At 61.7% G+C, this 454479-nt stretch carries 436 protein-coding genes, 7 tRNA genes, 1 other RNA gene and 18 pseudogenes (2 of these 462 running past the window's edge); 240 read left to right on the forward strand and 222 right to left on the reverse strand.

What is annotated here, in order from left to right:
* Positions 1-492: the 5' portion of a thiamine-phosphate kinase gene (thiL, locus tag Hrd1104_RS02955; RefSeq protein WP_154551349.1), read on the reverse strand. It extends 390 nt beyond the left edge of the window; only the first 492 of its 882 coding nucleotides appear in the window; the start codon lies at positions 490-492; its stop codon lies beyond the left edge, outside the window.
* Positions 493-620: 128 nt separating this feature from the next.
* On the opposite strand from thiL, the gene Hrd1104_RS02960 reads away from it, so the two are divergent.
* From Hrd1104_RS02960 to Hrd1104_RS02975, 4 genes are all read left to right on the forward strand, one after another.
* Complete coding sequence (locus Hrd1104_RS02960; protein WP_154551350.1) at positions 621-1649, forward strand: flippase-like domain-containing protein; 1029 nt, start codon at positions 621-623, stop codon at positions 1647-1649.
* Positions 1650-1723: 74 nt separating this feature from the next.
* Entirely contained in the window at positions 1724-2185 is a 462-nt protein-coding gene (locus Hrd1104_RS02965; RefSeq protein ID WP_154551351.1) for a 30S ribosomal protein S19e, read from the forward strand.
* A gap of 77 nt (positions 2186-2262) precedes the next feature.
* A complete protein-coding gene (locus tag Hrd1104_RS02970) occupies positions 2263-2619 on the forward strand; it encodes a DNA-binding protein (protein ID WP_154551352.1) in 357 nt (118 codons plus the stop codon).
* Positions 2619-3212: an asparagine synthase-related protein gene (locus tag Hrd1104_RS02975; RefSeq protein WP_154551353.1), complete on the forward strand. Its 594-nt coding sequence runs from the start codon at positions 2619-2621 to the stop codon at positions 3210-3212. Before Hrd1104_RS02970 ends, Hrd1104_RS02975 begins: the two co-directional genes overlap by 1 nt.
* A gap of 69 nt (positions 3213-3281) precedes the next feature.
* On the opposite strand, the gene Hrd1104_RS02980 is transcribed toward Hrd1104_RS02975, so the two are convergent.
* Positions 3282-3917: an HAD family hydrolase gene (locus tag Hrd1104_RS02980; RefSeq protein ID WP_154551354.1), complete on the reverse strand. Its 636-nt coding sequence runs from the start codon at positions 3915-3917 to the stop codon at positions 3282-3284.
* 80 nt (positions 3918-3997) lie between these two features.
* On the opposite strand from Hrd1104_RS02980, the gene truA reads away from it, so the two are divergent.
* Complete coding sequence (gene truA, locus Hrd1104_RS02985) at positions 3998-4807, forward strand: tRNA pseudouridine(38-40) synthase TruA (protein ID WP_154551355.1); 810 nt, start codon at positions 3998-4000, stop codon at positions 4805-4807.
* Between the two features lie 34 nt (positions 4808-4841).
* Here truA and dpsA read toward each other — a convergent pair whose 3' ends face one another.
* A complete protein-coding gene (dpsA, locus tag Hrd1104_RS02990) occupies positions 4842-5390 on the reverse strand; it encodes a DNA starvation/stationary phase protection protein DpsA (protein ID WP_154551356.1) in 549 nt (182 codons plus the stop codon).
* A 327-nt stretch (positions 5391-5717) separates the two neighbouring features.
* Between dpsA and nadA the strand changes: the two genes are divergently transcribed.
* Genes nadA through nadC form a run of 3 tightly spaced genes read left to right on the forward strand, consistent with a single transcriptional unit; the run spans position 5718 to position 9171 of the window.
* Entirely contained in the window at positions 5718-6836 is a 1119-nt protein-coding gene (nadA, locus tag Hrd1104_RS02995; protein WP_195837617.1) for a quinolinate synthase NadA, read from the forward strand.
* Positions 6837-6838: 2 nt separating this feature from the next.
* Entirely contained in the window at positions 6839-8341 is a 1503-nt protein-coding gene (locus Hrd1104_RS03000) for an L-aspartate oxidase (protein WP_154551358.1), read from the forward strand.
* A gap of 5 nt (positions 8342-8346) precedes the next feature.
* Positions 8347-9171: a carboxylating nicotinate-nucleotide diphosphorylase gene (gene nadC, locus Hrd1104_RS03005; protein ID WP_154551359.1), complete on the forward strand. Its 825-nt coding sequence runs from the start codon at positions 8347-8349 to the stop codon at positions 9169-9171.
* Here the strand turns inward: nadC and Hrd1104_RS03010 are convergent.
* Entirely contained in the window at positions 9168-9371 is a 204-nt protein-coding gene (locus Hrd1104_RS03010) for a hypothetical protein (RefSeq protein WP_154551360.1), read from the reverse strand. The two genes, nadC and Hrd1104_RS03010, sit on opposite strands and share 4 nt — an antisense overlap.
* A 248-nt stretch (positions 9372-9619) precedes the next feature.
* Here Hrd1104_RS03010 and Hrd1104_RS03015 point away from each other — a divergent pair, with 248 nt between their 5' ends.
* The 3 genes from Hrd1104_RS03015 (at position 9620) to Hrd1104_RS03025 (ending at position 11409) form a co-directional block, all read left to right on the forward strand.
* Entirely contained in the window at positions 9620-10543 is a 924-nt protein-coding gene (locus Hrd1104_RS03015; RefSeq protein WP_154551361.1) for a sulfite exporter TauE/SafE family protein, read from the forward strand.
* A gap of 65 nt (positions 10544-10608) precedes the next feature.
* Positions 10609-10923, forward strand: a complete 315-nt coding sequence (locus Hrd1104_RS03020; RefSeq protein ID WP_154551362.1) for a YbjQ family protein — start codon at positions 10609-10611, stop codon at positions 10921-10923.
* 21 nt (positions 10924-10944) lie between these two features.
* Positions 10945-11409: a hypothetical protein gene (locus Hrd1104_RS03025; protein ID WP_154551363.1), complete on the forward strand. Its 465-nt coding sequence runs from the start codon at positions 10945-10947 to the stop codon at positions 11407-11409.
* A gap of 17 nt (positions 11410-11426) precedes the next feature.
* Here the strand turns inward: Hrd1104_RS03025 and Hrd1104_RS03030 are convergent, their stop codons facing one another.
* On the reverse strand, positions 11427-12233 hold the full coding sequence (locus Hrd1104_RS03030) for a M48 family metalloprotease (RefSeq protein WP_195837650.1): 807 nt from the start codon (positions 12231-12233) through the stop codon (positions 11427-11429).
* 315 nt (positions 12234-12548) lie between these two features.
* Positions 12549-14117, reverse strand: coding sequence for a 2,3-bisphosphoglycerate-independent phosphoglycerate mutase (gpmI, locus tag Hrd1104_RS03035; protein ID WP_154551365.1), 1569 nt, complete (start codon positions 14115-14117; stop codon positions 12549-12551).
* A 168-nt stretch (positions 14118-14285) separates the two neighbouring features.
* Between gpmI and Hrd1104_RS03040 the strand changes: the two genes are divergently transcribed.
* The 9 genes and pseudogenes from Hrd1104_RS03040 (at position 14286) to Hrd1104_RS03075 (ending at position 24058) form a co-directional block, all read left to right on the forward strand.
* Positions 14286-15554 (forward strand): DNA double-strand break repair nuclease NurA, encoded by a 1269-nt coding sequence (locus tag Hrd1104_RS03040; RefSeq protein ID WP_154551366.1) that lies wholly within the window; start codon positions 14286-14288, stop codon positions 15552-15554.
* Between the two features lie 205 nt (positions 15555-15759).
* Positions 15760-15927, forward strand: a complete 168-nt coding sequence (locus tag Hrd1104_RS13020; RefSeq protein WP_195837618.1) for a hypothetical protein — start codon at positions 15760-15762, stop codon at positions 15925-15927.
* A 227-nt stretch (positions 15928-16154) separates the two neighbouring features.
* A pseudogene (locus Hrd1104_RS03045) lies at positions 16155-17290 on the forward strand (PstS family phosphate ABC transporter substrate-binding protein).
* A gap of 64 nt (positions 17291-17354) precedes the next feature.
* A complete protein-coding gene (pstC, locus tag Hrd1104_RS03050) occupies positions 17355-18473 on the forward strand; it encodes a phosphate ABC transporter permease subunit PstC (RefSeq protein WP_154551367.1) in 1119 nt (372 codons plus the stop codon).
* Between the two features lie 638 nt (positions 18474-19111).
* On the forward strand, positions 19112-20647 hold the full coding sequence (gene pstA / locus Hrd1104_RS03055) for a phosphate ABC transporter permease PstA (RefSeq protein WP_370454841.1): 1536 nt from the start codon (positions 19112-19114) through the stop codon (positions 20645-20647).
* Positions 20640-21545, forward strand: coding sequence for a phosphate ABC transporter ATP-binding protein PstB (gene pstB / locus Hrd1104_RS03060; protein WP_154551369.1), 906 nt, complete (start codon positions 20640-20642; stop codon positions 21543-21545). The genes pstA and pstB overlap by 8 nt, the downstream gene beginning before the upstream one ends.
* A gap of 4 nt (positions 21546-21549) precedes the next feature.
* Entirely contained in the window at positions 21550-22224 is a 675-nt protein-coding gene (gene phoU / locus Hrd1104_RS03065; RefSeq protein ID WP_154551370.1) for a phosphate signaling complex protein PhoU, read from the forward strand.
* A complete protein-coding gene (locus tag Hrd1104_RS03070) occupies positions 22224-23198 on the forward strand; it encodes an AbrB/MazE/SpoVT family DNA-binding domain-containing protein (RefSeq protein ID WP_154551371.1) in 975 nt (324 codons plus the stop codon). Before phoU ends, Hrd1104_RS03070 begins: the two co-directional genes overlap by 1 nt.
* Before the next feature lie 92 nt (positions 23199-23290).
* Entirely contained in the window at positions 23291-24058 is a 768-nt protein-coding gene (locus tag Hrd1104_RS03075; protein ID WP_154551372.1) for a 2-phosphosulfolactate phosphatase, read from the forward strand.
* A 24-nt stretch (positions 24059-24082) separates the two neighbouring features.
* On the opposite strand, the gene Hrd1104_RS03080 is transcribed toward Hrd1104_RS03075, so the two are convergent.
* Positions 24083-25162, reverse strand: coding sequence for a CNNM domain-containing protein (locus Hrd1104_RS03080; RefSeq protein ID WP_154551373.1), 1080 nt, complete (start codon positions 25160-25162; stop codon positions 24083-24085).
* 264 nt (positions 25163-25426) lie between these two features.
* Between Hrd1104_RS03080 and Hrd1104_RS03085 the strand changes: the two genes are divergently transcribed.
* Complete coding sequence (locus Hrd1104_RS03085) at positions 25427-25864, forward strand: hypothetical protein (RefSeq protein ID WP_229770520.1); 438 nt, start codon at positions 25427-25429, stop codon at positions 25862-25864.
* 104 nt (positions 25865-25968) lie between these two features.
* The gene (locus Hrd1104_RS03090) at positions 25969-26550 is read left to right on the forward strand and encodes a thioredoxin family protein (RefSeq protein ID WP_154551374.1); all 582 of its coding nucleotides are present in this window, start codon (positions 25969-25971) and stop codon (positions 26548-26550) included.
* A 21-nt stretch (positions 26551-26571) separates the two neighbouring features.
* Here the strand turns inward: Hrd1104_RS03090 and Hrd1104_RS03095 are convergent, their stop codons facing one another.
* Positions 26572-27375, reverse strand: a complete 804-nt coding sequence (locus Hrd1104_RS03095) for a hypothetical protein (RefSeq protein WP_154551375.1) — start codon at positions 27373-27375, stop codon at positions 26572-26574.
* Positions 27372-28727, reverse strand: coding sequence for a PQQ-binding-like beta-propeller repeat protein (locus tag Hrd1104_RS03100; RefSeq protein WP_154551376.1), 1356 nt, complete (start codon positions 28725-28727; stop codon positions 27372-27374). The genes Hrd1104_RS03095 and Hrd1104_RS03100 overlap by 4 nt, the downstream gene beginning before the upstream one ends.
* Before the next feature lie 89 nt (positions 28728-28816).
* Between Hrd1104_RS03100 and Hrd1104_RS03105 the strand changes: the two genes are divergently transcribed.
* Entirely contained in the window at positions 28817-29479 is a 663-nt protein-coding gene (locus Hrd1104_RS03105) for an O-methyltransferase (protein WP_154551377.1), read from the forward strand.
* Between the two features lie 81 nt (positions 29480-29560).
* Positions 29561-30163: a chemotaxis protein CheC gene (locus Hrd1104_RS03110; protein WP_195837619.1), complete on the forward strand. Its 603-nt coding sequence runs from the start codon at positions 29561-29563 to the stop codon at positions 30161-30163.
* A gap of 12 nt (positions 30164-30175) precedes the next feature.
* On the opposite strand, the gene Hrd1104_RS03115 is transcribed toward Hrd1104_RS03110, so the two are convergent.
* Both Hrd1104_RS03115 and Hrd1104_RS03120 read right to left on the reverse strand, forming a co-directional pair.
* Positions 30176-30589, reverse strand: coding sequence for a universal stress protein (locus tag Hrd1104_RS03115; protein ID WP_154551378.1), 414 nt, complete (start codon positions 30587-30589; stop codon positions 30176-30178).
* Between the two features lie 138 nt (positions 30590-30727).
* Complete coding sequence (locus Hrd1104_RS03120) at positions 30728-31759, reverse strand: sensor histidine kinase KdpD (protein WP_154551379.1); 1032 nt, start codon at positions 31757-31759, stop codon at positions 30728-30730.
* A 357-nt stretch (positions 31760-32116) separates the two neighbouring features.
* Between Hrd1104_RS03120 and Hrd1104_RS03125 the strand changes: the two genes are divergently transcribed.
* From Hrd1104_RS03125 to acs, 6 genes are all read left to right on the forward strand, one after another.
* The gene (locus tag Hrd1104_RS03125) at positions 32117-34015 is read left to right on the forward strand and encodes a 2-oxoacid:acceptor oxidoreductase subunit alpha (RefSeq protein WP_154551380.1); all 1899 of its coding nucleotides are present in this window, start codon (positions 32117-32119) and stop codon (positions 34013-34015) included.
* Between the two features lie 2 nt (positions 34016-34017).
* Positions 34018-34953, forward strand: coding sequence for a thiamine pyrophosphate-dependent enzyme (locus tag Hrd1104_RS03130; protein ID WP_154551381.1), 936 nt, complete (start codon positions 34018-34020; stop codon positions 34951-34953).
* 105 nt (positions 34954-35058) lie between these two features.
* Positions 35059-35487 (forward strand): HTH-type transcriptional regulator LrpA1, encoded by a 429-nt coding sequence (lrpA1, locus tag Hrd1104_RS03135; RefSeq protein ID WP_154551382.1) that lies wholly within the window; start codon positions 35059-35061, stop codon positions 35485-35487.
* 64 nt (positions 35488-35551) lie between these two features.
* Positions 35552-37114 (forward strand): DHH family phosphoesterase, encoded by a 1563-nt coding sequence (locus Hrd1104_RS03140; protein ID WP_154551383.1) that lies wholly within the window; start codon positions 35552-35554, stop codon positions 37112-37114.
* A gap of 63 nt (positions 37115-37177) precedes the next feature.
* Positions 37178-37978, forward strand: coding sequence for a CBS domain-containing protein (locus Hrd1104_RS03145; protein ID WP_154551384.1), 801 nt, complete (start codon positions 37178-37180; stop codon positions 37976-37978).
* 170 nt (positions 37979-38148) lie between these two features.
* A complete protein-coding gene (acs, locus tag Hrd1104_RS03150; protein WP_154551385.1) occupies positions 38149-40161 on the forward strand; it encodes an acetate--CoA ligase in 2013 nt (670 codons plus the stop codon).
* A gap of 19 nt (positions 40162-40180) precedes the next feature.
* On the opposite strand, the gene Hrd1104_RS03155 is transcribed toward acs, so the two are convergent.
* The 4 genes from Hrd1104_RS03155 to Hrd1104_RS03170 form a co-directional block, all read right to left on the reverse strand.
* Positions 40181-40453, reverse strand: coding sequence for a hypothetical protein (locus tag Hrd1104_RS03155; RefSeq protein ID WP_154551386.1), 273 nt, complete (start codon positions 40451-40453; stop codon positions 40181-40183).
* 167 nt (positions 40454-40620) lie between these two features.
* Positions 40621-42384 (reverse strand): cytochrome c oxidase subunit I, encoded by a 1764-nt coding sequence (locus Hrd1104_RS03160; protein ID WP_154553180.1) that lies wholly within the window; start codon positions 42382-42384, stop codon positions 40621-40623.
* 154 nt (positions 42385-42538) lie between these two features.
* On the reverse strand, positions 42539-42844 hold the full coding sequence (locus tag Hrd1104_RS03165) for a DUF6684 family protein (RefSeq protein ID WP_229770522.1): 306 nt from the start codon (positions 42842-42844) through the stop codon (positions 42539-42541).
* Between the two features lie 79 nt (positions 42845-42923).
* Positions 42924-43388 (reverse strand): cox cluster protein, encoded by a 465-nt coding sequence (locus tag Hrd1104_RS03170; protein WP_229770523.1) that lies wholly within the window; start codon positions 43386-43388, stop codon positions 42924-42926.
* Between the two features lie 43 nt (positions 43389-43431).
* Between Hrd1104_RS03170 and Hrd1104_RS03175 the strand changes: the two genes are divergently transcribed.
* A complete protein-coding gene (locus tag Hrd1104_RS03175; RefSeq protein ID WP_154551387.1) occupies positions 43432-46014 on the forward strand; it encodes a hypothetical protein in 2583 nt (860 codons plus the stop codon).
* A gap of 23 nt (positions 46015-46037) precedes the next feature.
* On the opposite strand, the gene Hrd1104_RS03180 is transcribed toward Hrd1104_RS03175, so the two are convergent.
* Positions 46038-46343, reverse strand: a complete 306-nt coding sequence (locus Hrd1104_RS03180; protein WP_154551388.1) for a hypothetical protein — start codon at positions 46341-46343, stop codon at positions 46038-46040.
* A 164-nt stretch (positions 46344-46507) separates the two neighbouring features.
* Between Hrd1104_RS03180 and Hrd1104_RS03185 the strand changes: the two genes are divergently transcribed.
* The 3 genes from Hrd1104_RS03185 (at position 46508) to Hrd1104_RS03195 (ending at position 48831) form a co-directional block, all read left to right on the forward strand.
* A complete protein-coding gene (locus tag Hrd1104_RS03185; RefSeq protein ID WP_154551389.1) occupies positions 46508-47887 on the forward strand; it encodes an adenylosuccinate synthase in 1380 nt (459 codons plus the stop codon).
* Between the two features lie 158 nt (positions 47888-48045).
* On the forward strand, positions 48046-48240 hold the full coding sequence (locus Hrd1104_RS03190; RefSeq protein ID WP_154551390.1) for a methytransferase partner Trm112: 195 nt from the start codon (positions 48046-48048) through the stop codon (positions 48238-48240).
* A gap of 33 nt (positions 48241-48273) precedes the next feature.
* The gene (locus Hrd1104_RS03195; protein WP_154551391.1) at positions 48274-48831 is read left to right on the forward strand and encodes a hypothetical protein; all 558 of its coding nucleotides are present in this window, start codon (positions 48274-48276) and stop codon (positions 48829-48831) included.
* A 6-nt stretch (positions 48832-48837) separates the two neighbouring features.
* Here the strand turns inward: Hrd1104_RS03195 and Hrd1104_RS03200 are convergent, their stop codons facing one another.
* Both Hrd1104_RS03200 and Hrd1104_RS03205 read right to left on the reverse strand, forming a co-directional pair.
* Positions 48838-49947, reverse strand: a complete 1110-nt coding sequence (locus Hrd1104_RS03200; protein ID WP_154551392.1) for a DR2241 family protein — start codon at positions 49945-49947, stop codon at positions 48838-48840.
* 101 nt (positions 49948-50048) lie between these two features.
* Positions 50049-50918 (reverse strand): CbiX/SirB N-terminal domain-containing protein, encoded by an 870-nt coding sequence (locus Hrd1104_RS03205; RefSeq protein ID WP_154551393.1) that lies wholly within the window; start codon positions 50916-50918, stop codon positions 50049-50051.
* Positions 50919-50995: 77 nt separating this feature from the next.
* On the opposite strand from Hrd1104_RS03205, the gene Hrd1104_RS03210 reads away from it, so the two are divergent.
* The 4 genes from Hrd1104_RS03210 to corA all read left to right on the forward strand — a co-directional run bounded on the left by Hrd1104_RS03210 (position 50996) and on the right by corA (position 54257).
* The gene (locus Hrd1104_RS03210) at positions 50996-51463 is read left to right on the forward strand and encodes a hypothetical protein (protein WP_154551394.1); all 468 of its coding nucleotides are present in this window, start codon (positions 50996-50998) and stop codon (positions 51461-51463) included.
* Between the two features lie 110 nt (positions 51464-51573).
* Complete coding sequence (gene cysS, locus Hrd1104_RS03215; protein ID WP_154551395.1) at positions 51574-53064, forward strand: cysteine--tRNA ligase; 1491 nt, start codon at positions 51574-51576, stop codon at positions 53062-53064.
* A gap of 57 nt (positions 53065-53121) precedes the next feature.
* Positions 53122-53283: a hypothetical protein gene (locus Hrd1104_RS13025; RefSeq protein WP_195837620.1), complete on the forward strand. Its 162-nt coding sequence runs from the start codon at positions 53122-53124 to the stop codon at positions 53281-53283.
* Positions 53280-54257: a magnesium/cobalt transporter CorA gene (gene corA, locus Hrd1104_RS03220; protein ID WP_154551396.1), complete on the forward strand. Its 978-nt coding sequence runs from the start codon at positions 53280-53282 to the stop codon at positions 54255-54257. Before Hrd1104_RS13025 ends, corA begins: the two co-directional genes overlap by 4 nt.
* A 23-nt stretch (positions 54258-54280) precedes the next feature.
* Here the strand turns inward: corA and Hrd1104_RS03225 are convergent, their stop codons facing one another.
* Positions 54281-55522: a tripartite tricarboxylate transporter permease gene (locus Hrd1104_RS03225; RefSeq protein WP_154551397.1), complete on the reverse strand. Its 1242-nt coding sequence runs from the start codon at positions 55520-55522 to the stop codon at positions 54281-54283.
* A gap of 97 nt (positions 55523-55619) precedes the next feature.
* Here Hrd1104_RS03225 and Hrd1104_RS03230 point away from each other — a divergent pair, with 97 nt between their 5' ends.
* The 3 genes from Hrd1104_RS03230 (at position 55620) to pdxS (ending at position 57387) form a co-directional block, all read left to right on the forward strand.
* Entirely contained in the window at positions 55620-56183 is a 564-nt protein-coding gene (locus Hrd1104_RS03230; RefSeq protein WP_154551398.1) for a hypothetical protein, read from the forward strand.
* Positions 56184-56195: 12 nt separating this feature from the next.
* On the forward strand, positions 56196-56405 hold the full coding sequence (locus Hrd1104_RS03235) for a helix-turn-helix transcriptional regulator (protein ID WP_154551399.1): 210 nt from the start codon (positions 56196-56198) through the stop codon (positions 56403-56405).
* Between the two features lie 76 nt (positions 56406-56481).
* Positions 56482-57387: a pyridoxal 5'-phosphate synthase lyase subunit PdxS gene (gene pdxS, locus Hrd1104_RS03240; protein WP_154551400.1), complete on the forward strand. Its 906-nt coding sequence runs from the start codon at positions 56482-56484 to the stop codon at positions 57385-57387.
* 67 nt (positions 57388-57454) lie between these two features.
* On the opposite strand, the gene Hrd1104_RS03245 is transcribed toward pdxS, so the two are convergent.
* The gene (locus Hrd1104_RS03245; protein WP_154551401.1) at positions 57455-59215 is read right to left on the reverse strand and encodes a zinc-ribbon domain-containing protein; all 1761 of its coding nucleotides are present in this window, start codon (positions 59213-59215) and stop codon (positions 57455-57457) included.
* A gap of 221 nt (positions 59216-59436) precedes the next feature.
* On the opposite strand from Hrd1104_RS03245, the gene Hrd1104_RS03250 reads away from it, so the two are divergent.
* A complete protein-coding gene (locus tag Hrd1104_RS03250; protein ID WP_154551402.1) occupies positions 59437-60666 on the forward strand; it encodes a mechanosensitive ion channel family protein in 1230 nt (409 codons plus the stop codon).
* A gap of 15 nt (positions 60667-60681) precedes the next feature.
* Here the strand turns inward: Hrd1104_RS03250 and Hrd1104_RS03255 are convergent, their stop codons facing one another.
* Positions 60682-61560: a homoserine kinase gene (locus Hrd1104_RS03255; RefSeq protein ID WP_154551403.1), complete on the reverse strand. Its 879-nt coding sequence runs from the start codon at positions 61558-61560 to the stop codon at positions 60682-60684.
* 135 nt (positions 61561-61695) lie between these two features.
* Here Hrd1104_RS03255 and Hrd1104_RS03260 point away from each other — a divergent pair, with 135 nt between their 5' ends.
* The 5 genes from Hrd1104_RS03260 (at position 61696) to Hrd1104_RS03280 (ending at position 66667) form a co-directional block, all read left to right on the forward strand.
* Entirely contained in the window at positions 61696-63909 is a 2214-nt protein-coding gene (locus Hrd1104_RS03260) for a histidine kinase N-terminal 7TM domain-containing protein (protein ID WP_154551404.1), read from the forward strand.
* 78 nt (positions 63910-63987) lie between these two features.
* A complete protein-coding gene (locus Hrd1104_RS03265; protein ID WP_154551405.1) occupies positions 63988-65298 on the forward strand; it encodes an NAD(P)/FAD-dependent oxidoreductase in 1311 nt (436 codons plus the stop codon).
* A gap of 196 nt (positions 65299-65494) precedes the next feature.
* On the forward strand, positions 65495-65710 hold the full coding sequence (locus Hrd1104_RS03270) for a hypothetical protein (protein WP_154551406.1): 216 nt from the start codon (positions 65495-65497) through the stop codon (positions 65708-65710).
* 326 nt (positions 65711-66036) lie between these two features.
* Entirely contained in the window at positions 66037-66189 is a 153-nt protein-coding gene (locus Hrd1104_RS03275; protein ID WP_154551407.1) for a hypothetical protein, read from the forward strand.
* A gap of 127 nt (positions 66190-66316) precedes the next feature.
* Positions 66317-66667 carry a VOC family protein gene (locus tag Hrd1104_RS03280; protein ID WP_154551408.1) on the forward strand — a complete coding sequence of 117 codons (351 nt, stop codon included), beginning with the start codon at positions 66317-66319 and terminating at the stop codon, positions 66665-66667.
* 22 nt (positions 66668-66689) lie between these two features.
* Here Hrd1104_RS03280 and Hrd1104_RS03285 read toward each other — a convergent pair whose 3' ends face one another.
* Positions 66690-67295, reverse strand: coding sequence for a DUF6149 family protein (locus Hrd1104_RS03285; RefSeq protein ID WP_154551409.1), 606 nt, complete (start codon positions 67293-67295; stop codon positions 66690-66692).
* A 207-nt stretch (positions 67296-67502) separates the two neighbouring features.
* Here Hrd1104_RS03285 and Hrd1104_RS03290 point away from each other — a divergent pair, with 207 nt between their 5' ends.
* The 8 genes from Hrd1104_RS03290 to map all read left to right on the forward strand — a co-directional run bounded on the left by Hrd1104_RS03290 (position 67503) and on the right by map (position 76887).
* Complete coding sequence (locus tag Hrd1104_RS03290) at positions 67503-68759, forward strand: NAD(P)/FAD-dependent oxidoreductase (protein ID WP_154551410.1); 1257 nt, start codon at positions 67503-67505, stop codon at positions 68757-68759.
* Positions 68760-68814: 55 nt separating this feature from the next.
* A complete protein-coding gene (locus Hrd1104_RS03295) occupies positions 68815-69231 on the forward strand; it encodes a hypothetical protein (RefSeq protein ID WP_154551411.1) in 417 nt (138 codons plus the stop codon).
* Positions 69232-69298: 67 nt separating this feature from the next.
* Positions 69299-69829, forward strand: a complete 531-nt coding sequence (locus Hrd1104_RS03300) for a DUF5815 family protein (protein WP_154551412.1) — start codon at positions 69299-69301, stop codon at positions 69827-69829.
* A gap of 136 nt (positions 69830-69965) precedes the next feature.
* Complete coding sequence (locus Hrd1104_RS03305; protein ID WP_370454821.1) at positions 69966-70193, forward strand: hypothetical protein; 228 nt, start codon at positions 69966-69968, stop codon at positions 70191-70193.
* Between the two features lie 72 nt (positions 70194-70265).
* The gene (locus Hrd1104_RS03310; RefSeq protein ID WP_195837621.1) at positions 70266-71972 is read left to right on the forward strand and encodes a flippase activity-associated protein Agl23; all 1707 of its coding nucleotides are present in this window, start codon (positions 70266-70268) and stop codon (positions 71970-71972) included.
* A gap of 85 nt (positions 71973-72057) precedes the next feature.
* Positions 72058-75297: a carbamoyl-phosphate synthase large subunit gene (gene carB, locus Hrd1104_RS03315; RefSeq protein ID WP_154551415.1), complete on the forward strand. Its 3240-nt coding sequence runs from the start codon at positions 72058-72060 to the stop codon at positions 75295-75297.
* 1 nt (position 75298) lies between these two features.
* The gene (locus Hrd1104_RS03320; protein ID WP_154551416.1) at positions 75299-75925 is read left to right on the forward strand and encodes a DUF6232 family protein; all 627 of its coding nucleotides are present in this window, start codon (positions 75299-75301) and stop codon (positions 75923-75925) included.
* A gap of 65 nt (positions 75926-75990) precedes the next feature.
* Positions 75991-76887, forward strand: a complete 897-nt coding sequence (map, locus tag Hrd1104_RS03325; protein ID WP_154551417.1) for a type II methionyl aminopeptidase — start codon at positions 75991-75993, stop codon at positions 76885-76887.
* A gap of 51 nt (positions 76888-76938) precedes the next feature.
* Here the strand turns inward: map and Hrd1104_RS03330 are convergent, their stop codons facing one another.
* From Hrd1104_RS03330 to Hrd1104_RS03340, 3 genes are all read right to left on the reverse strand, one after another.
* Entirely contained in the window at positions 76939-77709 is a 771-nt protein-coding gene (locus Hrd1104_RS03330) for an alpha/beta fold hydrolase (protein WP_229770524.1), read from the reverse strand.
* Between the two features lie 226 nt (positions 77710-77935).
* Positions 77936-80962: an MMPL family transporter gene (locus Hrd1104_RS03335; protein WP_154551418.1), complete on the reverse strand. Its 3027-nt coding sequence runs from the start codon at positions 80960-80962 to the stop codon at positions 77936-77938.
* Between the two features lie 120 nt (positions 80963-81082).
* Positions 81083-81226, reverse strand: a complete 144-nt coding sequence (locus Hrd1104_RS03340; RefSeq protein WP_154551419.1) for a hypothetical protein — start codon at positions 81224-81226, stop codon at positions 81083-81085.
* 512 nt (positions 81227-81738) lie between these two features.
* Here Hrd1104_RS03340 and Hrd1104_RS03345 point away from each other — a divergent pair.
* The 3 genes from Hrd1104_RS03345 to Hrd1104_RS03355 all read left to right on the forward strand — a co-directional run bounded on the left by Hrd1104_RS03345 (position 81739) and on the right by Hrd1104_RS03355 (position 83888).
* Positions 81739-82350, forward strand: a complete 612-nt coding sequence (locus Hrd1104_RS03345; protein WP_154551420.1) for a TetR/AcrR family transcriptional regulator — start codon at positions 81739-81741, stop codon at positions 82348-82350.
* Between the two features lie 228 nt (positions 82351-82578).
* Positions 82579-82827 (forward strand): hypothetical protein, encoded by a 249-nt coding sequence (locus Hrd1104_RS03350; protein WP_154551421.1) that lies wholly within the window; start codon positions 82579-82581, stop codon positions 82825-82827.
* Between the two features lie 8 nt (positions 82828-82835).
* Positions 82836-83888, forward strand: coding sequence for a phytoene/squalene synthase family protein (locus Hrd1104_RS03355; RefSeq protein ID WP_154551422.1), 1053 nt, complete (start codon positions 82836-82838; stop codon positions 83886-83888).
* 303 nt (positions 83889-84191) lie between these two features.
* Here Hrd1104_RS03355 and Hrd1104_RS03360 read toward each other — a convergent pair whose 3' ends face one another.
* Positions 84192-84710 (reverse strand): phosphate-starvation-inducible PsiE family protein, encoded by a 519-nt coding sequence (locus tag Hrd1104_RS03360; protein WP_154551423.1) that lies wholly within the window; start codon positions 84708-84710, stop codon positions 84192-84194.
* Positions 84711-85076: 366 nt separating this feature from the next.
* On the opposite strand from Hrd1104_RS03360, the gene Hrd1104_RS03365 reads away from it, so the two are divergent.
* Positions 85077-86153 (forward strand): hypothetical protein, encoded by a 1077-nt coding sequence (locus Hrd1104_RS03365; RefSeq protein WP_154551424.1) that lies wholly within the window; start codon positions 85077-85079, stop codon positions 86151-86153.
* Between the two features lie 686 nt (positions 86154-86839).
* Here the strand turns inward: Hrd1104_RS03365 and Hrd1104_RS03370 are convergent.
* A tRNA-Arg gene (locus Hrd1104_RS03370) sits at positions 86840-86914 on the reverse strand.
* A gap of 95 nt (positions 86915-87009) precedes the next feature.
* Here Hrd1104_RS03370 and Hrd1104_RS03375 point away from each other — a divergent pair.
* Positions 87010-87417: a CoA-binding protein gene (locus tag Hrd1104_RS03375; RefSeq protein ID WP_154551425.1), complete on the forward strand. Its 408-nt coding sequence runs from the start codon at positions 87010-87012 to the stop codon at positions 87415-87417.
* A 9-nt stretch (positions 87418-87426) separates the two neighbouring features.
* On the opposite strand, the gene Hrd1104_RS03380 is transcribed toward Hrd1104_RS03375, so the two are convergent.
* Positions 87427-87729, reverse strand: a complete 303-nt coding sequence (locus Hrd1104_RS03380) for a DUF5798 family protein (protein WP_154551426.1) — start codon at positions 87727-87729, stop codon at positions 87427-87429.
* Between the two features lie 84 nt (positions 87730-87813).
* Here Hrd1104_RS03380 and Hrd1104_RS03385 point away from each other — a divergent pair, with 84 nt between their 5' ends.
* Both Hrd1104_RS03385 and ffs read left to right on the forward strand, forming a co-directional pair.
* On the forward strand, positions 87814-88197 hold the full coding sequence (locus Hrd1104_RS03385; protein WP_154551427.1) for a hypothetical protein: 384 nt from the start codon (positions 87814-87816) through the stop codon (positions 88195-88197).
* A gap of 75 nt (positions 88198-88272) precedes the next feature.
* An RNA gene (gene ffs, locus Hrd1104_RS03390) (signal recognition particle sRNA) lies at positions 88273-88585 on the forward strand.
* Positions 88586-88645: 60 nt separating this feature from the next.
* On the opposite strand, the gene Hrd1104_RS03395 is transcribed toward ffs, so the two are convergent.
* The 4 genes from Hrd1104_RS03395 to Hrd1104_RS03410 all read right to left on the reverse strand — a co-directional run bounded on the left by Hrd1104_RS03395 (position 88646) and on the right by Hrd1104_RS03410 (position 92070).
* Complete coding sequence (locus Hrd1104_RS03395; RefSeq protein WP_154551428.1) at positions 88646-90463, reverse strand: formate/nitrite transporter family protein; 1818 nt, start codon at positions 90461-90463, stop codon at positions 88646-88648.
* Positions 90464-90550: 87 nt separating this feature from the next.
* On the reverse strand, positions 90551-91456 hold the full coding sequence (locus Hrd1104_RS03400) for a mechanosensitive ion channel family protein (protein ID WP_154551429.1): 906 nt from the start codon (positions 91454-91456) through the stop codon (positions 90551-90553).
* Positions 91453-91701, reverse strand: a complete 249-nt coding sequence (locus Hrd1104_RS03405) for a YhbY family RNA-binding protein (RefSeq protein WP_154551430.1) — start codon at positions 91699-91701, stop codon at positions 91453-91455. Before Hrd1104_RS03405 ends, Hrd1104_RS03400 begins: the two co-directional genes overlap by 4 nt.
* A 72-nt stretch (positions 91702-91773) precedes the next feature.
* Positions 91774-92070 (reverse strand): ribonuclease P protein component 4, encoded by a 297-nt coding sequence (locus Hrd1104_RS03410; RefSeq protein ID WP_154551431.1) that lies wholly within the window; start codon positions 92068-92070, stop codon positions 91774-91776.
* A 95-nt stretch (positions 92071-92165) separates the two neighbouring features.
* Between Hrd1104_RS03410 and Hrd1104_RS03415 the strand changes: the two genes are divergently transcribed.
* Positions 92166-93284 carry a glycosyltransferase gene (locus Hrd1104_RS03415; protein WP_154551432.1) on the forward strand — a complete coding sequence of 373 codons (1119 nt, stop codon included), beginning with the start codon at positions 92166-92168 and terminating at the stop codon, positions 93282-93284.
* A 199-nt stretch (positions 93285-93483) separates the two neighbouring features.
* Here the strand turns inward: Hrd1104_RS03415 and gatA are convergent, their stop codons facing one another.
* Together gatA and gatC are read right to left on the reverse strand one after the other, a co-directional pair.
* Complete coding sequence (gene gatA / locus Hrd1104_RS03420) at positions 93484-94788, reverse strand: Asp-tRNA(Asn)/Glu-tRNA(Gln) amidotransferase subunit GatA (protein WP_154551433.1); 1305 nt, start codon at positions 94786-94788, stop codon at positions 93484-93486.
* Positions 94785-95063: an Asp-tRNA(Asn)/Glu-tRNA(Gln) amidotransferase subunit GatC gene (gatC, locus tag Hrd1104_RS03425; RefSeq protein ID WP_154551434.1), complete on the reverse strand. Its 279-nt coding sequence runs from the start codon at positions 95061-95063 to the stop codon at positions 94785-94787. Before gatC ends, gatA begins: the two co-directional genes overlap by 4 nt.
* Before the next feature lie 180 nt (positions 95064-95243).
* Here gatC and Hrd1104_RS03430 point away from each other — a divergent pair, with 180 nt between their 5' ends.
* Positions 95244-96215: a transcription initiation factor IIB family protein gene (locus tag Hrd1104_RS03430; RefSeq protein WP_154551435.1), complete on the forward strand. Its 972-nt coding sequence runs from the start codon at positions 95244-95246 to the stop codon at positions 96213-96215.
* Positions 96216-96289: 74 nt separating this feature from the next.
* Entirely contained in the window at positions 96290-96763 is a 474-nt protein-coding gene (locus Hrd1104_RS03435) for an NUDIX hydrolase (RefSeq protein ID WP_154551436.1), read from the forward strand.
* A gap of 27 nt (positions 96764-96790) precedes the next feature.
* Here Hrd1104_RS03435 and Hrd1104_RS03440 read toward each other — a convergent pair whose 3' ends face one another.
* A complete protein-coding gene (locus Hrd1104_RS03440; RefSeq protein WP_154551437.1) occupies positions 96791-97846 on the reverse strand; it encodes a methionine synthase in 1056 nt (351 codons plus the stop codon).
* On the reverse strand, positions 97843-98835 hold the full coding sequence (locus Hrd1104_RS03445; RefSeq protein WP_154551438.1) for a 5-methyltetrahydropteroyltriglutamate--homocysteine methyltransferase: 993 nt from the start codon (positions 98833-98835) through the stop codon (positions 97843-97845). Before Hrd1104_RS03445 ends, Hrd1104_RS03440 begins: the two co-directional genes overlap by 4 nt.
* A 497-nt stretch (positions 98836-99332) precedes the next feature.
* Between Hrd1104_RS03445 and Hrd1104_RS03450 the strand changes: the two genes are divergently transcribed.
* Positions 99333-99782, forward strand: coding sequence for a metal-dependent transcriptional regulator (locus Hrd1104_RS03450; protein WP_154551439.1), 450 nt, complete (start codon positions 99333-99335; stop codon positions 99780-99782).
* Between the two features lie 63 nt (positions 99783-99845).
* Here Hrd1104_RS03450 and Hrd1104_RS03455 read toward each other — a convergent pair whose 3' ends face one another.
* The 4 genes from Hrd1104_RS03455 to Hrd1104_RS03470 form a co-directional block, all read right to left on the reverse strand.
* Positions 99846-101228 (reverse strand): phosphoglucomutase/phosphomannomutase family protein, encoded by a 1383-nt coding sequence (locus Hrd1104_RS03455; RefSeq protein ID WP_154551440.1) that lies wholly within the window; start codon positions 101226-101228, stop codon positions 99846-99848.
* An 86-nt stretch (positions 101229-101314) separates the two neighbouring features.
* Positions 101315-102082: an SDR family oxidoreductase gene (locus Hrd1104_RS03460; RefSeq protein ID WP_154551441.1), complete on the reverse strand. Its 768-nt coding sequence runs from the start codon at positions 102080-102082 to the stop codon at positions 101315-101317.
* Between the two features lie 150 nt (positions 102083-102232).
* On the reverse strand, positions 102233-103156 hold the full coding sequence (locus Hrd1104_RS03465) for a cation diffusion facilitator family transporter (protein WP_154551442.1): 924 nt from the start codon (positions 103154-103156) through the stop codon (positions 102233-102235).
* A gap of 80 nt (positions 103157-103236) precedes the next feature.
* Positions 103237-103776 (reverse strand): HIT family protein, encoded by a 540-nt coding sequence (locus Hrd1104_RS03470; RefSeq protein WP_154551443.1) that lies wholly within the window; start codon positions 103774-103776, stop codon positions 103237-103239.
* A gap of 237 nt (positions 103777-104013) precedes the next feature.
* Here Hrd1104_RS03470 and Hrd1104_RS03475 point away from each other — a divergent pair, with 237 nt between their 5' ends.
* Positions 104014-104214 (forward strand): hypothetical protein, encoded by a 201-nt coding sequence (locus tag Hrd1104_RS03475; RefSeq protein ID WP_154551444.1) that lies wholly within the window; start codon positions 104014-104016, stop codon positions 104212-104214.
* 180 nt (positions 104215-104394) lie between these two features.
* Here the strand turns inward: Hrd1104_RS03475 and Hrd1104_RS03480 are convergent.
* A pseudogene (locus Hrd1104_RS03480) lies at positions 104395-104981 on the reverse strand (helix-turn-helix transcriptional regulator).
* A 232-nt stretch (positions 104982-105213) separates the two neighbouring features.
* Here Hrd1104_RS03480 and Hrd1104_RS03485 point away from each other — a divergent pair.
* From Hrd1104_RS03485 to Hrd1104_RS03500, 4 genes are all read left to right on the forward strand, one after another.
* Positions 105214-105528 carry a hypothetical protein gene (locus tag Hrd1104_RS03485; protein WP_154551445.1) on the forward strand — a complete coding sequence of 105 codons (315 nt, stop codon included), beginning with the start codon at positions 105214-105216 and terminating at the stop codon, positions 105526-105528.
* A gap of 73 nt (positions 105529-105601) precedes the next feature.
* Complete coding sequence (locus Hrd1104_RS03490) at positions 105602-105745, forward strand: hypothetical protein (protein WP_154551446.1); 144 nt, start codon at positions 105602-105604, stop codon at positions 105743-105745.
* A gap of 2 nt (positions 105746-105747) precedes the next feature.
* Complete coding sequence (locus Hrd1104_RS03495) at positions 105748-106101, forward strand: SHOCT domain-containing protein (RefSeq protein ID WP_154551447.1); 354 nt, start codon at positions 105748-105750, stop codon at positions 106099-106101.
* Positions 106102-106448: 347 nt separating this feature from the next.
* The gene (locus Hrd1104_RS03500; protein WP_154551448.1) at positions 106449-107201 is read left to right on the forward strand and encodes a plastocyanin/azurin family copper-binding protein; all 753 of its coding nucleotides are present in this window, start codon (positions 106449-106451) and stop codon (positions 107199-107201) included.
* Between the two features lie 91 nt (positions 107202-107292).
* Here the strand turns inward: Hrd1104_RS03500 and Hrd1104_RS03505 are convergent.
* The 4 genes from Hrd1104_RS03505 to Hrd1104_RS03520 all read right to left on the reverse strand — a co-directional run bounded on the left by Hrd1104_RS03505 (position 107293) and on the right by Hrd1104_RS03520 (position 108998).
* Positions 107293-107366: transfer RNA gene (locus tag Hrd1104_RS03505), tRNA-Thr, on the reverse strand.
* Positions 107367-107377: 11 nt separating this feature from the next.
* Positions 107378-107839 carry an N-acetyltransferase gene (locus Hrd1104_RS03510; protein ID WP_154553183.1) on the reverse strand — a complete coding sequence of 154 codons (462 nt, stop codon included), beginning with the start codon at positions 107837-107839 and terminating at the stop codon, positions 107378-107380.
* A 62-nt stretch (positions 107840-107901) separates the two neighbouring features.
* On the reverse strand, positions 107902-108453 hold the full coding sequence (locus tag Hrd1104_RS03515) for a CBS domain-containing protein (RefSeq protein WP_154551449.1): 552 nt from the start codon (positions 108451-108453) through the stop codon (positions 107902-107904).
* Between the two features lie 248 nt (positions 108454-108701).
* Entirely contained in the window at positions 108702-108998 is a 297-nt protein-coding gene (locus Hrd1104_RS03520) for a DUF5785 family protein (RefSeq protein ID WP_154551450.1), read from the reverse strand.
* 166 nt (positions 108999-109164) lie between these two features.
* On the opposite strand from Hrd1104_RS03520, the gene Hrd1104_RS03525 reads away from it, so the two are divergent.
* The 5 genes from Hrd1104_RS03525 (at position 109165) to Hrd1104_RS03540 (ending at position 113593) form a co-directional block, all read left to right on the forward strand.
* Entirely contained in the window at positions 109165-110808 is a 1644-nt protein-coding gene (locus Hrd1104_RS03525) for a hypothetical protein (RefSeq protein WP_154551451.1), read from the forward strand.
* 52 nt (positions 110809-110860) lie between these two features.
* Positions 110861-111934: an ABC transporter permease gene (locus tag Hrd1104_RS03530; RefSeq protein WP_154551452.1), complete on the forward strand. Its 1074-nt coding sequence runs from the start codon at positions 110861-110863 to the stop codon at positions 111932-111934.
* Positions 111931-112638 carry an ABC transporter ATP-binding protein gene (locus Hrd1104_RS03535; RefSeq protein ID WP_154551453.1) on the forward strand — a complete coding sequence of 236 codons (708 nt, stop codon included), beginning with the start codon at positions 111931-111933 and terminating at the stop codon, positions 112636-112638. The genes Hrd1104_RS03530 and Hrd1104_RS03535 overlap by 4 nt, the downstream gene beginning before the upstream one ends.
* Positions 112639-112776: 138 nt before the next feature.
* A complete protein-coding gene (locus tag Hrd1104_RS13030) occupies positions 112777-112926 on the forward strand; it encodes a hypothetical protein (protein WP_195837622.1) in 150 nt (49 codons plus the stop codon).
* Positions 112927-113029: 103 nt separating this feature from the next.
* A complete protein-coding gene (locus tag Hrd1104_RS03540) occupies positions 113030-113593 on the forward strand; it encodes a DUF420 domain-containing protein (RefSeq protein ID WP_154551454.1) in 564 nt (187 codons plus the stop codon).
* A 25-nt stretch (positions 113594-113618) separates the two neighbouring features.
* On the opposite strand, the gene purF is transcribed toward Hrd1104_RS03540, so the two are convergent.
* The 4 genes and pseudogenes from purF to Hrd1104_RS03560 all read right to left on the reverse strand — a co-directional run bounded on the left by purF (position 113619) and on the right by Hrd1104_RS03560 (position 116583).
* The gene (gene purF, locus Hrd1104_RS03545) at positions 113619-115046 is read right to left on the reverse strand and encodes an amidophosphoribosyltransferase (protein WP_154551455.1); all 1428 of its coding nucleotides are present in this window, start codon (positions 115044-115046) and stop codon (positions 113619-113621) included.
* 5 nt (positions 115047-115051) lie between these two features.
* Positions 115052-115224 (reverse strand): annotated as a pseudogene (locus Hrd1104_RS03550) (50S ribosomal protein L37e).
* Positions 115221-115406 carry an LSM domain-containing protein gene (locus Hrd1104_RS03555; protein WP_154551456.1) on the reverse strand — a complete coding sequence of 62 codons (186 nt, stop codon included), beginning with the start codon at positions 115404-115406 and terminating at the stop codon, positions 115221-115223. The pseudogene Hrd1104_RS03550 and the gene Hrd1104_RS03555 overlap by 4 nt, the downstream one beginning before the upstream one ends.
* 106 nt (positions 115407-115512) lie before the next feature.
* Positions 115513-116583, reverse strand: a complete 1071-nt coding sequence (locus Hrd1104_RS03560; protein ID WP_154551457.1) for a M20/M25/M40 family metallo-hydrolase — start codon at positions 116581-116583, stop codon at positions 115513-115515.
* A gap of 133 nt (positions 116584-116716) precedes the next feature.
* On the opposite strand from Hrd1104_RS03560, the gene Hrd1104_RS03565 reads away from it, so the two are divergent.
* Positions 116717-116980, forward strand: coding sequence for a hypothetical protein (locus tag Hrd1104_RS03565; RefSeq protein ID WP_154551458.1), 264 nt, complete (start codon positions 116717-116719; stop codon positions 116978-116980).
* Between the two features lie 46 nt (positions 116981-117026).
* The gene (locus tag Hrd1104_RS03570) at positions 117027-117983 is read left to right on the forward strand and encodes a zinc-dependent metalloprotease (RefSeq protein WP_154551459.1); all 957 of its coding nucleotides are present in this window, start codon (positions 117027-117029) and stop codon (positions 117981-117983) included.
* A gap of 35 nt (positions 117984-118018) precedes the next feature.
* Here the strand turns inward: Hrd1104_RS03570 and Hrd1104_RS03575 are convergent, their stop codons facing one another.
* Positions 118019-118564, reverse strand: a complete 546-nt coding sequence (locus Hrd1104_RS03575; RefSeq protein ID WP_154551460.1) for a hypothetical protein — start codon at positions 118562-118564, stop codon at positions 118019-118021.
* A 119-nt stretch (positions 118565-118683) separates the two neighbouring features.
* Between Hrd1104_RS03575 and tenA the strand changes: the two are divergent.
* A pseudogene (gene tenA / locus Hrd1104_RS03580) lies at positions 118684-119348 on the forward strand (thiaminase II).
* 46 nt (positions 119349-119394) lie between these two features.
* Complete coding sequence (locus Hrd1104_RS03585; RefSeq protein WP_154551461.1) at positions 119395-120909, forward strand: sodium:proline symporter; 1515 nt, start codon at positions 119395-119397, stop codon at positions 120907-120909.
* A gap of 50 nt (positions 120910-120959) precedes the next feature.
* Here the strand turns inward: Hrd1104_RS03585 and Hrd1104_RS03590 are convergent, their stop codons facing one another.
* On the reverse strand, positions 120960-121835 hold the full coding sequence (locus Hrd1104_RS03590; protein ID WP_154551462.1) for a hypothetical protein: 876 nt from the start codon (positions 121833-121835) through the stop codon (positions 120960-120962).
* A gap of 221 nt (positions 121836-122056) precedes the next feature.
* Complete coding sequence (locus Hrd1104_RS03595) at positions 122057-122329, reverse strand: hypothetical protein (protein ID WP_154551463.1); 273 nt, start codon at positions 122327-122329, stop codon at positions 122057-122059.
* A 134-nt stretch (positions 122330-122463) separates the two neighbouring features.
* Between Hrd1104_RS03595 and Hrd1104_RS03600 the strand changes: the two genes are divergently transcribed.
* From Hrd1104_RS03600 to Hrd1104_RS03615, 4 genes are all read left to right on the forward strand, one after another.
* Positions 122464-122937, forward strand: coding sequence for a redoxin domain-containing protein (locus Hrd1104_RS03600; protein WP_154551464.1), 474 nt, complete (start codon positions 122464-122466; stop codon positions 122935-122937).
* Between the two features lie 110 nt (positions 122938-123047).
* The gene (locus tag Hrd1104_RS03605; protein ID WP_154551465.1) at positions 123048-125756 is read left to right on the forward strand and encodes an AAA domain-containing protein; all 2709 of its coding nucleotides are present in this window, start codon (positions 123048-123050) and stop codon (positions 125754-125756) included.
* Between the two features lie 70 nt (positions 125757-125826).
* Positions 125827-126510, forward strand: coding sequence for a sugar phosphate isomerase/epimerase (locus tag Hrd1104_RS03610; RefSeq protein ID WP_154551466.1), 684 nt, complete (start codon positions 125827-125829; stop codon positions 126508-126510).
* Between the two features lie 76 nt (positions 126511-126586).
* The gene (locus Hrd1104_RS03615; protein WP_154551467.1) at positions 126587-127810 is read left to right on the forward strand and encodes a lactate racemase domain-containing protein; all 1224 of its coding nucleotides are present in this window, start codon (positions 126587-126589) and stop codon (positions 127808-127810) included.
* Positions 127811-127896: 86 nt separating this feature from the next.
* Here Hrd1104_RS03615 and Hrd1104_RS03620 read toward each other — a convergent pair whose 3' ends face one another.
* Positions 127897-128166, reverse strand: a complete 270-nt coding sequence (locus Hrd1104_RS03620) for an ArsR family transcriptional regulator (protein ID WP_154551468.1) — start codon at positions 128164-128166, stop codon at positions 127897-127899.
* 145 nt (positions 128167-128311) lie between these two features.
* On the opposite strand from Hrd1104_RS03620, the gene Hrd1104_RS03625 reads away from it, so the two are divergent.
* The 4 genes from Hrd1104_RS03625 to Hrd1104_RS03640 all read left to right on the forward strand — a co-directional run bounded on the left by Hrd1104_RS03625 (position 128312) and on the right by Hrd1104_RS03640 (position 133170).
* Positions 128312-128611 carry a hypothetical protein gene (locus Hrd1104_RS03625; protein WP_154551469.1) on the forward strand — a complete coding sequence of 100 codons (300 nt, stop codon included), beginning with the start codon at positions 128312-128314 and terminating at the stop codon, positions 128609-128611.
* 19 nt (positions 128612-128630) lie between these two features.
* The gene (locus tag Hrd1104_RS03630) at positions 128631-130463 is read left to right on the forward strand and encodes a ribosome biogenesis/translation initiation ATPase RLI (protein ID WP_154551470.1); all 1833 of its coding nucleotides are present in this window, start codon (positions 128631-128633) and stop codon (positions 130461-130463) included.
* Positions 130464-130508: 45 nt separating this feature from the next.
* Positions 130509-131279, forward strand: a complete 771-nt coding sequence (locus Hrd1104_RS03635; RefSeq protein WP_154551471.1) for a PHP domain-containing protein — start codon at positions 130509-130511, stop codon at positions 131277-131279.
* A gap of 196 nt (positions 131280-131475) precedes the next feature.
* Positions 131476-133170, forward strand: a complete 1695-nt coding sequence (locus Hrd1104_RS03640) for an L-lactate permease (RefSeq protein WP_154551472.1) — start codon at positions 131476-131478, stop codon at positions 133168-133170.
* A 32-nt stretch (positions 133171-133202) separates the two neighbouring features.
* Here the strand turns inward: Hrd1104_RS03640 and Hrd1104_RS03645 are convergent, their stop codons facing one another.
* A complete protein-coding gene (locus Hrd1104_RS03645; protein ID WP_154551473.1) occupies positions 133203-133724 on the reverse strand; it encodes an archaemetzincin family Zn-dependent metalloprotease in 522 nt (173 codons plus the stop codon).
* Between the two features lie 155 nt (positions 133725-133879).
* Here Hrd1104_RS03645 and Hrd1104_RS03650 point away from each other — a divergent pair, with 155 nt between their 5' ends.
* Both Hrd1104_RS03650 and npdG read left to right on the forward strand, forming a co-directional pair.
* Complete coding sequence (locus tag Hrd1104_RS03650) at positions 133880-134755, forward strand: TIGR01548 family HAD-type hydrolase (RefSeq protein WP_154551474.1); 876 nt, start codon at positions 133880-133882, stop codon at positions 134753-134755.
* A 74-nt stretch (positions 134756-134829) separates the two neighbouring features.
* The gene (gene npdG / locus Hrd1104_RS03655) at positions 134830-135498 is read left to right on the forward strand and encodes an NADPH-dependent F420 reductase (protein ID WP_154551475.1); all 669 of its coding nucleotides are present in this window, start codon (positions 134830-134832) and stop codon (positions 135496-135498) included.
* Between the two features lie 124 nt (positions 135499-135622).
* Here the strand turns inward: npdG and Hrd1104_RS03660 are convergent, their stop codons facing one another.
* Positions 135623-135889: a co-chaperone YbbN gene (locus tag Hrd1104_RS03660; protein ID WP_154551476.1), complete on the reverse strand. Its 267-nt coding sequence runs from the start codon at positions 135887-135889 to the stop codon at positions 135623-135625.
* Positions 135890-136022: 133 nt separating this feature from the next.
* Between Hrd1104_RS03660 and Hrd1104_RS03665 the strand changes: the two genes are divergently transcribed.
* The 3 genes and pseudogenes from Hrd1104_RS03665 to Hrd1104_RS03675 all read left to right on the forward strand — a co-directional run bounded on the left by Hrd1104_RS03665 (position 136023) and on the right by Hrd1104_RS03675 (position 138013).
* Entirely contained in the window at positions 136023-136181 is a 159-nt protein-coding gene (locus tag Hrd1104_RS03665; protein ID WP_154551477.1) for a preprotein translocase subunit Sec61beta, read from the forward strand.
* Positions 136182-136248: 67 nt separating this feature from the next.
* Positions 136249-136626, forward strand: a complete 378-nt coding sequence (locus Hrd1104_RS03670) for a hypothetical protein (protein ID WP_154551478.1) — start codon at positions 136249-136251, stop codon at positions 136624-136626.
* Positions 136623-138013, forward strand: a pseudogene (locus Hrd1104_RS03675) (DUF402 domain-containing protein). Before Hrd1104_RS03670 ends, Hrd1104_RS03675 begins: the two are co-directional and overlap by 4 nt.
* 48 nt (positions 138014-138061) lie before the next feature.
* On the opposite strand, the gene Hrd1104_RS03680 reads toward Hrd1104_RS03675, so the two are convergent.
* Complete coding sequence (locus tag Hrd1104_RS03680; protein WP_154551479.1) at positions 138062-138769, reverse strand: TIGR00266 family protein; 708 nt, start codon at positions 138767-138769, stop codon at positions 138062-138064.
* 79 nt (positions 138770-138848) lie between these two features.
* On the opposite strand from Hrd1104_RS03680, the gene Hrd1104_RS03685 reads away from it, so the two are divergent.
* Positions 138849-139244, forward strand: a complete 396-nt coding sequence (locus Hrd1104_RS03685) for a hypothetical protein (protein WP_154551480.1) — start codon at positions 138849-138851, stop codon at positions 139242-139244.
* A gap of 19 nt (positions 139245-139263) precedes the next feature.
* Here Hrd1104_RS03685 and brz read toward each other — a convergent pair whose 3' ends face one another.
* Positions 139264-139446, reverse strand: coding sequence for a transcriptional regulator Brz (gene brz / locus Hrd1104_RS03690; protein ID WP_154551481.1), 183 nt, complete (start codon positions 139444-139446; stop codon positions 139264-139266).
* Between the two features lie 108 nt (positions 139447-139554).
* Between brz and Hrd1104_RS03695 the strand changes: the two genes are divergently transcribed.
* The 3 genes from Hrd1104_RS03695 to Hrd1104_RS03705 are packed head-to-tail and all read left to right on the forward strand — an operon-like array spanning position 139555 to position 144277.
* The gene (locus Hrd1104_RS03695) at positions 139555-140631 is read left to right on the forward strand and encodes a Brp/Blh family beta-carotene 15,15'-dioxygenase (RefSeq protein WP_154551482.1); all 1077 of its coding nucleotides are present in this window, start codon (positions 139555-139557) and stop codon (positions 140629-140631) included.
* A gap of 1 nt (position 140632) precedes the next feature.
* Entirely contained in the window at positions 140633-142216 is a 1584-nt protein-coding gene (locus Hrd1104_RS03700) for an NAD(P)/FAD-dependent oxidoreductase (protein ID WP_154551483.1), read from the forward strand.
* A gap of 48 nt (positions 142217-142264) precedes the next feature.
* Positions 142265-144277 carry a bacterio-opsin activator domain-containing protein gene (locus Hrd1104_RS03705; RefSeq protein ID WP_154551484.1) on the forward strand — a complete coding sequence of 671 codons (2013 nt, stop codon included), beginning with the start codon at positions 142265-142267 and terminating at the stop codon, positions 144275-144277.
* Between the two features lie 35 nt (positions 144278-144312).
* Here the strand turns inward: Hrd1104_RS03705 and Hrd1104_RS03710 are convergent, their stop codons facing one another.
* Positions 144313-144705 (reverse strand): SRPBCC family protein, encoded by a 393-nt coding sequence (locus Hrd1104_RS03710; protein WP_195837623.1) that lies wholly within the window; start codon positions 144703-144705, stop codon positions 144313-144315.
* A gap of 427 nt (positions 144706-145132) precedes the next feature.
* Between Hrd1104_RS03710 and Hrd1104_RS03715 the strand changes: the two genes are divergently transcribed.
* On the forward strand, positions 145133-145891 hold the full coding sequence (locus Hrd1104_RS03715) for a lycopene cyclase domain-containing protein (RefSeq protein ID WP_154551486.1): 759 nt from the start codon (positions 145133-145135) through the stop codon (positions 145889-145891).
* Positions 145892-146371: 480 nt separating this feature from the next.
* Here the strand turns inward: Hrd1104_RS03715 and Hrd1104_RS03720 are convergent, their stop codons facing one another.
* Positions 146372-147097 (reverse strand): bacteriorhodopsin, encoded by a 726-nt coding sequence (locus tag Hrd1104_RS03720; protein ID WP_305037635.1) that lies wholly within the window; start codon positions 147095-147097, stop codon positions 146372-146374.
* Between the two features lie 176 nt (positions 147098-147273).
* On the opposite strand from Hrd1104_RS03720, the gene uvrA reads away from it, so the two are divergent.
* The 4 genes from uvrA (at position 147274) to Hrd1104_RS03740 (ending at position 154649) form a co-directional block, all read left to right on the forward strand.
* Entirely contained in the window at positions 147274-150243 is a 2970-nt protein-coding gene (gene uvrA / locus Hrd1104_RS03725; RefSeq protein WP_154551488.1) for an excinuclease ABC subunit UvrA, read from the forward strand.
* A gap of 47 nt (positions 150244-150290) precedes the next feature.
* Positions 150291-150680, forward strand: coding sequence for a thioesterase (locus tag Hrd1104_RS03730; protein WP_154551489.1), 390 nt, complete (start codon positions 150291-150293; stop codon positions 150678-150680).
* A gap of 181 nt (positions 150681-150861) precedes the next feature.
* On the forward strand, positions 150862-153489 hold the full coding sequence (locus Hrd1104_RS03735; RefSeq protein ID WP_154551490.1) for a PAS domain-containing protein: 2628 nt from the start codon (positions 150862-150864) through the stop codon (positions 153487-153489).
* Between the two features lie 77 nt (positions 153490-153566).
* On the forward strand, positions 153567-154649 hold the full coding sequence (locus tag Hrd1104_RS03740; RefSeq protein ID WP_154551491.1) for a geranylgeranyl reductase family protein: 1083 nt from the start codon (positions 153567-153569) through the stop codon (positions 154647-154649).
* Between the two features lie 35 nt (positions 154650-154684).
* On the opposite strand, the gene Hrd1104_RS03745 is transcribed toward Hrd1104_RS03740, so the two are convergent.
* The 4 genes from Hrd1104_RS03745 to mutL form a co-directional block, all read right to left on the reverse strand.
* Entirely contained in the window at positions 154685-155695 is a 1011-nt protein-coding gene (locus Hrd1104_RS03745; protein WP_154551492.1) for an aminomethyltransferase family protein, read from the reverse strand.
* 63 nt (positions 155696-155758) lie between these two features.
* Complete coding sequence (locus Hrd1104_RS03750; protein ID WP_154551493.1) at positions 155759-157039, reverse strand: PGF-CTERM sorting domain-containing protein; 1281 nt, start codon at positions 157037-157039, stop codon at positions 155759-155761.
* Between the two features lie 73 nt (positions 157040-157112).
* Positions 157113-158048 (reverse strand): sugar kinase, encoded by a 936-nt coding sequence (locus Hrd1104_RS03755; RefSeq protein ID WP_154551494.1) that lies wholly within the window; start codon positions 158046-158048, stop codon positions 157113-157115.
* Positions 158049-158135: 87 nt separating this feature from the next.
* Positions 158136-160244 carry a DNA mismatch repair endonuclease MutL gene (gene mutL, locus Hrd1104_RS03760; protein ID WP_154551495.1) on the reverse strand — a complete coding sequence of 703 codons (2109 nt, stop codon included), beginning with the start codon at positions 160242-160244 and terminating at the stop codon, positions 158136-158138.
* Positions 160245-160334: 90 nt separating this feature from the next.
* Here mutL and Hrd1104_RS03765 point away from each other — a divergent pair, with 90 nt between their 5' ends.
* From Hrd1104_RS03765 to Hrd1104_RS03775, 3 genes are all read left to right on the forward strand, one after another.
* Positions 160335-160841, forward strand: coding sequence for a hypothetical protein (locus Hrd1104_RS03765; RefSeq protein WP_154551496.1), 507 nt, complete (start codon positions 160335-160337; stop codon positions 160839-160841).
* A 64-nt stretch (positions 160842-160905) separates the two neighbouring features.
* On the forward strand, positions 160906-161790 hold the full coding sequence (locus tag Hrd1104_RS03770; protein WP_154551497.1) for an aldo/keto reductase: 885 nt from the start codon (positions 160906-160908) through the stop codon (positions 161788-161790).
* Positions 161791-161792: 2 nt separating this feature from the next.
* Entirely contained in the window at positions 161793-162512 is a 720-nt protein-coding gene (locus tag Hrd1104_RS03775; protein ID WP_154551498.1) for a class I SAM-dependent methyltransferase, read from the forward strand.
* Between the two features lie 25 nt (positions 162513-162537).
* Here the strand turns inward: Hrd1104_RS03775 and mutS are convergent, their stop codons facing one another.
* On the reverse strand, positions 162538-165183 hold the full coding sequence (gene mutS, locus Hrd1104_RS03780; protein ID WP_154551499.1) for a DNA mismatch repair protein MutS: 2646 nt from the start codon (positions 165181-165183) through the stop codon (positions 162538-162540).
* Between the two features lie 122 nt (positions 165184-165305).
* On the opposite strand from mutS, the gene Hrd1104_RS03785 reads away from it, so the two are divergent.
* Entirely contained in the window at positions 165306-167408 is a 2103-nt protein-coding gene (locus Hrd1104_RS03785) for a hypothetical protein (protein WP_154551500.1), read from the forward strand.
* On the opposite strand, the gene thiD is transcribed toward Hrd1104_RS03785, so the two are convergent.
* Positions 167405-168739, reverse strand: coding sequence for a bifunctional hydroxymethylpyrimidine kinase/phosphomethylpyrimidine kinase (thiD, locus tag Hrd1104_RS03790; RefSeq protein ID WP_154551501.1), 1335 nt, complete (start codon positions 168737-168739; stop codon positions 167405-167407). The two genes, Hrd1104_RS03785 and thiD, sit on opposite strands and share 4 nt — an antisense overlap.
* Positions 168740-168831: 92 nt before the next feature.
* On the opposite strand from thiD, the gene Hrd1104_RS03795 reads away from it, so the two are divergent.
* From Hrd1104_RS03795 to Hrd1104_RS03805, 3 genes are all read left to right on the forward strand, one after another.
* Entirely contained in the window at positions 168832-169041 is a 210-nt protein-coding gene (locus tag Hrd1104_RS03795) for an antitoxin VapB family protein (RefSeq protein ID WP_154551502.1), read from the forward strand.
* Positions 169038-169430, forward strand: a complete 393-nt coding sequence (locus Hrd1104_RS03800; RefSeq protein ID WP_154551503.1) for a PIN domain-containing protein — start codon at positions 169038-169040, stop codon at positions 169428-169430. The genes Hrd1104_RS03795 and Hrd1104_RS03800 overlap by 4 nt, the downstream gene beginning before the upstream one ends.
* 75 nt (positions 169431-169505) lie before the next feature.
* Positions 169506-169826 (forward strand): cupin domain-containing protein, encoded by a 321-nt coding sequence (locus Hrd1104_RS03805; protein WP_154551504.1) that lies wholly within the window; start codon positions 169506-169508, stop codon positions 169824-169826.
* A gap of 24 nt (positions 169827-169850) precedes the next feature.
* Here the strand turns inward: Hrd1104_RS03805 and Hrd1104_RS03810 are convergent, their stop codons facing one another.
* Positions 169851-170888, reverse strand: a complete 1038-nt coding sequence (locus Hrd1104_RS03810) for an AIR synthase family protein (protein ID WP_154551505.1) — start codon at positions 170886-170888, stop codon at positions 169851-169853.
* Between the two features lie 101 nt (positions 170889-170989).
* On the opposite strand from Hrd1104_RS03810, the gene amrS reads away from it, so the two are divergent.
* Positions 170990-172030 (forward strand): AmmeMemoRadiSam system radical SAM enzyme, encoded by a 1041-nt coding sequence (gene amrS / locus Hrd1104_RS03815; protein WP_154551506.1) that lies wholly within the window; start codon positions 170990-170992, stop codon positions 172028-172030.
* Between the two features lie 124 nt (positions 172031-172154).
* A complete protein-coding gene (locus tag Hrd1104_RS03820) occupies positions 172155-172478 on the forward strand; it encodes a hypothetical protein (protein ID WP_154551507.1) in 324 nt (107 codons plus the stop codon).
* 17 nt (positions 172479-172495) lie between these two features.
* On the opposite strand, the gene aglJ is transcribed toward Hrd1104_RS03820, so the two are convergent.
* Together aglJ and aglM are read right to left on the reverse strand one after the other, a co-directional pair.
* Positions 172496-173569: an S-layer glycoprotein N-glycosyltransferase AglJ gene (gene aglJ / locus Hrd1104_RS03825; RefSeq protein ID WP_154551508.1), complete on the reverse strand. Its 1074-nt coding sequence runs from the start codon at positions 173567-173569 to the stop codon at positions 172496-172498.
* Between the two features lie 69 nt (positions 173570-173638).
* Positions 173639-174937, reverse strand: coding sequence for a UDP-glucose 6-dehydrogenase AglM (gene aglM / locus Hrd1104_RS03830; protein ID WP_154551509.1), 1299 nt, complete (start codon positions 174935-174937; stop codon positions 173639-173641).
* A 141-nt stretch (positions 174938-175078) separates the two neighbouring features.
* Here aglM and aglF point away from each other — a divergent pair, with 141 nt between their 5' ends.
* Both aglF and aglG read left to right on the forward strand, forming a co-directional pair.
* Entirely contained in the window at positions 175079-175801 is a 723-nt protein-coding gene (aglF, locus tag Hrd1104_RS03835) for a UTP--glucose-1-phosphate uridylyltransferase AglF (RefSeq protein WP_154551510.1), read from the forward strand.
* Positions 175802-175884: 83 nt separating this feature from the next.
* A complete protein-coding gene (gene aglG, locus Hrd1104_RS03840) occupies positions 175885-176823 on the forward strand; it encodes a glucosyl-dolichyl phosphate glucuronosyltransferase (RefSeq protein ID WP_154551511.1) in 939 nt (312 codons plus the stop codon).
* On the opposite strand, the gene Hrd1104_RS03845 is transcribed toward aglG, so the two are convergent.
* Positions 176813-177712: a glycosyltransferase family 2 protein gene (locus tag Hrd1104_RS03845; RefSeq protein ID WP_154551512.1), complete on the reverse strand. Its 900-nt coding sequence runs from the start codon at positions 177710-177712 to the stop codon at positions 176813-176815. The genes aglG and Hrd1104_RS03845 overlap by 11 nt on opposite strands.
* A 200-nt stretch (positions 177713-177912) precedes the next feature.
* On the opposite strand from Hrd1104_RS03845, the gene Hrd1104_RS03850 reads away from it, so the two are divergent.
* Positions 177913-178968 carry a glycosyltransferase gene (locus tag Hrd1104_RS03850; protein WP_229770527.1) on the forward strand — a complete coding sequence of 352 codons (1056 nt, stop codon included), beginning with the start codon at positions 177913-177915 and terminating at the stop codon, positions 178966-178968.
* Here Hrd1104_RS03850 and Hrd1104_RS03855 read toward each other — a convergent pair.
* The gene (locus Hrd1104_RS03855) at positions 178950-180071 is read right to left on the reverse strand and encodes a hypothetical protein (protein ID WP_154551514.1); all 1122 of its coding nucleotides are present in this window, start codon (positions 180069-180071) and stop codon (positions 178950-178952) included. The two genes, Hrd1104_RS03850 and Hrd1104_RS03855, sit on opposite strands and share 19 nt — an antisense overlap.
* Positions 180072-180446: 375 nt before the next feature.
* Here Hrd1104_RS03855 and Hrd1104_RS03860 point away from each other — a divergent pair, with 375 nt between their 5' ends.
* Both Hrd1104_RS03860 and Hrd1104_RS03865 read left to right on the forward strand, forming a co-directional pair.
* Positions 180447-181751, forward strand: coding sequence for a sugar nucleotide-binding protein (locus Hrd1104_RS03860; protein WP_229770562.1), 1305 nt, complete (start codon positions 180447-180449; stop codon positions 181749-181751).
* A gap of 111 nt (positions 181752-181862) precedes the next feature.
* On the forward strand, positions 181863-182222 hold the full coding sequence (locus Hrd1104_RS03865; RefSeq protein ID WP_154551516.1) for a hypothetical protein: 360 nt from the start codon (positions 181863-181865) through the stop codon (positions 182220-182222).
* A 403-nt stretch (positions 182223-182625) separates the two neighbouring features.
* On the opposite strand, the gene Hrd1104_RS03870 is transcribed toward Hrd1104_RS03865, so the two are convergent.
* The 6 genes from Hrd1104_RS03870 to Hrd1104_RS03895 form a co-directional block, all read right to left on the reverse strand.
* Positions 182626-183756, reverse strand: a complete 1131-nt coding sequence (locus tag Hrd1104_RS03870; RefSeq protein WP_195837625.1) for a CDP-glycerol glycerophosphotransferase family protein — start codon at positions 183754-183756, stop codon at positions 182626-182628.
* 197 nt (positions 183757-183953) lie between these two features.
* Positions 183954-184751, reverse strand: a complete 798-nt coding sequence (locus Hrd1104_RS03875) for a sulfatase-like hydrolase/transferase (RefSeq protein ID WP_154551518.1) — start codon at positions 184749-184751, stop codon at positions 183954-183956.
* A 120-nt stretch (positions 184752-184871) separates the two neighbouring features.
* Positions 184872-185165 carry a sulfatase-like hydrolase/transferase gene (locus Hrd1104_RS03880; protein WP_154551519.1) on the reverse strand — a complete coding sequence of 98 codons (294 nt, stop codon included), beginning with the start codon at positions 185163-185165 and terminating at the stop codon, positions 184872-184874.
* Positions 185162-185311 (reverse strand): hypothetical protein, encoded by a 150-nt coding sequence (locus tag Hrd1104_RS03885; protein ID WP_154551520.1) that lies wholly within the window; start codon positions 185309-185311, stop codon positions 185162-185164. The genes Hrd1104_RS03880 and Hrd1104_RS03885 overlap by 4 nt, the downstream gene beginning before the upstream one ends.
* Before the next feature lie 61 nt (positions 185312-185372).
* The gene (locus tag Hrd1104_RS03890) at positions 185373-186080 is read right to left on the reverse strand and encodes a hypothetical protein (RefSeq protein ID WP_154551521.1); all 708 of its coding nucleotides are present in this window, start codon (positions 186078-186080) and stop codon (positions 185373-185375) included.
* Positions 186081-186342: 262 nt separating this feature from the next.
* Entirely contained in the window at positions 186343-187323 is a 981-nt protein-coding gene (locus Hrd1104_RS03895; RefSeq protein WP_154551522.1) for a hypothetical protein, read from the reverse strand.
* A gap of 145 nt (positions 187324-187468) precedes the next feature.
* Between Hrd1104_RS03895 and Hrd1104_RS03900 the strand changes: the two genes are divergently transcribed.
* Positions 187469-188809 carry a sulfatase gene (locus Hrd1104_RS03900; RefSeq protein ID WP_154551523.1) on the forward strand — a complete coding sequence of 447 codons (1341 nt, stop codon included), beginning with the start codon at positions 187469-187471 and terminating at the stop codon, positions 188807-188809.
* Between the two features lie 87 nt (positions 188810-188896).
* On the opposite strand, the gene Hrd1104_RS03905 is transcribed toward Hrd1104_RS03900, so the two are convergent.
* Positions 188897-190324: an oligosaccharide flippase family protein gene (locus tag Hrd1104_RS03905; protein WP_195837626.1), complete on the reverse strand. Its 1428-nt coding sequence runs from the start codon at positions 190322-190324 to the stop codon at positions 188897-188899.
* Between the two features lie 306 nt (positions 190325-190630).
* Here Hrd1104_RS03905 and Hrd1104_RS03910 point away from each other — a divergent pair, with 306 nt between their 5' ends.
* The 5 genes from Hrd1104_RS03910 (at position 190631) to Hrd1104_RS03930 (ending at position 198551) form a co-directional block, all read left to right on the forward strand.
* Positions 190631-193702 carry an oligosaccharyl transferase, archaeosortase A system-associated gene (locus Hrd1104_RS03910; RefSeq protein ID WP_154551524.1) on the forward strand — a complete coding sequence of 1024 codons (3072 nt, stop codon included), beginning with the start codon at positions 190631-190633 and terminating at the stop codon, positions 193700-193702.
* Positions 193703-193794: 92 nt separating this feature from the next.
* Positions 193795-194688: a DUF368 domain-containing protein gene (locus Hrd1104_RS03915; RefSeq protein WP_154553186.1), complete on the forward strand. Its 894-nt coding sequence runs from the start codon at positions 193795-193797 to the stop codon at positions 194686-194688.
* 64 nt (positions 194689-194752) lie between these two features.
* Positions 194753-195823 carry a glycosyltransferase family 4 protein gene (locus Hrd1104_RS03920; RefSeq protein WP_154551525.1) on the forward strand — a complete coding sequence of 357 codons (1071 nt, stop codon included), beginning with the start codon at positions 194753-194755 and terminating at the stop codon, positions 195821-195823.
* A gap of 85 nt (positions 195824-195908) precedes the next feature.
* Entirely contained in the window at positions 195909-197384 is a 1476-nt protein-coding gene (locus Hrd1104_RS03925) for a sulfatase (protein WP_154551526.1), read from the forward strand.
* 141 nt (positions 197385-197525) lie between these two features.
* Positions 197526-198551, forward strand: coding sequence for a hypothetical protein (locus Hrd1104_RS03930; protein ID WP_154551527.1), 1026 nt, complete (start codon positions 197526-197528; stop codon positions 198549-198551).
* A 241-nt stretch (positions 198552-198792) separates the two neighbouring features.
* On the opposite strand, the gene Hrd1104_RS03935 is transcribed toward Hrd1104_RS03930, so the two are convergent.
* On the reverse strand, positions 198793-198975 hold the full coding sequence (locus tag Hrd1104_RS03935) for an HEWD family protein (protein WP_154551528.1): 183 nt from the start codon (positions 198973-198975) through the stop codon (positions 198793-198795).
* Between the two features lie 141 nt (positions 198976-199116).
* Here Hrd1104_RS03935 and Hrd1104_RS03940 point away from each other — a divergent pair, with 141 nt between their 5' ends.
* From Hrd1104_RS03940 to purM, 5 genes are all read left to right on the forward strand, one after another.
* Entirely contained in the window at positions 199117-199692 is a 576-nt protein-coding gene (locus Hrd1104_RS03940; protein WP_154551529.1) for a class I SAM-dependent methyltransferase, read from the forward strand.
* 26 nt (positions 199693-199718) lie between these two features.
* Positions 199719-201224, forward strand: coding sequence for a TraB/GumN family protein (locus Hrd1104_RS03945; RefSeq protein WP_154551530.1), 1506 nt, complete (start codon positions 199719-199721; stop codon positions 201222-201224).
* 2 nt (positions 201225-201226) lie between these two features.
* Entirely contained in the window at positions 201227-201850 is a 624-nt protein-coding gene (locus Hrd1104_RS03950) for a metalloprotease (protein ID WP_154553187.1), read from the forward strand.
* Positions 201851-201912: 62 nt separating this feature from the next.
* A complete protein-coding gene (gene eis / locus Hrd1104_RS03955; protein WP_154551531.1) occupies positions 201913-203085 on the forward strand; it encodes an enhanced intracellular survival protein Eis in 1173 nt (390 codons plus the stop codon).
* Positions 203086-203132: 47 nt separating this feature from the next.
* Positions 203133-204185, forward strand: coding sequence for a phosphoribosylformylglycinamidine cyclo-ligase (gene purM / locus Hrd1104_RS03960; RefSeq protein ID WP_154551532.1), 1053 nt, complete (start codon positions 203133-203135; stop codon positions 204183-204185).
* Positions 204186-204504: 319 nt separating this feature from the next.
* Here the strand turns inward: purM and Hrd1104_RS03965 are convergent, their stop codons facing one another.
* Together Hrd1104_RS03965 and Hrd1104_RS03970 are read right to left on the reverse strand one after the other, a co-directional pair.
* The gene (locus Hrd1104_RS03965; protein WP_154551533.1) at positions 204505-205047 is read right to left on the reverse strand and encodes a CBS domain-containing protein; all 543 of its coding nucleotides are present in this window, start codon (positions 205045-205047) and stop codon (positions 204505-204507) included.
* A gap of 48 nt (positions 205048-205095) precedes the next feature.
* Positions 205096-205470 (reverse strand): DUF555 domain-containing protein, encoded by a 375-nt coding sequence (locus Hrd1104_RS03970; RefSeq protein WP_154551534.1) that lies wholly within the window; start codon positions 205468-205470, stop codon positions 205096-205098.
* A 271-nt stretch (positions 205471-205741) separates the two neighbouring features.
* On the opposite strand from Hrd1104_RS03970, the gene Hrd1104_RS13035 reads away from it, so the two are divergent.
* The 4 genes and pseudogenes from Hrd1104_RS13035 to Hrd1104_RS03985 all read left to right on the forward strand — a co-directional run.
* On the forward strand, positions 205742-205918 hold the full coding sequence (locus Hrd1104_RS13035; RefSeq protein WP_195837627.1) for a hypothetical protein: 177 nt from the start codon (positions 205742-205744) through the stop codon (positions 205916-205918).
* A 426-nt stretch (positions 205919-206344) separates the two neighbouring features.
* Positions 206345-206776: an IS200/IS605 family transposase gene (gene tnpA, locus Hrd1104_RS03975; protein WP_154551535.1), complete on the forward strand. Its 432-nt coding sequence runs from the start codon at positions 206345-206347 to the stop codon at positions 206774-206776.
* Positions 206773-208047 (forward strand): RNA-guided endonuclease TnpB family protein, encoded by a 1275-nt coding sequence (locus Hrd1104_RS03980; protein ID WP_154551536.1) that lies wholly within the window; start codon positions 206773-206775, stop codon positions 208045-208047. The genes tnpA and Hrd1104_RS03980 overlap by 4 nt, the downstream gene beginning before the upstream one ends.
* A gap of 51 nt (positions 208048-208098) precedes the next feature.
* Positions 208099-208278: pseudogene (locus Hrd1104_RS03985) on the forward strand (proteasome subunit beta); the annotation flags it as partial.
* Positions 208279-208300: 22 nt separating this feature from the next.
* Here Hrd1104_RS03985 and Hrd1104_RS03990 read toward each other — a convergent pair.
* The 4 genes and pseudogenes from Hrd1104_RS03990 to gyrB form a co-directional block, all read right to left on the reverse strand.
* Positions 208301-209470 carry an NAD(P)/FAD-dependent oxidoreductase gene (locus Hrd1104_RS03990; protein ID WP_154551538.1) on the reverse strand — a complete coding sequence of 390 codons (1170 nt, stop codon included), beginning with the start codon at positions 209468-209470 and terminating at the stop codon, positions 208301-208303.
* A gap of 127 nt (positions 209471-209597) precedes the next feature.
* Positions 209598-210131 carry an Rrf2 family transcriptional regulator gene (locus tag Hrd1104_RS03995; protein WP_154551539.1) on the reverse strand — a complete coding sequence of 178 codons (534 nt, stop codon included), beginning with the start codon at positions 210129-210131 and terminating at the stop codon, positions 209598-209600.
* A gap of 420 nt (positions 210132-210551) precedes the next feature.
* Complete coding sequence (gene gyrA, locus Hrd1104_RS04000) at positions 210552-213026, reverse strand: DNA gyrase subunit A (RefSeq protein WP_154551540.1); 2475 nt, start codon at positions 213024-213026, stop codon at positions 210552-210554.
* A pseudogene (gene gyrB, locus Hrd1104_RS04005) lies at positions 213023-214934 on the reverse strand (DNA topoisomerase (ATP-hydrolyzing) subunit B). Before gyrB ends, gyrA begins: the two are co-directional and overlap by 4 nt.
* Before the next feature lie 271 nt (positions 214935-215205).
* Between gyrB and Hrd1104_RS04010 the strand changes: the two are divergent.
* The 3 genes from Hrd1104_RS04010 to Hrd1104_RS04020 all read left to right on the forward strand — a co-directional run bounded on the left by Hrd1104_RS04010 (position 215206) and on the right by Hrd1104_RS04020 (position 219882).
* Positions 215206-216267, forward strand: a complete 1062-nt coding sequence (locus tag Hrd1104_RS04010) for a TrmB family transcriptional regulator sugar-binding domain-containing protein (RefSeq protein ID WP_154553188.1) — start codon at positions 215206-215208, stop codon at positions 216265-216267.
* 70 nt (positions 216268-216337) lie between these two features.
* Entirely contained in the window at positions 216338-218773 is a 2436-nt protein-coding gene (locus Hrd1104_RS04015) for a DNA topoisomerase VI subunit B (RefSeq protein WP_154551541.1), read from the forward strand.
* Complete coding sequence (locus Hrd1104_RS04020) at positions 218770-219882, forward strand: DNA topoisomerase IV subunit A (protein ID WP_154551542.1); 1113 nt, start codon at positions 218770-218772, stop codon at positions 219880-219882. The genes Hrd1104_RS04015 and Hrd1104_RS04020 overlap by 4 nt, the downstream gene beginning before the upstream one ends.
* A 21-nt stretch (positions 219883-219903) precedes the next feature.
* Here Hrd1104_RS04020 and Hrd1104_RS04025 read toward each other — a convergent pair whose 3' ends face one another.
* The 4 genes from Hrd1104_RS04025 to Hrd1104_RS04040 form a co-directional block, all read right to left on the reverse strand.
* Positions 219904-221091: a redox-regulated ATPase YchF gene (locus Hrd1104_RS04025; RefSeq protein WP_154551543.1), complete on the reverse strand. Its 1188-nt coding sequence runs from the start codon at positions 221089-221091 to the stop codon at positions 219904-219906.
* A 110-nt stretch (positions 221092-221201) separates the two neighbouring features.
* The gene (locus Hrd1104_RS04030) at positions 221202-221438 is read right to left on the reverse strand and encodes a hypothetical protein (protein ID WP_154551544.1); all 237 of its coding nucleotides are present in this window, start codon (positions 221436-221438) and stop codon (positions 221202-221204) included.
* Positions 221435-223864 carry a type II secretion system F family protein gene (locus Hrd1104_RS04035; RefSeq protein ID WP_154551545.1) on the reverse strand — a complete coding sequence of 810 codons (2430 nt, stop codon included), beginning with the start codon at positions 223862-223864 and terminating at the stop codon, positions 221435-221437. Before Hrd1104_RS04035 ends, Hrd1104_RS04030 begins: the two co-directional genes overlap by 4 nt.
* A gap of 1 nt (position 223865) precedes the next feature.
* Positions 223866-225527, reverse strand: a complete 1662-nt coding sequence (locus Hrd1104_RS04040) for a type II/IV secretion system ATPase subunit (protein ID WP_154551546.1) — start codon at positions 225525-225527, stop codon at positions 223866-223868.
* A gap of 206 nt (positions 225528-225733) precedes the next feature.
* On the opposite strand from Hrd1104_RS04040, the gene Hrd1104_RS04045 reads away from it, so the two are divergent.
* The 4 genes and pseudogenes from Hrd1104_RS04045 to Hrd1104_RS04060 all read left to right on the forward strand — a co-directional run bounded on the left by Hrd1104_RS04045 (position 225734) and on the right by Hrd1104_RS04060 (position 229102).
* Positions 225734-226153: a DUF5793 family protein gene (locus tag Hrd1104_RS04045; RefSeq protein ID WP_154551547.1), complete on the forward strand. Its 420-nt coding sequence runs from the start codon at positions 225734-225736 to the stop codon at positions 226151-226153.
* 121 nt (positions 226154-226274) lie between these two features.
* Positions 226275-227419 (forward strand): annotated as a pseudogene (gene sucC, locus Hrd1104_RS04050) (ADP-forming succinate--CoA ligase subunit beta).
* 79 nt (positions 227420-227498) lie between these two features.
* Complete coding sequence (sucD, locus tag Hrd1104_RS04055; protein ID WP_154551548.1) at positions 227499-228368, forward strand: succinate--CoA ligase subunit alpha; 870 nt, start codon at positions 227499-227501, stop codon at positions 228366-228368.
* Positions 228369-228439: 71 nt separating this feature from the next.
* Positions 228440-229102, forward strand: a complete 663-nt coding sequence (locus Hrd1104_RS04060; protein ID WP_154551549.1) for a glycerophosphodiester phosphodiesterase — start codon at positions 228440-228442, stop codon at positions 229100-229102.
* 71 nt (positions 229103-229173) lie between these two features.
* On the opposite strand, the gene Hrd1104_RS04065 is transcribed toward Hrd1104_RS04060, so the two are convergent.
* On the reverse strand, positions 229174-229911 hold the full coding sequence (locus Hrd1104_RS04065; RefSeq protein ID WP_154551550.1) for a hypothetical protein: 738 nt from the start codon (positions 229909-229911) through the stop codon (positions 229174-229176).
* Entirely contained in the window at positions 229901-231337 is a 1437-nt protein-coding gene (locus Hrd1104_RS04070; protein WP_154551551.1) for a serine/threonine protein kinase, read from the reverse strand. The genes Hrd1104_RS04065 and Hrd1104_RS04070 overlap by 11 nt, the downstream gene beginning before the upstream one ends.
* 144 nt (positions 231338-231481) lie before the next feature.
* On the opposite strand from Hrd1104_RS04070, the gene Hrd1104_RS04075 reads away from it, so the two are divergent.
* The gene (locus Hrd1104_RS04075) at positions 231482-233746 is read left to right on the forward strand and encodes a methyl-accepting chemotaxis protein (RefSeq protein ID WP_154551552.1); all 2265 of its coding nucleotides are present in this window, start codon (positions 231482-231484) and stop codon (positions 233744-233746) included.
* Positions 233747-233749: 3 nt separating this feature from the next.
* A complete protein-coding gene (locus Hrd1104_RS04080) occupies positions 233750-234463 on the forward strand; it encodes a bacteriorhodopsin (RefSeq protein ID WP_154551553.1) in 714 nt (237 codons plus the stop codon).
* 333 nt (positions 234464-234796) lie between these two features.
* Here the strand turns inward: Hrd1104_RS04080 and hisD are convergent, their stop codons facing one another.
* The 3 genes from hisD to fer form a co-directional block, all read right to left on the reverse strand.
* On the reverse strand, positions 234797-236071 hold the full coding sequence (hisD, locus tag Hrd1104_RS04085) for a histidinol dehydrogenase (RefSeq protein WP_154551554.1): 1275 nt from the start codon (positions 236069-236071) through the stop codon (positions 234797-234799).
* Positions 236072-236162: 91 nt separating this feature from the next.
* The gene (locus Hrd1104_RS04090; protein WP_154551555.1) at positions 236163-236774 is read right to left on the reverse strand and encodes a helix-turn-helix domain-containing protein; all 612 of its coding nucleotides are present in this window, start codon (positions 236772-236774) and stop codon (positions 236163-236165) included.
* Positions 236775-236895: 121 nt separating this feature from the next.
* Positions 236896-237528 carry a ferredoxin Fer gene (gene fer / locus Hrd1104_RS04095; RefSeq protein WP_154551556.1) on the reverse strand — a complete coding sequence of 211 codons (633 nt, stop codon included), beginning with the start codon at positions 237526-237528 and terminating at the stop codon, positions 236896-236898.
* Between the two features lie 427 nt (positions 237529-237955).
* Between fer and Hrd1104_RS04100 the strand changes: the two genes are divergently transcribed.
* Together Hrd1104_RS04100 and Hrd1104_RS04105 are read left to right on the forward strand one after the other, a co-directional pair.
* Positions 237956-238939, forward strand: coding sequence for a PLP-dependent cysteine synthase family protein (locus tag Hrd1104_RS04100; protein ID WP_154551557.1), 984 nt, complete (start codon positions 237956-237958; stop codon positions 238937-238939).
* The gene (locus Hrd1104_RS04105) at positions 238939-240120 is read left to right on the forward strand and encodes a cystathionine gamma-synthase (protein WP_154551558.1); all 1182 of its coding nucleotides are present in this window, start codon (positions 238939-238941) and stop codon (positions 240118-240120) included. The genes Hrd1104_RS04100 and Hrd1104_RS04105 overlap by 1 nt, the downstream gene beginning before the upstream one ends.
* A 14-nt stretch (positions 240121-240134) precedes the next feature.
* Here Hrd1104_RS04105 and Hrd1104_RS04110 read toward each other — a convergent pair whose 3' ends face one another.
* Positions 240135-240365, reverse strand: coding sequence for a DUF2892 domain-containing protein (locus tag Hrd1104_RS04110; RefSeq protein ID WP_154551559.1), 231 nt, complete (start codon positions 240363-240365; stop codon positions 240135-240137).
* A 320-nt stretch (positions 240366-240685) separates the two neighbouring features.
* Here Hrd1104_RS04110 and Hrd1104_RS04115 point away from each other — a divergent pair, with 320 nt between their 5' ends.
* Positions 240686-241270, forward strand: a complete 585-nt coding sequence (locus tag Hrd1104_RS04115) for a TetR/AcrR family transcriptional regulator (RefSeq protein ID WP_229770530.1) — start codon at positions 240686-240688, stop codon at positions 241268-241270.
* 219 nt (positions 241271-241489) lie between these two features.
* Positions 241490-241696 carry a hypothetical protein gene (locus Hrd1104_RS04120; protein WP_154551560.1) on the forward strand — a complete coding sequence of 69 codons (207 nt, stop codon included), beginning with the start codon at positions 241490-241492 and terminating at the stop codon, positions 241694-241696.
* 106 nt (positions 241697-241802) lie between these two features.
* On the opposite strand, the gene Hrd1104_RS13425 is transcribed toward Hrd1104_RS04120, so the two are convergent.
* Complete coding sequence (locus Hrd1104_RS13425) at positions 241803-241931, reverse strand: hypothetical protein (RefSeq protein ID WP_255470251.1); 129 nt, start codon at positions 241929-241931, stop codon at positions 241803-241805.
* Positions 241932-242022: 91 nt separating this feature from the next.
* Between Hrd1104_RS13425 and Hrd1104_RS13240 the strand changes: the two genes are divergently transcribed.
* A complete protein-coding gene (locus Hrd1104_RS13240; RefSeq protein ID WP_229770531.1) occupies positions 242023-243786 on the forward strand; it encodes a hypothetical protein in 1764 nt (587 codons plus the stop codon).
* Between the two features lie 104 nt (positions 243787-243890).
* Here the strand turns inward: Hrd1104_RS13240 and Hrd1104_RS13550 are convergent.
* Both Hrd1104_RS13550 and Hrd1104_RS04130 read right to left on the reverse strand, forming a co-directional pair.
* Positions 243891-243989 (reverse strand): annotated as a pseudogene (locus tag Hrd1104_RS13550) (UPF0175 family protein); the annotation flags it as partial.
* 205 nt (positions 243990-244194) lie between these two features.
* Positions 244195-245625 carry an amidohydrolase family protein gene (locus tag Hrd1104_RS04130; protein ID WP_229770532.1) on the reverse strand — a complete coding sequence of 477 codons (1431 nt, stop codon included), beginning with the start codon at positions 245623-245625 and terminating at the stop codon, positions 244195-244197.
* 180 nt (positions 245626-245805) lie between these two features.
* Here Hrd1104_RS04130 and Hrd1104_RS04135 point away from each other — a divergent pair, with 180 nt between their 5' ends.
* Positions 245806-246486, forward strand: coding sequence for a helix-turn-helix domain-containing protein (locus tag Hrd1104_RS04135; RefSeq protein WP_154551563.1), 681 nt, complete (start codon positions 245806-245808; stop codon positions 246484-246486).
* 966 nt (positions 246487-247452) lie between these two features.
* Here Hrd1104_RS04135 and Hrd1104_RS13250 read toward each other — a convergent pair.
* The 9 genes from Hrd1104_RS13250 to Hrd1104_RS04180 form a co-directional block, all read right to left on the reverse strand.
* Positions 247453-247626 carry a hypothetical protein gene (locus Hrd1104_RS13250; protein ID WP_229770533.1) on the reverse strand — a complete coding sequence of 58 codons (174 nt, stop codon included), beginning with the start codon at positions 247624-247626 and terminating at the stop codon, positions 247453-247455.
* A 34-nt stretch (positions 247627-247660) separates the two neighbouring features.
* Complete coding sequence (locus Hrd1104_RS04145; protein ID WP_229770534.1) at positions 247661-247849, reverse strand: hypothetical protein; 189 nt, start codon at positions 247847-247849, stop codon at positions 247661-247663.
* A 57-nt stretch (positions 247850-247906) separates the two neighbouring features.
* Positions 247907-248326, reverse strand: a complete 420-nt coding sequence (locus Hrd1104_RS04150; RefSeq protein WP_154551564.1) for a chemotaxis protein CheW — start codon at positions 248324-248326, stop codon at positions 247907-247909.
* An 11-nt stretch (positions 248327-248337) separates the two neighbouring features.
* Positions 248338-249840, reverse strand: a complete 1503-nt coding sequence (locus tag Hrd1104_RS04155; RefSeq protein ID WP_195837628.1) for a methyl-accepting chemotaxis protein — start codon at positions 249838-249840, stop codon at positions 248338-248340.
* 348 nt (positions 249841-250188) lie between these two features.
* Positions 250189-252957 carry a PAS domain-containing protein gene (locus Hrd1104_RS04160; RefSeq protein WP_154551566.1) on the reverse strand — a complete coding sequence of 923 codons (2769 nt, stop codon included), beginning with the start codon at positions 252955-252957 and terminating at the stop codon, positions 250189-250191.
* Positions 252958-253055: 98 nt separating this feature from the next.
* Positions 253056-253430 (reverse strand): PAS domain-containing protein, encoded by a 375-nt coding sequence (locus tag Hrd1104_RS04165; RefSeq protein ID WP_195837629.1) that lies wholly within the window; start codon positions 253428-253430, stop codon positions 253056-253058.
* The gene (locus Hrd1104_RS04170) at positions 253427-254941 is read right to left on the reverse strand and encodes an ATP-binding protein (RefSeq protein WP_154551568.1); all 1515 of its coding nucleotides are present in this window, start codon (positions 254939-254941) and stop codon (positions 253427-253429) included. The genes Hrd1104_RS04165 and Hrd1104_RS04170 overlap by 4 nt, the downstream gene beginning before the upstream one ends.
* 961 nt (positions 254942-255902) lie before the next feature.
* Positions 255903-257267, reverse strand: coding sequence for an NAD(P)/FAD-dependent oxidoreductase (locus Hrd1104_RS04175; RefSeq protein ID WP_154551569.1), 1365 nt, complete (start codon positions 257265-257267; stop codon positions 255903-255905).
* 24 nt (positions 257268-257291) lie between these two features.
* Positions 257292-257930: a response regulator gene (locus tag Hrd1104_RS04180; protein ID WP_154551570.1), complete on the reverse strand. Its 639-nt coding sequence runs from the start codon at positions 257928-257930 to the stop codon at positions 257292-257294.
* A gap of 219 nt (positions 257931-258149) precedes the next feature.
* On the opposite strand from Hrd1104_RS04180, the gene Hrd1104_RS04185 reads away from it, so the two are divergent.
* Together Hrd1104_RS04185 and Hrd1104_RS04190 are read left to right on the forward strand one after the other, a co-directional pair.
* Positions 258150-259109 (forward strand): D-2-hydroxyacid dehydrogenase, encoded by a 960-nt coding sequence (locus Hrd1104_RS04185; protein ID WP_154551571.1) that lies wholly within the window; start codon positions 258150-258152, stop codon positions 259107-259109.
* Between the two features lie 222 nt (positions 259110-259331).
* Positions 259332-260342, forward strand: a complete 1011-nt coding sequence (locus Hrd1104_RS04190; RefSeq protein ID WP_154551572.1) for an NADP-dependent oxidoreductase — start codon at positions 259332-259334, stop codon at positions 260340-260342.
* Positions 260343-260470: 128 nt separating this feature from the next.
* Here the strand turns inward: Hrd1104_RS04190 and Hrd1104_RS04195 are convergent, their stop codons facing one another.
* The 7 genes and pseudogenes from Hrd1104_RS04195 to cofD all read right to left on the reverse strand — a co-directional run bounded on the left by Hrd1104_RS04195 (position 260471) and on the right by cofD (position 265451).
* The gene (locus Hrd1104_RS04195) at positions 260471-260851 is read right to left on the reverse strand and encodes a hypothetical protein (RefSeq protein ID WP_154551573.1); all 381 of its coding nucleotides are present in this window, start codon (positions 260849-260851) and stop codon (positions 260471-260473) included.
* Positions 260852-260895: 44 nt separating this feature from the next.
* Positions 260896-261932, reverse strand: a pseudogene (gene asd / locus Hrd1104_RS04200) (aspartate-semialdehyde dehydrogenase).
* An 84-nt stretch (positions 261933-262016) separates the two neighbouring features.
* Entirely contained in the window at positions 262017-262208 is a 192-nt protein-coding gene (locus tag Hrd1104_RS04205) for a 30S ribosomal protein S17e (RefSeq protein WP_154551574.1), read from the reverse strand.
* 24 nt (positions 262209-262232) lie between these two features.
* The gene (locus tag Hrd1104_RS04210) at positions 262233-262829 is read right to left on the reverse strand and encodes a DUF447 domain-containing protein (RefSeq protein ID WP_154551575.1); all 597 of its coding nucleotides are present in this window, start codon (positions 262827-262829) and stop codon (positions 262233-262235) included.
* A complete protein-coding gene (locus tag Hrd1104_RS04215) occupies positions 262826-263668 on the reverse strand; it encodes a triphosphoribosyl-dephospho-CoA synthase (RefSeq protein ID WP_154551576.1) in 843 nt (280 codons plus the stop codon). Before Hrd1104_RS04215 ends, Hrd1104_RS04210 begins: the two co-directional genes overlap by 4 nt.
* On the reverse strand, positions 263665-264459 hold the full coding sequence (locus tag Hrd1104_RS04220) for a tRNA-dihydrouridine synthase (protein ID WP_154551577.1): 795 nt from the start codon (positions 264457-264459) through the stop codon (positions 263665-263667). The genes Hrd1104_RS04215 and Hrd1104_RS04220 overlap by 4 nt, the downstream gene beginning before the upstream one ends.
* A complete protein-coding gene (gene cofD / locus Hrd1104_RS04225) occupies positions 264459-265451 on the reverse strand; it encodes a 2-phospho-L-lactate transferase (protein WP_154551578.1) in 993 nt (330 codons plus the stop codon). The genes Hrd1104_RS04220 and cofD overlap by 1 nt, the downstream gene beginning before the upstream one ends.
* 111 nt (positions 265452-265562) lie before the next feature.
* On the opposite strand from cofD, the gene Hrd1104_RS04230 reads away from it, so the two are divergent.
* Together Hrd1104_RS04230 and Hrd1104_RS04235 are read left to right on the forward strand one after the other, a co-directional pair.
* Positions 265563-266111: a dual specificity protein phosphatase family protein gene (locus tag Hrd1104_RS04230; RefSeq protein ID WP_154551579.1), complete on the forward strand. Its 549-nt coding sequence runs from the start codon at positions 265563-265565 to the stop codon at positions 266109-266111.
* Between the two features lie 95 nt (positions 266112-266206).
* Positions 266207-267430 (forward strand): HD domain-containing protein, encoded by a 1224-nt coding sequence (locus tag Hrd1104_RS04235; protein WP_154551580.1) that lies wholly within the window; start codon positions 266207-266209, stop codon positions 267428-267430.
* A 29-nt stretch (positions 267431-267459) separates the two neighbouring features.
* Here Hrd1104_RS04235 and Hrd1104_RS04240 read toward each other — a convergent pair whose 3' ends face one another.
* Together Hrd1104_RS04240 and Hrd1104_RS04245 are read right to left on the reverse strand one after the other, a co-directional pair.
* Positions 267460-267672, reverse strand: a complete 213-nt coding sequence (locus Hrd1104_RS04240; RefSeq protein ID WP_154551581.1) for a helix-turn-helix transcriptional regulator — start codon at positions 267670-267672, stop codon at positions 267460-267462.
* A gap of 2 nt (positions 267673-267674) precedes the next feature.
* Complete coding sequence (locus tag Hrd1104_RS04245; RefSeq protein WP_154551582.1) at positions 267675-268082, reverse strand: DUF2178 domain-containing protein; 408 nt, start codon at positions 268080-268082, stop codon at positions 267675-267677.
* Positions 268083-268313: 231 nt separating this feature from the next.
* Between Hrd1104_RS04245 and Hrd1104_RS04250 the strand changes: the two genes are divergently transcribed.
* Both Hrd1104_RS04250 and Hrd1104_RS04255 read left to right on the forward strand, forming a co-directional pair.
* Positions 268314-269336: an amidohydrolase family protein gene (locus Hrd1104_RS04250; protein WP_154551583.1), complete on the forward strand. Its 1023-nt coding sequence runs from the start codon at positions 268314-268316 to the stop codon at positions 269334-269336.
* 55 nt (positions 269337-269391) lie between these two features.
* Positions 269392-269841, forward strand: coding sequence for a universal stress protein (locus Hrd1104_RS04255; RefSeq protein ID WP_154551584.1), 450 nt, complete (start codon positions 269392-269394; stop codon positions 269839-269841).
* A gap of 33 nt (positions 269842-269874) precedes the next feature.
* Here Hrd1104_RS04255 and Hrd1104_RS04260 read toward each other — a convergent pair whose 3' ends face one another.
* The 6 genes from Hrd1104_RS04260 to Hrd1104_RS04285 form a co-directional block, all read right to left on the reverse strand.
* Positions 269875-270768, reverse strand: coding sequence for a hypothetical protein (locus Hrd1104_RS04260; protein WP_154551585.1), 894 nt, complete (start codon positions 270766-270768; stop codon positions 269875-269877).
* An 87-nt stretch (positions 270769-270855) separates the two neighbouring features.
* A complete protein-coding gene (gene ndk, locus Hrd1104_RS04265) occupies positions 270856-271338 on the reverse strand; it encodes a nucleoside-diphosphate kinase (protein ID WP_154551586.1) in 483 nt (160 codons plus the stop codon).
* The gene (locus Hrd1104_RS04270; RefSeq protein ID WP_154551587.1) at positions 271335-271658 is read right to left on the reverse strand and encodes a 50S ribosomal protein L24e; all 324 of its coding nucleotides are present in this window, start codon (positions 271656-271658) and stop codon (positions 271335-271337) included. The genes ndk and Hrd1104_RS04270 overlap by 4 nt, the downstream gene beginning before the upstream one ends.
* Positions 271658-271885: a 30S ribosomal protein S28e gene (locus Hrd1104_RS04275; protein WP_154551588.1), complete on the reverse strand. Its 228-nt coding sequence runs from the start codon at positions 271883-271885 to the stop codon at positions 271658-271660. Before Hrd1104_RS04275 ends, Hrd1104_RS04270 begins: the two co-directional genes overlap by 1 nt.
* An 11-nt stretch (positions 271886-271896) precedes the next feature.
* A complete protein-coding gene (rpl7ae, locus tag Hrd1104_RS04280; protein WP_154551589.1) occupies positions 271897-272259 on the reverse strand; it encodes a 50S ribosomal protein L7Ae in 363 nt (120 codons plus the stop codon).
* Between the two features lie 240 nt (positions 272260-272499).
* A complete protein-coding gene (locus Hrd1104_RS04285; protein WP_154551590.1) occupies positions 272500-273960 on the reverse strand; it encodes a methyl-accepting chemotaxis protein in 1461 nt (486 codons plus the stop codon).
* A gap of 167 nt (positions 273961-274127) precedes the next feature.
* Here Hrd1104_RS04285 and tmcA point away from each other — a divergent pair, with 167 nt between their 5' ends.
* Both tmcA and ilvD read left to right on the forward strand, forming a co-directional pair.
* On the forward strand, positions 274128-276398 hold the full coding sequence (tmcA, locus tag Hrd1104_RS04290) for a tRNA(Met) cytidine acetyltransferase TmcA (protein ID WP_154553190.1): 2271 nt from the start codon (positions 274128-274130) through the stop codon (positions 276396-276398).
* Between the two features lie 62 nt (positions 276399-276460).
* Positions 276461-278203, forward strand: coding sequence for a dihydroxy-acid dehydratase (gene ilvD, locus Hrd1104_RS04295; protein WP_154551591.1), 1743 nt, complete (start codon positions 276461-276463; stop codon positions 278201-278203).
* Here the strand turns inward: ilvD and Hrd1104_RS04300 are convergent.
* The 3 genes from Hrd1104_RS04300 to Hrd1104_RS04310 are packed head-to-tail and all read right to left on the reverse strand — an operon-like array spanning position 278200 to position 280850.
* On the reverse strand, positions 278200-279291 hold the full coding sequence (locus Hrd1104_RS04300) for an aminopeptidase (protein WP_154551592.1): 1092 nt from the start codon (positions 279289-279291) through the stop codon (positions 278200-278202). The two genes, ilvD and Hrd1104_RS04300, sit on opposite strands and share 4 nt — an antisense overlap.
* A 42-nt stretch (positions 279292-279333) precedes the next feature.
* Entirely contained in the window at positions 279334-279717 is a 384-nt protein-coding gene (locus tag Hrd1104_RS04305) for a Zn-ribbon domain-containing OB-fold protein (RefSeq protein WP_154551593.1), read from the reverse strand.
* Entirely contained in the window at positions 279714-280850 is a 1137-nt protein-coding gene (locus Hrd1104_RS04310; protein ID WP_370454828.1) for a thiolase domain-containing protein, read from the reverse strand. The genes Hrd1104_RS04305 and Hrd1104_RS04310 overlap by 4 nt, the downstream gene beginning before the upstream one ends.
* A gap of 335 nt (positions 280851-281185) precedes the next feature.
* On the opposite strand from Hrd1104_RS04310, the gene Hrd1104_RS13515 reads away from it, so the two are divergent.
* Both Hrd1104_RS13515 and Hrd1104_RS04320 read left to right on the forward strand, forming a co-directional pair.
* On the forward strand, positions 281186-281764 hold the full coding sequence (locus Hrd1104_RS13515) for a 2Fe-2S iron-sulfur cluster-binding protein (RefSeq protein WP_154551595.1): 579 nt from the start codon (positions 281186-281188) through the stop codon (positions 281762-281764).
* A gap of 51 nt (positions 281765-281815) precedes the next feature.
* Positions 281816-281888: transfer RNA gene (locus Hrd1104_RS04320), tRNA-Arg, on the forward strand.
* Positions 281889-282562: 674 nt separating this feature from the next.
* Here the strand turns inward: Hrd1104_RS04320 and Hrd1104_RS04325 are convergent.
* From Hrd1104_RS04325 to Hrd1104_RS04340, 4 genes and pseudogenes are all read right to left on the reverse strand, one after another.
* Complete coding sequence (locus Hrd1104_RS04325; protein WP_154551596.1) at positions 282563-283630, reverse strand: CNNM domain-containing protein; 1068 nt, start codon at positions 283628-283630, stop codon at positions 282563-282565.
* 191 nt (positions 283631-283821) lie between these two features.
* The gene (locus tag Hrd1104_RS04330) at positions 283822-284634 is read right to left on the reverse strand and encodes an alpha/beta fold hydrolase (RefSeq protein WP_154551597.1); all 813 of its coding nucleotides are present in this window, start codon (positions 284632-284634) and stop codon (positions 283822-283824) included.
* A 355-nt stretch (positions 284635-284989) separates the two neighbouring features.
* A pseudogene (epsC, locus tag Hrd1104_RS13555) lies at positions 284990-285864 on the reverse strand (serine O-acetyltransferase EpsC).
* A 13-nt stretch (positions 285865-285877) separates the two neighbouring features.
* A complete protein-coding gene (locus Hrd1104_RS04340; protein ID WP_154551598.1) occupies positions 285878-286156 on the reverse strand; it encodes a hypothetical protein in 279 nt (92 codons plus the stop codon).
* A 260-nt stretch (positions 286157-286416) separates the two neighbouring features.
* Between Hrd1104_RS04340 and Hrd1104_RS04345 the strand changes: the two genes are divergently transcribed.
* From Hrd1104_RS04345 to Hrd1104_RS04360, 4 genes are all read left to right on the forward strand, one after another.
* Positions 286417-287202, forward strand: a complete 786-nt coding sequence (locus Hrd1104_RS04345) for a TSUP family transporter (RefSeq protein WP_154551599.1) — start codon at positions 286417-286419, stop codon at positions 287200-287202.
* A gap of 110 nt (positions 287203-287312) precedes the next feature.
* Complete coding sequence (locus tag Hrd1104_RS04350) at positions 287313-288140, forward strand: inositol monophosphatase family protein (RefSeq protein ID WP_154551600.1); 828 nt, start codon at positions 287313-287315, stop codon at positions 288138-288140.
* 49 nt (positions 288141-288189) lie between these two features.
* Complete coding sequence (locus tag Hrd1104_RS04355) at positions 288190-289191, forward strand: DUF5784 family protein (RefSeq protein WP_154551601.1); 1002 nt, start codon at positions 288190-288192, stop codon at positions 289189-289191.
* A gap of 106 nt (positions 289192-289297) precedes the next feature.
* Positions 289298-289924, forward strand: a complete 627-nt coding sequence (locus Hrd1104_RS04360) for a uracil-DNA glycosylase family protein (protein WP_370454829.1) — start codon at positions 289298-289300, stop codon at positions 289922-289924.
* A gap of 60 nt (positions 289925-289984) precedes the next feature.
* Here the strand turns inward: Hrd1104_RS04360 and Hrd1104_RS04365 are convergent, their stop codons facing one another.
* Entirely contained in the window at positions 289985-291367 is a 1383-nt protein-coding gene (locus tag Hrd1104_RS04365; RefSeq protein ID WP_154551603.1) for a sodium-dependent transporter, read from the reverse strand.
* 169 nt (positions 291368-291536) lie between these two features.
* Positions 291537-292250: an SDR family oxidoreductase gene (locus tag Hrd1104_RS04370; RefSeq protein ID WP_154551604.1), complete on the reverse strand. Its 714-nt coding sequence runs from the start codon at positions 292248-292250 to the stop codon at positions 291537-291539.
* A gap of 99 nt (positions 292251-292349) precedes the next feature.
* Between Hrd1104_RS04370 and Hrd1104_RS04375 the strand changes: the two genes are divergently transcribed.
* The 4 genes and pseudogenes from Hrd1104_RS04375 to Hrd1104_RS04390 all read left to right on the forward strand — a co-directional run bounded on the left by Hrd1104_RS04375 (position 292350) and on the right by Hrd1104_RS04390 (position 297524).
* Positions 292350-293270 (forward strand): ABC transporter ATP-binding protein, encoded by a 921-nt coding sequence (locus Hrd1104_RS04375; RefSeq protein WP_154551605.1) that lies wholly within the window; start codon positions 292350-292352, stop codon positions 293268-293270.
* A 2-nt stretch (positions 293271-293272) separates the two neighbouring features.
* Positions 293273-295121: pseudogene (locus Hrd1104_RS04380) on the forward strand (PrsW family intramembrane metalloprotease).
* A gap of 64 nt (positions 295122-295185) precedes the next feature.
* Positions 295186-296226 (forward strand): ABC transporter permease, encoded by a 1041-nt coding sequence (locus Hrd1104_RS04385; RefSeq protein WP_229770564.1) that lies wholly within the window; start codon positions 295186-295188, stop codon positions 296224-296226.
* Between the two features lie 80 nt (positions 296227-296306).
* Positions 296307-297524, forward strand: coding sequence for a radical SAM protein (locus tag Hrd1104_RS04390; protein ID WP_195837630.1), 1218 nt, complete (start codon positions 296307-296309; stop codon positions 297522-297524).
* Positions 297525-297555: 31 nt separating this feature from the next.
* On the opposite strand, the pseudogene Hrd1104_RS04395 reads toward Hrd1104_RS04390, so the two are convergent.
* Both Hrd1104_RS04395 and Hrd1104_RS04400 read right to left on the reverse strand, forming a co-directional pair.
* Positions 297556-298505, reverse strand: a pseudogene (locus Hrd1104_RS04395) (oxidoreductase).
* 104 nt (positions 298506-298609) lie between these two features.
* Positions 298610-298822, reverse strand: a complete 213-nt coding sequence (locus Hrd1104_RS04400) for a hypothetical protein (RefSeq protein WP_154551606.1) — start codon at positions 298820-298822, stop codon at positions 298610-298612.
* Positions 298823-298946: 124 nt separating this feature from the next.
* On the opposite strand from Hrd1104_RS04400, the gene Hrd1104_RS04405 reads away from it, so the two are divergent.
* Both Hrd1104_RS04405 and Hrd1104_RS04410 read left to right on the forward strand, forming a co-directional pair.
* Entirely contained in the window at positions 298947-300296 is a 1350-nt protein-coding gene (locus tag Hrd1104_RS04405) for an FAD-dependent oxidoreductase (protein ID WP_154551607.1), read from the forward strand.
* Between the two features lie 302 nt (positions 300297-300598).
* Positions 300599-302113, forward strand: coding sequence for a rhomboid family intramembrane serine protease (locus tag Hrd1104_RS04410; RefSeq protein ID WP_229770537.1), 1515 nt, complete (start codon positions 300599-300601; stop codon positions 302111-302113).
* A 24-nt stretch (positions 302114-302137) separates the two neighbouring features.
* On the opposite strand, the gene Hrd1104_RS04415 is transcribed toward Hrd1104_RS04410, so the two are convergent.
* The 5 genes from Hrd1104_RS04415 to Hrd1104_RS04430 form a co-directional block, all read right to left on the reverse strand.
* Positions 302138-302761, reverse strand: coding sequence for an METTL5 family protein (locus tag Hrd1104_RS04415; protein ID WP_154551608.1), 624 nt, complete (start codon positions 302759-302761; stop codon positions 302138-302140).
* 130 nt (positions 302762-302891) lie between these two features.
* Positions 302892-303029: a hypothetical protein gene (locus Hrd1104_RS04420; protein ID WP_154551609.1), complete on the reverse strand. Its 138-nt coding sequence runs from the start codon at positions 303027-303029 to the stop codon at positions 302892-302894.
* A 137-nt stretch (positions 303030-303166) separates the two neighbouring features.
* On the reverse strand, positions 303167-304216 hold the full coding sequence (dph2, locus tag Hrd1104_RS04425; protein ID WP_154551610.1) for a diphthamide biosynthesis enzyme Dph2: 1050 nt from the start codon (positions 304214-304216) through the stop codon (positions 303167-303169).
* Positions 304217-304316: 100 nt separating this feature from the next.
* Complete coding sequence (locus Hrd1104_RS13040) at positions 304317-304463, reverse strand: hypothetical protein (RefSeq protein WP_195837631.1); 147 nt, start codon at positions 304461-304463, stop codon at positions 304317-304319.
* 78 nt (positions 304464-304541) lie between these two features.
* The gene (locus tag Hrd1104_RS04430; protein ID WP_154551611.1) at positions 304542-305306 is read right to left on the reverse strand and encodes a MarR family transcriptional regulator; all 765 of its coding nucleotides are present in this window, start codon (positions 305304-305306) and stop codon (positions 304542-304544) included.
* Positions 305307-305411: 105 nt separating this feature from the next.
* On the opposite strand from Hrd1104_RS04430, the gene Hrd1104_RS04435 reads away from it, so the two are divergent.
* Together Hrd1104_RS04435 and Hrd1104_RS13430 are read left to right on the forward strand one after the other, a co-directional pair.
* Positions 305412-306098, forward strand: a complete 687-nt coding sequence (locus Hrd1104_RS04435) for a metallophosphoesterase (protein ID WP_154551612.1) — start codon at positions 305412-305414, stop codon at positions 306096-306098.
* Positions 306099-306139: 41 nt separating this feature from the next.
* Positions 306140-306262 (forward strand): hypothetical protein, encoded by a 123-nt coding sequence (locus tag Hrd1104_RS13430; protein ID WP_255470250.1) that lies wholly within the window; start codon positions 306140-306142, stop codon positions 306260-306262.
* An 11-nt stretch (positions 306263-306273) separates the two neighbouring features.
* Here Hrd1104_RS13430 and Hrd1104_RS04440 read toward each other — a convergent pair whose 3' ends face one another.
* Positions 306274-307524, reverse strand: coding sequence for an NAD(P)/FAD-dependent oxidoreductase (locus Hrd1104_RS04440; protein WP_154551613.1), 1251 nt, complete (start codon positions 307522-307524; stop codon positions 306274-306276).
* Positions 307525-307629: 105 nt separating this feature from the next.
* Here Hrd1104_RS04440 and Hrd1104_RS04445 point away from each other — a divergent pair, with 105 nt between their 5' ends.
* Positions 307630-308805 carry a pyridoxal-phosphate dependent enzyme gene (locus Hrd1104_RS04445; RefSeq protein ID WP_154551614.1) on the forward strand — a complete coding sequence of 392 codons (1176 nt, stop codon included), beginning with the start codon at positions 307630-307632 and terminating at the stop codon, positions 308803-308805.
* A gap of 39 nt (positions 308806-308844) precedes the next feature.
* Here Hrd1104_RS04445 and Hrd1104_RS04450 read toward each other — a convergent pair whose 3' ends face one another.
* The 5 genes from Hrd1104_RS04450 to Hrd1104_RS04470 are packed head-to-tail and all read right to left on the reverse strand — an operon-like array spanning position 308845 to position 311036.
* Positions 308845-309597, reverse strand: coding sequence for a proteasome assembly chaperone family protein (locus Hrd1104_RS04450; RefSeq protein WP_154551615.1), 753 nt, complete (start codon positions 309595-309597; stop codon positions 308845-308847).
* A 5-nt stretch (positions 309598-309602) separates the two neighbouring features.
* Positions 309603-309785: an RNA-protein complex protein Nop10 gene (locus Hrd1104_RS04455; RefSeq protein WP_154551616.1), complete on the reverse strand. Its 183-nt coding sequence runs from the start codon at positions 309783-309785 to the stop codon at positions 309603-309605.
* Positions 309782-310582: a translation initiation factor IF-2 subunit alpha gene (locus Hrd1104_RS04460; protein WP_154551617.1), complete on the reverse strand. Its 801-nt coding sequence runs from the start codon at positions 310580-310582 to the stop codon at positions 309782-309784. The genes Hrd1104_RS04455 and Hrd1104_RS04460 overlap by 4 nt, the downstream gene beginning before the upstream one ends.
* Positions 310579-310752 (reverse strand): 30S ribosomal protein S27e, encoded by a 174-nt coding sequence (locus tag Hrd1104_RS04465; RefSeq protein WP_154551618.1) that lies wholly within the window; start codon positions 310750-310752, stop codon positions 310579-310581. Before Hrd1104_RS04465 ends, Hrd1104_RS04460 begins: the two co-directional genes overlap by 4 nt.
* Before the next feature lie 2 nt (positions 310753-310754).
* A complete protein-coding gene (locus Hrd1104_RS04470) occupies positions 310755-311036 on the reverse strand; it encodes a 50S ribosomal protein L44e (RefSeq protein WP_154551619.1) in 282 nt (93 codons plus the stop codon).
* Between the two features lie 171 nt (positions 311037-311207).
* Here Hrd1104_RS04470 and Hrd1104_RS04475 point away from each other — a divergent pair, with 171 nt between their 5' ends.
* Positions 311208-311459 carry an HAH_0734 family protein gene (locus Hrd1104_RS04475; protein WP_154551620.1) on the forward strand — a complete coding sequence of 84 codons (252 nt, stop codon included), beginning with the start codon at positions 311208-311210 and terminating at the stop codon, positions 311457-311459.
* Positions 311460-311467: 8 nt separating this feature from the next.
* Here Hrd1104_RS04475 and Hrd1104_RS04480 read toward each other — a convergent pair whose 3' ends face one another.
* Positions 311468-313726 (reverse strand): DUF2298 domain-containing protein, encoded by a 2259-nt coding sequence (locus tag Hrd1104_RS04480; RefSeq protein ID WP_154551621.1) that lies wholly within the window; start codon positions 313724-313726, stop codon positions 311468-311470.
* A gap of 103 nt (positions 313727-313829) precedes the next feature.
* On the opposite strand from Hrd1104_RS04480, the gene Hrd1104_RS04485 reads away from it, so the two are divergent.
* From Hrd1104_RS04485 to Hrd1104_RS04495, 3 genes are all read left to right on the forward strand, one after another.
* Positions 313830-314600, forward strand: a complete 771-nt coding sequence (locus Hrd1104_RS04485; RefSeq protein ID WP_154551622.1) for a glycosyltransferase — start codon at positions 313830-313832, stop codon at positions 314598-314600.
* Positions 314597-315094 (forward strand): GtrA family protein, encoded by a 498-nt coding sequence (locus Hrd1104_RS04490; RefSeq protein ID WP_154551623.1) that lies wholly within the window; start codon positions 314597-314599, stop codon positions 315092-315094. Before Hrd1104_RS04485 ends, Hrd1104_RS04490 begins: the two co-directional genes overlap by 4 nt.
* A 53-nt stretch (positions 315095-315147) precedes the next feature.
* Positions 315148-315222, forward strand: a tRNA-Met gene (locus tag Hrd1104_RS04495).
* 246 nt (positions 315223-315468) lie between these two features.
* On the opposite strand, the gene hpt is transcribed toward Hrd1104_RS04495, so the two are convergent.
* From hpt to Hrd1104_RS04565, 14 genes and pseudogenes are all read right to left on the reverse strand, one after another.
* Complete coding sequence (gene hpt, locus Hrd1104_RS04500; protein ID WP_154551624.1) at positions 315469-316038, reverse strand: hypoxanthine/guanine phosphoribosyltransferase; 570 nt, start codon at positions 316036-316038, stop codon at positions 315469-315471.
* A gap of 107 nt (positions 316039-316145) precedes the next feature.
* Positions 316146-317972 carry a Na(+)/H(+) antiporter subunit D gene (locus tag Hrd1104_RS04505; RefSeq protein ID WP_154551625.1) on the reverse strand — a complete coding sequence of 609 codons (1827 nt, stop codon included), beginning with the start codon at positions 317970-317972 and terminating at the stop codon, positions 316146-316148.
* On the reverse strand, positions 317972-319654 hold the full coding sequence (locus tag Hrd1104_RS04510; RefSeq protein WP_154551626.1) for a cation:proton antiporter: 1683 nt from the start codon (positions 319652-319654) through the stop codon (positions 317972-317974). Before Hrd1104_RS04510 ends, Hrd1104_RS04505 begins: the two co-directional genes overlap by 1 nt.
* A gap of 19 nt (positions 319655-319673) precedes the next feature.
* Positions 319674-321188 carry a monovalent cation/H+ antiporter subunit D family protein gene (locus Hrd1104_RS04515; RefSeq protein WP_154551627.1) on the reverse strand — a complete coding sequence of 505 codons (1515 nt, stop codon included), beginning with the start codon at positions 321186-321188 and terminating at the stop codon, positions 319674-319676.
* Positions 321181-321546, reverse strand: coding sequence for a cation:proton antiporter subunit C (locus tag Hrd1104_RS04520; protein WP_154551628.1), 366 nt, complete (start codon positions 321544-321546; stop codon positions 321181-321183). Before Hrd1104_RS04520 ends, Hrd1104_RS04515 begins: the two co-directional genes overlap by 8 nt.
* On the reverse strand, positions 321543-321998 hold the full coding sequence (locus Hrd1104_RS04525) for an MnhB domain-containing protein (RefSeq protein ID WP_154551629.1): 456 nt from the start codon (positions 321996-321998) through the stop codon (positions 321543-321545). The genes Hrd1104_RS04520 and Hrd1104_RS04525 overlap by 4 nt, the downstream gene beginning before the upstream one ends.
* Positions 321995-322531 (reverse strand): DUF4040 domain-containing protein, encoded by a 537-nt coding sequence (locus Hrd1104_RS04530; RefSeq protein ID WP_154551630.1) that lies wholly within the window; start codon positions 322529-322531, stop codon positions 321995-321997. Before Hrd1104_RS04530 ends, Hrd1104_RS04525 begins: the two co-directional genes overlap by 4 nt.
* Positions 322531-322851, reverse strand: a complete 321-nt coding sequence (gene mnhG / locus Hrd1104_RS04535; RefSeq protein WP_154551631.1) for a monovalent cation/H(+) antiporter subunit G — start codon at positions 322849-322851, stop codon at positions 322531-322533. The genes Hrd1104_RS04530 and mnhG overlap by 1 nt, the downstream gene beginning before the upstream one ends.
* On the reverse strand, positions 322848-323138 hold the full coding sequence (locus tag Hrd1104_RS04540) for a cation:proton antiporter (RefSeq protein ID WP_154551632.1): 291 nt from the start codon (positions 323136-323138) through the stop codon (positions 322848-322850). The genes mnhG and Hrd1104_RS04540 overlap by 4 nt, the downstream gene beginning before the upstream one ends.
* Complete coding sequence (locus Hrd1104_RS04545; protein WP_154551633.1) at positions 323138-324253, reverse strand: monovalent cation/H+ antiporter subunit E; 1116 nt, start codon at positions 324251-324253, stop codon at positions 323138-323140. Before Hrd1104_RS04545 ends, Hrd1104_RS04540 begins: the two co-directional genes overlap by 1 nt.
* Positions 324254-324415: 162 nt before the next feature.
* Positions 324416-325572: pseudogene (gene coaBC / locus Hrd1104_RS04550) on the reverse strand (bifunctional phosphopantothenoylcysteine decarboxylase/phosphopantothenate--cysteine ligase CoaBC).
* Positions 325573-325991: 419 nt separating this feature from the next.
* Positions 325992-326402 (reverse strand): type IV pilin, encoded by a 411-nt coding sequence (locus Hrd1104_RS04555; protein WP_154551634.1) that lies wholly within the window; start codon positions 326400-326402, stop codon positions 325992-325994.
* 227 nt (positions 326403-326629) lie between these two features.
* A complete protein-coding gene (locus tag Hrd1104_RS04560) occupies positions 326630-327271 on the reverse strand; it encodes a halocyanin domain-containing protein (protein WP_154551635.1) in 642 nt (213 codons plus the stop codon).
* Between the two features lie 92 nt (positions 327272-327363).
* Positions 327364-328428 (reverse strand): polyprenyl synthetase family protein, encoded by a 1065-nt coding sequence (locus tag Hrd1104_RS04565; protein WP_154551636.1) that lies wholly within the window; start codon positions 328426-328428, stop codon positions 327364-327366.
* 97 nt (positions 328429-328525) lie between these two features.
* On the opposite strand from Hrd1104_RS04565, the gene Hrd1104_RS04570 reads away from it, so the two are divergent.
* Both Hrd1104_RS04570 and Hrd1104_RS04575 read left to right on the forward strand, forming a co-directional pair.
* Positions 328526-329410, forward strand: a complete 885-nt coding sequence (locus tag Hrd1104_RS04570) for an NAD(+)/NADH kinase (RefSeq protein ID WP_154551637.1) — start codon at positions 328526-328528, stop codon at positions 329408-329410.
* Between the two features lie 65 nt (positions 329411-329475).
* Positions 329476-329913, forward strand: a complete 438-nt coding sequence (locus Hrd1104_RS04575; RefSeq protein WP_154551638.1) for a hypothetical protein — start codon at positions 329476-329478, stop codon at positions 329911-329913.
* A gap of 303 nt (positions 329914-330216) precedes the next feature.
* On the opposite strand, the gene Hrd1104_RS04580 is transcribed toward Hrd1104_RS04575, so the two are convergent.
* From Hrd1104_RS04580 to Hrd1104_RS04615, 8 genes are all read right to left on the reverse strand, one after another.
* Positions 330217-330480 (reverse strand): hypothetical protein, encoded by a 264-nt coding sequence (locus tag Hrd1104_RS04580; RefSeq protein WP_154551639.1) that lies wholly within the window; start codon positions 330478-330480, stop codon positions 330217-330219.
* Positions 330473-330832, reverse strand: coding sequence for a hypothetical protein (locus tag Hrd1104_RS04585; protein ID WP_195837632.1), 360 nt, complete (start codon positions 330830-330832; stop codon positions 330473-330475). Before Hrd1104_RS04585 ends, Hrd1104_RS04580 begins: the two co-directional genes overlap by 8 nt.
* A gap of 2 nt (positions 330833-330834) precedes the next feature.
* On the reverse strand, positions 330835-331602 hold the full coding sequence (locus tag Hrd1104_RS04590) for a cytochrome bc complex cytochrome b subunit (RefSeq protein WP_154551640.1): 768 nt from the start codon (positions 331600-331602) through the stop codon (positions 330835-330837).
* Between the two features lie 3 nt (positions 331603-331605).
* Positions 331606-332409, reverse strand: coding sequence for a cytochrome bc complex cytochrome b subunit (locus Hrd1104_RS04595; RefSeq protein WP_154551641.1), 804 nt, complete (start codon positions 332407-332409; stop codon positions 331606-331608).
* Between the two features lie 3 nt (positions 332410-332412).
* Positions 332413-333282 carry a ubiquinol-cytochrome c reductase iron-sulfur subunit gene (locus Hrd1104_RS04600; RefSeq protein WP_154551642.1) on the reverse strand — a complete coding sequence of 290 codons (870 nt, stop codon included), beginning with the start codon at positions 333280-333282 and terminating at the stop codon, positions 332413-332415.
* A gap of 2 nt (positions 333283-333284) precedes the next feature.
* Positions 333285-333683 (reverse strand): hypothetical protein, encoded by a 399-nt coding sequence (locus Hrd1104_RS04605; RefSeq protein ID WP_154551643.1) that lies wholly within the window; start codon positions 333681-333683, stop codon positions 333285-333287.
* Entirely contained in the window at positions 333683-334333 is a 651-nt protein-coding gene (locus Hrd1104_RS04610; RefSeq protein ID WP_154551644.1) for a halocyanin domain-containing protein, read from the reverse strand. Before Hrd1104_RS04610 ends, Hrd1104_RS04605 begins: the two co-directional genes overlap by 1 nt.
* 120 nt (positions 334334-334453) lie before the next feature.
* Positions 334454-335323, reverse strand: a complete 870-nt coding sequence (locus Hrd1104_RS04615) for a hypothetical protein (protein WP_229770538.1) — start codon at positions 335321-335323, stop codon at positions 334454-334456.
* A 150-nt stretch (positions 335324-335473) separates the two neighbouring features.
* On the opposite strand from Hrd1104_RS04615, the gene Hrd1104_RS04620 reads away from it, so the two are divergent.
* Complete coding sequence (locus tag Hrd1104_RS04620; RefSeq protein WP_154551645.1) at positions 335474-335968, forward strand: hypothetical protein; 495 nt, start codon at positions 335474-335476, stop codon at positions 335966-335968.
* 51 nt (positions 335969-336019) lie between these two features.
* Here the strand turns inward: Hrd1104_RS04620 and nth are convergent, their stop codons facing one another.
* Complete coding sequence (nth, locus tag Hrd1104_RS04625; RefSeq protein WP_154551646.1) at positions 336020-336709, reverse strand: endonuclease III; 690 nt, start codon at positions 336707-336709, stop codon at positions 336020-336022.
* 69 nt (positions 336710-336778) lie between these two features.
* A complete protein-coding gene (locus Hrd1104_RS04630; protein WP_154551647.1) occupies positions 336779-337189 on the reverse strand; it encodes a DUF1648 domain-containing protein in 411 nt (136 codons plus the stop codon).
* 96 nt (positions 337190-337285) lie between these two features.
* Between Hrd1104_RS04630 and Hrd1104_RS04635 the strand changes: the two genes are divergently transcribed.
* Both Hrd1104_RS04635 and Hrd1104_RS04640 read left to right on the forward strand, forming a co-directional pair.
* Positions 337286-337819: a GNAT family N-acetyltransferase gene (locus tag Hrd1104_RS04635; protein WP_154551648.1), complete on the forward strand. Its 534-nt coding sequence runs from the start codon at positions 337286-337288 to the stop codon at positions 337817-337819.
* Between the two features lie 91 nt (positions 337820-337910).
* Complete coding sequence (locus Hrd1104_RS04640; protein ID WP_154551649.1) at positions 337911-338708, forward strand: RIO1 family regulatory kinase/ATPase; 798 nt, start codon at positions 337911-337913, stop codon at positions 338706-338708.
* A 3-nt stretch (positions 338709-338711) separates the two neighbouring features.
* Here Hrd1104_RS04640 and Hrd1104_RS04645 read toward each other — a convergent pair whose 3' ends face one another.
* From Hrd1104_RS04645 to Hrd1104_RS04665, 5 genes are all read right to left on the reverse strand, one after another.
* A complete protein-coding gene (locus tag Hrd1104_RS04645) occupies positions 338712-339626 on the reverse strand; it encodes a DMT family transporter (RefSeq protein ID WP_195837633.1) in 915 nt (304 codons plus the stop codon).
* Between the two features lie 54 nt (positions 339627-339680).
* A complete protein-coding gene (locus tag Hrd1104_RS04650; RefSeq protein WP_154551650.1) occupies positions 339681-341108 on the reverse strand; it encodes a hypothetical protein in 1428 nt (475 codons plus the stop codon).
* The gene (locus tag Hrd1104_RS04655) at positions 341060-342151 is read right to left on the reverse strand and encodes a hypothetical protein (protein ID WP_154551651.1); all 1092 of its coding nucleotides are present in this window, start codon (positions 342149-342151) and stop codon (positions 341060-341062) included. The genes Hrd1104_RS04650 and Hrd1104_RS04655 overlap by 49 nt, the downstream gene beginning before the upstream one ends.
* A 61-nt stretch (positions 342152-342212) precedes the next feature.
* Positions 342213-342692, reverse strand: a complete 480-nt coding sequence (locus Hrd1104_RS04660; protein ID WP_154551652.1) for an SRPBCC family protein — start codon at positions 342690-342692, stop codon at positions 342213-342215.
* A 40-nt stretch (positions 342693-342732) separates the two neighbouring features.
* Positions 342733-343989, reverse strand: a complete 1257-nt coding sequence (locus Hrd1104_RS04665) for a Glu/Leu/Phe/Val dehydrogenase (protein WP_154551653.1) — start codon at positions 343987-343989, stop codon at positions 342733-342735.
* A gap of 127 nt (positions 343990-344116) precedes the next feature.
* Here Hrd1104_RS04665 and Hrd1104_RS04670 point away from each other — a divergent pair, with 127 nt between their 5' ends.
* On the forward strand, positions 344117-344614 hold the full coding sequence (locus Hrd1104_RS04670; RefSeq protein ID WP_154551654.1) for a hypothetical protein: 498 nt from the start codon (positions 344117-344119) through the stop codon (positions 344612-344614).
* Between the two features lie 70 nt (positions 344615-344684).
* Positions 344685-344960: a hypothetical protein gene (locus tag Hrd1104_RS04675; protein ID WP_154551655.1), complete on the forward strand. Its 276-nt coding sequence runs from the start codon at positions 344685-344687 to the stop codon at positions 344958-344960.
* Positions 344961-344985: 25 nt separating this feature from the next.
* Here Hrd1104_RS04675 and Hrd1104_RS04680 read toward each other — a convergent pair whose 3' ends face one another.
* From Hrd1104_RS04680 to Hrd1104_RS04700, 5 genes are read right to left on the reverse strand one after another with little or no spacing between them, the layout of a single operon-like run.
* Entirely contained in the window at positions 344986-345915 is a 930-nt protein-coding gene (locus Hrd1104_RS04680) for an alpha/beta fold hydrolase (protein ID WP_154551656.1), read from the reverse strand.
* A 45-nt stretch (positions 345916-345960) separates the two neighbouring features.
* The gene (locus Hrd1104_RS04685) at positions 345961-346773 is read right to left on the reverse strand and encodes an ABC transporter permease subunit (RefSeq protein WP_154551657.1); all 813 of its coding nucleotides are present in this window, start codon (positions 346771-346773) and stop codon (positions 345961-345963) included.
* Positions 346766-347512, reverse strand: coding sequence for an ABC transporter ATP-binding protein (locus tag Hrd1104_RS04690; protein WP_154551658.1), 747 nt, complete (start codon positions 347510-347512; stop codon positions 346766-346768). The genes Hrd1104_RS04685 and Hrd1104_RS04690 overlap by 8 nt, the downstream gene beginning before the upstream one ends.
* Positions 347509-349407, reverse strand: a complete 1899-nt coding sequence (locus tag Hrd1104_RS04695) for a NosD domain-containing protein (protein ID WP_154551659.1) — start codon at positions 349405-349407, stop codon at positions 347509-347511. The genes Hrd1104_RS04690 and Hrd1104_RS04695 overlap by 4 nt, the downstream gene beginning before the upstream one ends.
* A 1-nt stretch (position 349408) precedes the next feature.
* Positions 349409-350074 carry a nitrous oxide reductase accessory protein NosL gene (locus Hrd1104_RS04700; RefSeq protein WP_154551660.1) on the reverse strand — a complete coding sequence of 222 codons (666 nt, stop codon included), beginning with the start codon at positions 350072-350074 and terminating at the stop codon, positions 349409-349411.
* Positions 350075-350253: 179 nt separating this feature from the next.
* Here Hrd1104_RS04700 and Hrd1104_RS04705 point away from each other — a divergent pair, with 179 nt between their 5' ends.
* The 5 genes from Hrd1104_RS04705 to Hrd1104_RS04725 all read left to right on the forward strand — a co-directional run bounded on the left by Hrd1104_RS04705 (position 350254) and on the right by Hrd1104_RS04725 (position 353252).
* Complete coding sequence (locus Hrd1104_RS04705) at positions 350254-350919, forward strand: SCO family protein (RefSeq protein ID WP_154551661.1); 666 nt, start codon at positions 350254-350256, stop codon at positions 350917-350919.
* A gap of 2 nt (positions 350920-350921) precedes the next feature.
* Positions 350922-351431, forward strand: a complete 510-nt coding sequence (locus tag Hrd1104_RS04710) for a TlpA disulfide reductase family protein (protein ID WP_154551662.1) — start codon at positions 350922-350924, stop codon at positions 351429-351431.
* Positions 351431-352102, forward strand: a complete 672-nt coding sequence (locus tag Hrd1104_RS04715; RefSeq protein ID WP_154551663.1) for a cytochrome c biogenesis CcdA family protein — start codon at positions 351431-351433, stop codon at positions 352100-352102. Before Hrd1104_RS04710 ends, Hrd1104_RS04715 begins: the two co-directional genes overlap by 1 nt.
* A 104-nt stretch (positions 352103-352206) precedes the next feature.
* Positions 352207-352866 carry a DUF420 domain-containing protein gene (locus Hrd1104_RS04720; protein WP_154551664.1) on the forward strand — a complete coding sequence of 220 codons (660 nt, stop codon included), beginning with the start codon at positions 352207-352209 and terminating at the stop codon, positions 352864-352866.
* Positions 352867-352919: 53 nt separating this feature from the next.
* The gene (locus Hrd1104_RS04725) at positions 352920-353252 is read left to right on the forward strand and encodes a hypothetical protein (protein ID WP_154551665.1); all 333 of its coding nucleotides are present in this window, start codon (positions 352920-352922) and stop codon (positions 353250-353252) included.
* A 154-nt stretch (positions 353253-353406) separates the two neighbouring features.
* On the opposite strand, the gene Hrd1104_RS04730 is transcribed toward Hrd1104_RS04725, so the two are convergent.
* The 3 genes from Hrd1104_RS04730 to Hrd1104_RS04740 all read right to left on the reverse strand — a co-directional run bounded on the left by Hrd1104_RS04730 (position 353407) and on the right by Hrd1104_RS04740 (position 358437).
* Complete coding sequence (locus Hrd1104_RS04730; RefSeq protein WP_154551666.1) at positions 353407-355515, reverse strand: bifunctional UDP-sugar hydrolase/5'-nucleotidase; 2109 nt, start codon at positions 355513-355515, stop codon at positions 353407-353409.
* Between the two features lie 324 nt (positions 355516-355839).
* On the reverse strand, positions 355840-357117 hold the full coding sequence (locus tag Hrd1104_RS04735; protein WP_154551667.1) for a heptaprenylglyceryl phosphate synthase: 1278 nt from the start codon (positions 357115-357117) through the stop codon (positions 355840-355842).
* Between the two features lie 96 nt (positions 357118-357213).
* A complete protein-coding gene (locus Hrd1104_RS04740) occupies positions 357214-358437 on the reverse strand; it encodes a hypothetical protein (RefSeq protein WP_154551668.1) in 1224 nt (407 codons plus the stop codon).
* Between the two features lie 144 nt (positions 358438-358581).
* Here Hrd1104_RS04740 and Hrd1104_RS04745 point away from each other — a divergent pair, with 144 nt between their 5' ends.
* Together Hrd1104_RS04745 and Hrd1104_RS04750 are read left to right on the forward strand one after the other, a co-directional pair.
* Positions 358582-359949, forward strand: coding sequence for a geranylgeranyl reductase family protein (locus tag Hrd1104_RS04745; protein ID WP_154551669.1), 1368 nt, complete (start codon positions 358582-358584; stop codon positions 359947-359949).
* 58 nt (positions 359950-360007) lie between these two features.
* Positions 360008-360751: a hypothetical protein gene (locus Hrd1104_RS04750; RefSeq protein WP_154551670.1), complete on the forward strand. Its 744-nt coding sequence runs from the start codon at positions 360008-360010 to the stop codon at positions 360749-360751.
* Here the strand turns inward: Hrd1104_RS04750 and Hrd1104_RS04755 are convergent.
* Positions 360711-361487, reverse strand: a complete 777-nt coding sequence (locus Hrd1104_RS04755; protein ID WP_154551671.1) for a hypothetical protein — start codon at positions 361485-361487, stop codon at positions 360711-360713. The two genes, Hrd1104_RS04750 and Hrd1104_RS04755, sit on opposite strands and share 41 nt — an antisense overlap.
* Before the next feature lie 116 nt (positions 361488-361603).
* Between Hrd1104_RS04755 and Hrd1104_RS04760 the strand changes: the two genes are divergently transcribed.
* Positions 361604-362749 (forward strand): DUF63 family protein, encoded by a 1146-nt coding sequence (locus tag Hrd1104_RS04760; RefSeq protein WP_154551672.1) that lies wholly within the window; start codon positions 361604-361606, stop codon positions 362747-362749.
* 6 nt (positions 362750-362755) lie between these two features.
* On the opposite strand, the gene Hrd1104_RS04765 is transcribed toward Hrd1104_RS04760, so the two are convergent.
* Positions 362756-364468: a YcaO-like family protein gene (locus Hrd1104_RS04765; protein WP_154551673.1), complete on the reverse strand. Its 1713-nt coding sequence runs from the start codon at positions 364466-364468 to the stop codon at positions 362756-362758.
* 37 nt (positions 364469-364505) lie between these two features.
* Positions 364506-365306: a transcriptional regulator TbsP gene (tbsP, locus tag Hrd1104_RS04770; RefSeq protein ID WP_229770539.1), complete on the reverse strand. Its 801-nt coding sequence runs from the start codon at positions 365304-365306 to the stop codon at positions 364506-364508.
* Positions 365307-365536: 230 nt separating this feature from the next.
* On the opposite strand from tbsP, the gene glyA reads away from it, so the two are divergent.
* Together glyA and Hrd1104_RS04780 are read left to right on the forward strand one after the other, a co-directional pair.
* Complete coding sequence (glyA, locus tag Hrd1104_RS04775; RefSeq protein ID WP_154551675.1) at positions 365537-366784, forward strand: serine hydroxymethyltransferase; 1248 nt, start codon at positions 365537-365539, stop codon at positions 366782-366784.
* 112 nt (positions 366785-366896) lie between these two features.
* Positions 366897-367790 carry a bifunctional methylenetetrahydrofolate dehydrogenase/methenyltetrahydrofolate cyclohydrolase gene (locus Hrd1104_RS04780; RefSeq protein ID WP_154551676.1) on the forward strand — a complete coding sequence of 298 codons (894 nt, stop codon included), beginning with the start codon at positions 366897-366899 and terminating at the stop codon, positions 367788-367790.
* On the opposite strand, the gene Hrd1104_RS04785 is transcribed toward Hrd1104_RS04780, so the two are convergent.
* On the reverse strand, positions 367779-368510 hold the full coding sequence (locus tag Hrd1104_RS04785) for a TFIIB-type zinc ribbon-containing protein (protein ID WP_154551677.1): 732 nt from the start codon (positions 368508-368510) through the stop codon (positions 367779-367781). The two genes, Hrd1104_RS04780 and Hrd1104_RS04785, sit on opposite strands and share 12 nt — an antisense overlap.
* Positions 368511-369049: 539 nt before the next feature.
* Between Hrd1104_RS04785 and Hrd1104_RS04790 the strand changes: the two genes are divergently transcribed.
* Entirely contained in the window at positions 369050-369325 is a 276-nt protein-coding gene (locus tag Hrd1104_RS04790) for a PadR family transcriptional regulator (protein ID WP_154551678.1), read from the forward strand.
* Between the two features lie 12 nt (positions 369326-369337).
* Here Hrd1104_RS04790 and Hrd1104_RS04795 read toward each other — a convergent pair.
* The 3 genes and pseudogenes from Hrd1104_RS04795 to Hrd1104_RS13275 all read right to left on the reverse strand — a co-directional run bounded on the left by Hrd1104_RS04795 (position 369338) and on the right by Hrd1104_RS13275 (position 370515).
* Positions 369338-369666: pseudogene (locus tag Hrd1104_RS04795) on the reverse strand (hypothetical protein).
* Positions 369667-369742: 76 nt separating this feature from the next.
* On the reverse strand, positions 369743-370081 hold the full coding sequence (locus tag Hrd1104_RS13270) for a hypothetical protein (protein WP_229770540.1): 339 nt from the start codon (positions 370079-370081) through the stop codon (positions 369743-369745).
* On the reverse strand, positions 370078-370515 hold the full coding sequence (locus Hrd1104_RS13275) for a PHP domain-containing protein (RefSeq protein WP_229770541.1): 438 nt from the start codon (positions 370513-370515) through the stop codon (positions 370078-370080). The genes Hrd1104_RS13270 and Hrd1104_RS13275 overlap by 4 nt, the downstream gene beginning before the upstream one ends.
* Positions 370516-370607: 92 nt before the next feature.
* Here Hrd1104_RS13275 and Hrd1104_RS04805 point away from each other — a divergent pair, with 92 nt between their 5' ends.
* The 5 genes from Hrd1104_RS04805 to Hrd1104_RS04825 all read left to right on the forward strand — a co-directional run bounded on the left by Hrd1104_RS04805 (position 370608) and on the right by Hrd1104_RS04825 (position 376904).
* On the forward strand, positions 370608-371525 hold the full coding sequence (locus Hrd1104_RS04805; RefSeq protein ID WP_154551679.1) for an A/G-specific adenine glycosylase: 918 nt from the start codon (positions 370608-370610) through the stop codon (positions 371523-371525).
* 116 nt (positions 371526-371641) lie between these two features.
* Positions 371642-372220: an NADPH-dependent FMN reductase gene (locus Hrd1104_RS04810; RefSeq protein ID WP_154551680.1), complete on the forward strand. Its 579-nt coding sequence runs from the start codon at positions 371642-371644 to the stop codon at positions 372218-372220.
* A gap of 67 nt (positions 372221-372287) precedes the next feature.
* The gene (locus tag Hrd1104_RS04815; protein WP_154551681.1) at positions 372288-372872 is read left to right on the forward strand and encodes a YIP1 family protein; all 585 of its coding nucleotides are present in this window, start codon (positions 372288-372290) and stop codon (positions 372870-372872) included.
* A 73-nt stretch (positions 372873-372945) separates the two neighbouring features.
* On the forward strand, positions 372946-375138 hold the full coding sequence (locus Hrd1104_RS04820; protein ID WP_154551682.1) for an OB-fold nucleic acid binding domain-containing protein: 2193 nt from the start codon (positions 372946-372948) through the stop codon (positions 375136-375138).
* A gap of 113 nt (positions 375139-375251) precedes the next feature.
* Positions 375252-376904 (forward strand): tRNA uridine(34) 5-carboxymethylaminomethyl modification radical SAM/GNAT enzyme Elp3, encoded by a 1653-nt coding sequence (locus tag Hrd1104_RS04825; RefSeq protein WP_154551683.1) that lies wholly within the window; start codon positions 375252-375254, stop codon positions 376902-376904.
* Positions 376905-376919: 15 nt separating this feature from the next.
* Here Hrd1104_RS04825 and Hrd1104_RS04830 read toward each other — a convergent pair whose 3' ends face one another.
* Positions 376920-377144: a hypothetical protein gene (locus Hrd1104_RS04830; RefSeq protein ID WP_154551684.1), complete on the reverse strand. Its 225-nt coding sequence runs from the start codon at positions 377142-377144 to the stop codon at positions 376920-376922.
* 139 nt (positions 377145-377283) lie between these two features.
* On the opposite strand from Hrd1104_RS04830, the gene rqcH reads away from it, so the two are divergent.
* From rqcH to Hrd1104_RS04850, 4 genes are all read left to right on the forward strand, one after another.
* Positions 377284-379479: a ribosome rescue protein RqcH gene (rqcH, locus tag Hrd1104_RS04835; RefSeq protein ID WP_154551685.1), complete on the forward strand. Its 2196-nt coding sequence runs from the start codon at positions 377284-377286 to the stop codon at positions 379477-379479.
* A gap of 30 nt (positions 379480-379509) precedes the next feature.
* The gene (locus Hrd1104_RS04840; protein ID WP_154551686.1) at positions 379510-380577 is read left to right on the forward strand and encodes an mRNA surveillance protein pelota; all 1068 of its coding nucleotides are present in this window, start codon (positions 379510-379512) and stop codon (positions 380575-380577) included.
* Positions 380578-380648: 71 nt separating this feature from the next.
* Positions 380649-381806, forward strand: a complete 1158-nt coding sequence (locus Hrd1104_RS04845) for an ATP-binding protein (RefSeq protein WP_154551687.1) — start codon at positions 380649-380651, stop codon at positions 381804-381806.
* Between the two features lie 93 nt (positions 381807-381899).
* Positions 381900-382298 (forward strand): PPOX class F420-dependent oxidoreductase, encoded by a 399-nt coding sequence (locus Hrd1104_RS04850; RefSeq protein WP_154551688.1) that lies wholly within the window; start codon positions 381900-381902, stop codon positions 382296-382298.
* A 7-nt stretch (positions 382299-382305) separates the two neighbouring features.
* Here the strand turns inward: Hrd1104_RS04850 and Hrd1104_RS04855 are convergent, their stop codons facing one another.
* The gene (locus tag Hrd1104_RS04855) at positions 382306-383061 is read right to left on the reverse strand and encodes an MBL fold metallo-hydrolase (RefSeq protein WP_154551689.1); all 756 of its coding nucleotides are present in this window, start codon (positions 383059-383061) and stop codon (positions 382306-382308) included.
* 1056 nt (positions 383062-384117) lie between these two features.
* Here Hrd1104_RS04855 and nrdR point away from each other — a divergent pair.
* From nrdR to Hrd1104_RS13560, 4 genes and pseudogenes are all read left to right on the forward strand, one after another.
* Complete coding sequence (gene nrdR / locus Hrd1104_RS04860; RefSeq protein WP_154551690.1) at positions 384118-384606, forward strand: transcriptional regulator NrdR; 489 nt, start codon at positions 384118-384120, stop codon at positions 384604-384606.
* 132 nt (positions 384607-384738) lie between these two features.
* Positions 384739-385749 carry a ribonucleotide-diphosphate reductase subunit beta gene (locus tag Hrd1104_RS04865; protein WP_154551691.1) on the forward strand — a complete coding sequence of 337 codons (1011 nt, stop codon included), beginning with the start codon at positions 384739-384741 and terminating at the stop codon, positions 385747-385749.
* A gap of 2 nt (positions 385750-385751) precedes the next feature.
* A complete protein-coding gene (locus tag Hrd1104_RS04870; protein WP_154551692.1) occupies positions 385752-387446 on the forward strand; it encodes a ribonucleoside-diphosphate reductase subunit alpha in 1695 nt (564 codons plus the stop codon).
* Between the two features lie 89 nt (positions 387447-387535).
* Positions 387536-387873: pseudogene (locus Hrd1104_RS13560) on the forward strand (ribonucleotide-diphosphate reductase subunit beta); the annotation flags it as partial.
* Positions 387874-387993: 120 nt separating this feature from the next.
* On the opposite strand, the gene Hrd1104_RS04880 reads toward Hrd1104_RS13560, so the two are convergent.
* Positions 387994-388359, reverse strand: coding sequence for a sterol desaturase (locus Hrd1104_RS04880; RefSeq protein WP_154551693.1), 366 nt, complete (start codon positions 388357-388359; stop codon positions 387994-387996).
* 494 nt (positions 388360-388853) lie between these two features.
* Between Hrd1104_RS04880 and leuS the strand changes: the two genes are divergently transcribed.
* Entirely contained in the window at positions 388854-391547 is a 2694-nt protein-coding gene (gene leuS, locus Hrd1104_RS04885) for a leucine--tRNA ligase (RefSeq protein ID WP_154551694.1), read from the forward strand.
* Positions 391548-391566: 19 nt separating this feature from the next.
* Here leuS and Hrd1104_RS04890 read toward each other — a convergent pair whose 3' ends face one another.
* Both Hrd1104_RS04890 and Hrd1104_RS04895 read right to left on the reverse strand, forming a co-directional pair.
* A complete protein-coding gene (locus tag Hrd1104_RS04890; protein ID WP_229770542.1) occupies positions 391567-392175 on the reverse strand; it encodes a TetR/AcrR family transcriptional regulator in 609 nt (202 codons plus the stop codon).
* Between the two features lie 87 nt (positions 392176-392262).
* Positions 392263-393069 carry a hypothetical protein gene (locus Hrd1104_RS04895; RefSeq protein WP_154551695.1) on the reverse strand — a complete coding sequence of 269 codons (807 nt, stop codon included), beginning with the start codon at positions 393067-393069 and terminating at the stop codon, positions 392263-392265.
* Positions 393070-393321: 252 nt separating this feature from the next.
* Here Hrd1104_RS04895 and Hrd1104_RS04900 point away from each other — a divergent pair, with 252 nt between their 5' ends.
* On the forward strand, positions 393322-396960 hold the full coding sequence (locus Hrd1104_RS04900; RefSeq protein ID WP_154551696.1) for an MMPL family transporter: 3639 nt from the start codon (positions 393322-393324) through the stop codon (positions 396958-396960).
* A gap of 31 nt (positions 396961-396991) precedes the next feature.
* Here Hrd1104_RS04900 and glmU read toward each other — a convergent pair whose 3' ends face one another.
* Positions 396992-398173: a bifunctional sugar-1-phosphate nucleotidylyltransferase/acetyltransferase gene (gene glmU, locus Hrd1104_RS04905; RefSeq protein ID WP_154551697.1), complete on the reverse strand. Its 1182-nt coding sequence runs from the start codon at positions 398171-398173 to the stop codon at positions 396992-396994.
* Positions 398174-398400: 227 nt separating this feature from the next.
* Positions 398401-398475 (reverse strand) — tRNA-Glu (locus Hrd1104_RS04910).
* 136 nt (positions 398476-398611) lie between these two features.
* Between Hrd1104_RS04910 and Hrd1104_RS04915 the strand changes: the two genes are divergently transcribed.
* The gene (locus Hrd1104_RS04915; RefSeq protein WP_154551698.1) at positions 398612-399058 is read left to right on the forward strand and encodes an NYN domain-containing protein; all 447 of its coding nucleotides are present in this window, start codon (positions 398612-398614) and stop codon (positions 399056-399058) included.
* A gap of 86 nt (positions 399059-399144) precedes the next feature.
* Entirely contained in the window at positions 399145-399987 is an 843-nt protein-coding gene (locus Hrd1104_RS04920; RefSeq protein ID WP_154551699.1) for a TatD family hydrolase, read from the forward strand.
* 26 nt (positions 399988-400013) lie between these two features.
* Here Hrd1104_RS04920 and Hrd1104_RS04925 read toward each other — a convergent pair whose 3' ends face one another.
* Positions 400014-400724, reverse strand: coding sequence for a metal-dependent hydrolase (locus Hrd1104_RS04925; RefSeq protein ID WP_154551700.1), 711 nt, complete (start codon positions 400722-400724; stop codon positions 400014-400016).
* Positions 400725-400814: 90 nt separating this feature from the next.
* Between Hrd1104_RS04925 and Hrd1104_RS04930 the strand changes: the two genes are divergently transcribed.
* The gene (locus Hrd1104_RS04930; RefSeq protein WP_154551701.1) at positions 400815-401954 is read left to right on the forward strand and encodes a S1C family serine protease; all 1140 of its coding nucleotides are present in this window, start codon (positions 400815-400817) and stop codon (positions 401952-401954) included.
* A 6-nt stretch (positions 401955-401960) separates the two neighbouring features.
* Here the strand turns inward: Hrd1104_RS04930 and Hrd1104_RS04935 are convergent, their stop codons facing one another.
* Positions 401961-402860 carry a hypothetical protein gene (locus Hrd1104_RS04935; RefSeq protein ID WP_154551702.1) on the reverse strand — a complete coding sequence of 300 codons (900 nt, stop codon included), beginning with the start codon at positions 402858-402860 and terminating at the stop codon, positions 401961-401963.
* 12 nt (positions 402861-402872) lie between these two features.
* The gene (gene priS, locus Hrd1104_RS04940; protein ID WP_154551703.1) at positions 402873-404033 is read right to left on the reverse strand and encodes a DNA primase small subunit PriS; all 1161 of its coding nucleotides are present in this window, start codon (positions 404031-404033) and stop codon (positions 402873-402875) included.
* Positions 404034-404355: 322 nt separating this feature from the next.
* Between priS and Hrd1104_RS04945 the strand changes: the two genes are divergently transcribed.
* A tRNA-Gln gene (locus Hrd1104_RS04945) sits at positions 404356-404459 on the forward strand.
* A 574-nt stretch (positions 404460-405033) separates the two neighbouring features.
* Here the strand turns inward: Hrd1104_RS04945 and Hrd1104_RS04950 are convergent.
* Both Hrd1104_RS04950 and Hrd1104_RS04955 read right to left on the reverse strand, forming a co-directional pair.
* Complete coding sequence (locus tag Hrd1104_RS04950; RefSeq protein ID WP_154551704.1) at positions 405034-406020, reverse strand: Gfo/Idh/MocA family protein; 987 nt, start codon at positions 406018-406020, stop codon at positions 405034-405036.
* A 140-nt stretch (positions 406021-406160) separates the two neighbouring features.
* Positions 406161-406245: transfer RNA gene (locus Hrd1104_RS04955), tRNA-Leu, on the reverse strand.
* A gap of 528 nt (positions 406246-406773) precedes the next feature.
* On the opposite strand from Hrd1104_RS04955, the gene Hrd1104_RS04960 reads away from it, so the two are divergent.
* Positions 406774-407391 carry a site-specific integrase gene (locus Hrd1104_RS04960; protein WP_154551705.1) on the forward strand — a complete coding sequence of 206 codons (618 nt, stop codon included), beginning with the start codon at positions 406774-406776 and terminating at the stop codon, positions 407389-407391.
* A 1697-nt stretch (positions 407392-409088) separates the two neighbouring features.
* On the opposite strand, the gene Hrd1104_RS04965 is transcribed toward Hrd1104_RS04960, so the two are convergent.
* Positions 409089-409772 carry a hypothetical protein gene (locus tag Hrd1104_RS04965; RefSeq protein WP_154551706.1) on the reverse strand — a complete coding sequence of 228 codons (684 nt, stop codon included), beginning with the start codon at positions 409770-409772 and terminating at the stop codon, positions 409089-409091.
* A 1324-nt stretch (positions 409773-411096) separates the two neighbouring features.
* Here Hrd1104_RS04965 and Hrd1104_RS04970 point away from each other — a divergent pair.
* Complete coding sequence (locus Hrd1104_RS04970; protein ID WP_154551707.1) at positions 411097-411522, forward strand: hypothetical protein; 426 nt, start codon at positions 411097-411099, stop codon at positions 411520-411522.
* Positions 411523-411611: 89 nt separating this feature from the next.
* Positions 411612-412310, forward strand: a complete 699-nt coding sequence (locus tag Hrd1104_RS04975; protein ID WP_154551708.1) for a hypothetical protein — start codon at positions 411612-411614, stop codon at positions 412308-412310.
* A gap of 5 nt (positions 412311-412315) precedes the next feature.
* On the opposite strand, the gene Hrd1104_RS04980 is transcribed toward Hrd1104_RS04975, so the two are convergent.
* Positions 412316-413422: a site-specific integrase gene (locus Hrd1104_RS04980; protein ID WP_021029403.1), complete on the reverse strand. Its 1107-nt coding sequence runs from the start codon at positions 413420-413422 to the stop codon at positions 412316-412318.
* 581 nt (positions 413423-414003) lie between these two features.
* Between Hrd1104_RS04980 and Hrd1104_RS04985 the strand changes: the two genes are divergently transcribed.
* Together Hrd1104_RS04985 and Hrd1104_RS04990 are read left to right on the forward strand one after the other, a co-directional pair.
* Complete coding sequence (locus Hrd1104_RS04985) at positions 414004-414255, forward strand: hypothetical protein (RefSeq protein WP_154551709.1); 252 nt, start codon at positions 414004-414006, stop codon at positions 414253-414255.
* A 156-nt stretch (positions 414256-414411) separates the two neighbouring features.
* A complete protein-coding gene (locus Hrd1104_RS04990; protein ID WP_154551710.1) occupies positions 414412-415554 on the forward strand; it encodes an aldo/keto reductase in 1143 nt (380 codons plus the stop codon).
* Between the two features lie 30 nt (positions 415555-415584).
* Here Hrd1104_RS04990 and uppS read toward each other — a convergent pair whose 3' ends face one another.
* A complete protein-coding gene (gene uppS, locus Hrd1104_RS04995; protein WP_154551711.1) occupies positions 415585-416514 on the reverse strand; it encodes a polyprenyl diphosphate synthase in 930 nt (309 codons plus the stop codon).
* Between the two features lie 98 nt (positions 416515-416612).
* Here uppS and Hrd1104_RS05000 point away from each other — a divergent pair, with 98 nt between their 5' ends.
* From Hrd1104_RS05000 to Hrd1104_RS05045, 10 genes are all read left to right on the forward strand, one after another.
* Positions 416613-416807 carry a cold-shock protein gene (locus tag Hrd1104_RS05000; protein ID WP_154551712.1) on the forward strand — a complete coding sequence of 65 codons (195 nt, stop codon included), beginning with the start codon at positions 416613-416615 and terminating at the stop codon, positions 416805-416807.
* A 2-nt stretch (positions 416808-416809) separates the two neighbouring features.
* Positions 416810-417004: a cold-shock protein gene (locus Hrd1104_RS05005; protein WP_154551713.1), complete on the forward strand. Its 195-nt coding sequence runs from the start codon at positions 416810-416812 to the stop codon at positions 417002-417004.
* 105 nt (positions 417005-417109) lie between these two features.
* Positions 417110-417508, forward strand: coding sequence for a DUF5778 family protein (locus Hrd1104_RS05010; protein WP_154551714.1), 399 nt, complete (start codon positions 417110-417112; stop codon positions 417506-417508).
* 112 nt (positions 417509-417620) lie between these two features.
* Positions 417621-418274: a bifunctional precorrin-2 dehydrogenase/sirohydrochlorin ferrochelatase gene (locus Hrd1104_RS05015; RefSeq protein ID WP_154551715.1), complete on the forward strand. Its 654-nt coding sequence runs from the start codon at positions 417621-417623 to the stop codon at positions 418272-418274.
* Complete coding sequence (gene hemA, locus Hrd1104_RS05020) at positions 418271-419590, forward strand: glutamyl-tRNA reductase (RefSeq protein WP_154551716.1); 1320 nt, start codon at positions 418271-418273, stop codon at positions 419588-419590. The genes Hrd1104_RS05015 and hemA overlap by 4 nt, the downstream gene beginning before the upstream one ends.
* A gap of 83 nt (positions 419591-419673) precedes the next feature.
* Entirely contained in the window at positions 419674-419952 is a 279-nt protein-coding gene (locus tag Hrd1104_RS05025; RefSeq protein WP_154551717.1) for a 4a-hydroxytetrahydrobiopterin dehydratase, read from the forward strand.
* A gap of 76 nt (positions 419953-420028) precedes the next feature.
* Positions 420029-420640, forward strand: a complete 612-nt coding sequence (locus Hrd1104_RS05030) for a hypothetical protein (RefSeq protein ID WP_154551718.1) — start codon at positions 420029-420031, stop codon at positions 420638-420640.
* A 2-nt stretch (positions 420641-420642) separates the two neighbouring features.
* Positions 420643-421317, forward strand: a complete 675-nt coding sequence (locus Hrd1104_RS05035; RefSeq protein WP_199268282.1) for a hypothetical protein — start codon at positions 420643-420645, stop codon at positions 421315-421317.
* A gap of 31 nt (positions 421318-421348) precedes the next feature.
* Positions 421349-422299 (forward strand): metal-dependent hydrolase, encoded by a 951-nt coding sequence (locus tag Hrd1104_RS05040; protein ID WP_154551719.1) that lies wholly within the window; start codon positions 421349-421351, stop codon positions 422297-422299.
* Positions 422300-422347: 48 nt separating this feature from the next.
* Positions 422348-425095 carry an ATP-dependent helicase gene (locus Hrd1104_RS05045; RefSeq protein WP_154551720.1) on the forward strand — a complete coding sequence of 916 codons (2748 nt, stop codon included), beginning with the start codon at positions 422348-422350 and terminating at the stop codon, positions 425093-425095.
* Positions 425096-425113: 18 nt separating this feature from the next.
* Here the strand turns inward: Hrd1104_RS05045 and Hrd1104_RS05050 are convergent, their stop codons facing one another.
* Positions 425114-426967, reverse strand: a complete 1854-nt coding sequence (locus Hrd1104_RS05050; protein ID WP_154551721.1) for a PINc/VapC family ATPase — start codon at positions 426965-426967, stop codon at positions 425114-425116.
* A 131-nt stretch (positions 426968-427098) separates the two neighbouring features.
* Here Hrd1104_RS05050 and Hrd1104_RS05055 point away from each other — a divergent pair, with 131 nt between their 5' ends.
* The 4 genes from Hrd1104_RS05055 to Hrd1104_RS05070 all read left to right on the forward strand — a co-directional run bounded on the left by Hrd1104_RS05055 (position 427099) and on the right by Hrd1104_RS05070 (position 430308).
* A complete protein-coding gene (locus Hrd1104_RS05055) occupies positions 427099-428274 on the forward strand; it encodes an AGE family epimerase/isomerase (RefSeq protein WP_154551722.1) in 1176 nt (391 codons plus the stop codon).
* A gap of 59 nt (positions 428275-428333) precedes the next feature.
* Positions 428334-429290 carry a carbohydrate kinase family protein gene (locus Hrd1104_RS05060; RefSeq protein WP_154551723.1) on the forward strand — a complete coding sequence of 319 codons (957 nt, stop codon included), beginning with the start codon at positions 428334-428336 and terminating at the stop codon, positions 429288-429290.
* Positions 429291-429439: 149 nt separating this feature from the next.
* On the forward strand, positions 429440-429808 hold the full coding sequence (locus Hrd1104_RS05065; protein ID WP_154551724.1) for a UPF0175 family protein: 369 nt from the start codon (positions 429440-429442) through the stop codon (positions 429806-429808).
* Positions 429805-430308: a twitching motility protein PilT gene (locus Hrd1104_RS05070; RefSeq protein ID WP_154551725.1), complete on the forward strand. Its 504-nt coding sequence runs from the start codon at positions 429805-429807 to the stop codon at positions 430306-430308. Before Hrd1104_RS05065 ends, Hrd1104_RS05070 begins: the two co-directional genes overlap by 4 nt.
* 74 nt (positions 430309-430382) lie before the next feature.
* Here Hrd1104_RS05070 and Hrd1104_RS05075 read toward each other — a convergent pair whose 3' ends face one another.
* From Hrd1104_RS05075 to Hrd1104_RS05095, 5 genes are all read right to left on the reverse strand, one after another.
* Positions 430383-430823, reverse strand: a complete 441-nt coding sequence (locus Hrd1104_RS05075; RefSeq protein ID WP_154551726.1) for a metal-dependent transcriptional regulator — start codon at positions 430821-430823, stop codon at positions 430383-430385.
* Positions 430824-430844: 21 nt separating this feature from the next.
* A complete protein-coding gene (locus Hrd1104_RS05080; RefSeq protein WP_229770543.1) occupies positions 430845-431180 on the reverse strand; it encodes a hypothetical protein in 336 nt (111 codons plus the stop codon).
* Positions 431181-431265: 85 nt separating this feature from the next.
* Entirely contained in the window at positions 431266-432045 is a 780-nt protein-coding gene (locus Hrd1104_RS05085; protein ID WP_154551727.1) for an MBL fold metallo-hydrolase, read from the reverse strand.
* Positions 432046-432060: 15 nt separating this feature from the next.
* Positions 432061-432465, reverse strand: a complete 405-nt coding sequence (locus Hrd1104_RS05090; RefSeq protein ID WP_154551728.1) for a NifB/NifX family molybdenum-iron cluster-binding protein — start codon at positions 432463-432465, stop codon at positions 432061-432063.
* A 99-nt stretch (positions 432466-432564) separates the two neighbouring features.
* A complete protein-coding gene (locus Hrd1104_RS05095) occupies positions 432565-433569 on the reverse strand; it encodes a YeiH family protein (RefSeq protein ID WP_154551729.1) in 1005 nt (334 codons plus the stop codon).
* A gap of 331 nt (positions 433570-433900) precedes the next feature.
* On the opposite strand from Hrd1104_RS05095, the gene Hrd1104_RS05100 reads away from it, so the two are divergent.
* Entirely contained in the window at positions 433901-434851 is a 951-nt protein-coding gene (locus Hrd1104_RS05100) for a radical SAM protein (protein ID WP_154551730.1), read from the forward strand.
* 122 nt (positions 434852-434973) lie between these two features.
* Positions 434974-435672 (forward strand): type 1 glutamine amidotransferase, encoded by a 699-nt coding sequence (locus Hrd1104_RS05105; RefSeq protein WP_154551731.1) that lies wholly within the window; start codon positions 434974-434976, stop codon positions 435670-435672.
* 33 nt (positions 435673-435705) lie between these two features.
* Here Hrd1104_RS05105 and Hrd1104_RS05110 read toward each other — a convergent pair whose 3' ends face one another.
* Both Hrd1104_RS05110 and Hrd1104_RS05115 read right to left on the reverse strand, forming a co-directional pair.
* A complete protein-coding gene (locus tag Hrd1104_RS05110) occupies positions 435706-436380 on the reverse strand; it encodes a peroxiredoxin (RefSeq protein ID WP_154551732.1) in 675 nt (224 codons plus the stop codon).
* Between the two features lie 110 nt (positions 436381-436490).
* Positions 436491-437354, reverse strand: a complete 864-nt coding sequence (locus tag Hrd1104_RS05115; protein WP_154551733.1) for a ZIP family metal transporter — start codon at positions 437352-437354, stop codon at positions 436491-436493.
* Positions 437355-437591: 237 nt separating this feature from the next.
* On the opposite strand from Hrd1104_RS05115, the pseudogene Hrd1104_RS13565 reads away from it, so the two are divergent.
* The 7 genes and pseudogenes from Hrd1104_RS13565 to Hrd1104_RS05150 form a co-directional block, all read left to right on the forward strand.
* A pseudogene (locus tag Hrd1104_RS13565) lies at positions 437592-437837 on the forward strand (FeoA family protein); the annotation flags it as partial.
* 140 nt (positions 437838-437977) lie between these two features.
* Positions 437978-439744, forward strand: coding sequence for a FeoB small GTPase domain-containing protein (locus Hrd1104_RS05125; protein ID WP_370454835.1), 1767 nt, complete (start codon positions 437978-437980; stop codon positions 439742-439744).
* A 2-nt stretch (positions 439745-439746) separates the two neighbouring features.
* The gene (locus Hrd1104_RS05130; protein WP_154551735.1) at positions 439747-440196 is read left to right on the forward strand and encodes a hypothetical protein; all 450 of its coding nucleotides are present in this window, start codon (positions 439747-439749) and stop codon (positions 440194-440196) included.
* Positions 440193-440480: a FeoC-like transcriptional regulator gene (locus Hrd1104_RS05135; protein ID WP_154551736.1), complete on the forward strand. Its 288-nt coding sequence runs from the start codon at positions 440193-440195 to the stop codon at positions 440478-440480. Before Hrd1104_RS05130 ends, Hrd1104_RS05135 begins: the two co-directional genes overlap by 4 nt.
* A gap of 81 nt (positions 440481-440561) precedes the next feature.
* Complete coding sequence (locus Hrd1104_RS05140; RefSeq protein WP_154551737.1) at positions 440562-440936, forward strand: iron-sulfur cluster assembly protein; 375 nt, start codon at positions 440562-440564, stop codon at positions 440934-440936.
* 483 nt (positions 440937-441419) lie between these two features.
* Positions 441420-442853, forward strand: coding sequence for an NAD(P)/FAD-dependent oxidoreductase (locus Hrd1104_RS05145; protein ID WP_154551738.1), 1434 nt, complete (start codon positions 441420-441422; stop codon positions 442851-442853).
* A gap of 73 nt (positions 442854-442926) precedes the next feature.
* On the forward strand, positions 442927-443346 hold the full coding sequence (locus Hrd1104_RS05150) for a CopG family ribbon-helix-helix protein (RefSeq protein ID WP_154551739.1): 420 nt from the start codon (positions 442927-442929) through the stop codon (positions 443344-443346).
* Between the two features lie 195 nt (positions 443347-443541).
* On the opposite strand, the gene Hrd1104_RS05155 is transcribed toward Hrd1104_RS05150, so the two are convergent.
* The 9 genes and pseudogenes from Hrd1104_RS05155 to Hrd1104_RS05190 all read right to left on the reverse strand — a co-directional run bounded on the left by Hrd1104_RS05155 (position 443542) and on the right by Hrd1104_RS05190 (position 451303).
* A complete protein-coding gene (locus Hrd1104_RS05155; RefSeq protein ID WP_154551740.1) occupies positions 443542-444327 on the reverse strand; it encodes a biotin/lipoate A/B protein ligase family protein in 786 nt (261 codons plus the stop codon).
* Positions 444320-444592 (reverse strand): lipoate protein ligase C-terminal domain-containing protein, encoded by a 273-nt coding sequence (locus Hrd1104_RS05160; RefSeq protein WP_154551741.1) that lies wholly within the window; start codon positions 444590-444592, stop codon positions 444320-444322. Before Hrd1104_RS05160 ends, Hrd1104_RS05155 begins: the two co-directional genes overlap by 8 nt.
* A 20-nt stretch (positions 444593-444612) precedes the next feature.
* Positions 444613-446043 carry a dihydrolipoyl dehydrogenase gene (gene lpdA / locus Hrd1104_RS05165; protein WP_229770565.1) on the reverse strand — a complete coding sequence of 477 codons (1431 nt, stop codon included), beginning with the start codon at positions 446041-446043 and terminating at the stop codon, positions 444613-444615.
* A 243-nt stretch (positions 446044-446286) separates the two neighbouring features.
* Positions 446287-446451 (reverse strand): annotated as a pseudogene (locus Hrd1104_RS13280) (biotin/lipoyl-containing protein); the annotation flags it as partial.
* A 24-nt stretch (positions 446452-446475) separates the two neighbouring features.
* The gene (locus Hrd1104_RS05170; RefSeq protein ID WP_154551743.1) at positions 446476-446820 is read right to left on the reverse strand and encodes a carboxymuconolactone decarboxylase family protein; all 345 of its coding nucleotides are present in this window, start codon (positions 446818-446820) and stop codon (positions 446476-446478) included.
* A 193-nt stretch (positions 446821-447013) separates the two neighbouring features.
* Positions 447014-448297: an NAD(P)/FAD-dependent oxidoreductase gene (locus tag Hrd1104_RS05175; RefSeq protein ID WP_154551744.1), complete on the reverse strand. Its 1284-nt coding sequence runs from the start codon at positions 448295-448297 to the stop codon at positions 447014-447016.
* An 876-nt stretch (positions 448298-449173) separates the two neighbouring features.
* On the reverse strand, positions 449174-449995 hold the full coding sequence (locus Hrd1104_RS05180; protein WP_154551745.1) for a DUF89 domain-containing protein: 822 nt from the start codon (positions 449993-449995) through the stop codon (positions 449174-449176).
* A 69-nt stretch (positions 449996-450064) separates the two neighbouring features.
* Positions 450065-450829, reverse strand: a complete 765-nt coding sequence (locus Hrd1104_RS05185) for a hypothetical protein (protein ID WP_154551746.1) — start codon at positions 450827-450829, stop codon at positions 450065-450067.
* 150 nt (positions 450830-450979) lie between these two features.
* Positions 450980-451303: a helix-turn-helix transcriptional regulator gene (locus Hrd1104_RS05190; RefSeq protein WP_229770544.1), complete on the reverse strand. Its 324-nt coding sequence runs from the start codon at positions 451301-451303 to the stop codon at positions 450980-450982.
* A gap of 99 nt (positions 451304-451402) precedes the next feature.
* Here Hrd1104_RS05190 and Hrd1104_RS05195 point away from each other — a divergent pair, with 99 nt between their 5' ends.
* Together Hrd1104_RS05195 and Hrd1104_RS05200 are read left to right on the forward strand one after the other, a co-directional pair.
* Positions 451403-451783: a helix-turn-helix domain-containing protein gene (locus Hrd1104_RS05195; protein WP_195837634.1), complete on the forward strand. Its 381-nt coding sequence runs from the start codon at positions 451403-451405 to the stop codon at positions 451781-451783.
* Positions 451784-451962: 179 nt separating this feature from the next.
* Entirely contained in the window at positions 451963-453063 is a 1101-nt protein-coding gene (locus Hrd1104_RS05200; protein ID WP_229770545.1) for a C4-dicarboxylate transporter, read from the forward strand.
* 6 nt (positions 453064-453069) lie between these two features.
* On the opposite strand, the gene tsaA is transcribed toward Hrd1104_RS05200, so the two are convergent.
* Entirely contained in the window at positions 453070-454197 is a 1128-nt protein-coding gene (gene tsaA / locus Hrd1104_RS05205; RefSeq protein ID WP_229770546.1) for a tRNA (N6-threonylcarbamoyladenosine(37)-N6)-methyltransferase TrmO, read from the reverse strand.
* Positions 454194-454479, reverse strand: partial view of an ABC transporter ATP-binding protein gene (locus tag Hrd1104_RS05210; protein WP_154551750.1) — the end only. Its footprint extends 563 nt past the window's final position; 286 of the gene's 849 nt are visible here — the last part of the coding sequence; its start codon lies beyond the right edge, outside the window; it ends in the stop codon at positions 454194-454196. The genes tsaA and Hrd1104_RS05210 overlap by 4 nt, the downstream gene beginning before the upstream one ends.

Here is a 454479-nt window from a genome sequence, read left to right on the forward strand (position 1 = left end):
GTTGCCGCGATCGGCTTCTCCGTCGGCGAACAACGCGAGTGCGCCGGCCGTCCGACCGAGTGTCCCGGTCACACAGACGACGTCACCGGCTTGTGCGCCCGACCGCAAAACGGGTGTGTCCGTCCGTCCGACCGCAGCCGTTGCCGCCGAGAACTCCGGGTGTTCGTCGAGATCGCCGCCGACGTATTCGCCACCAACCGCCTCACAGACGTCGCGTGCGCCATCGACGAAGGCGAGCAATTCCTCGTTTTGCAGAGACGGGGCGGCGTAGACGGCGACCGCGGCGACCGGATCGGCCCCCATCGCCGCAATATCCGACAGTGACGCGCCGACAGCCCGCCACCCGGCCGTATACCGTGTCGTGCCGGCGGGAAAATCAGTCGACTCGTGGAGCATGTCGATAGTTACAACCAGATCGTCGACGACTGCTGCGTCGTCACCGACGGGCCCGAGCCGGTCGGCCAGTACCGACAGGGCGGTCCGCTCGTCCATACCTGCGGTTCGGTTCGGTGGTATTAACACCCGACGATGACGGGTGAGACGAACGTGGCGCTTGCCACACGCCAACAGCGCTGCGGGTTTCGGTGGGTTCAAGCCGACGGTGACCCAGGGACACGGACATGGAGGCCGATCGCCAGACGACGATCGCCGGGTTCGCAGGTGCCGGTATCGTGCTGGCAATCCTGTTCTGGGTCGTCGGGATCGGAGAGATGACTGCAATACTCGGGCGCTCGGACCCCTACGCCCTGATTGGTGTCGTCGCGTTTTCGGCGTGCTGGATGATCTGCTGGGGGCTGTCGATGCATACCGTCCTCGGAGCGATCGGCGCACCTGTCGGCCGACCGACGGCGGTGCTTGCGTTCAGCGCGTCGATGTTCACGAACGCGATCACACCGTTCGGGCAGGCAGGTGGGGAACCGATCGCGGCACTGCTCATTTCCGAAGCCGCCGACAGCGACTACGAGACCGGACTGGCAGCGATCGCCAGCGTCGACACCTTACACTTCGTGCCGTCGATCGGTCTCGCAACCGTCGGGCTAGGCGCGACCGTCGTGCAGTCGGTGGCACTAACGCAGAACATGTATTTCGCCGGATTCGCTGTGGCATTGCTTGGCAGTGTCTTCCTCGTTGGCGTCCTGCTCGGGTGGTTGTATCGGCAGAAAATCGAACGTGTCGTCGTGCGTGCATTCACGCCGCTCATTCGACGAGTTGGGGCCGCAATCCCGATATTCGAACCGCCTACGAAAGCCGATATTGAGGCGAGTATCGAGGGGTTCTTCTCGTCGATCGATCGTGTGGCGACGAGTCGACGAGCACTTCTGTTGGCCTCGTTGTTCTCTCTGATCGGCTGGCTGTCGTTGTCGGTCGCGTTGTGGCTGTCGCTGCTGGCGATCGGCTACACCGTCCCGTTCGTCGCTGCGCTGGTCGTCGTCCCCGTCGGAAGTATCGCAGCCGTCACACCGTTGCCGGGTGGGCTTGGTGGGATCGAAGCGGCGTTTATCGGACTCACGATCTCGACGACGAGCGTCGCCGCGTCCGTGGCCGCTGCCGGCGTCGTGATCTATCGAGTGGCGACCTACTGGCTACCGTTGCTCGTCGGTGGGAGTTCTGCTGCGGTTCTGGGCGCCCGGCGGCGACAGTCAGACTGACTCGACAGTGTTCGTGGCAACCGTCGCTCCGCGAGACGATGCGCTTAAATGACGCCACGGGGAAGAAGACGGTAATGGCGACACTCTACGACGTTCCGGCCGAAGACCTCATCGAGGCCGTTGCCGAGGAGCTACAGGCAGCAGACCCAATCGAAGCCCCCGAGTGGCTCGAGTACACCACGACCGGCACGGGCCGCGAACTGGCCCCCGAACAGGACGACTTTTGGGAGCGCCGCGCTGGCAGCCTCCTGCGGAAGGTGGCCGTCGACGGGCCTGTCGGCGTCGGCACGCTCGCGACTGCCTACGGTGGCACCAAACAGGGATCGAACCGCTATCAGGTCCGACCGAGCCAGCAGGCTGATGGCAGCCGCAATATCGTTCGAACGGCTCTTCAGCAGCTCGAGGACGCGGGCTACGTCCTGACTGCTGAGGGTGAAGGGCGACGAATCACCGCCGACGGTCGTGCGCTGCTCGACGAGATCGCCGAGGATGTCCTCGAAGACCTCGACGATCCCGCACTCGAACGGTACGCCTGATTACCGTCGCCGATCGAGTCGATTCTTCTCGCAGTAGCGTAATCGTTTTGCCCGAGACCCGACAACGTTCGAGCACCATGAGTGGCGAGCCATCCGACGACGAAATGGAACGACTCCGAGAGGAGCGAATGGAACAGCTACGTGAGCAAAAAGAGCAACAACAGGGTGGTGACGGCGGCGGCCGCGAAGCTGCCCAACAGCGCGCCGAGGCCCAGAAGAAAGCAGTCCTCCGCAAACACCTGACCGACGACGCGCGAAAGCGCCTCAACACGCTGAAAATGTCGAAACCCCAGGTCGCCGAGCAAGTCGAGAGCCAGATCGTCGCGATCGCCCAGAGCGGGCGGATCCAGGGCAAGATCGACGACGAGAAGATGCGCCAGTTGCTAGAAGAGATGACGCCCGATTCGAAGAGTTTCGACATCAAACGTCGGTAATGGACCTGGCGCTGTGTTTCAGCGGGGGCAAGGATTCGGCCCTGGCCGCGTTGCTCGCAGACCCCTTCTTCGATGTGACGCTCGTGACGGCCTCGTTTGGCCTCACTGACGCGACCGCACACGCCCGTGAGGCTGCCAATGCCCTCGGGTTCGACCACGAGACGGTGGGCCTCGAGCGAGCCATCGCTCAACAAGCGGTCGAACGCATGGTCGAAGACGGCTATCCACGCAACGGTATCCAGCAGGTCCACGAAGCGACTCTCGAAGCGGTAGCCGCGGCTGGGTACGACGCCATCGGCGACGGGACCCGACGTGACGACCGCGCGCCGACGGTATCGCGACCGTTTGCCCAGAGTCTCGAAGACCGTCACGACGTCGAGTACGTTGTGCCCCTCGCTGGCTACGGACGGAGCGCCATCGATACTCTCGCGGCCGAGCGGCTGGCAATCGAACAGGGGCCAAGCGACTCGCTGGCCAAAGGCGATTACGAACACGAACTCCGGACGCTACTGGCAAGCGAACACGGCAACAGTGCCGTCGCTGAGGTCTTTCCGGAACACACCCAGTCCGTCGTCCGGGGTCGCCGAACGTAACTCGCCGAATACTGCGACGACGGCTCTCGTCGTCTGCATCGACAGCGACGAGAACCACGATTACCCGCGTCAGTCGCCCCCAGGGATCGCCCAGTCGCCGGCCGCGATCGTATCGACAGCATCGTCGAGTGTTCGCTCACGACGATCGAGGTGGACGTAGCCCATACCGGTCCGAGCGGCGAACTCGCGATCGCTGTCACGATCGCCGACGTAGACGTACTTGCCGTCCCCGAGCGCGTCGGCGACGGGTTCGAACATCGCGGTGTCGGGTTTGAGATGGTCCAGTGCTGCCCGTGAGTGGCCACGGCCGACGGTGACGACGAACTCGCCGGCCAAGTCAGTCGTTTCGAGAAAGGCGTCGACGACGGCCTGTGGCGAGTTGCTCACGCAGAACAGCGTTTCGTCCGTTACTCGATCGAGGGCGTCTATATCAGCGTAGGGGCAGATCTCGCCAGTTCTGATCGCCTCGACTTTCGCCTCAGTGTAGTTGTGAGTGCGGACCTGCCAGAGCCGGTCCGGCTCGACGCCGAACTCGTCGGCGACGGATTCGAGATCCGCCAAAGCGTCGGGATAGAGGCTGCGGCGGTTGGCTTCGTTCTGCTCGACTGCCAGTTCCGCGAGCGCATTGTCGAGCCCACGATCCAGCCACGAGAGGTCAGCCGCCGAATCGAGTAAGACGCCGTCGAGGTCGAAGCCGACGTTCATCGTCGGGGCCTCCGGCCGTGACGGCGAAAAGCCCACCGGACAGGCGAAAGCCCAAAGCCAGGGACGGTCGAATCCAGTCCGTGACCGCGAGACGCGCCTTCCGGATCGCCTACGACGGCCGCTCGTTTCACGGCTTCCAGCGCCAGCCGGACGTGGCGACCGTCTCGGATGCGATCCTCGACGCGCTCCGATCCCTGGACGTGATCGACGAGACTGTCCCCGACTGGTACGCTGCCGCCGGTCGGACCGACGCCGGCGTCTCGGCGCTGGCCCAGACTGTGACGGTCGAGGGGCCGGCGTGGCTCTCGCCCGCCGCGCTCAATAGCGCTCTCCCGGCGGCCATCCGTGCCTGGGCGAGCGCCGACGTGCCTGCCGACTTCCACGCGACCCACGACGCTGTCGAGCGGGAGTACACGTACCATCTCCACGCGCCGTCGGCGTCGCTGTCACGCGCCAAGGGAGCACTGTCGGCGCTGTCCGGCGAACACGACTTCCACAACTTCACCCCGGACGCGACGGGCACGGTTCGGGACCTCACCGGTGACGTCGAGCGTGACGAGGACTTCCTGGTCGTTGCAGTCCGTTCGGACGGATTTCCCCGACAGTTCGTCCGGCGGCTCCTCACCGTTCTTAAGGCGGTGGCGAGGGGGATAGCTGGACGCGAGCGGATCGAACACCTGCTCGACTCTGATCCCCTCGATGGCCCAGATGGCGTCGCCCCGGCACCGCCGGAACCACTCGTCCTGACGGACGTCATCTATCCGGACATCGCGTTCGAACGCGATCCAGACGCTGTCGAAAGCGCCCGTGATGTCTTCGACGGGCGAGCGATCGACCATCGAACGAACGCCCGGGTCGGGAGCGCGATCGCCGACGGTATCGACGACTGAGCGTCCCGAAAAGCACGAAAAAACTGTTCCGTCGTTACTCCATCGCGTCGGGCGTCACCAGCGTGTCGCCTTCGAGGTAGTGCTCGATGTGGTGGGCGTCGTCTTCGACGTGGACGATGTTCTCGCGGATGATCTCGGCGCTGGTCGGGTCGCCGAGACTGTCGAACAGTTCGACGTGCTCCCGGAGCGTCTCGATGATGTCGCCGTACATCTCCAGGTCGTTCTCTAAGGACGTCCGGATGTCGTAGACGTCCTCGTCTTCGGGTTCGACCGGCGCTTTGGCCTCCAGGGTTGCGCCACTGGCGTGGGGAACGCCACCGAGTGCCTGGACGCGCTCTGCGAGTTCGTCGGCGAACGCCTCGGCGTTCTCTGCGGCCTCGCCCAAGAACAAGTGGAGGTCTCGGAACTCGGCACCCTCGACGTTCCAGTGGTGCTTGCGCAGTTGGTGATAGAGGACGTACGTGGCCGCCAGGTCCGTGTTGAGTGCCTCGACGATCTCTTCGGCGCGCTCTGCATCCATCCGGAGTCCTTCGGAGCCTTCGACTTCGCCTTCCTGCTTGAGTACGCGTTTGTGACTACTCATACATACAGCCGTTCTAGCGCCATCCACTTAAACATTTCCCGTTCGAAAAATATCTTTTCTATCTCAAAAATATTCGTTTGTCTATTGCTGTTCCAACGTTTGGACACCTCGTACTACCGGACGGTTCTCTGTCACGTTCCGCCGGTACCAGCCCCAAAATGCCGAGGAGGGAATGCCGCCCGGCGCTCGGTGTAGTGATAAATCAAACCCACTGCTTCCGGCAATTCATGTGTGGTATCTATCTCGAATGGGTATTTTGAACACAAATGTTTTTCAATACCTGGTACAATAGGACCAAACTACACACGGTGATCCATTGTGCCCGACATGCAAACAGCTGACATCGATACGGACCTCAGCCTATTCAAATACGACAATCTCTCACAGTTGCCGCCGGCGTACCGAGACCTCGATGCGGACCAACGGGAGCGTCGGATCGAATCGGCACTCTCAGAACTGGGCGAGGACGTGGTAATCCTGGGCCACAACTATCAGCGCCAGGAAATCGTCGAGCACGCCGACTTCATCGGCGACTCCTACCAGTTGAGCACGGAGGCCGCACAGTCCGACGCCGAGTACGTGCTCTTTGGCGGCGTGACGTTCATGGCCGAGTCGGCGGATATCATCACCGACGACGACCAGCAGGTGATCCTCCCGAGCATGGAGGCGTCCTGTCCGATGGCCGGGATGGCCGAGGCCCTTCAGGTCGACTCGGCGTGGGCGAAACTCACGGCCGCGACAGACGAGGAGGTCATCCCGATCTGTTACATGAATTCCTACGCCGATCTGAAGGCCTTCTGTGCCGAGCACGGCGGGCTGGTCTGTACCTCCTCGAATGCGGCTGAGGCCTTCGAATGGGCCTTCGAGCGCGGCGAGAAAGTCCTCTTCCTGCCCGATAAGCACCTCGGGACGAACACGGCCTACGACCTCGGTCGCGAAGACGACGTGCTCGTGTGGGACCCGTGGGCCGACGACACTGATAGCGAGGCGATCCGCGAAAACGACGTGATCCTCTGGGAGGGGTACTGCCAGGTGCACGAGCGCTTCCGTGCCGAGCACATCGCAGGCGTCCGGGAGGACCACCCCGACGCGAACGTGATCGTCCACCCTGAGTGCCCCCGCGAGGTCGTCGAGGCCGCCGATCGGGTCGGCTCGACGGCAGACATCACCCGCGCCGTCGAGAACGCCGATCCCGGCGAGACGTGGGCCATCGGGACCGAGATTCACCTCGCCAACCACCTCGATCGCTGGCACCCCGACGTGGAAGTCGTCCCACTGTGTGGCGACGCCTGCATGGACTGCAACGCCATGCGCCAGATCGATCCCAACTACCTGCTGTGGGTGCTCGAAGAGTTAGTCGAGGGCCGCGAGCAGAACGTCATCGACGTCGATCCGGCGACGGCCGATCGCGCAGAAACCGCACTCGACCGGATGCTGGAGCTATAACTATGACAGATCAACAGACAACTGCGGTCCTGATCGTCGGCGGTGGCATCGCAGGGTGTGCGGCCGCGCTGTCGGCGGCCCGGAAAGACGCCGACGTCACGCTTGCGACGAAAGCCCGTCGCCCGGAAGACGCCTCGACGTGGTGGGCACAGGGTGGCATCGCAATCTCTCGGGACGATCCCGAACAGTTCAAACAGGACATCATCGACGCCTCCGCAGGTACCGCCGATCCCGACGCAGCGGACGTCCTCGTCGAGAACGCGAACGATGCCGTTCGTGACGTCCTCGTCGAGACCCTGGAGGTGCCTTTCGACACTGCAGAGAGTACCGAGGAAGCGTTCGACTTCGGCCGCGAGGCCGCCCACGACGAGGATCGCATCCTCCACGTCGACGCCTCGACTGGATCCTACGTCCTCGAACGCTTCCTCGCGTTCGTCGACGACCACCCCGACATCCGCGTGCTCGACGACACGGCCGCGCTGGACCTCATCACCCACGAGGGCGAGGTCCGCGGTGCGTCCCTCGAATCCGATGGTGAGGTCTGGCCGGTCTTCGCTGGCGCGACCGTGCTGGCGACTGGCGGCATCGGTGACCTCTACCCCGCCTCGACCAACCCGGCCGGATCGACTGGTGACGGAATCGCGATGGCGGCACTGGCCGGTGCGGACATCAAAGACATGGAGTTTGTCCAGTTCCATCCCACCGTCTACGTCGAGGATGGCGAGACGCTGCTGATCAGCGAGGCGGTCCGGGGCGAGGGCGCAGTCCTCCGGAACGGCTACGGCGAGCGCTTCATGCCGGCCTACGACGAGGCTGCCGAACTCGCTCCACGCGACGTGGTTGCACGGGCAGTCAAACGGGAACGTCGGTTGAGCGGCGAAGTCCTCCTCGACGTCTCGCCCGTCGACTTCGAGAGTCGGTTCCCCGATCTAGTCGAGCAGTGTGAACGACGCGACATCGACTGGAAATCGGGTATCCCAGTCCAGCCAGCCCAGCACTTCCTGTGTGGCGGGGTCGCTGTCGACGACCGGGGGCGAACCTCTCTCGATCGACTGTACGCCGCCGGGGAGTGTGCCCACACCGGCGTCCACGGGGCCAATCGCCTCGCGAGTACGAGCCTGCTGGAAGGGCTCGTCTGGGGCCTGCGGGCCGGGACAGCAGCCTCCGGTCGTGCCCCGGCGCCGATGGACGTGCCAGACCTGGACGACCGCGATCCGTCTCTCCCCGACTCGTTCGCCCGCGAGAAGTTCACCCGGCTCCGTCGGGTCATGGACGAAGCCGTCGGCATCGAGCGCGATCCGGCGGAACTGGATGGGGCGCTATCCGTGCTCCGGCGACTCAAGGGCGAAGTCGATTCTTACACTCGCACGCGTACGTCGCGGTCTCTGTACGAACTCCGCAACGCCAGCGTCGTCGCGCTGTTGGTGGCTCGGGCTGCGGCCGAAAACGACGAGAGCGTCGGGACGCACAATCTAGTCGAACCCGACGCCCCGCTCGCGGAGTGAGACCCGTGCTCACCGATTCGACGATCGAGACCTGGCTGCGCGAAGACGTTGGCCACCACGACGTGACGAACCACCTGCCGGGCGAGACAGCGGGGCGTCTCGTCGCCAAAGAGGCGGGTGTCGCGGCCGGAATCGACGCCGCGAGTGCGGTCTTCGAGTATCTGGACTGTCCGGTCGAGTCTGCTGTCGAGGACGGAACGGCGATCGAGCCAGGGGACGTCCTGTTGTCGGTCTCGGGACCGACGCGGGACGTGTTACGCGGCGAGCGCTCTGCGGTCAACGTCGCGGCCCACGCCTCGGGGATCGCGACGAAAACCCGCCAAGCAGTCGAGCAGGTACAAGAAGTGAATGGCGACGTCTCGATCGCTGGCACCCGGAAGACGACGCCGGGGCTGCGCGGGATCGAGAAGCGTGCAGTCGCCGCGGGCGGCGGTGACACCCACCGCCTGGACCTCTCTCAGATGGCGATGGTCAAGGACAACCACGTCGCCGAGATGGGACTGGTGGGTGCTGTCGAACACGTCCGCGAGCAAGCTTCCTTTGCCACCCAGATCGAAGCAGAGGTCGAATCGCCCGCGGACGCGCCCCGAGCCGCCGGGGCTGGGGCGGACATCGTGCTGCTGGACAATATGTCTCCCCAGGAGTGTGAACGAGCCGTCGGGCTTCTCGCCGAAGACAAACACGGCGACGTGCTCACGGAGGCCAGCGGCGGGATCACGATCGAGACGGTCCCGGCGTACGCGGCGGCTGGCGTGGACGTGATCTCGATGGGGTCGCTAACCCACTCCGCTGACGCGCTCGATCTCTCCTTCCGGACCGACGAGGACTAACCGTCCAGTAAGCCGAGTTCGTCGGCGACGAGGTCTGCAAGCTGATCGGCTACGTCGGGATCGACCTCGGCAACCGGCTCGCCGTCGTGCATCCGCTCGTTGTGTTGCTCGAGCCGATCCGCCAGGTCAGACAGCGAGATCTCGGCAGTGGTCTCACACTCCTCGCAGACGATCGGGACGTCGGGCTCGTCGTCAGTCATTGCCAGTGAGTTTGACGGCCAGTGACAAAACGTCCCCGAATCGACGATTCCCGCTCGGGAGCGAACACACAGCAACATGGCCCGGAAGCTATGACAGGGCGGCACCACGAGAGTCAGCCAGAGGGGTTCGAATGCGACGGTTTGTGGCAGATTTCGTCAAATGTATCTAACCAGCGTCAGTGCGGGTCTTACCGGCGTCTCAACCCCCAACTGGACTGGATGCGTCCGACTCTTTAGAGCAGATTTAGATGTCTTCCAGCGAGTCCCACGTCGATCCGGGTCAGTTTCTCAAACAGCTCCGGGCCTTCCAATACCGCGAGGTAACGATGGCGCTGGCGACGCTATCGGTGATTGCCGGTTCGATCGTCTTCTTCCCCGGTTTCGGGGAGATGACCAGCGGCCTCCAATCGGATGTCTCGGCGACGATCTTGGTTGTCTTCGTCGGCGTCGCGATCCTGGCCGGCGCGATCAAGGGCATGATCGGCTTCGGGTACGCACTGGTCGCGACCCCAATCTTCGCTACCGTTATCGACCCGACGCTGGCAGTGGTCGTCCTCGCGATCCCGCCCTGGATGCTCAACATGTTCCAGGTCGGCGAAACCGACACTGGAATGGCTTTTATCCGTGAGGAATGGCTGTTGCTCGTCCTGGCGATCGCTGGCGCGGTCGTCGGCGTTGCCGTCCTCGATGCGGTCGAGACCGGCCCGCTGGTGCCGTTCCTGATCGGCCTCGTCGTCTTCGGATACGTCCTCTTCCAGCTCGGACAGGGCTTCGTGACCGTCGAGAAAGCCCACCACCCCGTGGCAATGAGTATCGCCGGTGCACTGGAAGGGTTCCTGCTTGCAATTGCGAACCTCGGGCCGCTCCTGCCCGCCTACTTCCACACCTTCGAGCGCGATACCGAGCGCTACATCGGTGGCCTCTCGATGGTCCTGGGCGCGATCTTCACGGTCAGGATCGTCCAGATGGCGCTGTTCACCGACCTCATGACGCCCTACCGGCTGTGGCTGGGCTCGGTCATCGCTGTCGTGACGCTGGTGGGGCTGTTCATCGGGACCTACCTCCGGCGGCTGGAGATCGACGAGCGGCGGTTCAACTGGTTCGTGGTCGCGCTCCTCTTTGTGATATCGCTGAACATCTTCCGGCAGACGATTCCGGCGCTGTTTCTGTAGGCGGGGGGCTTCGCCACGTGAAGTCCGGCTCCTGGTTTTAGTAGGAAGCCGGTAGAGGCCGAGATATGGAGTTCGTCAACACAGAAACGGTCCCAGGCGAAGAGATCGACGAATCGCTCGGTATCGCACGCGGCAATACCGTCAAAGCCCGCAACGTCGGGCGGGACATCACCCAGAGTATCCGCAACATCACTGGCGGGGAGTTGAAGGCCTATTCGGAGTTGCTGACCGACGCCCGCGACGAGGCCATGGAACGCATGGCCGAGGACGCGCGCTCGATGGGTGCCGACGCCGTGGTCAACGTCCGCTTAGAGAGTTCCGAAATCGCCAACGGCGGCTCGGAGGTCATCGCCTACGGCACCGCGGTCACACTCAAGTAGGACTGGCTCTCCACACGGCGAATGGTCGAACGGACTGATCCAGGCAGTGTCGGCGTGGTCGCCGGTCGCTTCGTCGGCGCGCTGACGGTCGTTCTCACGGTCGCCGTCATGCTAACCCACGAGGAGGGGTTCTATCGAGCAGTGCGGATAGTGCTTGCCGGCCTGGAGAGTGACTTCGACGTGCCAGTCTGGGTCCTGTTCTGGGGCAACGTCGCCCTCGTCGCGGCCGGCCGGTATGCCTTCTGTTACGTCCTGGGCTCGCTGCTGGGGGTTGCCTACGACTGGCTCGACCGCCCCGGGATTGCGCTTTTGGCGATCGTCGTGGCGCTGCTCGGGACGATCGACGGCATCTACGGCGGCTTTGGCGCGCAAAGCGTCCTCGTCGGCGGAGGCTACCTGCTGGCCTGGCTCGCGTACGTGCCCGTCTTCGCCTGGCTGTTGGAAGCAAACGACGAGACGGACGACGGGCCGGTTCGCCTCGGATAATCGACCGGTCTGGAGAATCAGGCCCGCAAGCGCCGGATACGCTCTTCGGTCGGCGGGTGCGTCGAGAAGATCTTCGACAACAGGCTGCGCTCCTCGCCCTTGATACAGAGGGCGCTTGCCTGCTCGTCGATCCGGCTCTGTGTGTGATCGGCCGAATTGATCTTCTCTAAGGCGCGGGCGAGCGGTTCGCCGCCCGTGATTTCGGAGGCGTCACTGTCGGCAACGTACTCGCGGTATCGCGAGATCGCCATGACGAAAATCGAGACGATGAACTGGACGATGTTCCCGACGACCATCGCCATGATGAAGTCGCCGAAGTCGTTGTCCCCGGCAAAGAGGACGGCGAACTGGGCGACGAGGGCGACGATCGAGGCGATCCCCTGGCCGACGACCATCATCACCACGTCGCGATTGCGGATGTGGGCCAGTTCGTGTGCGAGGACGCCTTCCAGTTCCTCGTGGTCGAGCATGTGGATGAGTTCCGAAGAGACGACCACGACACCGGCTTTCTTTCGGCCGACGGCGAAGGCGTTTGGCACGCCCATCTCGGCGACCATCACGCGGGGCTTATCGATGCCCATCCGGTCGCTCATCCGCTCGATCGAGCGGTGGATCTCCCGGAAGCGCGGATCGTCTTCGGGCATGTCCTCGGCACCGACGCTCCGGAGAGCGGCCCACTTCCCGATCTTGTACTGGACGCCGATGAAGAGGACGCTACCGAGTAGGATCAACCCCAGTATCGTCGTCCCGCCGCCGAAGGCGACGTACGCGAGCAACGCCACCAGTGCATAGAAGCCAAACAGGATGGACCCCACGACGGCCATCCTGAGTTTCAGGCCTGGATGTCTCATGTCACCGGTGTGTCGGCGCTGAACGCTCATAAACTTCCTGGCATCGACACCACGAATCCGCAAGACGGCCACGCAGAGGGAGAGATACCGGCTCTGTTACTGGACGCTGCTGGTTCTGACAGCGAGAAGACCAATTCGGACCTGTCCAGCGGACGGACATTCCGACGGGTCAGCCCGACTGGGCTGGACGACTGTGTGATTCCGGATCGAGGCCGAAAACCCACACGTCCGGTGCGTCTCCGTCTATCGGCCGTCTGAAACGTGTTGATGGCGAGAAAACGGTGTCGGCTACTCCAGCAGCGACTCGCCAGTCATTTCGGCCGGCTGCTCGATGGCCAGCAGTTCCAGCAGCGTCGGTGCGATATCACACAGCGAACCGCCCGAGCGGACCGAGTGACCGCCCTCGTCGCCCTCGCTCGTCAGATAGACGATCGGGACCTCGTTGAGCGTGTGGGCCGTGTGAGGGTCCTCGACCGTGCCGAGGTCGTCGGCGTTGCCGTGATCTGCGGTGAGGAGCAGGTCGGCACCCGCTTGCTGGGCCGTCTCGACGAGTCGCCCGAGTTGTTCGTCGACGGCCTCGACGGCTGCGACGGCTGCCTCGAAGTCGCCGGTGTGGCCGACCATGTCCGGGTTGGCGTAGTTGAGCACCAGCAGATCGGGGTCGTCGCTGTCTCGCGGCTGGTCGCCGCTCGACTGTTCCGGGTCGCTTTGGGACCCGCTCTCGATGTACTCGATTGCAGTGTCGGTCACACCTTCGGCGCTCATCTCGGGCTGTTCGTCGTAGGTCGGCACGTCCGGACTCTCGACGATCTCGCGGAGTTCCCCGTCGAATTTGACCTCGCGGCCGCCGTTGAGGAAGTAGGTGACGTGGGGGTACTTCTCGGACTCGGCGAGGCGAAGCTGTGTGCCGCCTGCCTCGGAGACGACCTCCCCCAGCGTGTTCTCGGGCTGGTTGGGCGGGTAGGCCACTGGGATGTCGAAGGTTTCGTCGTACTGCGTCATCGTCACGTAGTGGGTCTCGGGTGGCGACGTGTCGAACTCCCAGTCCGGATCGATCGAGTTGAGCATCCGCGTGAGTTGACGCGCCCGGTCCGACCGGAAGTTGAAGAAGATGACCGCGTCGCCGTCTTCGAGGGCCGCACCGTCCTCGATCAGTGTCGGCTCGATGAACTCGTCGGTCGTCTCCCGGTCGTAGGACTCCTCGGTGGCCGTGACGGGATCAGGCGCGGAGAACTCGGCCTCGCGGTGAACGATGGCGTCGTAGGCCTTCTTCGTGCGCTCCCAGTTCTGGTCGCGGTCCATCGCGTGATACCGGCCCGTCACGGTCGCGACGTCGCCGGTGCCGTTTTCGGCGATGACGTCGCCCAGTTCTCGCAGGTAGTCTGCGCCGCCAGTCGGGGACGTGTCTCGACCGTCCATGAAGGCGTGGGTGACGGCTTCGACGTCGTTGTCGGCGGCCATCTCGATCAGCGCGTGGAGGTGCGTCTGGCGTGAGTGGACGCCGCCGTCGCTGACCAGGCCCATGAAGTGGACCTGCCCGTCGTTGTCCTTTGCATAGTCCATCGCCGCCAGCAGGTTCTCGTTTTCGAAGAACGTGCCGTCCTCGATGTCGTCGGTGATGCGGGTGGTATCTTGCTTGACGACGCGGCCGCCACCGATGTTGAGGTGGCCGACCTCGCTGTTGCCCATCTGGCCCTCCGGCAAGCCGACCCGCCGGCCCGACGCGTCCAGGCGGTTGTGCGACCCACTCTCCCAGTATTCGTCGAAGTTCGGTGTGTCCGCGGCTTTGACCGCGTCGCGGGCGTCTTCGTCGTCGTTGAGACCCCAGCCGTCGAGGATAACTAGTCCAGCGTCCATACCCGAGGGGTGGATCCCGAGCGTAATACCTTTTGATATTTACCGGTAAATCCTGCCTCGCCAGCACGTGTGTCCATCGATAACGCATTATAATTCAGGATATAATCTCCTTTGGGGGCTGTTCGGAGCCCCGACTGATTTTTGAGCGCGTACACCAAATACGGGGCCATGACGTTGGACCCAGTGCACGTCGAGGGGATCGCGCGCCTGGCCGGTCGGCTCGGCGATCGCGTCGAAGATGCCGACCACCAGGACCTCGCCGAGACGGCCTGGACTGAATTTCTGGACCCGCTGTATCGGGACGGCGATCCAGTCGTCGAACCACTCGACGAGCAGTGTCGCCGGGCAGCGCCACTCCCCGACGTGGCCCTAGCCGAGCGACCGTTCGACACCCAACACGGACTGGACTCGGGGACGATCAACCCGACGACGTTCAAAAACGGACTCGTCTTGGACGTCGCCCAGGCCGCGATGGCCGGCGTGCCCTCGGCGCTCGATCTCCACCGTGAGCGGACAGTCGTCGTCAGCGCCCACACCAACGACCAGCGCCAGTCCCTGGGCCAGGATGCATGGGAACAAGACGACGAAGGCTATACACACACTCGCCTACTCGAAGTCCCGCGTGTCGACCGCTATGCCCAGACCGTCGTTCACGCCTTGGCGCTGTACCTCGCCGAGAGTCACCACGCCCTCGAACACGCAAGCGAGGTCGAGGATCTACTGATCCTCGACGGACCGATCTACCCGACAGGCCTCCTTGCGTGGGCCGACCGCCACCCCGAACTCGCCGACCTCCTCGAAGGGGACAAACGACCGCGAGACGTCGTCGAAAACTACGTGCGATTGGTCGAACAGTTCGTCGAGCGGGACGTACCGCTGGTGGGATTCGTCAAGAACAGCGCCGCGAACGGCTTGATTCGGGCAATTCGAGAGCAGGCGACTGCGCCCTGGGCGAACGACAACGCCTTCTTCGAACACGTCCTCTCACGGACCGAAGCTGGCGACCTCCGGACCGACGCGATCACCTACACCAATTGGTTTCACTCTCGGGTCGGGACCGACCGGCCGCTTTCGACGGCTGGCAACGCACTCGGGATCGACCGCCATCTCGATCCAGAAGCCTACGAAGTGACCTTTTTCGCCCTGTTCGATCCTCGCGATGAACTGGTCTATCGCGTCGAAGCACCGTACGCCGTGACGCGCGATCCTGACCGTCGGGAGCGACTGGCCAGACAGATCGTCGCGGACGTAGCCGCCGAACGCGGGCCACCGCTGGCGGTCGCGAAAGCCGACGAACTCGCCAGGATCGGTGTGACGGGCAAACAGCAGTTGCGCGACCGCATCGGCCAGGAGTTCGAGGTCGACCGCCAGCGATCCTACAACGACCGTCGCTGGGGGGCCGACTACGAGACTGACGGCCCCGTCACCGAATCCTGAGTCAGATCGTCGGGTCGTCCCTCCTCGACAGACGGACGCCGATTCGATCGACTTGCCCACACTGTCGTTCACTGGCGCTGTCTGCCGATCGGTGTGTTTCCTAGCACGCCAGAACGGGAGATGGATTTCCGGCGTCAACCCTCCAATATATTTATAGATTGTTGCTGACGAAAGATTGAATATACGGAGATGCCGATTATTAACCATGACGAAAGAATGGCAGTGCACTCAGTGTGGCAACCTGCAGACGCGGACACTCGTCATGCACGTCAGCGAGGGCGCTCCCGAGGCGTGTGAGGTTTGTGGCAACGACGAGTTCGAGGAGACGATAATGGGGGGAACGCACTCGGTACTAGACTCGGTGTTACCCTGAAAGGGGAGTGGAACAAGCGCGATCGAATATTGACACATGTGTCGGTAGCGGCCGCTCTGGTTGCAGTCTTCGATATCTGGCACTGCTACAGAGCACTATGTACTGCTGTATATCCCGCAACAACGATCTGATCTACTCGTACTCCCACCGAGCCGACCGGAGCATATCGTATCTTCCCATGCCCCTATTATAAACCCCTTTAGTCAAATCTGCCCCCGTCTACGTTGATGACGCGAGATTCGACGCGTCCGGACAGTGCATCACGGCGGAAATTCATCCTGTCGGCTGGCGCGCTCGGGGCGGCCGCGCTGGCAGGTTGCAGTGGGGCAGCGACACAACGGCTGAGCCTGAAGCCAACGTCGAGGATGGTGAGCAGGATACTGTCGATCAGAACACTCCGACGCCGACGGAATCGAATTCTCGGGACACCTCGACCCTGAAGGCCGACGGTTCTTCGACGGTGTACCCGATCGCGAACGACGCGGGCCGACTGTGGAACGGTAATCCGCCGGCCGACGACAAAGAGTACTGGGGACCCGGCCAGTACGACATCGACACGGACATGCACCTCGCCGATTACTGGGCGAGCAAGTACGGCTTCGAGCCGACCGAAGAGCGCAGCGTCCCGCCGTTCGGTACGCAGATCGCGCTCAGTCACTCGGGGACCGGCGTCGAAGCGGTCATCAACAAACGCGTCGACATCGGTGACGCCAGTTCGACCGCCGAGTCGATCCTCGGTGAAGACAACGAAGAGCTGGATAACATCGTCGATCACGTCGTGGGCGTCGACGGCCAGCCGATCGTCGTGAGCCGGGAGATCTACGACGCGGGCGTCGAACAGATCACCGGCGAGGAACTCCGGGGGATCTACAAGAAAGAGATCACCAACTGGAGTGAACTCGGCGGCCCGGACAAGGAGATCTACGCGGTCGGTCGCTCCGAGGACTCGGGAACCGACACCGCGTTCCGAGCGAACCTCTATGGCGACCCCGACGCCCCGATCGAGCCCGACACCCGAAAAGGGCAAAACCAGCAGGTCAAAACCCTCATCGAGCAAAACGACAACGCCATCGCCTACATCGCGCTGGCGTTCGTCGAGCCCGACGGCGTGACACCGCCGATCGCGCTCGACCTCGAGGGAACCGTCTACGAGTACGGCAAGAACCTCGGTGCCAAGGAGTATCCGCTCAACCGCGACCTCCACATGTACACCTACAACGGGACCTCCAAGAAGGAAGCCGCGTTCCTCAACATGATTCTCTCTGACTTCGGCCAGACCAACTTCGTCGAGCCACAGAACTACTTCAAGCTCCCGGAAAGTCGTCGCGAAGAAGAACGCGCGAAGCTCCCCGATCAGGTCTAAGACGACAGCTCTCCGGGAGTATACAGAATGGGAACTTTGGACGTATCTATTCGTCTTTACAACGATGACACCTGAATATCAGTCGCCGAACGCGCTGTCCGCCGTCGCTCGATGGGCGCACAAACGTGGCCGGTCGCTTCGCCGGTCGGTCGAGCGACTGGGCTGGATCGGTCGGCTGCTGGCCGTCGGACAGCTATCGCTGATCGTCGCCGCCTTCGTCGGGTTTCTCGTCCAGTCGGTCTGGACGCCGTTTTTCGTGATGTCGTTTCTGCTCGTGTTCGGACTGGGCTGGGGCCTCCGCCAGGCCCTGACAGCCAAGATCATGACGTTCCTGATGACCGTATCCGCCCTGGTCACGCTGGGATTGATCGCCGTCTTCCTCGTTCTGGAGGCAATTCCGGCGTTCCAGACGGCCGGATTGGACCTGATCAATCCCTTCGGTGGGAACGCGTGGTCCGCGAGCCAGGGCCAGTATTCGCTCGTCCCGATGATCTGGGGGACCGTGCTCACGACGATCGTCGCGGTCGCGGTCGCCGGACCGCTCGGGATCGCCGGCGCGCTGTTCATCAGCGAGATCGCGCCCGGCTGGCTCCGTGATATCGTCAAACCGGCCGTCGAGATCCTCGCGGGTATCCCCTCGATCGTCTATGGGTTCATCGGGTTCACGATCATCAACCCCTACATCACGGGTCGCCTCTCCGTCAACCCCGGCGCGCTGTTCGCGATCGGGGTCGTCATCGGGTTCATGGCGCTGCCGACGGTCATCTCGGTCGCGGAGGACGCCCTTGCGGCCGTGCCCTCGCCGATGAAAGACGGGTCCCTCGCCGTCGGAGCGACCGATTGGCAGACGATGCAAAGCGTCACCGTCCCGGCGGCGTTCTCCGGCGTCTCAGCGGCCGTCCTGCTGGGGATCGGCCGCGCGATGGGCGAGACGATGGCCGCGACGGTGATGATCTCACACAGCCGTCGGCTCCCCGAACCGACAGGGTACAACGTCTTCGATAGCACGGAAACGCTGACGACGTTCATCGCCAGCAGTTACGGGCACGTCACGCCCGGCGAGACGTTCTGGAGTGCGCTGTTCGCCGCGGGCGTCGTCCTGCTGGTCATCGTCACCGGACTCGGTATCGCCTCACAGCTGGTCGAGATGCGAATGGAACGGAAACTGCAGGGCAATCAATGAGCGACGCATATCGAAGACAACTCGTCGATACAGGGTCGACGGGGTACGATCGTATCGCCGCCGGAACGGTCGGAGCCGCCTTCGTCCTCTTCGCTGGGGCCGTCGCTACGTTCTTCGGCTGGGTGCCGACCGACGAAGCGGGGTTCGGCGTCACGGGGCTGACGTACTTCGGCATCGCCTTGCTGGGCCTGGGGGCCCTCGTCGTCGCACTCGGACTCGGGTCCCGACGCTTTGACGTTGCGACGACGCCCAACGAGTCGCCCGGACTTCTCGTCAGTGTCGTCCTCGCGACGCTCTGGCTGGCGACGGCTGGCGCTGTGGCCAGCTGGGCGCTGGGAACCATCGCCTGGCCACTGGCGGCAGTCGTCGGCGGCGCGGTCGGATATGCGACCCTCGCGTCGCCCGAGGACCTCGGCTCGACGCTGCCCGTCGGGGCCTTCCTGCTGTTGGTCGGTGGACTCGTCACCGCTGGCGTGCTCGGCCCCGGATGGGCGTGGGAGTCAGCAGCGTTCGCGGCGACGTTCCCCGCTGACGTCGTCGTCCCGGTGTTGACACTGCTTGGAAGTCTGTTCGCGGGCTGGACCGCCGGCAAGGCCTACGGCGGCTTCGGCGCACGCGGCCGACAGCACGGTGCGTTCCTGCTCGTCTCGCTGGTCGTCTTCCTGGTCATGGGTGTGCTCGCCTTCCTCCTGGTGTACGTCGCCGAGCGCGGGATCGGGACGGCCGTCGAGAACCTCTCTGTCAGTTCCGGGACGCTACTGGTCGCGCTCGTGCTCCCGCTTGTCGTTTCGGTCCGGCGCGGGCGGCGCGGTCTGGGCTCCGCGTCCGGGGTTACCCTCGTTGCGGTGTACCTGTGGCTCGCGCTCGCGGGGACGCTCGCGCTGGCCAGTTTGGCCCTCGGATACACGATCGTGACCGGGAACGCGCTCACGACAGCCACGGCCACGATCCAGCCGACGGCGGCCGTCGGCGCGCTGCCGGCCGCCCTCGTCAGTGGCCTCGCCCTGCTGGCCGTCAGGCAAGCAACGCCGTGGCGGCCGTCCGACCCACGGCCCCGAACCCTCAAGCGTGCCGGCGTCGGTCTCGCGATCGTGCTCGTGGCCGGCGTCCTCGTCGAACTCGTCGTCGGTTCCCTCGCCGTGGCCGGCATCCCGCTGGTCGGACCGGGCGCTATCGCCGTCTGTGTCCTGAGCGGTGTCGCCATCGCCGCGAATCTGAGTACGCGGTTCCAGGACAGCCCGTCGCCCGCCTCGATTCCGCCGCTCAGATCGAGTACGCAGCTGTTCCTCCTGGGAGTGCTGGCCGCGTCACTGCACGTGCTCGTCACCGGGACGTCGATCGGGACAGAGACCGTGGGACTGGTCGCGAGCGGGACCGTCGACTGGCCGTTCGTGATGAACCCGACACAGGGCCTCGGGATCCAGCGCGGGGTCATGCCGGCGCTGATCGGGACCGTCTGGATCGTCGTCGGCGCCGTCGCCTTCGCCGTGCCGATCGCCGTCGGCGCGGCCGTGTTCCTCACCGAATACGCCGAGGACAGCCTCTTCACCAAGGGCGTCGATGTGGCGACGAACGGCCTCTGGAGTACCCCGAGCATCGTCTTCGGGCTGTTCGGGCTGGCGTTTATCGTCCCGCGATTTGGCAACAGCGGGTCGATCTTTGCCTCCCAGCTCGTTCTCGGATTCATGTTACTCCCGCTCGTGTTGGTCACGAGCCGGGAGGCGATGCAGAGCGTCCCCGACGAGTATCGTGACGCCAGCGCCGCGCTGGGCGTCAGCAAGTGGGACACGATCAGGGAGGTCGTCGTCCCCGCCTCGATGCCGGGGATCATCACCGGCGTCATCCTCGGGGTCGGCCGCATCGCCGGCGAGACGGCCCCGCTGTTGCTCGTCTTGAACGGGCCGGTCGCCCCGACTGACACCCCGGCTATCCTTTCGAGTTTCGAGGTGGGTCTGACGGCCCAGCCGCCGTTCGTGTCGGTGACCAATCCGGCGTTGCTCGAATCGGCGAGTGCGCTCCCATACCAGCTGTACGCGATCATCACCGCCGGCGTGCTTGATGACTTGGCGTTCGGCTGGGCGACGGCGTTCGTGTTGCTCGGCGTCGTCCTGTCGTTTTTCGCCGTGGCCGTCGCTTCGCGGCGCTACTTCCGGAGGAAACTACACCATGACTGAGACGACGATGGCATCCCAAGGCAGCACAGGCACGGAAATCGAGACGACGAAAGGCGAGAGCACGGAACACACCCGCGAGGAATGGGTCGACTACGAATTCGGGAGCGAGGCCGTCCTGTCGGTCGACAATCTGAACGTCTACTACGGCGAGGAGCGGGCGATCAAAGACGTCTCGATGGATATTCCCGAACAGAGCGTCACGGCGCTGATCGGCCCCTCGGGCTGTGGGAAATCGACGTTCCTGCGCTCGCTCAACCGGATGAACGACCGGATCAAGAGCGCACGCATTGAGGGATCTGTCGAGTTCGACGGCCAGGACATCTATCAGGAGGGCGTCGATCTGGTCGAACTCCGCAAGCGGATCGGAATGGTGTTTCAATCCCCGAACCCGTTCCCCAAGTCGATCCGGGAGAACGTCGCCTATGGCCCTCGAAAGCACGGGGACATCAACCGCGGACTGGCGGCTCGACTGCTCGGGCGCGACGAGAAAGACGCAGAAGACGAACTCGTCGAGCGCACACTCCGGCAGGCGGCGCTGTGGGACGAAGTGAATGAGCGGCTGGCGGACAACGCCCTCGGACTCTCGGGTGGGCAACAACAGCGCCTCTGTATCGCGCGGTGTCTCGCGGTCGACCCCGAGGTGATCCTGATGGACGAACCTGCCTCGGCGCTGGACCCGATCGCCACCGCCAAGATCGAGGACCTCATCGAGGAACTCGCCGAGGAGTACACCGTCGTTGTTGTCACGCACAACATGCAACAGGCCGCCCGGATCTCAGATCAGACCGCCGTCTTCCTCACCGGCGGCGAACTCGTCGAGTACGACGACACCGACACCATCTTCGAGAACCCCGAGAGCCAGCGCGTCGAGGATTACGTGACCGGCAAGTTCGGGTGATTCGATGGCACGAGAGGCCTACCGTGAAGCGCTTGCCGATCTCAGGACGGCCGTCGTCGAGATGGGCGAACTCGTCCTCGACCGGTTCGAGACGGCACTGCAGGCGCTTACGGCAGGTGAGCCACAACAGGCCCGTGAGGTGATCGACGGCGACGAGGAGATAAACCGCCGGTATCTCGCGATCGAGTCGGACTGTGTCGATCTGTTCGCCCTCGAACAGCCGGTCGCCGGCGACCTCCGGTTCGTGGCCGCTTCGTTCAAGATCACGACCGATCTCGAACGCGTCGGCGACCTGGCAACGAATCTTGCCCGCTACGCGCTGTCGAGTCGCCGTGAACAGCTACCCGACCTCGAAATCGAGGCGATCGGGGAGCGCGCTCACACCCTGCTCGCGGACGCACTCACGGCGTACGAGGGCGAAGACGCGACGGCGTGTCGGACGATCGCCGAACGTGACGACGACATCGATACGCTCTGTCAGCGGGCCAGCGAGCGCTTGGTGCGGGATCTCCTCGAACGCGACCCGGCGATCGACGCCTGGACGCTCGAACCATTACTCGATGAGATCGCGAGCGTGTTACTGACGATCCGGGACCTCGAACGGGTTGGCGACCACGCTGTCAACGTTGCCGCCCGGACGCTGTACGTCTTGGAGGGTGATCCGGAGTTGATCTACTGATGGAAACTCGCAAGATCCAGACCGTCGGCGGCGGCACGTACACGGTCTCCGTGCCAAAAGAGTGGGCGCGCAAGCAGAATCTCGAGACCGGTGAGGCCGTGCGGCTGTACACCCACCGGGACGGCTCGCTGATCGTCCGTGGCGAACAATCCGAAGCAACGCCACTGGCGTCAGTGACGCTATCCGTCGACGATCACAGCATCGGCGCCGTCGAGCAGTTGGTCCATGGGGCCTACGTGACCGGCTTCGAACGGATCACGATCGTCGCCCAAGACCCACTCCCTCCGGAGCATCGCCAGGCTGTTCGCACGGTGAGTCGACAGCTCGTCGGCACCAACGTGCTGGAAACCGAGCCGACGGCACTCGTCGTCCGGGCCATGCTCGATTCCTCGGCTGTCTCGGTTCGGCAATCGATCGATCAAGCCGTCTCGATCGTCACGTCGATGCTGCAGACGACCGTCGACGGACTATCCGAGGGGACGCCCATCACCGAGCACGTCCAGCATCGTCGCCCGGAGGTCACGCGACTGGCTGCCCTGATCCGTCGCCACCACAACCGCTCGCTTCGATCGTTCGAACAACTGGACGCGCTGGGGATCGATCGCGTGCCGCTCGCCCGATACACGCGAATGGCAGGCCGCCTCGAGGACGTCGCCACAACGATCGTCCGCCTGGCCGAGATCGTCGAGGAGGTATCACTGAGCGACGAGCACTCACAGATCGTCGCCGACCAGATCGACACCATCGGATCGAGTCTTCAAGCGGCCAGCGAGTGCATTCTCGACCAAACAAAACGGATCGATCCAGCGAGCCAGCGATTGCCCAGTGCCGATCGACACCTCGATCACGGGGGTCCCGACGACGGGGCCTCCGACCCAGCGCGGGCACGGGTCAGGGACGCCCTGGGACGGCTGCGAGCGGACGTCCGGTCGGTCGAGCGTCTCGGGGACCAACCTGCGATTGCCCATCAGTAGACAGCCCTCGCATTGAGACCTCCGGACCGCTATGTAGCTCTCATAGATACGTCTTTTAGCCTGTGTGTACGTAGTCTCGGGCGAGAACGCGTATGGGGCACGTAGACACACATCACAATCGTCTCGACGACCGGCTCATCGAGCGGTGCGAAGACCTCCCCGACGAGCCCGACCCGGGCGCGTACGTCGTCATCGATACGATGCACTTTTCGAACACCGTCATCGAGTTGCTGGCAAACGGGGCCACGTCCGTCCACGTCCCCGACGAGCGGGGCCAGGAGTTCGACTACCGTGCCTCGAACCGGGGGACGCTGATCGCCGGCGGAAAAACCGACGACTACGAGCCCGAAGCCGGCTACGACTTCTTCAACTCCCCCAGTTACGTCCAGGGAATGGACGTCGATGGTCGCCCAGTCAGTATGACCTCGACCAACGGCGGGCGGACCGTCTCGACGCTCCGTGAGCGTGGTGGGGATACGGTGGATGTCTACGTCGGGGCACCGCTGAACGCCAGGGCGATCGGCACCTACCTTCGAGAACACGAGCAGCCGGTCTTCCTCGTCAGTGCCGGCGACGAGGGCGAGATCGCCATCGAAGATCACGTCGGGGCCACGCTCATCAGTCGCTATCTCGACGGGATCGCGCCGACAGAGACCGAAATAGCACTGTACCGCGACCAGCTCGAAACGGCGAACGGTCCGGAGTACGCCCAGAAAAACGAAACTCGACGCCGCGATGTCTGGAACTACGCGATGAACGTCAACGGTCGGAACGTGGTCCCGAGGCTGTCCGACGACACACTCGTCCGGACAGATCCACGTCATCGGTCACGCCGGCACGCCAGGCAGCCAGCAGACTGAACGGACACCCGCGGTCGTTACACGCTATTCGAACTCCGGAAGATATCGCGTATCGATCGGGTCTTCGACGTCACCCATGACAGACTCCAGTAGGTCCGTCACCGTGACCATGCCCACGACATCCCCGTCTTCGATGACGAGGGCGAGTTCCTGGTTTTCGGCCTGGAACTGATCGATGGCGTCGCTGACGTCGACGTCCGGCGAGAGCGTCATCGGCGGGGCAGCCAGGTCCGGAAAGTCCACCTCGCCCGCAGCCAGTTCCTCGCGATGGCGTGTCAAGACCGGGACGTAGACGATTCCCTCGAAGTCGGTCAACTCCTCGCCGACCAACGGATACCGGGTGTGTGGCTGTTCCTCCAGTCGCCGGAAGTTCTCGGCTGAATCTACCGCCGTCGAGAGGGCGACGATATCGTCGGCCTCGATCATAACGTCACGGACGGGTTGTTCACCGATCGCGAGGGCGTTCATCACTTCTTGGCGACGCTCTGTGGAGAGGCCACCTTCTTCGAGGGCCGTACCCACGCGATTGCGCAGGTCTGCCCGAGACTCGATGACGTCCTGCTCGGCTTCTAGCCACGCACCGGTCATCTCGACGCCGAACAGTTTCAACGTGAGTTTTGCGATCCCATCACCCAACGTGATGATCGGCGAGATCAACCAGTGGAACCAGTACAGCGGTTGGGCACCGTATCTCGAGACCCACCGGGAGCGTTCGACGCCCAGATACGTCGGGGTCTGCTCGCCGTGAGTCAGGTGGACCAGGTTGATGATGAGGAAGGCGAGAATCCCACCCGAACCGATCGAGGCCAACACGGTGTTGTGAAACAGCGGCTCGAAGATCGCTGCCAACGCGGGCTCGGCGACGATCCCGACGGCGATGCTGGAGGCAGTGATTCCGACCTGACAGGTAGTCAGATACAGTTCGAGGTCCTGGGTCATCTCCCAGGCGCGTCGGAGTCCTCGGTTGGACCCGTCACCGATAAACTCCTCTTCGCTGTACTGGCGAGCGCGGGTCAGGGCGAACTCGATCGCGACGAAAAAACCGTTGGTCAGGATCAACACGAGACCTGCCAGTAACCGGACGGAGAGTTCGAGGGAATTCATCGACCGACCGTTATGTCACCGGAAAGTTATATCTGGCGTTGGGAGGGGTTCCTCACCCCACGCCGACGGGGACGGGAGACACTGTGTCGATACTGCACTGCTCTGTCCTCGTCTCGCGGAAACGTGGCGGTCTGGATCCCGCCAATGAACGGCGGCCGAAACGGGCTGGCTGCCCCCCGCTATCGAGACAGCCCGTCGACGGCCGTCTGACTGCCGTTACCGAGCGAACCCCTGACGGTGTGGGCCACGCTCTCGACGTCTTCCATGGCGATCGACACACGGTCGCAGTTGGTGACGGTTGTATTCCTCTCCCAGACCAGTATCGACGAGCAGGCGAGCCAGGAACGATCACGTTTAACACGACACCTGCCGAACGCGTGGTATATGAGTTACAACGAGTCAGCCGGCGCTGGCTGGAAGTTCGTCGAATCGAGTGAGTCCGCGGCAGCGTTGCTCGATGCGGCACTGGATCTGGAACCGGACGAACCAGTGACGCGCTCGGAACTGGCGGACGTAGCCGACGTGACGCTGAAGCAACTGTACTTAGACGAGACGATCGCCGATCTCGCCTCGGCTGGCGTCTTCGAGTCCGTCGAGCCCAAACAGGACGGTGAGGTCACGTACGTCCGCAATCCGGATAGTGAGGTACTGGAAGCTGCAGAACGGTTCGATCGCGCACTGGGCGAGCGCCTGGACGAGTGAACCGATTGCTGGGCGGTCCGGGCGCGTGGTCGCCGGCTTGACACCACAGCTGGGTTCCGCTGACTCAACGTCTTTGTGTGACGAGCGCGTACTTCTCAAACGCAATGACTGCACTCGACTCCGAACGGGACGCGATCGAACGCGGTGACGTCGCCCCGGACTTCGAACTGCCCGGGACCGACGGCCAGACCCACGCACTGGCTGACTTCGACGACTATGAGGCTGTCCTGGTTGTGTTTACTTGCAACCACTGTCCGTACGCGATCGCGAAGTTCGACCCGCTGAACGAACTCGCCGCCCAATTCGACGATCTGGCCGTCGTCGGCATCAACGCAAACGACGCCGAGGAGTACCCCGACGATTCCTTCGAACGCATGGTCGAACTCGTCGAAGACGGCACGATCCAGTATGACGCCTACCTCCGCGACGACTCCCAGGACGTGGCCCGCGCGTACGGCGCAGTCTGTACCCCCGATCCGTTCCTGCTCGAAAACGACGGCGGCGAGTTCCGTCTGGCCTACCACGGCCGGATCGACGACGCGATGAGTCCCGACGAGGACGCCGAGACCTTCGAGATGCGCAATATCGTCGAGGATCTGCTGGCCGGCGAGGAGATTACCGCGGAGTTCCGCCCTTCGCGCGGTTGTAACATCAAGTGGAAAGACGGTAGCGTCCGGCCCGAGTAGCGGTCGTGTCTGGTCTCATCCTCACCCGACGAAATAGTCCGTCAGTGGCGCACGCGGCCGTTTTTCGACGGGCCAGTAGACGAGATCCATCGCCAGGGCGTGGCCCAGTCCGAGGATAGCGGTCCCGATGACCGTCGCCAGAACGAGTCCCAGGAACGGGTCAGACGGAATCGTACTAAGCCGTGCGGTGAAGTGGCCCAGTGCTCCCAGCAGGCCGACTGCGGGTGCTGTCCAGCGTGTCAGGCCGTGATCGCTGACCCGCTCGTTGCTCCACCGGATCGCCGCCAGCGGGCGTCGACCGTCCCGAACGATGGTTACTGGTGCCACGAACAACCGCCCGAGGACCACGAGTGTCGCTGCCAGTACGATCCACCTGAGGGTTCCTAATCCAGCGATTTCCCACGAGAGCAGATCGGTAAGCCCTGCCAGGACTACCCCGTACAGGCAGAGGTAGCCGAACCGTGAGAATGGAAGTCTTCGAGTCGTCTGCGTTTGTGCCCGCCACCACCAGACGAGTCCGGCTGCGACCGTGATCGAGAGAGTAGTCCCACACCAGAGTCCGAGCGCCCCCAGCAGCACCAGGGGATCCAAACCGCCCACCGCTGCCGGGTCGAGCGTAGCAGGATCAACCCAGTGTGGCATCCCGGGAACCCTGACGAGCGAAAGCGGCGACAGCCGCGTCAGATCGGCAAGCGGGACCGAGAGCTGTCGGTATCCGACCACCGATGCGACCGCGACTGCACCGGCGATCGCGAAGACACCCGGATAGATCACGAGCGCGAGTCGTCGGCCAAACCGTGAGTGAGTCTGCCGAGAGTGAGTCATTGTGCCTCCAGTGCGACGAGGTGCTTGCCGTACGGAAGGAGGAGTTTCTCCGTCCCGACGACGGGACGGCCGGGACCAACGTTGCCGGATACCGTGGGTCGTTCGTACGTCCACAATCGATCACCATTCGACGGGTCCAGCGCGACTGCCCGACCGTCGGCATCGTGCAGGTACAGCGCGTCGTCCGTCCCAGTGATCCGGGTGGTCGTTGGGAGTCGACGCTGCCATTCGCTCGCTTCGTCGTTCCGGTCCATTGCGAGACAGACGTCGCCGTCCGGCCCATCGGTGTTCACCACAGCGTAGAGTCGCTCCGGACCGACGACGATGTCGCCGATCCCGCCGATCGATCCAGCCAGTTGGTCGTCGAGTGCTGACGGTGCGTCGATGAGCGTGTGCCATTCTTCGGTCTCGCTGTCGAATGCGACGATCGAAGCAGTCGAATCTCGGGATCGAGACCCCCGAAGGTAGGCGATACCGTCCCGGACGGCAACGAGGGTGGTTTCCGCTCCGGTTTCCACGGTCGTGCTGCTTCCTGTGTCGTCCAACACTGATAGTTTCCCGCCCGCGTCGGAACTGGTTGCGGCGAACACGCGGCCGTCCTCGACACGGAGGCGGTCGACGGGGTGTGACACTGTTGTCTCCCACTCGGCACGCCCGTCGTCGGCGTCGATCGCGACGACGCAAAACGGGGCTCGTTCACCCGGCACGACCGTCACCACAACACCGTTTTCGATCCGTCCTGCGGAGGCGGTTGCATCAAAATTCCGACGCGAGCCCGCCGTCCACCGTCTCGTCGTCTCACACCACCCGTCGGCGTCGACCGACGTTGGTGGCCTGAGTCCTTCGAGGATGTCCCCTGCAGTGCCCCGGTGGTCTCGCATTCCGTGGCGGCGAGTGGCTACCAGCGTGCCGTCTTGATACGTGTTCGTCCGTGCGAACCCGACCAGAGCGTCGGTACGATGACAGTCCGAGTCGAGTTCCGCCCCCTCATCGGTCGTCGTGGCGGCTTCCCGGACTCGCCCGTCCGCCATATCGACGATCACGCCTTCGATGCAGTAGGCCAGATCGTCGACGATCACCAGCGGCGTCCGAATTTCCCACGCCGCTGGATCAGTCAGCGTCGCGTCGGACTGCAGATCGGTCGTCCAGACGGATGCGTCCCAAGCCATGTGGGGCTCCTCGACCGGCGGGGAGCCCGCGGACTTGAAATACGTGGCTCCAGCATCGTAGCCAGCCTGGGGCCAATCCGTGGCGTTTGGATCCGGCAGGGTGCCACTGCCCAGACAGCCCGAGGATCCGCCGAGCAGTGTTCCAAGGCTGCCCAGGAGGGCTCGGCGCGACAGGTGGACCATACTGCTTGTCCAGAAACCATTCCAAAGAACGTACCGGATTGTTGTCCAATCGGCGATGCCGTTTTGACGTGTGCTGCCCCAGTACGCGTATGCCCACAGTACCGGAGTGGATCGAGGATTTTGCGACCGTTGTCGGGCCCGATCCGGACGACGTACTGGTCGAGATGGACGAGTACGCCGAGCGCGAGGGATTCCCGACGGTCGGTCCCGCCGTCGGTGGCTGGCTGGAATTGCTTGCCCGGATGGTCGACGCCGAGCGCGTCTTCGAGTTCGGTTCGGGATACGGTTACTCGGCGTACTGGTTCGCTCGCGCGCTCCCCGGCGACGGTGAGATCGTCCTCACGGAAATCGATGCCGACGAACTCGCCCTCGCCGAAGAGTACCTCGATCGCGGCGAGTTCGGCGCGACGATTCAGTACGAACACGGCGATGCCATCGAGATCGTCGCGGACTACGACGGCCCGTTCGACGTGGCCCTGATCGACAACGAGAAGACACGCTATCGGGAGGCCTTCGAGGCTATACGCGAGAAGGTTGCACCCGGGGGTATCGTCGTCGCGGACAATGCGATCGCGGGCGGCTCGATCGACGCTGACGCCGTTCGTGGTCTGCTGGCGGGCGATCGGGGAGACGCCGACGAGATGTCGGCAGGGATCGCAGCCGTCATCGAGGCGCTCCAGGAGGATCCGGCCTTCGAGGCGTCACTGTTACCTGTTGGCGAAGGCGTCGCGGTCGGCTATCGCGTCGAGTGACCGACGTGTCATTCTCGTCGATGAGAACTGCAGGTCCATGACTTATTAGGGCGGGCTTGAAACAGAACTCTACGACTGCACATGAGCTTGATGATCGACATTCGGAAGCTCGCACTGTTCAACAAGATGGCCAAAGAGGGCGGCAACACAGTTGCTGGCCACCTCAGCCAAATGACCGACATGGAGACGGAGATGGAGATTACCAAGATCAACTTCATCGATATCCCCGACATCAAGACCCACGTCGGTGACGACAAACAGATCGGCATTAGTATCCAACTCGAGGAGCCCCCACACGGCCACATTCTCTTTCTGTTGAACGCCGAGAGCGCGAAAGATCTCGCCCGCGGGATGATCGGCGACATGGGCGGGGCCGATCCCGACCAGGATGGCTTTACCGAGATGGAGCGTTCGGCGATCCAGGAGATCGGCAACATCATGACCTCGGGGTTCATCGACGGCTGGGCGAACGTCCTCGATACCACGATCGATATGTCCACGCCGACGTTCACCTACGGGCCGGGCAGCGGCATGATCGACGAACTCGTTGGCGATCGGGATTCGGAGATGGCACTCATGTTCGACTCCCACGTCCAGGCGCTCGACTCGAACGTCGACGTCAAAGTGTACACGTTCCCACAACTCGACGAGCTCGTCGAGTTGATGCAGGCAATCGAAGTCTAAGGCCCAAGAGAGTCACGCAGAGAGTGTCCGTTGGGTCGCGCCGATCTTCTCCCTGTCGAGGCCGTGACGTCGGAGGTGTGTCGGCGTGACGTCCTCCAGACATGGAACCACGAGATCGACGTCCACCTCCGCCGCCATGGCGACGATCTCGTCTGTCGGGTCGCCGCGCCGACAGTGGCCTTCGACGTCAATTCCGCGACGCTTGCCGTCTTCGATGAGTGTCTGTACGTGTTGCTTGCCTTCGTCTTCACACTGGTCGATGACTATCTCGACGCTGCTCAACGCCGGCTCACCGTATCGACGCGTGTCGACGACGTACAGTACGTGAACCGTCGCCTCTATCTGCGCGGCCAGTTCGAGCGCTCGTGTTGTCACGGGCTCGGCCCGTTCGCTCCCGTCAGTCGCCACCAGTATCTCTGTAGTCATGTCCCGTCACATCGTGACGTAGGTAGCCTGTGAGCAAATACTTTGCGATTATTAATCATTAAGGTTTCGAAACGGCGACACACCGACCGTACGCTGGCTACAAGCCACGTTCTCGATGCAGGAACCCAGAGAGCCCGGTTACGCGGCGGGCAAGCTGATCGTGACGCTTGCCCCGTCGTCGGTATCGAATGTGAGCGTGCCGCCGTACGCATCGACGATCGTGTCCAATACCCACAGTCCGACGCCCGTTCCGTGTTCGAGTTGCGTGATTTCTGTGTCGTCTTCGAGAGGCGTGAGTTCGTGGTCGGGAATGCCAGGCCCGTCGTCCGTGATGGTAACTTCGACGCGGCCGTCCTCCCGGGAGCTAGTCACCCGAACGTTCTCGCCACCGTGAACGACTGCGTTTTCGATGGCCTCGTGTATCGCGACGGCGAGTTTGTCGTCGGCTCGGACCAGACAGTCCTCGGAGAGGTCGGTGTCGACCGTGGCGTCCGGATAGGCGTTCTGTATCTCTTCGACGACAGCGCCGACTGGCTCCGTGAGATCGACCGTCCGTTCCTCTGTGGGGTCGTGATCGACCGCCGCCTGGAACTGGCCGAGTTTGTCGTTCATTGTCGCCAACCCGTCTGCCGTTTCGGCGACGGTCGTTGCCATGTTCGCCAGTCGCTCGTCTTCGAGACTGGTCGCTAGCGTCTCGGCGTTGCCCAGCAAAATTTGGGCGTCGTTGCGGAGATTGTGCCTGACGATCCTGTTGAGCACTGCCAGTTTCTGGCGTTCCCGGGCTAGCTCACCGACCCTGATACGGCGCACGTCGTTGACGCCAATGAGGACGTGAGCGATGGCACTCACGCCCAGCACGTCGGCGATGACAGCCGCCGGTAGTGAGATCGACGGACTGGCAACGACGAGTCCGAGCACGAGAGCGAGGACCACGACGCCAAGCGCATTCCAGCCCGCCACCCGGATCACGTGGGCGGTCTGTAGCTCTTCGAAGGCGAACAAGCCAGCACCGGTCGCTACCAATAGCAGGCCGACCACAATCCCCAACCCGGCCAGCCCGAAATCGTAGATGCTCGGGAGCCCGGCCGTGGCGGCTGTCAGTGCAATGAGAAAGACGGCCATCCCAGTCGCACTCACTGACGCGCCCGCCAGGATTCGTTTGCTATCCATATTGATACGTGAGTGAGCCCAAAGTTAATGCTGGCGTCGGCAACTGGGAGTGTCTCTCTACGGAGCGACCTGGTAGTCTTGGCCGGACGAACAGCTCTGTCGACATGTGATACGCCCCCTCATTCGACCCGTAGAACGATCTCTGAGGGCTGTCGGCGGGTGTGTGCTTCGTGGTCCGTAACCGCCGCGTCAGCTTCTCAGCTCCCTCGATACCGGCACCCAGCAGCACGCCCGACACCGTTCGGTCTGTTCCTACGTAGGTATTATCACAATCATTCGGGAATTGACACAAGCCAAACCCTTTTGGTCGGTCCGTTCGTCCGTTCTGTACGGCACCATCTGGGCCGATGATATTCAATGACAGCACACGAACTCATCTGGCGAATCGCTGGCGGTTCCGGTGACGGAATCGACTCGACGAGCCAGAACTTCGCGAAAGCCCTGATGCGGGCAGGGCTGAACGTTTTCACCCATCGACACTATCCGTCCCGTATTCGTGGCGGCCACACGTACGTCGAAGTACGAGCCAAAGACGAGGAAGTCACCTCCCGGGGCGACGGGTACAACTTCCTGCTATCGCTCGGCGATAGTTTCGCTCGCAACCCTTCCGAGGATGCCTATTATGGCAACGAGGAACTGAAGCCACTCGCGGAGAACTTGGACGAACTCCGTGAGGGCGGTATCATCGTCTACGACACAGGATTGTTCGACGAGGACGAGGTTGCGGAACTGAATCTCGAAGAGCGTGCCGAGGAGAACGACTGGCACGTCTATCCGGTCAACCTTCGGGAACTCGCACGGGAACACGGCCGAGACGTCATGCGCAACACCGCTGGTGTCGGCGTCACGGCCGCGCTGCTCGACATGGACGTGTCGTTCTTCGAGGAACTGATCCGCCAGAACATGTCTGGCGACATCCAAGAAGACAATCTGAACGTCCTCGAAGACGCCTACGAGCGCGCCGAGGAGTTCGAGCACACTCACGATCTGACTGTTCCGACCGGCGAGAACGAACAGGAACTGGGCCTGATGAACGGCTCGAACGCCATCGCATACGGCGCTCTGGACGCCGGCTGTCGGTTCATCGCCGGCTACCCCATGACCCCGTGGACGGAAGTGTTCACGATCATGTCCCAGCACATGTCCGAGTTCGGTGGCATCGCCGAACAGGTCGAAGACGAGATCGCCGCCGCGGCCCTGGCACTGGGTGCGAGCCACACCGGGGTCAAGGCGATGTCGGGCTCTTCGGGTGGCGGATTCGCCCTGATGTCCGAACCGCTCGGTCTCGCCGAGATGACCGAGACGCCGATCGTCCTCGTCGAAGCCATGCGGGCTGGTCCCTCGACGGGCATGCCGACCAAGCCCGAGCAGGGCGACCTCGAACACGTTCTGTATACGAGCCAGGGCGACTCCAACCGTGTCGTCTTTGCTCCCGCTGGAATCAAGGAAGCCTACGAGCAGACCCGACTGGCCTTCGAGATCGCCTACGACTACCAGATCCCGGCGATCGTCGTCTACGACCAGAAGATCGAGGGCGAACTCCGGTCGGTCCCGATCGACTTCTTCGACCGGGAGCCGGATCCGGACGTTGGAGAGGTCCTCTCCGAGGAAGAGATCAAGGAGGCTGCCCACCACGAATCGGGCACCTTCAAACGCTTCGACTCCGAGGTCGAAGGCGGCGTCAGCCCGCGGACGGTCCCCGGCCAGGAAGGTGGCCGCCATCTCACGTCCGGGAACGAGACCAACGCGTACGGTCACATCGAGGAAGATCCGGACAACCGAGTCGCACAGATGGCCCGCCGGATGGGCAAACTCGACAGCATTCGTGAGGAACTCGACGAGAAAGACGCCTCCAATCAGGCCACTCGTGGCCCGGACGACGCCAACTACGGGATCATCACGTGGGGCAGCCAGCAAGGTACGGTCTTCGAGGCCGTCGACCGCCTGAACGAGAACGGCCAGGCAGTCAAGGCCCTCGGCGTCAGCGACCTGATGCCCTATCCCGAAACCGAGGTTACCGAGTTCCTCGAAAGCGTCGAGGAAGCTGTCGTCGTCGAGATGAACGCCAGTGGCCAGTTCAAGGGACTCACCCAGAAGGAACTCGGTCGCTTCGGCGACAAACTGTCGAGCCTCTTGAAGTACAACGGGAACCCCTTCGAACCCGCCGAGATCGTCGAGGGCTTCGAAGCGATCGTCGAGAACGAGCCGGAGGTCCCGGGGGATTCGACTACGTTCGTCCCAGCGGCAGGTGACTAATCATGAGTGCATTCAGCGCAATCGACCAGGATCGCGAGATTGACCCAGAAGAATATACACCCGGCATCGAACCGCAGGCGACCTGGTGTCCGGGCTGTGGTGACTTCAGCGTCCTCAAGGCGCTGAAGCAGGCGATGCCGGAAGTCGGCCGGACGCCCGAAGAAGTGCTGACGGTGACCGGTATCGGCTGTTCGAGCAAACTCAACTCCTACTTCGAGTCCTATGGCTTTCACTCGATTCACGGCCGGTCGCTGCCGATCGCCCGTGCAGCGAAACTCGCCAACCCGGCACTCGAAGTGGTTGCCGCCGGCGGTGACGGTGACGGCTACGGCATCGGTGGGAACCACTTCATCCACACGGCCCGTGAGAACCACGATATGACCTATATCGTGTTCAACAACGAGATCTTCGGGCTGACGAAAGGCCAGACGTCCCCGACCAGCCCCAAGGGCCACAAGTCAAAGACCCAGCCCCACGGCTCGGCGAAAGATCCGATCCGACCGCTGAGTTTGGGGCTGACCGCGGGTGCCTCTTATGTCGCCCGCACCGCCGCCACCAACCCGAACCAGGCGGCAGAAATCTTGGCGGAAGCCATCGAACACGACGGGTTCGCTCACGTCGACTTCCTGACCCAGTGTCCGACCTGGAACAAGGACGCCAAATCGTACGTCCCGTATACGGACGTCCAGCAGTCCGACGACTACGACTTCGACTACACTGATCGGGAAGAAGCGGCCCAGATGATGTACGAAGTCGAATCGAAACTCTACGAGGGCGAGGTCCTCACCGGTCGGTTCTACGTCGACGAGGACCGGCCGTCCTACACCGAGGAGAAGCAGGCTACCGGTGAGATGCCCGAGGAACCCCTGGCAGAGAAGTACTTCGACGACGACGCCGAGTGGAAGCGCAGCTACGACCTGCTGGAACACCACACGTAATCGCCGCGGCCCGTCTCGTGTGATGGGACGCGTTGCCGGCTGAAAAAGCCGGCCAGCCCTTTCACGTTCGGAAGATATTTTTCCACGTATCACAAAATCAGGTTCATGAGCGCCGAAGCGACGGCCGAGCGTATCCTGGACGTCTTAGAGGACGACGCCCAGGCCTCCTACGCCGAGATTGCAGACCGGGTAGGTGTCTCGAAGCCGACTGTCAGGAAGTACATTCAACAACTCGAAGACGATGGCGTCATCGTCGGGTATTCGGCAGACGTCGATCCCAAGAAACTCCCGAGTGAAAGTATTGCTATCGTCGGCGTGGACGTCGAGAGTGAGGCCTACGTCGAAGTATCCCGCGCGCTACAGGATGTCTCGGCGATCGAAGCGTTGTACACATCCAGTGGCGACCACACGCTGATGGCCGAGGTCCGTGCGACCGACGGCGACGCGCTTGGCGACGTCATCAACGACCAGATCGAGGCCCACGAGGGGGTTGCAGCCGTTCATCCGTCGTTTCTTCAAGAACGACTGAAGTGATCGTCCGGCGCGTGCCGGAGCCAGGAGGGAGGTTTTTAGGGGCTGTAGATCCCACGGTCGGGACATGCGCACCCGGCTGGTGGTGGGCTGTGGGAGACTCGGGGCGACGCTGATCGACACCCTGAGTGACCGTCCGGGCCGGGTCGTGGTCGTCGTCCCCGGCGAGCGCGCAACAGCGCTCCGCGAACGATTTCCGTCCGTCGACGTGACGGTTGAGGACCCGACAGAGCCTGGCGTCTTCGAAACGCTCCCCGACGCAGACAGCGTCCTCGTTGCCGGGGACGACCCCGCACGGAACCTCGAAACGGCCGAACTCGCACGCGACGCTTTCCCAGCGGCGTTTCTTCTGGCGTACGCCGGTCTGGAACCACCGGCCGACATTCGTCAGTCGTTGGCCAATCTGGCCGACCGTCTCGTCGACCCTCCCGCTGTCTTCGAGACGTTTCTGACCGAACGCGTCGAGACCGGCGAGACGACGATGCACGAGCTGCGCAAAGTGGTGGCCGATATTGACGGTCCGCTGGCTGTCGTGATGCACGACAATCCCGATCCCGATGCGATCGCCAGCGCCGTCGCATTACGGCGTCTCATCGAGTATTTCGGCTGTTCGGCACAGGCCTGTTACTACGGGTCGATCAACCATCAGGAGAATCGGGCGATGGTCAACCTCCTCGAATACGAGCTTCGGAACCTCGATGCCGAGTCGGACCTCACCGAATTCGGTGGCTTCGCCTTGGTCGATCACGCCCGACCCGGTGTCAACGATGGCCTGCCCGAGGACACGCCCGTCGATATCGTGATCGACCACCATCCGCCACGTGGGCCAGTCAGCGCTCGGTTCGCGGATCTCCGAAGCGATGCCGGCGCGACGAGTACGCTACTGGTCGATTACTACCGCCGACTCGGGGTCGATATCGAGCCGGCTGTCGCAACCGGCCTCTTGTTCGGCATCCGTGTCGACACCGACGAGTTCAGTCGGGAAGTCTCGGTCGCGGACTTCGAGGCCGGTGCTGAACTCCTGGCGAACGCCGATCTGGGCAGGTTGGAACGCGTCGAGAATCCAAGCGTCAGTTCCGACACCGTAGAGACCATCGCTGCAGCGATCAGGCGTCGACAACGCCACGGCTCGGTCCTGTTGAGTGGCGTGGGGGCGATCAACGACCGCGATACGCTGGCACAGGCCGCTGATCGGCTCCTCAATCTCGAAGAGATCACGACGACCCTCGTGTATGGAATCATCGACGGGACGGTCTACATCTCGGCGCGCTCTCGTGGAACCGATCTCGACCTCGGTGAGACGCTGCGGGCTGCGTTCGGACAGATCGGGAGTGCCGGCGGCCATGCGGAGATGGCGGGGGCACAGATCGAACTGGGGGTACTGGAATCGATCGACGGTGACGACCCTTCTCTCGTGGATATCGTCGACGAGCTGGTTGCCGATCAGTTTCTGGACGTATTGGATTTACATCCTTCGCGGGCGTCCCTGGGGACCTACGGGCAAAGCGACGAATCAGCAGTCGACGTGCCCGAAAGTGACAGCTGGGTCACCGGTGGGTCCGAACCGGATCGCCGTGAGTCCAACGTAGGCGAGTGGCGTGTTCGAGACACCCAACCGGATGAGGAATAGCCACTGTCGGTCCCGCGGGCGCTGGCGAGGGATTTTTCAACCGAGACACCATCAGTGACGACGATGGCCAGTGCTGATACTTCGTCGACTGTCGAGGAATACATGACCCACGAGGTCGCGACAGTCGCCCCGGACGAGACGGTAGGTGAGGTCGCACGACGGATCGCCGAGAGTGGCGATCACAGCGGATTTCCGGTTTGTACCGGACGAGAAGTGCAGGGATTTGTGAGCGCAAGCGATCTCCTCCTCGCTGATGAGTCGGTGACGATCGAGACGGTGATGTCGACCGATCTGATGGTCGGCCACCCCGAGATGGATGTCGACGACGCGGCCCGCGTCATTCTGCGATCGGGCATCCAGCGTCTGCCAGTCGTCGACGACGACGGAGACTTGGTTGGCATCATCACGAATACTGACGTCCTTCGCAGCCAGATCGAGCGAGCGACCCCCGAGAAGGTCGACGAGCTCCGAGAGACGATCGAGGACGTCCACGACGCCGAAACCGGCCAGGAACGTCGCGTCGTCTCACTATCTACCCTCAAGCCGACCCAGACGAAAGTCTACGGGGACGAACTCGAAGGCCGTATGTACGAAATCGAGCGGGGCTTGGCTGAACCGCTCGTGGTTATCGACAACGCCGGTGAGCTGTTGTTGGCCGACGGCCACCACCGGACCACCGCTGCTGTCGAACTCGGAACCGAAGAAATGGACGCCTACGTCATCACCATCGACGAACCAGTCGACTTAGAGATGGCCAAGACGGCCGAGGACGAAGACATGACTTCGATCGAAGACATCACGATCGTCGACTACGCCCGTCACCCACTCGTCGAGCAGACCGAACGGTACCAGGACGACGAGTGACTGTCTTCGCGCGTCTGATCCACCGCGAGTTGGCTCTGCCCTGACGGTCTCCGATTCGTGGCGGTTTCGCGTCGCCCGATACCTGCGGGTACGATCCTGATACCAGGGAATGTCGCCGCTTTGCTGACGCTCATGTAGCTGAGTGTGCAGGTCACTGTCGTGAGTTACTAATGAATGATAATGATGGAGTGGGGCTGGAAGCACGGTTGTCGGATCGGAACTATCATCGGCCGCCGCCACGGTTCGTCGGCCAGGCAAATGCCAGCGATCCAGCGATCTACGATCGTGTCGGGGACTTTCCCGACGGATTCGAGGCATACGCCGACTTGCTAACGTGGGAGACACGGTGGGACGAGACTTTCGACGGAAGTGATCCGCCGTTCTTCGAGTGGTTTGTCGGGGGCTCACTCAACGCGTCGGTAAACTGCGTCGATCGACACCTTGCCGACCGGAAGAACCAGGCTGCACTCATCTGGGAGGGTGAAGACGGTGAGCAACGGACCGTGACGTACCAGGACCTCCACCGCCGGGTCAACGAGGTTGCAGCGACCCTCCGTGAAGTCGGTGTGTCCGAAGACGACGTTGTGACGCTTCACCTCCCGATGGTGCCAGCCTTGCCGATCACGATGCTCGCGTGTGCCCGGATCGGGGCCGTCCACTCGGTGGTGTTTGCCGGCTTCTCGGCGAACGCCCTGGCCGACCGGCTGGCCGACGCCGACAGCGATGTACTTGTGACGATCGATGGCTATTATCGCCGCGGAGAGTGGCTCGATCACAAGGACAAAGCCGATCAGGCCCTCGCTGATTCGGCTACCGACGTCGAAACGGCTCTGCTGTGGTCCCGCCACGACGATCTCGAAGCGGGGGTCGAACTCGCGGGCGAAGATCCGTACGTCCTCGTCGACGACGTTCTCGCCGAGAAAGCGGGTGCCGACGTTCAGCCGGTCGCCCGCGATGCCGAAGATCCGCTGTTCCTGATGTATACGTCGGGGACGACGGGCAAGCCCAAAGGCTGCCAGCACCGGACTGGTGGGTACCTTGCCTACGCTGCGGGCACCTCGAAGTACGTGCTGGATATCAAGCCGACGGATACCTACTGGTGTGGTGCAGACATCGGCTGGATCACCGGCCACTCGTATATCGTGTATGGCCCGCTGGCACTCGGTACGACCAGCCTCATGTACGAAGGTGCCCCGGATTTCCCCGACCGATCGCGAACCTGGGAGATTGCCGAACGCTACGACGTCGACATTTTCCATACGTCACCGACGGCGATCAGGCAGTTCATGAAGTGGGGCAGCGACCACCTCGCGGGACACGACTTCGACTTTCGCCATCTCACGACCGTCGGTGAACCGATCCAGCCCGAAGCCTGGGAGTGGTACTACGAGCACGTCGGCGACGCCGAGGCGGTTGTCGTCGATACCTGGTGGCAAACCGAGACTGGCGGCCACCTGATCACGAATCTCCCGGCGCTTGCCGACATGAAGCCAGGCAGCGCGGGCCGCCCGTGCCCGGGGATCCAGCCCGCCCTTTACGAGGACGATGGGACACACATCGAACCCGAGAGTGGCCGGGCCGGCAATCTGGTGATCGAACGGCCCTGGCCGGGCATGCTCCAGACGGTCTATGGCGACGACGAGCGATTCATCGCCGAGTACTGGCAGCGCTTTTCGGACACTGAGAGTGACGACTGGCGCGAGTGGGTCTACGAGACCGGCGACGGTGCAGTCCACGGCCAGGATGGGTACTACCGCATTCTCGGCCGACTCGATGACGTGATGAACGTTGCCGGTCACCGCCTCGGGACGATGGAACTGGAAAGTGCCGTCACGGAAGTCCAAGCCGTTGCCGAGGCCGCTGTCGTCGCTCGTGAGGATACCGAGCGCGGCCACGTGCCGGACGTTTATGTCGTCCTTCGGGACGGCGACGAGGCCGGTGCGGACGTCCGCAAGCAGGTCGTCGCGGCCGTCGAAGACCAGATCGGTGCCTTCGCCCGCCCCGATCGTGTGTTGTTCGTCTCTGATCTGCCGAAAACCCGCTCGGGGAAGATCATGCGACGAGTTTTGGAGAACATCTCAAACAGCGAGGACCTCGGCGACACGACGACGCTGCGGGACCCAACGGTCCCCGAGCAGATCCGGAAACAGGTCCAAACGGGCGGCCAACCGCCGCGAACCTAGAGCCGACTGCTGGGCTGGACTACTCGCTTCCGGGCTCGTGCGTGTCGAACCGTGCGGCGACGTACGCGACGGCACCCAACAGGACACCGAGAGCAAGGGCAACTGTACTCATTCCGTACGCGGCCATGCCCAGCGGGGAGGCCGGGAGTGACACCACGCCAAACAGTACCGGATCGACGATATCCGGTCGTGTGGCTCCGAGGATCGCCCCCATCAGTCCGGCGATAGCGATGACCACGAGATAGATGGCGATAACGACTCGGCGGCCCCTGTTGACAGTCCTAATTGACACAGCCACACTACGTGCCGGAGCCGATTAGGCTTTTCACGTCCCGACCAAAGAGCCGGTATGGAAGAGAAAGAACTCTTGTTTGTGGCACTGGTTGCGATCGCGCTGATGATGGGCATCGCCGCGTTCGTTCTCGTGATCGGGTGAAAAATGCGACAAGAGTGACTCGCTTACTCGTCGGTTTCGCGGCGCGGCGGGTCGTCGGTTGCTGTGGGCTGTTGGCCGCCATCAGTAACGGCCTGTTGTTGGCCGCCGTCGGCTGCAGTGAGCCGGTCGGCGTGCCAGCCGAACTCACGGGTGTACAGCCCGGACTGCTTGAGATCCCACGGGTCGGCGTCGGTCACCTTCGGGGCGTCGAGCCACGAGGAGACGACGTTCCAGACGAAGATCAGTTGCCCGATCAGGAGGATGACCGCGCCGACGGTCGCGGCTTGGTGGAGCAGTGTTTGGGCCTCGAGTGGGCCGACCGTGACCATATCGTAGCTCGCGTATCGGCGCGGCATCTGCATGTACCCGAGCAACAGCATCGCGAAGAAGGTCACGTTGGTGCCGATCATCGACAGCCAGAAGTGCCACTTCGCCAAGGTCCGCTGGTACATCTTCCCCGTGAAGATGGGGAACCAGTAGTAGATGCCCGCGAACACCGCGAAGGCGATCGCCCCCATGACGATGTAGTGGAAGTGCCCGACGACGTAGTAGGTGTCGTGGAGAACGAGATTGACCGGAATGGCAGCCAGGAAGACACCGGTCACGCCACCGATGATGAAATTCGAGATGAATCCGATCGAGAACAGCATCGGTGCCGCCAGTCTAATTCGGCCGTTCCACATCGTCGTGATCCAGTTGAACGTCTTCACGGCGCTGGGTATCGCAATGGCGAGTGACACTGCCATGAACGAGGCTCGCAGGCGTGGATCGATCCCGGTCGAGAACATGTGGTGGGCCCAGACGCCAAAGGAGAGCACCCCAATCGCCAGCGTCGAGTAGACGACGAACTTGAACCCGAACAGTTTCCGGCCGGCAAAGCGCGGAATGATGTAGCTGATCAGGCCCATCGGGGGGAGCACGAGGATGTACACTTCCGGATGGCCAAAGAACCAAAAGAGGTGTTGCCAGAGGATCGGGCCGCCACCTTCTCCGACCGCGTAGAACAGCGTCCCGAGGTTCCGATCGAGCAACAGCATGACGATGGCACTGCCAAGCAGCGGGAACGCGAAGAGGATCAGTCCCGACTGGGTGAGCATCGTCCAGGAGAAAATGTCGAGGTTGGCCCAGCTGACATCATCACCACGTTCGGTGAAGATTGTCACGATGAAGTTGATCGCCCCCATCGTCGCCGAGACGCCAGTCAGGTGCAACCCCAGAAGCATGAGGTCCGCGCCGACGTGGGCCTGTTCGACCGATAGCGGCGTGTACATCGTCCAGCTGGTCTGGGCGGGTGCGATCCCGGGGACGAGAAAGCCACCCCAGATGAGGAGCGCGCCGGGGGGCAACAACCAGAACGCGATGGCGTTGATCCGCGGGAAGGCCATGTCGTCGGCCCCGATCAACAACGGCACGAAGTAGTTCCCGAAGGCCGCGATGATCGGCGTACCGAACAAAAACAGCATCGTGATGCCGTGACTCGTCAGCAACGCGTTGTAGAACTGGGGACTAACCACGTCCGATGCTGGCGTGATCAGTTCGAACCGCATGACCATCACCATCAGTCCACCGATCGCCAGCGCGAGGAGTGCGAAGACGCCGTAGAGAATGCCGATGTCCTTGTGATCGACGGTCGTGAGCCACCTGGTCACACCCGAGGGCTTTTCGCGGTGGCCGTATCCGGTATCCTCGCCGACGGCGACGGCGCCGCCACCGGCCAGGGGCGTGTATCGCCGCCAATCCTCGATCCGCGTGAGGATCGCAGCGACCCCGACCAGGACGAGCCCCATCAGCACCGTCAACGCGAGCTGCTGTCCTGCCATAGACGTCAGTCAGCGTGGGCCGTACAAAAAGTGTGTGTTGGCGGCACCATTCCCTTACGTGACCGTCCCCTGATATTGAGGGGTTTTATCGTGGCTGTTCGGCGAACGGAAAATACTGTCTTCACGGTCGTCCGTTGTCGCCACACTCTCCCGTTTCACTCCCGTGTTTCGGGGAGTACGCCCGGGGCTCTTCGGATTCGCCATCGCGTTCAGCGTTGGCGATCGCCCGGCCGGAGTAGTAGGTCAAGATGGTGAGCAGGACCATCATCGTACCGACGATCCCCAGTTGCAGGCCGGATGTGACGCTGTTCCAGCCGAAGGGGCTGGCGACGATGAACGCGACGAAGAAGAACACGAGCATCCCCAACGGAATGACGTTGACGGTCAGATCGAGTAGGGTCTCGTGGTCGAGCGGACCGATTTCCATGCCCGAACGTTCGGCAGTACGGATAAATAGACTGTTGGAACCGGAAATCGCGCCGTCCCAGCGCTCACTCACTCCGCGTTCACTCCGCCAGAGAGCCAGCGATCCCGATGGCGACCAGAATCGCGCCACTCCCAACGACTGCGAGCCCTCGCCCCACGATGCCGTTCGGATCGGTCACGACGCCGAGGACATCTAGGGTTGCGGGGTCAACCTGACTTGCCACCATTCCGACGCCTAAGAGGCCGAATGCGACGCCGAGGCCGGCAAGGGGCCGCCAGAGGCGCTTCGCGTAGCCCGACTCGACGAGGATACCGGCAACACTCCCGCCGAGCAACAGCAGGCCGCCGACGGCGACCGCGAAGTAGCCGACGAAGATACCCAGCTCCGCGAGCGCGAAGCCGAGCGCGATGAACACCGGCCAGGGGCTCGCGCGGCGAAACTCTCCCGTTGCCTTGGCCTGCTCGCTCATACTCCTGGTTGGCTTGCCGACCGGAAAGGTCCGTCGGAGGCGGCCGGTCTGGCGGGGATCGACGCTGCACGGCACGCGGGCGCAAAGTATATGGCTCGCATGGGACTTGTTCGTCACAATGACCACACAAGCCATCGAGCGAGTCGAGCAGTGGGAGACCCGCTCGTTCGAGGGAGGCTATCGGGGGCTGCAGACGCTCACAGACCGGGAGTTTTCCGGCGTTGTTCGGGCCACCGGCGGCACGCTCTGTATGCTCAACGGTACTGTCGTCGGCATCGTCGGTGGATCTATCGACGATTTCGAAGATGCCGATGGGACCGCGTATACCGCCCCGACGCCGGCCCTTCCCCTGCTGATCGTCATGCAAGAGCGCAGCGACGAGGTTCGAGGGAAGTACTACACCGAGGATACGCCACTTTCGAAGGTCGACTCGACGCTCTCGGACGGCGGATTCACGGGTTTCATCCAACTTTCCGAGAACGTTCTCAGCGGGGATTACTACGTCGTCTATCACAGTGGCCGCTCGATGAGCGTTGCCTTCGTCGGTGAGAGTGCCCAGTTGCTCGTCGAAGACGAGGCTTTCCAGCGGGCCGACGACGAAGTGGGGATCTACGAGGTTCGGCCGGTCGATATCGAACCAGTCGAGATCCCCGAGCCCGAGACGCCGCCTGCGTCCTCAGCCGAGGCTGCCGCCGGGTCCTCGGACACACCGGCGGCTGAGGACGAGGATTCTGACGTGCCCGTCTCCGCTGACACTGACGCCGAGGCGGCCAACGATACCGCACCCGACGATTCCGAGCCGGATCCGGCCGACCCCGCGGAAACGCCAACCGACGAGACAGCAACGCCGTCGACGGTCCAAGAGCCCGACACCACCGGTGGGCAGCCCGAAGCCGCCACGTCAGATGGGGCTGTCTCGACCGAACGTGCTCGGACAGACGACTCGACCAGTGAGCCAACTGCCGAGTCGAGGAGCGAGACCGGAACGGACGCCAACGCTGCAGCAAGGACGGAACCGGTCGCACAAGACAGTGAGTCGGCGGCGGGCGAATCGGCTCCCCCCGAGACGGCGGCTGAATCGCCCACGACGGAGACCGATCCCGAATCGACGACGCCTGCCGAAACGGCTACCCAGGAGCGCCTCGACGGAGCGGACCGACGCGCACAAGGGTCCACAGCGGCGGCCGAGTCGACACGACCGACGACGGAAACCGACACGGACACGCCGGAGAGAACGACGACTGATCGTCCGTCGGGGGATCGCGACCAGTCGGCGGACACGGCCACCGAAGGGCCTGCTTCGTCCGGGCAGTCGCCGACGGCCGACCAGCGACGGGAGACCGGAACGAGCGGTGCCGATCGTCCGGCCGACCGGTCTCCGTCCCGTTCCGGTGGATCGCCCTCGTCCGGGGAGGCTGTCGAATTAGAAACCCGGACGCTTCCATCACTGGATCCCGACCGCACTTGGAACGGCGACGAGCGCGAGCGCCAGCCCGAGGTCCCGACTGGGGAGTCAGCCAACCTACCATCAACCAGCGAACCCGAACCGGCAAACGAGCACCGTTCAAGCGGCCAGAGTGAAGCCACCGAGGCGAGCCAATCCACGGACACGGCCACGGCTGGCACGTCTGAGAAGCAACAACCCAACGCGGCGGCCCCCCCGTCAAGTGAGTCCGAATCAGCCACCGAGCCCGAACCCGAGCCACAAGCTGAGACCGAGACGGTCGCGGCGCTTCGAGAAACCATCGCGGACCGTGAACAGCGCATCGAAACCCTCGAAGCGAATCTCGAAACGACTCGACGGGAACGTGACGAACTCGAAACCGAGCGTGACGACCTACAGGCACAAGTAGAGCGATTGGAGGACGAACTGTCCGAACTCCGTGAGGAACTGTCTGATCTCCGTGAGGAACGGGAGATGCTCTCATCCCAACTCGAGGCCCACGACGGCACCGACGGCGAGACCCCCGAACGACGGCTCGGACAGCAGGAGGCCTTAGATGGTACTGACTTGTTTGTCAGATACGCCTCGAAAGGGGAGCCGACGCTGAAATCAGCCTACGAGAACGGCGCTACACGGGCCGACGTCAACCAAAACCTCGATGTCGAATCCCACACCCAGTTCGAGACGGAGGGGACGGTCGTTTCCGGGGATTCCTTCGAATCGTTCTTACACAGTACTGTCGAGCATCGCTACGTTTCGTGGATCGTCCGGCAGCTACTCTTCGAGATACGCGATACGGGACACCAGGACGCGCTTGCAGACCTCTACGACGCGTTGCCCCGGATCGACCGGATCGAACTCAACGGCACGACGGCTGTCGAATACACGGAAGACGGTCAGACGAAACGGTCACAGGAATCTTTCGACGTGGTGTTGCGTGACCGGATGGGCAACCCACTGATCGTCGCAAACATCAACGATTCCCGACAGGCTGCCACCGAAGACCAGATGTCCTCGCTGGTCACGGCCGCCACTCGCATCGGCGAATCGAACGCCAGCCTCGCCGCGGCGATGTTCGTCACGTCGAGTTTCTTCGAACCCGGTGCTCTGGAGACGGCTGCCGACGCGACTGGTGGCGGTCTCCTGAGCCGAGACAAACGGGAGAGTTACGTCAAAATCTCCCGCAAGCAGGGCTTTCACCTCTGTCTGGTCGAAGCGCGCGAAGAACAGTTCCACATGGCTGTCCCCGAACTGTGAGTCAACGGGTAGAACCGTCCCGATTAACTCTCGACTTGGGCCGCGTCCTCGATCTTCATGCCTTCCAGTTTCTCGATCGTCTGATCGACTTTCTCGTCGAGGTCGTCGACGAATTCCTGGGTCTGCTCGGTCGTGATCGCTCCCTGGCTGGACGGCTCGATGAGGTTCTCTTCTTCGAGTACGCGAAGCGAGTACCGCACCTTGTGATGCGGGTAGCCTGTCTCGTTGGACATCTTCACGATGCCGATCGGTTCATTCTCGATGACCATCCGCAGAACCTGCAGATGTCGCTCCAGCATGTCCACTTCTTTCTCAAGCCTATCTATCATGGCACGTGTTAACTTGTGTTCGGAGGGTTTAAAGGTTGTTGTCCGTCCACGAAGAATTTCCTCGTGTGAGCTTGAGTGAGCGGGGATATAACCCTTGTGATAGAGTCACTACCAGAGCTACGGGACCGAAATCGGTTTATCGGGAGGGAAAAAACCCGGAGATAATGACTGTCACGATTGTCGGGTCGCAGTTAGGCGACGAAGGGAAGGGCCGCGTTGTCGACCTCTACAGCGACGACGCCGATGTTGTCGTCCGTTATCAGGGCGGAGACAACGCCGGACACACCGTGTGTCATGCCGGCGAGGAGTACAAACTCTCACTCGTTCCCAGCGGTGCGATCCGGGGTAAAGTGGGCGTCCTCGGTAACGGCTGTGTCATCAATCCACGGACGCTGTTCGACGAACTGGAAATGCTCGCCGATCGTGGCCTCGACCCGGACGTTCGAGTCGCCGAGCGGGCACACGTCATTCTCCCGTTCCACCGCGTGCTCGACGGCATCGAGGAAGACGTCAAAAGCGAAGACGACCAGGAAGTCGGGACGACTGGCCGCGGCATCGGCCCGACCTACGAGGACAAGGCCGGCCGCCGCGGGGTCCGGATCGGTGACTTACTCGACCCCGCGGTCCTCCGCGAGCGCCTGGAGTATATCGTCCCGCAGAAACGAGCCGTCGTCGAGGACGTGTACGGTCTGGATCCAGACGGCTTCGAGGAGTATCCCAATGCCTTCGACATCGACGCACTGTTCGAGGAGTTCAGCGAGTACGGCCGCCGCATCGAACGTGCAGGCATGGCCGTCAATGCCGGGGCGTACCTTACTGACGCTCGCGAGTCGGGTAACAACCTCATGCTCGAAGGGGCTCAGGGGACGGTCATCGATATCGACCACGGCAACTATCCGTTCGTGACCTCCTCGAATCCGACCGCAGGTGGGGCGACAGTCGGCACCGGGCTCGCACCGGGCGTTATCGGTGACGGTGAAGTCATCGGGATCGTCAAGGCTTACCTCACGCGGGTCGGGAGCGGCCCCCTGCCGACAGAACTGGGCGGCGTCGTCGGTGACACGCCCGGCTACGACCAACAGGGTGATGGCGACGACGAGGAACTCGCGACGTACATTCGCGAGGCTGGCGACGAGTACGGCACTGTCACTGGCCGTCCGCGACGGGTCGGCTGGCTCGATCTGCCGATGTTGCGTCACTCGACCAGAGTGAGCGGCTTCACTGGACTGGCGATCAACCACGTCGATACGCTTGCCGGACTGGACGAACTGCAGGTCGCGACTGCCTACGAACTCGATGGCGACCGTGTGGAGACGATCCCTCCGACGACCGAGCGGTGGGCTGACTGTGAGCCCGTCTACCGACGCTTCGAGGGCTGGGAGGACCACGACTGGGACGCGATCGCCGAGGATGGCTACGAGGCGCTGCCGGAGAATGCCCGCACCTACCTGGAGTTCCTGAGCGACGATCTCGACGTCCCGATCTACGCGATCGGGATCGGCCCCTCGCGTGAGGATACGATCGTCCGCCAGCGCCCGTACTGAGTGGCCTCGATACTCGCGGTCGCTTGTCTCTGGACGGCCTCGGCGACATGCACGTCAGTGGAGTTGTGCCATCGCTGGCCCGGTGAGATGGGGACCGTCCTGCTTCAGCCTTCACGTCGAGCGGCACGCTTTTGGCCCGCGGGAGCCAGGCATGTGGTATGCACGAAGAGCTGATGGACATCATCTGCTGTCCGCTGGACAAACACGACCTCGAACTCGACGTGGCAGAACGCGAGGACGGCGAGATCGTCGCCGGCACGTTGACCTGCAACGAGTGTGGCGAAACGTACCCCATCGAAGACGGCATTCCGAACCTCCTCCCGCCTGATATGCGGGAGGATGCCCCGGCCTGAAGCTTTTTTACCAGTCCCTGCGGACTATCAGGTGTGGCTGATCCGCTTCCCGTCCACGTCAACCGTGAGCAACTCCACGACCTAGGGGTGCCTCCGTCTTACGAAACGACGGGAACGTTCCCAATCCGGCTGATCAATCACGGCGAACCGTCACACGTCCACCTCCACCTCGATGATTCCCTGTCTGACGTTGCGAGACTCGAAGCGACCAATCACTACGTCGACGGCAATCACGAACGCTTCGTTACGGTCTCAGTCCAGGACGGCGTTACCCAACGGGGCAAACTCAAGATCGTCAGCGGGTACGGGGCGACGACCCGGTACGTCGATATCGTGCTCACTGAACCCGAGGAGGCCAACGGCTCAGTCACGGTCGACGAGTCCTTAGCCCACCCCCAGCCCACCGAGCCGGAGTCCACTGACAGCGTCTTCGAAGCGAGTCCAGCACTCCCGGTGATTGGCCTGGCTCTCGTGGCTCTGGTGTTCGCCCTCGCTGTTGCCGTCCTCCTCAAACAGTTCGTCGTTGCGGTCGGCGCGGTCGCCGTTCTGATTGGTGTCCTCGTGGCCGGGTACGTCCTCGTTTTCGAGTGATAAAACTCACTCCGTCGTGTGCTCTTCGCTTGGGTCGCTTCCGTCAGCCATCTCGAACGCACCCGACGCGTCGCCCTCGAAGCGCTTGGCTCGAAGATATCGCGCTCGGTATCGGTTGGCACCCGCGCCAAGATCGGCTTCCCGAATCTGGTCAGTCTGGCCGTCGGCGACGGCGTCGACGATGGCTTCGAGCTGGTCGCGCTCGCTTGGCGTGAGTTCGATCTCGTAGGTCCGTGTCGCCTCGTCTTCGAGACTCGTCCACTCCTTGGCGGCAGCGACGAACAGCGAACACGGCTCTCGACAGGGGAACGACCCGTCACCTCGCGGCACGTCGAGTACCTCGTCTTCGGTTTCGTCCCACTCGCGTCGCTTGAGACACTCTGGGTCGACACAGCAGGCCTCGGCCGCCCACTCGAGGGCTTCGGACGGGAGTTCTGAGACCGACTGATACCGACCCGTCTGGCGCTGGGCGGCTTCGCGGTAGTGAGTCACGTCCAGGTCGCCCTCGCGCTCGCGATACCAGTTCTCGATCGTCGCCGGATACAACTCGCCCACAATCGAGAGTACGGCGTCGGGGCCGAGGTCGGGGAACACCCAGCCCCTTGGCAACGTCGGTGCGGTTTTGAGCGGTCGGTACCGATCACGGTCGTCGCGTCTGGCGATCGCCGTCGCGTCGTCCAGAGCCGTCTTGACTGCAAGCTCGCTGATGGGAACGTCCTGGTCGTCGACGTGCCGGACCTCGTATCGACGTGTCCCCTGGTCGGCCAGCCGCGCCGTCAGTAGCAGTTGCCCCCATTCCCGGCTCACGCCAGTTTCGAGGGCGTCGTAGCGTTCGGGGACCGTCGACTGCTCGCCCTCGCTTGCCCCTTCGAGCCACCGAAGAAACGCCCGTCCGGCCGATTGCTCGGGGGCGATGGCGTCCCAGTAGAACCAGTTGGTGACGGAGGCCGCCAGGGGGGCAGGCAGGTCCGCAAGCGTCCCGTCGGCGGCGACGGTCGTCGTTGATCCTTCTGTGGCCACGTGGAGCCTCTCTCCGTCCAGACGAGCCGAGAGTCCATCGAACTCGACGCCATCCGCTGCCGCTTTGGCAAGCGCCTCGACCGGATCGCGGTCCATACGCGTTCCAGGGCCGACAGCGGATAAAACACTCCGCCACCGGCAACTGTTCGCTGACACGCGCGGGTCATCTCGCCGTCGCTCCGGAGGTGGTCGCTCTCTCAACAGAACGATACGGTATCGTCGCCGCTTCGTTCAGGCTCGGTTCTAAGCCTATCGTTGACCTCGGCCCCGGCGTCGGCTGCCCGCTCGGCGACGACTTCGGCCAGCAACGGCTCTGTCCCGACGGCACCGGCATACCAGATCCGATGGCCGTCGACGGTAGCGGGCGTGTCCCAACCGGTCCGGTAATCGTCTGTCAGCCCCATGTCCTCGGGAATGTCCTCTTGGGTGTGATAGCCGTCAGCGATGAACAGGGGGACGACGACCACGTCACTACTCTCAAAGTAATCCGTCACGTCGTCGACTGCCGGCTCCTCGTCCATGAACAGCGCCTGGACCTCCCCAAAGCGGTCCCGAGCACGGATCCGATCGGCGTGATACCTGACGGCCTTCGCCGAGTTCTCGTTGCGTTCGGTGCCGTGGCCGACAACGGCCAGTCCGACACCCTCACCCACGTCGGGATCGCCGGTGACCGACTCCGCACGGCGGACGATCACGTCGCTCATCGCGTCGTGAGTCCCCACGGGGCCACAGTAGTGGACGGTCTGGGCGGTGTCTTGGGCCGAGAGCGTCGCCGCGACGGCGCTGGTCCCATCCGACTCCCAGCCGCTCCAGCCTGCAAGGCGGAACTCCCGGGGGATCACCTGCTCGGTGAAATACCCCTCACTGATGAACAGCGGCACCAGATAGATCTCCTCGCTGGGGACGGTCCGGAGGGCCTCCCGGAAGTGGGGCTGTTCCTTCCAGAAGGCGGGCTGGACGGTATCGAACGCCCCGGTCGCACGGAGCCGCCGGGCGTGCTCGTGGGCCGGCCGGCTCGACGCCGGATTGAGGTGGGAACCGTGGGCAGCGACGACGAGTGTGGGCATGGCCGGCTGTTGGCCGAGGGTCGTCTTAGCCGTTGGCCTACTGGGGATTTATGCGACTACCGGTCACACGGATGGATATGACGCTCGCAGAGCAGGCCCGAGAGGCCGTCCGGGCACGGCCGTTCGTCCACGAGGCGTTGCGGGCCGGGGTGATCAACTACTCTGCGGCCGCTCGGCTCCTCGACGTGGGCGAGGAAGATGCTGTCGCCGCCGCGCTCCGTCGGTACGGCGAGGAACTGGCCGACCGCGACGAACCGGACCGGTCGGCACGCGTCACGATGCACAGCGGGGTTGGCCGTGTCGAGGATGCCGACGACGGCCTCCTGATGGTCGGTGACGCGACGTTCGCCTCGGGAGAGGGGTCTCTGACGGCAGTGCTGGTCGATGGGGACGTCGACCCATCGTTGCTGACTCGTGTGTGCGCCCGCTTGGTGGCCGAAGACGTGGTTGTGCAAGCGGCGGGCGTCGCAGACGAATCGCTCGTCGTCTTGGTCGATCGCCGGGACGGCCCACAGGTCGTGCAGTTTCTCGAAGCACTGGTGTAGTGGGCGTCGCAACTGCCACTGCCGGCGAGGGAGGCGGTCCGCTCTCGCCACTGCAGTGTCGGGTCTCTCGATCCGACGGATTGAAACGCCCGCCGCCGAACCTTCAGCCAATGACCCTTCGCGTGACGAACACGCTTTCCGGGGAGAAAGAGGCCTTCGAGCCACGCGATTCCGACTCGGTACTGCTGTATTACTGTGGCTTGACGACCTCTGACCCGCCCCATCTCGGCCACGCCCGCGGGTGGGTTCACGTCGACGTCATGCACCGCTGGCTGGAGTGGCTCGGCTACGAGGTTCGCCACGTCGAGAACTTCACGGATGTCAACGAGAAGATCGTCGCCCGCGTCGGCGAAGCCGGTGAGAGCGAAGCTGACGTCGCTCGTACCTACATCCAGGACGTCATCCGGGACATGCGGTCGCTCAACCTCAAGCGGGCCGACGTCTATCCCCGTGTCTCCGAACACGTCCCCGAGATCATCGACCTCGTCGAGACGTTGATCGACCGGGGCTACGCCTACGAGACCAACGGTTCAGTGTACTTCGACGTGACTGAATTCGAGGACTACGGCACCCTCTCGAACCAGACTGTCGAGGAACTTGACGCCCAGGGTGATCCCGAAGAGCGTGGCGAGAAACGCCATCCCCAGGACTTCGCACTCTGGAAGGCCGACGGCGTCGCTCCCGAGGACATCGAGGAGCACCAACACCCCGAGGCTGCTTCCGCCGACGATGCCTGCCAGACGGCCCAGACGTGGGACTCACCGTGGGGCGAGGGGCGGCCAGGCTGGCACGTCGAGTGCTCGGCGATGAGTATGACCCATCTCGACGAGACCCTCGACATCCACGTCGGCGGCCAGGATCTCGTCTTTCCCCACCACGAAAACGAGGTCGCCCAGAGCGAGGCCGCGACTGGCCAGCCCTTCGCCAATTACTGGCTGCACGTCGGCCTGCTGGAAACGAAAGCGGAGAAGATGTCTTCCTCGCTGGGTAACTTCGCGACCGTCGAGGAAGCCATCGCGGCGTACGGCCCCGGCGTCGTGCGAACCTTCCTGTTGTCGACGGCCTATCACTCTCGGGCGACCTACAGCGACAAGACTCTCACGGAGGCAGAGGATCGATTCGAGCGCCTCAAGCGCGGCTACGAGCGGGCCCTCAAGGCGGCAGACAGCGTCGACGCGGGGACGAAAGTCGAAGCCGATGCTCTGCGGGAAGCCATCGAGGATACCCGCGAGGCGGTCCCCGAGGCGATGAACGACGACTTCAACACCCGTGAGGCGCTGGCCGCCCTAGAGGAACTGACCAACGCGGTCAACCGCCACGTCGACGAGCGAGAGGTTGCCGACTACCGTGGACTCCGGCGGGCGATCGAGACCTACGAAGCGTTCGGGGTCGAGGTGCTCGGATTGCCCCTTGGCGAGACAGGTGGCGACGGCGGCGACGTTCGACTGGCCGAGGATCTCGTTGAACTCGTATTGGACGTTCGCGAAGCCGAACGCGAAGCCGGCAACTACGAACGTGCCGACGACCTTCGGGACGAACTCGCTGCCCTGGGCGTCGAAGTCCAGGATAGCGACGACGGGCCGACGTACCGATTGCCCTGAGGCGAGTTGCTATCGCCGCGGGCGAACGCTTTTTTAGCAGCCTGCCGAGAAGCGGGTATGCGTCTGCTGATCGTCGGAAGTGTCCGCTCTGCGCTCGGGATCGGTGCGTCTCTGGCGGGGCTGTTCGTGACCCATCCCGGTCGTGAGCTCTCGGGGACGAGCGTGATAGGCGGGGTGACGTTGTTGGCGATCGGTCGTGCCACGGGGGGTGCGCCGTGATCGACACGCTCGTCTACGACGGCACTGGGGTCGAGGCCCACGCGGATCTCGACGCCGCGCGGGCGGCAGCAGGCACCACCTGGGTCCACGTCAGCGAGGCGACGACCGCCGAGATCGATACCGTCGCCGAGGCCTTTTCTCTCCACGCGCTGGCGGTCGAGGACGTCCAGAACAACGTTCGTGCGAAGGCAGAGGAGTTCGACACCCATACCTTCGCGCTGGTCAAGACGGCCCGCCTGACTCGTGGGGAGACAACGTTCGAGGAAGAAATCGACGACGAACCGGTCGGTATCTTCATCGGCGACGACTGGCTGGTGACTGTCGCAACCGGCAGTGCCGACGTGATCGGTCGTGTTCAGGCATCCGTTCGTCGGGGCGACGAGCGATTGCTCGAACGTGGGCCTGACTTCACTGCCTACCGCGTCTTCGACGCAATTGTCGACGAATACTTCGAGATCCTCGATCACCTCGAAACGAAGATCGAGAGCATCGAGGACGAGGTCGTCGAGTCGCCGGACGTTGGGCTCCTCGAAGACATAAACAGCGTCAGGCGTGAACTCCTCTCCTTTCGGAAAGTCGTCTGGCCGGTCCGGGAAACACTGGCCGTTCTCGCTCGTGGTGACGCACACGGGATCAGAGCGGACTCCGAGAAGTACTATCGAGACGTCTACGACCACCTGATTCAGTTGGTCGATCTCATCGAAACGTATCGCGACCTGATCGTCGGCACACGAGATATCTACCTGAACGCCCTCTCTCAGTCCACCAACGAGGTCATGAAGGTGTTGACGGTCGTGGCTACGATTTTCATTCCGCTCACCTTTGTCGTCGGCGTCTACGGCATGAACTTCTCGGGTGGTCCGTACAACATGCCCGAACTGTCCTGGCGCTTTGGGTACCCGGCCGTTTTGATCGGTATGGCGATCGTCGCAGGTCTGATGGTGGTGTACTTTCGGCGACAGTCCTACCTCTGAGCGGGACTGTGGCTCGCTCGCGGTCAGACGCCGAGGATGAGTGGACCGAGCAACACGCCCATCAGCGAGACGCGTCGGGCACCCAGACGCGCCGGAATCAGTCCGACCACGGTACTCACGATGAAGACGGCGACCCCGACCGGGCCGGCAAACAGCGCACAGAGCACGACCAACGCGCCGAGGACGGCAATCGAGAGCCGGGCGTGGTCGAGTCTCCGGACGGTCCGGAGATACCAGTCCCCCACGACGACCACGAGCACGAACCCGATCGCTGCCGCGATCAACACGGCAGCCAGCAGGAGCGGCCACGAGAGGGGGGCACCGGATCGATCGAGCGCGACCAAGACACCAGTCCGGGGATTGCCAAACGCGATCAACGCACACAGGGCAAACAGCGTATTCGACGTGTTCACGCCGCTGGTCGTGACGACGAACCCACGAGTGCCCTGGTTCGTTGGTGTACTCACCAGAGCGAGCGTGGCTGCGACGGCACTGGAGACGCCAGGCAGGTAACCCACGATCGCGCCCGAGACCGTCCCGAGGAAGGCGAGCCCGCCTATCGAGCGCTGTGTCGTCCGGACTGTCGGGTCGTCCTGGGGTGGGATCCCCGCCCCGCGCATGGCGTCGAGCAATACCGGCGCACCGAACAGCCCGGCAAACAGCGGCGCGAGCATACTCCCGATCGGCAGTATCCCCTCGGCGGGGACGTCCAGAGTCAGAACGCCCAGGACGGCACTTGCGGTGAACGAGAGTAGCGCGGCCCGCCTGGCGTGGGCTGTCGGCTCCGTAGCGATCACCCCCGCGGCGATCGCCGTCAGGACGACCGGCAGATGGGCCGCGAGTGTGGGATAGATCCGAAGCATGGCGAGGGTCACCGGGACAGCGAGTGGCAGTGCAAAGACGACGGCCAGGCCACTGCCCAGTGCCGACAGCCGGAGCGCTTCACGCCCGCGGCCGGCCAGTACCAGCCGGTGGCTCGGGAGTGCGCTGGCGGCCATCGCTGGATCGGGGACGCCAAGGGCCAGCGCGGGGACGAAATCGAGGAAGGTGTGGACGACGCCAGCGGCGAGCATCGCCGCTCCGACCAGGCGTGGCGGGGCGGGGACGCTGGGTGCGACCGCGGCGAGCAGCAAGGCGAAGTTGTTCGCGTGCAGCCCCGGCGTCAGCCCGCTGATCGTCCCCAGACAGATTCCACCGGCGATAGCTGCGACGGCGACTGCGGTTGCCTCTGGGGCGAACGCGACTCTGACGCCGAGGTCGAGCACGGGACCCGTTGGTCGCCCACTCACGGATAAAGACGCGGGAGCACCTGGCCGACATGATGGAAAGTTACATTAACATCACGGTAAACAAATATAACATATGAACCGCAATATGTGGGTATCGATCGGTTTGTTCGCCGTCGGGATACTGGCGTTTGGGGCCGGGTACGCGCTGGTACTGGAATCGAGCCTCAGCTATCTGCCGGGAGTCGGCTTGACGCTCGTGGGTGGTGCTTTCATCGGCCTGGCGGGAGCGGCTGCCTTCCGCTTGCGGACGGGCACGGTCTCGCGACGACGGACGCTAGCGCTCGTGGCGACGTTTCTGGGCGTTGGCGTGGGATCAGTCGCGATCACGCCAGTTCTCGGCTCGGGCGACCTCGCTCGAAAAGCATTTCTGGTGTTTTTCATTCCAGCGGTCGTCTACTGGGTCCACAAGCGTGAGCGAGAGACGACTGTCACCCAGACCGACGAGCGGATACAACTACTCGCGTACAAGGCCGCGTTCTGGGTGCTGATGGGAGTCGTGTTGTTGGGCGGAGTGTTACTGTGGGCACGAGACGTCGGGCTGTACACGTTCTCGGGAGAGACGATACTGGCGGGGATCACCGGTATCGGTCTGTTCGGGTGGTACGGCGCGTTTCGCTACCTGCAGACACACAATTGACGGGTTGGACGCATGGATAACGACATCGAAGTTCGACGGGTCAAGCACGATCTGACCCAGGAGGACCTCGCCAAAGCCCTCGACGTGACACGCCAGACCATCGGTGCGATCGAACAGGGTCGCTACGACCCCCGTCTCGAACTGGCTTTCGACCTCGCAGACTTTTTCGACACGACGGTTGATGACCTGTTTTGGCGCGAAGACGCGCCCGAGACAGCGTGACTGCCGGCCGCGCGACGACTGGTCGGTGCCGGCCGAAAGCGACTCGTTAAGTGAATCCACGGTCAATTTGGCCACAATGACGGAAACCGATCTCGAAGACCTGCGTCGCGGCACCGATCTGGTCAAGCGTGGCTTCGCGAAGATGCAGAAAGGCGGCGTCATCATGGACGTCGTCAACCCCGAACAGGCCCGCATCGCCGAGGACGCGGGCGCGGTCGCCGTGATGGCCCTAGAAGCGGTCCCGGCGGACATCCGCAAGCGCGGGGGCGTCGCACGGATGGCAGACCCCGCAGACGTCGAGGAGATCATCGAGGAAGTCTCGATTCCGGTGATGGGAAAATCCCGTATCGGCCACACGAAAGAGGCCGAGATCCTCGAAGCGATCGGTGTCGACATGATCGACGAGAGCGAAGTCCTCACACCAGCCGACGACGCCTACCACATCGAAAAGCGGGAGTTTACCAGCCCGTTCGTCTGTGGCGCGCGCAACCTCGGCGAGGCTCTCCGGCGTATCGACGAGGGCGCGGCGATGATCCGGACGAAAGGTGAGGCCGGCACTGGCGACGTCAATCAGGCCGTCCACCACCAGCGGACGATCAAGGCTGCGATCCGGCAGTTGGACGGCATGAGCCACGAGGAACGCGAGGCCTGGGCGCGCGAACACGAAGCACCGGCCGAGCTGGTCCACGAAACGGCTGAGATGGGGCGGCTCCCAGTCGTGAACTTCGCCGCAGGGGGGATCGCCACGCCCGCCGACGCGGCACTGATGATGCACCACGAATGTGACGGTATCTTCGTTGGCTCGGGGATCTTCGGTGCCGAGGACCCACAGGCCATGGGCGAGGCGATCGTCGAGGCGGTCAACAACTGGGACGATCCCGAGACACTGGCCGATATCGCGTCGAACATCGGCTCGGGGATGAAAGGTGACGCCAACGCGGACCTGCCCGAAGAAGAGCAGTTGCAAGGTCGCGGCGTCTGAACGTCGATCGCCGTAATTTATTCGCTGATCGGTTTCGTCACAGTCACTTTTGACCAGTCAGCACTCGTTACTGAGGCGGGTTTCGTGGCGCTTGCTGGTTCGTGGCCGGCGCACGGTCGCGCGATTCGAGCCACCAGGCCAGCGCGCCGCCGGCACCGCCGACGATGACGGGATAGACGATCGTTCCCACGAGCATGAGGTTGACGTACTCGCCGATACTGGCGACTGCCTCCTGGCTGAACGAGCGGGCAAAGAGGACAAACACGCGGCCGAGCTCCAGGTCCTCGATCACGAAGCTACTGGTTGTGACGACCGTCAGACTGGTGAACAGCCCGAACAGCGTCAGGTACGCGACCGCTGGCGTCGTCCCCTTCGCGAAGGCGTCGGTCAGCGAGCGAACGTAGTTGCTCCGCCGGACGCGAACGAATCCGACGAACCCGATAATCAGGGCTGTCACCAGGTAGGGGATCGCTGCCGTGCCGACGCCTTCGCCGACTGAGAAGCCGTGAACCTGTGCAAAGACGACGAACGAAGCCAGCAGCCGATCGAGCGTCCCGACTTCGACCAACTCGGGGACGTCCATGTAGATGTAGCTCGTCGCGAACAGCCCGATCAGGACGCCAACGAAAGCGAGCGTACCGTATGACGTGCCGGCTTTGCGCTCACTCGGCTCGAAGTACCACGAGACGAACCCGCCGAGCCCACCGAACACGAGTGGATACACGAGCCCAGCGAGGACGACTGCCGTGACCAGCGAGAAATCCCAGCCGAGGTCTGCTGGGACGAGCACTGCGGCCAGTAGCACGACCGGCAAGTACCCGAGCGTGACCGTCGCCCCCGTGAGAACGCCCGTAGTCAGAGACGCGTTCTCGGGGCGGTTCGAGTCACTGATGAGTTTCGCTGTCTGGTAGAGCAACAGCGGCGCAAGCAGGTACAGGAACCCGAACGTTGCTTCGCCCGCCTGGAACGTCTCGAAGTTCCCGAACAAGCCTGGCACGATGTGTTGGGGCGTCCCAAAGTGTAGGTCGAGTGCCGTTGCCGCTCCACTTCCGAGCGTCGAATCGAAGAACGTCGACAGTCCATCCGGATAGGCCAGGGTAATACCGATCCCGAGCACGAACATGACTGCTCCGACGACGGCCCCGGCGATCCCACCAGACACCAGCGGTAGCGTTGCCCGGAGTCGGTCGAGATCGAAGCCACCGCCGTAGCCGCCGCCCGGACCACCTGCTGGGGCTGGCTGTCCAGGGCCACCGGCCTGGCCGCCCGGCCGTCCCTGGACCGGTTGGGTCGGTGACTGCTGTTGGCCACCTTGCGGTGGCTGTCCGCCCCGTTGTGGCTGCCCACCCTGGGGTTGTCCGCCTCGTGGGGGTTGTCCCCGGCCCTGTTGGGGGCCGCCACCCTGCGGGTGCTGTGTGCCGGGCGGTTGGCCCTGTGTGGGCTCTGTGCCTGCTTCGTGCGGTGGTGGCCCGCTCTGTCCCGGTCGAGCAGGCTGTTGCCGTGGCGCGCCTCCAGATGGCTGGCCCGCTGGATCTCCTGGCTCTCTCTGCCCGGGTGTGCCCGGTGATCGCTGTTTTCCGCCAGCCGGGTCGGACGGCTGCTGGGCCGCTGGTTCGTCGGCAGTCTCGGGCTCCGTGTCTGTCTCGGGCGACGGATGGTGTCCGGCTGGGGGTTGGTCTGGAGGTTCACTTTCCTGGTCGGGTTCGTCCGGAGCTGTTCGCTCGTTCGGTTCGCTCTCGGCCGTGGGCTCGACTGTCAACGTCGCCCCACACGACGGACAAATCCCGGCCGACTCGGGGACTTCGTCCCCACACTCGTGGCAATACATGTTCCTGACATGACCCACCGAATTTATAAAGATGCGTGTTGGGCGAGTGGGTTTCTGGGACGGCAATCGTGTCTGGCCAGCGGTAGCCAGGTTCGCCAGGTAGTGACCGCCAAGCGGTGGCTCTTCTGGTCGAAACCGCGTATTTCGGTCGGTCTGTCTCCTCGTCCAGTCGGTCGTCCACGAGGGCAATCGTCAAGTCTGTTCGTCCCGGGATGTAGCACATGGAATCCGTCGCGTCCGTCGTGACGCAAGTCCGTGACTTTCTCTCTGCGTTGACGAGTACCGAAGCGAAGCTGGCGTGGTCGGCGATCGTTCTGCTCGTTGCGATTCTACTCACGGTAGTCATCGTCCCGCGTGTCATTCGCCGCGTCTGGTCGCTGTTCACTGACCGATTTGTCGGCGGCAGGATTGTGGCGGGTGCGAACGTGCTAGATCAGTACGTCCCGACGACGGCGCCGTCCCTCCTGGTGCGTGGGCTGCAGTCTGTCATCCTCTTTGGCGCTGGTGTAGCACTGCTGGTTGTCTGGGGCGGCATGACGGAAGCTTGGGACCTGCTCGTGCTCCTCAAAGACTCGATCCCGATGCTCACGCAGTTGCTGTTGACGATCGGGCTGGCGATTGGGGCCTACATCGCTATCGACCAGCTAGAGCAGGCCATCGATCGAATCAGCCAACAAGCCGACTGGATGACCGACCACCAACAGGAAATCGTCGTCAGGATGGGCCAACTCACGATCCTCGTGGTCGCTGGCTTGCTCGGACTGACGATCTGGAACATCAACCTCCAGGGACTGCTCGTCGGCGCCGGGTTCCTCGGGATCGTCGTCGGGTTCGCGGCCCGCCAAACGCTGGGCTCGATCATCGCCGGGTTCGTGTTGATGTTCTCTCGCCCGTTTACCATCGGCGATTGGGTCCAGATCGGTGAGGAGGAAGGCGTCGTGACGGATATTACGATCGTCAACACGCGACTCGAAAACTTCGACGGTGAGGTCGTCGTCATCCCCAACGATCGCGTCAGCGATAAGGCAATCGTCAATCGGAGTGAACGTGGCCTTCTTCGGCTACGCGTCGACGTCGGGATCGACTACGAGTCCAATCCCGAACGTGCAAAAGAAGTGGCCCTGGAGACGATCAAAACTATCGACGTGATCGCCGACGCACCGCCGCCCCAAATCGTACCAAAGGCGTTTGGCGATTCGGCGATCGTCATGGAGATGCGGTTCTGGATCGATCATCCCACACCGCCACGGAAGTGGAACGCAGTCGAGAACGTCGTGACGTCGGTCAAATCGGCCTTCGAACGCGAAGATATCAAGATCCCGTTCCCACAGCGTGAACTCACCGGGCGAGCCGAATCCGGTGGATTCACCGTTCGGGACGCGGGGGCCGGATCGCCAGAGAGCAGTAGTCGGTCCACTCACGAGTCAGCCAGCGGTGACGGCCGGACCTGATCGATCGGGGTACGGTCACCTGTATAGCTGGGCTCCATTACCGATCTGGGTCTGGTAGGTTCGCGCATCGACCCCAGCGTCGTCGAACCCATCGAGCATCGCGGTCGCGACGGCCCGTTGATCGCGGTCCCGACAGACCGCGAGGACAGCCGGACCGGCACCGCTGATCGTCACGCCAGTTGCACCTGCCGCCAGCGCGTGTTCTCGGACAGCGTCGTACCCATCGATCAATTTCGCCCGGGCCGGCGTGACAACACTGTCTTCCATCCCTCGGCCGATCAAAACCGGGTCGTCACGCGCCATGCCTGCTGTCAGCGTTGCAGCGTTCCCGACCGTCTCGACCAACTGGTCGACGGACGTCTCCGTCGGGACGACACGCCGTGCATCACGCGTCGACACGACGATTTCGGGCAAACAGGCGACCAGGGAGACGTTCGCGTCGATCTGCGTGACACCGTCCGGTGTAGCGATCGTGAAGCCACCGAGGATCGCTGGCGCGACGTTATCGTCGTGGGCGTCTCCCGAGACGACTGCCTCTCCTTTGGCAGCGATCGGGACCAGTTCCTTACGGGTTTTCCCTCGATCGTAGAGTTCGTTGAGTGCGACTGCTGCTGCGGCCGCACTGGCGGCCGAAGACCCGAGTCCGGAGGCCGGGCGAATCCCCTTGTCGATCTCGATGCGTGCGGGCGCGTCCAGTGCGTCGACGACGGCACCGACGGTGTTTTTCTCTGGGTCTTCCGGGATATACTGGCTCCCGGCACCGGTCACGTCGATCGTCGTCTCTGTGGCGCGTTCGACGCGAACGACGTCAGCCGGGGCGGCAAGTGCGATCCCGAAGACGTCAAAGCCGCTCCCGAGGTTCGCGCTCGTGGCTGGCGCCCGCGCCGTCAACATGCCTCGCTGTTGCCGGACTGCTGGGAAAAAGGTAGCGAACTGTCGAGGCTCCCTCGGGTGGCTCAACCTGTCGGTTGGCTAATCGAACGCACAACTGATAAGCCTCCATCCCCGCAATCGCCAACCTGGCGCTCAATGGAGTTAGACCTCGCACGTCTCGTCTTCGTGGCCGGGAATCTCGCTGCCGGGGTCGTGACCGGCTGGCTCGCCGTCTACGCCTGGCGTCACCGTGACGTCCCCGAAGCCATCCCGTTCGGTGGACTCGCGACTGTCGTCTGCGTCTGGGCAGTTGCCGATACCGTCGCGTTGCTCACCACGAACCCGACGGTCGCCACTGTGTCGACTGTCGTCTCGACGATCGCTGATTCACACGTTGCACCCCTTTGGGTGCTGTTTGCCCTGGCGTATACCGGGTACGACCAGTGGGATCGGCCACGGATCCTCGCTGCACTCCTGGTCGCACCGCTTGTCTATTCGATCGTCTTGGTTACCGCTCCCCTCCACTCGCTGGCTGACGTCACCGTGACGTTTCAGACGGTGAACGGCATCGTGGCCCCCGTCAGGCCGCGGGGAGCGCCGTTCTGGTTGTTTACCACCGTTGCCTACTTGCTGCTCGTCTTTGGGTACTACCGCCTCGTCGAATTCTCTGTCCGCTCGCGACGCGTATATCGTCGGCAGACGGCGACGATCGTCGGGGCGAGTCTCTTCCCACTGATCGCCAACGGTGTGGACGTACTCGGATTCGCGCCCCATCCTGGCGTGGATATGACGCCGCTGGCGTTCGCGTTGGCCGGTGCTTTCGTCGGGTGGGCGCTGTTCGAGTACGACTTCCTGACCGTGGCACCGCTGGCCAGTGACGCTCTCGTCGAAGAGCTACCGGATCCGGTGCTCGTCCTCGATACCGACGATCGGATCGTCGATCACAACCAGGCGGCTGTCGCCGCGTTCGGTGTCGAGGCGCTTTGCGGGCGAGCGCTGGCGGATGTCGCCCCGGAATTGCGCGATCGACTCGGCACGGATCGGCTCGTCTCGGATCTCGGGGCTGCAGGCAGCGACAGTTCCTACGCTGTCTTTCGACCACAGACGCGGACCATCACTGACCGGGCCGGCCGCGTTCGTGGACGACTGCTCTTGCTTCGGGACGTAACCGTCCAGCAACGGCGACTCGATCGGGTCGAGGCCTTGCAGGCGACGACCGAGCAGTTCATCCAGGCCCGCATCGACGATCAGGTCGCCGAAATCGCGGTCTCGTTCGTCGAGGGCGTCCTCGACCAGGAGATCGCGGCGGTATTGCTGGCCGAGGACGATCGCCTGCGCCCGGCAGCGCTGTCGACGGAAATGGCGTCGATTATCGACGGGCGTCCGCCGGACGTAACGCCCGAAGACGGGGCGTTGTGGGACGCATACGAGCATGCACAGCCGGGAGTGATCGAAACCGACGGGGCAACCTGGTCTCCGATCAGCGACTGTGTTGACGGGTCGGGGCTATTGCTCGTCATTCCGCTTGATGAGGCCGGCCTCCTGCTCGTCGGCTCGGGGTCAGCCGAGGAATACTCCGCCGAGGATCGACAGTTTGCAAACATCCTGGCGGGCGCGACAGCGACGGCGATCGAACGGGTCTCTCGGGAGGAAGAACTGCGGGAGAATCGACGGATCGTCCGCCAGCGAACCGAGCAACTCGACTTTCTCAACGGTGTCCTCCGACACAACATCCGCAACGGTATGCAAGTCATCGACAGCAACGCCGATCTGCTGGCGCGATTCGTCGACACCGACAGTGACGGCCAGCGCCATCTCACGCGGATCCAAGAGCGGTCGAGCGAACTAGCGACCCTAACTGAAACGATCCGGTCGATCACGGATACACTGACCGACGAGACTGACGAGCGGCTCTGGCCAGTCCCGCTCGAAGGCACGCTCACGACAGGCCTCGGAGACGTGTCCGACCAGCACGACGTTTCCATCGAGACCGACATCGCGGACGAAACGACGGTCCTGGCAAACGACCTCCTGGCGGACGTCTTCGAAAGCGTCGTCCGCAATGCTATCGAGCACAACGACCGTGAGACGACTCGTATCGAGATCACGGTTCAGGACGTCGGCGAGTGGGTCCAGGTCCATATCGCTGATAACGGCCCCGGGGTCTCAGACCACCTCAAGGAATCGCTGTTCGAGCGCAACGTCGGTATCAGCGACACGGCCCACGGGTTCGGACTGTACTTCGTCGCCATCATGATGGATCTATACGGCGGGGACGTCTGGTTCGAAGACAACGATCCGCGGGGTGCGATCGCCGTCCTCGAATTTCAGCGAGGCGACACAGAGCAGGCGTTCTCATCAGCCGAGTAGCGTGGGCAAGTGGCTTCGTTCCATTCCGGGACAAGCCAACAGGGAAAGGCCTATTCACCAACCAGCACAAGCCGAGCCATGATCGGCGTCGTCGGGGGCGGAATCGCCGGACTGGCGGCCGCCCACCGCCTCCAGGAGCAGGGTCGAGCCGTTCGTGTCTTCGAGGCGAACACGGACCTCGGTGGTCTCGCAGCGACCTACGAGACCGCCGGCGATCCAATCGAGCAGTTCTACCACCATCTCTCGAAATCCGAAGAGACGATCGTCGAGTGGATCGACGAACTGGGCCTGGACTCGGCTCTGGAGTGGCGCTACGGCAGCGACGCCTACTACGTCGACGGTGTTGTCCATCCGATGGACAAGCCCTGGGAGATTCTGGCCTATCCACACCTCTCGATCTACGACAAGTTCCGGCTGGGCATGCTCGTCCTCGATGTCGACGTTCGCGGCGGGATCCCCTCTTTTGACACCTACGAGCGCTTGGAGGACTTCGAGGACGTTCCGGTCAAGGAGTTTATCCTCGATCACACCTCCCGTGGCTGTTTCGAGCGCTTCTTCAAACCGCTCTTGGAGGCCAAATTCGGTGACCGGTGGACGGACGTCAGTGCGGCCTGGTTGCTCGGTCGTGTGAAGTTCCGTGGCGAGCGGGACATCCTCAAGGGAGAACTGCTTGGCTACCTCGACGGTGGGTTCGGCCGGGTGATCGACGCGCTGATCGAATCCGTCGGTCGTGAGAACATCGTCATGGGCGCTCGCGTAACTGACGTGGGGATCGACGACGGGAGGGTCGACTCGCTGACGGTCGAAACTGGCCAGACCCAGACCCACGACGTCGATAGCGTCGTCGTCGCGACGATGCCGGACGTCCTCGAGCAACTGACTGGCTACGAGTGTGCGATCGATTTCCAGGGGACGGTCTGTTCGGTCATCAGCATGGAGGCGTCGCTGACGGATACCTACTGGCTCAACATCGCCGACGAGGCACCGTTCGGCGCACTGATCGAACACACCAATTACGTCCCGCCCGAGCGATACGGGGGGGAACACCTCTTGTACGCCGTCAAGTACGTCCAGGATCTGGAGGACGACCTCTGGCAGCAGGACGACGAGGGCGTCGAGGAAACCTGGCTCTCCGGGATCGAGGACCTGTTCCCGGAATTCGACCGCGAGACGGTCAATTGGATCGAAACGGCACGGAATCCGAAGACGGCACCCGTCTACGAGCGCGGCTATCTCGATATGGTGGTGCCCTACGATCTGGGTGAAGACGTGGCCGCGGGCGTCTACTATGCCGGGATGGCTTCCCAGGCCCAGTATCCGGAACGCTCGCTCAACGGCGCGATCGTCGCGGGCGAGCGGTGTGCTGACCTAATCCAGGAATCACAGTAGTTCCCTTTGCGTTGAGTTGTGAGTCGACTACTCGCCACCGCAATCTTCTGGATTCGCCGACTGGTTACTTGATCATAGCCTGTCATAGAATAATACACAGCTATCGTAGAGATGCTCACTGTATGTGCGTATTGCTCATTGAAGCTTTGATCAAGCACCGGAATGTTCAACAAGTCGTGTGTTATTCTATACTGACATGGCTTCCCCAGAATCCGCGACTGAACAACTAGCGTCATCACTTCACCGCGGGCTCTTAGGGCTGTTTCTCGGAATAGTTGGTTTAATTGCTCTCCAATTAGCAGGGAGACTTCTGGTAGGGGAGTACCTGATCGGTATTATCGGTGTGATCGTTACACTTGGGACAGGCTACTGGATACTCTCGCTCTTTATCGAAGGCCTGCAGGAAAGATAAGCCGGTAGTCTGTTCAACTGTACTGAGCGACTCACGAACTCCGTGGGAATCTTTCTCTGACACGCTCTGATTATTGTTCACGACTATAGACGACAACCAATACAATCAAAACGAGATAGAGACAGGCGCGTTGCGAACGGCGATCCATCCTGGCGACTGCGCTGTGATTCCAAGCCACATCTCCGCGATTCCGTATCCGAGAAGCGTCACGACGGCAGTCAACCAACCGATTGGGGGTTCGATCGATCCGCTGGCTGGCTGTTGGATGACACGCCGGGGATGATAACACAATAGAACAAAACGGTTGCGCCTTGCAAATATGCCCAATGGGATCGTCTTCATACCTGGATATTGGCGTTTTCACAGCGGCAACACAGCGCCGGAGGCTCGTTATCGACTACATAGAGGTTCTGGTTGCCGCTGATACCGTTTTCGTCGTCTCTCTTATGGGCGGCGAAGCGCTTGCAGGCTTCCTCTGAGAGACGACTGGGTTTTCGACATGTGCATACGTTGTATGCAGACTCACAAGGGTTTTCTCCGATCGAGATTGCCACCGATCTCTCGCTGACACAAACGCTTTTCGGCGCTGTCGCCGTCCACGAACCCATGCCAGGGATAGTGTTCTTCGGCTCCGAGCAGTACGAATCGATCGCGTCGTTCTACGTCGAGGCCGTCGGCGCGACGGTCTGGCTCGAACAGTCTGCGTGTACAATTCTTCGGTACGACTCCTTTCTGTTCGGGTTTTGCGACCGCGAGACGGCCGAGACCGATGGCGTGTTGACCTTCGTCACCGAGACGCGGGACGGTGTCGACACTTACTACGAGCGACTCGCCGACCGGGCTCGTGGCCCACCGACGGTAAACGAGGAGTACGACATTTACCAGTTCTTCGCCGAGGACCCCGAGGGACGGACTATGGAGTTCCAGACGTTCCGCCACGATACGGACCCGGTATAGCTGGGGTCACCCGACCGGCCACTCAGGATTCGATCTCGCTGTCGACGGAAGTCGGGTCGACGCCTGGGGCTTTTTCGACGTCGACTTCCTCGGGTTCTTCCCCGCCACCGATCACGACCTCGCCGTCGTCGGTCTCGACGTACACGTCGTCGGCAAAGCCACCGATCGCGTGTGGGTGGTCGGGATCGTCGAGTTTTTCCGGCGTCGAGGGGGCGTCGGGTAATCCGCCCGCGGGCGCAAAGTCGCCGAGGGGATCGTCGATCGAGATGCCGTGGGCGTCGAAGAAGTCGGCGTAGCGGTCGTAGTGGGCTTCGATCTCGTCGACGGGGAACTCCATCATTTCGGTCCAGCCGTGGTTGTAGAAGTCGAAGTTGGCCTGGGCGTGGGTGATTTCGCGGGCCTCGGCCTCCGGATACCCCTCTCTCAGCGCGACGACGTAGGTGTCCATCGTCGCGTCGAACAGCGCTTCGAGGCGCTCGCGACGTTCTTCGCGGCGGTCCTCGTCGGCCCAGTCTAAGAAGAAATCGGTATGAATATCGACGAGACGGTCGGCCACCATGTCGCCGACGACTGGTGCCGTCAGGCTTTGCTTTGCCGCCCAGTGTTTGACACTTTGCTTGATCTTCATGTGCCTGACTCTTGGCTGGCCAGGTACATCAACGTCCGGGAGTCGGTAGCTCGCCGCCCGTCGACTGCCGAGCACGCCAGCCCCTCTGTGGGTGATCGCCCGCATTGTCGGTCCGTGGCAGATCCGGGCAGACGATCGGGAACCAGCTACTACTGCCGATTGCAGCGATAGCAATCCACATTAGGCCCCGGTTCCAATACCGCGAGCATGACCACGGCCCACGTAATCCTCGGCGATGGCATCGCGGGTAGTTCTGCCGCGGAGACGATCCGCGAGGCTGCTCCCGACGCCGACGTGACTGTCATTACCGAGGAAGGCGAACCCCTCTACAATCGGATCCTCATCAAGGAGTTCGCCAAGGGGAAACTCCCGGAGGCCCCCATCGCGATCCACGAGGAAGAGTGGTACGACGAACGCGACATCGACCTCCGACTCAACACGCGCGTCACGAGCGTCGACACCGATAGCCAGACCGTCGAGACCGACGACGGGGAGACAATCGCCTACGACAAACTCCTCGTGGCGACCGGTGGCACGCCGATCGGACTGCCCGTCGAAAATAGCGACGCCGACGGGATCCATCACTTTTGGACCTTCGAGGACGCGCGTCGCATCCGCCAGCACGCAAGCGAGGCCGAAACTGGCGTCGTCGTCGGGGCCGGACTGCTCGGGATCGACCTCGCGGCGATCTGTGGCGCTCAGGGCGTCGACGCCGAGTATCTCATGCGGGGCAACCGCTGGTGGCGGTACGCGCTCACGCTCGACGGTGCCGAGATGATCCACGAGGCCCTTCGAGACTTAGGCGTGACGCCGGTCTTCGAGAGCGGCATCGAACGCTTCGAAGTCGACGACGACGGACACGTCTCCGGGGCAATCGACTCCAACGGCGAGTTCCACGACGCGGAGTTTGCGGCCGTTGCCGTCGGACTCGATTACAACACCGAGTTTCTCCAGGAGACGCCCGTCGAACTGGACGACGGGATCGTCGTCGACGAGCACATGCGAACGAACGTCGAGAACGTCTATGCAGCCGGCGATCTCACACGGTACTTCGACGTCATTCTCGACGAGCGCGCGCAGAATGGCTCCTGGGGCAGCGCTAAAGAGCAGGGTGCCGTCGCCGGCCAGAACATGGTCGCCGACGAGCCTGCAGCGACGTTCCGGTACGTGCCGACGTACTCGATCACGCACTTTGAGTTCCCCTTTCTCTCCTTTGGGCACCCGACGCTTGGCGACCAGTCCGCCCAGCGCACGTACAGCGACGAGGAGTGGCGCCGACTCACGTTCAAAGACGGGCGGCTGATCGGTGGCGTCCTGGTCGGCGATCTCTCTCAACAGAGTGCATTCAAACGCATCATCCGTCAGGAACGGCCCGTCGGCGACCAGACGGACCTGCTTCTCGAACCCGAGGTCGATCTGGACGCTCTGGCTGCCCCTGCGGTCGAACAGTCGGTCGTCGATTGACCCCTCCAGTCGGGCGTATCGACACCGTTTTGCACACCAGTCCGCTGGTTGGGGTATGCACGGCGATTCGGGCGGCGAGATGACTCTCGCCTTCGATCTGGACGCGTTGCAGCGATTCGCCCACCCCGACGCTGTTTTCAACGACGCTCGGACGTGGAGCGAGTACGTCGGCATCGTCTCCGAGGAGCCAACCTACGTCGTCACGAATTTCGCCCGTAAACATCGGGTCCGTCAGGACTTTTTCTCCGGGCCGCGCGGGCGCAAAGACAGTCTCGAGTCGGTCAAAGGCCAGTTCGAAACCCCGCGGTACGTCTACGTCGGGACCGACGAGGACGCAAAGGCACTGGCCAACGAGCAGGGGTGGGAGTATCTCGACGTCGAAGACGCCGCCGAGGCTGCCGAGTGGGAGCTTGGCGAGCCGGAATCGCCGGCCCAGGCCGAGCAAGACGAGACGCGCGAGGACTGGCCCTGAACCACCGGTCTCGGGTGGCCTTGCACCCTTCGAGCCGTTTAACCCCGCTGGCGAGCAACATCCGGCGATGACATCGCCTCGCGTTCCCGGTGCGGGTGACCGTTTCGAACTCCCTTGTGGCGAGTCCGTCGGCCTGTCGACACTCGACATGGGCATGCGGGAGTTCGACTGTGACTGTGGTGACACCCACGCCGTGGTCATGGATGTCCACCCGCCCGGTCGCTTCCTCCCGGAGTTTCTCGTCGACGTGCTCAGAGAGACCGTCGAGACGACAGACGAAGCCGACCAGCTGGGCACCGTCCACCTCATGGGCATCGTCTTAGAGGAGTTTCCCGACGCCGTCCTCGCCAAAGACGTCGAAGACGACGGTGACATTGGCTGCGGACTGGTGTGGGTCACTGACTTTGACTCCCGGCGACTCCACGAAATCGTCGTCGAGCTCGTCGTCGAACTGATGGAACACGCCGTCAGCCACGCCGACGACGAGGCCGCGATCGACGCCTTCGAAACCGAAATGGCCGAGTTCGACGTAGGCGAATTCGTCGAGACCTACCGCCACCAGCGGGACTTCGAAGGCGAGTACGACTCGGCAGCGTGACTTGGTGTGTGACAGTATCACGATCCGTCCCGTTTGTGTGACACCTAATTCCGTCCGTGTCCGGCGTTCCGGGTTGAACGGTCGTCAGACGCCAGTCTGACGGTGTTTAATGGGGTATGAGGCTGTATGTCATACCATGCTACATCACGGCGACTTCGAGACGATTCGAGCCGTGATCCGCGAGGCCGATCGCGACGGTCCCCTCACCGCCCGGGAGATACTCGACTTGCTCGAAGACCACGGCGAATCCTTCGACAGTGCCCATCAGGTGGCGACTGTTCTGGGCCGACACGCCGAGACGGGCGAGATCGAAGTCATTCGGGGCCAGCCGTACCGTTATCGCTTCGACGAGCGGGGTCGGTGAGGGGGACCGCTGGCGGTGTCCGCTCGATCGCCGACCGGAACACGTTTTTAGCCCTCATTCGTGGCCGAAGCCGTGCAGCGTCTCCATGATCGTCCCTGGCTCAGGGATCCGCGTCGAGCACTCGCCCTCGTCGTCGTGGTCGCGCTCACCGTCAGGCTGGCTGGACTCGGCGTTCGCGTCGCCCACTGGGACGAGGGGCGGGTCGGTTACTGGATTCTCCGGACTGCCGCGAGCGGGCACTGGGAGTATCGCCCGATCATCCACGGGCCGTTCGTCCAGCACGTCACGCGGTGGGTGATCGCGGTCGCTGGCGCGTCGGATTTCGTCATGCGGCTCCCGGTCGCCATCCTTGGGAGCCTCTTCCCGCTGTCGGCACTGCTCTTTCGAACGCGTCTGCAGGATACTGAAACAATCGCGCTCGGTGTCGTGTTGGCTCTCAACCCCCTCCTGCTGTATTACTCGCGGTTCATGCGGAGCGATCTACCCCTGGCTGTCTTCGCGTTCGTTACCTTCGGCGCGCTCGTGGCCGCGATCGATACTGATCGACGGCGCTACCTGCACTTGGCGGCCATCGCCTTCGCGCTGGCGTTGACCACCAAGGAGAACGCGATTCTCTATCCCGTCTCCTGGCTGGGTGCGATCGTGATGGTCGGTGTCGGCGCTGCTGTGGCCGCTCGTCGCCACGGCCGTGATCCGATCGATCCCGTTCGGTCGGGGCTCGCTGCCGCGATGGGACGCGTGCGATCGTGGGGGCGGACGCTACTCCTCATCCCGCTTGAGATGCTCCCCGTTCTCGTGTTTTTCTATGCGCCACGGTCGCCGGACCCCGACGCTGGATTGTGGAGCGCCCTCGCCGACCCGTCGCTCCTCCCGCGGGTTGTGTGGGACGCGACCGTCGGCTCGGCGGGTGCCTTCGCCGACCTCTGGCTCGCGCCGGATATGCACGCCCATCCGTACGCTCCTTATCTGGCGCACTTCGGGGCCGTCCTCGCCCTCGCCGCCGCGGCGACGGTCGTTTTCGCGGTGGTTGCGATTCGCTGGCACCCGCGCCCGCTCGTGGCTTTCTGTGGCTGGTGGGCGCTGTCGGCGGTCGTCGGCTACCCCTATGTCGCTGACATCAAGGCCCCGTGGCTCGCCGTCCACGTCGTCGTCGCGCTGGCGATCCCGGCGGCGATCGGACTCGTTGCCGTCTTCGATCGGCTCCCAACGGTGGGTCTCGACGGCCACACTGTCGCGACTGTTGGGCTCGCAGCGCTGTTGGTCAGCTCGGGGGCGTTCGTCGTCGGCTCCAGTGCCCTCATCACCTACCAGCAACCGCCACACGGACTCAATGTCGTCGCACAAGGTGGCCAGCCGGGCGGCGACCTCCGGCCGATCGTCGAGGATCTCCAGACGGCCGCGGCCACCAACGAGGGGGCCGACGTGCTATACTACGGTGATATCGCCGTCGCCAACGAGTCTCATAACGACCAGCCGCCGGCCGCGAGCAACTGGTACGATCGCCTCCCGCTGCCGTGGTACACCGAGGCGACCGGTGCGACCGTGACCAGCGCGGCCGATATCGATTCGCTGCCGGCCGATCCACCGCCGGTCGTGATCGCCGATAGTACCCAGCGCGATGTGCTCCACGCCCGGCTTCCGGGGTACAGCGTCCGTGAGGAAGCCGTCTTGCTGCGTCCCGGTCCCGTGACGATCGGTGCGTTCGGCTTCGAGTATGAACTCGGCGGCCAGACGTACGTGTTCTTCGTCGACCGGGCTGCACTGGCGACCGGCGGGTAAGCACCGAATACGATTTTCGAAATTCACTTGCGAGTATCGTAACCCTTCGCCGGATTTATTACGACGAACGAACTCCAGATGCACAATGACGGACGACGAAGATCCAACGATCTTGCTGATCGGGAGCGGCCCAATACAGATCGGACAGGCAGCCGAGTTCGACTATTCGGGGGCACAGGCCTGTCGCGCACTTCAGGAAGAAGGCGCGCGCGTGGTCCTGGTCAACTCCAATCCGGCGACGATCATGACCGATCCGGAGATGGCCGACGAGGTTTACCTCGAACCGATCAACACGGAGGCCATCGCCGAGATCATCCGCAAAGAGGACCCTGACGGCGTTATTGCCGGGCTCGGGGGCCAGACTGGCCTGAACGTCACCGCGGAACTCGCCGAAGAAGGCGTCCTCGAAGCGCACGACGTCGAGGTCATGGGGACGCCCCTGGACACGATTTATGCGACCGAAGACCGCGAGCAGTTCCGAAAGCGCATGGAGTCGATCGGCGAACCGGTCCCAGCCTCGACGACTATCGAGGCCATCGACGAGGTTGAAGACGCCGTTGCGGCGGTCGGCGGTCTGCCAGTCATCATGCGGACGACCTACACACTGGGTGGGGCTGGCTCGGGCGTCATCGACGACATGGACGAGCTCAAGGAGGCCACACGGAAGGGGCTGCGCCTCTCGCGTGACGACCGCGTGATGATCACCGAGTCCATCGACGGCTGGATCGAACTGGAGTACGAGGTGATGCGCGACGCCGATGACTCCTGTATCATCATCTGCAACATGGAGAATCTGGACCCGATGGGCATCCACACCGGGGAGTCGATGGTTGTCACGCCCTCCCAGGTCATTCCGGACGATGGCCACCAGGAAATGCGGGACACGGCACTGAAGGTGATCCGCGAACTGGAGATCCACGGCGGCTGTAACATCCAGTTCGCCTGGCGTGACGACGGCACGCCGGGCGGCGAGTATCGTGTCGTCGAAGTCAACCCGCGCGTCTCACGCTCCTCGGCACTGGCCTCGAAGGCGACCGGCTACCCGATCGCCCGCGTTACTGCAAAGGTCGCGATGGGCAAGCGCCTCCACGAAATCGAAAACGAGATCACCGGCGAGACCACTGCCGCCTTCGAGCCAGCGATCGACTACGTGGTCACGAAGATTCCGCGCTGGCCGATCGACAAGTTCACCGACGTCGACTTCGAGATCGGGCCAGCGATGAAGTCGACCGGCGAGGCGATGTCGATCGGGCGAACCTTCCAGGAGTCACTGCTGAAAGCCCTGCGCTCGACGGAGTACGATCCGGCGGTCAACTGGGCCGAGATCGACGACGAGGAACTCGAATCGGAGTATCTCGTGCGCCCCTCGCCTGATCGTCCCTACGCGATGTTCGAGGCCTTCGAGCGCGGCTACAGCGTCGAGGAGGTGTCGGCACTGACCGAGATCCGCGAGTGGTACGTACAGCGGTACAAACGGATCGCCGACGCCGCCGAGGCCGCCCACGACGGGACTCTCGAACTCGCGGCCCAGGAAGGATTCACGAACCACGAAGTCGCGACGCTGGCTGGCGGCGGGGCCTTCGAGGACACCCACGCCTCCTGGCTGCCTGACCGCTTGCTCGACGCGCGTGGTGTCGTCGACGAGGGCGACGAAGCCACGCCACAGGCCGATGGCGGCACCGGAGCCGTCGCAGTCGACGATGTCGAGGAAGCGGCCCCGCCACGCTCGTTCAAGCAGGTCGACACCTGCGCCGGCGAGTTCGAGGCCACGACGCCGTATTACTACTCGGCTCGTGAACCCATCTCGGGGCTGGAACGCAACGAAGTGCAGGTCGATCCCGACGTCGAGAGCGTCGTCGTCGTCGGTGGCGGTCCCATCCGGATCGGGCAGGGCGTCGAGTTCGACTACTGTTCGGTCCACGCCGTCCGCGCCCTAGAGGAGATGGGCATCGAGGCCCACGTCGTCAACAACAATCCCGAGACGGTCTCGACGGACTACGACACCTCCGACGGATTGTTCTTCGAGCCCATCACTGCCGAGGAAGTCGCCGATGTCGTCGAGGAGACCGGTGCCGACGGCGTGATGGTTCAGTTCGGTGGCCAGACGTCCGTCGACATCGGCCATCCCTTAGAGAAGGAACTCGATCGCCGCGGACTGGACTGTGAGATTCTTGGCACCTCGGTCGATGCGATGGACCTCGCGGAGGACCGTGACCGCTTCAACCGCCTGATGGACGAGCTGGGCATCGCCCAGGCCGAGGGTGGCTCGGCAACCAGCGAAGCACAAGCCCTGGAACTGGCTCGCGACATCGGCTACCCGGTGCTCGTCCGCCCGAGCTACGTGCTTGGCGGCCGTGCGATGGATGTCGTCTACAACGACGAGGACCTGAAAACCTACATCGAGGAGGCCGTTCGGGTCAGCCCGGACAAGCCGATCCTCGTCGACGACTTCCTCGCCGATGCTGTCGAACTCGACGTCGATGCCGTTGCCGACGCTGCCGGCGAGGGCGGAGATGTCCTCATCGGTGGTGTCATGGAACACGTCGAGACGGCTGGGGTCCACTCTGGAGACTCGGCGTGTATGATCCCGCCCCGCAGCGAAGAGATCAAAGCGGTCATGCCGCGCATCCGCGAGGTTGCCGAGGAGATCGCCCGCGAACTCGATGCCGAAGGGCTGCTCAACGTCCAGCTTGCGGTCCGGGACGGGACGGTCTACGTCCTCGAAGCGAACCCGCGTTCCTCGCGGACGGTCCCCTTCATCTCGAAGACGACGGGTGTCCCGATCGCACAGATCGCTGCGAAAGTCATGGCCGGGACCGATCTTGCAGATCTCGACATCGAGGAGAACCAGCCCGAGCAAGTCAGCGTCAAGGAGGTCGTGTTGCCCTTTGACCGTCTGCCGGGATCGGACCCACGCCTCGGTCCGGAGATGAAGTCGACGGGCGAGGTCATGGGCACCGCCGGCTCGTTCGGGAAAGCCTATCAGAAGGCCCAACAGGCGGTTGGCAAGGCAATTCCCCTAGAGGGGACGGCGATCGTCGACCTCCCGATCCTCGGTTTCGAGGAACACTTCGAGACGCTTGACTTTGCGGACTTCGAAGATACGGCGGCCATCGAGCAGGCACTGCGTGACGGCGAGATCGATCTCGTGGTCTCCCGCGACCGGGACGTATTGGAGGTCTGTGTCGAGGAGACGATCACGTACTTCTCGACGCTGGAAAGTGCCGAGGCCGCCCTCGAAGCGATCGAGTCAGCCGACGAACCGCTGAACGTCCAAGATATCGATTCACGGCCCAAAACGGCCCGAAAGTGGGGCGACGAGTGAGATGAGTACCGACCGAACCGAGAAAGCGCTGCGCTCGTTTCTCGGCGACGACGAGCAACTGCGCGAAACCTGGGTCGTCGACGGAATCACTCGCGGTCTCTCGCTTTCAGTCCCGACACTGGGCGGCGCGGAGACGCTGGGGATGACAGATCAGCGATTGCTCTGGCTCGACGAGGAACTCGAAACCGTCGCTCTCGAGCAGGTCCAGGATCTCGAATCGACGTCGATGCAGCCGTCCGGGGCTGGACTGCTAGCTGGTCTTGGCGGTCTGGCGCTGGTATTTGGCTTGCTGGTGACTCCCATCCTCTGGCTCTTCGTCGACGTGTCGGCCCAGGTGGCGCTGTCTCCGATCGTCATTGGCGCGGTGCTGTTTGCCGCCGGCCTGGCCGGGTCGCGGCTGCGTGACGACAGTGACGATCAGCCGGCCCAACACTACCTCCAGATCAGAACGAGCGAGGCGACCGTCCAGGTGTTCGCTGACGACGCGGACGTCGACGACATTCGTGAGACAATTGCGGCAACCACCGAGGAGACGACTACTGACGGGATGACCGCCGAGGGGGACGCCACCGAGGAACAAGTCAGTGAGGGGACGACCACTGACGAGGAAGTCAGCGAGCAGACCTAGACGAGGCCAACCGTCGCATCGAACGGATCGGCAAACACTTTCCCCCGGCCCTCCGTAGGGCGGGTATGAGCGACGTGGACCTGACGGCAGAGAAGTACGAGAAACACCGGGAAGCCGGGAAGATTCTCGCCGAAGTTCGTGACGAAGCAGCCGAGCGCGTCGAGGTCGGTGTCAGCCACCTCGAAGTCGCCCAGTGGGCCGAAGATCGGATCCGCGAACTCGGCGGGGAACCGGCGTTTCCGGTCAATATCAGCGTCGACGAGGAGGCTGCCCATGCGACGCCAAGCGTTGATGACGAGGCGACGTTCGGTGAAGAACTGATCAACCTCGATATCGGTGTCAGTGTGGACGGTTGGCTGGCCGATACGGCCGTGACGGTCGACCTCGCCGGCCGGGACGAACTCGCCGAGGCCCCCGCAGAGGCCCTCGATGCAGCCCTCGATATCGTCCAAGCGGGCGTCGAAACCGGCGAGATCGGGGCCGTCGTCGAGGAAACGATCGAGGGCTACGGCTTCAACCCAGTGGTCAACCTCACGGGCCACGGTCTCGGCCAGTACGAGCAACACACCACACCGAACATCCCCAACCGGGCGGTCGACCAGAGTGTCTCCCTGGAAGCTGGTGACGTGGTGGCGATCGAACCGTTCGCCACCGACGGCCCTGGAAAGGTTCGGGAAGGCAGCGACGAGGAGATCTTCGCGCTCGAACGCGAAGGCAACGTTCGAGACCGGCGGGCCAGACAGGCCTTAGAACAGATCGCCGAGGAGTTCAAGACTCTCCCCTTTGCGACGCGCTGGCTCGACGTCAAGCGGCCCAAGATGGCGCTCCGACGGCTGAAACAGCAAGACATCATCCACGGCTATCCCGTCCTGAAAGAAGACGACGGCCACTACGTCAGCCAGAAAGAACACACCCTCATCGTCACCGAGGATGGGTGTGACGTGACGACGCGTAGCCGATAACGCGGTGGATACTCGTCGTTTGTCCAAGATACGGCGATCGAACGTTGCCGGTCACGTACCTCGCTCAGTGTGGCCGTCTTGGAACCACGGGACTGTCACGTTTGCCAGCCGCTGGTGGGCGACCGCATAGGCCGTTCCTGACGGTCGATCGCCTGGCTGCCCGGTGTAGCTGCCAAACTGTGTGTGATTGATGCCCGGAATGGTTTCTACAGTTGCGGTGGTGGGTAAATTCGCTATGCTCTGCTCGTAGGTCGTCCAGTCGAGCACCCTGTCCGCTTCGCCCGCGACGCTCAACACACGCAGATCGGTCGCCGCGATCGACTGGTCACAGTAGGAACCGAACAGCACGACCCCCGAGACGCGTTCCGGATTGCGCTTGGCGTATCGACAGGCCATCGCCCCGCCCAGCGAGTGGCCGCCGACGTACCACTGTTCGATGTCCTCGTCCATTATGCCGGTAGCTGCGCCCTGTTCGAGAATCGCCAGGTTCAACGGCAGTTTGACGACAACGACTGTAACGTTCGCTTCCGTGACCAGCGGTGACAGTGACGAGAGGTACGCATCCGGATGGACGCGCGCCCCTGGGTAAAACACCAGTCCAGCTTTTGTGGTTGCGTTTGCGGGTTCGAGAATGTAGTCACCGTCGACGGTGTGGGAGTCGATGGCGTCGTTGTCCTGTATTGCCCTGACGCTCTCGGGACTCCCGTGAAATGGCGTCGTAAAGTACAGTGTGATCCCGACGACTGCGACCATCGCGACGACGACTGCCCAGACGACTAGTCGCTCCCGATTCCGTCTCAGCCACGTCCGAACGCGTCCCATTGTTCGACACTGGTATCGAGACCCTCCTAACAGTATCGCCGACGAGTGTCGGGTGGGCGGTCCCCACATTGGCTCTCGGGACAGTCCATGGTTTCGGTCCACACGGAGACTCCCTCCGGCCGCTTGCCCTCGCGTGGGCGACGGACACCGTTCGTCCCGAAAACTCGTGCCCGTCAGGAACGCTCGGTCCGAGAACTCCGCCCGCGTGGGGCGGTTGATCCGGGGCTTACTCCTCAGTCGACACAGCTTCTGCCCTCGGTGTGTCGTCCACGCTCGCGTGGTCGGGGCCAAAGTACTTCGTCCAGATGACGAGCAGACTTGGCAAGATGAGGACGCTCGCGAGGAACGCGTAGATGATCGTCAGACCGGTGATGATGCCGAACTGCTGGAGTGGTGGCAGGATCGCGAACGCGAGCACGCCAAAGCCACCGACCGTCGTGGCGGCGCTGCCTAACAGCGCACCGCCAGTGCCGGTGACGGCGGTCTCCATGGCGTCCCACATCGTCTCGGCGCGTTCGAGTTCCTGGTTGTACCGCTCGCTGAGGTGGATGCTGTAGGCCACCCCGAGCCCGACGGTCAGGCTCGTGATCATCCCCGTGAGAATGTTGAACGGGATATCGAGCAGGTACATCGTCCCCAGGATCCAGCTGACGCTCATCACGACCGGGAGCAGTGTGAAGGCACCCAGCGAGGCACTTCCCTCCGTGATGCGGTACGTGAACATCAGGAAGGCGAAGACGGCAACGAGGGTGATGAGCAGACTCTCGATGACCGTCTGGAGGAGCTGATCTTGAACGATCTTGAACAAGATCGTTTGGCCCGTCGCAGTGGTAGTGAGGCGCTCACTGTCGACTGTCTCCGCGATGTCTCGCATCTGAGTCGTCACTGCACTGCCTGAGGTGCCACCTTCCACGGAGATGACCATCCGCACTGCCTCGTAGCCGCTGTCCGTCCGGTGGATGACGCCAGCAGCGGGTTCCGGTGCGATCGCGAACAGGTCGTCGAACACCGCGTTCACATTCTGATCGGGCACACCGTCACCGTTCGTATCGGCTTGTCTGAAGGTGGCGTTGAACGTCTCGTTGTCGGCCGCGACCGACTGCATGACCGACAGCGGACTCCGAATATCTGGCTCCCCATCTGAGAGCACCTGGACGTTCGGTGCTACCGAATCGTTGCCAGCAGCCAGGCGTGCATCGTGTACTTCCCCGATCGCCTCGCTCGTGGCGACCGGCCCTTCGATCAGGATCTGTGCCTGGGAGTCTTGGCGCAAGAAGTTCTGGTTTACGTACTCGAGGTTCTCTTTTGCGGAGTACTCGCCGGGCTTGAACGGCTCTGGGAGATTTTTCGACCAGTCTGGCGGATCCTCGGCCAGGAAACTCTCCTGATCGAAGCTCGTATCGACTTGTGACCCACCGACGGCACCGGCCGCACTGAGCAGGACCGCACCGATGAGCAGGAGGTACGGTGCCTTGCGTGCCGCCGTCGCACCGATGCTGAGCACGGAACTGAACCGTCCACCACCGGTTCCAAAGGCGGGCTTTTTGCGGTCGAACCCGCGGCCTTCGAGGAACTCGTCGATTTCGACTTTCAGTGCGGGGATCAAGATCCCGAACACGAGCAGTGCGGCCACGATCCCGACCGAACTCACGATACCGAAGTCCTGAATCGGCGGCACCGGACTCGTGAGATTCGAGAGGAAGCCAATGGCTGTCGTCGCTGTTACCCAGACCAGCGCGACACCGACCCCAGCTAGCCCGACGCCCATCGCGCCACGCACACTACTGGCGGTGTGGTCGTTGTGGCGCTCCTCACGGTGGCGCATGAAGGTATGGATCGCGTAGTCGATGCTCAGCCCGATCAACAGCACCGGGACGGCGATGAACATCTGATTGAACGGAATATCGGCCCAGCCCATGAACCCGAAGGTCATGATGAGGACAGCACCGATCCCGACGACTCCGAGGAGAATGTCCAGGACGTCCCGATAGGCGACAATCAGGGCTAGGACGACGAACAACAGTGCAAGTGGCCCCACGATGGCCAGAGAGTCTGTCATCGACCGGTTGATCTCGTCGGATATCTTCCCCGTGCCGAAGACGATCGCGTCGTCGTTTTCGGTGGCCGCCTCCGAAAGGACTGTCTCCATCGCGAGTTGAGAGTCCATCAGTCGATCACTGACAGCACCGGCCGAGCGCTCTCCACCGGAGGTCTGGGTGATAAGCCACATCGTGGCGTTTGCGTTCGGACTCCCGGGCTCGTACCCGGTCGGCATGAACGCGAACGCCTGCCCGCTCCCACCGTTTTGGCTCAGAATTTGACCGAGGACGGCGTCGATTTCGGACTCGTTCATCGAAGCGAGTTGCTCACGCTGGGCGGACAACGACGCGGCACTCGCGTTCTCCAGCTGTGACTGTCGTGTCTGGAGCTCTGCACCGACTGACTTGAGCCGTTGTGCCTTCGATTCGAGGTCGTCGGTCCGGTCTGTGAGTGCCGTCCGATTGCGCTGTAGTTGCTGGTATTCCGAGCGCAAGACACCCTGGGTTCCAAGCGTGTAGGCTGCTTTACGCTGGGACTCGTTCGTTGCGGCCCGGAGTTGCTGAACCGATCGATTGAACGTCGAAAAGTGCTCCTCGTCCAGCGTCACCGTCGAGTTCGCATCGACCTGCTCGAACAGCGTTCGTGCGTCCGCCGCGGGCCTGCGCTGGATTGTCTGGAGGGCGCGTTGGAGTCTCTTTGCTGTCTCGTTGAGTCGGACAGCGCGTTGTTCGAGCTGTGTGGCCCGTTTTGCGATCGCTGTCCGCTCGCGCGTGACTGTCCTGTTCAGTCGCTCGAATTCGGCTGCGGTCGTCCGTAACTGCTGGCCAATCTCCGCTCGGATGCCGGCCGTCGCGACGATGTTGGGAATACCGACAATCGCATTTTGCTCGGCCAACGTCCCGTTGACTGTCTCGTTTTCGCGGAGTTCGGCCTGCATTGCCAGCATCTCCGTCAGTGAATCCTTATCGAGGACGTTCTCGTCCCGGATGATTGCCTGTACTGACGTCGTATTCGACTCTCCTGCGGAGAAATTCGTCTCTATGTAATCTAGCTTCGCTGACTCCGTTGTTTGGCCCTGAAACTGATCCAACGACGACGATTGTGATACCTGTGTTGCGCCGGCACCGACGGCGACCGTCAACACCAACAGCACCACGATCGCGACCTTGCTGTGCTCGATTACTTGCTCGAACAGTCGGTCACTGAGTCCCACTGTCTGGCCTCCGTACACTGTCTGCAGTCATTGTCTGTTCTCGGACTGACTAAACATTTAGTCAGCATATATGTGACGGTCTCGGAAGCCGTGACGACATTGCATGTGCGAACAGTTCAATCAGTACTCTATCACCACAGTATAGTCGTCCAGCGTCTCTATCGCGTCTGTTTTCGTTTCGTCTGTCCCCGGTTCCTGCCCGGGCTCGTGGTCGTCTCTGTCGTTGGGTTTCCGGCCCAAGTTCTTTCGGGCTACACCGTTCATTACCTACTGAACAGTTAGTTAGTATATTCGTTGTCGGCAACGCTGCCGGGATGTGTACCCGAGGATAGGGAGCGTACTTGGTGCGCCAACCGTGAATATGGGTTCGAGGAGGGAAACGTTCAGACACAGGATCGAAGTGTGGTAGCACTTAGCTAGTGGGGTGGGGGGACATCCCCACGCTCTGTGCACCCCCACTCGTGACAAGCCCAACAGCAGTGCAGGTCGTGACCGGCCGACAGAACGTGATCCCGTCGGTGAGGGGCGGGAGGGGGTTCATGCCGACAGTGACTGTGTAACGAGCGCGAGAATCACTTGCTGACTGTGTTTCCCTCCGTAACTTACTGACTGGTTGGTCAGTATCAACTTTTTGGTTCAGTTTCGGGTACGACGACTGGGAAGACTGCTACTTTCGGGTCGACTGATGAGTCCCTCACGGCAGACTCCCAGCGTGGCGCGATACTTATCAAGCAGTCAAAACAATTAATTGCGTGATCTCGCTATCTCTCTGTAGGATGGAACATTCTCCGCAAGCCCCCACAGATGGCCACGACGAAATCATGGGTGCGACCTATCGAGCGTTGTGTGAGTACGGGTATGCGGATCTGACGATCAAACGGATCGCCGAGGAATACGGCAAAACCACTGCGGCGATCCACTATCACTACGACACGAAAGACGATCTCCTGTTGGCGTTTCTCGATCACATACTCGGCGAATACGTGAGTACGCTCCACGAGGTACAGGCGACCGATCCCAAGGAACGCCTCGAATTACTCGTCGACAAATTACTCATGGACCCGCGGGACCACCACGATCTTCTCGTCGCGCTCGCCGAAATGCGCAATCAGACCCTCCACAAGGAATCGTTCAGTCTCCGGTTCACGGAGACTGATCAATATATCAGCTATCTCCTCGAGACGGTCATCGAGCAGGGTATCTCTGCGGGAGTCTTTCGCGACGTTGAGCCGGCACACGTCGCTCAGACCCTTCTCATGATCGTCAACGGCGCACGTGCGCGCTCGATCTACTTAGACGAAGACAGCATCGTAGCCGATGCGAGACAGGCCGTTGACGAGTATCTCTCGGCACAACTATTCGTCGAGAGTCCTTCGAATAGCCACTAGACCCACTCGGCCCAGCTGTCAACTCCTCGCCTGTCGGTGGATGTCTTTCTCCCGATCGGGAGGCCGGGTACAGACAGTGAGACACGAACGCTCGCGTTGTCCAGCGAGCTGTCGCAGTTAGAATACCTGGCCCGTTGCCCAGTATCGCCTCGTGTATGCTGTCAATCTCCGCAACGCTTAAATATTTACTAACTAGTTAGTAACTGCTATGCGAGGGATGCAGCACAAATGAGTCTGTCACGGGGCAGCCTCGTGAGTTCGGCCCGAGCCTGGAACCAGGGTGGGCGTCTGTACGTCGCTGTCGGTCTGGCTACTGCTATCCTGTCACTCGTTTCCGTTCCATTGCTCGGCCTGATTGCCGTCTACTGTGGGTACAAACTGTACACTACCCAGCGAAGAACCGCCCTCGCCCTACTGGTCTCGGGGCTGGGCGGCTTTGGATTCCTGTGGTGGGTCGTTTACCTCAGTACTCTGTGATCACACCAATGGTAGTTGCTTCCTCCCCCGAACCGGACCTCTCGTGGTGTCACGACGCCCTACAGGGAGTCTCCCGGACATTTGCTCTGACAGTTGACGTCTTAGCGGAGCCGATGTCGTCACAGATCTGTGTGGGGTATCTCTTGTGTCGCGTGGCCGATACTGTCGAAGACGCCGATCACATTCCGCCTGCCAGGCAAGCGTCTCTCCTGAGAACGTACGGAGCTGCGCTCGATCCGGCCAGTGACGAGACGATACTGGCGTTCCGAGACGCTGTCGACAAGTGGCTGCCGGCCCCGGCCGATCGCGGTCCTGACTGGACCGTCGTCGCGCGTTCCCCGACAATCCAGGCGACGTTCGCTACTCAGCCAGCATCCGTCAAGCGAGCGGTTGTCCCGCCTGTCCGGGAAATGGTCGACGGGATGGCAACGTTCGTGCAACGATATGAGGCTTCCGGCGGACTTCGTCTCGTCGATCGTGCTGAGCTCGAGGAGTATTGCTATTATGCTGCGGGGACTGTCGGCAAGCTCATCACCAACTTACTGACGCGAGACGGAATCGAACAGACTCCTGCTCGGACGTTGGACGAGACAGCGATCGATTTCGGACTCCTCTTGCAACTGGTGAACGTCGCGAAAGACGTCTACGACGATTACACGACAGAGAACAACGTCTACTTGCCCGCCGAGTGGCTCGCAGCTGCGGGGATCGAGCAAGAGACGATGCTCGAGGCGACCAACCGGAAAGCAGCTGCCCAAGTCGTCGAACGGACTGCCGCCCACGCGTCGACATTTCTCGACGATGCTGCAGACTATATCGACGCAATGCCACTCACTCACGGTAACACGATCGCTGCGTGGTCGGTCCCATATCTGTTGAGCGTGGGGACCCTTCGCGAGTTGCGGGACCGTCCCGAGGACGCATTGACCGATGGCGGAGTGAAGATCTCTCGCCAGGAAGTGGTGGCGATCGTGGACGCAGCGACCGAGGCTGGGCGGGATTCGATCCCCGATCTTCGTCGCACTATTGCCGAAACGCCGTACCACCTCGCTGTTGACTGACACTCATCTCAGTGCCAAAGAGCACCAAACTTGCTCCTCCGTGGCGTGTCTCTGATAAAACGGCTACCACGACGTGCCGTTCTATGGGTGACGAACGCTCTCTGGACTCTTCGCTGTCCCAACTCCGGGTAGGACGGGAATACAGCGGTAAACGGTCCGATCTCCGTTTGTGCTGTGGGGGGTCGGTCGTCGATTTGGCCTCGGTCTCGACGTCGAGTGCATCGAGGCTCGTGTACCGCTGGACGCGAACGACGACACAAGTAGTACGCCCGTGCTTGGATTCTCTCTCACCCGTCTCGTCCCCTAGTCGGATAGTAGCGTGGAACCGTTCCCGTAGACTCGTTCGGCAAATAGTAGCCCGACTAGCGCGAAGATAATGATCGCATACGAACCAGCGGCGAAGACGGCATCTTCGAGTGTGGGATACTCGCTCGTTCGGAAAATGATAACTTTCCTGACCATCGCGATGACGCCGGTGTAAATAACGAGCTGGACGATGCGTCGCGTGTCGTTCTCCTCGACGTATGCAAGCACCGTTTGGTACACTTCGACGATGATCAACAGGAGCAGGCCAGTGTCGATGAACCCAATGACGACGAGTGGATCGGTGATGCTCCCCGATTGTACGGCTCCGAATATTTGGAGTATCAGATCGACAACCCCTATCGCGAAGAGGCCGGCAAAAACAGTTGCGGCGGCCAGTTCGACCCCATGGACGAACCGCCCCATTGCGTTCGAGTACCGTTCTGCCAACGACGTCGAGAGTCCGGGTTCAACACTGTCCGAAGAGCGTTCCGTGGGGGGCTGGTCAGCACTGCTCATCTATGTCGACGGCACGTTCCCGTCGGGCAGTCGGCTGTTCATTCACTGAACTGTAAGAGCGCCAGACACATATACAGTTGGCCGTCGCGACAGCACCGTCGTCGGGTACACCCTCGATACGATAGCTGCGGGCAGCAAAAGCGTGTCCCTCCGGAGACCATCCCATTGTAGCCGACATATTCTCCTAGCGTGTGCTGATTTCACCACAGTTCAGACGAGTCGTTCGATAAACGAATTCACCGTTTGGACCTCGTCGTCGTTGATGGCGTGTCCGAGTCCGTCGTAGCGTCTGTACCCCACGTCTCCATCGGTTCGACGGCTGTCTCTCTCAGTTATTAATGCCGCCGGGACAAAAGAGGGTTCACAGTGTTGTACGATCATGTCTCCGGCCTCGAACTGGAAATACAGGCCTACGAGCTCGAACAACGCGAGCGGGACACGTCCAGTGGCTTTACCCGAGCGACGACCATCGTCTCGTTACACGGCAACGGCGAAACCGGGCGTGGCGAGGACGTCACATACGACAACGACGCACACGAAGCCCTACGCGCTTCTGTAGCGGACTTCCCTATTACGGGAGAATACACCCTCGACGCGTTCTCGGACCAGGTATCTGAGATCGATTTATTCCACGGCACCGAACCGAGCCAGTCAATCTTCCGTAATTATCGACAGTGGGCCTTGGAGAGCGCCGCGCTCGATCTCGCATTGAAGCAGGCCGACACGGACCTCGCCGACTGTCTCGGCCGCACGTACGATCCAGTTCGATTCGTCGTAAGTACACGTCTGGAGGACCCGCCGACCGGCGACGTCGTGCTCGAGTGGCTCGACCGGAATCCCGAGTTGGAGTTCAAACTCGATCCGACATCGGAGTGGACAACAGCAGTCATCGAGCGCTTCGCGGCAACCGACGCTGTCCGAACACTCGACCTCAAAGGACAGTACCACGGGACGGCGGTCGATCAGCCTGCCGACCCGGAGCTGTACGAGCGAATCATCGAGGGCTTTCCCGAAGCACTCATCGAAGATCCGGAACTGAACGAGGTGACGCGACCACTGTTCGAGGGACACGAGGCACGCGTAACGTGGGACTACCCGATTCGAGGCGTCGAAACCGTCGAAGACCTCCCTTGGGACCCGGAGTGGCTCAACATCAAGCCATCCCGATTCGGCTCGATACAGTCGCTCTTTGACACTATCGACTACTGCCACAACCAGGAAATTCAGATGTTCGGCGGCGGACAGTTCGAACTCGACGTCGGCCGCGAACACATCCACGCGTTTGCCTCGCTCTTCTATCCCGACGCACCAAACGACGTGGCTCCGAAAGCCTACAACGACCCCGACCCGAGCGGTGAGCTGCCGACGAGCCCGCTCGCCCCGCCAGAAACACCCGTGGGCCTGTCGTGGGGGACGGACGAATCGCAGGTATCGGAACGGTAGAATGTGGCCCCGTCCACGCTGTACGCAGTCACTGCCCGACGAACGTCATCAGCACGGATTTGAGAGCGGTAACAAGAGGACACTGAATCGAGACAAGCGGGAGACGCCCGTCACCCACCGATTGACTTTCTGAATTGCCACCTGCTTGGTTGTACGCGACTCCCGGTGGAAATCACCCGTCGTTCGACTATCGAACGAGAGCAACTGCGCTGCGTTCGATTGGCGGTTTATTGCGCCGCTATCGGGCGATTACACCCCTCGGAAATATGGGCGCTGCAGGATTCGAACCCCACTCGTTCCCGTTCGCTCGCTACCTCACGGCTCCTCCGTTCGGCTTTTCGAGGTCGCTTTGCGACCTCGCACTGCTCGTTCACCTCCCACTCCCTGCCTCAAATCCTCGGCTGACGCTCCTCACCGCTCACTATCGTTCGCGCAGAATTTACGGGCGCTGAGGGATTTGAACCAAATGGAGACGGTCGCTCACTTCGTTCGCGCTGCGACTCCCCGGGTTCAAATGCCTCAGATGGCGCATTTGCTGCTCACAGTTTGTTCGCAGCAAAATGCGACGGGCGCTGAGGGATTTGAACCGAACCCAGACGTGCTTGCTCCGCTGCGCGCGACTGGCAGGGTTCAAATCCGCAGTGCCGGTTCGCTCGACGGTTCGCATCGCTCACCGTCTCACTGCACGGGCGCTGAGGGATTTGAACCCACGACAGCTTGGTCCGAAGCCAAGTACTCTGTCCAGGCTGAGCTAAGCGCCCTCCCGGTTACATCCACACAGTAGGTACCCACTGTAAAAAATGTCTCTATCCAGTTCGACGGTATGTTTTTCCATACCGCACCCCCAGATACAGGCATGCCAACTGACGACCAACTGCAAGAATTACTCGATACGACAACTACTATCGCCGTCGTCGGGTGTTCCTCGACGCCCGGCAAGGATGCCCACGAGGTCCCGAAATATCTCCTCGCTGCTGGCTACGACGTCATCCCGATCAATCCCTTCGCCGAGGAGATATTCGACCGCGACGCGTACGATTCACTCGCCGACGTCCCCGACAAAATTGACCTCGTGAACGTCTTTCGCCCGAGCGACGAAGTACCCGAAATCGTCGACGCAGCACTGGATCGCGAAGACGAGCCAGCAATCTGGCTCCAGCTTGGCATTACCCACGATGGGGCTGTTTCGCGTGCCGAAGACGCCGGTCGGCGGGTCGTCCAAGACCACTGTTTGAAGGTCCAACACCAGCGACTGCTCGCCTGAGGCGACGTATTATTCGGCTGTTTCCTCGTCTCCCTCGTCGATCGCTTCGGCCTCGGGCACCGTGTCGGCGTCTTCGATGTGGGCATCCGCGACGATTGCGTCGACGTCGAGGCCCTGTTGCTCGGCCAGCGCTTCCAACAACGCTCGTTGCTCGGCGAGATCCTGTTCCATCTCGTCGACCTGTGTGCTCGTCGTTTCGAGCTCTTCTCGGAGGGATTGGATCTGCCCCCGGAGATCGTTCATCTTCTCGTAGAGGTCCTCTGCCATGCCGGTGACTTTCTGGAGCTTCTTTGCGGTGTCGCCAAATCCCATGCCCCTGGGTTGTCACTGCCGGGTTGTGCGCTTTTCGGTCCGCGGAACGTCGCCATTAAGGGGGCGTCGATCACACGCTCAGGCATGGAGCGAACCAGTCTGGTCCCGCTCGTGGGTGTACTCGCGTGTCTGGCTTTCCTCTCGACACTGGCAGTCCCGTTTCAGTCTGCCGGGGCCGGCCTCTACTACGAGACGGGCGCGGTGAATCCACTCCTCGGTGGCTTGCTGGCCTTGATTGCGGTGATCGTCTTTGCTGCTGGCCGCCAAGGACGGACAGATCCTGCTCTCGCAGCCGGAGTCACGCTGGCACTCGGGCTGTTGGCGGCTGGGATGGCGGTCGCCTGGGCGCTGACGGCCAGAACTGATGTGCTATCGATCACCCGGTACCATCGTCACGCCCTCGTTGTGACGGCCAGTACAGTGCCACTCGTTGCGGCCTGGTATGCGCGAGAACTTCGCGTCTGGTGAGTGGTCACCACTTTCGTCGTGGCCGAAACACAGTTCCGAGCCGAAAGGCCCTTATGGACAACCGGAGTACGATCAAACCGGACTAGGCCGGGCGGTTAGGCCCCGCTCGTCACCCGCGCTATGGTCTTCAGCGGGGGCCAAATCCCGGGGGCGTCCGGACAGACGGACGCGGGCCCCGTTAGCCAACGTCGAAGCCTCGTCCTACGGGGGTAGCGGTCGACACTGAATCGCCTGCAGGGGCGTGCCGGTGTCGTTAACCGAGGGCACTCCGCCAGGCGCGGAAGCGAGCAGCGGACCCTCGGACACCTGCCGCTCGCAGGGTCGCGGGGTGGAGGAGGCACGCGGGACTCCCCACGTCCGAACGCCGGGCCATCCCGGCTGTCCACATTCATCCGGAATTATACGTCTCGTAGTACTATTTCACGGCGTCTCCGACAGCGACTGCTGGTCAGGGATCGTCCTGGTATCGGTCCGATGGAATCGACCGGCGTCGTCCACGACCGAACAGACGCTTCCAGAACGCTCGCTCGTGTGGCCGTTCGGCGAGTGCGACCGAGCACTCGACATCGTTGACGACCTGCAGGTGCAACGAGCCAGTGACCAGCCGAGCCAGCAGCCCGCGCTCGGTCGCGCCGAGCATGACCAGCGTGTGATCCTCGGCTTCCCGTTCGATCGTTCGCTCGACGTCCCCGGCGACGACCAGTTGATCGGCGGCTTCGAGATCGTGCTCGGCGGCCCACTCGGCAAGGAAACGCTCTCCCGCATCACAGTGGCGTTGGTCGTCGACGACGTGCAGTAACGTGACTTTGGCGTCGCTTGCCGCCTGGAGTATCTTGGCGATTTCGGCCGACAGCGACGAGTCTGGACCGCCTGCAGTCGGCACCAACACTCGCGAACAGTCCAGGCCGCGATCTTTCAGGATCAAGAAATCACAGGGCAGTCTGTTCGTCAGTTCGTGTACCGGCTTTTCGGCCCGGGCACTGTCCCAGAGTTTGTCCTCGCCCCAACCGAGTACAACCAGGTCGGGGCGGGTTCGCCGTGCCCGATCGAACACTTCCTCTAGAGAACGCGTCGAGACGATCGTCGACGTCTCGAAGCCGACGTCGTACTGCTCGCCGACACGTCGGACGTCTTCTAGTAGCCGATCGGACTCTTCGAGGATGCGATCGTGGCGTTCTTCGTCGCTGCTGACGTGGCCGGGGGTCTGGACGACGTGAACCGCATGCACTGTCCCCTTCTCACGAGCGGCGGCGAACGTGCATGCCAAGCGCACGAGCTTCGTTTCCGTTCGTGGATTCGTGATCGGGACCAGAACACGGTGGGAATCCGGATCGCGGACGATGTCTTCGACTGTGTCGACGATCGGCACGTACGATCGGCCTGCGAGGTTCCCCAGTACCCACTCCCGGATCGAGAGCCTGCGGACGTGTTCGAAACGGTCGACTTCGAGGCGTCGCTCGCTCGTCTGATAGTAGTTGACGATCGTCACGAGCACGATCCCGCCGACCGTGTTGCCGATTGCAACCGGAACGACGAACTCCGTCATCGCGACGACAACGCTCAAATCACCCGCCAGAACCGTGTAGATCGACTCGGTGAACGAAACGACGACGTGAAACAGGTTCCCCAGCGGGATCGCCAGGAACGCCAGGTAGACGATGACGAGTCTGGAGACGGTGTCCCGGACAGCAAAGTCGAGCCAGACGACGCCAGCGACGATGAACCCGGCGAAGGCACCCTTGAAGAACAACGAGACGATCGGCGTCTCGACGCCCTTGTGGGCCAGATCGACCGCGACCGCTGCGGCTTCGGGGCTGAAAACGCCCCCGTAGGCGAGGACGACTGCACCGGCCGCGCCGCCGGCGAAGTTACCGATCAGGACGATCAGCCAGTGGCGCAACAGTGTCGGGATCGAAACCAGGCGTTCGAGCGTCAGTGCTACCGGCGGGAGCGTATTTTCGGTATATAACTGGTAGCCACCGATGATGATGTAAATGAACCCGAGCGGGTAGAGCATCACCGCCGCGATACCGCCGTCCGTCCGCGGGTACAGCGACGCGTACAGCAAGAACGTGACCGTGATCGCGAACCCGGCCGCCAGCGCGCTGAAAAACAATTCCCGCACCCCGGAGGTCACCTCGTGATCGGCGTCGGCGACGATCCGCTGGAATACTTCGTCGGTAGAGAACCGATCCGGGATCACCTCACCCTGCGTCGGCACGTCGGTGTCTGCCGGTTCGCTGGGTACTCGATCGGGTTCGGCCATGTCAGATCCCGGCACGGCAGCCCCAAGTAAGTTCGCTCTCGGCGGGCACGTCGACAGCGGCGTCCAGTTGCCAGCCAGCGTGGGGTTTCAGCTCTCGAGTTCCCCGATGGCGGCTCCGTCTGCTACCTCCAGTTCGCCCCCGATCGTACGGTTCGGATACGGGATGTCGATTCCCGCTTCGTCGAATCGCTCCTTGACAGCCTGGACGTACTCACCGCGGGTTTGAACGAAATCGCCGCGGCTCGGATCCGAAATCCAGATGCGCGATTGCAGGCCCACCGAGGAGTCGCCGAGTTCGACGAGACGCACCGACGGTGCGGGATCGTCGAGGATTTCGTCGTGGGCCTGTGCTTCCTCGACGATGATTTCCGTCGCTTTGTCGATATCGTCGTCGTAGCCGATCCCAAAGACGAACTTCAGACGGAGTTGCTCTTTGGCGACCGGATTCTTGATGACGCCGTCGGTCAGGGTGGAGTTTGGGACCGTCAGGAGTTCGTTGTCGAAGGTCCGCACGCGCGTCACGCGGAGGCTGATATCCTCGACGACGCCGCTGCGGTCGTCCCATTCGATCCAGTCGCCGATGCGGAACGGTTGGTCCGTGAAGATGAACACGCCGGCGACGAAGTTCGCGATCACGTCTTGCATAGCGAACCCGATCGCAAGCGTCGCGGCCGCGGCGATCGTCGCCAGCGCGGTGAGGATGTTCCCGAACCCCGCAAAGGCAAACGCGACCGCAATGGCGACGAACACGACCAGAGCACCGGTAAGCTTCTTGATCGGCGTTCGCGCGTGAACGTCCAGATCCCGGGCCTTCAACACACGGTTTACCAGTGGGACGACAGTCATCCGACCGAGGAGGTAGACGCCGACCGAGACTAGGACGAACGTGATCATCGCCCCGAGCACGTCGGCATAGGGTACGTTCGCGCCCTCCAACAAGCGCGCGATGAGCCCGGAATCAGCCTGTAACACGACAGAGTCGAGGAGTGTCATCCTTGTAGTACCGCCATGTGGCCTCGTGTCTCGACAACGGTGCCCTCAACGTGGTCGGCGAGTTCGGTCGCGAGTGCTTCGACGTCACCCTCTCCACGGGCGGCTCGAAGGAATTTGACTTTCACCAGGTCCCGGTCCGTGAGTTGGTCGTCGAGTTCGTCGGCGACGGCATCCACGCCGTGTTTGCCGACCCAGAGAGTTACATCGAGTTCGTGCATCGCGTTGCTCGGAGTTACGTCACTCATGTCACCGATGTTCGGACTGAACGCGTTTTAAGCTTAGCCAACTGCGAGTCCTCCCGCGGGAGCCAGTATCGTTCACTGGCTGTCAGCGTACGGGTATCGGGCCTGGCTACCACACTCACACGTCACGACGACGTGGCCAGATTGTGTCCGAACCCGGGCGTTTCGGCCCGGACGCAAATAGGCATCACAGCGATCACAGACGAACCGCTCGAACGACGCCGGCAGAGACAGCCGGTGGCGTTCCGCGACCCGACGTGCTCGACGAACGCACTCTCGTGCGCGGTCGGGGTGGTCCGTTCGGGCCGCCTCGCGGGCTTGCTCGGCCAGCACCTCGATCCGCTCGGCGGCGATCGTTGCGTCGTCACTCATCACGGCCACGTAGCGTCGTCGCCGGGTTAGGGGTATCGGTCGACGCCGGGCGTATCACAACGCATTAATCGATCCTCGGCCAAATTCGGTCCAATATGGCACTGCCGTCTGTCGGCGCGTTCACGGATACGTACTTGCCGACGGTCAACGGCGTCACCTACACCGTTCAGGCCTGGCGGGACCGCTGGCGGGACCGAGGCGGTGATATGGCGATCGTCTACCCGGATGCCGACGACTACGAGCCGGACGACCGCGAGTACCCCGTCCGGAGTCTGCCGTTTCCCTTCTACGAGGGCTTTCGGATGGGCGTCCCGCGTGTCCCCGAGGCGATCGGGGACGTGGACCTCGTCCACGCCCACACGCCGTTCGGGCTCGGTATGAGCGCGATGCGGGTCGCCCGCTCACGGGATCTCCCCCTGCTCGCGTCCTATCACACGCCGACCAGCGAGTACGCGGCCTACGTCTCACTTGGCGATCGTGTCGAACGGACGGTCAGACGGACCGCCACGAGCTACGAGCGGTGGTTCTTCGACCGTGCCGACGTCGTGATCGCGCCGAGTGACCGTGCCCGCGACCACATTGTCGAGACGGTCGATGTCTCGACGCCGGTCGAAGTCGTGCCCAACGGCGTCGACGTACAGCGATTGCAGCCGGTCGCCGGTGACGACTTTCGGACACGATACGACCTCCCGACCGACCGTCCGCTCGTCGGATACACGGGTCGTCACGGCTACGAAAAGTGTCTCTCGGATATTATTTCTGCCACTGACGGCATGAACGTAACTGTCGTTTTCGGTGGTGACGGCCCGGCCCGTGACGACATCGAGGCCCGGGCCGAGGCTGCAAACGTCGACGTCCGCTTCCTTGGCTTTCTGCCACGTGAGGAGTTGCCCGCTTTCTACTCGGCACTGGACGCCTTTGCGTTCCCGAGCCCTGTCGAAACGCAAGGTCTCGTCGCGTTAGAAGCCAACGCCTGCGGGACGCCGGTTGCCGGCGTCGACAGTGGGGCGCTGGCAGACACTATCGAGGATGGCGTCAATGGCTACTCGTATTCCCAAGGCGATATCACCGGCTTCCGCGCAGCGATCAACCGCGTGCTCGCCGAACAGGACACGCTCGCTGAACAATGCCTCAGCCGACGCGAGACCATCAGCATTGATCACGCCGTAGATCGCTTGACAGACGTCTACGAAAGTGTCCTCGAAGACGACTAGCGCTTTCAAAGGCCGTCCGCCGAGGCTCGGCCTCTCCTTACTTGGCTGGGACTGTTGTTCGCTCACAACACTACGCCAGCGCGCTCCCAGCCCGGATGATCGTCCGCTCACGCGACCACCTTTTTCCGCTCGGGTCCGCACGGCGGACCTCTCACGCAAAAACGTGGGCGAAAAAAAACCGCACCAACCGTTCACAACACTACGCCAGCGCGCTCCCAGCCCGGATGATCGTCCGCTCGCCGAATGCCGGACCGATCACCTGTACTCCGACTGGCAGTCCGTCGTCTGTCTCGCCGGCCGGCACGGAGATCGCTGGGAGGTTTGCGAGGTTGACTGGCGTCGTGTTGGCGTCTGCGAGGTACATTTTGAGGGGATCGTCAAGACTCTCGCCCCGTTCCATCGGCGGGACTGGCATCGTCGGACTGGCCAGGACGTCCGCCTCCGAAAGGGCCGAATCAAAGTCTTCTTTCACCCAGGCGCGGGCGTCCTGGGCTTTCTTGTAGTACTTATCGTGATACCCCGCCGAGAGTGCGTACGTCCCCAGGAGGATCCGCCGCTTGACTTCTTCACCGAACCCGTCCTCACGGGCCGTCGCGAAGGTCTCGTTCCAGTTGCCGTCGTAGCCGCCCGAACGGCCGTATCGAACGCCGTCGAACCGTGCCAGGTTCGAGGAGGCCTCACTCATCGCAATGACGTAGTAGGCTTCGACAGCGTGCTCGACGGAGGGAAGATCGACCTCGTGGTAGCTCGCGCCTTTCGCTTCTAACTCGTCGATGGCGTCCCAGAAGGTCTCGACGACTGCCTCGTCGGCACCGTCGAGTAGCTCCGTGGGAATCCCGATCTCTACTCCCTCGACGTCGCCGTCGGCTGCGTCGGCGAAGGCGTAGTCCCGGCGGCCGTCGGGGTCTGGGCCGCCGATCTCGTCGGTCGCGTCACGGGTCGTCGCGTCGTGTGGGTCCGGTCCGGCGATGACTTCCAGTAGCTCGGCCGCGTCCTCGACGGTCGGCGCGATCGGGCCGATCTGTTCTAAGGAGTTGGCGTAGGCGATCAGGCCGTACCGAGAAACGAGTCCGTAGGTCGGCTTGATCCCGACGACGCCACAGAAGGCGGCCGGACATCGCACCGAGCCGCCAGTGTCACTGCCCAGCGCGAGATCGGCCTCACCTGCGGCGACGGCCGCAGCCGATCCACCCGAAGAGCCGCCAGGGACGTGCCCCTCGGCAGCGGGATTTTCTGTCGGACCGAAGTTCGAGGTCTCCGTGGTCGTCCCCATCCCGAACTCGTCCATGTTGGCCTTGCCGGGAATCGTCGCCCCGGCTGCCTTCAGGCGCTCGACGACCGTCGCATCGTAGGGCGGTACGTAGTCTTCGAGCATCGCAGAGCCAGCCGTCGTCCGGACACCTTCCGTCGAGATGTTGTCCTTGACGGCGACGGTTCGACCCGCGAGGGGGCCGTCGTCTGCACCCTCGATCGTCTCCTCGGTGATGTAGGCGTTGTTGCTCATGAGACGTTTGGCCCTTTGAAGAAGCCGTCTTCGCTGTCAGGTGCGTTTTCCAGCGCTGCATCGCGGTCGAGACTCTCGGTTACTTCGTCGGGACGCATGACGTTGGTCAGCTCCGCGCTCGGTTCGACTTCGGGGACGTCATCGAGCGTCTCGAAGTACGAGAGAATGTCTGCAAATTGCTCGGTGAATCGCTCGCGCTCCTCCGGGTCCAGATTCACCCGCGCGAGATCCGCGACGTGCTCGACCTCCTCGGGATCGACGACCGATTCGCTCATATCCTCTCGCTGGGTGGGACCGCCACTAAGGGTTTCGAAACGGTGGATCCCGAATACGACACCGACTATCCGGCGATGGCTGCCGGTTTTGGCCGACCAAAGAATTTAAGTTCTCCCCGAAAAAACACAAAGACGAGCGAAACCGTTCTTCGGGCCTCCCGCCCGTTACGTACTCGACCAATGTCAGATACGACCCTCAGAAGTTACGAGCAAGCGAATCAGCAAGAGACTACCGAGGACGAACAGGAGACCGAACACGTCTGTCCGGAGTGTGGCGGTTCACTCCGATCGGACTCCGAACGCGGTGAGACGGTGTGTAGCGAGTGTGGACTGGTCGTCGAGGAAGACGAGATCGACCCCGGCCCGGAGTGGCGCGCTTTCGACGCCAAAGAGAAAGACGAGAAGTCCCGTGTCGGCGCGCCGACGACGAACATGATGCACGATAAGGGCCTCTCGACGAATATCGGCTGGCAAGACAAAGACGCCTACGGCAACTCGCTGTCCAGCCGTCAACGCGAGAAGATGCAGCGCCTCCGGACCTGGAACGAACGCTTCCGCACCAGGGACTCCAAAGAACGCAACCTCAAGCAGGCTCTTGGCGAAATCGACCGCATGGCGAGCGCACTCGGCCTCCCCGAGAACGTCCGCGAAACCGCTTCTGTCATCTATCGCCGGGCCTTGGACGAAGACCTCCTGCCCGGTCGCTCCATCGAAGGTGTCGCTACGTCCTCGCTGTATGCCGCTGCCCGCCAGGCGGGCAACCCGCGAAGTCTCGACGAGATCAACAACGTCTCCCGCGTCGAGAAAGACGAGACGGCCCGAACGTATCGGTACGTCGTTCGGGAACTCGGCTTGGAGGTCCAACCGGCCGATCCCGCAAGTTACGTCCCCCGGTTTGCCTCCGACCTCGGGCTCACCGAGGAAGCCGAGCGCCACGCCCGTGACCTCCTGGAGAACGCCAAACAGGAAGGCGTCCACTCCGGAAAGAGCCCCGTCGGACTGGCCGCTGCGGCCATCTACGCCGCTTCACTGCTGGCCAACGAGAAGGTAACTCAAAACGAAGTCAGCGAAGTCGCGAACATCTCCGAGGTCACGATCCGCAACCGCTATCACGAACTGCTCGAAGCCAAGGAAGGCATCAGGGCGAGCTGAACGCGTCGACGAACGTCCGCTCTTCTGAGGCCCACTTCGGCAGGTTCAACTCGGTTGCCCTCTCGGCCGTATCCATGGAAACGACCCGCCATTTCGTCGCGACAGTCTACGTCGTCCACGACGGTGAGACGGCCCTTCACGAACACGAGAAATTAGAGATGTGGCTCCCGCCTGGCGGGCACATCGATCGAGACGAACTCCCTCACGTCGCTGCCAGTCGCGAGGTACACGAGGAGATCGGCCTCGAACCGGATCTCATCGCCCCCCAAGGAGACCTCGAATCAGCCACGGCCGAAAGCATCCCCCAGCCACAGCACTTCCTGCTCGAGGACATCAACGTCCACGATGGCGAAGTCGGTCACCAGCACATCGACTTCATCTTCTACGGTGAACTGAAGAACCGTGCTATCGACCCTGCAGATGGCGAAGCGCCGGTCGAGGCCTGGAAGTGGTTCTCGCCGTCTGATCTCGAGGCCGCGAGCGACAGGCTGGCGGATGACGTCCTAGAGATCGGCAAACAGGCGATCGAAACAGTCGACAATCAGTAAGGGCAGGACGGACAACACTACGCAGCGTCAGTTCTCGGCAGCAGGAACCTCAATCTCACCAGCGTCCAGTTCGGCCTCGACCTCGCGGGCGGCCTCGGCGAGGTTAGCCATCTTCTCGTAGGCGACCTCACGGGGAAGGAGCTTGACGCCACAGTCCGGCGAGACCGTCAGGCGCTCGGGTGGCACGATCTCCAGGCCTTTCTTGATGTTCTCTTTGATCTGTGCGACGGACTCGACGTCGGTGTCGTGGACGTCGAGGACGCCCAGCGCGAGATCTTTCGTGAATTCGGGCTCTTTGAACACGTCGATCTGCTCGAAGTCGCCGTTGGCGAGTTCGAGGTCGAACTCCTCGACGGGGTATTCGAGCATCTCGGGGTAGATCCGCGAGTAATCGCCATAGCAGACGTGCAGACCGAGGCGAACGTCTTCGGGCACGTCGTCGGCGATCCGTTCGAGGGCCTCGCCGACGATGGCGTGGTCGTCGGGCGTCGTCGCCAGTGCCGGCTCGTCGATCTGGATGTACTTCGCGCCGGCCTCGACGAGTTTTTCGATTTCTTCGTTGACAAGATCGGCCAGGGCGTACGTGAGTTCCGCCTCGGAGTCATAAACTTCGTTGAAACTCCAGGATGCCAGTGTGTACGGCCCGGTGATCGGGACCTTCACCGGCGCGTCGGCGACCTCGGTAGTGAACTCGTACTCATCGACCAGCCACGGCTGGTCGTACTCGACGTTCTCGACGACGCTTGGCTTGTCGAAGTAATTGTGGCCCCAGACCTTGACGCGGCCGTTGAACTCGTAGCCAGGAATGCGCTCGGCGAAGAATTCGACCATCTCGTTGCGCCGCATCTCGCCGTCAGTGACGACATCGAGACCCGCGCGCTCGTGCTCGTCAGTGATGATCCGAGCGGCATCGTCTTTCGACTCTTCCCACTCCTCGGCGTCGAAATCAGCGTCCTCGTCCTCGAAGAGTTCGCGGGCGCGGTCGTGCCACTTTGGCTTCGGGTACGAGCCAACGACTGTCGTCAGCAGGAAGTGGTCGTTCTCGTGGTCGTCCGGTCGGAATTGCTCGCGTGTGTTGCTCATAGGGACACCTCCTCGTTTGCCGCCGAGGCAAGCGCGTCGAGTTTGGCCTCGGCCTTGTTGACTGGCAGGTAGAACAGTTCGGTGTTTGGCGTCGCGTAGATCGTTTCGAAGTCGTTGACCGTCTCTGTGCCGAACCACTCGATGCGCTCACGGATCTCTTCGGGCGTCTCCAGCAGTGTGTTCTGGCCGTCGACCAGTCCGAGGGCCACACTCTCTGTCGTCCCGTACTCGTTGACGTTGTAGATCGTCTGTTCGTGATCGCTAACCAGGTCGTACCCCAGGGCGTCGACGTCGGCGTCGAGCAGATGGGCGTGAACCTTCTCCTCTAGGGCACCCCAGTAGGTGTGGACGACGACTTCGGCGTCGATCGCGTCTGCGACGGTGTCGATGGCGTTGCTCGCCCGCTCGTCGTCGCCATCGCCCGGCGGGTCGGTCACGAGCGACGGTTCGAGGAGGAACAACGTCTCCACGTCGGGGAACTGTTCGAGTTCGCCCGCGAGGAACTGCGCGACGCCGTTGAGCAGCGCCGCGTCGTCACCGTAGTACTCGTCCGAAGCGAGTTCTGCAAGCGAGTACGGCCCCGGCAAGACTGCCTGGAGTCCCTCGTCGACGAGTTGGGCAGCCCCATCGAGTTCGCCGGCGACGTCGCCGTCCGGTGTCAATTCGCCCTCGATCACCGGATCGCGATAGAAATTGTTGTTGTCGTAATATCGCACGATGCCACGAGTATCGACGTTGTCGTGGACTGCGAGCGGGTGGGCGAGCATGTCGTCCCAGCGCAACTGTCCCTCGACGATCCGGTCGAGACCAGCCGTCTGCTGGCGATCGACTACTTCCTCGCGGGCGCGATCGTACGCTCCGGTGATCGCGTTGTTCTCGTCCCCGCCGATGAGATCACTCTTCTGGTGGCCTTTCAGGTCTGCCAGATCGTCCTTCGCCCAGTCTGGCAGCGGATACAACCCCGGTGTGGTCGCTACTATCTCTGTCATTACATCCGGCTATGGAATGAGGGCCTTTAATATTTCTCATTCAAATTAATGCGCTTGGGTTATAAAGTACCGCCGACCAGTTCGTGTCGGTCAGAAATAAATCGGTACTTTCATGATAGACCTCGCCGAGCGTTTGTCTAACTGTGGTAAACGCGACCGTCGGACGAGCGTATCAGACGTACTGCCCGAAGTGTGGCGCTGCGGGGGCGGATACAGGTGACGACGACACCTATTCGTTTATGTGCACCAACAAATCGTGTCGACACACGTGGGCCGTGAGTTCGGACTCACGCACTGCTACGGGAGTTAGACACGAGTGACACGGGGCAGCGTCACTGCCAGTCGCTTCTCGGGAGGGGATTCCCGGTCCGTGGTGATAGGGGAAGTACGTTCGTCGATCGCTCGCCGACTACAGTGACTAAGGCGGTCGGGAAAAGGACTACCGGTCCGGGCGGACCCGTGAATATTTCATTGGTTGGCCGTTAGACGAGCCTATCATGAGCCACCACGAAGACTCCGCCGTCAGCGAGAGTGTCGAGATGTATCTCAAGGAGATATACATCCTCTCGCGGGACGGCGATCCCGCCAGGACGGGCGCGATCGCCGAGCGGCTGGCTGTCTCCCCGCCCAGCGTCACGCAGATGCTGTCTCGACTTCAAGAGGACGGACTTCTCGACTACGAGAAGCGACGCGGAGCCATCTTGACCGACGAAGGCGAGCGCCAAGCGGCGGATTTACTGGCCAAACACTGTCTCATCGAGCGGTTCCTCGTCGACGGGCTGGACGTCACTGAGGGGTTTCACGAGGAAGCCTGTGAACTCGAACACGCACTGAGTGACGACGTTGCTGCCCGGCTGACCAGATACGTCGACCGCTGTGAGGAATGCCCGGACTGTTATGACGCCGACGCAAAGCACTGTCGGCATCTGGATGCCAGTGCAGACTAATCGCACTCGCGTCGCAACTGTTTTACCCGGCCTCGAGAAGCAATCGAGGGCGACGACGGCCTCTCAGATGATCGGTTCGACGATGTTGACGCCCGCATCGAGGAGTGTCTCTACCCGATCGGCGCTGTCGGCCTCGGCGTAAATCCGGAGTTTCGGTTCGGTGCCGCTGGGACGTGCGAGTAGCCAGGACCCGTCTTCTAAGAGGATCTTGAACCCGTCGGCGTCGTTGACGTCCTCGACCGCGACGCCTGCGACCGTCTCGGGCAGCGCTTGTTCGATCTCGCCGACGACCCGATCTTTCTCCGAATCCGGGCAGTCAAGATTCCGGCGATCCTGGTGGATTTCGCCGTGTTCGGCCAGCAGCGCCTCGATCCGGTCGTCGAGCGAGCACTCGGCGGTCGCGACCGACGCGAGCAGTGCCATGAGAACGCCGTCCTTCTCCCGGACGTGCCCACGGATCGAGAACCCGCCACTTTCCTCCCCGCCCATCAGTGCGTCACGCTCTCTCATCGCTTGGGCGACCCACTTGAACCCGACTGGGACTTCCTGGACAGTCTGGCCGTGGGCCTCGGCGATACGGTCGATGAGGAACGTCGTCGAGACCGTCCGAACCGCTGGGCCGGCGTCGTCTTCCAGCATGTACTCGTACAAGGCGGCGAAGAACAGATTTTCGTCGAGGAACCCACGCTCCGGTGTCACGACGGCGATCCGGTCGGCGTCGCCGTCGTTGGCCACGCCCAGGTCGGCGTCGTGCTCACGGACGGCTTCGAGCAGTCCTTCGAGGTTCTGGGCCGACGGCTCGGGCGGAGTCCCACCAAAGTCCGGGTCGCGCTCACAGCGGCGGCGGTGGACGGTCGCTCCGGCACGTTCGAGCAACTCGTCAGTGACCCCTCGACCACTGCCGTGCATGGCATCGTAGACGACTGTGAGATCGGACAGTTCCGGTTCCAGCAGGTCCAGAGCGTGTTCGTAGTAGGCTGCGGTGAAGTCGACCTCTTCGATGTCGCCATGGTCGGCTTCGGGCAGTGGGTCGGGCTCGCGCAGCCGTGCTTCGAGTCCTTCGGTCACTGCGGGGAGTGCGGGCGAACCATTCTCGGGAATGTACTTCACACCGTTGTATTCTGGCGGGTTGTGCGAGGCAGTAATAGCCATCGCGCCGGCCAGATCACGGTCGACGATCGTCCAGGCCGTGATCGGAGTCGGGCAGTCTCGTTTGGCGACCAGTACGTCGAAGCCGTTGGCTGCGAGGACTTCGGCAACGTCTTCAGCAAAGCCTGGCGAGGAATCGCGGGCGTCGTATCCGACTGCGATGGTATCGCCGGCCCGGTCTGTCTCTTCGCGGAGATAGTCCGCGACGGCCTGTGCCACCATCTTGATCCGCGGTGTCGTGAACGTATCGAGGGTATCTCGCCACCCATCGGTTCCGAATTCGATCGGCGTATCCATGTGTGTCCGTGCCGATCGAACCCTCAAAAACGCGCCGATCCGTCCCGCCCGCGTTCGCCCGATTCGATCGGGTTTACCGCACTCGATCAGGTGTTGGTCTGGCCGCCGTCGACGACTAGCGATTCTCCGTTGACGTAGTCGCTCATATCACTGGCGAGGAACAGCGCGGCGTTTCCGATATCGTCAGGCTGGCCAAAGCGCCGAAGTGGTACCTGCTGGCGGAACGCCTCTTCGCCCTCGCCGCCGATGATCGGCACGTCGTCAGTCACCATCTCGGTCTCGATGACGCCCGGGTGGATGGCATTGACGCGGACGCCCTCCGGACCGTACTTATCCGCGAGCGAATAGGTCATGAGTCGGACAGCCCCTTTCGAGGAGCAGTACGTGACGAAATCGCCCGATCCTTCCAGTCCAGCCACACTCGAGAGGTTGATCAGGCTGCCGCCGCCGGACTCGACCATCTGCTCGATGGCGACCTGGGCGCCAAAGAAGGTCCCTTTGACGTTGATGTCCATTAGCTGATCGTACTCGTCTTCCGTGACCTCGGTGAACTCCTCGCCACGGAAAATCCCGGCATTGTTGACCCACACGTCAATCCCCCCGAGTTCCTTGGCTGCCTCACCAACAGCCTCCAGATCAGCCTTCTTCGAGACGTCACACTCGACGTACGTCGCCTCGACGTCGTATTCGTCAGCGACCATCTCGTGGGTCGGTGTGCCGCCCTGCCGGGGCGCTTCCTGAATATCTGCGTTGACGATGGACGCCCCCTCCGAGGCGAACGTCTCACAGATGTTCCGGCCGATACCACTCGAACCACCAGTTACGACAGCAACGTCGTTTTCGAGCAAAGACATGATACGTCGATACGAACCTCGTCCGAAGGTGGCAAATACTTTTGGGGTATTGTGGCCCCAAGAGCCCCTCTACCGGCAGGTTTTGTCGCAATAGTGAAAATATAATGAATATTTGTATTATTCACTGGCCGCGAGTTGCACATCTCCCGTTCACGCTGTCTCGTCGTCGCTGGCAAGCCGATCGACTTCTTGATCGGCTTTCCACTCGCCGAGTTGCCGTGGATCGACGTGGACGAATGCCTCGTCGACCTGATCGAGAGCTTCGACTGTCTCGACGACGGCCGTTTCGATGTCGTGGGCCTCTCGAAGCGTACGATCGCCCTCGACTTCGATGTGGAGGCTGACGTCGATCTCGGGGCCGACGTAGTGGGCAATGACGTCGTGAGCGCCCTCGACGTCCGGGTGTTCGAGCGCTCGCTGGACGATCTCGGCCCGCAATTCCTCGGGCGGGGCCGCCCCAACGAGATAATTGACGTTATCCCGGACGACCTCGACGCCCGTGTGGACGATACCGATTGCGACGATCATCGCCGCCAGCGGGTCAAGCATCGGTGCACCCAACCCGGCACCGACGACCCCGGCGAGTGCAGCACCGGCCGTCCAGACGTCGTTGCGGTTGTCGAGCGCAGTCGCGACGAGGGCGGGCGATTGCCACTCTCTTCCGACCGCCAGACAGTATCGATAGAGCCCCAGTTTCACCAGCACCGAGACCAGCAGGACGGCGATGGCCAACGGGCTCTGTACCGGCTCGATCGGTCCGCCCAGCAACGCCGTGCCGGATTGGTAGATGACTACCGCAGCCGCAATGAAGATGCCAACGGCGACGAACAACGAGACGAACGGCTCGATCCGTTCGTGGCCGTGCGGGTGCTCGAAGTCAGGCGGCCGGGTCGTCAGATACAGCCCCGCCAAAATCACCATCGAGTACACGGTGTCTGCCAGGCTGTTGATGGCTTCGGATTCGACTGCCAGACTCCCCGTCTGGAGGGCAACGGCTCCTTTGGCGACAACCAGTGCCAAGTTCCCGACGAACAGTACCAGCCCCACCCGACGAAGCGTGTGGCGGCGACTCATCGGTTCCCCGTTGCACAGCGCCAGTAATGGACCTTCCTGTTCGGCGTGTTCACGTGCGTTCCCTACGATGTGGTAGTCACTCAAAACTCGACGGCCGTGTCGTCCCCAGCGACGGTGGCCCCATCCTGGGCAGCGAATGCGTCGTGGAGGCGGTCGTACGTCTCGGCGATGGCCTCGACGATCACCTTCGTCTCCGAAATGACTGCCATGAAATTGTTGTCACCCGCCCAGCGTGGGACCACGTGCGTGTGTAGGTGGTCGTCGATCGACCCACCGGCCGCACTCCCGCCGAGATTCAGGCCGACATTGAAACCATCCGGATCGAGACCTGCTTCCATCGCAGCGATCGTCCGCTGTTTGAGGCGCGCGTGATCGAGCAGTGCCGCGTCGCTCAAGTCACCGTACTCACCCGTATGCGTTCGTGGAATGACCATTGCGTGGCCGGGATTGTAGGGGTAGTTGTTCAACAGCACGTAAGCGTGTTCGCTCTCGGCGAGGAGGTACTCCTCGCGGTGTGTGTCACGCTCGGGGAGTTCACAGAACACACACTCGTCGATGTCCGGATTTTTCTCGTCCCGCTCGACCCACTCGATGCGCCACGGCGCGAACACCTGGTCCATACGTGCACACGCCCCCGGGGGAGTTAATCGGTTCCGCTCTCCCCTCGGCGTGAGTTGGCGTATTTATATCTATCGGCCGTTTGCCGGGGGAAACGGCCATTTTCACGTTCGAAACGCCAGCGGTGAACTGTCTCGATCGGATTCTTCAGTTTTACTGGAGTTTGCCTTCTGTCCTGCGATGAACGGTCCGAACGGACTACCGTTGTTATCTCTTGCTCTCCCCTCTCGAGAGGTGAGATGGCCAGCACAGATCACGCGACCGATTCCATGATGGAGTACTGCCCGAGTTGTGGGACCGACCAGCCACACGCGGTGTCACTGACGCTCGTGACCGAGAGCGACGACCGGACGAACGCCGCCTTCTCACGTGAGCCGTATCGCGTGAGGCAGTGTCGGGTCTGTGGCCGAGAAACACGACGGCGCATGAACGACGCCTGAGGCTATCCCTGACGGCCCCAACGCGGCTCACTGGTACCGAACCGCGCTTGTCTACCAGTCACTCTCGTTCCACTGTATCCGAGCACTTTTCGCAATCTTTCCCCGCTGTGCAGTCCACGCTGCCTGGTGCCAACCGCTCACGCCTACTGCTGTACGCAATCCCTTTTCGATACCCAGCGACTACTGCGTCTCGTCGCTCAGATCGTCGCTCGGAAAGACTCGATACGTCCGGCCCTGCCGCTCCCGAAACAATAGTCCACGCTCTTCGAGTGCGCTCACTGTTTGACTGACTTTACTCTTCGAGAAATCAGACCGGTCGCGAAGTTCGATCTGTGTGATTCCGGGCGAGTCAACGACGGGTTCGAGCACGCGGCGTTCGTCGTCCGGCAACAGATCGAGCACGCGCGCTTGTGGATCTGATTCTGGCGTGGGTGTCCCCCACCTGTCGACTCGTCGTCCTGCGCGGGAGCCGTCTCGGACGATGCTGCATCTGGCATTGGTGTTTGAGGGGGATCGGCCTCGTCCGTGAGGTCTGTTCGAACCAGCAGATAGAGGCCACCGATGATGCCGACGACCAGTAGCGTCCCGAGGACGTACCACAACGGATCGGGGCCGTGCATCGTCTCCATTGTCCCGTCCATCATCGAGCCCATCGACTCCTCGAGGCTGCGACGCTGTTGATAGGCCTGCCAGCTGACTGCACCGCCAACGATACTGACGAATCCAACGAGCACGACGACCACGGTATCTGCACGCCGCCGATTCATGTGGTTCCCTCCAGTTGCCCGGGATTGCGGCTCATGGTTGTTGTTGAGCGCCAGGCAGGGTGTCGATTACGGTTTGTCTCCCCGAAGGACTCGAATTCGGCAGCGATGAACACTCTCTCTTTTGAGAAACGATTAGCGAGCGGTATACACAGTCTCGAACGATCTCAGTCGCGGATTCACACCCAGAATGATAACCCCTGGGCTGTCCTCAGGGTTCTTGAGGAGAAACACATTGACCAACGTCAAACTCAGCCGCTGGCTGCTCGTGGCGATCGCGATCGTCGGACTCGCAGTTGCGCTCCCGATGGTCAGCGCACACGGGAACGAAACGACCGCTGGCGACGCAGCGCCACCCAACGAAACTGCAGATGAGTGGGGTCCCTGGATGGATGACCACATGACCCAGCACATGGGGGCGGGCGCAGCCGAATGGATGGAGTCCCAAATGGACGGGACCGTCGACGAGATGGCCGAGGCCGACCATGATCGCGGGCCGGTCGAGCACGACCACTCCGCTGTCGGCATGGGCGGGCAAAGTCACTGCTGACGGCCCTGCCCTTTCGATGACAACGCCACACGCCCGTTCCGGGCTCGAAAACACATACGCACACAATCTACCAATGTCACAGACCGGTATCACAACGATCGGTGTACAGTTCGACAACGGTGTCGCTGCAGTCACGATGGGACTCCAGAACGAACGGTTCGAGCACGCCATCGCGACGATTGCAGACGAGTTTGGAGCGACCTCGGAGGGTGAGTGACGATGCCTTCGTCGGATCGACTCGACGCCACGACCGTCGCCCTCTTGATTCTGGGCGCACTCGTCGTCGTCCCCACGCTCACGATGGGGGGCGGATTCGGTGGGATGGCGGGTCACGGCGGAATGATGGACGGGTACGCCTCGACCGGCGGGTGGTGGGCGCTCGTTGGGATGTTTGTTCGGCTTGCCGTCCTCCTCGCGGTGCTCGGTGGTGGGTATGTCTTCTTCCACCGGATGACGGAATCACAGGCCTCTCGGAATCCTCCGATGGAGGAGTTGCGTATGGCGTATGCCCGCGGGGAGATCTCCGAGGACGCATTCGAGGAGCGTCGGACCAAGCTAGAACGTTCGGAGTGATCACCGCTTTCACCAACGCTGATGGTTCCCTACCGACTCCTTTCGAATCCGAAATCTGGCACCCTCTCAGCCGTTGGTTGGTAATGGAAGTGTACAAAAACCACAAGACCGTATTAGACATATGACCGAAGACACTCTTTCCACCCAGGAGACGTGCGGACCGTGCACAACGCACCGGGAGAGACACGAAGGCATCGAGGACGAATATCCCGCCGTCGAATTCCGGCCGGGCGACAGCCGGATGGATCTTGTGGCGCTTATCGCGAACGCAGCCCAGCAATCGATAGAACCCTTGAATCAACTTCGTAGCATCGTCCGCGGAGCACAGAACCGCATTCACTCGACTCATGAGCTACAGTAGACGCCAGTTTCTAGGAGCGCTGGGGGCCGGGACGGTCGGGGCTGGGGGATTCACCCAGTCAGTTGCTGCCCAGGAGACGCCCGTCGTCACGATGGGGAACAACTACTTCGATCCGATCGGCCTCCACGTCGAACCGGGGACGACTGTCCGCTTCGAACTGGCGGCCGGTGCCCATTCCGCTACGGCCTACGAAAGCCGGATCCCATCCGAAGCCAACACGTTCGATAGCGGAGTCATCTCCGCCGGCGGGTTCGAGTACACGTTCGAACAACCGGGCACGTACGACTACTACTGCATCCCGCACACGTCGGCCGGGATGGTCGGTCGTATCGTCGTTGCCAGCCCTGGCGGCCCGGCCGAATCGAGTCCGATTCCGGACGGTGACGTGCCCGAAAGCAACGATATCGTCGAACAAGGTACCATCGTGCATGGTTCAACCACTGGTAGTGACCGAGGCAGCGATGGCGGCATGATGGGGCCTGGGATGGGGTCTGGCCCTGGCATGATGAACGGTCGAAACGGTGGATGGGGTAGCGGAGTGCCATTCATCGGCGGGGCACTCGGGATGGCGGGACTGGTTGGCGGTGCCCTCTATTGGGCACTGGGTCGAGGCGACAGGCCGCCCGAGCGTGACGATTCCGCGATGGAAGCCCTCCAACGCCGGTACGCACGAGGTGAAATCGACGACGCGGAGTTCCAGCGACGCCGTGAACAACTACTGACGAACCACGAGGATTGAAACCCGCCGTCCCCTTTTCCGTGTAGCTGTTTTTTACGCTCGTTTATGTGTGAGGAAGCAACCAGCCACAGAAGTATAGACTTCGATACAGAGCCAGGGGTGGGATTTGAACCCACGAATTCTCGATTACAAGTCGAGTGCTTGCACCGCCCAAGCTCCCCTGGCGCAGTCGGTGCTTATTCGTCCCCCTTTGAGTGGCTATCGTTTTCGATCGACTTTTCGACGCTCATCCGGTGGGGGTCGTACCCGCGGTCGCGATAGAACGACCGGGCGTCGTCGTTGGCCGCGAGCACGTCGAGTGTGATGACGTCGACTTCTGCGTCCCGTAGTGCCGTTTCTGCGGCGTCGAGCAAAACCGTGCCGATTCCCTCCCGCCGGCGATCGGGGACGACATAGAGGTTCTCGACGAGTCCTCGTGACACTGATCGACTGAGCGAGCCTGACTCGACCGTGAACATGACGAACCCGAGCAATCGATCACTCTCGCGGGCAACCCTGAGACGATCGCTGACGATGTGGCGACTGATCGCCGAACGAATCTGTCCGCGGTTGGCCTCGGCTTCGAGATGCGAGCCGTACGCACGCTGATCGGCTGCGAGGGATACCCACATGTCCGCGAGTTCGTCGGCAGCGTCCATCGTGGGTGATTCGACGAACACGACCCGTGATTGGGGCCACGCCAGTAAGGGGATTGTGCTCGTTAGATATCCCGACAGTCACTACAGAGCAACTGCCCGTTAAACGAGGCGAGGTCGCTGGTGAGTGCGCCACACCGCTCACAGATCCCCTGGTTTGAGTACCGTTCGTCGGTATCCGGGTTCTGCTCAGTCCGTGCCGGTTCGACGGTCTCGGCCCGTTGGTCGTCCGGATCGCGACCCAGCGCGGTAGCTCTGACGAGATCGCCCTCGGTCACAACACCGATGACGCCGTCGCGGTCGTCGGTGACGACCAGCAACGATTCGTCGATCGAGACGAGTCGATCCGCCGCGACTGCGATCGACTGGTCGGCCCCGACACGTTCGACCTCTGGAACCATCGCCTCGTCGACTGTCTCGCCGTCGTCACCTTCCAAGACGTGATCGAGCACTCCACCGACTTCCAGTATCCCGACGGGTTCGTTGCCTCGCAATACAACTCCCCCGCTGACACCTTCCTCTCGGAGGAGTTGCCCTGCATCGAGGACGGTATCGGATTCGCTGACACCGACGTAATCCCGGGTCATTACTTCTCTGATCGTGCTCCCGGCGCTCATACCCATCTGTTGGCCGCGTTCGTTCTAAAAGATACCTCCACCACGCTTATGCCTGCCGCCGTGTTATGTTCACAATTACCATAATACCACCACATTTGCGACGGTGGCGACGTGACTGCTCTTTGGCTATCTTTTGTGCGCAGTCGCGCTCGGAGCACAAGTCTCGTTCCGGCCTGCACAACCGATCGGAGCTGTACAGCGATCCGGTAGATACCGGCAGCTGGTACTTGCGGTCCCGTCGATCGTGGTCACGCCGATTCGCGTTCTAGGGGCCAGTAGCCCGCTCCCCGCATCGCGTCGCCAACCGCGGTGTGAAATTCCGGGAACGTCTCGAAGGTAGTCGCCTCGACGTGTGCAAAGATGTCCGCGACGCTGATGACAGTCTCGTCATCGAGACGAACCGGATGGTCGCCGTACTCATCCTCGAAGGACGCGGCTTCGACTGGGAAGTCCTCGGCGTCGAGTTTCTTTGCGAGGATCGCCTGCCCGTACTTGCGACGTCCCTCACTCCCTTTTTCGCCGTCGGGATCGTGGGGCCAGTCCATACACAGAGTGGGACGGTCGCCGGCAAAAAGCTATCCCAGCCAGCAGGGTCGGCTGGTTGCGGACAATTTCTAGCGCACAACAAGAATTAAATGGGAGTTGTGCTACGATCCAACTAGTTGCTCGAAGCGGTTTCCCGGCACTCCGGGGTCGCTTCGAGGTGATAGCATGCCTGACGATACCGGAGACAACGGCGACAAGACAGACCGTGGGGGCGACGAATCGACGGGTGGGCCGTCGGACTCCCACAATCGGCACGAACAGCACGGTGGACACCGGGAGCAACCCGAGCAGGGTAGGCACGGTCAGGGGCAACCCGGCGAACAGCCCGGTCGAGACCGGCCCCAGAACCAACCGCCGCGTGATCAGCCCCAGGGCCAACCCCCACAGGGTGGTCACAGCCAGGGCCAGCCAAACCAGGGTCGGCAACCGCAGGGTCAGGGTGGCCAGCCACAAGGCGCTCGGCAACCGCAGGGCCGGCCGTCTCAGGCCCAACCCGAGCAGGGCCGGGACCCACGGAACCAGCCACAGGGCGGACGACAACCACAGCAAGGCGGCCAACCGCGCCAGGGTGGTCAGCCACAGGGCGGGCGACAACCCCAGCAAGGTGGGCAACCACAACGTGGCCGCCAGCAGGGTGGCCAACCGCGCCAGAATCAGGCCCAGGGCCAACCACGAGGGCAACCCCAGCAAGGGCAACGAGGGCCACCGCCAGGGCGTGGCGGCCAGCCCGGGGGACCGCCCCAGGGTGGGGGCGGGTCCTGGCTTCCCAGTGGCTTTCAGTGGACGCCCCTGACGATCCTCGCCATTCTGGTCATCGTCGGTGGCGCGGCTGCGGCTGGCGTCTTCGTCGCCACTGGCGGTGACGTGCCGTTCCTCTCTGATGGCGCGGACAGTAGTTCGCCGGCTCTGGACACCGTTCCCGAGGACGTCGACATGGTGATGTACATGGACTCGGGGATCGTCGACGATCAAACTACGGAGACGATGGTTGATGGAGCACTCGAGATGAGTGCCCAGAATCCCTACTACTCGGGGCCGACCTCTTACAGCGACATGCTCGAACAGGTCAAATCCGAGTCACCGCTCGATGTCGACGGCTTCCACTCGGCGACGATGTTCGCCCGCTATCCCGATACTCAAACCGGGATGGCCCAATACGTCGGGTTCATCGTCAAGACCGATTGGTCCGAGACCGATCTCATCAGTACGATCGAAGAGACTGCCGGGACGGGCACACTCGAAGAACAGAGCTACGCCGAGACGACCGTCTACGTCCAGTCCCAGAGTTACGGCCCGGACACCTGGGTGGCCGCGATGGGTGACGGGACGTTCGTGATCGGCTACGAAGGGACAGTCAAAGACGCGATCGACGTCGAAAATGGCGATGCCGAGGCCTTCAGCGGCGATCTTCGCCAGTCCTTCGAGAACTTGCGTGACGGATACGTCAAGTTCTCCAGCACGATGCCAGCCCAGGCAACCCAGCAGGCCAGTCAGATGCCCCAAGGTGCCCAGATCGTCCGGAACGTCGAAACCATGTCCGGCGTCTACTACACGAGCGGAAGCGATGTCGGCGTCGAAATGCAGGTCACAGCCACAGACCAGAGCAGTGCCGAGACGGTCACTGAAGCCGTCAAGGGATTGAAGTCGCTCGCGACGATGGGATCACAGAGCAGTGAGATTTCGGAGTTGGTCGACCAACTGGAAGTTACCCAGGACCAGCGTCGTGCCTCGATGAGTTTCCAGTATCCGGCTAGTGATCTCGTCGACGTTATGCAACGACTCGCCGGGACCAGCGGCCTGATGGGCTGATCGACTCCGATAGCTTCAACAGCGGCTCTCTCGACGCACTCATTGCCTCCCAATGCGCCTTCGCCCACTTCTCAGAAAGGAACTCGTCTGGAGTAAGCGCAATCTCGCGGCGCTGATTGTCCTCCTTCTCGTCGTGCCGGCGGTGTTCGCCGGCGCAAGCGTCGCCTTCCAGACGGTCGTGCCGACCGACATGCCTGTCGGTGTCGTCGGTGCCGGCCAAGACGTCTCGGATGCCGACCTGTCGGTGGTCGAAGGCGCAGTGACGTTTTTCTCCGATCCCGTCAGATACGAGTCGACCGAACACGCACTCGAAGATCTCCGCCGCGAGTCAGTCTATGCCGTCATCGAAATTCCAGCGGATGTCGCCGCCCAATCAGACGGGCGCTTGGAGCTTGTCCTGTACGTCGACGGGAGTCTGGTGCCGTTCAGAGAGACCTCCAAAGCGATCACGAGCATTGCAAACGCCCGTCTGTCCGCCACCCTCCCCGTCGACGTTCGCGTTACGCGGACCGTCCTCGAGCCGACACATACACTTCCCGAGTTTCTCATGCCGCTCTTGTTGTTCGGTGTGATTACGTTGTTCGCGTTCACGTATGTCCCTTACAACCTGGCAGCCGAACGGACCGCCCTCGATCGGATCCGTACCGAGTCCTCACTCGAAGCCCTGGCCGTGAGCAAACTCGTCTTCTTTACGATACTCATGGCGATTCCGGTCGGGGTCTTCTGGCTGGTCGCCCGCCAGTTCGAGTACAGCCTCGATATCCTGGCTCCGGGAGCCGTTGCCGGATTGCTCGTGTCGTTTCTCCTCATGGCAATCGTCGCAATGACGATCATGTTTCTCTCGCGGTTCAGCACGACGGGGCGATTCCTGAACGTCCTCGTCCTGTTCGGGCTGTTCGCACTCGGCGGGCTCATCTATCCCGTCGGGTTCTTCTCCCCGCTCCGGCGGGCCATTGCACGGCTCGTGCCCGTCCACTACGGGATGATCGTCGTCCGCAGCGCCATGCTCAAATCGGTCGACATCCTGCTGTTTGACGACTGGTTGCTCGGTCTACTCGTCGTAACCGTTGTGGCCGGTGTGGCACTGGAACTGTCGATTATCACCTACAGGCGGTGGCTTTCATGACAGCACAGACACCCCAGACCCTGACTGTACAGAATCTGCGCCGCGAGTACGGCCCGATCGTCGCTCTCGACGGCGTTTCTCTCGCTGTCGAGCCAGGCACCCTCCACTGTCTGGTCGGCCCCAACGGGTCGGGCAAAACGACGCTGTTTCGAATCTTGCTCGGGCTTGTCCAGCCGACCGACGGCGTTGTCACGCGGCCCGAGGCGACCGTCGGGGTTGGATTTCAACGACCTAGTTGGTACCCCGACCTCACGGTTGCGGAGAACGTACGCGTGTTTGGGCGGCTGATGGACGTGCCGGCTGATGGGTGGCAAGCGTACGTCCTCGACGTACTGGGCCTCGATCGTGTCCGTCACCGTCGTGCCGGTGCGTTGTCCGGTGGCTACGGGAAGAAACTCGACCTGGCTCTCGCCGTACTCAAACGACCCCGATTTCTATTGCTCGACGAACCACTGGCTGACCTCGACGATGTCGCCGAATCACAGTTTCTCGACTTCTTGGCGTCGTATGCCGAGGCCGGCAACGCTGTGTTCGTCTCGACTCACCGGATCGCGGACTTTGCTACAGTTCTCGATCGGTTGACTGTTCTCGAACGGGGCCATGTCATCTTCGATGCAACCAGCGAAGAACTCGCAACAGACGACCGATCGATGACCGAAGTGTATGCCGAGTTGATTCGCCCAGGCGAGCCGGGCTCGTCGTAGTCGACGGGCGGCTCGAACCTTGAGCCCCGTACATTATATCTCACTAACAAGACGATACTTTTTTCCGATTCTGTTCGAATAGGTAGGATGTATCGCGCAGCGACTACCACTATATCGGTACGGAGGGGAAAGATAGTAATGGACTCATCAGACAGCGCGTCGGAACCGGACGGTCCCCGAATCGACGCGGAACACACTGGCGAGCAGTATTATATCATCTACGATCGAGCGAACTTCGATGCGTGGATTCAGTCGAATTACCACGTCGACCGGACAGCGTGGCGTTAATTTCACCACGTCGACCGGACAGCGTGGCGTTGCTTTTGTGGCTCAGCGTGACTGACCGATCCAGAGCACAACCGCCTTCTGAAAGCGGTCCGCATGCACGGATATGCGCTCGGCCGTTCGTCGACACGTCGGTGGATTGGCTACGCTGCTGTCAGTTGTCTCGTTAGCAGTTATCTTCGGGGTCGTGGGTGGGGTTGTCCCGTCATCACTTCTGCCTCGTGCACCCGAAGCGTTGATTACTGCCATCCCGCACCTCAACGCGGCAATCAGCGCGCTTGCACTTTTGGCTATCGTGGCCGGCGTTCGAGCGATTCACCGTCAGGACGTCCAGACTCACCGCCGACTGATGGGGACCGCGTTTGCGCTATTTGTCGCTTTCCTCTCGCTGTATCTCTATCGCCTCACCCTCGAAGGGACGACTCATTTTGGTGGTCCCGCTGCCATCGAGCCTCTCTATCTCCTCGTTCTCGCGATCCACATCTCGCTGGCTATTCTCTGTCTCCCCCTGCTCTATTATGTCCTGTTGCTGGCGTATGCCTACGAGCCGGACGAGTTGCCGTCGACACCCCATCCACGGGTCGGGCGGATTGCTGCCGGGCTATGGGCGATTTCGTTCGCGCTCGGGATCGTCGTCTACCTGCTGTTGTACGTCGTGTTCCCGGCCTGAACCGGAACCCACCAAAATCACACTTTCAGTCGTCGGCAACGCCCGGGTCACCGATCTCCGGTGAGGTAATCTCCCGGTCGGTCGTCTCCCCGTCGATGTCGTAGGGATACTCGCCGGTGACACAGCCCAGACAGAGGTCGTGCCGGGCAGTATCCAACGTTTCGGCGATGGCGTCGATCGAGAGATACGAGAGCGTGTCCGCGCCGATCTCCTCGCGGATGTCTGCGACGTCGCGATCGGCGGCGATCAACTCCTCGCGTGAGGCCATATCGATGCCCATGTAACAGGGTGCGACGATCGGCGGCGCACCGATCCGCATGTGGATCTCCTCGGCTCCGGCGTCCCGGAGGAGTTCGATCAACTGGTTCGAGGTCGTCCCGCGGACGATCGAGTCGTCGATCAGCGTGACGCGTTTGCCCTCGATCGTGTTCTTGATCGGATTGAGCTTCAGCCGGACAGCCTGCTCGCGCTTGTCCTGGGTTGGCATGATGAACGTGCGCCCGACGTACCGGTTTTTCATCAGGCCTTCGGCGAATTCGACGTCCTCGGCGGCCGCGGCGTACCCGGAAGCGAACGCACGCCCCGAGTCCGGCACTGGGAGTACGACATCGCTATCGATGCCCGACTCTGCGTACAGTTGCCGACCGAGTTCCCGCCGGACGTCGTAGACGAGTTGGTCGTCGATGATCGAGTCCGGTCGGGCGAAGTAAACGTACTCGAAAAAGCAGTGGGCCGTCCGGTCGGTCTCGACGAGCTGGTAGGTGTCGTAACCCTCGCCGTCGGGCTGCAAGACGACGAGTTCTCCCGGGCGAACGTCCCGAATCACGTCGCCACCGAGCGTGTCGATGGCGACCGATTCCGAGGCGAGAATATATCCATCGTCGAGTTCGCCGATACAGAGCGGGCGATTGCCCTGTGGATCTCGCAGACCCAGGACGGTATCGTCGTGGGTGATCGTCAGTGAGTACGAGCCGTGGATCCGTTCGACCGTCCGCTTGACCGCCCGGACGAGATCCGATTCGAGCAGATTCCGCGCCAGGTCGTGGGCGATGACTTCGGTGTCGCCGTCCGACGTGAACGCGTGGCCGAGTTCGGCTAGCTCGTCTCGGACAGCCTCGGTGTTGACGAGGTTGCCGTTGTGACTCAGCCCGAGTGACCCGCTTTTAAACGAGACGGTAAACGGCTGGGCGCAGTCTTTGTTGACGCTTCCGGCTGTCGGATATCGGACGTGACCGATGCCGACCGACCCAGCAAGCCCCGCCAGGTCCCCTTCGTCGAAAGCGTCGCCGACCAGCCCCATCTCCACGTGGCTGTGCTGTTGGAAGCCGTCGTGGGTGACGATACCGGCCGATTCCTGGCCGCGGTGCTGGAGGGCGTACAACGAATAGTAAAGCGGACGAGCGGCCTCGCGGTCGGCGAGTGAGACGCCGACGACGCCGCACTTCTCGTCCATGCGCCTTATTCGCCGGCCTTCTGTTGCCAGGCGTAGTCGCGTCGCTTGGCCGACTTGCCAAAGCCACACGAGGCACAGACGCCTTTCTTGACGTGGTAGGACTTCTCGCCGCAGCGTCGACAATTCACGTGTGTCGTCTTGTTCTTCTTCCCTTGGCTGGGGTTCCTTTCCCGGTCATGGTTGTATCGTGACGACGTTGTCGCCGCGTATAATCGTTGTGTCTTCGCCCGCTTGCAAGACCAGATTCATGTGTTGGTCGTAGCCGACGAGATCGCCGATGCGTTCAGTGTCGTCCTTGAGGGCGACGGTCACCTCGCTATCGAGGGCCGCTTCCAGGACATCCAACGGTCGATCGCTCATACGGCAGCCAGGGAGCGACTGCGGCATAAACCTACCGGATCACTGATCTTTCGACCGCCCGCTATCGAAACGAGGATGCCGATTCGACGGTCCAGCGTCGAGGGGGCTACGCGTCGGCGTCGAGGTCGACAGCGAACGGGGCGTACTGCTCTGCTTCGATCGCGAATGCACCGAGGGCCGTGGCCGCCGCGTCTAAGTCGTCGGTGTCGATCACTTCGACCGGCGTGTGCATGTACCGATTGGGCAGTCCCAGATTCAGCGAGGGGATGCCGCCGCGCTGGGTGTAAAAGGCGTCGGCGTCGGTGCCCGTTCGGATGCCCGTCGCCTGGAGTTGGACGTCGACATCTTCGGCGTCAGCGACTTCCCGGAGCGCCTCGACCAGTTGTGGGTGATTGGCGCTCCCGCGGGCGACGACTGGCCCCGCCCCGAGTTCGACGCCCGTCGATCGCTTGCCGGGGACGTCCGGTGTATCGGTGGCGTGGGTGACGTCCACGGCGATGATCGCGTCCGGGTCCAGGTCGAACCCGACCATCCGCGCCCCGCGGAGGCCCAGTTCTTCTTGGACAGTGCTGACGGCGTAGACGGTCGCGTCCGCGTCGGCCTCGCTCGCCTGACGCAACGCCTCCGCTGCGGTCCAGATCCCGACCCGGTTGTCCATCCCGCGGGCTGCAAGCCGTGTGTCGGCCAGCGATCGGAGCCCCGAGGAAAACGTGATCGGATCGCCGATTTCGACCCGATCCTGGGCTTCTTCCTCGCTCTCGACGCCGATGTCGACGTACTGTTCCGGGACGTCCGCTACTTCGTCGTCACCCTCACGCAAGTGGATCGCTACCTGTCCAACGACGCCCGCGACCGGCCCCTCGTCGGCGTGGATGGTGACGTGTTGGCCCCGCGTGACTGTCCGATCGGAGCCGCCGATCCGGGCGAGTCGGAGGAGGCCGTCGTCGGTGATCTCCCGGACCATGAACCCGATCTCGTCGCCGTGCCCGGCGATCGCGATTTCGGCGTCGCCGTCTCCCTCGTGGACGGCGACGGCGTTGCCGTACTCGTCGGTGCGGACCTCGTCGGCGAACGCCGAGACGTACTCGACCCAGACGCGCTGGCCGGGCTGTTCGAAGCCGGACGGACTCGACGTTTCGAGCAACGATTCGAGAAACGCTCGCTGTGAATCGTCCATACAGCCCTTGGGACCGGCTCCGGCTTGAACACCACGACTCGCTTCTCAGACGCGCGGGCAGAGCCGCTTTCGTCCCCTCCGACACGTTGCAACGGGCGGAACCTCTATACAGCCGCCGATCGTCGTTTCAGTCATGGCACAGTTCACGTTCCTCGAACTCCACTTCGAGGAAGATTCGATCCCTGGGTTGGACGGTCTCGGGAGCGCGACGAGCGACGACTCGAGCGACGAATCGGGCAGTGAGGCAGACGCCAGCGGGCGTCCCATTCTGCAGATCGCCGTTGGAATCGGTCTCGCCGTCGCGGCGGTCGCGATCGTCCGGCAACTCCTGGCTGAAGACACGAGCCCCGTGGAGGGAGCGGACGCCCTCGAAGCGGGAGAGCAACTCGACGAGTGACACGCCGGAGGCGAACGTCTAACCGCACGGAGTACCAGCCACAGGTATGGATGCGTATCGGAGCCTGCAAGCGGTCGCCGCTGCCGACGACGATGGCGTCGTCGACTGGGATGCCGTCGTCGAGGCTGCCACGAACGGGACTGATCCAGGATCGCTGTCCCTCTCGTCGGCCGACCAGGCGGCCTATGCCGACGACGTCGCCGATGCCAGAGATGCGATCGCCACGGCGATCGACCGTGACGTCGCGGTCCCGGAGACGATCCAGATTTTCAACCGCCACCACTGGATCGATGCCAATGCCGACACCTTCCGGCGGATTACCGCCCCGCTCGCGGAGCGAACGGCACCCTCTCCGCGAGCGGCCACCGTCCTCAACACTGGGACCATGTCGGTCCTGCTTGGCTTTCTGGCCCGGAACGTCATCGGCCAGTACGACCCGCTGTTGCTTTCGGGCTCGGAGGCCGACGAGCACGCGCTGTATTTCGTCCATCCGAATATCACGCAGACTGCCGCCGATCTCGACGTCTCACTGGACCGCTTTCGGCGCTGGATCGCCTTCCACGAGGTCGCTCACGCGGCCGAGTTTGGCGCGGCCCCCTGGCTCTCGACGTATCTGGAAACGCGGATGACGACTGCAATCGAGAAACTCACCGAGGGCAGTGTCGATCGGGACGCGTACACGGAACTCAACATGGCGATGACCGCCGTGGAAGGCTACGCCGAGCTGGTGATGGATCGGGCCTTCGACGAACCGGTCGCCGACCTGCGGGCGAAACTCGACGAGCGTCGTGGGGGCGGCGGGCCGGTAAAGCGCCTGCTCACGTACGTCTTCGGCCTCGGGATGAAGCGTCGTCAGTACGAGCGTGGGAAACAATTCTTCGATGTTGTCGCCGACGAGCGTGGTCTGGTCGGTGCGAGTGCCGTCTGGGACAGGCCCGAGAATCTGCCCACCGAGACCGAACTCGGCCGGCCCCAAGAGTGGCTGACCCGGGTCGATCCGTAGTCTCTCTGTCGGTTCGACGCTGCTAGGGTGGCCCGTCAGTAAAATCCGCGGTCGACGCTCTCGTCGATCAGATCGTCGAGTTCGGTCTCGAGTAGTGCTTCGGCCTCTTCGAAGGTGCTCGTCAGGTCGTCCATCACGTCGGGCCGGTCCCGGGGCTCGAACTCCATGGGGCCGTAGGCTGGGCTGTCCATAGCGTCCATCATATCTTCGAACAGCGCGTCGGGCGTCGTCGGGGCCTCGGCGTGGGTCTTGAGGACTTCTTCGACTCGGTTGGCCATCTGTTCGGCCTCGCGCTCGTCTTCGGCGGGTTGTTGGACGCCGAACAGGCCGGTGCCGTCTTCCGGGAAGAGTGGCTCGATGTCGTCCTCGAGCTTGCGGGCAACCTGCGTACCGACCCCCTGGACCTCGAAGGGGTTTTTCGCGTAGGTCTTGAGTTGGTAGACACCGACCGACGGGTGGCCGAGATAGAGGTCCTCGCCGATTCCGTTCGCGCGGTCGCCCCCGACGGCTCGCCAGCCATCCGGGTCGGTGTCGTTCTCTACGACGTCCTCGAGGATATCCTGCCAGTCACGAACGCGCATGCGAGAGCGTAGTCGACCGGTCAGAATGAACGTGACGGTCCGCGGTCGCGCTGTTTCACGAAGGATATAATGCTGTAGTATTAGCCAATTATAAACCAGTCCAGCACGACCCCTCTCACATGAGCTTTACCGACGACCTCCAGCCAACCGCCGACGACTACTGGACGGCGATCGTCGAGCATCCGATGGTCGCCCAGTTGGGTGAGGGAACGCTCGATGAGGAGCCGTTCACGCACTGGGTGCGCCAGGATTACGTCTACTTGATCGAGTACGGGCGCGTGTTCGCACTGGGGGCCGCAGCGGCCCCGTCGTTGGATCGGCTGGGGCGATTCGCGGAGCTACTCGATGCGACGATCAACACCGAGATGGACCTCCACCGAGAATACGCTGCCGAGTTCGGTATCAGCGAGGCCGAACTCGAAGCGACCGAGCCCTCGCCCACTACGCGTGGGTACACTGACTTTCTCGTGCGAACGGCGTCAGTGGGGACGTTCGGAGACACTGTCGCCGCGCTGTTGCCCTGTATGTGGGGGTTCAACGAGACGGCCAAACGCCTCGCGGCCCAGGGCCGCCCTGACGAGGCGCGATACGCGACCTGGATCGACACCTACGCTGGCGAGGAGTTCACGGAACTCACACAGTGGTGTCTCGATCTCATGGACGCGGTTGCGGCCGAGTCGACGGCCGCCCAGCGGGAACGGTACCGTGAGCTATTCGAGACCTCTGCCCGCTACGAATACCGCTTTGGGACGCTGCCTGGCGACAGGAGGCGTGGTCGATATGATTCGGAAAGAACCTGCGGCTAACACGTCCACTGGAGGTGACCGCTCGTGGTGAGTACTGGTCTCGCACTCGGCCTGACGGTCCTGACGCTGGTCGGGTTCGCCGGGCTGGGACTGTGGCACTCTCGGGGACGCGTCGGGTCGGTCGAGGACCTGATCACGGCAAGGGATTCGGTCGGCGAGGGCCGAATGACGGCCACGCTGGTCGCCTCGGTGATGGGTGTCTGGATCCTGCTGTCGGCGCCCGAGGCCGGCGCGAGCTTCGGGATCGCGGCGGTCGTCGGCTATGCGATCGGTGAGGCCCTGCCCATGCTCGCGTACGCAAAGATCGGCCCCCGGCTCCGTGAGGTGATCCCGGACGGCCACTCGCTGACCGAGTACGCCCACGCCCGGTACGGCGCGGCGATGTACGCCTTCGTGCTCGCGGTGAGTGCGCTGTACATGTTCGTCTTCCTCGCCGCCGAGTTGACGGGTATCTCCCGGGCGCTGGCGCTGATCGCGGCGGTTCCTCAGTGGCAGACGGCCGTCCTCGTCGGCGGGTTCGTCCTCCTGTACACCAGTTACGGTGGTCTCCGGGCGAGTATCTTCACCGATACGATCCAGGCACTCGTTGTCCTGCCGTTGCTCGTGGTTGCGGCCGTGGGCGCGATCCTCTCGCTTGGCGGGCCCAGCGCGGTCTACGACGGGATCGCCGCGACGAATCCGGCGTTGCTCGATCCGGGCTACTGGCCGGGACTGCAGTTCGGACTCGGCCTCTCGTTTGCCATCCTTGGTGCCGAGCTCATCAACCAGACCTGGTGGCAGCGCATCTACGCCGGTGTGGACAGCGAGACAGTCAGGCGTGGGTTCCGTTCGGCCTCGCTCCTCAACGGCGCGATCATGCTCGTGGCCGCCCTGTTCGGTGTCGTCGCCGCCGGCCACGCTAACATCGTGACCGACACCGCAAGCGCCGGCTACAACGCCGACGTGTCCTTCTTCGTGTTGCTCGGCGAAGCCTTCCCGGAGTGGCTTGTCCTGGCCGTGGTCTTGCTTGCGCTGTTGCTCGTGATGAGCTCCGTCGATACGCTGTTCAACGCCCTGTCGAGTCTCGTGACGGCTGACCTTCCCCGATTGCTTGACGAGCCCGCCGACCGGACGCTCCGGCTCGGTGCGCGGGCCTTTACCGTCGTCGTCGCCCTGGCGGCGATCTACGTGAGTCTGCGCGCCCGGAGCGTGTTGCGGCTGTTTTTCTTCGCCGATCTACTGGGTGCAGCCGTTGCGTTCCCGCTGATCTACGGACTGTACTCCCGGCGACTCACGGGGCTTGGCGCGCTGTTCAGCAGCCTCGCCGGTCTCGCGTTCGGGCTGGCGTATTTCCCGGATCTGCGCGGCTACATCACTGCCATCCCGGTCGTTGGTGAGGCCCTGCCGGCCGCTGATCCACTCTATGTGACCTCCTTTGCCGGCGCGTTCCTGCTTTCGACCGTGCTGACGTTGGTTGCGGCTCGGCTCTCTCGCCCCACGTTCGATCACGAGCTGTTGGGCGGGACCGTTCGGCAACTCGACGAGGAAACGGCCGATTGAAGCCGGGGTCTGTCGACGATATGTGAACGGTTTTTCGACGACGTAGCCCCTCACTCGACGTTCACTGTGTACGCTCGGTATTCACCTGGCAGTTCCATTTCGATCTGTAACGCTCCGTCCGCGTACAGGAACGTCTCGAAGTGAACCTCCGCCGTTTCGTCCCCTGGTATTGCCTCGGTGATCGAGTGGGCCGAGTAGCTCGGTCCCGACTTGTTGATCGCGGCCCGAAACGTCCCGTCCCCGCCGTTGTTCACAACTTGGAACGTGATTTGTAACTTGTCGTTGACGCTGGCTCGTTCCGGCACGGAGATCGACTGCACGTCAAAATCGGGGCGCGCTCCGTGCAGTGTGGACACGATCTGATCTGACACTCTGTGCCGGAACTCGCCGTCCGATAGTGCGGGGTGTGCCACGCTGAGGGTCGCGTCAGTGACGGGCGTCACCCGATCCGAGACGGGGAACGCGATCCACCCCTTCGGGTCTTCGGCCGTGTACTGATTGCCACGATTGCCCTCGTCCGGCGCGAGACTGTGGGTACTGTGCCCTGCGATCGCGGTCGCACCGCTGATGGTCGATTCGCCGGCCTCGATCGAGAACTCTGCCGGTCCTGGAGGCGCTGTCTCGAAGTCCGTTTCGAGTGTCACAAAGACGAACTGCCGATCGCCGAATCGAATCACACCCATCTGGTCTGCACTTTTCAGATAGAGGATCGACGATTGGACCCAAGCCCCTCCGACTGTGACAGCCTCGCCGCTGGGTGGATGGTTCGGATCGCTCTCGCTCGTTGCTCCATCGACCGTGCTCCCAGGTTCGGACCGTATCGTACTGTCTCGGGGCACCGATGTCGTGGAGGCAGACTCTTCGTTGCACCCCGCCAGCCCACCGACTGCCGCGAGTGCTGCCAACACCGACCGCCGTGTGTGCATGCGTTGCGTAACGCCTGTCACTACGTGTATTTTTATGAAGCGACTGTTGGGACGGCACTCCCCTTACCGTTGCCGTCGTTCGGGCGACCGCTGCTCGTGCGGGCGATCGGTGGCCACATCTCCCCCGAGTGCCCCCGTATCGCGGCCGAAATCGTCTGGTAGGACATTCGTCGCGGCGGTGCCGACTGTGCTCTGTTGGCTCGCCCTCGCTCTGTGACTACTCACGCGTCCGCAACTGCGGCGGCGATCGCTTCCAGTTCCGCTTTTCTGAACGGCCCGTCCGCATCGCGCTCGTCGTCGAGCCCCTCGACACGTTGGGCGATCGCGGCTCGCATCGTTGCTTTCCCCGGGAGGCTCCCGTCTCCTACGTCGTGGCCGACAGCCGTGGAAATCGCCGCGAGGTCTTCCTTGGTGAAGCCGGTCGAGATCTCGCGCTCGAACCGACCGGTCGACTGGCGGATCTCGTTGCGGAGGTCGTCTACTGTCTGTGACACACCCCCACCACACAACGCAGTCGCCTCAACGTTACGGTCGAGTGGACCTGGCCCGTCGAGAAAGCGCCGAATCGCCCGTCTACATTGTCACGACGGCGGGCTTTTAGGGGGACGGGGACGTACCATCGCTCGCTATGGTCTCAGAAAGCGACACGGCACCGACGTTCACGGCGACGTACAACGGTAGCGACCACGAGACGTTCGATCTCGAAGACCATCTCGGCGACGGCCCAGTCGTCCTCGCGTTCTTCCCGGGTGCGTTTACGCCCCCGTGCTCGAACGAGATGGTCGCCCTGCAGGACCACCTCGCGGATTTCGAGGCCGCCGGGGCGACGCTGTTCGGTATCAGTGCGGACTCGTCGTTCTCCCTGGGCGCGTTTGCCGAGGAGTACGATCTCGGGTTCGATCTCGTCAGCGACATGAGCGGTGAAGTGATCGAATCCTACGGGCTCTCGATCGATATTCCGGATCTCGGCCTGTACGGCATCGCAAACCGTGCTGTCTACGTCCTCGACGACGAGGGGACAGTCACCCTCGCCTGGGAAGCCGAGGACCCGACTAACGAGCCCGACTACGAGGAACTACTGGCGGCCGTCAAGTCGGCTTGAGCGCAGACAGCGACCGATTACTGCCCCGAGACAAGGCGGTCTGACCTGTTATCCTTTCGGCATGTCCGGGCCACCGACAGTGTTTTTCCCGCTCCGGACCTGTCACCGGTGTGCATCTGCGCGGCCCCGTCCTCGAAGTTGGTGAGTCACAAACCGTCAGTACGCAGTACGGCGAGCGCGACCTCGCGGAAGTCTCGATTCGCCCGGACGAGGGGCGTACAGCAGCCGTCACGGTCACGCTGTGGGGAAAGTGGACGGAGACAGCCGACGTGCTCGAACCCGGCATGGAACTGGCTGTCTACGACGCCGACGAGCGCGAGTATCGGGGAGAGAGGACCTACCAGACCGGCGAGGGGACAATGGTCGTCGTCGAGCCCGAGTTCATCGTCGACGTGACCGACGTCCGCTCGTGGGTCCAGTGTCCGCGCATGTACTACCTGAACAAACTTTCTGGGACGCCGCTTGCCTATCCCGTCGTCAAGGGGACGATCGTCCACGAGGTCTTTGGCGACTTGCTCCGCGGGCGTGACGTCGAGACAGCCGTCGCCGAGCGGGTCGAAGAAGTCGGCCTCGAACTCGGCTTGCTGGGCCGAGATGCCGAGACCGTCCGCGAGGACACACGCGACCATGCTCGTGCGATCGAGGGGTGGCTCCAGCAGGGCCATCTCACCGACGGTGGCCAGCAGACTTTCGGCCCGGCCGAAAGCGAGTGGCGCTCGGAACAGACTCTCATCAGCGAGCGCTACGGCCTGAAAGGGCGGGCCGACGCCGTCCGGCGCGGGATGCCCGTCGAACTCAAGACCGGCAAGAACACGAACCGAGAACCCCGCTTCCAGGACAAGATTCAGGCCGCCGCCTACGCACTCGTCCTCGGGGAACACGGCGAGGAGCCGCCCAATACGGGGACGTTGCTCTACACGAAAAACGCGGCTGTCGACCGCAGCGAGGAAGGTGGCGATCTCTCGCCGGCCAAGGAGTTCTCGATCGGGTCGGGCCTGCTTGAGTTCGTCGTCCGGACGCGCAACGAGATCGCCGCGATGGAACACGGGATGGACGTCCCGACTGGCTACGAGGCCGATGCCAAGTGTGAGTACTGCTTCGAGCAGGACACCTGTATGGCAGTTTCGGGACGCCTCGATCAGGAATCGAAGGCCGGCCAAATTGGCAATGCGATCCCCGAGACCGAACGTACGTACTTCCGGCGGCAGTACCGTGCGATCGAGGCGGAACGCCGCGCTGCCCACCGTGAGTACGCCAAACTCTGGCGGCAGGACAAAGCGGAGCGGGCGGCCGCCGATCGCGCGCTGATCGACCTCGAACCCACCGGCCAGCGGGAACTCGATGGCGGCCGCTGGGAGTTGCGTGCAAAAGCCACGGGCGCGACCTCGAAGATCCGGGAGGGTGACGTGGTGCTGGCGAGCGACGGCGATCCAATCGGCGGCGACGCGGAACTGGCCCGGGTCCAACGACTGTCCGACGAAATCGTCGTCACGGCCGACGAGCCGGTCGAACTCCGGCGGCTCGATGTCTACCCGTCGGAACTGTCGACCGACCGGATGCTCACGGCCGTCCACGACGCCCTGCTCGGGCAGTCCGATGAGGAGAAAGCCGTCCTCTTTGGCCGCCAAGAACCCACGTTCCGCGACGTCGGAGAGACGTTCGTCGAGAACAATCCGGCCCAGGATCGGGCGGTCCGGCGAGCCGTCGGTGCCGAGGACTTCGCGTTGATCCACGGCCCGCCGGGGACGGGCAAGACCTACACGCTCGCGACGCTCGTCGACGCCCTCGTCGAACGCGGCCAGCGCGTTCTCCTCTCGGCCTTTACCAATCGCGCCGTGGACAACGCCGTCGAGGCACTCCTCGAGCAAGGCGTCTCGAACGTGGTGCGGATGGGGACCGAAACCGGCGTCCGCGACGACCTCCAGCACGTCAGACTCGATCCCGCTGGCGATCCGGACGAGCGGGCAACCACGCTGACGGACGCGCCAGTCGTCGCCGCGACGACGGCGACCTGTGGCTCCCGAATCATGCGCGAACAGGACTTCGACGTGGCCGTCATCGACGAGGCGGGCCAGTTGACCGAACCCGGCGCGCTGGCGGCTGTCGCCCGCGCCGACCGGTTCGTCCTCGTCGGCGACCACCAGCAACTGCCGCCGGTCGTCCGCAGCGAGGGCGACGTCACTGGAGACGCGGCCGACCTCTCTCAATCGCTGTTCGAACGCCTGATCGACGCCCATCCCGCGGCCGGTGTGCTGCTCGATCGCCAGTACCGGATGGCCCAGCGCATCCAGGCCTACTCCTCGCGGGAGTTCTACGACGGCCAGTTGCGGCCCGCCAACGGTGCGATCGCCGGGCAATCACTCGGCGACCTCGATGGGGCCGATCCGTCCGCGCTGCCCACCAGCCTCCGGGACCGAGTGGCGTTCATCGACCCGGACGGGCGCGCTGAGGGGAATACCAACCCTACGGAAGCCCAAACCGTCGCCGAAACAGTCGACTCGTATCTGGCTGCCGGGCTCGATCCGACGGACGTGGGCGTCATCGCGCCCTACCGTGCCCAGGTGGCCGAGATTGGCCAGCGCGTGCCCGAAGGCGTCACCGTCGATACCGTCGATCGCTTCCAGGGATCCAGCAAAGAGGTGATCGTCGTCTCGTTCGTCGCGACCGGCAGCCTCGAAGGGCCGATTTTCGAGGACTATCGGCGGATCAACGTCGCCCTGACGCGGGCAAAGCGGGCGCTGGTACTGATCGGTGACGCCGACGCCCTCTCGACGGACGAGCGGTACGGTCGGATGGTCGCGTGGGCACGTGGCGATTAAGTTGGCCACGCAGCGTTTCGTCCGCCACCCAGACCGACAGCGGCAAGGCTGACGACGGTCAACACAGCCCGTGACGGTCGAATCAGACGGGCCGACGGTTGCTGGCAAGTGTGTGCCCGAACCGGCAGCACTCTCGGCCGCGAGCGAGCGGGGGTTCGACGCCGTCGAACTGTATCTCGAACGCCCCCATCTCGACGCATTCGAGGAGACGCTGGCGGCCGTACGGGACTCGCCGGTGACTGCTGTCTCGGTCCATACACCCCACGTGGGACTCGACGAAACGGACTATTACCGACTGGCTGATCGTCTCGCGGTCGAACTGGCTGCCTATCTCGTGTTGCACTCTAAGCGCGTCTTGCAGGTGTTTGTGCCGACAGTCGAGGAAATTGGCTTTTCGGCCCCACACGGCCACGAGAACAACACCGGCGCGAGCGCCCTGCACCTTGAGGAGATGATCCTTTCCCCCGGCAACGAACTGGTGCTGGATACGGCCCATCTCTACATGGCCGAACGTGAGTACCAGCGCGCGCTCGATCGGCTCCTCTCGACCTATCCCGACCAGATCGGCGTCGTTCACTTGACCGACGGCACGCGCCGGAACGATGGACTCTCCTTTGGCGACGGTACGATTGATCTGGGCGAGACGATCCGGACGATTCAGGCGTCGGTGTTCGACGGCCCCATCGTTCTCGAAGTGATGCCCGACGAGCAGGCTGCCGCCAATCAGGTGTTTCAGGGCCACTGGTCGGACTAGCGGGCAGACACTACGAGGGACGGCCCCATCGGTGGGCAATTCCTATGAAGCTCGCCGACTATCTTCGACCGAACAGATGCCATTCGAAGTCCCCCACGGAGACGACTACCTTGCGGTTGATCTCCCCGACTGTGACGTAACGATCGCTGAACTACCCGGCGGTGAACCCGTCGACGTCCGCGAGGCGGCCGAAGCCGCCGTGGCCGATCCACACGGGCCACCGCTCGCCGAACGCGCCGACCCGGACGACGAGGTGGCGATCGTCGTCACGGACGTGACCCGCGACGCGCCGGACGGCGTCATGGTGGACGTCCTCTTCGAGGAACTGCACGCGGCGGGTGTCGATCGCGACCAGGTGCGAATCGTCCTCGGCCTGGGGCTCCATCGCCCGATGGACCACGCGGAGATCGAAGCCGAACTCGGTGAGTACGCCGCACTCGCGGAGAACCACGATCCCGACGATACTGTCACCGTCGGGGAAGTCAACGACGTCCCGATCGAGATCTACCGCCCCGTCGCCGAGGCCGATCTGGTACTCACGACGGGCCAGAGCGAACCCCACCAGTACGCGGGCTTTTCCGGCGGGGCCAAAACCGTTGTCATCGGCGCTGGCGGCGAATCGTTCATCAAGTACACGCACGGCCCGGAGATGCTCAGCCAGGACGACGTTAAACTGGGCAAGATCGACGGCAACCCCTTCCGGGAAGCCGTCGAGGAGGCCGGCCAGATGCTCGGCCTCGATTTCTGTCTGAACGTCACGCCCGGGCCGGATGGCTTCCTGGACGCGGCAGCAGGTGACTCGGGTGCGGTCGTCCGCAACCTGGCCGAGACCGCCCGCGAAGCATTGGCCTTCGAGGTCGACGAGCAATACGATGTCGTCGTCTCCGGCGTCGGCGCGCCCAAGGACGCCCAACTGTACCAGACGACGCGGGGGATCACTTACGTCGTCCTCTCGGACGGTGCGCCAGTCAAGGAGGGCGGTCGCGTCGTCGTGCCCGCCGTACTCGACGAGGGCTATGGCGCGGGCCGCGGCGAGGAACGCTTCTACGAGTGGCTCTCGGGGGCCGAGGATGCCGAATCGTGCTACCAGGCCATGCTAGAGGGGTACGAACCCGGCGCTCAGCGTGGGTTCGTCACAGTCCGGTCGCTCCGCCATGGTGACGCCTACATCACGAACAGTGAGGACCCCGAACTCGTCGAGGACTGTCTCATGAACGCGGCAGCGACGGTCGAAGACGCGATCGAACCCGGGAGCGACGTGCTCGTCGTGCCCAAAGCGCCCAAAACGTTGCTCGTCTGACGGCCCCGGCAAGTCACAGGACTCTCGGGACGGGTGGACGAACTGTTTCCGTTGTCGTCGCCAAGTGCGGAGAGAAGACGCGGTAGTTAGTCCGAGACGGCCTGATCTTGTTGTTCAGTGCCGTCCTCAGTCGTCAGTTCGTAGAGGTTCTGCCGGGCGTCTGCGAAGTAGACGTCCTCGGAGACGACGTCGACTTCTTCGAGTCGTTCGAGGGCGTACCGGACTGTGCGGGCCGAGAGCATCGATTCCTCGACGATCCCCTTCTGGGTTAGTGGCCCCTTGTACTCGAGGACCTTGTAGACGAGTTTTGCGCTCGGCGGGAGGTCTTCGATCCCCTCTCCGTCGGATTCAGCCATTGAAGTCCATTCGGGACGCCGGCCGTATAAAGATTGAGGAGTCAGATCGCTGGCTTACCGGGCAGTACTGTCGGGACTGGAGCCATGTAGCAGGCCTGGATCGCCGAACGAACGCCTTTTTAGCCCGGGTGGCCGACTTTGGGGTATGGCTACCGAACAGACGCGACAACTGACCGGTCACGTAAAGAGCGTGACTGTGACGGCCCTGACTGCCGTGATGGGGGTCCTGGCCGGGCTGGCCTCGGACGTGATGGGACTTGCTGCAACGGAGAATACGGCGCTTGGACTGCTCGCTGGCGCGATCATCGTCCAATTACCGGTCTTGCAGGTCGCCGGGGTCGACATCGGTGAGTTCTCGACGAAGGATTATCTCTACATCGCCTTCATGACGTTCTCGATGTGGTTCGTCACGTGGTCGATCCTGCTGACGTCTGCCCCCGCCTAATTCCTGGAGGATTTGATACATGGCTGAAGATTCTATCGCCGTCGTCGACCTTGATCGCTGTCAGCCCGACCGCTGTAACTACGAGTGTGCCAACTTCTGTCCGCCAAACCGGACGGGCAAAGAGTGCATCGTCACGCGAGAGGAACGGTTCGAAGAAGGCGACCCCTACAGTGGCGGGGCCGATCAGGTCTGGATCAGTGAGGAGATCTGTCTCGGCGAATCCTGTGGTATTTGCGTCGAGAAGTGCCCGTTCGACGCTATCGAGATCATCAACCTGCCACAGGAACTCGATGACAACCCCGTCCACCGCTACGGAGAGAATGCCTTTGCGCTGTACGGACTCCCGGCCCCCGAACCAGGGCGCGTAACGGGGATTTTGGGACCGAACGGAATCGGGAAGACGACCGCGGTGCGCATGCTTGCCGACGAACTGACACCGAATCTGGGCCAGTTCGAGGAGTCCCCGGAGTGGGACGCAGTGCTCGATGCCTACCGCGGAACGGCCCTGCAGGATTACCTCGAATCCCTGCTGGACGGTGACGTCACGGTCGCCCGGAAACCACAGTACGTCGACCAGATCCCCGAGCAGTTCGACGGAACGACCCGGCAGTTGCTCGAACGCACCGACGAGCGCGGTGTCTTGGACGACCTGATCGAGCGCGTGGGCATCGGCCCCGTCGTCGATCAAGACATCGATACGCTCTCGGGTGGGGAACTTCAGCGGGTCGCCCTCGTGGCGGCTGTCGCCCGCGATGCTGACTTCTACTTCCTAGACGAAGTGTCACCGTACCTTGATATCGGTCAGCGGATGACTGCCGCCCGGCTGATTCAGGAACTCGCCGAAGAGGAAAACCGCTCGGTGCTGGTCGTCGAACACGACCTCGCTATTCTGGACCTGCTCGCCGACGCTATCCACGTCGGCTACGGCCGGCCAGGTGCCTTCGGTGTCATTACCGACCCCAAATCCGTCAAAAGTGGGATCAACGAGTACCTCGCGGGCTATCTGGAAAACGAGAACATGCGCATCCGCGAGGAGGCCATCGAGTTCGAGGAGCACGCCCCTCGATCGGTCAGTACCGGTGATACGGTCATCGAGTACCCGGCCTTAGAGAAGAGCTACGGCGAAGGCGAGTTCTCGCTTGCCGTCGAGTCGGGACAGATTCGGGAGAGCGAGGTGCTCGGCGTCGTCGGCCCGAACGGGATCGGGAAGTCCACCTTCGCGAAGCTGCTGGCCGGCCGCCTCGAATCGGACGCCGGCGAGATCGACGCCGAACTCGACATCTCGTATAAACCCCAATACGTCGAGGTCGACCAGCCGATGCGCGTCGACGCCTTTCTCTCCTCGATCGCCGAGGACTTTGGGACCTCTTACTGGAACACCGAGATCGCCCAGCCACTCCAGCTCGAGGAGATCATGGAGCAGCAACTCACCGATCTCTCTGGCGGGGAGCGCCAGCGCGTGGCGATCGCGGCCTGCCTCTCGCGGGACGCCGATCTCTACCTGCTGGATGAACCAAGCGCTCACCTCGACGTCGAACAGCGCGTCCTGGCGACCACCGCGATCCGCCGCTATGCCGAGAACCACGACGCGACGGCCATGGTCATCGATCACGACATCTACATGATCGACCTGCTGGCCGATCGCCTGCTGGTCTTCGACGGCGAACCGGCGGTTTCGGGCCACGCCAGCACGCCCCAGTCGATGCGGGACGGGATGAACGACTTCCTGAGCAACCTCGACATCACGTTCCGCCGGGACGAGCGCACGTCCCGACCACGGATCAACAAACCGGAGAGTCAGCTCGATCGCGAGCAAAAGCAGGCCGGCGAGTACTATTACGCCCCCGAGTAACCGGGAACGAAACCCGCAAGTCCGTCCTCACCGAACGAGTGGCTGATGCACGACTATCACGTGCACACTACCTACTCCGACGGGTCGTTGTTGCCCCGTATGGTCGCCGCCGCCGAGCAGGCAGGCCTGGACGGGCTCGGGCTCGCCGATCACTGTAACGTCTTCGACACCGAAGGGGCGCGCGCCTACCGGGACGCCTTCGGGTTCAACCTGGATCTCACCCACGAGCGCCGTCGCCGGGCGATCGAGCGGTATCGCGACCGGACCGACCTCCGGCTGTACGACGGCGTCGAGATGGACTATCATCCCGACCACGAGGATGCTATCGACGAGTTCCTCGCCGACGCGGCGTTCGACTATGCGATCGGGAGCGTCCACCAACTCGACGGGGCAAACGTCCACGACCGAGAGCACTTCGCCGCGCTCTCGCCCACCCAACGGGAGCGCGCGGTCGAAACGTACGTCGATCGAGTGGTTGGGCTGCTCGACTCGGACCTGTTCGATATCGCGGCCCACATCGATCTCGTCGAGCGCAATCCGGCACTTCGGGGTCTGTTGTCCGAGAACCACTACCGTCGGATCGCCGACGCGCTGGCCGCCTCACAGACTGTCCCCGAGATCAATGCCGGTCGCGTCACCCGGGAGTATGGTGACTTCCATCCAAGTGAGGAGTTTTTCGAGACACTGGTCGATGCCGGCGTCGGGTTCACGATCGGCTCGGACGCACACGAACCCCAAGAACTGCTCGAGTGTACCGACCGACTCGAATCGACCGTCGAGCACAGAGACGTTCCGATCGTCGAACTGGGCCTCTGAGGAGCGATGAACCAGGGGTGGCTCCCAGCTTGATTGTCGACCGGCGCGTTCAGTAACGCTGAGACAGCGACGCGACCGAGCGCAGGTAGCACGTTGCAACTATCTTTCACATGGCCAGCATCAATGTCGATCGATCGAGGCAAATAGCGAACTGAATCGAGTGACTATTACCGCGGGACCTGTCACAGACGTGTAGATGACGAGTACTGGGCTCTTAGCACTGGCGGCGAGTCTCCCAATCGTCGTTTCGTTCGTGTTGTTGGCCGGGCTGCGTTGGTCGGCCGCACGATCGATGACTGTCGGCTGGGTGATCGCCGCGGCACTCGGACTTGGCGTGTGGGGTATGGAAGGCACATGGTTCGCGGCAGCGGCGCTCAAAGGCGTCCTTGGCGCGGTTGATATCATCCTGATCGTCTTCGGGGCCATCTTGTTGATGAACTACCTCGAAGTCGGCGGCTCGATCAGTACGATCCGGTGGTTCTTCCGGCGCATCGAGAGCGACCGGCGCGTCCAGTTGCTGTTGATCGGGCTGGGCTTTGAGACCATCATCGAGGGCGTCGCCGGCTTCGGGACGCCCGGGGCGCTGGCCGCGCCGCTGTTTATCGGCCTGGGCTTTCCGCCGCTTGCGGCGGCGGTGTTCGGACTGTTCTTCAACGCTCCCAACCCGCAGTTCGGGGCCGCGGGGACGCCGATTATCGGCGGGGTCGACCAAGGGATGAGTGCCGAGCTGATCGACGGAAAGAGCATCGAGGCGTTCAAGATGATCGTCGGCCAGTGGACCGGCGTGATGACCGGGCTGACCTTCGTCTTCTGGGGCATCCTCGGCGTCTTCCTCCTGATTTACTGGTTTGGCGACGAGGACGAACGCTCGCTGCGTGGGGCGGCCCGGTCGACGCTCCCAATTCTCCCGTTCGCGCTCGTGTTGGGCGTGATCACTGGCCTCGTCCAGTGGGCTGTTGCGTGGTTCGTCGGCTACTCGTTGCCGGACATCGCCGCCGGGTTCGTGGTGATCGGCGTCGGGATCGTCATGGCGAACGCGAACGTCCTCGTTCCCGAACGCAAGTGGACGTTCCCCGACCGCAGTGGGTGGTCGGATACCTGGCTTGGGGGCCTCGATCTGGCTTCGATCAGCGATGACGAGCCGACCAAGGAGATGCCCGTCTGGCTCGCCTGGACACCGTACCTGCTGGTTGCCGGCTTCCTGCTGGTGACTCGCTGGCCCGGCCTGGGCATCGAGAGTCAGCTCCAGCAGTTTACCATTGGCGTTACTGGCCTGTTGGGTACCGAACTCGGCTGGAACCTGCAGTATCTCTACTTGCCGGGAACGATGCCGTTCATCCCGATCGCACTCGGTACTGGCCTCCTGTACCGACTGGATCTCGAAGGGACTGTCGAGGCCTGGCGGGAATCGATCCGGCAGGTCGCACCGGCGGCGATGACATTGGTTGTCGTGGTCTCACTTACTCAGATCATGCGCCAATCCGCCCAGAATCCCGAGAACATCGCGGGAATGATGCAGGTTCTCTCGGAAGTGCTGGCGACCGCCGCTGGCGGTGCTCTGCCGATGGTCGTCCCGTGGATCGGTGCACTGGGGACGTTCGTCACTGGCTCGAACACGGTCTCTGACATCCTGTTCAATGCCTTGCAGTACAACGCTGCCGAGAACGTCGGCCTCTCGAAAGGGCTGATCGTGGCCATTCAGAACGTCGGCGGCGGGGTCGGGAACATGGTCTCCGTCCAGAACATCGCGGCGATCTGTGGCGTCGTCGGCATCGCTGGCCGGGAAGGGGACATCCTCCGGAAAGTGATCGTCCCGACGGTTATTTTCGCGCTCTTTGCCGGTTCGATCGGCACGCTGTTGGTGTACGTGGTCGCACCCGGTGTGTTCTGAGAACTGCTCTGCTTCGAGGCGCGGCCGACCGCTCAGAGGACGCGCCGCTGGCAGCTCCCACAGAGGGTCTGTTCTTTGAGATCAACCTGCCGGACGCGCGGTGAGAAACTCATGACACAGCGTTTGTTGTCACAGTGTTCGAGACCGAGTGTGTGGCCGATCTCGTGGACGACCTCTTTGCGGACGCGTTCGGCGAACACTTCCCCAGAGGACTTATTCGAGAGGCCGCCGTCCGAGGACGTCTGGAGTCGGTGTGTCGAGATGACGCTACCGCTGCCGTCCAGGTATGCAAGCCCGAACACGTAGTTGCGGTTTCGATAGAACAGGTCTCTGGCAGTAATTGCGACGTTCTTCTCGCCCACGCCCACCCGCTTTGCAAGGTCGATGAACTCTTCGGCACGGTACTGATCACGATCGGGATCGTGCGCGCCGGCGGGGACCGATTGGGCATCGTGGACGCTGACATCACAGTCGAAGACGGAACGCAACCCGGCGGATGCTTCCCGCTTGACGATCGCGGGCAGCTCACCAACCGGCACGATGTCCACGTGCATGGAGATGGATATGATCGGACGAGGCTTAAAAACCTCGCCCTCGGAGACGCCCGCTGGTACAGGGATTGTGCCCAGTCGTGTCTGTCGACGTACACGACCGCGATAGGCGGCAGTCGGAACACCCATTGTCTGTGAGTGCGTCACACCGTGCACGAATGGACACTGATGCGGTTGTCCTCGATGTCGACGGCGTCCTCCTCGATGTCGCGGACTCCTATCGTCGGGCCGTCGTCGAGACGGTCGCCCGAGTGCACGACGAGCGGATCGCTCGCTCAGCGCTCCAGCCGTTCAAAGACGCCGGCGGCTTCAACAACGACTGGATGCTGACCGATGCGCTCGCGTTATACGTACTGGCTCGGGCGGAAGGGCTCGAACTGAGCGTCGAGACGTTCACCGATCACATTGCCGCCTCTGGGGGCGGGTTTAGCGGCGCACAATCCGTCATCGACGATCGCCTGCCTGCTGACGCCCGAGAACGTATCAATACGGCACTCGACCGGGCGTACAACCGTGAGATCTTCCAGCAACTGTATCTCGGGAGCGATCTGTACCGCGAGATCGAGGGCGCAAAACCGGTCCTCGACGAACCGGGGTACATTCACGACGAACCAGTCCTCATCGACCGTGAGACCATCGAGGCCTTGCAGACGCACTTCGACGTCGGTATTTTGACTGGCCGGCCAGCAGCGGAGGCCGACATCGCCCTCGACCGTGCTGGCCTCTCGGTTCCCGACGCCCACCGGTTCACGATGGACGACTGGGAGGCGGGCAAGCCCGACCCCGCCGCTTTGCAGACCCTCGCCGAGCGATTCGACGCCGAGACTGTCGCCTTCGCGGGCGATACCTTAGACGACGTTCGCACGGCTGTCAACGCTGCGGCGGCCGATCACGAGCGCACGTACCACGGGATCGGTGTCCTCACTGGCGGGCTGACTGGCGAAGAGGGGCGTGTGGCATTCGCGGACGCTGGGGCCGAGGCAGTCGTCGAGACGGTCAACGAGTTGCCCGCGTTGCTGGATCCCAGCGGGTGAGGCGTTTTCGGCGCGTGACGCGTCAGTTGCCAATACCGTAGCAGGCTTAACGCCACTCGACCCAATGATGAGATATGCGAGTTGCGATTCTCGGCGGAACCGGTGACGTTGGGGAAGGCCTCGCCCTCCGGTGGGCGCACGACACCGACCACCAGCTTGTCATCGGTTCCCGCGATGCCGAACGAGCCAGGAGCGCTGCGGACGAATACGAGACGGAACTGGCCGACCAGGGCCTGGACGTGACCATCGAGGGACTGGCTAACGAAGCGGCCGTGACGGGTGCCGACGTGGTTGTCACAGCGGTCCCGGCTTACCACCTCGTCGAGACGATCGAAGCCGTCAGAGACGATCTCGCAGCTGGGACGGTACTGGTCAGTCCGGCCGTGGGGATGAAACGGGACGAAGCCGGCATGCACTACAACCGGCCGGGTGCCGGCAGCGTCACGGCGCTTGCGGCCGACGCTGCGCCGGCAGATGTCCCCGTCGTCGGGGCGTTCCACAACCTGGCTGCCGGCCGGCTGGCAGATCTGGACGCCGAGCTCTCCATCGACGTGTTGCTGGTTGGTAACGACGACGATGCACTGGGGACGGTCGCGTCGCTGACCGAGGCTATCGATGGGCTCCGAGCGTTACACGCCGGTCCCATCGACAACGCGGCCGAGGTCGAGTCAGTGACGCCGCTGTTGATCAATCTGGCCCAGTACAACGACGACCACCACGACGTAGGCGCCCGCTTCGAGTAGGCAGCCACTCGATCTGTTTTAGCCATCTCAGTGACACAGTACAGTGTCGTCGCGTCGCTTGATGCTGACAGCGCTGTCTCCTCGCTCGATGGCCACCAAACGCGGGAAAAGCGGAGTGACGTCGCTACGTGGACGCCTCTTCGAGAGCCGATTCGATATCGTCGGCCTGCGTGACGCCGATGAATCGCTCGACGATGCCGTCGTCGTCTTCGATGATCAGGGTCGGCAGCGACCGCACTTGATACTCGTTGGCGACGTCTTGGTTCTCGTCGACGTCGATCTTCTCGAACTCGACGTCCGGCCAGTCGTCTTTGAGGTCTTCGAGGATCGGATCCTGGGTCTTACACGGGCCACACCAGTCTGCTTGAAAGTCCTTGAGAGTGACGGACATGATGCCTACTGTGGTTAGCCGAGGCGGCGAAATAAGGGTTTTCACTGTCCGACTCTCAGTGGGCAACTTCCCCTCTCCCAGCCGGGGCTGACGTGTCGTAAGCCTTAGGCCGATCGGTGGCGTCCACCACGATATGAGCAGCAACGACGGCGGCGGCCTGATGTCGAGTGCCGGTCTCGTCCGGTATTTCGACGCCGAAGACCGTAACGCAATCACGATCGATCCCAAGACGATTGTCGCCTTTGGTGCACTGTTTGGCGTGCTGGTTATCGTCCTGAACATCGTCGCTTGAGCACCCAGGGGCCACCATTCGCGGTCGACCGCGACGTTTTCAAACGCGCCCTGCCAACCGCGAGCACATGCACTTCGATCCGCGAACCCAGCGGGCACTCCGGGAAGTTGGCCTCTCTACTGAAGACATCCAGACGGCGGCCGAGATCGTCGTCGAAGCGACGGACGAGACGGCCGAGGCGATCGAATCGTTCTTCGAGACTCACCAGCAGGTCGTCTCCGACATGACGATGGCCCACAGCGACGCCGACCACCAGACCCACGTCGTCGAGTATATCGATCTCTACACCCACGCCGACGACATCAGGGGCTATCTCCGGTTCGACGACTGGGGCGTCCCTATCGAGGGCGGTCGCGTCCTCGAAGACGGCAAACTCGTCGAACTCGCCCTCGGCTCGACGGTCAACGACCGGGTTCGGTTCGCGCTCGACACTGACACACTATGACGGCTACTGCGCCATTCACGGTCCAGTGCCGTGGGATCTACGCGACGGCACTCACTGACTTGCTCGTCGCAGACGAGCGATTCGCGGTCGGCTGGCCGTCCGGTCCGATCGCCCGCCGGTTCGACGTCGACTTCGAGACGGCCCCACCCGACGCCTCGATCGTGCCCGACGACGATCGTCTCGGTGTGGGCGTTCTCGGTGACGAGGCAGCCGTCGGCGCGGTCGTCGACCGACTCAGGGTCGCTACAGACACATTGACGTGGGTAGATTCGACCCCGCGGGGGCTGTCTTCGACGGCGTCGTCACGGACACGCTTGGAAGCGGCGCACTGGTCGATCTTGGCGACGACGAGGCGTTTCTCCCTTACGGCGCGACAGCGGCCCACGTCGAGACCGACGATCGCGTGCGCGTCCAGATCGACCGCCCTGTTGGCCCCTGGAGTGACGCGCGTCCCGAAGTGACGACCCAATTCTCGATTCGGGGCGCGCTCGCGTCGCTAGTGCGTGAGGAATCGACAGCGACGAGTGGTCCCGATTTGCTCGATGTCCTTTCCGTGGAGATCCCCGACGGGTGGCGTGTCTCCTGGGACCGCGAGGCCGACGAGGCTGAGTTCGCGGTGCTCGAAGCCGCTCTCGAACCGCTGCTCGATCGCGCCGAGGATCTCGATCGAGCACTCGCCGAGGCCGACGATCGCACCCGGACGGGCCAGGTGTTCCCAGGGGAGTCGACGACCTGGGTCCAGTTCGGCCGGGCGTCGCGGTTCGAACTCGATTCGCGTCGCCGGGCCGTCACGCCGACGATGCCCGGCCACCATCGCATCAAGGCGGGCGCAGAACAGGCCAGTGCCGCCGTCGATTTCGTCGAGGCGCTCGCCCCCGACTTCGAGGGGTCGTTCCCCTTCGATGTCGTTACTCGTCAGTTCGGCCCGACGGTGGGCGACCGGGTGAGAATTGCCCACGGCAAACCCGACGGCCGGACGATCAGTCTCGGTCACGGCGAAGTCACCGACCGCGACCCCGATGGAACCGTCCGGGTCGAGCGCGAGATGTCGCCGGGTGGTACCTACGATGGGCTGGGGATCGAACGCCAGGCCGGCGACGTCGCCGTGACGAAACTCACCGAGGGCAGGTGGTGGTATCCGACGGTCTACCGGGGTAACGATGGACAGAAGCGCGGCACGTATGTCAACATCTGTACGCCCGTCGAAGTGTTCCCGGACGAAGTGCGATACGTCGACCTCCACGTCGATGTCGTCAAACACGCCGATGGAACCGTCGAGCGCGTCGACGACGACGAACTCGACGCGGCGGTCGAAGCCGGGCACGTCCCCGAAGCCCTCGCGGCAAAGGCCCGGGACGTCGCCAGCGCCGTCGAAAACGCACTGTGAGCGGTGTCATCGGCCACCGCCTCGCGCCGACCGGGTAATCGACCGTGCTTAGAAGTCGACGCTGAACCCACTGTCGTGATCGCCGCCGTCTCCGGACGGGAGGTTCGGAATCAGCCACGAGAGGAAAGCGTCGGTACTGCGGGTCTGCAACCAGACCGAGCCCTGGCCTTCGAACTCACAGACCAGCCCCTCGCCGCTGAATAGCGTCGACTTGAGGCCACCGACTTTCCGGACATCGAAGCTCGTCGAGCCCTCGAAGGCGACGATGTGGCCAGTGTCGACCGTGTAGGTTTCTCCCGGGTCGAGATCGACGCGCTCGATCGCACCGTAACTCGACAGGAAGGCCCGGCCGGTCCCAGACAGTTCCAACAGGAACAGCCCTTCACCGCCGAAAAACGTCCGTCCGCCGCCAAACTGCGTATCGATGTCGACTCCGGATTGGGCAGCCAGGAACGACCCCGACTGGACGAGCAGACGTTCACTCTGGAGGTCCTTGTCGACGACATCGCCAGGTAGTGGCGGCGCGAGCGTGACGTGGCCCGGCCGCTCGGCGGTGAACGTGTTCATAAAGAACGACTCCCCACCGAAGGCCTTGCGTTTCAGCGAATCGACGATCCCGCCCTGCGCACCGGTTTCGATCTCGATGCCGTCTGTGTGACTGACCATCGCGCCGGCTTCGGCCTGCACTTGCTCGCTCTGGTCGAGTTCGACCGAGAGGAGCGCATACGAGGGCCGATGCTCGATTTCGTGATCCATGTCTTGACCCCTCGGTGGCCTCGTAATTGAATGTGTTCCCGACGACACCGTTTTACTTCGGCACACGGTACCATACATCATGGCGGGGGACAGTTCCTCAGCACCACCGGATGCGACCGAACGGGAGGCATTGCATCGGATCGAACTCGGTATCGAGTGGCTCCACCGGGCACACGGCCACCTGATCGCGTTTCACCACGATACGGGCCACGCGATGGACCACTTCGCGGCTGCAGAGCAGGCATTGCGCGAAGGGGGGCAGACGGACCTTGCCGATACGCTCAGAGACGAGTTGTTGCCCCGGGGTGTCGTCGACGAGGACCGGTGGTCCTACGACGTCGTCGAGGACTTTCAGTCGGGCGTCTACGCTGACCTGCAAGCGTTCGATCGGGCGGCACACGAGGCTGTGGCCGACGGGCGGCGCCACGTCGTCGAGCGACACCAAGAGCAGGCGTGGGCCGAGCGCTCGGAGTAGCTTCTTGCCGAGTTACCTCTCAAAACTCGAAGGTGACGTACAGCCGGTGCCCGTTCGGGCAGGTATTTTCACGCTCCTTGATGCGATCGTCGGCTGGCTCCTCTCGCGGTTCAGGGGCGACCGACCGCACTGTCGAATTCCGGGGCAGTCCCATCTGGAGTTCGGCACCGCACTCCGGGCAAGCGAGGGTTTCGATGGCCATCACTCTCAGTTCGGTCGCGTTCGTGTTAAATCTCTGGCGAGTGCGCGCTCGTCCGTGCCTAACCAGTTGGGGTGGCGATTGAGGCCACTCCGTGGGTAACCTCGGACTATGGGACAGACTGCAAACACGCACCGCACGTCCGTGGCTCGCCCGTCGGCCGCCGAGCCGCTCGTCGTGACGGTCTCACGGGTTGCGCTCGGTGGGATAGCCGCAGCGTTCGTGCTGGCCCACGCTGTCGGGGTCCGACTGGGCATGGAGGCCCAGGCCGCGATCTACCTCTTTGGGATGGTCGCGTTGAACCTCCCCCACGGCGGGTACGAACACTTCAACAATATCCGCCAGCGCGGGTTGAACTTTCAGTGGCAGTACGTCGTCGGCTACCTGGCGCTGATCGGGGCGTTTCTCGCGCTGTTCGTGATTGTGCCGGTGGCTGGACTGGTCCTGGCAATCGTCGTCGCCGTGCTGAAGGGCGGATACGGTGGCGTCCACGTCATGGACGCTGTGACTGGCAGTGGCCATCTCCGCTCGTCCCCGCAGCGACACCTCGCCGCACTGGTCCGTGGCGGTGCGGTCATGGCCGTCCCGATCGTCTTCTGGCCGGGCACGTTCGAGACGTTCAGCTCGTATATGGTCTCGATTTTCGATCCGGGTGCGCTCGGCCAGTTCAGTCACCTCTTTGGGGTGACCCGCCCACTGATCGCCGTCGGATTTGGGGGGCTTGCGGCTGTCCACCTCTCGTGGGGGTATCTTGGCCGTGACGGCAGCGGATCGTGGCTCGTCGACGCCGCCGAGACCCTCTTGTTGATCGGGTACTTCGCGGTCGTCCCGGTGGTCGTGGCGGTCGGGCTGTACTTCCCGCTGTGGTACTCGCTGCGTCAGGTCGGCCGCCACGTCGCCGTCGAGGACGACGTTCCGGCCAACGGCGGGATCCTCTCGGGATCGATCGACAGCGACGACCCTCGCGTCGTGGCGATGACGGCCTGGGGCGTGTTGATCGTCGGGGCCGTCGCGACCGCGACAGTCGTCGGGGCGATCTATCTGGCTGCGACCCGACCGCTGGCCGGCGCACCGCTGCTTGCGGGCGGGGTAGCGTTCTGGAGCATCGCGATCAGTATCATCGCGTTGCCCCACGTGGTCGTCGGATCGTTTTTAGACCAGGGCCGCGGTATCTGGTACGTACCCTAACATGCGCGAGCAATCACCGCTTGCGGGCGAGACGATCGACGTCATCGGCGGCGGCTTCGGCGGCCTCACGACGGCCTGTTACCTGGCCGACGCTGGGGCCGACGTGACCGTCCTCGAACAGCAAGACCGCCTGGGTGGCGCGGCAAACGTGATCGAAGCCGACGGGTTTCGGTTCGACACCGGCCCCTCCTGGTATCTGATGCCGGACGTCTTCGAGCGCTTTTTCGATCACTTCGGCCACGACCCCGAGGACTTCTATACCCTCCACCAACTGGATCCACAATACCGGGTGTTCTATCGCGATAGTGAGCCAGTTCCGGGTGCCGGGACGCTCGACGACGAGGGGATCGACCCGCCTTGTGACTGGGTGACGATCACGCCCGACATCGAGCGGACGCGCCGAACGTTCGCGGCCTACGAGACTGGCGGTGGTGAGGCCTTCGACGCGTATCTGGCGGAGGCCGAACACACCTACGACGTGGGGATGGAGCACTTCGTCTACGAGGATCGCTCTCGCTTCCGTGACCTGATAGACCTCGACGTCGCGCGACTGGGGCCGGGGCTGAAAATGCTCGGGTCGATGCAAGATCACGTTTCCTCGTACGTCGAGAACCCGAAACTCCAGCAACTGCTGCAGTACACGCTCGTGTTTCTGGGCGGTGCGCCCCACAATACGCCGGCGCTGTACAACCTCATGGCTCACGTCGATTTCAACCTCGGCGTCTACTACCCCGATGGCGGGATGTACAGCGTCGTGGAGGGGCTGGCCGACCTCGGGAGGCAACTCGGCGTCACGTACCGGACGAACACGGAAGTGACCGATCTCCAGTCGACGACGACCGGGTTCTCGCTCCAGACCAGCGCGGGCCGGCGCCGGGCCGATCGGGTTGTCTCAAACGCCCCGCAGGCCCACGTCGAGCGCGAGTTACTCTCGCCGGCCAATCGCGACCACGAGCTCGACCACTGGGACGACCAGACCTACGCCCCGTCCGCACTCTTGCTGTATCTCGGCGTCGAGGGCGACGTTGACCCGCTCGCCCATCACTCGCTCGTGTTCCCCGACGATTGGGACCCCCACTTCGAGACGATCTTCGAGGATCCGGCCTGGCCCGACGATCCGGCCTACTACCTCGCGGTCCCGTCTCTGACCGACGACGGGGTCGCGCCCGAGGGCCACCACGCTGTGGTGGTCCTGTTGCCGCTCGCCCCCGGCCTCGACGACACGCCGGAGCGCCGCCAGGAGTATCGTGATTTGGTCGTCGACGATCTGGCAGACAACGTTGGCGTCGACATCCGCGATCGGATCGTCTATGAGTCTTCGATGTGTGTCGATGACTTCGCCGAGCGATTGAACTATCCCCAGGGAACGGCACTGGGACTTGCCCACACGCTGTTCCAGACTGGCCCGCTTCGACCCGCCCATCGCGCCAAATCCGTCGACGGACTGTACTACGTTGGCGGGTTCACCTCGCCGGGGATCGGCGTCCCGATGGCGTTTATCAGCGGCCAACACACCGCCGATGCCGTTCTCGAAGACGCCCAGCGAGCGGGTGGGTTGTTGTCGACACTCCGGGCTGCTCGCTGATCGCGACAGCCCCGACCTTTAGGTCGATCGTCCGCCTATACCAGTCCCATGAGCGAGTCAGCCCATGGGCGCCGCTTGCTGCGTGTCGGGAGTACCCCCGACGGCGACCCCTTGCCGGCGGACGTGTTACGTTCCCGGACGGGGAACGTGGTCGTAGACACAGAACGGGACTTCTCTGCTGCGCTCTCGCGGGTCGAATCCGGGGCGGTCGATTGTGTGATCGCCGATCACGCTTCGGATGGGTTCGACGGTCTGTCGCTGCTCGAAGCGATTCGGCGGGAACGGCCGAACTTTCCAGTGTTTTTGCTTCCAGCGACCGAGAGTGGTGCTGTCGCACGACGCGCTGTCAGCGCTGACGTCACGGCGTTTCTCCCCCAATCCTCACCGGAGTTGGTCGATCAAGTACTACAGGCACTCGACGACGCTGTCCCGGAGACTCGCGAGGATCGAGTCAGGATGCCGATCCACGACCGGACCGCGACCGAAGAGCAACGCCTCAAAGAGCGCGCCCTGGACGAGGCACCGGTCGGCATCACGATCGGTGATGCCACCGAACCGGACGAACCGCTCATCTACGTCAACGATTCCTTCGAAGCGATCACCGGCTACGACAAAGAGGAGGCCATCGGTGTCAACTGTCGGTTCCTCCAGGGCGCGGATACCGACGCCGAAACGACCGTCGACATCCGTGAAGCCGTCGAGAATACCGAATCGGTGTCGGCCGAACTGTTGAACTACCGGGCGGACGGTTCGACATTCTGGAACAATCTGGCCATCTCACCGATCCGGGACGACGACGGCAACGTGACGAACTTCGTCGCTTTCCAGCAGGACGTGACCGAACGCAAGGAGGCCGAGGCTGCGATCCGCGAAGAACGAGAAACCCTCCGTCGGCTGCTCGATCGCGTCGAGGGGCTGGTCAGTGACCTCTCGGAGATTCTGGTTCGGGCGGACAATCGGGACGAAATTCACCGGATGACCGTCAGCCGACTCGGCTCGGTCGCGAAGTTCGATCGGGCCTGGATCGGCACGTACGATCCGACCACCCATACCGTCTCCATCGCGGCGCACAACCAGGACCGTCTCGGGGAGCAGACGATCGCACTCGATGCAGACCGTCCGAGCGCCGACCGTCTCGCGGCGACCCTCGAAGCAGACGAGATCCAGCGACTCGAAGACGCGGCGACGCTGGACCCGCCGCTCGGATTCGAATCAGGACAGGCTGGATCGGGTGTCCTCATTCCACTGTCCTACCGCCGGACGACCTACGGCGTCCTCGCGGTGTTCGATGCCGACCCGGAAGCGTTCGACGGGACCGAACGGGCGATCTTGGGGGCGCTTGGCCGGGTGATCGGGGCGGCGATCAACGACGTCCTCAGCAAGCGGACGCTCACGACCGACGTGACGATTACGATCGAAGTCGACCTGCACGATCCATCGCTGTTCCTCGCGGACTTGGCGAGTACGGCGACCGATCCCATCGCCTATCGCGGTACCCAGGTCCACGACGACGGCCGCGTCGCGTTTCTGTTTGCCGTCTCCGCGGCCGACGAGGACACTATCCTCGCGGCCGAGGACCGGTACGAGGCTGTCACGGACGTCTCGGTCCTTTCGAGGGCTGGTGAGCAACTAGTCGTCGAGATCATCACGGCTGGAGCGGAGTTCGTCGATGCGCTCGCAAGCTACGGGGCAAACGTCGGCACTGTCGCCATCGACAGCCAAAGTGTCCGCGTCCGGTTTACGGTTGCGACCGAACAGAACGGCCGGGCGATCGTCGAAGCACTCGAAACAGCCTACGAGGACGTCGAATTGATCGCGTATCACGAGTCCGGAGACGCCAAGCAGGCCCCCCGATCGTTTGCCGAAGCTGTCGAGGCTGACCTCACCGATCGGCAGCTGACGGCGCTGCAAAAAGCCTACACCAGCGGCTTTTTCGAGTGGCCCCGCCAGTGTGAGGGAGAGGATCTCGCGGCGTCGATGGACGTGGTGCCCTCGACGTACTACCAGCACCTCAGAACGGCCGAAAAGAAACTCATGCGAGCGTTCTTCGAAGACGACTGAGATTGCCTGGGCGGGGCCGTCCGCCGTCGCTTTGGTTAGTGCTCTAAATACGACTGCAACGTCGACAGCGTCGCCGTTACTTCCTGTTCGACTCTCGTTTCGACGACGGCGGTCGGGACAGCGTTGAGGACCGCCCTCGGCACTCGAATCGCCATCGCACAGGTTATCCGCGTTCCGTTGCCGGTCGCAGTGAGCCGATACCGGACAGTACCATCGAGTGCGCCCGACAGCGAGCGGACGAGTCGCGTCGGCGGGCGACGCAGGCTGTCGGTCAACTGGCCAGACAGCGTGACGCCGGCGAGTTCGTACTGATAGCGGGTCGCGAAGCCGTCTTCGGGCGGTGTCGCACTGACGGCGACCAGGCCGGGGGTGATTTTCACCTGGTTTCGGGGGTCAGCCAGGAACGCGAACCCCGTCCCGGGGGGCACGCCGACGCAGATTGAAGCTTCGTGTGTAAACACTGGCGATCACCGCTCCGAGGTGGATACGTGGGGGCGATCGGTCGGCGTTTCACAGACAACCCCGGCTCGACCGCCAACACGTACTTCGTCGGTCACTGAGTTGTAACTTGTACCGAACTGGTTTGGTCGCGACTCTCTGGGCACGACTTTCAGTTTTCTCGACAGTTCTCCCCTCGGCGACGGGTTCAGGCCGGCGGTTCAGGACACTATCGAGGCAATCGGTGTCAGACCCCAACTGACTGGGTACGCTTTTGAGCCGTGGTGGGGACATAGTAACACTGCTAGCCATGAGCAATCGAGTACTCGCCGCGACAAATGACTGGCCCCGACAGACAGTGGCCGGCGGTTCGCGTTGTGTGACTCGGGCTGTCTTCTCGGTCCGAGCGGAGGCGATATGGGCCTGACGTACCTGCAGTTTACGCTGTTTTTCGTCGGGCTCCCGATCGTCGGCTTGGCTATTGCCCTGTTTGCCACCCGCCGCGTGCATCCGGCCCAGTTGGCTGGTACGATCGTGTTGCTCGGTGTCGCGCTCGTCTATACATTGCCGTGGGACGCCTACCTGATCCGAACGGGTGTCTGGGAGTACGGCTCGATCGTCGTCGGGCACGTCGGCGCCGTCCCCTACGAGGAAGTGCTGTTTATCGGTGGCCAGACGGTCCTGACTGGCTTGTGGACCGCGCTGGTTGTTCGCCCGGACGGTCGTGGGCCGTCCGTGAGGACCCGACAGCGGATCGCCGGCGTCGTTGGCGGGTTGCTCGTCGGTGGGCTTGGACTGCTCGCGTTGACTGTGACGACGTTCCGGTATCTCGGCGCGATCCTGGCCTGGGCGGGACCAGTACTCGCCCTCCAGTGGGGCTTTGGCTGGCCTGTCCTGCTGGCAAAGCGACGCGGCGTCTTGGCCGCACTGGCCGTCCCGACGATATATCTCTGGGTTGCCGATCGGCTGGCGATCGGCCTCGGACTGTGGATGTTCTCACCGACGTACACCACTGGCATCTCGGTACTCGGGCTCCCCATCGAGGAAGCGATGTTCTTCCTGGTGACGAACGTGTTCCTCGTCCAGGGACTGGTCCTGTTCGGCTGGGTCGTCGAACGCGGCGTACTCCCCTCGCTATCGGCGGCTCTCGGTACTGTCCCGGAGCGGACTGAGTGACCCCCAGACCACCGAGACATCCCACTTGACGCTCGATTCCTCGACGGTCACTCCGCTGAGCGAGCGAACGCCCAGTTCCGGCTCCGCCAGTTATCGAATCGGGCTCTCGCGGGCCGGCCCGGCGGTGGCGCGAAGCTGAGCCCTCGCTCGCGGGCGGTCGGATGCACCGAGCAAGTAACGCCTCGCGCTGGCTGTCTCGCTGTCCCAGTTCGACGTGCCGACTCACACTACAACGGTGTCGCACGATTGTTCGGCGATGGCGGTCACCTCGCCGGGAGCGACCGACCCGACGGGGCGAGCGAATCGCCGGACACGTCCGAGTGTACGGGGTCGACGCCTCTCCGAGTGAGGCGAGTCGTGACCTCGCCAGACGACAATCAGCTCATTGGACGCGTTCAGAGTGCCTGCAACGACGTACACACTCGACCGTGTGCGATCCGGGTACAAATCGCGAAAATGGACGTGAGAGCGGACGTCCAGTTAGTCAGCTGCGTGTGCGGACTCGCCAGACGCCGGTGCGGCGTCGTCAAGGACGTTGTGACTGCGCAGCAAGATGATCCCGAAGATCACCTTCGCAGTTACGTCGAGTACCGCGAAGCCGGCGGTCTCCGGGCCGATGCCGATGACCGCGAGGCCTTCGGTCCCGATGATCCACCAGACCGGGTAGACCAGCCACAGGAGGCCGATCATGTTCCGGAGCAGCTTGAACGTACTGCGCGTGTCCGGCGACAACTCGTTGGCTTTGGTCGTCAACGTCGAGAACAGGAAGTACAGCAACACCAGCAGGAAGCCGGTGGAGACGCCCCACCAGACGATCCGGAGGGCTTCTGCTTCCAGGCCGGCCGCGCCAGTGAACTGCAGCGTCGCGACGACGCCGGTGAGGATCATCAGCACGTCCAGCCCGACGAGCGTCGAGATGGTGTTACGGTCAGCGCCCGCGAGCAACGCGATGTCGTACAACAACAGCGGCGTCGTCAGGATCCAGTCAGTGTACCGTGCCCAGTAGATCGTCTCGGGTTCCTCGAAACTGGTCCCGATGATGTCGTTGACGACTTCGATCGGCAACCGGCCGAACCCGGTTGCCATCGCCAGGTAGTTCACGAACGCGATCGCCGCGATGAACGTCGTGACGATGTAAAATTTCTTTCGCCGGGAATCCCGTACGTTCCAGCCGGTTGCGATGAAGTACAGCATTCCCAGGAACATTCCTGCCGTGCCTGCCCACAGCGATATACTGGTTAGGTCTACCATGCGACAATGAAAGATTGTTGCCGGTTTCGGGTAATGACCGTACCAAACCAATTCGGTATCTGACCGGTCACTCACCCGAGACGGGCCTGTACCGACAGGGTTTCACGGGTCCAGGCCGTGGCAAACATCGAATGAGTAAGGACGTTATCGAGGTTCGCGGGGCCGAGCAACACAACCTGAAAGACGTCGACGTCGAGATCCCCCGCGAGCAGTTGACGGTCGTTACCGGCCTCTCGGGGTCGGGGAAATCCTCGCTCGCGTTCGAGACGATCTACGCCGAAGGGCAGCGCCGCTATATCGAGTCGCTGTCGGCCTACGCACGGAACTTCCTCGGCCAGATGGACAAACCACAGGTCGAGTCAGTCGAGGGGCTCTCGCCCGCAATTTCGATCGATCAGAAGAACGCCGCGAACAACCCCCGATCGACGGTTGGGACCGTCACGGAACTCCACGACTATCTCCGCTTGCTGTATGCCCGTGTCGGGACACCCCACTGTCCCGAGTGTGGCCGGGAGGTCGGCGAACAGAGTGCGACGAACATGGTCGACCGGATCCTCGAGTTGCCCGAGGGCACGAAGCTCAAGATCGCTGCGCCGATCGTCCGCGACCAGAAGGGTGCCTTCGAAGATCGCTTCGAGCAACTGGTCGGGGAGGGCTACAGCCGCGTCGAGGTCGACGGCGAGGCTTATGACCTGACGCTGGATCGCCCGGACCTCGACGAGAACTTCGACCACACGATCGACGTGATCGTCGACCGCGTTCAGGTCGCCCCCGACGCCCGCTCGCGGATCACCGACTCCGTCGAGACGGCCCTCACCCAGGGCGACGGCGTGCTCAAGGTCCTCGTCCCTGATCCGCCCGAGGGAGTCGCACTGGGCGGGGCGACGGCACGCTCGACGGGTGACCTCGCCGACGAAGCCGAGGCCGATGGCGACAGCGACGACCGACTCGTCGTCGAGTTCTCGGAGGATCTCGCGTGTACCCACTGTGGGATCGACATCAGCGAGATCGAAACCCGAAGCTTCTCGTTCAATTCCCCACACGGTGCCTGTCCCGAATGTGAGGGGCTCGGCGAGACCAAGGAGGTCAGCGAGGACCTGGTAATCACCGATCCCTCGAAGCCGCTCAAGCACGTCTTCGAGCCCTGGAGTTACAACCGGACGTACTATTCACGACAGTTGGACAACGTGGCCGAGCACTTCGGCGTCAGTCTGGAGACGCCCTTCGAGGACCTCGATCCCGAGATCCAGCGGCAGTTCCTCTACGGGACCGACGACGTCGTGCACTTTCAGTGGCAGACCAAGAACGGGACACGGGAAAAGACCGAGCGCTTCGAGGGTGTCATCCCGAATCTGGAGCGTCGTCACGTCGAGACCGACTCCGACCGGGCGCGTGAACACATCGAGGAGTTCATGGCGACGACGACGTGCCCGAACTGTGAGGGGACCCGGCTGAAGGCCGAATCGCGGGCCGTCCTCGTCGACGGCACGTCGATCACCGACGTCAACGAGCTGTCGATCGGCGACGCCCTGGCGCACTTTGAGGGCATGGAAGACGGGATGAGCGAGCGTGACGCCACGATCGCCACGGAGATTCTCAAGGAGATTCGCGCCCGGCTCGGGTTCATGGAAGAGGTCGGCCTGGAGTATCTCACCCTCGACCGAGAGGCCTCGACGCTCTCCGGTGGCGAGAGCCAGCGCATCCGGCTGGCGACCCAGATCGGCTCGGGGCTCGTGGGCGTGCTGTACGTCCTCGACGAGCCGTCGATCGGGCTCCACCAGCGGGACAACGATCGCCTGTTGAACACCCTGGCAGAATTGCGCGACCTGGGGAACACCCTTCTGGTCGTCGAACACGACACCGAGACGATGCGGCGGGCGGACAACATCGTCGACATGGGGCCGGGGCCAGGGAAACGCGGTGGTGAGATCGTCGTCAACGGGTCCTTCCAAGACGTCCTCGACACCGAGGAGTCGATCACCGGTGACTATCTGGCTGGCGAGCGGCGAATCTCCGTCCCCGACGAGCGTCGAGAGGCGACGGGAACGCTGACGATTCGCGGGGCCCGCCAGCACAATCTTACAGACCTGGACGTCGAGATTCCACTTGGGACCTTTAGCGCGATCACGGGTGTCTCGGGCTCTGGCAAGTCCACGCTGATGCACGACGTGCTGTATAAGGGTCTCGCCCGCGAGATGAACGACAACACCGAGGTCGACCCGGGCGAGCACGACACAATCGAGGGCATCGAGCAGATCGATACCGTTCGACTCATCGATCAGTCGCCGATCGGCCGGACGCCGCGGTCTAATCCGGCGACCTACACGGACGTCTTCGATCACATCCGCGAGCTGTTCGCCGAGACGAATCTCGCGAACCAACGGGGCTACGACAAGGGACGGTTCTCCTTTAACGTCAAAGGTGGCCGATGTGAGGCCTGTGGCGGCCAGGGCACCGTCACCATCGACATGAACTTCCTCTCGGACGTGGAGGTCCCCTGCGAGGAGTGTGGCGGCGATCGATACAATGCCGAGACCCTGGACGTGACCTACAAGGACGCAACCATCGCGGACGTCCTGGAGATGACCGTCGCCGAGGCCTCCGAGTTCTTCGAGAGCCACCCCGGGATCCGCCGCCGCCTCGAACTCCTGAAGGATGTCGGGCTGGGGTACATGAAACTCGGTCAGCCCTCGACGACACTCTCGGGCGGGGAGGCCCAGCGTGTCAAACTCGCCGAGGAACTGGGCAAGCAAGACAGCGGTGAGACGCTGTACTTACTCGACGAACCGACGACCGGCCTCCACCCCGAAGACGAGCGGAAGTTGATCGACGTGCTCCACCGCCTGACCGCCGAGGGCAACACGGTTGTCGTCATCGAGCACGAACTCGACCTCGTAAAAAACGCCGACCAGATCATCGATCTCGGTCCCGAGGGTGGTGAACACGGGGGACAGATCGTCGCCCATGGGACACCCGAAGACGTGGCACGGACCGACGACTCCTACACCGGACAGTACTTGCGGGATCTCTTGCCCGAAGTCGACATGGACGGGCCGCGAGCCGATCGCGAACTGGCGACGCCCCCAGCGGCCGACGACTGACGCGAAACCAACAGGCAGAAACGCCATCGGGGCGCTATTGGTCGACGATGGTCGAGCCGCAAACGCACGAACAGACGTCCGAAGCATACGTCGGACAGCCCATCGAGATCGGGACGGACACCGCCGTCGTCGAACTGGCGACGACTGCGGAGATGGCCGTCGACGAGACCGGCCTCGTTCACGGCGGTTTCGTCTACGGGGCGGCCGACTACGCGGCGATGCTCGCTGTCAACGAACCGACTGTCGTCCTCACCGGCTCTGCGGTGACCTATCCGAATCCGACGCGCGTTGGCGAGACCGTCCGTGCGACGGCGACCGTGGTCGACTCGGATCCACGACCCAGCGTCGAGGTAACGGCTGAACTGACTGAGACAGATGCTGTCGTCCTCTCGGGGACGTTCGACTGTGCTGTGCCCGCAGACCCTGTCTTGTCCTAACCGCTCTCCGGGCACCGTCGTCGGGAGTGACGTGCGGACGGCCAATAGCGCCGAGGCGTGCCAATCAGTCCCGACGGCCCACGCCTGGACGATGACACGATCGCGACTCTCACCGGTGGGCGCTATCATTTCAGGGAACGACGACCCATCACTCAAATGCTATCAGCACCAAGACCAGCCAATGGCACACGTCCAGACGGAGCCTGATTCGCTACAGGTTCTCTACGTGAACGACGACGAAGCGTTCGCTGATCTCGTCCGGACGAAACTCCCTCGGATCGATCCCGACCTTGCGGTCAGCACTGCGAGTGACGCCCAGGCGGCCCTCGATGCCCTCGAAGCGTCGACGTTCGATTGTGTCGTGACCTCCTACGCGCTTCCGGAACACACCGGGCTCGATCTCCTCGAAGACGTTCAGTCACGTGACAGCGAGATCCCGACGATCCTGTTCACTGGCCGGGGCAGTGAGACGATCGCGAGTCGGGCGTTCCAGGCGAACGTCTCGGATTATATTCCGGTCCGTTCGAACCAGGAGAGCTTCGCGTTGCTTGCCCGTCGGATCCGCACGCTAACCGAGGCCAAACGCGAGCACGAGGTCGCCGAGCGGATCTCCGATCGGTTCGAGCGAACCCTCGAGCGGGCGACAGATGCGATCTACGCCGTCGACACTGACTGGCGTATCGAGTACATGAACGAGCGGATGGCCGATAGAATCGAGCGCGATCGAGCGGCTGTGATCGGTGCGAATCTCTGGGACGAATTTCCCACGATCGCCGGGACGGAAATCGAATCGAAGTATCGCACCGCGATGGAAACGGGCGAAGCAGTCTCTTTCGAACAGTACGTCCCGTCCCCTTTCGAGTACTGGGTCGAAATCCGGGCGTTCCCGGACGAGGATGGATTGACCGTTTTCTCCCAGGAGATCACCGAACAGCGAGAACTCGAGCGGGAACGCCGCCGACTCGCAGAGGAGTACGATGCGCTGTTGAGCAACTCCGGAGACGCGATCTTCCTGCTGGACGTCGAGCATACAAACGGTGATCCCGAGTTCCGCTTTTCGCGCCTCTCGCCGGGTTACGAGACCCAGACCGGGCTCACGACGGCAGAGGCCAAAGGCAAGACACCGAGTGAGATCTTCGGCCACGAGCGTGGGGCAGAACTCGCGGCAAACTACCAGCGGTGTCTCGACGCCGGCGAGCCGATCTCCTATCGGGAGGAACTTTCGGTCGCGGACGATGCACGCTTCTGGCAGACCAGTCTGGCGCCGGTCGCCGTCGACGGCGAGGTGATCCGGATTCTCGGGATCGCCCGGAACGTCACCGAACAGGTCGAGCGAGAACGCGAACTCGAACGGACCAAACAGCGACTCGAATCACTCATCGATGCGGCACCGCTGACGATCATGGAGATCGATCCCGACGGCACCGTCCGCCGCTGGAACCAGGGTGCCGAGGAGATGTTCGGCTGGTCCGCCGAGGAAGTCGTCGACGAATTCAATCCGATGGTGCCCCCGGACAAGCGAGATGAATTCGCCGACCTCCGCCAGCGGGCACTCGACGGCGAGCAGATCCGTGGGGTCGAAATTCGACGCAAGACCAAAGACGGCGACTGGCTCGACCTCTTGTTGTCGGTCACGACGATCGACGGAGCTGACGGTGAGCCAACCAGTATTCTCGCCGTCCTCGAAGACATTAGTGACCAAAAGCAACTGGAACATCGGCTTCGGGCCCTTCAGGAGACTGCCCAACAACTCAGTGGCGCACAGTCGACCGAGGAGATCGCGACCATCGCGGTGACGGCAGCCGCTGACGTCCTCGATCTCACAGTCACGGGGGTTTGGGAGTACAACGAGCGGGCGGACACACTCGATCCGCTCGTTCAGACCGATACCGCAGCGGAATTCTTCGACGAACTCCCTCGCTTCGAGGGCGGGGAGAGTCTCGCCTGGGAGGCCTTCGAGTCCGGTGAGTTGCGCCGGTACGACGACCTCCACTCGGCCGAAGGGGTGTACAATCCGGACACTGAGATGCGAAGCGAGATCATGGTTCCGCTCGGCGAATACGGCCTCATCTCGACTGGATCGAAATCGCCACACGTCTTCTCGGAGACCGACGTCGATCTGTTCCAGATCCTTGGGGCGACCGCCGAGGCGGCACTGGCACGAGCGAACCGCGAGGCGGAACTGAAGCGACAGAACGAGCGACTCGATCAGTTCGCCAGCGTCGTCGCCCACGACCTGCGCAACCCCCTCACTGTGGCCATGGGCTTTCTCGACGTTGCGGCGGAGTCAGGCGATCCGGAACACTTCGAGAAGATCGAATCGGCTCACGACCGAATCGAACGACTCATCGACGACTTGCTCACCCTCGCGCGTGGGGAATCCACCGTCGAGGACGCCGAGCGGATCGCCCTCGATGCCATCTCGACGGAAGCGTGGGGCTACGTCGATACGGACGCGGCGGCCCTCACTGTACGTGAGGAGGCTCCCGTCGTGGCGGGCGACCCGGGACGCCTGACTCAACTGTTCGAGAATCTGTTCCGGAATGCGGTCGAACACGGGGGCACCGACGTCCAAATCACCGTCGGGTCGCTGGCCGATCGCCCCGGCTTCTACGTCGAAGACGACGGCGACGGCATCCCGCCGGACCGCCGGGAAACGGTCTTCGACCACGGTGTCACGACCAACGAGGGCGGGACTGGGTTCGGTCTCTCGATCGTCGAGGATATCGCTCACGCCCACGGCTGGGACGTCTCGGTTACTGACGGGACTGACGGCGGTGCTCGATTCGAGTTCGAGACCGACGCGTAGCCCTCGTGGACGAGTGGGTCCCCACTGGCGACCGCGACCGTCAAAACCTATACGCCTCGACCCGTTGACCCAGACACATGCGCGACGTGATCGTCGTCGGTGCGGGACCGGCCGGCAGCCGCTACGCTCGCCGGGCGGCCGAAGACGGCCTGGACGTCCTCGTTTTCGAACAGGGGACCATCGGTGAGCCGTTGGCCTGTTCGGGCCACGTCAGTACCGATGTCCTCGAATACGTCCCCGAAGACGACCGTGCGGACTTGCGCCAAAACGAGATCTACGGTGCGAACTTCCACCTCGGCGGGCCAGATAGCCGTGCCTACCCATTCTACAAGGAAAATGTCATCTCGCAGGTGATCGATCGCGTCGGTCTCGATCAGACACTCGCCGACGCGGCCAGCGATGCCGGGGCGACGGTCCGGGACGGCCACACTGTCACCGAGGTCGACGAACGCGCAGATCACGTCGAGGTGACCGTCAAAGGAGCGGACGGCACCGAGACCCACCGGGCACGACTGGTCGCCGGCTGTGACGGCCCCCAATCCCGCGTCCGGGACGCAGTCGGGCTGCCGGAACCCGACGAACTCCTGCATGGGGTCCTCGGATTCGATCCGGCTCCCGACGCCGGTGAGTTCGTCGATGTCCACCTGAACGTGCCGCGGTTTTTCGCCTGGCGCATCCCGCGTGGCGAGGCCGGCGTCGAGTACGGGCTCGCCGCGCCGCCGGGGGAATCTGTTGGCGACCGGTTCGATGCGCTCACCGACGCCTACGGCGTCGAGACCGAACGCCGGTGTTCCGGTCTCATCCCGATTGGCCCACCCGATTCGGTCACGAGCGATCGAGTCTTCCTTCTTGGAGACGCAGCGGCCCAGACCAAGCCGTTCACCGGCGGGGGGATCCGCTACGGCATGACGGCGGCCGATCACGCCGCACGGACGATCGATCCTGCCCGCCCGGAGACGCTTGCCGACTACGAAGACGCCTGGCGGGCGGAGTTGGGCCGGGAGATCCGTCTCGGTGCCTGGGTCCGGCGGGGGTACTCTCTGCCGGAACCGATCCAGCGAGTTGGGCTCAGACTGTTTTCGGGGCAGATCGGCGTCCACATGGACGAACCCTCGTCGTTGTTCTCACGGGCACAACTGCGGGCGCTGTTCTCACGCTGAAAGCATCACAACAGCGAGCCCGTTCGGTGCGTGGCTTACGGCTCCAGCAACCGTGCTGAGCGGTCGGACCCCTCGACGAACGGGGGTGACGCGATCGTCCCAGTGAGCCCCTCGTCGCCGATCGTGACGGTTTCTTCGTCTGTCTCGACCATCGCAAACCCGACCGCACCCTCGTCTTTGGGTTGTGCTCGGGCGCGAGTGACCTCACCGATCGCTCGATCGCCCGCATAGACCGTGGTGCCAGCTGTGGGCGCTGTGGCTGCGGTGAACGCTCGCAAGCGGCGCTCGCCGCGGGCCGGGCGCTCGCCCGGCGGAAACGCGTTTGTGATGCCGATAGCGCCCGGTTCGACATCCCGTAGCTCAGTTTCGAACAGCGGCGTCCCGGCTTCGAGAGTGAGCGTCTCCCACGTTTCGTACCCGAACGGCGCGGCGCTTGGCCCGCGATTGACCAGCGCGTCGAAGACGTCGTCGGCATCGTCAGCTGCCGCGATGAGCAGATAACCCTCTTCGCCAGTGACTCCATCATCACGAACGACAGTGACGCCGCTGTTCTGGATCGCACCACGATCGATCGACAGCGCTGTCTCCGGTGTCGTCGCCGAACAGACGCTGGCGACTTTTTCGGTCGCTTCCGGGCCATACACGCCGAAGACCGCGAAGGAAGCAGCCTTGTCCCGCACGAGGACTCCGTCGGCACTCCAGGCGTCGACGACGGCGTCGGTTCGATCAGGGGGAACGAACGCCAGAACGCGGTCTTCGACGGTGAAGACGTACGCGTCGGCCACGATCGATCCATCTGAGCGGATGAATCCGTACTGTCCGGCGTCGACGTCCGGCAGTTCGTTCGAGAACCGTTCCGCGACGACTTGCTCACGCCAGGCCCCTTTGACGACGATCGTGCCCACGCCGTGCTCGATGACGCCGGCCCCGTTGCGGACGGCCCGATACGTTCGTTCTGGCCGGCCGTAGTGTGCGACGATACGGGTGCCCGCCCGCGTTGTGACGATGCCGCCGTACTGCTCGTGGCGTTCCGGAAGTCCCGTCATCTATTCGATAGCGTAACCGGGGCCGGCGCATAAAACTCGCGCGTCGTCACTGCAGGACTCCCCTCACTGCCGCCGGGCCAGCAGGGCGACCGAAAGCACTGTCGCGATCGCGATGCCGATACCAAAGCCCGGCCCGCTCGTCGTCGTCACAGTCGTCGATCCGGGCGTGTCCGTCCCCGTGACAGTCGTCGTGGCCTCCGTCGGCGTCGCTGTCTCGGTTTCAGTTTCGGTCTCGGTCGCCGTTGCTGTCTCACCGCCTCCGGGGTCGACTCCCTCGACGGTCGCCTCGGCCCGTAGCCCGTCGGCTGTCGCCACGACTGCCAACTCGCCGGCGGCTTCGATCGGGACCGTCAGTGCGCCGTTGCTGTCCGTCGTGCCGACGCTCTCGCCTTCGACGCTGACTGTCGCCCCCGAGACCGTCTGGCCGTACTCGTCGGTGACAACGACTCGCACGGTCTCGCCGACGACGATCCGGTCGTTTGCGGGTCGCAGTGCTAACTCCGGCGTGCGCGAAACCGTCACATTGTGTTCGATCGCTGACTCGCTGATCGTGACCGTCGTCGTATTGGTGGTGTATCCGTCTTTCCGAACGGTAACGGTCTGCTCGGTGTTGACGGGGACGCGTAACGTCGCTTCACCGTTCGAAAGTGTCGTCACTGATCCGATCCCGTCGACATCGACCGTTGCCTCCGTGACTGCCCGTGGGGTATCGAAGTGCCCATCTCGGACGTCGAAGGTCACAGACACCGATGCTTCTTCGAGGGGAATCGCTCGCGAAACGTCGCCGGTAACCCGATAGCGCTTGCTGTAGTTCAGGTGCCCCGGCTTCGTGACTGCGATCTCGTAGGAGCCGCGTTCGATCGGTCCGGTCTGTAACTGTCCGTTCCCATTCGTCTCGCCCGTGAGGACTGTCTGTCCGTCCTGTGTGAGGCGAACTGTCGCGTTCGGGACGGCTGTGCCCGAACGGTCTACCTGCAGATCTATCGATCCTTTCCTGGCGACGTCGATGCTGACAGTCTCTGCACTCGCATCGGTTATCTCGACCGGCACGTTCCGAACGTAGTCCCCGGGTTCGACGGCGATCGTCACGTTCGATCCCCGTGGCACGTCGACCAGAGCCTGTCCGTTCGCTCTCGTCGTCACTGTCTCGTTGCCGTCTGCCCACGAGACATTGAGTGTTACATCACCGACATCGTTCCCGTCGGAATCCCCCACGGCGAGGGTAAGCGTCACTTTGTCTTGCCCCTGAGCGAGGCCAATCCCTCCGAAGGGAGCGACGGCCATCGCCCCGACGAGGACGACTACCCAGAGTCCGACGGCCACACGGCTACCGAGTACTGACATATGCGACACCACGACGAGTGATCATAAATCTCTAACGACACCGATAGATGCGAGAGACGACCACCGCGTTGTGTTACAATTCCTCGCGGACCCGATCGACAGCCGATCGATCGATCGCTGGAATCGGGCCGGGGATGGTCCGACAGACTGCCGCTGCGGCGACGCCATACGAGAGTGCCTCGTCCGGTGGCGCGTCGGTCAGCAGCTGCTGGATGAACGCGCCGGCGAAGGCATCGTGCTGGCCGGCCGCGTCGACTGTCTCGGTCTCGATCGACTCACACTCGTGAAAGACACTATCCTGTATAGCGATCGCACCGTACTCGCCTCTCGTCATCGCCAGGAGATCGAAGTCCCACTCCGAGGCGACGCCGTGGGCAACCTCCCGATACTCCCCGCTGCGCTCGAAGACCGTTTGAAGCTGACTTTCGTTGGCGATCAGGACATCGACTTCGGGGAGGATCTTCTGGAGGGCCTGACGCGCATCTTCCGGCGACCACAACCGGGGCCTGAAATCGAGTTCGAATACGGACAGTCCGCCGTCGGCTCTGCCGGCTCGTAACGCTGCTTCGATCGTGTCGGCGGCCGTCCCAGAGAGGGCAGCGGTACTGCCCGCAGCGAAGACGGCATCGGCCGCCTGGATGCGATCCATCGACAACTCGCCTGGCGTCATCGAGGCGGCCGCGGCCCCGTCACGGTCGTGGACGACCACCGCCTCACGGGGAGGGCTGGCCCGCTGGTAGAACTCGATCCCGAGTCGACCACCCTCACACCAGGTGACGTCCGTTTTCGCCCCATATCGGTGTAACTCGCTGATAACTCGCTTTCCGAGTTGGGTTGCCGGCACTTTCGACAGCCACCGCGTGTTGGTCCCGAGATTTGCGGCGGCGATGGCCACGTTGCTCTCGGTCCCGACGGCAGACATCGACACTTCGTCACTGCCGACGAATTGCTGTGCACCCGGTGGTGAAATTCTCAGCGGCGTCTCCCCTACGGTGATAAGCGTACTCATGCTCGTCACATCACACCCACTCGCTATAATGGACACGATCAGCTGCAGGATTTGAAGCCACTCCGGGCCCCTTCGATACTCATACAGTCACTCGAATCGGCGCGTCGTGTGCCCGGGATAGTCACGCTCGAAGCGCTCTGCGAGTTCCGCAGCGTCGATCTCGATGACGACTGGCCGGCCGTGCGGACAGGCATAGGGGTTCTCACACTCGTCGAGTCGCTCCAGTAAGTCGACGATCGACCCGTCCGTCAACGACGTGTTGCCTGTGATCGACGGGTAACAGGCCAGGTCTGCGAGCAATTCGTCGGCCGCTGCCTCGACAGTGCCGTCGGGGTCCGCTTCGTCGGTAACGAACGACGCCAGGACCTCTCTGAGGAGTTCGGGATCGGCTGTCTCGGCCAGGATGGTCGGGACAGTGCTGACGGCCACGGTTTTTTCGTCAGTACGGTCTGCAGTGAAGCCGATTCCTTCGAGTGCCGGCTGGAATCGTTCGAACAGTTCGGCTTCCCTGGCGGTCAGCGATAGCTCGACCGGCTCGGCCAGCGCCTGCGTCGTCGTGTCGGCGGCGAAAGCGTCCGTCAGTCGCTCGTAGTTGATCCGCTCGTCGGCGGCATGCTGGTCGATCAAGACCAGTCCGGTGTCCGTCTCGGCGACGACGTACGTGTCTCTGAACTGTCCGAGCACCCGCATCGACGGCAGCGAGTCGAATTCGTTGTCGAGTGCGTTCTCGCCGTCTCCGAGTGTGGTCTGTGCCCCGCGTTCTCGGATGCGAGTCGGTGCTGGCTCCCCCTCGTCGCTGTCGGCTGGTCGGCTGCCGGCTGTTGCTGGCTCGGCGTGCTGGCTGTCCGAAGCCGGGCTGGATCGCTCGCGATCCGGCGTCGACGGCGGATCGGTCCTCTCTGGCGCTGTCGCGGTGTCTGTCCGAACGCCGCGGTCGTCTCGCCCGTCGGTCGCGTCGCCGCTGTCGGGGGTTTGCTCGGAGGATGGCCCTGTCTCTGAGGCTGGATCTGAGGGTGCTGTCTGCCGTCCGCTGTCTGGCTTGGTCTCGCCGACGCCACGCGAGGCGTCGACCTCTCGAGTCCCGTGATCTGTCTCGCCATCCGCTGCTGGCTGCCCTTTGCCCTGCTCGATCGTCGTCTGGTCGGGGGCCGACCGACCGCGGGGTGCACTCGATCGGACCAACCCTTCCCGGAGGAGCGCGTTCTCGACGGCGGTCCGGACCTGTTCGCGCAAGCCGGCCTCCTCGGCAAAGCGGACTTCCATCTTCCGAGGGTGGACGTTGACGTCGATCACGTCGGCCGGCAAGGAGAGATTCAGCACCGCAAACGGGTACCGGTCGGGCGACAGTTGCGTGTCGTACGCCTCGATGACGGCATCACGGGCGGCGTTCGACCGGACGAACCGGCCGTTGACGAACGTCGAGAGGTACTCCCGGCCGGCACGGGTCGTCTCCGGGTCGCTGACCAGTCCGGAGACGTCAGTCAGCGGTCCCGCGGGCAGATCCGCCGCCCGGACCTCGATCATCGATTCTGCGACCTCACGGCCGTAGACAGCCATAATCGTCTCCTGGATCGAGCCCTGCCCGCTCGTGGCGAAGGTCTCCCGGCCGTCGTGTTCGAGTTCGACGGCGACGGCCGGGTTCGCCAGCGCGTAGTTGGTGACGATCGAGTTGACGTGATCGAACTCCGTGGCGTCTTGACTCAGATACTTCCGGCGGGCTGGCACGTTGTAAAAGAGATCCTCGACAGTCACCGTCGTCCCTTCCGGGCAGCCTGCGGGTTCGACGGTCGTCACTTCGCCGCCTTCGACTCGCAAGCGCGTGCCGTGGTCGCCTCCCTGCGGGCGCGTCGTGATCGTCACCCGGGAGACGGCCCCGATCGCGTGCAGCGCCTCGCCGCGGAACCCCAGCGTCCCGACGCCGCCCTCGAGATCCGCGATGTCCCGGATCTTGCTCGTGGTGTGTTCCCGGACCGCGGTCCGAACCTGGGATTCGGTCATGCCGACGCCGTCGTCGCTGACGCTGATGGCGTCTTTCCCGCCGGATTCGACCGCGACGTGGATTCGAGAGGCGTCGGCGTCGAGGGCGTTTTCGAGCAGTTCCTTGACCGCCGAGGCGGGACGCTCGACGACCTCGCCGGCGGCGATGCGCTCGACGGTGGTGTCGTCGAGCTCCCTGATCTCTTCGCGTTCGCTCATGTGGGCGTGTTGACCGCCCGTTTGCAGGCCGCGACCTTGAGTGTGCGGTCTCGCCAAACAGTTACGGCATCTGCCGCTGTAGGAATACCTATGGACCTGACAGACGTTTTCGAGGAGCTTCCCGACCCGAGTGCGTACTCGTTTCCCGACTACGCGATCCCGCAGGGCGACCCGGTGATGCCAGTCGCCGTGACCGACGACGAACTCCACGCACTGTTGGCTCTGTATGAAACTTTCGCCGATGTCGACCCGACCGGGATGGACTCGAATCCGTTCCTCGCGAACACGACCGAATTCCTCCAGCAGACCTTCGGCACGCCGTCGTACCGGCCGGACGAACAACTCAACGAAGACGTCGCATCGATGCTCAACGACTTCTCCGAGGACCTGCATGGTGAGGGCATGGGCGTCGTCGACGCGACACCGAAACACCACCAGACGCTGTATTTCTTCCTGATCAGCGCGAAAGGGTATCACATGGCCCCACACATCCAGTTCGATCCCGATCCCACCGCGGTCGAAACGCTCTATCGCATCTACCAGCGTGTCACCGAGCAGGACTACTACCTCAAGCGCCCCTCGACTGTCCTGGAGTGAACGGTCGATTCCCTCTAGGCCCCCGTCACGGTGACTTATGGTCCGGACGCGAGTACCGTCGTGTATGCAAACCCGTCCACTCGGTGCAACTGGCCAGGAAAGTAGCGTCGTCACGTTCGGGACGATCGCACTGAACTGGCTCGAACAGGAGGGCGCAAACCAGCTGATCGAACTCGTCCGTGAGCACGGCGTCACCCACTTCGATGTCGCCCCGACCTACGGCGACGCCGAACTCAAACTCGGGCCGAAACTTCGCCAGTATCGGGAGGATATCTTCCTGGGCTGTAAGACTCAAGAACGCTCCTACGAGGGAGCCTGGCAGAAACTCGAACGATCCATAGACCGTCTCGGCATCGAGAAGATCGACCTCTATCAGGTCCACGGCTTAGAATACGAGGAAGAACTGGAGACGATCACTGCCGACGACGGCGCGCTGGCTGCCTTCCGGGAAGCCCAGGAACAGGGCTTGATCGACCATATCGGATTGACGAGCCACGGCAACCCAGGGTTAATTCGAAACGCGATCGAGGAGATCGACGATCTGGAGACGCTGATGTTCCCGCTGAATCCCGTCGTCGACGCCAAGGACGGCGAGGAGTACGATTACGATGCCGTCTTGCAGCAAGCCGACGAGGCGAACATCGGCACGCTCGCGATCAAAGCCTTCGCGAAGGGGTCTTGGCCCGACACAGCGGAGCTGCCCGAACACGAGCGACCGTACGCGAACTGGTACGAGCCGGTCGATGAACCCGACGTGATCCGCGACCGCCTGAACTACACCCTCTCGCGTGGCGTCGATACGGTTGTTACCCCTGGCGATCCCAAACTCGTCAAGATGGTGCTTTCGGCCGGCGATCGCTACGAGGCACTCGACGAGGCGGCCCAACGTGCGATCGTCGAGCAAGCTCGCCACGCCGAGAGTCCGGTCCCCGAACAACTGCACCACTGACGATGGACGTTCCGGAGACGGTCGCGACGGCGCTTGCGGATCGAGCCGTGGCTGGCAAGCGCTGTCTGGAGGCCGGTGCCGGCGCGGGGAACGCGACGCTCGGCCTTCTGGCTGCGGGGGCTCGTGAGGTCTTAGCGGTGACGAACGATCGCGAGCACGCCGCGACGGTTCGTGAGCGTGTCGCGGCGACCCAATCCGAGTCCGTCCGCACGATCGAAGCCGATCTCCGGGACATTCCACTGGCGGACGAGACCGTCGAGGTCGTCACGGCCCACGCGCTGTGCAACGTCGTCACGACGGCCGAATTGCCGGCTATCGCGGACGAACTCACGCGGGTCGCCGCACCGGGGGCGCAGTTGGTGGTCGACGACTACGCGCCGCTTCCGGATAGGGCGGCCATGGCCGACATCTTCGCCCTCGAAAACGCAGCAGGGCAACTCGCCGACGGTCGCCCGCCGCTGACGTTCTATCCCGAATCGCTGCTCCGGAGCGTCTTCGAATCGCGTAGCTGGACGTTCCAGCGCCGGAAGGCCCTCCTCGATCCGGTCCCGTGGACGGAGACGCACGTCGAGGCCCACGCTGACGTCGCCAGAGCGGCTGCAACGTCCCTCGACGGCGATCTCGGTGACGCACTCGCGGCCGAAGCTGATCGACTGATCGAAGCGATCGGCTCGGAATCGGTCGGCGAGATGTATAGCCTGGCGTTCCGACTCGACGGGTGAGACGAGCAGCGATCGCCGCGGCCCGTCAGCGCCTGTCCAGTTCGTCCTGCCAGGCCTGGATCTGTGATAAGAGTTCGACGGGCGGCGTCTCGTTGACGTCCAGGGCGGTTAATTCATCGAGGACCGCCTCGGCGTCATCACCGAACCGGTCGGCGATCTGATCGCGGGCTTCCGGGTCGCCACCGTCGGCACTCGCCGCGTTTCCGGCGGTGAACTCGCCGGCCGAGAGATCGAAGACAGCCTGGGTCGTGCCACCAGAGCCGCCTTTGGCCTCGATCGCTTTCTCCTCGCGCAGGCGGTCGAGCACGTCCCGGGAGCGATCGACAACCGGATCGGGCACGCCGGCCAGATCGGCGACGTGGATGCCATAGGAGCGATCGGTCGCACCGTCCCGGACCGTCCGGAGGAAGGTCACGTCCCCGTCGCTCTCGTCGGCTGCGACGTGGACATTTTGGACGCGAGGCAGGTGTTCGGCCAGGCTCGTGAGTTCGTGGTAATGGGTGGCAAAGAGCGTCTTCGCCCGCACTTCGTTGTGGAGGTACTCGGTGGCGGCCCACGCGATCGAGATGCCATCGAAGGTTGCCGTGCCTCGGCCAACTTCGTCTAAGATGACCAGTGACTCGTCGGTCGCCGAGTGGAGGATGTTCGAGAGTTCCTGCATCTCGACCATGAACGTCGAGCGACCCTGGGCGAGTTCGTCCAGTGCGCCGACGCGGGTGTAGATCCCGTCGACGAGGCCGATGGTCGCCGAGCGGGCCGGGACGAACGAGCCGATTTGGGCCAGCAGGACGATCAGTGCCGCCTGGCGCATGTAGGTTGACTTCCCGCTCATGTTCGGCCCGGTGACGATCAGGAACTGGCGATCTCCGTCCATCCGGAGGTCGTTGGGGACGAACTCCGTCGCCTGTTCGACCACCGGGTGACGGCCCGCTTCGATGTCCAGGGTGCGAGAATCGACCAGTTCCGGACACGTCCAGTCGTTGCGGACGGCGTGGGTTGCCAGGGCGGTGAGTACGTCGACCTCGGCCAGCGCGGCACCGACATCCTGAAGCAGCTGTGCCCGCGTTGCCACGCGATCGCGCAATTGCTCGAACAGCTCTCGCTCCAACTCGTGGCGCTGTTCCTCCAGCCGGAGAATCTCGCGTTCGCGTTCTTCGAGTTCGTCGGTGGTGTAGCGCGTGGCGTTTTTCAGTGACTTGACGTTCTCGTAGTGATCGGGGGCCTTCTCGGTCTCGCTGTTGCCGACCTGGATGTAGTAGCCGTCGGTCTTGTTGCGGTCGACCGAGAGGTGGGTGATACCGTGTTCGCGACTCTCGCGGTCGGGAAGCGTCTCGATCCACTCCAGGGCGGCCTCGTGGTTCTCGATGATTTCGTCTAGTTCGTCGTCGTATCCCCGTCGGATGATTCCGCCCTCGGTGATCGTCCCCGGTGGGTCCTCGACGATGGCCGCGTCCAACTTTTCCTGGAGTTCGCGTACGGCCGACTGATCTACTTCAGCCAACCGATCGGCAAGTGGCGAGTCCGACAGATCGGGCGTCTCGGCGACGATTTCTCGGACCGTCTCGGAAAGGGCGAGCGTCTTGGCTGCGGCCCGAAGGTCCCGGGCATCGGCGCTGCCGGAGGCGGCCTTGCTGGCCAGTCGCTGGAGGTCGTAGGCGTCGCCGAGTTCCTCGCGCAAGCGCTCTCGTGCCATCGCCGCCCCGGCCAGTGCGGCCACGCTTTCCTGTCGGCGATGGAGCTTCGTTTTCGATCGACGCGGGCGCTGCAACCAGGCTCGCAGCGTCCGGGTTCCGGCGCTCGTGACCGTGTGATCGATCGTATCGAGCAGCGACCCTGACTGCTCGCCTTGCATCGTCTCGGTGAGTTCCAAATTCCGCTGGGTGGTCGCATCGAGTTCGACGTGTTCCCCGCCGCCGTATCGCTGCAAGCGTGTCATCGAAGCCAGCACACCCTGGCCGGTCTCCTCGACGTACGCGAGGACGGCCCCGGCAGCCGCGATTACTGGATCTGTGTCCAGTCCCACACTGTCCAGTGTCTCATCGCCGAACTGGTTGCGCAACCGGTGGCGCGCTCGTCCGGGGGCGAACGCCTCAGTCGCGTGCAGCGACAGGGTGGCGTCGGTTCGCTCGCGGAGCCGATCCAGTGTCTCGTCGTCGGTCCGGACCGTCGGTCCCGGGAGGACTTCCGTCAGGTTGAACCGGTAGAGTTCGCTGAACACGGCGTCCCGGTCGGGCGAACTCGTCACGAAGAACTGGCCGGTCGTCACGTCGGCAAAGGCCAGTCCCCATTCGTCGTCGCCCACAACAACGGCCGCCAGATAGCGTGCCTGAGCATCGGTCGCCGAGAGCAATGTCCCGGGCGTGACGACGCGTTCGATATCGCGGGCGTGGCCGTTTGCCGTCTCGTGTTGTTCGGCGACGGCGACGCGATAGCCCCGTTCGACAAGTCCCTTGAGATACGGCATCAACTCGTCGACGGGGACGCCAGCCATCGGATACGAGGAGCCGTGACTAGATTTCTTCGAGATTTGCAGATCTAATTCGTCGGCGACCGTCTCGGCGTCCTCAGCGAAAAACTCGTAGAAGTCCCCGACCTGCATCGCCAGCAGGTCGGCGTCAGTCTCGGCTTTGAGGGACAGAAATTCCCCGACGATCCCCTCGGCGTCAGTCATACCAGTACCTGCGACCGAGGCGCGGTAAAAGGCTACGGGACTGATCCGACAGGTACGGAGTCCCTGTGGTGTCCACCCGGATGGCCAGCGGACTCATATATCCGTGGCTCTTCGATCCGACAATGACTCGGGTCTGGATCGCCGCCGGGGTGCTGGGTATCGTCCTTCTCGGGACGGTAGCGCCGGTCGCTGCGGGCACAGTTTCGGGCTCGCAGCAGGAAGCCGAATCCACGGCGACTGCCTTGGCAAGGACAGACGCGTCTCCCATCACGATCACGCAACGCCTTCGGCTGACACCGGATCGGCCGGGCGAGATCGGCGTGACTGTCGCCGTGACGATCCCCGATCGAGTCGAAGGGGTGGAATTGCGGCTCCCTGATGGCGTGTCGGTGACAGGTACTGACGGATTCGAACAGGTCGCGAGCGACCGCTACGAGTGGACCGGAGACGGTGCCGAACCGACGATCACCTACGATCTGCCGGCAAACCGGACCACGACTGGTGAGGGACCCGAACCCGGCTCTGGCACGTATCTCTACGCCGATACCGGCCCGTGGGCGATCGTCTCGCCACCGGGTCCCGGCATCGGCTATCAATGGCGCGGGGAAGACGTCAGCGTCGACCGTCGCCTCACCGTCCCTGGCGAAGGCGTTGCCGGCGAGCGGATGGCGTATCTCGGCCCCGCTCGCACGTACAACCGGACGGCTCACGGCCAAACCTTCGAGGTGATCGTGCCCAAGGAGGCGTCGATGACCCCAGCCCCCGAGCGAGTACTGGATACTTTCGCCACGGCGTCGGACAGATTGCGGGTTGGCGATCGTGACGAGCAGGTCTTCACCATCGCCGCACCGAGTGAGGTCGATTGGGGCGTCAGGGGCCTCCAGACAGGGGACAGCGACATGTGGGTGGCAGCCGACCAGCCCCTCGCAGAAGCGGACACTACCTGGCTCCACGAGTACGTTCACTCCCGCCAGCGACTGAATACGACGACCTCGACCCAGTGGCTCTACGAGGGCAGTGCCACCTATTATGCCGCGAAGCTGGCGCTGGAGGGCGATCTCGTCGACTTCCAGGAGTTTCATCGGACAGTCGACCGCGGCACTGCGAACCGATACGAGGACGACGTTCTCGCTGACCCCCCAACCTGGTCGTATCGGGGCGAGTACGACAAGGGCGGTCTCGTCGCGGGCGAACTCGACCGGCAAATCAGACTCGAAACGAACCGGACGAGTCGCTTCGATGCCGTCTTTCAGACACTGAACGCCCGCGATGCCCAGTTCGATCACCAGCAGTTCGTGGACATCGTTGCCGGAGCGTCGTCACAATCTGTCGCCCAGTTGGCCGACCGATACGTGACGACGACTGACCGGCCCTCGATGTGGGAGCAGGCCGAACACGATGCAGCGTTTGGCGCTGCCCCGGCTCAGTTCACCTCTCAGCTCCCACCGGATAGCGAGTCCTACCGCGTCGAGAGTCGGTTCCGGAACGTGTCCGTCGAGACACTGCCGACTCTCGTCGTCGGCGAGTCCATCCACATCCCGGTGAACGTCACGAACGTCGGCGGCACCGCTGGCACGTACGACACACCGGTAACGATCGACGGCGCGGCCATCGCTCGCGTGAACGGCGAACTGGCCCCCGGCGAGTCGGCGATCGTTACGGTCCCGTATACATTCGACGCGCCGGGATCGTATCGCCTCCGCGTCGGCGACGTCTCGACGACGGTGACAGTCAGCGAGCCGGCAACGCCGACCGTCGAGGCGATCGCGGTCAACCGGACGATTGTCGAGGGAGCGGGTGACGTCTCGGTAGTCGCGACCGTTCGCGGCAACGACTCGATCCCGGCAGCGGGGACGATAACGATGACGCGAAACGGGAGCGTTCACGCCGAGGAACGCGTCCGTCTCACTCCCGGTGAAAGCCAGTCGATCGAGACGACAATCAACCTGCCCCAGCCGGGCGTCTACGAACTCGCCGTGGGCGAGAAATCGGTGGCGGTGACGGTACGCGAGCCGGCTACCCCAACGCCGACACCCACTCGAACTGACACACCAACGACAGAACGGACGAGCGCCGTCACGACAACGACGACTTCCCTATTCGAGACGGGGACGACACCGCCCGGAGACGAGTCCGCACCGACGACTACCGCTGGCCCCGGCTTCTCTGCCATGCTCGCGCTGGTCGCAATCCTGCTGGCGATCGGGGGACTCAAACGACGTTAGACGGCATCGAGCAGGGTCGCCGTCCTGGCTTCGAGTTCCGCCGGCGTCCGCCCGAACAGCACGGTCACAGGAACGCGACCCTTACCACCGTGGTTGATGAGCGCTGCAGGATCGGTGCTGCCGTCGAACGCGCGACCAGCACCTGCTTCCAGCGTCGGCGTCGATTCGAGAGTCACGACGTCACCGTCGAACTGTTCGAGTGCTGTTGGGATCGTCTCGTCGTAGCGCCAGTTGACGGCAAACCGGACGCTTGGGTCGGCCTCACGGGCATCCAGGAGGTACCGGGCGACGTGACTCGACGCGCCGAATCGCACGCCTCCTGTCGTCGTGATCCCGTCCATCGCTCGCCTGAGACGCCCGTCGACGGCCGCGACCTCGCCAGGCCGTTCGGCGAACGGGGTCCCACCAACGACGTTCGATCCGACTTCGGGAACGAGCGGTGCGATCTCTCGATCACTGAACGCTTCGAGTAGGGCCTGGACGGCCTCGGCTGTCTCGGTCCGGGCGGCGCGCTCGCGAGTTTCGACGAGGTGGTGGACGGCCCCGGGTCCCTCGCCGACTGAGAGGTTATACCGGACCGCCCGCGCCAGCAAGTCGATCGCCCGGCCGACGCTCGTCTGGAGATCGGCCCCCTGGGCGAGATGGGCCGCGATCGCACTTGAGAGCGTACAGCCCGAGCCGTGGGTCGCCTCAGTGTCGATCCGCTCGTGGCGGAACGTCCGCACGGCAGGTTCACCTGTCGCATCCGCCGTGACGAGGACGTCGATTACGTCCTCGCTGGGGATGTGGCCGCCTTTCACGAGTGCCGCGTCAGCTCCCATCTCGACGATGCGCTCGCCAGCTTTGACGGCCGACGGTTCGTCGTCGGGCGCGATTCCTGTCAGTACAGCTGCTTCGTCGGCGTTGGGCGTCACCACGGTCGCCTGGGCGATCAGTTGCTCGTAGGCGGCTTCGGCGTCGGATTCGAGCAATCGATCCCCCGATGCAGCGACCATCACGGGGTCGACCACGAGTGCGGGGAGGTCCGTGGCGTACTCCGTGACGGTCTCGATGACGTCACTCGTCGCGAGCATCCCGGTTTTGGCAGCCTGGACGTCGAAATCGTCGCGGACGGCCTCGATCTGTGCCCTGATCTGCTCGATTGGCAGGAGGTGGCTCCCCTGGACGCCCGTCGTGTTCTGGGCTGTGACGCTCGTGATCGCGCTGGTGCCAAAGGCCCCTATTGCCTCGATGGTCTTCAGATCGGCCTGAATCCCCGCGCCGCCACCGGAGTCGCTGCCGGCGATCGTCAGCACGGTCGGCGGGTCGTGTGGGGCTTCGTTGCGGGTCATGGATGAGTCTATTCACGGGTTATACAAATCCATGATGCTCTGGGCCTGGATTGGCGGAACGACTTTGTATACGGCAGCGTATACATTTCAACATGAGCAAGAGCATCCGGGTCGCGGAAGACACACACGCGGCCCTCGCGGAATTGAAGGGAGACGACGAGTCCTTCGACGAGTTGCTATCGCGGCTGATCGAGGACCGGCGGGAAGCGATTCAATCCGGCGCTGGGATCTGGGAAGGCAGTGACGCCGCGACGGTGGCTCGCCAGAAGCGCCGAGCAATGAAAGAGGACGTCGGGCGATGACGCTGTACGATAGCAGCGTGCTGATCGACTATCTCGATGGCAAATCTGAGACAGTGGCGTACGTCGAGGACCACCACGATCGGCGAGCCGTCGCACCCCAGCTGGTCGTTTTCGAAGTCTATCAGGGAGAGGTATTCACGGCTGGACCGGCTGATTTCGAGGCCGTTGACCGTGCACTTTCGTGGGTGGACGTCGTCGAAGCGCCAACTGGAGCCGCCAGGAGCGCCGCCGAAGTTCAGGCAACGCTGCACGAGCGTGGCGATGCCCTCGCTCCGCGGGACGCGTTTATTGCTGGCATGGCAGATCGGCTCGGCGAACGGCTGGCCGTCGCTGACGCCGACTTCGACGTCGCGGGACTCACCGACGTCCTCGACGTAGATTTCGTCTGAGTCACGCTGGATTCTCCGACGTGAACTAGCAACGGGACAGCATATTTGACGCTCGCCGGTGAATCCTGGAATGGGATGGCATACACCAAAGTCAACTACGAAGACGTCGACCCGGTCGCCGGATCGATGCACTTCCTGCGCGATCCATTGGACTGTGAAACCGTCGGCGTGACCGTACTGGACTGTGAGCCAGGCTGGTCGGGGAAGGCCCACGACCATGCCGAACAGAACCACGAGGAAGTGTATCTGTTGGTGGAGGGTGAGGCCACAGTAACTGTCGACGGCGAGGACGTTTCGATGGAAGCGGGCGACGCGGTGCGGATCGCCCCCGACGCGACCCGGGAGATTCAGAACGGCGAGATCGAGAGTACGTTCGTGCTCGTCGGCGCGCCCTAGCGGGTCCCGTCGAGACGGACGACGTTACTCGTCTTGGGCTTGCAACTTCTTCATGTACTCCTCGAAGGCCGCCCAGTAGGGGTCCTTGCCGGGGTGGTCGATGTTCTCCCCGTCGACAGTCAGGCCTGCCCCCTCGACGACGCGCCCAGCATCGGCGGCAGGAATCCCCTCTGATTCCAGCGCCGAGAGAACGTCGTCGACGCCGTCGGGATCGACCGTCGCCAGGAGCGTCCCCTCGCTGATCGAGATCCAGGGATCGATGTCGAAAAAGTCACAGGCTGCTTCGACGCCGGGCTGGATCGGGATGGGGTCTGTCTCGATCTCGAAGCCGACGCCCGCCGAACGGGCCATCTCGAAGAGGCCGCCGTAGACGCCGCCCTCCGTGGCGTCGTGCATCGCCGTGACCGGTCCAGCCGAGGCGGCGATCATCGCCTCCTCGATCGGACTCATGTCGTAGAAGCGGTCCGTGGCGGCCTGGATCTCCTCGGCCGGAACGTCGCCTTCCATCAGCGAGTCGAAGTGGACCGAAAGCAGGCCCGTCGCCTCGATGGCTGGCCCTTTCGTGACGATCACGCGATCGCCGGGGCGCGCACCATCAGGTGTCACCAGATCCTCGAAGTCGCCAGTGGCAAGCGACGTGCCGCCCCCAACCATGGGGTAGTTGACGCCGGCATAGCGACCTGTATGGCCCGTGACGATCGAGACGCCCAGTTCCTCGGCCTCTTGGCCGAAGGTCTCCCAGACGGTCTCGAACTGTTCGTCGGTGATCTCCGGCGGGAGATTGAAGTCCACGCTGAGGTAGGCGGGGTCGAGTCCCGAGACTGCTACATCCGAGATGAGGACGTGGAAGGCAAACCACGCCGCGCGTTCGAAGCCTGCCGCGGGCACGATAAAGACGGGATCGGTCGCCATCGCCAGTGCTTGCCCACCGACGTCGGCGACACCGAAGTCGACGCCGTGCTGGGGCTTGAGGCGGACATCGTCCCGGTCGGCCCCGAGACGGGGGTAGATGTACTCGTCGAAGAACTCGCGATCGGCCTTGCCCAGTTCGGGTTCGCTCATACACAGGGTGGTACTCGTCGGTGGTATTTAGCTTGCGCGTCACAGGACGACCGATCAGGCCACCGGAGCAGGCTTTTGGGCGTCTGGGTCCAAGATCACGTATGTCCACGTTCGACGGCGAGGCGGGCGTCCCCGCTGATCTGGTCGTCGAAACCGACGACGGGTTACAGTGTACTGCCTGTGCCCACCGATGTACACTCTCGCCCGGTCAGGCTGGGATCTGTGACGTCCGGCGGAACGTCGACGGCGAGTTGCGCCTGCTGACTTACGGGCAGGTCTTCGACCGGCCGACCGGCCCGCCGGGCACCGCCGACCCGATCGAGAAGAAACCGCTCTACCATTTCCACCCGACGACGCGCGTCCTGAGTTTCGGTGGCGTCTCCTGTAACTTCGCCTGTGAATTCTGCCAGAACAACCACATCGCCTTCGCTGGCCCCGCGGATGTCGAACTGCGAGACGTCTCGCCCGACGACGCCATCGAGAGTGCGGCCACACAGGACTGTGCCGGCGTCGCCTGGACGTACAACGAGCCGACGATTTATGCCGAATACGTCCGGGATGGGGCACGTCTGGCCAAGGAAGCGGGACGCTACACGGCGATCGTCACGAACGGCTACTTCACTGAGGAATTCCTCACGGAAGTCGGTCCGTATCTCGATGCGGCGAACGTCGACGTCAAGGGGTTCCGGGATCGCTCGCACGTCGAGCACATGGGGGCGCAACTCCAGCCGACGCTCGATGGGGCACGACTGGCCCACCAGGCGGGCATTCACGTCGAACTCACCTACCTGACGATCCCTGATCTCAACGACGACGCCGCGGAAATCCGGGCATTCGCCGAGTGGGCCCGAGACGAACTCGATCCGTCGGTGCCGGTCCACTTCACTCGGTTCCATCCGGACCACGAGATGCGTGACCGGCCGGCGACGCCCGTCGAAACGCTCGAACGGGCGGCGTCGATTGCCCGCGACATCGGTTTGGAATTCGTTTACGTCGGCAACGTCCCCGGCCACGAGGACAACGCGACCCGGTGTCCGGACTGTGGGGCAGTCTGGATCCGGCGACATGGTTTCCGGACGAGTCTCGAAGTCGATCTCGACGGGGCGTGTGCGTGTGGGCGACCGATCGATGTCGTTGTCTGAGATGCCGGGACTTGAACGAACGGTCGCCGTCTGACGATACTGGGCCGATCGCGCTGCCTTGGACTCTCGCCAAGCGGTCCTCGCACCCAGGTTTTTACAGGGCGGCGTTTCCTCATATCACCTGATGGGAGTCCGTCCACCTGCCGACGACGACCTATCGGAACCGGACGTCATCGAGTTCGGGATTCCGGCACTCGATGCGCGCCTCGAAGATGTCTCGTTTCCGGCCACCAGTCACGAACTTCGAAACACGTACGGCGACCTGCAAGTCCCGTACAACGCCTCCGGGAGCACCGTGACTCTGACGGAGGTGTTAGAGGAACTCGACCGCGAGGAATTCGAGACCGAACGAGAGTTGCTGGACGCGGCACACCCTGTCTTCGAACGCCACCGAGAACGCGATCCTAGTGGAGTCTTGGGTAGTCTCCGATCGCTATTGCCGTTTTGACCCACCGAACGCGTTGGTTACGTGTCGGTTTCGTTTTGGGTGTCCAGTGAATCCTCCGCGGCCGTCGAGTCAGCGGTCTCCGTCTGCGTGGTCGTCCCCTGGGTCTGCTGTGTGTGGGTCTGACTTCTTCGCGCACTGGCTGGCCTCTCGTGGCCTGCTCCGGATCGTTTACCTTCTTCTGGGAGCGCCCGATCCAGTCGCTGCATCTGCTCGCGATGGAGTTTGACGATCATATCCGAGAGCGTCCCGAACATCAACAATTGGACGCCGAAGATGAGTGCGATCCCACTCAGGAAGGCCATCACCTCGTGAGAGATACCTCGCGTGAACCACTCGACAGCGACGTACCCGCCCAGGCCCAGGCCGCCGAGGAGACTGGCGATCCCAACGCTCCCGAAGTAAAACAGCGGGTTGTTCGTCTTTGCCATCCGGTAGAGTGTCAGGAAGATGGTTGCGCCATCCCGAATGGGCCGCAGATTCGTCTCCGCCTCGCCAGGCCGGGATCGATACACGATCGGGACCACTTCCGTCTGGACGTTGTGTTTGACACACTCGACGGCCAACTCCGTCTCGATGCCAAAGCCGTCCTCTGTAAGCGTAACCCGCTCGATCGCTTCTCGTGTCAGTGCGCGGTAGCCGCTGAGAATGTCACCGTACTCTCGCCCGTGAATGTGGCGAAACGCCGTGTTGATGAGCGTGTTGCCGACCTGATTGAGACGGGACATGGCCCCTGCCTCCATGTCGGCGAACCGATCGCCGATCACGTGGTCTGCCCGCCCCTCGAAGAGCGGTTCGAGCATCGCGTCGGCGTCCTCGGCCCGATAAGTCCAGTCGCCGTCCAGCATGAGCACGTACGGGGCATCGGTCAGTGCAAAGGCTTCCCGGACCGCCTGTCCTTTCCCCGAGCCCGACTGCTGTACGACGTCTGCACCGTGGTCGGCGGCGATCGTTGGCGTCTTGTCTTCTGAGCCACCGTCGATTACCAGAATGTTGTCGAAGCCTTCCGCACGAAACGAGGAGAGTACCTTGCCGATTGCCCCCTCCTCGTTGTAGGTAGGGATGAGAACGCAGACATCGTCGTAGTCGGCCATTGGCTGTGTGTGTGCGGGCAGGGTGGAAAAGTCTGCGGGAATTCCCTCTCGAAAAGTCGCGTGTCGACTCTACCAGGTGAGGCCGTCGTATTCGAGACCGTCACGGTGCTCGACAATCCGGCGACCGTCGATTACGACGGGATCGGCCATCGTGTCGAACTCCGCATCGAGGGCGGCAAATTCGTCCCAGCCAGTAACGAACAGCGCCGCATCCGCACCCTCCAATGCCTCAGCTGCACTCTCGGCGTATTCGATATCCGGATACTGCTCGCGCATGTTCTCGATCGCAACGGGATCGTAGGCGACGATCTCGGCATCGCGTTCGAGTAATCCCTCGATCACTGGAACGGCCCGGGTATAGCGGATGTCGTCGGTGCCGGGTTTGAACGCCAGCCCCATCACGGCGACACGCTTGCCCGCAACGTCGGTGTGGTCGTCAAGTAGGTCGAGGAGGCGTTCAGGTTGGCGGTCGTTGACTTCGACCGTGGCGTCCAGCAGGACGGGCTCGTACTCGCGCTCGCGTGCTGCGGCGCGGATCGCCGCGACGTCTTTGGGGAAACACGAGCCACCCCAGCCCAGCCCACTGCGGAGGAAATGCTCGTCGATGCGGTGGTCCAGGGCGATCGCGTCGGCGACCTCGTAGGCGTCGACGCCGTATTCTTTGCAGATGTTTCCGAGTTCGTTGATGAGGCTAATCTTCGTCGCGAGGAAGGCGTTGTTGGCGTACTTGATCATCTCGGCCTCGCGGATCCCCGTCTCGACGATCGCAGGGTCGCCCGCGGCGGCTGCGACCAGCGGCTCGTAGACCCGATTCAGCGTCTCGACGGCCTGGTCGTCTTCAGACCCGATGACGATCTTGTCGGGGTCTTTGAAGTCGTCTAAGGCGAACCCTTCCCGGAGGAACTCGGGGTTCATCGCAATCCGGAACCCGTCGCCGACGGTCTTCCCCGACGCTTCTTCGATAATTGGCGCGATCGTTTCGGCGGTTGTGCCGGGGATGACCGTGCTCTTGACGACGACGAGGTGGTCGTCGTCTTTCTCGGCGATGACCTCGCCGAGTGACTGTGCGGCAGCTTCCATCGCCGAGAGGTCGATGCTGCCATCGTCGTTGGAGGGAGTGGGCAGCGCGAGGAAGGTGACGTCGCTGTCGGCGAGTTCGTCGTAGTCGGTTGTTGCGACGAGCGAGTCACCGCCGTGGGCAGCCATGAGTTCGTCCAGGCCGGGCTCGTGGATGGGAGCTTTGCCGTCGTTGACCGCTTCGACGACATCCTCGTCGATGTCGACGTTCGTTACTCGATGCCCCAATTCGGCGAACCAGGCGGCGATCGTCGTGCCGATGTAGCCGCTACCGACGACGCTTACGTGCATCACTGGTGGTTCAATCGCATCCGGTTTGTACGTTCCTGTTTCGCACTGGTTATCACGATCAATCGAGACAATACAGCGATTCCAGCACCAGCGCTCCCGTCACGGCAAGACATTTACCCCACGGACCGAAATACAGATTCGATGAAAGCTGTCGTACTCGCGGCGGGTAAGGGCACCCGTCTCCGGCCGCTGACAGAGGACAAGCCAAAAGTGATGGTCGAAGTTGACGGCAAGCCTCTCCTCACCCATAGTTTCGAACAACTGCTTGAGCTTGGGGCCGACGAGTTAATCGTCGTCGTGGGCTACCAGAAAGAGAACATCATCAGCCACTACGACGACGAGTTCGAAGGCGTGCCGATTACCTACACCCACCAGCGCGAGCAAAACGGGCTGGCCCACGCGCTGTTAACTGCCGAGGAACACATCGACGACGACTTCATGTTGATGCTCGGGGACAATATCTTCCGGGCGAATCTGGACGATGTGGTCAAACGCCAGCGCGAACAGCGCACTGACGCTGCGTTTCTCGTCGAGGAAGTGCCCTGGGAGGATGCTTCGCGGTATGGCGTCTGTGACACCAACGATTACGGCGAGATCGTCGAAGTGGTCGAGAAGCCTGATGACCCGCCATCGAATCTGGTGATGACTGGCTTCTATACGTTCTCACCGGCGATCTTCCACGCCGCCAAGCTCGTCCAGCCCTCCGATCGCGGCGAGTACGAGATCAGCGACGCGATCGACCTGCTGTTGCAGAGCGGGCGGACGATCGATGCGATCCGCCTGGATGGTTGGCGAATCGACGTGGGCTATCCCGAGGATCGCGACGAGGCCGAGGAGAAGTTGCAGGAAGAACTTGAGGCGTAAGCGAATAACCTCTTTTACTGATGGGCCTGTTTGACGTACGGAAAGCGCAATGTTATTGACGCCATACAGCGGAAATTTGGGCAATGAAGGTCTCGGTCGTCGTCTGCACGTATTCGATGGATCGGTATCCAGTGTTTACGGAGGCCGTCGAGAGTGCCCTCAAGCAGACCCACGATCCGATCGAAGTCGTGCTGGTCGTCGATGGCAACGACCGCGTCTATGACCGTCTACAGGACGACTTCGGCGACGAGGCGAACGTTGTCACCCACAACAACGACGAGAATCGAGGGATCTCCTACAGTCGAACGAAGGGGGCCGAAATCGCGAGTGGCGATATCGTCGCGTTCATCGACGACGACGCCACCGCTGAACGCGATTGGATCGAGAACCTTGTGTCCGTCTACGAGGAGACGGACGCCATCGCCGTCGGCGGAGACGTCAAACCGGACTGGCAAACGGAGAAGCCGGATTTCTTTCCGGCAGAATTCTACTGGCTGGTCGGCTGTGTGGAACCGGGCTTTGCCGAGGACGGTGAGGAAGTTCGGAACACGTACGGGTCGAACATTTCGTATCGCCGCGAACACTTCCTCGAGGTCGGTGGGTACGATCCGAACACGGGCCGGAAGGGTGACAAACATCTCCAGGCCCACGAGGCACCCGTCGGGATTCGGTTGTTGGAGGAGTACGGTCGAGGGATGGTGTACACCGAGGACGCTGTGGTTCATCACAAACTCTTCGAGTACCGGGGCGAGTTCGGCTGGCTGGTCTCGCGGTCGTTCTGGCAGGGCTATTCGAAGCGCGTGATGGACCTGCTGTATCCGAACGCGCCTGACGACAAGAGTGCGTATCTGAAGCAGCTGTTGGCGTATTTTGTGCCGAAGCGCGTTCGGGGATTGGTTCGGTCACCGTCGGTTCCGGCGGTGTTACAGCTCGTGACGATTTTCGTGTTTACCGGCGCTGTCGGGTTGGGATATTTCTCCGCGATTTTGACGCCGAACGTGGTCGAGAAGGCTAATTCGTAGGTGCCGGGATATCGTCTCGTTTCTCGCCGAAGAAGAACTCGTAATAGTAGCCGAGGCCTCTGGCTGCGAGCATCGTGATGGAGAGGAATGCGAACACGAGTCGTGTGAACACGGAGTCCGGTTCTTCCGTTTCTTCGCCCCCACTTGGACCGCTCGGTCGTGGTGGGACCCCTGGTTTGCCATACCGTTCGGGATAGTAACGCTGTTTCTGACAGAAACCTCGCCCGACACGGAAGTTTTTCTTCGCGAGAGATTCGAAGGAGGTTCGGGCGGGATGGTAGACCGTCGCGTCCTCGGCGTACCCCTGGTCGTAGCCCGCCTCGTGGACGCGTTCACCGAACTCCCTGTCACCACCTGAAATGAGTCTGGCGTCGAACGGGCCGACGTCCTCGAAGACCTCGCGCCGGACGAGCAGCGCGCACGTCGGGGCGTAGTTTTCGTTTTCGAGATACTGTTTGACCGGAAAGCCAGTGTGTTTGTTGTACCTCCCGACGAGCGTGTCCTCAGGGAGTGTGAGTTCGACGTTGCACCCGAGGTAGTCGACGTCCTGCTCGTGCATTGCTTCGAGCGCGGTTTCGAGCCAGTCCTCGTCGACGGTCTCGTCCGCGTCAAGGAACGCTAGAACGTCGCCTTCAGCGTGTTCGATTCCCTTGTTGCGAGCGGCGTAGGAGCCTTGGATGTCGTCCTCTACGAGAAGGTGGACATTGTCGTGTTCGGCGGTGTAGCTCTGGATAACATCACGAGTGTTGTCCGTGGAGCCATTGTCAACAACGAGTAATTTCAATAAGGGTGGCCTCTGCTCGGCTAGTGAGTCGATGGTCTGCGAGACACCGTTGGGATCATTGTAGACAGGGACGATGGTGGAGCCTGATTCACGCAGATTATTCATTGATACTACTCCGATTCACAGTAGCACCAATCAACAACAAAAGCGCGTCGGTCAGTTTTCGCGTCATTGGTTCGCTTTGCTATCGATAGTTGCGTATTCCGATAGCTGAATCGACGAAACTTATGTACCCTGCGAGACTCCATCAAAGTGATCCAATGGGCGAAAAACAGTCGATTGGGATTTATTTAACCTCGATGACGATGGGGGGCGCGGAGCGTGTAGCTCGCAATTTGTGCAAGGGTCTCGTTGATTATGGATACGAAGTTGATCTGGTACTCGTTGAAGCAATGGGAGAGTTACTCGACGACCTACCGGACGCCGTATCGGTAATCGACTTGAACGCGAGCCGCGTGCTACGTAGCCTCGGTCCGTTGCGGGAGTACCTTTCGACGCGGGAACCAGACATCTTATATTCGATGATGACTGAGCCGAACGTCATCGCCGTGCTCGCTCACCGGCTTGCGGCGTCGGATTCGCGGCTCGTCGTCAGTGAACACAACATGCTCTCGCACAGTTCCGAATCTGTCAAAGACCAGCTCGCGAGATCCGGTGCTTGGGCGCTCTACCCCCTCGCAGACGATGTCGTGGCGGTTTCGGAGGGTGTACGGGATGATTTGGTGGCGAATACGCGACTCGACTCGACGGATATTTCAGTGATTTACAATCCTGTCGATGTGGAGTCGATTCGCGAACTGGCGACCCAACCAGTCTATCACAGGTGGTTCTCAGACGACTCGCTCGATGTGGTCCTCGCTGGTGGTCGGCACGAACCGCAGAAGGGTTTCGACACGCTCCTCAAAGCGTTCTCACGAATCAGTGAGGAGGACGTTCGATTGGTGCTTTTCGGAACCGGGCCCGAGACAGAGTCGTTACAAGCCCACGCTGCAGCACTCGAAATTGACGACCACGTCTCTTTCCCCGGCTTTGTCGAGAATCCGTTCGTGTTCATGGCGTCAGCGGACGTTTTCGTCCTCTCTTCCGAGTACGAGGGATTCGGTCTAGTACTCATTGAGGCGCTCGCTTGCGGTTGTCCGGTAGTGTCGACCGACTGCGAGAGCGGGCCTGCAGAAATCCTCGAGGGCGGGACCTACGGCCCACTAGTCCCAGTTGGTGACGAGAACGCACTCGCAGAAGCTATTGGTGCTACACTCGCAGACGCTCCAGACCCGGATACGCTTCGGGGACGGGCGGACGATTTCGACATCGAATCGTCGATCGATCAGTACGACTCGTTGTTTCACTCGTCAGCGATCTGAATTTCCATATCTGGAAGCTCCGTCGCTGCGACTATCGAAGAGGCCTGAAATACTGGATCAACTGCGTTCCGGGTCAACAATCCAGTCTCCGGGTCGTACGTGCGGTCGATATCCGACTGGACCCACGGGCGAAGTTCTTCTGGATCTGCATCCTCAAACGCATATAGAACTCTGGCGTGGTTGATTCCGGGGAGCATACTCCCGTACTCCGATGTCCGGTTTCTAATCTGATCACGATACGTTTCTGTTTTCGTAAACGAAAGTGAAGACTGGATCTGATCGTGCTCCCACACGTCGTGGTCCGGGAATTTTCGTTTCAGCGTCGAGAGTGCAGCGAGGACCGTAGGATGGTATCCAAGCTCTTTCCGTCGTCGTTCGTCCGAATGCGTGTGGTATCGGGCAGCGATCTCGTTCCAGAGTAAGGGCCAATGTCTCGGATGGCGGGCAACCGTTGGAAGAATCCTCGACAATGGTGGGCGAACGTAGTGACGGACGAGGCCATTCGAACGCGTCTGCATGTTATCTCCGAGCCTGTCAAGGAATCGAAGGACTTGCTTTTCGGCGAGTTCGGAGTGATCAGCGAGCTCTGCGGCAGCATTCGCAAAGATGATTTGATGGTTCAGAGTCCTGTCGAAGGACAGCTTCGTTCCGTCGATCTCGACTGCCTCCCACAGTCCGAGGTCTTCGTTGAACGGATGGAGAGAGAATACTTCTATTGCGGTATCGACAAGAGATTGTCTATTAAACGTCGCGCCGACACGGAAGAGACTCCGAATTGGTGCTGATTGTCCGATGAGGCCGTCGCACGCATCGCTACCTGATCTCCGTATTTTGAAAGTATAGCAATTTGGGCGGGACTCCTTTCCAGTTAGGTAATTCGCTGCTTCAAGAATACCGTCATCAAATCCCCAATTATCCCTTGCTTCGCGTGCATATAGAAGTACCAAAATCCATCGAGAAGTATTACGGATCGGTGTCTCTCTTACGTCGTAGACACCTCCTTCGCTAGACGGAAATGAGCCGTCTTGAGCTTGAAGGCGTTCAAGAGCTAAATTGGCACTCTTTTTGATGATTTCATTGAGTGTATTGTCGTCAGAACTCATTTGCTGTGATTCGACGGTGGTACATTCCGGACCATTTTCATCCTTTCCATCCAAAAGTATTTTTCTCTAGGAGTCAAATCTGTATTTAGAACTCTTTACTACGTTCTCCTAACAGTTTGGAATTGATTTGTTAGAGTCTTCGACACAAATATTAGTGCGTAGACCGTTTCCATTATACATGGAGATTTTAGTCACTGGTGCATCAGGTTTCCTTGGAAGTCGGTATCGACATCTCATGGGAAAAAATCACGACATAGTAGGTACATTTTACCAGAATTCACAACGAAAACTCGTTCAGATGGATATAACACATAAAATAATGTCGTAACTCGAGTTCAAGACCTAAATCCAGATACGATCGTTCATACAGCTGCGATTTCAGACCCGGATACTTGCGGTCAAAATCCTGATACAGCGGTTGAACTCAATGAGCATGGCACAAGGAATGTCGCAGAAGCAGCGAAACGAGTAGGTGCAAAGTTAGTTTATATATCAACATCATTTGTCTTTCCAGCAAACGGAACGTATTCACCAGACGACACACCAAACCCACAGACGGTGTATGGCCAGACGAAACACAATGGAGAACAGATAGTACAAGACGAGTTGGATGACTATATTATTATTCGCTGTCCGAAGCTCTTTGGAGCGGCTGAACTCGATGGTGTGAATGAGATAACTGAATCCATACTTCAAGCGTTCACAGAAGACGGAAAGGTCGAACTTGACGATTCAACTGAACGCTATCCGGTTTTCGTTGATGATGTTATCTCGGCAACGCAGCGGTTGCTTGATATCGATGCACAAGGAATCTACCATATTAGTACCCACGAACCGTACACAAAATACGAATTTGGAACGCTAGTCGCCGATATCTTTGATATGGAGGGTGAGTTGATTCCAATTGAAGGGAATCCATACGTAGATCGGCCGTCCGGTATTGAATTGGAAACGGCTGATATTGAGCGACTTGGCGTAACGATCCAACCGGTTGAGCAGGCACTCAACACTATCAAGCACCAGCGAGGGTGTTCGTTCAAGACGATCTATTCATTCAACCCAGACGAGCTAATCGAGGGCGAAAGCGCGAGTAAGATTCGCGCGCGACTCGGCCAGGAGCTCGGCCGAAACGACGATATTGAGGCAGATATCGTCGTCCCAGTCCCCGAATCGGGGATCTATCCGGCGACGGGGTATGCCGATGAAACGGGAATTCCACTGTATCACGGGATTATTCGAGATTACGAGACTGATAAAACTCTGTACGAGCCGAATATCGAAGATCGGACCCGAATGTTGAGGAAGAAGCTTGTGGCAGTTGAAGACATTCTCGAAGGGGAGCGAGTGGTGATCGTAGATGAAGCGGTTATATCCGGACTTACGCTCTCAGCCGTCATCGACAAATGTCAAACTGCCGGCGCGAAGGAAATTCACGTTCGAATTCCGTCACCACCAATGCGATCCAATTGTAGTTACGGTGTTCTCTCAGAGGATGCCGATTTAATCGCAACCAACGGACACAAGAACAAAAATGAAACTGAGAGCCAGATATCCGATCAGTTCAAATTAGACAGTATCCGGTTCTTGAGTCAAGCCAAATTTGCCAAGTGTGTACCGGGTGATTTCGGGTTCACCTGTATGGACTGTTTTACAAGCGGTGAGTACGGTAGTAAACAGTAGTATGAAATGTGCAATCTTGGCTGCTGGGCGAGGGAGTCGGCTGGGAAGCATAACAAAAACGCTTCCAAAATTCTTTTTGAATTTTGACGGGTATAGTGTATACAAAATCAAATGAGCATAGTTGAAGATTTTTGCGACGAAGTTGTATTGGTTCTTGGCCATGGATTTGTAGAGAAAAAAGCAGGGGTCGGAAAAATTGACCAATACGGCCAAGGAACTCAAGAAAATATCCGAGACAATATTTATCACTGTTCACACCCTGTCGTAGAGTCTGAGATCAAAATAAATAAAATAAAAGAACAGTTGGGTATATCATTTGATATTGATATTAATATTTTAGTCATTCCGTATTGGAATGAAGTTGATAATGCGGAGTCTTGTAGGCAGGCCATGAAATTTTTCCAAGATGAGAATCTGATATTACTCTCTGGAGATAGATTTCTCTCAAAATCAGTTCTAGAAAAGCAATAAACAAGTTCGACGAAGACACTATAACGGAACCATATCATATAGTATCTGCGCTCAACAGGGTAGAAAAAATAAAACAGCTGTCAATTGGGATGAATCAGGGAGAATTATACAGTATGGCGTTTTAGAAGGATATCCAGATACGGGCGTTTTTGTCATTGATGAACGACTGACCTCCGAATCTATGCGAATATTGGAGAATAATCCTGAAAAATGGTGGCCAATTATTTTCACCGAACTTCCATCATACGTTTCTACTGTAGACCCGAGCCAGCATCATGAAATAAATATTCCCCGAGACATTCATAACCTGAGTGGCAAATCCCAAGTATTTAAATGGGGTGAGTGATTATAATATTAATTCACTTTAGTACAGTAATATACCCCAATATTTTATTTCCAGACTTCAGTCGATCACTTTTTCGAAGATTCTCTTACTAGCATTTCCATCTGCATGTTCAAAGAACTGATCTCGAATCTCCTGACGGCGGCCCGCATATTCATCGACGCCATTCACATTGGATTCAAGCTGTTCGAGCAACTCCTCAAAGTTGTTCACCCGGGGACCAGCGATGACGTTCTCATAATTAGGGTGGACCCCTCGTATCTCTTCATAAGTACTGTGGTCTGGTGTGTAGAAAATAACTGGTCGATCCAACAAGAGAAAGTCGAAGTAGATCGACGAGTAATCAGTGATGAGAATATCTATCTCCGTCAGGAATTGGTGTGAATCGGTATCTGAATTAATAAGCTGGATTGAGTTACTCTCGCTAATTCCTTCACCGATGTCAAGATCTCTATGCGGCTTGATCAGTAGTTTTGCGCTATTCTGTTGAAGAAATTCTTCAGTTCGGCGCACGTCGAGTATCGTGTTGAGATCAAGCCCTTGCCCCTCTCTTCGGGTGGGGAAATACCCAATTACCACATCAGACTGCTCAATATCTAATTGGTCTCGATCCGTATCTATACCTTCGATAGTATTCACATCATTGACTATAGCGTCAGTTTTGGGATATCCTGTGTAGATCGATGTCCCTTCGCTCAAGCCAGTATTGAGAAATCCTGCTTCAACTCCAGAATCAAAATACTCTCGGAAATGAGTTTCACAATATTGTGAACTGAAGACTGCATAGTCCGCACTATTCCAAGAAGCCATATCAACTAACAGGTTATCCGCTGAAGTGTGATTATCTGCCTTTAATGGAATCCCATGGCCCATTTGAATGACGGTTGCTCCGCCAGTACACCACCACGAAATGGCACCAGGTCCTGCATCAATGGGTATGTATCCTGCACGGAGAGTATAATAACGTGCTTTCAGAGAATTTGCTGGGTAAACTTCGTATCCCATTTTTGACAGAGTTTCGTATAGCTCGCGAGACCTTGCCAACCAGATGGGTCGAATTTCATAGCAGCCGTCTTTTTCTAAGTATTGAAATAGATATCGCCGATTTTGCGAAAATTCTTGTCCAGAAGGGAAGTCTGAGAATACCCAGATCTGCTCATTTCTCCCCACCATCTGTGTGTATAGAGACACTAGTAGAAATAGGGGAAGAGTTATATAATACTTATATGATAAGAACCGTGTAGTTCTGATTATTAACTGGATCAATCCTTGATTTCTGATTATAGTGGTGATTTCACGCAGTCGTACCATCTTCAGTGTGGAAGTAATTCTAACCCCTCATTTTAATATATACGGTTTGAAAGTGAATTCTACCAATCAGTTCACGACTACAAATACCCCATGTTCTCTAACTGTGTCCTTGTGCTCGAAGAGAGCTCAGATTCATCCTTAGATGGGATTTTCATTAGCCTCTCCAAATGTTTGTCCAACTCTTTGGCGAGCCCCGTGCCACTATCACCCGCAAATTCCCAACTCGCCTTCTCCGGCGCATACACGAGCTTCGACGAGGGAGACTTCCAGATAGCATACTGCTCGAACGGGGGATAGTCGGACTCGGGGAACTCGAGGTTATCAGTCGATTCCAGGAGGTGTACGAATGCCGACTCGCGAGATTGCTCCAATAGCGAGATACTGTTCGTCTCGGGGACATCCAACCCAGCCATCTCAAGGATAGTCGGATACAGGTAGTTCAGCTGCACGACGTCACGACGCCGCCCCGTTTCTAGTTGCCCAGTCGGATCGTGAACGAGCAACGGTACGCGGATCAATTCGTCGGCCAGAGAGTACGAATGCCCGAACATCCCATCCTCTCCGATCAAGTCGCCGTGATCGCCGAACAGGACGATCACCGTATTCTCGTACTCGCCCAAGGACTTCAGTCGGGCAATCAATCGCTCGATGAGCGCATCCGCGTGCAGAATCGAAGCCCGATACAGGTCCTTTGTTAGATCGAGGCGATTCTGGTCGATTTCGTATCGTCCCGTGTAGACCTCGTGGCGTTTGTCCTTGAGAGTCTCCTGATAGCGAACGTTCTCGTGGAGTTCTCTAACTCCTCGATCGCCGAACTCGCGATAGTACTTGATGTGCGGACGATAGACGTGGTGGACGTCGTTCAAGTGGACCATGTAACAGAACGGCGAATTTCGCTCCTCTAGGCGTTTGAAGCAGTTTTTCACTGTCCTAAGTCCCTTGTACCGATGCCTGAAAAACGCTTTCCGCCCCTTCACCAGAGGTGCTTCCAGAACTTACTTCGCGCCCTTCACAAACTGGCGTCGATTGCGTTCGTCGACCCCCTGACGGATATTCGAGATTCCGGATCCGATCATTCCCGGCATTCTCGTGTGCTCGTGTTCGAACCCACGCGTCATCCCACCGGATTTGAACCACCCGTTATGGGTGAACGAACGCGTTTCGTAGCCCGCTTCACTGAGAAGTTCGGCGAATGTCGGATGGTCCCCGAGTACTGTGTTCTCGTCGTTGACTTGGTGTTCTGTCGGATACAGGCCGGTAAAGATGGAGGTATGAACGGGAAGGGTCACATCGACAAGGGGCTCGCGCGTTCAAATACAGTCGACTCTTCGGCGAAATCGAGGAAGTCCAGCGTATCTTCTGATTCGTTCAGAAACGAACAGAAGTCATACCGGAGACTATCGACCGAAATGAGAAGGAAATTCGGATCAGGCATATCCGTGACTCGTAGTCAACAGTCAATATGGTTTTGAAATATGAGAGTGAGCTTGATCTCTTCAGCGATACCCAAGAGATTCGAGACGGTCGTTTACCGTTGTATCCACTTCCGATCCATCTTTCGTCACCGAAGGCGTTCGCGTCCGTTCGTCGTTCGCACTCGTCGTAATCCACGGAACAGTTTTGACACAGTCGATTGGGACGCCAAGCGGATGATCGTACACGCCCCACTCCCCCATGGCGTTCCCGTGGTCCGCCGTAATAGCGACGGTGTCTGCATCTACGTTCGCTAACAAAACCTCGACGTGATCCAGTACGTATCGGAGATTCTCGATGTACGACTCCCAGATCTCGTCCCTGTCTCCTCTACCGACCATCAATCCTTTCCAGACGTTGTCAAACTTGTTCCCATGACCAAGCGGTTCTGGAATGCTAGGGAAGTGCGGTTGCATGTAGTGGACGATCATCCGGTCACGAGAGTCTCCGTATTTTCGTCCGGCTTCAATGGCAACGTCAGTGACAGTGTCCGCAAGTACAGTCCCATGGTCACTATCCCACCCATAGTTGTACACGTCCTCAAATCCGAGAAACGGTTGATTCTCAACTGCCGAGCTATGTTGGTTCGCAGAAACGTAGACAGTGTTTCGTACCTCCGTTTCGTATTCTTCGGTGAACGTGGTTCGCATCCACTCTCCTGACGTCGATGCTGTCGATCGATGGGTGTCAAGTTCGGTCAGAAACGTGTACTCGTCGATCACTTCTTCCATTGCATCAACCCGACAGGCGTCGAGAACAACGAGTAAATCCCACTCATACTCGTAAATATTTGTTCCAGATTCGAACAGTGGCGAGGCTCGGCGGAGCACACCCATCCACGCCTGATCGAGAATATATCGAGCCCCAAGAACCCCTTCTTCATCAATCCATTCTTTTGACGTTTCCACGAAATCTCGAAAGCTCATTTCTTGAGAAGACAAAGAAACTACTGGATGATATTTGGTTCGCTCTCGTCACAACACACTGTCGCGATCAAACATACCCGAGATCTCGAAGGTGATCCTCAATATTTGTAATTTCGACATCATCATCGAGATATTCTCCGGACGGGACGTACGCTCCAGTATCCTTCGCTGAGGACTCCACCCACGGAACCTTCTTCACACACGGCAACAGCATCCCCTCTGGATGCCCGTAGATCGTATATTCCCCGAACGCGTTACCGTGGTCTGCCGTTACGACAACGTTCTCAGCATCAACGTTCTCCAGCAGAAGTTCGACTTCATCAAGGACGAGTCGGAGGTTTTCCTTGTATAGCTCCCAAACCTCGTCGTGGTCAGCGTCACCCGATTCGAGTAGCTTCCACCCTCTTGCCTCCACCTCAGTCGGAGATCGATCCTCTGCAAGCGCGCCAGCAATGTACGGAATATGAGGCTGCATATAGTGGGCGATCAGCCGGTCGAAGTTGGATTGCCGGGCAACCTCGACAGTTCGATCCGTGATCGCTCTCGGCGGCACTCCAAGCTCGTCTTGATGTGCAGTCTCCCAGAGCATGTCGAGTTGACCGAAGTCCTCGGTTCCGACCGACCGCCAGTTCGGCCAGCAGAACGGTACCGTCTCGTCCGGCGGATATTCTCGATCGATAAACGTCTCGTGGGTGTGTCCGTTCCCAGTTATGTACGCCGTGTTTTTGATTGCGTCAGCATAATTTTCGGAAAACGTTTTCGTCAACCACTCGTGCGAATGGCTACCGATGGACCACCGAGAGTCCACCGTCTCGATGAAGTCGTATTCGTCAGCGACTGACTTGAGGACGTCGACGCGGCAAGCGTCGAGAACGACGAGCAGGTCCCAGTCTTCGTCGTAAATATGCGTCCCTAGCGGCCATCGCGATGTTACCGTGTACCAGAGTCCCAGGTACGTTGTAAACACCGCGTGAAATAGGCCTCGAAGAGGATCAGACTGAATCTGCTCACTGTGTTCGGCAATCCAGTCCGTGAACGAACTACCCATCGTTTGTTGAACGATATCCATAGACGATTAAAGCGATACTGGTTTCGAACAGATGTCCTCGGGAATACATAACGCCCTGAAAGGCGCTTCTCGTCTCAGCCTATGAGTCAAAAGTGCTAACTATGGTACCCGAGATTGCCAGTACATGACGGATACGAAAAATTCCGCTCCTGCGGAAGCTCTCGACAACATCATTTTGTTGTCCGCGGACTCTCTCCGATTCGATCGAATCGGCGCTACTCGAAATGGAGAACCACTCACACCTCGAATCGACGAACTCGCCGAGAACTCTCTCGAATTCCAACCTGGCGTCGCGCCCGGGCCATCTACTCGTGACACGATTCCGTCAATGCTCACAGGCAAGTACCCATCTGAGTTCGACGAGTACGGTCTGCCTGCTCCCGGGTCAGAACCGCTCACGATCGCGGAAGAACTCTCGAATCGTGGTTTCGCCACTGCCGCTCTCAGCCACAACAATTTCACGTCTCGACGATACAACATCGACAGAGGATTTGACTTCTTCGACGACGTGAGCCCGGAAGCAAGAAAAGAAAACAATCGAGGGGCTTGGCGACTCTACGTCCGCAATCTCATTGAAGATACGCCGCTGATGAATCTGGCCGGTCAAGCGAACAACCTTGCAATGGAATATCTCGGTCGAAGTCTCTACCTGCGAAACGAAGCAGCTGAGAACATCACTGACCGAGCACTGGAATGGATGGACGGTACCAATGACAAGCGGTTCCTGTGGGTCCACTATATGGACACACACCACCCTTACCTCTCTCCCAAGAGAATTCAGAAGAAATTCGGACGAACGTACTCAAAGAAACACATCAAACAGCTCTCCCAGAAAACCCGCAGTGCCCAAGAGCAAATTACTGACGAAGACATCCCGGAGATGGAATACGTATACGACTGTACGGTCCGGTACGTTGACGAGCAGATTGGCCGAATTATCGATAAACTCCGCGAAGACGGCGAATTAGAACACTCCATGATAGTTGTTACCGGCGATCACGGCGAGGGATTCGGCGAGTTCGGGAAGTTCGGTCACGCGGATGAACTCTGGGATACGATGATAGCCGTTCCGCTTATTGTACATCATCCCGACAGACCAAGCACTAACGTAAACGGACAGGCGCCACTTCGGCTGTTACGTGAAACGATTGTCGACGGAAGCGGCCTTTTCGATATCACTGAAAAAGGAGCAGACTACGTTTATACCGAAGTTCCGAACTATCGCGATGATATCCAGGGCGTTCGTGGTCAAGAGTACAAATTAATCGCGCGGAATGACGACCAGATCACTACACGGCTTGCCAACGTCGAAGAAGAGATCCCAATTGAAGAGGTGCCAGACATGGAATACGAGCAGTTGGAGAAGGAACTAACTCGCGATTTCGAACCAATTCAAGTAGCAGCAGATGTCGATCAACGCGAGTTCCGGGAGGATCTAGCCGCATTAGGATACCTAGAAGAATAACATGATAGAACAATTCAGCTATCTTCTCGCTTTTGTCGAATTTGTTGCTTGGCGGTCGAAGAGGCGTTTTCTGCTTGAGCCGACCGATCACCTCCAAGCCAGTAGTGGAAGGACGAACGGAAGGTTATCATCAACTGTTTCCCGGAACTTTTCAGACAGAACGAGTAATGCCACGAAGTAAATCACAGCACCACCGCCAACGAGGAAGATAACGACCGGGATCGAGGCCCCAAGGAGTTCGCGTCCAACGAATACGGCACCAGCCATGATCCCAGCTGCCAACCACTGCTTACCGATTTCCTCAAAGGGAATGTTAAGATCGAAAATCTGATTTGCATAGTAGTATCCACCAAGTAGCGCCATCGTGGAAGATATCGTCGTGGCAATTGCGGCCCCGTACCAATTAAATTGCCAGACCAAACCAACGTTTAATACGAGATTGCTACTCACAAACGCGACGTTCACGTAGAACGTCAAGTCCGGCCTGTCGACAGCGTTAATTGTACTCAGGAACTGTCTCGAATACCCATACAAGAGACGTGAGAACGTCAAGATCAGTAGAATGTAGTACCCGGTCTTGAACCCAGGCCCATAAATGGTTAACACAATATCACCGACCAAGGCCGCTCCTACGAGGCCGGGAATGATAAATAATCCCGAGTACGCAAGACTGACTCGAAGAAGCCCAGCAATTTCAGCTTTTGATTTGCGTTCCGAGGAGATCTGGCTCATTTCTGGAAAGAGCGTCCGAGATATAGACGCTCCAAAAATAGCGAACAGCGAAGCGAGGTTCCAAGCAACCTCGTATACTGCGATAAAACTGTGGGAAACGAACGCAGCGAGAACTATCGTATCCATTGATTGGAACATCCTGTTCGTAATTGAACCGAGCCACGAGAACTGGGCGTAGGACTTTAATCGACGAAACTCTCTCCTAGACGGCAATCCACATGGAATCGTGATGAAGTACGAACCGATTAGTGCGGCCACGAACGCACCAACGACGTACCCCGCGAAAGCCCCTCCAATCCCGAATCCCAAGAGAACGAGCGCGACCTGGATGATACTACGGCTTGTCCATTCTACGGGGATCAAGATACTAGATATGTGAACGAGATGTTGTCCGTCTAATATTGTCTGGACGAGCACTATTGCAATACGGACTGCTAACATCACGATGAGCACCCACGTAGCCTGGATACCCATGAAGTTGTTCAAGTATGACTGTCCTATCCAGAGACAGACCGCGAGAAGTGCGTAGAGCCCGAACTGTGCGACTGCACCGGAAAGAACATAGTTGCCCTCATTCGTCTCGCTGACTCGCTTTTTTATCGCCTGTGGGAGGCCAAATTGAGCGACCATTGTTGTCCACGCCAGCACGGACAGCACGACGACATATGTCCCGTACTGACTCTGTCCGAGCGTCCGCGTCAAAACAATTGTCGCGACGAATCCCGCGAATGACATGACCAAGCGCGACAAAAAGTGGACGATAGACGTGTGACCGTATTTCATGAGTAGTCACGCGAGATTTTGCAGATACAAGGCGGTTTTCACTGCCACCGTATCAATACCCCGCTTCTTTTTCGCAGAAGATATGCCTCTTTGCGCTCACCCATCTCGTGAACTGATATTGTCATCATATATCTGGTAGGTACTTATTGAGCGACGACACATGTACTCTCGTTGAAGAACACCATCTAAAAGCGATTTCTATTGAATGTGACCGGGACTCCCTTCGAAAAACGAGATCAACTCATAAGGCTTATGCGCGCGTTGGCAGTGTCCAACGGTAATGAGCGTACGGAGGGTCCCTGTCGAATGAGCGTACTCGAAAAATGGCCAGACGACGAGACAACCGCCGGTCAAGCTCTCGGGTGGCTGTCCCAGTGGTATCACCTCTTCGTCGTGGCCGGACTGTTCGGGTTCATGTTCTGGCTGCGAGCACGCACCTGGGAGAATTTCATCGTCAACGGTGACGTGCTCTTCAGCGGCAACGACGCGTGGTACGAATTCCGTGAGGTCGCTTACGCGGTCGCAAATTGGCCGAATACGATGCCGTTCGACCCGTGGACCGAGTTCCCCACCGGAGTCGTTGTCGAGCAGTTCGGGACGTTCTACGATCAACTCATTGCCACGACAGCACTGATCGTCGGACTTGGAAACCCGAGTGACCACTTGATTCGACTCGTCCACTTGTTTTTCCCGGCGCTGCTGGGTGCCGCAGTCGTCATCCCGACGTACTATCTCGGCAAGCACGTCGGCGGCCGCATCGGTGGTGTCATCGCCGCGGTGCTCGTTGCCCTCTCCGGTGGCGAGTTCCTCCGACGGAGTCTCGTTGGCTTTTCAGATCACCACGTCGCCGAAGTCTTCTTCCAGGCCCTCGCAGTCCTTGCAATCCTGATCGCACTCCGTGTCGCCCAAGAGGAGAAGCCGATCTACGAGCTCTTCACCGAACGTGATTGGGACGGATTGCGCCGTCCGCTCGGCTGGGCTGTGATTGCCGGAGTCGCGCTTGGATTGTACATCTCAATTTGGCCACCCGGTGTCCTCCTGATCGGCATTCTCGGTGTGTACGTCACGATCCAACTCCCGATAACGTACCTCCGAAAAGAGAGTCCGGAACACATCTCGATCGTTGCGGCAGTGATCTTTCTCGTCGCAGCGGTGCTATCGCTGGCATCGATCGACGAGATCGGATTCGGGATGATTTCGCGAACGTTGGCACAGCCTGGTTTGGCCATTGCGGGCGCAGTGTGGGTCGGTGTCCTTTCCGCCCTGGCTCGTGCGTGGGACGAGCGCGACCTCTCGCGCTGGGTGTACCCAGTCGTCGTCTTCGGGAGTCTCCTCGGTGCGGTACTGCTGGCCGCCCTGTTGCTCCCGGATTTCTTCCAGTATTTCCTCCGGCAGGCCCTCCGGTTCGTCGGCTTTGCCTTCAACCCACACACTGATGCGGCCGTCACGATCGGCGAGGTCCAGCCGCTCCCCATCGGACAGGCTGACACGCTAATCTCCTGGCTGGGCGTCGCCCCGATCGTCGGCGGCATCGGCGTTCTGCTCGCGCTCGCTCACCAGTACGTCGCTGACGAACTCGATCCAGCGTACCTCTTTGTCGCACTGTGGTTCGCGTTCTTCGTCGCAGCGACGTTCACCCAGCAGCGGTTCGCCTACTATCTGACTGTCCCAGCGGCCGTCATGACGGCACTGGTCGTGACACGGCTCTTCCGGTATTTGCGATCGATCAGCGACACCGACGGTATCGAGACCTACGAGGCGTTGGTGGTCGGGGGCGTAATCGTCCTGTTGGTCGTCCCGATGGCTCTGGGGACGACGGCCATCGGTCGATCGGCGAGCAACGGGCCTGGTGGCGTCACCGGTTGGCAGAGCAGCCTCGACTATATCGAAGAGGAGACGCCAGCGGTCGGAAACTACGGCGATGCTGGTAATGCCGACCAGCTTGACTTCTATGGTACCTACGAGCGGACGGATGACTTCGAGTACCCTGATGGCGCCTATGGCGTGATGTCCTGGTGGGACTACGGTCACTGGATTACGCAAGAGGGTGAGCGGATTCCGGTCGCAAACCCCTTCCAGCATAATGCGAGAGAAGCTGCTGCCTTCCTCGTGGCCCAAAACGAGACTGACGCGGACGACGCGCTCGCGGCCGTCGGTGAGTCCGAGACAGACGCCCAGACCCGCTACGTCATGGTCGACTGGAAGATGGCCACGGCCAACGGCGGATTCGGTGGGTATCGCTGGGGGAAGTTCTTCGCGCCGCCGAACTTCCTCGATGACGCCGACGAGTCGGACTACTACCGGCGCGTCCGCTCGCTCGTCCAGACCCAGCAGGGTCAGTCGCTGACCAACCGGTATTTCACACTCCAGAAACAGGCCTACTACGAGACGATGGCCGTCAGACTCTACCGGTACCACGGGAGTGCGGCTTCACCGACTGACGTCCCTGGTCTCGATCTCGGCGGGAGCACGGTCGTCGTCGACTGGCAGGACTACCAGGGCGTGGCCCTCCCGGAACTGAGTCAAAATGGGACTGGACAAACCGTGCAGCTGTTCCAAAATCGGAGCGCTGCCGAGGAGTTCGTCGCCAACGACAGTACGTCCCAGATCGGTGGTATCGGTAAGATTCCGAGTGAGTCGGTCGGTGCCCTGCAACACTATCGGCTCGTGCAGGTGAGTGACCCGACCGTCGGACTACGATACGGCCAACTCGGGCAGTTCATGGCAAGCCAGCCTGGACTGACTGTCCTCTCGCGGAGTCAACAGTACCAGACCGGTGTCGGCATCCGAGCGCTCGGCCTCGCTCGTGAGCCGTTCAACTCCTATACGAAGGTCTTCGAGCGGGTTCCCGGCGCGACCGTGCAGGGCGATGGGCCATCGAATGCGACTGTGACCGCAGCCGTCGAGATGGAGATGCCCAACGCAAACAAGACCTTCACCTATCGCCAGCACGCCGAGACTGACGCTAACGGTGAGTTCACGATGACGCTCCCGTACTCGACGGAGGGCTACGAGAACTGGGGGCCGGAAGACGGCTACACGAACGTCTCTGTCCGGGCCAACAGTTCCTATCAGTTCAGTACTGAGACGTCGTTCAACGAGAGTGGATCCATCTATCGCTACACCGCCACTGAAAACGTCTCGGAAGCCCAGGTCAACGGCGTCGAGGACGAGCCGGTCGCGATCGAGCTCGAACGCCAAGTGCTGGGCGAGTTCAACAACTCCGAGAGCAGCGACGCGGGTAACGAGAGCTCCGAGTCACTGACGCCGCCATCTCTTCGGTCACCGGACGGTGACACGGACGATTCGCCCTCGGGACAGACTGGCGAGGCAGTGTCCTGGAACCCCGTACTGAACGCACGGAGTGCCGGTCTCTGAGAGCCGTGAGCGGGCAATCTCAAACTGACGGCAGGACTGACGACCCATCCACCGTCGAGGCTTGGATCGCCATCTATCTGAAAGGGCTGGCGATGGGTGCGGCCGATTCGGTGCCAGGCGTTTCCGGCGGGACCATCGCGTTCATCACTGGCATCTACGAGCGGTTGATCGGGGCAATCGCGTCCCTCGACCCGCGGGCCATCGTCCATCTCGGACGACTCCACCGCCCGGGTGGCCGGCAGGCCTTCGTCACCGAACTTCGGAAAATGGACGTCCCCTTCCTGATCGCGCTGGGGACCGGCGTCCTGACGTCGCTCGTCCTCGTCTCCCGGGTGATGCACGTGGCGTTGAACGACGCGCGAGCGCTGACGTTCGCGTTTTTCTTCGGACTGATCGCCGCGTCGGCTGTCGTACTGTACGATCAGGTGTCGGTGGCCACGCCGAGCCGCATCGGGGCCGCAGTACTCGGGTTCGGGCTCGCGTTCTTCGTCTCAGGTGTCACCGCCGGTGCCGAGTACTCCCATGCCCTGCCGTTCGTGTTCGGGGCCGGCACAATCGCCATCACGGCGATGATTCTCCCCGGCGTTTCGGGGGCTTTCTTCCTCGTGTTGCTCGGGCAGTACGACTACCTCACGACGGTGTTGAAGCGCTTTGTCGACCGATTGGTCGGGCTGGTGACCGGTGACGCCACGCTGGCCGGCGTCCTCGACCTGGGGGCGACCGTCGTTACGTTCGCTGTCGGGGCGCTGTTGGGGTTGCTCGTGTTCGCACGCATTGTCGAGTGGGCGTTAGCGAACTATCGGTACGTGACGTTGACGTTTCTCGTGAGTTTGATGGTCGGTGCGCTTCGCCTCCCGGTTATCGAAGTCCTAGATAACACCGCGACGTGGTCGCCTGTGACCACGCTGGTGACGGTCTTGGCGGGCGCAATCGGCGTGATCGTGGTTCTCCTGCTCGATTATTACACCGAATCACTGGCGTACTGACCGGCTTGGGCAATCCCAACTGCGAGTCGGTAGCGTTTTCCCGCCGGTCCGGTTTGCCAGGCATATGCGCACGCTCAACTATCTGGATATCGAGCGGTATCTCGGCTCTAGCGGGATCACGACGGCGGCCAGCCAGCAGCGGAAAGCGCTGGCAGAGCAGGGTGTGACGGTCGAAACCTCCCCGTGGGACGGCCGAAACCCGCTGACTGCCGGTCTCGCGAACCTCGGTGAGGACTCGCTGTGGACCGACTTCGACGTGGCGCATTGCAATCTCGTCGGCCCGGGGACGATCGCCGTGGCCAGACACGCCAAGCGACACGATATTCCGCTGATACTGCACTCACACGTCACTCGCGAGGACTTCCAGGAGAGTTTCCGCGGGTCGAATCAAATCTCCAAGCCCCTCGGGTGGTACCTCCGGTGGTTCTACTCCCAGGCTGATCTCGTACTCTGTCCCAGCGAGTACACGAAAGACGTGCTCGAATCGTATCCCGTCGACGGGCCGATCCGTCCGATGACCAACGGTGTCGATCTGGACGCTCTCGAGGGCTACGAGAAGTTCCGCGCCTCGGCTCGCGAGAAGCACGACCTCGACGGCGTCGTCGTCTTCTCCGTCGGTCAAGTGTTCGAGCGGAAGGGGCTGACGACGTTCTGTCGGGTGGCCCAGCAGACAGACTACGACTTTGCGTGGTTCGGCCCCTACAGCACCAGCCCGCTGGCCTCTGAGACAGTCAAACGTTGGACGTCCGATCCGCCAGCAAACGTCACCTTCACGGGCTGGGTCGAGGACGTCCGTGAGGCCTTCGGCGCGGGGGATATCTATCTGTTCCCGACAAAGGCCGAAAATCAGGGGATCGCTGTCCTGGAGGCGATGGCAGCCAGGAAGGCAGTTGTCCTCAGGGACATCCCCGTTTTCCGGGAGTATTTCACTGACGGCGAGGATTGTCTGATGGCCAGTACCGACGCGGAGTTCCGCGAGGCCGTCGAGCGCTTGGCCGAGAACCCCGATCTCCGGGAGCGGTTGGGCGAGAATGCCCGCGAGACAGCCGAACAGCACAGTCTCGATCGCGTCGGCCAACAGCTGGTGGATATCTATCGCGGCTTGCTCGACGGAGCGGATCCGGCGACACTTTGAGACGGGCTGGTTGGCCTGTCGAACTTCACAGCCCTGGCGACCCGAATCGCGAGCCTCAAGTGGTGGGCCCCACTCTGGACGGGCGATGAGCACCGGTGGGACCCAGAATGTCCTGTTCGTGGTACTGGATACGGTCCGGAAGGATCACCTCACAGTCTACGGTCACGATCGACCGACAACGCCGAATCTGGACGCATTCGCCGAGGAAGCTCGGGTTTACGAGGAGGCAGTCGCCCAGGGACCGTGGACGGTCCCCTCACACGGATCGATGTTTACCGGCACGTACCCGAGCGAACACGGGGCGACTCAGGAGAATCCCTACCTGGAGGGCCAGCAGACGTTGGCCCAGTCCCTCGCTGCAGCGGGCTACGATACCGCTTGTTACACCTCCAACGCCTGGATCACACCGTATACCCATCTCTCGGACGGATTCGAACGGCAGGACAACTTCTTCAAACTACTGCCCGGTGACTTCTTTTCGGGGCCGTTGGCCCGAGGGTGGAAGGCACTCAACGACTACGACGTCCTCCGGAAAGCCGTCGCCGGGCTGATCAACGTCGGCAACTACTTCCACAAGTACTTCGAGAGCGAGGGCGGCGACTCGAAGACGCCGCGGGCGATCGAGCGGACGAAGTCGTTTATCGACGAGGCCGACGATCCGTTCTTCTCGTTTGTCAACCTGATGGATGGCCACCTGCCGTATCATCCACCTGAGGCATATCGCGAGGAATTCGCGCCCGACGTCGATCCGGCGGCTGTCTGTCAAGACACGAAACTGTACAACGCCGGGGCCTACGAGATCGACGACGAGGAGTGGGCAGACATTCGGTCGTTGTACGACGCCGAGATCGCCTATATGGACCACCAAATCGGGCAACTGTTCGAGTGGCTCAAAGAGACTGGCCGCTGGGAGGAGACGATGGTCGTCGTCTGTGCCGACCACGGTGAACTGTTCGGCGAACACGACATCTACAGCCACGAATTTGCCCTGTACGAACCACTGATCAACGTCCCGTTGCTCGTCAAACACCCGGACGTCGACCCGGGCCGCGACGAGGAGACGCAGGTCGAACTCCTCGATCTCTATCACACGATTCTCGACGCGACGGGCGTCGATCCACTGGGAACGAACCTCGAACCGACGCGATCGCTGCTGTCAGCCGAGTATCGGGAGTTCACGGATGGCGAGTTCGCGTTCGCCGAATACCACTTCCCCGTCATCGAGTACCGGAACTTGCAGACGAAAGCCTCCTCAGCGGGCGTCGAGATCCCCGAAAACTCACGCTTTGACTCACGGATCCGGGCCGGCCGTCGTCCGGACGCGAAGTACATCCGCAACGAGTGTATCCCGGACGAAGCCTATCGGATCGACGAGGATCCTTCCGAGGAGCGTGACGTGATCGAGGGAGACGATCCGGCGATCGAAGCCCTCGAGGCGGCGTTGTCCCGCTTCGAAGCGGGTGTCGGCGGCGAGTGGACGGACGTCGAGGCCGATGACGTCCTCGAAGACGTCGGGGAGGAAGCCAGAGAGCAACTCGACGCGTTGGGCTACGTCGAGTGAGGCCCGGGTTTGTCGTGGTGTGGCACGTCCCGTGAACGCGACGGATAGTCACTACTAACTACGTCGCCGCGGTCCACCGACGCATGTGGCCTTCGAGCAATGCAGTCACGCAGGTGTATCGTCGCCAGGAGGGATCGATAGATGGTCGCTGATGCGGGCCTTCTCACAGCAGATGTCCTCTTGGTCGCGTTCGCCGGCGGGGCGATCGGTGCGGTCGTCGGGGCACGGGCGGCCCTGAGCCTGTCCGGCCTGACAATCGTTGTCGGCGAAGTCGGGAACTTCCTGACTGGAGCGGCAACTGGATCGCCTGCAGGGACGAGTATCACTGCGTTGATCGGCTACGGGCCGGCGCTCGGTCCACACGTCGCCTTTGCCGGCGGTGTCGCGGCCGCCGCCTACGTGGGTCGCGACCGATCGCCAGACGCGTCGTTCTCGTACCACCGCGCGAAGGATCTCTCGACAGCCATCGGTGCCCGATCGGACGCCATGCTCGCCGGTGGGGCCTTCGGCGTGCTGGGGTACTGGATCGCAACGCTGGCCCGGACCGGGGCGCTGCCGGTCGAGCCAGTCATGTTCAGCGTGGTCCTGACCGGACTGCTCGCCCGGATCTCCTTTGGGTATCCGCTATTCGGGTCGATTTCGAGTGGCCTGCTCGACATGACGCCCTACCAGCGAGGGGAGATCCGAACGGCCCTGGAAGGCCGTGAGGACGACCAAGCAGGGACGGCCCGGCCTGCCGTCGAGCCTTGGACCCCACAGCAGTACGGCTGGCAGCGACAGGCCGTTCTCGGCCTCGTCGTCGGCGTTTTCGCTGCGTACGTCGCCTACGTGACCGCCAGTTACTATCTTGCCTTCGGGATCGCCGCCGCGTCACTGCTGTTTGTGGTCGCCGGCCAGGAGGCAGTCCCCGTTACTCATCATCTTGCACTCCCCGCGAGCATCGCTGCGCTGTCACTTCCTGGGGCAGACCCGGAACTCGTGTTGTTGGTCGGTGCTGTCTTCGGCGTTGTGAGTGGCCTGGTCGCGGAACTCGCCCAGCGAGTGGTGTATGCTCACGCGGACACCCACGTCGATCCGCCGGCGATCGCGATCGTCGTGATGACGCTTGCGATCGGTCTGCTAACGGGCATCGGTGTCTTCGACCAGGGACTGATTCCAGCCGTCTGACTGACGGCGATCAGATTTCCTGAACGCCGACCCACCGCTCGCCATCTCCTGTCGGACACCAGGATTCGTGGTTGCTGGCACAGTTTTCGTCCAAGGCCCACCCACACGTACAGTGTGTGCGGGTCGCCCTGTCGAGTCGGTGGCGACACAGCTTACACTTTGTACTCATAGGGTCCAGTACGAACGCCCCGAATATAATACTAGCCAACAAGTCACTCGGAGAATAGAACGGACGCCCGTTTCAGCCTTCGGCGATCGGGCTGTACGTGCCGTTGATATCCCATTCGTGCAGACAGTGTGCTTGGCCGAGGCGTCGATCTCCGTCTGTTTCCAGTGCGCGCCAGACGTCTCGGTCACCGTCCCAGACCTCCTGTCGACCACATCGTTCGCAGGTTCGCTTGCGCGGTGGCTCGATTTCGCTCATACGCCAGCCCACGTGTCACGTCTATATGAATGTCGCGACAGGACCTGTCCCGTGCCGTGGCTGGCACCGTTTGGGAGTGGCCCGACTCGCCGCTGGGCGTTGTGGCCGTCGGCTTTTGAGTCTGTGTGCCCATAGTGAGCTATGGGCCATCACACGTTCGATCCAGACGGGGCGAAGCGACTCGAAGACGACTCCCGGTACGCGTATCTCTCTGTCGATGAGTTGCTCGCTCTGTTCGAGCCCGACCCAGCTGATGTTGTCGCGGATCTCGGGAGTGGCACAGGGTTCTATACCCGTTCGATCGCCCCCCACGTCCGACGGATCGTCGCGGCGGATCTCCAGCCCGCGATGCACGCGGCCTTCGCGGAGTTTGGGATCCCGGAAAACGTCGATCGGGTCACAGCTGGGGCCGGTCGGCTCCCGATCCGGACCGACCGGCTGGATGCCGTCTACTCGACGATGACGTACCACGAGTTTTCGGGTTCGAACGCACTGGCCGAACTCGCTCGCGTCCTCGCTCCTGGTGGGCGACTCGCGATCGCTGATTGGTCGGCCGAGGGGGCCGGACAGCGTGGTCCGCCAGTTGCCCAGCGCTTCGACGCTGGGACCGTCGTCGACCAGCTAAGGGGAGCCGGCTTTCGGATCGAACGTGCCGCCGATCGCCGTGAGACGCTGGTCGTCGCCGCCCGCCTCCCGGCGACGTCCCGACAATCGTAAGGAACTCCGGGGCAGTAGGATGGACGATGAGCGATCACGCGGGACCGGCGACGAGCGAGGCCGGAACGGGATCGATTCGCCTCGTCGGGACGGCACACGTCTCCGAGGAGAGTGCCGAACGCGTCGAAGCGGCTGTCGAAGACGACGATCCCGACGTCGTCGCAGTCGAACTCGACGAAGGCCGGTACCGACAGATGAAAGGGGAGACGCCGGACGATATCGAACCCGGCGATCTCCTCGAAGGCAATACGGTCTTTCAGTTTCTGGCCTACTGGATGCTCTCGTACGTTCAGTCGCGATTGGGCGATCGATTCGACGTTTCGCCTGGCGCAGATATGCTGGCCGGCATCGAAGCGGCGGAAGAACGTGGTATCGACGTGGCGTTGGTCGACCGGAATATCCAGACGACGGTACAACGCTTTTGGCGACGACTCACGGCGGGCGAGAAGCTCAAACTGTTTGGCAGCATGCTGGTCGGCATCGCCGGCCCACTGACAGCAGCCGGGACGATCGGGGTGACCGTCGGCTTTTTCGGGGCTATCCTCGTCTCGGTGCTCGGTGGCGTCTCCGTGCTGGGTGGGGCCGCGTCGGTCCTCGGTCCGCTCGCGAGCGTCGCGAATCTGGCGGTGTTGGCCGGCATCATCGGCGGTGCGATCGCCCTCCCGCTGTTGTTCGTCTTCACTCGCGTTGGTGACTCCGAGGCGGATATCGAGGAATTCGACATCGAGGATCTGACCGATACAGACGTCGTGACGGCGATGATGGAGGAGTTTCGGCGGTTCTCCCCGGGCGGTGCGGAGGCCCTAATCGACGAGCGTGATGCGTATATCGCCCACCAGCTCGTCGGCCTGCGGGAGGCAGGGGCTTCAGTCGTGGCCGTCGTCGGGGCCGGGCACCGCGAGGGGATCCAGCGCTATCTCGACGATCCATCGACGCTGCCACCGATGGAGGAGTTGACGGGGACGATCTCCCGCAGCCGTTTCTCGCTGTATCGCCTGTTCGGATATCTCTTCACCGTCGGATTCGCGGCGTTTTTCGGCTTGTTACTGCTCGGTGGGGCCGAACAGGGCTGGCTCCTCCGGTTGTTCGCGCTGTGGTTTGTCATCAACGGAATCATCGCTGCCGGACTGGCTCGGTTGGCGGGTGCCCACTGGTCGAGTGCGGGTGTCGGCGGCGCTGTTGCCTGGTTGACGAGTGTCAACCCACTGCTCGCTCCTGGCTGGTTCGCTGGCTACGTCGAACTGCGGTACCTGACCGTCAACGTCAGCGACATCAACCGACTCAACGAGTTGCTGGACAACGAGGAGTTGCCGATCTCTGAGCTGGTTGGGCGGATGCGGGAGGTGCCGCTGTTCCGGTTGATCTTGATCGTCGCGCTCACAAACATCGGGAGTTTCATCGCGAGCATGCTGTTTGCGACGACGGTACTGCCGTACATGTTCGCTGAAGTCGGCGGTGTCGATCAGGTGGCTGCCCACATGCTGGATGGCGCACGGAACGGTGCCGAACTACTCTGGGGTCTCGTCTCGTGAGTGTGCAGCTTCGATTCAGTCGTCGTGAGTTGGTGGACCTGTTCGCTGCGTGGGTTGCTTTGAGCGTTGCGTTCACAGTGTTTCTCAACCCGTATCTGCTCGGTGGCGCGACAGTGGGACTCGTCGACGATGTAGTCGAGACGTTCCTCCGCCAGTTTGTGACGAGCCTCGGCACGGTCGGTGTCGCATTCATCTGTCACGAACTCGCCCACAAAATCGTCGCCGTCCGGTTTGGCCAACTGGCTACATTCCGCGCTGACTACGGCCTCCTGTTGTTAGCAATCGTCTCTGCGCTGGCCGGGTTCCTGTTTGCCGCCCCTGGCGCGGTCGTCCATCGCGGTCGCATCACACCACGTGAGTCCGGGCTTATTTCGCTTGCCGGTCCGGCAAGCAACCTCGTGCTCGCTGCCGTGTTCTTCGCGACGACACTGGTTGCCAGCCCCGCGGTCGCTGACGCCGCGGCCCTCGGCGTCACGGTCAATCTCCTGTTGGCCGGGTTCAATATGCTCCCCGTTGGCCCGCTCGACGGTCGGACTGTCGTCCGGTGGAATCGGGCCGTCTACGTGGCCGTTGCCGTGCCGTCGATCGCGCTGGCCGTTACAGCGCTGTTCGGTATCGGCTTCTGATCTGTTCGTCACTGCTCGGCGTCGAACGATACGCTCTTTTCGTGTCCCCGTGATCGACGGGCATGGTCGAGCATCGCCCGGTGGCAGGCGAGGACGTGGACGCTCACAGACGAATTCGGCGATACGCTTTCCACGCCGCGGACGGACCGGACCCCGAAGACGAGGACGGGCCGACGATCGGCCAGCCGTTCGGGCTGTACGACGACGGGACGCTCGTGAGTATCGCCAAACACTACGCTTTCGACGCGCGACTCCGGGGTGAGTGGGTCGATCTGGCCGGACTCGGCGCAGTCGCGACCCCACCAGCATATCGCGACCAGGGGTACGCTCGCCGATCGTTACAGGCCTCGGTCGAACGCCTGGCTGATGAGGAAACGCCACTCGTTGCTCTCTGGCCCTTCGAGACGGCCTTCTACCGGCAGTTTGGATGGACAACGGCAAATTACGTCCATCGGTTCGACTGTCACGCCGACGCCTTGACCGAGTTCGATGTCGATAGCGGGACGTTCCATCCTGTCGGTCCCGACGACTGGGAGTCCCTCGAAGCGGTCCACCTGGCTGCTGGCGACGGCGAGACCCTCTCGGTGCGGCGGAGCGAACAGTGGTGGCGCAACCGGATTCTCCGCCAGTGGGGTCAAGACCGCCGCCACGCGTATCGGTACGACCGGGCCGGAACCCCGGCCGGGTATCTCGCTTACGAGGTCGAAGATGGGACGCTGTCTGTCGCGTACATGGGAGCCGTCGATTACGACGCCTTACGGGCCTTACTCTCCTTTGTGGGCCGCCACCGCGCACAGATCGAAACCGTTGCTTTCGAGCGAGCCGAGGGGGCTGCACTGCTCGACGTCCTCTCTCGACCCCAGGACGTCGAGTGCACACTAACGCCGGGGCCGATGGTCCGGGCCACCGACGTGGCGATGGCTCTGGAAGCCGTCTCCTATCCCGACACAGTCGAGGCTGACGTGACGCTCACCGTGACAGACCCGCTCGTTCCCGACAACGCGGGGCAGTATCGCCTGTGCGTCGCCGACGGGAGGGGCCTTGTCGAATCCGATCCGGACACCGACTCGGACGCTCGGATCGGTGTGGCCGGACTGTCGGGGCTGATCGTCGGAGCGAGAGACGCGACGGCTACAGCGCGTGCTGGCTCTGTCGAGTTCGTGGATACAGGTGTCGAGCGAACGCTCGACGAACTGTTCCCCACTGAACGTGTGTTTCTCCGGGAATTCTTCTGAGAGCGACAAGCGGTGGGCTTTTGCGGCCGCCGCGCGCCCACTCGGGTATGACCGACGACGAGACGTCACCGGGGACCGACGACGAGAGCGGCGCGGCTGAGACAGCCGAGGATCCACCGGCAGAGCCGACCGACGATGGATTGACCTACGCCGAGACGGGCGTCGACATCGAGGCGAGTGAGGCCGCCACGTCTGCATTGATCGGGGCTGCCGGGGACTTCGAGGGCGATTTTGCAGGGCTGGTCGACATTGGAGAGCAGTACCTCGCGTTGGCGACCGACGGTGTCGGGACGAAACTCCTCGTTGCCGAGGCGCTCGATGATTACTCGACGATCGGCATCGACTGCATGGCGATGAACGTCAACGATCTGGTTGCGGCGGGTATCGAACCGGTCGCGTTCGTCGACTACCTGGCCGTCGAAGAGCCGGATAGCCAGGCGAGTGAACAGATCGGGGAGGGCCTCGGGATCGGTGCCGAATTCGCCGACGTGGCGCTGGTCGGCGGTGAGACGGCCGTTATGCCGGAGGTGATCGACGGCCTCGATATCGCAGGGACTGCCGCCGGACTCGCGCCGAAAGATGGACTGTTCTCGGGGGAAGCTCAACCGGGCGACGCGATCGTCGGCTGGCCCGCAAGCGGGATTCACTCGAACGGGCTTACCCTCGCTCGCGAGGCCGTCACCCGCAACCACGAGTACACCGATCCATTCCCACCGAACCCCTCGAAATCCATCGGCGAGGAATTGTTGGAGCCCACGCGCATCTATACGGACTTGCTGGCTCCGCTGCGTGAGTACGGCGCTCACGGGGCCGCACACGTAACTGGGGGTGGCTGGCGGAACCTCACGCGGATGGGCGCCTATCGATACGAGGTAGAGGAGCCATTCGACACCCAGCCGATCTTCCAGTTCGTGCAGGCGGAAGGTACCGTTGGGGACAGGGAGATGTACCGGACGTTCAACATGGGTACTGGGTTCGTCGCAACATTGGACCCGGACGATGCGATGCGTGTCGTCGAAGCGACCGACGACGGTCGGATCATCGGCCGCGTTATCGAAGACGACCAGGCCGTCTCGGTTCGCGGATTGGACCTGGCCTGACGGCCCTGGCCGTCGGCTCTGTGGGCTGGGTTCTTCTCGGGCACGTTGCTCGTCTCGCCTCTCGTCGTCGACTACGCCGAGAGCACGCTATGGTCGGTGTCACTCGTTGTATCGGTCCGTCTCTCCCTCGCGAGCAGTAACTGTGGGCTTGTCGGACGTGGAACGTTCCCCGTGGATCGTCCGCGAGCACTCTTGCCTGGGCGAGATGCACTGACGCTTTCCGAACGGTTGCGTTATCTCTCATCATGGCACAGACGTACGCCCACAGTCAAATCACGGCTTCGACACTTATCGGGCGGTACACGGTCAGGTGCGAGCTTTAGCTCACGTGGGCAGCGATGTCTGCATCAGTGATGATCCCAACTGTCCGCCCGCTCTCGACGACCATGACTGCGTCGTGGTGATCGAGGTAGGTGTCGACCTCATCGAGCGTCGCACCGCGTTCGACCGTCGTCATCGATTCGTGCATCACTTGTGCAACCGGCAGTTCGCCGACGTTGTCTTCCGACCGTTGACGGATATCCGCGTTCCCGATGAGGCCACTCGGTCGCCCATCACGGATGACCGGGACTTGTGAGTACCCTTCAGCATCCATCAGCTGCTTTGCCTCGTGGACGCTATCGTCCGGGGCCACGCTGGCGATCGGTGCGTTCATCAGATCGTCTGCTCGAAGGACGCCACCTTCCGCTTCGCCCAGTGCGTTGACGATCCGCCGTAGCGTCGAGAGGCGCGGATCGACGTCGCCACCCTCGATGCGGGCGATTAAGGGCTGGGAAACGTCGGCTTTGTCTGCGAGTTCGCTCTGGGTAAGTCCAAGATCAGTCCGGCGCTCGCGTAGATCGTCCGGCGTTGGTAGATCCATACCCGCTAATAACCGAAAGTAATACAAAAACCCTCCGGCGGCGGCCGCTCAGTTGCCAGTCTCGGCGGGTGCGTCGGCTTCGTCCTCGAATTCCACTGTCTCGACGACTTTCAGCGGAACGTCCCTGAGCGCGCCACCGATCTCGCTCTTTGCGATCCGCTGGGCGTGTTCGATACTCTCGGCGTTGAAGACCTTCATCTCCAAGACGAGGCCCACCAGTGCCGTATCGGCGGCAATGAACGCCGAGTCGAACGGTTCGCCACAGGCGGGACAGGTCGTGGCACCGACCTCGACCTCGACGTAATCCATATCCTGGTCGTTGAGCCGCTTGCCTGCTTCGCTGACGGCAACGCCGATCGCGTCATCGATGTCTTCGACGTCACGAACCAGCCAGGCTGCTTCCATTGCCACGAGGTAGTTCATGTACGAACCCAACCGGCGCGCCTATTCGTGCTTTTTGATTTTGCCCCACCGCGCACGTCACGCTAATAATGGCCATAACTTATGGGTACGTCGCTGTGCGCTCATCCCCCTGTTATATATCGACATCCAGTCATCCCTATCGAGTTGGAACGAATCCAAGTGAGGTTTGATCGCCATACTGCGGCCCGTTTGTTTTTCATTATCTATCCAACTATCACGGAAGCAGCAATAATCCTTTTATACCCTCACGTGACCACCTCAGATGAGGACAATGGACACGTACCTGTACCGCGCCAGCCTGTTCGTGCTGTACCAGCTGACGCTGCTCGTTGGCATCCTCCTGTTGCCGGTCGCACTGCTCGCCCGGCGCGTTGGATTCACGCTGCCACTCGATCGCCTCGTTACTCGCTTGGGGAACGCCTACGACCGAACTGCCGACGGATCGTGATCCGGGGACCCAGTGTAGCCGGGCCGTGGCCGCAGCTACCCTAACGGATGGTTTTATCACTGCCGGGACGGTAGCCGGTCGGTATATTCGAAGACGGGTTCGACGCTGATCTCTCCCTCGACAGCCCCAGCCACATCCCCGACAGCGGGACGCCAGTCTACGAACCGGAACTCGGGTCGCTCCCCGAATCGGGGGTCGATGGCGAGGTCAACGAGACGGGGACGACGACCATCGGCATTACGGAAAATTCGAGGCGAAAGCCTCGCCCTTCAGGGGCATGGCGAGAGCGAAGCTCTCGCTGCAACCGAAAAGCTTCGCTTTTCGAGGACGGGGATGAAGCCGACCAACAGTATTCAACCGCCAACGATGGCACGGACGGGGTTCCAACGCAATCTTTAAGCCGTCCGACTGTGATAGTATGCATAGATGGTGAAGAGTACCCGTCACGCGAAATACGAACTCTACTACCACATAGTGTTCGTGCCGAAATCGGGCGGGACCGAAGGTCCCACTGACCTCGCGGAACAAGGTTCCGCTCAGTATCGGCGTTCGCACTTGACGGGGAAGACGAAGGAACGTCTCGAAACCATCTTCGCGGAAATCTGTGAGGACAAGGACCTCGAACTGGCCGAATCTGAGGTCATGCCCGACCACGTACACCTGTTCATCGGGAGTCCGCCGAAGAACGCCCCGTCACTCATCGTCAACTGGGTCAAGGGCATATCGGCGCGGAAGTATAATCAGCGATACGACGACCGCGTGAAGTGGACTCGTTCGTACTACGTCGGCACGGCGGGAAGTGCCTCGAAGGGCGCTGTCGAACGCTACATCGCTGAACAGGAAGGTGGCGACGAATGAATCGCGTCAACACCTTCGAGGTGGTTCCACAGACCGAGAACGACAAAGAGTGCCTCCTACGGCTACTTGACGCCTCCGCCTCCCTGTGGAACGAACTGACCTACGAACGTCGTCAGAACTACTTCGGTGACGACGACGTGTGGGACACCTCCGAGTACCGAGGACGATACAACGGCGTCGTCGGTAGCGCGACCGTCCAACAGGTCACGCGCAAGAACAGCGAAGCGTGGCGGTCGTTCTTCGCGCTAAAAGAGAAGGGCGAGTACGCCAACCCGCCGTCGTACTGGGGCAACGAGGAGGACGGACGCGAACTCCGCACCTACATCCGATGCAACCAGTACACGATTCAGTGGGGCAAGCGTAGCCGTCTCGAAATCCCCGTCGGGCAAGAACTGAAAGACGAATACGGACTCGGCTACCACGAACGACTCCGCCTCGAAGTCCGAGGCAACCCGAAGTGGGACGGCAAACAGGGTCGTCTGGAACTTGAGTACGACGAGGTGAGCGACACGTTCAGGGCTTTCCAACCAGTCACCGTACCTGATTCTCGACTGGATTCACCACTGGCTTCTCACGAAGCCGCCCTCGACGTTGGCGCAAACAACCTCGTCGCCTGTTCCACGACCACTGGGAACCAGTACCTCTACAACGGTCGAGAGTTGTTCGGACAGTTCCGCGAGACGACCGACGAAATCGCCCGCCTCCAGTCGAAACTCCGCGAAGGACGCTACAGTTCCAAACGGATTCGACGGCTGTACCGACAGCGAACGAAGCGCCGCGACCACGCACAGAACGCGCTGGTGCGCGACCTCGTTGAACGGCTGTACGACGAGGGCGTGGCGACGGTGTACGTGGGTGATTTAACCGACGTGCTGGAAACGCACTGGTCGGTCAGGGTGAACCAGAAGACGCACAACTTCTGGGCGTTCAAAAAGTTCATCCACCGTCTCGCCTGCGTCTGTGAGGAATACGGCATCAGTCTTGAAGCCGAGTCGGAAGCGTGGACGAGTCAGACGTGTCCCGAGTGTGGCGACCACGAGGAGACGGTTCGCCACGGCGATACGCTGACGTGTTCGTGTGGTTTCGAGGGACACGCCGACCTCACGGCGTCAGAGACGTTCCTTCGAGAAAACAGCGATACGGAAGTCAGGCCGATGGCACGGCCCGTGCGATTCGAGTGGGACGACCACGATTGGTCGGGGAAACCACACCCTCACGAAAGTCCCAAAGAAGTGCGCACAAACCCGCAAGTTGCCTCCGTGGGTCGGTAGCCGAACCCCCAACGGAGGAATCCTCGCGCTTTAGCGCGGGGAGGATGTCAAGGGACGCTCGAAGAGCGCTACGAAGAAAACATGAGCAACGACGAGGCAATCGCAGTCGCCACGGCGGCGATCCAGGCCGCCGCCGAGCGGGACACTGGCTCGGGCAACGGCATCTACGTCGCCGAGATCACCGACGACGGTGTTGATATCGAGGGATACCCGGACTTCGAGGACGTTTAAGGCGTCTAGACGGGCCGCGTTCCTACATCTTCCCCCAGGCGGAAACCGCCCGAGAGAGTGACGACACGTCGGCGATCCATCGCGTTGCGATAACTTTTTTGAGCACTTTGGCACCGATTCCGCCGAACGTCTCGATCGGCGAGTACAGAACGTTCGTTGCCACGGCGTCCTCACCGACGGAGACGACCGTGCCCTTGTCTTCGAAGCGCCACTCCTTCAGCGGTTGCCCCCGGAGTGTCCGGGCAATGTTCTCGGCGGCGACGTCTGCTGCCTGCCAGGCGGCCTGGGCCGTTGCGGGCGCGGGCTCGTCACCGGGCTGATCGATGAGAGCTGCATCACCGATCGCGAACACCTGGTCGTGGTCGGTCTGGAACGTCGTCGTCGTTCGCAGCCTGTTACTCTCCCGATCTTTTCCGATCTCGACGTCGTTCATTTCCTCTTGGCCGGTGATACCGCCAGTCCAGACCAGCACGTCATAGGGGAGCTGGTCTCCATTTTCGAGGTGGACTGTCTCGGCATCGACGTCATCGATGAACTTGCCAGTCTGGATCCGTACCGACCGTTCCTCGAGACGATCGCGGATCGCTCCCCGGAACGCCCGACTGTTGCCGGGCACGACCGACTCCAGCCCTTCGACGAGCGTGATCTCGATGGGCGCGTCGTGGTGGTCACGATAGGCCGCGATCTCGCCGGCAACCTGGACGCCCGTCTGCCCGGCACCGCCGACCAACACGGTGGCTGGATCGTCCGGCGATGCGTTCTCAGTCGCCTCGACGATCGCGTCGTGGATCGCCAGGGCGTCATCGAGGCTCTTCAGCGTGAGTGCGTGCTCTTCGAGCCCTTCGATACCGAAGAATGCGGTCCGACTGCCGACCGCAACGAGCAGGTAATCGTACTCGACAGTACTGCCATCGGCGAGGTGGACCGTCCGGCCGTCGGTTCCGGTGTCAATCGTCTCGACGCGACCTTCACGGAACGTTGTTGCGGGGGATTTGATCTCCTCGATCGGGATCGTGATGTCGTCTTGGACAGTCGGATCCCGGATACAGCGATGAGATTCGTGAAGAACGAGGTGATAGGGCTTCTCCGAGACCCACACGAGATCTTGGCCGTCGTCGAGTTCGGATTCGAGCCGTTGGATCGCCCCCGCGCCCGCGTACCCGGACCCCAGGACGACCACCGTCTCAGTCATACCCGCTCGTCAGTGAGGGGTGGATACAAACCCTTTGAAATCCCGTCGCTACGGGAAGGCAACGTCGTAATTGCTGTTTCGAACGCGGTGAGAATGCCCGGCTGTCGCCCGCGGCGTCGCGGCTGGGTCAGTGTTCGGGGGTTTCGGCCGGTGCGACCATGTCGTCGATCGTCAGAATGAGTTTGTTACTGGTATCGTCTTTCCCGTCGAGTGTCCCGACGATCTGGAGTTTCGACAGGGGAGTCGGACCGACGGTCACGCTGTCGCCCTCCGCGTAGTTACTGAGCGAGCCCTGCAACGTCACTTCGGCGCGACAGTTTTCGGGGTGGTGAACGCTTGCGAGGTTGATCTCGGCGACGTTTGCCTCTTCGCTTCGCTCACCGTTGTGATACAGCGGGACCTCGGCGGCGTGATCCATGTCCTGGATCTGGAGTGCATCGTAGGCAGTGGCCGTCGGTTTGTAGCCGCCTTTCGGCCCAGGGACGCCTTCGACGAGTTGGAGTGCTTTCAGCGACTGCATTTGGTTGCGGATCGTCCCCGGATTTCGATTGACCTTCTCGGCGATCTCCTCGCCTTTGACAGCGTTTTCACTGTCCCGGTAGAGATTAATGAGTTCCTGGAGGATGTTTTTCTGGCTAGGTGTGAGTTCGATTGATGACATGAGTTATTTTTCGTGATAGCCGGTCTTAAATGCGACGGTGACACCTGATTCTCGGGAACGTCTCTTGGTAGCCGTTACCTCGACAGATTCTAGATAGCCATCGCCGCCGGTAATCCGATTCCAACCCCGTTATATGGATGTTGACATATCTGCCACCACGTCCGATTCGAACGACTAGCCAGATTCTCGTTGCGGAACCCACGAAGGGGCCTGTTGTGGGATTTGACCATTGGATCTCCAGCCTTCTTCCGTGCCTGGGCTAAGGGCGCTGTCCTGACGAACCGCTTCAACACGGGTTGTGTATGCGAGCGGGCGTCGCGTCCCAGTACCTGTCTCATCCGAGACGGCTGAGAGCCACCTTACTGATGGCGTGAGTGAAATTCTGTGAGTGCGCTCGACGGTGCCGGTTCGAAATGGCCGTTACTCTTCGGTTTCGCCTGTCGACCCCGGAATGACGTCCACGGAAGCGACTGTATCGCCGACTTCGACGTCCATAATCGTCACGCCCATCGTGTTGCGCCCGACGGCCGAAACATCGGCGACCGGACACCGCATGATCTGGCCCGTCGCGCTCATGACGATCAAGTGATCGTCGTCGCCAACGGCTTTCACGGCCGTGACACGTCCGTTTCGCTCACCCGTTTTGATGTCGATCAGTCCCTTGCCGTATCGCGATTGCGTCCGATACGCAGAGAGGGGTGTCCGCTTGCCAAATCCGTTCTCGGTGACGGTCAGCAACGACTGGTCGTCGCCGTCTTCGGTCGCGACCAGCCCGGCAACGACGTCCCCGTCTTCGAGATCGATACCGCGAACACCACGGGCTGTCCGACCCATCTGTCTGACGTCTGTTTCGTCGAAGCGGATCGTCATCCCACCTTCCGTTGCGATCACGAGATCTTCCGTGCTGTCGGTGACGGCCACGTCTACCAACGCGTCGTCGGCTTCGAGCTTGGCAGCGATGATCCCCGTCGAGAGGATATTCTCGAACTCCGAACAGCAGGTCCGTTTGACGTAGCCCTGCCGGGTAACCATCGTGATGCACTCGTCGTCGTCGAGTTCGTCGGTACTGACGACGGCAGTGATCTCTTCGTCGTCGTCGAGATCCAGCAGGTTGATCGCCGACTTCCCGCGGGCGGTACGTGACATCTCGGGGATCTCGTAGGTCTTCAACCGGTAGACCTGCCCTTGATTCGTGAAGGCCAACAGATAGTCGTGGGTGTTCGCCCGGAACACCTTCGAGACGCTGTCTCCCTCTTTGGGATCGGCCCCGATTATCCCTTTCCCGCCTCGTCCTTGCGGGTCAAAGCGGTCTTCGGGCATCCGCTTGATGTAGTCGTCTTCGGTGATGACGACCAGGCAGTCTTCTTCCGGGATGAGGTCTTCACGCGTGACTGTCCCGTCGTCTTCGACGATACTCGTCCGGCGATCGTCGTCGTACTCGTCTTTGACGGCCCGGAGTTCGTCTTTGATGACCGCAAACAGTTCCTGTTTGTCGTTCAAGATCGTCTCTAGGCGCTCGATTTCGGCCTGGACTTCTTCGTACTCGGCTTGGACCTCGGCGGCCTCCATCGACGTGAGGCTCCCCAACTGCATCCGGACGATGTGCTGGGCTTGCTCGGCCGAGAAATCGAAGGTTTCCTGCAGGCCGGTCTTGGCAGCGTCCCGGTCGTCGGATTCCCGGATGAGGTCGACGACGGCCTCGACGTTTTCGAGCGCTTTCAAGCGCCCTTCGAGGATGTGGGCACGGTCTTGTGCCTCTCCGAGATCGTACTCCGACCGCCGACGGACGACTTCCTTGCGGTGGTCGATGTAGTGCTGGAGTGTCTCCTTGAGCGTCAGGACCCGCGGCTCGCCATCGACTAAGGCGAGGTTGATCACGCCGAACGTCGACTCGAGGTGATTGTCCAGAAGCTGATTCTCGACGACATCCACGTTCGCGCCACGCTTACATTCGACGACGACCCGTACGCCGTCCCGGTCGGACTCGTCTCGGAGGTCCGAGACGCCTTCGATGAGCCCCTCGTTGACGTCCTCGGCAATCCGCTCTACCATTCGGGCCTTGTTCTCCTGGAAAGGGATTTCCGTAATGACGATCCGGGGGCGGCCCGAGTCCAGTTCGTCGATTTCGTACTCTGCGCGGACCGTCAGGCGGCCTCGCCCGGTCGAATACGCCGAATGGATCGCGTTTTTGCCGACGATATTTGCTCCGGTCGGGAAATCCGGTCCCGTGACGTACTCCATGAGGTCGGTCACCTCGGCGTCGGGGTTGTCGATCAGGTGGATCGTCGCGTCGATCACCTCGCCGAGGTTGTGTGGCGGAATGTTCGTGCTCATCCCGACGGCGATGCCCGACGAGCCGTTCACGAGGAGATTCGGAAAGGCCGCCGGGAGGACCTCGGGCTCTTGGAGACGATCGTCGTAGTTTGCGGTGAAGTCGACGGTCTCTTTCTGTAGGTCAGCCAGTAACTCCTCGGCGACGGGGGCCATCCGGGCCTCCGTGTAGCGCATCGCAGCAGCCGGATCGCCGTCCATCGAGCCGAAGTTGCCCTGGCCGTCGACCAGCGGGTAGCGCATCGAGAAGTCCTGGGCCATCCGCACCAGGGTGTCGTAGATCGCGCTGTCGCCGTGGGGGTGATAATCCCCCATGGTGTCCCCGACGATCGACGAGGACTTGCGGTGTGAGGAGCCACTTGTGACTCCCATCTCGTGCATCGCATAGAGAATACGTCGATGGACGGGTTTGAGGCCATCCCGGACGTCAGGCAGGGCGCGACCGGCGATGACGCTCATCGCGTAGTCGATGTAACTTTGCTCCATCTCGTCTTCGATCCGGACGTGATCGACGCGTGCGGCTTCGACGTCTGTGTCCGGGTTGTCGGGTAGCTCTGAGCTCATATATCGACCCACTCGGCTTCTGGGGAGTGTTCCTTGATGAACTGCTTGCGCGGCTCGACGGCATCACCCATCAGCACCGAGAACATCTTGTCCGCGGCAGCAGCATCGTCGATGGTGATCTGCTTGAGAAACCGGTTTTCGGGATTCATCGTCGTCTCCCAGAGTTGCTGTGGATTCATCTCACCCAGTCCCTTGAAGCGCTGGACCTGCGTCGGGTTGCCGTTGCACTTCTCTTCGACGATCTCGTCCCGTTCTTCGTCTGTCATCGCGTCGTAGGTTTCGCCACGGTACCGGATGCGGTACAGCGGTGGACGGGCGGCATAGACGTACCCGGATTCTAACAGTGGCCGCATGTGTCGATAGAAGAACGTCAACAGGAGTGTCCGAATGTGCGCACCGTCGACGTCCGCGTCGGTCATCATGACGATCTTCTTGTACCGACACTCCTCGATGTCGAATTCGTCACCGATCCCCGTCCCGATCGCGGTGATCATCGCTCTGATCTCGTCGTTCTCGAGGATCCGATCGAGGCGGTGTTTCTCGACGTTGAGGATCTTGCCCTTGATCGGGAGAACGGCCTGGTTTTCGGGATTGCGTGCCTGTTTGGCACTGCCTCCGGCACTGTCTCCCTCGGCGATGAACAATTCGGCCTCGTCGGGATCGCGTGTCTGGCAATCAGAGAGCTTGCCCGGCAGCGCCGTCGACTCCAGGGCACTCTTGCGGCGCGTGAGCTCTTCGGCCTTTTTTGCGGCTTTGCGGGCCTTTGCGGCCTCGACGGCTTTCCGGACGATCGCCTGGGCGACGTCGGGGTTCTCCTCGAAGTACGTCCCGAGGTTCTCGTGCATCGCACTCTCGACGACGCCACGGACCTCGCTGTTGCCCAGTTTGGTCTTCGTCTGGCCCTCGAATTGTGGATCGGGGTGTTTCACCGAGATGACCGCAGTCAGCCCCTCGCGGATATCATCGCCTTTGAGGGTGTCGTCGATCTCGCCCAGCAGGTCGTTCGTGCTGGCGTAGTCGTTGACGACACGGGTCAGTGCCGTCTTGAATCCGGTGAGGTGGGTGCCCCCTCTCGGGTGTTGATGTTGTTTGCGAAAGCGTGGATCGAACCCTGTAACTCGGTGGTCGCCTGGATGGCGACCTCGAGTTTGATGCCCTCCCCTCGTCGGTGAAGTAGACGACCTCCTCGTGGAGGGCGTCTTTCGTTTCGTTTAGATACTCGACGAACTCCCTGATGCCCCCCTCGTACTGGAAGTGTTCCTCGTTGTCGTCGCGTTCATCAACGAGAGAGATGGCGACGCCGGAATTGAGAAACGCCAGCTCTCGCAACCGGTTTGCTAGCGTCGAAAACTGGAAGTCCGTCGTCTCGAAAATGTCTTCGTCAGGGAAAAAGCGGATCGTCGTTCCGGTCCCGTCCTCGGGTGTGAGGTCCCGTACCCGTTCGAGCGACCCGACCGGTTCGCCGTGGTCGAACGACTGTCGCCAGACACCGCCGTCTCGCTTCACTTCGACCGCTAACTCCTGGGACAGGGCATTGACAACCGAGACGCCGACCCCGTGGAGGCCGCCAGACACCTGGTAGGACTTGTTGTCGAATTTCCCACCGGCGTGTAGGACAGTCATGATAACTTCGACCGCAGGTGCGTCGTGGTCGTCGTGTTGGTCGACTGGAATCCCCCGCCCATCGTCGGTTACCGAGACCGATCCATCGTCGTGGATCGTGACGTCGATACTGTCACAATGGCCAGCCAACGCCTCGTCGATGGCGTTGTCGACGACCTCGTAGACGAGGTGGTGCAATCCTCTCGTATCCGTCGAACCGATGTACATCGCCGGTCGCTTCCGGACGGCCTGTAACCCCTCCAGAACCTGGATTTGACCGGCACCGTACTCGTTATCGTCGCTCATAAAACACTGTCTCGTTGTTTCGTCTCGTGGGTCTTAAACCCCTCGTGCGCGCGCGCACGGACCTCTGTGCATGTGAAGAAATAATACAAACAATTTATTTATATGGGGAGCGAACGTCGACACATGTTGGGAATTGTGTACGGTGCCGACGGCCGTGAAGTCAAACGGGCGTTGACACTAATGAACCCCTCGGTTCCCGGTCGGGGTCGAGCGGGTGGGGGATGTGCAACTGATCGCGAGCTCTTTGGGGGTATCCGGTCCAATGACTGAAATCGACGACTCGACGCTCGGAACACAGCTAGAGCGGTTCGGGCTTTCCGAGACGGAGATCCAGACGTATCTGGCCGTGCTGGAAAACGGCGAAGCTAAGGCCAGCACGATCGCCGATGCGACCGGCGTTTCGAAACGCTACGTCTACAGCGTCTGTGAAGAACTCGAAGAACAGGGGTTCGTCGAGGTCAACGATCACGTCGTTCCGACGAAAATCCGCGCCAAACCTCCCGAGGAAGTGATCGAACTACTCTCGAACCGCCTCGAAGAGATTCAGCCAGCTCTCAAACGCCGCTACTCCGAGTCCGAGGCCAGGCCCCAGCGCTTCGACGTCATCAAGTCCCGGGTTACCGTCCTCAAGCGAATCAACGAGTACATCAGCCAGGCCGACCGCCGTGTCGGGCTATCGATCCCGTATTCGTCTGTCTCCCGCGTCGCGGAGGAACTCCAGGATGCCGTCGATCGGGGCGTCCTCGTGTTGTTGTTGGTGACGAATGCTGAACCGGATCTCGAAGAACTGGCTGGCTACGACCGGCCGATCGCCAGTGTCGTCCGGAGTTGGGACGCATCGATTCCCGTGATCCTCGGTGCCGATCGGGATCTCGGGATGGTCTCCTCCTCAGAGATGATGACGACGGCCAACAGCGACGAGCAGGCGATTTCGCTCGTCCAAGAGCGAATCGTCCCGACGCTGTATGGCTCGTTCCTGGCGAATTTCTGGGTCTCGGCCGAGCAAGTCCAGGTTATCGATCCGGCACCACTCCCCCAAACCTACCAGAGTTTCGAACAGGCGGTCTTCGAAGCTACCCTCCGGTTGCGTGACGGCGACGCGATCGACGCCTGCGTCGAAGCCTTGCATAGCTCCGAGGACAGCGAGACAGAGACGGTTACTGGGCGGGTAGCCGACACGCGACAGGGGATCGTCGATCCGATTAGCAACGAGTTCCCGATCGAGCACTCGTTGCTCATCGAGACGGACGAAGGCGAAATCACGATCGGTGGCACTGGCGCGTTCCTCGAAGAGTACGAGGCCCGGACAGTCACGCTCGAAGCCGCTGAGTAGTAACGTCTCCGCCGGCGGTGACCGGCCATCGGGAAGTCTTTAACCACGGGACGGTTGCACTTTCTACAGGATGTCAGGGAGGCAGTCGACACTCGGCGAGGAGGGGATCGCCCAAGAGTTGGCCCAGAGCCAGCGCTCGATCTCTATCGCCGAGTTCTTCGAGAAGAACAAGCACATGCTCGGGTTCGACTCCGGCGCCCGGGCGCTGGTCACGGCCGTCAAAGAGGGCGTCGACAACAGCTTAGACGCCTGTGAGGAAGCCGATATCATGCCGGATATCTACGTCGAGATAGCGGATCTCGGTGACTACTATCGTCTCGTCATCGAGGACAACGGCCCCGGAATCACCAAGGAGCAACTCCCGAAAGTCTTCGGGAAACTCCTGTATGGCAGCCGCTTTCACAAACGCGAGCAAAATCGCGGCCAGCAGGGAATCGGGATCAGCGCAGCCGTCCTCTATTCACAATTGACCAGCGGCAAACCGGCGAAGATCACGTCACGAACGAACGGCAGCGAGACGGCCCACTACTTCGAGTTGATCATCGACACAGATACCAACGAGCCGGAGATCAGCGTCGACGAGACGACCACGTGGGATCGCCCACACGGGACCCGCATCGAGGTGGAAATGGAGGCCAATCTGCGAGCCCGTCAGCAATTGCACGACTACATCAAGCATACGGCAGTCGTCAACCCGCACGCCCGCATCGAGTTCGTCGAACCGAACATCGACGACCCGCTGAAGTTCGAACGCGCCGAGGGAGCTACACTGCCCGCCGAGACCGAGGAGATCAGGCCCCACCCACACGGTGTCGAACTCGGCACTCTCCTGAAGATGCTGGAGGCGACGGACTCCTACTCGATCTCCGGATTCATGCAGGGTGAGTTCACCCGCGTGGGTGCAACGACCGCCGAGAAGGTCCTGAACAACTTCCGGGACCGGCATTTCGGTCGTGAAATGGCCTGGCGACCGCCCGAGGCCCACGAGGGCGATCTCGAGGTTACCGTCCGGGCTGCAGTCGCCAACAAGGGCAAAGACGCCACGAAGTCCTTTGCCCGTGAGGTTGCTGACACGATCGGTGACCGCGAGCGGATCGCCCACCACGAACTCCGGGCGGTCGTCGACGTGGCGGCCGAGGATGCGGCCGAGGGATTCGGAACGACCTTCGGAAGTACGGTCCGAGAGAAAGCCACAGCCGCTGCCTGGGCGGCGCTTCTCGGGGACACTGACGACGGTGAGCCCCGCGAAACCCTCGCTTCGGACCTCTACGGGCTCGTCGAGGCCGCGACGAGTTCTCGGAAGGACGACGCTACCTTGCACGGCCTGGCCGATCGCATCGCCACGAAGTTCCTCGACAGCGACGACAATCGCCACCGCTGTACGCGGGACGAACTCGAGGAGTACGTCCAGCGAGCCGCAGAGAGCACTGAGGAGTACGACGATGCGACGATCGGCGAGACCGCGCGTGAGAACGTTTGCGAAGCGATTTGGGACGTTATGGTGACCGTTCCCGACGAGCCGCCGAACGTCTCGACTGTTGCAGACGGGCGCGATACGGCCTCGGAACTCCTCGAAGCGATGCGGGAGACAGATATCATCTCCCCGCCGACGGACTGTCTGGCCCCGATCACCGAGCGCTTAGTCGAGGAAGGACTGCGCAAGGAGTTCGACGCCGACTTCTACGCCGCGGCGACCCGCGATGCCGCGGTATCGGGTGGCGACCCATTTATCGTCGAGGCCGGGATCGCTTACGGGGGCGATCTGGAAGACGGCGGCGCCGTCGACGTGATGCGCTTTGCCAACCGCGTGCCGCTGGTCTATCAGCGTGGGGCCTGTGCGACGACGGACGTCGTCAAGACGATCAACTGGCGCAACTACGGCCTCGATCAGCCCGGCGGATCAGGCCTGCCCAACGGGCCGGCCGTCGTGATGGTTCACGTCGCCTCGACGAACGTGCCCTTCACCAGCGAATCGAAGGACGCTATCGCGAACGTGCCCGCGATCGAAGACGAGATCGAACTCGCCATCAGGGAGGCCGCCCGCGAACTCAAGTCCTTCCTCAACAAGCGCCGGTCGATGCAAAAGCGCCGTGAAAAGCAGGACAAACTCGGGACGATCCTTCCCGAGATGGCGACCAAACTCTCCGCGGTAACCGGTCGAAAAGCCTTGGACATCGACGACTCGCTGGCTCGGATCATGAACAACGTCTTGATCGAGCGGGAGGTCGAAGACGGCACCGTCCGGCTGGTCGTCGAGAACAACGACTCGGCGAACGCCGAGCCGGAGATTACGGATATCGTCACGGTCGAACCAGACGACGTACACGCGGACGGCGACGACGCTCGTGTCGTCGAGATGGACGGCGAATGGTTCCTCAAGTGGTCGCCAACGGTCGCCAGCGGCGAAGAGGCGGCCCTGACCTACGAGATCGATGGCGACGCCGACTTCGACATTTCGGTGGATGGGATCGAGAGCGCGAAACTGACCGTGGACGGTGAACAATGAGCACTGAATCAAGCGAGACGACAGACGCGACCGAGGGGGACGCCCGCGAGCGGTTGCTCGATCTGGCAGCACAGTTTTACGACCAGTTCGAGCGCGGCGATGTCCCGCACATGGACGTCCCGACCCGGACCAAGACCAACATCGAGTACGACCCCGAGCAGAAGGTCTGGGTCTACGGCGACCGGAAGAGTACGCGATCGGCCAACAGCGTCCGTGGAGCCCAGAAGCTCCTGAAAGTCATCTACGCGATCGACTTCCTCGCCAACCAACTCGAAGAAGACCGTTCCTCGACGCTGCGTGAACTGTACTACCTCAGCGAGTCCTGGGACTTAGACGAGGCTCAGTTTTCGAGTCAAGACGAGTCAAACCAGCTCATCGAGGACCTGGAGATCGTCTCGGACGTCCGCCGCGAAGAGTTCCACATGCGTCCCGAGGAGTCCGGCGCGAAGGTGATGGGCCCCCTCCGCCTGCGCGAGCAAACCAACCGCGGCGACCGGGAGATCCACTGTCAACACGACGTGGGCCAGGGTGGCTATCAGATCCCCAACGACCCCGACACGATCGAATTCCTGGACAACGACGCTGAGTTCGTCCTGTGTGTGGAAACCGGCGGTATGCGTGACCGACTCGTCGAAAACGGGTTTGACGACGAGTACAATGCGATAGTCGTCCACCTGGGCGGCCAGCCCGCCCGCGCGACCCGCCGGCTGACAAAGCGCCTCCACGACGAACTCGGCCTGCCCGTGACGGTGTTCACTGACGGGGACCCTTGGTCGTATCGCATCTATGGATCCGTTGCGTACGGGTCGATCAAGTCCGCCCACCTCTCGAAGTACCTCGCGACGCCGGAAGCGCAGTTCATCGGCGTCCAGCCCGAGGACATCGTCGAGTACGATCTGCCGACCGATCCCCTCGCGGACTCCGACATCAACGCCTTGGAGTCCGAACTCGAGGACCCACGGTTCCAGACCGACTACTGGGAGGAACAGATCGAACTCCAGCTCGACATCGACAAGAAATCCGAACAGCAGGCCCTGGCCTCCTACGGCCTGGACTTCGTGACGGATACGTATCTGCCGGAACGTCTGGACGAGATGGGTATCATCTAGGACGCGCGGGGGCGAGCGGTCTCAGTTCGTCGTCGTGATCTCGAGGACGTCGCGGTGATCGAGTTCCGTCTCTGCGCCGACCTGCCGTTCCGAGCGCGCGTCCTGGGCGTGGAGGAACCCCTCGCCGATGTCCGTATGCAGGAAGTACGCGAAGTCCTCGGCTGTCGAGCCGTCGGGGAGCACGAAACAGTCCTGCAGGAAGGTCCCGTCGTCCTTCGGAGCGCCGGAACCGGGGAAGACGGCGATCGCCCCCAACACATCGAACAGCGCCGTTTCGAGGACACTTTGGACGCCAGTCCCGCCGTAGGCCCCGACGAACTCGCGGATCTCCTCGAGCCCGGCGGCTTTCTCCGCGGGGAGGTCAGCCGTCACCGCGAAGTCCTCGTCGCCGGGCCGGTACTCGAGGACGCCCTGCTCGTCGCCGTTCTTCAACGCCTTCTCGGCGTGGGCCGAGACGGGGACGAACGTCAGGTGCTCGTACTCGGGGTCGGTCGTCACCGCCTCCCAGTTGTCCTGTGCCGCTTCAGTGTCCATCTTGTTGGCGGCGATGACGATCGGCTTAGTTCGGATCCGGATCTCGCGGGCGAGGGCTTGCCGATCGGCTTCCTCCCACGTGTCGGGATCGAGTTCGAGCCCTTCGCCGAGGATGACCTGCTTGATCTCGTCTTCACCGATACCGAAGGCCGAGAGCTGTTCGGCGAGATCAGCCTCGACATTCCCGTCGTCCCCGTTGTAGCCCGAGTGGTAGCGCTCGATGCCCTTCTCGAAGATATCGAGATACCACATGTCGAGTTCGTTCTCGAGGAAGTCGATGTCCTCACGCGGGTCGTGATCCGTCGTCGGTTCGCCTTCCAGATCCGTCTCGCCGGTGAAGTCGACGACGTGGACCAGCACGTCCGCCTCGTTCAGATCCGAGAGAAATTGATTGCCGAGCCCCTTGCCCTCGTGGGCACCGGGCACGAGCCCCGCGACGTCGACCAGTTTGGTCGGGACGAAGCGGACGCCCTCGGCACAGTAGCCGTGGTTCGGGGTACACGTGTGATCGAACTCGGGGGCGGCACACTCGACGCGGACGTAGGCTTCACCGACCGATGGATCGATCGTCGTGAACGGGTAGGCTCCTTCAGGCACGTCGTTCATCGTCGCTGCATTGAAAAACGTGGACTTCCCGACGGAGGGCTTGCCCACGAGGCCGATCTTGTAGCTCATTGGCGACTAGCAGTCAACGGTCGGCTAAAACGTTCTCATCCACCGTGTGTTGGCCAGGGATTGACAGGGGAGCGAGACACGTTCGACGAGTCGCTCGAACCAGCGAGTCGTCAAGCGCTCCCGGGGATCGGGATGTCGGCAATCGGTTGGTCCACCTCGAAGCCGGGACTCGTCTCGACCGCTTTCCCGATAAGAGGGTCCCCAACGGGTTCGAGCGCAGTCGTCTCGGCCGACTCCGCCGGGGAGATCGTCGCTTCGACCGCGACGGCGTCCCCGCCCGAGCGGTAGGGTCTGTCGACGTCCAGTGAGAGTTCACCGTCGCCGTTGACGTCGAGAGACGGGCTCACTCGTTTTCGCCGTCGTCGGGGGGATCGATCCTCGCATCGACGGCGATCGCCCCGTCGCTGGATCGGTACGGATGATCGAGCGAGCCGCCAGCGTAGCTGAGGCGTTCGTCGTCGTCCGTGTCTTGATGTGGCACGGCCACGAGCGTCGCTTGGGTGCGTATGGGCTCGTCGATCTCGACGACGACGTTCGTATGCTCTCCTGGGGGCAGATACCCGGTCTGGCCGACGACTTGTCCGTCTTTGGTCCGCTCGTGAACCACGACGAATCCACCTTCCGACGTCGAGACGGAATCGATCGTCACGGTCTGTCCGATCGCCTGCTGATTTTGCATCGTCAGGGAGGCAACCGGCGAGGAGGCTACGAGGATCAAGACGTACGCGATCGTCAACAGGATCGCTGCGTGTTTCGCCCCGTCCTTGAGCGTGCCCTCGCCGAGTTGGCCCGCGATGAACCCCGACAGGACACCCTGGATGAGTGCGGCATGCAGAAAGACGAGCGTGTACGCCGGTTTGTTCACTTGCCCGAGGCGAGCGAAGGCGGTGACGTCGACGCCCAGCCGGTTTGACTGATCCGGAACGGGAACGTTGTTCGGCAGGCTCGGCACCAGGACTTCTTGGACAGCGAAAATAATCACCAGAAAGACCAGAAACGAGACGTAGATGACCACGAGGTAGGTGAACATCTGTTGGCGGCGCTCTCGGCGCATGCGGAGGTCAGACCGGGCCTGTGTGGCAGCGATCCGGAGTACCGGCCCGAGCTTGCCGCTTGCTTTCATCGCGTTGGTCAGCAGCGAGACGACTCTGGCGGTCGAAGATGTCCGCACACGCCGACCGAATCGGCGGAGGGCGTTGGACGCGTTTGCTCCCATCGACATGTCCGTCCAGATACGGTTAACTTCGTCTGTCAGCATCCCGAGGTCCGTATCGCGAACCCGATCGACGCTCTCGACGAAGGACATCCCCGCTTCGTTGAGACTCGCCAGTCGTTCGAGGAGTTCCGGCGTCGCGGCCTCGATACGGTCGATCCGTCGGGTGTATAGCTCCCGGACAATAGCGTAGGTCCCGATCAGGAAGATCGTCACCTGGACGAGCACGTCGTCGGCGAGCCGAAGGTTGAACCCGTACTCGGTAACCGCCGCTGGGAGCGAGATCGCAACCCACAGCAGCGCGATCGGCACCGTGATGTAAAATACTCGTGACGGGTTCCAGAGGATGGTCTGTACTGGTTGGCGCAAGACTCGTTTGATGCGTGCCACGCGGTCGTACAGTGCGAGCTGGGCTCGCCCCGCAGCCGCGTAGGCCAGGTTACTTCTTTTCGAGCTCGCGGTGTTTGGCATGCGTGTCGCCGATTCCGATCCCGTTTGAATGGCCTCTAGTCCGCTCTCGCGGGCGACTCCAAGCTCCTCTAACTTCTGGGCCAGATAGACGACGAACAGCGCGTTCGACAGCGGGACGATGACGTACGCCAGCATCTGCAAGATCGGGAGGGTGTCGGTGATCGTCAGCCCGAACACGAGCAGGATGGTAAACAGGAACAACACCCCGGCCACCAACGTTGTCACGTACGCCTCAGCGATCGTCGCAAGTAATTCGAGTACCTCCGCCTGTCGTTGTTCGGCTTCCTCTTGGAGTCGCTCGTACTGGTCTTCGAGGAACTGTGGGAGCTTCTGGCCACTCGAAAGCACACTCGCTAAATTCTCGGCAAACGTCCGGAACGGGTCGCTGGGACTGCGGTGGGCAGTCCGACGAACCGCCGAGATCATGTCTCGGCCGAACAGATCCATCTCCCGGACGGCGACACTCATTTCGTCTGCGGCGTCCCCATAGATCGCCCGGTTGCGTCCCAGCGTTCGCATCACTTCCGGGAATGCCATGCCACCGCGGGCGAGGGCGTAGACGAACGCCACTGTCCTGGGTAGTGCCTCGTTGATCCCCCGCCGGCGGACTTCCGCGTGGCCGGATGGCAACTGCCAGCGCAAGACGTAGGTCAGAATTGCCGAGAGCACGCCGAACACGACGCCTCCCGCAGTCAGGACGAAGAAGACCTGATTCGGGGACAGAAGAATCTCCATGTTTCGTTCCCCCAGCACCTCCCCCATGACAGAAGGGAGTTCGGCGAGGATACCGGCGACGATCGGGAGCACGACCAGTGCCGCGCCGACGGCATAGACGCCGATGACGCCACCGACGACCGAGGCGGTCGCCGTGTACAGGTAGGTCTTGGCGGCGTAGACCCGGTAGGTCGTATCGACGTAGGCCGATTCGAGGAGCCGGCGTCGCTCGGCGGAGGCGGGCACGTATCGGCTGAAGTACCGGCGTGCGATCCGAGTGACGAGCCGATCGAGGCGCTTGCTGAGACGGGTTGAGGCGACTGCCGCCGCGATCGTAACGGCGACCACGAGCGGCAGGTACCCGACGACACTCATGTTAGGTGTCGCTGTCTCCCTCGATCGCGTCGAGGGCGGCTTCTTTGTCCGCGTAGTACCTGTTGACCTGGGCCGTAAACCGGCGGTAGTCGGTGACGTCCTGGTCTCGCATCGCACGCAGGAACCGCTGTCTGTCCCGTAGCTCTTCGAGCAAGTCGGACTGGCTCCAGCCACGCTCCTCTCGAATCTCGTCGAGTAGCGTGGAGTTACTCTCCCCGAAGGTGTCCTCGGTCGGGCTCCACTCGTAGACGTTGGCGTAGTCGAGTTCGCCCGTTCGCTGGTCGATCCCTTCGATCTCCGCGAGCACTTTCGCCCGCCGGACTCGCTCGTCGCCGTACCGTGCAAGCACCTGCACACAGAGGATGTCCAGACTCTGGACCATCGGTCGCGGGACGTTGATCGGCTCGTTCTCCAAGCGATTGATGACCGTCTGAACGGAGTCGGCGTGCATCGTCGAGAACGTCGTATGCCCGGTGTTCATCGCCTGGAAGAGTGTAATCGCTTCCTGGCCCCTGACTTCCCCGACCACGATGTACTCGGGACGGTGGCGAAGCGCAGAGCGCAACAGATCGTACATCGTGATGTCGTCTTCGTCGAAGCGCTCGCGGGTGACACTCGAAAGCCAGTTGTCGTGATACAAAGAGAGTTCACGGGTGTCTTCGATCGTGAGGACCTTCGCCCGCGGCGGAATGAACATCGAGACGGCGTTCATCGAGGTCGTCTTGCCCGCGGCAGTCCCCCCCGCAAACAGCAGGGACTTGTTGTGCTCGATTGCCAGCCAGAGGTAGGCCAGCATATCCAGACTGAACGTGCCATACTCCACTAGATCGATCGGCGTGAAGGGGTCGTCGGCGTATTTCCGGATAGTGAACGCCGACCCGTGTGGCGTGACTTCCTTTCCGAGTGCGAGTTCGATCCGTGACCCGTCCGGGAGCGTCGTCGAAACGACGGGATCGGCGACGCTGATGTGGCGACCGGAGCGCTGGGCCAACTGGACGACCACGTCGTCGAGTTCGTCCGCGCTGTAGGAGACGTTCGTCTCGATATCGGTGTACCGATCGTGATAGGCAAAGATCGGGAGATCGACCCCGTCACACGAGATGTCTTCGATCGCTGGATCGTGCATGAGCGGATCGATCTTCCCGTAGCCCTGGAACTCCCGGTAGAGGTAGTAAAACAGTCGATGGACGGTCTCTGGATGGACTTTGACGCCGTACTCTTCGAGCCGATCGCGCAGTTCGGCGAGCAGGGCTCCTTCTGGATCGTCGTCGACATTCTCGCGGTACAGAAGCGGGTCCCGTACGTCTTCGAACAGGCGTTCGAGGAGGTCCCGCTCGAACTCGTCGAGATTCGGCTCGGCCACGTGGTAGTAGTGTTCGTCCTGTTGGGGATCGTGGTTGATCGACGCGAACGCGTAGGGCGCATTCAACCAGTAGCGCTCTAGCTCGTCCATTTTCGGGTCGCCGTCGAACGTGACCAGTCGGTCGTGGCGCGTCGGATCGTAGTTTTCGGTGACAACCTGCGAGCCTGCGAGGACACGCCCAACTCGTGAGAGCCACGCCTTCGCGTCCGCTACCCGATCAGTTTCCTTGCTGGCAGGGCTCTCCTGACCGGCGCGTGAACCGACATCCACATCGTCGATGGCTGGATCGCTGTCAGACATTCGTCAGTTCTGGCCCAGTGTCGTAGTGGTGCCTTGTTGCGGATTGCAAGTCCAACTACTTAAATTCGGCCGGCGGATTCTCAGCGGCGAGAACAGGTCGCCCCCGTGGCCAATTCCGATCCGCGTGACCTCGACCGACGGTCCCCGGCCGATCCTGACGCCGCCGTCACCTTCATGCTAATAGAACACATACCAACGAGTACCGGATGAAGCGCGAACACTTCAGCCTCACCGTTGCCCCCGAACCCGAAGAGAGCGACCGCCCGACGCTGCATATTGCCTACGACGGGCCGACAGCGTTGCTTCGTGAGCGATTACACAACCCAGAGGACGAGGCCCTAACGGACGACGAGATCGACGTCGCGTTTCGCTTACAGGACGACACACGGGGTGTGTTGAGTATCGCCGATCGACACACTGGGGCGTTCGTCTTCGAGCTCGAGGCCGATCTCGATGCGATCGATCGGATCGTTCAGGCCGCAGAGGCCGACGACGAGCGCTACCGGATCGTGATCGAGACTGACGGGGACGCTTGGACGTACGACAAAGAGACGCTACTGGTCTATGGGGTCGATGGCCAACTGCTCCGCACAGACAGCCTCATCCCCGGCAGTGTCGAGCTGTAGGTCCCAGACCCTGGAGAAACAGACTGGTTTCTGGTGGCATACCCGGCAGCATTCACCGGATGTTTGTGAGACGGTACCAAAAAGCGAGATTTAATGCGTCCGCCCTTCCCATGGGGGACACATGCGATTGCACGAGTACCAGGCCAAGCGGCTGTTCAGCGAGGCCGGTATCCAGACGCCGGCGTCTGGACTGGCTTCGACGGTCGAGGAAGCGGTCGAGGCGGCCGAATCGATCGGGTATCCGGTCGCGATCAAGGCCCAAGTCCACGTCGGCGGCCGAGGCAAGGCCGGTGGGATCAAACTCGCCGACACTGCCCAGGAGGCCCGCGAGGCCGCGGGGGAGATCATCGGTATGGATCTCAAGGGCTACACCGTCGATCGCGTCCTCGTCGAGGCGGCAGTCGATTTCGTCACCGAGCTGTACGTCGGCGTGACGATGGATCGTGGCGCGGGCAAACCCGTCGCAATGGTCTCGACGAAAGGCGGGGTCGACATCGAGGAGGTCGCCGAAAGCGATCCCGACGCGATCGCTCGGGAACACGTCGACCCGGCCCACGGATTACACCCGTACCAGGCCCGGAAAGCCGTCTACGACGGGGGCGTCGAGCGCGAATTCGCGGGCGATGTCGCTGCGATCCTCTCGACGCTGTATGACCTCTGGGACGAGACTGACGGCAGTGACGCCGAGATCAATCCCGTGATGATCACCGACGACGGAGCGGTCGTCGCCGCTGACGCCGTCTTCAACGTCGACGACGACGCCCTGTTCCGTCAATCCGAAATCGCGCAGTTGGAGGGCGAAACGAGCGGCGACGACCTCGAATCGATGGCCAGCGAGTACGGGTTCGATTACGTCCGCCTAGATGGCAACGTCGGCATCATCGGGAACGGCGCTGGACTCGTGATGACGACGCTCGATCTGGTCGATTACTACGGCGGGGCGCCGGCGAACTTCCTCGACATCGGCGGCGGGGCAAAGGCCGGTCGGGTCCGCAACGCTTTAGAGGTCGTCTTCGCCGACGAGAACGTCGACAGCGTGGTGTTCAACATCTTCGGGGGATCACGCGCGGCGACGAGGTTGCACGCGGTATCAACGACGCCCTGGAAGCGTTCGACGAGATTCCGAATCCGGTCACTGTCAGATTGGCAGGGACCAACAGCGTCGAAGGCATGGAGATACTCAACACAGAGCTGGTGACCGTCGAGGAGACCCTGGAGGCAGCCGTCCAGCGTGCGGTTGCCGACGCCGAGGAGGTGGCACAATGAGTTCTATCAGACGATTCGACACTCGCTTCGCTCGGTCGACTGCGACTGATAACCTCATTCTCACCACGGGGTGGTTCGAATGAGCGTACTCGTCGATGCAGACACTCGCGTTATCGTCCAGGGCATCACCGGCGGCGAGGGCGAGTTCCACGCAGAGCAGATGATCGAGTACGGGACCAACGTCGTCGCCGGCGCGGTCCCGGGGAAGGGCGGCCAGGAAGTCCACGGCGTGCCCGTCTACGATACGGTCGACCGGGCCGCACGCGCGGAAGACGCCGACGCTTCTGTCGTGTTCGTCCCGCCCGCCTTCGCCGCCGACGCGTTGTTCGAGGCCCTGGACGCGCCCCTGGATGTCGTCGTGGCGATCACCGAGGGCATCCCGACCCAGGATGTCAGCGAGGTCTACGAACAACTCCGTCGAACCGATACCCACTTGATCGGCCCCAACTGTCCGGGTATCATCACGCCCGGCGAAGCCAAACTCGGGATTCTGCCGGGCAACATCTTCACGGACGGTGACGTCGGGCTGGTCTCCCGGTCGGGGACGCTGACCTACCAGATCGTCGATAGCCTCACCCAGCGCGGGATCGGCCAGACGACAGCCATCGGCATCGGTGGCGACCCGATCATCGGGACGGACTTCATCGACGCCTTAGAACTGTTCGAGGCCGATCCCGACACGAAAGCGGTCGTCATGTGCGGGGAGATCGGCGGCGAAGACGAGGAAGACGCCGCCCGGTACATTGCCGAGTACATGGACACGCCTGTCGTCGGGTTCATCGCCGGCCGGACGGCCCCGCCGGGCAAGCGCATGGGCCATGCCGGTGCGATCGTCTCGGGCAGCGGGACTGGCACCGCCGAAAGCAAGATCGACGCCTTGGAGTCAGCCAGCGTTCCCGTCGGTGACACGCCCAGTGACGTCGCCGATCACGTCGAAACCATTCTCTGAGCGACGAGTGGCTGTTGGCGTCGGCCCGGCCTGGTGAAAAAGCCTAACTCGCCGCCAGGCGTGACTCGAGTATGCGCTGTATCGCCCACCGAGGCTTTGCCGGACTGTATCCGGAGAACACGCTCGCCGCCATCGAACAGGCCGGCCAACGGGCTGCGATGATCGAACTCGACGTTCGGCGCTGTGGGTCGGGTGAACTCGTCGTCCATCACGACGAAACCGTCGATCGGTTGACGACTGCCAACGGGCGGGTCGCGGACATGACTGCGACGGAACTGTCGCGGTTGAACATCGAGGGCTCCGGTGAGGGTGTGCCGTCCCTCGCCGAGGCGATCGAGGCGGTCCCCGCCGACGTCGGCCTCGATCTCGAACTCAAAGAATCAGGCCTCCTCACCGACGTTCGGGACCGCATCGCAGACGTCGACCGTGACATCTGGCTTTCTTCGTTCGATATCTCGATCGTCGAGGCGGCCAGTGAACAGACGGATTGTCCGGTCGTGTTACTCGTCGGTGACTCCTCGGAGGCCGGTATCGAACGGGCGGCCGGACTGGGCTGTGCGGGTCTGGCCCCCCACTGGCGTCTCGTCGATTTCGCGCTCATCGAGCGGGCTCATCGAGCCGATTTGGGCGTCTACCCCTGGACGATTACCGATGTCGAGCGCGCAGAGACCTTCGCGAAAATGGGTATCGACGGCATCATCGCGGACGATCCAGTCGCGTGTATCGAGGAGTGAGTGCGGACACGAACGGACTGTGGCGCCAGTGGAGCGGCGATCGTGGACGGGAGGAGAGCAGGGGCGCACGATCACAGACGAGCAAGGTTCTGCCGAAGCTTGATGTTCGCTGTCATCAGTGCCGTCGCCGCCATGATGATGAAAACGACCTGGACGTGCAGGACGATTATCTGCTCGATGCCCAAAAGCGTGACCAGGGCAATCGCCGGTACGAACGCACTGAACGCAAGGACCGGCAGCAAATGGCGCAATAGGGTATCCAGCATCGTCCCCTGGACCATCGATCGGGAGAGTTGGGTACGCCCGTGCCAGTACCCGTAGGTCCCGAACGCGATCGCCCCGACCCCTTCCAGTGCGAGCACCGGTTGCTCGGCGATTCCGATCGCTTCCGCGGCGATCGCCCCAACGACTGTGAGGCTGAATACCGCGACCAGGGGGCTCGGAACGACGCTCCCAGCCGTCCCACGATCACTGTCGGCGACTGTGCCTTGCCGGGCGATCAACTGCATCGTGAGTGCAAGCAACAGGACGAAGCCAAGAAATACCCCATCACGAACCGACGGGATCCCCGAGAGTACGATTTCGGCGATTCCGACGATGCCATAGATCGCGGCTGCCCCGCCGACGAACCCGAGGTACGTCCAGATCGACGCTTGGGATGGAAGGTCGCTCGCGCGGCGATTCCACAGCGCGTAGACACAGAACCGGACGCCTAACACCCCGATCAGGACGAAGCCGATGAAGTAGATGAACGTGAGGTTGGGGTTGCCGGCGATCTCTTGGAGGGCGAACGCGACGTCACTCTGCATGGGTCAACTCCTCGTGCACGGCCACGACGTCTCTGCGGAAGTCATTGATTGTTTCGTATCGGACCAGGGACCGTTTGGCCATCGCTTTCCCGACGATATCGTCGATTGCTCCAGGCACGTCGACTGACCTCGATGGGGCCGGCGGCTCGCCGTCTATCACTTGCTGGCGGATCTGTTCGAACTCACCCGACACGGGCGGCCGTCCGGTCAGGAAGCGATAGAGGACAGCCCCGAGTTGATAGATGTCCGTGCCGTGGTGAATCCGGCCGAATCGGCGATCGTAGTATTCGGGGGCGGCATACCGAGGATCGAGCAGGGTCGCCGGCGTGACGTGCCAGCGATAGACGCCGAGCAAGCCGGGGTTGTCGAGGGAAGCGGTCTGCGGGGTCGCGCCAGCCTCTGTCGGGAACGCGACGTTTTCGGGATCGATCCCGCCGTGGACGACGCCATGCTGGTGAGCGTATTCCAGTGCGTCGGCCAGCTCGATCGTCAGCGAGAGGGCGGCTGCGGGCTCGATCGGCCCACTCCGATCCGCCAGGGTCGCGTCGGAAGGATCGGTCCCAGCCCACGGCCGGGGCTGGCTCCCCCAATGGAACAGCCTAACGATACCGGAGTGATCGCCAATCTCGGCCCACTGATCGAGGGCCTCACCGAGATCTGGGGCGAACGAATCACTCTCGCCGGTCGGACGGTGAAACAACCGGATCGCCATCGCTCGTTCGACGCCGCTGTCCTCGGCCAGGACCCGTGCGATCTCCGCGTAGCGGCTGTGTTTGCGCCCCGAAAGGACCATCAGATCGTCGAAGCGGCTCTGTTCGACGATCGTCGTCAAACGACCAAAGAGCCGATTCCACTGTCGTCGCTCCCGTGCTTGTTCCGATCGCACACCGGTGCTCGCTCGTGGTTCGTCGACGTCTTCTGGATTGTGTTCAGGCTCTAGGGGCTGGTCCGCATCTGGATGGCGCTGGGGGTCGGTCGGATCGATGACGTCACGGTCCGGTTCGACCGATCGCGGGCCGAACATCCCTCCCGGTGGACGGACGCGGCCGACATCCTCGTGACGCGTGCTGCCGTCTCCCGATCCGGTCGGGCCACCACCCGTGGTCTCGTCACGGCGTTCCTGATGGGTCTCGTCGACGCGTTCCGGGAACTGTGAAGCGATGTAATCGTACGCGAGTTTCGCCTCGGCCCGACTCGAACCGTCGAATCGATCGGCCAACCGTCGCACGATCGATGGGATCGACTCCGGATCTGAGGCGGCAAGCAGACAGAGACCGAACGTCCCCACGAGCCTGAGCTGTCGATCTTCATCGTCGAGAGCGCCCAACAGCACAGGGAGGTCTTTGACGCTTCCGGGAGGCGATGTGAGAATGTCCTCCAACACGTCGTTCGCTTCAGTGGCGTTTGCGTCGCCGCGTTCGGCCATTTTTCTCTCCGAGTGGGCTACGTTCACACGCACCGATAATGACTGTTGGGGTGGCTGAGCGTCTATCGGCGTGGCGAACGCAGGTTATCACCGCTGAAAATCGGGTGCGGGCATTTACAGTATGGTGCCTCGTGAGGTCCGGTAATGCCAGCAGACAACTCTGGATTGCTTCCGGCGTTTGTCCGCGAACGGTATACGGCGCGGCTAGGGGCCGCCCTCGCGTTCGCGATCGTGGTGATGCTCGCTTTCGGATTGGTCATCAGCGCACAGGCGACCGGGCAGCTTCGTTCGGATGTCGACCAGGATCTCACGACGCAGGCCAACGCCCAAGCGGCCCAACTGGACACGTGGGTGTCGGCGATCAAGCAGGACGTACGGAAGACAACGCAACTGCCGGTCTTTGGGTCCGGCGAGACTGATCGCATCCGCGACCGCCTGACGGGAATGGTCGAGGGTAACGCCGTTCCCGACGACGTCGTTGCGGTCCACTACTTAGATACCGAGTCGATGGAGTTTCTGACGAGCTCCAGCGATGCGATGGTCGGTGTCAATCCGGCCGATCAGGGCGCGGCCTTCGCGACTAACCCGCCCGCTTTCGACAGCCCGGACGACGTCTACGTCTCGGCGCCGTTTTCGGTCCCGGTTGTCGATCATCCGATCATCGCCATCATCTCGCCGATCGAAGGCGCCGACGACCGCGCACTCGTGTACATGACTGACCTCGAAGCCCGCGCGAATGCCCTCTCGGCCGGGGACAGTACGGAGACAGTCGTCGTAAACGACGCCGGCGAGTACGTTGCACATCCGAATACGAGCAAGATTCTGACCCAACACGAGGGCCATAGTAGTACGCTTTCGGCCGGTGAGTCGGAGTTCTCGCGGAATGGCGATATGCTCATGGGCGCGAGCAAGCTGACGAGCCAGGACTGGACAGTCATGGTTCATACGTCCGTCGAAGACGCCTACGCCGTCTCGAACCAGATCAACGCCGATCTCCTCGGGCTCGTGTTGCTCGCGATCATCAACCTCGGGTTGATCGGGGTGACGATCGGCTCGAACACGGCCCTCTCACTGCGTCGCCTGGCCGGTCGTGCCCAGGAGATGGGCGAGGGGAACCTCGAAGTCGATCTGTCGACCGACCGTGAAGACGAGATCGGCACCCTGTACGTATCGTTCCAAAACATGCGTGATTCTCTCCGTGACAAAATCGACGAGGCCGAAAGCGCGACTGAAGCGGCCCAACAGGCCCGCGAAGATGCCGAATCCGAGCGGGCGGAGATGGAGGCTCTGTCCGCACATCTAGAAGCGAAAGCCGCCGCCTACGGCGACGTTCTCGACGACGTTGCCGACGGCGACTTGACTCGGCGAGTCGACCCCGAAAGCGAGAACGAGGCGATGGAAATCGTCGGCACAGAGCTCAATGCGACCTTAGATGCCCTGGAGTCGACGATCGCAGACGTCGAATCCTTTGCCTCGGAAGTCGCAAGCTCTAGCAACACAGTCAGGCAAAACGCCGACCGCGTTAGCGACGCCAGCCGGCAAGTCAGCCAATCGATCGACGAAATTTTCGACGGCGCGAGCGAGCAAAGCGAGCGCTTGCGGGACATCGCCGACGAGATGGAGACGCTTTCGGCCTCGGCCGAGGAAGTCGCCAGCTCGGCCCAGGAAGTGGCCGCAACGTCCAGAGAAGCGGCCGAAGTCGGCGAAACGGGTCGAGACGCTGCCGAGGATGCGATCGAGGAGATGGGCGCGATCGAAGACGAGACCGAACGGACCCGACAGGCGATCAACGATCTCGCGGCCGACCTCGAAGAGATCGGCGAGATCGTCGATCTGATCACCGAGATCGTCGAACAGACGAACATGCTGGCGATCAACGCCTCGATCGAGGCCGCCCACTCGGGTGGTGGTGAAGGCTTTGCGGTGGTCGCCGACGAGATCAAGAGCTTAGCCGAGGAGACAAAAGACGCGGCTGGTGACATCGAAGCTCGTATCGAGGCGATTCAGGAACAGGCCGACGAGACCGTCGAAACGATGGAGACGACGAGCGAGCGCATGGGCGAGGGCGTCGAGACGGTCACCGAGGCCGTCGAGTCACTCGAAACGATCGTCGAACACGCCGAGGAAGCCGATCGTGGCATCCAGGAGATCGACGATGCGACCGAAGACCAAGCCAATACGGCCCAGCAAGTCATGGCCATGGTCGAGGATCTGACGGCGATCAGCCGCCAGACGACCGAGGAGGCAGATACCGTCGCTTCGGCGGCCGACGAGCAGACGGACTCGATCGCAGAAGTCTCCGAATCGGCGGGTGCCTTACGCCGACAGGCCGACGAGCTACAGTCCCTGCTCGATCGCTTCGAGGTCGCAGAGACGAACACAACCACTGCAGACGTGAGGGAGGACTAATCGATGGTCGAATTCGATATTACGCTCTGGTTCACGCTCGGGACGCTGGGAATGGCACTCGGAAGTATCGGCCTCGGGTACGGCTTGTTGGTGCTCCCATCGGAGTGGCGCCGCAGCTACGCGGACGTCGTCGTCGTGACACTCATCGCGACAGTCGCCTACGGTCTGATGGCGCTTGGCATCGGTGATATCGGGGCCGCCAACGGAGCGACGGTGTCGCTCCCACGGTACGCCGACTGGCTGCTGACCACGCCGCTGCACGTGGTCTTCATCGCCGTCATCGCCGGTGCGGATCGCCGGCTGACGCTCACGGCTGCCGGCTTGCAAGCTGCGACGATCGTCCTCGGCTTTGCCGGGGCACTCGTGACCAGTCCCCTGAAAGAACTGTTCTTCCTCGCCGGGAGTCTGGTCTTCGTCATCGTCGTCTACTTGTTGGTCGTCGAGGCCGCAGAGACCGCCGATCAACAGGACGTCACGACCGCGGGGTTGTACCGGAAACTCCGGAACTTCGTGATCGTGCTGTGGCTGATATACCCGGTGATCTGGCTGCTCGCACCCACTGGGTATGGCTTCATGGACGCCGAGACGAGTTCACTCGTCATCACGTACATCGACGTCGTCGCGAAGGTCGGCTTCGGCCTCATCGCGCTGAACGGCTTACAGAGTCTGCAGTCGTTTGGCGTAGACCGCCTCGGCCAGTCGCTTGCGGACGACTGAGGCGACAGCGACACGAACGTGTCTCGCCTTGCTGGCTGCGGTAGCTGTGAAGGGGCCTCGCCTGGTGGGCGACTCTCCTGAGAGCGAAGGGGGGCTGTCGTGGCTCCTATCGACGGGTCGACCACGGGTGGGGGCTGCGTGCCCGGGTCTCGCATCGGACAGGATCATCGACGCGACCAGCCAGACACCTCTTGTGACACTCAGCAGGCGGTTCGAATCCTCGATGCTCCACTATCGTCCGTCGATGGTGGCCAACTCGACCAGACGGCTGGCGAGGGGCTTGGCTGGGAAAACGAGTAGCCAGTCGACACCAGTGGCGATCGTGGGTGTGGTTCAGTCCTCGAAGCGCGCTTCGACGCTGTGGGCGTGGGCTTCGAGCCCTTCGGCCCCGGCCAGCGTCGTAATCGTCTCGCGGAGCGTTTCGAGTCCGTCCTCGGAGAGTTGCTGGTAGGTCGCCGGTCGAATGAAGTCATCGACCGACAGTCCGCTGGCGATGTTTGCCGACCCACCGGTCGGCAGGACGTGGTTGGTCCCGCTGGCGTAGTCACCGGCAGCGACGGGCGTGAACTCACCGACGAACGCCGAGCCGTAGTGGGTTATCTCTTCGAGCAACTCCCGCTCGTTTGCGGCGTGGACGAAAATGTGCTCCGGGGCGTAGTCGTCGCTGAATTCGACAGCCCCGTCCATCGAGTCGGCGACGAAGACGCCACTTGCGTCGTTGTCCAGGGCCTCTCTGGCGATGTCTGCGCGCTCGCGTTCGGGGACCTGGCGCTCGATCTCTGTGGCGACGGCCTCGGCGTGGCCCTCGTTCGGCGTCACTGCGACGACGCCCGCGTTGGGATCGTGTTCGGCCTGGGCGACGACTTCCGCGGCGACGACCTCGGGGTCGGCAGTGTCGTCCGTGAGCGTCAGTACTTCACTGGGGCCGGCCAACATGTCGATCCGGACATCGCCCCGGACTTCGGCTTTGGCCGCCGTGACCCACCGATTGCCGGGGCCAACGATCACGTCGACGGACTCGACCGATTCGGTGCCATACGCCAGTGCGGCGATCGCCTGGGCACCGCCGATCTGGTAGACAGCGTCGGCACCGGCGGCGTGCATCGCTGCGAGCGTAACGGGGTTGATCTGTTCGGCGGGCGGGGTCGCGACGGCGACGTGATCGACACCCGCGACTTTCGCCGGAACGACACCCATCAGCACGCTGGAGGGATAGGCTGCGGTTCCACCGGGCGCGTAGACGCCCGCCGACTGGAGAGGATAGTACTTCCGGCCGAGTTCGCGACCGTCATCGGTTTCGACCGTCCAGTCCTCGGGGACCTGTCGCTCGTGGAAGGTGCGGATGTTCTCGGCGGCCGTCTCGATGGCCTCGCGTACCTCGTCGTCGATGGACTCGTAGGCCTGGGTGGCACGGTCGCTGATCTCGAAAGCCTCGACCTCGACGCCGTCGAAGCGCTCACAGAACTCATAGAGCGCGTCGTCGCCCTCACGATGGACGCGGTCGACGATCTCGGCAACGTCCTCTCGGATTTCGCCAATACCGGAGTCTCGCTCGAAGAGCGCACGTCGCTGCTCCGCATCGAGGGCGGAAACGGACTGTACGTCCATACCGAGTGGCAATTGACAGTCCTCCCCAAAACCACTTGCCATCCGTGTCTGAGACTCCGATCATCGACGGTGGCGAATCCGCCAAAGCGGGTCAACGAGTGCGGACAGTCCACCAGGCACCGAGGAGGACCAGGAGGAACGCGCCGCCGAGAAAGAATGCCACTGCCGGGTCGGTCAGCAACGCCGCGAGTCCTTCTTTGGACCCTGTTTCCGTGGCCTGGATGCCGATCTGCCCGCCGGACTCTTGGGTCGTCTCCCCACCGAGCCACTGGTTTGCCACAACGCCGAACGCCACCGCCCCACCAGCGAGGACGCCGACGCCAGCGAGCACCCGAGCGACCGCACGTTTCAACAGCGACTGGTCTTCCTGTTGGCCGGCCACGAGCACTAGGGCCTCGCTGGTCGGGGCGTAGACGTTCATCTCGTTGCCCTTCGCGGAGTAATCAGTCCCGACAGATTCGATCAACTCAGCCCCTTCTAATTTTTCGACGTGGTAGTGGACGTTCTGCAACGAGGTCCCGATCTCGTCCCGGATTTCGACCGGTGTCGCGGGGTCCTCGTAGACGAGCGCCAGCACCTGTCGAGCCGTCTGGGAGGACAGTGCGGCGAACGCTTCGTCTGCGGCTTCGTCGGACAGCCCCAGGACCCGTGGCTCGTCCGCGGTTTCGGTCCGCTCACCCCGGCGTGGCAATAGTGTTCCCATGACGACGAGGTACAGTGCCCATCAAAAAGGGATTGGCGATCACTCAAACGGCTCTTTGATCGGCAGCCTCGGTATCCCGAGCCATCCCCAAGCCCCTTCAAATGGCGCTTTGACCGGTACGCTAGTCAGTCTCCTGTCGGTCGACCGGGCGCGGTGGGAGTCTGAGGTCCTCGATCGACGGGAGGTGTTTGACGTTGTAGACGAGGCGCAGGTGGTCCGTCTGTGGTTTCCCGACACAGGACAGCCGGATGCCCTGCTCGATGGCTTCCTCCGGCAGGATGTGGTTAACTGGTTGTGAGAGCTCTCCTTCCAGGACGGCGACGGCGCAGTTCGCACAGGCACCACCGCGACAGGAATAGGGCCAGGCGAACCCACGGTCTTCGATCGACTCCAGCAAAGGGGCGTCCTGGTCGACGGCGATTCGCCCGTACTCGCTCCCGTTGATCCCGGCCGCTCGTGATTTTTCGAACAGATCGGAGTCATCGAGACCCCAGCCCCGATCGACGATCGCTTCGTACTCGACGAACTCGACGGCCGTCCGCGCACCTGTCTCGGCTGGTGGGTCCGAGACGGCCGATTGGGCTTCGTACTCTCTTTCGAGGAGTGTCTCGTAGGCTGCCTGAACACGACGGAACTGGGCGACTGACCCACCTTGGTCGGGGTGGGCCTCTTTGACACGCTCTCGGTACGCGTCGTGGATTCCATCTTGGGGTGTGCCAGGGTCGACGCCCAGTACCTCGAAGGGAGAGGGCACGCCGTACATTAGTCAAAATCGAGTGTTAAACCTTCGCGTGGCGGAGATTCGTCCGCTCGCGACGGACAGTCGAAACGGGACCGTCCCCGTTGGTGGCTGTACAAGCGGCCCTCGCTTCTCGGTTGAGGGATCTACGCTGGCTTGGCCACTCTACGTCGGATTTCGAAAGGACAACTGCAATAAATCGACAGCATCTACAGGTTTTTATGGATCGGCCTTTGACGAGCCGAGATACGTTTGTGGGCAGTCGATCGTACTCGGTCGACGGCTCCGGCCTGACAGATCCGCGACAGCGCAATCGCCGACACGCAGAAACCGACCCACGTTCTTCGTCGTTCGTCTCTGCCCAGGCCTGCTGTTGTCGCTGTTGATTGTTCGTTCATCTCCGATCGGATCGACATCGACTAACTTCGAGTCCCAGACAGATATGACAACACACGACACTCCCAAGGCATCGGTATTGGACACCATCGGCGAGACGCCGCTGGTCGAACTCGACGTATCACCGGCTACGGTCCCGGTTTACGCTAAGCTGGAGACGTTCAATCCCGGCGGTAGCGTGAAAGATCGCATCGGGAAGTACATCCTCGAAGGATTGCTCGACCGTGGCGACATCGAGCCAGGCGGGACGATCGTCGAGCCGACCGCTGGTAACACTGGTATCGGCATGGCGATCGCCGCGACGCAGTTAGATCTCGATGCGATCTTCGTCGTGCCGGATGGCTTTAGCGTCGAGAAAGAGCGATTGATGGCCGCCCTCGGCGCGGAGATCGAACATATTTCCGGCGATGGCGGCATGGCCGCGGCCACCGAACGCGCCCGCGAGATCGCCGACACGTTCGACAACGCCGTCGTTCCCCAGCAATTTGGGACCCCGTTGAACGTCGAGGCACACTACCGGACGACCGGCCCGGAAATCATCGACGCGCTCGACGGCGAGGTCGGGGCGATCGTCGTCGGCGTCGGCTCCGGGGGCACGTTGACAGGGATCACTCGCGCCGTCCGCGAGGTAGTGCCCGATGTCCACGTCGTCGCCGTCGAACCCGAGGGCTCGATGTTTGGTTCGCTACTCGGCTCCGAGCGTGAGGAGGGGCCGTACAAAATCGAGGGCATCGGGACGCACGATCCCGACGTGACCGACTTGCTCGCTCCCGACGAGATCGACGAATTTCGGCCAGTGAGCGACCGAGACGCCCACGCTGAAGTAAAGCGACTCGCCGCCGCGGAGGGTCATCTCGTCGGCTCGAGTGCCGGCGCGGCGAGCGTCGTGGCTCGACAGGTGGCCGAGGAGATCGCGGCCGGTGAGCGAGATGCGCCCTTCGAGACCGTCGCGACGGTGTTTCCCGATGGGGGCGAGCGATATCTCTCGAAGGACATTTACGGATCCTTCGAGGAGTGGGAGGGGAAATAATGACTGGCGACGGATTCGATCCCGCGGACTTCGAGACGCGCGCGATTCACGCCGGCTGGCAACCGGATCAAGAGACTGGCGCGATCATGCCACCGATCTATGCCTCTTCGACGTTCGCTCAGGATGCGCCCGGCGAGGATCGCGGCTACGAATACTCACGGACGGGTAATCCGACGCGAACGGCCCTAGAAGACAACCTGGCGAGCCTCGAAGGGGGCGAATACGGCCGGGCGTTCGCCAGCGGGATGGCGGCGATCAATACGGTTTTGAACTTGCTCGAGGCGGGCGATCATGTCGTCGTCGGACGGGACGTCTACGGCGGCACCCACCGACTGTTTACCGGCGTCTACGAGGACTACGACCTCGCTTTTTCGTTCGTCGACGCGACTGATCCGGACGTCGTGGCCGAGGCGATCACCGACGAGACCGCACTCGTCTGGATCGAGACGCCGACGAATCCCCTGCTGCAGATTATAGATATCGAAGCGATATCGGCGGTCGCGAGCGAGGGTGACGCGTTGCTCGCGGTGGACAACACGTTCGCGACGCCGTATCTTCAACGTCCACTCGAACACGGTGTGGACATCGTGGCCCACTCGCTGACGAAATACCTCGGCGGACACTCGGATGTCGTCGGCGGGGCGCTGGTCACCGACGACGAGCAACTCGACGAACAACTCGGCTACTATCAGAACAGCGTCGGCGCAACGCCGGACCCGTTCGGGTGTTTCCTCGTCCTTCGGGGGACCAAGACCCTCCCCGTCCGGATGGACCAACACACCGACAACGCCCGGAAGCTGGCGGCGTGGCTGGACGACCACCCGGCCGTCGAGACGGTCTATTATCCGGGGCTCGACACCCATCCTGGCCACGAGATCGCAGCGGCACAGATGGATGACTTCGGTGGGATGCTCAGCGTCGATCTGGCGGCCGATCTCGACGCTGTCCGGGAGTTCGTTTCCAGTACCGATGTGTTCACGCTTGCGGAAAGTCTCGGCGGCGTCGAGAGCCTGCTCGAACATCCAGCGACGATGACCCACGCGGCCGTTCCGGCTGCTGAACGCCGAGAAACCGGGATTACCGACGGGCTCGTCCGGCTGAGTGTCGGGTTAGAGTCGTTCGAAGATCTGCAGGCTGACCTAGAGCAGGCGCTCGCTGAGACGGTCGCATCCAACCGATAACAGGAAGTCTTGGCCTATCGAGTCGTCGAATCCATCGAGCAGGTGTCCATCCCGAGCAAGGAATACATCCCGCAACTCCCCGTCGCTGCAGTGCCAAGCATCATGAGTGCAACCACACCGAGGATCGGTGAGAGGATCGCCGGAAGCGAGACGACTTTTGCGAGGATCGCAAGCGAAACAGCGCCCGCAAGCGCACCGAGCAGCGTCCTGACTTGGCGGTCCGTCGTACCGACGTTTTGCTCCATACACTCACTTACACGGCCAGGGGTATAGCTTTTTGTATTGGGACGATCGGGAAGAACTGCAAGACGGAATGGTCCCAGAACACGTCCGCTACAACTCAGATGAACTCAATTGTGGATGTAGATTTGCGTATCTAAAACAATACAGCTGTCGAAGCGACGTATGCAATACCGACAAATTGCGGCCCCCTCGTGCCCTGACGCGTGGCACTTTGCCATACTGGCCTGACAACTCTTCCGTATGGAGTGTTGTCTCTCGAAAAGAGCGGGACGGTCAAAAACAACGCTTTCCACGGTGACTCCCAAAGATACTCCCATCGAATATGGATCCGGGAAAGCGGGACATCATGGAAGCGACGTACGACGCGATCAGCCAGTACGGGTACAGCGATCTGACGATCCAGAATATCGCTGACGAATTCGACCACAGCAAGACGCTGATTTATTATCATTACGACGGACGAGACGAGCTGTTGGTCGACTTTCTCAGCTACATCCTCGACAGATTCCTCGACGAACTCCCCGATGAAGACGATTCGCCGAGAGAACAACTTGAGAATCTCGTCGAAACCCTTCTGCCAACGACCGTTTCCGAGGAGCCGTATCGGGTCATGTTGGCGATGTTCGAGCTTCGGATGAACGCACCACACGATACGGCCGTTCGGGACCAATACCTCGCCGTCGAAGAGACGATCACGGATCTCATCGAAGATATTCTGACACGCGGCATCGACGCCGGTGAATTCGAGGACCTCGACACGAAAGTCGAAGCCGAGTTGCTCGTCTCGTTGCTGATTGGTACGCGGACGCGTCGACTGACCGTCTATGCGCCCGAACAGTCGATCGAGCCCTTGAAAACTGCCATTGGAGCACAAATCGATCGCATCACCACTGCCGAATGTGAGTGATGTCCCGAGCAGCGAACGGACAATCACTGCGCGCTGGGTTGGCTATCTATCACGTAGCCAGGGATTGCATTACCGTTGGGTCTCACCACCATCGACTGATGTCGCCTCTCCGATAACGAGCGAGGTATCTTCCGCATACAGCCCGGTGATGACGTCTGTGGCCCCTGGGCACCACAACTTTAAATACTAACCAAGTATTTAGGATATAGTTGAAGGAAAATGCTCGAGACCAAAACAGACCGGTATCTTGCAGTCGGTGCAATCAGTGCTGTCATTTCACTACTCCTGATGCCAATTGCGGGCGTTGTCTCTATTTATAGCGGGTACAAGGTGCATGGTGAGACCAAAGAGCTGTACAGCTACTTGCTGGTCGGCATGGGGACGATCGCACTCTTGCTCTGGATCGGCTACCTCCTGACTCTTTGATCACACTCAGTGCCGTCCCCGATAGTCCGTTGTTTTTTCACTCAGTTCACTGGAGTCGGTAGCAGTCCAACGAGAGTGTAATCTGGGCACGACGTCGCTGAAAACCTCACCCGTGCAACTTCCGTCTCTCGCTGTCTTCCTGTTTGCGGTCGCCATCGGCGACGAAAATCGATCGAGTCGTGGCCACAGCAAGCACTGTGGTGACTTCTGGATCAATACACTCGGAGTTACTCATAGCGACAATCAGACCGTTTCTCGATGTGAAACGCTGTTCGGAGACTCATCAAAGAGCAATCCTCCTAGCCCTCATAGAGGTGTTCACTCGTATGCCTTCACGCTTCAACAACGACGCTGACAGTACCATACAGACGACCCAGAGTCGACGCCGATTCCTGCTCGGAATGGGCACTCTGACAGCAGCTTTGGCCGGTTGCAGCGGTGATACCAGTCAGCAAGCAACCGAGGCTCCGACCGACAACACAACCGACGACGGTCCGACGGACGAGACGCCGGTCGACGACTCCCCAACGGAGACGTTCGATCCGGCGGGCGACTTGCCCTACGGCCAGTGGTTGACGAGAGACAATCGTGGGTTGTTCTTTGCCTACGCTAATCTGGACAATTTACCCGACGATACCGTCGCTGACTCTGGTGGCTCTTCGGATCGATCCGTCGATGATCCGCTGGCTCTGTATCCGCTCGTGCTCGGTGGGGCTGCTGTCGGCATTGGCCGACTGTCGCTTTCGTATGTCGGACTCGCCCAGGCCATCAACCCCAGGGCTACGTCCGACTCGACGGTGAACGAGCTAACCATCACCAACGAGACTATAATCGCCGAGGGATCTTTCGCAACCGACCAGCTACACGACCGACTGATCGAGTCCACGGACGAAACGTTTGGCATCGCCTACGAACAAACTAGCACAGAACGGGGATACGACCGGTACGAGCCCGTTGACGTTCCCGATTCGGTAGACGATCCGCCTGCAGTAGCAGTCACAGACGAGACAGTCATCGCTGGGCCAGACGCCAGCCGACTCGACCAGACGATTGCCACCGACGTCGGGAATCGGTCCCGAATCTTCGAGACTGACGAAGCCGCTACAGCACTGCTCGAACAGGCCGGGACTGGCGATCTCGTGGTCGGTCAGTTCGGGGCGGCGACAAGTGAGCAACTCTTTGGGGACCTACAGCTCGATCCCGGCCCGCAGTTCAGGCCCCGCTCTGGCGAGAACGTGGTTGCGGCAGTGGATTTCGACGCGAGCAGCGACACGTTCGAAGCGCAGTTCGCCCTCGACGCGGCCGATCTCGGTGAGGGCAGACAAGAGACAATCGAGACGTCGTTCGGGACAGCGGCCGTCGACGACTCGGAATCGATCGACGTGAGTGACGGCCGTCTCATCGCGAGTGGTACCTACAGCGTCGAGAGCCTGGGCCTGACGAGCGCCGACAGTGCTGGAGACGAGCAACTTTCGGAGGCGGCAGCTGCAGAATTAGTCGCTCCAGACGCACTCACCTTCCAGTACGAGCCCCAACCAGACCAGCAGTTCGGGGAACTCTGGGTTACAATCACCGAAGAGACCGACGCGGCGGCGATCCGACTCGATACTGATACAGGTAATTCTACCGAAATCCGGCCCCAAGAGGGCTCTATCAGCAACGGTGATAGTATATCTGTGCCGGTCGATCAGGACGGAGACGCTGTGACTGTCTCCGTACTCAACGACGAGGGTGCAGTCGGTAAACTCACAACCCAGTCCGTCCCGACGGCCGAACTGTCCGAGGAAACAGCCAGCAAAGCGGTTCCAGAAGATGCGCTGTCGTTCACTTACGACTCACCCGACGGTGGTGAGTTCGGCTCACTCACGATCGAGGTTGTCGCAGACACCGACGCTGAGACACTTATCGCACAGCCACAGGAGGCACCTGGACTGTTCGCTGATCGCGTCGGTTCACTGGGCAGCCACGCGCCCATCGATGTCGGTACGACCCTCGAAACGGCCGTAGAGCCAGCGGGCGAGGAAGTCATCGTGTACGCGACTGTCGACGGTGCCACTGGTGTGGTTGCCCGCTGGCAAGGTCCAACGTAATCAGTCGATCCAGCTTCCGGGGTACTCATGTCCGTCGCCCACGACGTGTACCTCGACAGTGCCGCCAGCGCACGTGCCTTCCCGACGGACATACCGTCACGGGCGTACAGCGAGACTACTAACTCCCGCTTCATCGCGGACGACCGCTCCTTCTCTGAGAGCTGCAACGCGTCGTAAACGTCGTCGATTTCGATCGTCGCCATCTCTGAGAATGTGTGCGCGATTTTGAGGTTTGGCTAGCGTCTCCCGAGCGGATGACAGGCAAAGCAAGCGCTCGAAGCGGCCCATTGTATGCCTGGAACACTACCGGGCGAGTTTCTACTCGTAAGCTCGGTGGTACTGAAATCGAGTACTCCATAGGCCGGCGTTCAATAAATTTACACATCTACCAAGGTTCGCCTGCCTGTGTCAGAATGGGTATTTATCTCTAACTGATTGGAACGCGAGTCTTCCGAGCAACTGACTGGGGCCACGTTTTGGCAGGTCGCGGACGACATCCATCGTACTCGGCGGCTCACTCCCACCGATGCCGAGTTCCCAGTCTGTCTCCGATTCGAAACGGTCCACCGCGGTCTCAACGCGGTCGCGCACAGCGTCCGCGTCCATCGTCTTCACGTCGCCATCTTCCATCAGTACGTCGCCATCCACGATCACCGTCTCCACGTCAGCCGGTGCTGCGTTATTAGCCACCTGTGCTGGGATGTTGGTCAGTGGTGTGAATTTCGGCTTCTCAACGTCGAGCAGAATGATATCGGCCCGTTTTCCGGGTTCGAGGCTCCCGATCTCGTCGTCGACACCAAGCGCCTTCGCCCCTTCGATAGTGAGCATTCGCACGAGTCCCATCGAGTCGTACTGGCCGGTCGAGCGCTTGAGGTTCGCTGCGAGCCGGGCCTGCCTCGCCTCGCCGAACAAACTGTAGGAATCGTGCCAGTAGTGGTCGTCGATGCCCAGACCGACATCGACGCCCGCGGCGCGCAGTTCCGGCACCGGCGTCCACTGCACATCACCGTCTGTGTTCCAGTAGCTGAAGATTGACGGGCAGTGTGCCACCGACGCGTTCGCCTCGGCCGTCCGCTGGATGTCTTCATCATCGGCGAGCCGGAAGTGCGCGGCCACGAGCCGGTCGTCGAGGAGGCCGACGTCGTCAAGAAGGTCAAGCGAGTCTTCGGCTCCGTTCGAGCGCGCCATCGTGTTGCTCGCTTCCAGTTCGAGCAGGTGCGTGTGAACGAGTAAATCGGGGTGGTCGGCGGCGAGGTCGGCAGTGCGCTCCCACAGCGTGCGGGTACACGACCAGTCGTCGTGGGGGTCGATCGTCGCCCGGATGCGTCCGTCGAACGCGCCGTGGTAGTCATCTATGAACTCACGGGCGCGGTTGAACTGCTCGTCAACCGGGATATCCCAGAAGAGGTCCGAGAGCGCTACCCCGAAGAACCCGCGGAGACCCGCCTCGCCGAACGTCTCTGCGCCTCCGCTGGGACGGACATCCATTGAGTTGACGGTGGTGACACCACCCGTGAGAAAGTTCAGTGCCGCAAGTTCGTAGCCTGCCTCGGTGAGGTAGTCGTACTCTCCCGCAGCGATGTGGCCAAAGATGGCGGTCATCCCGCCCACCATCTCCATGAGGTTGAGGTCGCTAAACGCACCGAGCAGCGGCGTCAGTTCGAGATGAGTGTGCGCGTTGACCAGACCGGGCATCACGACGGTGCCCTCGGCATCAACGAGCCGATCGGCGTCACAGGCCCGATCACGTTCTCGTGTCGTTCGCACATCGGTGATTAGACCGTCTTTGACCACGACCGTCCCGTTCTCGTAAATTCTGTTGTCTTCGTCAACAGTCATAACCACTGCGTCGTGTACCACGAGATCCGCGTCGTTAACCGTGCCCTCAGTGTTATATTCCAACTCACCGGTAGTTACCGTCATAGTTGCAGGTAGGACAGTATGTCCGGTGAGCGTTCTGCCGGGTATCGTCATGGGGTTTTTATACCGGAGGTGCTGAAACAGGCGGTACGTCTGACGATGTCGTTGACTCGACTCCAGATTTCGGCGTCGTTGGCACCCTCGGTTCTCCCGTCGTTCTACGTCACAGTCACGGAGTCACCGGCGATCTCGCAGTTGCGGCTCGTTGACTGGAATCTCGCAGCAGAGGACGTGGCAACTGTGCTGTACGATGTTGACGGAGACACAGACGTGTTCGTCGATGCAGCTCGTGGGACCGACGGGATCGAGGACGTAACGGTACCTCCTTCTACCGGTGGCTCGGGATTCGTGCTGGTCACTGCGACCCCTGAGGCACTCCCGTTTTTCAGGACCTTTCTCGTGTTGACGGCACGGGCGGGGTTACTTGTCAGGTCCCCAGTCGTGTACAGCGACTTCGAAACGAGCGGTGAGGTGGTGGGAGACGCCGAGGCACTTCAGGCCGCAGTTGACACCGCACCAAGTACTATCGACGTGACTATCGAAGAAATCGGGTCACGCCCGTCGCTACGGACGGATCCATTGTCGAAGTTGAGCACTCGCCAGCGTGAAGCTGTTCGCCTCGCGTTTGAACACGGATACTATCGGCACCCTCGGGAGACAACACACGCAGAATTAGCCGATAAACTTGGATGTGCGCCGAACACGGTCAGCGAACATCTACAGAAAGCTGAAATGAAACTCATCAAAGCGCTCGTTTCGCAGCGTAACTCTGGGCCGTAGTATCGATTGGAACTACCATCGTTCCAAATACAGTCTCTACTAGTAGATCTGAGAGGAAGGAATCTGCCGTATTCCCGTGATATTGGGGCCGATATCCCCGATAGCTAGCGTGTGGGACACTGACTCTGGGTACGACACTATTGTACGCGTTGTATCTAACATGCGTCTCCAAAGCTGACAGTTGTCAGTCACACCGCCAGACCTCATTCCAGGCTCGTCATCATCGGCAGTGTCCGAGATCTAGCGAGAAAGAGCGGGCACTACAAGTGAATCTCATTCACCGAGAGATGGTGCCCGAAGCTCTTCATATTGCTTGGAGATGATTCTAATAGGGCACACGAAATGTACGCCCGGAACACTACCGGGCGAGTTTCTACTAGTAGACTCAGTGGGAGTGAACTAGTCGAAACAGAGCATCCGGCGACCGAGCGGTAAGGACCCGGAAGGACCCCACTTCACTCGCGCGAACGGACGTGAGCGCGAGGCCGACGAGCGACTAACGCGAGCGAAGCGAGCGACAGGAGCGAGGACAGCTTTTGGCCGAGCTTTTGCAAGTGAGCGTAGCGAGCGCTGCAAAAGGTCGTGGTGTACGCCCGGAACACTACCGGGAGAGGATCTACTAGTAGGCTTGGTGGAAGTGAAATAGATGATTTGAGGCATTTAAACCGCGGATTCCGGAATATTAGTTGGAAAGCAAGTCAATATAGCTGATCGACCTCCCGCCTTGGTGAAACCCTCAGCGACTGTCGGGAGCTTCGTGCTGCATATTGAGTGTGTAGTCAGCACGATGGCGGCGTTTAGCTGTCTATCCGGGTTGTCTAACTGTAGGTGAGGACCTTATCAGCATCCTCAACGATTCGAAGATATTCGTCCATCGATGATCGTGGCTGGAGTTCGTCTTCCTCCAACCCTCTTGAATCCAACACGTTCCACAAGCAGCCAACTCGCCTCCGTTCTGCGTGTACTTCAACAATACACCGTAGGGATTGACTTTTCGTGCTCAGCGTCGGGAGTTTCGACGCCGTCGTTGACGAGAAACGTCTCGATAACGTGTCCGGCATCGAGTGCCTTGTTTGCCAGTCGAAACGCATTCCGGACTCGTTCCGGGTCGTTGGTTTCGAGGATGATTGCGAGTTGCATCGTATTCGGGGTCTGGTTGTCCTGCCTGCTGGTTTCAGTTTCCGCGGCCGATTTCTTCGAACTGTTCGAGAGTCTCCTCGTCGCCAAGCACGGAAAGGGCTTCCGGCCCGCTGTAGGCCGTCTCGACGTCACAGAACCCCCGCGATCGCAACGCGTACGCGTCGGCGACTTCCCGCTCGTCGTCGACGACGAGTACCCGCAACTGTCCGGCGGTCTTCGACATAGTAAACGTGAATTCCCAAATATACGAGACTCGTCTCGTGAGATGCCCCGGGAGGGGTCACCGACCTGTCGTCAGTCCGAGATCAGGATCCACCCAGAGGAGTATCTCCTCGTCACGATTGACGATCCCTTCAAGCGCAGCAGCATCGTCCGGATCCCCGACAATATCGTTCTCGACCTCGGAAACTTGTGTTACACTATCGACAATCCATCCACGAGTATCCGTTTCACCGTCGGCTTCGAGAACCAGGATCCGATTTCCGAGCGTCCGATCACCGACGTCGAGGCGTTGCTTGGGATTGATTATCGTCGTCGTTTCGCCCCGCAGATCGAGGATTCCCTCGACGTGTCGTGGTGAGTCCGGAAGCGTCGTTAGCGATTCGGTGTCCGCTTCCACGATTTCGACGACGTGTTCGAGCGAGATGCAGAACTGTTCTTGATTAAGCGAGAATTCGACGACCTGTGTCGTTGCAGTCATCTTCTGTCACCTCACGAGTCAAGCGTCGCGTTCCCTGACCTCTCGATCCTGAACTGCTTGACCATTTCATGAAGTCGGTCGCTCCGATGACTCATATCTTGAGCCATCTCCGCGACCTCGTTCATCGCTGCCGACTGCTGCTCGACACCTGCCGAAACCTCCTGCATCGAACTGGAAATCTGCTGAGTGGTGGCTGAAACGTCTTCGACAGCGGCACTGACTTCTTCGGCGTTATCGGCCTGGCTTTCGACAGCACCGCTGACCTCGGCGACACCCTGACTGGTTTCCTCGATGTTCTGTTCGATATCCGTGAGCGCATCGACGACCGTTTCGACGGCGTCCGCCCCCTCGCGGATCTCGTTGTTGATCTCTTCGTACCGAGAAACGACTATCTCTGTCTGTTCCTGTGTTTCTTCGATTATTCCGGTAATATCGCCGGCTGAATCCTGTGATTCCTCGGCCAACTGCTTGATTTCGTCGGCGACCACGGCAAACCCTTCCCCGGTCTGGTTCCCATCGTCAGCGCGCGCGGCTTCGATGTTGGCATTGAGAGCCAACATGTTCGTCTGATCAGCGATATCAGCTATTACATCGGTGATCTCGTCGATCTCTTCCATACGGGATTCGAGCGAGCGGATCTCGTCTTCGAGATCGTCCGCCGCGTCGACGGCTGTGTGGATCTGGTCGACAGCATCTGTACCTTCGTCGGCACCGTCCCGTGCAAGGTCGGCCGCTTCCTCGGCCTGTGAATCGATCTGTTGCATCGTCGCGGTGATCTCTTCGATCGACGACGAAAGTTCTGCGACGTTGCCACTGGCCTCTTCGGCCTGAGTGGCCATATTTTCAGCACCGCTCGTCACTTCCTCCGTAGAGGAACTGATCTGATCGATCGAAGACGTTACTTCCTCGGCGTTGCCGCTGAGTTCCTGGCTCGTCTCTGCCAGATCGTCACCGAGATCGATCATCTCTTCGATGATCTCGTTGAGGTTCTCAACGGCCTGGTTCAGGTTCGAATTCATCGCCGCCATCTCGTCGTAAAAGGCCTGCATCTCCTCGAAGTCTTCGTCCGGTTCGGGGACGGTCGGATCTATCGTGAGGTCGCCGTCGGCGAACCGGTCTAATTTGTCCTGAAGATCGTCGAGTACCTCCTGTTGATAGGCTTCAAGTGCCTGATTCCGTTCTTGTTCCTCGATACGGTCGGAGATATCGCGGTTGATCTCGAGAGCCCCGGTAATCTGTCCTTGGTCGTTGTGGAACGGAACGACCGTTCGCTCTACCGGGATGGTAGTACCGCCAGCTTTGATCGTTTCCTGGCGTTGCTGGATTTCCTGTCCCGTGCGCAGTGTTTCGCCCACGTAGTCAGTTGCGGTGCTGTCCTGATCATGGAGTTCTATCGGTTCGCGCTCAATAGCGTTTGACTCGGTCGTATCGAACAACTCGACTGCCTGCTGATTGAGGTGTGTGATCGTTCCCTCGGCGTCGACGACGAACGTCGCCGCCTGGAATCCGTTCAAAATGTTCTGTAATAACCGCTCTTGACTGTGGTCGTCATTCGATTGTGACGCCTGAGCCGGCTCATCGGCTGCTGGCCGAGTAGTCTGGGCATCTGTCTGACTTCCAAGAAGCGTTACCAGGGTTTCAAACATCTATATTAGCCATAGTTGTCGAACCGTATGAGCCTACCCGATAACGGATTAAACATCAGTTGACCGGCCGTAGTAACATGTTAACCCGCAAGATTCAGAATTGATACTGATTGGGAACCGGTTGCTCATACTGCCGGCTGTAAGTTCGTAAAGATATTTGCTACCCCGGAGTGGCGAATTCCTTCAGTTTGTTACAGCCGGCAGTATCAGGGACGCCTACCGAACGGGCGTGTCGGCTTCGAAAATCGATTCGAACACCGTTCGGTATGCTGCTTGTAGATGATTGTACACCGCCGGTTTCGAGATGTCGAAGTTGTCGGCGATCTCTCCGAGCGTCACGTCCCGAGGCGTCTCGAAGAATCCGGCGTGATAGGCGGTTTCGAGGATTTCCCGCTGACGATCAGTGAGACGGTCTTCCACATCCGTGTCCTCTCCAACGAACGAACGAGGTTGCTGTTTCTGTGAGACGACATCGACATCTTCGTACCGGGAGTGTAATGACTCGACGATCGGTCGTGTCGAAGCGGACATTCGTACGTGAACCCGGCAGGTGGTTTCCGAGGGAGTCGAAACTGCGTCGGCCATACCCCTTCCGTGTTGTTCGACCACTGACGACAGGAAGGGGCGCTGGCACGTGAGCGTGAGACGGTTCTGCCCTTCATTTCCGAGCCGATTGGCTGCGAGTATGTCACTGATATCCGTTGCCGCATCATAAACCGTCGCTGGATCGCCGTCTTCAACAGTGACGAGAATACGGACCGTCTCCGGATCCCGCTCGATCACTGTCTCGTACCTGATTCTACTTTCCGTCGTCGCCGCCAAGCGCTGGACCGGATAGGTCGCCCACTCACCTGTCACTTCGAGTTCAGTCAGCCATTCTGACTCTCCGGTGCGAAGTTCGAGCATTCGATTGCGGTTCACGAGGAAAGACCCAACAATCCGGAGGAACGTCTCGAGCGACTGTCCGAAGGCGTCAGTTTCCCTTGCACAGACGGTAAGCACACCGTACAGAACGTCGTCATAGACGAGCGGGATACTCAATATGGAACGAAAGTCAGCGGAGAGTGCGGTTTTTGCCCACTCCTCGCGTTTGACTCGGGACGGTACGTCCGAGACCGCAATCGGTTCGCGCTGGGCCGCGGCACGCTCGGATGGTGGCAGTTCTGTCTGGTTCTCCGATCCGACCGAGTCGAGATACTCGCTCCCGTCACCGGCCCATTCCGTCGGTGAAAGAGCGGTCGTGCCATCCCTCGGACGACCGATCCAGACGAAGTCGATCGGGTCGAGACCGAGCAATTCGTCACACGTGTTCGTCTCGATCTCCGCTTTCGTTACGCCGTTGCCGAACATTTGCTGGAGCGACTGTGTCGTCTCGATCATGTCCCGCAAGCTGTCGATCGTGTCCTGTTTTGTAGAGAACTTCTCATTAAGTTCCGAACGAGCACGAGCGCTCCACAGGCTGTCGGACGCGGATTTCGCGTTTGCGGCCGCTACTTCGACGAGTTCTGTATCGACCTGGTCGAACGGAGTTCGCCCCGCGTTGATCGCTACCGCGACACCGAATTCACCGATAGGGACAGCCAGTAACTGGTTGTGTGTTCCATCCTCGAACGCTTCGGCCTGGATCGCGACGTCCTCAGAAGTAACCGATTCGTCGTGCTGAAACGCCCGCCAGACTGGATGGTCACTCGGGAGAACCTCTCCCAGGATGCTCGCGTCGTCTGTGAGTGTCGAGGAGACAGATTGGGGCCTGAGTGAACCAGTGTCGTCGTCGAACCTCATAACGCAAGTGTGGTCGAACTCGAACGCTTGTTCGAGAAAGCTGTCAAGGTACGCTATGACGTCGGACTCCGAACGTATCGGATACAACTCCTGTGTCGCTGCGTGGAGTTCACGGAGGATCCGCGCTCGCTTTTCGTACTGATCAGTGATGTCTTTCTGTGCACCGACGACTTTGACGACAGCATCGTCCTCGAAAACCGGTTCGCAATGAGTGCGCACTCGACGGATGTCGCCACCGGGAGTGGCGATACGAGCCTCGATGTGGAAGGAATCGCCGCCGTCTGCAGCCTGTTCTATAGCCGTACGGACTTTTTCCCTATCTTCTGAAATATAGAAATCAAGCACTTTCTCGATAGTCGGTTCGAAGTCGTGATTGACCCCGTGAATTTGATACATCTCGTCGGTCCACGTGACAGCTTCTGTCTGTAGATCGACTTCCCAGCCACCGACGTTTGCGACCGTCTGGGTCTGATCGAGGCGTCTCTGACTGCGTTTTAACTCTTGTTCGCGTCGTCTTCGATCGTCGATATCGATGTGAATACCGACCGCACGAACCGGCTCTTCCCCATCTCGTTCGGCCACTTTCCCAACGGTTCGGATCCACTTCCAGTCGTCTGTCGCCGTTCGTAACCGGTGCTCAACGTCGTAATGGGGTGATTGCTCCTCTACGTGGCGGGAGAGGGCCTTTTTTACGTCGTCGAGATCGTCCGGATGGACACGTTGTTCCCACACCTCGAAACACGAGTCGAGTTCCTCAGGCGTGTATCCGAGCATCGTCGCCCACGTTTCGTTGAACTCGACATCGTCAGTTCGCATATCCCAGTCCCAAATGCCCAGATTTGCCCCTTCGACGGCAAGTTCGAGACGCTCTTTGAGGGTCTCGATCCGTGCTTCGCGTTCCTTGCGTTCAGTAATTTCCCGGGTTGATCCGACGATGTATTCGACCGTACCGTCGATCACGACAGGTGCGATTTTCGTCAACCAGTGGGTTTCCCTGTCATCGAAGACCAGGTCTTCTTCGTACTCGACGGGTTCCCGACGTTCGATACATTCGCGGTAGTGTGCTTCGACTTCGGCCCCCTGTTCGTCGCCAACGATCTCCCGTGGCGTCTTTCCTTCGATCGTCCCTGTGGCGACGTCACTCTGATCTTCGTAGGCGGGATTGACTCGCTTGATCGTGTACTCGTCGTCTCCGACATCCACGACGAACGTGCCGTCCTGGTTGTGTTCGAAGAACGTTTCGGCCAGTTCGAGGGCGCGTTCGTACTCCTTTTGCTCGGTGATGTCAGTAGAGACCCCGATCAGTTTCGTCTGTCCATCTTCCGCAACCAGTTCACCCCGGACGTCGAGCCAAATCTGTTCTCCGTTTGCCTTCTCCGTCCGGTACTGGACCTGATAGTCCCCTCGTTTTTGAGCGTCCGCTCGATGGTTTCCTCAAAAGCTGACAGGTCCGCCGGGTGGACGTGATCGGTAAACGCCGCGTACGTTCCGTCGAACTCTCCCGGTTCGAGGCCGACGAGCCGTTCCATCGAATCGTTCCACCTGATCTCGTCGGTTTCCACGTTCCACTCCCAGACACCTGAATCGCCACTCTGGAGCGCTAGACTGAGGCGGTGTTTGGTCTCGTGTAACTCCTGTTGACGTTCCCGGCGCTCGGTAACGTCGCGGGCGATCACGAGATGCTGGCCGGGGTGATATCGGTCGTGGCTGCGTACTCGATGTACCGATTCTCGCCATCGAGTGTGGTGATCGGAACCGTATTCTGTCGTTCCCCTGCCGTTTTGAAGTCTTGCCATTCTAACTCGGAATCATATTCCTCGGTGAATATCTCTTCGAGTGATCGACCAAGCAACTGTTGCTGACTCGCGCCGTAGAGCTGGCCAGCAGTTTCGTTAGCGTCGATGATCCGCCTGTCGTCGTTGACGAGGAGTATCGCGTCGAACGCACGTTCGAAGGCCGCACGATACCGATCCAGTGGCTGTTCGACTGTCTCCGTCATTCCCTCGCTTCCCGCGGATCTTGGGGTCGCTTCAGACCGTGGGACTGTGATCGTAATCATCGTCTCGTCAGCCGTGACGGAGGTCTCGATCATACCGTCGTGATCAGCCACGATCAAATGGACAAGCCACAGCCCCAGTCCACTCCCGTGGATGAGAGGCGTCTCTTCGCCGGTTTCGAGCACATTCACTTCCGAATCCGGCAGTCCAGGGCCGTCATCAATCACGCGGATATCGAGCGTCTCCGAGGAGAGGGTCGCGGTTACGGAAACGGTCGGCGGGTCGTCACTGTGCTTGGCAGCGTTATCGATCAGTTCCTGGAGTGCACGCTCGAAGGAGGGACGGATAGCCGCCGTGGTCTCGTTGTCATCGTCACTTCGGACCGACACAGCGATCGATGCGGACGGATAGGATTGCTCGGTTTTCGTCACTAACCGTTCTAGGAGTTCCGCGATATCCATCTCCCGACGCTCGAATCGTTTGTCGACGACTTCGTCGAGTTCGCGTGCCTGCTTGGCTACTTCGTGAATGTCATCGATCCGTTCGAGGATCCCCTCCACGTCCGCATCTGTTTCTCGTTCGTCGACGAATTGTTGGATTTGGCCCCGGATAACGGAGATACTGTTCCTGAGATTGTGGCGAAGAACGCGATTGAGAACCGTTCGGATGTTCTGTTGTCTGGTGATTTCTGCCTCCTGACGGTGGCGTCGTATCTCACGTTCGAGAAGGTGCGTGAGAAGTTCGACGAACATAGTCTCCTCGTCGCTGAACGCCTCGCTTCGAGGCTCCGTCGCCACGAACGAGACAGTGCCGTACGGCTCATCCCCGACGACGAGCGTCGTTCCGTGATAACAGGCGATTCCGTGTGCTTGGTAGGCCGGATCATCAGTCGCATTTTGCGACTGGGCGTCGTGGATAGTGACCGGCGACTCACGTTCGATCGTCCGACGACAATACGTCGTTTCGAGATTGAGTGCAGCAGGCAGTACCCGTTCCGCGGTCGAACTGGCGCACACGACTGATTCCCACGTCTTGCTGTCCGTATCGATATACGCCAAATATGCGTCATCGACATTTAGATACGTTTTTCCGAGTTCGAGCGCTTCCCGTGTTTTTTCTTCGAAGGAACCGTCACACTCTAGGACGCGGTAGAGCGCTTGCCGTACGTCCTTCTTTGAATAGGTATTCATAAGTAGTGTGTTTTATCGCCCGTATTCCGGAGCGGGGGGAAATCCAGTCCATTAATCAGACACTTTCGTCCATTATTGAATGATTTTGTCTGTCGGCACGTAGTATGACCCATGAAGTTATAATTCTTATGACGTAGCTTATCGGTGGAGTTCCTTCTTGCGATTTGCTGGTGATTAGCACTAGACGTATTTAATCGTAGTGGAAAGCCCAGCAGATCTCATCACAGGCTTGGCATCATCGGCGATCAAGCCGAATTCGCTGGCTGCTCGTCACCGCGTATCTTTCAGACAGCGGACTCAGCTTGATCTCGACTCTCACGCTCTTTAAGTACATTTAATTAACTCAAAATATAATAGTAAATATAGTTGTCGGTGCTTCTATCGAGGGATTAATCGATCGAAAACGTTCCAGAATTTTACTATCGACGATCTCCGTGACAGGAGCGAACCGGATACATAAGAGTACTCCCGGCAGACCTCATCCCAGGCTCGTCATCATTGACTGTTTTCACAGACTTCCGGGAAAGAGGCCTCACTGCGGAAGAACCTGTTCCAACGACAGACGGTAGCTGTAGTGATTTGTATTATTTACAGATTATTCTAATAGTATACTCAAAATGTACGCCCGGAACACTAACGACCGACCTCATTCCTGGCGGCGTGCCGGGTTGGCCGGGAAACCCTCGTGCCGGGCGGGAGACGCCGAAGGCGTCTCCAGGTGCCGAGACGGTGGTAACCGCCAAGGCGGGTGGCGCGTTAGCGTCACCGAATGCACGAGCGGCGGATGCCGCGAGTGCGGGTGGCCTGTAGGCCACCGACTGCGGAGGCGGCGAAGCCGCCTCGAAATGTCGCGTGCCCGGGTTCGCCGCGCTGTCATCGCACCACTCTGGGTACACTCGGGCGGGGACTAAGGCACGCACGCAGAACTTCTCGCCGTGGACAGTAAAGCGCTTCGTGGTAGTCAGACCGTATACGTCGACTCCTGGAGTTGGACGTACCGATCACCCCGGTACGACCATCGTTTGCGCCGGTAGCGAAGATAGATACCGATTCCTTCCAGGCCTGCCGAAAGGGCCTGGCGCTTGCGTGAGCCGTCGGTCCGTAACATTCGGTTGATGATGGCAAAGTATCGGTCCCAGTCGTTCGGCTCCATGCCACGGACCAGCGCGGCGAAGGTGACGTTCCGGCGGACTTCATCGCCGATGGCTCGTTGCCAGGCGTCGTTGTACTCCGTCATTCGACCCTCTGCGGCGAGTTCGCCCGCGATTTTGCCTGTTCGTATCGCGACGTGATCGCCACCTTCGTGAAACGCCGACGTGGCACCCATCGCACCGCCGACGACGGCGACGTTGGCTGCTGTCGGGGACTCGATCGGTTGCGTCGAGGAGATTGGATACGCCTCCCTCCCGGATTGCTTCCCGCGATCTTCGACGATCGGGAAGTCATCGAGTTCGTATTCGGGGAACTGCTGTTCGAGCAACCGCCGGATGTAGACTCGACCTGGGGGGATAGCGTCGTCCTCGTCGTCCAGGAGGGCATACGCCGCAGGATCGGCCACGTCCTCGATGTCCATCCCGATCGGCATCGTGAGTCCGATGCGAGCGACGCCATCGTCGTTGGGGAAGATCCACGGATACGCGGTGTGACCGGGCATGACTCCCCACCAGAACTCGATGTGGTCGGGATCGAACAGTTCCGCTGGCAGCTGGCGATACTCTTGATAGGCGATGTGGTTGGCCTGATCGGGAGCGAGATGGTCCGTGGCACTCCTTTCAGCCGGTAAGAACTGATCGAGGACGTCCATCGTCACCGTTCGCTGTGGACCATCTGCGAGAACGAGCGCGTCACCCTCGATCTCGGTACCGTCCGCGAGGTGGACCCGATGGGTCGGTGTCGATCCACTGGTGGCCGATTCGACGTTGGTAACGCTCGTCCCGACCCGATAATCCGCACCGGCATCTTCGGCCAGACTCCGGAGCCAGTCGTCGAATCGGGCTCGATCGACCGTAAACCCGAACCCGTCGTAGGACGACCCAATCCGGGTGTTTTCGATCGTCACTGACTCGGAGGGGCCGTGAAACGTCGCACCGTCGAGTTCACGTAACACGACGTCTGCGGGCATGTCTTCAGGATGCTCGCCCATAATGTCGACCCAGTAATCCAAAATACCGGCGGCATCCGTCGAGTCCGGACCGAGCTCGTCCCTATCGGTACGGGGAACCCCCTTCTCTACGAGGACGACATCGGCACCGCTGTTCGCTGCGGCACGGGCCGCCGAAGAACCTGCCGGGCCGCCGCCGACAATCACGACGTCTGTCCGCTCCATACCGCAACCGCGACCTGGCGGGCCTTAAAACTCGTGTCCTGTACTTCCGATGGCACTCGCCGGGCGCGATCGCTGTTTCCGCGTGATCTCCGGCAGCGTGACGCCCTCGGCGAGTCCATCGTGTGCCAACTCGGAGAGGCGCTTTGGCGATACCCCCGCATCAATCGCCTCTCGATAGGCCGTTTCGATCCGGTCGTCGAGCGATCGAATGGCCTCGTTCGTCTCCGCGCCCGTGCGCTCAGGGGTTTCAGTCAGACTCGCTCGAAGAGACACGAGTCGAAACAACGCACGGACCGATCTTGGCATTGCTAGACGCGATAGGCTTCGTTCGACGAGTGCCCGCAATTCGGCGCCCGAAACTGGCTTTTGCAGATACTCGTCGATCTCGAGGTCGGGCAGTGTCTGATCCGGTGCGTTCGCCGTCACCATCCCAATCACGCCGTCGTACTCCCCACCACGAAGCCGGGCCGTAACTGCATCACCACTCACTCCAGGGAGATTTCGATCCAGAAGGACCACAGCGACGTCGTCATCGACAGCGGCCACTGCCGATTCGCCGTCCGCTGCCGTCCGTACGTGATACTCCTCGGCCAACCAGAGTCGATGGAGTGTCCGAACGTCGCTGTCGTCTTCGACAACCAAGACAGTTTCCTGCGTCCCCATACTGGCTCGTACTCTCGGCGGCACCACCGTCAATACCAGTTTCCGTTCGAACCGTTCAAGATCGTTTACTCGGCGGTTTGGGCGTCTTTACGCGCCGTTTTTCGGTAGCCGAGGACTGATCGCGGCACGGGTCGGTTGTATCCCTCGCCACGCTTTTGTCCGTGCCACTGCCTCTGGTCTGTATGCGGCGTTTGATCGCTCACGACGGAGGAACGAGCCGTGACTAGTCCGGATGTCCTCGTGTTACGGGAGAAGCCCCACGGCCTCCCGGGGCAAAAGTATGCGGCGGCGTTGCAAGAGCGCCTCGGGGAGGTCGCGACTGTCCAGGCCGCACAGACGCCAGCTCAAGAACGCGAGGCGATCGCGACGGCCCCGATTGTCTCGGGCGGACACTTCGACGAATCGCTGCTTGCAGACGCTGACGCACTCGACTATTTTGCCTGTATGTATGCCGGATACGACCACCTCCCGCTGGAGGGAATGGCGGAACGCGACATTGCCGTTACGAACGCGGCGGGCGTCCATGGGCCGAACATCGCCGAACACGTTCTGGGCTCGTTTCTGGCCTTTGCCCGCCGGTTCTTCCAGGCCCGTCGCCAGCAACGCAACCACGAGTGGCGAGGGTTTCAGTCCCGCGAGCTCGCGGGCAGTCGGGTCGCCATCGTTGGCATGGGAGCAATCGGACAGGCGATCACCGAACGCCTGCAGGGATTCGACGTGACGACCGTCGGCGTCCGCTACACGCCCGAGAAGGGTGGCCCGACCGACGAAGTGTATGGCTTCGCGGAGATCCACCAGGCCCTCGCTGGCGCGGAATACGTCGCGATCGCCACGCCGCTGACCGAACAGACGCGTGGCCTCATCGGGGCCGAGGAGTTACAGACGCTGCCCCCGTCGGCCGTCCTCGTCAACGTGGCCCGCGGCCCGATCGTCGAGACGGACGCGCTGGTCGATGCGTTGCGGGCCAACCATCTACGCGGGGCGGCACTCGACGTGACCGAGCCAGAACCCCTGCCGAACGATCACCCGCTGTGGGACTTCGAAAACGTGTTTATCACGCCCCATACGTCGGGACACACACCCGACTATTACGAACGACTGGCCGATATCGTGGCACCGAACGTCGAATCGGTCCTACAGGAGAACTCTCCCGAGTCGCTGCGAAACCGCGTCGTTTGAGGTCGCTTGGAGTACTCACGGCAGCTTCTCACGAGCCGATCGAAGCGACGAATCTTCTCGAGACAGCCATTGTTGCGTCCGCGATCGTGGCTTCCGACCGCCCAAGCTTGACGGTTGGGCTCTCCTCCCGAGAGGAGCGGGCTTTGCCCGATCGAAGTAGCGATCGTCCGTCGGCCGTCTTGGAAACGCAACGTTCCTTGTCGTCGAACTCGCAACGATAGTATGCGTGAGTCAAATCGCGAGTGGATTTTCGCCCAGCGTCCCGACGGCGAGCCGGACATGGAAAGTTTCGAACTGCAGGAGAGTGCCGTTCCCGAGCCCAGACACGGTGAACTGCTGGTTCGGGTGCGGTATCTCTCGGTCGATCCGTACATGCGCGGCCGGATGCGCGATACCGAATCGTACGCCGAGCCCTGGGACGTCGGCGAGCCGATGGAAGGGACCGTTGTCGGCGAAGTCATCGAGAGTGAGAGCGAACGCTACGACGAAGGCGACCTCGTGACGGGTAATGGCACGTGGGCTGATTACACGGTGCTGGACGCCGCCGACGTCGCGCCGGTCGATCCGTCGATCGCCGATCTGCCCGCATATCTCGGTGTCCTCGGTATGCCCGGCCGAACGGCCTACTACGGCCTGCTCGAGGTCGGCGATCCCAAGCCGGGCGAGACGGTCGTCGTGTCGGGTGCGGCCGGTGCGGTCGGGTCCGTCGTCGGCCAGATCGCGAAACTGAACGGCTGTCGGGTCGTCGGCTTTGCCGGTTCCGACCGGAAAACCGAGTGGCTTACCGAGGAACTCGGGTTCGACGCCGCGATCAACTACAAAGACGTCGAGGACTACCGAGGAGCACTCGACGACGCCGCGCCCGACGGCGTCGACGTCTACTTCGACAACGTCGGTGGGCCGATCACCGATGCCGTCTTCACGAAACTGAATCTCGACGCACGAGTGGCTGTCTGTGGACAGATCGCCCACTACAACGACGAAGGCGTCCCGACCGGCCCCCGGAAGCTGCCCCAGCTCATTGCGCCCCGGGCTACGGTGCAGGGGCTACTCGTCGGTGACTACGTGACTCGCTTCGAGGAAGCCAGCCAGCAACTCGGGACGTGGGTCGCATCCGGGCAGATCGAGCATCGAGAGAGTATCGTCGACGGACTCGAAAACGCGCCCGATGCGTTCCTCGGGCTGTTTTCGGGCGACAACATCGGCAAGCAGGTCGTCGCCGTCTCGGAATAACCGCGACCTTTTGTCGCGAACGGTTTCCGGCCATTCGCGATTCTTGCCCGAGACTAGGCTCTGGGGACTCAACGGTCGAGTGACTCGACGCGGCACCTGCTCGAAACGCCGACCAAGCGGTCAGGAATTCAGGACGGTCGACTCGTCAGATACCCGTCACGGGCCTCTAGAAGCCAGTACACGATGAGAACACCGAGACCCGCCACGGTCAACACTGTGTCTGTTTCGAGACCTCGGAGTTGCCACTCCGGGCCGAAAAGCCCAAACGCACCGAGTGTGAGCCAGCAACCTAACGCGGCGAGAAATCGCCAGTGAGAACCAACAGCGAGGTCACCTGTCTCACTGCGACGAGCCAGGTAGAGATGGCCGGCGCCCACGCCGACCGCGTAATACCCGACAAGTCCCACGCCCGCAAGCCAGTCCGGCGGTGAGGCTACTGCGATCACAACGAGTAGTGCGAATGCCCCGACGACGGCGGTTCCATAGACGGTATTTTCACGGGAGACCATACTACCTGGTCTCCGGTGGCCGTGAAAACAGTTGCTGTCGCCGGTTAGACGTACCCCTTCTCGGCGAGCAACTCGCCGTTGAGGATGCTCGCGCCGGCCGCCCCGCGGAGGGTGTTGTGGGCAAGCGTGTTGAACTGGACGCCAGCCTCGGTCGTCTGGATGCCACCGACGCTGATCTGCATTCCATCTTCCCGGTTGCGGTCGAGGCGCGGTTGCGGGCGATCGGGCTCCGCGAAGACGTTGATGAGGGGGTCGGGCGAACTGTGGAGCTCCGCCGAGGGGTACTCGGCCATCGCTTCGGCTACCTCCTCGACAGTCACGTCCGCCGAAAGGTCCGCCCAGACGTTTTCTAAGTGGCCGTCGAGCGTCGGGATCCGATTACAGGAGGCAGCCACGTCGGCTTCGAGCCACTCGACTTCGCTGCCATCGAAGGTACCCAGGAGCTTGCGCGATTCGGTTTCCATCTTGTCTTCTTCGCCGCCGATGTGTGGAATCGCGTTGTCGATAATCTCCATCGAGGTGACCCCGGAGTAGCCGGCTCCCGAGACGGCCTGGAGCGTCGAGACGTCGACGCGTTCGACGCCGAAGGCTTCTTCGAGTGCTGCAAGCGGGGGCACCATCGTGATCGTCGAGCAGTTGGGATTCTTCAAGAGTGCCCCGTCCCAGCCGCGCTGCTCGCGTTGGACCTCGATCAGGTCGACGTGTTCCGGGTTCACTTCGGGGATCGTCAGCGGGACGTCCGGATCGGTCCGGAAGTTCGAAGAGTTCGAGGAGACGACGTAGCCCGCCTCGGCAAAGCCCGGCTCGACGTCCTCGCCGACAGCTGAGGGCAACGACGAAAAGAGCAGGTCAACGCCCTCGGGACAGCGTCGGGTTCGGTCGCCCCGACGGTCATCTCGGCGACGTGATCGGGGATCGGCGCGTCGATCCGCCACTTGGCTGCCTCGCGATACGACTTTCCGGCGCTGTCTTCGCTTGCGGTCAGCGCACCAATCTCGAAGTCCGGGTGTGGATCGAGCAACTGGACCAGCCGCTGGCCGACAGCACCCGTCGCACCCAGGATACCGACATCTACAGGCATGACTGGATCTTTGGGTGAGGACCGGTCAAAACTGTTTGGATCGGCAGTTCTCGCGAGCGGAGCAGAGAGATAGTGACCGAGTGATCAGGCTTCGACGCCGCCGGCCTCTTTCCGGGTGACGTAGCCTGCGATGCGGTTGCGAACGCCTTTCGATTCGACGTTCGTCAGTTCCGAGACCAGTTCCTTGTTGTGCTCGAAGTCCGTCGAGAACACTTCCGGATAGCGCTCTCGAAGCGTCGTCGCGGTCTTCTTGACGTAGGCGGGTTTGATTGCCATACCGAGTCGTTACCGAGTCGGCCCCTAAAAGGATTCGAATCGCCCGTCGGTCTCCGGGAGCTCCACGACCTCCCGAAGCCGGTCGAGAGCAGCCAGTTCGCGATCGCCACCGGTTCGCTCGATGACGTCGGCGAAATACGCCAGTCGCGCTGCTAACGGTTCGTCGTCGTATGCGGGGACGTCCAGTCGTGAGGCTGCCACTGTCGCTTCGATCACGGCCGCGTGGCCGCGGTTGATCGTCGGGACGACGCGGTTCTCTGTGCCTGTCTCGACCGGCGTGAGTTGCCAGTCGACCCACTCAGTGCCACCTTCCGTTCCCGTCTCGGCATCTTCGGCTTCGACGTGTGCCCAGGCATCCGCATTGTCGAGGATTGGGTCGTCGAGTTCACGAATCGTCAACGCCGCTTCGACGAAATCGAGGGGGTCTCGAGTGAACTGGATGTAGCCTTCGCCCTCCCGCTCGAAATTCACTCGCGTCCGCGTTTGACCCCAGGTCCGGGCCGTTACCGTCTCCCCGGCATGCAAGCCGAGGGCGGCGACGTTGTACCGTCCGTCCGGGCCGCGCGTCGTCACGATTGACTCGGTGACGCCCCGAACCTCGACGGGCCACGCCTCGCTCATATCTCGGCCCCCCTGGACAGCGCGACGAACAGGCCACCAGCGAGGATATCGGCCGTCGTCCCCGGATTGATGCCGTCGGCGACGAGTTCCTCAGCCAGTTCCGCGGGGTCGACTTGTTCGTCTCGGACGGCCGCCGCCCGCTCGCGGACGGTCGCCGCCACCGCCTCGCCGTGATTGATCGCGACGAATGGGTCCGGTTCGGTCGCGAGCAGGTCGAGGAAGGTCTCTGCCGCGCGGTCGGTAATCGGTCCCTCTCGTCGTTCGATTGCGTCTGCGGCTTCGAAGGTTCGGTCGAACCCGCCGATCCACTCCCGGGCGATGCCGTCCCGGTCGGTCGAGCGGTCCATCACGTCGTACAACGACAGGTCGCGCGCACGCAGTGCCGGGATCGCGTCAGCCCCGCGACGAACGTCCAGTGTGTCCATGTCGTCTGGCGGGTCGGCGACGGCGACATCGACGTGTTCGAATGCCCGATAGAAGCCTTCGGCGTCCACGACGGTCGTCGACTCGCCGATGGCTGTGGCACGCTCTTGGGAGAGCTCGCCCGTCCCAGCCGTCCGCACCAGCGGCGCCAGCAACAACAGCCCACCGAACTGCGTGTTGGTGCCAGCCCCCTCGCTCATGCCCGCAACCGCCCGTTCGAAGGCGACGCCGATCGACGGGCCATCTGGGGTTGCGAGTGCGTCGAGGCCGTCGATTGCACCGACGGCCCCCGCCAGGAAGTGCTCGAACCGGAGGTCGTCGTGATCTCTGTGCCGGTCGACGTTGCCCGGCGTTGGGGTCGTGGCGACTTCCAGCAGCAGGGCGAGGTGGGCCTGCTCGGCGATCGATCGCGTCATCGGCCTCCCTCCATCGGCTCGCCGAACCACGCGTCGGTCGCGTCCCGGACGCGATCGAGGACGACGGGACGATCGCTCGGTCGTCCCACGCTGACGGCGTCGGCCCCGTAGGCCAGATATTCCCGGACCGTCCCACGATCCCGGACGCCGTTGTTGGCGATCACGAACAGGTCCGTCGCGGCGACGATTTCGGCGACGACACCTTCGCTGTCCATCGCGTCGACGTGGATCGCGTCGGCGCCCACCTGTTCGATCTTTCGGGCGATGCCTGGTACGTCGACGCCAGGGACCTCTGTCCGGACTTTCACACTGACGGTCGCCCCTGCTTCCGCGGCGGTCGCGACCTGGGCGGCCAGTCGGTCTGGCTCTCTGAGGAGCGACTGACCCGCGCCGACGTCGCACATTTCGGCTTGGCGGCAGTGAGCGTTGATCTCACAGATCGCGTCGTGGACAGTACAGACGTCGGCAACCCTCCGGAGTGGTTCGAGGGTACGACTCCGGACATTAAGGCCGGGGACGATCGACATATCCGTGACCTCAGCGAGTTGTTGCTCGGCAAAAGCAAGTGGGTCGTCGGGCAAGAACTCCTCGCGATCCCGGTCCTCGACCATCGTCCGGGCAGCCGTTCGCGTCGGCTCGTCGACTGCCAGCCCGCCGAGGACAGCCGCGCCGACGGACGGGGCCGCCGACTTCGCCCATGCGGCGTCCGAGGCCCCACTGAGACTGGCTGCCGCAACGCGCGGCCTAAACGGCAGTGACGGATCGGTCACGACTTCCCCGGTCTCTCCCATCAGGCCACCACCCCCAAGGCTTCCTTTAGGGCACGGGCGACGCGCTCGGAATCGGAGTCGCTGTCGAGCGTCGTGTCCGTTCGCACGGTCGGCCGATCGAGTTCCGTCCCGTCCGCGTCGTCGAGGACGAACGCGTCGGCGAAGGGATAGGCCTCGGCGACGCCGGCGGTACTCGGATCGAACCCCTCGGCGGCCATGAGCTTCGCTGCCGGGCCGGAGAAGACCTGATCTTCGACGAACGGCGAGACGGCGACCACCGGGGTCTCGGCCAGTGCCGCGGCGATTTCGTCGATGGCTGCCATTGGGCCGATGCTCGTGATCGGATTCGCGGGACCGATCACGACAGGCTCATCGAGTGCGTCGAGTACCGCGTCGGTCGCTGTCGCCGCCGCGGCCCCTCGAAACTCGACGGCCTCGACTGCTGGCTTTCCGTCCCGGGCGACCCAGAACTCCTGGAAGTGCATCGTCCGATCGGGCGTGTGGATCAGCGACGCGACGGGATCGTTACTCATCGGGAGGACCTCACGCTCGATCCCGAGGGCATCGCCGAGTATCCGGGTGACGTCCGTCAGTGAGTGCCCTTCGTCGAGGAGGCTCGTCCGCGTGATGTGGAGTGCCCTGTCGCGGTCACCAATGTGCATGAACTCCCCGACTCCCGAGAAGCGACGCCAGCGAGCGATCGACCGACCGGCCGTCTGCCGATCGGCGGAGAGATACCGTGGTCCGCGATCCAGCTCGGCCTCGGCTGCAAGCGAGTGGAGGAACTCGTGGGTTTCTGCGGTGTCGTCGTCGATACCCCACCACGTCGTTCGATCGAGTATTCCGCCTTCGAGGAACAGTACCGTGTCGACGTCGGGACAGACCAGAAACCCGCCGATCTCGATGTCGTCGCCCGTGTTCGCGACGACTGTCGTCTCGACGGGTGAAAAAACTGCTTCAGCGCCGGCAAGGAGTTTGGGGGTTCCAGTCCCCCCAGCGAGAAACGTAGCCATAGCGCCCGATAGGGTAGTCGCTGCCGTAAATCGCACGCCCGTCTCGTCCAATTGTCAGCGCTGAGAACTGGAGTGGTAGCTTCAAGTCACTGGACGAACACTCACGAGACAATGGCCGAAATATACGACGAGCGCGTCAGTGCCCACCGGTTCGCGCCGGCGGCACCCGACGAACCCTACGTCTATGGCGCCTGCTGTCCGGGCTGGCACTCGACGGCAGATCACCACGAGGCCATCGACGAGTGGATCACGTTCATGCGCGAACACGACGTCGAACGCGTCTTGAGCCTCCTGGCTGGCTCCCAACTCGACCGGACGGACGCAAACGTGGCCAGATATCGCGAAGCGTTCGGCGACGAATCCGTCGCGCACGTCCCAATCTCTGACCACCACCTTGCCGATCGTGACACACTCGCCGAGGATGTCCTCCCGTTCCTCGAAGACGCGGTCGAGGGTCAACAGCGGGTCGTCGTCCACTGTCTCGCCGGGATCGGACGGGTCGGCCACGTTCTCGCGGCGTGGCTCGTCTCTGGCCGTGGGTATACGCCCGTCGAGGCCGTCGATACCGTCCGTGAGATGGGGCGCGTCCCAACGCAGGCCGTCGACGCCGGGAACGCCAGACGCGGTGAACTGTTCGAATTGCTTTCGACCTTCGAGTGATGGCCGGTGGCAGTTCCAACGAGTGTTTCGCGTATCACGGCTAGTCGGCTCCCTGCCTCCCGACACCTTTTGCTCTGGGCCGACCAAATCGAACTATGACTACGATCAAAGATAGCGTCCACGATCACATCGAAATCGAGGGCGTCGCGCGCGATCTGCTCGATACGCCTCCCGTCCAGCGACTCCGGCACGTCACCCAATTGGGCACTGTCTCATTGGTCTACCCGTCTGCCAATCACACCCGCTTCGAGCATTCCCTGGGAGTGTATTATCTCGCCGACCAGGCACTCGACCACCTCGGTATCGAGGGCCAGCAGGCCGAGCGCGTTCGCGCGGCTGCACTGTTGCACGACGTCGGCCACGGCCCCTACAGCCACAACGTCGAACCACTCATCTACCGCCACACAGGCAAGTACCACGACGACGTCCACGACCTGCTCGGCGACGGGGCCGTCGCGCGTGTCCTCGCCGAGCACGGGCTCAATCCGGATGCCGTCGCTGATCTGGTCGCGGGCGACGGCGAACTCGGCCAGCTCGTCTCGGGTGAACTCGACGTCGACCGCATGGACTATCTCGCGCGGGACGCCCACCACACTGGCGTTCCCTATGGCACGATCGATCACGGCCGCCTCGTCCGCGAGTTACGATTCCGCGACGGCGAATTGGTCCTCGCCGAAGGCAACGTCCAGACCGCAGAGAGCCTCCTGCTCGCTCGCGCGCTGATGACGCCGACCGTCTACAGTCACCACGTCGCCCGCATCGCCAAGGCGATGCTCCGGCGAGCGAGCGCGCGCCTCCTCGAAACGACCGAGACATCGGCGGGACGCTTTCGCCGGATGGACGATAAGGACCTCCTCGTGGCACTCCGATCGACTGCATCGACGACCGAGGTTGCTCGCCGCCTCACGTATCGAGACCTCTACAAACGGGCTGTCTGGGCCGAACGGGATGCGGTACCCACAGACGTTCTCGAGGCGTCCCAGGAGACGATCCGTGAGTTCGAACGGACGATCGCAGCCGAGGTCGACGTCGATCCTGCGTCGGTTATCGTCGACGTGCCCGACGATCCATCGATGGTCGAGTCGAGTTCTCGTGTGCTCGTCAACGGTGAGGTCCGCCGCCTCGGAGAACAGTCCACGCTGGTCAGTGCCCTACAGACAGCCCGCCGTGACCAGTGGCGACTCGGCGTGTATGCGCCTGCCGATGTCCGCGATCGCGTTGGCGACGTGGCGGTTCGAACCCTCGGCCTGGATATCGACGGAGCCCGAATAAGCGACACCCACCGAGGGGTTCACGCGACCCTCGACGAGTTCCAGTAACTGGCCGTCTGTGGGCGGCGAGGCGACGGTCAGGCCTCGCCGTCGTCTGCGGGATCGTACTCGAAGATATCCTCGATCGTACACTCGAAGTAGTGGGCGAGCTCGAAGGCTAATTCGAGGCTCGGATCGTACCGTCCTCGCTCGATGGCGTTGATGGTCTGTCGCGAAACATCGACGTCATCGGCGAGTTCACCTTGTGTTATATCCTTCTTTGCCCGCCAGACGTTCAGATCGTTCTCCATCGTCACATCTGCCGTCGGTAATACTCGTTTGCCACCTGCTGGAGGAAGACACTCCCGAGGGTACATCCCAGGAGTATCGGGACCATCGGCAGGTCGATCTCGGTCATCGTCAGCACTAACAGCACCACTGACAGACAGATCAGCAGCACACTCCACGAGATTGCGGTCGCTTTGTAGGTGATCTGTTTGCTTCGCTCGTCGGCGATTCCGGCCCGCTCTAACCGTTTGTAGTACCCGTACCCGGCCACACTACCGACCACCATCAACCCGATACCCATCCAGAACGGCGAGAATTCGGGAAGCGAATCCTCGACCATCGCACTGCCGAAACCGAGGACGAGGCCTGCAAGGACCGCACCCACGAACATGAGTCTGATCCGACCGAAGGAACTCCAGTTGTTTCGCATCATTATGTAAAGTACGCTTTCCTCTTTGGCTATAAAACTTTCCTAATTGTCGTCTTAGGTTGATGTCACTCGGGATCGGTCCCGTTCGTCCGGTCTCACGACAGCACGCTCGCAACTGATCCGACCACCACCCAGCGGGTGTCTCTGTCCACAAGTAACGACTCCCGACTCGAACGGACTGAAAGCGTCTGACTCCTCGAAACCGTCAAACCATGTTCGCCCGAACGAACGGGCATGGAACTGGAAGGGACGATACTCCGTGGGCGTGACTTCGAGCCGATCGATGGACGGGTTGTCCTCGAGGACGGCGAAATTGGCGCTGTCGAGGAGACCAGCACTGACAGCGACAATATCGTCCTCCCGGCGTTCGTCAACGCCCACACGCACATCGGCGACTCGATCGCCAAGGAAGCCGGTGGCGGTCTCAGCCTGGACGAACTGGTTGCGCCGCCCGATGGGCTGAAACATCGCTTACTCCGGGAAGCGACACGCGAGGAACTGATCGGCGCGATGGCGCGTTCACTCCAGTTCATGGAGCAAGCCGGGACAGGGGCGTTTATCGAATTTCGCGAGGGTGGTATCGAAGGTGTCGAGACGATCGAAACAGCCCTGGACGGACAGGATATCGAGAGCGTCATCCTCGGTCGTGAGACGGTCGAGGCGATGGAGGCAGCCGACGGCTTCGGGGCCAGCGGTGCCCGGGACGGCGAGTTCGGTGCCGAACGGACGGCGACCGCAAACGCGGGGAAACTTTTCGGCATTCACGCCGGCGAACGTGACAGCGCCGATGTCAACCCCGCACTCGATCTCGATCCGGACTTTCTGGTTCACATGGTTCACCTAGAGGACCTCCACTACGGGCGACTCGACGACGAGGAGACACCGGTCGTGCTCTGTCCGCGGTCGAACCTCGTCACCGGCGTCGGGACGGCTCCCGCACGCGAGTTACTCGACCGGACGACGGTCGCGCTGGGAACGGACAACGTGATGCTCAACAGCCCCTCGATGTTCCGGGAGATGGCGTTCGCGGCCAAACTCTACGATGTCTCCGCAAGGGAGGTCCTTCGCATGGCGACCGTCGCTGGGGCGGACATCGCCAATCTGAACGGTGGCGTGATCGAGCCCGGTCGCGACGGTCGCCTGCTCGTGCTCGACGGCGAGTCGGACAATCTCGCTGGCGCAGAAGATATCGTCCGTGCCGTCGTTCGACGCGCCGGTGTCGCCGACGTCACTGACGTCGTTCTCGGTGGCTCCTGACGGCCCACCGACACGAACTATTAAACGGCCTGTCGCCAAACGTTAACATACGTTCATGTACGATAAGATCCTCTTGCCGACTGATGGCTCTGAAGGGATGGAACGGGTGATCGAGCACACTGCCAGGTTGGCTCGCCATCACGGGGCGACGATCCACGCTGTCCACGTCGTCGACACGGCCACGATGAGCCGGATGCCTATGGAGACGTCCTGGGAAGCCGTCTCGGGAATGTTGCGCGAAGAGGGCCAACGGGCACTCGATCAGGTACGGGACAGTACCGGTGACGTCCCCGTCGAGGGATCGCTGACGGAAGGTGTCCCGAATCAGGAGATCGTCGAGTACGCCGAGCGCCACGATATCGACCTGATCGTCATGGGTACTCACGGGCGTGGCGGACTCGATCGGCTCCTGCTCGGGAGTGTCGCCGAACGAGTCATCCGGACTGCACCCGTTCCCGTGACGACGATCCGTGTCGCCATAGCTTCGAGCGAAAGCGAGGCCTGAGAGCGACCGCCCAGTGCAACTGCTTCAACCGGGTTAGCTGAACGGATAGTCCTCGAGCGTCGCCCCGTCAGGGTTCGGGACGTCGTCGTACAGCCGCCAGGACTCGACGTGCTCGAGTGTCTCGCCTGGATCGACAGTCCGCAATGGGCCGAGCGTCTCGATCTCCTCCATGTCCGCGTCGGTGTACACTTCGAGCGCACAGCCACGATCGGGATACGTCCCGTCCGGGTCGTATTCGATGGATTTTACGAAGGCGTGGCCATTGTTGACGTACCCGATCCACTCGTCGACGCCCGTCGACCCGACTTTGCACGCCCCGTCGCCGTCCGGATCCTGTTCGACCCGGAGGTGGCCATCGCGCAGTGACAGCCGATCGTCGCCCAGACTCGTGTACGGCCAGAACGTCAGCGAGCGGTCGGGGAGCCGGTCCTGGGTTCCGGCCCGTGCCGCCGGGAGAAATCCGGTCCCGCCGCCCTCCATGACGGTAATGCCCCAGGGAGCGAGTTCGATCGGCCACAGCCCTTCGTTCGTGACGCGATGGGTGACGGTGACTGCCGGTTCGTCGTCGACCATCTCGACGGTCAGTTCCTTCCGGATGTGGGTTCCCGACTCGGTGGGTTGGCGGAGTGTGACGGCCCCGTCACCGAGCTCGTACTCGACTGGCTCGTTATCGGGTGTCAACGTTCGGTCGCTGACTTCCGGGGCGTACCAGAGCCGATGCCCGCCGTAAATCCGGTACTCGTCACTCCCGCGCTCACCGAGATCCTCCGCTACTTGATGGAACTCGTTTGGGCCATCGACGAACCCGAACGAGACGATTCGTGGCCCAACCTCTGTCGTTGCGATCAACTCGATGTCATCGTTGCCGAGTTTGATGCAATCGTCCCAGCCAGCATACGAAATCAGTTCCGCAGTGGTCTCACCCATGGCTGGCGGTTCGACCGCACCCGACAAACAACTACCGAGAACTATCTATCCGCTTATATTTGGGACGAGAATCGAGGCGACGGCGATTCAGTGATCGCCGACGTCTTCGTAGACCCAGGGTTCGTCCGCCCGCTCGTAGTCGAGGAGTTCCTCGTCGTCGAAGAACAGCTCGATCTCTCGCTCGTTGGCACCCGGATCCTCGTGAGCCGAGCCGTGGATGATGTTCTGGCTCAGGTCGAGCCCGTAATCACCACGGATCGTTCCGGGCGCGGCCTCGGCGGGGTCGGTCGCCCCCATCATCTGGCGAACCTGTCGGGTCGCATCGGCACCCTCCCAGACCATCGCCATGACCGGGCCGGAGGTAATGAACGCGACCAGATCGTCGAAAAACGGCTTGTCTTCGTGTTCGGCGTAGTGCTCGTGGGCGAGGTCCTCGTCGATCTGCATGAACTTCGCACCAGCGAGCTTCAGCCCGCGATCTTCGAGGCGGGTGATGATGTCGCCGACCAGTCCGCGCTGGACGGCGTCGGGTTTTGCCATAACGAAGGTGCGCTCGTCGTGATGGCTCATTGTTCGACCTCCTCGGGTTCGCTGTCCTCGTCTGCTTGCTCGTCGGTCTCGTCTTCGTCACCGGCGTCATCCTCGGCGACGGCGGAGCCATCGTCGGTTGGGTCCGGCTCCGTTGCCGGCTCCTCTTCGACTGCCTCGCCGGCGGTCTCGCTGCCGGCTTCCGTCCAGGAGAGGTCCCGGGCTTCCCGACCGAGGTCTGCGTTTTTCTCACACTTGGCCGAGCAGTAGTGGATGGTCGTCCCGTCCGTTCGGACGAACATCGTCCCGGTGCCCGGCTCGATCTCGGCGCCGCAGTAGTCACATTCGCGTGTCTGTGGCATTATTGCCCTCCAATGGCGTCGGCCTCACGGGCGGTCTCCCGAAGCTGGAGGATATCCCCTTCGCGGACCGGCCCGAGGACGTTTCGCGTGATAATGCGGCCTTTGTTCTCGCCCTCGCGGATGCGGCACTTGACCTGCATGGCCTCGCCGTGCATCCCCGTCCGGCCCACGACCTCGATGACCTCCGCGGGCGTGGATCCGTCGTCTTCTGTCTCTTCAGCGCTCATTATTGGTCACCTCAGCGAAGGTCCTCGACCTTCTCGGCGATATCGTCGATGGTATCATCTGCGTCGCCCGCGTCGACGATCGCGGCCGCCGCGCTGCCGACTTCGAGCCCGGCAGCGTGGCCCAGATCGTCCTGGGCGCCGACGAAGATGAACGGAACTGACTTTTCGTCAGCCAGTTCCGGCAGGTGCATGACGATCTCTTCCGGCTGGACGTCTTCGGCGACGAAGATCAGATCCGCGTTGCCGCGTTCGATCGCCTTGGTCGTCTCGTTGGTTCCTTTCTTTACTTGGCCTGTGTCTCGCGCGATCTCGAGCGCCTCGAGGGCGTCGTCTTCGAGATCCGCGGGAACATCGAAATCGACGTATACTGGCATGATTGGATCACCTCCTGCACGTGGGCTCGCGCTCCCCCGCCGTTTCGGACCCGTGCCGGCCGTTCCGGCGGGCCCGACGTCGCCCGGCGAACCGACGTCCCCGGACGCTGTGAAAGTCCTAGATGGCTAGGAGCATCATCAACCCCGTGCAGGCTGTACTCCAACGTGGCCCGGCGGACGTAAAAGCGCTTTCGAAGCCACTTGCCCGTGGGAGCCCAGCACACAGGCCAACGACACCAACTACTGTGTCGAGCTGGTTAGCCGATCCATCGACGACTCGACCGCTTCGATCATCGCTACCTGCTGTTCCGTGTTCGCAACGATCTCCTGTACTTCGGCCGCGACTGTTTGGGCTTCCCCGAGCGCGTCGTCGACCATTGCCGCGATTTCTTCCGCACTCGCCGCCTGATCGTCGGTCGCATCGGAAACTTGACTGATCCCCTCGACCGTCGCAACCACTGTCTCGACTATCGCTTCGAAGCGGGACATTGCTTCATCGACCTGCTCGATGCTCTCGTTTACTTGCGTCGTCGTCCGCTCCAGATTTTCGACAGTCGACTGCGTTTCGGTTTGAATATCGCCGACCATCGCTTCGATGTCGCTGGCGTGGGTCTGGGACTCCTCGGCGAGACTCTTGACTTCGTCTGCAACTACGGCGAAGCCCTCTCCGGCTTCGCCTGCCCGGGCGGCCTCGATGGAAGCGTTCAGCGCCAGCATGTTCGTCTGGTCGGCAATATCGTTGATCACCTCGACGATCTCGTCGATCTCGTCGACGCGTCGCTGGAGCGCGTGGACATCCTCGGTCACCTCGTCAGCGGAATCGGAAGCCGTTTCCATGACGTTTACAGCCTCTCTGGCGGAGTCACGCCCTTCTTCGGCGAGGCTCTGGGCTTCGTTGCTGGTATCTTGGACTTCGTCGGCCGTCGATGCGATCTCTTCGATCGTCGCCGAGAGATCTGAGACTTCGGTTGCAATCTCACCCATGTCGTCGGCCTGCCCGCTCGCCAGACCTGAGATTTCTTGAGAGTACTCGGCGATTCCGTCGACGGACGCCTGTAACTGCTCGATGTCGCTATCTATCTCTGCGACGACTTCCTGTATCGTCGTTCCCATTTCGTCGACGACGTCGATGAGCGTGAGGAGTTCCTCGTCGAGAATACTCTCCGTGGCTTCGAAATCGACGGCCGCTTCGAGATGTCCGCGCTCGTAGGCACTGAGTGTCTGCTCGATCGCCTCTAACAAGTCGGCGCGTTCCTGACGGTACCGTGCCGAGTGCTTTAGATCCTGAACGATCTCGATGACACCGATCAGCTCGCCGTCCTCGTATATTGGGGTCGCGATGAACCAGATATCCCCACGCAGACTGGCCGTGTCTTCGTACACTGGCGTCTTATCGCCTTCGAGCATCACGTAGTCGTCGTCGACGACGCTAACCCCGGGAAAGTCGCTGTCTGCGCTCTGTGGTGATTCGAGTACTTTCTCCGCGAGGAGTGATTTCGATGGGTCTTCGTACAGTACGTGGCCGATGTTGTCGACGTCACGGACCTCGTGGTAGCTAACCCCGAGAAGCGACTCGATATGTCTGTTCCAGTTGACAACGGTACCGTCGTTGTCGAGGACGAGCGCCGGGAGGCTGATGACGTCCAGTACCGTTTCAGCATCTACGCGGTTCGTGGAGGGTGGTTGGGTCTGCTCTGTCATGCTGGTCCTGCTAGAATCTGATTCACACCCATCAGATAAAATAGCGATTATTGATTATCAATTCTGATAACATGACAATACAAGAAGGGGCGCGTCGGTTCGTGGTGGCCATGTGTTCGATTCAGCGTCCGGCACACCCAAGGTTCCACCCAGTCTACGCACTGGCGATGGGCCACTCGATTGGACGCAGGCTCCGGGCCGAAGCCCAACGGACCGACGAGCGCCGACTCGTCGTCTTAGCGGGAGAGTCCGGGACCCGTGAGCCCGCTTTGCGGGACGTCGTTGCCGACGCTCGCCTCGACAGTGAGACGCTCTCAGTGGTCAGTCAGGCGTCGCTCCTTGGATGTGAGCGGATCGACCCGACCCACAGCGATAAGCTTCTCGGACAGACTCGTGACGGTGTCGTCTACGACGCAACCGAACGATTCGATCCCGATGTACTCGCCCACGTCGTCGGTGCCATTGCGGGTGGCGGATTGGGCATCCTCTTGACGCCACCCCTGGATACGTGGCCAGATCGACGTGACCGCTTCGACAGCACGCTCGCGGTTCCGCCGTTCGGGGTTGGGGACGTGACAGGGCACTTCCGGCGGCGAATCGTCGCGACACTGCGGTCCCACCCGGGAATCGCGATCGTCGACACCGACACGGAGACCATCGAGAGCGACGGGCTGAGAGACCCTGCTCCGCGACTCCGGACGGCCGAGCCATCGACGCCGGACGACCATGCGTTCCCTGCAGCGGTCTATCGACGGTGTCGGACGGCCGATCAGGTTGAGACAGTAGCAGCCTTCGAGACACTCTTGGCGGCGGGGCGAGCGGTCGTTGTGGAGGCCGATCGCGGCCGGGGGAAATCGAGTGCTGCCGGGCTCGCTGCCGGAAGTCTCGCTGCAGCCGGGCGGGACGTCCTCGTGACGGCCCCCGAGCGTCGCAACGCCACGGAACTATTCGATCGCGCTCGGGAACTCCGGGCGGATCTCGATGCCGGAGGCGACGGTGGGGGCCAGTCTGAAGCGCCCTCCGATGGGGGTAGCGAGGACAGCCGACTGCCGATCGAGTTTGACGCCGGATCGATTCGGTACGAGCGCCCAGATGTTGCGGTCGAGCAGGCATCGGACGCGGACGTAGTGTTCGTCGACGAGGCAGCGGCACTCCCGGTCGCCGTCCTCGATGGACTGCTGGACGCCCGGAGCGTCGGCTTCACAAGCACTGTGCGGGGCTATGAAGGGACCGGCCGGGGCTTCGACGTCCGTTTTCGTGATCGGCTCGCCGAGTCGGACTTCGATGTAACAGAACAGCACATGGACGACCCGATCCGATACGCCGCGGGCGATCCGATCGAGACCTGGTTGTTCCGGGCGCTATTGCTGGATGCGACACCAGCCCCCGCCCAGCTCGTTACCGACGCGACACCAGAAAATGTGGCCTACCGGCAACTCGAATCCACAACCTTACTCGAAAACGAGTCCCTCCTGGGGGAGGTTTTCGGTCTGCTCGTCGTCGCCCATTACCGAACGGAACCGGCCGACTTCGCCCGATTGTTGGACGCACCAAACGTCTCCGTGCGGGCACTCACTCTCGACGGCCACGTTGTCTCGGTCGCGTTACTGGCAAGAGAGGGTGCACTGCCGGCCGATATCCGGGGCGAAATGTACGAGGGCGGCCGCGTCGCTGGCAACATGATCCCCGATGTACTGACGAGTCAACTTCGTGACGAGGCGGCAGCCGTCCCCAGCGGCCAGCGGGTCATGCGGATCGCTACCCACGATGCCGTTCGTGGACGGGGACTCGGGTCGCGGCTGCTGAGTGCAATCCACGACGAGTTCGCCGAGACTGTCGACTGGCTCGGTACCGGCTATGGCGCGACGCCGGAACTGGTCGACTTCTGGCGGGAGAACGGATACAGTACCGTTCACCTCTCGACCTCGCGCAACGAACGCAGTGGCGAGCACTCGGCGATCATGCTCAGGCCGACCTCACCAGATGGCGAGGAACTGCTCGATCGACACACTGGCTGGCTTCTCGATCGTATCGAAGGCACGCTCTCGGCCCCACTCTCTGCTCTCGATCCCGACGTCGTGCGGGCGGTCCTCCGATCGATCGACGAGCCGCCCGAACCCGATCTCAGTGACTTCGAGTGGCGCGTGCTCGCCGGCTCACCTCACGGTGCGGGACTGTACGATACCGCGCCGGCGGCGTTCGCCCGCTTGACACTCCGGCACCTGGTCGAACCCGCGGGTGAATCACTCTTGTCTGCCCGCCAGGAGCGATTACTAGTGACGAAGACTCTCCAACATCGGCCCTGGGAAACCGTTACTGACGCACTGAACTATCACTCCCGGCGTGAGTGCATGCGTGCACTGGGTGCGGCGGTCGGCACACTGATCGAAGCGTACGGCACTGACAACGCCCGTCGGGAATTCGATCGCTTCGAGTGAGTGTGTCACTCGGTCGGGAACCGAAACCTACACCCGCAGGAGTGACCGAAATATCGGTAGCAATGGCCGATTCACCGAACGAAGACCTCCGGAGCGCGGAGGTCACCGAGGGGGCCGATCGGGCACCCCACCGCTCGCTGTTTCGTGCTGCCGGATTGAGTGACGAGGAGATCCACAACCCACACATCGGGATCGCCAACTCCTGGAACGAGATCGTCCCGGGCCACGTCCATCTCGACGAACTCGCCGAGTACGTCAAGGAGGGTGTCCGGGAAGCCGGCGGGACACCGCTGGAATTCAACACCATCGCCGTCGACGACGGCATCGCAATGGGCCACGAGGGCATGCGCTCCTCGCTGCCTTCCCGGGAGGTCATCGCCGATTCTGTCGAACTGATGGCCAACGCTCACCAGTTCGACGGGATCGTCGCGCTGGCATCCTGCGACAAGATCGTCCCCGGTATGCTGATGGCGATCGCCCGGCTGGACATCCCGGCGATCGTCGTCACCGGCGGACACATGGCCGCCGGCGAATTCGAAGACGAACCCGCCGACCTCGTGACCGTCTTCGAGGGCGTCAGCCAGCACGAGGAAGGCGAGATGACTGACGAGGAACTGTACGAACTCGAATGTTCGGCCTGCCCCGGCGAGGGGTCGTGTGCGGGGATGTTCACCGCGAACACGATGGCCTGTGTCACGGAGACGCTCGGTCTCTCCTGGACAGAGTGTGCCACCCACGGCGCGACCGACGACCGGAAGTTCGAGATCGCCCGCGAAAGCGGCCGGCAGATCCTCGATCTCGTCAAGCAGGACGTTCGTCCCTCGGACTTCCTGACGCGGGAGGCCTTCGAGAACGCCGTCGCCGTCGATCTGGCTTTGGGTGGCTCGACGAACACGATGTTGCATATCCCCGCTATCGCCCAGGAGGCCGGCCTGGACATCACGCTCACCGACTTCGAGGAGATCGCCGAACGGACGCCCCACCTCGCGCACATGAGCCCCGCTGGCCCGTGGCGGATGGAACACCTCCGGGAGGACGGCGGCTTGCCCGCACTCTACCAGCGCATCGACGATCTACTCCATCTCGATCGGCCCACGATCGACGAGAAAACGATCGGCGAACGCATGGAAAGCGGCGACGCACCGGGCGAAGTCATCCAGTCCCGCGACGATCCGGTCCACGAAGAAGGCGGACTGTCCGTGCTGCGCGGGAATCTCGCGCCCGAGGGTGCAGTCGTCAAATCCGGTGCGATGGACGAGGACATGCACAACTTCGAAGGTCGGGCGCGAGTCTTCGAGTCCCAGCAGGCGATGCTTGCGGCCTACGACGAGGGCAATATCGAGCCCGGCGACTTCGTTGTCATCCGCTACGAGGGGCCAAAGGGCGGTCCGGGCATGCCCGAGATGCTCGAACCGACCTCGAAGATCAGCGGGTCGCCCCGTCTCTCTGGCGAGGTTGCACTCTTGACCGACGGCCGCTTCTCCGGCGGCACCCGCGGGGCGGCGATCGGCCACGCCAGCCCGGAGGCGGCCGCGGGCGGACCGATCGCACTCGTCGAGGAGGGCGACACCATCCGGATCGATGTCGACGAGGGCGTGCTGTCGCTCGACGTGTCGGACGAGGAACTGCGCGAACGGGCTTCTGAGTGGGAACCGCCGGAACTCGACGCAACCGGGAATTTAGAGCGCTTTGCCGCGCTGGCGACCAGTGCAGCAACCGGTGGCGTGCTGGAAGTGCCGGACCTGCCGACACCCTCGATCCAAGTGCCGGACGAAACGACTGGCGCGACCAGCGCTGACGACTAAAACCCCTCTTCCCACCGAAAGACGCCGTCTCTTTGAACGACCTCGCCATCGACGCTCAGCGTCGCATCTTCGCTCGTCTCGGCGATCAGATCGACGTGGATCGCACTGTCGTTGCCGGCTTCTCCGTCCGGCAGGCAGGCATCGTACGCTCGACCCAACGCCAGATGGACGGTCTCAGCCATCTTCTCGTCGAAGAGGATGTTGTCGGTGTAGCGGTCGATCTCGCGGTTCATGCCGATGCCGAGTTCTCCGAGTCGACGGGCACCATCGTCAGTTTCCAGCAATGCCGCAAGTGTTTCTTCGCCAGCGGCTGCCGAATAGTCGACGACTTCACCGTCCTCGAAGACGAGATGAACGTCCCGCAGCGTCTTCCCGCGGACCGTCATCGGCACGTCGAAGGTGACTTCGCCCTCGGCGTCAGCCGGTGCGGTAAAGACCTCGCCGCTGGGCAGGTTGTGCGAGTCGTCGGCCACTGACGCGGTGCTGTTGACCGCCGTGCGGCCCTCGATCGAGAGCGTGAGGTCGGTGCCAGGAGCGTCGATGTGGACCTCGCTCCCGTCATCGAGAATCGTCTTGAGTCGGTCCATCTCCTCGGCCAGGGACTCCCAGTCTCGCAGCGTGGCGTCGTAGACGAATTCGCGGTACTCCTCGAAGGCCATCCCGGCCTGCTGGGCGAGCGCTCGCGTCGGATGGAGTGTCGACACCCAGTCGGTCGCCAGGCGCGCCTCGCGGATCCCCTCCCGCGCTCGGGAGTGTGCCTGCTGGCGCTCGTCGGGCACGTCGGCCGTTCCGGCTGTGTTTCGTGATCCCTTCAAAATTAGGACGCTGTCTGCGTCCTCGTACAGTGATTTCTCGAAGGCTGGGTCGGTCTCGAAGTCCCCGTCATGTGCCCGGAGATACGCGCGTTGGATCTCGGCGGATCGATAGGCGCTGACGAGATTGGCCCCGCGGTCGCCGAGGGCTTTGGCGACCGCCACGGCCAGTTCGTGTGCTCCTTCGTCGACTGAGAGGACAACGTTGTCACCAGCCTCGATCCGTGCACTCCACTCGACCAAAATTTCGGCGTGTTCCCTGATGCGCTCGTCCATACACCCCAACCACACGGCCAAAAGAAAACGGCGGCGAAGCCGTTACGCGAGGTCGAAGGCGATGTAGCGCTCGTCGTTGGTCTCACTGATGTCGGTGCCGATCGAGACAGTGTCACCGACTTCGACGTCTTCACTGTCGGCCCGGACCTGCCCGGTCAGGCGCACGTCGCCGAACTCGGCGATTCCAAGCACGAAGGGTACGTCGTCCTCGAAAGCAGGCGTCGGGACGTGCGTGACGTTGTAGGTCAGCAGTTCGCCCGTTTCCGGTAGCGGTGCCTCGCCCAACTCGTCGCTGGCACATTCGGGACAGAGACGCCGCGGCGGGAGGGAGGCATGTCCTTGAGCACACTCGACGTAGTACGGCTCGCCATCTTCGAGGGCGTCCATGAAGTCGTCGTAGCCATCGTCACGAACGTCATCGCTCATTGTGCCACCTCCAGGACGTGAACAACAGCAGAGGCAACTGTCCCACCGGCGTTGTGCGTGAGACCGATCTCGGCATCCTCGACGGCATCGCTGTTGACGTGATCGCCGCGGAAGAGTTTCGTCATTTCGGTGATCTGGGCGACACCCGTCGCACCGACTGGGTGTCCCTTCGCTTTCAGGCCACCCGAGAGGTTGACGGGCAATTCGCCGTCGGCAGTTGTTTCACCTTCGCGGGCGGCGGTGATCGCCTCGCCCGGTTCGTAGAGGCCCAGCCCCTCCAGAGCAAGGACTTCGGCGATCGTGAAGCAGTCGTGGACCTCCAAGAAGTCGACATCCTCGGCCTCGATGCCGGCGTCGGTGTAGGCCTCTTTGGCAGCGTCGGCCGTCGCGGGCGTCCAGGTCAGGGAGTCACGGTGCTGTAAGGCGAGATCGTCGGTGCCCTGGCCCGTCCCGGCGACCGCGACGGCGGCATCCAGATCGTGCTCGGCAGCGTACTCCTCGCTGACGAGCACTGCGGCGGCCGCGCCGTCCGTGATCGGACTGGCGTCGAACAGTCCCAGCGGGTCGGCAACTGGGAACGCGTCCAGGACTTTCTCGACGCTGATCTCGGACTGGTACTGCGCCAGCGGGTTGTTCGCGGCGTTGGCGTGATTCTTGACCGCGACCTCGGCGAGGTCCTCACGGTCGCCGCCGTGGGTAGCGAAGTATCGTTTTGCCATCAGGGCATAGGCCCCTGGGAAGGTGATCCCGTGTTTGATCTCCCAGAGGTCGTCGGCGGCGACAGAGAGGCCACCGGTCGCGCCGGTCGTACCCATGTTGTGCATGCGTTCGACGCCGCCGACGAGGACGACATCGGCCGACCCGGCCCGAATGGCCTGCAGTCCCTGCCTGACGGCCATTCCGCCCGAGGCACACGCGCTTTCGACGCGTGTTGCAGGCACGTCCAATCCGAGCATCTTGGCCATGAGTGGTCCCATGTGACCCTGGCGCTCGGAGAGTTCGCCCATGAAATTGCCCACGTAGAGGGCATCGATCTCCTCGCGATCGATCGCGGCGTCTCCGATCGCGGTCTCTCCTGCCTCGGCGAATAGATCCCGGCCCGTTCGGTCGGGCATTTCGCCAAACTTCGTCATCCCTACCCCAGCTATCGGTGTTGACATATGTGCGTAATCCTCCGTCAGATCCGTCGTTCCACTCGTTGATATATTTTGAGTCCGACGCGTGTCGAAAATCCCGGCGTCGACAGCGTGATCGACGGCCGGTTCGATCCTCGATTCGTCGACCCCGAATCGCCAGCTTGTAGATTGACGGCGCCGAGACTGCCCTATCGAGCCGCCAATAGAACTTCGTCTATCGTCGAACCCTCGGTAGACGATAGTACAACTGATGGATTCGGATACGACACCTTCCGGGGCTGATTGGCACAAGCAACAGCTAATTAAACCTTTGTTCCGTACCCGCCGACAACATGGTTCAAACACTGGGCGTCGCGCTGGGCGCCGGGTTCGCGGCCGTTGCCGTCCTGTTGCATTACGTCAGCGGGACCGACTGGGAGCCCACTGAGGATATCTCCACTGAGGTACTGCAACGCCGGGCTACAGCGGTCCCGGAGACTGACTTTCCGGAACCGATGAACCGCGCAATCGGTGGCGGTGGCGCCACACTCCCTGCGGAAGGAGGGGACGCTGAACTCGCTGAAGGCGAGGCCGAAGCCGAAGCAGCTGGGTTCGATCCCGACGCCATTGCCGAGGACGACGTCGAGTATTACGAAGTCGAGTTCGCCAAAGAGGGCGAAACGATCGAGGTCGCCAACAACGAGACCATTCTGGAAGCTGGCGAGGAACAAGGTTGGGACTTACCATATTCCTGTCGGCAGGGCCAGTGTCTCTCGTGTGGCGGCCAAGTCAAAGACGGAAATGCCGCGGAGTCCATTCGCCACTCCAACAACGACACCCTCAGCGATGACGAATTGGAGAAAGGCTACTGCCTCACCTGTACGTCCTATCCGACGAGCGATCTGACGATCGAAACGAGCGAGACGCCCTGACCCAGTGCGGTTCACAACCGTTTTATTCGTCCCTGGAAAACAACCACGAGAGGGCGCGTAGCTCAGTGGACAGAGTACTTGGTTCCGGACCAAGAGGTCAGGGGTTCAAATCCCTTCGCGCCCGTAACATTTTGCTGCGAGCAATCCGCGAGCAGCAAATGTGCCATCGAAGGGATTTGAATCACGCGAGACGAATGAAGCGAGGGCGGAGCGAAGCGACGCCCTCGGAAGCGAGCGGTGGAACCGCGAGTGAGTCTCGCCATCGGGTTCAAATCCCTTCGCGCCCGTCCACCTTTTTACTTCGGAGGGTTTCCTCGCGAGCCTGCGGCTCGCTGTGGGAACCCCCCTCGCAAAAAGCTGGGCCAAAAACACCTCGACCTCGCTATCGCTCGGTCGAGCGAAACGGCTCGCAACGCTCGCCGTACATCAGCATCCCTTTGCGCCCGTCACAGATTTTTGCGGTCATAATCGCCCGACAGCATCGGGGTGATTTCCGAACCAACAGAGCGCCGGATGCTTTCGTTCGATGGGCGAGCAGGCGAGTGACTGGTACGGCAATTCGCGTACAGCCAAACTGGTGCCCGTCCAAGAGCTCAATCGCTGATTGATGGGGTGTGATTGCAGTCCGCAGAGAGGTGCGGTTCGATCCAGTCGCGGCCTGTCAGAAGGTCCATGCTGTATACAGGGGTTCAGTTCACCACCTGGGTGAGAGATCGCAGCAAGAGTCCCGTGCAAGTCACTCGAAGCTATCGGTCCGACGCTGCAACGAAATCCGCCACCTGACCGCGCATGTTCTCTCTAATCGAGTATATCGGGATTGTCCTGGTCAAGTGGGTCCTCGATATCGCCGATAATCGTTTCCAGTAGGTCGGTGACAGTTATCAGTCCAACCACCTCACCGTCTTCGATAACGAGCGCCATCTCTTGTCGTTCTGTCTGGAACTGATCAATCGCATCACTGACGTCGGTATCCGGTGAGAGTGTCATCGTCGGTGCTGCCAATTCAGTAAACGCACCGTTGTCAGCAGACAGTTCCTCACGGCGGTTGAACAGGGCCGGGCTGTAGACGATGCCATGGAACTCGGTGAGGTCCTCACCGATCAGTGGATACCGCGTGTGTGGCTGGGCTTCGAGTTTCCGGAAGTTCGATTCAGGATCGTCCTCAGTAGACAGCGCCACGATCTCCGCGGGCGGAATCATGATCTCTCCCACCGATTGCTCGCCGATGGCAAGAGCGTTCATAACTTCCTCACTGCGTTCCTCGGCCAGCTCACCCTCCTTGAGCACTGACCCAAGCTTGTTTCGGAGGTCCCCACGGGTTTCGATAACTTCCTCGCCGGTTTCGGTCCACGACTGGGTCATCTTGACGCCGAACAGACCGAGTGTGGCTTTTGCAACCGAATCACCGACCCAGATGGCCGGAGCGAGTATCTTGGAGAACCAGTACAGTGGCCGTGCGCCGTACTGGGCTACCTGTTTAGAGCGTTCGACGCCGAGATACGTCGGAGTCTGTTCGCCGTGGGTGAGATGGATCAGATTGATAAGGAGAAACCCGAGGAGTGAACCGGCCCCGATCGATGCGAGGGTCGTGTTCTCGAACAACGGTTCGAACAGGGCTGCTAGTCCGGGTTCAGCGATGATCCCCAGTGCGATACTGGTCCCAGAGATCCAGACCTGGCACGTCGTCAAATAAAATTCCAGGTCGTTGGTCATCTCCCAAGCGAGTTCGAGCCCAGGCGTATCGAACTCCGATTCGGGATACTGTCTAACTCGGGTCAGCGCGAATTCGATTGCGACGAAATACGCGTTCACCCCGATGAGGATGATACCACCGAGTATCCGCAACCCGATCTCAAGCGGCTCCATTGTCTGGCTACATCAATCCCAGACACAAAACAGTGTATAAATGAGAACAAATACGTCACTTTGACCGGACCAGACTGCAAGAAACGCGCGTTCTCTCTCGTGCAGGTGCTATCGTGTACTGATCTTCTGTTAGTGATTGCGTGACCGACTCAGACCCACCTGATGGAGCCAATGCTGTCTGCCAGTCCCACTTACGACTCCTGAGAGAGCCACGCGATGGCGTCGGGCCGGCATTCGAGTAGCGTTCCGAGGTGGTCGGCATCAACTGACGTGCACTCGCCGCCGACTTCGGTCACGAGATTGCGAACCGGGTCGAGTGGCGCGTTCTCGTCGGCCGTTCCGTGCCAGACACGGAGGGCGGTGTCGGGCAGGTCGAACGGCTGTGTCGTCGCCGCCGATCGCAGTTCCCGGACCGGAGCATGGGCACCCTGTTGGAGTGCTTCGTGGTAGTCGGCTGCGACTGTCTCGACAGTTTCGGGCGACAGGTCACGGTCGGTGAGTTGGTTGGCGACGGCCTCGGGACCAGACCAGCGGGCTCGCCAGGCCCCGAGTCGGAAGAACGCACGGAGCACGAACGGCACGCGAGCCAGCGTTGTGAGCACATCGCCGCCCCCAGGGATCGTCGCGCTGACGAGTGCGATCCGGGCCGTCCGGTCGCTAGTCGCGGCGGCGAGTGCGAAGGGCCCACCGCCGGAAAACCCCAAGACTGTCGCGGCTTCCACTGACTCGTGAGCAAGCAGCGCCTCGTAGTCGCCTCGCCAGTCCATCAGTCCTCGGTCTCCCGGGGGTGCGTCCGAGCGGCCGTATCCCGGTCTGTCAGGAACGAGTAGCCGAACCCCGGCATTGCTGGCAGGGCCGTCGAGCAACCGAGCGAACAGTCGCGAACCCGGGATGCCGTGATTGGCGACGACAGTCGGGCCAGCCGCCTCGCCGGCGACCGTGTAGGCTAGTGTCCGTCCGTCGGGAAGCCGACACTCGATCGTCTTCAGCCCGTCGACAGACATCGTGGGAGAAGACACACTAGACGCTACTGTTAACAGGGTAATTAACTGGTTCGGCTCGGACACCTGCCATCGAGTGAAGGCATGTCTCTATGTGGTCGATCACCCCACTCAATAGTTCGTACTCCCCGCCCGACCCCGACGTGCTGGATGCGCAGGGGCCAGTTCGTGACGAGGAAGTCACAGGAATCCCCGACTGACTTCTCGGAGGGGCTGGAGACTGCCACACGTACGGAGAGTCGACTCCCCGTCGCGTATTGAGACGCTTCTCGGGCGACGCGACATCGGTATCACTCCCGGCCTCGCTTGCACAGACCCCGCCCGCTGTCGTTCCCAACGGAGCCCAAAGTGTCGCTGGCTACCGATTCGATTTCCGCTTTTGCTTTGGATGGTTGGCGATAAACACGCTCGTGTTGTCGGGGACGTCCTCAGTCACCCAGGAGTTCGCACCGATGCTCACGTGATCGCCAACCTCGACCGTTCCGAGTACGTTGCTTCCGGCGCCGATAACGACGTGGTCGCCAATATTGGGGTGGCGATCGTAGTCTTTCGCGAGCATGTGGCCCTCGCCTTCTTCCTCTTCTTCGAAGTGGAGCGTGCCTAGCGTGACGTTCTGGTAGATTCGGACCCAGTTACCGACCGTCGCGGTCTCGCCGATGACGACGCCCGATCCGTGATCGATGAAAATGTACTCGCCAATCTCGGCGCCAGGGTGGATATCGATCCCTGTCTCGGTTCTCGCGTACTCAGCCAGTTCCCGGGCGTAGGCGAAAATATCTTCTTCGTAGAGGAAATGAGCCACGCGGTGGGTCAGTACAGCGTGAAACCCGGGGTACGATCGGATGATCTCGCAGTAGCTCTTTGCTGCTGGATCGCCCTTGTAGGCGGCTTCGACGTCTTTTTGAGGGCGCGTCGAATTGCCGGCAACTCCTCGAGCGTTCTGTCGACGATCGCGGCCACGGTATCCGCGTCGTGGTCCGAATAGGCCGAGATACCTTTCTGCATGCAGCGACCGAGTGCAGTCAGGCGAGTGTGGGTCTTCTCGGGATCGTCCAGCAACTCGGTCGCGTTCCAGCATCTGGGGAACAAAAGCTGTTTGAGAAGCGGGGGTTCCTCACGCAGAAACTCACGGGGTGGATACGTCCGTGAGGAATCCGTTGGAAACGGCGATTCGTCCGTTCGATACGAGTCGACGAGTTCTCTGTGGACGTCACCGGTGTACTCGTATTTCATTGGGTAGGTCTAATTAGAGCCGAACAAAATTCGTTGCGCTGTCGGCCGATAGACGACAGTCTGATTGACGGTTCTGGAGAAACGTTTCACACCGCTGGTTCCCGAGCGCGAACAGGTCGTCGATGAAACCCGGATCGCGGTCGATTTTCGTCGAGGAGTGGAACCGCTTGCCCATCTCGATCCGGTGGACGTTGGTCTGGGAGGACTCCGCTTCCGGGAGTTTCCGTCTGTGACCCACTCGTTGAGCTGCCCGCTGCATTCCAGTTCCGCCACACTCTCCGCGGAGAACCATGGGTCTTCGAAGACGAGCAACTCATTACGAGTCAGTTCCGGCTCGCTCACTGCGAAGTCATCACTCATCTCGAGTGTCTTTGCGGCCACGACGGATAATGCTAGCTCATGATAAGTCGGGCGGGACACCTTCGAACATCCGGGAGGCACTGTCACACCTGCGAGTAGTGACACTCGATCGCCAGGCGACCAGCCTTGTCATCTTCGTGTCACCCTGCAAGTGACCATACTGTTTAGCGGCGGGCTATCGTAACACGACACATGCTTTCGGCGTTCACGCCCGAACTGATCGGGGTCATGGCGGTTGTCATCGTCGTCGCTGGCGCAGTGAACGGCCTGGCTGGCTTCGGCTTCGCCCTCGTCGGGACGATGGCGCTGGCGACGGCCATCGATCCGACGACAGCCGTCGTGTTCATGATCGCGCCGATCCTGGGCGTGAACCTCTCGTTGCTGGGGGACCTCTCTGTCGAGGACGTGCGAACCTGTGGGCGTCGATTCTGGCCACTGATTGGCGCCGCGCTGATCGGGACACTGGTCGGATTGGTCGTCCTCGATCGCGTCCCACAAGGTCCACTGAAGCTCAGCTTGGGCGTCATCTCGCTGGGATTCGTCCTCAGCGCCCAGCAAATCGTCCCGATTCCGGGGCTCGACCGCGCCAAAGAAGGCTGTGTCGTCGAATCGACACCCGGCATGCTCGGTGTGGGTGCCGTCTCGGGACTCCTCTTTGGCGGCACGAACGTCGGCGTCCAGCTAGTGGCGTATCTCCGGAGTTGCAACCTCTCTCACGGGCTGTTCGTCGGGGTCGTGGCGATGGTCTTTCTGGGACTCAACGGCGTCCGGATCGGCGCAGCCGGCCTACTTGGACTCTATCCGAGCCTCGGAGTCGCCGTGGCCTCGTTCGTGGCGGTTGGCCCGGCTGTCGTCGGCGTCGCCGTCGGAAAGCGACTGCGCGCGGTCGTCGGCGAGCGCGGACGAGGGTTCATCGTCCGCAGTTTACTGACCGTGATCGGTCTCCGGCTCGTGAGTGGTGGGCTCGGGATCGCGTGAGCGCCCGCGCCAACGCGACACCGTCTTCGACTGTTTGGGACTCGCGTTCAGTGGTCCGTCAGCGGCTATCGAGCGCCAGTGATAACCCGATTCGCTGTCAATCGGCAAGTATGGACGCCCCATCGGAGCTAACGACCGCCCACGAGAGTGCGCTCAAAGCGGGTTCGATCATCGACGATCGGGTCGGGACTGATTTTCGGGCGGCCGAGGCGACTGTTGCCAAAGAAAGCGGAAACGACCTCGTGACCGACGTCGATCGGAACTGCCAGGCCGCGATCGTCGAGACGATTCGCGATCGGTTTCCGGACGACCGAATCGTCGGTGAGGAGGACGACCAGCCCAATGCGACCGGCGACGGTCGCGAGTGGATCGTCGATCCGATCGACGGGACGGCCAACTTCGCGACTGGCTTTCCCTACTACTGTGTCTCGATCGCGTTGCACGTCGATGGCGATCCCACAGTCGGTGTCGTCCACTCACCTGAGACGGCACTCGGAGAAACGTTCTACGCCGTTGTGGGTGAGGGCGCGTACTGTAGCACCACCCAGGACCTTGCTGGGGAACCGATCCACGTCAGCGATCACGACACGCTCGATGGCGCACTCGTCCAGGCGCGGCTCAGCGAACGGAGTGCCGCCCGGCGAGCCCGGGATCTGGCGGTCGTCGTCCCACTGCTCGAACGCGGAGTGAAACTTCGACGCACGGCGAGTACAGCGTTGAACCTCTGTCAGGTTGCGACTGGCAACGCCGATGGCTACGTCGTGGGATCGAGTAACGTCTGGGACTTCGCCGCCGGGGAATTGCTCGTCGACGAAGCCGGCGGGACCGTCAACCGACGGGAGACGACACCGATGGACGCACAGGTGATTGCTTCCAACGGCCACATTCAGTCGGCACTCGAAGGATTGGTCGAACACACGACTGGTCGCGGGCGATAACCCTCAGCCGACGCGAAACACGTAACTCCCCACCGGTCGACATCCCGATGTGGCGACGCCCCTTCGATTCCGGCGTTCGGACGAACGCTGGACTGGCGGCCGTGTACGTTCGGACCTCTATGCCGCGCTCGATGCAAATATCGGCGCGACGATGGACACGCCGTGGTACCGCCAGCCGGAGGGCTACGACGCGCGCCGATTCGATATGGACAACGGCGACGTCGCGCTGTTCGTCTGGGACGACAACCGTGGGTACTGGATGGGTAACACGGAGACTCCCAGAGCCCTCTGGGACACCGAGAAGTACACCTTCACCGAAGTGGCCGACCCGATCGCCGAGTGGGCCGAGCGGGAACTCCTCGCTCATCTCCACGAGGAAGCTCCGTGGCTGGAAGCGTACCCGCACATCTCGACGTTTTTCCTGCCGGTCCTGCTCTCGAAAGATGGGCGACATACCACCCGGGAGTTCTTCTATGAACACGCCGCGGGCTTTCCCCATTCCTCGCGGGAGGCAGGCCTCTCTTATTACGAAGAGTTCCTCGCGACCGATCCGTTCGACGACCGGTACGTGATGGCAGCGAAACTCGGGACGGCCAAACAACTCGATCTGACGCGCATGAGCGCGGCGATGAGCGAGTTCACCGTCGCGAAACTGCTGCTCGACGCGGGGTACGACGTCACTCCCGAGATCGACGTGACGACGGGCCACGCGATCGACTTTCGGGCCGACCGTGACGGAACCGGGCATCTGGTCGAAGTGACGCGTCCGCTCGCGCCCAGCGACCGCAGCGCGGGATCGGCTGTGAAGTCGATCCGTGAGACCGTCCAGACAAAGACGTCCGGCCAGTTGCAGCGCCACGGTGGTGGTGTCACGCTGTTCGTCGATTGTTCGTCCTTCGACGATGGAGAGTGGCAGGCGCTCCGTGCGGACCGACCTGACGTCGGCCACCGTCCGGCGGTCGTCTTCCGTGTCTGTCCCGGCGAGGAGACAGCCGCCTATCCGATCGGGTCGGTCCCGATCGATCTCCCGTCGTCCGTCACAGACGCCTAATCTGGAGGTGAGTCCTGTCCGAGGTCGGACAACTAGCGTAGCTTTGCCGTCCCGGAACTGAGCCGGAATCGAGACGTTGATGCTTTCGACGGGCCGATGGTCCGGCGTGACCTACGTCGCTGACGAACAATCGAATCCGTTCGGCGTCGAGCCCGATTGTGATCGGTTCGTTCCCGGCTTCGGTGACGTCGAAGCGGACTTTCACGTCATCGGTGATCATCCTGGCGTCCACGGCGGCGTCACCTCGGGCGTGCCGTTCACCGAAACTGACGATGCCAAGGCCTTCCAGCGGGCGCTGGTGCGAGCTGGGTTGCTGGACAAAACTGGGACGCCGCCGACGGTCGACCGGACGTATTTCTCGTATCTGCACCTGTGTGTCCCGGATCGGACGCCAACCGAGGCCGAGTACGACCGATATGCCACGTTCGCCGAGGCTGAGATCAGGGCTATCACCGCCCACGTCCTCCTCCCGGTCGGCGAGCGTGCGACCCAGTGGGTGTTCGAGAACATGACGACCAGATCGACCGACGAGATCGACATGCAGGCATTGCACGCCACCGAGGTCCTCGGTAGTGGGTGGCTCGTCTATCCCGTCGCCGAACCGGCGACGTGGACCGACGACGACGGGCAGCAACTCAGTGAGGCACTGATCGAGCTTCAGGAGCGCGATTATCGCCGTGAGGCTGATCTGGGCCGGCTGGTCGGCGGTGACGATCCTTATTTCGTTCGGTAGCCGATGTCTGGATGCGCGCCGAAAAGACCGCCAACCGACCGTAGCCGATCGCTTGTACCCTTAGAACTCTCCCAAGAACTCGGCGAAGTCTCCCGTCAGGAAAGTCGCGTACTCCTGGATGCCGAGGATCAACGAGACGATCAGCACGATCAAGACCGGCACGCGGACAGTCCACAGCCAGACCGACCCGATCGCGCCGAACCGACCGATGCCTTTGCTCAGCTCGCCGAGCGCTTCGTCTGCATGCACCCAGACGACGAGGGTGACGAGTAAAATCCCGCCCGTCAACAGCAGGATCTTCGCCGCGAGGATGTCATAGAGATCGACCATGACGGTGTCGATCGTGACTGGCGCACCGAGCAGGAATATCAACCCGCCGATGATCGCCGTTGCAGTGAATCGATCGAAGCCGAATTCGTCGATCGCATAGGAGACGACAACCTCGATGAGGCTGATCGCCGAGGATAGGGCCGCCATCGCGACGGTGCCGAAAAACAGCACGCCGACGACTGTTCCCAGGGGAATGCTCCCGAGGGCTTTGGCGACGCTGACGAAGATGGCCCCCGCCCCCGGATCAGCTGGGCTGACGTCTGCCGAGAACAGGATCGGGAAGACGATGAGGCCGGTCAGGATCGAAATGCCCGTATTGAACACGACGATGCTCGCCCCGTCGACACCGAGGTTCTCGTCTTCGGACAGATACGACGCATACGTGATCATCACGCCCATCCCAAGCGAGAGTGTGAAGAATGCCTGGCCAGCAGCCGCAGGCACGATACTCTGCCAGTTAGCCAGCAAGTATCCCAGATCCGGCGACAGGTAGTAGCTGTAGGCTTCGGCCGCACCCGACAGCGTGAACGCGTAGACGGCAAGCGCCGCGAAGATCACGATGATGGCCGGCACCATGATCTTCACACCCAGTTCGATCCCTCGCTGGACGCCCAGCGCGACGATCCCGACGACCAGTAGCATGAACAGCCCGTGGAACAACAACGCGTCCCAGCCAACGGAGATTTCGCCGAAGTATTGGGCTGCCATCGATGGTGCGCCCTCTGCCACGTCACCCGTGTAGCCCCCGCTCGCGCTCCCGAGGATGTATCGCATGACCCATCCACCAACGACACTGTAATAGGACATGATGACGAATCCGATGAAGACGAACAGGCCGCCGAGATACTTCCATGCACCCCCGGCGAATTCGCGGATTGCACCGACCGTGTTCAGCCCCGTCTTCCGGCCGACGACGAACTCGACCATCATCGCCGGGAAGCCGATCAAGAGGACGAACGCCAGGTACATGACGAGGAACGCCGCCCCACCCTCCTGACCGACCTGGAAGGGGAACCGCCAGATGTTGCCAAGCCCGACGGCACTCCCCACTGCCGCCAGGATGAATCCGATTCGTGTCGACCACGTTTCACGTTCTGCACCACTCGTACTCATACACTGGGAGCCTTTCCCAGCCCCGTAAATTAAAACGTCGATATTTGCCGGGATTTGTCAGGGGAATAGTGTGACGATTTTCGAGGACGTATGGGGGACAGATACACAACCGTTCAAAATTGAATCTCGGACAGCCGTTGGTGCTTGTCTCCTCTCCCACGACTGCCACTCAGGAGTCACCGGACACCGGGATGGCCCCTCCGGTGGTCGGGGTGGCGGCGTCGCTAGCCAGGAATTGGATCACCTCGGCGATCTCACTGGGATCGGTCCACGCCTCGAAGTCAGCATCAGGCATCGATTCTCGATTGGCTGGCGTGTCGATTACGCCCGGCATGATCGCGTTCGCCCGAACGACGCCCTCGTTCTCGGCGGCGATCGACTCGGTTAGCAACCGCACGGCGGCTTTCGAAGCGCGATAGAGGGCATCGCCTTTCCCGCCTTCGAGCGACGAGCGCGAGGCCACAGTGACGATCGAGCCTTCGCTGTCTTGGAGGTGTGGCAGGGCGTGTTTCGTCGCGAGAAAGGCTGTCCGGACGTTGACGTCGAACAGCAACTCGAAGGTCCCGATGTCGGTCCCTTCGACGGGATCGCCACCGCGCCAGGTACCAGCGACGGCGACGAGGGCGTCTAATCGACCGTGCGTTTCGACCACCGTCTCGATTGCCGACTCGACGGCCCGCTCGTCGGTGAAGTCGACCACGTGCGTCGAGAGCCGCGTCGAATCACTGGCGAGCATGTGGGCATCGTCGTCCGGGGCGATGACGTCTGCCGCGGCGACCGTCGCCCCGGCATCGAGGAACGCCTCGGCGGTGGCACTCCCGAGTGCGCCGCCCGCACCCGTGACCAAAACGACTCGATCGCGAAAGTCGTATTCGACTCCCATTGGATGATAATTACACGCACACAAGATAAAGCTACGCCGACCAGTCCGGACCGCCGGAGAGCCAAAGTATAGGGGCTTGGACCTGCTACCTGTAGGCGAATGATCGAGGTCCGAGACCTGCGCAAGGAATACGGTGACTTTGCGGCCGTGGAGGGAAGCACGTTCTCCGTCGAGCGCGGTGAGGTCTTCGGCATCATCGGCCCAAACGGCGCGGGCAAGACGACGACGCTGAAGATGCTGGCGGGCCTCATCGAACCGACCGATGGTACTGTTCAGGTGGCGGGCCTAGACACCGACGACGCCGACATGAAACGCCAGCTGGGCTTTCTCCCCGAAGAATCCCCGCTTTACGAGGAGATGACCCCCGTCTCGTATCTCTCTTTTTTCGCCGATCTCTACGACGTCCCCGATAATGTGGCGACCCGTCGAATGCACGAGACGCTCGACCGGCTCGATTTGGACCACCGTGACAGACAACTCGGTGACATGTCGAAGGGGATGAAACGCAAGGTCGCCATTGCCCGGTCGCTCATCAACGACCCCGACGTGCTCGTCTACGACGAACCGGCGAGTGGGCTGGATCCGTTGACGACGAATTTCATCATCGACTTCACGACCGAACTCGCCGAAGAGGGCAAGACGATCGTCTTTAGCGCGCACAATCTCTATCACGTCCAGAGTATCTGTGACCGCGTTGCGATCATGAACGAAGGCGAGATTGTCGCTCGCGGACCGCTCTCGAAACTTCGCGAGGAACACGGCGAGACGACCTATCACGTCTACACGTCCGTCGAAGTGCCCGGAAGCGTTCGGGAAAACGGCAGCTACAAACGCAGCGTCACCTCGATGCAGGCCGTCGAGCAAACCCGTGAGGCCGCTGCCGACCGTGACGGTGACGTCATCGATATCAGGACCGAAGAGTCCAGCCTCGAAGAGGTGTTCCTGAACGTCGCCAACCCGGACCGGGCCGAGTCAGCAACCGCGACACCAGACGACCAGAGCGCCGAACCGGAGGCCTAACCGTGGACGTGCGGAAGTTCCTCCGGATCGCCCGGTGGGAGGTGACCAAAAACGCCGGCGGGATCGATCGGCGGACAGCGGCGATCACCGTCGGTGCGCTGGTCGTACTGGGTGTGCTTGCCCCGTTGATCGCCACCCAGGGAGTCGCACTCGACGCCGGCATCTACCGGGCCGGCGTCGACGAATCGAGCCCGTACCACGAGGTGCTCACAGACGACGCGACGTTTGCCGTCCACCCAGCGAGTCCCGATGCCGTCGAAGAGGGCCGCGTCGACATCCTCATCGATGGGCCGCGAGTCGTCGACTGGGCTGACTCCGCGAAGGGCCGGGCCGCCCTGGCAGAACTTCGCAGCTCCGTCCAGCGGTTCAACGATCAACTGATGGGCGATCAGTCCAATCAGACTGCAGCATCGCCAGTGTCGGTGACGTTGCGCTACGTCGAACGCTCGCTGGCGACCACCCAGAGCCCTACCGAGGGGACCGACGGCACTGGAGGCAGTGACGGCACCACCGGTGGCGGCGGGACTGACGGGAGCGCCGGGGGCAGTGGTGGCTCAGAGACGACCGATGGCACGACGGGCGGCACCGAGAGTGGAGGGGGCGACAGTGGCGGTGGCGGCTCGCTGGGCGGCCTCGGCGGCTTGACGAGCGGACTCGGTGGCGGGGGACCTCTGGAGCGCCCTCCGATATCGCCCCGCCGTTCCCGTTTGGCTCGCTCGTGTTGGCATTCGTGTTCGTCCTTCCGCTGAACTTCGTCATCCAGGCCTACGGGAGTACGATCCTCAGCGAACGGATCAACCGCCGGGGGGAGCTCATGCTCGTTTCGCCGGTCACTCGGGGCGACATCATCGTCGGTAAGACGTTGCCGTACTTCCTGGGGGCAATGTTCTTCGAGGGCTGATTACCGCCGGCCTGCTGACCGTCGGGGCCTCTGGAGCCACCGGCTGGATCTCACTGCTCGCAGTGACGCCGCTGGTCCTGTTGTTCCTCGGGGCGACCTTCCTCGGAGCGATGTTCGCCCGTTCGTTCAAGGAACTCACGTTCGTGACTGTGACGATTACCGTCGCGTTGACCAGTTTCGCGTTCGTGCCGGCGATCTTCACGGACGTGACCCCGATCGCGCTCATCTCGCCGCTGACGATCGTCGTCCGGGACTTGCAGGGCCAGGCCATCAGTCTCGTCGAGTTTGGCTTCTCGACGCTGCCGGCGATGCTGACGGCGATCGTCACCTTCGGCCTCGGTGCCGGACTCTACCGCGAGGAAGACATGTTCACCCAGCGGCCGATCCCACTGAAAGCCCTCGATGCCCTCTCTGGCCGGATCAAGCGCCGGTCGAGCGCGGCGAAGTTGAGTGTGCTTCTCCTCCCGTTCGTGTTCGTCACGGAACTGATCGCGGTCGCGATGCTGTTTGCCGTCCCCCAGTCGTTTGCCCTGCCGGCAATCCTGATCGTGGTCGCAGTCGTCGAGGAACTCGCCAAAAGCATCCACATTTACGCCGGGTTCGTCCACCGGAAGTACGTCCGGACGATCCGGAATGCCGTGATCGTCGGGTCACTGTCCGGGCTCGGCTTTTTCCTGGCCGAGAAAGTATCGCTGGTCGTGCAGTTGCTCGGTGGGGACATTCCCGACGTCGAGCAGGCGGCGTTCCTCACTGGCGGTGCGGGACCGGCCGTCTCGGCGGCCGTGGCAATCGCGCTCTTGTTGGCACCACTTGCGCTGCACGCGGTGACGGCCACAGCGTCTGCGATCGGTGCGGCCCGGAGTCGGCGTGGCTACGTCGTCGGGCTGACGGTCGCAATCGGTATCCATCTCGCGTACAATCTAACGGTGGTGAGTTTCGTTGTCGGGTGAGCCGCCACGACCGCAGCGTTCGTCAGCCACCGACCAGACAGCGAACGAGTCAGACACCGGGAGCATCCGGCTGGCGATCGCAAAGCGTGACGTCGTGTCGCTGTCCCGCGAGAAGACGATCGTGTTGGCACTGCTCATTCAACTGTTCATCGCGGCGTTCTCGTCGTTCCTGGTGGTCGGGCTCACCTCACTGTACGATCCGGGCTCGGTCGAAGCAGGCGGCCTCGAAGTTGGCGTTTCGGGCGATGCAGCGACGGAGCTACAGCAGGCTGCCAGTGACATCGATGGGGTCGAGACGGTTCGGTTCGACAGCCCAGCCACTGCGATGGTCGGCTTTCAGGACCGCCGCGTCGACGCCGTGCTCGATGGCCGCCTCGAAAATGGGACGATCGCCGTGACTGCAACGGTCCCCGAAGGAAGCATTGAATCGACGCTGGCTGTCGTCCAGATTCGGACGATTCTCGAAACGCTCGAACGGACCGAACGCATCGAGCGCGCCGAGTGGCTGGATCGGCCGCCCCTCCCACTACCCCAAGAAACCTCGGCCAGTCCGTACTTCGGGTTCACCTACACCGTGTTGGTACCGCTCCTCCTCTTTTTGCCGCCGTTCATCAGCGGCTCGATCGCCGTCGACGCCATCACCGAGGAGATCGAACGCGGGACCCTGGAGCTGTTGCGCGTCGCGCCCGTCTCACTGACGGATATCGTCGACGGCAAGGCCCTCGGGATGGCCATACTGGCCCCGTTGCAGGCGATTCTCTGGATCGTCCTGCTGGGGGCAAACGGCATTACCGTCCGGAACGTCCCGTGGCTCGTCACTCTCGTCGGGGCAGCCGCCGTCCTCGTGGTCGTCGTGGGGGTCGTGCTCGGGCTCGTCACGGCTCGACGGCGGCAGGCCCAGCTGCTGTACTCGATTCTCGTCTTGATCGGGTTCGCCGGCCTGGCGCTGCTCCCCGAGCATCCCACGACGGTCGTCGCGAAACTCGCCGTCGGGAGTGAGACGGCGACAACGACGGCGACTGTCCTCGCACTCACTCTCGGTGCTATCTTGCTGTACGCGGGGATGCGGCGATACGTCGGGACGTTGGATCCCGAACGGTACTGAGGGCCCTGGGCTGGTAGTGTCGGTAGGCGGGAATCGTCCGGCAATTTATCCCCCTGACGGCCCCAGGTTCGCCGACATAGATGCCCGCGGACCACCCACACAGCGAGGGACACTCACCGCACCGTACCACCAGGTCGTCCGAACACGCTGACACTGATCCGATCGGAGACGGCCACCCCGGCACGAGCGACCAGCAAGGCGCTGGCGGCCACCCCGGCGGGCAAGACAGTGCCCACCCCGGCGGACATCCGGGTCGCAGGAACTACGACGAACAGCCATTGATCGTCACCTGGGAGGTCACGCAGGCCTGCGAACTGGAGTGTGATCACTGCCGGGCGGAAGCCCAACCCGAGCGTGATCCCGCCGAATTGTCGACAGCCGAAGGCCGCGACTTCATCGACTCCATTGCGGACTTTGGCCGTCCCCGGCCGATTCTCGTCTTTTCCGGTGGCGACCCACTGGAACGGCCGGATCTGTTCGATCTCCTCGAAGACGCCAAAGCACAGGGAATCACGACGGCCGTAACGCCCGCGCCGACCGCGAATCTCACGGCGGACGTGATCGAACGATTGGCCGAGGCGGGCGTCAAGCGGATCGCGCTCTCCCTCGATGGCGCAACGCCGGCCGCTCACAACGACTTCCGTGGCGAAGATGGGTCGTTCGCCCGCGTCGAGCAAGCAGCCCGCCAGGCCCGCGCGGCCGGTATGGAAATCCAGATCAACACGACCGTCACCGCCGATACTGTCGACGATCTCCCCGAAATCGCCGACATGGTCGCATCTTTCGAGGCGTCCATGTGGGAAGTGTTCTTCCTCGTGCCGATCGGCCGTGGTGAAGACCTGCAACAACTCGATGCCGACCGGACTGTTGAGGTCATGGAGTGGCTCTACCGCCGCCAGCGCGAAGCACCGTATCGCGTCATTACCGTCGAGGCCCCGCACTATCGCCGGGTCGCCGACGAACTCGAACGACGGGAATCCGGGGAGGGAGTCCGCGTCGGCTCGACCCGCGCCGGGAAGGGCTTCGTGTTCGTCAGCTACGAGGGCGAGGTCTACCCGTCTGGCTTTCTGCCAAAGAGCGGCGGGAACGTCACCGAGCGGGGCCTGGTCGATATCTACCAGAATAGCGATCTATTTCAGCGACTTCGAGACACTGGGCAGTTCGTCGGCTCCTGTCGCTCCTGTGAGTACCTCGACGTCTGTGGCGGCTCACGATCGCGGGCGTTCGCTGTGACGGACAATCCGCTGGCGAGTGATCCGCTCTGCCCCTGGGTGGAACAGTCAGCAGACGCCACCTGAATACCGCGACAGCGCCCGCAGGAGGCACCGATTATGCGTCGGTTTCAGCTGCCGATGCAGTTTCGGCACGTGGATCCGGCAAGTCATAAGAGACGCCGGTCAGCGCGACCGAGCGGTCCCACAATTCCTTGGCGAGTGGTGGGTCGTACGAGCGATCACTGGAGCGCTGAATCTCGGGCGATCCGCGCATGTTCAGCAAGCCGCCAGGGCCGACGTATTCCCCGCCAGTCACATCCGGATCGGTTGCGGCCCGCACCATCGGCAATGCACCCGTGGCTGCCGATTGGGCAAACACGGCGTTGGCGACTTTCATCAGCCAGAGGCGGACTCGCGACCCGGATTGTTCAGGCCCGCGTCGCTGGAGGTTGGTCGCCGCATATCCCGGGTGACAGGCTACGCTCGTGATATCGGCGTCGGTCGCCTGCAGCCGACGGTCGAGTTCGTAGGCAAACAGCACGTTCGCGAGTTTCGACTGGGCGTAGGCGTCGTAGCGGTCGTAAGACTCCTCGCCGTGGAGATCGTCGAAATCGATCTCTCCGCGTTCGTGCAGGCCGCTACTCTGGGTGACGATCCGACTTTCACCGGGTGTTTCCTCGAGTTTGTCCAGCAGCAGGCCAGTGAGTGCGAAGTGGCCGAGGTGATTGACGCCGAACTGCATCTCGAAGCCGTCGATGGTTTCCCTCCGCGGGAGTGCCATCACGCCGGCGTTGTTACAGAGGGCGTGAAGCTCCGTGTAGTCTGCTCGGACCGTCTCGGCGAACGCGCGGACGCCGGCGAGGTCGGCGAGGTCCAGTTCCTCGATCGAAAGTGTGGCTTCGTCTACCGAATTGTGTATCTGTTCACGGGCCGACCGAGCCCGTTCCAGATCCCGGCAGGCCATGATGACGTGGACATCGTTGGCGGCGAGAACTTTCGTCACCTCGAAGCCGATCCCGCTTTGGCTCCCGTGACGAGGACTATCCGTCCGGAGTGATCGCCCATCGCGGCATGATCCCAGGAATCTGAACGCAGTACTTCTCAAACGGGATTGTGGCGCATAAAGCTCCGCCCTCCTGGCGTGGACACGGCAGACAGCAGTCGTTCAGTCAGGTGTCCCAGCGGACGTCCTCGATCGTCTCTCGATCGCCACTCGCGATGACGGTCCCAATCTGGTCGCCGTCGTCGTATTCGTCGACGTGGATCCGGTTGTACCCCTCGGTGACGACTTCACGGACGTCGGCCGCGAGGTCCTCGGCCTCCTCGACACCGAGACGGTTCTGGCCACCGATCTCGCGGACGACGATCGGATATTCGGGCATCGAAACGGGGTCTACGGGAGTGGTAGTCAAGGGTCTGTCGTGATGCGTTCGCTCCCACTGGCGTCTTGAGGCATTCCGTTCCGGTGACCGGCGACTCAAGTGTGTCACTCACCTCCAGCAGGGCATGGACGGCGAGTACGATCTCGTGATCGTGGGAGGGGGCATCAGCGGGGCTGCACTCCTCTATACGGTCGCGACATTCACCGACGTCGAGTCAGTCGCCCTCTTCGAGAAAGAGCCGGCGATAGCCGCGATCAACTCCCACCACACGAACAACTCCCAGACGCTGCACTTCGGGGACATCGAGACCAACTACTCCCTCGAGAAGGCCAAGGAAGTCAAGGCGGGCGCGGAGATGGTCGCCGGCTATCTGGCGGCCAACGATCCCGACGGCGACATGCACGCCAAGCGCTCGAAGATGGCGCTGGCTGTCGGTGAGGCAGAAGTCGACCGTCTTCAGCGGCGGTATCACGAAAACGGATTCGGTGAGCTGTTCCCGAAGCTCGAGGCGATCGACCGCGAGGAGATCGCCGAGATCGAACCGAACGTCGTCGAGGGCCGTGATCCCGACACCGAGATGCTCGCCCTGCAGACGCCAGACGGCTACACGGTCGACTACGGCGAACTCGCGACGGACTTCGTTCGTCGTGTCGAGGGCGAGGATGGCGTCGACGTCTTCACCGGGACGGAAGTCGAACAAATCCACGAGACTGGTGAGGAATTCCTTCTGGAGACCGAACGCGGGTGGTACGAGAGTGAGGCAACGGTCGTCGCCGCTGGTTCTCATAGCCTCCAGATCGCCAAATCGATGGGCTACGGCCAGGATATGTCGCTGCTCCCGGTCGCGGGGAGTTTCTTCGTCGCCGAAGACGGCATGCTCAACGGGAAGGTGTACACGCTCCAGATGGCCAAACTCCCCTTCGCTGCGGTCCACGGGGACGCCGAGGTTCACGATCAGGGGCTTACGAGATTTGGCCCAACTGCGAAGGTCGTCCCGGCCTTAGAGCGCGGACGACTCTCGACGGTCCGGGACTTTTTCGACGTGTTCAAACTCTCACCGGCGTCGGTCCTGAGCTACGGGAACATCCTCGCCGACCGGGTGCTGTTGCCATACGTCCTCGAAAATCTCGTCTACGACTTACCAGTGGTCGGCAAACGGGCCTTCCTGCCCCACGTCCGGAAAGTCGTCCCGACGATCCAGCCAGAAGACATCGAGCGCGCGAAAGGCTACGGCGGCGTCCGCCCACAGATCGTCGACACCGACGCCAAGTCTCTAGACATGGGCGAGGCCAAAATCACGGGCGATGGAATTCTGTTCAATATCACGCCCTCCCCCGGTGCCTCGACGTGTCTGCAGAATGCAATGTGCGACGCCGAGCAACTGACCGAGTGGCTCGACATCGAGTTCGACGACGCGGCCTTCAGAGCGGCGACGATCGACAACTTCCCACGTGCGTCTGACCCATCGCAGTGAGCGCCAGGCGTGGGTCGCCGCGAGGGCCACGCTGTGTGTCCCCGACCCGGCGTCACTGATTTATCGGCCTGGCCCGTTGGCTCGCCCATGTTTGCGTTGTCGGCCGTCGTCGCTCCCGGTGCCCTCGACGTCCGAGCGCTGGCAGAGAGCATTCCGCTGCAGGTGTGGCAAGCGTTGTTGCTCGGCAGTATGGTGTTCTCTCTGGGCGTGCTCTTTCGCGTCGCCCAGCCGAGTGGTCGCTGGGGACAGCGACTTCGATCTCGGTTCGTCCTCGGCGTCCCGTGGGGGACAGTGCTGGGGTTGTGCGTGGTTTTGGGCGTCTACTTTTCGTCCAGGGTGGGCTGGCCCACCGGTTCGATCCCGTCAACCTCCCGTTCCGTGCCACCTCTTATGCCCACCCGCTGGGCGTGGCACTGGCTGGCTTTGCCCACCTCGATTGGGGGCACTTGCTCGGGAATCTCTTTTCGGGACTCGTCTTCGGTTCGATCGCCGAATACGGCTGGAGTCATTATCCGACGGCCCGCGGCGAGCAATCGTTCACGTCGTGGCGTGACAATCCCTACGTCAGGATCGGTGTCGTCTTCGGTGGGATCATCGTCGCGGGATTCCTGACGGCGGCTCTGTCCTGGGGTCCGCTCATCGGTTTTTCCGGTGTCGTCTATCTGTTAGCCGGGATCGCGCTGGTCTTCTATCCCATCACGACACTCGTCGGTATCGTCGCCTGGCCAAGGCTGTGGCACCTCCTCAGCGCGTTCAACGATCCACTCCAGATCGCCCAACCGAACGTGGGCTATTCGGGCGTCGGGTTCGCGGGCACCGCCATCCAGAGCCATGCGTTTGGCTTTCTCATCGGCGTGTTGATCGGGGCCGCGATCCTCCATCGGCGTCGCCGGTCGGCGAGTCCGGGCCGCATCTGGCTCGGAGCGATGATCTACACCGTGGCTAACGGGCTCTGGAGCATCTTTTGGTACCTCGGGAATAGCCAGTATATCCGCTTTCGGACGCTCGGGACGGTGTTGCTGTTTGTCCTTGCCGGGTTGATCGTGCTCGTCGTCGCGGGCCGGGACCGCTCGCCATCGGATCGACTCGTTGCCCCCTCTCTCGGGCGCTTTGCTCGCTCCGTGCCATCGGCCCGCCAGATCGCGGTCGGGACGATCTTGTTCACCCTCGTTTCGATGTCGATGATCGGCGTCGTGATCAACCTCTCGGCACCTACGGGTGCGGACTTCCCGGACGATAGCATCGAAGTCCGCGACTACGAGATCGCCTACGTACAGAACGTCACTAACGAGCAAATCGCCGTCGTCGACTTGCCGTTGCTCGATCAAGTGACGGACGTTCAAACGAGTGGCGTCGTAGTCTACAGTGACCAGCGGCGGCTGTGGCACCAGGTCATCAGCGAGAGCAACCTCGAATCGCGGGGCAGCGCTCGTGTTCTAGTCGGCGGCGTCGGGTGGCGACGGCCAGTCTATGCCTACCGGTCGGGGTGGGACGCTCTGGGCGGGGACACTACCTACCAGGTGTTTCTCCGTCCGGAAGGGCACGAACCAACGCTGGTCCACACGGCTTCGCCCGCGGTCGCCGACGTCATCCTCGACAACCGTACCGTCGCGATCCGTTCCGGGACTGACGGGTTCGAGGTAGTCGTCAGGCGGGGCAATCAGACGCTTGGCGTCGGCGGGTTTCCCGACAGTGGGGCGAACGTGACCGTCGGCGGTATCACGTTCGCGCGCACAGAACAGAACCTCTATGCGTCGGCCGATGGCACCACGCTGCGGATTGCCAAGCGACGCATCCCACCGACACGACGGCGATAACTGCGACTGCTCGAGTGCGTCCGTTCAGGCCCACTCGATGCGGAACAGTTCGACGTCGATCTCGCGGCTGTCGGCCTCGTGGAACTCGAACTGTCGAGGGAGGGTAAACGACGACCGGTAGGCAGCCGTCACATTGCCGCCGTGGTCCGCCGCGAACGATTCGACGAACTCGGCACTGCCGCTGTTGTGAATCGAGTACGACACCGCGGCGATGTCGGCAGCCGTCTCCAAAAATGCCCGGTCGGCGTGTTCGTTCCCGTTTTGGGCGCCAAACGGTGGATTCATGAGCACCGTCACCGGCTCGTCGGGACACACCGCGTGGCCGGTGGCGTCGGCCTGGATCCAGGAGACAGCTGTGGTCGTCCCGACGCGTTGGCGGTTCCCGGCTGCCGTCGTGAGTGCATCGGGATCGAGGTCGACACCGACGACGCGTTCTGGCCCGCAAAGAGCGGCACCGAGCGCGAGCATGCCCGTCCCGCAGCCGAGATCGACGACCCACTGGCCGTCGAGATCGCCGTTCAGATCCGCTAGATGGACCAGATGTGACGCCACTGCGGGCGGCGTACGATACTGTTCGAGGTCGGCCGTCGGGTCGTCGAAGCCGACGACGACACCGAGTTTGGCCGCGAGTTCGCGTTTCGTACTCATCGATGTGCCGACGCGGGGATGCGTCTTTCTGACATCTGGAGTCGAGACTGGGAAAAAGCTTCGACGGAACGGCGATACGGACCGACCAGCCGCTGCTTCTCGCCTCACCGCCAAACCGTGTCGTCCCCGCTCAACTACTCCAGAGGTGCCGGTCTTCCATCGACTTCGGTGATCGATAGCCGATCACCTTGTGATCCTGCGATTCGTGCCACGACGCCATGCGCTCGTCGATGTACTCCGAGCAGTCCATGCAGTACCAGGTTGCCATTGTTCTTGCCTCCGGGAGAGCGGCGCCGCTCGCAACGACGCCGACTACATTTTGATGATAAAACGTGATACAGGATAATATTTCCGGTAGAATTGAGTAGAGCCCCGATCACAGCGACAGTCGAAGATGTCGCTGTCTTACCAGGTGCCGTGGAAGGTGTCGAACTCCAACTGGTCGAGGGGTTTCTCGCCGATCGCGATCTCGTATTCGCCCGGTGTGAGCATCGGCTGGTCGAACTGGGGACCGTCGTCGGTCGTAATCCGCGGACAGCCCGTGTTGACGTAAGCGTCTAACCCGAAGTTCGTGAGTTTGTCGGGCGTGACGTTGTTCATCGTGAGCAGATAGGCATCGTCGTTTTCGGCGACGATCTCGCGGGCGCGTTCGAACCGGCCCTGGCCGATCTTCGTACAGTAGATGACGCCCCACGTTTCGGCGTCCATCGCGCGATGGACGGCTCCGTAGCGTTGTTTGATGAACGCGTCGGCGTCGGCGATGTCGACGACGTTGTTGACGGGATCGGCGATCACGACGTGTTTCTCGGGCTGGTCCATCGCCAGGCCCATCGGGTGGAACTTCCCGCCGCCGACGTAGAGCATCTGGTCGGCATCGACGTCCGCAGAGGCGTAGTTGCACCCAAGGACTTGCCCCTCGTGGGTCAGGCGCTCGTCGCCCCGGCGGACGTGCACAGTGTATCCTTCGTCTTCGAGGAACGCCCGCATCTCGTCGAACTTGTTCATGTGTTGGGCGGTCGTGACGAGTCCGATGTCAGGGTCGTCGTCGGGGTCCTCGAACTCAGCGAGTGCTTCCTCCATGATCGGGAATACGTCGACATTCGAGAACAGCGGGACGTAGATGATCTGTTCTGACTCGTTCATCGGGCTGTGGCCGAAGTGAACGAACACGTCACTGTGACGCATCAACTCCGTGTCGAGGTCACAGGCCCCGTAACACGGCTCGCCCGAGAGCATCACTGACACGTCCTCGGGCAGGGCCTGTCGAAGGTCGTCTGCGACAGCCGGCCCCCGGCGTTTGAGTCCCTCGGGGAACTGCAGGCCAACCGTGTTGGCGTTTCGTTCATCGACAGCCTCGCTGATCCGATCGAGTTCGTAGTCCCACTCACGATCGTGTTTGAGTGCCATCCCCGTTTCAGTCAGATCGCCCGCAGACCGCTCGCTTTCGTGACTCATTGAACGCGCCTAACGGACCAGTGCGTAAAACGACGGCGCTCCCGGCACAGCTGCCGGTTTCCGCCACGGTAGCGTCTCTCGTGGCTCCCCTGTGTGACAGTTACTCGACGTGCTCGCGCAACGTCTCGATATGTGATTCGAGGACGCGGATCGTCGCATCCGCGTCGGAATAGCCCTGTTCGTACTGGTCGAGGGCTGTTTCGGACTGTTCGAGGAACGTTTCGACCGCCGTGTCTACATCGGTCATATCTCGGCTTTCGATGGGCATGCCCCTGAGCGTTCCGGAACGACAAGACGGTGAGTCTCCAGTCACCACACTCAATCGTTATCGAACCGTGTAAGAGACGTCGCTATCCCGGAGTGCGTCAGTGACGCGTCCGACGACGTCGGTCGTTGCCACGACGACCACGCTCAACCCTCTGCTCGCTGCGTCGGCAGCGACTTCACCCGCCGCGAAGTGTGTCGTCGGGGTGATCTCGGCTTCTTTGAGTGCACCGACAGCTTCGACCCCGGCCGCTGTAACGAGATCCGCGTCGTGGGCCGCTGTCTGCAATCGATCGAGATCCGGCGTCTCGTCGGACCTGACGGGCGGCACCTGGAGAATATCGACCTCGCCGGGTTGCAGTTCGATGACGCCTTCGAATCCGGTGACGCCGACGACTTCTCCCGCGTCGGCATCGGTCGTCGCGACCCCCGTCGCACCGTCTTCGCCCGGGCGAGCCCGGAGTAAGCCCGTCTTCATGAACAGGGCCACGGACTGGCCTTCCACGATGGGTTCGACGGCGAGGGCTGCGTCTTCCTGGACACTGCCAAGGACGTCTTCGGTCACGTGATCGGCGAACCGACGGACGTCCGTCGCTGCGGAGAACAGCCAGTCGACGCCCTCGTTCGTGACGCGATATCGTGAGCGTCCCTCTTTCTCGACGAACCCATCCTCGACGAGTTCACGAATGTACTCGCTGACGGCCTGGCTCGTGACGCCGACCGCCTGGGCGATCTCACCTTGACTCACCGCCGGCTGGCGTTCGGCGATCTCCACCAGGATCCGAAAGCGGGTCGCCGCCCGCTTGTTGTCGAGGACGTCTATCATGCCCGATTGGTCGGCGCGCTGGGTGATAAACCCCGGGACCCACGGCGACGAAATGGCCAGCCGGCGGCGACACGTTGATAGCCGTCACTCCCGCAGGGAGGGACAATGGACCTGACGCTTCGAGATCGCGGTGTAGTCCTCGGAGAGGCGCTGGTCGTCGCTGATCTCCACCTGGGCCGCGAGCGCTCCTCGACGGTCGAACTGTCGGTCGGCTCGGAGCGATCGCTCCGTGAGCGTCTCTCTGGGCTCATCGCAGAACACTCCGTCTCCGAAGTGGTCGTCGCCGGCGATCTCTTACATGCGTTCGATTCACTCCCACCAGACGTTGTGGCTTCCTACAAGCAACTCCGTGATGTCGTGACCGATCACGGGTGCCGGTTGGTCGTGACGCCGGGAAATCACGACGTCCTGCTCGATGCTGTCCGTGACGGGCCATCTCCCGAGGAATACGCGCTTTCGGACGGACAAACGGTCGTCTGCCACGGTCACGAACTGCCGGAGACCGATGCCGACCGGTACGTGATCGGGCACGATCATCCAGCGATCGAAATCGAGGGCCAGAAGCGACCGTGTTACCTCCACGGTACCGATGTGTATCGCGATGCCGACGTGTTGGTTTTGCCAGCGTTCAACGAACTCGTCGCTGGAGTGACGATCAACCACATCGGCGCCGATGGGTTTCACTCACCGCTGATCGAAAACGTCGACACATTCCGACCGATCGTCCGGGACGATACCGCCGGAGAAACGCTCTCGTTTCCCCCGCTTGGCTCGCTGCGTGGGCTCCTCTGACAGGGCAACGGTTTTTTGGCCGGGGCGTGGTAGGTCCATCTATGGAAGCTGCTGTCATCATCCTCCTGGGATCGCTTCTCGCCATCGGCATCTTGGTCGCGCTAACGCGGTGGCTCGTCCCGAAAACACTCGCTGAAGAGCCCGAAAGCACTGCTGGCCACTAGTCCTCGATTGCTCACTCGGTGAGCACCTCGGCCGCAATTCGCCCGCTTTCGAGTGCGCCCTGAATCGAACACCAGCGGGTGTAATCGCCCGCAAGCACCACCGCCCCGTCGGGCGCAGTCGGCTCCGGGGTCGTCTCCAGAAACCCGGGCGGCTGGTCGAACTGCGCGAACGGAACCCGCTCGGTGCGACGGTGCTCCAAGCCCGACAGCGACCGTTCTGGATACCACGATTCCAGCGTTTCGCGGACGTCTCTGACGAGTTTTGCGTCGTCTTCTTCGGGTTCCCCGAGGAACGTCGCCGCGAGCAACTGCTCGCCGTCGGGCGCGTACTCGGGGGCGACGGCCGACAGTTGGGCTAGCTGGTTTGGCTGGCCCTCAACAGCGTTCAACAGCAGTCGAGTCCCCGTATCCAGGGGCGTTTCGGTGGGAAGACTCACGTACACCGTCGCACAGCCGCGGGTCCCGGAAGGCGTCTCGACGCCAGTCAGTTCCGTAGCCGTCTGTGGGTCCGTTGCGACGACAACACCGTCGCTATCGACCGTCTCACCGTCGACCGTGACGGTGCCGTCGTCGTCGATCGCGTCGACGGATCTGCCGGTTTCGATACGTGCGCCGGCATTCCGGGCCCGGTCGGCGAGTTGCTCGGGGATCGCTTGCATGCCATCGGCCGGAATTGCTGCCGCGCCTGCTGTGAGCATCTTGAACGTGTATTCGAACACGCGAGCGTCAGTCGACAGCGACCGGTCCAGGGTGATCCCGCCGTAGAACGGCCCAGCGAATCGCTCGATGAACAGCCGGGAGAAGCCCCGCTCAGCCAGAAACGACTCGATCGTCTGGTCGGGTCGGTTCGGATCGAGGATCGTCTCGACGTCTCTGTGTGCCAGCTCCCGCCGGAGACGGAGTACTCGTAATTTGTCCCCGAGGCGCACGTCGCGGTTGAACAGTGTCTGGGTCAGTGTCTTCGGGTCCCGGAGCGGATCAGCGAGCACCGATCGTTCGCCAGGTTTCCCGATCGTCGCCCCAGGCCCGAACCGCCGTAGATCGAGCGCCCCGAGGTCGAGCTCGCGCCTGACGGCCGGATAGCTGTCGAAGACGACCTGGAACCCGCGATCGAACGTGTACCCGTCGGCGTGCTCGGTCCGGACACGACCGCCAATAGTCTCTTTGGCTTCGAAGACGGTCACGTCCTGTCCTGTCTCTGCCAGTCGACTCGCTGCAACCAGCCCCGCGAGACCACCACCAGCGACGAGCACGTCTGTCATACAATACCGTACGATCTCAGTCGGCAAAATTCCACGGCCGGGTTGGCCCGGTACCACTCGCGCTCGACCGGACGACACTTGTCGGCGACGCCCGATACTGTGGCTATGGACGCCGCGGCCACCCCAGTTCAGTTTTGCTGTGTCGAGTGCGATTCGATCGTGCCGCCAGCGGACGTGACGGGGCCTTGCCCGGACTGTGGCGGGACCGTCCGCGTTACGTTCGATCCGGACGCGCTACCTGCCGACCCCACGGCGTTGTCAAGCGCCCCCGGGTCAGGCATTGCCCGCTACTCGAACAGCCTCGACGTGGATCTCTCCGAACTGGCGATGGGCGTTGGTGGTGGCAATCCGATCGGCTGTCCCACGCTCGAAACCACGTACGGTGTCGATTCCCTCGCCGTCGTCGACGAGGGGCGCAATCCGACCGGTAGCGCTGTGGACAGAGAGATGGCGACTGCCGTCGCGACGGCTGTGGCGCGCGGTGCTGATCGCATCGTCCTCCCTTCGACGGGCCACGCTGCACAGTCAGCAGCCGCATACGCTGGCCGGGCAAATATCGAGTCACTGGCCTACGTCCCCTCCCGGACGCCGTTTCTCAACAAGGCGATGACGAACGTCCACGGCGGCGAACTCTCGGTCGTCGAAGGCCGGTACAGCGACGCCGAGACGGCCTTCGTCGATGACGAGGCGACTGGCTTTCCCGTCGGTCCAGGCTCGCCGTTCCGCCGGCTCGGGGCGGCGACACTCGCCTGGGACGGGCTGGCTGGTCTCGACTGGACGGCCCCCGACGCGATCGTCGTCCCTGTCAGTCACGGCCAGCGAGTGGCTGGCATGCAAGCCGGCCTGAAAGCGGCCAGCGAGGCCGGATACGTCGGCTCTCTCCCACGACTGTACGCGATCCAGCCCGAGGGGTGTCCACCCATCGCTGACGCCTGCCAGGCAGCGACAGCGATCGACTCGACCGACGCCCCAGACACTGTCATCGGGCCCCTCGAAATTCCCGATCCGGTCCGTGGAGCGAGCGCGGTAACTGCCATCAGTGAATCTGGAGGCGGGGCGGCGACTGTCTCGGACGAGGATGCCCTCGCGGCGGCTGTCGATGCGAACGCTTCGGCCGGCATCGAGTGCAGTGCCACGGGCGGCGTCGCACTCGCTGGCCTCGAGGCACTGATTGATCGCGGTGCAGTCACACAAGACGAGTCCGTGGTGGTCATCGACCCACTTGCCGCTGCTGGGGAGAGCGATCTCCTGCGAAGCCATTTGATGAGTCGCGGCGTGTGAGTGATCGATACGACCGCACAGCACGTCTTTCCCGTCGAATTACCCAATGTATCGGAGATCTTCCTCAGCCGGAGCCGAGGCGTTGCCTTCCATCTCTTGGATCTTCCGGACGACATCTTCCATCTCGTCTGCACGTTCTTCGAGCGATCCGTAGTCGACCTCGAAGCCGAGTACGTCCTGCAGCACTTCTAGAACCGCCTGGGCGCTTTTCGGATCGACGAGATACCCGGATGTCTCACCCATGAGACAGGCTGCAGGCAGGTCACGGCGCTGTCCGAGCCCGAGCAAGAGCCCGGACACGCCGACGATGCCGCCGGCTGGTTCGTTCTCGCGGAACTCGACCCCAACGTCTTCGAGTTCGTCCGTCAGGCCGTCTGTCGTCGCGGCACCGATCACGTCGTACTCCTCGATGAGTTCGCCGGTTGGGACGCCGCCCAACGCGAAGATGCGCTCGACGCCAAACGCAGCCCCCACGTCCAGAAACGCCTCGACGAGGCCGTAGTGACCCACGTTATCCTGCGCCTGGTGGTCCCCCGAGAGGACGAGCATATCCTGTCCATCTTCCGGCGAGATGGCGTGAAATTCGGCACTTGCGAGTTCGATCCCGTCGTCGATGGTCACCTGTGGGGGAAAGTGCTGAGAGTAAACCCGCCGGACCGGCGTGCTATCGAGTTCTTCGAGCAAGTGTTCGACCGCGAGTTTCCCGACGTGGCCGACGCCGGGTAGCCCTTCGATCAGCACCGGCGACTCCAGATCTACCGCTTCGAGTGTCTCGATTTCGTACTCGTCCATACGGTCTATTCCCGATTGGCGCGCTTAAGTGCGCGTCGATACTCGCCGTACGGATCTTCCGGAGAGAAGGGTGCAGGAGCAGTGTTTTCGGTCGGTGCTCCACATTCGGGGCAGGAATCGGCCAGCGTGTACACCGGGCGTTCGTGGCGATCGCTCCAGACCGCACACACCCGGATGTCGGCTTTCATTCCTCGTCGGTATTGCGCTCGCGGTGGAAGTGGCCGGTGCCACCGTAGTCGGCGATCGTGTCGGCGGCCCGCTGTGCGCTGTCTTCGAGGGCCGTCTCGGCGGTCTTGTAGTCCGGGGCCTGGACCTCGATGCGGTACTCGGGCGCACCGACGTAGGTCACGTCGAGGTCGATCTCCTCGGACACGTCTCCGTCCCCTTCGGCCGCCTGCAAGGCCTCTTTGACTCCATCGACGCCGTCTTTGTCAGGACAGGTCAGGTCGACGTAGCCGGTGACTTTGACGTACGGCACCGAGACGTTCTCGCGAGCCGTCTGGACGATCGCTTCGATATCTTCCTCGTCGAGGTCGGTGTCTTCGAGCGCTTCCGTGCCGTGGATGGCGGCCTGCTCGAAGCCGTCGTACATCGAGCCGAACCCAGAGAGGAGTTCCTCGGCGATGGCACCGTACGTGTCGTCTTCGATGTCCTCGCCGAAGGCGATTGTCATCCAGTTGTCTGCCTTCTGTTCGTTTTTCCACTCCTGGATCTTCTCTTTGCGCTGGTGATCGTTGACGTCCTTGATCGAGAGATCGATCTGCTGGGCGTCCCGATCGACATCGAGGACCTTCGCGACGACGGTCTGGCCTTCGTTGACGTGGTCGCGAACGTTTTTGATCCATCCGGAGGCGACCTCGCTGATGTGGGCCAGCCCGCGCTTGTCGTCATACTCCTGGAGGTCGACAAAGACACCGAAGTCCTCGATCTCGTCGACGCGACCGACGACGAGTTCGCCTGGATCGGGCCAGCCACTGAACTTCATCGTTGCTCGACGGCTTCGATCACGTCGCCTTCGATTGCAGCCTTGCCACCAGTCGGGCGGACCAGCGTGTGTCCACAAACCGCACACGCGATCTCGCTTGCGGCCTTGCCGAAGACGACCTGTTCGTTCTCACAATCCGGACAGCGGACGCTGTAGAAGTTCCCCGCCATTGTTATTCCTGGAACTCCAGTCGACCGGCGCGCCATCCTTCACGGAGGTGGGCGTTGCCACACTCCGCACAGCGGTAGGTCAGGTTGGTCTTTTTGGTCGGCTTGTCGCCACCGGGGACCTTCGAGAATTTGCCGCTGTTCCCGATACCCGATTGGCGCTCGCGCTGTCGACCGTTGACTTTCGTCATTCCCGTGGCCCGGCCCTGACGGACTTTCTCAACCTCGTGTTCGTGGTGTTCGTTGCAGTTGGGACAATAGGTGTTAAACCGGCGTGGCATCTCCATGATATCGACCTTGCGGGTGGATTGGTCAGCCCCGCTTAAAACCCGTTTGGTTCCGAAGCGCCACAGCCGTGGGACGTGGGCCGTTCACACACCAGATCCGTCCCATTGCTCTGGCCACATTGTGGCCTCCGAAGCGCTTAATGCTGTCATGGGCGAAGTCCGGCCAACTGTATGATGCGACTTATCGTCCGTGGCGATCCCGGGATCCGAAAGGGTGCAACTATCGAATACGACGGCGAGCAGTACGTCTGTTTCGGGATCACTCGCCAGGGTGACTGGCACGGGCCGGATCGCCCACAACTGTGGTGTACGATCGGCACGGAAGACGAACAAGAGGACTTCGAACTGCGGAATTTCATCCCGATGCACTTAGCGACCGAAAGTACCGACGCCGAGGCGATCACGGTCCTCGAAGCGGCCTGAGTCTCGTTTTACGACGGCGATCCGTCCAGCGCTGCCTGATCGACCCGATAGAGCGTCACGTCTCCGAACCGCTCTTCGACGGTGACTGCATCCAACTCCTGGATCGTCGTGTCGGAGTACGCTTCACGTTCGAGCGGACCGACGTAGATCAGCTCGACGTCGTAGGCCGCGAGGAGTGACCGCTGGCGGGCGGGCGGACCAGTGAATATCGTTTCGACGTCGCCGACCCGATCCCAGTAGGCGTCAGTCCCGCGATAGCCGACCTCGTGGACCCAGCCCGCGAGCGTCGGCACACCGGTCAGGCTCGACGGTGCGTTGACCCACTGGTAGATATTTGTTCCGGGCTTCGTAACCATGTTCGGCTGCCCCTCGACGTTCTCATCTATCCACTGGATCGCGTCGTACTCGTTGGGATGGTACGTTTCGGCGAACGCGAGCGCGTCGAGTGTCGGGTCGTCAGTCTGGGCGTACCCACCATCCGCCCGGAAGTGGTTCGCCATAGCCAGGCCACCGTATATCGATGTCGACACCAACAAGATGGCCGCCAGGACGCTGAAACCACGTCGCCAACGCGGTCCATCGAAGCCAAGTGATGGGCGTCGATCGGCGAACAGCCCGACCAGTGCAACTCCCATGGCCGTCGCCAGGAGTACCCAGATCTGCATGTAGGTTTTGAAGACGGTGTTCATTCGGCCCGGCCCGGCCTGTTCTTTGACGTAGACGAACTCGACGAGCAGCGCCAGCCCGATCCCACCGAGAATCAGGACCGTCTCGAATCCGGGCGTCGGCAACTCGTCGTACTCGCCGAGTCGTCTGAGTAGCCACCCGACGATCAGCAGGGGCACGAACAGCGCGACGGCTGCAGCATCGACGACCACCGAAAGGATGACGATCATGCCCACCAGCCCTACTGCCCGGAGCGGTCGACGGAGCTGTGGTCTCGCGTAGCGAGCGTAATACAGCGCGAAAACTGCCAGGAACGCCCCGTGGACGATCACGAGGACGCCCAGCCCACTGCGCTCCGGGAGCCAGCCGATCCCGCGCTGGCCACTGGCTGCCTGTAGCCAGAAGGGCAGGGATACCACGCCCCCGATCGCCAGCACGCCGACGCCGGTGATGACCGCGAGGGTGTGTCGAGTGAGTTCATCTCGGACCCAGCCACCGGCGTCGGTCAGCTTCTTCGCCCGTGTGGGGAGCAACGACGTCGGGCTGGCCGGCGCGAGGGCAACTGTCAGCACAGTCAAGCCGCCGATCGAGGGGAACGACCACGTGTTCACGACGGCGAGCATCGCTGCCAGTGGCCCAAGCGCTCCGAGTAGTCCGAGCCGACGACCCCGGGACTCGGCGGGCGTCCGGTAGTAGCCGTACAGTATCGTCGCGCCTAGCAACAGGAAGGGCGTACTCATCATGTGGGCGTGCATGTCGCCGTTGAGCCAGCCGAACAGCGGGAACTCGTTGATCGTCCCTGGGATGATGCGACTCGCCGTCCAGTAGTTGAACTCGCTGAGACTGATCGCCACGCCCCGCAGTTCGAACCCGAGTATCCCAGCGACCGCCTCCGAGATCGCTCCTGGCAATACCAGGAGGATCAGCTTCGCGGGAACGAGCAGGTTACTCGCAAAGCCGACGAAAAGCGCCGACGCGCCGCCGGCGAGACGTGCGGGGTAGCCCCGATGTGCAGCGATAGACTTCCCCAGTCCGTAGGCTGCCGTGACCACCATCGCGTAGAAGCCCGCGTGTGCGAGATTGTATGCAAATCGCGCCGAGGTGTTGGTCAGCCGCGCCAGCAACGACGCCACCAGATGCCCGCCGTAGTAGTACTGCACCGACTCGCCTGCGAACCACATGTCTTCCGGTGGGAGCGTGTTCGCCCGCAGCAGCGACTGGAGTAGCCCGAAATCCAGGAACTTCTCGCCACCGCCGGGATGAACGGCTGGGTCGACTGCTCTGACCGCCACCATGAACAGAAATGCGACGGTGAACACAGCCGCCGTTTCGAGATATATCGAGCGGTCGATCTCGGAGCCACGCAGACGGGCGACGATAGCGAGCCCACCCAACACGGCGATCCCAGCCAACAGCCCAGTGTCGATCGACACACGCCCGAGTACGTAGGTCACGATCCAGACGATCGCAATCGCCGCTGGGATCGCAACGCCGGCACCGCGATCGTCGAGGCGCGACAACACCGCACCAGTGATCGACATACCGATAGCGAGCAGTCCCAGATAGGCGACCAGCCAGACGACGACGGACCCGAATTCCATCACACGCGACAACGAGGAAGTTCCCTAAACGTCTTGTGAAGTCCCCGCCGAGTGTGGTCGGGAATTCGAACTGTTTTTACTCGTTCCCGTGAACGCACAGTCAATGAGTCGGTCCGTCGGACTCGTCGTGCCGGCCTATCGCCCTGACGTCCCTGCCCTCGAATCGTACGTGGCCGCCATCCGTTCTGAGGTCGATCTCGCGACTGTGCGTATCGAGATCGACGACCCGCGCGAGGAGACGATCGAGCAGCTTGACGCCCTCGACGTCAGTGTCAACGCCGTCCCGTACCGACGCGGGAAGGGTGCGGCAATCACCACGGGGTTCGAAGCCCTCGAAACGGATGTCTTCGCCTTCGCCGACGCCGACGGGTCGACGCCTGCTGAGTCGCTCGCAGCCGTCATCGAACCGGTGGCGGCTGATCAGGTCGACCTTGCGGCTGGATCGCGCCGCCATCCTGAAGCCACTATCCAGTCACATCAGACGTTCGCCCGGCGCTTTCTCGGCGATGGGTTCGCGTGGTTCGCTCGTCGAATGCTCGATGCCGAACTCCACGATTACCAGTGTGGGGCCAAGGCACTCTCAGCCTCGGCGTGGGCAGACGTTCGGGGCCATCTCTTCGAGCCTGGCTTTGCCTGGGATGTCGAACTGGTGGCGATCGCTGGTGCATTAGACCTCCGCATCGCGGAAGTGCCGATCACTTGGGAGGACAAGCCCGGATCGACAGTCTCGCCTGTTCGGACATCGCTCGATCTAGCTGGGGCCGTCTTCGCGGCTAGACATCGCGCCAAGCGGCTCAGAGACAGTCGTCTGCACCAGATGATCGCCTCACAGCGAAGTGACGCAACCGCACTCATCGACCGGGAGAGTCAATGACTGACGCTGATTCGCGATTCGGTCGGCACGTCGCATCGCTCCTTTCGGGGGCTCGGTTCGGAAAATTCGTTTCAGTCGGCGTGATCGGGGCGATCAGCGACAACACTGTCCTGGCCATCCTCGGGCTCGGCTTTGCAGTCCCCGAGATGTGGGCCAAGGCAGCAGGAATCGAAACGGCCATCCTCGTTATGTTCGCGGTCAACGAGCGCTGGACGTTCGCCACCGAAGGGACCTCGGGAACGCGAGCGCTTCTCGGGCGCCTCGTGCGATCTCATCTGGTTCGGTCCGGTGGCGTCGCCGTCCAGTTGAGCATCTACTGGGTGTTGACACAGCATCTCGCAGTGACGTTGTACGTCTTCGGGACGGACCTGTGGTTCCTCGCTGCGAGTCCGATCGCCATCGCCGTTGCGATGGTCGTCAATTACGTTTTCGAGAGCCTGTTCACTTGGCAAGTCCACCGTGACGGGGAGGTTGCCGAGCACGGGAAGAAGTAACGGACGGCATCCGAATCACAACCCTTAATGCTCGACCGGGAATACCAAAAGATAGCGGGATGGGATAGCCAGGAGATTCCGGCGGGCTCATAACCCGCAGATCGGTAGTTCAAATCTACCTCCCGCTATACTTTTGCCGCTCACAAACTCGTGGGCGACGAATATTTCATGGAGTCGATTTGAAGTAGACGACGAGAAAGCGAAGCGACCGCCGTTCGGGCAGTTCAGATCGACCGCCCGCTATTTTCTGTCCCGCACAACATCGTGAGCGACGAGGGGGGTTGCGTCCAGGCTGTGCGAGTCGACCGGGACTAACGGTTCAGGTCGGTAGTGCAGGTACCGATCGGTCCCCTTCGAACGAAACGGTAGGAGTCTTATCCGTCGCCGTTCTCGTCGATGACGACGACTTCCATGTCTTCGACGTCGACGTTGATGAGCGTCTTGACGTCGAGGTCCGAATCTGCAACCTTGTTTTCGCCACCGACTTTCTTGATGACGGCAACGATGTCGACGATATCGGCACCGATCTCTTCGAGCGCGCCGGTAATGCCGACGAGCGTGCCGCCAGTCGAGAGCACGTCGTCGAGAACGAGCACCTTGTCGCCCTCGTAGACGTCGTTGACGTACATCTCGCTCTCGGAGTAGCCGGTGACCTGCTGTAGGGAGACCTCTCCCTCGAGGCCATATTGGCGCTTGCGGATGACTACGAGCGGGATGTCAGTCATCAGCGAGACAGCCGTCGAGATGTGGATGCCCATCGCTGCGGGCGTGACGATCTTGTCGACGTCTTCGAGTTCGGCCTTCCGGATGATCCGGATGACGATTTCCCGAAGGAGTTCGGGCCGAAGCATCGGGACGCCATCACTGATCGGGTGGATGAAGTACTGGTACTCTCCTTTCTCGATGACCGGAGCGTCGAGCAACGACTGCTTGAGCCGATCCATGCTGGCGATACTGTACCCGCAATTAAAAGTACCACGTAATCAATCGAGATTTCCGAAGCGTGGGAACGAGACCTTTGACCGCGGCCAGACCAACCGACGGATCGCGATTAGAGCAACGCCACGACTACTAATCCGAGCGTAACGAGTCCTGCCAACACGAGAATGCCGATTCCGATTCCTGCACGTAGGTAGATCCGCGCCGGGGGTTCCTGGCCACGCCAGTTGTCGCTTACTGCCCCCGCAGGCAGCGTCCGCGCAGCGCGGTGGACAAACACGTCGGGGTTGCGAGCGGTCCACATCGCCGTCTCGGCGGTCCGGACGACGAGGCGATCGACCGCGGCGTAGGTTTCAGTGACGCCCACGACAAGGGCACGGATGCCGTAGAATGTGCCGGGGTTGTACAGCGCGTCGATATCCGGGACGGCCCCGCCGACTTTTTCCAGAGGCTTCTTCAGGACGATGAAGCCCACGACGCCGGCCACGGCGAGCGCGACGCCTTCGACGATGTGATCGACTGTGTAGGTCTGATAGACGTGTGAGACGACGTCACCGTCTGTCACGTCGAAGGGCAGCAGGGCGAACAGTGCACCGTCGAAGACACCGAAGAAGACACACAACGCGGCGACGACGACCATCGCGGCGCTCTGACCGAGGTTGGCATCGGCAACGGGGCCGTCGTACTCACCGTGCAAGAATGCGTAGTAGCCAAACTTGATGAAGGATAGGAACGTACCGATCCCGCCCAACAGGAGGAGCCACTCGAGGGTGTGGAAGTCGCCGAATGCGAGTGGTCCCGCCGGGAAGTCGTAGTGACTGCCAGAGATAATCATCCCTTTGCTGACGAACCCGTTGAACAGGGGGAACCCGGCGATCGACAACGCGGCGACGGTGAAGGCGACGGCGGTCAGGGGCATCTCCTTGCCCAGTCCGCCCAGCTTCTTGAGGTTCTCGCGGCCGGTCCGGTAGATTACGACGCCGGCAGTCATGAACAGCAGGCCCTTATAGAGGATGTGGTTGAAGACGTGGGCGAACGCCCCAGCCTGGGCCAGGGCCGTCCCGATGCCGACGCCGGCAACCATGTAGCCGACCTGCGATTGGATGTGATAGGACAGCAGTCGGCGCATGTCGTTTTGCAGTAGGGCCATCCCGGCCCCGAAGACGGCCATCACGCCGCCCATGTAGGCGATCGCGAGTTCGCCCTCGGGGAACGCGCGGTACATGCCGTAGACGCCAGTCTTGGTCGTGTAGACACACAGGAAGACGCTGGCGGCGACGTGCGGGCGCGGGTAGGTATCGGGCAGCCAGGCGTGCAGACCGACGAACCCGACGTTGACGCCGATGCCCAGTGCTGCCAGTGCGGCCGGGAGCCCGGCGGTGATGCCCGCGGTCTCGGGACCGCCCGGGACGGCGGCGAACAGGAAGGTTCCGGTCTCGACGAAGTGCCAGACGATGGCGGCCATGAACAGGCTACCGCCCAGGCCATGCAGGAGAGCGTATCGGAAGCCTGCCCGGACGGCCCGGCCGCCGTAGTCCCAGACCAGCAGCGTGCTCGTGATGGCCATCAACTCCCAGAAAAACAGCAGCGTGAGCCAGTCGCCCGCGAAGACCGCCCCGAGGCTCGTCGCGACGTAGGAAAGCGCGAAGGCGGTCTGGCGGGTCTCGGCGTCGCTGGCCCAGGAATACAGCACGGCGACGGTCCCGATAAATCCGAAGATCAGGCCCATCAGCCGGGAGAACGAATCGACGTGCAACAGGACGGCCTCAAAGCCCAGGAACGGGACCTGGTAGTAGGTCCCTGCGGGCACGAGCCAGGCCCAGCCAGTGACGGCGGCGGTCGCGAGCGCACCGAGAGCGTGACCCGTCCGTCTACCTAGCCACGGGACGATCAGCGCGACGGCGAACACCACAACTCCCGGGACGACAGCATCCAGCATCAGACCAGCACCCCCGTGGCAGCCTCAACGATGTCGACGACGAGTTCGAGGAAGACCGCCTGTGAAGGGACGATCCCGAGGATGACGGCCCCGGTGGCCACCCCCAGAATCGGCCCGAGCATGAACCACGTCGTCTCGGTCATCGGCGTGCGGCGCTCCCAGCCGCCTTCCGGCGGGCCGCCGTGGTGGCCGTCGGCGACGTGATCGACGTGTTCGGGGTGCTCGTCGGCGTCAGATACGTCCTCGACGTGCTCCCCTTCGATCTTCTCACCCCCGCCGTCTGCGACCTGCCCGCCGTCAGCCACTGCCCGCCCGCCCAGCGGGTTCTCGATCAGGGGCTTGGTCCCAACGGCGTCCTCGCTCTCGAAGAAGGCCTGGTAGACGATCGGCCAGAAGTACGCGATGTTGAGCACGCCCGAGACCAGCAACGCCAGCGCGAACACGACCTGATCGGCCTGGAGACTGCCGATCAGGAGGTACCACTTGCTGACGAACCCGGCCAGCAGGGGGATCCCGGCCATGCCCAGCGCGGCAACGCCGAAGGCGGCCATCGTCGCGGGCATGCGCTTGCCGATGCCGGCCATCTCGCTGATATCGTCAGTGTGGGTCTCGACGTGGATCGCGCCCGCACAGAAGAACAGTGTGAGCTTCATGAATGCGTGAGCAGGGATGTGTAGCAGTCCGCCGACCAGAGCGTAGGGGCCGAGCACGCCCAGCCCGAGAACGATGTATGACAGCTGGCTGATCGTCGAATAGGCCAGCCGGCGCTTGAGGTTGTCCTGGCGGAGCGCGATCACGCTCGCCGTGAGCAAGGTAAAGGCTGCGACGGCTGCGAGCACGACGCCAACGCCCAGATCCGCGACGGCCTCGGGGCCAAAGACATCCAGCACGACCCGGGCGATGCCAAAGACACCGCTCTTGACGACGGCGACAGCGTGTAACAGTCCGGAGACGGGCGTCGGCGCGACCATGGCGTCGGGCAGCCAGGAGTGAATCGGCATCAGCGCCGCCTTGACGCCGAAGCCGGTCGCAAGCAGTGCAAAGGCCACCCGCGCGAGCGCCGGGTCCGCTGCGATATCGGCGATCCCGCCCGCGGTGAAGGCGACGGTGCCGGTCATCGTGTAGACCAGCACTGTCCCAGCCAGGGCGGCGACGCCCCCACCGAAGGTGTAGGCGAGATACTTCCGGCCAGCCGCCCGTGCCTCGCTCGTCTCGTCGTGGGTGACTAAGGGGTAAGTCATCACCGTCAGCAACTCATAGAAGACGTACAGGACCACCAGGTTCGGGGCGAAGGCGACCCCGACGGCCGCCGAGAGGCTGCCCGCGAAGGAAGCGAAGTACCGCGTCTGGGCGTGTTCCTCGAGGCCACGCATGTAGCCGATACTGTAGAAACTCGTCGCGATCCAGAGCATGCTCGCGAGTAGCGCAAAGAGCACACCCAGCGCGTCCGCCCGGAGGGCGAACTCGATCCCGGGAACGATTTCGCCGAGGTTCGTCACGTACGTGTCGCCGGCGAGGACGCCCGGGACCATGCTCCCGATCAGTCCGAACTTGAGCACGGCGACGAGGATCGTCCAGGATTCCCGGACGTTGGGTCGTTTCCCGGACGCCAAGATTACGAGTGCTCCGAGTGCCGATACGAGGACGGCCGCAAGCGGTCGCAACGAGAGTATCTCGGTCATGCAGGTCCCTCCATTGTCGTCATACGATCACCCTCTCGAGCGTCGGTTCGAGCAGCGATTCGAAGATCGGTCCGGCGAACCCGAGCGCGACGGCCAGAATGGCCGCCAGAACGACGACGCCGATCATACCGAGCGAGACCGGGCGGTCGTCGGCCGATTCGACGCCGCCGTCGGCAGCGACGTCGGTGTCCTCAGCAACGGCTGCCTCCGCGGTGTCTTCGAGGGGCTCGGCGACGAACATCCGTTCGAGCAGGCGGCCGAAGTACGCGAGCGTCAACAGTGCGCTGGAGACGAGGACCGGGGCGACGACCCAGGCCCCGCCCTCGACCGCGCCGAGGACGATGTTCCACTTCCCGAGGAACCCGACCGTCGGTGGGACGCCGACCATCGCGATGGCCAGGACGGCAAAGGCCACCGCAGGGACGGGCGCCCGCCGAGCCAGTCCGCGGTACCCGTCGACGGTCCGTGCACCGGTCGACAGTGCGATCACGCCGGCAGCGAGGAACAGCCCCCCCTTCATGATCGCGTGACCGACGAGGTGGATCGTCCCGCCCAGAACCGCGGTCTCGTTGGCGATCGCGAACGCGGCGATCACCAGCCCGAACTGCGAGACCGAGGAGTACGCGAGCATGCGCTTGACCTCCGTCTGCATCACCGCCAGGGCGCTGCCAGCGATCACGCTGAGTGCGGCGATCCAGACGACGGCAGTCTGGAGGATCGGGTTCGCTGCGAGGAACTCGACGGTAAAGACCGTGAGGATCGTCCGCGCGAGTGCGTAGGCCGACACTGTCGAGACCAGCGCCGCGACGTACGCGGAGACGCTGTCCGGGGCGAACCTGTAGGCGTCAGGTTGCCAGACGTGCAGCGGATAGATCGCGGTCTTGACCGCCAGGCCGCCGACCATCAACACGAACGCCGCCTGGACGAGCGTCGCGTCGTAGCCGACAGCGGCCAGCTGGTCGGCGAGGTCGATCATGTTCAGGGTCCCCGTCGCGATGAACGCGTAGCCGACCCCGAGCAGGTAGATCGACGCACCGACTGTCCCGATGATGAGGTACTTCAGCGCGGCGACGGCCGCCCGACCGGACTCCCCGCTCGCGATCAGTGCGTAGGTAGCCAGGCCGGTGATCTCTAAGAAGACGTAGAGGTTGAACGCGTCGCCGGTCAGGGCCATTCCGGAGAGTCCTGCCAGCAATAGCAGGTACTCGGCGTAGAAGGCCGACGAACGCGGCCCGGCCCGGCGAGCGTAGACGAGCACACCAGCAGCGACAACCGCGACCAGCAGTGCCACGATCGCCGAGAGGCCGTCGACGACGAGTTCGATGCCCGCGGGCGGGGCGAACCCGGCGAGTTCGTACCGGATGCGTCCACCGGTCGCGACAAGCCAGGCCAGGGTCGCTGTGACGGCGACCTGTCCGATGGCGACGACGGCGGCGATCGGCCAGCCGACCCGATCGAAGCGGATCCCGACCGCGATAGCCAGCGCCGCCCCGACGATCGGGAGCGCGACCGGCAGCACAGCGAGATCACTCATTGGCCAGTACCTCCCGGAGGGTGTCTTCCTCCAAGGTCCCGTACTCCCGATAGATCCGGACGATCAACGAGAGTGCGACGGCTGTCAGGCTCACACCGACGACGATCGCCGTCAGAATGAGGACGTGCGGAAGCGGACTGACGTAGGTCGCCTCCGCGCCGCCGTGGCCGACGATCGCCGGCACGCCATCCTCGACGTAGGCCGAAGAGATGAAAAACAGGAAGATGCCCGTCTGAAAGATGTTCATCCCGATGACCTTCTTGACGAGGTTCGGCGACCGGATCATCACGTAGACCCCGATCGCGAGCAACACGACCATCGCCACGTACCCGTACCGGGCGAGTAATGCGTCGATCATGCCTCATCGACCTCCTCGGAGACGCCTGCAGCGAGCAGGAAGAACAACGACGTGATCACGCCTGCGACGGTCGCACCGATCCCGAGTTCGACGAGTTCGATCCCGTACTTGCTGGCGTGATGGATGCCGTAGACGGGATACTCGAGAAAGCTACCGCCGAGAACGATCGCACCGAGTCCGACGACGGCGAAGACGACGACGCCGGTGACGGCCGCGATCGCGAGCAGCGAGGACCCGAGCCACTCGCGGGTCGGTTCGATTCCGTAGGCAAAGGCGAGCATGAGGATCACTGCGCCGGCGATCACGCCGCCCTGGAACCCCCCGCCAGCGGATTCGGCACCGTGGAACATCACGAACAGGCCAAAGGCGAGGACGAACGGGGCGACGACTCTGACGGTCGTCATGATGATCGGACTCTCGACGTACGTCGAGGGCGTTTCCTCACTACTCATGCAAACACCTCCCGTTTGAGGACGACCAGCAGTGCTGTCCCGGCGGCGAAGACGACGACCACCTCGCCGAAGGTATCGAATCCACGATAGGCTGCCAACACGGCTGTGACGACGTTCTCGACGCCGGTCGCACTGTATGCGTCCGCGAGATAGGTCGTCGTGACGGCATCGGCCGGTACTGCAGCGTTCGGGTCGCCGATCCGGGGCAGTGCCGGGACAGTCGCGCCGATCGCCAGCGCGAACGCACCGGCGACCGTCAGTGGACCGAGTTTGACGCGCTCGACCAATCGGTCCCCGGGCGCACGGACCGTCTTCGCGATCGTTACCAACAGGAGGATCGTCATCGCGCCGGCGCCGACCGCCGCCTCGGTGAGGGCCACGTCGGGTGCCTGCAGGAGTACCCAGATGACCGACACGCCGAGGCTGTAGGCCGCAAAGGCGATGATCGCGGCAAGGACGTCACGCAGCAGCGCAGTGACCAGTGCCGTCAGGATCACGAAGACGAGCACTGTCGCCATCAGCGGCGACAGCATCAGGATTCACCCCCTTCGTCGTCGGTCGTCCACGGTTCGATCCCTTGGTCGTCGGCCGCCCGGACGATGGCGTGGGCAGCCGTCGGGTTCGTGATGAACATGAACACGAGCAACAACAGCGTCTTGACGGTCGGTGTGTGTGGCCCGAAGGCGAGAGCCACGGCAGCGAGTGTCAGCACGGCTCCGAGCGTGTCGCTCTTGGAGGTAGCGTGGGCTCGCGTGTAGAGATCCGGCAGACGCAACACGCCGACCACTGCGACGAACCCGAAGAACGCCCCGCCCGCGACAAGCGCGACGATGAGGTATTCGACGGGCGTCATATGACCCCTCCGCGTTCGACGGTGAACTTCGAGATGGCAATACTCATAAGGAAGTTCAGCAGGGCGTAGACGAGGGCGATATCGAGGAAGCCGGGTTCACCAAGTGCCGCGGCTATCAGTGCAATCGCGACGACCGTGTTCGAGCCGATGAGATTGACCGCGATAACCCGGTCTTGCATGGTCGGCCCCTGCCAGACCCGATAGAGGGTGATCACGGCAAAGGCGATGAATGCGGCCGCCGTCCCGAGTAGTGCGCCCGTCACCACCGGATCGAGTCCCGACGCCATTAGGCTGACACCTCCGCGGAATCGGTTTCGTCGTCTGGGGATTCGTCTATATCGCCCCGTTCACGAGGTGAGGGGATCCGGGCCGCCGACCGGCCGTAAAACACGAACCGGATGGCACGTTCAAGTCCCCCATCGAAGAGGTCAGACCGGGCCGAGGCCGTCAACGAATGGACGTGGAACTCCTGATCGTCGACGTCGACCGTCAGCGTCCCCGGCGTCATCGTGATACTGTTTGCCAGTCCCGTCACCGAGAGCTCGTCCCAGACCATCGCGTCGAAGCCGACGGTCTTCGGGTCGATCGGAAGTTTCGGATCGAGTATCACTTTCGCGAGGGCGACGTTGGCCTTGGCGATCTCCCAGAGGAAGTAGGGAACGAACAGCAGCCCCCGGACGAAGATCCGCGGCCACCGCCGCCAGACTGGTGGCCGGGAAAACGTAACTCGCGAGAGGAGACCGGCAACGATGCCGGCGCTGATCGCCCCGGTCGCGAGGTCGAACGTCCCCGCGAACCCACCGATTACAAGGTAAAATAGATACGAGACGCCGAACACCGCCAGAAACTGCCCGATCCCGCTACTCCGGACGAGACGGGTGCGGCGAGCCGCCCGATCGATCGGTGCCTCCTCGACAGTGAGGCCAGCGTCCCTGAGCCCTTGCTCTAACGGACGCAAGAGTGGAACCCGGCCGCCGGGGGCGTATTCCGGGTCGACAACGACGCGTTCGAGTCCGTGTTGCCGGGCGTAGTCGGTGATCACCTGGGCGAAGTCGTCCGGCCGGAACAGGTACTCATCCACACCGAGGACTGCTGTTTCGATCGCGATCGATTCCGGCCGATCGTCTTCGTCGACGTCGGCGTCCTCTCGGGCCCAGACAGTCGCCCGTTCGAGGAGGTCAGCGCCGTCCGAGCGCTCTTCCTGGAACGTTCGACGACCCTGTGCGTAGACGAAGTGAACAGTGGCCTGACGGCCACGTTCGCCGGCTCGTTCCCGGGCGTCCCGTACCGCGTAGGCGACGGCGTTCCGGAGCGTCTCCGACGGTGCCACCGGAACCAGGACGTCGAGTGGTCGATCGTCGGGCGGCTCCTCAGCCTCCACGACGCGCTGGGCGTTGGTCATTGGCTACGTATCCGTCACATTACAGTCCCCAAAGAAAACTACTGCGTTCTTCCTCGCTCGATCGGATTGACAGGTTTCTCTCCCGGAGCAGTTTGGCATTTTACTCGTTTTGGACGTCTGCTTGGGGCGCCCACGACCGATATCGAATAGGCTGCTCGACCCTCACGACAACGTTCGGCTTAGCTCGTCGGCAATGCGCCCGCCAAGCGCCGCTTTCGACCCGCTGAATTCGGTAACAGCGTCGTCCTCGACCAACAGCGCCCGCGTCTTTTCGCCCCCGGCGGCCCCAGTGTCGTTTGCGACGACAAGAGAGAGGGCTACCCGCTCGAGGAGATCGCGCGCTGCCTCGATCATCTCGTCGTCGTCAGCGCCGGGTTCGAGCTTGAAACCGATCATCGGCAAGTCGGGGGCCCGCTGTCTGACCTGATCGAGAAGCTTCGGTGTCGGCTGTAGTTCGAGCGTCAGTCTGTCCTGTCCGGAGCGGATTTTCTCGTCACGGCGCTCGACCGTGTAATCGCCGATCGCTGCTGCCGAGACGAGCGCGTCGGCACCAGCGGCACACTCTTGGGCGGCAGCGACCATCTCGGCTGCCGTCTCGACGTTCTCGACGGTCGCGTAGGGGACGTCCGGCCCGTCGTGCAACAGTGTCACGTCTGCACCCCGGACGTAGCAGGCTTTCGCGATCGCCCGGCCGGTCTTTCCCGACGCCCGGTTCGAGAGTGTTCGTATCGGATCGACTGCCTCCGTCGTCGCGCCGCCGGTGACGACGATCGACTCACCCGCAAGCGGCCGCTCGCCCGCGGCGCGTGCCGTTTCGAGAACGATCGCTTCCTCGCTTGCGATTTTTGCCTTCGACTCCTCGATGCGCGGATCGGCGAAGGCGACACCCCACGAGTCCAGGCGTTCGATGGCGTCTAAGACACCCGGATGATCGTACATCGGTTCGTGCATCGCAGGCGCGATCACGACGGGGATGCCTGCCCCGAGCGCTGTCGTCGCGCAGGTCGTTACCGGCGTATCGTCGATCGCCGCGGCGATTTTCCCACCGTGTTGGCTGTCGAGGGTGCGATCAACAGCACGTCTCCCCACGGGTCCTCGCCGAAGAACGTAACGTGCTCGACACTGCCGCCGATCTCCGTGATGACATCGCCGTCAGTCGCCAGTTCGACCGCCCAGGGATGGATGATATTCGTCGCTGATTCGGTCATGATCGCCCGGACTGTCGCCCCACGGCGCCGGAGTTCGTGGGCCAATTCGACGGTCTTGACCGCTGCGATAGACCCTGTCACTCCGAGGACGACGTTCGTATCTTCGAGCATTGCTCGGCGATTCGAGAGCCGGTCGCAAAAGTCATTCCACCGCGCCCCGATAGCTGACGGACCACCGAAAGCGGGCGCCCCCCAAGCGACGGCATCTTCTTCTCGCCTTGGCCACCGAAAGCGAATGGGTTCGTCTCGTCGTCACTCTTCTCGGCGCGTTGTTTGGCTATCGGTCGCCTGTGGCTCGTCTCCGAGGCCGGAACGATGCCGTCGGGCGGACGCAACGTCAAGACGCTTCGAGCGTTGCTGTCATCTGCTGCTCGCTGACGTACCTGCCCGCCCAGACTTGCCACGTCCGGATAACGCTGCTCACTGACAGTGTGACGGATCAGTCCCACAGCTTCCATCGACGTGGCGCATACTGAACGATCTACCTGCACTGCCAAACGAACGAACAGAAAATGACCTAGTGAGCCGATCTAGGGCCAAGTGGCCAGCGTTGCACTCTTGTCACCGCTCGGTTCTTTCCAGATAACCTGGACTTCATCACCGTTGGTTTGATTAACTCCACCAATCCCTATCGAGTCTCCAGCCGTTATCTCTCCGTCTGTGCCGGCATTGATAGTGAAGTTGGCATTGTCACCAGTAACGGAGATCGTTTCCTCGTCAAGTGTCTCTCCTCCGGTATGCGTTGCGGTCAGGTTGTCGCTTGTCTCGTTGTAATCAAACGAGAAACTCGCCTGTGGGGCCGTGCTGCTGATTTGTTCACCGAGACCGAGAACGAATGTCGCAATGACGGCTGCGAGAATTACCGTAATCGCGACCATCAGGATGACCCCGATGACCGGACTTACTGCATTGTCGTCGTCGAAGAGTTCTTTCAGTTGCATGGTTGTGTTCCGTTTATATCGCCGCCACTGACGGACAGCTGCGTGTCCATCGCCATGGCAGCTTCTACCCGTATATCGGTCTCGTCAACGTATAAAGGTTCGTGGTGGGTTATTGGGGCTGATAATACCGGAAGGCGTGTGATAATCGCTGTCTAGTCTCGGGATTGTCCGGCGATCCGCCGCGGGACGTTCCTATCTCGAATCTGCTCGAACCAGCGGCGAAGACGTCAGGATTCGTCGCCGTAATCGCCGCCGTACTTCATGAAGAAGTACGTACATCCAAGCACTGCCGTCATGACGAAGCCACTAGAGACGCCGAGCAGTTTGGCACTTTCAGGGACGACTGGTCCCGTGTTGCCACCGGTCGAGACGGTCGGATAGTCTTCACCGACGACGACGGCACCCTTCATCCCGACCGAGAGGTGGGGATCGCAGTAGTACTTGTGAATCCCGGCCTCGTCGAAGGTCCGTTCGAACGTGGTGCCGGCCTCGCCCGTCGAGGGGCCAGAGGAGTAATCGTCGTTTTCGCCGACGACGTTGTGGCCGCCGCCCTGGCCTGTCCACTCCCAGACGACGGTCGTTCCCGTGTCGACATACATGGCCGGTGGGCCAAACGCCCAGTAATCGCCGTTGCCCTCGACGCCGACTTCCACCGTCACCTCGTCTTGCCCACGGAAGTCTTCGGTCGTCGAGAAGTTGCCCACGTCGGACAGCCAACCGCCGTAATCCGGTTTGCCGCCACCGCCGCCACCGTCTTCTTCTTGGGCGGCGGCAGTGCCGGCCGCGCCAGCGGCCGCCGTGCCGCCGGCGACCGTGCCCGCCGATCGCAGGAACGCCCGGCGAGATCGCTCGGGAGCGTCGTCGGTCATATCTGCGGGTTCGTGGCCCCGGATAGTGAATATGTTGGTCGGGACAATGGTGGCCGGTTGGAATCGTCTGCCCGTTCGTCATCTGGGGCCGATCACTGCTCGCGTTCGACGACGAACGTCGTGAATTCTTTGAGGTGCGCTGCGGGATCCGGTTCGAGATCAACACGGTCTAACTGTTCGCGAGCCTCTGCAGCCAGCGTGAGCGCTCGTTGACGAGCGTATTCGACACTCCCCGTCGACTGGAGGATCTCGATCGCGTCCATGATCTCCTCGTCGGTGTTGTCCTCGGCCTGGAGGATCGCTTCGAGGCGGGCGACATCCTCGGCCGGCGCGTTTTCAGCGGCGTGAATCACCATCAACGTCTTCTTGCCTTCCCGAATGTCGTTGCCGAACTCCTTGCCGAAATCGCCGGCCTGATCGAGGGTGTTTTCGACGTCGAGAATGTCGTCACCGATCTGGAAAGCGATCGACATCCGCTCGGCGTAAGTCGCAACTGCGCGTTCGACGGCTTCGGGTTGATTGGTGACGATCGCTGCTAGACGGGCGACAATCCGGGCGAGACAACCCGTCTTACAGGCACACATCTCGTAGTACTGCTGTTCGTCGATCCGGACCATCGACTCGTTGTGCCAGTGGATGTCCATGCCCTGGCCGAGATGCGTGCGGTTGAGTTCGTCCATGAGCATCTCGTAGGCGGCCAGTCGGGTCTGGGCGTCGAGGTCGGCTGGATTCCGCCTGATGATTTTCAACGGCAGGAAGTACATCGCGTTGCCAGCGTTCAGCGCCACGTCGACGCCGTGGCCTCGATGTAAGGCCGTCTCGCCACGGCGCATCGACGCCCCGTCCTCGACGTCGTCGACGATAATCGTCCCGTTGTGTAGCACTTCCGGGATACAGGCGTAGGGAAGGTATTCTTCGGGTTCCTCGCCGAACCCCTCGACGAGAATGAGAAAGAGAATCGCCCGCCAGCGCTTGCCGCCCCGGTCGAGCAAGTCCCACACCGGGTCGGCCAGCGCTCGCTGAATCGCTTCTGGATCGTACTCGTAGGTCGGTTCTCCGAAGAACTCTTGGAGATAGTCGTCGTCGACGGCACGCGGGAGCAACGCTGCTATCGCATCGTCGACGACCGGTCGCCACTCTGCAAGTAGGTCCCGCATGACTCCCCACTCGGCATGCGGGCCTAAAAAACTCCCTTCCCCAGCCCGAGAGTGGAGTGCGGAGGGTTTTTGCCCGGGAACAGCGTGGTCTCGTGTGATGAGTCCGGAGCCCAGAAACGGGCCTGTTGCGGTTGTCGGTGACGATGGTGGCGCCGTGGTAGAACTCGTCGAATCGATGGGGCTGCGAACGGTGTCGGGCGAGCCAACGGATCACGAGGAGGCCACTGTCGCTATCGCAATCGGCGAGCCGGCGCTTTTCGAGGTCGCTCGTGAGTGGCCAACGACACCGATCCTGCCGGTCGACGTTTCGGCAGGCCACCAAGCTGTCCCTCCAGGGGCGCTCCAGTCTGCCCTCGGGCACTTAGCCGACGGGACCTACACGATCCAAAACCAACCGCTACTGTCGGTCACTCTCGACGGTGATCCCGTTGGGACTGCTGTATCGGACGTGATGCTGGTGACTGCCGAGCCGGCACATATTTCGGAATACACTGTCGAGCGGCCGGCCGAATCGATTTCGACGTTCCGCGCAGACGGCGTCGTCGTTGCGACGCCAGCCGGCAGTGCTGGGTATGCCCGACAGGTCGGTGGGCCGATCCTTAGCCCGGATGTCGCGGCGCTCTCTGTCGTCCCGATCGGTGCGTTCAAAACCGAACGTGATCACTGGGTCGTCTCTGTTCCCGAGGAGACGTGGGCACTCAATCTATCGGTCGAACGGGAGGAAGCTCCCGTGTCGCTGCTAGTTGACGGCCACGATACTCGTCGAGTCGCGGCCGACGAGCAGTTGACACTCGCGCACGGTGGGGTGATCTCGCTGATGTCGGTCCCCGAAAGTGAGTCGGTCTATCGACCGCTCGGGGATCGCCCTCACACGACACGCACCGTGGACGACCGTGGCAGTACCGATTTCGCATCGTCTCCCGAAACCCAGAGCAGCGAGGAGTCCGCGAGACTTCCGGATGCGTCGTTTCCCCGCGAGTGACCGATTGGCCTCGCGGGAGTGCCGGTTTGGAAACACTCTAATGGATACCGTTCGTGGGGTCGGGTATGCCACCGGTTTCGCTCTTTGGCCCCCTCGATGCGCTGGTCGGCGACCACATCGAGTACGTCTTACTCGCTGTCGTCCTCGCGAATCAGGTAACACGGATACTCGCCCACCGGCAACACGTCCAGCAAGCCGCCCAAGGGGGCGCAGACGCGATGACGCGCTCTCTCCCACATACTGTCTCGAACGTCCTCCTCGTGCTGGTGTCGTTTTACTATCTGACGTTGCACCACCACGGCGGCATCGTCGCCTCGGTACTCGTGTTGGGGCTGTTCATCACGGACTTCTTCGAGTTCGAGGCTCGCAAGGTCGAAGCGCGTCGTGACATCCCGCTCGAACGGCCGAAAGGGGCTATCGCCGCCTCGCTGCTTACGTTGACGTACGTCGGGTACCAGAGTCTCTTTTTCGTCGTCGAACCGATCTGGACGGCACTGGTCTAAAGCGACGATACTGCCGGTGTGTTCGCCACGCTAGTAACATCACAACGAACAGTTTGCTAGCACAACACTCGTCAGTATGCCTGCCCTGGCCTGGACGTATCGCTTCGCTGCGGTGACCTTGCTTGCTCTCCTCGTGGGAGCCGTTAGCCTGTGCCGAACCGACGAATCGGTACCACGCAGACTGTTGGGGTGCTGTTCGTCAACCCCGATACCGTCTCAAAATACAGTGCTCCAGGCCTGTTAGTCGGGGACGACTCAACTCCGTGCGAAATCTTCGGACCGACTTCGATCAGGGCAGGGAAGTCACGACCGGTCGTTGTACGCTTCACGAGCTTCGTTGATCGCAGGCACGAGCACCCAGAAGGCAAGCGTCCCGAAGATCGCGAAGTAGAACATCCCCTCACCGGCAATGATGGCGATTTGGCTGAAGACGTCCGGACTTTCGGGATACGTGCCGAGTAGCTGGGGGCCTTCGAAGGCTGGTGTCTTGTACCAGCCCGCGATGACCAACCAACCCAGGCTCGCAGTCACGAAGATCGCGAACCCTTTCATGAACTCGTCAGCCATCGGTCTCACCTCCGTCCGGTCCCATGCCAGCTGTGCGAAACCGCGTCGAGAACGCGTAGACGACCGCGCCAAGGACCATTACGCCGAGTCCGACGAGTGCGACCAGTGGGTCGACGGCAGCCAGATCCGCCGTCCCGCGGTTGGTCGCTGCATCGAGCGTGACGAACCCGACGACGATCGCGAGGATGGCAAACAGCGTCGAGAACACCGAGACGGCCTTGTAGACGCGAAGCGGCACGACGACGTCTCGGCGACCGGCGGTCGTGTCCTCGGGGCCGACTGTCTCGTTTTCTGTCGCGGTCTCTTCGCTCGTCGATTCCGCCGATGCGTTGGAGTGGGTTGCGTAGCTCATGATCACTTCGGTGGTCGGAGCCGGTAGTACCGGCGATTGAGTTCGAACATGTATCCCTCGCGCATCGACTTCAACACGGCGTAGGTGATGAACGCGCCGACGAACGGCAGGAGGAACGTTAGATCGAACGTGAGGTGGGAGTCGATCGGCAGGAGGTTCTTGACCGAAAGCGCCGCCAGTGTCACCGAGAGGATGACGCCAAAGACGCCGACCGACGCCCAGAAGGGCTGTTCGACCGGCCGGCGCGCACTGCCCTTGTTGAGGAACGGGACGATCGCGATCGCCCCGACGACGACGAGATTTGCCAGCACCCCGAACGTCCGGTCTGCCATCAGCTTCTGGCCGCCGAGCAACGCGAGATCGGGGTTGAGCGGGCCGAGTTTCAGCAGGCCAAACGACCAGTAGAGATACCAGTCCGGCAGGATGATCGGCGGCGTCACCCCGGAGTTGGCCGGCGCGCCGATGTGTGGCGGGAGCGTCGCCGCCAGAAAGATGATCATCCCGACGAAGAAACTCGTCAGCGCCAGGTTGCGGATCATCTCGTGGGGCCAGGTCGGAAAGCCCAGCACGTCTCGTTCAACGTAGTCTGATTCCTGGCGCAGGTCCTGGTCTTCCCGGCGCGCTCGCTCGAAGTACTCGTAGGTCGTCCGTGCCAGACCCTGCTTGCGTGCCTTGCGCTCACTCCAGGACGGCGTCTCGTCGTCCGGTGGGACGATACCTGTCTCGCCCCCGTCGGTGCGTACCTCGGAGGTATCTGTGTTTCCTGTCATGGGTCAGTGTGGTTCGGCGATGCCTTGCATCCAGACGATCGCGATGTGGATAGCGATCAACGCCGTCACGAGGAACGGCAGGAAGAAGACGTGTAAGATGTACATCCGCTGGAGGGTCGCGGGGTTTGGCGTGAAGCCGCCGAAGATCAACTGGGCGGCCCACTCGCCGATCAGCGGGATCGAGAGAGCCATCTCGACGCCGATCTGGCCGGCCCAGAAGGCCAGCTGATCCCACGGCAGGAGGTAGCCCGTGTATCCAAACAGGAGCGTGAGACTGATCAGGACGATTCCGATGAGCCAGTTGAGTTCCCGTGGCTCCTTGTAGGCCCCGGTGAAGTACACGCGAAGCATGTGCAAGAACACCGCAGCGACCATCACCTGGGCCGACCAGCGGTGGATACTCCGGAGCATGAACCCGAAGTTCAGGTCCGTCATGATCATCGTGATCGACTCGTAGGCGATCGTGGGGTTGCCCGAAGCGCCCGAGGCTGCAGGCGCATAGTAGAAGCCCAGTAATGCGCCCGAAATGGCCGCGACGATGTAGGCGATCGTCGAGAACGAGCCCAGCGCGTACAGCGGGTACCAGTACCAGAACTTGTTGTCCAGCCCGTACTGTTCGGTGTGGCTCTTTGGCATCTGCATGTTGACCTTGTAGTAGAGATTCTCCAGAATCTCGAGATAATCGACGATCCGGAGGCGCTTATCGAGCCACACCAGGACGGTCAGATACACCGTCTCTAAGCGCGTAAACTCCCGGTCCTCGATCCAGGCTTCGTGGTCGTGGTCGTCTTTGCGTTCGAGGCTCATCGGTCAGTCACCCGGGCGCGGGAGCGCCGTGAATTGCTTTTTGACGGGCTGGAACGGGTCGTACACCGACTGGTGGCACTGACAGTAGACTTCGTTTTCGGCGTTGAACCGTTCACTCCCGGGATAGGCCTTGAATCCAGGGACACAACAGAAGTGCGTACACTTGTTGAGCCAGGCCATCACGTCGTCTTCTGTGGCCGCCTCGAGGAATTGTCGGACGTCACCCGAGAGATCACTGTAATCGCCTTCTCCGTTGACCATCTTCGACACTTCCGGACTCCGGAGTACCTGGACAGGAATGGTCTGGACGTCCGCTTTCTGTGAGCGCCAACTGGCCTTGGCTGGTTTGCCAAAGCCGCCTTCACCGATGTCGTTACTCCAGGTCTCGTAATCGTCGAACTCCGAGAGCGTCAGTGCGTCGCCGGCCTCCATATCACCTTGCCAGTCGTACGTCCCCGGCACGGCCCGGAAGGCGTTGTCCGCATCGGCCCCCGGATCGATGCCCGCGTACGTCTGGACGCCGCAGTACTGGAACCACGACGAACTGTAGCTCGTCCCACCCACATCCATCTCGGCGATCGTCACGTCCTGTCCTTGGACGGTCTCGGTCCGCGTGTCCGGCCAGATACCAGCGATCGTCCCATCGTCCTGAATTTCGACCGGGACGATCGGCATCGCTCGGGGGGCTGGTCCGTCGGTGTTCGCGATACCGAAGTATTCCGTGATCCCGCCCCCGACGCCGGTCTGTGAGGTTACCAGTCCGACGGCGGTCGCACCGCCTGTCGCAACGCTCCCGAGGGCGGCGGACCCGACGACGCCTTTCACGAACCGTCGTCGACCTGATTCGGTCGGATATTTGTCTTCGTTTGGCATGGTTATCGTTTCATGTACGGATAGAGTGCGCGTTTGAGGCTCTCGGTCGCCCCGTCGGTCATCGATTCGCCGTCGACGTCATCTTCGCGGATGTAGAGGTCCTCCCACTTCCGGCGTCGCTTCTTGACGATCATGACGTCCGGGAGGAACTCCTTGCGGTACAACAGCAGAATGAACGCGAGGTTGACGAACATGGCCGCCATGACCGTTCCCAGAAACATGTTCCCGAAGCCGCCGTCCAGAGAGGCGATCCCCCAGCCCTTGATCAGGCCGTAGGTGAAGACGCCCACGAAGATGATTTCGACGACCGTGAGTAACACGATAGCGAGCGCTGCGGCCGTACTTTCCCGTGGTGGTTCGTACCGATGAATGTCGCCGTACGTGCTTCCCGAGGAGGACATCAGTCTGACCCTCCTTTCGAATGGGGCGTTTCGCCGTACTTGAGCAGGTAGAACGTAAACGCCAGCGACGCCGAAATCCCCAGTACCGTCGCGATGCCGACGTAGTGTGCCTGAATGGGGACTCCCATGTGCTCGGGATTGACTGGCGTCGAAGCCCCGGCTGACACACTTGGGTAGTCATCACCGACGACGACGGCACCTTTCATCCCGACCGAGAGGTGGGGATCGCAGTAGTACTTGTGAATCCCGGCCTCGTCGAAGGTCCGTTCGAACGTGGTGCCGGCCTCGCCCGTCGAGGGGCCAGAGGAGTAATCGTCGTTTTCGCCGACGACGTTGTGGCCGCCGCCCTGGCCTGTCCACTCCCAGATGACGGTCGTTCCCGTGTCGACATACATGGCCGGTGGGCCAAACGCCCAGTAATCGCCGTTGCCCTCGACGCCGACTTCCACCGTCACCTCGTCTTGCCCACGGTAGTCTTCGGTCGCCGAGAAGTTGCCCACGTCGGACAGCCAACCGCCGTAATCCGGTTGGCCGCCACCGCCGCCACCACCGTCACCGTCCTCGGCAGCGGCGGCGGAACCTGCTGCGCCGGCGGCCGCCGTGCCGCCGGCGACCGTGCCCGCCGATCGCAGAAATTCCCGCCTGTGCATATGCAACATGCTGAGAGGCGTATTTGTATAAACCCACCGGAAGCCCCAATCTCGGTGCCTTTTGCCGGTTATCCGGCCGAATTTGACTGCAGACTTGGCGAGCGGGTTCGTGAGACATTCTCAAGCGTCATCAGCGGCCTGCTCGCCGCCTGCTGCACCCGATGGCCGATCCGGGACTGTCTCGCCCGAATCGGGGACGAACGCTGGCCGCTCGTCGGAAGCCCCTCCCATTGCCCGAAGGCGATCCCGGTACTGTTCGGCCCGGAAAGCGTCCGAGAGTCGGGCGTTGGCGACCACAGCAAGCAACAGCAGGCCAATCACGAGGAACCCGAGACCGGCAACGAACGCAATAGCGTTGCCACCAGTCACGCCAAACCCTAGCAACGCGAGTGCGGCGAGTAATTGCGCCATTGCCAGCAGCTGGACCACGATGTTCCCGAGTTCACCGTCTCCTTCCCGGACGTCTTCGGGCGCTGGTAACAGCTCCCCGTTCGGAGGAGTAGGCACTTCGTAGGAGTCCATCGAACAGAGTGCCACTGACGGTTTGACGTCTCGCAGCACGGTCCCTTCGCCTTCGACGGTCCCGTCGGGATGGACGATCGCGTAACTCTCGTCGGAGTAAGCTACTAGCCGCTTCTCTTCGCGCTCGATCCGGGCGAAGACGTCCCGATCGGCGACCCGCTGGCGGAGGTCGGCTTCGAGCCGTTCGAGGAGCTTCTCGCCCGTGATCCAGGTGTCCGGATCGAACGCGGCTTCCCACTCTTCGGGCTCCATGTCGGCCATCTCGGCTGGGCCAAAAGAGTCGAAGTCGTACTCGTCTTCGACCTGTTCACGGAGTTCTGCCAGCGATGGGTCCCCGTCGTCGCCGGCCCCTGTCGCTGTCTTGTCTCCCTCGGCTGCATCGCTACCAGCCCCGTTCTCGGCAGTCCCATCGCCCACTGGCCGCTCGTCACCGCCGTGCTCGTCGTCAGCGGACTCGGCGGGGGTCATTGGGGGACGTTAGACTCCCGTCGGCTTACCGGTTCTGGTCGTCGTCGGCCAGTTTGGGACAGTCTCGTGGCCCGTGCCGGTGTCGATGGTCGGGCAGCGATCGGCCCCGGCTTCGGCACGTTTTAGCGACTGCCCGCCGAAAGGCCCCCGATGGTCGGATCTGGCACGATCGCGGCGCTGGTCGTCGTTTCGGTGACGCTTAGCCTGCCTTGCTTTCTGTACGGTGCCTGGTTGATGATCGTCAGTGACCCGATCACCTGGCGCATCCTCAAACGACACCTCGTCGTCGTCGGCCTGGGTCTCCTGTTAACGACAGTCCCGCTCGTGGGCTGGATGATCCCGAAATTCTGGAGCCAGTACACTGGGCTGGCTGTCGTCCACGCGTTCCTCGGCGTTCAAGCCTACGCCTTCTTCCTGTTGGCAGCGACTGGGATCGTCCGGATCTTGCGCGCGAAGTGGGCCTCGACTGAATTTCGCCAGGCGGACGATTTCGACCTCGATGCACTCGACGACTCGACTCAAGACCTTGGCCACTGGCGTGCGCGACTGCGGATCGGCGTCGTCGGCTACACGGTGCTCTGGCTGCTGGCCTACGTCACTGGTGTCGCTCGATACGTGTCCAAGTACACTGATATCCTGGGCTGACGATCCTGGTTGCTTCGGAGCAATCACCGTCGCGTTACGTTCCGAGCCAACTCAGGCATCCCACGGCTCGCCACTGGCCATATCGACGTCGCGATCCAGTTGTGATGAGGGACAGTGATCTTCGAGCAGACACGCGTCACAATCGGGCGACCGTGCCGTACACACCTCGCGGCCGTGGCTGATAAACAGGTGTGTAATCTCTTGCCAGTCCCCTCGCGGGACGAGTTCCTGCAGGTCTGGTTCGATGGCTTCCGGGCGTTCGTTGTCGGTCAATCCAAGTCGCCGGGAGAGGCGCTGAACGTGCGTATCCACGACGACGCCCTCGACGACATCGTGGCCGTGCTGGAGGACGACGTTGGCTGTTTTCCGCCCCACACCAGGCAGAGCCGTCAGCGCGTCCATCGTGTCCGGGACCTCGCCGTCGTGCTCTTCGAGGAGGCGTTGGCCGATTCCTTTCAGGTATCCCGCCTTGTTGTTGTGAAACGTGATACCGTAGATGTCGTCGGCCAGTTGGGCCTCCTCGGCCTCGGCGTAGTCCGCTGGCGTCTCGTATTTCTCGAAGAGGTCCTCGGTGACGTCGTTGACGCGCTCGTCGGTACACTGAGCCGAGAGGACAACGGCGACGAGCAACTCGAGACGGTTCGAGAAGGTCAGCGAGATCGTCGCGTCGGGGTATTCCTCGTGCAACCGTTCGATGACCACCGCCGCCTGCTCCTCGCGGTCTGCCAGTGGCGTTCCCATGTTCCCGAGGCCGGGCCGGACTCCCTTTGCCCTGTCGGGTTCACGCGGGTCCCCCGGCTGGCGAATCCGTCACCACGGAGGGTCGGCCTTGAGTGCATAGCCGAGCATGGCTATTGCCCACCCGAGCGTGCCGATGAGGACGTACTCGAAGGGGACGGGATACCCGAGATTCCACGCGAGCACGAGACCATGCAACACGCCCATGAACGCTAGCGTCGAAACTGCGACGACCTGGGGGACCCGGTGATTCTCGGGCGGGTCCAGACGCATCCCTGCCCGAAGGATCCCCATAGTGAGGACCATCACGGCTGGCATGAGCAAGATGCCGACGGCCCGTGGGACGAAATTGTCGGGCGATCCGCCCGCGGTGAAGTGGATCGCCATCTCCTCGGGGAGTCGCGGCCAGGCGGCAACACCACCCACCGCAGTTAGCGCCACGATCGTCCACGAGAGGCGCCTCCAACCGTTCAAGCTTGCCATCGTCGGCGACTAGCGTGTAGGTTCCCTAAACGTTGCGACGGCCCGCAGTGGACACCTGTCGATAGGTTTTTGCGACAGAGCAGTGACCGATAACGCATGCCAGGCCCGACGTTCCTTCGCGGTGACCGCGTGACGCTGCGACCGATCGAAGCCGAAGACGCCGAGTTCCTCGCCGAGACGATCAACCACCCAGACGTCTGGCCGATGCTGGCGGCCTACGCCCCGAAGAACACGGACGAGGAACAGGCGTGGATCGAAACCATCGGGGACAGTGCGGACGTCCATCTGTTGATCTGTGCTGATGGCGATCCAGTCGGAACGGTCGGGCTCAATCAACTCAACGACGCCTGGGGGATCGCGGAACTGGGCTACTACGTCCACCCCGACGCCCAAGGCAACGGCTACGCGACTGATGCCACTGCACGGATCGTCCGGTACAGTTTCGAGGACCGCCGCTTAGAGAAAGTGTACGCCAACGTCCTGGCCGGCAACGAGGCCTCTCGGCGGGTGCTCGAATCCGTCGGCTTCCAACAGGAAGGGACCTTTCGGGAGCACGCACACATGCGCGGTGAACGCGTCGACGTGTTCCGCTACGGCCTGCTTGCAAGCGAGTTCGAGACGGGCGAGTGAGTCGAAGGTACGTCGATCGAACGGTGCCGGGGTGGCTGGCGTCTCGTCGGCTGACAGAAAACCTTTACCGGCCCCGTCGCCCCGCCTACATATGGCGCTTCGCCAGTTGTTACGAGGACAGATCGCCTGGCCCCGGCTGGAAGCAGCCGCGAAAGCTGTCTTGGAGCGCTACGACGAGCCGGCGGGCCGCGTGGAGTTTCTGGACGCGAACAACTGGCTGTCGACACCGATGGTCATCAACGATCGGTACTTCGTGAAGGTCATCTCCGAGCAACACTCGCTGGTCCACGCGTTGCTCACGACAGGCCGGAACATCGGGGCTTTCACCAGCGGGACAGCAGGCTTCTTCGAGCACTTCGGAACACCACTGCAGATGGCCGAACACGAGCGAGACGCCACAAAAGAGATGCAGGCCGTCGGCCTCAGTGTCCCAGAACCGCTGGAGGCCTTCGAAGTCGAGGGGCTGGGGGTTCTCGTCCTCGAATACCTCCCCGAATTTCGAACGCTGGGCGAACTCGACGAGCCGGCGGTGAGAGCGATCGCCCCGACCCTCTATGCCGCGCTCGATCGCATGCACGGGGCTGAACTCGCCCACGGCGATCTCCGCGCTGAGAACGTTCTGGTTGCCGATAGCGAACTGTACTTCATCGACGCGACCAGCGTCAGGGACGGTATCGGCGAAGCCAGAGCCTACGATCTCGCCTGTGCGCTCGGTGTTCTTGCGCCGTTGATCGGGCCTCGCGACGCCGTTTCTCTGGCCTCAGAGCACTTCGAGACCGAAACACTGCTTCAGGCCAGGGAGTTTCTGGATTTCGTCACGATCCGGCCGGACCACGACTTCGACGCCGGGGCGGTCAAAGCCGAGATCGAGAACCGCGCAACCCGGTGACGATCACAGGTCGTCTCCGTTCGGTCGTGCTCGCGCCGTGAGAGAGATCCCAGTCAGAACGACGACACCGCCAACGATGGTCACGGTGTCGGGCACTTCGGCCAGCAAGACCAGCGCGAGGACGGATGCACCGATCGGTTCGGCCAGCAAGGAGACGCTGACGACGCTCGATTCGACGTGGGCAAGCGCCCAGTTGAGGACTGTATGTCCGAACACGCCTGGGCCGACAGCCATCCCGAGAAACAGGAGCCACTCCCGTGGTGGATACCCGGACAGGGCTGCACCCTGGACCGCCACCACGGCGAGTAACCCGATCGAACAGACGGCGTAGACGACGAGGACGTACGGCAGTAGGGCCACGCGCTGGCGGATCGACCGGCCCGCGAGGACGTACGCCGCGGCCGCGACTGCCCCCAACAGCGCCAGCCCGTTTCCGTACGTTGGGTCCGCCTCGACAGTAGTCCCACCGAGAAGGTCAGGTACCGACATGATGGCGATGCCGACGATCGCGACGAGGATACCGACGACGGTGCCGCCGGTGACCCGTTCGTCTAACAGTAGCGCCGCGCCCACAGCGACCAACAGCGGCTGTGACTGGACGATCGTCACGGACGCGGCCACGCTCGTCCAGGCAAGACTCTCGAACCAGGCGGCAAAGTGGACCGACAGCGCCAGCCCGGCAAGTGTCGCCCCGAGCAAGTGGCTCCGCTGGAAGGAAGCGAACGGATTGCGATGGCGAGCGAACGCGAGTGGCGCGAGCAACGATGTCGTCAACACCACGCGATAGAACGCCGCGACGATCGAGGGGGCTTCACTCCAGCGGACGAGGATCGCACTGGTACTCACGGCGACGATTGCCACGGACAGCCCTGTGAGCGGCGATATCTGGCCAGATAGTTCCGCATTCGACTCGGCCACGGGCGAGCACTCGTGGCGGGCAGGCTTACGCGTTTTGTCGTCGCGAAGCTGGAATCACAATGCAACCGCGTCTTTCCCGGCCAGAGAATCCGGCACGACGATCGTCGCCGTCGTGGTCGTTCCCGACTCCGTGGTGAACGTGAGCTGACCTTGCGTTCCAGCGTCGAGTCGAGCACCGAAGCCGTCGCCGGGCGAAAAGACGAGTTGTGCCCGGTCTTCGGGACTGTTGAGCGTCCCCGAACTTTGAATCGAGTTATCGTCGTCTCTGATGGCCTCGATAGTGAACTGGCCGTCACCACCACCGACACCGTCGGCGACCAGCACGTACGTACCGCTGGAGCCGACCCACTGGACGGTCGTCTCGGTGACGTCGATCGGCCCGGACCCAGGCGCGAGTTTGACCGTCATCGAGACAGTCCCGACGGATTCGTTTTCGATGTTCGATCCGACAGTGTTGACCACCGCAATCCGATCAGCTGTCGGGGCCGGCGTGTTCGTTTCAGTTACGACGGTCGGGTTGGTCTGGAGAAACCCACCTGTCTGTAACAACACACTCGTCAGGGTCCCAACCGATTCCGGATCGGCCGCCATCTCGATACGTACCGTCGAGCCCTCCCGCTGGACGGTCGTCTGTGCGAGGGCGTCTGCGCCGGAACTGAACTGGTTTGAGTCCCGGAGATCCTCGGTCAGCGGGCCGATCGTTCCGTCGACGTTGTTTGCGATCGCGCTTGCCGTCTCGGGATCCGGCGTGTACACCGTCGACTGGACTGAGACAGCCGAACCAGCCGCCCCGTAGCTCGCTGTGAGGACGTCTGCTCGACCGAGCCCGTCGGCCCCGAACTGCTCGGCCGGGAGACGCGTCGCCAGGCGGATCGGGTCCGCGCCCATCGACTCGAAGCGTTCGCGCAAGCGGCCGTCCCAGGCCGCGGTGTCGCCGTTTCGAACGTCGAGTGCATCTTTGACTGCCGGTGCGTACCCGACGATGACGACCCCCTCCGCAGGCGAGGTCACCCACTGCTCGACGCCGTCCGGTCGGGCCTTGCCGGCCTGGTAGACGGTCGTTCCCGCGTACGTTGTCTGTTCGACACTGTCCGGCGTGACCGTCTCTGCAACCGAACGCGGCGACGCTTGGTCAGCAAGCTGCAGTTCCATCGCGACGGCTGGTCTCGATTGCTCCATGCGGCCGAAGACGACGGCCTGTTCGATCCGGTTCGGCTCGATGCCCGTGGTGGCCTGGAACTGTGCGAGTCCACTGGACACAGAATCGAACGGCGTCCCGCCGGGCTGTACTGCGGTTTCGACGAGCGTTCGCGTCACCTCGTCGTCGGTCACCGCGGGATCGATCGCGAGCACGTAATCGACGGTTTGTGGAATCGTCCCGTCCGACGGTGCTGCCAGGTTCGTTCCACCAGGCTCGTCTACGGAATCGCCGATCAATCCGAGTTGCCAGGCACCGGCGGCTGCCGCCCCACCGACGACCACCACCAGTACGACGAGCGGGAGTGCCGACCGGCGGAGTCGATCGAACGCCTGGCTGGGTCCGGTTCGTTCCTTGGCCGGCCCGGGTTGGCCCGGCTGTCTGTTCGGACCAGCGTTTGGCGGGCCACCGCCGGCTGGCCGGCCCTGCTGTGACTGGTCCTCTCTTGGCTGGCCAGGAGGTGGCTGGCTAGAAGCAGGTCCGCTCTGGGGAGGATTCCCCCCGGAGGCTGAGTGGCAGGTTCCCCGCCACGTTGGGGCTGTTGAGCCTGTGGCGAGCGGTCGCCGTCTCCGGGTATCCCCTGTTGTGGCTGTTCCTGTTGTCGGTGACCAGCCTGTTGTGGCTGCCCTCCCTGTGGTTGATGGGATCCTTGTTGGGGTGGCTGTTGTGACCGTGGCTGTCCACCACGCTGAGACTGTGCAGGTGACGGGTGGTCGTCCCGAACGTGTTGGTCCGTCTGTGGCCCGTCCTGTCGCTGTGACGTCTCCGCCCGTTCTTCCTGTGGAGGTGGTTCGTGACTCTGGCTTCCGGGCAGCCGTTCGTCAGCTGGTGGCTGCTGGGTCTCCGGCTGTGCTTGTTCTCGATCGTCTGGAGCCGGCGTGTCACTGCCGGTGTCCGTCACCTCTTTGGCGGCAGTCGCCGCCTCAGCACTGTCCTCGGAGATATCTCCATGCGTCGCAAGCACTGTTTCGGTCACGCCCGCTGCCTCGATGGCGTCGACAATACCGTCGAAATCGAGATATTCGACCCCATCGGGAACGTCGTCGATCGGTTCACCGGTCGCGTTCGTGACGATTCCGCGATCGGCACCAAGATCGTCGACGAGTGCGGGGAATTTCTCTAGACGGTCGGTCGTCGGCGTTTCTTCTGTACAGATCCAGGCGACTCCTTTCGAATCGTCGGTTCCTTTGAACAATACGAAAACGTGGGACCCACGCGTCTGGACAGCTGCATCGTCACCGTCGGCCCGGCGCACGGCACACACGACCGCAGCGAGCGCCTCGTCGTCCATCTTCTCGACACACGCTCGGAGTCGCTCGCTGGCCATAGTTGGTTTTATCGGGAACGTGCCAAAAATTCTGCCCCCAGTTCCGGGGCCCTCCAGGCGGCTATTCGAGCGCAGCTTTCGTCCGTCGGTGGCGATACCGAAACATCGGCGCGAAGCCGACGACGGCAAGCGGGCCGGCGAGGCGCCCGAGCGAGCCACCGGCGAGTCGATATTCGACGTGATCCGTTATGCGCGTTCCGCCCGTGACAGCCTCGAACTTGTGCGTATGTCGCCAGTGGGCGAACGGACCACCCGACATTTCGTCGACGAAGTACCCAGTGTCTCCGTCGCGCTCGCGCTCGATGATCGTCGTCGTCATTTGCTGGCGCGGCCCGACGCCAAACGGCCGGACTGAGGCCTCCGCTGTCGCGCCTGCATCCATCACGTCGGGATCGGTCTCACCGTCCGGACCGCGAACTGTCTCAACACGCAAGTTGAACCACTCCGGTGTCAGTGCTTCTAGCCCGTCGATCGCGGAGTGAAAATCCCAGACGGCGTCGAAGGCGGCGTCGACTTGCACCGACCGCTTGTAGGTGGCCATGAGTTACATACGAACTCGCTCGACAAAACGACGCGGGCTCTCAGTGCCAGCTACTGGCTTGCTGGCGTGCCTCGATGACTCGCCGGAGTGCCACGACGTATGCCGCGACGCGGAGCGTCGCAAGGTTCTCTTGCTCGTATGCCGTGACGAGATCGTCGAACGACTCGACGATGATGTCTTCCAGTTCCTCGTTGACGCGCTGTTCGCTCCAGTAGTTCCGGGTGCGGTTTTGCACCCACTCGAAGTACGAGACTGTGACGCCACCGGCGTTGGCGAGGATATCCGGGATGACCAGCGTGTCAGTGTCCGCGAGGATGTCGTCGGCCTCGGGCGTCAGTGGGCCGTTTGCGGCCTCGACGATCACGTCCGCACTCACGTCTTTTGCAAGATCGCCGTCGATCGCGTTCTCCAGAGCAGCCGGGACAAGGATGTCGACATCGAGCGTCAGTAGCTCTTCGTTGGTGAGTTCGCTGTCCGCTCCGGCATAGCCGACGACGCTTCCCGTCTCGCGTTTGTGCTCTTTGACCGCACGCGGGTCGAACCCGTCCGCAGCTTCGATTGCGCCCGAGGAGTCAGAAACGGCAACTACGGACGCGCCGAGGTCGTCGAGGAGGTCGGCCGTGATCCAGCCGGCGTTCCCGTACCCCTGGACTGCGACAGTCGCCTCGGCGATGTCTCGATCGAGATACTCGAAGGCTTCGCGGGCGACCAGCATCGACGACCGTCCCGTTGCCTCGACGCGCCCTTCGCTGCCGCCACTGGCGAGGGATTTGCCCGTGACGACGCCCGGCTCGGTCGTGTTCTCTGCGGTCTCGTAGGTGTCTTTGATCCAGTTCATCTCCCGCTGGCCCGTGTTCACGTCGGGGGCCGGGACGTCTCGGTCCTCACCGATCAACGGACGGAGTTCGGTCGCGAACGCGCGGGTGATCCGTTCCAGTTCCGCCTCGGAGTACTCGGCTGGGTCGATGACGATGCCGCCCTTGCCGCCACCGAGCGGGATCCCGACGGTGGCACATTTGTAGACCATCCATCCCGAGAGTGCCTTCACTTCGTCCCGAGAGACGCCGGGGTGGTACCGGATCCCGCCCTTGTATGGCCCGCGCGCGTCGTCGAACTGCGAGCGGAACGCTTTGAACGTCTCGTAAGAGCCATCGTCCATCTCGACGGTGAGGTTCGTTTCGAGCACTCGCTGTGGCCGTTTCAGCGCTTCAATCACGTCGTCACTGGCCTCGATCGACGACGATGCGTCGTCGATCTGGTCTTGCAGACTCTCGAACGGATTGACTGAATCTGACATACGTCCAATCTCACCCTGCCCTTTATTAAGCCCATCGGGATAGACACAACATACCAGACTATCGATCGTTCGAGATTGATCGGGTGGGATCCAAATGACTTTGCCCACGGGACCCAGACCCAGGGGTATGGCGGATGCGATCGACAATGCAAGCAATCTGCGGGGAGGAACCGCTACGGGGGCGCTCGCGTGGATTCTGGGTGTCGCCATCGCACTCGTCTTCCTGGCGCTGTTCTCGACGGTCGACGGTGGGTTCCTCGACCTGCTTGCCACCAGTGTCGTCTTCTACTACACCTTTCACCTGTGGCCACTCATCCTCGTCCCTGCGGATTTGAGTGCCAGTGCCGCCGTCTTCGCTCCGATCGCGATGCTGGTACTGTTTTGGGCTGGCTTCCGTGCAGCGCTTCGGGCTGGGGCCAACGGTGGCCGTGACGGCTTCGTTCGTGGTGCTGAGGTCGCTGTCGGGTACCTCGGGATGGTGATCCTCTCGCTGCCAGCGTTCGCGATCTCCGTCGACGGATCTCTCCTCGCCGACCCACTCGTCACCGCCGTGATCGTCGGGACGACTGGGCTCGCCTTTCCACTCGTCTTTGGCGGCCTCGGTGGCTGGATCGCGGGTCGCTGAGCCATCTCGGGTGTCACGGGGAGCCCAAGCGACCGACAACTACGATATGATCGCGCCCTGAGAGAGGGCCATGTCCGAGCAGACACTCACTGCTGGTGGGATCACCGCACGGTACTTCGAGACCGACGGCGAACGGATTCTTTCTTTCCAGGGCGAGAGAGGCGATGCAGCGATCGCACAAAACATCGAGGGCTACGCGATGTTGAAGGTCCGGCCTGGCCCCGACGGCGACGAACTCGAACGGTACTACGGGTTCGATATGGCCGTCGATCACGCCGCAGAACTGTTGGGCGTCGAGCCATCGGCGCTCCCGATCCCGGAGCCCGCCAAAGACATGGGGATGTAACGTCTCAGCTTCCTCACGAGTCGACTCAGGCGTCGAAGTCGCCAGTCACCACGTCGACGAATTTCTCGGGATGCTCGACGTGGGGGAGGAGTTTCGCGTCCTCGAAGACGACGAGGCGTGCGTCCGCCCGGTCGGCGAGTTCCCGTCCAGCCTCGACCGGGGTCGTGTCGGTGTCTCGTCCCCACACGAGGGTGATCGGCACGTCGAGAGACGCGAGGTGCTCGCCGAGTTCCTCGTCGGGGTCGAGATACCCCCCGAGAAAAGAGGCAGGGGCATAGCGACTGCCCGGCTGGTGGGCACTCCGCCACTCGTAAGCCAGCGTCTCGTCCGTGAGATTGGCCATGTCCGCATAGCCGTGGTCGTCGTGGAAGTGTCGCAAGCTCGGCTTGCTGGCCAGCAGATTGAACAGGCCGGTACCGACGACCGGCGATCGCAACAGCGCCCGCACCAAGGGCCGCCGTCCGTCGCCCATCGTCTCGTCGGTCGGGCTGATCAACACCAGCGACTCGACTGCTGTGTCGTTCGATCCGGCGGCCGCGTACGCACCCGAAAGCGACGACGCGACGACTATCGGTTCGTCGACGAGATCGTCGATCACGTCACCGAGGAACGTCTCGTAGAGCGACGCCGAGTACAGTAGTGGCGGGCGATCCGAGCGACCGAATCCAGGGAGGTCGGGCGCAACGACGTGATAATCTTTCGAGAGGGCTTCGATCACGTCGACGAACTCGCGACTGGAGGAAGCGGCCGAAACACCGTGTACCGCCAGGAGGTCCGGATCGTCCGGGTCACCGGCTTCCGTGTACGCGACCTCGAAGCCGCGCCAGTGGTACGTCCCGGAGACGCCCGGGAACGGCGCTTCGAGTTCGCCCGCTTCGCGACTGAGTAGTCGGTTGATCCCCGTTGCCACACCGGCGGTCCCGATGGCAGCCCCCAGGGCCGTTCGAAGCTTCATATGCGATTCGACGCGCGTGAGTGGCTTATAGGTGATGCCACTTGGCTACCGGAAGACGAACCGACTCGCGACCGCCAACGGGCCGATCGTCCACATGGCCAATCCGAGCATCGCCCAGACTGGATGAACACCGCCGGCGATGGGCTCGGCAGCGATCGGGGCTACGACGAGTTCCAGCACGAGCCCCCGGAACGCCGAGAGGGGACTGACCGCAAGGAGCGCCTCGAGTGTTCCAGCCCCGATCAGGTCAGTGGCGAGTCCAGCGACGAGGCCGAAGTCAAGGCCCACCAAGAGTGTGAGGACAGCGCCCATCGACAGTGCGATTCCGCTAGCGCGGGACCCAGCCAGCGCGGAGACGCCGATCGCGACCGCCAGGGCTGTCGCGGCGAAAGCGGCTGTCAGTACGAACAACCGGACGTAGGCGATGGGCGTGTCGACGGTCCCGTGAGATGCGATAACCGAGACGGACTCTTCCTGGAAGAACACAACGACGCCCGAGGCAAGGACAAGTGGTACCAACACGGCGACCAGCAGCGCGGCCAGCCGACCCAGATACACGCCGAGGACGTAGGACCGACCGGAGAGCGGGTAGGTCCGGAAGACGGCGAGTTCCCCGCGAGTGCGATCGCCCAGAATCGAGTGATACCCGACGGCGAAAGCAACCAGTGGGACCAGCACTTCCAGTGGCGTCAACAGATTGAGCGAGAGGGCGAGATACCCGCCACCACTGCTCACCCAGGCGAACCCGACTATCGCGAGGGCGTACCCTACAGCGACAACAACGAGCGTTCGATTTCGCAAGACTGACTCGAAGGATCGCTGGGCGACCGACAGGGTTCGCCGGCGCTGGTCAGTCATCTGTCTCACCGCCCGCGCTTGCGCGAACGCCGACCAGTCCGTCCCTCTCGAGGATCGCGTCGAAGGCCCCTTCCAGAGAGTCCGTGTCGGCTTGCTCGCGTAAGTGTGCCGGACTACCCCGGGCGACGATCGAACCGCCGTCGAGGACGAGAATCTCGTCGGCAATACGCTCGGCCGCAGCCAGGTCGTGTGTCGCCAGGAGGACTGCCGTGCCATCCCCAGCGATGTCGACAATCACATCCGCGATGTGATGGCGGAGTTGTGGGTCGAGTCCGCTCGCGGGTTCGTCGAGCGTCAGGAGTGGGGGCTCCCCGATCGTCGCCTGGGCGAGGCCGAGCAGGCGAACCATCCCGCCCGAGAGGGCCGGGATGTGGCGGTCCGCGACGGCCGTCAATCCGACGCGATCCAGAACTGCCGGGACATCGACAGCCCCCGAGACGAGTGTCCCGTAGAATTCGATCGTCTCGGCGACACTGAACTGTGGGCGAAAGGCCGGTCGCTGGGGCACGTATCCGACTGTCCGGGCGGCGGCCTGTCTACGGGAAACTGACCCGGAATCTGGATCGCGGAGTCCCGTGGCGATCGACAACAGCGTCGTCTTCCCCGACCCATTTGGCCCGAGCAAGGCGACGACCGAGCCACGTTCGACCGTGACTGAAACGTCCTCGAGGACCGATACGTCGCCGTAGGCGTGTGTGATGTCGCGTACTTCGAGTGCTGAGGTGTGATCTTCGCTCATGGGTGTCCCGCTCGTGTGGTCGTTGCATTTCGGGCGGCCGTCAGTTCCTCGTGTCGAACCGGCTGGCTGCGTGGCGCGTCGTCGACGACGTTGGCACTTCGCAGTCCGCGGACCGACGCCTGGAATTGCTGGAGGACGGCCACGGCCGGCGAGCGGGCAAGTGTCCCGCTACCGTCGCTCGTTCCGACGGCTCGATCGACGACCCCACTCGGGCGGAAGGGGCGTGCGATCGTCCCGTCACTGTCACGATCCCGGCCCGGGATCGGCCCCCAGTAGTTCCCCGACCAGAGTCGCACCGGTCCGCGCCCCGTCGAGACGTAGCGGTCGTTGTCGACAATATCGTTTGCCGTGACGTGGTTCGTCGGCACGATCGTCCCGGTCCGTAATCCGGCCTCGTTGCCGAGGAGGACGTTCCGTGCGTACACCGATCGCTGGGTACCCAGATCCAGTCCGTACTGATTGTCGAGAAGGACGTTCCCGGTGGTCAGCGACGCACTCCCCGACATCGAGACGCCGACACCGCTGTCGGTAACGCGATTGTCGAGGACGGCATTCGAACGGGGCCGGGTCATCACGACGATACCGATGTTCGTCTCGCTGACGGTATTGTTGGCAACGAGCGACCGTGATGTGAACATCTCGTGGACGCCAAAACGCATCCCAGTCATTCGGTTGTCTCGTACGACGATTCCGTCTGCGTGGTGAGTGTACACAGCGTCACGCCCGCCCTGGAACGTGCTGTTTTGCACGACCATCCGGGACTCGATCGCGAGCACGCTCATGAATCCCTCGCGCCACGTCTGGCTCCCCTCGATTGAGACGTTTCCCACGACGACCCCGTCGCTGTCACGGGCGATGATGCCGTTTGCAGGCGTCTCGATGACGACTCCAGCAACCAGCGAGCGGTTGGCTGCATCGAGACCGACAGCAGCGTCACCGTAGCCGTACGTGTTCCGGATCGTCTCGTCCCAGGAGCCGTTTGCCCCTGCATCGGGCGGTGAGCCGGTGTTGTCGCTCCCACCACCCGTGATCGAGAGGTCCAGCAGGGCCGTTCGCGGAGACCGCACGCGTAGGACAGTCCCGTTTCCGTCCCCGACGATGCGTGTCTCAGCCCCCGAACCACGAATCGTCAGAGGCTTGTCGATCGTTAGGTTCGCCCGATACGTCCCGGACGGCAGTCGAACGGTCGTGTTCGGTGGCGCTGCCTCGATGGCGTCCGACAGCGTCGGAGCGTCCTCGCCGACGACGATCGACGTCCGCCGATCGAGCAAGTCACCACGATCATCGACCGTCCGACTTGCCCACTCTCGTCGGTCTGTTACCTGGTTTTCGACGGCGACTGCTGGCTCGGTATCGTCTCGGCTCCGAAGGTCCGTCCACTGGCGAATCTCGCCGCCGTATTCGGTAGCGAACGATCGAGCAGCCACGCGGTTGCCAAACGGAACGATCGCCGGGCCGGCCGGCGTCCGGGCCGCGCTATCGACGACAAAGTACGCTGTCGAGGCCCTCGACCAGTCTACTGCCGGATCAGAGGCGACAGTCAGATACCCCGCCTCGGTCACAGACGGGCCGGCGTCAGCGAAATCCGTCACGAACACGCCCACGGGGCGGCCAAACTGTCGCGTCGTACGATCGGCCGTGACTTCGCTGACTGCCGACTGTACTCCATAGTAGCCACGGACGTACTGATATTCCGAAAAGAAGACTTCGACGCGGGGGACCTCGTAGCCGGCGTCTTCGGCTTGCCGGACGTCGACCCCCGTCAGGCCGGTGGTGAGGGTCTCGGAGAACGCGACTGGCTCGACCGTGACGCCCGATGCGGGGTGGACGGCAAAGGCCAAGCTCCCGCCGGCAAGAACCACCGCCAGGCCCGCAAGGACGACGACGACGCGCATCTCAACGTTGGGCCAGTCCCGCGATCATCGACCGTGTCACGTCGTCGAACGTCGCCAATGACCCGCCGTACTCGTCTTGGAAGGCCCTGGCAGCCTCGTCCGTGCCGAATCCGATCAGATCACGGCCCATCGCGCCCTCGACGCGAGAATCGACGACGAACGTGACGTCCTCGGCCAGTGTGAATGCCGCCGCTTCCGGGTGTGTCGAAATGAGTGTCCGCTCGCCCTCGCTGAATATCTCGTAGTCGACGGCGGCGTAATCGGTGACGTAGAAGGCCGCCCGCGTCCAGCCCCGATCGAGTCGCTGGAAGTCGTACTCGAAGGCCTCCCAGGTACTATCGAAGCGGGCCGGATTCTCGTGTCCGGACGGATCTTTGTTCCGGTAGAATACCTCGGCGCTTGGACCTGGATGGTGCGGAATCACCATCCCACAGACGTCACACGCGTCCCCGTCAGTCAGCGCGACCGGAGCGGGCGTCTCCGCGCTCAAACAGCCGGCAAGTCCCATTGCTGTCCCCGCGCCTGCGAGTTTGACTACGCGCCGCCGCGTCAGCGACGAGTGTTGCGTGCCTGTCTGTGGCCCATTCGCAGGTGAGCGAACGGACGCCTGGTGGACGTCAGCGACTAGATCCTGCCCCCATTCGATCACAGACTCGCCTTTTCTCATTGTCGATAGCTTCGCAGCCAGCACTAAAGAGGCAGTGATTCGACTATCGAACATTGCCCAACCGAGAGGCCTTCGCGATGGTGGAGACACGGATCGAATGGGCGTCCCAACCAGTAGAGAATCGTGCAAGACACGCCCAATAGCGAACGGTTTAATGCGCTGGGCTGTGAGACGAAATCGTGCATCGACGCGCGTATCTGGGCTCGCTTTCCGGCGGGGTCGCTGCGCTGACGGCGGGGTGTCTCGGTACCAGCGGCACTGCGGAGACGTATCTCGCCGAACCGGATCGTGAGTACGACTCGTCTGCCGTTCAATATCCCGCGTACGGCCAGCAACTGCCCGAGGCCACCATTGCGGATCCGATTGCTGGCGAGGCGATCGAGACGACGGGCGGTAACGGCGATCAGTTGCTAACGTTCTTTTACAGCCACTGTCAGACGGTCTGTCCGCGGCTCATTTCGGCACTCCGGGGCGTCCAAGCGAAAGCCATCGAAACGGGAATGGTCGACAACGTACGCTTCCGGGCAGTCACGTTCGATCCGGATCGTGACGACGCCGAACGGCTCCGCCAATACGCCAAGCGCATGGACGTGTCGTTGTCCGAAAACTGGCGGTTCCTCCGGCCGGACACGCCGGACGACGCCAAATCCATCGTCGAAGACACCTTCGGCGTCGGCTTCGAGCGGACCCATCCCGAAGACATGGCCCAGTACATGTTCACGCACTTCGCGTTGATCCTGTTGGTCAACGCCGACGATTACGTCGAGCGAGCCTATACCGGGAAAGCCCCACAGTGGCAACCGATCTACGAGGACCTCCAGACCCTTCGCAACCGGGAGGGGTGACCGTGCGACGCCGAGACTTGCTTGCCGGAGTTGGCGGGGCAGCGGTCGTCGCTACCGGCGGCTACGTTGCTCTCTCGGGGACCAGTGGAGACGTCGATCCAGTTGCCGTCGATCTGTTCGAGACCGCCGCCAGCCCAGGCGGGACGATGCAGGTTCCGACTCCCGGCGAGGTGACCGTTCTGGACCTCTTTGCGACGACCTGCCCACCCTGTGTCCCAGCGCTCGACGCGCTGAGCGATGCCCAGGGTGACGCCAGTGAGGTCCAGTTCGTCTCGGTCACCAGTGAGTATCTCGGCGGCGGCCGGACGCGTGCAGACGTCATCGACTGGTGGGCCGACCACGGCGGACCCTGGCCAGTCGGGTACGACGAACAAGGTCGTCTCATGCAACAGCTCGATGTCGGCTCGCTGCCCCACACCGTCGTGATCGACTCCGGAGGGAACGCCGCATGGTCACATACCGGTGTCCCGGACGCGAACCGCGTTCGCGAGGCGATCGAGCAGGTTCGCTGATGAGCACGATCGCGTTGGGGGCCACGGTCTCGTTCGCGTTCGGGGCCGGCATCACGACGTTCTTTGCACCGTGTGCGTACCCACTCTTGCCGGGATACGTCGGCTATTACTTGCGTGAGCGCCCGGCCGAGGCGAAATCACCAGTTACCGGCGCGCTCTTGGGTGGGGTCGCTGCGAGTGTCGGAATCGTTGCGACGTTCGCTGTGCTTGGCGCATTGACGGCGACAATCGGCCAGACGTTGACCCAGTACGTCTCGACGCTGGAGGTGGGTGTCGGACTCACGTTGGTCGTCCTCGGCGTCATCACGCTCGCCGAGTGGTCGCCCGGCTGGCGAGTCAGGCTCCCACAACGGCGGGCGACGATCACTGGCTTCGCTGCTTTCGGTGGGCTGTACGCCATCGCCGCGACCGGCTGTCTCGCCCCGGTTTTCCTGGGGCTCGTCTCCCAGGCGCTAACGTTCTCCGTGCCCGGGACGATCGCCGTACTCGGTGCCTATGCAACCGGGATGGCCGTCATGATGATTGCAGCGACAGTCGCTATCGCCGTCGGCGTCGATGCTGGGCGCGCTCGCCTGCCGGGTGTTGCTGAACGGGCAAGCCAACTCGCTGGTGTCGTGCTCGTGATCGCCGGGGGTGCCCAGATTGTCCTCGCGGTGTTCGTGTATAGTTGATCGCCCGCTACCGAGTGGGACGGTGCCCCGAAACACAGGGACGGACTGTCGAATCGTCGGCCCGAGGGCCAACGCACATACTTCCGGCACTCGATGGGCCAACTATGCGTATGAGTTCTCGTCTCAGACAGTTGGGTCGTGAGCGCCCTGTTGCCATCACCGCTGTCGTTTCGGCGATCGGGTACGCGCTCGTTGCTGGGGCCTTTACCGGTATGATCCCGCTGTTTCCGGCGCTTGGTCGTGACACTGTGTTGCTGTTTGGCCACCTCATCGCGGCCGTCAACACGGCGGCCCTCGGTGCGATCCTGCTCGGGGTGCGGTACATCAAACGCGACGAAGTCGAAAAACACCGCGCGGCGATGCTCGTGGCCTTTGCCCTGATATTGGTCTTTCTCGTCCTGTACCTCTGGAAAGTCGGTGGCGGCTTCGAGAAGTCGATTACCGCGAGTGGCTTACCCAAGATTGCCTACCTCCTGATGCTCGCCGTTCACATCCTCCTGTCCGTCGTCGCCGTGCCAGTGGTCCTCTATGCGGTCGTCCTCGGACTGTCACATACGCCTGCCGAACTCCGTGACACCCACCACGCTCGCGTCGGTCGGATCGCCGTCGCCACCTGGTCGGTGAGTCTGGCGCTTGGCGTCATCACGTACGTCCTGCTCAATCACGTCTATGGGTGGGAACCACGACATGCAACCGTTCTCGCGTTAGTAGGGGTTCGGCCGGCCGTCGATCGGATCGTGTCGGCACTCGATCCGACCGCGTGAGCCGGGCTCTCGGATTCGGCGACAGCTCGGACTATGCCAACCCGGACCATTAAATGGTTCTGACGTACATGACCGACGGCATCGTCGAGATGTGCCTCAACGAGGAACTCGTCGAAGACGCCCTCATCAAGCAAATCCGCGTCCGGAAAGTGAGCGGTGTCCTCACGTACCCGGAGTGGAGTGCCTACGAGTACACTAGCGGCCAGGGCAGCGTTCTGTTCAACCCGCTCGAGGAGATGGCCGACAGTCGCCAGGCGGCCCTCGATGCCTTCGACGGCGGTGACAGTATCGAGTCCACCGAGAAAGAGACACTGCAGATCGATCGGTCACGTTCTGACCAAGCAGAGACGAGCGAACGACCAACGGAACGCGATACTGACAGCTGAGGCTGTTGGGTTACCTGAGCGCGTGCTCTCGGAGCATCGTTACTACGCCGATGGATGGGGGTTGTAGGACAGGACCGCTTTCGAACCGGTTCGTTCAATCAGCGGGAGAAACGAGTGGACCGCTCTGTGATTGGGAAGCGATTCGAGGAGACGATTAGTCGCGACGCTGGCGACCGATGATACCCAGCGATAGTGCGAACAGTGCCGTTACCGTCAGCACTGCGGTAAACCCTGGGCCGCTGGTTGTCGTCGTTTCGGGAGTCGTGTCCGTCTGCTCGGTCGTCTCCGTCGGTGTCGCGGTCGTCGTTTCCGTCTGCGTTTCTGTTTCGGTTTCCGTTTCTGTCGGTTCGGGTTCGTCGTCGACTTCGATCATCGCATCTGCGTTGAGAACCGAGTTCTCGCGGCCGTTGCGGAGTTCGTCGATCTCACTGTCCGCGTAGTGACCGTAGACGTCGACAACGTCACTCGTCGTCGAGAGTTCTTCGAGCGGTTCCGTCTCGACGGTGACCGCGAGGGTGCCGTCCTCGAGGGTCACGTCCTCGACGGGGGCTGTCTGTGAAGTTTCGTTCATCACGGTGAACGTCGAGGCGTTGATCTCGCTGACGGCAGCCGGAACGTCGTAGGTCAGCGTCGTCAGGTCGCCGTCGGTCGACACTGACGGGTCTTCGAGCATGCGGGTCGCGCGGCGGATGCGGTCCTCCGCTGGTGGCGTGATCGTCCCGCGCTCTTCGATGTAGTTGACGACAGCGGTACCGTACAGCGTGTAGTCTTCACTGACTGTCGGCAAGGTGCTGAGGTCGTCCCAGCCAGCCATGTAGGAGTTGACCGTCACGTTGTAGGTCGCGTCCGGATCGAGCCGTTCGCCGTCGACGAAGATGTCGCCGACCGCCGTCGAGGCATTTGGCTGATCGATGAATTCGTACGTCACGCCACCGACCTGGAGCTGTGCCTGTGCCCCGTAGTTGTCAGTCGGCGCGGTGACTTGACTCGCGAGGAGATTCTCGAGTTGCTCGCCAGTCATCTCCTTGGTGACGAGCGTGTTACCGAACGGCAGGGACGTGTATACGTCGTCGTACGTGACGTTGCCCTCGTCGATGACGAAGTTCCCGCGGACACCGCCCGCGTTGGTCACGGCTACGTCAGAATCAGTCTGCTCGATGAACGCATCACCGATGATGCGTCCCCAGTTGGTGTCGTCTGCGTAGTTCCGGCCCGTCGAATCGAGTGCTTCCGTGGTTTTGCCGGCCACCTGCGAAAGATCCGCACTGAGTCCGGCTTCGACGACGTTTTTGGCCGATTCGTTTACCGTCCAGTTGCCCTCGCCGAGATTGTAGAGCTGGCCATCGTTGAAGCCGACGCCATCGTCACTGACGGTGACGTTGACTTCGCCGAGGTACTCGGCGTTGCCACCGGCCTCGACGATGACCGACCCGGACGTGACTTTCGGCCCGTACGTCACCTCGTCGTCACCGGAGACGATTACGTCGATGTTGTTCGTCTTATTGGCGAGCTCTTTGGATTCGGGGATTCCAGTGTGTGTGAGCGCAACGACTACGTCGACGTTCTCTTCTTCGCGTAGCGTTTCGGCGACCTGGGTGCCGGCTTTCGAGAAGTCAGTTACTTTGTAGCCGTTTTCTTCGAAGTCGATTGCCGTCTTCGATTTGACGGCGTCGTCGACCAGACCGAGGAGGCCGATTTTCACGCCATCGCGTGTGACGGTCGTGTAGTTCTTTGTCCCGGGGATGTTCTGGCCGTCTTCGCTCCGAATGTTAGCGACGAGCCACGGGAAGTCGGATTCGTCACTGAAGTCAGCGACTGGCCCGAACCCGTAGTCGAGGTCGTGGTTCCCGATGACCTCGGCAGCCGGATCGATGACGTTCAACGCGTCCGTTGGCACACGCCATTGGGAGACCGCCGAGAGGGAACTCGGGCTTACCTCGTCACCGCCACCCACGACGAGCGTCGGATTGTCGAGGGCGGCCTGTCGATCGGTGATCGCCCCTTGAAGCGTGCCGATCGCTGTGGGGTTGGCCATCGCTGTCTGGACGTCGTTATACTGGAGAATGGTTAGATTCGTCCCGTTACTGGGCGCGACAGATTCGTTAATCTCAGCTGGCGCCGTGTCCGCCGACAGTTCCGCACCGACGACCGCTCCCGACAGTGCCGTCAGAACAACCAGCGCTGCCAGGATCGCGGTCCCGGAGAGCGCTACGGTGGCTGTGGGTCTTCCGTCCGATTCTGGATTACTTCTTTTTAAGTCCATTACAATATAAGCACCAGGCCCCGAGCCACATATAATTTTTTGTGTGGAAATCTACCGTTGGGAAGAGACTGGCTGCAGGCGAGGTGATTTTCCCGCTAAGTCATCGTTTGTCGACACGCATACAGAGGAAAAATATTATTCATTGACGCGTGTTTATATGAAGTTATATTACACATCCTCTCACGATACAGTCGAACTGATGGGTGTGAGTCCCGTCCTGGCGAGACCTGTCGCACGGAATTGACTCTCACATCTGTCGCCCGGTGCCAGTGGCACTAGTCGAGTCAGTCTACGGACCGATCGACTGGTTGCTCGCCCTGACCGTCATAGCGTCACGCAGATGTGGGAGACCGGCGGTGTGTCGGCCTCGATATCGAAGTGGTCGGCGAGCAGTCCAGTGACGAGTTCCCGCGGGAGCGATTGCTCGTCGTCGGGCAGCACTTTGGAAAGTTCGATCTCACCGGGTAGCTGCTCACGTTCGGCAAGTGCCGACGAGAGTGACGCTGCGTCCGAAACCTCGTCGGCGAGGTCCGCGGCCAACGCCGACAGCCCGAGGTACGCTTCGATAGTCGCAACCAGATACTCGCGGGCGCGGGCGACAGGATTCGACAAGGACGTGATCGTCGAGAGGTAATCCGCGGCACTCGTTTCAGCCAGGTCGACTTCCTCATCGACCCAGGCCTCGATGGCCGGGCGACCCGCGTCGGGATCCAGTGCCGCCACAGCGTCGGCACAGATGTCGGCTTCCTCAGTGGCAATCTCGTGGAAGATATTCCCGACGACCACGGCGTCCGCACCGGCGTCACGCATCGCCTGGGCGTTCTCTCGGTCGTCGAGGCCACCGCCATACCAGATTCGCGACCACTCGATCCCGTCGTCGACGGCGTCGAGAATGTCCGCGGCTTCCTCGCCACCGAACGTTCCCGAGTACTCTAGGTAGATGATCTCGGCCTCGTGATAGCGTTCGGCCGCCATCGCACGCTGTTTGGCCGCCGTCGGTTCGAGTAGATCCGCTGTCCCGACGTTGGCCTCTCGTGCAGCTGCACTGTCGGGGTTCTGGATGATGTACGCCTCGAAGATCGACTCCTCGAGCATCCACGTCGTGGCGGCGCGACTCAGCCGATTCTCGATAGTCTCACCCAACGGAATCGGCAATTTCTCTGCGAGCATCGTCGGGGCGATTTCCTCCTCGATATGCTCGACGCCGCGGCCGAGTTGTCCGACCAGCGATTCCGCATCGCCGTTGAGCACTTCCGGAATGGCAAGAAACTCAGCCTGTTTTCGCGTTTCGTCGGTCACCTGGGCCGGCCCGGACGGCTCCTGGAAGGCTGGAGCGGGTCGATCGGCTACCAGTGAGAGTGTCTCTTGTGTGTTATTCCCGGTGACGTCCTTCGAGCCACCGACTTCCAGAGCACTCGTGTGCTGGAGATAGAGCGGATAGAGCAAGGGAAGCTCTTTCTCGTCTTCGGGGTCGATCTTCGTGATATGCGTCCAGTCTGCCGGGACCGGGTTGGTGTCTACCGAGAAGAGGTCCCGACTCGCGATCGTCGCCGCGGCGGCGGCCGATTCGAGCCGTTTCGCGATGTCGACGAGCGTCGTCATTACCCTAACTGTGTAAGCCACCGGTATAAAAGCGTGTCACAACGGTGACGCCACCAGTCCAGATCGGGCACCGAGCCGGCCCGGCCCGTCGGGCCACTATTCGTGACCCGGCAACACACTCGGGTCGCCCGAGCGATAGATGTACTCGGCGGCGATCCCCGTCAATGGCGAGTCAGTTTCGGTCGCGTACTCGGCGGCAAGGTCCAGATAGCGTTCGCTTATCTGGACGATCGCCTCGTAGGCATCCCGATCGTCCGCGGCGAGGACGTACTCGGCAGTTGCAGGTGTCAACTGGTTATCGACACGATCCGCGACGAAATCGTCGACGTCGTCCAGCCAGATCTGTGCCCCGATTATCGCCAGAACGATCGAGCGCTTGAAGGCGTCGTCGACTGGGAGTCCCGCCCGACGGTACATCTCGATCATCCCGTCGTAGATGACGCCGACCCGGGCATATTGGGTCTTCAGATAGGGTAGCTCCTCGATCCCAGCAAACCGGTCGACAGCGATATCGAGGTCAGTGATCGGAGCGTCACGATACGTCTCGCGAATCCGGTCACGAGCCTGCTGGTCGCCGGCCTGGGCGTCTGCGAGCAGCTCCCGGAACTGTGGGTCCCGCTCTTGGTGTCGCTCGGAGATGTCGACCGCCCAGCCGTATATCGCTTCGATTTCGTCCGGCAACCGGTCGAAGGCCGCGTCCAATTCCGATTGCAACGTCGACTGGGCAATTTCGGCGACGCGTTCACGCTCGCCGGGTTCGAGCCTGAACGAGACGCCAAAGTCTTCGAACTCCTCGTCGTTGATCGCGTCACGCATGTCGCCGTCGATCAGCGCGGCGATCACCAGCCGCGTCAGGTACTCCCCACGGTCGACGATTTCCTGGGCGTCGGTCGGGCCGTCCTCCCACGCCGTCTCAGTGATCGGCCGTCGGAAGCGGATCGGACCGACGGCATCGGATCCGTCGACCTCGCTCGTCGTCGCGTTGTCCGCCCAGACGCTCAACGCGACCGGATCGGTACCGTCGCCGGCTCGCTCGCGAGCGGCCCGGTATAGCTGCCCCAGTGTCAACTCTGCCGGGAGCGTGAGTTTGGTATCGTACTCGAAGGTGACGTCCTCGACATCGAAAGCCGCCGCGAGTTCGTCTTCGACGGGCTCGAACGCGTCACGAATCATCGCTTCAGTCCGCTCATCGACCAGTCGCTTGAGCTGAATGCTTTCTCTGTCGAATACGCCCGTGTCGGCGTAATACCCGAAGACAGCTTGTCCGGCGGTTGGAACGATCTCTCGATTTGCCAGCCAGCCAGCGAGTCGTCTGCGCATAGCCATTGGATCACCGCGACGGCCGATCGTGGCCATCGCCTGCTCCAGCCTGCGTTCGGCCCGACCATGACACTTTCGTCACGACGACGGCCGAACTATCGGTACACGGCAGGTTTTTGTGACCGCCAAAACAACCCACGGCCAATGTCTACAGAGGCCTATGATATCGTCGTCGTTGGGGGCGGGACTGCCGGAACCTTCGCCGCGGCGACCGCTGCCCAGCAGGGGCTCGACGTTGTTCTTCTCGAACGGAAACCCGAAGACGAGGCCGGCCACATCGCCTGTGGTGACGCGATCAAAGGCAAGAGTACGTTCCCCGATGTTATCGATCTCGAGTATCTCCGTGACGAATCGTTCACCAACGAGAACATCAACCACGCACTGTTCGAGATCCCGGACGGCGAGACGATCGACTATCCGTTCGATACCGGCTCCGGGGCTATCGTCGACCGCAAACGCTACGGTGACGTATTGCTCGAAGAGGCCGATCGCGTCGGCGCGGAAATTCACTACAATACGGTCGTCCGCGACGTCATCCAGAACGGCCGGGTCGAGGGCGTCGAGGCAACCCGAGAGGGCAATCACTATCGCTACGAAGCCGACATCGTTATCGACGCTGCCGGTGTGCTGTCGATCCTGCAGGACAAAGCCGACCTCGATGGAGCCACGTTCGACACGAACGTCAACTACCAGCAGTTTTGCTCTGCCTATCGGGAGGTCATCGAGGTCGAGGAACCCGTCGATTGGGACGACGCGATCGTCTTCAAACCGACCGAGGAACTGGGCTATCTCTGGTACTTCCCGCGGACGCCCACGGAAATCAACGTGGGTCTCGGCTTCCAGATGGATCGAGAGCCGATGGAACTGGTCGAGGTACTCCGGGAAGACCTCCGAAACCGTCCCGAGTTCGAGAACGCGACCGTCAAAGACAAGCTCGGAGCCGCGTTGCCGACCCGACGACCGTACGATTCCGCGACGGCCCCGGGACTGATCGCCGTCGGCGACGCCGCCGGACACGTCAATCCGACGACCGGGGGCGGCATTCCCGGCGCGGCCAAAGCCGGTCACTGGGCGGCCGACGTTGCCGCTGACGCCATTGCCGAGGGCGACGTCAGCGAAGCCGCGCTGTGGGAGTACAACCGCCGTGTCCAGACCGACTTCGGGAAGCGCTTTGCCGCCATGGATCTGTACAATATCTTCGGCGGCACGCACTCGATCGAGGATCTCACCGAGGTCCTGTCGGCGTTGCCCGCCCAGCAGCTCATCGACATCTTGGGCCGGTCGGGTACGGCTTCGATGAGCCTCGGCCTGAAGCTCAAGACGTTGAAAGATACCTTCGGCCACTGGCAGACGTTGTACGACGCCTACAAGGTCAACAAGCGGGCGAGTGAACTCAAAGCCATCTACGACGATTACCCGACACTTCCCGAGAACTTCGACGCCTGGCAGGAGCGCCGCGACACGTTTATGGAGCGCTTTTTCGCCGAGTTCGACGCTGACCCGAAGTACTGAGCCCCGATCGATTTCGCCCTCGTAGCAATTATACGCGCCCGTACCAAAGCTCCGGGACATGTCGGGCGGGAACGCGTCGGGACTGGTCGCCGGTATCAGCATCGACCTCAAACGGCTCCACGAGACGTGGATGGAGATCGTCTATCCGCGCCAGGTTGACGCAGACGAGACTGTCCTCGGGAAGTGGACACCCAGTTCTCGGCGGAGCCGAATTACCTACCGCCTCTGGGGTATCGCTGGCGTGCCGGTCATCGGCCTGCTGTACCCATTCGTGCTGCTGGGGTACGTGGTCCGTGCCCAGGCCGATCGCCTGGACGGTGTCGCGGCCCGTCTCGGCGCGATCGGTGTCGTCGGTGCCCTCGCGGTACTCTGGGGCGGGCTGTCGATCGTCGCCTGGGACCAGTTCACCAGAGCCGGATTCATCGCCGTGCTGGCCGCGAGTCTCGTTGCCGTCGTCGCTGGCTTGCTTGCTTACCTGTTTCGCCGCGTCGGCGGGCGATTCACCACGGTGTTGGTGGCCTATCCCCTCGGCGTGACAGCACTGTTTTTGCCACCGGTCGTCGCTGCGCTGTACTCGCCGACGATTGCCGACGTCGTCTTTGCCCAGAGTGAGGCCGTCGCGAAGTGGATCAACACCAACCTTCTCGACGTCTTCGACATCAACGATCGGTTGCGCCGGACCTACGACCTCCGCGGGGTTGCCCACGTTGGGATGTGGGTCGGTATCTCGGTCCCGGTCGGCTGGCTCGTCGGATTTGTCGTCACGTTGGCGAATCTCGTTCGTCCGAGTCGTCCTGAATAATCCGGTCGGGATCGACGCCGTTGTCACCGATCCGGACGGCAACGTCGTTGCCCCCAACGTGAATCGTTCCACCGACCACCAGTGGTGCGACGACGCCCCCCGCGATCGTGCCAGGGTGGCCCAACCTGGCGTCGATACTGATAGCGTCGCCTGCTTCGAGTTCGACGTCCTCGATGAAGGTCTGTGCGGCCCCGAGTAGTTCTTCGTGCGTATATTCCCTTGCCGTCGTGACGAGGGCAGCGTCAGGCGACACCGACTCGGGCGGAGCGATCGGGGTCTCGCTCCAGAATTCACTCTCGAAGTGGACGACTTCGGGGTCGGTCGGCGGGCCACCGTAGGCGAGTGTCGTACAGCCCGCACTCGTCTCGTAGGCCTCGCTCCAGGCCGCCGGACAGAGCAGCGCTCCGCCATCGAACGGCGGCGCTGGGTCGAACTGGACGTTCGCCCCGAGAGTCCCGGCCCCGACAAACGACAACAGTACTTCCGGAATGGGAGTTGTCGCCTGTCGTGTCGGATCCGTTGGCGGCTGTCCATCCGGCCGTTTCGGGGCATCGACGATGCCGACCGTTGTACCCGCGTGAACGCCGTACAACCGCAGTAGATTCGCCGTCTTCCAGGCGGTCGCACAGAAACTCTCGTAGGTGTGGGAACGCGCCCTGTCGTCGGCCCGACGATAGGCCAGTGCCTCGCTCCGGCGCTCGGGAGCGACGAGATCGCCAAGTACCTCCGGATCCATACCCGTCCGGTCGGTGCCATCGGGCAAAAACGGGCGGGGTTTCCGATCGCTCTTTGGCCTGTCAGTCCGCGTCCGGGACCGGAACGCTCAACTCCCCGGCTCTCGGCTACCCGCTCATGAACGAGTTCGTCAAAGACAACCCCGGCCGGGCGTGGCTCGCGACCTTCGCAGTCGCTGTCCTCGCGGTGGCCGGTGGGTCACTCGCGTTCACCAAAACAGTCTGGGATCGGTTCATCTGGCAGTATTTCTGGGGACCAGTGTACGCTGATGCCCACAACGCCGCCTGTGCGATCAAGGCCCAGGGCGAGACGACGCTCGTCAGTTGGTCGAATCAGGCCCAGTGTGCCATCCAAGGGAACGCCGTCGTCGCGGAGCCAGGGTACACCATCGTCTCCGAGGTCGGCTACATGATCACTGCCTTTTTCTTCGTGATCGGGGTCTTCCTGCTGTTGCGACGGCTCGACCTCTCACTCGACAGAAACATGCTGTATGCGCTGGTGCCGTTCATGCTGTTCGGTGGGGCGCTGCGTGTCGTCGAGGACGCCACCGACGAAGTGCCAGCGGGCGTCGACTCGTTCCTGTCGTATCCGCTGAATTCGCTTTTCATCAGTCCCGTCATCTACTTCACCGTCTTTGCGATCGCCCTGACAGCACTCCTCGCGAGCGTCGAACTGGCCGATCGCGACATCGTCGAGACGACACACAAACCGCTCGCTGCGATGGGAATCGGCGTCTTGGCGGTCACGACGGCCTATCTGGGGATGCTCGGGCTCACTGCCGAGTACGTCGGGTTCTATCCACAAGTCATCGTTCTGACGGTCGGACTGGCGTCGCTGTTTGCCTACGGACTGTATGTCCTGGCAGATCGCTTCGCTCCCGAGATCAATCGCGGGACTGGCTACGCCGGCCTGGTTGTGCTGTGGGGCCAGGCTATCGACGGGGTTGCGAACGTGCTGATGGCCGACTGGATCCACGCCATCGGACTGCCCGAGGCGCTGACCTACTCGGCGAAACACCCTGCAAACGCGATCATTATCGACGTGACCAATACCGTGTTGCCACCAGGGGTCATCGACGTCATCGGGACGTCGTGGCCGTTCCTCCTGGTGAAACTCGCCGTCCCACTCGGATTCGTCTGGCTGTTTACCGAGGAATTCGTCGAAGAGAGTCCGCGCTTCTCGTATCTCCTACTCGTGGCAGTGACCGCCGTCGGCCTCGGCCCCGGCACCCGTGACATGGTGCGTGCGGCCCTCGCGATCTAAGGCCACTCACGGGAACGGGTGGAAGGCGTTGTCCGGGCGCGGTTCGAAGCCCAGTTCCGGCGGCACCGATTCGAGCCGGTCGCCGAAGTACGGCTCCCCGAGGAACAACGGTTGGGCTTTCGGGACGAGGACACGGGTTGCTTCGAAACCAAGCTCGTCGATATCGCGTGGCGTTAGCCGTGTCGCGTACGGCGTCATACCTGCTTTTGTGATACGCTCGACGACGGCTTCGAGTTCAGCTTGCCCTACTGGCGGATCGGGCACCCCGACATCCGTCGCTGGCACCGTACTCGGGGCGTCGATGAACTGTTTGACGCGCTCGGGGAAAGATGCGTACTCGCCGATTGCTCCGCCGGCACTGGCGGCTTGCTCTGGCCCCATCCGGGACAGTTCGAGCCAATTCTGGGTGGCTTCCGAAAGGGCCGATCGGGCGGCCTCGGTCGGGTCGAGCTGCGCACTCGATCCGAGTGCGAACCGGGGCCACTGCTCGGCCCGGTGGACGGCACAGGCGACGACCGGGACATCGACGTCCTGGGTGAGCAGCAGCGTCGTGACCGACAACCCCTCGGCCTCCAATCGTCCAATCAGCGTCTGGAAGCTGTCGTCCTCGACGGACAACCCGAGGGGTTCGAACGTCGAGTACCACGACAGCATTGCCGCATCGCGTTCGATAACCTCGTACAGGCCCGCAAGCATGGCTTCGATCGCGTCGTTTCCAAAGCCAAGGCCGGTGGTCGTTGCCGGCCGAATCCGTTCGTTCGGTGGCGGGTAGACAGCCAGCGACGCCGGGAGTTGGACTGTTTGGCTCGTCGCGAGGTTCTCCCCGTCGATCCACGACCACGTGGCCTCTTTGGCCGGTTGCGACGGGCCGACGAACGACGACGGCGGGACCGGCGTCGCTACATCCGCTGGCGTGCCTTCCTGGAAGTTCGCTTGTCGATAGACGCCGGCTGCGTATCGCTCGTATACTTCACCGAACCCTTTCATCAGCGATGCGTTCCAGTCTAGGGCCACGCCCGCTGCCTGATTGGCCGCACTGGCGTCGCTGAACCCACTGGTATCGGCGGACTGGGCCAGGTAGTACGGCAGCGGATAGGACGAGACTTCGCCCACTTCGCGGACGAGGCCAACCCGCTCGTCGAGACCGCGCTCGGCTCGTCCCAGAGACTCATCGACCTCGCGATCGACCCGTTCCCGGCCGATCGTCCGGTCCGGTTCCGTCCCGCACGCACAGTGAGGGACGGCCAAAACTCGTCGTCGAGCGTGTGGTACCTCGATGACGGTCCCGAAGGGATCTGGGCCGTCTGTCCCGGGATCCAGGACGCTTGCGACGGCCCGGCCAGCGATTGCGCCTGCGTACCGAGCAGTCGCCGGGGGCTGGGCTCTGGTGGGCTGTTCGCTCGGATCGACGTTTGCACGGACTCGGGTCCCCAGACACTCATAACAGGCACTATCGCTCCGAAAGCCAGTGATTGCCGCGTCGACCACCGGGACACCGCCGACCCCACCGAGCTCGACTGCAATCCAGGGCGTCTCTGCCTCCAGGGCAGTGTCGTTGGCGCGTTCGAAGGTCGTCGCACCGGCGACGTCGACCACGATACCCAGCTCGTCGGCCCCAGGATCGAGGGCCTGGCGCCGTTGTGTCTCTACGTCGACGTCTTCGAGTGCGGCCTCGATGGCCGCGACGGCCGGCCCCGATCCGACGATACCTACAGCCATGCCTCTGGATGCTCGCGCGAACGGCAAAAAGGCCGCGTTACCGAAGCTGTGCCATCGCTTGCTCGGCCAGTTCGCTGGCGTCAGCTTCCCGGAGGGCGTCCGTGCCGAGTAACAACCGCAAGCGCGGGCGCCCGACGTCGATCGGTACCTTCTCCGTATCGAGGAGGCCTCGATCCTCGAGTTGGGTCTTCGTTCGCGAGAACGTGGCCTTACTGGCGAGCCCAACGTCTTCGCCCCACTTGCTGATGTCATAGAGCAGTTGCTCGTTGCGCGCTGCCACGAGCAGACTGATGGTCACTTCGTCGAGTCCGTCGCCGTCGCCACGGGCCACGGAGAGCGAATCGAGGACGGCGTCGAAATCCGCGACTGTCTCAGCACCCAGCTCGTCTTCGAGGGTCGATCTGACGGCCGTGAGTGGCGGTGTTCGGAGCGTGAATGGATCGGCCTCGTCCCACCGTTCGTCGTAGAATGCACGCGTCGCCTCGACAAACGACTCCTCGGCAGTCCCGAGGCCTGCCGCTGTCGAACCGGCTTCGACGACCGAGACAACAGCCTCGCTCGTGACGAGCAAGGAGTTTACCGGCGGATCGTCGAGCACCCGGATTGTGAGGATATCTGCATCGATCAAATCGGCAGCGAGGCTCCCGATCAAAAAGTCGTCCATTTCGTCTTTGAGTGCGCGTTCGTTGGCGAGGACGTCGACTGCAGGCGGCGCATCGAGTTCGTCGAGTGTCGTGACGAGTTCCCTGATCGTCTCCCGTGCCGGGTTGACGACGATGACGTTCTGGGCTGACCCCACCGTATCCGCGATAATCGTGCGTAGTGGTCGCCCTACCATATTTTGAGTGCTCATGAGATACTTATATATAACAACCGCGAGTGTTTAATCTTATTCTCTAGGCAATCCTGTATCAGCTGGGTTGCATTATGTCAGGCGCGCTCTGGGTAGATCTGAGTCCATTCGTGTGTCTTCGGGTATCGCTGGTCTGGCGTGTGCTCGATCAGTCGACTGGGCTCTCCCAAACGCGGACAGGTAGACCTTTTAGGAGGGGGCCGTCAGGGATAGATATGACCCACGAGACCGTCCGCGAGGTCGATCCAGAACTGGCGGCCGCCCTCGGTGGCGAGCGGGAGCGACAAGAAGACACGCTGGCGATGATCGCCAGTGAGAACCACGTCAGTGAGGCCGTCCTCGAAGCGCAGGGCTCGGCACTGACGAACATCTACGCCGAAGGCTATCCCGGCAAGCGCTATTATGCCGGCTGTGAGTACGCAGACGAAGTCGAGGAACTCGCGATCGAGCGTGCAACGGAGCTCTGGGGTGCCGAGCACGTCAACGTCCAGCCCCACTCGGGCAGCCAGGCGAACATGGGCGTCTACCTCGGCGTCCTCGAACCAGGTGACAAGATTCTCTCACTCGATCTGACCCACGGCGGCCACCTCTCCCATGGCCACCCCGCGAACTTCGCGGGCCAGGTCTACGACGTCGAGCAGTACGAGGTCGACGCCGAAACGGGCTACATCGACTACGAGGGGCTCGCCGAGACGGCCGCGGAGTTCGACCCGGACATCATCGTCTCGGGGTATTCGGCCTATCCCCGCGAGGTCGAGTGGGAGACAATTCAGGACGTCGCCGACGACGTAGATGCCTACCACCTGGCCGACATCGCACACATCACCGGCCTGGTCGCGGCGGGTGTCCACGCCTCGCCGGTCGGTGTCGCCGACTTCGTGACGGGCTCGACCCACAAGACGATCCGGGCCGGTCGTGGCGGCATCATCATGTGCGACGAAGAATACGCCGACGACATCGATTCGGCGGTGTTCCCCGGCATGCAAGGCGGTCCACTGATGCACAACATCGCTGGCAAGGCCGTCGGGTTCAAGGAAGCCCTCGATCCCGATTTCGACGCGTACGCCGAACAGACTGTCGCGAACGCAGCTGCCCTGGCCGAGCGCCTGCAGGAACACGGACTCGAACTCGTCTCGGGCGGCACGGACAATCACCTCGTGTTGATCGACTTGCGGCCATCACATCCCGACACGCCCGGGAAAGACGTCGAAGAAGCACTCGAAGACGCCGGCATCGTGCTCAACGCCAATACCGTCCCCGGCGAGACGCGCTCGGCGTTCAACCCCTCGGGGATCCGTGCTGGTACGCCCGGCCTGACGACGCGCGGATTCGACGAAGCAGCTTGTCGAGAAGTCGCAGACCTGATCTACGAGGTCGTCGACGCGCCCGACGACGAAGCCGTCATCGACGAGGTCAGCGAGCGCGTCGACGAACTGACTGACGAGTATCCCGTCTACGAGTAGTTGACTGGCCAGGCGCTCGTCTACTGAGTCCGGATCATCTGTTCTCGACGAGTGCATTTCGCTTCATATCGTTCCGGGACGTTCAAGAGGTGTCCCCACACCCGTCTACCTGATGACTGAGATCATCGACGGGAACGCGGTCGCTCAACAAATTCGGGACGATCTTGGCGACGCCATCGACGCCCTGGCGGCCGCCGACGCCACCCCGACGCTCGCGACGGTGCTCATGAGTGACGACCCCGCAAGTGAGACGTACGTCTCGATGAAACAGGACGATTGTGCGGAGGTCGGCATCGAGGCCATCGACGTCGAGATCGATCCGGACGCGCCAGCCCAGGACCTGTTCGACGAGATCGATCGACTCAACGCCGACGCCAACGTCGACGGGATTCTGGTCCAGATGCCGGTCCCCGAACACGTCGACAAACAGTCGGTGCTGCGCCGGATCGATCCCGAAAAGGACGTCGACGGGTTCCACCCCGCAAACGTCGGCCGGTTGGTCGCCGGCGACGCCCGCTACAAGCCCTGTACCCCACACGGGATCCAGAAACTCCTCGAATCCGTCGACGTCGATCCGGAGGGGAAAGACGCCGTCATCGTCGGCCGCTCGGATATCGTCGGCAAGCCGATGGCGAATCTCCTCGTTCAGAAGGCAGAGGGCGGGAACGCGACAGTCACGGTATGCCACTCGCGGACTGCCGATCTGGCGGAGAAGACCCGGGCGGCAGATATCGTCGTCGCTGCAGCGGGCGTCCCGGAGATGATCGACGGCGCGATGCTCTCGGATGGCGTCACCGTCGTCGACGTCGGTATCAATCGCGTCGATGCTGATACCGAGAAGGGCTACGAACTCGTGGGTGACGTCGACTTCGAGAGTGCAAAACAGAAAGCAAGCGCCATCACGCCTGTCCCGGGTGGTGTCGGACCGATGACCCGGGCGATGTTGTTGTACAACACGGTCAAAGCGGCCGGCCGCCACCACGACGTGTCCGTCTCACTCCCCTGAGCGAGAGTCGTTCGGATCGAGTTCGTCGAGCAACTCCCTGGCCTTGTCGATCGATGTTGCTTCGTCCCGGAGAGCTGTACCAACGGCCCGTGTTGCGTCGATAAGTGCCTCGGCCTCACCCGGCGATACGTTCCCATCGAGAGCTTCGATCCGGGTCCGGTGGTCGTCGATCACGCCAAGCACGCGCCGGGCCTGCTCGTCTGGGTGCTCTTCTAGGTACCGAATAACGTCCCGACGATAGTCGTCGACAGCCGACGTGGCGGCGAGACCGTGTGCCGAACACAGCGAGTCCGGGACTGCCGCCGGCGATGGGCGATCACCGTCTTTGGCACCGTCGAGTAGCGCGAGGAAATACGCCTCTGCCTGCTCGTCGACGCGGATCGATCGTGCGAGCTCTGTGCCGACGTGGCGGAGTTCCGTGGCGGCGAGAAATACCGAATCCAGCGCCTGGAGGTCGCCTGCGTGGATGAACCCGTACTGACGAACGAATTCGGCAGCCGCCTTGGCCCCCACGCGGGCAACTGTCGTCAGTGGTTCCGATTCCAGAGCTTCCCGGGCGGGCTGTAGATCCAGTGACTCGGCGCCGGCGGTGTGTTCCCGACGCTCTTCGAGCCCGACGCTTCGTTGACTGCCACAGTCGGGACACGCGACACTCCCGGTCTCGTAGTACGACCATCGGTTCCCACAGCGTTGACACTCCCGTTCCCCGCGGATCTTCATGTCTACACTGTTGGACCGTGTTGGCTTAATCGATGGGTTCGTCCTCGGTATCGTACACTCCAGTCCGGTCACGTTGGTACTGATTCATCAATGCGTGAGGGATTCGAATGGAGGTCGGTAAACTTAAGTAAATCCGTCGCCCACAATCAAATGACGCTTCGCTTGGAGGGCCGAAGCGTCAGCGGGGACCAATTCAGGGCGGCAAGCGTTCGCGCGGGTTCCCGCGCGAACGCTTTCCACTCTTTCGAACGATACTCGGTAGAGACATTCAGTTCATCGTGTCTGGCTCGCGTTGCAACGAAGCTGCGTGCGGGCAATCTGGGCTCGGCACAGATGCTCTGGAAGTATAACTACCAGACACGATTGAGGACCACAACACTGACGTACCACTTGGCAGACAGTCAGTCCACTTTTCTCATCCGTGTTATCTTTCTCGGTGCGCAGAAGACCCTCTTGCACCCCGATTGTCCAGTCGTTTCTCCGTCCGGAGGCAACATGTTTAAGGTAGTCGGATAATAACCTTCACCTGTACTTTACCGATGTACGACCTGACAGGATTTCAGCGGGACCTCCTATATGTCATCGCTGGGGAGGAGGAACCGCATGGTTTGGCGATCAAGGAAGAACTCGAAGACTACTACGAGAAAGAGATCCACCACGGCCGGTTGTATCCGAACCTCGACACTCTCGTCGATAAAGGTCTCGTCGAGAAGGGACAACGTGACCGACGAACGAATTACTACAGCCTGACACGACGTGGCCGCCGGGAAATCGAGGCGCGCTACGATTGGGAACAGCAGTACGTCGACTTGTAGGTTCGAGCGCGCTCAGAACTGGTAGCGTCGATCGTCCGGATCACCGCTCCCGGTTTGGAAGCCGCCCCCGTCATCTCGTCGAAGGTCATTCCCGAGAGATATTCGTCGTACGTGACGTCGTATTCGCTTCGGAGCTGGAAGTCAAGCGAGCCAGTTTCGACAGTACTCTGGAAGAACATGTGGATAGCCCGCCGGACCAGTTCGTCCGTCTCTGCTGGGTCGAGGGCTGCATCCAGCATCGCGAGTTCGTTTCGTGTCTCACGATCGAGGGTGACCGAGAGGTCCTCGCCCAGGGCACTGTACTGGGACTGTACGTCGTCGGAGAGGTCATCGAGCGTCATAACCAGTGGGTCGGTGAGCGTGGGAAAACGTCTTTCGGCCTCCATCGGTCGTCTAGCATGCCACGAGCAGTGCTGGTCACAGTGACGGCGGCGTGACCGTCGGCACTCCAGTGTCGTCGCGGACGGACCTGAGAAACTCCATGCGTGGTGCGTATTCCCCGGGATGATGGGAGTCTGTACCGATCGTGAACGCCACACCGTGCTCGCGGAGGACAGCGACAAACTCGGTTGTTGGATGCAGTTGTCCGGTCTCCCGGAGCGCACGACCAGCGTTGAGTTCCGGGACGGCCCGTGCGTTCGCGAGTGCATCGGCAACCCGTTCGTAGTGTTCGGTGCTCGCCCGCCCACGGAGGTGTGGATTGCGTTCGACGAGATCGGGGTGGGCAACGATGTCGAACAGACCCGAGTCGATCATCGCTGTGAGTTGCTCGAAGTACTCGTCGACGACCGCCTCGAGTTCTGCCTCGGTGTCGTCCGCGAAGTTCGGGGATACTGGATCGGCCGGTCCTCGACAGCGTGGACGCTACCGATGACGTAATCGAAGCCAGCCACGTCGAGGAACTCGGCGATGCGATCCTCCTGGTGAGTGGCGTAATCCATCTCCACAGCGTCGTAGACCGCGATCGAGGACTCTTCGCGGACCGTCTCGATCCCGCGTCGGCGTCGCTCGTAGGTCACGTCGAGCGTGTGGCCGAGCGCGGCACGGGAATCGCGTACCGAATCGCTCTCCGGTAACTGACAGTGGTCGGCGATCCCGACACCGTCCAGGCCCGCCTCCTGTGCCGCCTGCACCATACTCCAGAGTACCTCGCCGTCCGAATAGTTGGAGTGGGAGTGAAAGTCGCGCACCCCCGCCACGAGGATGGGCTCGCTCAAAACAGTTGTGCGATCGAGTTCGCCAGACCGTCACGTCCAAACGCTGCCACCCGTAATCCGAACCAATGACGGAGTTGCCGGAGCGCGTTCCGGAGCGCTACGAGGCCGTCCAAGATGCGTTGATCGAGTGGTACGAGACGGGCCACCGCGCGTTCCCGTGGCGGGAGACCGACGACCCGTACGCGATCCTCGTCTCGGAAGTCATGAGCCAACAGACCCAGCTCGATCGCGTGGTCGACGCCTGGGCGGACTTTCTGGATCGGTGGCCGACCGTCGCGGACCTGGCGGCGGCCGACCGCGGGACGGTAGTCGCCTTCTGGTCGGATCACAGTCTCGGGTACAACAACCGAGCGAAGTACCTCCACGAGGCGGCAACCCAGATCGTCGAGGACCACGATGGGGAGTTTCCAGAATCACCGGCGGGACTGACCGACCTCATGGGTGTCGGCCCGTACACCGCTAACGCCGTCGCCAGTTTCGCGTTCAACACCGGCGATGCCGTCGTAGATACCAACGTCAAGCGGGTGCTGTATCGGGCGTTCTCCATTCCCGACGAGGACGCGGCTTTCGAGGACGCCGCGAGTGCGCTCATGCCCGACGGCGAGTCCCGAGTCTGGAACAACGCCATCATGGAACTTGGCGGCGTGGCCTGTGAAAAGACGCCTGCCTGCGACCAGGCCCACTGTCCCTGGCGGGAGTGGTGTGACGCCTACGAGACGGGGGACTTTACCGCCCCGGACGTCCCAACCCAGCCCAGCTTCGAGGGGAGTCGCCGGCAGATGCGTGGACGGGCAATTGGGGCGTTGAAAGAGCACGACCGACTGGCCCTCGACGAGTTGGGGCCGAAAGTGCGGGTCGATTACGCCCCCGAAGGCGAGTACGGTCGCCAATGGCTCGTCGAACTGCTCGGTGATCTCGCTGACGACGGACTGGTCGAGCTCGACCATCGCGGCGAGCAGACGACGGCTCGGCTCCACCGGTAGGTGGCCCCGTTGCTGGCCAAGGGCCAAACGCCACGCCACGATAGACGGGCGAGCAGATCAGCAACCTGCGTCCTCGACCGGTGTGATTTTGACGGCGCCCCTCCCAAACCGACGATATGACAGAGACCGACGTCGTCGGTATTTGTGGGAGTCTTCGAGACGACAGCCACACACGGAAAGCACTCCGTCTCGCACTGCAAGCTGCCGCGGACGCCGGCGCGAGTACGGAGTTGCTCGATCTGCGGGAGTGGACGTTACCCGTCTTCGACGCCGACGATGGGGACGCGGGTGATGCGCCGGCGTTTCGAGAACGCGTTCGCACGGCCGATACGGTGCTTCTGGGCACACCGGTCTATCACGGCTCGTTTGCGACCCCTCTGAAGAACGCGCTCGATTACTGTGGTTTCGATGAGTTCGAACACACCACTATCGGCCTCCTCGCGGTTGCTGGCGGTCGTTTCCCGATCAGTGCCCTCGAACAGTTACGGACCGTCAGTCGCGCACTGGACGCGTGGGTCATCCCCCATCAGGTGGCGATCCCACGAGCGTCCTCAGTGTTCGATGGCGAACGACTCCTCGACGACGAACTCCGGGAACTACTCGATGTCCTCGGCCGCGAGGCAGTCCAGTACGCACATATCGACCCCGATCCCGAATCCTTCCAGAGCGGCGAGAACGTCGGGGCGGACGATTAACCCGGGTCGGCCGGTCTGGCTGTCCGGAACCCAAATCGACTAACGGGTAGCGGTCGTACCGCCGGCTGTGACACAGTGGGTTGATCCGGGCACGCGCGGGCGAAAGAAAGGCCCTCTCGGGCTCTTGTGGGCGTGGATCGGCGTGGTGACCACGCCGCGGCGATTTTTCCGTCGATCAGTCGCGCCCGGGGATCAGGCCCCTGGCCTCGTTTTCCTGCTCGTCGTCGTCGGGATCGAAGCGGGGAGTCGCTACATATTCCATCCGGAGACACGACCGGTCGTCGGCAGTCAGCCGGTGGTATCGGCCGTGCTTGTCTTGCTCGTGACTGTTCTGCTCGTTGCTCCCCTGGGTCTGCACGTCCTAGCGGCACTCCAGACCGTCTTGTTGTGGCCGATCACTCCGGATCGGGCTGGCATCAGTGAGACGGTCCAAGTTCTCGCGTACGCGACCGCGCCGTGCGTGTTCGCGGGTATTCCAATCCCGGCCGTCACGATTGTCGCTGCCAGCTACGGCGCCGTCTTACTCGTCGTTGGTCTCTCCACCGTCCACGATATCGACTACGCCCAGGGGGTGATTGCCGGAGCAGTTCCGATAGTCCTGGTTTATGGCGTTGTATTCGGTGGATTTGACGCGATCGCCACGCTCGTGTGATGAGCCACCCTACCCGGACGTTGCCAGCAACGATTCGACAACCGTTTTAGGCGCGACATGCTTGCTTGATGCAATGGGTTCGTGTATCATTTGCGGTACGTCTGTCGACGGCCACATTTGTGACGTCCACGAAGAAGATGCTGTCTTCGAGTTTCGCGGGAGTACGCCCGACCAACTCACGGCAGGGCGCTATTACCGCGGCTCGGTCGATGGCTTCGCGGAGTTCGGTGTGTTCGTCGACGTCGGAGAATCGGTAACTGGCTTGCTTCACGAAAGCGAGCTGGATCAACGCTTAGAGACACTCGACTGGCAACCAGGAGAGCGCGTCTACGTTCGCGTCACGAACGTTCGAGACAACGGTAACGTCGATCTCAGTTGGTCGATCCGGCAGGCCGACGACGAGTTCCGCGGCGTCTTGATCGACGATCCTGACGCTGCCCACGAGCTACTCCCAGCGGAAGTTGATTCCGAACAGAAAGCAGAGACAGACGAGCAAACGACAGACCAGTCCGACGACCGCGGCGACGACAGTGACGAGTCGGCGGCCGACGACGGCAAAGAAGAGCCAGCCCAGCCAGCGGCTGGTGCCGTCCGGGCGAGTGACCAAGAGAGTGCGACTGTCGGATCGGTTGGTGACGCCGAGCAGGCGAGTGACTCGCCGGCCGACACCGAGGAGGCGGCTGACAGTGACGCCGCTCCCTCAGAACCACTCGACCGGGAACCTCCGGAAGCGCCGGCAGTCACCGTCGGTGAACTCGACGACTGGGTTGGCGAAACGATCCGCGTCACTGGCGAGATCGTCGACGCCCGACAGACCAGCGGACCGACGGTGTTCGAGCTCCGAGACGGTACCGGAACGGTCGACTGTGCGGCCTTCGTCGAGGCGGGCGTTCGCGCTTACCCGAGTGTCGGAGACGGTGACGTCGTCCGGATCGACGGTGAAGTTCGTGAACGTCGCGGGGACTTACAGGTCGAGACCGAAGATCTCACCGTACTGGACGGGCCAGACCGCGAGGACGTCCTCGACGAGATCGAGGCCGCGTTGCGCGAGCGAGCCCGTCCCGACGAGATAGACCCACTCGTCGACGACGATGCGATCGCCGCAGAGAGTGAACCGATCGCGGATATCGTCGAAGAGATCCGCCGAGCGATCATGGCAGATCGGCCGGTGATCGTCCGCCACAGCGCGACGACCGACGGCTACGTCGGCGCAGCCGCGATCGAACGTGCCGTGTTGCCCCGCGTTCGTGACCGTCACAGCCGGCAAGACGCAGCGTATCATTACATCGACCGCCGCCCGCTGGAAGGTGACGTCTACGATCTATCCGATGCCACCACCGACGTGACACGGATGCTCTCGAACCGCGATCGTCACGACGAGAACCTCCCGTTGCTGGTGTTTGTCGGCGCTGGCGGGACCGAAGCCTCCCTGGATGGGTTCGAATTGCTCGACATCTACGATGCACAGCGAGTCGTCGTCGACACGGTGGTCGAACCCGCGATCGACGAGGCCGTCGAAACCACCCTTGCACCCCGGACCGACGCGGCCACTGTCGCGACCGCCGACGGACGGACTCGCGGGCCGACCGCGACGACGCTGGCCGCGACGGTTGCAGCCCACGTCACAGCGGACGTCCGTGACGACCTCACCCATCTGCCGGCCGTGAGTTACTGGGGCGAAGTGCCCGAGACCTACGGTGATGCGGCAGCGCAAGCCGGGTACGACGAAACTGCCGTTCAGGAGATTCGGGAAGCGGTTGCACTCGAGGCGTTCTATCAGTCCTACGAGGACAAGCGCGAACTGGTCACCGATCTGCTTTTCGACGGCCAAAGAGAGTCTGGCAAAGATGGCCGCGGCCTGGCGAGTCACGTCAGCGAGCAGTTCCGTGAGAAACTCGACGTGGCCGTCGAGACGGCCGAGGCCAACCTGGCCCGCCGTGACGTCGCCGGCGAGACGGTCGGCGTTCTCGACATCGAACAGTTCACGCACGGCTATGACTTCCCGACGACGATGCTGCTGCTCGATGCGCTGTATCGTCGGCTTGGGAGCGACTTCGCGGCGATCGTCGGCATCGACGAGGACGAACTCCACGTCCGGAGCGATCGCGCAGTCGACGTGGGCGAGCTGGCAGCCGCTGCCGAAGCTGCCGTCGAAGGGGCGGACCTCCAGCCCCTGAGTACACGGAGCCACCGCATCGAGTTCCTTGCCGGCCAGCGGTCGGCCGTCGAGGACGCCGTCGTCGAGGCCCTGGCCGAGTTCTTCTAGACGAGAGCCGTCGCGATTTCGGCACCGTTGTCGCGATTGCCGGCCAGTGATCCGGCCGGCGTCACCCCGAACGACACGCTTATTCGCACGAAACGGCGATCACAGACAACTGAATGAGTTCCGACGCTGTGAGCGAACGCGACCCGTTCGAGGCTGCGTGCGAGGAGTTGATCGAACGGATTCTCGACGGCGACCTCGACCGTGACGGCCTCGAAGCTGCAAAGCGGGAGGTCTGTTCGACGTACAGCGCACAGAAAGTGCCAAAGAACTCCGCGTTACTCGACCGGGCGCCCGACGGGCGGCGTGAGGAACTGGCTGCCGTCGTTCGTCGCAAGCCGATGCGGACGGCCTCGGGGGTATCGCCCGTGGCCGTGATGACCTCGCCCGAGAACTGCCCGCACGGGAAGTGTCTGTACTGTCCGGGCGGCCCGGATTCGGAATTCGAGAGTTCACAGAGCTATACCGGCCAGGAACCGGCCGCAGCCAGGGGTGTCCAAAACGAGTACGACCCCTACGGGCAGGTGACGCTGCGCTTGCACCAACTGCGGAAAATCGGCCATCCGATCGAGAAAGTCGAACTCATCTTGATGGGCGGGACGATGACTGCCCGCAGCCACGACTACCAGGAGTGGTTCGTCAAGCGTGCCCTGGCGGCGATGAACGACTACGACGTCGATTGTGACCCACAACCATCCGAGACCGAGAACTTCGCCCAGGACCCCTCGGAATACGACTTTCAGTATCTGGAAGACGTCATCGCAGAGAACGAGACTGGCGACGTGCGTAACATTGCGACCACCTTCGAGACCAAACCCGACTGGTGTGGTCCCGAACAGGTCGATCGCATGCTTCGCCTTGGCGGGACGAAAGTCGAGGTCGGCGTCCAGACGACCTTCGAAGCGATCAACCGCGAGATGCACCGTGGGCACGGCGTCGACGCCTCGATCGAGGCCAATCGACGCCTCCGCGATGCCGGGTTCAAGGTCGGGTTTCACATGATGCCTGGCCAGCCCGGCATGTCCGCGGAGATGGTCCGGGAGGACTTCCGGCGGCTTTTCGAGCGACCCGAGTGGCGACCGGACTACCTCAAGATCTACCCGACGCTGGTTGTCGGCGGGACCGTTACCTACGACATGCACCGCCGTGGAGAGTTCGACCCGCTGACCAGCGAGGAAGCCGCGGAACTCGTTGCCGACGTCAAGCCAACGATCCCACGCTACACCCGGCTCCAGCGCGTCCAACGAGACATTCCAGCACCGTTGATCGAGTCTGGGGTCAAAAAATCAAATCTCCGGCAGCTTGCCCGACAGCGGATGGAATCTCGGGGCGAGTCGTGCTCGTGCATCCGGTGTCGAGAAGTCGGCCACCGCGACGAGGAACCCGAGGACGTGACGCTTTCGGTCGAGACCTACACTGTCGCCGGCGGGACCGAACACTTCATCAGCTTCGAAGATCGCGCACACGACCTACTCGTGGGCTTTTGTCGGCTCCGCTTCCCCAGTGAGGTCGTCCGCCGAGAGCTCGAAGATGCCGCCGTTGTCAGGGAGTTACACGTCTACGGGAGTGAAGTCGCCATCGGTGACTCTGGAGGCGAAGACTGGCAACACCAGGGGTACGGGCGGCGACTGATCGAACGCGCAGAGACATTGGCCGTCGAGGCTGGCTACGAAAAACTCGCCGTCTTGAGCGGGATCGGCGCACGAGAGTACTATCGCGATCAACTCGACTACCAGCAGGACGGGCCGTACGTGAGCAAACGTCTCTGAGCGGCAGGCAGCCGATCAGTGGTCTGCTCGCCGGACGAGCACGAAGACAGTCGCGAACACAGCCCCGAATGCACCGCCACTCAACAACGCCACCGCCGTCGAGTCACTGACAGCAAGTTGGATGAGAGTCCACGGGACCCCCGTCGTGACAGCGAGTACGAGCCACTGAGCGACGGGATGGTCCCGGAAGGATGCTTCGACGTCCGCGTCCGTCACTGAGAGGCCGGCAGGGCTAATCACGGCCTATGCTAACAGCTACCGTGACTAAAATCCTCGGCGGGTGAGTTAGCCGACATAGAGGCTGGCAGCGATGGTGGCACGGACCACTGGAACGACGTCCGAGCGACACGCTTACCACGCGCGCCCGACCAGTCCAGGCATGGATCGCAAGCGGGAACTGACGAGTGTGGACTGTGCTGCACTCGCTGGTGAGCTGAGCCAGTACACCGGTGCACACCACGATAAATCCTATCTTTACGACGACGATCTCTTACGACTGAAGCTGAGCGGCCCGAACTTCGGCCGGATCGAATTGCTAGTCCAAGTCGACGACCCAAAGCGGGTGCACACGATGGCTCCCGAGCGGGTCCCCGACGCACCCGAACGGCCGCCGAACTTCGCGATGATGTTGCGCAACCGGCTGGATGGGTCGAAACTCGCTGCCGTCGAGCAATTCGAGTTCGACCGCATCCTCACCTTCCGGTTCGAGCGGACCGACGACCACACGACGATCGTCGCCGAACTGTTTGGCGACGGGAACGTCGTGATTCTCGACGAAACCGACACCGTTATCGATAGCTTCGAGACGGTCCGGTTGCAGTCCCGGACGGTCGCGCCGGGCGGCCAATACGAGTTCCCCGAGGCCCGCTTCAACCCTCTCACAGTCGAGTACGAGGACTTCCTCGACCGCATGAGCCAGTCCGACGCTGACGTGGTACGAACGCTCGCTACCCAGCTCAACTTCGGTGGTCTCTACGGGGAGGAACTCTGCTCGCGGGCTGATGTGCCGTACAACCAGCCGATCGCGGACACGACCGAGGCCGAGTTCGAAGCCCTCTATGAGTCGATTACGGCCCTCTCTGAGCGGTTACAGGCCGGCGATCTCGATCCCCGACTCTACCACGAGGACGAGGAACCGGTCGACGCCACGCCGGTACCCCTGCGTGAGTACGACCACCTCGACAGTGAGCGGTACGACTCGTTTACCGCAGCACTGGAGGCGTATTTCCGCGAACTCGACCGTGCCGAAGACGAACAAACCGGTGGGAGTGATCGACCCGATTTCCAAGCCGAGATCGAAAAACAGCAGCGTATCATCCAACAACAAGAGCAGGCAATCGAAGACTTCGAGGCCGACGCCGAGCGCGAACGGGAGCGGGCACAACTTCTGTATGCGAATTACGATCTCGTCGACGACGTTCTCTCGACGATCCAGGATGCCCGGGCGGCCGAGACGCCCTGGGACGAGATCGAGTCGACCCTCGAAGCGGGCAAAGAACAGGGGATTCCAGCCGCAACAGCCGTCCGGGACGTCGATGGGAGTCGTGGGACAGTCACCATCGAACTTGAGGACCACCGCATCGAACTCGAAGCCGACACGGGCGTCGAGAAGAACGCCGATCGGCTCTACCAAGAGGCAAAGCGCATCGAGGCAAAGAAAGCCGGGGCCGAAGACGCGATCGCGGAAACTCGCGAACAGCTAGAAGCCGTCAAGCAGCGCCGTGAGGCGTGGGAAGCCGAGGAAAGCGAGGACGGGGACGACGAGCAAGCCGACGAAGACGTCGACTGGCTGTCCCGAGACTCGATTCCAGTTCGACAGTCCGAGACTTGGTACGACCGCTTTCGGTGGTTTCGAACCAGCGACGACTTTCTGGTTATCGGTGGACGCAACGCCGACCACAACGAGGAGCTGGTCAAGAAGTACCTCGATCGCGGCGACCTGTTTTTCCACACGCAGGCCCACGGCGCTCCGGCGACGATTCTGAAAGCAACTGGCCCGAGCGAGGCCGCCCCCGACGATCTGACGATACCCGAACGGAGCCGGGAGGAAGCCGCACAGTTTGCGGTCTCCTATTCGACACTCTGGAAGGACGGCAAGTACGCCGGTGACGTCTACTCTGTCGACAGCGATCAAGTCACGAAGACCCCGGAGAGTGGCGAGTATCTGGAGAAAGGGAGCTTCGCGATCAGGGGCGATCGGACGTACTACGACGACACGCCCGTCGGCGTGGCGGTCGGGATTACCTGTGAGCCGGAGACGCGTGTCGTCGGTGGGCCACCGAGTGCAATCCGCGATCAGGCGGAGACGAGTATTACCGTCGAACCCGGCCGGTTTGCCCAGAACGATATCGGAAAGAAGCTCTACCGGGAATTCAAGGGCCGGTTCGCCGACGAGACGTTCGTTCGGAAAGTCGCCAGCCCGGACCTGATCCAGGAGTTCTTGCCGCCGGGGGCAGCCGCATGGTCGAAGAGTAGGGTGAGGAAGGCAAGTGACGACAGCCCCGACGCCACTGTCGTCGATCCGCGTGTCGAGGTCCGGTGTCGGCGCCGAGAGACGACCCGATCGAAACAGTAGGCACTTGTCGGCTCCGAACTGAATCATCGTATGCGAATCGACGAGCGAGAACGCGTCGAGGGTGGCCGCGAGCGCCTTACGCTCGTCCCCGAGAGCCTCGACGACCTCTGGCATCTCAACTACGTCATCGAGCCGGACGATCGTGTCTCCGGCGACACGACCCGCCGCATCCAGCGCAACGACGACCAGCTCCGGGATACCGGTGGCGAACGCGAACACATCTGGGTTGGTCTCGACGTCGAGGATGTCGAATTTGCCCGCTTTGCCAATCGTCTGCGAGTCAGTGGCGTCATCGCCGAGTGCTCCCGTGAGGACCAACTCGGTGCTCATCACACACTCAACGTCGAACAGCACGACGAGATCGACGTCGAAAAAGCCTGGAAACCCGACCAACTCGATCGCATCGAGGATGCGGTCGAGGCCACCGACGCACCAGACGTGGCGGTCGCGACCGTCGAGGAAGGCCAGGCCTACGTCCATACAGTCGCTCAATACGGAACCGAAGAGCGGGCGAGCATCAGCGGGCCGACTGGGAAAGGCGATTACGCCCGCCCGCGTGCCGAGCTATTCAGCGAACTGACAGACGTGTTGGTCCGTACCGACGCTGACGCGATTATCCTCGCTGGCCCCGGGTTTACCAAACAGGACGCGCTCGATTATATCGAAGACGAAGCACCCGAGGTCGCCGAGGCGATTACGACAGTCGACACCAGCGCTGTCGGGGATCGCGGTGTTCACGAGGTTCTCAAACGTGGTGCCGTCGAGGACGTCCAAGAGCAGACCCGGATCGCCGAGGAAGCCGGGCTGATCGACGAACTGATGGAGCGGATCGCCGAGGGTGTCGAAGTCGCCTACGGCCCCGACGAAGTGGCAGCAGCCGCAGAGTACGGCGCGATCGAGCGCCTGCTCGTTCTCGACGATCGACTGCGAAGCGCCCGTGCTGGCGAGGGCGATTGGGATGTCGACATCGATCAGATCGTCGAGCGGACTGAACAACAGGGCGGGGATGTCACTGTCTTCTCAGGTGAGTTCGATCCAGGCCAGCAACTCGCCAATCTCGGTGGCATTGCGGCGTTGCTGCGGTATCGACTCCAGTGACGTCTCAGCCACTTGTCGCAATGGTTTTTTGATGGGGGCACGACGATACAACGACGGAGATCACATTGCCGATGGGTTTCGAGGATCAGGGTGACTTCGCTGCGCAAGTCGCCGATCTAAACCGGTACGGACAAGCGCTGAACAGTTGTGAGTCGGTCGACGAAGTGGTGTCGCTGACGCTGGAAGCGATGTCGTTGTTGTTCGAATATCCCTACTCGACGTTCGTCGAGGTCCGCAATGGAGTCCCAGAAGTCAGCGAGAGCATGAACCCACACCTCGAGGCAGGTGACGAGCCCTCTGGGGTCGTGCTCGAAGCAATCGAGACCGGCGAGACAGTTCGCCGGACCGGAGCGGACGCCGGGTTGACAGCGGATTCCTCGGTCAAAGCAGAGCTTGCTGTGCCAGCGAGCATCGTCGACGACGTGATCGCCGTTCTCGTCATGCGGGCGACGGCGATCGAGGAGATCGACAACGGACACGCTGAGCCCCTCGAAATTTTGGCTTCCCACGCGGCGACGGCCATCAGCAATATTCGGTCTCGGGAAGAACTCGAACGAGCGCGCAACGATCTCGAAACGCGCAAGGAGATGGTCGAGATGTACGATCGGCTGCTCAGACACGACCTGGGAAACGACTTGCAAGTCATCACCGGGTTCGCTGACGTGGTTGCCGATCAGGTCGACGGAGAGACCCGAGAGTACGTCGAGCGGATCGAACGCTCCGCCGAGAGCGCGTCGGATCTGATCGGTCGGGTCGGGGACCTCGTCTCGACACTCGAAGAGGCCACCGAACCCGAACCCAAGTCCCTCAGGGCCGAACTCGAGGAGACTGTTCGAGACGTCGACTCCCAGTACGACGGGTTGACCGTCGAGTTCGATCCCGACGCGTTCGCGTGTCAAGTATACGGGGGCGATTTGCTCGATTCCGTGTTCACCAACATCCTCTCGAACGCGGCCATTCACAACGACGACCCCGTGACTGTCTCGATCTACGTCGAGGAACCGACCCCCGAAACAGTCATCGTCGGATTTGCCGACGATGGGTCGGGTGTCCCCGAAGAGATTCGCGACGACATCTTCGAGATGGGGCGGAAAGGTCCAGAGAGTACTGGCACCGGACTCGGACTCGGGTTCGTCCGGGCACTCACCGAGTCCTACGGTGGGACCGTCGACGTCCGGGAGAGTGCAGCCGGCGGGGCGGACTTCCGCGTTAGGCTCGATCGGGTCTGAGGGCTCGTCGGGGGCCGGCCGCATCGACACCCCACAGCTGGAGTGGGCTCGCCGGCCAGTACTGTTAATCCCTCGGCCGGTGAATTGCCCGCTATGGCGACGATCCCGTCCACGTTCCAAGAACTCTTCGAGACGGCCACGTTCGCACACGTCACGACCATGACTCCAGCGGGCGAGCCACACACTACGCCGGTCTGGGTCGATTACGATGCCGAAGACAACCGGCTGTTGGTCAACACCGAGCGCGGGCGACGCAAGGAACGGAACGTCGCTCGGGATCCGACAGTGTCGGTGAGCATGGTCGACCCGGACGACCCGTATCGATTTCTCTCGGTCACGGGTGAGGTCGCCGAGACGACGACCGAGGGGGCACGCGAGCACATCGACGCGTTGGCACAGCGGTACATGGGCGAAGACGAGTACCCGAATCCAATCGAGACCGAACGCGTTCTCCTGCGGATCCGGCCCGTGGAAGTCCTCACCAGCGAGTGACTGACAGTCAGAGCGTCACTTCGAGGCCGTCCGCGGCGATTCGGACCTCCCCGTCGTAGGAGTCGGCGATGGAATCGAGCATCTCCCCGTGGCGGCCGTCGGTGTGGGGATAGAGGTGGGTGAGATAGACCGCCCCAACGTCGATGTCGGCCGTCGCCAGTGCCGCGCCGAGTGACGCTGGCGTGGGATGGTTGTCGGTCTCGACGTCGTCGGGAAACGAGCAGTCGTGAACGAGCGCGTCGGCCCCGTCGGCCACGGAGAGAAACTCGGGAAACGCCACGGTGTCGCCGCTGAAGACGGCTGTGGGGCCGTCGCTGTTCGCGGGCGTGACTCGATAACCAAAGCCCGGCATCGAGTGTTTTCCGCCCCGGGCGCGGATGTCGAACCCGCCGATCGTGCCCGCTCCCGGATCGAGGTCGGTGACAGTCGGGTCGACGTGATCGTCGAGATACGCGTGGACCGACAGCAGGTCGTCGACGAGTTCTCTTGTCCCCCGTGGACCGGCAATCGTGAGCGGCGGTGCGTCCGCGAGCCAGCGGGCCTTCAACAGCGGCAGCAGGTCGGCGACGTGATCGAGGTGGTGGTGTGTCAGAAGGACAGCGTCGAGATCGGTGTAGCCACCGTCGGTCGCTGCCAGGCCACCCAGGACGCCACTGCCACAGTCCAGTAGCATGCGACTGTCGGCTGTCTCGAACAGGAGTCCGGTCTGGTTGCGCTCGCCCGTCGCCATCGCACTACCCGTGCCCAGAAACCTCAGGCGCATAGCCACACCTGGTCGGCCGAGCGGAAAGTTCTGGTGTCAGACCCACGAAGCGGGAAACGGCCGCCCGATCCGTCGGTCAGGTTTACGCCGCCCGCCGCCGGAGTGAGCCACATTCAGCTACGGAGTCGCCATGGATCGAAGTCACTACAACCACGCACGAATACAGGAGTATGTAACTATACCCAAAGTACTTGGATAGAATACTGCTAAGTAGAAAGTGATTCTATTGTCACGGAGTACCAACTGTTTTTCCGTCGTTGTCTCGGTCGTTGTTTCCGTGGTGGTCTGTGTGGAGCCCGCTTCTGTTGTCGTAGACTGCGAATTACTCCCACCGGTGCAGCCGGCGAGCAACCCCCCGCCCACAACTGCTCCGCCGTACTTCATGTACTCACGCCGTGTCGGTGCCTCGTGGCCGCTGGAATCGTCTTCCACGCGATTTAGGCTCGCCTAAAGTATAAAACGGTTTTGAATTTTAGGGCGACCAAAATTTTCGGCGAGGGGCTCCACAGTGCGGGCAAATCGGTGGACCGCTTTACGAAGTATCCCGATAGCCACACAGCTATCGCTAGCTGCAGCATCAGCGATCTCGGACAATTGCTGTGTATCGACAAGGTCTGGTCGGAGTTTCCACCAGACACGGTCTACGAGAATGGCAACAAGTTCGTCGTCTCCGTAGATATCGTTTGCTGCTACACCTACTGATCGGCTGATTCTCTCTTCAATGTTATAAATAATTACAAATTAAATCAATCCCCCGAGGTTGTGCGCCCCTCCTGAAGTGCTGATTAGCTCGATATCGCCCATAAGTGTTGTTGAGTTATTGGTTTGTAGAAATCTAAACGCCGAATCTGTGGGACCCACGGCTCACAGAAGTTGAGACTGGTGTTCTCAATGTATATGATCCCAATCATCCACCCCACTAATCAATTTTAATTGTACTACATCAATCCTATTGGGGAAGTTTTATGTGACAGCCTTCACCACCAGATATTGCGGTCAAAATCGAGAGACGCCACATATAGGGTTAAGAGCCTAGAGGATTAAGCAGTGACAACTATGAACTGCCCGGACTGCGGGAACGAGCGAACACGCGTCATCGATACAGGGACCAGTGCCGACGGAACCTCCGTCCGACGGCGCCGCGAGTGTCAACGCTGTTCGTTCCGCTTTACCACCTACGAACGTCCGGAGTGGGAGTCCCTCCAAGTGAAAAAACGCGACGGAACCATTGAATCGTTCGACCGACAGAAACTCCGCGCAGGGATCGAGCGAGCCGTTGAGAAGCGGGATATAACCGAGACAACAGTGACTGCTCTCGTCGACGATATCGAGAGCGAACTGCAAGGTCGAGAGGCACGTATCGTCGCTTCGAGTCTCATCGGCGAACTCGTCTCTGAGAACCTCCGCACGCTCGATAAGGTAGCCTACATTCGATTTGTCTCCGTTTACAAAGCATTCTCTGAGCCGCAGGAATTCCTGAAAGAACTTGATGCAGTCTTGGATGCAGAACTTGATGACTTCGAAGCCTCGAACAGCTCACTATGACACAAACATACGCAGATCAAACGAATATTCGGTCATCCTTGACCGGGCAAGCATGATCCATGTCCAAACGTACAGACAACGACGGAAACAGAAACCAACCAACAGAGGACGATTCCTCCGGAGTACGTGCCAATGACTGAAAACAAAACCACAGGCGGAGATCCGGAGACCGACATCTTCTCCGAACGGACGCAGCTCAAACCGTACGAGTACCCCGACGTCCTCGAGTACAAAGACGCGATACGGAACAGCTACTGGGTTCACACGGAGTTCAACTTCTCGGGAGACGTCCAAGACTTCAAGGTCAACACGACTCCGGCCGAAAAGACCGTCATCAAGCGGACGATGCTGGCCATCGCGCAGATCGAGGTCCAGGTCAAGACCTTCTGGGCAGAGATCTACGACGAGATGCCCAAAGCGGAGGTTGGGAACGTCGGCATGACCTTCGCCGAGAGCGAGGTCAGACACATGGACGCGTACAGCCACCTCCTCGACATCCTGGGGATCACAGAGGACTTCGAGGAGGTGACCGATGTCCCCGCAATCGAGGAGCGGATCGACTACCTCGACGAGTACCTCGAGAAGAGCGAGAGCGACGACACACAGGAGTACGTGATGAGTCTCCTGCTGTTCTCCACGTTCGTCGAGCACGTCTCGCTGTTCTCGCAGTTCCTCATCATGACGAGCTTCGACAAACACGAAAAGAAGTTCAAGGGGATCGCGAACGCCGTCGAAGCGACCAGCAAGGAGGAGCAGATTCACGGACTGTTCGGTGTCGAACTCGTGGAGACGATTCGCGAGGAGAATCCGGATCTCTTCGACGAGGACTTCGAAGAAGAGGTCCAAGCGGCCTGTCAGCAGGCGTTTGAGGCAGAGATGAAGATACTGGACTGGATCTTCGGTGAGGGCGAACTGGAGTTTCTTCCCCGGGCGCACGTCGACGCGTTCCTGCGGGACCGGTTCAACCAGAGCCTCGAGAACGTCGGTGTCGAGCCGATATTCGACCCGGACGATGACCTGCTCGAGGAGACACGGTGGTTCGACGAGGACATCATGATGACGAAGGACAACGACTTCTTCAGCAAGCGGTCGACCACGTACAACAAACACGCACAGAGCATCACTGCGGAGGACATGTTCTAACGATGGCACAAACAGAACCAGCACTCGACGAGGTCAACCAGCAGCACGAGGAACCGTTCTACTGGCTGAACGAGGACAGCCGGGCGTTCCTCGACGAGGGGTACCTGATCGAGGGTGTCACGGCCGAGGAGCGTGTCAGGGAGATCGCGGAGCGGGCCGAGGAGATCCTGGACGACGACGGCTTCGCGGACAAGTTCTACGACTACATGAGTCGGGGCTTCTACAGCCTCGCGAGTCCGGTGTGGTCGAACTTCGGTCTGGATCGAGGCCTGCCCATCAGCTGCTTCGGTAGCTACATGGAGGACAACATGGAGAGCATCCTCTACACGCAGGCCGAAGTGGGCGAGATGACCAAGCTGGGCGGCGGGACCAGCGGGTACTTCGGCGAGATCCGGCCCCGAGGCAGCCCGATCACGAACAACGGCAAGAGCAACGGAAGCTACAGCTTCACCGAGCTGTTCGACACGATCATCAACGTCGTCAGCCAGGGCGAGACGCGGCGCGGCCAGTTCGCGGGGTACATAGACGTTGAACACGACGATCTGGACGAGTGGCTCAACATCAAGACCGAGGGCGACCCCGTACAGGACATCTACTACGGCGTCATCATCGGTGACGACTGGTTTCGGGCGATGGTCGACGGCGACGAGGAGAAGCGAGAGACGTGGGCAGAAATCATTGAGGCGCGGATCAACATCGGTGTCCCGTACATCATTTTCCGGGACAACATGAACGAAGGTAAGCCACAGGTCTACAAGGACAAGGGCTACGAAATCAATGCCTCCAACCTGTGTACCGAGATTGCACTGCCAGCCACGCCAGATGAGAGTTTCGTCTGTTGTCTCTCATCGATGAATGCGCTCCACTATGACGAGTGGAAGGATACCGACGCAGTGGGAACGCTGACGCGGTTCCTTGATGCCGTCATGGAGGAGTTTATTCAAGAGGCGGAGGGGACGCAGTTCATGGATCGCCCGGTGCGGTTTGCGAAACGGCACAGGGCGATCGGCATCGGCGTCCTCGGCTGGCACAGCTACCTCCAGAGCGAGATGATTCCGTTCGACAGCATGGAGGCCATGGAGAAAAACGAGGCAATCTTCCGCACCATCAAGGAGCGAAGTTACGAGGAGAGTCGTCGGCTCGCCGACGAGTTCGGCGAGCCGGAGGTGCTCGAGGGCTACGGTCGCCGGAACGCGACGACGATGAGCGTGGCCCCGACGAAATCCAGCAGTGTCATCCTGGGGCAGGTCAGTCCGAGCATCGAACCACTGAAATCGAATTACTTCGTCCGCGACGGTGCGAAGCTGAAATCGACGCAGAAGAACCGGTTCCTCGAGGCGATACTGCAACAGCGAGGCAGAGACGAACGCGAGGTCTGGGACAGCATCGCACAGAACGACGGGAGTGTGCAACACCTCGACTGCCTGACCGACGAGGAGAAGGAGGTGTTCAAGACCTTCGCCGAGATCCCACAGATGGCGATCATCAACCAGGCAGCGCAGCGGCAGAAACACATCGATCAGGCACAGAGCCTGAACGTCTCGATCGATCCGAGCGAAGTGAGCGTCAAGGAGATCAACCAGCTCTACATCGAGGCTTGGAAAAAAGGGGTGAAGAGTCTCTACTACCAACACAGCGTGAACGCCGCACAGAAGTTCAGCCGAGACATCCTCGAATGCAAGGCCTGTGAGAGCTGATCCCCCATCGGCCGGTATAATAGAGTAGTCCATGTAAACTACGCCACCCTACCCCTCGGCGTATGCGTGCCTCGGTCCTTGACAGCTTAGGCGTGGATCTCGTCAAACAGATTTGGTCGGAGAATCCCAGCGTGTGGATCGACGAGTTCGGCGACGAAGTAGTCGACCTGATTACCGAAGCGGTCGAGTTAGAAAGAATCACACCTACGAGGCGTGTCCTGACGAAATACTTGGCATGAGTGCCGAGCAGTTTGCCGAGGACGTCGAACACATCACCGACCCGCGCCTTGGACAACTCAACTTACCGGAACAGTACGGGACTGACAATCCGTTCCTGTGGATGTCCGAATAAGTCAACTTGAACAAGGAAGGGGATCCCTTCGAGACGCAGATGACCGAATACCAGAGCGGGGGAAGCCTCAATTGGTACCATCCGACCGCGTTCCGCATAGCAGTAGTTGAAAATGCGGTTTCTTTATCCAGTGTGAAAGGTGAAAAGCCGGTCAGTACAGAGAACATACAGAGCGTTCGAGATGGGGAAAGACGACTACTCCGCATTCCGTTCGAGTTCGGCCATAGTGCCGGCTATGTATCCGACAAATCCAGCGCCGATAACGAGGAATTCGAGGCCGAGTTGGAGTTCGGCCGAGATCGGCAGTGTCAGACTGACACCGACTAGCGCGGCAAGCGTGAAGAGCCCCGTCCCGGCCCCGGTCCAACGCTTATCCTCCCAGTTATCACCAGTCGTGTGAGAGGAGTGCTGGCGGGCGATTCGAAGCGTCATAAGGAGACCGCTTCCCCACAGCAATCCTGTGACTGCCGCCAGTGCAAAATGCCCCACAAACCAATAGAGTCCACCGGTGACGACCAGTGTAACGAGAATACCAACCACCCTGTGATGAGAACTGCCCATCACTTGTTCTGTAATCCAGATAGCTGTTAAACGCTCTTGGGTGAGCGATTGTTGATACTGTCGTCGGACTCTGATGGAGGGTCATGACCAGAGGTCTAAACGGCTCTCTGACCCGATCAGTGATCGGCCGACGTAATCCAAAATCCCAAGACTGCGTGCCATTAACAATGTACTACACAAGAGCGAAGGAAGTAAAAAGATGGCCGGCAGTGGACCGAAAGCTGCCTATCGAAAGCGAGTGCGTGACCTAATCTCGAAGCACAAGGATACTCTCGGCCTCCTTGAGTGACTTAATCGGGACGCTTTGACGGGTACTCTCCCTCCTGCGGAGTAGTATTAGATACTAGTGAGTTTTCGTTGACGAAACGTTGTTTTCGATAAAACGCCAACCGAACGAACGTAACGCGCGAGTTTCGCTCTGAATAATCAACCCTCACGCCATTCCCGACCGTACATTTTTGCTTTGGGACGTGAGAGATACCGTCATACATCATATGTCACACCATGATAGGTATTCTCCGGAAGTCGTGAGGGATTTCTGGCAATACGAGTGGGACCGCCGCGACGTCTACGAATGTCCGGACGACGCGACTGACCCGACGTACGTCCTCGGGATGTTTCCCTACACGTCGGGCAATCTCCACATGGGCCACGTCCGGAACTATGCCATCACCGACGCCTACGCCCGCTACCGGCGGATGTGTGGCGACGACGTGCTCCAGCCGATGGGGTGGGACGCCTTTGGCCTTCCTGCGGAAAACGCCGCCGAACAGCACTTCACCGATCCCCGCTCCTGGACGGAATCGTGCATCGAGAGCATGCGCGAGGAGATGGACGCGATGGGCTTTGGGTACGACTGGTCACGGGAGTTCACCACCAGCGATCCATCGTATTACCGCTGGAACCAGTGGCTGTTCAGACAGTTCTACGAGGCCGACCTGGTGGAATACGACGCGGCCGCGGTCAACTGGTGTCCGGACTGTGAGACGGTCCTTGCAGACGCCCAGGTCGAGCGACCGGCCACAAGCGACGGAAACGGTCCGGACGTTGAGGAGCCGGCCCGAACGAGTGGTCTCTGCTGGCGATGTGAAACACCCGTCGAGACCCGCGAGCTCGATCAGTGGTTCTTCACGATCACCGACTACGCCGAGGAACTACTCGATGGCCTCGATGATCTCGAGGGGTGGCCCGAGAGCGTCAGGGAGATCCAGCGCAACTGGATCGGCAAACAGGACGGGACTGAAGTCACGTTCGAGGTCCCCGAGTATGGCGACGTCTCAGCATTTACGACGCGACTCGATACGATCTATGGGGCGACCTTTCTCGCGATCGCGCCCGGTCACGAACTTGCCCGGACGCTGGCTGCAGACGACGAGCGCGTCGCCGAGTACCTCGATGCGGTTCGGGCAAGCGACAGCGGCCGCTCGAACAGTGTGGACGCGGGTGTTTTCACCGGTGTCCACGCCATCCATCCACTGACTGGTGAGGACGTGCCCATCTACGTCGCCGAGTACGTCCTCGACGACGTGGGCACTGGCGCAGTAATGGGCGTGCCAGCCCACAACGAGCGCGATCACGCGTTCGCAACGGCACAGGACCTCACGATAGCACCGGTGATCGACCCGGCGGACGATGACGCAGACGTGGAACTCGAATCGGCCCCGTACACGGGCGAGGGGATCCTCCGGAACAGCGAGGAGTACGACGGACTGGAAACCGGGGATGCCCGCGAGCAACTGCGCTCGGAACTTGACTGTGCGGACTCGGCTGTCACGTACCGACTCCGGGACTGGCTCATCTCCCGTCAGCGCTACTGGGGGACGCCGATCCCGATTGTCCACTGTGACGATTGCGGACCGGTACTGGTCCCCGAAGACGAGTTACCGGTCGAACTCCCCGACTACGAGCACTCGCGGGCCAATCCCCTCGCCGAGAACGAAGAATTCGTCGAGACCACCTGTCCGGAATGTGGGGCCGCCGCGCGCCGGGAGACGGACACGATGGACACCTTTGTCGACTCCTCGTGGTACTTCCTGCGCTTTCTCTCGCCCGACAGCGACAACGCGCCCTTCGAGGCCGATCTCGCCGAGGAGTGGCTCCCCGTCGACGTCTACGTCGGCGGCGAGGAACACGCCGTGTTACACCTGCTGTACATCCGGTTTTTCGCCCGGGTGCTGTCGGATCTTGACTTGCTTTCGGTCCGGGAACCCGTCCAGCGGCTGGTCAACCAGGGAACGGTCCTCCACGGCGGGGAGAAGATGTCCACGACGAAAGGCAACGTGATCACGCCCCACGAGTACGGCCCGGAGACGACGCGCCTGTTCGTCCTGAGCGCGGCCCACCCGCGACAGGACTTCGAGTGGACCGCAAAGGACGTCAGTTCGGCCTACGAGTTCCAACAGCAACTCCACGAGATGGGGCGAGCTTTCGACGAACGCGAGCAGTTCCGCGACGAGCCTGCCCCACGAGATGAGTATCTCGACCGGGCGATCGACCGAACCATCGCCGCTGCGACCGCGGAGTTCGATGCTTTCCGGTTCCACCAGGCGATCGCCGAGATCCGTGGCCTGGCTGGACTCCTTGGCCAGTACCTCGATGCTGGGACCCCACAGCAAGCGGTCTATCGGCGCGGCCTGGAGACGCTTGCCCTGTTGATCGGCCCGATCGCCCCATATCTGGCCGAAGAGCTCTGGAACACCCTCCGGTGTGAGGGGCTGGTCGTCGAGGCCGAGTGGCCCGACCCAGCGAGCAACGTCACAGCGTACCAAATCGAACGCGCGCTCATCGAGAGCACTCGCGAGGACGTCCGTGACATCTGTGACGTAGCGGGCATCGACGATCCAGACCAGATCACGTTCGTCGTCGCCCCTGCATGGAAGTACCGGGCCTACGAGTCCGTCAGGACCGCAGATCCAGAGGCTGCGGTCGTCAGCCAGGCTCTAAAAGACGAACTCGTCGCCGACCATCGGGACCGTGCTGGACCGTATCTCGCCGATCTCGAAACCCGTCGGCGCTCGCTGGAACCGGTCCTCGAACCCGATCGAGAACGCGCCTTGCTCGATCAGGCGCGCTGGCTGTTCGAGACGGAATTCGACGCGACGGTTCGGATCACCACCGCAGACACGGTCGATGACGAGGACCTAGCCGGCAGGGCCACGCCTGGCAAGCCAGCTATCCATATCGACTGAACAACCGCTTTCTACTCGCTTATGCCTCGATTCGGAGGTGACGATCGACGTAGTTGTCGAGTTCTTCTCTGGTCGACTCGAGGACCGCTTCGTCATCGACGAGTACACTCCTGACTAGCATGCCATACACCATCGCGTGGATGAACTCTGCCGTCTGGGTCGCCTCGACCCGTCGGAAAACGCCTTGCTCGATCCCTGCTTCGATCGTCTCGGTGAGCGTTGCGACGATCACGTCGTCAGTTCGGTCGAACTGTCGGCGGAATGTTTCGTCGTGGGGAGCCTGCGCGCGCATTTCGATCAGCGCCTGGAAGAACTGGAGGTGCTCTTCATCCATCCCTGTCGGGACGAGTTTGTCGAGGAAGTCGTCGAGGCGCTCTTCGGGGCCATCTGGCGTATCTGCTTCTAGTTCGGCCTCGAGTTGGTCGAGCAAGAAGCCGAGAAAATCGGCTAACAGCTCGTCTTTGTCTTCGTAGTGATAGTACAGGAGTGATTTGCTCTTTGGGAACTCCTCTGCGATGCGGGAGATGCTGGTCCCGGCATACCCGTGGGCACAGAGCGCCCGGTAGGTCGCGGTCATGATCGCTTCTTCAGTGGTCCGCTCGTCCTCGGAATCCGATGGTTCAGGCACTGTTATCACCAATCCAGCGGTCCCTGATCGACGGCGCGACTGATTGCTGGGTGGCCCAGGCGCGCCTCGGCCATCGATGCATACAAGTCATGTTTCTGATGGATTACTGTGACCGATGGTCAAAACGCTGTCGACGAATCGCTCGAGAACGGACCGATCAGACGATTCTGGCAGCATCGACAGTGCCTCTTGGACCTCTGTCTGGGTGAGGGCCTCCGGTAGTCCCTGTGGGAGTTCTGGGTCGCTCTCAGCCGCCCTGTGACGTGACTGTGTTCGACTCGTCCGCTGTCGCCACCGTTGCAGTCCGAGGGTCAGCCCGAGTGACCGCAGTGCGTCGAGGCGTTTGTCGTTCGCTTCCTCCAGAAGGCCAGCCAGCTCGCCTGCTGCCGCGGTGACGATCGGCTCGATCGGTGCCGTCTGGGCTGAGTCATTGGCTCCCGATCGAAACCAGCAACGCGTGAATCGCTGACTCGCCGTTGTGAGCGATCGGTAGCAGGCCTGACCGATCGACTCCGTAGCGTGGCGCGTTTGGGCCGGAGAGTCATCCGTTGGGACACCGGCGTATGCAAGCGAGTGGAGAAAATCACTGGCGAGTACGGCCCGTGTCGTGTCGTCGCTGTCTGCCTCGATGGCTTCGTTCGCCTTGAGTCGCATCTGCGCCGAGAGACACGCCACGCTCGCGGCTGCAGACAGCAGTTGCTCGCGATCGGCCGTCCCCGGAAGTGCCTGTCCAGCAAGCACTAGATATCGGCCACTGAACTGATCGGCCGCCTCTTCGATCGGACGAGTCGCGTCCGTCACCAACTGTGCTGGCGCCGCTTTCAACCAGGTCTGAATCTGGCGGTCGATCGCACGTGCAATGTCCGTCTCGGCGGACTCACTCGAAGCTGTCATCCATGTCCCCCCGTGACCGCCAGCCGGTTCCCGGTCCCCCGAGCCGGTCCCGTCAATCTGGCCGTGTCTGTCTCCCGGTGCATGGTAGTAACTGAACGGTAAGTCAGCATCAAAGTTTGGGATCTCACTTACGCACCCGTCCAGCGGCAATATTGACCGAACATTCAGTAAATTCCAACAAGCCTATTACCCGCTCGTGCCAACGCAACGACTACAGATGCTTATCTTCGCCTCGAAACGGGACGTGGTTCAATGAGCGTGTCTGACACCATCGTCGACGCCATCACAGATTACAGCAAACTCGCAATTGCGGTCATGCTGGTGTTGACGATGGTCATCGGGGCTGGGGCGGCACAGGTCTCACAGACCTCGTCGCTCGATCAGTTCCAGTCGGAGACGCCGGAGGCAGACGACCTCGATTACATCGAGACACACTTCTCGACCGGTTCGGCTAACACCACGACAGCACAGGTTATCGTCCGTGGAGATAACGTCCTGAGTAAGTCCGCACTACTCGAGACGCTCCGCTACCAGCAACAGATCCGTACTGATCCAGCGATCGGGGAGACGCTGGCCCAAGAGCGTGCGACTGTCGGCATCGCCAACGCTATCGCCACAGCGGCGATCAAACAAGAGCGCGGCCAGGCACTCCAGGCGACCGCCCAGGAGTTTCAGCGCGTAAACGAAACGGTCCAAGAGCAACGGGCTGCTCTCGAAGCAGAGCGGACGCGACTCGCCAAAAACCGGACCGAGTTCAACGAGACGAAAGCTGCTGTCACGGCCCGAGCGACCGAAGTGAACGCGACCGCAGATGCACTAAAGGCGGGACTCCAGACCATCCAGCAGGAGCCGACCGCCAGCATTCGTGATCAGTTCGACGCTGTGGCGGCGAGTGCGTCGGTCGAGTTGAACGAAACTGACTACGCGACATTCGAGACGGCCGCCAAGCAACTTCGGAACACAACTGATCCAGCGGCGATCGAGGAGGCCTATCAACTCGGCACACGCGGTGTCCTCGCCGCGGAGTACACCGCACTGGCCGAACAACAAGAGCGCCTCGAAACGTGGGGGGCCCAGCTCCAACAGCGTGGCGCTGCGTTGCAGGAACAGGCAGCTCAACTCAGCGAACGGGGCGAACAACTCCGTGACCTTGGGACGGAACTACAGCAAACACGGGCAGCCTTCGAGAACGCTACCGCGGCAACCCTGACCCAGCAGATCGACCAGCTCGAATCGATGAACGCGTCGGCGATCGAAGAGACAGTCGGGCTGGTTCTCGGTGCCGACGGAAACAGCCCATCGAGGGCGTTGACGTTCATGTCGACCAACTACGATCAGGGGTCGAGGAGTGCCCAAGCGACGATGCTGCTGGTAACCCAGCAGACGGAGACGGCGCTGCCACCGGGCGGAACCGCCCCCGAGGCAATTACGGACGCCCAACTGGCACTCCAGGATCTCGGCGCGGACTTCCAACAAGAGTATCTCGTGTTCGGGAGCGGTATCATCACCGACGAGATCAACCGGTCGATGACCGACAGTATGCTCATCGTCGGCCCGCTCGCGCTCCTTTTCGTCTTGTTGGCCCTGGCGATTGGATACCGTGACATCCTCGACATCATCCTGGGCGTGTTCGGCATCGGTGCCGTCCTCGTCTGGACGTTTGGGTTCATGGGGTGGGCGAGCATCGAATTCAACCAGATTTTCATCGCCGTCCCGGTCTTGTTGATCGGGCTCTCGATCGACTACGCAATTCATATCTTCATGCGTCACCGGGAGGAACGGACCGCCGGTGACGAACTCGGGCCACGAGAGTCGATGCGGACCGCCCTCGCCGGTGTCGGCGTCGCACTGACGCTGGTCACGGCGACGACCGTGATCGGCTTCCTCTCGAATGTCACCAGTCCGGTACCGCCGATCCAGGAGTTCGGCGTCGTCAGCTCAGTCGGGATTGTGGCTGCACTGCTGATCTTCGGTGTGCTCGTCCCGGCATTGAAAGTCGAACTCGACGAGTTCCTCGAAGGCCGTGGCTTCGATCGGCACAAGCGAGCGATCGGGACTGGCGGGGGCCGCCTGAGTCAGGTACTCAAGATCGGCTCGGTCGGCGCTCGGAAAGCCCCCTATGCCGTGATCGTCTTCGCACTGTTGTTGTCGGCTGCTGGGGCCTACGGTGGCTCACAGGTCGATACGACCTTCGCACAGGAGGACTTCCTCGCCGAGGATCCGCCCGGCTGGATGGAGCAACTCCCCGAGCCGTTCAAGCCTGGTGACTACACCGCAAAGCAGAACCTCAACTACGTCAACGACCGCTTCATCCGCGAGGACTCCCAAGCACAGCTGCTGATACGGGGTGATCTGGCCACGCCCGACGCGATCGAACGACTCGATCAGGCACGCAGTGAGATGGCCGGCAAAAACGTCACCCAGAAGCTCTCGAGTGGAGAGCCCGACGTCCAATCCCCGCTGTCGGTGATGGAGACGGTCGCTGCCCAAAACGAGACGTTCAACGCGACATTCCAGGCCGCAGATGCAAACGGTGATGGGGTGCCCGAGACGAACGTCTCTGCCGTCTACGAGACGCTGTTCGAGGTCGCACCGGACCAGGCCGGAGCCGTCCTCTCGAAGAACGGCGACGAGTACGAAGCAGCCCGGATCGTCGTCTCGATTCAAGGCGGTGCCTCGAGTTCGGCCGTGACCGAGGAGATGCGGGCTGTCGCCGATTCACTGTCCGGAAGTGGTATCGAGGCGACGGCGACCGGCCAGACGATCCTCTTCGAGATCATCCAAGATCAGTTACTAGAGACGGTCATTCAGAGTCTGCTGATCACACTCGTGGCCGTCTTCGCGTTCCTGATGGTCGTCTACCGAATCAGTGACGGGAGCGCGACACTCGGATTCGTCACCCTGTTGCCGGTCGTGTTCAGCGTCGCCTGGATTCTCGGTACGATGTACCTGCTGGATATCCCGTTCAACGTGATGACGGGGATGATCACGAGCCTGACTGTCGGGCTCGGGGTCGCCTACAGCATCCACCTCAGTGAACGCTACAATCAAGAACTCGAACGCGCCGATTCCGTCTGGGAGGCACTCGACCGCTCGGTGACTGGCACAGGCGGTGCATTGCTCGGCAGCGCGGCAACCACCGTCGGTGGGTTCGGCGTCCTCGTGTTCGCCATCCTGCCCCCGCTCCAGCAATTCGGCCTGATCACCGGACTGACGATCATCTATGCCTTCCTGGCAGCGGTCCTCGTCCTCCCCAGTCTCTTGGTCGTCTGGACCCGGTTGTTCGGCCCGGAGTGGACGTTCAGCGCGGACGAACCGGACGATGACACCGATAGCAGCTCCGCTGACACGGACGCGTCGACAGCCAACACCCGGGCTGTCGACCAACAGGTGGACGCGACGCCGATCAGTGCCGAACGGTCCGTCAAACCCACGCGTGTCACACCTGGCGATGGCGTGACCGTCACCGTCCGTATCGAGGGCGTGAGCGGTCGTCTCGCCGTCCGAGACGGGTTCGACGGAGCCGGGATCGCTCTCCGGACGGCCAGTCCCGCTCCCGCCGAGTTCGCCGTCAGTGACTCGACGGCGGTTCTCGTTTGGGAAGACCCCGAAGCGCCGATCGAAGTCGAATACGACGCGACGATTGCCGGTGACGCCTCCGACGGCTCGACGCTGCAATTCGACGGCGTCGTCTTGACCTCCGGCCCGGATGTTGCCATCGACGGAGAGGACTCGGTTACCGTCGTGTCCGACCTGTTCGATCTGGTCCGATCGGAAGGGCAAATATCACAGGGCGAGTTACGGCTGGCGACTGGACACGTTGCCGACGGCCGCCTCTCGGAGAGTGAATTCGAACGGCTCTGTCGGCTCTGGATCGAGGACGAACGGTAGCTAACGACGACTGGAGAAGTACTTTCGTCGGCTATCGGTCGCGTGAGACTCGCTCGGCTGGGTCTGTTATTATCCCTGTCGAGAGCATAACGCCCGGATCGATGCTGGTGTTGATCCCAGTCTTGACGTCGTCGCCGGCGACGACGCCGAACTTCCGTCGGCCGGTCGAGACACGGTCCCCGTTGACTGTCGCCCGGATCGTCTCCCCGTCGTGACGGAGGTTCGCTACTTTCGTCCCCGCACCGAAGTTGACAGACTTCCCGAGCACGCTATCGCCAACGTACGAGAGGTGAGCCACGTTCGTGTCCGCTCGGACCACACTGTTCTTGATCTCGACGGCATTACCGATGTGGACGTCGGCACCGATCATGCTCGCGCCCCGAACGTAGGCGTTGGGCCCGATCTCTGCCCCGGAACGGACGTAGACTGGGCCGTCGATGACGACTCCCGGTTCGACTGTCGCCCCCGCTTCGATGACGACCGGGCCGCGGAGATCCGCGTCGTCGCTGACGGTACCCCGGATATCCCGCTCGATGCTCGCAAGGACGGTCTCGTTGGCCTCGAGTAACTCCCAGGGCCGACCCACGTCGAGCCACCGGTCGAGTTCGACCGCACTGACGTCGTAGGCGTCGATGACTTTCGTGACGACATCGGTAATCTCGTGTTCGCCCCGTTCGCTCCGGGGGACGTCGAGCCACTCGCGGGCCTTTGCCGGAAAGGCGTAGGCACCGGCGTTTGCGAGATCCGTCGGCGGATCGGCCGGCTTCTCGACGATATCCGTGACGCTGCCGTCTGTGACAGAGACGACACCGTAGTTCGAGGGCGTCGAAACCTCGTAGGTCCCGAGGGCAGGCCCGTTCTCGAAGAGGGCCTGGACGCTCGTGGCGTCGTAGAGATTGTCCCCATTGAGAACGACAAATGAACCATCGAGGTGGGACTCGGCCGCACGTACAGCGTCGGCCGTCCCGTCTTGTTTCGGTTGCTCGACGTACGTGACGGGCACGCCACGATACGATTCCCCAAAGTGAGACTGGATACTCTCGGCGTGGTAGCCAACGACGAAAATCAATTCCGACGCACCTCCGTCGACGGCCACGTCAGCGACGTGTGCCAGTACCGGGCGATCGACGACCGGCAACATGGGCTTTGGTGTTTTCGCCGTCAGCGGACGCATCCGCGTCCCCTCCCCGGCGGCGAGGATAACTGTCTGCATGCCCGTGGCCTCTCGATGCGGACAGATAGACTTACCGCTCGACGGCGCTATGTTCCCCACTCGCCAAGCAGCGTCCTGACCCATCCCCACGCTCAGGCAGGCGACGGCACGAAAACGAATAGCCAGTCTGGAATGTGGACGCGAGACCAGACTGCACTGTGCTCGATCTCCCCTAACTCAAATCCCTCCGTTCACAGCCATAGCTTGCGGACTTGCTCGCTGAGAAATGCTCGGTCCGGGATTTGAACCCAGGTCATCGGCTCGAAAGGCCGAAATGATTGGCCGGACTACACCAACCGAGCGATCAACTGCAATCGAATCGAGGGACTGCTGCCTAATAAATGCCGTCAATCGTCGCTGCTCTGTGGCGTGTTATGGAGCCACAGAGTCGATGCCCGAGACGGAACCTCCAAGGTGACGCTGGCCCACGTCAGTAGCATGGGACTGGTTGGACAGCTTTTCGGCCGAGAACGTGCCGGCGTTGGCCTGTTCGTCGATGGCCCGAACGTCTTTCGTTCGGAGTTCGACGTCGATCTCGACGATCTACGTTCGATCGCTTCCGCATACGGTGACGTTCGGACCGCGAAGCTCTATCTCGACGAACACGCGACGCCGGGGCTCATCCAGGCCGGGGAGGCACACGGGTTCGCGGTCGTGACCACCAGCGGGGATGTGGACGTCAAACTCGCAGTCGACGGGACGCGGGCGGTCAGCGAGAATCACCTCGAGACGGTCGTGGTTGCCTCTCGGGACATCGACTTCAAACCGGTTCTCGAAGTCGCGGCGGAAGCTGGCTGCCAGACCGTCGCAGTTGCGCCCGGCGAGTACGGTCGCTCTGCTGGGCTGGCAGCGACCGCTCACGAGAGTCACACGCTGGGAGACTGATCGACGGTCCTCCGGGGTGTTGTCCCTGGGTGGGGCATCACTCGGAGACGAACGTCTTTTTGACTCCCGCGCCTGCCTTTCAGCACATGACCGACACGTACGACGGGCCAATCCTCGACAACCACCTGCACCTCGATCCCGAGCACGGACGAGGGATCGACGCCGTCGAGGACTTTGCCCGGGCCGGTGGTACGCACATGCTCGTCGTCAACAAGCCCTCCTGGATGATCGCCGAGATTCCCGAAGACGAGGCTATCTTCGAGTCGGTCTTCGAGACGACGATCGAAGCTGTCCAACAAGCCAGTGACGTCCTGGACGGACGTGCCTGGCCGATCTTGGGCGTCCATCCGGCACTGATCTCGAAGCTAACTGGTCGTGGCTACACGCCCGAACAAGCCCGAGAGATCATGCAGGCTGGGCTCGACATCGCCGCCGAGTACGTTGCCGACGGCCCGGCGCTCGGCCTGAAATCCGGACGGCCTCACTACGAGGTCGGTGATCCGGTCTGGGACGCCTCGAACGCCGTGATGCAACACGCCTTCGAACTCGGCGCGGAAACTGGCTGTGCGGTCCAGTTGCACACGGAAGGTGGCGAGGATTTTACTCAGGTTGGGGCATGGGCCGAGGAGCGGGGCCTCCCCGCAACGCAAGTCGTCAAACACTATTCGGAGGGCCGTCTCGACGGCCCAACCAAAAGCGTTCTCGCGGACAAAGATGAACTCGAAATCGCCGCCGAGATAGCCGAGCCGTTCTTTTTGGAGACGGACTTCATCGACGATCCGGACCGGCCAGGCGCAGTCTTGGGGCCGAAAACAGTTCCGCGTCGCACCGAGTGGCTGCTCGAAAACGGACACGAGGATGCCGTCCGGACCGCACACGTCGAGACGCCGGCGTCAGTCTACGGAATCGACACGGAAGCGACGCTGTAATCGCCAAGTGGAAAGACGACCGCTGCTTACAGTTCGAACGTCTCGTCACCGTCGAGGACGTGCACGTCGGCGTCACTACCGACGGCTTCCACTTCGCGGGCGAAGTCTTCGGGATCCTGTTCGATCGGCGGGAACGTATCGTAGTGGATCGGGAAGACGTGATCGACCGCCAGCCAGTCGACTGCGACGGCGGCCTGCTCTGGCCCCATCGTGAAGTGATCACCGATCGGTACGGCGGCAGCGTCGGGTTCGAGGAACGGGGCGATCACGTCCCGCATCTCGGTCATCAGGCTGGTATCGCCGGCGTGATAGAAGGCCGTCGTCTCCTCGTCGCGTGTCCGCGTCGGTTCCGCATCCGAGATGACGAACCCGGCGGGCATGCCTGCCGAACCGACCTCGTAGGTGGTGTTGATGCCGTTGGTATGGTCGGCCCGGTGCATCGTCGCGTAGGCGTCACCGACCTCGACGGTTCCGCCGAGGTTCATACCGATCGTCTCGTTGCCGTGGGTGTCTGCGACGTAGGCAGCTAGTTCCGGCGTCGCCACGACAGTCGCGTCGAAGGCACCTACGTCCCCGATGTGGTCGGCGTGGCCGTGCGTGAGCAACACGAAGTCCGGCTGTTGGACCTCGGCAGGCGACAGGGCTGTTTTCGGATTGTCGAAAAATGGGTCGACGAGTAGGCGCGTCTCGTCGACGACGACACTCCAGGTCGAATGACCGTGCCAGGTGAGGTGCATACGTCATCCGGTCGTATGGGTGTCGGTCACTTAACACTGCAGGGCGGCCCTGGCCCAAGCGTTTATGCGAACCGCTACCTAGGTACGTGTATGTCTGAGGATGGCGTCTCACGGCGTGGCTTCCTCCGGACGGTCGGTGCCGCGACAGCCCTCAGCCTGGCTGGGTGTGCCGACTCACCGTCGAGTGGGACACCGACCCAGACTGCCACTTCGGATCGATCGACGCAAACGCCGATCGAACTCCAGGATGGCGATCTCATCGACGGAGAACCGATCGATCAACTAAATGACGACGGGACCGCTCGATTTAGCGAAGTCTATCAAGCGGTTCGAGATTCGGTTGTACAGATCAGGGTGCTGACAGCGAGCGGCGAAAGTGCGGGCTCGGGGTTTATCTACGACGAGTCACATCTGGTGACGAACGAACACGTTGTCGCCGATGCCCAGGACTTGTTCGTTCGATATCGAACAACCGGCTGGCGCGACGCCGAAGTCGTGGGAACTGACGTCTATAGCGATCTAGCTGTCCTTCGTGTCGACGATCACCCGGATGCGGCCCAACCCCTTCCACTTGTCGAGGCAGACCCAGCCGTCGGCACCGAAGTCATCGCGATCGGCAATCCGTTCGGCCTCTCGGGAACGGTTTCAAGCGGGATCGTCAGCGGTGTCGATCGAACGCTGTCGGCCCCGAATAATTTCAACATCCCCGATGCGATACAGACCGACGCTCCCGTCAACCCTGGCAACAGTGGGGGGCCACTGGTTGATTTACGAGGACAAGTCGTCGGCGTCATCAGCGCCGGTGGCGGTGACAATATCGGACTCGCGATCTCCGCACCGCTGGCCAGACAGGTCATCCCTGATTTGATCGCGACCGGCTCTTACGAGCACCCGTACCTCGGGATCGGACTGCAAAACGTTACTCCGGAACTGGCTGCGGCCAACGACATGCCCGAAGCGACCGGGGTCTACGTCACTCGCGTCGTCACAGACGGGCCGGCCGACGGCGTCCTCCGTGGTTCGACGGGCCGTGAATACGTCTATGGCCAATCTGTCCCTGTCGGTGGCGACGTCATTCTCCGCGTTGCAGGCCAGCCAGTCCCGACGTCGGACGCGCTCGCGAGTGTGCTGGCACTGGGCACCCAGCCCGGCGAACCAGCCGAGTTGCGTATCTGGCGGGACGGATCGGAACAGTCTGTCGAAGTCGACATCGGTGTGCGGCCCCAGTAAGTGAGGTTACTCTAGCCGTTTGGCGACGCCTTGTTCGAGTAGTGGCGCCACGTTGGTCTCGGGAAGTGCTACCACGTCGTCAGTTGCAAGATCGTACGCTCGATCGTCGATACCCAGTATCTCGCCGACGTCGTCAGTGATCTTGACCGTGGTTCGGTCGATACCGTCAGCCACGCTGTCTGCAGGAACAGCCCCTGGGCCATCGCTGCCACTCGCCCCACCGTGTCCGGGTGTGCCGCCGTCGCCCCGCGTCGCCTCGTCGACTGTCTTCCCGCCGGACGTGGCACTTGTGGCCGGCGGCGTGTCGACGGGTTTGTCACTCATGTCGTCGGGGTCGTCCTGCTGGACGGGATCGGGACTCCCCATGAGATCGGCGGCAGAGACGTCGGGCTGTGTTTCCTGTTGACTGGGAGCCTTACTCGGCTGGCCGGACTCGGGATCCTCCTCGGCCGGGTCGCTGCCGGCAGGGTCTGTGGAGGCTTCGATCCCGGCCGTCTCGTCGAGCCCGATATCAGCCGTCTCGCCGTCTAGGACGTCGAAGACACGCGTCCGGTTGTTCTCGATCGCTTCGACGAGCGTCTCGAAGAGGTCTTGCTCTTCGGTTGTCAGTCCGCCGTCTTCGGTTGGCATGTCCGCGGCCGCCATCGAGGCCATCTTGACGAGTTTCCCGACCCGTCGTTCGTAGATGGCTTCGAGTGTCTGTTCGGCGGTCGCGATGTCGTCGCTCAGCCGGTTGACTTCGGGCGCATCGAAGGGATCGTCCGCGTTTGCAGCCACTCGCTCGCGTTCTTTACGGAGCGCACGCACGAACTCGCCAGCCTCCTCGTAGAACGAATCGCGAAGTTGCTGGAGGCTGTCGGTTTGGCGCTCGCGACTCTGTACTGATTGGATCTCGTCTAAGTCCATATCTCCTCTGCGTTACTCAGGTCCCTTCTGTGCGCGCCCTCTCGACATGAGGAACACGCCAAGGTACTCCGGAACGGTACTGACTCCCTCCGAGAGTGTAAAGGTATCGCCGTCGAGCTCTACCTTCCCTGGCGCTGTCACTTCGACAGTGATCTCGTGGCCCCGGAACGTGTCTGGGATCGCATCGACGAGTGGATCGAAGCTGTCGATCTCGTCTCGTTGGAGTGTCCGGACTGCGAGCCCACTGCCGCCGTGAAGGCTTCCAGGGAGGCGGATGAGGCGGTTCGTGTCCGTCGTGACCGGTTCGTCGATCGGCGCGTTCTGGGCTGTGATGACCTCGTGGGTAAGTGCATCGACGAGTTTGCGGATGCCCGGGCCACCGGCTTCGAGATTCCCGTTCTCGATGGCATCCCGGTTTGCATCGATCGCCCCGTAGACAGTCGTTGCACGACCCTCACCGATCCCATCGAGTTCCTGGAGACGATCTTTGGCGTCGGCTTCCGAGAGCGATTCGATCTCGGAGACGAACGCCAGCAGCGCTTCGTGGACGCGCTTGCCCCAGCCACCGTCCGTTCGGAGACGGCGCGCGGTGACGTTGCCTCGCATCTCGGTCGTCACGAGGCCGTCGAGATCGAGTCCGATCCCGCGAACGTAATCGACGATCTCGCGTCGCCCTTCCCGGTCCAGTTGCTGGATACCCTCCTCGCGCACGTGGACGTGATACCCGCGCCCGCCCGAGAACACAATCGTCAAGTCTTCGAATCCGAAGTCCGTCTCCAGAAAGTCGAGCAATCGCATGAGCGCGTCCTTACACGCAGCGAGCATCTCCGCGTAGGTCGTCTCGGCCGGATCGACACTCGGGAGGTGATCTGCGTCGAGGTCGAAAACGACATCCGACCCGTGCCAGTCCTTTTCAGCCATCGAGGAGGCGCTCGGGTCGGCGTATCGGCCTGCCGAGAAGTACACGTGGCGGGGGCGCTCGCGTGCGAGAAATGACTCCAACTCGCCGAGATCGAGCAACGACTTGTGCCGAACCATTGTCTCGCCCGGCCCCTCGGTCCAGGGGATGTAGCCCCACTCACGCTCGTGGGCATCGGGTGGCGGCGAAAGGTCGACGCGCCGGTAGTGATCGCCGAACCGACCCCGGAGATAGGCACGGGTTCGCTCTTCCATCGTCCCCGATTTCGGGCGAGACCAGCAAAGGCGTGTTGATCCTGTTGCCCGCAAGCGAGCTCCCAGTGCCGTGTCTCTACTCTAAGCGGAGCAGGCCGAGTGCCTCGGGGCTTGACCCCGAGGCCGTTCACACCTGCAAGTAGCCGGCTAGGACACGCTCGTTCGCTTTGGCGGCCGTCTGCCCTCCGTTCGCGTCCGCCGTCGTATCCCATCGGGCACAGACACGCGAGGATCGAAACCCAGACGCCCGCGGGATTCGCCCCACTGGGCCGTGACCGGATGTCGGAACGAATAAGAAGTCAGGTCCAATAGCCTGGGGTGAAGTCCCGTGGTGTAGTGGCCAATCATAGAGGCCTTTGGACGGGATTTGAGTGTTCAGATGCCGGAAGAGAGCCTCTGACGGCGGTTCGAATCCGCCCGGGACTATCTTCTCGCGACCAGTTACGGAAGCGACACCGTTGATTCTACGCTGGTAGCTCGTTTTGTCCCCGATGTCGGCCTTACGCAGCGTGAACGGAGACGGGCCTCAGGGCCGCAACCAGGCTGCGGTCACGTTACGGTACGTCGTCCAGAAGTCCCGCCAGAGTCGTTCGTCTGGCGTGCCATCGGGTGGCATCCCATACCTCCCCCGCGCGAGGCGTGGCGATATGGGTGAGGGGAGACGCGAGTCTTCGAGTGACTGTGAGGGCCGGACCGACACGGCGCGACCACACTCCGGGCACTGGTACCAGATCGACCGAGAGCCACTCCGCTCGTGGAGAATCCAGTCTCCGTCGACGTGGCTATCGTGCCCACAGTTCGCACAGAACAACACTGACTTTCGTCGTCGTGGCCCACAACTTCCCGGTGACGGTTGCGAGGGCGCCATCCCTGAAGGGTACGCGACTGTTGAGTAAAAAGGTTAGTATAGATCATCATATTCCGCACTGTGAACCGCCTCGGCCCGTGCCGCCTGGAGAGTCTGCCCACAGCACGCCGATTCCATCATCCCCCTGGCGCGCTACGACGATTCGGTAATCGCGACTGGCTCGCCGCGGGCGGCACTTTCAGCTAATGCGTCGATGACCCGCATATTTCGGACGGATTCTTCGACGTCGATGCGTGGTGTCTCGCCACGTTCGACTGCATCAGCAAAGTGTTCGACCTCACGCTGGTACGGATCAACTGGTTCGAACTCTTCGGTGACGCGCCGGCCGTCGATTTCGTATTCGATCGAGACACGCTGGTCGGGATCGGCTCCGAAGACGTCCGTCGCACGGAGCCATCCGTCGACGGCGTCGACACGGTACGATTCGGTGAGCTGTGTATCGAATCCGGAATGGACACGGGCCGTCGCCCCGGACTCGAACTCCAGAATGCCAGTCAATTGCGTATCGACCCCGCTGTCGCGCGTGTCGGCCTGCGTTGCGTAGACGCGCTCCGGTTCGCCGAAGAACAACCGCATCGCGCTGACGGCATAACAGCCGACGTCCATGAGTGAGCCGCCGGCGAGATCCGGATTCAGCCGAATATCGTCAGGGCGACCGCGCAACGAGAACGTGAACGATGCGGACCCAGCTCTGAGATCACCCAACTCCTCGCGAACGATCTGGGCTGCGCGCTCGGTTCGTGGGTGGAACCGATACATGAACGCCTCCATTAGCGTCACGTCCTGTTGGGCGCAGTATTCGAACATCTCCGCCGCTTCGTCGGCGTCGACTCCGATCGGCTTCTCACACAAGATGTCCACTCCAGCGTCGGCGGCCCGCTTTGTCCACTTCGCGTGGAGGCCATTCGGGAGCGGGTTGTACACCGCATCGATCGGGGCCTCCTCGAACAGCGCCTCGTAACTCCCGTACGCGTTGGGAGTGCCCCTCTCTTGGGCAACCGCTGTGGCTCGATCACCTCCCCGAGACGCGATTGCCGTGACCTCGTGTTCGCTGCGCTCGACTGCGGGGATGAGTGCCTTCTGTGCGATCCCGGCCGTACTAATGATCCCAAATCGCATACGACTGGCTTCGCTTGGCACTGCCTTGAAGCTCCGGGCTCTGGCAGAAGTCAATCGCTCCTCGTCGATGATTGTATTACGCGTATACTGGCTCTGGCGAACAATCCGACTGTCGAGTTTTTGTTCTCCGATAAGAGGAGTGCGTGGGACCGGATTTGAACCGGCGGACCTCTACAGGACAGCGCCCTCAACGCTGCGCCGTTGGCCTGGCTTGGCTACCCACGCGCTTGTTCGCTGTCTGCATTCCACTGTTGTAGTCGGCATACTAAAGTCGCTTTCGTTTGGCTTCCGTCCCCGACATTCCTTCACTCTCACAGTGGACATGACTGATAGTTTTCTGCCGTCACTGTAGACTCAATCACCCGATTGCCTTAAATCACTGTGTCGATTGTCCATAGGCTACCCACGTTCGTCAAATCGCAAGCCCGTAAACGGGTGAAGGCCTGTGACGGGGGGTAGGTTCTTCGGGTCCAGTAGGAACGTGCCTTCACGAAACTTCCCGATTGCCAACAATACACAACAGTTTATTCGACTTGAACATGGTTCGTATGAAAGTAGCCAGAAATTTGATTAGAAAACGGGTGTGAAAGGGCCAGAAAAATCTATTAGAAGCGTCTGCGTGCGCGTAAGGCGCGTATGGCAACGGATTTGGCTTTCACAACTATCAAATAAGTGTCATTGGGACTTCTCTAATAGAAACCCAAACTCACAAGTGCCTGCGGGTCATTCGTTTATATACGACGGGGTACGATCATGGCCGAATCAACAAATTCCCAAACTCAGACAGCCACCTACTGGTTGAAACCTGAGCAAGTCGAGAAACTCCGTGACGCTACAATCGAAACCTCTGCCAGCTACTTGGCCGACAGGAACGACGTGTTGATTGAGTTAATCTATGACACGGGGTTACGTGTCGGGGAGGTAGTTGCTCTCGACGTGGACATGGTTGACTGTGATGGCGGGATCATACGGCTACCCCCCGACATACAGAAAGACTATCCGAACGACAATTCACCGACGTACACAGAAATAGAATTGGCCGACTCGACAGTCAGGGACCTGCGGAAATACCTCTCGAATCGGTGGAAAGACAGTGAGGCACTATTCCCGTCACGCCAGTCGGCACGGATGACAACGGAATCCGTCCGTAATGTCGTTTCAAAGGCGGCAGAGGTGGGTGAGATACGTCCCTTGACGACAAACGGACGTGGGGAGCCTGCTAACGTAACTCCCCACACGCTTCGTCACAGCGTTGCATATCGCATGATGAACGTCGAAGAGGGGAACACGCTATACGATGTACGAAACCGTCTCAGGCACAGAAGTATTCAAACCACAGAACAGATTTACGATCACTTCCGTCGAGTCTAATACGGAATTGTTTCTCTCTAAGAAAGTGTCAGCATAGACGTTTGGCCCGACTTCCGAACTGTCGACCTGCCAGCGTAGCGGGCGGGGCCTCGTCGGTTTCGGCTTCGGGCAACAGCAACAGCTTGGGAAGAGGAAGAACAAAATGTGAGAACAGAGACTGTCACAGGTTTGTTTTGAGTAGAAATATGTGAAATTATAGTCGGTTACGGGTCACGATCGTGAGGGAAGTCACCTTTCGAGGGGAAACCCCCTGATTCGACACGGGATCATAGGAAGAGACCAACTTTCTCATTACGATTGTGACAGGTGCAAGCCTGCCACCCCCCCACGTCCCTAGCGGGGGTTTTTTAGGCCTTACAGAAGAAGGTTCAATAAGTTAACAGGAGTCCGCAATTCACTCGCTCTCGCTCTCCCTGTGTATCCGTGCCACCATAGCACTCGACGTAGCAGCAGGATGCGGCGAAACGTCAGTGAAGTGACTCAAGGCTGTGGAAACATCTGCCATGCGTATGTTCCCCTCCTTTTCATATTCGTGTCGCAGGTAAAAGTCGAGTGCCATGACGGGGTTGTCACCCACTTTATCCGACTGTTGTGCTTCCCTATGTAACTCTTTCACACGGTCCCCGTCTGTTAACGTATCACGGGAAACTGGCATTACAGTATGTTCACTCTCTGAGCCTCTTGCCGAACGTCACTCTCCGTCACGTTCCTGTCGAGCCTATCAGAGAGTAACTGAGCAACTTCCCCCAACGACATGCCGTTCGTAGCCAACAGCTGACTAAGGACTCTCACGTCGGCGTATACAGGCTCCTGTAGTAGTTTGAGGGGCCACGTCTCTCCCCCAGGTAGGGTGAGTGAATTCGTCCCACCTTCCTGCGGGTCACTCGACTGTGATTCAGAATCGGGTAGGTCGATCCCGTGAAGATTAGCCACCTTTTTGACCGTCTCCACCTCACTATTCAACTCGCGGCTTACATCCGATACTGAGTTGATTAGATCAGACTCGAAGAGACGGGACAGGAACTTTGACGAGTCAGGTTGAAACAGCTGATCCCCCCTCCGATAATGTTTATATCCATCATTAACATTTTCAGATAGTTTGATGGGATCACCGATCACAGGACTTCCGACCTTCCACCTGATAGTGCGTTCTAAGGTAAGGTCATCGACGTAGTCAGGACGATCGTCACGAGCTTCACCCGTACAATCCTCTATTTTACGAGAGCTAATGTTCATTCGTTATACACGCTCCTTGGCAACGCATACCAGAGACTATTCCCGACAAATGAATTTCCCGACGAAACACCTAGCAATTTGGCGTCTTCATGCAGGTCGATCGACTCTCCTCTGTCAAGTCCACTTTCTTTTAGAATAACGTGAGGTTCCTCTTCGCCCTGTGAGATTGCTTCTAACGCCACACCCCACTAGACGACTTCAATTCGACGTGGTTGAGCTCTCCAAACTCGATTTCCTCTCCAACTTCAAGACCTTGCTTCAAATATCTCATACTTTCAACCTCTCCACATCTTTCCACACGTTTTTGTTTCTACTTAAATGAAAACAAAACTGTGTAGAAATATGCGGGGAGTGGCCCCGCTTGAAACTTCGTTGACAGACAGGTCATCGAAGTCAATACAAATTCCATGCGGGTGAGAATCCCGCCGTCAGGGAGTTACTTTCTCACCCTGACGCCTTTATCAGTAGTTAGACGTATCTATGCCCCTCTTTTCGATTTGTTTCTCAGCGAAATCAATTGCTTTTAACAAGTCGCTTTTGCTGTCAAACACCGTTTCTATCCCGATACGTTCATCAATCGTTTCGATCGGATTTTCCCAGTCAGCAATGTGGACTGCATAGGCGGGTACTGCCGCCTTGAACCCGCCTTTAGGATTCCAAGGTCCACCCCGCCCACCAAATCCAGGATCGTCACGAACGAGTTGAATAATCTCTTTTATTTCGCTTTCATCCTTTTCTGGGAAAAGTGACCGTTGGAACTCAGTAAGGTACTGATGTGTATCACGCTCATACGTGTTAATCGGATGAGAATGCGACGTTTCTTCGTCAACTGGCAATCCCATTTGAATTTCCCACTTCCTCCCCCCCTTCTCAAAAGCGTCTTTATGGTCTCCCATCCAAGACGTTCGTGCTTTCGATCCATCTGGATACGCGGCTTCGAAGGTATGTTCATCCATTTTACGATCGTCCATACCGCTATTGCCGTCAGCAGAACGATCAAACTGAGCTTCGCCCGCGTCAGGATCGTCTGCGAGACAGTCATCTGCCCGTTCGTGTTCGGCATCCATTTTTCCGATGTAGTCTGAGTCTACGTCCACGCCAGTTTCTTCAGGAGCGCTGTTAACCCACCTGTCACTCCGACTCATGCTATCACCCGCAACACGTCATTGATACTTACTGTCTCAGAATCGTGAAAAATGTCGGATTTCATTTCATTCAAAACCCTGTAACAACTACTGGAAACTTTGATGGGAACAGTTTCCTCTCTCGAACGTTCAAGGTGGCCGTGACTACACGAACTTGGCCGTCCAAGAAACAGACCCGCTAATATTGCAATAGTTCGGGAATAAGACTTATTTTTATACTGACTATTCAACTGGTCCGCAATCTCCTCATCGATGCGAATTGATTTCCTTGACATATCTACAAACCTTAATGACTACACGGCAGATTATGGGGCATAGCGACTACACGGCCTACAAGCGACTTACAGCATTCATTCCTTCCCACGAGTTTACCCCCAAGCAATTCACCTATTGAGCGCCAGACATAAAAACCTTCGTTTTCTGATAATATATAAAATGATAGGATATGGCAGTATCATACTCAAACTGGCTGTTTCTACGGGGTTAAATTTCTATGATATTACTACTGTAATAATCTATTGGTAGTGTATAACAACCCACCCCGAAATCGGGCAGTAGAGGGCTTCTCAAAAATAACAAATAGGTGTATAGAAGTGTGGGAAGATGAAGAGAAGTGTTCCTTGCGCGCGAGATACCTACAATCATACACTTGTACTCTAGAAGAGTGTTACCTCAATCAGGTACGTGGCGGTTCGGTACGGTTCGTTTTTGATTACTACGTAATCAACACTCACCGCACCTTCACCACCTTCCCACAGGTACCTAGTTGAGAACAGAGATATGGATTATCACGTTCATTCGAACGTGTGAGCATAGATCTCTGTCTAGACCCCCCACCTGATTACAGGCTGTTGGCGGGTCGATTGAGTTGGTTGCCTGCCTTCCTAATGCGGTTGGGGTCGAGGAGAGAAGACGACCCAGCGTTGGGGAAAGCATCGGAACGTAGTGGAGATGATCCCCGAGTGGTCGTGTCGCTCTGCACGGAGACCCCCAAGCCCCTGTACCATCATGATCGTTACAGTCCCTCAAATATCGGCGTGAGTGGTGTTCTGTGAAGTTTGTTGAGAAAACAAGTGGTAACCATCCTATTCTCATTTCAAACCAACTGTGACCCACGTCACTGCCCTCACAGTCAATTCTAAGGGTCATGAATGGGGGTAAAATCGATTTGTTCAACAATCGAGTGGTAACCGTTGTGTAGTATACCGAACGGCCTGAGAGCCCTGTGAGAGTCTTAGAAGGAAATCTGATAGGACAAGTAGATTGCTCAATTCTTTTGCTTATCAACAGTAGATTTAATTGATTCGTGGAAGTATTTCTTTCTATGGATAGACGGTCATTCATACGGTCAGCTGGGATCGGTATGGTACTTTTATCGGGGTGTAGTAGTGATAGTGATTCATCGGCTACAGAACAAAATATTCAATTTTCAAAAAAATGGGAATATTCAGAATTGTCAGAGGATGCTAGATTTGTCGCCGGTTCATCTACAAGTGACACAATTTATATATTGCAATCAAATGGATATTTTTACAATATTAATAGACAAAATGGGGAGCGAAGGTGGTTTGAACAAATCGACGCAGCTCCTAGATCTGAACTCTTCACATTGAACGAACAACCAATAATTGCTGAGTTAGGAGGGTTATGGGGAGAGGTAAACATTTACATTTATACATCTGAGGGTGAGCTACAGACTACAATTCTCCCCGAGGAACGAATAGAAACTTCTCGTCCAATAGCAAAATAGCTTTTGACAGACAAAGATTATATCTTGCATTTGGAAATACTCACGATGAGGAGATCCATGCAACAGTCCTTAACCCAATTGAAAACGAAATGATTTCTGAAGAGAGATTAGTTTGGCCGACAATAGGACCATATGCAGTTGTTTCTGACGGAGGAGGTCTAATAGTAGGTGCTGGAGAATCACGTCCAGATTATCTTGCCCGTATAAATTCAACAGGAGAAGTTGATTGGCAAATTAAGTTTGAAGATAACGTAGTAACATCAAATGTCGATATTATAGAAGACGATGGTATAGTGATTGTAGGAAATAAATTAACCGACACGGACGGTGCTGAAACGATAGTCACAACACTAAATGGTGACATAAAGTGGCAACATAAGCTAAGATCCCCAAACGAATCATATCGCGTCTTAGGAGATCCAATAGTCACTAGTAATCATATTTATATCCCATATCTTATAGGCTCAAGTTCCATCGTAGTGAAGAAATTTAGAAAGGAAGGAGATGGAGAGGAACTAGACTCAAAAGAAATATCTCCAGAAGAAGGAGTGGGGGGTAATACTGTATTGTTTTCGGCAGATGGCCAAATAGTGCTAAGTAAAGTAACTCCTAATTCTTCAGGCGAAACAAGCGTTTCATTTAGAATTTTTGGTTTTCCAGATATAGATCTTGTAAATGAGCATACACTGAATGATGTGCATTACAATAAGTTATTGCAATTGTCCTCTTCCGACTTTTTATTCTACTCTAACTTTTTTGATGAATTGCAATATATAACATCTACATAACTATCTTACCCCATCCGATTCAAGGCGTCACGTCGGTCCTCTGTCGGAGCTTGGTCGTACCGTTGCATCGTCTTCGGTGAGTTACGCAATTGCTCACTGGCGGCTACAAGCCCCTCTTGGCGGGTCATGTACGTGCCCGTCGAGTGGCGTATGGCATACCAACTAATTTGCCGATTCGACGTGTCGATCCCTGCCGTCTCACACAACTTCCCCAAGAGGTACTTGAGGGACCGTGACGAGTAGGGGTGTGCCTCACGGGTCAACCATAGTGCATCTGTCTCGTCGTATTTGTCGTACAACTCACGTTCCTCAAGCCACCGTTCTAACATGGTTGCTGTCCGTTCTCGTAAAGCGACCTTCCAGTTATCACGACTCTTCGATGCCTCTTCTGCGGGAATCAACAGTCGTGCATTGGACAGGTCGATCCACGAGACACGGGCACGTCCGACTTCAACAGGTCGAAGGCCTGCATCTAACGATGTCCACACGAGTGAAGGGACTTTGAACCCGTTTGCCCGTTGTACGTCATCACTGTCGATTGCGTCAATCGGCTTGCGGAATCGGTGGGACAACTCTTTCTTCTCGTCGTGAGCAAGTTCGTGATATTGAGACACGCCCCCGTATTCCAGTGACGCCTCTTCGAGTAGCCGACGTTCCTCTCGCGTGAAGAAATCCCGTGGTTGCTGTCGGGCACTATCCCCGCTAAACGTGACTGACGGGTCCCAGTCGTCTATGTCGTCGTGATAGCGGGCAAGTGTTTTGAGTGACTTCTGTGCGTTGGACTTGTGGGCATCCGAGTGATCCGAGTAGACGAGTGACCGGCAGTAGTCGTCAAGTGCGTCTGTATCTATCGACAGGGTGTAGCCGTCACGTTCGTCCCACACCCACCTGTAGAACACGTCAATGTCGTGCATCCGTCGTCTGACTGTCGAACCCGCATACCCCTCTGCATGGTCAGGATCTTTGCCGAACCCGAGTAACCACTGTGCTAACTCTCGTCTAAACTCCTTGTAGTCCGTTCGTTGTCGTTGGTTGAGACAGTCGTGTGACGGGTCAGGCACTAACGTCACGTCGTGTCGATCCCCGTTGACAGCAATAGTTTCGTCACTCATTGTCGTTAGCCTGACTGTTACGGGCAACCCCCTGCCGTCTATTGATTTGCCGATTCAGCAATGTGGGTAGTTTTCGCCGTGGCTTGTGAATACTCATTTGTATCACGTTCACGACGGCAGAAAACTGCGAGAGGGGATCGGCGTGGGTCCAAGGGACAGCGCCCTCAACGCTGCGCCGTTGGCCTGGCTTGGCTACCCACGCGCTTCCTGCGATTAACTCGCGTTTCATTGTTCCGGAGGGGGATTAAAATGACTGTCGATTCGCCCCGTCCAGTTGTCTCCCGTGGCGTCATTTCGCTCTGTGGATAATTCGTAGAGAGCGGCCTGTCTCGATGGACCGTCCGATACTATTCGACCGGAGTATGATAAGAATATTGTCTATAATCGTCTTCCAAGTATGAAAGCAATATTATGGTATTTGGGAAACGACTGCGAGATATCTTACCTGGGATAGAAAATATGCAGAATACTCGGCTGAGATGCCCGTACCACGTGTTACCATGGTACCATTGCACACTATGAAAATACTGTTCGAATATAGGTACTTATAAGCTTGGAGTTACATAGTGTACGATAGGATTATGAGTTGTCAAAGTAACGCGTCTCCCGCTAACCGGACGTCGTTCACTGCCCACGAAGTGACGACCGACCAAACAGCAGACGTGGCGATGAAGACACAGACCAAGCGCTATACGTTTTACTGGCAGATCGGGGCCAATGGACCGGTGTTGCTTCGGGTTTCCGATTACGATGGTACCGACGTAACCAGTGACGTGGATCCCCCTGACGACATGTACGATCGCGTTCGACAAAACACGGGCCGGGATATCTGACCACAACGCGATCGAGCACCTGTCTTTCTGCCTGGGTAACTGTGTCGTGTGCCGTGAATGCGGATCGACCTACGAGAGACATCGCTTCGGTAACCGCTCTCTGAAGAAATACGTAACCAAACAATAAATAGGGACCTCACAGCAGTCCAAGACGGGATGGAATACAGAGACTTCGGGACGGCCATCGATTTCGAACCGTCGGCCCTGGGATTCGGTGCGATGCGGTTGCCGACCGAGGGAGAAGAGGGGACGATCGACCGTCAACACGCGATCGACATGATTCGGGCGGCGATCGACGAGGGCGTCAACTACGTCGACACCGCCTGGCCGTACCACGACGGCGAGAGCGAACGGGTCGTCGGCGAGGCACTCACGGGCGACTATCGCGAAGACGTCTCTCTCGCGACCAAGATGCCCTCGTGGAAACTCGAGACGAACGAGGACCTCGAGGAGTACTTTCAGCGCCAACTCGACCGACTTGCTACCGATCACGTCGAGTGTTATCTTCTGCACGCACTCGATGAGGAGTTCTGGAACACATACCAAGAACTCGATACGTTCGAGTGGCTCGAACGGAAACAAGCTGCGGGGGAAATCGGTCACGTCGGGTTTTCCTTTCACGACGATCTCGATCTCTTCGAGGAAATCGTCGACACCTACGACTGGGATTTCTGCCAGATCCAGTATAACTACCTCGACCAGCAATTTCAGGCTGGGCGGGCGGGTCTCGAGTACGCCGCCGAGCGAGGATTGGGCGTCGTCGTCATGGAACCGCTCCGTGGCGGGACACTCGCGACGGATCTGCCCGATCCTGTTTGCGAGGCCTTCGAGGAGGCCGATTCGGAGCGGTCGCCCGTCGAATGGGCGTTGCAGTGGCTGTGGGACCAGCCTGAAGTGTCGACCGTCTTGAGCGGGATGTCCACCCTCGAGCAAGTGCGTGAGAACGTCGACCTCGCCGCCCAATCCGGGGTCGGCCAGTTTTCCGAGAGCGATCTCCAGACCGTACAGCGAGCCCGTGAGCGGTTCGAGGAACTGATGGCTGTCGACTGTACGGGCTGTGATTACTGTATGCCGTGTCCGACCGGCGTCGATATTCCAGGCAACTTCGATCTGTACAACCGCCTGGAGACGAGCGACGACCCGACGGCCGTGCTAGACGAGTATGAACAGCTGGACGAGCACGCACGAGCCGATGCCTGTGTTGCCTGTGGCGAGTGTGAACCTGCCTGTCCACAGAACCTCGAGATTATCTCTTTGCTGGAAGAAACCCACGCCCGACTGGACGCTGTGCGCGCTTGACCGTGCCAGAGAGTCCAACCGGTCCCGAACTCAGTCGGCCTGTGGCTCCGGGTCGCTCTCGCTGGAAAGATCGACGTCTTCCAGTTCTCGGGAGGGTAACGTGTCCCGGAACCGCCGGACGATCCCTTTTGCCTCGCTCAATTCCGCACTCCCGACGGCCCGAAGCAGGGCGAGTGCCCGCCGTGCACGCGTCTGTCGCCAGGACTCCGCGCGATGCTCGTAGGTTCGGATCGCACGCAAGAAGTCGATCTTCCGGAACTCCGGCCAGTACGGGGCACAGAAATATACCGCAGCCTCGTTGCCGTTTGCGTGCCACGGGAGGAAGTTCGACGTGCGCTCGTCACCGCCGGTTCGAACGATGAGGTCGACGTCGCTGGTCGGCCCGTCGTACAATCGATCTTCGATCGTCCCAGCGTCGATGTCTGTCGGATCGAGACAGCCGTTTTCGATATCTTCGGCGATCGAGCGCGTTGCACCGAGTAGTTCAGCCCGCCCGCCGTAGGCCAGCGCGATATTGAGGTGGAACTGGTCGTAGCCACGCGTTTGCCGATCGGCGTAGGCGACTGCCTCACGGACGCGTTCGGGGAGCCGATCCAACTCTCCGATCGCTCTGATCCGGACTTGGGCTTCGTGGACCCGGTCGTGGTCGGCAAACTCGTAGAGTTTGTCCTCGATGAGATCGAAAAGGACGGCTCGCTGATCTGCCGGCCGGTTGAAGTTCTCTGTCGAGAATGCATACAGCGTCAGTTCTGCCACCCCGAGATCGTCACACCATTCGAGCAGTGATTCCGTCGTCTGTGCGCCTGCACGATGCCCGTTGCTGGTTTCCTCGCCGTGCGCGCGGGCATACCGTCGGTTCCCATCTTGGATGACAGCAACGTGGTCCGGCGCGCCCGACACCTCCCGTTCGAGCAACTGCTCGTAGAGCTTCGAGGCCCACTGACGCACCACAGAGACCATTTAACAGAACCGATACGCGCGGATGGAATGAGTCTTCTGTTCGCTTCGCCGGAGAACCCGCAGGGTTTTAATGTGTCGACCACGACGTACCAGTTGCAATGGCGACCGGTACGGTTGATTTCTTCAACGACACTGGCGGTTACGGTTTCATCGAGACTGAGGACGCAGACGAAGACGTGTTCTTCCACATGGAGGACGTCGGCGGTCCTGACCTCGAAGAAGGCCAAGAGGTTGAGTTCGACATCGAGCAGGCCGAGAAAGGCCCCCGCGCGAAGAATCTCACGAGGCTCTAAGCATGGCGGAAGGCACCGTGGACTTCTTCAACGATACGGGTGGTTACGGCTTCATCGAGACCGACGCGGCCGACGACGACGTGTTCTTCCACATGGAAGACGTCGGCGGCCCTGACCTAGAGGAGGGTCAGGAAGTCGAGTTCGAGATCGAAGAAGCCGAGAAAGGCCCGCGCGCGACGAACCTGACGCGGCTGTAAACACGGTACGGCGGGTCCCACCCGTCTTCTACCGCTCTCATCCCGTCGAGCAGCTGCGCTGTCTGAGACCGTGAGTCGTATTACCAGCGACGCCGACGTACGGATATGGACGCGAACGTCGATGATCTCTACGCACAGACCCGAAAGCTACTGCAACCCGGCGAGATCGAGCTTCGCGGGTTGATCGTCCACACCGAATTGTCGAACGATCAAGAGCCGGAACTCAATCAACTGACCATCGAAGTTGGAGACACGATCGCCGAACACGCCGCCACCGACGCGGACACGTACGTCTACTCGGGTACAGAGGATCCGGAATTTGGCCTCAACCAGCACCAGGGACTGACGATCGACGGCGACGAGTTCGTCTGGGAGTGCCAGCAACTCCTCCGGGATGGAACCTTCGACGTGGTCTTTTACTATCGAGACAGCGCTGAGACGGATGCCATTCTCGAGGATCTTCGTGAGAACGATCACGAAGTCGCCGACGTCGAATCTCCCTGAACGGAGAGAACAGAGCCACACCCGATGAGAACGGAACAAATACAGTACAACAGGCAGGCTCGACGGTAATGGTCGTCTGGCATCGTGACCCCACAAAGCGAGCAGCGAACGGATGATTCCACTCTTCCACGACTTCGATGGCGAGCGCGTGTTGATCTTCGGCGGCGGGAGCGTCGGTGCTCGGAAAGCCCGTCGGTTCGCACGGGAGGCCGAAACGATCGTCGTTAGCCCGACCTTCGCCGACGTAGCGTTCGGTGGGGCCGAGCGGATCCGTGCTGCCCCCGACGAGTCCGCCGTCGACACGTGGCTCGACCGCACCGCTCCGGCGCTGGTCGTCGCCGCGACCGACGACGAGTCACTCAACGGGGCGATCGAAACGGCAGTCCGCAAGCGGGGCATACTGCTCAATCGCGCAGACCAGCGTGGTGCGCGAGACGCCGGCAGCGTCGTCGTGCCGGCGACGATCCGGCAGGATCCGGTCGTCCTCGCGATCGCAACGGGTGGCCAGAGTCCGGCCGTGAGTCGAGTGCTTCGAGAACGGCTCGAAAACGAGACTTACGTCCGACAGGCTGGAGAGATAGCTCGAATCACTTCCGAGTTGCGCAAGCAGCTACAGGAAACAGGCGTAGATCCAGACCGTCGCCAGCAAGCTATTCGCGAAGTCGTCAAGCGGGACCGGGTTTGGAAGGCTTTAGATAGCAGCGGTTCTAACACTCTGGAAGTAGCAGCAGACGTGATCTCGGACGTGATCGGTGATACATCGTGACGCGAGAGCCAGGTATTGTCTCGGGCGTGAGCGTTGCCCACCACCACGCCAGCGTCGAAGCCATCGACGCGGCCTCTGCGGAGAGTCAACGTGAGGCCGTCGAACAGCTACTGGCACGAGACGGCGTCGCTGAAGCCCTCGTCTTGCAAACCTGCAACCGTGCCGAGCGGTACGTCGTCACCGAGGACCCACAGCAGGGCCGGGACGTCCTCGCGTCCTCGACCAGTGATCTCCCGGCGGGAACCGTCGCAGAGATGGACCACGAGGAGAGTCTGCGACACCTGTTGCGAGTTGCGGCGGGACTCGAATCGCTCGTCCCAGGCGAAGACCAGATTCTCGGCCAGGTGCGAGATGCGCGCGAGGACGCACGCCACGCTGGCGGACTCGGGCCGGTCTTGGACGACGCAGTGACGAAAGCGATTCACGTTGGCGAACGCGCCCGGACCGAGACCGCCATTAACGACGGTGTGGTCTCGCTTGGCAGTGCCGCCGTCGAACTTGCCGGGCGTGAGTGTGATCTCGCGTCGGCGACTGCGTTGGTCGTCGGAGCCGGCGAGATCGCGACGCTCGCGTCCGAGGCGCTCGCGGATCGAGCAGGGGTGGACCACTTACTCGTCGCAAATCGAACGGTCCCACACGCCGAACACATTGTCTCGACCGTCGACGTCTCAGCCTCGGCGACCGGCCTCGGGGCGCTTCCTTCGGCGGTAGACACGGCGGATCTCGTCGTTTCGGCGACCGCCAGCCCCCAGCCAGTGTTCGACGTCGAGACGTTTGGGACGGTTGGTGACACAGTTGTCGTCGACATCGGTCAGCCGCGGGACGTGCCACGCGGCGCTGGGGAGTACGCGGGCGTCTCGGTTTTCGATCTCGACGACTTGGAGTCGGTCACTGCAGCGACGCGAGCCAGTCGGGACGCGGCCGCCGAGGCCGTCGAGGAGATCGTCGAGTCGGAGTTCCGAAACTTGCTCACCCAGTTCAAACGCAACCGGGCTGACGACGTGATTTCGAGCATGTACGAGAGTGCCGAGCGTGTCAAAGCCCGGGAACTCCAAGAGGCGTTTGGCAAACTGGATCTGGACGACGACCAACAGGAAGTCGTCGAGTCGATGGCTGACTCACTGGTCAATCAATTGCTCGCTGCCCCCACCGAATCGCTCAGGGACGCCGCCGAAGACGACGACTGGACGACCATCGATACGGCCCTGCGGCTGTTCGATCCACACTTCGGCAGCGGGGAACAGCCCCCGTCGGTCGCGATGGCCGAAGACGAGGTCCACGACCGTCTCTCGGCACTCGTCGACGCCGACGACTGAACAGGTAGTGCCGACAGTCCGCGTCGACGCGCTCGTTTGCCGCCGGCCGAACGTTCTTTTGCCACGGTGGTGTGTGGCCACACATGGCAGATCTGTTGAGCGACCAAGAGATCGAGAACCGACTGCCAAGCGACTGGCAGCGAGACGGGGACGAAATCGTTCGCACCTACGAATTCGACGCCTATCTCGACGGGATCGGATTCGCGTCGGCCGCCGGGGGCCTCGCTCAAGAGGCCTTTCACCATCCGGAGATACGGATCGGGTGGCGAGAGGTCGAGATACGCCTGACGACCCACGACGCCGGGGGCATCACCGAGGCCGACCTCGATCTGGCTGCTCGACTGAACGAGATCCGGGACTGACTGCCGGCAACGGTGTTGATCGAGTCCCCCGTGTGAACGGCTGGTTTTTTTGCCTGTCGGCATCCCGTGTACGGATATGGACTCGCGTGCGGAAGGGATTGCATCGCTGCTTCGAACGACGCGACTCAACGCCGCTCTCGGCTGGCTGTTGACCGGCGTGATCGCCATGATCGTTGGCGGAAACGTCCTCTTGGGGAACGTCCTGTGGGCTGGTTTCGCGGCCGTCGTCGGCGGGTTGGCTGTGCTTCCCCCGCTGGCACAGGGCGATCCGATGGCGATGATCCCCTGGGAGGTGTTCGTCCTGGCCGCGTTGCCCTTGCTGGGGAACACGTTCGGCGTCAGCCTCGCATTCAGGGGGATACCGACCTACCTTTCGGTGGCGGCGCTTGCACTCATCGTGGCTGTAGAGCTCCACCTCTTTACTGATGTCGAGATGAACTATCAGTTCGCGCTCCTGTTTGTCGTCGTCTCGACACTCGCCTTGGCCGGCCTCTGGGCGGTCGCACGGTGGCTCTCAGATCTGTACCTCGGAACGACGTTGCTCGTCGACCCGGCAATCGCCGAATCCGTGATCGAAGAACAGCTCATGTGGGAGTTCGTCGCCTCGGCGGTTGCCGGTGTCCTCGCCGGTCTCACTTTCGAGTTGTACGTCCGCCGGTACGTCCACGTTCGCCCAGGGGGTGACTGAGCGTGGGACTCACGTCACGCCTCCGTCTCACCGAGGCCCAACAGCGCCAGCTTACCTGGGTGATGGAAGTCGCGTTGATCGGGCTGTTGTTCATCGGACTGGAACGCCGATCGGCCGGGATTTCGATCAATGCTGTGATGGGGCTTTTGGTCCTCCAGATTCCGCCGCTGCTCGAACGGGACTACAGCGTCTCGATGGACCCGCGGCTGACGCTGTGGATCACGAGTGCCGTCTTCCTGCACTCGCTGGGGACTGTCGGTATCCCCGGCGGTGAAGGATTCTACAGCACGATTCCGGGGTGGGATCATCTCACGCACGCGCTGTCGGCATCGGTCGTGGCAGGCGTCGGCTACGCGACGACGCGAGCCCTGGATGTTCACTGGGACGACGTGCAGTTGCCCGAGCAGTTCGTGTTCGTGTTCATCCTCATGTTCGTCCTCGCGTTCGGGGTGATCTGGGAAGTCATCGAGTTTACGACCAGTGCCGCCGCAACGGCGATCGGTGGGTCGCCGGTCTTGACCCAGTACGGGCTGGAGGATACGATGAAAGACCTGATTTTCAACACGATCGGGGCCATCGTCGTGGCGTCGTGGGGAACCATCTATCTCAACGACTTCGTGACCCAGCTCCTGACAGCCGTTGGGATCGCAAACGACGACGCCGACGGCGGGGAGTGACCGTTTTATACACCGGTCGCCAAATCTATCCGTGTTCGTCGGTCACGCCTTCCTCGCCTTTGGGATCGTCGCGCTGCTCGCAGGCCGCTACGGGCCCGAGACCCGCCCGCTTGGGCTCCCTGGCGGCGTGACCGTCGGGTCCGCCGTCGCCGTCGGACTCGCAGCCGCCCTCTTTTCGTCACTCCCCGACGTTGACGTTGCTCACGCGGCCTTCCAGGTCGTGACGCTCCCGGAGGAGTCGACGGCGTTCGATCACTTCTGGGCAGCCACCAGCGAACGCCATCGGACGACGACTCACTCGCTGGTCGTCGCAGTGGCAGCGAGTGTTGGCTTCGCGCTCTGGCCCGTTGGCCGCTGGCTTGGGCTGGGCGTCCTCGCCGGTGTCGTCGCACTCGGCGCAGTGGCTGGCGGCATCGTGGGCGGTGCGGTCATGACCGTTTTCGTACTCGTCGGCCTCCTCGTCGTGACGCTTGCCCTCAAGACCGGGCTCGCGGGACGATCGATCTTCACTGCGGCGGTGGTTGGGCTCTCGATCCACCCATTCACGGATCTGCTGACGGGAGAGCCTCCACTGTTTTTCGCCCCCTGGGAGTTCGCCGTGATCGGCGGTCGCATCGAGCCCTTCGTAGATCTAACGCTCAATCTCCTCCTGGCGTTCGGCACGGAACTTGCTGTCATCTGGTTTGGTCTCTTGGTCGGGCTGTGGCTCGCCGGTATCGACTGGCGTCGACACGTCCATGCTGCCGCCACTGTCGGGATTGCCTACGCCCCGATGGCACTCGTCTTACGCCAACCCAGCGTCGACAATGCGACGCCGTTCGTCGCAACGATCCTCCTCGTCGGCATGGTCGGTGTCGTTAGCTTTCGACGGCCGGTGAGTAGCGACACGACCGTGACAGCTGCCCTCACTGCCCTCGCGACGATCACTTTCGCCTGGCTCGGATTCACGCTCGCGTACGTGACTGTCACGGGTTCGGTATAACTAACCCGAGTGCACAAGGCGATCGGCCTCGTTGATTCGAGTGAATCTATGGGAGGCCGAGAGCTGCTTGCAGCCGTCGAACAGTCGGTCGAATTCGACCCGAGAGCGGTGTCGATCGACGACGGCGAGGTGCTGGAGCTGTTCGAGCCTGCCGTCAGAGAGTGGTGGGTCGAGACGTTCGGCCCGTTCGTCCCCGACAACGGCGGCTTTTTCACCCCACCGCAAAAAGACGCCATTCCGCTCGTTCACGACGGCCAAAACGCGTTGATCGCCGCGCCGACGGGCTCGGGCAAGACCCAGGCGAGCTTCGCCGCCATCATCAACGAACTGTTCGAACGCGGCCGTACCGATGGCCTGGAAAACTCGGTGTACTGCCTGTATATCTCCCCGCTGAAGAGTCTCGCCAACGATATCCACCGCAATCTGGCTGTCCCGCTCGAGGAAATCACCGCCAAACTCGACGAGCGTGGCGAGAATGTGGACATTCGCCACGCGATCCGGCACGGAGACACCTCCGATAGCGACCGGCAAGCGATGCTCGAAGAGACGCCACACATCCTCAACACGACCCCGGAAACACTCGCTATCCTGCTCAACTCCCCAAAATTCAAGCAGAAACTCCAGACCGTCGAGTACGTCATCGTCGACGAAATTCACAGTTTGGCGGCAAACAAGCGTGGGACGCACCTGTCGGTCTCGCTCGAACGGCTCGAAGCCATGGCCGAAACCTCGCCCACCCGAATCGGCTGCTCGGCGACGGTCGAACCGCTCGACACCATGGCGGAGTTTCTGGTCGGCCGCCAGGAACCGGGCGGGGATCCACGCGAGTACGAACTCGTCGACGCCCGCTTTGCCCGCGAGTTCGACATCGAGCTTACGACACCGACGGATGATCTGATCCACACCCCGCAATCGACCGTCAACGATCGGTTTTACGACCAGTTGCACGAGCTAATCCAGGATCACACGAACACGCTGATCTTTACCAATACGCGGTCCGGGGCCGAACGCGTCTTGCACAACCTCAGAGAACGGTTCGACGCCTACGACGAGGCCAATGCGGGCTGTCACCACGGCAGCCTCTCGAAGGACAAGCGCGAAGCCATCGAATCCGACCTGAAATCGGGCGACATCGATGTAGTGACGACTTCGACGAGCCTCGAACTCGGGATCGACATGCCCCACATCGACTTGGTAGTCCAGGTCGGTTCGCCCAAGTCCGTCGCGGCGCTGCTCCAGCGTGTCGGCCGGGCGGGTCATCAACTCGGCCAGACCGTCGAAGGACGGGTAATCGCTCTCGATCGAGACGAGCTAGTCGAGTGTGCCGTCATGCTCAAGAAGGCCGAGGAGGGGTTCGTCGATCGCGTGTTCGTTCCCGAGAATGCCCAGGACGTCGCCGCCCAGCAGGTCTATGGCATGGCGATCAACGAAGTTCGGCCCGAGGCTGAAGTGACAGGCATCCTCCGGCAGGCCTATCCGTACCGAGAGTACGGCGACGAGGAGTGGGAGCAACTGGTCCGATATCTCACCGCAGACTATCCGGGAATGGAAGACGAGAACGTCTACGCGAAGATCTGGCGAGACACGAACGATCCGCCCGACGGCGAGTACCACTACGAGGAGTTCCCGGTCGGCGAACCACTGATCGGCAAGCGCGGCCGCCTGGCCCGCGTTATCTACATGACGAACATCGGCACGATCCCGGATTCGTTCACGTGTGACGTCCTCACTCGCGCTGACAGCGAGTGGGTCGGCCAACTCGACGAGTCGTATCTCGATACCGTAGAATCCGGCGACGTGTTCGTCCTCGGCGGCGACCGCTATGAGTACCGGTACCGCCGCGGCTCGAAGGTCTACGTCGACCCCACGAGCGCGCGACCGACGGTCCCCTCGTGGTACTCCGAACGCCTCCCTCTCAGTTACGATCTCGGCCGAGAGATCCTGTCGTTCCAACGCGAGTTGCTTTCACGCCTCGATCGCGGCGGGCGAGCCGAGGCCCGCGTCTGGCTGCGGGAGTTCCCACTCGAGGAAAACAGCGTCCGGGCGATCGTCCGGATGTTCGATGACCAACGCCAGTACGCCGGTGCTGACAGCATCAGCACGGACGAGCGCCTCGTGATCGAAGAAGAGCGTGATCGCGACGAGTACGAGCGACGCTACTACGTCCACTCGAACTACGGACGGCGATTCAACGATGGCCTTTCACGACTGTTGGCCTCTCACGTCGCTCAAGAAGCGACCGCAAACGTGCAGGTCGCCGTCGCCGACCACGGCTTTACGCTCTCGATGCCGCTCAACCGGAAAGTCGACGTCGCCGGTATCCTCCGGTCGATCGACCCAGACGACGTGCGTACAGACTTGCGTGAAAGCCTCGACGGGACGGACCTCCTCGATCGGTACTTCCGGATCAACGCAACGCGCTCGCTGATGATCCTCAAACGCTACAAAGGCTACGAGAAGTCCGCCAGCGAACAGCAGGTAAACAGCGAGATGCTCCTCGGGTTCGCACAGGATCTCGATGAGTTTGCCGTCGTCGAAGAGACCTACCGGGAAATTCTCGAAGACAAACTCAACGTCGAAGCGATCGAGGGCGTGCTCGGCGCAATCAGTGACGACGAGATCGATGTCGTCCATCATCGCGTCGACTCTCCGACGCCGCGGGCCTTTGGCCTCGCTACCTTGATGGCCAGCGACGTCGTCCTCGCCGAAGACGAGTCCGCCGTCCTCAAGGAGTTTCACGAACGGGTTCAGGAGGCGATCGACGAGGGTGGCGACGCGGCGGTCGCTTTCGAGTGATCCCGATCCCTAGGTTCCTCAAGACGGGACGACAGTGATCTGCCGGCTGTGATCGATCGCCCGTTCCAGTTCTTCGGCGATGGCACTCCCACGGGAGACTTGGACCTCGCCGCCGCGGCTGACTGTCGCCGTAAAGAGATATTCGCCGTCGGCCCGCACCTCGACCGTCTCGCCGGCCAGGCCTTCGGCAGGAACGACCACGTGTCTGGACGTGATCTCTGGTGTGACCGTCCGTCCCGCCTGTCCGCCGGAACTGCCTGATGTCCCACTCGGCGCGCTCGACTGGCTGCCCTCACGCTCGTCGAGCGTCCGGACGTCGATGTCGATACCGAGGCGGTTCTCGACATCTGTGATCCGGCCCCCGCCTTTCCCGATGACCTGGGAGATATCGTGCTGTTGGACCCAGACGACCGCCCGGTCGCGCCCGCGGACCTCGACCTCGACGTGGCCGTCGGCTATCTTCCGAATCTCACCTTCGACCTCCTGGCGAGCGATCCGGTCGACGCCGCTCTCGGTACCCTCGTCGTCGCCAAGTGGCACGGTGACGACCTGGCGGTTGAACGTGTAGATCTCGTACTCCGGAACCCCCGTCTCGAAGTCCTCGATGACGATGACCGGCCGGGCGAGATCCTCTTCCATGAGGCCTTCGGGGACTTTCACTTCAGTATTTACGTCGTAGACTGTCTCGATCTGGCCGGCCTCGATGTAGACGACGGTATCGACGACCTGTGGGATCATGCCCAGCTCGACGCGGCCGACGAGGCGCTGTAGGGCGTCGATCGCTCGTGTCGCGTGCACGACGCCGATCATGCCGACGCCGGCCAGGCGCATGTCTGCAAAGACTTCGAAGTCGTCGGTTTTGCGGACTTCGTCGTAGATCGTGTAGTCCGGCCGGACCATCAACAGAGAGTCTGCGGTCCGCTCCATCGAGCCGGCCAGTTCCGTGTACTGGGTAATCTCCGGGCCGACCTGGAGGTCTCGCGGTTTCTCCATCGTCTTCACCGAGAAGTCCGAGTCGGCGAGGAAACTCCCGACAGCCTGGGCGAACGTTGACTTGCCGGCTCCTGGCGCACCCGAGATCAACACGCCGCGCTGGCGTTCGAGCAGCCGATCGCGCAGTTCCTCGGCGTACTCGTAATCGTCTAGGTCGGTCTGGACGATCGGGCGGACAGCCGTGATCTCTAAGCCGTCCGCGAAGGGCGGCCGAGCGATCGCGATGCGGTATTCCCGGAACTGGACGATCGTCATGCCCGGTTCGTCGATCTCGATGAACCCCTCGGGACTCGCCCGGGCGCTCTCCTCGATGTCGTGGGCGTACGCCGTGAGTTGGTCTTCTGTCGAGAGATCTTGCCGGATCGACTCGTAGTGCATGTCGCCGATCTCGCCGCGCTTTGCCATTGGCTTCGCGCCGACTTTGAGGTGGACACTCATCGTGGTCTCGTCGAAGAACGACTCGATGTCCAGTTCCTCGACGTCCCGACCGACGGGTTCGATGAAGACGACGTCCAGTCCTTTCGCGCGGGCGACCTCGCTTTGAACGACATCGCTGGTGACCAGCGTCGACCCGCGCTCTTCGGCGAGATCCCGAATGAGTGCGTCGACGTCTCCGTCCGCGGCTGCTCGTTTCTCGGCGTGTTCCGGGCGTCGGCCGATGTACTCGACAGTGATCGTTCCCTCCTCGGCCAGGTCGGCCAGTCGCTGTAACTCTTCGAGGCCGTCCCAGCCGGTCTGGCGACCTTCGTTGGCCTGGGCTTCGAGTTCACCGACGACGGCTTCGGGGACCGATATGGTGGCGTCGGCGAACTCCCCCTCGGCCACGCGATCGGACACCCGACCGTCGATAATGACGCTCGTGTCCGGTACGACGTTCATGTCTGTGAGTGGGGTCCCGTCGCTGATAAACGCCCGCATCCACCTCCCCATCTTGCCGGGCCGTCGCGATGGTCCAACAGGATACCGGCCGGCACCCAACGTTCTTGTCGACGCCAGTGGAACGTCCGACGATGGCCCCAGAGTACCAGGATACCGAGTGGCTCGCAGCTCGGCTCCGCGATATCCTCGAGTTTTACTATCCCGACGGTATCGACGACCGCGGCGGCTACGTTGCCCAACTCGACGGAGAATCGGGCGAGATCTACGACCGCGATTCGAAGCACCTCGTCGCCACTTCTCGATACGTCGTGAATTTCTGCCTCGGGGCGCGTTTCGACGGGCCGGACCCGTGGCTCGAAGCGGCCAAACACGGCATCGAGTTTCTCCGAGAAGGCCACCACGACCCCGACACCGGTGGGTACGACTGGCTTCTTGAGGGGACAGAGACAGTAGACCGCAAGCGCGTCTGTTACGGCCACGCGTTCGTCCTGCTGGCCTACGCTCGTGCCGTCGAAGCGGGAATCGACGGCACCAAAGCCGATCTCGAAGCTACCTACGACCTCCTGCTGGATCGCTTCTGGGAACCCGAATACAACCTCTGTCAGAGTGAATTCGACGGCGACTTCGAGGACGCGTCGGCGTATCGCGGCCAAAACGCCAACATGCACACCTGTGAGGCGATGCTCGCCGCCTACGAGGCGACTGGTCAGCAGCGGTATCTCGACCGCGCCCGAGAGATCGCCCACGCGCTGACAGTCGATCTCGCAGCCGACCACGACGGCTACCTCTGGGAACACTACACCGACGAGTGGGACCACGACATGGACTACAACCGCCAGAAACCAGACGATCTCTTCCGTCCGTGGGGCTACCAACCCGGCCATCACATCGAGTGGGCCAAATTGCTGGCAGTGCTCGATCGCTACGCCGACGTCGACTGGGCGATCGAACGGGCCGAAGAGCTGTTCGAAATCGCGATCGAGGACGGCTGGGACGACGACTACGGTGGCTTCTACTACAATTTCGATCCCGACGGCGAACCCATCGTCGACGACAAGTACGGCTGGCCGGTCGCGGAAGGTATCGGGGCAGCTGCCGCCCTGTACGAACGGACGGGAACCGCGCAGTATCTGGACTGGTACGACCGGTTGTGGGCATACGCCCAGGCGAATCTGACTGCACCGGAGGGGAATTTCTACGTCAAACTCACTCGCGACAACGAGCCATCCCCGACAGACGACGGCCCAGCAGTCGAACCTGGATACCACCCGGTCGGCGCGTGCTTCGAGGGACTTCGTTCGCTGTGACTGCCTCGCCGGGATCGGTGTAGATAGAACAATAAGCCACGGCCTGCAAGACCACAGCCATGACAACACCAGACGCGCTCGTGGCCGGTGAAGCGTTGATCGACATGTTTCCGACGACCAGTGGGCGATTGGCTGCTGTCGACACTTTCGAACGACGGGCCGGTGGTGCTCCAGCGAATCTCGCCGTCGCGATGGCACGCCTCGGAACGGCACCGTATCTCTGGACGAAGCTGGGCGACGATCCGTTTGGTACCCACCTCGAAGACGTCCTGACCGAACAGGGGGTGCCGGACCGCTTTTTGGAAATCGATCCGTCCCGAAAGACGGCACACACCTTGGTCGGTGACGATCCCGACGCCGACCAGTCGTTCGTCTTCTACAAGGAGGAAACGGCGACGATGGCGATGGAACCCGGGACAGTGCCAGATGAGGTGCTTGCCGACCTGTCGTGGGTCCACTTTGGCGGCGTCATGCTGTGTGAAGAGCCGGCCCGGACGGCGATGCTCGACCTCGCCAAACGCGCGAAGGCCGCCGGCTGTACGGTCTCGTTCGATCCAAACACACGCGAGGACCTCTGGCCGGATCCCGAAAAAATAGGGCCAACGATGCGTGACGCACTCGCGCTCGCCGACGTGATCAAGACCGATCGCGAGGATCTGGCGTCGTTGTTGTCCGACCCCAACGGAGCGATCAGTGCGGTTGCCGAAGAACTGACGACGTTTGGCCCGCACACGGTTTTGCTCACGCAGGGTGAGGCAGGTACCTACGCGCTGGCGACAGAGAGCGCCCCGTGGGGTCCGGCTGTGGCTGATGAGCCGGCTGCCGACGTCGAGGCCGTTGACACGACTGGTGCCGGAGACGCGTTCACTGCTGGCGCGATCAGGAGTCTGATCGACGGTGAGTCACTCGAAGCGGCAGTCGAGTTTGCCAACGCAGTCGGCGCACTCACCACGACTGAGGTGGGCGCCATGGCTCCCCTCCCGACGCGTGCAGACGTCGAACAGCTCCTTGGGTAGATCCCTACCCACACAACAGTCTTATCGCGCCACGCCAAGCGAAAGAGATGCGAGACGAGCCACACAGTAGTTGAGACTGGTCGTCTCAATGCATATGGCAGTCTGGCGTAGTTCATAAATAGTATGAAGACATAGTCTCGGATAGAACGATGGCACGAATTACCGGCTCCTACCCAGACGATCTCGACCTCCTCATCGAGGGTGCTGTCGAGGCTGGTGTGTTCGGGGGCAAGAGCGATGCGTTACGCGAGTTCGTGCGTGAATACTTCGAGGACCACGAGAACGAACGGATTGCAGCTGCGGTCGCCCTCTACGAACGCGAGCGGATCACACTCGGTGATGCTGCGAGACTCGCTGATGTCGATCGCTGGACGATGCGTGACATCCTTCGTGAGCACGGTGTTGCACTTCGACTCGGGCTTGTTGACGAAGACGACGCAGCCGACGAGATAGAGGCAGCACCCGAACTCGAATTCGATGATAGGGACTCGTCTGATGAGGAGTCACGTGTTAAATGACAGGTAACGATCTCCCAGCGAACCCGAGGGTCTTGAACACGACTGTCCTCTCGAATTTTGCGTACATCGGTCAACTGTGGGTAGTTGCTTCCCTCTCTGGAATCTGTACGGTACCAGTCGTTCGTGAGGAGTTCGAACACGGCGTCGATAACCATCTATATCTCCAGGAAGCACTCGATACTCTCGACGAAGAGATCCCGATCGCGCCAATCTCGGACACTGTCGCAAACAGAGAGGCGATTGTCAGTGATCACCTCGATCCAGGGGAAGCACAGGCGTTCGCCCTCGCCGACGCACACGACGGTCGGCTGCTGACAGACGACGGAGATGCCCGAACGTTTGCGAAAGACCACGGCGTGACCGTTGTCGGGTCGGTTGGCGTTCTGTTGGCTGCAATCGATGCTGGGAAGATCGATGAAGCTACTGCTGACGAGTGGCTATCGACGTGGATAGATGAGATCGGCTACTACGTCCCGTATCGGACGATATTAGAATATTGAGAATGACTGTATTGAAGCAGACACAGACCCAGCACTCGCCATTTGGCGAACACCTGAGGCAAGTCGCTGACCGACTACAGGACGTCACAATCAGACGCGTCGGTCGCCTCGCAGTGGTACTCACAAGGTTGATCAACGTGGTCTCCGACCGCACGCACTTGATTGCGGTCGAATTCGATCGCGATCCGGTAGGCCTGATCGTTCGCCAGTGAGAACGCAAGTTCGTTCTCGAAGAACTGCTGGGTGGCACACCGACGCCACAACACAGCGCGGGCAACACGCTCTCCACGGTCGGTCAACTCGACGCCGCGGTAGCGTTCGTACTTGACCAGTCCCTCTTCGGCGAGTGACTCGACCATGCCGGTGACACTCGCGCCACTGACGTCGAGATAGTCAGTGAGTTCACGGTTGCTCACCGGTGATGTATCTACAAGCGTCCGGTAGAGAACGCCACAGAGGTATCGTCCCTCTCCGGGTGTGAGATCGTCAACCACTGCGTGCGTGCTCAAACTCATAATCCTATATCCCGAGAGTGTTCATTCACTGTGATCGTCCACCGTTGTCCCAATTCGCCAGTAAACAATGGTTCGGCCAGTCTTGCGCCGGCGGAGCGCCCCGTCGCTGACCTGCTCGTTCAAGTGTTGCCGGGCAGATTCCGTCGAGATTCCGAGCACGTCGGCGACGTCCGTGCTCGTCACGACTGGTCCATCGACGGCGTCGAACACCGCGAGTACGTCGGCCGCCTCGATCGAATCCGCGAACTGGCCGTCCTCGTCACGAACGCGTTCGCGTCGCCGATCGCCCCGGCACCGACCGTTTCCATGGCCACTCGCTCCACGTTGGTCGCCACGCCTGCCTGCTTTCGGTGTCATCACTCAATCTAGGAAATCAGTCGGCATAACCCTTTTGCCAGTACCCAAATGGTGAGGGCCGTCAATTCAGGCCCTCTACGGTGAATCAGAGTTCGATCCGAGAACCCGCCCCCACGCGAAGGTATGCCTCGTCGAAAGCATCTTCGAGAGCACGTCTGGCGACGTGACCGGTACAGTGCGTCGGTGCGATCCGCTCGACGCGTCCGTCGAGCCACTCGACAACGGGGTCGATCTCGCTCTGATCATCTGACCGAAAGTGGGTTCCGCCGATCACGGTCTGCACCGGTGCGTCGAAGACGCCCTCAGCGTATTCGATCGTGTTCCGGAGGCCAGCGTGACAGCAGCCGAGAACCAGGCTGACCCCGCTCTCGACCTCGATGGCCAGCGACTGGTCGTCCCACACGGGGTCTTCGATTCTCTCGCCGTCCTGGACGTGTTCGCCCGTTCGACTGTCGGGATACTCCCGTGGAATCTCACCGAGTGCATGAATGCCCGGCGCGACCTCGACGGGGTCGGTGTGCGTCGTCACTGACACCTGCGCCTCGATCCAGGACCGATCGTATGGCATCCCGATCGGTTCCTCGTCGTGGTACTTCGACTCGAAGGTCGCCGGGTGACAGTACAACTCCTCGGCGTCGTCGAGAAACGGTGGCAACCCTTTCGTATGATCGTAGTGACCGTGACTCAGGACGATCGTCTCGAAGGGACTGACACCGAGCGTATCGGCGTTGTCGTACGCCACACCCGTCTGCCCGGCGTCGAACAGCAGGTCGTCGATCGCCGCGGAGAATCCCCACTCGGCGCGCAGCCCCTTCGGTCGCGAGCCCTTGACTTCGTTGTCTGCGAGTATCGTGACTGTGGTCATGGAGGTCGTTTGTTTTCACTCCGCGTGATGTTCGTGATGACGTCCTTGGGAGTGGTCGTGGCCCTCGTGCCCATTACAGTGCGACCCGTCTGGCGTCGCCACCTCGAGATCGCCTGCCTCGAACTGTTCGAGCGCCTCGGCGACGGTACCCTCGGTTCCACAGTAGACCTCGATGTCCATCGCGTCGAATCGCTCCACAGCTTTCTGACCGAGGTTGCCACAGAGCAACACGTCGGCCCCGGTCTCGGCGATGATCTTGGGTGGCGAGCGACGGCCACCGTGGTGTTGCCCGTCGTTGTCGATCACCTCGACGCTCTCGGCCTCGGTATCGAGGAGTGTGTAGTTCGGTGCCCGCCCGAAGTGCGGGGAGACTGGTGCCCCAAGCGTGCCGTCTTCGAGACTGGGGACGCAGAGCAACATTTGTTTCAAATATCTATGGGCTCCGGGCTACCTTGTCGGTTCTGATTTCATTGTCAAGTTTTGGCATGGCAAAACCAACGGGTGATAGCGCCGTGGCGATCAGCCAAACAGGACGAACGACGAGACGAGAGACAGGACGCTGACGACGAGCAACGCCGAGAGAACGACGACGACCGGTCTGATTCCGGTCGATCGCATCTCCCGGAGATCGATCTCCATCCCGAGACCGACGAACGCGACGAGGAACAACCCCTGATAGGCCGACTCGAGCAGCGCCACGTCCGTCGAGGAGAGCCATCCGAGACTCGCGATCGTCGCCATGAGGACGAACCCGACCACGAACTTCGGAAACTGCGCCCAGAAGTATCGCCAGCTGACGCCGTCTGCCTGTCCGTCGTCATGTCGTCGGGCGTAATAGATGGCATAGAGGACGGCGACGACGCCGATGAAGATGTTCCGACCAAGTTTCGTCACGGTGGCCCACTCCCCGGCCTGTGGGGAATAAGCGAACCCAGCGGCGACGACGGGGCCGGTCGATACCATACTGACACCTGCCCAGGTGCCAAAGACGATGTCCGGGAGTGCCAGAACCCGTCCCACGACTGGGTACACTGCCAGGGTGACGGCATCGAACAGCAGGATCGTCGCGACGGCGTAGGCGATCTGCTCGCTTTTGGCTTTGATACCCCCCGAGACGGCGACGATGGCCGAAACCCCACAGATGGAGTAGCCGGCCGCCAACAGCGATCCCAGCCGCTCGTTGATCCGAAAGACGTTGCGTGCGATCATCTCGACGAAGAGGAGGCTAAAGATCAGGAAGCCGACGACCAGCGCGAGGAGTTCGACGCCGACCGCGAACAGCTGTCCGATCGCGATGCGAGCGCCCATGAGCACGATTCCCGTCTCGAGCCAGAGTTTCTGCGTGTCGACGCCGTTACTGGCCCACTCCGGAACACCGACTGTGTTCCCAACCACCATCCCCAGTCCGACGGCGACAAGCAACTCGTTGAGGCCCAGGACGGTCGCCGAGAGTCCGCGAGCGAGACCCGCGCCGGCGACGAGAAGGCCGATACCGGGGAGTAACCGCGAGTAGCGTCGAATCATATGTGAACAAATAATTCGTTTACAATCAGATTACGTATGTTTCGGCTCACATAGCGATCACGATCGAAACGACCAATACACCAATTAAGACAGCTATCCACCCGCTTTCGAGCCTCTGAAACCACTTTAGGAGAGAAGTGATTCCCGTCGTGACGAGGTTGAGATACTCGTTTAGCATCACAATTGGGCGCTACAGTGCGTCATAGATATCGGCAATTGTTAGGTTTTAGCATAAGGGAGATAGTTACTTAATAATGATGAGATTGGTCCCAGGCGACAGTGAGCAGGACGTCGCACGATTGAGGGTTAATCGCACACACGTATCTCCAGTATGGATCTCGCATACGGTCCCGTCCCGTCTCGACGGCTCGGTCAGAGCCTCGGGGTCAACACGATCCCGCCCAAGACCTGCACCTATGCTTGCGTTTACTGTCAGCTCGGTCCGACGACGACCACCGGGACAGATCGTCTCGAATTCTTCTCACTCGAGGAGATCGAAACGGCTGTTTGTGACCGCGTCGAGCAGGTCAGGGCCACGGGCGAAGAGATCGATTATCTTTCGATTGTCCCTGACGGTGAGCCGACGCTCGACGCCAATCTCGGGGACATGATCGACCGTCTGGGGGAGTTCGACATCGATGTTGCGGTCATCTCGAACGCATCGTTGTTGTCCAAGCCCGGCGTCAGGGCGGATCTCGCGAAGGCCGACTGGGTGTCGCTGAAGGCAGATGCTGGCACTGCCGAAACCTGGCGGCAGGTCGATCGGCCCAACGGAACGTTGTCTTTCGACGCCATCACGCGCGGGATGGAACTGTTCGCCGAGGAGTTCACGGGCACGTTGACGACCGAAACGATGCTGGTCGACGGACTCAACGACGACGAGACGACACTCCGAGAGACAGCCGAACTGGTCGCGACTGTCGATCCGAACACGGCCTATCTCGCCGTCCCGACGCGTCCGCCCGATGAGGAGTGGGTCGAACCCGCAAGCGAGGGTGCGCTCGCGAGTGCGTATTCGATTTTCGACGACCGACTGGACACTGTCGAATACCTCATCGGCGCGGAGGGGGCGTCGTTCGCCGCGACGGGCGACGGACGTGCGGACATCCTCGGTGTGACGGCTGTCCACCCGATGCAAGAAGGGGGGCTCCGGGAACTACTCGACCGGGACGACGCCGACTGGACGGTCGTCGACGCGTTGCTCGATGCGGGTACGTTGCTCGAACGCGAGTACGGCGGCGAGACGTTCTATCTGCGACCGGTGGAAACGATTGCGGAGTAACGATCCCGAGGCCGACGGATAGCCATTCCCGGCAACCCCGCACACAGGCCAAGTGTTTTTGCGATCGACTGTCCTACGTCGAGGAGCCACCGACGGAACGATCGCGTCCAGGAAGACTCACCATGAGCGAGCCAACCATCACGCTACTGGATGCTTCGATCGGCCAGACGCCCGCCGAGCAGAACTTTCGCCGGGCGTTCGACCTGCCCGTGACGGCTTGGAAGGTGAGCGACGGGGACGTACCACCGGTTCCCGACGGCGACATGTGGACGGGTGATGGAGTCGTCATCTCTGGCTCACAGACTGCCGTCTACGAGGACCGAACGTGGATCGACCGGACGGCCGAGTGGGTCGCCGATGCGGTCGCCGCCGGCGTGCCCGTGTTGGGCGTCTGCTGGGGTCACCAACTCCTCGCCCGTGCGCTGGGCGGAACGGTCGAACCGATGGGCGCGTACGAACTCGGCTACGCCACGGTCGAGCGCGTGGCCGCCGACCCCTTCTTCGATGGGATCGACGACTCCTTTCTTGCCTTCGAGAGCCATTCTGATGCCGTGGGCGAACTGCCCGACGAAGCGACGCTGCTCGCCGAGAACAACCGTGCGACCCAGGCGTTTCGCGTCGAGAACGCCTTCGGTGTCCAGTTCCATCCCGAGTACGACATCGATACTGCCCGGTGGGTCGTCCAGAACAAGGAGGGGGAACTCCCCACGGAACGCGTCGAACGGGTTCTCGACGCCATCACACCGGAACGACACGCTGACACGGCGTCGGCGAACCACGTCTTCGAAAACTTCGAGAAGTTGGTTCGACGGCGGGGCTGAGTACAGTGGGTCGTGTTGCAGTGACGTACTACCTTACTGTTCGGAGAGGGTAAACCACCAGTCGTACTGCTCGTACCCCTCGTCGTCAGCCTCGGCTTCCCGGGCGTCGACATCGTCGCGGGTGCCCGGCGGCGGCAGAAGGACGCGATCGCCGAACCGCTCGTTCTCGGGCCAGTTTGCCGGCGTCGCGACACCCTCGTCGTCACTCTTCTTCAGCGCGTCCAGCGAGCGCAGGATCTCGTCGATGTTGCGGCCGATCTCCTCGGGGTAGTACAGCACCTGCCGGACGACGCCCTCGGGATCGACGATGAACACGGCCCGGACAGTACTCGTGCCCGCACCGGACTGGATCATCCCGAGTTGCTCGCCGACCCGGCCGCTCTCGTCGGCGATGATGGGAAAGCCGATCTCGACACCGATCTCTTCCTCGATCCAGTCGACCCACTTGAGGTGAGAGTGGACCCGGTCGACCGAGAGCCCGATCAGGTTGGCGTTACGCTGCTCGAACTCCTCGCGTCGGTCCTCGAAGGCGACGAACTCGGTCGTACAGACCGGCGTGAAGTCGCCCGGATGGCTGAACAGCACGACCCACTCGCTCGCGTAATCGTCGGGCAGGGAGATCTCGCCGTGAGTCGTCTCGACGGCAAGGTCGGGGAATTCATCGCCGATCAGCGGGATACCGCTCGCGTCGTCTGTCTCGGATTCCATTGCATTGTCTTGTACTATCTTTCCAATATTAAAAACTTCGATGTCGATATGGAAACTTCGATTTTCAAATTGGGAAAGTAAAGGTGATGTATGTAAACTCCGATACCGTACTACCCCATCGCGAGAGCCTGCCATAGCACGAAAATCGCGCCGGCTCCGGCGAGGGTGCTCGCCACCGCGTACTGTCGAACGCGATGAATATTGCGCGAGCACTCGATGGTTCCATGCCCGCTGGAATCGGCGTGAGAGCCGACGTGTGAACACTCCGGCAGCATGTCGATCGCCACGTGTGCGAACACGCCCGTCGAGACGCCGTAAAAGACCGCCTGGACAGTCGCCGAGAGGTCCGGCGTCAGAATCGACAGCGGGATCGCCGCGAGCGCGACCGCCGCCGCCGGGACGATCATCACCGTCCGCGGGATACCGGACTGTCTGAGCGCCTCAGACCCCGTGAAGCCGGCCGGGAACTTGTGGGCGAGAATGCCAAAGCCAAACAGCGCCGAGAGGTCGGGCAGCGACCCGTAGACGACCCCCATGATCGATCCGGCGGCGAGGGCATGCAGCGTGAGTTCGCTGACGGCGGCGTTCAGCGGGAGGTCGTAGTGGCTGACGAGGTGACCGAGTTCGTGGCCGGCGTACCCCAGCAAGTACCCCAGCGCGATGGCGAACCCGCCGTACTCCGGGTGACGACCGATGGCTTTCGGCGCCAGCAGTGCCGCGGCGCTCGCGAGCATTGCGCCACTGGCGAGACCGTAGGCCCAGACCTGGCGGTTGGGTGTGCTGAAGTCAACGAAGAGACTGATCGTCACGCCCGCGGCCATCGCGAGGAAGCCGAAGACGACAACGACGACGAGTGTAGTGCGTTCGGTTACGATGCCGGCCGCCAGCACGCTGACGAAGAGGATCGCGGTGACAGCGCTGACTACCTTTGCGATGCGATCCCGTCGTGGTTCCTCGGTTTTGGTTGGTGTCATGGTGTGTCCGTCTCGATCGCGACGTCTATTGATGGTTGGTTCGGCAAGCCAATAATAACTCACTACTTAATCTTAATAAGAATTGCTATCTACGACCTTCTCATTAGTAATTCGCCCTGGTTTCCGGCGGGAGCCCGCGTCCCAGGGGGGCCAGGCGTCGATCGACGCGATGCCACGCCGACGAAAGCGCAATATTTACTTCTATCTCCCCGAAATTTTTCGGCACGCCAAAATTAGGTGAGACTAAGTAACGAAAACTCGCTCCGATGGGACGGCCGCTCCGGGAGGAAGAACACGGGAGACGGACGAAATCGAGGCAGGCGACGCCAACAGCGCAAGCGCCTCGCTGACGTCGAGTGCGGCAAAGCGGGGACTGTCGAACAGATAAGCGATCGCTTCCGGGAATACCTTCGCTCGATGGGTATCCGGCCGGGCAAGGAGATCACGGTCTGCTCGAAACAGCCCTTCGAGGGCCCAGTCGTCGTCTCGATCGGCCGATCGACCGTCTCGTTGAGTCGGTCCCAGGCACGAGAACTCGAGATCGTTCTCGAAGAATTACCGGCCAATCGACGGTACTGCTGGTCGGCCACCCAAACGTCGGGAAGAGCGCACTGTTCAACCGTCTGGCCGGGGCGAACATCACCGAGTCGAACTACCCGGGAACCACCGTCGATTATACCGAAAGTGAGTTGCGTCTCGACGGCGAGGCCGCCCGACTCGTCGACGTCCCGGGGACGTTCTCGCTCGACCCGAAAGACCGAGCCGAGGCTGTTGCAGTGGAGTTCCTCGATTCGAATCCCGAGGCCGTGACCGTCTGTGTCCTCGATGCCACCTGGATCGAACGCGGTCTCAATCTCGTCCTCGAGGTGCTCGAACGCGGTCATCCCGCCGTCGTCGCCCTGAACATGTGGGACGAGACACGCGAGAAGGGCGTCGACGTGGACGTTGACGCGCTCTCCGCGCTGCTCGGCGTCCCAGTCGTCCCCACGGTCGCGACTGAGGGTGTCGGTACAGACGATCTCCGGACCGAGATCGCCAGTGCGCCGACGACCTCGACGGAGACGATCTGGGAGCGGCTCCCGACGGTCCCGGAGGCGGTCGACGACGAATCGGTGGCGGCCTCGACTCGGGACGAACTGGGAGCCGCGGCGCCGGACGAAGACATCCTCACACCGGGCGCGCGCTGGGATCTCGTCGACGCCATCGTCGAGGAGTGCGTGACCTACCACGACACCGAGCTGTCGCTTGCGGAGTTGCTCGGTCGCCTCGCCGTCGCACCCAAGACGGGGCTACCATTTGCCGTCGCCGTGCTCTATGGCATGTGGTCGTTTTTCGGTACCGTCACCGGTTTCTTCACCGACGGCTACTTCGTGCCGCTGTTCGACGACGTCTGGCTGCCCTGGCTCCAGGACATCTTCCCGATGGAAGGAAGCTGGCTGTACTTCCTGATCGTCGGTGACCCTGCGGCAACCAACAGCTTCGAGGCCTTCGGCATCCTCACCAGTGGGTTGTTCGTCGCCGTCGGCGTCGTCTTGCCGGCAATCCTCGCGCTGTATCTGCTACTGGCGATCTTAGAGGATTCCGGGTACGTCGCCCGACTCGCTGTCCTGCTCGACACGGTCTTTCACCGGATCGGTCTCCACGGTTTCGCGATCGTCCCGATGGTCCTCTCCTTTGGCTGTAACGTGCCAGGCGTCGCGGCGACTCGGACCCTCGAGACCGACAAACAGCGATTCATGACGATGACGCTCCTTTCGGTGTTCATACCGTGTGGTGCCCAACTGGGCGTGATGCTCTCGCTCATCCCGCAGTACACCGGCTACATCCTGCTGTACTTGCTGGCTGGCTTTTTCGTCTTCGGGGCGATTTTGAACCGCCTTGTGCCAGGTTCTTCGCCGGAAGTCGCCATCGACATCCCACCGATGCGACAGCCCCGCCTCGACAACGTCGCGACGAAGCTCTGGCTGCGCCTGCGTGGGTTCGTGACGACGGCTATTCCCTTCGTGCTGTTCGGCGTCGCCGTCGTCAACGTCCTCTATCTCGGCGGAGCCATCGAATGGCTCGCAACCGCGCTCCAGCCGGTGCTTTCGGGCTGGTTCGGCGTGCCCGGCGAGACCGTACCCGCGTTGGTCGCCGGCTTCATGCGCAAGGACCTCGCAGTCGCACAGTTGAGTGCTGTCTCGATGACGCCTTTCCAGACGATCATGTCCGTGGTGATGGTGAGCATCTACTTCCCCTGCGTGGCGACGTTCGCGATGTTACTCAAGGAAGGCCGGGAGAGCGGTGGCGCACTGAAAGTACTCGGCGGCGCGCTCGCGACCCTCGTCGCCGCACTGTTCCTCTGGGGCGGGCTGCTTCGCCTGATCGGGATCGCACTGGGGGTAGCCTGACCATGCGCCGCGACGACGTCTACTTCGGCGCACTCGGCCTCGCCGTTGCCCTGTCTGGGGTCGTCGCCGTCCTTCGGGGCGTCGGCGTCAGTGTCACAGACCCGAACGCAATCGTTCCGCTCGTGACCGTCGCCGGGACCTTTCTGGTGTGGCGCGGGATCATCCTGCTGCTGGTCGGGTGGTTGTTCCTCTCAAATGTGACCGACGGCCTCGACGACCGAGAGAATCAGGCGACGGTCGTCATGGCAAGCCTGATGCTCTGGATCGTCGCCGGGGCCGACCTGCTTTCTCGGGTCCTCGGGGCGATCCCTGGCGGCTCGGACGTCTGGCTCGCCGGGCCGGTCGAGGTCGTCGCCGCGCTCGGGCCACCGTACGGGCCAGCGCTGCTTTTCGCCCCGCTCGCGCTTGTCGCGCTGCGATACAGGCACTCGTCGGACGGTGACGACCAATGAGGACGTATCGTGCCGTCCTCGCTCGACTCGATGCGGGGGCCTCCCCCGAGCGAATCGCCGACGACCTCGACCGGCGCGAGGACGCCGTCCGGGCCATCCTCGAATCAATGCGCCGGGAAGGCCACGTCCGCCGGATCGACTGCAGCGAAACTGGCTGTTCGGCCTGCCCGATGGCGGATGCGTGCCCGACGCCGACGAGCCAGACGGCCCAGTACGTCGTCTCGGCCGACGGGCGAGCGCTACTTGGAGACGAACGCTCGAGCGAACAACTGACCGAGCGCTAGGGATCGGTCCCACCACCGATATTGTGCGAATTTAGAATACTATCGGAACGACTTTGCCTGCCGACTGACAAGCGGAGCCGTATGACCGAGGGGGTCTCCACCGACAATGTCGAGTCGACGATCGCCGACATAACGCACCCTGAGATCGACGCGACGCTTCTCGAACTGGGAATGATCGACGATGTTCGAACCGGGGGCGAGGAAGTCACGATCGACGTGGCGATTCCGATGGCCGGGATCCCCGACGCGATCAAACAACTTCTGGCCCGTCGTCTTGCCGACGCACTCGATTCGATGGACGTCGAACTCACCGTCCAGTTCGTCCTGATGGACGAGGAGACTCGCGAGAACTTCTTCGAGATGGAAGAAGACAACTGGAGCGGTCTCGACGGCGAGGACGGCCCGGACAAACCAGTCGGCGAGGCCGACGACAGCGGATCTGGCGCCCCGTTTTGACCGACTTGGAATATATTTATCACGTTTTACTGACTACCAGGGACGCTCGTGCTGTGGGGTATATTGGACTGATAAAACAATATTGGTCCTGGTCAATCACCACTGATAGAACCGGATCCGCCAGGTGATGCCGGGGGCCAGACGCAGCACTCATCACGGACGACATTCACCATCAACGCGACGACCCCACTTTCGACGAGGAAGGCGATCGCCAGGAGACTCGACGTGGACAGTCCGCCCATCGCTCGTTCGTTGGTTCTTGGCTGCCTTCCGTATGTCAACTCCGCCCTCAGAGATGCCGACATCCAATAACTAGACATGTGGGGAAAATAAAATACTATATGCGGATAATACGGGGCCTCTCAAGATAAAAGCGGTCTATAGGGTATATACACTCTATCTAAGCTCGAAACATTCATCATCTTTTCTATAGTATTGTAGAATTCCCAAACTATTATGTTGTGCAGTCACTCTCGAAATGGTATGAGCACACACGTTGCCGTGATCGGTGCCTACGGGAGTGCCGGCGGTGCGGTCGCCAGACAGCTCGCCGACGAGCCCGACGCCGAACTGACACTGATCGACGACGGCGATCCGGGCGGTGGACTGTGTATCCAGGCCGGGTGTATGCCTTCGAAGGAACTCCTATCGGCGGCCGAACACCGCTTTGCCGCGCGCAACGACGACCGCCTCGATGGATCGCTGTCGGCGGTCGACCTCGAGGCCGTCATCGAACAGAAGGACGAACACACGTCCAACTGGGCGGCCCGGCGACGGAGCGCGATCGAGGGCCTCGCCGAGCGCGACGGCGTGGAGTTCGTCCACGAGACCGCACGCTTCGTCGACGACCGCGTCATCGAAATCGGCGATCGGACGATCGAGCCCGACTACGTCGTGATCGCGACGGGCTCGACGCTCGACGTGCCACCGGTTCCGGGCATCGAGGACGTTACCGTCCGGACGAGTGCCGATGTCTTCGACGCCACCGAGTTCGGTGACTCCGCGATCGTGCTCGGACTCGGGTACGTTGGCCTGGAACTCGCGCCGTACCTCAGCGAGGCCGCCGGGATGGACGTGACGGCACTCGAAATGCTGCCGGAACTCCTCTTGGAAGCCGACTCCGGATTCGGCGAGGATCTGGCCGCGTACTATCGTGAGGCTTTCGACATGGATGTCCGGACGAACGCCGAGTCGCGCCGGATCGAACCGACAGATGACGGCGGCGTTCGGGTGACCGTCGAGCAGGGTGGCGAGGCAGAGACGATCGAAGCCGAGGAGTTGTACGCGTTCACCGGCCGCAAGCCGGCACTCGATGGACTCGGTCTCGAGAACACGGCACTGGAGCCGGGCGAGGAGTGGGTCGCCGACACGATGCAGGCCGAGGGCGACGATCGAGTCTTCGTCGTCGGCGACGCCAACGGTCGCGAACCTATCTTGCACGTCTCGAAGAAGCAGGCCGCGACGGCCGCGTCCAACCTTCTGGCCGACCGCAACGAGGACACCCTCGAGAGCTACCAGCCCACCCACCACCACGTCATCTTCTCGGGACTCGGTCGGCTCCCGTTCGTCCGCGTGGGCCACTCCGTCGAGTCTGCCGAGGCCGCCGACCTGGAGCACGTCACCGTCGACGCCGAGGCCGCCGGGGACGGCGTGTTCAAGGCCAAAGACGCGCCCGAGGGACGGGCACGGCTCGTCGTCGGGACCGACGGCACCGTCTTGGGGTACCAGGGACTGCACTACCACGCCGACGTGATGGCAAAGACGATGCAACTGGCCGTCGAGATGGAGCTGGACGTCCGGGAGATCCCCGACCGGGCCTATCACCCGACGACGCCCGAAATTCTCGACTCGCTGCTCGCCGAAGCAACTGCGGAACTCGACGCCGTGATCGAGGAACGGACGACCGCGAGTCGCTGACGAGCGGGCTCATCATGGCGAGAGCATAGCCCCCGATGCCAACCGTTAATATCTGAGGGACGTGCCTTTCAGTATGCCTATCGTCAGCGTCTCGATGCCGGAAGAGCTGGTCGAATGCTTAGACCAGTTCGCCGAGGAGAACGGCTACAGCGGGCGCAGCGAGGTAATTCGCGACGCCAGCCGCGAGTTGCTCGACGAGTTCGACGACCAGTCCCTGGAAGGGCGGCAGTTGATGGCGACGGTCACGGTCATGTTCGATTACCAGACCGGCAGCGTCGAGCGGGAGATGATGGAGATCCGCCACGAGTTCGACGGCGTCGTCGAATCGAACTTCCACACTCACGTCGGCGACAATTTCTGTCTCGAATTATTTGTCCTCGAAGGATCACTCGAAGCGATCTCGACGGTCGTCGGGACGATCCGGGCGACAAAAGGCGTCCAGACGGTCAGCTATTCGGTCGTCCCGATGGACGACGACCTGCTCGTCGAGTGACGACGGCTGACTATCTCGCCGTCCGCACACGACGACCTGCCCGGCAAGGTAACACTCCCTTCGCCAACCGCAGCAGAGACCGTCGACGGTCGTGGGATGGACGCCAACAATTGTCTGCCGGTCATCAAACGCAGATATCTCGATAATAGCAGTGTACACGATCCGAAACTCTCCGCCTCGAACGAGTAGATTTCTTCAGAGCTGTCGGTTCCACTCGGCAGTGTCGAATTGCTCTTCGACGAGTTCCTGTGCGCTCGTGAGTTCCTCATTAGTAAGTGATCGCTCTCTCGCACCCTCTCGCTCCCGAACCCCACGTTTCAGCGCGTCGATCACGGCCGATCGCGGGATCTCAATGTGATCGGCGATTTTGGCGACGCGCTTCTCGGCGGAGGCGATCGCCTTGTCCGAGACTTTCTCTTCGCCGACGCGCAGGACGCGTAGCATTTCCGCGATGTCGAGATCGAAACTCATCGTCGTGTGATGCAGGACGGCGCCGTCGGTTCGACGCTGGGCCGACCCGCCGATCTTGCCCTCGGCGTGGGCGATGTCGTTCAGTGGTTCGTGATACGCGTCAACACCCAGTTCCTGAAGTGCCTCGATGGCCCACCCATCGAGGTCGGCGTAGCTCCCCCGGATGTCGTCGCTCACCAGGTCGGCAGGGAGGTACAGCGAGTAGGTAATGACCGCCCCCGGCTGGACGAACATCGCGCCGCCGCCCGTAATCCGCCGGACGACGTCGATACCTTCGCGTTCGACGTACTCGGCGGCGACCTCGTCGGCGTAGGCCTGAAACCGACCGAGCGCGATTGCCGGCGACTCGCGGTACCAGATCCGCAATGTCGGGCCGATCTCACCGCTCGCGACGCGATCGAGGAGGACGCGTTCGAGTGCCTGTTGGGTGGCCTCGCTGTAGGTCCCTGAATCGACGATCGTCCAGGAGTCATCAGTCCGGAACGGCCCACCCGGAGAGCCTTCACTCATCGAGGGCCTCCATCGTCAGGTCGGCGAGATCGTCGATCGAGAAGCCGATCAGGGTGGCCTCGACCGTTTCGAGGGCGGCGATGATCGTCTCGCGGTCGGCGTCTGCGTCGTGGCCCTCGAGTTCGCTCTCGAGGTCGCGACGCGCTTGCGGGGGTTCGACGAAGAAGTCGCCAGTAATCCTCACGTCGTCGATCCGGTCATCGGCCTCGATATCGACGCGGACGAGTTTGCCGTCGGGTACGTTTTTCGAGGTTCGTGTGGGCATAGTGACGTAGAAACGACGACTCAGTTTGCAGTGTGAATCGCCTCGCCGCGGGCGTTCGCGGCGGCTTCCATGACGGCCTCCGAGAGCGTCGGGTGGGTGTGGACGGTCTCGGCGATGTCGGACAGTCGAGCGTCCATCTCGATGGCGAGGGCGACCTCGGCGATCATTTCCGAAGCGTTCGGCCCGACGATCTGTGCGCCGAGGACGAGTTCCGTTCGACTGTCGGCGATGATTCGGACGAACCCATCTGTCTCACCCAATGTCAGCGCCCGCCCGTTACTCGCGAGGGGCATCCGACCGACGACCGGGTAGTAGCCTGCCTCGCGGGCCTGGTCTTCGTTCATACCGACGGTCGCGACCTCGGGGTCGGTGAAGACGACGGCGGGCATCGACTGATAGTCCAACACGGAGGGTTCGCCGGCGATGGCTTCGGCGGCGACTTCGCCCTCGCGGCTGGCCTTGTGGGCCAGCATCGGCTCGCCGACGACGTCGCCGATCGCGAAGATCCGCTCGCAGGTCGTCCGTCCCTGTGCGTCGGTCTTGACGAACCCGTCGTCATCGAGTTCGATCCCCGCGGCTGCCAGGTTAGCCGTGTCTGTGACCGGCTCACGTCCACCGACGACAAACACCTTCTCGGCTTCGAAGGAGTGGCGATCGCCGTCTTCGTCTTCCGTGTAGACGACGATACCGTCGTCAGTCTCCTCCCAGCGGTTGGCTATCTCGTCGAACCGGAAGTCGATACCGAAATCTTCGGCGCGCTCCCGGACGAGTCGAGAGACGTCGTCATCGTAGCCGCTGAGGACGTCGTCGAACATCTCGACGACGGTGACGTCAGTCCCGAGCTTCTGAAACACCGTCGACAGCTCCATGCCGATGTAGCCCGCACCGATGACGACCAGCGAGTCGGGCCGTTCGTCCAGAGCGAGAGCATCACGCGAGTTCAGTACGTACTCGCTGTCGAACGGGAAGTCCGGGATCTCGATCGGTCGACTTCCCGTCGCGACGATGGCGTTCCCGAAGTCGATCGCCGTTTCGCCCTTGTCGGTCGTGATTTTCGCCCGTCGGTTGTTGACGAACTCGGCGATACCATCGACCACTGTGACTCCCTGTGCGTTACACAACTGCTCGACGCCGCCGGTCAACTGCTCGACCACGTCGTCTTTCCAGCCGGTCAACTGATCGATGTCGACGGTCGGATCGGCACTGACGCCGAGGTGTTCGGCATTGGCGGCCTCGTAAGCGATATCGGCCCCGTGGATGAGTGCCTTCGAAGGTATACATCCGTAGTTGAGGCAGGTGCCACCGACGGCGTCGTCTTCGACTAGGGTCACGTCCAGGCCGAGTTGTCCGGCGCGAATGGCGGCGACGTAGCCACCGGGGCCGGCACCGATAATGAGTACGTCAGTCCGTTCAGGGACGCCTTCGACGCTTCCCGGACTCGGGATGTCCATCGAGATATCCTCACCAACTGGTCTGACCGTCCGATCGGACGCGCTGGCGGTCGGCTGGCGGTCGGCCCCGGCTGAATCGTCGCTCGTTTCCTCGCCAGATCCCGTCCCTTCGGCTGGCTGTTCCGGGCCGCCCCCTTCGGCGTTTGTCTCTGGGCCGATATCCGACGGGTCCGCCGACTCGTAGGTGAACAACGTCTCGCCGACTTCGACATCCTCGCCCTCCTCGGCGACGATCTCGACGATCGTGAGTGCTTCAGGCGCGGTCACTTCGACGATCGACTTGTCGGTCTCGACCTCGGCGACGAGCGTGTCCTCGGCGACTGTCTCGCCGTTTTCGACCTCGAGGGCGACGAGTCGGCCCTCCGAGGCCCCATCACCGAGATCGGGGACTACAAAGGCTGTTGACATCTGAAATAGCCTCAGAAGAGCCCCTCAGGCGTCCTTCTCGGCGTCCAGTTCCTCGAGGATCTCGTAGGCCTCGATGGCGTAGGTCATGGCCGGACCGCCGCCCATCAGGACGGCGACCTCGAGGGTCTCGATGACTTCTTCGCGCGTCGCACCCGCCTCGAGCGCGCCGTCTAAGTGCCAGAGGACGCAGTGTTCACACCGCGCGGCACACCCGACAGCCAGGGACATGAGCTCTTTTGTCTTCGTGTCGAGCGCTCCGGGGCTCTCGGCGGCTTCGACGTAGCCGGCGAACCCCTCGAGGTTCTCAGCTTCGCCGACGAGTTCGTGCAGGCTCTGCTTCATTTCGGCAAGTTCGTTGGATTTCGACATCAGTTTACTGTTCGTCTCTAGCGGCATAAATACCCGGAAAATAGGCGATACAGATTCTCTAAGACCTGTTTTTAGCTGTGGCTAAACCCCGGGATTCCGGACGTCGCCCGGATCCTCGAGTCGAATCGCGACCTGTCAGCCGACGTTATTGGATCGGTTTTGCGGGGGCGAAACCCCAACAAATCCGACTGAATCAGTCCGAAACGACGGGCGAAGACTGCTGGGCAGCGATAGTCCCGTCGAAAGACTGGGCGAGCAACTGCTGGACATGTTGCTGGACAGGGTGTCCGGAAGCAGTCAGCTCCGTGTAGGCCGACAGCGGCGAGAGGTCCCCGATCAACACGCCACCGACGAGCATTCCGTCCCTGAAGGCGAGGCGACGCCACTCCTGGTCGCCGTACTGGCGCTCGTGATACGTCTCGCCGAGCCCCGGGTGGCCAAAGGAGGCCAGCGGGAACTCAAAGTGCGAAACGGTATAGGAGGGGACGTACTCGAACGCTTCCATTCCCCCTCCATCGGCGAGCATGTTCTCGGCAGCCAATTCGCCCTGGGCACTCGCACTGCCCCACGATCCGTTGCTGACCGGCTGGTCGAGAAGCGGGTCGTTGTACCGTGCAACGTCGCCCGCCGCCCAGACCGAGGAGTCCGTCGTCCGGAGATATTCATCGACCAGTACACCACCGTCGAGGTCGATCGACGTTTCCTCGAGGAGTCCCGTGTTTGGTTCGGTCCCGATGGCGATGCCGATGCAATCGCTGTCGTAGACCGTGCCATCGTCTGCTTCCGTGGCGCGGACGTGACCGTCTTCGTCAGTCTGGAAGCGCTCGACTTCGGTCTCGGTGACTGGCGTTACGCCCATTTCCCGCAGTGCATCGTGGACGATTTCGGCACCGATTGGTGACATCGCCCGGGAGAACCAACGGTCCCCGCGGATGAGATAGTGGGCCTCGACGTCCTGGGCGGCGGCGATCGCAGCGTAATCGATGCCGAGCAACCCGCCACCGACGATCGTCCCCGTCTCGGCTGCTTTGGCTTTCTTGCGGATTCGTTCGGCGTCTTCGATCGTCCAAAAGGATGTGACGCCGTCAGCGTCGGCGTTCTCGACGGGAAGCGAGCGTGGCGTCACGCCAGTCGCGATCAACAGGTCGTCGTAGGAGACCGATTCACCGCCCATGGTCAGGACTGTCTTTGCCGTCGTATCGACCGTCTCGACGCGGCTCTCCAGCCGGAGATCGATGTCACGCTCGTCGTACCATGCCTGGTCGTGCATCCGGACCGCATCAGCGTCGAGCGTGCCCTTAGCGTACTCCTTGATCAGAATCCGATTGTACAATGGTTCGGACTCGGCGGTCAGTACGGTGATCGAGGCGTCGTTCGTCCGCTCGGCGAGGGTCTCCGCTGCCGCACTTCCAGCGATGCCGTCGCCGACAATGACGTACGAATTGTCGCTGCCGTCTCGGAGGGTGTGTGGTGTCATAGGTAGTGGTTCCGGGAGGCCGCGGGCGACGTCTCCGTCACCGCGCCAGTATTGTCCTTTTCATCCATTACTATGGATTGTATACAGATAAACCTATGTGTAATAAATACCACGAAGATTGAGTAATAATTGATAATAGTGATACAGCACGGATTGTTATTGTAAATATTGCACACAAAACTCCATCCTAGTATTGCACGAATCCGGCTGTACGTGGCTCAATTCGATAGCTTCCGCATTTTGTGGTCAACCGTTTCCGAGCGAAGTTGTGCTAACTTTGTGGAATGATGGCGCTAGTCAACTAGATAGATGTTTTACGACAACTGGAGTAACAGCCACTTTCGAATATGAATATACTGCACAAATCTAGGCCAAGAGCAACTGTTCAAGACTGCAAGAACCGTCGTGAAAACTGACAATATGGCAATGCGAGGGAGATTCCCGCCGCCACGGCAGTAGGCCAGCGAGCAGGAGGACGCGTCTCTCTCCGATCCGGTCGGCGGTAATGCCCGCCAGGAACTGCAAGACGCCGTCGGCGGCCCAAAGCACTGTGACTGCGATTCCGGCCCCGTCTCGGTCGTCGAGGGGAACGACGCCGTGATCGTCGGCAGAATGCCCGGCAGGACGAACCGCAATCCGAGTGTGAGGAACCGCCAGCCGCGACACTTACCAGAAGCGTCCCGCTGCTCCCCGACATTGAGCTACCCACGATGGCCGGCCCGGTCCATCTTCACTGTAGTTTCACTGCTCTCGAAGAAGCAATAAAATCCTCCGGCAATCGCCGGGTCAGCATCTCCGTCCCTCGCCCGGGGCGGACGTACTCGCCGCTGTGTCCGCTATCGATGATGACGCGGCGTTCACGCGATAGTGACGGAGTTATGCGATGACGATCCCGCCCTCGGGCGCCCCGACACTGTCGGCGACGACCTCGCACTTGACCATGAACAGGAAGTAGATCGGAGCCCCGACGTCGCTGAACAGTTCGTAGTTACCCTGTCCCTTGCTGATGACGACATCGGCGTCTTTGAGTCGCTTGGCGAAGGCGTCGGTGATCGTGCCAACGCCCTCCTCGCCGCGTGTCGAGAGGTCGGCCACCTCGTGGAGGCCAACGGCGCGGGCTTCCTGTGCCGTCACGTCGTTGAGGAACGGCCGTTTCTTGGCGACGACCTCCACGTCGGCGTCGATCTCTTCGATCAACAGCCGATCGAGAACGACCTCGCCGGCGTTATCGAGCAGGTAGAGCACGTCTTCGGCCTCGGCGAGTTCGGTTCGCAGTTCCGCGAGTCGATCGATGGCGAACGATTGTTCGAGCACGTCGTCGATCGTCGATTCGATATCGATGTCGTGGCCGGGACCCACGTCGATGACATTGCCCGCGATCGCGAGCCGGACGGCACGTTCGAAACGGTCGTCGGCTTCTTCGAGGCGATACTTCAGGGCCGGTCGGAGATCCTCGACCGTCTCGTTTGCCCGCCGCTTGGCGTCAGCAAAGGGATCGTCTTCGCCGGTCTCCTCGCGAACGATCGACTGGGAACGAGTGGCAATCGCCAGGGGAGAGTCCGTAACGGACATCTCGCTAATCTCGCTGGCTGCCCGACGGAGCACGCGCTCTCGGGTCGTCTCGTCGGCCCCGGTGCGGCTCGCTGCATCGAGAACCTGGTTCAGGACACACGGCCCACACTCGAGATGCGCTTCCATGAGAAAATCATCATCATGGACGACGAAAACGGCGACGATCCCGTCGGCGGGCCACTCACTGCGGGGTTGTTAGATCTCCTTGAGCGTCGGGATCAGGCTCGTCCGAGTTTCCTCGGAGACCGACTTAATCGTCCCGATCTGTTCGGGGCTGAAGGGAACGTCTACGAATGCCGTCGAGACCTCGACGGACGCGGAGCGCTCGCCCCGCAAGCGAAGGCGCTGGCTTTCCATCTCGGTGAGCAGTACCGTATCCGCTGCTGACTCGACGCGTGCGATGTCGTCCTCGAACGCCGAGGTACTCACCGTAAAGAGGTACGTCCGATCGTCTTCACGTTCGACGGTCTCGAGGAAGGTCTCGAGGCTCTCTTCACGGTATGTCGGCGAGAACAGGAAGAGGTTCAGTGCCGTTGCGAACACGAGCGTTCCCGGACCATCATCCGTGAGGCCCTCGGCCGCTCCGTCGATCGCGTCGGTCCAGACGTCACCGTCGAGCAGATTCGCCCGGATTATCCCCTCGTCCGACGTTTCGATCGCCTCGACGGTCGGCTCCAGCTCCGGATCGAAATCGACGAACGACAACTGGTCGTCGTAGTCCGCAACGCCAACGTCGTACAGCTCGGCCATCGTCTCGGCGACGAACTCTCGCCCCGAGTTCGTCAGCAGGAAGACGACGCTACCGCCGGCCGCGAGCCAGGACTCGACGACTGCGAACCCGACGAGGGGCTTGCCTGAACCGCCTGGCCCCGTGATGACAGTCGTCTCTCCCACCGCAACGCCTTCGGGTAGTACCTCTTCGAACCACTCGTGACCCGGCTCGAAAGTCGATCGTATCATTGCACACTTCATACAAGTCCGGAGGCCAAGGGCCTGACGGTGCCGACGCTATCGTGAACGTGATACGGGATGAAAATATCGCCCGCTCGCCCATCGAAACGTCGCATTTGGTTCCCCGCAGTGATGATCAATGATAACGATCCGTACCAGTCACCGCTCGGACGCGAGGAGGTCGGTGTCGCGTTCGAGTTGGTCAACCAGGACATCACGCATGGTGTTCATTCCGTCCGCAATCCGCTCGTCAGTGAGGACGTAATAGTTATACACGCCGTCCTCGCGCTTCTTGAGGACTCCTCGGTCGCGCATCAGTTTGAGGTGTCTGGAGACGGTCGACTGAGGGATTCCCGTTGCGTCCTGGATCGCAGAGACCGTCTGTTCCTCGCCGTCCTGTAACACGTCGAGAATCTGCAGTCGCTTCGGATTCGAAAATACCGAACAGAGGTCCGCCTGACGCTCGTAGATGTCCCCGTTCACAGTCCAGATAACGGCCGCACCAGTGAAACGCTTTCGGGATCATTCGAATATTCGGATAACCAGATATATGGGAGTCGGGACGCAAAATCAGGACGAACCGTGAGTCTGAAAGAGCAACTTCGGTCCGAATCGAGCGCCGATCGTGCACTTGAGGCGATCTTCGACCTCACCCACGCCGAGCGCCAGACCTACAAGGCGATCCTGGAGGTCGATGGACCGGTGACGGTGGCCGAGATCGCGACGGAGATGAAGTGTGCAAGTACGTCCGCGTACCGCTACGTCGACACGCTCGAAAGGAAAGGGCTCTTTCGCCAGGTGAACGAGAACTACGAGGACACCGGCCGGTCGGCCTACGTGGCGAACTCCCCGGAGTTCGTCGCCGACCGAATGGAACAGGAAATCGAAGAGATGTTTGAAAAGTGCAGTACGTCGATCGAGGAATGTCGGGCGGCCTTCGAGGCGCAAGCAAACCCGCCTTGACTGGCGATCGACAGACGCCGTTCAACCGTGTGAAACACACTCGGCCCCAACGCGTCTGTCTCAGTTGTCACTCATTCTCTCCCATCATTTATTGTCGATCTCCTGATCGCAATTCTTATCCGTATTATTGGATAGAATTTGGGTAGACACACAATACTATGAGCGGAACGACGACACGGATGGGACGGACGGAGTCGCGGCTGGACGGTGTCGTGGAGTATTTCGGCCCGCAGTGGTTCGGTTCGACGATGGGGACCGGTGCGCTGGGCGTCGCCCTGGCGCTGGTCGCTGCCGAGTACTCCCTCCCAGCAGTCGCCACACTCGCACAGTTCTTCGTCACGTTGACTGCCATTTTGACGACCGTTTTCACCGTTCCCTGGTTCGTGCGAATCGTGACGCACCCGGCCCAGGTCCGGACGGATTTGACCCATCCGATCCGGAGTCAGTTCTTTCCGACGATGCCGATCACGTTGATCGTACTCGGTGTCGGCATCGCCCGGACGATGGGAGACACCCTTCCGGCTACGGTCCTCGAACCGCTATTGGTCGGGCTGTTCGTGACTGGGAGCGTCGGCATCTTCTGGTTCGGACTCCTGTTGGTCACGATCATGTTCGTAAACGACGGCATCGCGACCGAGCACGGCGTCTTCGCCTGGTACATCCCGCCGGTCTCGCACCTGGTGATCCCCCTCCTCGGATTCTGGTTGGTCGAGAACGTCTACGCCGGAACCGCAGTGGGACAGTTCATCTTCGTCGTCTCGATGATGGCACTGGGCGTCGGCAGCTTCATGTTCCTGTTCTTCGGCTCGATCATTCTCCATCGCTACGCCTACGAATCCCTCCCCCGGGAGAAACTCGCGCCGACGTTCGTGATCGGACTCGCCCCGACGGCCGTGCTCGTCATCGCGATCGGTCGGTTCGTCCGTGCCCTAGAGGCGGGCGTCGGATTCGACCTCGCTGTCGAGCCGATCGTCGCGGGCATGAAACTGCTCGCGATTGTCCTGTGGGGCTTTTCGGCCTGGTGGTTCCTGCTGACGGTGGCTGTCGTGGCATACTATGTGACTCGCCGCGATCATCCGTTCTTCTTCACCTGGTGGGCCTACACGTTTCCGACAGGTGCTTTTGCCATTTCCGCGGGCGTGATGGGCCACCTCTTAGACGTCGCGGCCTTCGAAGCGATCCTGGCCGGCGTCACTGGCCTGCTCGTGATCGTCTGGACGGTCACGACCGCCCTCACGGGCCGGATGGTGCTCCGCGGTCACGCTTTTACGCCGGAGTAGGAGGTGTCACTCCGACGGTTCGATCCGACCCAGTCCACGCCCGTCGAGTTGCAGAAACGACCCGTCCACGCAGTCCCGACAGTACCTCTCGCCGTCGCGTTCGACCGCTTTCGGTGCCATAACCGACTCGCCACAGTCGGCACAGATCGCGTCCTCGAAGACCGGCGCACGATCGGGGAGATCAACGGCGACGCCTGACTCGACGTCACAGAGGTCGTGGATCGGCCGCTCAATCAGGTCGAAGGCTACCTCGGCCCAGCGCTCGGTCAGACGTTCCCGGTCCGCGGGCGTTCCCTTGCCCTCGCCGATCACGCGATCGAATAGCTCCCTCGCCGCCGGGTAGTCCCGTTCGATGATCTCCTCGCGCTCTTTGACGTGGACCCGGACGCCCTCGTCCGGATTATCACGGGAGACGAGCGTCACAGCTGTCTTGCCGAAATCGCGATAGATCAGGGCGTTGTTTCCGAACGTACAGCCCGTCACGATCTGGACGCCATCGGCAAAGCAGCTATTCGTCTCGACGATGGCCACGATGTCCTCCATGCCTTCGCTTTCCGTCTTGAGTTCCCGCATCGCGTGGACACCGGCCATCACACCGAGGGCAAGATATGGACAGAAGTGGCCGTGAATCTCGCCCGTCCGCAAGAGCAGTTCCTCGCGTTCCCGATTCCGGATCGCGCGTTCGATCCGTCCCCGCGGCGCTTCACAGCGGTCCTCGTCTTGTTCGTCAGGCTGGTCGAGACTCGGGGCGTAGGGCTTGATGTCCAGCACGGGTGTCCCGTCAATCGCGTCGAGTCCCCGGACGCGCAGCTCTAGCCCGTCGCGTTCGAGCAGTTCGACAGTAGTGGTCCCGATCGGACTCGGTCGGTTGGGGCTCCGACAGGCGAAGGTGCCGCGCTCGACACCGTACCGTCGCGGCCCTCTGAGCGTCGGCTCGTCGGCCTCGTGGATGTAGAAGACGATCTTGAAGTGGTCGTTGTCCTCGATTCGGTACAATGCGTCTTCGTATGCATCGTCCACGACGATCGTACACTCGGCGTCTCGCATCTCGTCCGGACCGGTCGGTTGTTCGAACTCGCTGTCTACCGTTCCAATTTGGGTTACGTTGAAATCCATCGTATCACGCTCTGTCAATCGTCAGTCGTCGTTCGATCGGGCGCTTGCGGTTCCCGTACTGAACGATCCATCGCGGTTCCGCTGTCGACCGGTTCCGTTCCGACTGGCGCTTCCGGAACGACCAGTCGCCGATTGCGGTGCTCGCGGACAGACGCCTCGACACCGTAGACTTCCCGGACTGTCTCGGGCGTCAGGACGTCCGGCATCCCGACAGCGTGAACGGCCCCGTCAGCCAGCAGCGCGACCCGATCGCAATAGCGAGCGGCGAGGTTGAGGTCGTGGATCGCGACAACCCCCGTC

It is taken from the genome of Halorhabdus sp. CBA1104 (assembly GCF_009690625.1).
Lineage (GTDB): Archaea > Halobacteriota > Halobacteria > Halobacteriales > Haloarculaceae > Halorhabdus.

Coding starts and splice junctions, on each gene's coding strand:
- Hrd1104_RS02960 (WP_154551350.1), top strand. CDS start 621: ATGGAGGCCGATCGCCAGACGACGATCGCCGGGTTCGCAGGTGCCGGT.
- Hrd1104_RS02965 (WP_154551351.1), top strand. CDS start 1,724: ATGGCGACACTCTACGACGTTCCGGCCGAAGACCTCATCGAGGCCGTT.
- Hrd1104_RS02970 (WP_154551352.1), top strand. CDS start 2,263: ATGAGTGGCGAGCCATCCGACGACGAAATGGAACGACTCCGAGAGGAG.
- Hrd1104_RS02975 (WP_154551353.1), top strand. CDS start 2,619: ATGGACCTGGCGCTGTGTTTCAGCGGGGGCAAGGATTCGGCCCTGGCC.
- Hrd1104_RS02980 (WP_154551354.1), bottom strand. CDS start 3,917: ATGAACGTCGGCTTCGACCTCGACGGCGTCTTACTCGATTCGGCGGCT.
- dpsA (WP_154551356.1), bottom strand. CDS start 5,390: ATGAGTAGTCACAAACGCGTACTCAAGCAGGAAGGCGAAGTCGAAGGC.
- nadA (WP_195837617.1), top strand. CDS start 5,718: ATGCAAACAGCTGACATCGATACGGACCTCAGCCTATTCAAATACGAC.
- Hrd1104_RS03000 (WP_154551358.1), top strand. CDS start 6,839: ATGACAGATCAACAGACAACTGCGGTCCTGATCGTCGGCGGTGGCATC.
- Hrd1104_RS03010 (WP_154551360.1), bottom strand. CDS start 9,371: ATGACTGACGACGAGCCCGACGTCCCGATCGTCTGCGAGGAGTGTGAG.
- Hrd1104_RS03015 (WP_154551361.1), top strand. CDS start 9,620: ATGTCTTCCAGCGAGTCCCACGTCGATCCGGGTCAGTTTCTCAAACAG.
- Hrd1104_RS03020 (WP_154551362.1), top strand. CDS start 10,609: ATGGAGTTCGTCAACACAGAAACGGTCCCAGGCGAAGAGATCGACGAA.
- Hrd1104_RS03025 (WP_154551363.1), top strand. CDS start 10,945: ATGGTCGAACGGACTGATCCAGGCAGTGTCGGCGTGGTCGCCGGTCGC.
- Hrd1104_RS03030 (WP_195837650.1), bottom strand. CDS start 12,233: ATGGCCGTCGTGGGGTCCATCCTGTTTGGCTTCTATGCACTGGTGGCG.
- gpmI (WP_154551365.1), bottom strand. CDS start 14,117: ATGGACGCTGGACTAGTTATCCTCGACGGCTGGGGTCTCAACGACGAC.
- Hrd1104_RS03040 (WP_154551366.1), top strand. CDS start 14,286: ATGACGTTGGACCCAGTGCACGTCGAGGGGATCGCGCGCCTGGCCGGT.
- Hrd1104_RS13020 (WP_195837618.1), top strand. CDS start 15,760: ATGACGAAAGAATGGCAGTGCACTCAGTGTGGCAACCTGCAGACGCGG.
- pstC (WP_154551367.1), top strand. CDS start 17,355: ATGACACCTGAATATCAGTCGCCGAACGCGCTGTCCGCCGTCGCTCGA.
- pstB (WP_154551369.1), top strand. CDS start 20,640: ATGACTGAGACGACGATGGCATCCCAAGGCAGCACAGGCACGGAAATC.
- phoU (WP_154551370.1), top strand. CDS start 21,550: ATGGCACGAGAGGCCTACCGTGAAGCGCTTGCCGATCTCAGGACGGCC.
- Hrd1104_RS03070 (WP_154551371.1), top strand. CDS start 22,224: ATGGAAACTCGCAAGATCCAGACCGTCGGCGGCGGCACGTACACGGTC.
- Hrd1104_RS03075 (WP_154551372.1), top strand. CDS start 23,291: ATGGGGCACGTAGACACACATCACAATCGTCTCGACGACCGGCTCATC.
- Hrd1104_RS03080 (WP_154551373.1), bottom strand. CDS start 25,162: ATGAATTCCCTCGAACTCTCCGTCCGGTTACTGGCAGGTCTCGTGTTG.
- Hrd1104_RS03085 (WP_229770520.1), top strand. CDS start 25,427: ATGGCGATCGACACACGGTCGCAGTTGGTGACGGTTGTATTCCTCTCC.
- Hrd1104_RS03090 (WP_154551374.1), top strand. CDS start 25,969: ATGACTGCACTCGACTCCGAACGGGACGCGATCGAACGCGGTGACGTC.
- Hrd1104_RS03095 (WP_154551375.1), bottom strand. CDS start 27,375: ATGACTCACTCTCGGCAGACTCACTCACGGTTTGGCCGACGACTCGCG.
- Hrd1104_RS03100 (WP_154551376.1), bottom strand. CDS start 28,727: ATGGTCCACCTGTCGCGCCGAGCCCTCCTGGGCAGCCTTGGAACACTG.
- Hrd1104_RS03105 (WP_154551377.1), top strand. CDS start 28,817: ATGCCCACAGTACCGGAGTGGATCGAGGATTTTGCGACCGTTGTCGGG.
- Hrd1104_RS03110 (WP_195837619.1), top strand. CDS start 29,561: ATGAGCTTGATGATCGACATTCGGAAGCTCGCACTGTTCAACAAGATG.
- Hrd1104_RS03115 (WP_154551378.1), bottom strand. CDS start 30,589: ATGACTACAGAGATACTGGTGGCGACTGACGGGAGCGAACGGGCCGAG.
- Hrd1104_RS03120 (WP_154551379.1), bottom strand. CDS start 31,759: ATGGATAGCAAACGAATCCTGGCGGGCGCGTCAGTGAGTGCGACTGGG.
- Hrd1104_RS03125 (WP_154551380.1), top strand. CDS start 32,117: ATGACAGCACACGAACTCATCTGGCGAATCGCTGGCGGTTCCGGTGAC.
- Hrd1104_RS03130 (WP_154551381.1), top strand. CDS start 34,018: ATGAGTGCATTCAGCGCAATCGACCAGGATCGCGAGATTGACCCAGAA.
- lrpA1 (WP_154551382.1), top strand. CDS start 35,059: ATGAGCGCCGAAGCGACGGCCGAGCGTATCCTGGACGTCTTAGAGGAC.
- Hrd1104_RS03140 (WP_154551383.1), top strand. CDS start 35,552: ATGCGCACCCGGCTGGTGGTGGGCTGTGGGAGACTCGGGGCGACGCTG.
- Hrd1104_RS03145 (WP_154551384.1), top strand. CDS start 37,178: ATGGCCAGTGCTGATACTTCGTCGACTGTCGAGGAATACATGACCCAC.
- acs (WP_154551385.1), top strand. CDS start 38,149: ATGAATGATAATGATGGAGTGGGGCTGGAAGCACGGTTGTCGGATCGG.
- Hrd1104_RS03160 (WP_154553180.1), bottom strand. CDS start 42,384: ATGGGGCTCGTCCTGGTCGGGGTCGCTGCGATCCTCACGCGGATCGAG.
- Hrd1104_RS03165 (WP_229770522.1), bottom strand. CDS start 42,844: ATGGAAATCGGTCCGCTCGACCACGAGACCCTACTCGATCTGACCGTC.
- Hrd1104_RS03175 (WP_154551387.1), top strand. CDS start 43,432: ATGACCACACAAGCCATCGAGCGAGTCGAGCAGTGGGAGACCCGCTCG.
- Hrd1104_RS03180 (WP_154551388.1), bottom strand. CDS start 46,343: ATGATAGATAGGCTTGAGAAAGAAGTGGACATGCTGGAGCGACATCTG.
- Hrd1104_RS03185 (WP_154551389.1), top strand. CDS start 46,508: ATGACTGTCACGATTGTCGGGTCGCAGTTAGGCGACGAAGGGAAGGGC.
- Hrd1104_RS03190 (WP_154551390.1), top strand. CDS start 48,046: ATGCACGAAGAGCTGATGGACATCATCTGCTGTCCGCTGGACAAACAC.
- Hrd1104_RS03200 (WP_154551392.1), bottom strand. CDS start 49,947: ATGGACCGCGATCCGGTCGAGGCGCTTGCCAAAGCGGCAGCGGATGGC.
- Hrd1104_RS03205 (WP_154551393.1), bottom strand. CDS start 50,918: ATGCCCACACTCGTCGTCGCTGCCCACGGTTCCCACCTCAATCCGGCG.
- Hrd1104_RS03210 (WP_154551394.1), top strand. CDS start 50,996: ATGACGCTCGCAGAGCAGGCCCGAGAGGCCGTCCGGGCACGGCCGTTC.
- cysS (WP_154551395.1), top strand. CDS start 51,574: ATGACCCTTCGCGTGACGAACACGCTTTCCGGGGAGAAAGAGGCCTTC.
- Hrd1104_RS13025 (WP_195837620.1), top strand. CDS start 53,122: ATGCGTCTGCTGATCGTCGGAAGTGTCCGCTCTGCGCTCGGGATCGGT.
- Hrd1104_RS03230 (WP_154551398.1), top strand. CDS start 55,620: ATGAACCGCAATATGTGGGTATCGATCGGTTTGTTCGCCGTCGGGATA.
- Hrd1104_RS03235 (WP_154551399.1), top strand. CDS start 56,196: ATGGATAACGACATCGAAGTTCGACGGGTCAAGCACGATCTGACCCAG.
- pdxS (WP_154551400.1), top strand. CDS start 56,482: ATGACGGAAACCGATCTCGAAGACCTGCGTCGCGGCACCGATCTGGTC.
- Hrd1104_RS03245 (WP_154551401.1), bottom strand. CDS start 59,215: ATGTATTGCCACGAGTGTGGGGACGAAGTCCCCGAGTCGGCCGGGATT.
- Hrd1104_RS03250 (WP_154551402.1), top strand. CDS start 59,437: ATGGAATCCGTCGCGTCCGTCGTGACGCAAGTCCGTGACTTTCTCTCT.
- Hrd1104_RS03255 (WP_154551403.1), bottom strand. CDS start 61,560: ATGTTGACGGCGCGGGCGCCAGCCACGAGCGCGAACCTCGGGAGCGGC.
- Hrd1104_RS03260 (WP_154551404.1), top strand. CDS start 61,696: ATGGAGTTAGACCTCGCACGTCTCGTCTTCGTGGCCGGGAATCTCGCT.
- Hrd1104_RS03265 (WP_154551405.1), top strand. CDS start 63,988: ATGATCGGCGTCGTCGGGGGCGGAATCGCCGGACTGGCGGCCGCCCAC.
- Hrd1104_RS03270 (WP_154551406.1), top strand. CDS start 65,495: ATGGCTTCCCCAGAATCCGCGACTGAACAACTAGCGTCATCACTTCAC.
- Hrd1104_RS03275 (WP_154551407.1), top strand. CDS start 66,037: ATGGGATCGTCTTCATACCTGGATATTGGCGTTTTCACAGCGGCAACA.
- Hrd1104_RS03280 (WP_154551408.1), top strand. CDS start 66,317: ATGCCAGGGATAGTGTTCTTCGGCTCCGAGCAGTACGAATCGATCGCG.
- Hrd1104_RS03285 (WP_154551409.1), bottom strand. CDS start 67,295: ATGAAGATCAAGCAAAGTGTCAAACACTGGGCGGCAAAGCAAAGCCTG.
- Hrd1104_RS03290 (WP_154551410.1), top strand. CDS start 67,503: ATGACCACGGCCCACGTAATCCTCGGCGATGGCATCGCGGGTAGTTCT.
- Hrd1104_RS03295 (WP_154551411.1), top strand. CDS start 68,815: ATGCACGGCGATTCGGGCGGCGAGATGACTCTCGCCTTCGATCTGGAC.
- Hrd1104_RS03300 (WP_154551412.1), top strand. CDS start 69,299: ATGACATCGCCTCGCGTTCCCGGTGCGGGTGACCGTTTCGAACTCCCT.
- Hrd1104_RS03305 (WP_370454821.1), top strand. CDS start 69,966: ATGCTACATCACGGCGACTTCGAGACGATTCGAGCCGTGATCCGCGAG.
- carB (WP_154551415.1), top strand. CDS start 72,058: ATGACGGACGACGAAGATCCAACGATCTTGCTGATCGGGAGCGGCCCA.
- Hrd1104_RS03320 (WP_154551416.1), top strand. CDS start 75,299: ATGAGTACCGACCGAACCGAGAAAGCGCTGCGCTCGTTTCTCGGCGAC.
- map (WP_154551417.1), top strand. CDS start 75,991: ATGAGCGACGTGGACCTGACGGCAGAGAAGTACGAGAAACACCGGGAA.
- Hrd1104_RS03330 (WP_229770524.1), bottom strand. CDS start 77,709: ATGGGACGCGTTCGGACGTGGCTGAGACGGAATCGGGAGCGACTAGTC.
- Hrd1104_RS03340 (WP_154551419.1), bottom strand. CDS start 81,226: ATGAACGGTGTAGCCCGAAAGAACTTGGGCCGGAAACCCAACGACAGA.
- Hrd1104_RS03345 (WP_154551420.1), top strand. CDS start 81,739: ATGGAACATTCTCCGCAAGCCCCCACAGATGGCCACGACGAAATCATG.
- Hrd1104_RS03350 (WP_154551421.1), top strand. CDS start 82,579: ATGAGTCTGTCACGGGGCAGCCTCGTGAGTTCGGCCCGAGCCTGGAAC.
- Hrd1104_RS03355 (WP_154551422.1), top strand. CDS start 82,836: ATGGTAGTTGCTTCCTCCCCCGAACCGGACCTCTCGTGGTGTCACGAC.
- Hrd1104_RS03360 (WP_154551423.1), bottom strand. CDS start 84,710: ATGAGCAGTGCTGACCAGCCCCCCACGGAACGCTCTTCGGACAGTGTT.
- Hrd1104_RS03375 (WP_154551425.1), top strand. CDS start 87,010: ATGCCAACTGACGACCAACTGCAAGAATTACTCGATACGACAACTACT.
- Hrd1104_RS03380 (WP_154551426.1), bottom strand. CDS start 87,729: ATGGGATTTGGCGACACCGCAAAGAAGCTCCAGAAAGTCACCGGCATG.
- Hrd1104_RS03385 (WP_154551427.1), top strand. CDS start 87,814: ATGGAGCGAACCAGTCTGGTCCCGCTCGTGGGTGTACTCGCGTGTCTG.
- Hrd1104_RS03395 (WP_154551428.1), bottom strand. CDS start 90,463: ATGGCCGAACCCGATCGAGTACCCAGCGAACCGGCAGACACCGACGTG.
- Hrd1104_RS03400 (WP_154551429.1), bottom strand. CDS start 91,456: ATGACACTCCTCGACTCTGTCGTGTTACAGGCTGATTCCGGGCTCATC.
- Hrd1104_RS03405 (WP_154551430.1), bottom strand. CDS start 91,701: ATGAGTGACGTAACTCCGAGCAACGCGATGCACGAACTCGATGTAACT.
- Hrd1104_RS03410 (WP_154551431.1), bottom strand. CDS start 92,070: ATGAGTGACGACGCAACGATCGCCGCCGAGCGGATCGAGGTGCTGGCC.
- Hrd1104_RS03415 (WP_154551432.1), top strand. CDS start 92,166: ATGGCACTGCCGTCTGTCGGCGCGTTCACGGATACGTACTTGCCGACG.
- gatA (WP_154551433.1), bottom strand. CDS start 94,788: ATGAGCAACAACGCCTACATCACCGAGGAGACGATCGAGGGTGCAGAC.
- gatC (WP_154551434.1), bottom strand. CDS start 95,063: ATGAGCGAATCGGTCGTCGATCCCGAGGAGGTCGAGCACGTCGCGGAT.
- Hrd1104_RS03430 (WP_154551435.1), top strand. CDS start 95,244: ATGTCAGATACGACCCTCAGAAGTTACGAGCAAGCGAATCAGCAAGAG.
- Hrd1104_RS03435 (WP_154551436.1), top strand. CDS start 96,290: ATGGAAACGACCCGCCATTTCGTCGCGACAGTCTACGTCGTCCACGAC.
- Hrd1104_RS03440 (WP_154551437.1), bottom strand. CDS start 97,846: ATGAGCAACACACGCGAGCAATTCCGACCGGACGACCACGAGAACGAC.
- Hrd1104_RS03445 (WP_154551438.1), bottom strand. CDS start 98,835: ATGACAGAGATAGTAGCGACCACACCGGGGTTGTATCCGCTGCCAGAC.
- Hrd1104_RS03450 (WP_154551439.1), top strand. CDS start 99,333: ATGAGCCACCACGAAGACTCCGCCGTCAGCGAGAGTGTCGAGATGTAT.
- Hrd1104_RS03455 (WP_154551440.1), bottom strand. CDS start 101,228: ATGGATACGCCGATCGAATTCGGAACCGATGGGTGGCGAGATACCCTC.
- Hrd1104_RS03460 (WP_154551441.1), bottom strand. CDS start 102,082: ATGTCTTTGCTCGAAAACGACGTTGCTGTCGTAACTGGTGGTTCGAGT.
- Hrd1104_RS03465 (WP_154551442.1), bottom strand. CDS start 103,156: ATGAGTCGCCGCCACACGCTTCGTCGGGTGGGGCTGGTACTGTTCGTC.
- Hrd1104_RS03470 (WP_154551443.1), bottom strand. CDS start 103,776: ATGGACCAGGTGTTCGCGCCGTGGCGCATCGAGTGGGTCGAGCGGGAC.
- Hrd1104_RS03475 (WP_154551444.1), top strand. CDS start 104,014: ATGGCCAGCACAGATCACGCGACCGATTCCATGATGGAGTACTGCCCG.
- Hrd1104_RS03490 (WP_154551446.1), top strand. CDS start 105,602: ATGTCACAGACCGGTATCACAACGATCGGTGTACAGTTCGACAACGGT.
- Hrd1104_RS03495 (WP_154551447.1), top strand. CDS start 105,748: ATGCCTTCGTCGGATCGACTCGACGCCACGACCGTCGCCCTCTTGATT.
- Hrd1104_RS03500 (WP_154551448.1), top strand. CDS start 106,449: ATGAGCTACAGTAGACGCCAGTTTCTAGGAGCGCTGGGGGCCGGGACG.
- Hrd1104_RS03510 (WP_154553183.1), bottom strand. CDS start 107,839: ATGGACGCTGCCGACGAACTCGCGGACATGTGGGTATCCCTCGCAGCC.
- Hrd1104_RS03515 (WP_154551449.1), bottom strand. CDS start 108,453: ATGAGCGCCGGGAGCACGATCAGAGAAGTAATGACCCGGGATTACGTC.
- Hrd1104_RS03520 (WP_154551450.1), bottom strand. CDS start 108,998: ATGGACTGGCCCCACGATCCCGACGGCGAAAAAGGGAGTGAGGGACGT.
- Hrd1104_RS03525 (WP_154551451.1), top strand. CDS start 109,165: ATGCCTGACGATACCGGAGACAACGGCGACAAGACAGACCGTGGGGGC.
- Hrd1104_RS03530 (WP_154551452.1), top strand. CDS start 110,861: ATGCGCCTTCGCCCACTTCTCAGAAAGGAACTCGTCTGGAGTAAGCGC.
- Hrd1104_RS03535 (WP_154551453.1), top strand. CDS start 111,931: ATGACAGCACAGACACCCCAGACCCTGACTGTACAGAATCTGCGCCGC.
- Hrd1104_RS13030 (WP_195837622.1), top strand. CDS start 112,777: ATGGACTCATCAGACAGCGCGTCGGAACCGGACGGTCCCCGAATCGAC.
- Hrd1104_RS03540 (WP_154551454.1), top strand. CDS start 113,030: ATGCGCTCGGCCGTTCGTCGACACGTCGGTGGATTGGCTACGCTGCTG.
- purF (WP_154551455.1), bottom strand. CDS start 115,046: ATGGACGAGAAGTGCGGCGTCGTCGGCGTCTCACTCGCCGACCGCGAG.
- Hrd1104_RS03555 (WP_154551456.1), bottom strand. CDS start 115,406: ATGAGCGATCGACCGTTGGATGTCCTGGAAGCGGCCCTCGATAGCGAG.
- Hrd1104_RS03560 (WP_154551457.1), bottom strand. CDS start 116,583: ATGGACGATTCACAGCGAGCGTTTCTCGAATCGTTGCTCGAAACGTCG.
- Hrd1104_RS03565 (WP_154551458.1), top strand. CDS start 116,717: ATGGCACAGTTCACGTTCCTCGAACTCCACTTCGAGGAAGATTCGATC.
- Hrd1104_RS03570 (WP_154551459.1), top strand. CDS start 117,027: ATGGATGCGTATCGGAGCCTGCAAGCGGTCGCCGCTGCCGACGACGAT.
- Hrd1104_RS03575 (WP_154551460.1), bottom strand. CDS start 118,564: ATGCGCGTTCGTGACTGGCAGGATATCCTCGAGGACGTCGTAGAGAAC.
- Hrd1104_RS03590 (WP_154551462.1), bottom strand. CDS start 121,835: ATGCACACACGGCGGTCGGTGTTGGCAGCACTCGCGGCAGTCGGTGGG.
- Hrd1104_RS03600 (WP_154551464.1), top strand. CDS start 122,464: ATGGTCTCAGAAAGCGACACGGCACCGACGTTCACGGCGACGTACAAC.
- Hrd1104_RS03615 (WP_154551467.1), top strand. CDS start 126,587: ATGCCATTCGAAGTCCCCCACGGAGACGACTACCTTGCGGTTGATCTC.
- Hrd1104_RS03620 (WP_154551468.1), bottom strand. CDS start 128,166: ATGGCTGAATCCGACGGAGAGGGGATCGAAGACCTCCCGCCGAGCGCA.
- Hrd1104_RS03625 (WP_154551469.1), top strand. CDS start 128,312: ATGGCTACCGAACAGACGCGACAACTGACCGGTCACGTAAAGAGCGTG.
- Hrd1104_RS03630 (WP_154551470.1), top strand. CDS start 128,631: ATGGCTGAAGATTCTATCGCCGTCGTCGACCTTGATCGCTGTCAGCCC.
- Hrd1104_RS03635 (WP_154551471.1), top strand. CDS start 130,509: ATGCACGACTATCACGTGCACACTACCTACTCCGACGGGTCGTTGTTG.
- Hrd1104_RS03640 (WP_154551472.1), top strand. CDS start 131,476: ATGACGAGTACTGGGCTCTTAGCACTGGCGGCGAGTCTCCCAATCGTC.
- Hrd1104_RS03645 (WP_154551473.1), bottom strand. CDS start 133,724: ATGCACGTGGACATCGTGCCGGTTGGTGAGCTGCCCGCGATCGTCAAG.
- Hrd1104_RS03650 (WP_154551474.1), top strand. CDS start 133,880: ATGGACACTGATGCGGTTGTCCTCGATGTCGACGGCGTCCTCCTCGAT.
- npdG (WP_154551475.1), top strand. CDS start 134,830: ATGCGAGTTGCGATTCTCGGCGGAACCGGTGACGTTGGGGAAGGCCTC.
- Hrd1104_RS03660 (WP_154551476.1), bottom strand. CDS start 135,889: ATGTCCGTCACTCTCAAGGACTTTCAAGCAGACTGGTGTGGCCCGTGT.
- Hrd1104_RS03665 (WP_154551477.1), top strand. CDS start 136,023: ATGAGCAGCAACGACGGCGGCGGCCTGATGTCGAGTGCCGGTCTCGTC.
- Hrd1104_RS03670 (WP_154551478.1), top strand. CDS start 136,249: ATGCACTTCGATCCGCGAACCCAGCGGGCACTCCGGGAAGTTGGCCTC.
- Hrd1104_RS03680 (WP_154551479.1), bottom strand. CDS start 138,769: ATGGATCACGAAATCGAGCATCGGCCCTCGTATGCGCTCCTCTCGGTC.
- Hrd1104_RS03685 (WP_154551480.1), top strand. CDS start 138,849: ATGGCGGGGGACAGTTCCTCAGCACCACCGGATGCGACCGAACGGGAG.
- brz (WP_154551481.1), bottom strand. CDS start 139,446: ATGGCCATCGAAACCCTCGCTTGCCCGGAGTGCGGTGCCGAACTCCAG.
- Hrd1104_RS03695 (WP_154551482.1), top strand. CDS start 139,555: ATGGGACAGACTGCAAACACGCACCGCACGTCCGTGGCTCGCCCGTCG.
- Hrd1104_RS03700 (WP_154551483.1), top strand. CDS start 140,633: ATGCGCGAGCAATCACCGCTTGCGGGCGAGACGATCGACGTCATCGGC.
- Hrd1104_RS03705 (WP_154551484.1), top strand. CDS start 142,265: ATGAGCGAGTCAGCCCATGGGCGCCGCTTGCTGCGTGTCGGGAGTACC.
- Hrd1104_RS03715 (WP_154551486.1), top strand. CDS start 145,133: ATGGGCCTGACGTACCTGCAGTTTACGCTGTTTTTCGTCGGGCTCCCG.
- Hrd1104_RS03720 (WP_305037635.1), bottom strand. CDS start 147,097: ATGTTCCTGGGAATGCTGTACTTCATCGCAACCGGCTGGAACGTACGG.
- uvrA (WP_154551488.1), top strand. CDS start 147,274: ATGAGTAAGGACGTTATCGAGGTTCGCGGGGCCGAGCAACACAACCTG.
- Hrd1104_RS03730 (WP_154551489.1), top strand. CDS start 150,291: ATGGTCGAGCCGCAAACGCACGAACAGACGTCCGAAGCATACGTCGGA.
- Hrd1104_RS03735 (WP_154551490.1), top strand. CDS start 150,862: ATGGCACACGTCCAGACGGAGCCTGATTCGCTACAGGTTCTCTACGTG.
- Hrd1104_RS03740 (WP_154551491.1), top strand. CDS start 153,567: ATGCGCGACGTGATCGTCGTCGGTGCGGGACCGGCCGGCAGCCGCTAC.
- Hrd1104_RS03745 (WP_154551492.1), bottom strand. CDS start 155,695: ATGACGGGACTTCCGGAACGCCACGAGCAGTACGGCGGCATCGTCACA.
- Hrd1104_RS03750 (WP_154551493.1), bottom strand. CDS start 157,039: ATGTCAGTACTCGGTAGCCGTGTGGCCGTCGGACTCTGGGTAGTCGTC.
- Hrd1104_RS03755 (WP_154551494.1), bottom strand. CDS start 158,048: ATGAGTACGCTTATCACCGTAGGGGAGACGCCGCTGAGAATTTCACCA.
- mutL (WP_154551495.1), bottom strand. CDS start 160,244: ATGAGCGAACGCGAAGAGATCAGGGAGCTCGACGACACCACCGTCGAG.
- Hrd1104_RS03765 (WP_154551496.1), top strand. CDS start 160,335: ATGGACCTGACAGACGTTTTCGAGGAGCTTCCCGACCCGAGTGCGTAC.
- Hrd1104_RS03770 (WP_154551497.1), top strand. CDS start 160,906: ATGCAAACCCGTCCACTCGGTGCAACTGGCCAGGAAAGTAGCGTCGTC.
- Hrd1104_RS03775 (WP_154551498.1), top strand. CDS start 161,793: ATGGACGTTCCGGAGACGGTCGCGACGGCGCTTGCGGATCGAGCCGTG.
- mutS (WP_154551499.1), bottom strand. CDS start 165,183: ATGACTGACGCCGAGGGGATCGTCGGGGAATTTCTGTCCCTCAAAGCC.
- Hrd1104_RS03785 (WP_154551500.1), top strand. CDS start 165,306: ATGACTCGGGTCTGGATCGCCGCCGGGGTGCTGGGTATCGTCCTTCTC.
- thiD (WP_154551501.1), bottom strand. CDS start 168,739: ATGACCCGCAACGAAGCCCCACACGACCCGCCGACCGTGCTGACGATC.
- Hrd1104_RS03795 (WP_154551502.1), top strand. CDS start 168,832: ATGAGCAAGAGCATCCGGGTCGCGGAAGACACACACGCGGCCCTCGCG.
- Hrd1104_RS03800 (WP_154551503.1), top strand. CDS start 169,038: ATGACGCTGTACGATAGCAGCGTGCTGATCGACTATCTCGATGGCAAA.
- Hrd1104_RS03805 (WP_154551504.1), top strand. CDS start 169,506: ATGGCATACACCAAAGTCAACTACGAAGACGTCGACCCGGTCGCCGGA.
- Hrd1104_RS03810 (WP_154551505.1), bottom strand. CDS start 170,888: ATGAGCGAACCCGAACTGGGCAAGGCCGATCGCGAGTTCTTCGACGAG.
- amrS (WP_154551506.1), top strand. CDS start 170,990: ATGTCCACGTTCGACGGCGAGGCGGGCGTCCCCGCTGATCTGGTCGTC.
- Hrd1104_RS03820 (WP_154551507.1), top strand. CDS start 172,155: ATGGGAGTCCGTCCACCTGCCGACGACGACCTATCGGAACCGGACGTC.
- aglJ (WP_154551508.1), bottom strand. CDS start 173,569: ATGGCCGACTACGACGATGTCTGCGTTCTCATCCCTACCTACAACGAG.
- aglM (WP_154551509.1), bottom strand. CDS start 174,937: ATGCACGTAAGCGTCGTCGGTAGCGGCTACATCGGCACGACGATCGCC.
- aglF (WP_154551510.1), top strand. CDS start 175,079: ATGAAAGCTGTCGTACTCGCGGCGGGTAAGGGCACCCGTCTCCGGCCG.
- aglG (WP_154551511.1), top strand. CDS start 175,885: ATGAAGGTCTCGGTCGTCGTCTGCACGTATTCGATGGATCGGTATCCA.
- Hrd1104_RS03845 (WP_154551512.1), bottom strand. CDS start 177,712: ATGAATAATCTGCGTGAATCAGGCTCCACCATCGTCCCTGTCTACAAT.
- Hrd1104_RS03850 (WP_229770527.1), top strand. CDS start 177,913: ATGGGGGGCGCGGAGCGTGTAGCTCGCAATTTGTGCAAGGGTCTCGTT.
- Hrd1104_RS03855 (WP_154551514.1), bottom strand. CDS start 180,071: ATGAGTTCTGACGACAATACACTCAATGAAATCATCAAAAAGAGTGCC.
- Hrd1104_RS03865 (WP_154551516.1), top strand. CDS start 181,863: ATGAGCATAGTTGAAGATTTTTGCGACGAAGTTGTATTGGTTCTTGGC.
- Hrd1104_RS03875 (WP_154551518.1), bottom strand. CDS start 184,751: ATGGTCCACTTGAACGACGTCCACCACGTCTATCGTCCGCACATCAAG.
- Hrd1104_RS03885 (WP_154551520.1), bottom strand. CDS start 185,311: ATGCCTGATCCGAATTTCCTTCTCATTTCGGTCGATAGTCTCCGGTAT.
- Hrd1104_RS03890 (WP_154551521.1), bottom strand. CDS start 186,080: ATGGAAGAAGTGATCGACGAGTACACGTTTCTGACCGAACTTGACACC.
- Hrd1104_RS03895 (WP_154551522.1), bottom strand. CDS start 187,323: ATGGGTAGTTCGTTCACGGACTGGATTGCCGAACACAGTGAGCAGATT.
- Hrd1104_RS03900 (WP_154551523.1), top strand. CDS start 187,469: ATGACGGATACGAAAAATTCCGCTCCTGCGGAAGCTCTCGACAACATC.
- Hrd1104_RS03905 (WP_195837626.1), bottom strand. CDS start 190,324: ATGAAATACGGTCACACGTCTATCGTCCACTTTTTGTCGCGCTTGGTC.
- Hrd1104_RS03910 (WP_154551524.1), top strand. CDS start 190,631: ATGAGCGTACTCGAAAAATGGCCAGACGACGAGACAACCGCCGGTCAA.
- Hrd1104_RS03915 (WP_154553186.1), top strand. CDS start 193,795: ATGGGTGCGGCCGATTCGGTGCCAGGCGTTTCCGGCGGGACCATCGCG.
- Hrd1104_RS03920 (WP_154551525.1), top strand. CDS start 194,753: ATGCGCACGCTCAACTATCTGGATATCGAGCGGTATCTCGGCTCTAGC.
- Hrd1104_RS03925 (WP_154551526.1), top strand. CDS start 195,909: ATGAGCACCGGTGGGACCCAGAATGTCCTGTTCGTGGTACTGGATACG.
- Hrd1104_RS03930 (WP_154551527.1), top strand. CDS start 197,526: ATGGTCGCTGATGCGGGCCTTCTCACAGCAGATGTCCTCTTGGTCGCG.
- Hrd1104_RS03935 (WP_154551528.1), bottom strand. CDS start 198,975: ATGAGCGAAATCGAGCCACCGCGCAAGCGAACCTGCGAACGATGTGGT.
- Hrd1104_RS03940 (WP_154551529.1), top strand. CDS start 199,117: ATGGGCCATCACACGTTCGATCCAGACGGGGCGAAGCGACTCGAAGAC.
- Hrd1104_RS03945 (WP_154551530.1), top strand. CDS start 199,719: ATGAGCGATCACGCGGGACCGGCGACGAGCGAGGCCGGAACGGGATCG.
- eis (WP_154551531.1), top strand. CDS start 201,913: ATGGTCGAGCATCGCCCGGTGGCAGGCGAGGACGTGGACGCTCACAGA.
- purM (WP_154551532.1), top strand. CDS start 203,133: ATGACCGACGACGAGACGTCACCGGGGACCGACGACGAGAGCGGCGCG.
- Hrd1104_RS03965 (WP_154551533.1), bottom strand. CDS start 205,047: ATGGATCTACCAACGCCGGACGATCTACGCGAGCGCCGGACTGATCTT.
- Hrd1104_RS03970 (WP_154551534.1), bottom strand. CDS start 205,470: ATGAACTACCTCGTGGCAATGGAAGCAGCCTGGCTGGTTCGTGACGTC.
- Hrd1104_RS13035 (WP_195837627.1), top strand. CDS start 205,742: ATGGACACGTACCTGTACCGCGCCAGCCTGTTCGTGCTGTACCAGCTG.
- tnpA (WP_154551535.1), top strand. CDS start 206,345: ATGGTGAAGAGTACCCGTCACGCGAAATACGAACTCTACTACCACATA.
- Hrd1104_RS03980 (WP_154551536.1), top strand. CDS start 206,773: ATGAATCGCGTCAACACCTTCGAGGTGGTTCCACAGACCGAGAACGAC.
- Hrd1104_RS03990 (WP_154551538.1), bottom strand. CDS start 209,470: ATGACTGAGACGGTGGTCGTCCTGGGGTCCGGGTACGCGGGCGCGGGG.
- Hrd1104_RS03995 (WP_154551539.1), bottom strand. CDS start 210,131: ATGTCATCAATCGAACTCACACCTAGCCAGAAAAACATCCTCCAGGAA.
- gyrA (WP_154551540.1), bottom strand. CDS start 213,026: ATGAGCTCAGAGCTACCCGACAACCCGGACACAGACGTCGAAGCCGCA.
- Hrd1104_RS04015 (WP_154551541.1), top strand. CDS start 216,338: ATGTCAGGGAGGCAGTCGACACTCGGCGAGGAGGGGATCGCCCAAGAG.
- Hrd1104_RS04020 (WP_154551542.1), top strand. CDS start 218,770: ATGAGCACTGAATCAAGCGAGACGACAGACGCGACCGAGGGGGACGCC.
- Hrd1104_RS04025 (WP_154551543.1), bottom strand. CDS start 221,091: ATGAGCTACAAGATCGGCCTCGTGGGCAAGCCCTCCGTCGGGAAGTCC.
- Hrd1104_RS04035 (WP_154551545.1), bottom strand. CDS start 223,864: ATGAGTGTCGTCGGGTACCTGCCGCTCGTGGTCGCCGTTACGATCGCG.
- Hrd1104_RS04040 (WP_154551546.1), bottom strand. CDS start 225,527: ATGTCTGACAGCGATCCAGCCATCGACGATGTGGATGTCGGTTCACGC.
- Hrd1104_RS04045 (WP_154551547.1), top strand. CDS start 225,734: ATGAAGCGCGAACACTTCAGCCTCACCGTTGCCCCCGAACCCGAAGAG.
- sucD (WP_154551548.1), top strand. CDS start 227,499: ATGAGCGTACTCGTCGATGCAGACACTCGCGTTATCGTCCAGGGCATC.
- Hrd1104_RS04060 (WP_154551549.1), top strand. CDS start 228,440: ATGCGCTGTATCGCCCACCGAGGCTTTGCCGGACTGTATCCGGAGAAC.
- Hrd1104_RS04065 (WP_154551550.1), bottom strand. CDS start 229,911: ATGCAGAGTGACGTCGCGTTCGCCCTCCAAGAGATCGCCGGCAACCCC.
- Hrd1104_RS04070 (WP_154551551.1), bottom strand. CDS start 231,337: ATGGCCGAACGCGGCGACGCAAACGCCACTGAAGCGAACGACGTGTTG.
- Hrd1104_RS04075 (WP_154551552.1), top strand. CDS start 231,482: ATGCCAGCAGACAACTCTGGATTGCTTCCGGCGTTTGTCCGCGAACGG.
- Hrd1104_RS04080 (WP_154551553.1), top strand. CDS start 233,750: ATGGTCGAATTCGATATTACGCTCTGGTTCACGCTCGGGACGCTGGGA.
- hisD (WP_154551554.1), bottom strand. CDS start 236,071: ATGGACGTACAGTCCGTTTCCGCCCTCGATGCGGAGCAGCGACGTGCG.
- Hrd1104_RS04090 (WP_154551555.1), bottom strand. CDS start 236,774: ATGGGAACACTATTGCCACGCCGGGGTGAGCGGACCGAAACCGCGGAC.
- Hrd1104_RS04100 (WP_154551557.1), top strand. CDS start 237,956: ATGACAACACACGACACTCCCAAGGCATCGGTATTGGACACCATCGGC.
- Hrd1104_RS04105 (WP_154551558.1), top strand. CDS start 238,939: ATGACTGGCGACGGATTCGATCCCGCGGACTTCGAGACGCGCGCGATT.
- Hrd1104_RS04110 (WP_154551559.1), bottom strand. CDS start 240,365: ATGGAGCAAAACGTCGGTACGACGGACCGCCAAGTCAGGACGCTGCTC.
- Hrd1104_RS04115 (WP_229770530.1), top strand. CDS start 240,686: ATGGATCCGGGAAAGCGGGACATCATGGAAGCGACGTACGACGCGATC.
- Hrd1104_RS04120 (WP_154551560.1), top strand. CDS start 241,490: ATGCTCGAGACCAAAACAGACCGGTATCTTGCAGTCGGTGCAATCAGT.
- Hrd1104_RS13425 (WP_255470251.1), bottom strand. CDS start 241,931: ATGAGTAACTCCGAGTGTATTGATCCAGAAGTCACCACAGTGCTTGCT.
- Hrd1104_RS13240 (WP_229770531.1), top strand. CDS start 242,023: ATGCCTTCACGCTTCAACAACGACGCTGACAGTACCATACAGACGACC.
- Hrd1104_RS04130 (WP_229770532.1), bottom strand. CDS start 245,625: ATGACTGTTGACGAAGACAACAGAATTTACGAGAACGGGACGGTCGTG.
- Hrd1104_RS04135 (WP_154551563.1), top strand. CDS start 245,806: ATGTCGTTGACTCGACTCCAGATTTCGGCGTCGTTGGCACCCTCGGTT.
- Hrd1104_RS13250 (WP_229770533.1), bottom strand. CDS start 247,626: ATGCAACTCGCAATCATCCTCGAAACCAACGACCCGGAACGAGTCCGG.
- Hrd1104_RS04145 (WP_229770534.1), bottom strand. CDS start 247,849: ATGTCGAAGACCGCCGGACAGTTGCGGGTACTCGTCGTCGACGACGAG.
- Hrd1104_RS04150 (WP_154551564.1), bottom strand. CDS start 248,326: ATGACTGCAACGACACAGGTCGTCGAATTCTCGCTTAATCAAGAACAG.
- Hrd1104_RS04170 (WP_154551568.1), bottom strand. CDS start 254,941: ATGAATACCTATTCAAAGAAGGACGTACGGCAAGCGCTCTACCGCGTC.
- Hrd1104_RS04175 (WP_154551569.1), bottom strand. CDS start 257,267: ATGGAGCGGACAGACGTCGTGATTGTCGGCGGCGGCCCGGCAGGTTCT.
- Hrd1104_RS04180 (WP_154551570.1), bottom strand. CDS start 257,930: ATGGGGACGCAGGAAACTGTCTTGGTTGTCGAAGACGACAGCGACGTT.
- Hrd1104_RS04190 (WP_154551572.1), top strand. CDS start 259,332: ATGCGTGAGTCAAATCGCGAGTGGATTTTCGCCCAGCGTCCCGACGGC.
- Hrd1104_RS04195 (WP_154551573.1), bottom strand. CDS start 260,851: ATGGTCTCCCGTGAAAATACCGTCTATGGAACCGCCGTCGTCGGGGCA.
- Hrd1104_RS04205 (WP_154551574.1), bottom strand. CDS start 262,208: ATGGCAATCAAACCCGCCTACGTCAAGAAGACCGCGACGACGCTTCGA.
- Hrd1104_RS04210 (WP_154551575.1), bottom strand. CDS start 262,829: ATGAGCGAGGCGTGGCCCGTCGAGGTTCGGGGCGTCACCGAGTCAATC.
- Hrd1104_RS04215 (WP_154551576.1), bottom strand. CDS start 263,668: ATGACGCGATCGATCGCCGAGCAGGCCCACCTCGCCCTGCTGCTGGAA.
- Hrd1104_RS04220 (WP_154551577.1), bottom strand. CDS start 264,459: ATGGGAGAGACCGGGGAAGTCGTGACCGATCCGTCACTGCCGTTTAGG.
- cofD (WP_154551578.1), bottom strand. CDS start 265,451: ATGGCTACGTTTCTCGCTGGGGGGACTGGAACCCCCAAACTCCTTGCC.
- Hrd1104_RS04230 (WP_154551579.1), top strand. CDS start 265,563: ATGGCCGAAATATACGACGAGCGCGTCAGTGCCCACCGGTTCGCGCCG.
- Hrd1104_RS04235 (WP_154551580.1), top strand. CDS start 266,207: ATGACTACGATCAAAGATAGCGTCCACGATCACATCGAAATCGAGGGC.
- Hrd1104_RS04240 (WP_154551581.1), bottom strand. CDS start 267,672: ATGGAGAACGATCTGAACGTCTGGCGGGCAAAGAAGGATATAACACAA.
- Hrd1104_RS04245 (WP_154551582.1), bottom strand. CDS start 268,082: ATGATGCGAAACAACTGGAGTTCCTTCGGTCGGATCAGACTCATGTTC.
- Hrd1104_RS04250 (WP_154551583.1), top strand. CDS start 268,314: ATGGAACTGGAAGGGACGATACTCCGTGGGCGTGACTTCGAGCCGATC.
- Hrd1104_RS04255 (WP_154551584.1), top strand. CDS start 269,392: ATGTACGATAAGATCCTCTTGCCGACTGATGGCTCTGAAGGGATGGAA.
- Hrd1104_RS04260 (WP_154551585.1), bottom strand. CDS start 270,768: ATGGGTGAGACCACTGCGGAACTGATTTCGTATGCTGGCTGGGACGAT.
- ndk (WP_154551586.1), bottom strand. CDS start 271,338: ATGAGCCATCACGACGAGCGCACCTTCGTTATGGCAAAACCCGACGCC.
- Hrd1104_RS04270 (WP_154551587.1), bottom strand. CDS start 271,658: ATGCCACAGACACGCGAATGTGACTACTGCGGCGCCGAGATCGAGCCG.
- Hrd1104_RS04275 (WP_154551588.1), bottom strand. CDS start 271,885: ATGAGCGCTGAAGAGACAGAAGACGACGGATCCACGCCCGCGGAGGTC.
- rpl7ae (WP_154551589.1), bottom strand. CDS start 272,259: ATGCCAGTATACGTCGATTTCGATGTTCCCGCGGATCTCGAAGACGAC.
- Hrd1104_RS04285 (WP_154551590.1), bottom strand. CDS start 273,960: ATGACAGAGCAGACCCAACCACCCTCCACGAACCGCGTAGATGCTGAA.
- tmcA (WP_154553190.1), top strand. CDS start 274,128: ATGGGCCACTCGATTGGACGCAGGCTCCGGGCCGAAGCCCAACGGACC.
- ilvD (WP_154551591.1), top strand. CDS start 276,461: ATGGCCGATTCACCGAACGAAGACCTCCGGAGCGCGGAGGTCACCGAG.
- Hrd1104_RS04300 (WP_154551592.1), bottom strand. CDS start 279,291: ATGGACGAGCGCATCAGGGAACACGCCGAAATTTTGGTCGAGTGGAGT.
- Hrd1104_RS04305 (WP_154551593.1), bottom strand. CDS start 279,717: ATGAGCGATGACGTTCGTGACGATGGCTACGACGACTTCATGGACGCC.
- Hrd1104_RS04310 (WP_370454828.1), bottom strand. CDS start 280,850: ATGACGAAGTTTGGCGAAATGCCCGACCGAACGGGCCGGGATCTATTC.
- Hrd1104_RS13515 (WP_154551595.1), top strand. CDS start 281,186: ATGGTTCAAACACTGGGCGTCGCGCTGGGCGCCGGGTTCGCGGCCGTT.
- Hrd1104_RS04325 (WP_154551596.1), bottom strand. CDS start 283,630: ATGGAGCCGCTTGAGATCGGGTTGCGGATACTCGGTGGTATCATCCTC.
- Hrd1104_RS04330 (WP_154551597.1), bottom strand. CDS start 284,634: ATGTCTGTCGACGGGCTGAAGACGATCGAGTGTCGGCTTCCCGACGGA.
- Hrd1104_RS04340 (WP_154551598.1), bottom strand. CDS start 286,156: ATGGTTCTCCGCGGAGAGTGTGGCGGAACTGGAATGCAGCGGGCAGCT.
- Hrd1104_RS04345 (WP_154551599.1), top strand. CDS start 286,417: ATGCTTTCGGCGTTCACGCCCGAACTGATCGGGGTCATGGCGGTTGTC.
- Hrd1104_RS04350 (WP_154551600.1), top strand. CDS start 287,313: ATGGACGCCCCATCGGAGCTAACGACCGCCCACGAGAGTGCGCTCAAA.
- Hrd1104_RS04365 (WP_154551603.1), bottom strand. CDS start 291,367: ATGAGTACGAGTGGTGCAGAACGTGAAACGTGGTCGACACGAATCGGA.
- Hrd1104_RS04370 (WP_154551604.1), bottom strand. CDS start 292,250: ATGGGAGTCGAATACGACTTTCGCGATCGAGTCGTTTTGGTCACGGGT.
- Hrd1104_RS04375 (WP_154551605.1), top strand. CDS start 292,350: ATGATCGAGGTCCGAGACCTGCGCAAGGAATACGGTGACTTTGCGGCC.
- Hrd1104_RS04390 (WP_195837630.1), top strand. CDS start 296,307: ATGCCCGCGGACCACCCACACAGCGAGGGACACTCACCGCACCGTACC.
- Hrd1104_RS04400 (WP_154551606.1), bottom strand. CDS start 298,822: ATGCCCGAATATCCGATCGTCGTCCGCGAGATCGGTGGCCAGAACCGT.
- Hrd1104_RS04405 (WP_154551607.1), top strand. CDS start 298,947: ATGGACGGCGAGTACGATCTCGTGATCGTGGGAGGGGGCATCAGCGGG.
- Hrd1104_RS04415 (WP_154551608.1), bottom strand. CDS start 302,761: ATGAGTACGAAACGCGAACTCGCGGCCAAACTCGGTGTCGTCGTCGGC.
- Hrd1104_RS04420 (WP_154551609.1), bottom strand. CDS start 303,029: ATGGCAACCTGGTACTGCATGGACTGCTCGGAGTACATCGACGAGCGC.
- dph2 (WP_154551610.1), bottom strand. CDS start 304,216: ATGAGTCACGAAAGCGAGCGGTCTGCGGGCGATCTGACTGAAACGGGG.
- Hrd1104_RS13040 (WP_195837631.1), bottom strand. CDS start 304,463: ATGACCGATGTAGACACGGCGGTCGAAACGTTCCTCGAACAGTCCGAA.
- Hrd1104_RS04430 (WP_154551611.1), bottom strand. CDS start 305,306: ATGATAGACGTCCTCGACAACAAGCGGGCGGCGACCCGCTTTCGGATC.
- Hrd1104_RS04435 (WP_154551612.1), top strand. CDS start 305,412: ATGGACCTGACGCTTCGAGATCGCGGTGTAGTCCTCGGAGAGGCGCTG.
- Hrd1104_RS13430 (WP_255470250.1), top strand. CDS start 306,140: ATGGAAGCTGCTGTCATCATCCTCCTGGGATCGCTTCTCGCCATCGGC.
- Hrd1104_RS04440 (WP_154551613.1), bottom strand. CDS start 307,524: ATGACAGACGTGCTCGTCGCTGGTGGTGGTCTCGCGGGGCTGGTTGCA.
- Hrd1104_RS04445 (WP_154551614.1), top strand. CDS start 307,630: ATGGACGCCGCGGCCACCCCAGTTCAGTTTTGCTGTGTCGAGTGCGAT.
- Hrd1104_RS04450 (WP_154551615.1), bottom strand. CDS start 309,597: ATGGACGAGTACGAAATCGAGACACTCGAAGCGGTAGATCTGGAGTCG.
- Hrd1104_RS04455 (WP_154551616.1), bottom strand. CDS start 309,785: ATGAAAGCCGACATCCGGGTGTGTGCGGTCTGGAGCGATCGCCACGAA.
- Hrd1104_RS04460 (WP_154551617.1), bottom strand. CDS start 310,582: ATGAAGTTCAGTGGCTGGCCCGATCCAGGCGAACTCGTCGTCGGTCGC.
- Hrd1104_RS04465 (WP_154551618.1), bottom strand. CDS start 310,752: ATGGCGGGGAACTTCTACAGCGTCCGCTGTCCGGATTGTGAGAACGAA.
- Hrd1104_RS04470 (WP_154551619.1), bottom strand. CDS start 311,036: ATGGAGATGCCACGCCGGTTTAACACCTATTGTCCCAACTGCAACGAA.
- Hrd1104_RS04475 (WP_154551620.1), top strand. CDS start 311,208: ATGATGCGACTTATCGTCCGTGGCGATCCCGGGATCCGAAAGGGTGCA.
- Hrd1104_RS04480 (WP_154551621.1), bottom strand. CDS start 313,726: ATGGAATTCGGGTCCGTCGTCGTCTGGCTGGTCGCCTATCTGGGACTG.
- Hrd1104_RS04485 (WP_154551622.1), top strand. CDS start 313,830: ATGAGTCGGTCCGTCGGACTCGTCGTGCCGGCCTATCGCCCTGACGTC.
- Hrd1104_RS04490 (WP_154551623.1), top strand. CDS start 314,597: ATGACTGACGCTGATTCGCGATTCGGTCGGCACGTCGCATCGCTCCTT.
- hpt (WP_154551624.1), bottom strand. CDS start 316,038: ATGGATCGGCTCAAGCAGTCGTTGCTCGACGCTCCGGTCATCGAGAAA.
- Hrd1104_RS04505 (WP_154551625.1), bottom strand. CDS start 317,972: ATGCTGGATGCTGTCGTCCCGGGAGTTGTGGTGTTCGCCGTCGCGCTG.
- Hrd1104_RS04510 (WP_154551626.1), bottom strand. CDS start 319,654: ATGACCGAGATACTCTCGTTGCGACCGCTTGCGGCCGTCCTCGTATCG.
- Hrd1104_RS04515 (WP_154551627.1), bottom strand. CDS start 321,188: ATGAGTGATCTCGCTGTGCTGCCGGTCGCGCTCCCGATCGTCGGGGCG.
- Hrd1104_RS04520 (WP_154551628.1), bottom strand. CDS start 321,546: ATGATCGACGCATTACTCGCCCGGTACGGGTACGTGGCGATGGTCGTG.
- Hrd1104_RS04525 (WP_154551629.1), bottom strand. CDS start 321,998: ATGAGTAGTGAGGAAACGCCCTCGACGTACGTCGAGAGTCCGATCATC.
- Hrd1104_RS04530 (WP_154551630.1), bottom strand. CDS start 322,531: ATGCTGTCGCCGCTGATGGCGACAGTGCTCGTCTTCGTGATCCTGACG.
- mnhG (WP_154551631.1), bottom strand. CDS start 322,851: ATGACGCCCGTCGAATACCTCATCGTCGCGCTTGTCGCGGGCGGGGCG.
- Hrd1104_RS04540 (WP_154551632.1), bottom strand. CDS start 323,138: ATGGCGTCGGGACTCGATCCGGTGGTGACGGGCGCACTACTCGGGACG.
- Hrd1104_RS04545 (WP_154551633.1), bottom strand. CDS start 324,253: ATGACCAACGCCCAGCGCGTCGTGGAGGCTGAGGAGCCGCCCGACGAT.
- Hrd1104_RS04555 (WP_154551634.1), bottom strand. CDS start 326,402: ATGCAACTGAAAGAACTCTTCGACGACGACAATGCAGTAAGTCCGGTC.
- Hrd1104_RS04560 (WP_154551635.1), bottom strand. CDS start 327,271: ATGACCGACGACGCTCCCGAGCGATCTCGCCGGGCGTTCCTGCGATCG.
- Hrd1104_RS04565 (WP_154551636.1), bottom strand. CDS start 328,428: ATGCGGGACCTACTTGCAGAGTGGCGACCGGTCGTCGACGATGCGATA.
- Hrd1104_RS04570 (WP_154551637.1), top strand. CDS start 328,526: ATGAGTCCGGAGCCCAGAAACGGGCCTGTTGCGGTTGTCGGTGACGAT.
- Hrd1104_RS04575 (WP_154551638.1), top strand. CDS start 329,476: ATGCCACCGGTTTCGCTCTTTGGCCCCCTCGATGCGCTGGTCGGCGAC.
- Hrd1104_RS04580 (WP_154551639.1), bottom strand. CDS start 330,480: ATGGCTGACGAGTTCATGAAAGGGTTCGCGATCTTCGTGACTGCGAGC.
- Hrd1104_RS04585 (WP_195837632.1), bottom strand. CDS start 330,832: ATGAGCTACGCAACCCACTCCAACGCATCGGCGGAATCGACGAGCGAA.
- Hrd1104_RS04590 (WP_154551640.1), bottom strand. CDS start 331,602: ATGACAGGAAACACAGATACCTCCGAGGTACGCACCGACGGGGGCGAG.
- Hrd1104_RS04595 (WP_154551641.1), bottom strand. CDS start 332,409: ATGAGCCTCGAACGCAAAGACGACCACGACCACGAAGCCTGGATCGAG.
- Hrd1104_RS04600 (WP_154551642.1), bottom strand. CDS start 333,282: ATGCCAAACGAAGACAAATATCCGACCGAATCAGGTCGACGACGGTTC.
- Hrd1104_RS04605 (WP_154551643.1), bottom strand. CDS start 333,683: ATGTCCTCCTCGGGAAGCACGTACGGCGACATTCATCGGTACGAACCA.
- Hrd1104_RS04610 (WP_154551644.1), bottom strand. CDS start 334,333: ATGCACAGGCGGGAATTTCTGCGATCGGCGGGCACGGTCGCCGGCGGC.
- Hrd1104_RS04615 (WP_229770538.1), bottom strand. CDS start 335,323: ATGACCCCCGCCGAGTCCGCTGACGACGAGCACGGCGGTGACGAGCGG.
- Hrd1104_RS04620 (WP_154551645.1), top strand. CDS start 335,474: ATGGTCGGATCTGGCACGATCGCGGCGCTGGTCGTCGTTTCGGTGACG.
- nth (WP_154551646.1), bottom strand. CDS start 336,709: ATGGGAACGCCACTGGCAGACCGCGAGGAGCAGGCGGCGGTGGTCATC.
- Hrd1104_RS04630 (WP_154551647.1), bottom strand. CDS start 337,189: ATGGCAAGCTTGAACGGTTGGAGGCGCCTCTCGTGGACGATCGTGGCG.
- Hrd1104_RS04635 (WP_154551648.1), top strand. CDS start 337,286: ATGCCAGGCCCGACGTTCCTTCGCGGTGACCGCGTGACGCTGCGACCG.
- Hrd1104_RS04640 (WP_154551649.1), top strand. CDS start 337,911: ATGGCGCTTCGCCAGTTGTTACGAGGACAGATCGCCTGGCCCCGGCTG.
- Hrd1104_RS04655 (WP_154551651.1), bottom strand. CDS start 342,151: ATGGCCAGCGAGCGACTCCGAGCGTGTGTCGAGAAGATGGACGACGAG.
- Hrd1104_RS04660 (WP_154551652.1), bottom strand. CDS start 342,692: ATGGCCACCTACAAGCGGTCGGTGCAAGTCGACGCCGCCTTCGACGCC.
- Hrd1104_RS04665 (WP_154551653.1), bottom strand. CDS start 343,989: ATGTCAGATTCAGTCAATCCGTTCGAGAGTCTGCAAGACCAGATCGAC.
- Hrd1104_RS04670 (WP_154551654.1), top strand. CDS start 344,117: ATGGCGGATGCGATCGACAATGCAAGCAATCTGCGGGGAGGAACCGCT.
- Hrd1104_RS04675 (WP_154551655.1), top strand. CDS start 344,685: ATGTCCGAGCAGACACTCACTGCTGGTGGGATCACCGCACGGTACTTC.
- Hrd1104_RS04680 (WP_154551656.1), bottom strand. CDS start 345,915: ATGAAGCTTCGAACGGCCCTGGGGGCTGCCATCGGGACCGCCGGTGTG.
- Hrd1104_RS04685 (WP_154551657.1), bottom strand. CDS start 346,773: ATGACTGACCAGCGCCGGCGAACCCTGTCGGTCGCCCAGCGATCCTTC.
- Hrd1104_RS04690 (WP_154551658.1), bottom strand. CDS start 347,512: ATGAGCGAAGATCACACCTCAGCACTCGAAGTACGCGACATCACACAC.
- Hrd1104_RS04695 (WP_154551659.1), bottom strand. CDS start 349,407: ATGCGCGTCGTCGTCGTCCTTGCGGGCCTGGCGGTGGTTCTTGCCGGC.
- Hrd1104_RS04700 (WP_154551660.1), bottom strand. CDS start 350,074: ATGAGAAAAGGCGAGTCTGTGATCGAATGGGGGCAGGATCTAGTCGCT.
- Hrd1104_RS04715 (WP_154551663.1), top strand. CDS start 351,431: ATGAGCACGATCGCGTTGGGGGCCACGGTCTCGTTCGCGTTCGGGGCC.
- Hrd1104_RS04720 (WP_154551664.1), top strand. CDS start 352,207: ATGCGTATGAGTTCTCGTCTCAGACAGTTGGGTCGTGAGCGCCCTGTT.
- Hrd1104_RS04725 (WP_154551665.1), top strand. CDS start 352,920: ATGGTTCTGACGTACATGACCGACGGCATCGTCGAGATGTGCCTCAAC.
- Hrd1104_RS04730 (WP_154551666.1), bottom strand. CDS start 355,515: ATGGACTTAAAAAGAAGTAATCCAGAATCGGACGGAAGACCCACAGCC.
- Hrd1104_RS04735 (WP_154551667.1), bottom strand. CDS start 357,117: ATGACGACGCTCGTCGACATCGCGAAACGGCTCGAATCGGCCGCCGCC.
- Hrd1104_RS04740 (WP_154551668.1), bottom strand. CDS start 358,437: ATGCGCAGACGACTCGCTGGCTGGCTGGCAAATCGAGAGATCGTTCCA.
- Hrd1104_RS04745 (WP_154551669.1), top strand. CDS start 358,582: ATGTCTACAGAGGCCTATGATATCGTCGTCGTTGGGGGCGGGACTGCC.
- Hrd1104_RS04750 (WP_154551670.1), top strand. CDS start 360,008: ATGTCGGGCGGGAACGCGTCGGGACTGGTCGCCGGTATCAGCATCGAC.
- Hrd1104_RS04755 (WP_154551671.1), bottom strand. CDS start 361,487: ATGGATCCGGAGGTACTTGGCGATCTCGTCGCTCCCGAGCGCCGGAGC.
- Hrd1104_RS04760 (WP_154551672.1), top strand. CDS start 361,604: ATGAACGAGTTCGTCAAAGACAACCCCGGCCGGGCGTGGCTCGCGACC.
- Hrd1104_RS04765 (WP_154551673.1), bottom strand. CDS start 364,468: ATGGCTGTAGGTATCGTCGGATCGGGGCCGGCCGTCGCGGCCATCGAG.
- tbsP (WP_229770539.1), bottom strand. CDS start 365,306: ATGGTAGGGCGACCACTACGCACGATTATCGCGGATACGGTGGGGTCA.
- glyA (WP_154551675.1), top strand. CDS start 365,537: ATGACCCACGAGACCGTCCGCGAGGTCGATCCAGAACTGGCGGCCGCC.
- Hrd1104_RS04780 (WP_154551676.1), top strand. CDS start 366,897: ATGACTGAGATCATCGACGGGAACGCGGTCGCTCAACAAATTCGGGAC.
- Hrd1104_RS04785 (WP_154551677.1), bottom strand. CDS start 368,510: ATGAAGATCCGCGGGGAACGGGAGTGTCAACGCTGTGGGAACCGATGG.
- Hrd1104_RS04790 (WP_154551678.1), top strand. CDS start 369,050: ATGTACGACCTGACAGGATTTCAGCGGGACCTCCTATATGTCATCGCT.
- Hrd1104_RS13270 (WP_229770540.1), bottom strand. CDS start 370,081: ATGATCGACTCGGGTCTGTTCGACATCGTTGCCCACCCCGATCTCGTC.
- Hrd1104_RS04805 (WP_154551679.1), top strand. CDS start 370,608: ATGACGGAGTTGCCGGAGCGCGTTCCGGAGCGCTACGAGGCCGTCCAA.
- Hrd1104_RS04810 (WP_154551680.1), top strand. CDS start 371,642: ATGACAGAGACCGACGTCGTCGGTATTTGTGGGAGTCTTCGAGACGAC.
- Hrd1104_RS04820 (WP_154551682.1), top strand. CDS start 372,946: ATGGGTTCGTGTATCATTTGCGGTACGTCTGTCGACGGCCACATTTGT.
- Hrd1104_RS04825 (WP_154551683.1), top strand. CDS start 375,252: ATGAGTTCCGACGCTGTGAGCGAACGCGACCCGTTCGAGGCTGCGTGC.
- rqcH (WP_154551685.1), top strand. CDS start 377,284: ATGGATCGCAAGCGGGAACTGACGAGTGTGGACTGTGCTGCACTCGCT.
- Hrd1104_RS04840 (WP_154551686.1), top strand. CDS start 379,510: ATGCGAATCGACGAGCGAGAACGCGTCGAGGGTGGCCGCGAGCGCCTT.
- Hrd1104_RS04845 (WP_154551687.1), top strand. CDS start 380,649: ATGGGTTTCGAGGATCAGGGTGACTTCGCTGCGCAAGTCGCCGATCTA.
- Hrd1104_RS04850 (WP_154551688.1), top strand. CDS start 381,900: ATGGCGACGATCCCGTCCACGTTCCAAGAACTCTTCGAGACGGCCACG.
- Hrd1104_RS04855 (WP_154551689.1), bottom strand. CDS start 383,061: ATGCGCCTGAGGTTTCTGGGCACGGGTAGTGCGATGGCGACGGGCGAG.
- nrdR (WP_154551690.1), top strand. CDS start 384,118: ATGAACTGCCCGGACTGCGGGAACGAGCGAACACGCGTCATCGATACA.
- Hrd1104_RS04865 (WP_154551691.1), top strand. CDS start 384,739: ATGACTGAAAACAAAACCACAGGCGGAGATCCGGAGACCGACATCTTC.
- Hrd1104_RS04870 (WP_154551692.1), top strand. CDS start 385,752: ATGGCACAAACAGAACCAGCACTCGACGAGGTCAACCAGCAGCACGAG.
- Hrd1104_RS04880 (WP_154551693.1), bottom strand. CDS start 388,359: ATGGGCAGTTCTCATCACAGGGTGGTTGGTATTCTCGTTACACTGGTC.
- leuS (WP_154551694.1), top strand. CDS start 388,854: ATGTCACACCATGATAGGTATTCTCCGGAAGTCGTGAGGGATTTCTGG.
- Hrd1104_RS04895 (WP_154551695.1), bottom strand. CDS start 393,069: ATGACAGCTTCGAGTGAGTCCGCCGAGACGGACATTGCACGTGCGATC.
- Hrd1104_RS04900 (WP_154551696.1), top strand. CDS start 393,322: ATGAGCGTGTCTGACACCATCGTCGACGCCATCACAGATTACAGCAAA.
- glmU (WP_154551697.1), bottom strand. CDS start 398,173: ATGCAGACAGTTATCCTCGCCGCCGGGGAGGGGACGCGGATGCGTCCG.
- Hrd1104_RS04915 (WP_154551698.1), top strand. CDS start 398,612: ATGGGACTGGTTGGACAGCTTTTCGGCCGAGAACGTGCCGGCGTTGGC.
- Hrd1104_RS04920 (WP_154551699.1), top strand. CDS start 399,145: ATGACCGACACGTACGACGGGCCAATCCTCGACAACCACCTGCACCTC.
- Hrd1104_RS04925 (WP_154551700.1), bottom strand. CDS start 400,724: ATGCACCTCACCTGGCACGGTCATTCGACCTGGAGTGTCGTCGTCGAC.
- Hrd1104_RS04930 (WP_154551701.1), top strand. CDS start 400,815: ATGTCTGAGGATGGCGTCTCACGGCGTGGCTTCCTCCGGACGGTCGGT.
- Hrd1104_RS04935 (WP_154551702.1), bottom strand. CDS start 402,860: ATGGACTTAGACGAGATCCAATCAGTACAGAGTCGCGAGCGCCAAACC.
- priS (WP_154551703.1), bottom strand. CDS start 404,033: ATGGAAGAGCGAACCCGTGCCTATCTCCGGGGTCGGTTCGGCGATCAC.
- Hrd1104_RS04950 (WP_154551704.1), bottom strand. CDS start 406,020: ATGCGATTTGGGATCATTAGTACGGCCGGGATCGCACAGAAGGCACTC.
- Hrd1104_RS04960 (WP_154551705.1), top strand. CDS start 406,774: ATGGCCGAATCAACAAATTCCCAAACTCAGACAGCCACCTACTGGTTG.
- Hrd1104_RS04965 (WP_154551706.1), bottom strand. CDS start 409,772: ATGAGTCGGAGTGACAGGTGGGTTAACAGCGCTCCTGAAGAAACTGGC.
- Hrd1104_RS04970 (WP_154551707.1), top strand. CDS start 411,097: ATGGATAGACGGTCATTCATACGGTCAGCTGGGATCGGTATGGTACTT.
- Hrd1104_RS04975 (WP_154551708.1), top strand. CDS start 411,612: ATGATTTCTGAAGAGAGATTAGTTTGGCCGACAATAGGACCATATGCA.
- Hrd1104_RS04980 (WP_021029403.1), bottom strand. CDS start 413,422: ATGAGTGACGAAACTATTGCTGTCAACGGGGATCGACACGACGTGACG.
- Hrd1104_RS04985 (WP_154551709.1), top strand. CDS start 414,004: ATGAGTTGTCAAAGTAACGCGTCTCCCGCTAACCGGACGTCGTTCACT.
- Hrd1104_RS04990 (WP_154551710.1), top strand. CDS start 414,412: ATGGAATACAGAGACTTCGGGACGGCCATCGATTTCGAACCGTCGGCC.
- uppS (WP_154551711.1), bottom strand. CDS start 416,514: ATGGTCTCTGTGGTGCGTCAGTGGGCCTCGAAGCTCTACGAGCAGTTG.
- Hrd1104_RS05000 (WP_154551712.1), top strand. CDS start 416,613: ATGGCGACCGGTACGGTTGATTTCTTCAACGACACTGGCGGTTACGGT.
- Hrd1104_RS05005 (WP_154551713.1), top strand. CDS start 416,810: ATGGCGGAAGGCACCGTGGACTTCTTCAACGATACGGGTGGTTACGGC.
- Hrd1104_RS05010 (WP_154551714.1), top strand. CDS start 417,110: ATGGACGCGAACGTCGATGATCTCTACGCACAGACCCGAAAGCTACTG.
- Hrd1104_RS05015 (WP_154551715.1), top strand. CDS start 417,621: ATGATTCCACTCTTCCACGACTTCGATGGCGAGCGCGTGTTGATCTTC.
- Hrd1104_RS05025 (WP_154551717.1), top strand. CDS start 419,674: ATGGCAGATCTGTTGAGCGACCAAGAGATCGAGAACCGACTGCCAAGC.
- Hrd1104_RS05030 (WP_154551718.1), top strand. CDS start 420,029: ATGGACTCGCGTGCGGAAGGGATTGCATCGCTGCTTCGAACGACGCGA.
- Hrd1104_RS05045 (WP_154551720.1), top strand. CDS start 422,348: ATGGGAGGCCGAGAGCTGCTTGCAGCCGTCGAACAGTCGGTCGAATTC.
- Hrd1104_RS05050 (WP_154551721.1), bottom strand. CDS start 426,967: ATGAACGTCGTACCGGACACGAGCGTCATTATCGACGGTCGGGTGTCC.
- Hrd1104_RS05055 (WP_154551722.1), top strand. CDS start 427,099: ATGGCCCCAGAGTACCAGGATACCGAGTGGCTCGCAGCTCGGCTCCGC.
- Hrd1104_RS05060 (WP_154551723.1), top strand. CDS start 428,334: ATGACAACACCAGACGCGCTCGTGGCCGGTGAAGCGTTGATCGACATG.
- Hrd1104_RS05065 (WP_154551724.1), top strand. CDS start 429,440: ATGGCACGAATTACCGGCTCCTACCCAGACGATCTCGACCTCCTCATC.
- Hrd1104_RS05070 (WP_154551725.1), top strand. CDS start 429,805: ATGACAGGTAACGATCTCCCAGCGAACCCGAGGGTCTTGAACACGACT.
- Hrd1104_RS05075 (WP_154551726.1), bottom strand. CDS start 430,823: ATGAGTTTGAGCACGCACGCAGTGGTTGACGATCTCACACCCGGAGAG.
- Hrd1104_RS05080 (WP_229770543.1), bottom strand. CDS start 431,180: ATGACACCGAAAGCAGGCAGGCGTGGCGACCAACGTGGAGCGAGTGGC.
- Hrd1104_RS05085 (WP_154551727.1), bottom strand. CDS start 432,045: ATGACCACAGTCACGATACTCGCAGACAACGAAGTCAAGGGCTCGCGA.
- Hrd1104_RS05090 (WP_154551728.1), bottom strand. CDS start 432,465: ATGTTGCTCTGCGTCCCCAGTCTCGAAGACGGCACGCTTGGGGCACCA.
- Hrd1104_RS05095 (WP_154551729.1), bottom strand. CDS start 433,569: ATGATTCGACGCTACTCGCGGTTACTCCCCGGTATCGGCCTTCTCGTC.
- Hrd1104_RS05100 (WP_154551730.1), top strand. CDS start 433,901: ATGGATCTCGCATACGGTCCCGTCCCGTCTCGACGGCTCGGTCAGAGC.
- Hrd1104_RS05105 (WP_154551731.1), top strand. CDS start 434,974: ATGAGCGAGCCAACCATCACGCTACTGGATGCTTCGATCGGCCAGACG.
- Hrd1104_RS05110 (WP_154551732.1), bottom strand. CDS start 436,380: ATGGAATCCGAGACAGACGACGCGAGCGGTATCCCGCTGATCGGCGAT.
- Hrd1104_RS05115 (WP_154551733.1), bottom strand. CDS start 437,354: ATGACACCAACCAAAACCGAGGAACCACGACGGGATCGCATCGCAAAG.
- Hrd1104_RS05130 (WP_154551735.1), top strand. CDS start 439,747: ATGCGCCGCGACGACGTCTACTTCGGCGCACTCGGCCTCGCCGTTGCC.
- Hrd1104_RS05135 (WP_154551736.1), top strand. CDS start 440,193: ATGAGGACGTATCGTGCCGTCCTCGCTCGACTCGATGCGGGGGCCTCC.
- Hrd1104_RS05140 (WP_154551737.1), top strand. CDS start 440,562: ATGACCGAGGGGGTCTCCACCGACAATGTCGAGTCGACGATCGCCGAC.
- Hrd1104_RS05145 (WP_154551738.1), top strand. CDS start 441,420: ATGAGCACACACGTTGCCGTGATCGGTGCCTACGGGAGTGCCGGCGGT.
- Hrd1104_RS05150 (WP_154551739.1), top strand. CDS start 442,927: ATGCCTATCGTCAGCGTCTCGATGCCGGAAGAGCTGGTCGAATGCTTA.
- Hrd1104_RS05155 (WP_154551740.1), bottom strand. CDS start 444,327: ATGAGTGAAGGCTCTCCGGGTGGGCCGTTCCGGACTGATGACTCCTGG.
- Hrd1104_RS05160 (WP_154551741.1), bottom strand. CDS start 444,592: ATGCCCACACGAACCTCGAAAAACGTACCCGACGGCAAACTCGTCCGC.
- lpdA (WP_229770565.1), bottom strand. CDS start 446,043: ATGGACATCCCGAGTCCGGGAAGCGTCGAAGGCGTCCCTGAACGGACT.
- Hrd1104_RS05170 (WP_154551743.1), bottom strand. CDS start 446,820: ATGTCGAAATCCAACGAACTTGCCGAAATGAAGCAGAGCCTGCACGAA.
- Hrd1104_RS05175 (WP_154551744.1), bottom strand. CDS start 448,297: ATGACACCACACACCCTCCGAGACGGCAGCGACAATTCGTACGTCATT.
- Hrd1104_RS05180 (WP_154551745.1), bottom strand. CDS start 449,995: ATGGAAGCGCATCTCGAGTGTGGGCCGTGTGTCCTGAACCAGGTTCTC.
- Hrd1104_RS05185 (WP_154551746.1), bottom strand. CDS start 450,829: ATGATACGATCGACTTTCGAGCCGGGTCACGAGTGGTTCGAAGAGGTA.
- Hrd1104_RS05200 (WP_229770545.1), top strand. CDS start 451,963: ATGGGACGGACGGAGTCGCGGCTGGACGGTGTCGTGGAGTATTTCGGC.